At 66.5% G+C, this 451,065-nt stretch carries 421 protein-coding genes, 5 tRNA genes, 1 pseudogene and 1 riboswitch (2 of these 428 cut by a window edge); of the genes and pseudogenes, 214 read left to right on the forward strand and 213 right to left on the reverse strand.

The genetic code is table 11. The features are described 5' to 3' along the window. The 3 genes from ACZYRS_RS04935 to ACZYRS_RS04945 all read right to left on the reverse strand — a co-directional run. Positions 1-996: the 5' portion of an ABC transporter substrate-binding protein gene (locus ACZYRS_RS04935; RefSeq protein ID WP_463418333.1), read on the reverse strand. 120 nt of this gene lie to the left of the window's left edge; the window shows 996 of its 1,116 coding nt (coding positions 1-996); the start codon lies at positions 994-996; the stop codon falls past the left edge of the window. Between the two features lie 177 nt (positions 997-1,173). Beyond that, entirely contained in the window at positions 1,174-2,286 is a 1,113-nt protein-coding gene (locus ACZYRS_RS04940; protein ID WP_463418334.1) for an ABC transporter substrate-binding protein, read from the reverse strand. A gap of 177 nt (positions 2,287-2,463) precedes the next feature. Beyond that, positions 2,464-3,576, reverse strand: a complete 1,113-nt coding sequence (locus tag ACZYRS_RS04945; RefSeq protein ID WP_463418335.1) for an ABC transporter substrate-binding protein — start codon at positions 3,574-3,576, stop codon at positions 2,464-2,466. A 176-nt stretch (positions 3,577-3,752) separates the two neighbouring features. On the opposite strand from ACZYRS_RS04945, the gene uvrA reads away from it, so the two are divergent. The 5 genes from uvrA (at position 3,753) to ACZYRS_RS04970 (ending at position 14,012) form a co-directional block, all read left to right on the forward strand. Next, positions 3,753-9,503, forward strand: a complete 5,751-nt coding sequence (uvrA, locus tag ACZYRS_RS04950) for an excinuclease ABC subunit UvrA (protein ID WP_463418336.1) — start codon at positions 3,753-3,755, stop codon at positions 9,501-9,503. 117 nt (positions 9,504-9,620) lie between these two features. Then, complete coding sequence (locus ACZYRS_RS04955; protein ID WP_198786667.1) at positions 9,621-10,670, forward strand: ornithine cyclodeaminase; 1,050 nt, start codon at positions 9,621-9,623, stop codon at positions 10,668-10,670. A 42-nt stretch (positions 10,671-10,712) separates the two neighbouring features. Next, positions 10,713-11,759, forward strand: a complete 1,047-nt coding sequence (locus ACZYRS_RS04960; protein ID WP_463418337.1) for a histone deacetylase family protein — start codon at positions 10,713-10,715, stop codon at positions 11,757-11,759. 95 nt (positions 11,760-11,854) lie between these two features. Next, positions 11,855-12,823: a Bug family tripartite tricarboxylate transporter substrate binding protein gene (locus ACZYRS_RS04965; RefSeq protein ID WP_463418338.1), complete on the forward strand. Its 969-nt coding sequence runs from the start codon at positions 11,855-11,857 to the stop codon at positions 12,821-12,823. A 112-nt stretch (positions 12,824-12,935) separates the two neighbouring features. Then, on the forward strand, positions 12,936-14,012 hold the full coding sequence (locus tag ACZYRS_RS04970) for a Fic family protein (RefSeq protein WP_463418339.1): 1,077 nt from the start codon (positions 12,936-12,938) through the stop codon (positions 14,010-14,012). Between the two features lie 113 nt (positions 14,013-14,125). Here the strand turns inward: ACZYRS_RS04970 and ACZYRS_RS04975 are convergent, their stop codons facing one another. Beyond that, on the reverse strand, positions 14,126-14,701 hold the full coding sequence (locus ACZYRS_RS04975) for a TetR/AcrR family transcriptional regulator (protein WP_463418340.1): 576 nt from the start codon (positions 14,699-14,701) through the stop codon (positions 14,126-14,128). Positions 14,702-14,789: 88 nt separating this feature from the next. Between ACZYRS_RS04975 and ACZYRS_RS04980 the strand changes: the two genes are divergently transcribed. Further along, complete coding sequence (locus tag ACZYRS_RS04980; RefSeq protein WP_463418341.1) at positions 14,790-16,046, forward strand: MFS transporter; 1,257 nt, start codon at positions 14,790-14,792, stop codon at positions 16,044-16,046. On the opposite strand, the gene ACZYRS_RS04985 is transcribed toward ACZYRS_RS04980, so the two are convergent. Continuing rightward, a complete protein-coding gene (locus ACZYRS_RS04985) occupies positions 16,036-16,881 on the reverse strand; it encodes an HAD-IIB family hydrolase (protein ID WP_463418342.1) in 846 nt (281 codons plus the stop codon). The genes ACZYRS_RS04980 and ACZYRS_RS04985 overlap by 11 nt on opposite strands. A gap of 93 nt (positions 16,882-16,974) precedes the next feature. On the opposite strand from ACZYRS_RS04985, the gene ACZYRS_RS04990 reads away from it, so the two are divergent. The 3 genes from ACZYRS_RS04990 to ACZYRS_RS05000 are packed head-to-tail and all read left to right on the forward strand — an operon-like array spanning position 16,975 to position 19,620. Then, positions 16,975-17,970: an ABC transporter ATP-binding protein gene (locus ACZYRS_RS04990; protein ID WP_463418343.1), complete on the forward strand. Its 996-nt coding sequence runs from the start codon at positions 16,975-16,977 to the stop codon at positions 17,968-17,970. After that, the gene (locus ACZYRS_RS04995; protein WP_463418344.1) at positions 17,970-18,812 is read left to right on the forward strand and encodes an ABC transporter permease; all 843 of its coding nucleotides are present in this window, start codon (positions 17,970-17,972) and stop codon (positions 18,810-18,812) included. Before ACZYRS_RS04990 ends, ACZYRS_RS04995 begins: the two co-directional genes overlap by 1 nt. Before the next feature lie 4 nt (positions 18,813-18,816). Next, positions 18,817-19,620 (forward strand): ABC transporter permease, encoded by an 804-nt coding sequence (locus tag ACZYRS_RS05000; RefSeq protein WP_463418345.1) that lies wholly within the window; start codon positions 18,817-18,819, stop codon positions 19,618-19,620. Between the two features lie 19 nt (positions 19,621-19,639). On the opposite strand, the gene ACZYRS_RS05005 is transcribed toward ACZYRS_RS05000, so the two are convergent. The 10 genes from ACZYRS_RS05005 to ACZYRS_RS05050 all read right to left on the reverse strand — a co-directional run bounded on the left by ACZYRS_RS05005 (position 19,640) and on the right by ACZYRS_RS05050 (position 32,690). Next, a complete protein-coding gene (locus ACZYRS_RS05005) occupies positions 19,640-21,697 on the reverse strand; it encodes a hypothetical protein (RefSeq protein WP_463418346.1) in 2,058 nt (685 codons plus the stop codon). Between the two features lie 264 nt (positions 21,698-21,961). Further along, positions 21,962-23,596: a peptide chain release factor 3 gene (locus ACZYRS_RS05010; RefSeq protein ID WP_463418347.1), complete on the reverse strand. Its 1,635-nt coding sequence runs from the start codon at positions 23,594-23,596 to the stop codon at positions 21,962-21,964. 96 nt (positions 23,597-23,692) lie between these two features. Then, entirely contained in the window at positions 23,693-25,921 is a 2,229-nt protein-coding gene (locus tag ACZYRS_RS05015; RefSeq protein ID WP_463418348.1) for a hypothetical protein, read from the reverse strand. Between the two features lie 36 nt (positions 25,922-25,957). Then, a complete protein-coding gene (locus tag ACZYRS_RS05020; RefSeq protein ID WP_463418349.1) occupies positions 25,958-28,147 on the reverse strand; it encodes a hypothetical protein in 2,190 nt (729 codons plus the stop codon). Between the two features lie 139 nt (positions 28,148-28,286). Further along, a complete protein-coding gene (locus tag ACZYRS_RS05025; protein WP_198786657.1) occupies positions 28,287-28,889 on the reverse strand; it encodes a GNAT family N-acetyltransferase in 603 nt (200 codons plus the stop codon). Next, complete coding sequence (locus ACZYRS_RS05030; protein ID WP_463418350.1) at positions 28,886-29,959, reverse strand: alpha/beta fold hydrolase; 1,074 nt, start codon at positions 29,957-29,959, stop codon at positions 28,886-28,888. Before ACZYRS_RS05030 ends, ACZYRS_RS05025 begins: the two co-directional genes overlap by 4 nt. Continuing rightward, positions 29,956-30,393: a hypothetical protein gene (locus ACZYRS_RS05035; RefSeq protein ID WP_463418351.1), complete on the reverse strand. Its 438-nt coding sequence runs from the start codon at positions 30,391-30,393 to the stop codon at positions 29,956-29,958. Before ACZYRS_RS05035 ends, ACZYRS_RS05030 begins: the two co-directional genes overlap by 4 nt. Positions 30,394-30,422: 29 nt before the next feature. After that, positions 30,423-31,340 (reverse strand): alpha/beta fold hydrolase, encoded by a 918-nt coding sequence (locus ACZYRS_RS05040; RefSeq protein ID WP_463418352.1) that lies wholly within the window; start codon positions 31,338-31,340, stop codon positions 30,423-30,425. Positions 31,341-31,358: 18 nt separating this feature from the next. Next, positions 31,359-31,862, reverse strand: a complete 504-nt coding sequence (gene phaP / locus ACZYRS_RS05045; protein WP_463418353.1) for a TIGR01841 family phasin — start codon at positions 31,860-31,862, stop codon at positions 31,359-31,361. A gap of 192 nt (positions 31,863-32,054) precedes the next feature. Beyond that, entirely contained in the window at positions 32,055-32,690 is a 636-nt protein-coding gene (locus ACZYRS_RS05050) for a hypothetical protein (protein WP_463418354.1), read from the reverse strand. Positions 32,691-32,819: 129 nt separating this feature from the next. After that, positions 32,820-32,889, forward strand: a riboswitch (S-adenosyl-L-homocysteine riboswitch). Between the two features lie 73 nt (positions 32,890-32,962). Between ACZYRS_RS05050 and ahcY the strand changes: the two genes are divergently transcribed. The 4 genes from ahcY (at position 32,963) to ACZYRS_RS05070 (ending at position 36,736) form a co-directional block, all read left to right on the forward strand. Next, complete coding sequence (ahcY, locus tag ACZYRS_RS05055; RefSeq protein WP_198786651.1) at positions 32,963-34,402, forward strand: adenosylhomocysteinase; 1,440 nt, start codon at positions 32,963-32,965, stop codon at positions 34,400-34,402. Between the two features lie 6 nt (positions 34,403-34,408). Then, entirely contained in the window at positions 34,409-35,200 is a 792-nt protein-coding gene (locus tag ACZYRS_RS05060; protein WP_463418355.1) for a TlyA family RNA methyltransferase, read from the forward strand. Positions 35,201-35,210: 10 nt separating this feature from the next. Next, entirely contained in the window at positions 35,211-36,035 is an 825-nt protein-coding gene (gene metF / locus ACZYRS_RS05065) for a methylenetetrahydrofolate reductase [NAD(P)H] (RefSeq protein ID WP_463418356.1), read from the forward strand. Between the two features lie 83 nt (positions 36,036-36,118). Further along, a complete protein-coding gene (locus ACZYRS_RS05070) occupies positions 36,119-36,736 on the forward strand; it encodes a septal ring lytic transglycosylase RlpA family protein (RefSeq protein ID WP_463422452.1) in 618 nt (205 codons plus the stop codon). Positions 36,737-36,753: 17 nt separating this feature from the next. Here ACZYRS_RS05070 and ACZYRS_RS05075 read toward each other — a convergent pair whose 3' ends face one another. Continuing rightward, positions 36,754-37,704, reverse strand: coding sequence for a 23S rRNA (adenine(2030)-N(6))-methyltransferase RlmJ (locus tag ACZYRS_RS05075; protein WP_463418357.1), 951 nt, complete (start codon positions 37,702-37,704; stop codon positions 36,754-36,756). 190 nt (positions 37,705-37,894) lie between these two features. Here ACZYRS_RS05075 and ACZYRS_RS05080 point away from each other — a divergent pair, with 190 nt between their 5' ends. The 5 genes from ACZYRS_RS05080 (at position 37,895) to mdtD (ending at position 41,442) form a co-directional block, all read left to right on the forward strand. Continuing rightward, positions 37,895-38,320, forward strand: a complete 426-nt coding sequence (locus tag ACZYRS_RS05080; protein ID WP_463418358.1) for a hypothetical protein — start codon at positions 37,895-37,897, stop codon at positions 38,318-38,320. 216 nt (positions 38,321-38,536) lie between these two features. Next, entirely contained in the window at positions 38,537-38,968 is a 432-nt protein-coding gene (gene rplM / locus ACZYRS_RS05085; RefSeq protein WP_013543664.1) for a 50S ribosomal protein L13, read from the forward strand. 12 nt (positions 38,969-38,980) lie between these two features. Next, positions 38,981-39,373 (forward strand): 30S ribosomal protein S9, encoded by a 393-nt coding sequence (gene rpsI, locus ACZYRS_RS05090; protein WP_007827948.1) that lies wholly within the window; start codon positions 38,981-38,983, stop codon positions 39,371-39,373. A gap of 182 nt (positions 39,374-39,555) precedes the next feature. Then, positions 39,556-39,921, forward strand: a complete 366-nt coding sequence (gene erpA / locus ACZYRS_RS05095) for an iron-sulfur cluster insertion protein ErpA (protein WP_013543663.1) — start codon at positions 39,556-39,558, stop codon at positions 39,919-39,921. Positions 39,922-40,008: 87 nt separating this feature from the next. Then, positions 40,009-41,442 carry a multidrug transporter subunit MdtD gene (gene mdtD / locus ACZYRS_RS05100; protein ID WP_463418359.1) on the forward strand — a complete coding sequence of 478 codons (1,434 nt, stop codon included), beginning with the start codon at positions 40,009-40,011 and terminating at the stop codon, positions 41,440-41,442. 3 nt (positions 41,443-41,445) lie between these two features. On the opposite strand, the gene ACZYRS_RS05105 is transcribed toward mdtD, so the two are convergent. Together ACZYRS_RS05105 and ACZYRS_RS05110 are read right to left on the reverse strand one after the other, a co-directional pair. Beyond that, a complete protein-coding gene (locus ACZYRS_RS05105; RefSeq protein WP_463418360.1) occupies positions 41,446-42,570 on the reverse strand; it encodes an anhydro-N-acetylmuramic acid kinase in 1,125 nt (374 codons plus the stop codon). A gap of 39 nt (positions 42,571-42,609) precedes the next feature. Continuing rightward, positions 42,610-43,956 (reverse strand): M23 family metallopeptidase, encoded by a 1,347-nt coding sequence (locus tag ACZYRS_RS05110; protein WP_198786644.1) that lies wholly within the window; start codon positions 43,954-43,956, stop codon positions 42,610-42,612. 183 nt (positions 43,957-44,139) lie between these two features. Between ACZYRS_RS05110 and tyrS the strand changes: the two genes are divergently transcribed. Next, positions 44,140-45,348 (forward strand): tyrosine--tRNA ligase, encoded by a 1,209-nt coding sequence (tyrS, locus tag ACZYRS_RS05115; RefSeq protein ID WP_463418361.1) that lies wholly within the window; start codon positions 44,140-44,142, stop codon positions 45,346-45,348. 10 nt (positions 45,349-45,358) lie between these two features. Here the strand turns inward: tyrS and ACZYRS_RS05120 are convergent, their stop codons facing one another. After that, complete coding sequence (locus ACZYRS_RS05120) at positions 45,359-45,976, reverse strand: OmpA family protein (protein WP_463422453.1); 618 nt, start codon at positions 45,974-45,976, stop codon at positions 45,359-45,361. Between the two features lie 5 nt (positions 45,977-45,981). Then, a complete protein-coding gene (locus ACZYRS_RS05125; RefSeq protein ID WP_463418362.1) occupies positions 45,982-46,440 on the reverse strand; it encodes a FecR family protein in 459 nt (152 codons plus the stop codon). A 192-nt stretch (positions 46,441-46,632) separates the two neighbouring features. On the opposite strand from ACZYRS_RS05125, the gene ACZYRS_RS05130 reads away from it, so the two are divergent. Both ACZYRS_RS05130 and dtd read left to right on the forward strand, forming a co-directional pair. Further along, a complete protein-coding gene (locus ACZYRS_RS05130) occupies positions 46,633-47,553 on the forward strand; it encodes a cation diffusion facilitator family transporter (RefSeq protein WP_463418363.1) in 921 nt (306 codons plus the stop codon). Continuing rightward, positions 47,550-47,993, forward strand: a complete 444-nt coding sequence (dtd, locus tag ACZYRS_RS05135; RefSeq protein WP_463418364.1) for a D-aminoacyl-tRNA deacylase — start codon at positions 47,550-47,552, stop codon at positions 47,991-47,993. The genes ACZYRS_RS05130 and dtd overlap by 4 nt, the downstream gene beginning before the upstream one ends. A 7-nt stretch (positions 47,994-48,000) precedes the next feature. On the opposite strand, the gene ybeY is transcribed toward dtd, so the two are convergent. Together ybeY and ACZYRS_RS05145 are read right to left on the reverse strand one after the other, a co-directional pair. Next, positions 48,001-48,459: an rRNA maturation RNase YbeY gene (gene ybeY / locus ACZYRS_RS05140; RefSeq protein WP_463418365.1), complete on the reverse strand. Its 459-nt coding sequence runs from the start codon at positions 48,457-48,459 to the stop codon at positions 48,001-48,003. Between the two features lies 1 nt (position 48,460). Further along, a complete protein-coding gene (locus ACZYRS_RS05145; protein ID WP_463418366.1) occupies positions 48,461-49,402 on the reverse strand; it encodes a PhoH family protein in 942 nt (313 codons plus the stop codon). 169 nt (positions 49,403-49,571) lie between these two features. Here ACZYRS_RS05145 and ruvA point away from each other — a divergent pair, with 169 nt between their 5' ends. Then, positions 49,572-50,144, forward strand: coding sequence for a Holliday junction branch migration protein RuvA (ruvA, locus tag ACZYRS_RS05150; protein WP_198786636.1), 573 nt, complete (start codon positions 49,572-49,574; stop codon positions 50,142-50,144). Beyond that, on the forward strand, positions 50,141-51,028 hold the full coding sequence (locus ACZYRS_RS05155; RefSeq protein WP_463418367.1) for a hypothetical protein: 888 nt from the start codon (positions 50,141-50,143) through the stop codon (positions 51,026-51,028). Before ruvA ends, ACZYRS_RS05155 begins: the two co-directional genes overlap by 4 nt. Before the next feature lie 6 nt (positions 51,029-51,034). Here the strand turns inward: ACZYRS_RS05155 and ACZYRS_RS05160 are convergent, their stop codons facing one another. The 7 genes from ACZYRS_RS05160 to ACZYRS_RS05190 form a co-directional block, all read right to left on the reverse strand. Next, positions 51,035-51,670 (reverse strand): YdeI/OmpD-associated family protein, encoded by a 636-nt coding sequence (locus tag ACZYRS_RS05160; protein WP_463418368.1) that lies wholly within the window; start codon positions 51,668-51,670, stop codon positions 51,035-51,037. Then, complete coding sequence (locus ACZYRS_RS05165) at positions 51,667-52,623, reverse strand: phosphatidate cytidylyltransferase (protein WP_093442378.1); 957 nt, start codon at positions 52,621-52,623, stop codon at positions 51,667-51,669. Before ACZYRS_RS05165 ends, ACZYRS_RS05160 begins: the two co-directional genes overlap by 4 nt. After that, entirely contained in the window at positions 52,620-53,285 is a 666-nt protein-coding gene (locus ACZYRS_RS05170; RefSeq protein WP_463422454.1) for a lysophospholipid acyltransferase family protein, read from the reverse strand. Before ACZYRS_RS05170 ends, ACZYRS_RS05165 begins: the two co-directional genes overlap by 4 nt. Positions 53,286-53,341: 56 nt before the next feature. Further along, the gene (locus ACZYRS_RS05175) at positions 53,342-53,782 is read right to left on the reverse strand and encodes a hypothetical protein (protein ID WP_198786633.1); all 441 of its coding nucleotides are present in this window, start codon (positions 53,780-53,782) and stop codon (positions 53,342-53,344) included. After that, positions 53,775-55,121, reverse strand: a complete 1,347-nt coding sequence (locus ACZYRS_RS05180) for a phosphatase PAP2/dual specificity phosphatase family protein (protein WP_463418369.1) — start codon at positions 55,119-55,121, stop codon at positions 53,775-53,777. Before ACZYRS_RS05180 ends, ACZYRS_RS05175 begins: the two co-directional genes overlap by 8 nt. 61 nt (positions 55,122-55,182) lie before the next feature. Further along, complete coding sequence (locus tag ACZYRS_RS05185; RefSeq protein ID WP_463418370.1) at positions 55,183-56,949, reverse strand: bifunctional alpha/beta hydrolase/class I SAM-dependent methyltransferase; 1,767 nt, start codon at positions 56,947-56,949, stop codon at positions 55,183-55,185. Positions 56,950-56,984: 35 nt separating this feature from the next. Beyond that, positions 56,985-57,611 carry a CDP-alcohol phosphatidyltransferase family protein gene (locus ACZYRS_RS05190; protein WP_463418371.1) on the reverse strand — a complete coding sequence of 209 codons (627 nt, stop codon included), beginning with the start codon at positions 57,609-57,611 and terminating at the stop codon, positions 56,985-56,987. 82 nt (positions 57,612-57,693) lie between these two features. Here ACZYRS_RS05190 and ruvB point away from each other — a divergent pair, with 82 nt between their 5' ends. Beyond that, positions 57,694-58,758: a Holliday junction branch migration DNA helicase RuvB gene (gene ruvB, locus ACZYRS_RS05195; protein ID WP_198786629.1), complete on the forward strand. Its 1,065-nt coding sequence runs from the start codon at positions 57,694-57,696 to the stop codon at positions 58,756-58,758. Between the two features lie 6 nt (positions 58,759-58,764). Continuing rightward, positions 58,765-59,751 carry a CDF family Co(II)/Ni(II) efflux transporter DmeF gene (gene dmeF, locus ACZYRS_RS05200; protein WP_463418372.1) on the forward strand — a complete coding sequence of 329 codons (987 nt, stop codon included), beginning with the start codon at positions 58,765-58,767 and terminating at the stop codon, positions 59,749-59,751. 122 nt (positions 59,752-59,873) lie between these two features. On the opposite strand, the gene ACZYRS_RS05205 is transcribed toward dmeF, so the two are convergent. Continuing rightward, a complete protein-coding gene (locus tag ACZYRS_RS05205) occupies positions 59,874-61,619 on the reverse strand; it encodes a lysoplasmalogenase family protein (RefSeq protein WP_463418373.1) in 1,746 nt (581 codons plus the stop codon). A gap of 271 nt (positions 61,620-61,890) precedes the next feature. Between ACZYRS_RS05205 and ACZYRS_RS05210 the strand changes: the two genes are divergently transcribed. Continuing rightward, positions 61,891-62,760, forward strand: a complete 870-nt coding sequence (locus tag ACZYRS_RS05210; RefSeq protein WP_463418374.1) for a UDP-2,3-diacylglucosamine diphosphatase — start codon at positions 61,891-61,893, stop codon at positions 62,758-62,760. Positions 62,761-62,779: 19 nt separating this feature from the next. On the opposite strand, the gene ACZYRS_RS05215 is transcribed toward ACZYRS_RS05210, so the two are convergent. Further along, a complete protein-coding gene (locus ACZYRS_RS05215; protein WP_198786625.1) occupies positions 62,780-63,031 on the reverse strand; it encodes a hypothetical protein in 252 nt (83 codons plus the stop codon). Between the two features lie 208 nt (positions 63,032-63,239). Here ACZYRS_RS05215 and ACZYRS_RS05220 point away from each other — a divergent pair, with 208 nt between their 5' ends. From ACZYRS_RS05220 to ACZYRS_RS05235, 4 genes are all read left to right on the forward strand, one after another. Further along, a complete protein-coding gene (locus tag ACZYRS_RS05220; RefSeq protein ID WP_463418375.1) occupies positions 63,240-64,430 on the forward strand; it encodes an acyl-CoA dehydrogenase family protein in 1,191 nt (396 codons plus the stop codon). A 10-nt stretch (positions 64,431-64,440) separates the two neighbouring features. After that, positions 64,441-65,580 carry an acyl-CoA dehydrogenase family protein gene (locus tag ACZYRS_RS05225; RefSeq protein WP_463418376.1) on the forward strand — a complete coding sequence of 380 codons (1,140 nt, stop codon included), beginning with the start codon at positions 64,441-64,443 and terminating at the stop codon, positions 65,578-65,580. A 100-nt stretch (positions 65,581-65,680) separates the two neighbouring features. Next, positions 65,681-66,793 (forward strand): CaiB/BaiF CoA transferase family protein, encoded by a 1,113-nt coding sequence (locus ACZYRS_RS05230; RefSeq protein ID WP_463418377.1) that lies wholly within the window; start codon positions 65,681-65,683, stop codon positions 66,791-66,793. 164 nt (positions 66,794-66,957) lie between these two features. After that, positions 66,958-68,106 carry an acyl-CoA dehydrogenase family protein gene (locus tag ACZYRS_RS05235; RefSeq protein WP_463418378.1) on the forward strand — a complete coding sequence of 383 codons (1,149 nt, stop codon included), beginning with the start codon at positions 66,958-66,960 and terminating at the stop codon, positions 68,104-68,106. A 24-nt stretch (positions 68,107-68,130) separates the two neighbouring features. Here ACZYRS_RS05235 and ACZYRS_RS05240 read toward each other — a convergent pair whose 3' ends face one another. Together ACZYRS_RS05240 and ACZYRS_RS05245 are read right to left on the reverse strand one after the other, a co-directional pair. Next, positions 68,131-68,511 (reverse strand): hypothetical protein, encoded by a 381-nt coding sequence (locus ACZYRS_RS05240; protein WP_198786620.1) that lies wholly within the window; start codon positions 68,509-68,511, stop codon positions 68,131-68,133. Beyond that, entirely contained in the window at positions 68,508-69,323 is an 816-nt protein-coding gene (locus ACZYRS_RS05245; RefSeq protein ID WP_463418379.1) for an AP2 domain-containing protein, read from the reverse strand. The genes ACZYRS_RS05240 and ACZYRS_RS05245 overlap by 4 nt, the downstream gene beginning before the upstream one ends. Before the next feature lie 255 nt (positions 69,324-69,578). Between ACZYRS_RS05245 and ACZYRS_RS05250 the strand changes: the two genes are divergently transcribed. The 5 genes from ACZYRS_RS05250 (at position 69,579) to ACZYRS_RS05270 (ending at position 76,199) form a co-directional block, all read left to right on the forward strand. Next, positions 69,579-70,541, forward strand: a complete 963-nt coding sequence (locus ACZYRS_RS05250) for an alpha/beta fold hydrolase (RefSeq protein WP_463418380.1) — start codon at positions 69,579-69,581, stop codon at positions 70,539-70,541. Between the two features lie 463 nt (positions 70,542-71,004). After that, positions 71,005-72,375, forward strand: a complete 1,371-nt coding sequence (locus ACZYRS_RS05255) for an N-6 DNA methylase (RefSeq protein WP_463418381.1) — start codon at positions 71,005-71,007, stop codon at positions 72,373-72,375. Between the two features lie 8 nt (positions 72,376-72,383). Then, positions 72,384-74,456: a sensor histidine kinase gene (locus tag ACZYRS_RS05260; RefSeq protein WP_463418382.1), complete on the forward strand. Its 2,073-nt coding sequence runs from the start codon at positions 72,384-72,386 to the stop codon at positions 74,454-74,456. 1 nt (position 74,457) lies between these two features. Beyond that, positions 74,458-75,159 (forward strand): hypothetical protein, encoded by a 702-nt coding sequence (locus ACZYRS_RS05265; RefSeq protein WP_463418383.1) that lies wholly within the window; start codon positions 74,458-74,460, stop codon positions 75,157-75,159. After that, positions 75,156-76,199, forward strand: a complete 1,044-nt coding sequence (locus ACZYRS_RS05270; protein WP_463418384.1) for a ComEC/Rec2 family competence protein — start codon at positions 75,156-75,158, stop codon at positions 76,197-76,199. The genes ACZYRS_RS05265 and ACZYRS_RS05270 overlap by 4 nt, the downstream gene beginning before the upstream one ends. A 43-nt stretch (positions 76,200-76,242) precedes the next feature. On the opposite strand, the gene ACZYRS_RS05275 is transcribed toward ACZYRS_RS05270, so the two are convergent. Beyond that, positions 76,243-79,002 carry a LuxR C-terminal-related transcriptional regulator gene (locus tag ACZYRS_RS05275; protein WP_463418385.1) on the reverse strand — a complete coding sequence of 920 codons (2,760 nt, stop codon included), beginning with the start codon at positions 79,000-79,002 and terminating at the stop codon, positions 76,243-76,245. Positions 79,003-79,110: 108 nt separating this feature from the next. Here ACZYRS_RS05275 and ACZYRS_RS05280 point away from each other — a divergent pair, with 108 nt between their 5' ends. Continuing rightward, a complete protein-coding gene (locus ACZYRS_RS05280; protein ID WP_463418386.1) occupies positions 79,111-79,893 on the forward strand; it encodes an SDR family NAD(P)-dependent oxidoreductase in 783 nt (260 codons plus the stop codon). A gap of 32 nt (positions 79,894-79,925) precedes the next feature. After that, complete coding sequence (locus tag ACZYRS_RS05285; protein WP_463418387.1) at positions 79,926-81,104, forward strand: acetyl-CoA C-acetyltransferase; 1,179 nt, start codon at positions 79,926-79,928, stop codon at positions 81,102-81,104. 22 nt (positions 81,105-81,126) lie between these two features. Here ACZYRS_RS05285 and ACZYRS_RS05290 read toward each other — a convergent pair whose 3' ends face one another. Next, positions 81,127-81,504, reverse strand: coding sequence for a hypothetical protein (locus ACZYRS_RS05290; RefSeq protein ID WP_463418388.1), 378 nt, complete (start codon positions 81,502-81,504; stop codon positions 81,127-81,129). Between the two features lie 17 nt (positions 81,505-81,521). Further along, positions 81,522-82,427, reverse strand: coding sequence for an AraC family transcriptional regulator (locus tag ACZYRS_RS05295; protein ID WP_198786612.1), 906 nt, complete (start codon positions 82,425-82,427; stop codon positions 81,522-81,524). Between the two features lie 150 nt (positions 82,428-82,577). Between ACZYRS_RS05295 and ACZYRS_RS05300 the strand changes: the two genes are divergently transcribed. Both ACZYRS_RS05300 and ACZYRS_RS05305 read left to right on the forward strand, forming a co-directional pair. Next, positions 82,578-83,321, forward strand: a complete 744-nt coding sequence (locus tag ACZYRS_RS05300; protein WP_463418389.1) for an SDR family NAD(P)-dependent oxidoreductase — start codon at positions 82,578-82,580, stop codon at positions 83,319-83,321. Positions 83,322-83,339: 18 nt separating this feature from the next. Continuing rightward, positions 83,340-83,741, forward strand: a complete 402-nt coding sequence (locus tag ACZYRS_RS05305) for a VOC family protein (protein ID WP_198786610.1) — start codon at positions 83,340-83,342, stop codon at positions 83,739-83,741. Between the two features lie 31 nt (positions 83,742-83,772). On the opposite strand, the gene ACZYRS_RS05310 is transcribed toward ACZYRS_RS05305, so the two are convergent. The 8 genes from ACZYRS_RS05310 to ACZYRS_RS05345 all read right to left on the reverse strand — a co-directional run bounded on the left by ACZYRS_RS05310 (position 83,773) and on the right by ACZYRS_RS05345 (position 90,655). Then, complete coding sequence (locus tag ACZYRS_RS05310) at positions 83,773-84,042, reverse strand: hypothetical protein (protein WP_463418390.1); 270 nt, start codon at positions 84,040-84,042, stop codon at positions 83,773-83,775. Between the two features lie 120 nt (positions 84,043-84,162). Continuing rightward, positions 84,163-84,645 (reverse strand): hypothetical protein, encoded by a 483-nt coding sequence (locus tag ACZYRS_RS05315; protein ID WP_463418391.1) that lies wholly within the window; start codon positions 84,643-84,645, stop codon positions 84,163-84,165. Positions 84,646-84,842: 197 nt separating this feature from the next. Then, positions 84,843-85,574: a ubiquinone/menaquinone biosynthesis methyltransferase gene (locus ACZYRS_RS05320; protein WP_463418392.1), complete on the reverse strand. Its 732-nt coding sequence runs from the start codon at positions 85,572-85,574 to the stop codon at positions 84,843-84,845. 84 nt (positions 85,575-85,658) lie between these two features. Beyond that, complete coding sequence (locus ACZYRS_RS05325; protein ID WP_463418393.1) at positions 85,659-86,534, reverse strand: DMT family transporter; 876 nt, start codon at positions 86,532-86,534, stop codon at positions 85,659-85,661. A 35-nt stretch (positions 86,535-86,569) separates the two neighbouring features. Next, positions 86,570-87,346 (reverse strand): helix-turn-helix domain-containing protein, encoded by a 777-nt coding sequence (locus ACZYRS_RS05330; RefSeq protein WP_463418394.1) that lies wholly within the window; start codon positions 87,344-87,346, stop codon positions 86,570-86,572. Between the two features lie 30 nt (positions 87,347-87,376). Beyond that, entirely contained in the window at positions 87,377-88,171 is a 795-nt protein-coding gene (locus tag ACZYRS_RS05335; RefSeq protein WP_463418395.1) for a phosphodiesterase, read from the reverse strand. A gap of 72 nt (positions 88,172-88,243) precedes the next feature. Continuing rightward, a complete protein-coding gene (locus tag ACZYRS_RS05340) occupies positions 88,244-89,890 on the reverse strand; it encodes a lactonase family protein (protein WP_463418396.1) in 1,647 nt (548 codons plus the stop codon). A 93-nt stretch (positions 89,891-89,983) separates the two neighbouring features. Beyond that, the gene (locus tag ACZYRS_RS05345; protein WP_463418397.1) at positions 89,984-90,655 is read right to left on the reverse strand and encodes a nitroreductase; all 672 of its coding nucleotides are present in this window, start codon (positions 90,653-90,655) and stop codon (positions 89,984-89,986) included. A gap of 176 nt (positions 90,656-90,831) precedes the next feature. On the opposite strand from ACZYRS_RS05345, the gene ACZYRS_RS05350 reads away from it, so the two are divergent. Further along, positions 90,832-92,472: a long-chain-fatty-acid--CoA ligase gene (locus ACZYRS_RS05350; protein ID WP_463418398.1), complete on the forward strand. Its 1,641-nt coding sequence runs from the start codon at positions 90,832-90,834 to the stop codon at positions 92,470-92,472. 269 nt (positions 92,473-92,741) lie between these two features. On the opposite strand, the gene ACZYRS_RS05355 is transcribed toward ACZYRS_RS05350, so the two are convergent. The 3 genes from ACZYRS_RS05355 to ACZYRS_RS05365 form a co-directional block, all read right to left on the reverse strand. Continuing rightward, a complete protein-coding gene (locus tag ACZYRS_RS05355; RefSeq protein ID WP_463418399.1) occupies positions 92,742-93,224 on the reverse strand; it encodes a copper chaperone PCu(A)C in 483 nt (160 codons plus the stop codon). 43 nt (positions 93,225-93,267) lie between these two features. Next, the gene (locus tag ACZYRS_RS05360; RefSeq protein WP_463418400.1) at positions 93,268-93,885 is read right to left on the reverse strand and encodes an SCO family protein; all 618 of its coding nucleotides are present in this window, start codon (positions 93,883-93,885) and stop codon (positions 93,268-93,270) included. 105 nt (positions 93,886-93,990) lie between these two features. Continuing rightward, positions 93,991-94,392, reverse strand: a complete 402-nt coding sequence (locus ACZYRS_RS05365; protein ID WP_463418401.1) for a DUF2946 family protein — start codon at positions 94,390-94,392, stop codon at positions 93,991-93,993. Between the two features lie 82 nt (positions 94,393-94,474). On the opposite strand from ACZYRS_RS05365, the gene ACZYRS_RS05370 reads away from it, so the two are divergent. The 9 genes and pseudogenes from ACZYRS_RS05370 to ACZYRS_RS05410 all read left to right on the forward strand — a co-directional run bounded on the left by ACZYRS_RS05370 (position 94,475) and on the right by ACZYRS_RS05410 (position 112,700). Then, positions 94,475-94,906, forward strand: a complete 432-nt coding sequence (locus ACZYRS_RS05370) for a GNAT family N-acetyltransferase (protein WP_463418402.1) — start codon at positions 94,475-94,477, stop codon at positions 94,904-94,906. A gap of 130 nt (positions 94,907-95,036) precedes the next feature. Then, positions 95,037-95,486, forward strand: coding sequence for a helix-turn-helix domain-containing protein (locus ACZYRS_RS05375; protein WP_463418403.1), 450 nt, complete (start codon positions 95,037-95,039; stop codon positions 95,484-95,486). Positions 95,487-95,925: 439 nt separating this feature from the next. Next, positions 95,926-96,372, forward strand: a complete 447-nt coding sequence (locus ACZYRS_RS05380) for an SRPBCC family protein (protein WP_198786596.1) — start codon at positions 95,926-95,928, stop codon at positions 96,370-96,372. Positions 96,373-96,536: 164 nt separating this feature from the next. Next, positions 96,537-96,797, forward strand: a pseudogene (locus tag ACZYRS_RS05385) (Arm DNA-binding domain-containing protein); the annotation flags it as partial. Between the two features lie 119 nt (positions 96,798-96,916). Continuing rightward, a complete protein-coding gene (locus ACZYRS_RS05390) occupies positions 96,917-97,231 on the forward strand; it encodes a phage integrase central domain-containing protein (RefSeq protein WP_463418404.1) in 315 nt (104 codons plus the stop codon). Between the two features lie 806 nt (positions 97,232-98,037). After that, positions 98,038-106,446, forward strand: coding sequence for a beta strand repeat-containing protein (locus ACZYRS_RS05395; RefSeq protein ID WP_463418405.1), 8,409 nt, complete (start codon positions 98,038-98,040; stop codon positions 106,444-106,446). A gap of 9 nt (positions 106,447-106,455) precedes the next feature. Further along, a complete protein-coding gene (locus ACZYRS_RS05400; protein ID WP_463418406.1) occupies positions 106,456-110,607 on the forward strand; it encodes a tRNA wybutosine-synthesizing protein 4 beta-propeller domain-containing protein in 4,152 nt (1,383 codons plus the stop codon). Beyond that, on the forward strand, positions 110,502-112,388 hold the full coding sequence (locus ACZYRS_RS05405) for an RHS repeat-associated core domain-containing protein (protein ID WP_463418407.1): 1,887 nt from the start codon (positions 110,502-110,504) through the stop codon (positions 112,386-112,388). The genes ACZYRS_RS05400 and ACZYRS_RS05405 overlap by 106 nt, the downstream gene beginning before the upstream one ends. Before the next feature lie 57 nt (positions 112,389-112,445). Further along, the gene (locus ACZYRS_RS05410; RefSeq protein ID WP_463418408.1) at positions 112,446-112,700 is read left to right on the forward strand and encodes a hypothetical protein; all 255 of its coding nucleotides are present in this window, start codon (positions 112,446-112,448) and stop codon (positions 112,698-112,700) included. 99 nt (positions 112,701-112,799) lie between these two features. Here the strand turns inward: ACZYRS_RS05410 and ACZYRS_RS05415 are convergent, their stop codons facing one another. The 15 genes from ACZYRS_RS05415 to ACZYRS_RS05485 all read right to left on the reverse strand — a co-directional run bounded on the left by ACZYRS_RS05415 (position 112,800) and on the right by ACZYRS_RS05485 (position 126,643). Further along, a complete protein-coding gene (locus tag ACZYRS_RS05415) occupies positions 112,800-113,303 on the reverse strand; it encodes a type II secretion system protein (RefSeq protein ID WP_463418409.1) in 504 nt (167 codons plus the stop codon). After that, positions 113,300-113,716: a type II secretion system protein gene (locus ACZYRS_RS05420; RefSeq protein WP_463418410.1), complete on the reverse strand. Its 417-nt coding sequence runs from the start codon at positions 113,714-113,716 to the stop codon at positions 113,300-113,302. Before ACZYRS_RS05420 ends, ACZYRS_RS05415 begins: the two co-directional genes overlap by 4 nt. 5 nt (positions 113,717-113,721) lie before the next feature. Beyond that, on the reverse strand, positions 113,722-114,249 hold the full coding sequence (locus ACZYRS_RS05425) for a type II secretion system protein (protein ID WP_463418411.1): 528 nt from the start codon (positions 114,247-114,249) through the stop codon (positions 113,722-113,724). 2 nt (positions 114,250-114,251) lie between these two features. Next, positions 114,252-116,654, reverse strand: a complete 2,403-nt coding sequence (locus ACZYRS_RS05430; RefSeq protein WP_463418412.1) for a secretin N-terminal domain-containing protein — start codon at positions 116,652-116,654, stop codon at positions 114,252-114,254. Positions 116,655-116,821: 167 nt separating this feature from the next. After that, positions 116,822-117,157, reverse strand: coding sequence for a hypothetical protein (locus ACZYRS_RS05435; RefSeq protein WP_463418413.1), 336 nt, complete (start codon positions 117,155-117,157; stop codon positions 116,822-116,824). A gap of 200 nt (positions 117,158-117,357) precedes the next feature. Beyond that, a complete protein-coding gene (locus ACZYRS_RS05440; RefSeq protein WP_463418414.1) occupies positions 117,358-118,038 on the reverse strand; it encodes a hypothetical protein in 681 nt (226 codons plus the stop codon). Continuing rightward, positions 118,035-118,619: a PilN domain-containing protein gene (locus ACZYRS_RS05445; RefSeq protein ID WP_463418415.1), complete on the reverse strand. Its 585-nt coding sequence runs from the start codon at positions 118,617-118,619 to the stop codon at positions 118,035-118,037. The genes ACZYRS_RS05440 and ACZYRS_RS05445 overlap by 4 nt, the downstream gene beginning before the upstream one ends. Beyond that, on the reverse strand, positions 118,616-119,452 hold the full coding sequence (locus tag ACZYRS_RS05450) for a hypothetical protein (protein ID WP_463418416.1): 837 nt from the start codon (positions 119,450-119,452) through the stop codon (positions 118,616-118,618). The genes ACZYRS_RS05445 and ACZYRS_RS05450 overlap by 4 nt, the downstream gene beginning before the upstream one ends. Next, the gene (locus tag ACZYRS_RS05455; protein ID WP_463422455.1) at positions 119,433-121,127 is read right to left on the reverse strand and encodes a GspE/PulE family protein; all 1,695 of its coding nucleotides are present in this window, start codon (positions 121,125-121,127) and stop codon (positions 119,433-119,435) included. Before ACZYRS_RS05455 ends, ACZYRS_RS05450 begins: the two co-directional genes overlap by 20 nt. A gap of 44 nt (positions 121,128-121,171) precedes the next feature. Next, on the reverse strand, positions 121,172-122,365 hold the full coding sequence (locus tag ACZYRS_RS05460) for a type II secretion system F family protein (protein WP_463418417.1): 1,194 nt from the start codon (positions 122,363-122,365) through the stop codon (positions 121,172-121,174). Between the two features lie 33 nt (positions 122,366-122,398). Then, complete coding sequence (gene gspG, locus ACZYRS_RS05465) at positions 122,399-122,869, reverse strand: type II secretion system major pseudopilin GspG (protein WP_463422456.1); 471 nt, start codon at positions 122,867-122,869, stop codon at positions 122,399-122,401. Between the two features lie 54 nt (positions 122,870-122,923). Continuing rightward, positions 122,924-123,970 carry a cytochrome-c peroxidase gene (locus tag ACZYRS_RS05470; protein WP_463418418.1) on the reverse strand — a complete coding sequence of 349 codons (1,047 nt, stop codon included), beginning with the start codon at positions 123,968-123,970 and terminating at the stop codon, positions 122,924-122,926. A 475-nt stretch (positions 123,971-124,445) separates the two neighbouring features. After that, the gene (locus ACZYRS_RS05475) at positions 124,446-124,757 is read right to left on the reverse strand and encodes an HAD domain-containing protein (RefSeq protein WP_463418419.1); all 312 of its coding nucleotides are present in this window, start codon (positions 124,755-124,757) and stop codon (positions 124,446-124,448) included. A gap of 232 nt (positions 124,758-124,989) precedes the next feature. Continuing rightward, positions 124,990-125,066 (reverse strand) — tRNA-Met (locus ACZYRS_RS05480). 53 nt (positions 125,067-125,119) lie between these two features. Then, complete coding sequence (locus ACZYRS_RS05485) at positions 125,120-126,643, reverse strand: vWA domain-containing protein (RefSeq protein ID WP_463418420.1); 1,524 nt, start codon at positions 126,641-126,643, stop codon at positions 125,120-125,122. A gap of 135 nt (positions 126,644-126,778) precedes the next feature. Between ACZYRS_RS05485 and ACZYRS_RS05490 the strand changes: the two genes are divergently transcribed. Further along, on the forward strand, positions 126,779-127,444 hold the full coding sequence (locus tag ACZYRS_RS05490) for a sigma-70 family RNA polymerase sigma factor (protein WP_198786594.1): 666 nt from the start codon (positions 126,779-126,781) through the stop codon (positions 127,442-127,444). Next, positions 127,441-128,820 carry a hypothetical protein gene (locus ACZYRS_RS05495; RefSeq protein ID WP_463418421.1) on the forward strand — a complete coding sequence of 460 codons (1,380 nt, stop codon included), beginning with the start codon at positions 127,441-127,443 and terminating at the stop codon, positions 128,818-128,820. Before ACZYRS_RS05490 ends, ACZYRS_RS05495 begins: the two co-directional genes overlap by 4 nt. Before the next feature lie 21 nt (positions 128,821-128,841). Here ACZYRS_RS05495 and ACZYRS_RS05500 read toward each other — a convergent pair whose 3' ends face one another. Then, the gene (locus ACZYRS_RS05500; protein ID WP_463418422.1) at positions 128,842-129,621 is read right to left on the reverse strand and encodes an enoyl-CoA hydratase; all 780 of its coding nucleotides are present in this window, start codon (positions 129,619-129,621) and stop codon (positions 128,842-128,844) included. Positions 129,622-129,759: 138 nt separating this feature from the next. Here ACZYRS_RS05500 and ACZYRS_RS05505 point away from each other — a divergent pair, with 138 nt between their 5' ends. Next, positions 129,760-130,350, forward strand: a complete 591-nt coding sequence (locus tag ACZYRS_RS05505) for a DUF2325 domain-containing protein (protein ID WP_463418423.1) — start codon at positions 129,760-129,762, stop codon at positions 130,348-130,350. Here ACZYRS_RS05505 and ACZYRS_RS05510 read toward each other — a convergent pair. From ACZYRS_RS05510 to ACZYRS_RS05530, 5 genes are all read right to left on the reverse strand, one after another. Then, the gene (locus ACZYRS_RS05510) at positions 130,347-132,179 is read right to left on the reverse strand and encodes a M61 family metallopeptidase (RefSeq protein WP_463418424.1); all 1,833 of its coding nucleotides are present in this window, start codon (positions 132,177-132,179) and stop codon (positions 130,347-130,349) included. The two genes, ACZYRS_RS05505 and ACZYRS_RS05510, sit on opposite strands and share 4 nt — an antisense overlap. Next, complete coding sequence (locus tag ACZYRS_RS05515) at positions 132,179-132,901, reverse strand: DsbC family protein (RefSeq protein ID WP_198786590.1); 723 nt, start codon at positions 132,899-132,901, stop codon at positions 132,179-132,181. Before ACZYRS_RS05515 ends, ACZYRS_RS05510 begins: the two co-directional genes overlap by 1 nt. 40 nt (positions 132,902-132,941) lie before the next feature. Continuing rightward, positions 132,942-134,069 carry an FAD-dependent monooxygenase gene (locus ACZYRS_RS05520; protein WP_463418425.1) on the reverse strand — a complete coding sequence of 376 codons (1,128 nt, stop codon included), beginning with the start codon at positions 134,067-134,069 and terminating at the stop codon, positions 132,942-132,944. Between the two features lie 66 nt (positions 134,070-134,135). Beyond that, complete coding sequence (locus tag ACZYRS_RS05525) at positions 134,136-134,873, reverse strand: hypothetical protein (protein ID WP_463418426.1); 738 nt, start codon at positions 134,871-134,873, stop codon at positions 134,136-134,138. Continuing rightward, positions 134,867-135,577: a hypothetical protein gene (locus tag ACZYRS_RS05530; RefSeq protein ID WP_463418427.1), complete on the reverse strand. Its 711-nt coding sequence runs from the start codon at positions 135,575-135,577 to the stop codon at positions 134,867-134,869. Before ACZYRS_RS05530 ends, ACZYRS_RS05525 begins: the two co-directional genes overlap by 7 nt. 142 nt (positions 135,578-135,719) lie before the next feature. Between ACZYRS_RS05530 and ACZYRS_RS05535 the strand changes: the two genes are divergently transcribed. Beyond that, positions 135,720-136,601 (forward strand): MOSC domain-containing protein, encoded by an 882-nt coding sequence (locus ACZYRS_RS05535; protein ID WP_463418428.1) that lies wholly within the window; start codon positions 135,720-135,722, stop codon positions 136,599-136,601. Position 136,602: 1 nt separating this feature from the next. Here ACZYRS_RS05535 and rbsD read toward each other — a convergent pair whose 3' ends face one another. The 6 genes from rbsD to ACZYRS_RS05565 form a co-directional block, all read right to left on the reverse strand. Then, positions 136,603-137,001 carry a D-ribose pyranase gene (gene rbsD / locus ACZYRS_RS05540; protein WP_463418429.1) on the reverse strand — a complete coding sequence of 133 codons (399 nt, stop codon included), beginning with the start codon at positions 136,999-137,001 and terminating at the stop codon, positions 136,603-136,605. Next, positions 136,998-137,981, reverse strand: a complete 984-nt coding sequence (gene rbsK / locus ACZYRS_RS05545) for a ribokinase (RefSeq protein ID WP_463418430.1) — start codon at positions 137,979-137,981, stop codon at positions 136,998-137,000. Before rbsK ends, rbsD begins: the two co-directional genes overlap by 4 nt. Continuing rightward, positions 137,978-139,075, reverse strand: a complete 1,098-nt coding sequence (locus ACZYRS_RS05550; protein ID WP_198786583.1) for a LacI family DNA-binding transcriptional regulator — start codon at positions 139,073-139,075, stop codon at positions 137,978-137,980. The genes rbsK and ACZYRS_RS05550 overlap by 4 nt, the downstream gene beginning before the upstream one ends. A gap of 48 nt (positions 139,076-139,123) precedes the next feature. Next, positions 139,124-140,110: an ABC transporter permease gene (locus tag ACZYRS_RS05555; RefSeq protein ID WP_198786582.1), complete on the reverse strand. Its 987-nt coding sequence runs from the start codon at positions 140,108-140,110 to the stop codon at positions 139,124-139,126. Next, a complete protein-coding gene (locus ACZYRS_RS05560; RefSeq protein ID WP_463418431.1) occupies positions 140,107-141,720 on the reverse strand; it encodes a sugar ABC transporter ATP-binding protein in 1,614 nt (537 codons plus the stop codon). The genes ACZYRS_RS05555 and ACZYRS_RS05560 overlap by 4 nt, the downstream gene beginning before the upstream one ends. A gap of 124 nt (positions 141,721-141,844) precedes the next feature. Then, on the reverse strand, positions 141,845-142,798 hold the full coding sequence (locus ACZYRS_RS05565) for a substrate-binding domain-containing protein (RefSeq protein WP_463418432.1): 954 nt from the start codon (positions 142,796-142,798) through the stop codon (positions 141,845-141,847). A 201-nt stretch (positions 142,799-142,999) separates the two neighbouring features. On the opposite strand from ACZYRS_RS05565, the gene ychF reads away from it, so the two are divergent. Continuing rightward, positions 143,000-144,091 (forward strand): redox-regulated ATPase YchF, encoded by a 1,092-nt coding sequence (gene ychF, locus ACZYRS_RS05570; protein WP_463418433.1) that lies wholly within the window; start codon positions 143,000-143,002, stop codon positions 144,089-144,091. Here ychF and ACZYRS_RS05575 read toward each other — a convergent pair. Next, the gene (locus ACZYRS_RS05575; protein ID WP_463418434.1) at positions 144,081-145,076 is read right to left on the reverse strand and encodes a trypsin-like peptidase domain-containing protein; all 996 of its coding nucleotides are present in this window, start codon (positions 145,074-145,076) and stop codon (positions 144,081-144,083) included. The two genes, ychF and ACZYRS_RS05575, sit on opposite strands and share 11 nt — an antisense overlap. 119 nt (positions 145,077-145,195) lie before the next feature. On the opposite strand from ACZYRS_RS05575, the gene ACZYRS_RS05580 reads away from it, so the two are divergent. Continuing rightward, entirely contained in the window at positions 145,196-145,870 is a 675-nt protein-coding gene (locus ACZYRS_RS05580) for a glutathione S-transferase (RefSeq protein WP_463418435.1), read from the forward strand. Between the two features lie 7 nt (positions 145,871-145,877). On the opposite strand, the gene ACZYRS_RS05585 is transcribed toward ACZYRS_RS05580, so the two are convergent. Continuing rightward, the gene (locus ACZYRS_RS05585; RefSeq protein WP_198786576.1) at positions 145,878-146,348 is read right to left on the reverse strand and encodes a YqaA family protein; all 471 of its coding nucleotides are present in this window, start codon (positions 146,346-146,348) and stop codon (positions 145,878-145,880) included. A gap of 174 nt (positions 146,349-146,522) precedes the next feature. Here ACZYRS_RS05585 and dusB point away from each other — a divergent pair, with 174 nt between their 5' ends. The 3 genes from dusB to purH are packed head-to-tail and all read left to right on the forward strand — an operon-like array spanning position 146,523 to position 149,463. Continuing rightward, complete coding sequence (gene dusB / locus ACZYRS_RS05590; protein WP_463418436.1) at positions 146,523-147,584, forward strand: tRNA dihydrouridine synthase DusB; 1,062 nt, start codon at positions 146,523-146,525, stop codon at positions 147,582-147,584. Between the two features lie 19 nt (positions 147,585-147,603). Then, a complete protein-coding gene (locus ACZYRS_RS05595) occupies positions 147,604-147,840 on the forward strand; it encodes a Fis family transcriptional regulator (protein WP_007838304.1) in 237 nt (78 codons plus the stop codon). Between the two features lie 15 nt (positions 147,841-147,855). Then, the gene (purH, locus tag ACZYRS_RS05600) at positions 147,856-149,463 is read left to right on the forward strand and encodes a bifunctional phosphoribosylaminoimidazolecarboxamide formyltransferase/IMP cyclohydrolase (protein WP_463418437.1); all 1,608 of its coding nucleotides are present in this window, start codon (positions 147,856-147,858) and stop codon (positions 149,461-149,463) included. A gap of 115 nt (positions 149,464-149,578) precedes the next feature. On the opposite strand, the gene ACZYRS_RS05605 is transcribed toward purH, so the two are convergent. The 3 genes from ACZYRS_RS05605 to thiD all read right to left on the reverse strand — a co-directional run bounded on the left by ACZYRS_RS05605 (position 149,579) and on the right by thiD (position 152,447). Then, a complete protein-coding gene (locus ACZYRS_RS05605) occupies positions 149,579-150,067 on the reverse strand; it encodes a hypothetical protein (protein ID WP_198786573.1) in 489 nt (162 codons plus the stop codon). A 3-nt stretch (positions 150,068-150,070) separates the two neighbouring features. After that, positions 150,071-151,357: a glutamate-1-semialdehyde 2,1-aminomutase gene (hemL, locus tag ACZYRS_RS05610; RefSeq protein WP_463418438.1), complete on the reverse strand. Its 1,287-nt coding sequence runs from the start codon at positions 151,355-151,357 to the stop codon at positions 150,071-150,073. 127 nt (positions 151,358-151,484) lie between these two features. Continuing rightward, positions 151,485-152,447: a bifunctional hydroxymethylpyrimidine kinase/phosphomethylpyrimidine kinase gene (gene thiD, locus ACZYRS_RS05615; RefSeq protein ID WP_198786571.1), complete on the reverse strand. Its 963-nt coding sequence runs from the start codon at positions 152,445-152,447 to the stop codon at positions 151,485-151,487. Between the two features lie 111 nt (positions 152,448-152,558). On the opposite strand from thiD, the gene ACZYRS_RS05620 reads away from it, so the two are divergent. The 6 genes from ACZYRS_RS05620 to ACZYRS_RS05645 all read left to right on the forward strand — a co-directional run bounded on the left by ACZYRS_RS05620 (position 152,559) and on the right by ACZYRS_RS05645 (position 162,725). Then, a complete protein-coding gene (locus ACZYRS_RS05620; protein ID WP_007838397.1) occupies positions 152,559-152,729 on the forward strand; it encodes a rubredoxin in 171 nt (56 codons plus the stop codon). Between the two features lie 80 nt (positions 152,730-152,809). Further along, positions 152,810-153,208 (forward strand): response regulator, encoded by a 399-nt coding sequence (locus tag ACZYRS_RS05625; protein ID WP_093442538.1) that lies wholly within the window; start codon positions 152,810-152,812, stop codon positions 153,206-153,208. Beyond that, positions 153,208-153,573 carry a response regulator gene (locus ACZYRS_RS05630; RefSeq protein ID WP_042581921.1) on the forward strand — a complete coding sequence of 122 codons (366 nt, stop codon included), beginning with the start codon at positions 153,208-153,210 and terminating at the stop codon, positions 153,571-153,573. Before ACZYRS_RS05625 ends, ACZYRS_RS05630 begins: the two co-directional genes overlap by 1 nt. 19 nt (positions 153,574-153,592) lie before the next feature. Further along, a complete protein-coding gene (locus tag ACZYRS_RS05635; RefSeq protein ID WP_198786570.1) occupies positions 153,593-154,126 on the forward strand; it encodes a chemotaxis protein CheW in 534 nt (177 codons plus the stop codon). A 42-nt stretch (positions 154,127-154,168) separates the two neighbouring features. Next, the gene (locus ACZYRS_RS05640; RefSeq protein ID WP_463418439.1) at positions 154,169-156,481 is read left to right on the forward strand and encodes a methyl-accepting chemotaxis protein; all 2,313 of its coding nucleotides are present in this window, start codon (positions 154,169-154,171) and stop codon (positions 156,479-156,481) included. Positions 156,482-156,665: 184 nt separating this feature from the next. Further along, positions 156,666-162,725, forward strand: coding sequence for a hybrid sensor histidine kinase/response regulator (locus ACZYRS_RS05645; protein ID WP_463418440.1), 6,060 nt, complete (start codon positions 156,666-156,668; stop codon positions 162,723-162,725). A 60-nt stretch (positions 162,726-162,785) separates the two neighbouring features. On the opposite strand, the gene ACZYRS_RS05650 is transcribed toward ACZYRS_RS05645, so the two are convergent. After that, positions 162,786-164,285, reverse strand: a complete 1,500-nt coding sequence (locus ACZYRS_RS05650) for a cryptochrome/photolyase family protein (protein ID WP_463418441.1) — start codon at positions 164,283-164,285, stop codon at positions 162,786-162,788. Between ACZYRS_RS05650 and ACZYRS_RS05655 the strand changes: the two genes are divergently transcribed. The 6 genes from ACZYRS_RS05655 (at position 164,286) to ACZYRS_RS05680 (ending at position 168,980) form a co-directional block, all read left to right on the forward strand. After that, entirely contained in the window at positions 164,286-164,885 is a 600-nt protein-coding gene (locus ACZYRS_RS05655; protein ID WP_198786566.1) for a YqgE/AlgH family protein, read from the forward strand. A gap of 118 nt (positions 164,886-165,003) precedes the next feature. Next, a complete protein-coding gene (gene ruvX, locus ACZYRS_RS05660) occupies positions 165,004-165,468 on the forward strand; it encodes a Holliday junction resolvase RuvX (RefSeq protein WP_463418442.1) in 465 nt (154 codons plus the stop codon). Further along, positions 165,465-165,962 carry a bifunctional pyr operon transcriptional regulator/uracil phosphoribosyltransferase PyrR gene (gene pyrR, locus ACZYRS_RS05665; RefSeq protein WP_463418443.1) on the forward strand — a complete coding sequence of 166 codons (498 nt, stop codon included), beginning with the start codon at positions 165,465-165,467 and terminating at the stop codon, positions 165,960-165,962. Before ruvX ends, pyrR begins: the two co-directional genes overlap by 4 nt. Beyond that, positions 165,962-166,924, forward strand: a complete 963-nt coding sequence (locus tag ACZYRS_RS05670; protein WP_176659080.1) for an aspartate carbamoyltransferase catalytic subunit — start codon at positions 165,962-165,964, stop codon at positions 166,922-166,924. Before pyrR ends, ACZYRS_RS05670 begins: the two co-directional genes overlap by 1 nt. Further along, a complete protein-coding gene (locus ACZYRS_RS05675) occupies positions 166,921-168,207 on the forward strand; it encodes a dihydroorotase (protein ID WP_463418444.1) in 1,287 nt (428 codons plus the stop codon). The genes ACZYRS_RS05670 and ACZYRS_RS05675 overlap by 4 nt, the downstream gene beginning before the upstream one ends. A 26-nt stretch (positions 168,208-168,233) precedes the next feature. Next, positions 168,234-168,980, forward strand: a complete 747-nt coding sequence (locus tag ACZYRS_RS05680; protein WP_463418445.1) for a lysophospholipid acyltransferase family protein — start codon at positions 168,234-168,236, stop codon at positions 168,978-168,980. Positions 168,981-169,568: 588 nt separating this feature from the next. Here ACZYRS_RS05680 and ACZYRS_RS05685 read toward each other — a convergent pair. The 4 genes from ACZYRS_RS05685 to ACZYRS_RS05700 all read right to left on the reverse strand — a co-directional run bounded on the left by ACZYRS_RS05685 (position 169,569) and on the right by ACZYRS_RS05700 (position 171,689). Further along, complete coding sequence (locus ACZYRS_RS05685) at positions 169,569-169,691, reverse strand: hypothetical protein (RefSeq protein WP_463418446.1); 123 nt, start codon at positions 169,689-169,691, stop codon at positions 169,569-169,571. 97 nt (positions 169,692-169,788) lie between these two features. Then, the gene (locus ACZYRS_RS05690) at positions 169,789-170,160 is read right to left on the reverse strand and encodes a hypothetical protein (protein ID WP_463418447.1); all 372 of its coding nucleotides are present in this window, start codon (positions 170,158-170,160) and stop codon (positions 169,789-169,791) included. A gap of 231 nt (positions 170,161-170,391) precedes the next feature. Next, positions 170,392-171,168, reverse strand: coding sequence for a hypothetical protein (locus ACZYRS_RS05695; RefSeq protein ID WP_463418448.1), 777 nt, complete (start codon positions 171,166-171,168; stop codon positions 170,392-170,394). 110 nt (positions 171,169-171,278) lie between these two features. After that, the gene (locus ACZYRS_RS05700) at positions 171,279-171,689 is read right to left on the reverse strand and encodes a nuclear transport factor 2 family protein (RefSeq protein ID WP_463418449.1); all 411 of its coding nucleotides are present in this window, start codon (positions 171,687-171,689) and stop codon (positions 171,279-171,281) included. A gap of 75 nt (positions 171,690-171,764) precedes the next feature. On the opposite strand from ACZYRS_RS05700, the gene ACZYRS_RS05705 reads away from it, so the two are divergent. After that, positions 171,765-171,911, forward strand: coding sequence for a hypothetical protein (locus tag ACZYRS_RS05705; protein WP_463418450.1), 147 nt, complete (start codon positions 171,765-171,767; stop codon positions 171,909-171,911). A 137-nt stretch (positions 171,912-172,048) separates the two neighbouring features. Here ACZYRS_RS05705 and ACZYRS_RS05710 read toward each other — a convergent pair whose 3' ends face one another. Together ACZYRS_RS05710 and ACZYRS_RS05715 are read right to left on the reverse strand one after the other, a co-directional pair. After that, positions 172,049-172,384: a hypothetical protein gene (locus ACZYRS_RS05710; RefSeq protein ID WP_463418451.1), complete on the reverse strand. Its 336-nt coding sequence runs from the start codon at positions 172,382-172,384 to the stop codon at positions 172,049-172,051. Between the two features lie 136 nt (positions 172,385-172,520). Continuing rightward, positions 172,521-172,709 carry a hypothetical protein gene (locus tag ACZYRS_RS05715; protein ID WP_463418452.1) on the reverse strand — a complete coding sequence of 63 codons (189 nt, stop codon included), beginning with the start codon at positions 172,707-172,709 and terminating at the stop codon, positions 172,521-172,523. 62 nt (positions 172,710-172,771) lie between these two features. Between ACZYRS_RS05715 and ACZYRS_RS05720 the strand changes: the two genes are divergently transcribed. The 11 genes from ACZYRS_RS05720 (at position 172,772) to ACZYRS_RS05770 (ending at position 182,816) form a co-directional block, all read left to right on the forward strand. Further along, positions 172,772-173,038, forward strand: a complete 267-nt coding sequence (locus tag ACZYRS_RS05720) for a hypothetical protein (RefSeq protein WP_463418453.1) — start codon at positions 172,772-172,774, stop codon at positions 173,036-173,038. Between the two features lie 76 nt (positions 173,039-173,114). Further along, on the forward strand, positions 173,115-173,306 hold the full coding sequence (locus ACZYRS_RS05725; RefSeq protein ID WP_198786556.1) for a hypothetical protein: 192 nt from the start codon (positions 173,115-173,117) through the stop codon (positions 173,304-173,306). Positions 173,307-173,447: 141 nt separating this feature from the next. After that, positions 173,448-174,191: a nitroreductase gene (locus ACZYRS_RS05730; protein ID WP_463418454.1), complete on the forward strand. Its 744-nt coding sequence runs from the start codon at positions 173,448-173,450 to the stop codon at positions 174,189-174,191. 77 nt (positions 174,192-174,268) lie between these two features. After that, positions 174,269-174,694, forward strand: a complete 426-nt coding sequence (locus ACZYRS_RS05735; protein ID WP_463418455.1) for a cupin domain-containing protein — start codon at positions 174,269-174,271, stop codon at positions 174,692-174,694. A 28-nt stretch (positions 174,695-174,722) separates the two neighbouring features. Further along, positions 174,723-175,178: a carboxymuconolactone decarboxylase family protein gene (locus tag ACZYRS_RS05740; protein ID WP_463418456.1), complete on the forward strand. Its 456-nt coding sequence runs from the start codon at positions 174,723-174,725 to the stop codon at positions 175,176-175,178. Positions 175,179-175,323: 145 nt separating this feature from the next. Continuing rightward, a complete protein-coding gene (locus ACZYRS_RS05745) occupies positions 175,324-175,719 on the forward strand; it encodes an acyl-CoA thioesterase (RefSeq protein WP_463418457.1) in 396 nt (131 codons plus the stop codon). Beyond that, positions 175,716-176,885: a bifunctional 2-methylcitrate synthase/citrate synthase gene (gene prpC, locus ACZYRS_RS05750; protein ID WP_463418458.1), complete on the forward strand. Its 1,170-nt coding sequence runs from the start codon at positions 175,716-175,718 to the stop codon at positions 176,883-176,885. Before ACZYRS_RS05745 ends, prpC begins: the two co-directional genes overlap by 4 nt. Before the next feature lie 160 nt (positions 176,886-177,045). Further along, positions 177,046-178,029: a tripartite tricarboxylate transporter substrate binding protein gene (locus ACZYRS_RS05755; protein ID WP_463418459.1), complete on the forward strand. Its 984-nt coding sequence runs from the start codon at positions 177,046-177,048 to the stop codon at positions 178,027-178,029. Positions 178,030-178,073: 44 nt separating this feature from the next. Continuing rightward, entirely contained in the window at positions 178,074-180,698 is a 2,625-nt protein-coding gene (acnD, locus tag ACZYRS_RS05760) for a Fe/S-dependent 2-methylisocitrate dehydratase AcnD (protein ID WP_463418460.1), read from the forward strand. 28 nt (positions 180,699-180,726) lie between these two features. Continuing rightward, a complete protein-coding gene (prpF, locus tag ACZYRS_RS05765) occupies positions 180,727-181,929 on the forward strand; it encodes a 2-methylaconitate cis-trans isomerase PrpF (RefSeq protein WP_463418461.1) in 1,203 nt (400 codons plus the stop codon). 26 nt (positions 181,930-181,955) lie between these two features. After that, positions 181,956-182,816: an isocitrate lyase/PEP mutase family protein gene (locus tag ACZYRS_RS05770; RefSeq protein WP_463418462.1), complete on the forward strand. Its 861-nt coding sequence runs from the start codon at positions 181,956-181,958 to the stop codon at positions 182,814-182,816. Positions 182,817-182,844: 28 nt separating this feature from the next. Here the strand turns inward: ACZYRS_RS05770 and ACZYRS_RS05775 are convergent, their stop codons facing one another. Beyond that, positions 182,845-183,780 (reverse strand): LysR family transcriptional regulator, encoded by a 936-nt coding sequence (locus ACZYRS_RS05775; RefSeq protein WP_463418463.1) that lies wholly within the window; start codon positions 183,778-183,780, stop codon positions 182,845-182,847. A gap of 108 nt (positions 183,781-183,888) precedes the next feature. Between ACZYRS_RS05775 and metE the strand changes: the two genes are divergently transcribed. Continuing rightward, a complete protein-coding gene (gene metE / locus ACZYRS_RS05780; protein ID WP_463418464.1) occupies positions 183,889-186,180 on the forward strand; it encodes a 5-methyltetrahydropteroyltriglutamate--homocysteine S-methyltransferase in 2,292 nt (763 codons plus the stop codon). Between the two features lie 728 nt (positions 186,181-186,908). Here the strand turns inward: metE and ACZYRS_RS05785 are convergent. Together ACZYRS_RS05785 and ACZYRS_RS05790 are read right to left on the reverse strand one after the other, a co-directional pair. After that, complete coding sequence (locus ACZYRS_RS05785; RefSeq protein ID WP_463418465.1) at positions 186,909-187,544, reverse strand: isochorismatase family protein; 636 nt, start codon at positions 187,542-187,544, stop codon at positions 186,909-186,911. Positions 187,545-187,747: 203 nt separating this feature from the next. Further along, entirely contained in the window at positions 187,748-188,623 is an 876-nt protein-coding gene (locus ACZYRS_RS05790; RefSeq protein WP_463418466.1) for a pirin family protein, read from the reverse strand. Positions 188,624-188,777: 154 nt separating this feature from the next. Between ACZYRS_RS05790 and ACZYRS_RS05795 the strand changes: the two genes are divergently transcribed. Beyond that, positions 188,778-189,701, forward strand: a complete 924-nt coding sequence (locus ACZYRS_RS05795) for a LysR family transcriptional regulator (protein WP_463418467.1) — start codon at positions 188,778-188,780, stop codon at positions 189,699-189,701. Positions 189,702-189,908: 207 nt separating this feature from the next. Here the strand turns inward: ACZYRS_RS05795 and ACZYRS_RS05800 are convergent, their stop codons facing one another. After that, positions 189,909-190,838, reverse strand: a complete 930-nt coding sequence (locus tag ACZYRS_RS05800) for a LysR family transcriptional regulator (protein ID WP_463418468.1) — start codon at positions 190,836-190,838, stop codon at positions 189,909-189,911. 195 nt (positions 190,839-191,033) lie between these two features. On the opposite strand from ACZYRS_RS05800, the gene ACZYRS_RS05805 reads away from it, so the two are divergent. From ACZYRS_RS05805 to ACZYRS_RS05835, 7 genes are read left to right on the forward strand one after another with little or no spacing between them, the layout of a single operon-like run. Further along, positions 191,034-191,849, forward strand: a complete 816-nt coding sequence (locus ACZYRS_RS05805; RefSeq protein WP_463418469.1) for an ABC transporter substrate-binding protein — start codon at positions 191,034-191,036, stop codon at positions 191,847-191,849. A gap of 40 nt (positions 191,850-191,889) precedes the next feature. Next, entirely contained in the window at positions 191,890-192,591 is a 702-nt protein-coding gene (locus tag ACZYRS_RS05810) for an amino acid ABC transporter permease (RefSeq protein WP_463418470.1), read from the forward strand. After that, complete coding sequence (locus tag ACZYRS_RS05815) at positions 192,588-193,298, forward strand: amino acid ABC transporter permease (protein WP_463418471.1); 711 nt, start codon at positions 192,588-192,590, stop codon at positions 193,296-193,298. The genes ACZYRS_RS05810 and ACZYRS_RS05815 overlap by 4 nt, the downstream gene beginning before the upstream one ends. Then, the gene (locus ACZYRS_RS05820) at positions 193,295-194,023 is read left to right on the forward strand and encodes an amino acid ABC transporter ATP-binding protein (protein WP_463418472.1); all 729 of its coding nucleotides are present in this window, start codon (positions 193,295-193,297) and stop codon (positions 194,021-194,023) included. Before ACZYRS_RS05815 ends, ACZYRS_RS05820 begins: the two co-directional genes overlap by 4 nt. 51 nt (positions 194,024-194,074) lie before the next feature. Then, positions 194,075-195,292: a pyridoxal phosphate-dependent aminotransferase gene (locus ACZYRS_RS05825; RefSeq protein WP_463418473.1), complete on the forward strand. Its 1,218-nt coding sequence runs from the start codon at positions 194,075-194,077 to the stop codon at positions 195,290-195,292. Beyond that, the gene (locus tag ACZYRS_RS05830) at positions 195,289-196,356 is read left to right on the forward strand and encodes a cyclase family protein (protein WP_463418474.1); all 1,068 of its coding nucleotides are present in this window, start codon (positions 195,289-195,291) and stop codon (positions 196,354-196,356) included. The genes ACZYRS_RS05825 and ACZYRS_RS05830 overlap by 4 nt, the downstream gene beginning before the upstream one ends. 55 nt (positions 196,357-196,411) lie before the next feature. After that, complete coding sequence (locus ACZYRS_RS05835) at positions 196,412-197,092, forward strand: RraA family protein (protein WP_463418475.1); 681 nt, start codon at positions 196,412-196,414, stop codon at positions 197,090-197,092. 301 nt (positions 197,093-197,393) lie between these two features. Here the strand turns inward: ACZYRS_RS05835 and ACZYRS_RS05840 are convergent, their stop codons facing one another. The 11 genes from ACZYRS_RS05840 to ACZYRS_RS05890 form a co-directional block, all read right to left on the reverse strand. Continuing rightward, entirely contained in the window at positions 197,394-198,413 is a 1,020-nt protein-coding gene (locus ACZYRS_RS05840; RefSeq protein WP_463418476.1) for an amidohydrolase family protein, read from the reverse strand. A 19-nt stretch (positions 198,414-198,432) separates the two neighbouring features. Next, positions 198,433-198,705: a hypothetical protein gene (locus ACZYRS_RS05845; RefSeq protein WP_463418477.1), complete on the reverse strand. Its 273-nt coding sequence runs from the start codon at positions 198,703-198,705 to the stop codon at positions 198,433-198,435. Between the two features lie 26 nt (positions 198,706-198,731). Further along, positions 198,732-199,688, reverse strand: coding sequence for a Bug family tripartite tricarboxylate transporter substrate binding protein (locus tag ACZYRS_RS05850; protein WP_463418478.1), 957 nt, complete (start codon positions 199,686-199,688; stop codon positions 198,732-198,734). A 59-nt stretch (positions 199,689-199,747) separates the two neighbouring features. Continuing rightward, positions 199,748-199,888 carry a hypothetical protein gene (locus ACZYRS_RS05855; protein WP_463418479.1) on the reverse strand — a complete coding sequence of 47 codons (141 nt, stop codon included), beginning with the start codon at positions 199,886-199,888 and terminating at the stop codon, positions 199,748-199,750. 28 nt (positions 199,889-199,916) lie between these two features. Further along, complete coding sequence (locus tag ACZYRS_RS05860) at positions 199,917-200,849, reverse strand: SMP-30/gluconolactonase/LRE family protein (protein WP_463418480.1); 933 nt, start codon at positions 200,847-200,849, stop codon at positions 199,917-199,919. A 30-nt stretch (positions 200,850-200,879) separates the two neighbouring features. Next, positions 200,880-201,767: an amidohydrolase family protein gene (locus tag ACZYRS_RS05865; protein WP_463418481.1), complete on the reverse strand. Its 888-nt coding sequence runs from the start codon at positions 201,765-201,767 to the stop codon at positions 200,880-200,882. A gap of 8 nt (positions 201,768-201,775) precedes the next feature. Then, on the reverse strand, positions 201,776-202,732 hold the full coding sequence (locus ACZYRS_RS05870) for a tripartite tricarboxylate transporter substrate binding protein (protein ID WP_463418482.1): 957 nt from the start codon (positions 202,730-202,732) through the stop codon (positions 201,776-201,778). Between the two features lie 46 nt (positions 202,733-202,778). Next, positions 202,779-203,759, reverse strand: a complete 981-nt coding sequence (locus ACZYRS_RS05875) for a Bug family tripartite tricarboxylate transporter substrate binding protein (RefSeq protein ID WP_463418483.1) — start codon at positions 203,757-203,759, stop codon at positions 202,779-202,781. A 35-nt stretch (positions 203,760-203,794) separates the two neighbouring features. Further along, positions 203,795-204,736 (reverse strand): NAD(P)-dependent oxidoreductase, encoded by a 942-nt coding sequence (locus tag ACZYRS_RS05880; protein ID WP_463418484.1) that lies wholly within the window; start codon positions 204,734-204,736, stop codon positions 203,795-203,797. Then, positions 204,733-205,422 (reverse strand): RraA family protein, encoded by a 690-nt coding sequence (locus ACZYRS_RS05885; RefSeq protein ID WP_463418485.1) that lies wholly within the window; start codon positions 205,420-205,422, stop codon positions 204,733-204,735. The genes ACZYRS_RS05880 and ACZYRS_RS05885 overlap by 4 nt, the downstream gene beginning before the upstream one ends. 206 nt (positions 205,423-205,628) lie before the next feature. Further along, positions 205,629-206,615 (reverse strand): Bug family tripartite tricarboxylate transporter substrate binding protein, encoded by a 987-nt coding sequence (locus ACZYRS_RS05890; RefSeq protein WP_463418486.1) that lies wholly within the window; start codon positions 206,613-206,615, stop codon positions 205,629-205,631. A 185-nt stretch (positions 206,616-206,800) separates the two neighbouring features. Here ACZYRS_RS05890 and ACZYRS_RS05895 point away from each other — a divergent pair, with 185 nt between their 5' ends. After that, positions 206,801-207,553, forward strand: coding sequence for an IclR family transcriptional regulator (locus ACZYRS_RS05895; protein ID WP_463422457.1), 753 nt, complete (start codon positions 206,801-206,803; stop codon positions 207,551-207,553). A gap of 683 nt (positions 207,554-208,236) precedes the next feature. On the opposite strand, the gene ACZYRS_RS05900 is transcribed toward ACZYRS_RS05895, so the two are convergent. The 3 genes from ACZYRS_RS05900 to ACZYRS_RS05910 form a co-directional block, all read right to left on the reverse strand. Next, a complete protein-coding gene (locus ACZYRS_RS05900) occupies positions 208,237-209,577 on the reverse strand; it encodes a metal-dependent hydrolase family protein (RefSeq protein WP_463418487.1) in 1,341 nt (446 codons plus the stop codon). Between the two features lie 61 nt (positions 209,578-209,638). Then, complete coding sequence (locus tag ACZYRS_RS05905) at positions 209,639-210,427, reverse strand: alpha/beta fold hydrolase (protein ID WP_463418488.1); 789 nt, start codon at positions 210,425-210,427, stop codon at positions 209,639-209,641. A 10-nt stretch (positions 210,428-210,437) separates the two neighbouring features. Continuing rightward, entirely contained in the window at positions 210,438-211,307 is an 870-nt protein-coding gene (locus ACZYRS_RS05910; protein WP_463418489.1) for a fumarylacetoacetate hydrolase family protein, read from the reverse strand. Between ACZYRS_RS05910 and ACZYRS_RS05915 the strand changes: the two genes are divergently transcribed. Next, positions 211,275-212,369, forward strand: a complete 1,095-nt coding sequence (locus tag ACZYRS_RS05915; RefSeq protein ID WP_463418490.1) for a helix-turn-helix domain-containing protein — start codon at positions 211,275-211,277, stop codon at positions 212,367-212,369. The two genes, ACZYRS_RS05910 and ACZYRS_RS05915, sit on opposite strands and share 33 nt — an antisense overlap. 285 nt (positions 212,370-212,654) lie before the next feature. On the opposite strand, the gene ACZYRS_RS05920 is transcribed toward ACZYRS_RS05915, so the two are convergent. After that, positions 212,655-213,470: a DNA-binding transcriptional regulator gene (locus tag ACZYRS_RS05920; RefSeq protein WP_463418491.1), complete on the reverse strand. Its 816-nt coding sequence runs from the start codon at positions 213,468-213,470 to the stop codon at positions 212,655-212,657. Between the two features lie 121 nt (positions 213,471-213,591). On the opposite strand from ACZYRS_RS05920, the gene ACZYRS_RS05925 reads away from it, so the two are divergent. From ACZYRS_RS05925 to ACZYRS_RS05965, 9 genes are all read left to right on the forward strand, one after another. Then, positions 213,592-214,581, forward strand: coding sequence for a Bug family tripartite tricarboxylate transporter substrate binding protein (locus ACZYRS_RS05925; RefSeq protein WP_463418492.1), 990 nt, complete (start codon positions 213,592-213,594; stop codon positions 214,579-214,581). Between the two features lie 18 nt (positions 214,582-214,599). Further along, positions 214,600-216,372 carry an FAD-dependent monooxygenase gene (locus ACZYRS_RS05930; RefSeq protein WP_463418493.1) on the forward strand — a complete coding sequence of 591 codons (1,773 nt, stop codon included), beginning with the start codon at positions 214,600-214,602 and terminating at the stop codon, positions 216,370-216,372. Continuing rightward, entirely contained in the window at positions 216,369-217,328 is a 960-nt protein-coding gene (locus ACZYRS_RS05935) for a 3-carboxyethylcatechol 2,3-dioxygenase (protein WP_463418494.1), read from the forward strand. The genes ACZYRS_RS05930 and ACZYRS_RS05935 overlap by 4 nt, the downstream gene beginning before the upstream one ends. Before the next feature lie 11 nt (positions 217,329-217,339). Further along, complete coding sequence (gene mhpD / locus ACZYRS_RS05940) at positions 217,340-218,128, forward strand: 2-keto-4-pentenoate hydratase (protein WP_463418495.1); 789 nt, start codon at positions 217,340-217,342, stop codon at positions 218,126-218,128. 58 nt (positions 218,129-218,186) lie between these two features. After that, the gene (locus tag ACZYRS_RS05945; RefSeq protein ID WP_463418496.1) at positions 218,187-219,137 is read left to right on the forward strand and encodes an acetaldehyde dehydrogenase (acetylating); all 951 of its coding nucleotides are present in this window, start codon (positions 218,187-218,189) and stop codon (positions 219,135-219,137) included. Between the two features lie 10 nt (positions 219,138-219,147). Then, positions 219,148-220,218 (forward strand): 4-hydroxy-2-oxovalerate aldolase, encoded by a 1,071-nt coding sequence (dmpG, locus tag ACZYRS_RS05950; RefSeq protein WP_463418497.1) that lies wholly within the window; start codon positions 219,148-219,150, stop codon positions 220,216-220,218. Between the two features lie 24 nt (positions 220,219-220,242). Then, entirely contained in the window at positions 220,243-221,112 is an 870-nt protein-coding gene (locus ACZYRS_RS05955) for an alpha/beta fold hydrolase (protein WP_463418498.1), read from the forward strand. Between the two features lie 110 nt (positions 221,113-221,222). Continuing rightward, the gene (locus tag ACZYRS_RS05960; RefSeq protein ID WP_463418499.1) at positions 221,223-222,329 is read left to right on the forward strand and encodes an alcohol dehydrogenase catalytic domain-containing protein; all 1,107 of its coding nucleotides are present in this window, start codon (positions 221,223-221,225) and stop codon (positions 222,327-222,329) included. A 23-nt stretch (positions 222,330-222,352) separates the two neighbouring features. Continuing rightward, entirely contained in the window at positions 222,353-222,895 is a 543-nt protein-coding gene (locus tag ACZYRS_RS05965) for a cupin domain-containing protein (protein WP_463418500.1), read from the forward strand. A 252-nt stretch (positions 222,896-223,147) separates the two neighbouring features. Here the strand turns inward: ACZYRS_RS05965 and ACZYRS_RS05970 are convergent. Continuing rightward, a tRNA-Arg gene (locus ACZYRS_RS05970) sits at positions 223,148-223,222 on the reverse strand. Positions 223,223-223,482: 260 nt separating this feature from the next. Here ACZYRS_RS05970 and ACZYRS_RS05975 point away from each other — a divergent pair. The 4 genes from ACZYRS_RS05975 (at position 223,483) to ACZYRS_RS05990 (ending at position 227,632) form a co-directional block, all read left to right on the forward strand. After that, a complete protein-coding gene (locus ACZYRS_RS05975) occupies positions 223,483-224,514 on the forward strand; it encodes a Bug family tripartite tricarboxylate transporter substrate binding protein (protein WP_463422458.1) in 1,032 nt (343 codons plus the stop codon). Positions 224,515-224,704: 190 nt separating this feature from the next. After that, positions 224,705-225,226 (forward strand): tripartite tricarboxylate transporter TctB family protein, encoded by a 522-nt coding sequence (locus ACZYRS_RS05980; protein ID WP_463418501.1) that lies wholly within the window; start codon positions 224,705-224,707, stop codon positions 225,224-225,226. Positions 225,227-225,246: 20 nt separating this feature from the next. Continuing rightward, on the forward strand, positions 225,247-226,779 hold the full coding sequence (locus tag ACZYRS_RS05985) for a tripartite tricarboxylate transporter permease (protein WP_198786544.1): 1,533 nt from the start codon (positions 225,247-225,249) through the stop codon (positions 226,777-226,779). A 16-nt stretch (positions 226,780-226,795) separates the two neighbouring features. Further along, positions 226,796-227,632, forward strand: a complete 837-nt coding sequence (locus tag ACZYRS_RS05990; protein ID WP_463418502.1) for a cytidylate kinase family protein — start codon at positions 226,796-226,798, stop codon at positions 227,630-227,632. A 159-nt stretch (positions 227,633-227,791) separates the two neighbouring features. On the opposite strand, the gene ACZYRS_RS05995 is transcribed toward ACZYRS_RS05990, so the two are convergent. After that, positions 227,792-228,400 carry a Crp/Fnr family transcriptional regulator gene (locus tag ACZYRS_RS05995; RefSeq protein WP_463418503.1) on the reverse strand — a complete coding sequence of 203 codons (609 nt, stop codon included), beginning with the start codon at positions 228,398-228,400 and terminating at the stop codon, positions 227,792-227,794. 152 nt (positions 228,401-228,552) lie between these two features. On the opposite strand from ACZYRS_RS05995, the gene oxc reads away from it, so the two are divergent. The 11 genes from oxc to ACZYRS_RS06050 all read left to right on the forward strand — a co-directional run bounded on the left by oxc (position 228,553) and on the right by ACZYRS_RS06050 (position 240,474). Further along, on the forward strand, positions 228,553-230,376 hold the full coding sequence (oxc, locus tag ACZYRS_RS06000) for an oxalyl-CoA decarboxylase (protein ID WP_198786542.1): 1,824 nt from the start codon (positions 228,553-228,555) through the stop codon (positions 230,374-230,376). 31 nt (positions 230,377-230,407) lie between these two features. Continuing rightward, the gene (frc, locus tag ACZYRS_RS06005; RefSeq protein ID WP_463418504.1) at positions 230,408-231,664 is read left to right on the forward strand and encodes a formyl-CoA transferase; all 1,257 of its coding nucleotides are present in this window, start codon (positions 230,408-230,410) and stop codon (positions 231,662-231,664) included. A 46-nt stretch (positions 231,665-231,710) separates the two neighbouring features. Beyond that, a complete protein-coding gene (locus tag ACZYRS_RS06010) occupies positions 231,711-232,145 on the forward strand; it encodes a PAS domain-containing protein (RefSeq protein ID WP_463418505.1) in 435 nt (144 codons plus the stop codon). Between the two features lie 16 nt (positions 232,146-232,161). Further along, positions 232,162-233,409: a formyl-CoA transferase gene (frc, locus tag ACZYRS_RS06015; RefSeq protein WP_198786539.1), complete on the forward strand. Its 1,248-nt coding sequence runs from the start codon at positions 232,162-232,164 to the stop codon at positions 233,407-233,409. A 226-nt stretch (positions 233,410-233,635) separates the two neighbouring features. Then, positions 233,636-233,968, forward strand: coding sequence for an HAD family hydrolase (locus tag ACZYRS_RS06020; protein WP_332875244.1), 333 nt, complete (start codon positions 233,636-233,638; stop codon positions 233,966-233,968). Between the two features lie 5 nt (positions 233,969-233,973). Next, entirely contained in the window at positions 233,974-235,146 is a 1,173-nt protein-coding gene (gene sucC, locus ACZYRS_RS06025; RefSeq protein ID WP_463418506.1) for an ADP-forming succinate--CoA ligase subunit beta, read from the forward strand. A gap of 1 nt (position 235,147) precedes the next feature. Beyond that, positions 235,148-236,047: a succinate--CoA ligase subunit alpha gene (gene sucD / locus ACZYRS_RS06030; RefSeq protein WP_463418507.1), complete on the forward strand. Its 900-nt coding sequence runs from the start codon at positions 235,148-235,150 to the stop codon at positions 236,045-236,047. A 57-nt stretch (positions 236,048-236,104) separates the two neighbouring features. After that, positions 236,105-236,881 (forward strand): fumarylacetoacetate hydrolase family protein, encoded by a 777-nt coding sequence (locus ACZYRS_RS06035; RefSeq protein ID WP_463418508.1) that lies wholly within the window; start codon positions 236,105-236,107, stop codon positions 236,879-236,881. A gap of 61 nt (positions 236,882-236,942) precedes the next feature. Beyond that, a complete protein-coding gene (locus ACZYRS_RS06040; RefSeq protein ID WP_463418509.1) occupies positions 236,943-237,953 on the forward strand; it encodes a 2-dehydropantoate 2-reductase in 1,011 nt (336 codons plus the stop codon). Positions 237,954-237,969: 16 nt separating this feature from the next. Next, positions 237,970-239,391 (forward strand): pyruvate kinase, encoded by a 1,422-nt coding sequence (gene pyk / locus ACZYRS_RS06045; protein WP_463418510.1) that lies wholly within the window; start codon positions 237,970-237,972, stop codon positions 239,389-239,391. A 135-nt stretch (positions 239,392-239,526) separates the two neighbouring features. Further along, on the forward strand, positions 239,527-240,474 hold the full coding sequence (locus ACZYRS_RS06050; protein WP_463418511.1) for a LysR family transcriptional regulator: 948 nt from the start codon (positions 239,527-239,529) through the stop codon (positions 240,472-240,474). Positions 240,475-240,524: 50 nt separating this feature from the next. On the opposite strand, the gene ACZYRS_RS06055 is transcribed toward ACZYRS_RS06050, so the two are convergent. Then, positions 240,525-240,698, reverse strand: a complete 174-nt coding sequence (locus ACZYRS_RS06055; RefSeq protein WP_198786532.1) for a hypothetical protein — start codon at positions 240,696-240,698, stop codon at positions 240,525-240,527. A gap of 692 nt (positions 240,699-241,390) precedes the next feature. On the opposite strand from ACZYRS_RS06055, the gene oxlT reads away from it, so the two are divergent. Continuing rightward, positions 241,391-242,686 carry an oxalate/formate MFS antiporter gene (gene oxlT / locus ACZYRS_RS06060; RefSeq protein WP_443083352.1) on the forward strand — a complete coding sequence of 432 codons (1,296 nt, stop codon included), beginning with the start codon at positions 241,391-241,393 and terminating at the stop codon, positions 242,684-242,686. A 15-nt stretch (positions 242,687-242,701) separates the two neighbouring features. On the opposite strand, the gene ACZYRS_RS06065 is transcribed toward oxlT, so the two are convergent. Continuing rightward, positions 242,702-242,938, reverse strand: a complete 237-nt coding sequence (locus ACZYRS_RS06065; RefSeq protein ID WP_463418512.1) for a hypothetical protein — start codon at positions 242,936-242,938, stop codon at positions 242,702-242,704. Positions 242,939-243,055: 117 nt separating this feature from the next. Between ACZYRS_RS06065 and ACZYRS_RS06070 the strand changes: the two genes are divergently transcribed. The 6 genes from ACZYRS_RS06070 to ACZYRS_RS06095 all read left to right on the forward strand — a co-directional run bounded on the left by ACZYRS_RS06070 (position 243,056) and on the right by ACZYRS_RS06095 (position 250,336). Continuing rightward, positions 243,056-243,931 (forward strand): LysR family transcriptional regulator, encoded by an 876-nt coding sequence (locus ACZYRS_RS06070; protein ID WP_198786529.1) that lies wholly within the window; start codon positions 243,056-243,058, stop codon positions 243,929-243,931. A gap of 166 nt (positions 243,932-244,097) precedes the next feature. Next, a complete protein-coding gene (locus ACZYRS_RS06075) occupies positions 244,098-244,598 on the forward strand; it encodes a formate dehydrogenase subunit gamma (RefSeq protein ID WP_013543546.1) in 501 nt (166 codons plus the stop codon). After that, a complete protein-coding gene (locus ACZYRS_RS06080) occupies positions 244,595-246,154 on the forward strand; it encodes a formate dehydrogenase beta subunit (RefSeq protein ID WP_463418513.1) in 1,560 nt (519 codons plus the stop codon). Before ACZYRS_RS06075 ends, ACZYRS_RS06080 begins: the two co-directional genes overlap by 4 nt. A 51-nt stretch (positions 246,155-246,205) precedes the next feature. After that, the gene (fdhF, locus tag ACZYRS_RS06085) at positions 246,206-249,082 is read left to right on the forward strand and encodes a formate dehydrogenase subunit alpha (protein ID WP_463418514.1); all 2,877 of its coding nucleotides are present in this window, start codon (positions 246,206-246,208) and stop codon (positions 249,080-249,082) included. A gap of 24 nt (positions 249,083-249,106) precedes the next feature. Further along, complete coding sequence (fdhD, locus tag ACZYRS_RS06090) at positions 249,107-249,988, forward strand: formate dehydrogenase accessory sulfurtransferase FdhD (RefSeq protein ID WP_463418515.1); 882 nt, start codon at positions 249,107-249,109, stop codon at positions 249,986-249,988. 39 nt (positions 249,989-250,027) lie between these two features. Then, entirely contained in the window at positions 250,028-250,336 is a 309-nt protein-coding gene (locus tag ACZYRS_RS06095; RefSeq protein ID WP_463418516.1) for a formate dehydrogenase subunit delta, read from the forward strand. Between the two features lie 12 nt (positions 250,337-250,348). Here the strand turns inward: ACZYRS_RS06095 and ACZYRS_RS06100 are convergent, their stop codons facing one another. From ACZYRS_RS06100 to ACZYRS_RS06130, 7 genes are all read right to left on the reverse strand, one after another. Next, positions 250,349-250,669, reverse strand: coding sequence for a hypothetical protein (locus tag ACZYRS_RS06100; RefSeq protein ID WP_463418517.1), 321 nt, complete (start codon positions 250,667-250,669; stop codon positions 250,349-250,351). A gap of 105 nt (positions 250,670-250,774) precedes the next feature. Further along, positions 250,775-254,866, reverse strand: a complete 4,092-nt coding sequence (locus tag ACZYRS_RS06105; RefSeq protein ID WP_463418518.1) for a translocation/assembly module TamB domain-containing protein — start codon at positions 254,864-254,866, stop codon at positions 250,775-250,777. Positions 254,867-254,877: 11 nt separating this feature from the next. Further along, the gene (locus tag ACZYRS_RS06110; protein WP_463418519.1) at positions 254,878-256,809 is read right to left on the reverse strand and encodes an autotransporter assembly complex protein TamA; all 1,932 of its coding nucleotides are present in this window, start codon (positions 256,807-256,809) and stop codon (positions 254,878-254,880) included. 73 nt (positions 256,810-256,882) lie between these two features. Next, the gene (locus tag ACZYRS_RS06115; RefSeq protein WP_198786521.1) at positions 256,883-258,070 is read right to left on the reverse strand and encodes a vWA domain-containing protein; all 1,188 of its coding nucleotides are present in this window, start codon (positions 258,068-258,070) and stop codon (positions 256,883-256,885) included. Between the two features lie 18 nt (positions 258,071-258,088). Next, a complete protein-coding gene (locus ACZYRS_RS06120; protein WP_463418520.1) occupies positions 258,089-258,676 on the reverse strand; it encodes a GNAT family N-acetyltransferase in 588 nt (195 codons plus the stop codon). Between the two features lie 29 nt (positions 258,677-258,705). Then, complete coding sequence (locus tag ACZYRS_RS06125; RefSeq protein ID WP_463418521.1) at positions 258,706-258,966, reverse strand: hypothetical protein; 261 nt, start codon at positions 258,964-258,966, stop codon at positions 258,706-258,708. Then, positions 258,963-259,817 (reverse strand): AAA family ATPase, encoded by an 855-nt coding sequence (locus ACZYRS_RS06130; protein ID WP_463418522.1) that lies wholly within the window; start codon positions 259,815-259,817, stop codon positions 258,963-258,965. Before ACZYRS_RS06130 ends, ACZYRS_RS06125 begins: the two co-directional genes overlap by 4 nt. Positions 259,818-259,979: 162 nt before the next feature. Here ACZYRS_RS06130 and ACZYRS_RS06135 point away from each other — a divergent pair, with 162 nt between their 5' ends. Beyond that, a complete protein-coding gene (locus tag ACZYRS_RS06135) occupies positions 259,980-260,675 on the forward strand; it encodes a c-type cytochrome (RefSeq protein ID WP_198786518.1) in 696 nt (231 codons plus the stop codon). A gap of 67 nt (positions 260,676-260,742) precedes the next feature. Here the strand turns inward: ACZYRS_RS06135 and pcaG are convergent, their stop codons facing one another. Then, a complete protein-coding gene (gene pcaG, locus ACZYRS_RS06140; protein WP_463418523.1) occupies positions 260,743-261,354 on the reverse strand; it encodes a protocatechuate 3,4-dioxygenase subunit alpha in 612 nt (203 codons plus the stop codon). An 11-nt stretch (positions 261,355-261,365) separates the two neighbouring features. Then, positions 261,366-262,091, reverse strand: coding sequence for a protocatechuate 3,4-dioxygenase subunit beta (pcaH, locus tag ACZYRS_RS06145; RefSeq protein ID WP_463418524.1), 726 nt, complete (start codon positions 262,089-262,091; stop codon positions 261,366-261,368). Positions 262,092-262,195: 104 nt separating this feature from the next. Between pcaH and ACZYRS_RS06150 the strand changes: the two genes are divergently transcribed. Beyond that, positions 262,196-263,179, forward strand: a complete 984-nt coding sequence (locus tag ACZYRS_RS06150) for a LysR substrate-binding domain-containing protein (protein ID WP_463418525.1) — start codon at positions 262,196-262,198, stop codon at positions 263,177-263,179. Here ACZYRS_RS06150 and ACZYRS_RS06155 read toward each other — a convergent pair whose 3' ends face one another. Beyond that, positions 263,180-263,614 carry a DUF1841 family protein gene (locus ACZYRS_RS06155; RefSeq protein ID WP_007838777.1) on the reverse strand — a complete coding sequence of 145 codons (435 nt, stop codon included), beginning with the start codon at positions 263,612-263,614 and terminating at the stop codon, positions 263,180-263,182. Positions 263,615-263,800: 186 nt separating this feature from the next. Then, on the reverse strand, positions 263,801-264,061 hold the full coding sequence (locus ACZYRS_RS06160; protein WP_198786514.1) for a hypothetical protein: 261 nt from the start codon (positions 264,059-264,061) through the stop codon (positions 263,801-263,803). Between the two features lie 61 nt (positions 264,062-264,122). Here ACZYRS_RS06160 and ACZYRS_RS06165 point away from each other — a divergent pair, with 61 nt between their 5' ends. From ACZYRS_RS06165 to ACZYRS_RS06195, 7 genes are all read left to right on the forward strand, one after another. Then, entirely contained in the window at positions 264,123-268,745 is a 4,623-nt protein-coding gene (locus tag ACZYRS_RS06165) for a hypothetical protein (protein ID WP_463418526.1), read from the forward strand. Positions 268,746-268,840: 95 nt separating this feature from the next. Then, a complete protein-coding gene (pal, locus tag ACZYRS_RS06170; RefSeq protein WP_198786512.1) occupies positions 268,841-269,344 on the forward strand; it encodes a peptidoglycan-associated lipoprotein Pal in 504 nt (167 codons plus the stop codon). A 110-nt stretch (positions 269,345-269,454) separates the two neighbouring features. Then, positions 269,455-272,538, forward strand: coding sequence for a UDP-N-acetylmuramoyl-tripeptide--D-alanyl-D-alanine ligase (locus ACZYRS_RS06175; protein ID WP_463418527.1), 3,084 nt, complete (start codon positions 269,455-269,457; stop codon positions 272,536-272,538). Positions 272,539-272,558: 20 nt separating this feature from the next. Next, positions 272,559-272,813 carry a hypothetical protein gene (locus tag ACZYRS_RS06180; RefSeq protein ID WP_233101807.1) on the forward strand — a complete coding sequence of 85 codons (255 nt, stop codon included), beginning with the start codon at positions 272,559-272,561 and terminating at the stop codon, positions 272,811-272,813. A 90-nt stretch (positions 272,814-272,903) separates the two neighbouring features. Then, on the forward strand, positions 272,904-274,718 hold the full coding sequence (locus ACZYRS_RS06185) for a peptidase domain-containing ABC transporter (RefSeq protein ID WP_198786509.1): 1,815 nt from the start codon (positions 272,904-272,906) through the stop codon (positions 274,716-274,718). A 156-nt stretch (positions 274,719-274,874) separates the two neighbouring features. Then, complete coding sequence (locus tag ACZYRS_RS06190) at positions 274,875-276,191, forward strand: HlyD family type I secretion periplasmic adaptor subunit (protein WP_198786508.1); 1,317 nt, start codon at positions 274,875-274,877, stop codon at positions 276,189-276,191. Beyond that, positions 276,188-277,771 carry a TolC family protein gene (locus tag ACZYRS_RS06195; protein ID WP_463418528.1) on the forward strand — a complete coding sequence of 528 codons (1,584 nt, stop codon included), beginning with the start codon at positions 276,188-276,190 and terminating at the stop codon, positions 277,769-277,771. Before ACZYRS_RS06190 ends, ACZYRS_RS06195 begins: the two co-directional genes overlap by 4 nt. A gap of 18 nt (positions 277,772-277,789) precedes the next feature. Here the strand turns inward: ACZYRS_RS06195 and ACZYRS_RS06200 are convergent, their stop codons facing one another. From ACZYRS_RS06200 to ACZYRS_RS06275, 16 genes are all read right to left on the reverse strand, one after another. Next, positions 277,790-279,217 (reverse strand): sigma 54-interacting transcriptional regulator, encoded by a 1,428-nt coding sequence (locus tag ACZYRS_RS06200; protein WP_463418529.1) that lies wholly within the window; start codon positions 279,215-279,217, stop codon positions 277,790-277,792. Positions 279,218-279,235: 18 nt separating this feature from the next. After that, a complete protein-coding gene (locus ACZYRS_RS06205) occupies positions 279,236-281,320 on the reverse strand; it encodes a pilus assembly protein TadG-related protein (RefSeq protein WP_463418530.1) in 2,085 nt (694 codons plus the stop codon). Positions 281,321-281,336: 16 nt separating this feature from the next. Then, positions 281,337-281,810: a TadE/TadG family type IV pilus assembly protein gene (locus tag ACZYRS_RS06210; protein ID WP_463418531.1), complete on the reverse strand. Its 474-nt coding sequence runs from the start codon at positions 281,808-281,810 to the stop codon at positions 281,337-281,339. After that, a complete protein-coding gene (locus ACZYRS_RS06215) occupies positions 281,807-282,280 on the reverse strand; it encodes a TadE/TadG family type IV pilus assembly protein (RefSeq protein ID WP_463418532.1) in 474 nt (157 codons plus the stop codon). Before ACZYRS_RS06215 ends, ACZYRS_RS06210 begins: the two co-directional genes overlap by 4 nt. A gap of 36 nt (positions 282,281-282,316) precedes the next feature. Then, a complete protein-coding gene (locus ACZYRS_RS06220) occupies positions 282,317-282,766 on the reverse strand; it encodes a DUF3613 domain-containing protein (RefSeq protein WP_463418533.1) in 450 nt (149 codons plus the stop codon). Continuing rightward, complete coding sequence (locus ACZYRS_RS06225) at positions 282,763-283,752, reverse strand: hypothetical protein (RefSeq protein ID WP_463418534.1); 990 nt, start codon at positions 283,750-283,752, stop codon at positions 282,763-282,765. Before ACZYRS_RS06225 ends, ACZYRS_RS06220 begins: the two co-directional genes overlap by 4 nt. Continuing rightward, positions 283,749-284,732, reverse strand: coding sequence for a type II secretion system F family protein (locus ACZYRS_RS06230; RefSeq protein ID WP_463418535.1), 984 nt, complete (start codon positions 284,730-284,732; stop codon positions 283,749-283,751). The genes ACZYRS_RS06225 and ACZYRS_RS06230 overlap by 4 nt, the downstream gene beginning before the upstream one ends. Beyond that, positions 284,729-285,733: a type II secretion system F family protein gene (locus ACZYRS_RS06235; protein WP_463418536.1), complete on the reverse strand. Its 1,005-nt coding sequence runs from the start codon at positions 285,731-285,733 to the stop codon at positions 284,729-284,731. Before ACZYRS_RS06235 ends, ACZYRS_RS06230 begins: the two co-directional genes overlap by 4 nt. Further along, positions 285,726-287,042, reverse strand: a complete 1,317-nt coding sequence (locus ACZYRS_RS06240; RefSeq protein ID WP_198786499.1) for a CpaF family protein — start codon at positions 287,040-287,042, stop codon at positions 285,726-285,728. Before ACZYRS_RS06240 ends, ACZYRS_RS06235 begins: the two co-directional genes overlap by 8 nt. Before the next feature lie 6 nt (positions 287,043-287,048). After that, positions 287,049-288,338, reverse strand: coding sequence for an AAA family ATPase (locus ACZYRS_RS06245; protein ID WP_463418537.1), 1,290 nt, complete (start codon positions 288,336-288,338; stop codon positions 287,049-287,051). Positions 288,339-288,370: 32 nt separating this feature from the next. Further along, positions 288,371-289,807 (reverse strand): type II and III secretion system protein family protein, encoded by a 1,437-nt coding sequence (locus tag ACZYRS_RS06250; protein WP_463418538.1) that lies wholly within the window; start codon positions 289,805-289,807, stop codon positions 288,371-288,373. A gap of 43 nt (positions 289,808-289,850) precedes the next feature. Then, positions 289,851-290,846: a Flp pilus assembly protein CpaB gene (cpaB, locus tag ACZYRS_RS06255; RefSeq protein WP_463418539.1), complete on the reverse strand. Its 996-nt coding sequence runs from the start codon at positions 290,844-290,846 to the stop codon at positions 289,851-289,853. Positions 290,847-290,927: 81 nt separating this feature from the next. Next, positions 290,928-291,425 carry an A24 family peptidase gene (locus tag ACZYRS_RS06260; RefSeq protein WP_463418540.1) on the reverse strand — a complete coding sequence of 166 codons (498 nt, stop codon included), beginning with the start codon at positions 291,423-291,425 and terminating at the stop codon, positions 290,928-290,930. Between the two features lie 9 nt (positions 291,426-291,434). Next, a complete protein-coding gene (locus tag ACZYRS_RS06265) occupies positions 291,435-291,626 on the reverse strand; it encodes a Flp family type IVb pilin (protein ID WP_463418541.1) in 192 nt (63 codons plus the stop codon). A gap of 424 nt (positions 291,627-292,050) precedes the next feature. After that, positions 292,051-293,562, reverse strand: coding sequence for a L,D-transpeptidase family protein (locus ACZYRS_RS06270; protein WP_463418542.1), 1,512 nt, complete (start codon positions 293,560-293,562; stop codon positions 292,051-292,053). Continuing rightward, a complete protein-coding gene (locus ACZYRS_RS06275) occupies positions 293,529-294,632 on the reverse strand; it encodes a nuclear transport factor 2 family protein (RefSeq protein WP_463418543.1) in 1,104 nt (367 codons plus the stop codon). Before ACZYRS_RS06275 ends, ACZYRS_RS06270 begins: the two co-directional genes overlap by 34 nt. 198 nt (positions 294,633-294,830) lie before the next feature. Between ACZYRS_RS06275 and ACZYRS_RS06280 the strand changes: the two genes are divergently transcribed. The 9 genes from ACZYRS_RS06280 to ACZYRS_RS06320 all read left to right on the forward strand — a co-directional run bounded on the left by ACZYRS_RS06280 (position 294,831) and on the right by ACZYRS_RS06320 (position 303,649). Then, complete coding sequence (locus ACZYRS_RS06280; protein WP_463418544.1) at positions 294,831-295,793, forward strand: LysR family transcriptional regulator; 963 nt, start codon at positions 294,831-294,833, stop codon at positions 295,791-295,793. Positions 295,794-295,911: 118 nt separating this feature from the next. Then, the gene (locus ACZYRS_RS06285; protein WP_463418545.1) at positions 295,912-296,424 is read left to right on the forward strand and encodes a cupin domain-containing protein; all 513 of its coding nucleotides are present in this window, start codon (positions 295,912-295,914) and stop codon (positions 296,422-296,424) included. A 29-nt stretch (positions 296,425-296,453) separates the two neighbouring features. Further along, entirely contained in the window at positions 296,454-297,461 is a 1,008-nt protein-coding gene (locus ACZYRS_RS06290) for a hydroxyquinol 1,2-dioxygenase (RefSeq protein WP_198786489.1), read from the forward strand. A gap of 83 nt (positions 297,462-297,544) precedes the next feature. Then, positions 297,545-299,008: an aldehyde dehydrogenase family protein gene (locus ACZYRS_RS06295; protein WP_463422459.1), complete on the forward strand. Its 1,464-nt coding sequence runs from the start codon at positions 297,545-297,547 to the stop codon at positions 299,006-299,008. A gap of 66 nt (positions 299,009-299,074) precedes the next feature. After that, positions 299,075-300,328, forward strand: coding sequence for an ABC transporter substrate-binding protein (locus ACZYRS_RS06300; RefSeq protein ID WP_463418546.1), 1,254 nt, complete (start codon positions 299,075-299,077; stop codon positions 300,326-300,328). 1 nt (position 300,329) lies between these two features. Further along, complete coding sequence (locus tag ACZYRS_RS06305) at positions 300,330-301,049, forward strand: ABC transporter ATP-binding protein (RefSeq protein WP_463418547.1); 720 nt, start codon at positions 300,330-300,332, stop codon at positions 301,047-301,049. Next, on the forward strand, positions 301,046-301,765 hold the full coding sequence (locus ACZYRS_RS06310; RefSeq protein WP_463418548.1) for an ABC transporter ATP-binding protein: 720 nt from the start codon (positions 301,046-301,048) through the stop codon (positions 301,763-301,765). The genes ACZYRS_RS06305 and ACZYRS_RS06310 overlap by 4 nt, the downstream gene beginning before the upstream one ends. Beyond that, a complete protein-coding gene (locus ACZYRS_RS06315; RefSeq protein ID WP_198786485.1) occupies positions 301,758-302,621 on the forward strand; it encodes a branched-chain amino acid ABC transporter permease in 864 nt (287 codons plus the stop codon). Before ACZYRS_RS06310 ends, ACZYRS_RS06315 begins: the two co-directional genes overlap by 8 nt. 5 nt (positions 302,622-302,626) lie before the next feature. Beyond that, positions 302,627-303,649, forward strand: a complete 1,023-nt coding sequence (locus ACZYRS_RS06320) for a branched-chain amino acid ABC transporter permease (RefSeq protein WP_463418549.1) — start codon at positions 302,627-302,629, stop codon at positions 303,647-303,649. Here ACZYRS_RS06320 and ACZYRS_RS06325 read toward each other — a convergent pair. Further along, positions 303,630-304,130 carry a hypothetical protein gene (locus tag ACZYRS_RS06325; RefSeq protein ID WP_463418550.1) on the reverse strand — a complete coding sequence of 167 codons (501 nt, stop codon included), beginning with the start codon at positions 304,128-304,130 and terminating at the stop codon, positions 303,630-303,632. The genes ACZYRS_RS06320 and ACZYRS_RS06325 overlap by 20 nt on opposite strands. 177 nt (positions 304,131-304,307) lie before the next feature. On the opposite strand from ACZYRS_RS06325, the gene ACZYRS_RS06330 reads away from it, so the two are divergent. Then, positions 304,308-305,315 (forward strand): Bug family tripartite tricarboxylate transporter substrate binding protein, encoded by a 1,008-nt coding sequence (locus tag ACZYRS_RS06330; RefSeq protein ID WP_463418551.1) that lies wholly within the window; start codon positions 304,308-304,310, stop codon positions 305,313-305,315. 124 nt (positions 305,316-305,439) lie between these two features. Here the strand turns inward: ACZYRS_RS06330 and ACZYRS_RS06335 are convergent, their stop codons facing one another. Beyond that, positions 305,440-306,225, reverse strand: a complete 786-nt coding sequence (locus ACZYRS_RS06335; protein WP_463418552.1) for an IclR family transcriptional regulator domain-containing protein — start codon at positions 306,223-306,225, stop codon at positions 305,440-305,442. A 119-nt stretch (positions 306,226-306,344) separates the two neighbouring features. On the opposite strand from ACZYRS_RS06335, the gene ACZYRS_RS06340 reads away from it, so the two are divergent. From ACZYRS_RS06340 to ACZYRS_RS06360, 5 genes are all read left to right on the forward strand, one after another. Beyond that, the gene (locus ACZYRS_RS06340) at positions 306,345-307,046 is read left to right on the forward strand and encodes a 3-oxoacid CoA-transferase subunit A (protein ID WP_463418553.1); all 702 of its coding nucleotides are present in this window, start codon (positions 306,345-306,347) and stop codon (positions 307,044-307,046) included. Beyond that, on the forward strand, positions 307,043-307,705 hold the full coding sequence (locus ACZYRS_RS06345) for a 3-oxoacid CoA-transferase subunit B (protein ID WP_463418554.1): 663 nt from the start codon (positions 307,043-307,045) through the stop codon (positions 307,703-307,705). The genes ACZYRS_RS06340 and ACZYRS_RS06345 overlap by 4 nt, the downstream gene beginning before the upstream one ends. A gap of 29 nt (positions 307,706-307,734) precedes the next feature. After that, positions 307,735-308,940: a 3-oxoadipyl-CoA thiolase gene (gene pcaF / locus ACZYRS_RS06350; protein WP_463418555.1), complete on the forward strand. Its 1,206-nt coding sequence runs from the start codon at positions 307,735-307,737 to the stop codon at positions 308,938-308,940. Further along, positions 308,940-309,932 carry a Bug family tripartite tricarboxylate transporter substrate binding protein gene (locus tag ACZYRS_RS06355; RefSeq protein ID WP_463418556.1) on the forward strand — a complete coding sequence of 331 codons (993 nt, stop codon included), beginning with the start codon at positions 308,940-308,942 and terminating at the stop codon, positions 309,930-309,932. Before pcaF ends, ACZYRS_RS06355 begins: the two co-directional genes overlap by 1 nt. A gap of 80 nt (positions 309,933-310,012) precedes the next feature. Continuing rightward, on the forward strand, positions 310,013-311,023 hold the full coding sequence (locus ACZYRS_RS06360) for a Bug family tripartite tricarboxylate transporter substrate binding protein (RefSeq protein WP_198786478.1): 1,011 nt from the start codon (positions 310,013-310,015) through the stop codon (positions 311,021-311,023). 339 nt (positions 311,024-311,362) lie between these two features. Here ACZYRS_RS06360 and ACZYRS_RS06365 read toward each other — a convergent pair whose 3' ends face one another. Genes ACZYRS_RS06365 through ACZYRS_RS06380 form a run of 4 tightly spaced genes read right to left on the reverse strand, consistent with a single transcriptional unit; the run spans position 311,363 to position 314,290 of the window. Beyond that, on the reverse strand, positions 311,363-312,547 hold the full coding sequence (locus ACZYRS_RS06365) for a TIR domain-containing protein (RefSeq protein ID WP_463418557.1): 1,185 nt from the start codon (positions 312,545-312,547) through the stop codon (positions 311,363-311,365). 57 nt (positions 312,548-312,604) lie between these two features. Then, positions 312,605-313,270, reverse strand: coding sequence for a hypothetical protein (locus tag ACZYRS_RS06370; protein WP_463418558.1), 666 nt, complete (start codon positions 313,268-313,270; stop codon positions 312,605-312,607). Beyond that, positions 313,270-313,851, reverse strand: coding sequence for a TIR domain-containing protein (locus tag ACZYRS_RS06375; protein WP_463418559.1), 582 nt, complete (start codon positions 313,849-313,851; stop codon positions 313,270-313,272). Before ACZYRS_RS06375 ends, ACZYRS_RS06370 begins: the two co-directional genes overlap by 1 nt. Before the next feature lies 1 nt (position 313,852). Continuing rightward, a complete protein-coding gene (locus tag ACZYRS_RS06380) occupies positions 313,853-314,290 on the reverse strand; it encodes a JAB domain-containing protein (RefSeq protein ID WP_463418560.1) in 438 nt (145 codons plus the stop codon). A gap of 398 nt (positions 314,291-314,688) precedes the next feature. Between ACZYRS_RS06380 and ACZYRS_RS06385 the strand changes: the two genes are divergently transcribed. The 4 genes from ACZYRS_RS06385 (at position 314,689) to ACZYRS_RS06400 (ending at position 322,180) form a co-directional block, all read left to right on the forward strand. Continuing rightward, positions 314,689-317,772 carry an autotransporter outer membrane beta-barrel domain-containing protein gene (locus ACZYRS_RS06385; RefSeq protein ID WP_463418561.1) on the forward strand — a complete coding sequence of 1,028 codons (3,084 nt, stop codon included), beginning with the start codon at positions 314,689-314,691 and terminating at the stop codon, positions 317,770-317,772. 131 nt (positions 317,773-317,903) lie between these two features. Further along, positions 317,904-320,657 (forward strand): hypothetical protein, encoded by a 2,754-nt coding sequence (locus tag ACZYRS_RS06390; protein ID WP_463418562.1) that lies wholly within the window; start codon positions 317,904-317,906, stop codon positions 320,655-320,657. Positions 320,658-320,674: 17 nt separating this feature from the next. Further along, entirely contained in the window at positions 320,675-321,022 is a 348-nt protein-coding gene (locus ACZYRS_RS06395) for an immunity protein Imm33 domain-containing protein (protein ID WP_463418563.1), read from the forward strand. An 87-nt stretch (positions 321,023-321,109) separates the two neighbouring features. After that, positions 321,110-322,180 (forward strand): RNA methyltransferase, encoded by a 1,071-nt coding sequence (locus tag ACZYRS_RS06400; protein ID WP_463418564.1) that lies wholly within the window; start codon positions 321,110-321,112, stop codon positions 322,178-322,180. On the opposite strand, the gene ACZYRS_RS06405 is transcribed toward ACZYRS_RS06400, so the two are convergent. Then, positions 322,158-322,571, reverse strand: a complete 414-nt coding sequence (locus tag ACZYRS_RS06405; protein ID WP_233101804.1) for a hypothetical protein — start codon at positions 322,569-322,571, stop codon at positions 322,158-322,160. The two genes, ACZYRS_RS06400 and ACZYRS_RS06405, sit on opposite strands and share 23 nt — an antisense overlap. Positions 322,572-322,779: 208 nt before the next feature. Beyond that, the gene (locus ACZYRS_RS06410; RefSeq protein ID WP_463418565.1) at positions 322,780-325,173 is read right to left on the reverse strand and encodes a DNA polymerase II; all 2,394 of its coding nucleotides are present in this window, start codon (positions 325,171-325,173) and stop codon (positions 322,780-322,782) included. A gap of 240 nt (positions 325,174-325,413) precedes the next feature. Here ACZYRS_RS06410 and ACZYRS_RS06415 point away from each other — a divergent pair, with 240 nt between their 5' ends. Further along, entirely contained in the window at positions 325,414-325,839 is a 426-nt protein-coding gene (locus ACZYRS_RS06415) for a hypothetical protein (RefSeq protein WP_463418566.1), read from the forward strand. A 169-nt stretch (positions 325,840-326,008) separates the two neighbouring features. Here the strand turns inward: ACZYRS_RS06415 and ACZYRS_RS06420 are convergent, their stop codons facing one another. The 6 genes from ACZYRS_RS06420 to rtcR all read right to left on the reverse strand — a co-directional run bounded on the left by ACZYRS_RS06420 (position 326,009) and on the right by rtcR (position 330,885). Then, entirely contained in the window at positions 326,009-326,278 is a 270-nt protein-coding gene (locus ACZYRS_RS06420; protein WP_093438423.1) for a hypothetical protein, read from the reverse strand. Positions 326,279-326,541: 263 nt separating this feature from the next. Next, complete coding sequence (gene lhpI, locus ACZYRS_RS06425) at positions 326,542-327,489, reverse strand: bifunctional Delta(1)-pyrroline-2-carboxylate/Delta(1)-piperideine-2-carboxylate reductase (RefSeq protein ID WP_463418567.1); 948 nt, start codon at positions 327,487-327,489, stop codon at positions 326,542-326,544. Next, positions 327,486-328,349 carry an alpha/beta hydrolase gene (locus ACZYRS_RS06430; RefSeq protein ID WP_463418568.1) on the reverse strand — a complete coding sequence of 288 codons (864 nt, stop codon included), beginning with the start codon at positions 328,347-328,349 and terminating at the stop codon, positions 327,486-327,488. Before ACZYRS_RS06430 ends, lhpI begins: the two co-directional genes overlap by 4 nt. After that, positions 328,346-328,912, reverse strand: coding sequence for a 3'-5' exonuclease family protein (locus tag ACZYRS_RS06435; RefSeq protein WP_463418569.1), 567 nt, complete (start codon positions 328,910-328,912; stop codon positions 328,346-328,348). Before ACZYRS_RS06435 ends, ACZYRS_RS06430 begins: the two co-directional genes overlap by 4 nt. 4 nt (positions 328,913-328,916) lie before the next feature. Beyond that, positions 328,917-329,258 carry a low molecular weight protein tyrosine phosphatase family protein gene (locus ACZYRS_RS06440; RefSeq protein WP_463418570.1) on the reverse strand — a complete coding sequence of 114 codons (342 nt, stop codon included), beginning with the start codon at positions 329,256-329,258 and terminating at the stop codon, positions 328,917-328,919. A gap of 16 nt (positions 329,259-329,274) precedes the next feature. Then, positions 329,275-330,885, reverse strand: coding sequence for an RNA repair transcriptional activator RtcR (rtcR, locus tag ACZYRS_RS06445; protein ID WP_463418571.1), 1,611 nt, complete (start codon positions 330,883-330,885; stop codon positions 329,275-329,277). A gap of 214 nt (positions 330,886-331,099) precedes the next feature. Here rtcR and ACZYRS_RS06450 point away from each other — a divergent pair, with 214 nt between their 5' ends. The 6 genes from ACZYRS_RS06450 (at position 331,100) to rtcA (ending at position 337,985) form a co-directional block, all read left to right on the forward strand. Continuing rightward, positions 331,100-332,653 (forward strand): vWA domain-containing protein, encoded by a 1,554-nt coding sequence (locus ACZYRS_RS06450; protein ID WP_463418572.1) that lies wholly within the window; start codon positions 331,100-331,102, stop codon positions 332,651-332,653. A 566-nt stretch (positions 332,654-333,219) separates the two neighbouring features. Further along, a complete protein-coding gene (locus tag ACZYRS_RS06455; protein WP_463418573.1) occupies positions 333,220-334,443 on the forward strand; it encodes an RtcB family protein in 1,224 nt (407 codons plus the stop codon). Between the two features lie 36 nt (positions 334,444-334,479). Continuing rightward, positions 334,480-335,028 (forward strand): hypothetical protein, encoded by a 549-nt coding sequence (locus tag ACZYRS_RS06460; RefSeq protein ID WP_198786459.1) that lies wholly within the window; start codon positions 334,480-334,482, stop codon positions 335,026-335,028. 51 nt (positions 335,029-335,079) lie between these two features. Beyond that, the gene (locus tag ACZYRS_RS06465; protein WP_463418574.1) at positions 335,080-336,036 is read left to right on the forward strand and encodes a ribonuclease Z; all 957 of its coding nucleotides are present in this window, start codon (positions 335,080-335,082) and stop codon (positions 336,034-336,036) included. A 66-nt stretch (positions 336,037-336,102) separates the two neighbouring features. Then, positions 336,103-336,951 carry a nucleotidyltransferase domain-containing protein gene (locus ACZYRS_RS06470; protein WP_463418575.1) on the forward strand — a complete coding sequence of 283 codons (849 nt, stop codon included), beginning with the start codon at positions 336,103-336,105 and terminating at the stop codon, positions 336,949-336,951. After that, the gene (rtcA, locus tag ACZYRS_RS06475) at positions 336,948-337,985 is read left to right on the forward strand and encodes an RNA 3'-terminal phosphate cyclase (RefSeq protein ID WP_463418576.1); all 1,038 of its coding nucleotides are present in this window, start codon (positions 336,948-336,950) and stop codon (positions 337,983-337,985) included. The genes ACZYRS_RS06470 and rtcA overlap by 4 nt, the downstream gene beginning before the upstream one ends. Positions 337,986-338,020: 35 nt before the next feature. Here the strand turns inward: rtcA and ACZYRS_RS06480 are convergent, their stop codons facing one another. Further along, positions 338,021-338,470, reverse strand: a complete 450-nt coding sequence (locus tag ACZYRS_RS06480) for a MarR family winged helix-turn-helix transcriptional regulator (protein ID WP_198786455.1) — start codon at positions 338,468-338,470, stop codon at positions 338,021-338,023. Positions 338,471-338,545: 75 nt separating this feature from the next. Here ACZYRS_RS06480 and ACZYRS_RS06485 point away from each other — a divergent pair, with 75 nt between their 5' ends. The 6 genes from ACZYRS_RS06485 to ACZYRS_RS06510 all read left to right on the forward strand — a co-directional run bounded on the left by ACZYRS_RS06485 (position 338,546) and on the right by ACZYRS_RS06510 (position 344,693). Further along, entirely contained in the window at positions 338,546-339,535 is a 990-nt protein-coding gene (locus ACZYRS_RS06485; protein WP_463418577.1) for a Bug family tripartite tricarboxylate transporter substrate binding protein, read from the forward strand. A gap of 17 nt (positions 339,536-339,552) precedes the next feature. Further along, positions 339,553-340,524 (forward strand): amidohydrolase family protein, encoded by a 972-nt coding sequence (locus ACZYRS_RS06490; protein WP_463418578.1) that lies wholly within the window; start codon positions 339,553-339,555, stop codon positions 340,522-340,524. A gap of 1 nt (position 340,525) precedes the next feature. Continuing rightward, a complete protein-coding gene (locus ACZYRS_RS06495) occupies positions 340,526-341,737 on the forward strand; it encodes a 3-hydroxybenzoate 6-monooxygenase (protein ID WP_463418579.1) in 1,212 nt (403 codons plus the stop codon). 47 nt (positions 341,738-341,784) lie between these two features. Beyond that, on the forward strand, positions 341,785-343,125 hold the full coding sequence (locus ACZYRS_RS06500) for an MFS transporter (protein ID WP_463422460.1): 1,341 nt from the start codon (positions 341,785-341,787) through the stop codon (positions 343,123-343,125). Beyond that, entirely contained in the window at positions 343,122-343,526 is a 405-nt protein-coding gene (locus ACZYRS_RS06505; protein WP_463418580.1) for a DoxX family protein, read from the forward strand. The genes ACZYRS_RS06500 and ACZYRS_RS06505 overlap by 4 nt, the downstream gene beginning before the upstream one ends. Before the next feature lie 105 nt (positions 343,527-343,631). Continuing rightward, positions 343,632-344,693 carry a maleylacetate reductase gene (locus ACZYRS_RS06510; RefSeq protein ID WP_463418581.1) on the forward strand — a complete coding sequence of 354 codons (1,062 nt, stop codon included), beginning with the start codon at positions 343,632-343,634 and terminating at the stop codon, positions 344,691-344,693. 63 nt (positions 344,694-344,756) lie between these two features. Here ACZYRS_RS06510 and ACZYRS_RS06515 read toward each other — a convergent pair whose 3' ends face one another. Both ACZYRS_RS06515 and ACZYRS_RS06520 read right to left on the reverse strand, forming a co-directional pair. Then, positions 344,757-345,152 (reverse strand): helicase SNF2, encoded by a 396-nt coding sequence (locus ACZYRS_RS06515; protein ID WP_463418582.1) that lies wholly within the window; start codon positions 345,150-345,152, stop codon positions 344,757-344,759. A gap of 114 nt (positions 345,153-345,266) precedes the next feature. Further along, positions 345,267-346,937: an adenylate/guanylate cyclase domain-containing protein gene (locus ACZYRS_RS06520; RefSeq protein WP_198786447.1), complete on the reverse strand. Its 1,671-nt coding sequence runs from the start codon at positions 346,935-346,937 to the stop codon at positions 345,267-345,269. A gap of 62 nt (positions 346,938-346,999) precedes the next feature. Between ACZYRS_RS06520 and ACZYRS_RS06525 the strand changes: the two genes are divergently transcribed. After that, positions 347,000-347,722: a Crp/Fnr family transcriptional regulator gene (locus tag ACZYRS_RS06525; protein WP_463418583.1), complete on the forward strand. Its 723-nt coding sequence runs from the start codon at positions 347,000-347,002 to the stop codon at positions 347,720-347,722. A 9-nt stretch (positions 347,723-347,731) separates the two neighbouring features. Here the strand turns inward: ACZYRS_RS06525 and ACZYRS_RS06530 are convergent, their stop codons facing one another. The 3 genes from ACZYRS_RS06530 to ACZYRS_RS06540 all read right to left on the reverse strand — a co-directional run bounded on the left by ACZYRS_RS06530 (position 347,732) and on the right by ACZYRS_RS06540 (position 352,627). Beyond that, a complete protein-coding gene (locus ACZYRS_RS06530) occupies positions 347,732-348,202 on the reverse strand; it encodes a DoxX family protein (RefSeq protein ID WP_198786445.1) in 471 nt (156 codons plus the stop codon). 235 nt (positions 348,203-348,437) lie between these two features. Beyond that, positions 348,438-349,358, reverse strand: a complete 921-nt coding sequence (locus ACZYRS_RS06535; protein WP_463418584.1) for a LysR family transcriptional regulator — start codon at positions 349,356-349,358, stop codon at positions 348,438-348,440. 179 nt (positions 349,359-349,537) lie between these two features. Then, complete coding sequence (locus tag ACZYRS_RS06540) at positions 349,538-352,627, reverse strand: hypothetical protein (RefSeq protein ID WP_463418585.1); 3,090 nt, start codon at positions 352,625-352,627, stop codon at positions 349,538-349,540. A 376-nt stretch (positions 352,628-353,003) separates the two neighbouring features. Between ACZYRS_RS06540 and ACZYRS_RS06545 the strand changes: the two genes are divergently transcribed. Further along, positions 353,004-353,843, forward strand: a complete 840-nt coding sequence (locus ACZYRS_RS06545; protein ID WP_463418586.1) for an intradiol ring-cleavage dioxygenase — start codon at positions 353,004-353,006, stop codon at positions 353,841-353,843. A gap of 88 nt (positions 353,844-353,931) precedes the next feature. Beyond that, entirely contained in the window at positions 353,932-354,690 is a 759-nt protein-coding gene (locus ACZYRS_RS06550) for a sulfite exporter TauE/SafE family protein (protein WP_463418587.1), read from the forward strand. A gap of 122 nt (positions 354,691-354,812) precedes the next feature. Here ACZYRS_RS06550 and ACZYRS_RS06555 read toward each other — a convergent pair whose 3' ends face one another. The 5 genes from ACZYRS_RS06555 to ACZYRS_RS06575 form a co-directional block, all read right to left on the reverse strand. Continuing rightward, on the reverse strand, positions 354,813-355,172 hold the full coding sequence (locus tag ACZYRS_RS06555) for a DUF1428 domain-containing protein (protein ID WP_198784918.1): 360 nt from the start codon (positions 355,170-355,172) through the stop codon (positions 354,813-354,815). Between the two features lie 70 nt (positions 355,173-355,242). Continuing rightward, positions 355,243-356,712, reverse strand: a complete 1,470-nt coding sequence (locus ACZYRS_RS06560) for a DHA2 family efflux MFS transporter permease subunit (RefSeq protein ID WP_463418588.1) — start codon at positions 356,710-356,712, stop codon at positions 355,243-355,245. A 44-nt stretch (positions 356,713-356,756) separates the two neighbouring features. Continuing rightward, positions 356,757-357,176 (reverse strand): VOC family protein, encoded by a 420-nt coding sequence (locus ACZYRS_RS06565; RefSeq protein WP_463418589.1) that lies wholly within the window; start codon positions 357,174-357,176, stop codon positions 356,757-356,759. 30 nt (positions 357,177-357,206) lie between these two features. Beyond that, positions 357,207-357,734, reverse strand: a complete 528-nt coding sequence (locus ACZYRS_RS06570) for an SRPBCC family protein (RefSeq protein ID WP_463418590.1) — start codon at positions 357,732-357,734, stop codon at positions 357,207-357,209. Positions 357,735-357,775: 41 nt separating this feature from the next. Continuing rightward, positions 357,776-358,210 carry a VOC family protein gene (locus ACZYRS_RS06575; RefSeq protein WP_198784922.1) on the reverse strand — a complete coding sequence of 145 codons (435 nt, stop codon included), beginning with the start codon at positions 358,208-358,210 and terminating at the stop codon, positions 357,776-357,778. 135 nt (positions 358,211-358,345) lie between these two features. Between ACZYRS_RS06575 and ACZYRS_RS06580 the strand changes: the two genes are divergently transcribed. Then, complete coding sequence (locus ACZYRS_RS06580) at positions 358,346-359,011, forward strand: TetR/AcrR family transcriptional regulator (RefSeq protein WP_463418591.1); 666 nt, start codon at positions 358,346-358,348, stop codon at positions 359,009-359,011. Between the two features lie 21 nt (positions 359,012-359,032). On the opposite strand, the gene ACZYRS_RS06585 is transcribed toward ACZYRS_RS06580, so the two are convergent. Genes ACZYRS_RS06585 through ACZYRS_RS06610 form a run of 6 tightly spaced genes read right to left on the reverse strand, consistent with a single transcriptional unit; the run spans position 359,033 to position 365,753 of the window. Further along, positions 359,033-359,524: a MarR family winged helix-turn-helix transcriptional regulator gene (locus ACZYRS_RS06585; RefSeq protein WP_463418592.1), complete on the reverse strand. Its 492-nt coding sequence runs from the start codon at positions 359,522-359,524 to the stop codon at positions 359,033-359,035. Between the two features lie 37 nt (positions 359,525-359,561). Next, complete coding sequence (locus tag ACZYRS_RS06590) at positions 359,562-361,307, reverse strand: acyl-CoA dehydrogenase family protein (RefSeq protein ID WP_463418593.1); 1,746 nt, start codon at positions 361,305-361,307, stop codon at positions 359,562-359,564. A gap of 8 nt (positions 361,308-361,315) precedes the next feature. Next, positions 361,316-362,308: a Bug family tripartite tricarboxylate transporter substrate binding protein gene (locus ACZYRS_RS06595; protein ID WP_463418594.1), complete on the reverse strand. Its 993-nt coding sequence runs from the start codon at positions 362,306-362,308 to the stop codon at positions 361,316-361,318. Between the two features lie 35 nt (positions 362,309-362,343). Next, positions 362,344-363,108 carry an SDR family NAD(P)-dependent oxidoreductase gene (locus tag ACZYRS_RS06600; RefSeq protein WP_463418595.1) on the reverse strand — a complete coding sequence of 255 codons (765 nt, stop codon included), beginning with the start codon at positions 363,106-363,108 and terminating at the stop codon, positions 362,344-362,346. A 21-nt stretch (positions 363,109-363,129) separates the two neighbouring features. Then, positions 363,130-364,983, reverse strand: coding sequence for a feruloyl-CoA synthase (locus tag ACZYRS_RS06605; RefSeq protein ID WP_463418596.1), 1,854 nt, complete (start codon positions 364,981-364,983; stop codon positions 363,130-363,132). Further along, entirely contained in the window at positions 364,980-365,753 is a 774-nt protein-coding gene (locus ACZYRS_RS06610) for a crotonase/enoyl-CoA hydratase family protein (protein ID WP_198784929.1), read from the reverse strand. Before ACZYRS_RS06610 ends, ACZYRS_RS06605 begins: the two co-directional genes overlap by 4 nt. A gap of 103 nt (positions 365,754-365,856) precedes the next feature. Here ACZYRS_RS06610 and ACZYRS_RS06615 point away from each other — a divergent pair, with 103 nt between their 5' ends. Continuing rightward, on the forward strand, positions 365,857-366,723 hold the full coding sequence (locus tag ACZYRS_RS06615; RefSeq protein WP_198784930.1) for an amidohydrolase family protein: 867 nt from the start codon (positions 365,857-365,859) through the stop codon (positions 366,721-366,723). 30 nt (positions 366,724-366,753) lie between these two features. Here the strand turns inward: ACZYRS_RS06615 and kefC are convergent, their stop codons facing one another. Together kefC and kefF are read right to left on the reverse strand one after the other, a co-directional pair. Beyond that, a complete protein-coding gene (kefC, locus tag ACZYRS_RS06620; protein ID WP_463418597.1) occupies positions 366,754-368,604 on the reverse strand; it encodes a glutathione-regulated potassium-efflux system protein KefC in 1,851 nt (616 codons plus the stop codon). A gap of 2 nt (positions 368,605-368,606) precedes the next feature. Then, positions 368,607-369,365 carry a glutathione-regulated potassium-efflux system oxidoreductase KefF gene (kefF, locus tag ACZYRS_RS06625; protein WP_463418598.1) on the reverse strand — a complete coding sequence of 253 codons (759 nt, stop codon included), beginning with the start codon at positions 369,363-369,365 and terminating at the stop codon, positions 368,607-368,609. 93 nt (positions 369,366-369,458) lie between these two features. Here kefF and ACZYRS_RS06630 point away from each other — a divergent pair, with 93 nt between their 5' ends. Then, entirely contained in the window at positions 369,459-370,076 is a 618-nt protein-coding gene (locus tag ACZYRS_RS06630) for a nucleotide-binding protein (RefSeq protein WP_463418599.1), read from the forward strand. Between the two features lie 67 nt (positions 370,077-370,143). Continuing rightward, a complete protein-coding gene (locus tag ACZYRS_RS06635; protein ID WP_198784934.1) occupies positions 370,144-370,614 on the forward strand; it encodes a MaoC family dehydratase in 471 nt (156 codons plus the stop codon). Between the two features lie 23 nt (positions 370,615-370,637). Here the strand turns inward: ACZYRS_RS06635 and ACZYRS_RS06640 are convergent, their stop codons facing one another. The 3 genes from ACZYRS_RS06640 to ACZYRS_RS06650 form a co-directional block, all read right to left on the reverse strand. After that, positions 370,638-370,931, reverse strand: coding sequence for a DUF4148 domain-containing protein (locus ACZYRS_RS06640; RefSeq protein WP_198784935.1), 294 nt, complete (start codon positions 370,929-370,931; stop codon positions 370,638-370,640). A 129-nt stretch (positions 370,932-371,060) separates the two neighbouring features. After that, complete coding sequence (trmL, locus tag ACZYRS_RS06645; RefSeq protein WP_463418600.1) at positions 371,061-371,522, reverse strand: tRNA (uridine(34)/cytosine(34)/5-carboxymethylaminomethyluridine(34)-2'-O)-methyltransferase TrmL; 462 nt, start codon at positions 371,520-371,522, stop codon at positions 371,061-371,063. A gap of 31 nt (positions 371,523-371,553) precedes the next feature. Beyond that, positions 371,554-372,279: a ComF family protein gene (locus tag ACZYRS_RS06650; protein ID WP_463418601.1), complete on the reverse strand. Its 726-nt coding sequence runs from the start codon at positions 372,277-372,279 to the stop codon at positions 371,554-371,556. A gap of 23 nt (positions 372,280-372,302) precedes the next feature. Between ACZYRS_RS06650 and ACZYRS_RS06655 the strand changes: the two genes are divergently transcribed. From ACZYRS_RS06655 to ACZYRS_RS06690, 8 genes are all read left to right on the forward strand, one after another. Beyond that, positions 372,303-373,217 (forward strand): class I SAM-dependent methyltransferase, encoded by a 915-nt coding sequence (locus ACZYRS_RS06655; protein WP_198784938.1) that lies wholly within the window; start codon positions 372,303-372,305, stop codon positions 373,215-373,217. Positions 373,218-373,416: 199 nt separating this feature from the next. Next, positions 373,417-373,893, forward strand: a complete 477-nt coding sequence (locus ACZYRS_RS06660; RefSeq protein ID WP_093439357.1) for a DUF2244 domain-containing protein — start codon at positions 373,417-373,419, stop codon at positions 373,891-373,893. A gap of 61 nt (positions 373,894-373,954) precedes the next feature. After that, positions 373,955-375,133 (forward strand): cytochrome c oxidase subunit II, encoded by a 1,179-nt coding sequence (gene coxB / locus ACZYRS_RS06665; protein ID WP_198784939.1) that lies wholly within the window; start codon positions 373,955-373,957, stop codon positions 375,131-375,133. A 43-nt stretch (positions 375,134-375,176) separates the two neighbouring features. After that, a complete protein-coding gene (gene ctaD / locus ACZYRS_RS06670; RefSeq protein WP_198784940.1) occupies positions 375,177-376,817 on the forward strand; it encodes a cytochrome c oxidase subunit I in 1,641 nt (546 codons plus the stop codon). A gap of 14 nt (positions 376,818-376,831) precedes the next feature. Then, positions 376,832-376,948: a cytochrome oxidase small assembly protein gene (locus tag ACZYRS_RS06675; RefSeq protein ID WP_007836360.1), complete on the forward strand. Its 117-nt coding sequence runs from the start codon at positions 376,832-376,834 to the stop codon at positions 376,946-376,948. Positions 376,949-376,974: 26 nt separating this feature from the next. After that, positions 376,975-377,601: a cytochrome c oxidase assembly protein gene (locus tag ACZYRS_RS06680; protein WP_463418602.1), complete on the forward strand. Its 627-nt coding sequence runs from the start codon at positions 376,975-376,977 to the stop codon at positions 377,599-377,601. Beyond that, positions 377,601-377,816, forward strand: coding sequence for a DUF2970 domain-containing protein (locus tag ACZYRS_RS06685; RefSeq protein ID WP_463418603.1), 216 nt, complete (start codon positions 377,601-377,603; stop codon positions 377,814-377,816). Before ACZYRS_RS06680 ends, ACZYRS_RS06685 begins: the two co-directional genes overlap by 1 nt. Before the next feature lie 60 nt (positions 377,817-377,876). Continuing rightward, complete coding sequence (locus ACZYRS_RS06690) at positions 377,877-378,758, forward strand: cytochrome c oxidase subunit 3 (RefSeq protein ID WP_198784943.1); 882 nt, start codon at positions 377,877-377,879, stop codon at positions 378,756-378,758. A 77-nt stretch (positions 378,759-378,835) separates the two neighbouring features. On the opposite strand, the gene ACZYRS_RS06695 is transcribed toward ACZYRS_RS06690, so the two are convergent. Further along, on the reverse strand, positions 378,836-379,066 hold the full coding sequence (locus tag ACZYRS_RS06695; RefSeq protein ID WP_013543416.1) for a twin transmembrane helix small protein: 231 nt from the start codon (positions 379,064-379,066) through the stop codon (positions 378,836-378,838). A 27-nt stretch (positions 379,067-379,093) separates the two neighbouring features. Between ACZYRS_RS06695 and ACZYRS_RS06700 the strand changes: the two genes are divergently transcribed. The 6 genes from ACZYRS_RS06700 to ACZYRS_RS06725 are packed head-to-tail and all read left to right on the forward strand — an operon-like array spanning position 379,094 to position 384,239. Further along, positions 379,094-379,936, forward strand: a complete 843-nt coding sequence (locus ACZYRS_RS06700; RefSeq protein WP_463418604.1) for an SURF1 family protein — start codon at positions 379,094-379,096, stop codon at positions 379,934-379,936. Continuing rightward, a complete protein-coding gene (locus ACZYRS_RS06705) occupies positions 379,920-380,603 on the forward strand; it encodes a hypothetical protein (RefSeq protein WP_198784945.1) in 684 nt (227 codons plus the stop codon). The genes ACZYRS_RS06700 and ACZYRS_RS06705 overlap by 17 nt, the downstream gene beginning before the upstream one ends. Positions 380,604-380,621: 18 nt before the next feature. Beyond that, positions 380,622-381,848 (forward strand): COX15/CtaA family protein, encoded by a 1,227-nt coding sequence (locus tag ACZYRS_RS06710; RefSeq protein WP_463418605.1) that lies wholly within the window; start codon positions 380,622-380,624, stop codon positions 381,846-381,848. Further along, positions 381,845-382,750 (forward strand): heme o synthase, encoded by a 906-nt coding sequence (cyoE, locus tag ACZYRS_RS06715; RefSeq protein WP_463418606.1) that lies wholly within the window; start codon positions 381,845-381,847, stop codon positions 382,748-382,750. The genes ACZYRS_RS06710 and cyoE overlap by 4 nt, the downstream gene beginning before the upstream one ends. 19 nt (positions 382,751-382,769) lie before the next feature. Continuing rightward, positions 382,770-383,375: an SCO family protein gene (locus ACZYRS_RS06720; RefSeq protein ID WP_463418607.1), complete on the forward strand. Its 606-nt coding sequence runs from the start codon at positions 382,770-382,772 to the stop codon at positions 383,373-383,375. Positions 383,376-383,387: 12 nt separating this feature from the next. Beyond that, positions 383,388-384,239: a DNA alkylation repair protein gene (locus tag ACZYRS_RS06725; RefSeq protein WP_463418608.1), complete on the forward strand. Its 852-nt coding sequence runs from the start codon at positions 383,388-383,390 to the stop codon at positions 384,237-384,239. A gap of 43 nt (positions 384,240-384,282) precedes the next feature. On the opposite strand, the gene rpoH is transcribed toward ACZYRS_RS06725, so the two are convergent. The 6 genes from rpoH to ACZYRS_RS06755 form a co-directional block, all read right to left on the reverse strand. Next, the gene (rpoH, locus tag ACZYRS_RS06730; protein WP_198784950.1) at positions 384,283-385,224 is read right to left on the reverse strand and encodes an RNA polymerase sigma factor RpoH; all 942 of its coding nucleotides are present in this window, start codon (positions 385,222-385,224) and stop codon (positions 384,283-384,285) included. A 106-nt stretch (positions 385,225-385,330) separates the two neighbouring features. Next, the gene (locus tag ACZYRS_RS06735) at positions 385,331-386,251 is read right to left on the reverse strand and encodes a LysR substrate-binding domain-containing protein (RefSeq protein ID WP_463418609.1); all 921 of its coding nucleotides are present in this window, start codon (positions 386,249-386,251) and stop codon (positions 385,331-385,333) included. A 116-nt stretch (positions 386,252-386,367) separates the two neighbouring features. After that, positions 386,368-388,518: a phosphocholine-specific phospholipase C gene (locus ACZYRS_RS06740; protein WP_463418610.1), complete on the reverse strand. Its 2,151-nt coding sequence runs from the start codon at positions 388,516-388,518 to the stop codon at positions 386,368-386,370. 43 nt (positions 388,519-388,561) lie between these two features. Continuing rightward, positions 388,562-388,831: a hypothetical protein gene (locus ACZYRS_RS06745; RefSeq protein ID WP_463418611.1), complete on the reverse strand. Its 270-nt coding sequence runs from the start codon at positions 388,829-388,831 to the stop codon at positions 388,562-388,564. Positions 388,832-388,843: 12 nt separating this feature from the next. Continuing rightward, positions 388,844-391,108 carry an alkaline phosphatase family protein gene (locus tag ACZYRS_RS06750; protein ID WP_463418612.1) on the reverse strand — a complete coding sequence of 755 codons (2,265 nt, stop codon included), beginning with the start codon at positions 391,106-391,108 and terminating at the stop codon, positions 388,844-388,846. A gap of 117 nt (positions 391,109-391,225) precedes the next feature. Further along, entirely contained in the window at positions 391,226-392,113 is an 888-nt protein-coding gene (locus tag ACZYRS_RS06755; protein WP_198784954.1) for a LysR substrate-binding domain-containing protein, read from the reverse strand. Between the two features lie 148 nt (positions 392,114-392,261). Here ACZYRS_RS06755 and phnD point away from each other — a divergent pair, with 148 nt between their 5' ends. From phnD to psrA, 4 genes are all read left to right on the forward strand, one after another. Next, on the forward strand, positions 392,262-393,131 hold the full coding sequence (gene phnD, locus ACZYRS_RS06760; RefSeq protein WP_198784955.1) for a phosphonate ABC transporter substrate-binding protein: 870 nt from the start codon (positions 392,262-392,264) through the stop codon (positions 393,129-393,131). Then, positions 393,128-393,946: a phosphonate ABC transporter ATP-binding protein gene (phnC, locus tag ACZYRS_RS06765; protein WP_198784956.1), complete on the forward strand. Its 819-nt coding sequence runs from the start codon at positions 393,128-393,130 to the stop codon at positions 393,944-393,946. The genes phnD and phnC overlap by 4 nt, the downstream gene beginning before the upstream one ends. Before the next feature lie 2 nt (positions 393,947-393,948). Next, positions 393,949-394,773, forward strand: a complete 825-nt coding sequence (gene phnE / locus ACZYRS_RS06770; protein ID WP_463418613.1) for a phosphonate ABC transporter, permease protein PhnE — start codon at positions 393,949-393,951, stop codon at positions 394,771-394,773. 87 nt (positions 394,774-394,860) lie between these two features. Next, positions 394,861-395,952 carry an iron-containing alcohol dehydrogenase PsrA gene (psrA, locus tag ACZYRS_RS06775; protein ID WP_463418614.1) on the forward strand — a complete coding sequence of 364 codons (1,092 nt, stop codon included), beginning with the start codon at positions 394,861-394,863 and terminating at the stop codon, positions 395,950-395,952. Positions 395,953-395,965: 13 nt separating this feature from the next. Here psrA and ACZYRS_RS06780 read toward each other — a convergent pair whose 3' ends face one another. Further along, a complete protein-coding gene (locus ACZYRS_RS06780; protein ID WP_463418615.1) occupies positions 395,966-396,430 on the reverse strand; it encodes an Mpo1 family 2-hydroxy fatty acid dioxygenase in 465 nt (154 codons plus the stop codon). Positions 396,431-396,604: 174 nt separating this feature from the next. Here ACZYRS_RS06780 and ACZYRS_RS06785 point away from each other — a divergent pair, with 174 nt between their 5' ends. Beyond that, complete coding sequence (locus tag ACZYRS_RS06785) at positions 396,605-397,315, forward strand: response regulator transcription factor (RefSeq protein WP_463418616.1); 711 nt, start codon at positions 396,605-396,607, stop codon at positions 397,313-397,315. Positions 397,316-397,331: 16 nt separating this feature from the next. Next, positions 397,332-399,179 (forward strand): ATP-binding response regulator, encoded by a 1,848-nt coding sequence (locus ACZYRS_RS06790; protein ID WP_463418617.1) that lies wholly within the window; start codon positions 397,332-397,334, stop codon positions 399,177-399,179. A 226-nt stretch (positions 399,180-399,405) separates the two neighbouring features. On the opposite strand, the gene ftsY is transcribed toward ACZYRS_RS06790, so the two are convergent. Beyond that, the gene (gene ftsY / locus ACZYRS_RS06795) at positions 399,406-400,686 is read right to left on the reverse strand and encodes a signal recognition particle-docking protein FtsY (protein ID WP_463418618.1); all 1,281 of its coding nucleotides are present in this window, start codon (positions 400,684-400,686) and stop codon (positions 399,406-399,408) included. 29 nt (positions 400,687-400,715) lie between these two features. Between ftsY and ACZYRS_RS06800 the strand changes: the two genes are divergently transcribed. Both ACZYRS_RS06800 and ACZYRS_RS06805 read left to right on the forward strand, forming a co-directional pair. Beyond that, the gene (locus ACZYRS_RS06800; protein ID WP_198784962.1) at positions 400,716-402,167 is read left to right on the forward strand and encodes a M16 family metallopeptidase; all 1,452 of its coding nucleotides are present in this window, start codon (positions 400,716-400,718) and stop codon (positions 402,165-402,167) included. Positions 402,168-402,181: 14 nt separating this feature from the next. Further along, a complete protein-coding gene (locus ACZYRS_RS06805; protein ID WP_463418619.1) occupies positions 402,182-403,534 on the forward strand; it encodes a M16 family metallopeptidase in 1,353 nt (450 codons plus the stop codon). A 3-nt stretch (positions 403,535-403,537) separates the two neighbouring features. Here the strand turns inward: ACZYRS_RS06805 and ACZYRS_RS06810 are convergent, their stop codons facing one another. The 6 genes from ACZYRS_RS06810 to ACZYRS_RS06835 form a co-directional block, all read right to left on the reverse strand. Then, positions 403,538-405,604, reverse strand: coding sequence for a peptidase domain-containing ABC transporter (locus ACZYRS_RS06810; RefSeq protein ID WP_463418620.1), 2,067 nt, complete (start codon positions 405,602-405,604; stop codon positions 403,538-403,540). A gap of 114 nt (positions 405,605-405,718) precedes the next feature. After that, positions 405,719-405,874, reverse strand: coding sequence for a hypothetical protein (locus tag ACZYRS_RS06815; RefSeq protein WP_463418621.1), 156 nt, complete (start codon positions 405,872-405,874; stop codon positions 405,719-405,721). Positions 405,875-405,895: 21 nt separating this feature from the next. After that, positions 405,896-407,518, reverse strand: a complete 1,623-nt coding sequence (locus ACZYRS_RS06820) for a cupin domain-containing protein (RefSeq protein WP_463418622.1) — start codon at positions 407,516-407,518, stop codon at positions 405,896-405,898. Between the two features lie 31 nt (positions 407,519-407,549). After that, positions 407,550-408,812, reverse strand: coding sequence for an HlyD family secretion protein (locus ACZYRS_RS06825; protein ID WP_463418623.1), 1,263 nt, complete (start codon positions 408,810-408,812; stop codon positions 407,550-407,552). A 142-nt stretch (positions 408,813-408,954) separates the two neighbouring features. Further along, positions 408,955-409,206 carry a hypothetical protein gene (locus tag ACZYRS_RS06830; protein ID WP_463418624.1) on the reverse strand — a complete coding sequence of 84 codons (252 nt, stop codon included), beginning with the start codon at positions 409,204-409,206 and terminating at the stop codon, positions 408,955-408,957. A 2-nt stretch (positions 409,207-409,208) separates the two neighbouring features. Then, complete coding sequence (locus tag ACZYRS_RS06835) at positions 409,209-410,117, reverse strand: LysR family transcriptional regulator ArgP (protein WP_463418625.1); 909 nt, start codon at positions 410,115-410,117, stop codon at positions 409,209-409,211. A gap of 75 nt (positions 410,118-410,192) precedes the next feature. Here ACZYRS_RS06835 and ACZYRS_RS06840 point away from each other — a divergent pair, with 75 nt between their 5' ends. The 7 genes from ACZYRS_RS06840 to pcp all read left to right on the forward strand — a co-directional run bounded on the left by ACZYRS_RS06840 (position 410,193) and on the right by pcp (position 415,605). Further along, the gene (locus tag ACZYRS_RS06840) at positions 410,193-410,828 is read left to right on the forward strand and encodes a LysE/ArgO family amino acid transporter (RefSeq protein WP_198784965.1); all 636 of its coding nucleotides are present in this window, start codon (positions 410,193-410,195) and stop codon (positions 410,826-410,828) included. A 34-nt stretch (positions 410,829-410,862) separates the two neighbouring features. After that, the gene (locus ACZYRS_RS06845; protein ID WP_463418626.1) at positions 410,863-411,510 is read left to right on the forward strand and encodes an RsmD family RNA methyltransferase; all 648 of its coding nucleotides are present in this window, start codon (positions 410,863-410,865) and stop codon (positions 411,508-411,510) included. Between the two features lie 43 nt (positions 411,511-411,553). After that, positions 411,554-412,057: a pantetheine-phosphate adenylyltransferase gene (coaD, locus tag ACZYRS_RS06850; protein ID WP_042582798.1), complete on the forward strand. Its 504-nt coding sequence runs from the start codon at positions 411,554-411,556 to the stop codon at positions 412,055-412,057. A 129-nt stretch (positions 412,058-412,186) separates the two neighbouring features. Next, a complete protein-coding gene (gene pxpB / locus ACZYRS_RS06855) occupies positions 412,187-412,852 on the forward strand; it encodes a 5-oxoprolinase subunit PxpB (protein ID WP_463418627.1) in 666 nt (221 codons plus the stop codon). Beyond that, on the forward strand, positions 412,849-413,847 hold the full coding sequence (locus tag ACZYRS_RS06860; protein WP_463418628.1) for a 5-oxoprolinase subunit C family protein: 999 nt from the start codon (positions 412,849-412,851) through the stop codon (positions 413,845-413,847). Before pxpB ends, ACZYRS_RS06860 begins: the two co-directional genes overlap by 4 nt. A gap of 331 nt (positions 413,848-414,178) precedes the next feature. Then, entirely contained in the window at positions 414,179-414,919 is a 741-nt protein-coding gene (gene pxpA / locus ACZYRS_RS06865) for a 5-oxoprolinase subunit PxpA (RefSeq protein ID WP_042582795.1), read from the forward strand. 5 nt (positions 414,920-414,924) lie between these two features. Beyond that, the gene (gene pcp, locus ACZYRS_RS06870; protein ID WP_463418629.1) at positions 414,925-415,605 is read left to right on the forward strand and encodes a pyroglutamyl-peptidase I; all 681 of its coding nucleotides are present in this window, start codon (positions 414,925-414,927) and stop codon (positions 415,603-415,605) included. 14 nt (positions 415,606-415,619) lie between these two features. Here the strand turns inward: pcp and ACZYRS_RS06875 are convergent, their stop codons facing one another. Continuing rightward, the gene (locus tag ACZYRS_RS06875; RefSeq protein ID WP_463418630.1) at positions 415,620-416,486 is read right to left on the reverse strand and encodes an alpha/beta fold hydrolase; all 867 of its coding nucleotides are present in this window, start codon (positions 416,484-416,486) and stop codon (positions 415,620-415,622) included. Positions 416,487-416,500: 14 nt separating this feature from the next. Here ACZYRS_RS06875 and ACZYRS_RS06880 point away from each other — a divergent pair, with 14 nt between their 5' ends. Beyond that, positions 416,501-417,154, forward strand: a complete 654-nt coding sequence (locus tag ACZYRS_RS06880; protein WP_463418631.1) for a Yip1 family protein — start codon at positions 416,501-416,503, stop codon at positions 417,152-417,154. A 31-nt stretch (positions 417,155-417,185) separates the two neighbouring features. Continuing rightward, complete coding sequence (locus tag ACZYRS_RS06885; RefSeq protein ID WP_463418632.1) at positions 417,186-417,881, forward strand: histidine phosphatase family protein; 696 nt, start codon at positions 417,186-417,188, stop codon at positions 417,879-417,881. Positions 417,882-417,893: 12 nt separating this feature from the next. Here ACZYRS_RS06885 and ACZYRS_RS06890 read toward each other — a convergent pair whose 3' ends face one another. Together ACZYRS_RS06890 and ACZYRS_RS06895 are read right to left on the reverse strand one after the other, a co-directional pair. Then, entirely contained in the window at positions 417,894-419,270 is a 1,377-nt protein-coding gene (locus ACZYRS_RS06890) for a tetratricopeptide repeat protein (RefSeq protein ID WP_463418633.1), read from the reverse strand. A gap of 31 nt (positions 419,271-419,301) precedes the next feature. Continuing rightward, entirely contained in the window at positions 419,302-419,700 is a 399-nt protein-coding gene (locus tag ACZYRS_RS06895) for a tautomerase family protein (protein ID WP_463418634.1), read from the reverse strand. 111 nt (positions 419,701-419,811) lie between these two features. Between ACZYRS_RS06895 and ACZYRS_RS06900 the strand changes: the two genes are divergently transcribed. Both ACZYRS_RS06900 and ACZYRS_RS06905 read left to right on the forward strand, forming a co-directional pair. Next, a complete protein-coding gene (locus ACZYRS_RS06900) occupies positions 419,812-420,684 on the forward strand; it encodes a LysR family transcriptional regulator (protein WP_463418635.1) in 873 nt (290 codons plus the stop codon). A gap of 38 nt (positions 420,685-420,722) precedes the next feature. After that, on the forward strand, positions 420,723-421,349 hold the full coding sequence (locus ACZYRS_RS06905; protein WP_463418636.1) for a YitT family protein: 627 nt from the start codon (positions 420,723-420,725) through the stop codon (positions 421,347-421,349). A 284-nt stretch (positions 421,350-421,633) separates the two neighbouring features. On the opposite strand, the gene ACZYRS_RS06910 is transcribed toward ACZYRS_RS06905, so the two are convergent. The 7 genes from ACZYRS_RS06910 to ACZYRS_RS06940 form a co-directional block, all read right to left on the reverse strand. Next, positions 421,634-423,028 carry an amidase gene (locus ACZYRS_RS06910; protein ID WP_463418637.1) on the reverse strand — a complete coding sequence of 465 codons (1,395 nt, stop codon included), beginning with the start codon at positions 423,026-423,028 and terminating at the stop codon, positions 421,634-421,636. Between the two features lie 23 nt (positions 423,029-423,051). Next, entirely contained in the window at positions 423,052-424,539 is a 1,488-nt protein-coding gene (locus ACZYRS_RS06915) for an ABC transporter substrate-binding protein (protein WP_198784976.1), read from the reverse strand. Between the two features lie 233 nt (positions 424,540-424,772). Then, positions 424,773-426,266, reverse strand: a complete 1,494-nt coding sequence (locus tag ACZYRS_RS06920) for an ABC transporter substrate-binding protein (RefSeq protein ID WP_463418638.1) — start codon at positions 426,264-426,266, stop codon at positions 424,773-424,775. A gap of 121 nt (positions 426,267-426,387) precedes the next feature. Continuing rightward, positions 426,388-427,218 (reverse strand): ATP-binding cassette domain-containing protein, encoded by an 831-nt coding sequence (locus ACZYRS_RS06925; RefSeq protein ID WP_463418639.1) that lies wholly within the window; start codon positions 427,216-427,218, stop codon positions 426,388-426,390. Then, entirely contained in the window at positions 427,215-428,204 is a 990-nt protein-coding gene (locus tag ACZYRS_RS06930) for an ABC transporter ATP-binding protein (RefSeq protein ID WP_463418640.1), read from the reverse strand. The genes ACZYRS_RS06925 and ACZYRS_RS06930 overlap by 4 nt, the downstream gene beginning before the upstream one ends. Before the next feature lie 5 nt (positions 428,205-428,209). Next, the gene (locus tag ACZYRS_RS06935; protein ID WP_463418641.1) at positions 428,210-429,088 is read right to left on the reverse strand and encodes an ABC transporter permease; all 879 of its coding nucleotides are present in this window, start codon (positions 429,086-429,088) and stop codon (positions 428,210-428,212) included. Continuing rightward, positions 429,085-430,035: an ABC transporter permease gene (locus ACZYRS_RS06940; RefSeq protein ID WP_198784981.1), complete on the reverse strand. Its 951-nt coding sequence runs from the start codon at positions 430,033-430,035 to the stop codon at positions 429,085-429,087. The genes ACZYRS_RS06935 and ACZYRS_RS06940 overlap by 4 nt, the downstream gene beginning before the upstream one ends. Before the next feature lie 103 nt (positions 430,036-430,138). Between ACZYRS_RS06940 and ACZYRS_RS06945 the strand changes: the two genes are divergently transcribed. Beyond that, positions 430,139-430,426: a YfhL family 4Fe-4S dicluster ferredoxin gene (locus ACZYRS_RS06945; protein ID WP_093438640.1), complete on the forward strand. Its 288-nt coding sequence runs from the start codon at positions 430,139-430,141 to the stop codon at positions 430,424-430,426. Here the strand turns inward: ACZYRS_RS06945 and ACZYRS_RS06950 are convergent. From ACZYRS_RS06950 to ACZYRS_RS06985, 8 genes are all read right to left on the reverse strand, one after another. Beyond that, entirely contained in the window at positions 430,412-430,903 is a 492-nt protein-coding gene (locus ACZYRS_RS06950; protein ID WP_463418642.1) for a hypothetical protein, read from the reverse strand. The genes ACZYRS_RS06945 and ACZYRS_RS06950 overlap by 15 nt on opposite strands. Before the next feature lie 36 nt (positions 430,904-430,939). Next, entirely contained in the window at positions 430,940-431,572 is a 633-nt protein-coding gene (gene pth / locus ACZYRS_RS06955; RefSeq protein ID WP_198784982.1) for an aminoacyl-tRNA hydrolase, read from the reverse strand. 88 nt (positions 431,573-431,660) lie between these two features. Then, complete coding sequence (locus tag ACZYRS_RS06960) at positions 431,661-432,332, reverse strand: 50S ribosomal protein L25/general stress protein Ctc (RefSeq protein WP_198784983.1); 672 nt, start codon at positions 432,330-432,332, stop codon at positions 431,661-431,663. An 89-nt stretch (positions 432,333-432,421) separates the two neighbouring features. Beyond that, on the reverse strand, positions 432,422-433,396 hold the full coding sequence (locus ACZYRS_RS06965) for a ribose-phosphate pyrophosphokinase (RefSeq protein ID WP_013543366.1): 975 nt from the start codon (positions 433,394-433,396) through the stop codon (positions 432,422-432,424). Between the two features lie 175 nt (positions 433,397-433,571). Beyond that, positions 433,572-433,648, reverse strand: a tRNA-Gln gene (locus ACZYRS_RS06970). Positions 433,649-433,718: 70 nt separating this feature from the next. Further along, positions 433,719-434,600: a 4-(cytidine 5'-diphospho)-2-C-methyl-D-erythritol kinase gene (gene ispE / locus ACZYRS_RS06975; RefSeq protein ID WP_463418643.1), complete on the reverse strand. Its 882-nt coding sequence runs from the start codon at positions 434,598-434,600 to the stop codon at positions 433,719-433,721. Beyond that, positions 434,597-434,974 (reverse strand): lipoprotein insertase outer membrane protein LolB, encoded by a 378-nt coding sequence (locus ACZYRS_RS06980; protein WP_233101634.1) that lies wholly within the window; start codon positions 434,972-434,974, stop codon positions 434,597-434,599. Before ACZYRS_RS06980 ends, ispE begins: the two co-directional genes overlap by 4 nt. 140 nt (positions 434,975-435,114) lie before the next feature. Next, a complete protein-coding gene (locus ACZYRS_RS06985; RefSeq protein WP_463418644.1) occupies positions 435,115-436,962 on the reverse strand; it encodes a tetratricopeptide repeat protein in 1,848 nt (615 codons plus the stop codon). A gap of 70 nt (positions 436,963-437,032) precedes the next feature. Between ACZYRS_RS06985 and mutM the strand changes: the two genes are divergently transcribed. From mutM to mutY, 3 genes are all read left to right on the forward strand, one after another. Beyond that, positions 437,033-437,845, forward strand: a complete 813-nt coding sequence (mutM, locus tag ACZYRS_RS06990) for a bifunctional DNA-formamidopyrimidine glycosylase/DNA-(apurinic or apyrimidinic site) lyase (RefSeq protein ID WP_463418645.1) — start codon at positions 437,033-437,035, stop codon at positions 437,843-437,845. Between the two features lie 88 nt (positions 437,846-437,933). Continuing rightward, the gene (locus tag ACZYRS_RS06995) at positions 437,934-439,901 is read left to right on the forward strand and encodes a dynamin family protein (protein WP_198784988.1); all 1,968 of its coding nucleotides are present in this window, start codon (positions 437,934-437,936) and stop codon (positions 439,899-439,901) included. Positions 439,902-439,935: 34 nt separating this feature from the next. Next, complete coding sequence (gene mutY / locus ACZYRS_RS07000) at positions 439,936-440,973, forward strand: A/G-specific adenine glycosylase (RefSeq protein WP_463418646.1); 1,038 nt, start codon at positions 439,936-439,938, stop codon at positions 440,971-440,973. 17 nt (positions 440,974-440,990) lie between these two features. On the opposite strand, the gene rapZ is transcribed toward mutY, so the two are convergent. Genes rapZ through ACZYRS_RS07015 form a run of 3 tightly spaced genes read right to left on the reverse strand, consistent with a single transcriptional unit; the run spans position 440,991 to position 444,458 of the window. Further along, positions 440,991-441,866 (reverse strand): RNase adapter RapZ, encoded by an 876-nt coding sequence (rapZ, locus tag ACZYRS_RS07005; protein ID WP_198784990.1) that lies wholly within the window; start codon positions 441,864-441,866, stop codon positions 440,991-440,993. After that, a complete protein-coding gene (recN, locus tag ACZYRS_RS07010; RefSeq protein ID WP_463418647.1) occupies positions 441,863-443,545 on the reverse strand; it encodes a DNA repair protein RecN in 1,683 nt (560 codons plus the stop codon). The genes rapZ and recN overlap by 4 nt, the downstream gene beginning before the upstream one ends. Position 443,546: 1 nt before the next feature. Then, complete coding sequence (locus tag ACZYRS_RS07015; RefSeq protein WP_198784992.1) at positions 443,547-444,458, reverse strand: NAD kinase; 912 nt, start codon at positions 444,456-444,458, stop codon at positions 443,547-443,549. A gap of 31 nt (positions 444,459-444,489) precedes the next feature. Here ACZYRS_RS07015 and hrcA point away from each other — a divergent pair, with 31 nt between their 5' ends. From hrcA to ACZYRS_RS07035, 4 genes are all read left to right on the forward strand, one after another. After that, positions 444,490-445,497, forward strand: coding sequence for a heat-inducible transcriptional repressor HrcA (gene hrcA, locus ACZYRS_RS07020; protein ID WP_463418648.1), 1,008 nt, complete (start codon positions 444,490-444,492; stop codon positions 445,495-445,497). Between the two features lie 31 nt (positions 445,498-445,528). After that, positions 445,529-445,605: transfer RNA gene (locus ACZYRS_RS07025), tRNA-Ile, on the forward strand. Between the two features lie 72 nt (positions 445,606-445,677). Then, a tRNA-Arg gene (locus ACZYRS_RS07030) sits at positions 445,678-445,754 on the forward strand. A 132-nt stretch (positions 445,755-445,886) separates the two neighbouring features. After that, positions 445,887-446,330, forward strand: coding sequence for a hypothetical protein (locus ACZYRS_RS07035; RefSeq protein ID WP_463418649.1), 444 nt, complete (start codon positions 445,887-445,889; stop codon positions 446,328-446,330). A 21-nt stretch (positions 446,331-446,351) separates the two neighbouring features. On the opposite strand, the gene ACZYRS_RS07040 is transcribed toward ACZYRS_RS07035, so the two are convergent. After that, on the reverse strand, positions 446,352-446,954 hold the full coding sequence (locus ACZYRS_RS07040; RefSeq protein WP_463418650.1) for a class I SAM-dependent methyltransferase: 603 nt from the start codon (positions 446,952-446,954) through the stop codon (positions 446,352-446,354). Between the two features lie 253 nt (positions 446,955-447,207). On the opposite strand from ACZYRS_RS07040, the gene greB reads away from it, so the two are divergent. Further along, positions 447,208-447,786: a transcription elongation factor GreB gene (greB, locus tag ACZYRS_RS07045; protein ID WP_463418651.1), complete on the forward strand. Its 579-nt coding sequence runs from the start codon at positions 447,208-447,210 to the stop codon at positions 447,784-447,786. Positions 447,787-447,813: 27 nt separating this feature from the next. Here the strand turns inward: greB and ACZYRS_RS07050 are convergent, their stop codons facing one another. From ACZYRS_RS07050 to ACZYRS_RS07065, 4 genes are all read right to left on the reverse strand, one after another. After that, complete coding sequence (locus ACZYRS_RS07050) at positions 447,814-450,069, reverse strand: RelA/SpoT family protein (RefSeq protein WP_198784996.1); 2,256 nt, start codon at positions 450,067-450,069, stop codon at positions 447,814-447,816. Positions 450,070-450,162: 93 nt separating this feature from the next. Next, the gene (gene rpoZ / locus ACZYRS_RS07055; protein ID WP_021009011.1) at positions 450,163-450,366 is read right to left on the reverse strand and encodes a DNA-directed RNA polymerase subunit omega; all 204 of its coding nucleotides are present in this window, start codon (positions 450,364-450,366) and stop codon (positions 450,163-450,165) included. Between the two features lie 31 nt (positions 450,367-450,397). Then, entirely contained in the window at positions 450,398-451,018 is a 621-nt protein-coding gene (gmk, locus tag ACZYRS_RS07060) for a guanylate kinase (protein WP_013543329.1), read from the reverse strand. 20 nt (positions 451,019-451,038) lie between these two features. Next, positions 451,039-451,065, reverse strand: the 3' portion of a protein-coding gene (locus ACZYRS_RS07065) for a YicC/YloC family endoribonuclease (protein ID WP_463418652.1). It continues 897 nt past the right edge of the window; only the last 27 of its 924 coding nucleotides appear in the window; the start codon falls outside the window, past its right edge; its stop codon occupies positions 451,039-451,041.

Here is a 451,065-nt window from a genome sequence, read left to right on the forward strand (position 1 = left end):
CGTGGCGAGCAGCCGCGCGCGCGTGGGCTTGGGGCCCGTGCGGCGCAGCGCCTCCACCAGCACCTTGGTCGCGACGAAGCCCTCGAGCAGCGCGGGCGACAGCTCGTTCTGGCCCTTGGCCTTGGCGAGCGCCATGGCTTCCTTGATCAACGGATGGCCGAACGAGCGCTCATAGGGCAGCACCTGCGTGACGATGACGCCGCCGCTCGAAGTGCCCAGTTCCTTGATGAACCCCGAGGCCGCGTTGTTCGAGAGCGTGATCACCTGCGCGGCGGAGCCGGCTGCGCGCAATGCCTTCACGCCTTCGGTGACGGCCGTGCCTGAAGCGATCCAGAGCACGGCCTGCACGTTCGCCTGCGTCAGGGGCGGCACGATGGTGGCGTAGTCGGGCTTGCGGCGATCGGCCGGCACCACCACCGCGGGCTTGGTCTTCGCGCTCTCGAAGCCCTTGTTCGCGCCCACCATGGCATCGGTGGCGAAGGCCGAATCCTGCTCCTGCACGATGCCGATGCGCTGGATGCCGATGGTGTGCAGGTGCTGTATCGCCTTCTCGGCCTCGCGCTGGTAGGTCGAGCGCACGTTGAAGATGTTCTTGGGCACCGGCTGGTGTAGCGCCATCGCGCCGGTCGAGGGGCCGACCAGCGGCACGCCGTACTTGTCGAGCAAGGGGATGACGGCCAGCGCGTTGGGCGTGCCGCGGTTCAGCAGCAGCGCGACGACCTTCTTGTCCTCGATCAGGATGCGCGTGTTCTCCACCGAGCGCTTGGGGTCGAAGCCGTCGTCCAGCCGGATCACCTCGATCCGCTCGCCGTTGACGCCGCCTTGCGCGTTGACCTGGTCGATGACCAGCTGCGAGCCCAGGATCGCCTCCTTCACGCTGGCCGAGACCAGGCCGGAGAGGTCGGCCGACTGGCCGATCACGATCTGGGCCTGCGCCCCCTGGGAGGCCGCAGCCAGCACGAGCGCGGCGGCGCAGGACTTGAATATCTTCTTCATCGGGCAGAGTCTTTCCACGAACTGTTCGTGATTGTCAAAAGATGTGTAGTTTGTTTCTTTAAGTGACATTTCCCTGCTTGTGGAAACCCTGCGGACCGTTGTTTTCAACGCGCAAACAGAAACGGCCCGCCGGGTGCGCCGGCGGGCCGTGTTTGCGGGGAAAGAAAAAGGGTGCGGTCAGCGCTTGAAGCGGCCTTCGCTCACGATCGACAGGTCGACGTAGTCGATGCCCGAATGGTCCGTCGGCGAGTAGCTCACGTCGACGCCGCCGCCCACGTCGTACTGGAAGCTGTTGAGCGTGGCGATGAGCTTCGCGCGCGTGGGCTTGGGGCCCGTGCGGCGCAGCGCCTCCACCAGCACCTTGGTGGCGACGAAGCCTTCGAGCAGCGCTGGCGACAGGTCGTTCTGGCCCTTGGCCTTGGCGAGCGCCAGCGCCTCCTTGATCAGCGGGTGGCCGAAGGAGCGCTCGTAGGGCAGCACCTGCGTGATGATCACGCCCGCGCTCGCCGAGCCCAGTTCCTTGATGAAGCCGGAGGCCGCGTTGTTCGACAGCGTGATGATCTGCGCCGCAGAGCCCGCCGCGCGCAGCGCCTTCACGCCGTCGGTCACCGAGGTGCCCGAGCCGATCCACAGCACCGCCTGCGCGTTGGCCTTGGTGAGCTGCGGCACGATGCTCGCGAAATCGGGCTTGTTGCGGTCGGCCAGGGCCAGCACCACGGGCTTGAGGCCTGCCTTCTCGAAGCCCTTGTTCGCGCCCTCCATCGCGTCCTTGCCGAAGGAGTCGTCGGCCTGGACCACGGCGATGCGCTGGATGCCGGTGGTCTGCAGGTGCTGCACCGCCTTCTCGGCCTCGCGCTGGTAGGTCGAGCGCACGTTGAAGATGTTCTTCTGCAGCGGCTTGTGCAGCGCCATCGCCCCGGTCGAGGGGCCGACCAGCGCCACGCCGTACTTGTCGAGCAGCGGAATGACGGCCAGCGCGTTGGGCGTGCCGCGGTTCAGCAGCAGCGCGACGACCTTCTTGTCCTCGATGAGGATGCGGGTGTTTTCCAGCGAGCGCTTGGCGTCCAGGCCGTCGTCCAGCCGGATCACCTCGATCTGCTCGCCGTTGATGCCGCCCTGGGCATTGACCTGGTCGATCACCAGCTGCGAGCCCAGGATCGTTTCCTTCACGCTGGCGGCCACCGGGCCCGAAAGATCGGCCGACTGGCCGATCACGATCTGGGCCGACGCGCAGGGTACGACCGCCGCCATGAGGAGCGCAACGGCGCAGGACGCAAACATCGTCTTCATCGAACAAAGCCTTTCCAAGAGGCGAACTTGCCCCTGTCAGAAGATGTGTAATGTGTTGCTGTTGGTGACATTAGTTTGCTCGTGCAAACCCTGTCAAACCATTGTTTGCAGAACGCAAAAAACAACGGCCCGCCGGAGAACCGGCGGGCCGTTGCGGGGGAAAAAAGGGGCGGCGGCTCAGCGCTTGAAGCGCCCGTCGCTGATGATCGCCAGGTCCGCGAAATCGATGCCGCTGTGGTCCTGCGGCGTGTAGCTCACCTCGAGTCCGCCGCCGAGGTCGTAGCTGCGGATGCTTTCCAGCGCCGCCAGCACCTTGGCGCGCGTGGGCCTGGGGCCCGCGCGGCGCAGCGCCTCCACCAGCACCTTCGCCGAAGCGAAGCCTTCGAGCGCGGCGGGCGAGAGCTCCGCCTGTCCCTTGGCCTTGGCGAGCGCGAGCGCCTCCTTGACCATCGGCTGGCCCATCGACCGCTCGCTCGGAAACACCTGCGTCACGATCACGCCGCGGCTCGCATCGCCCAGCTGCTTGATGAAGCCCGACGACGCGTTGTTCGACAACGTGACCACCTGCGCCGCCGAGCCCGAGGCACGCAGCGCCTTGATGCCGTCGACCACCGCGATGCCCGAGCCGATCCACAGCACGGCCTGCGCATTGGCGTCCTTGATGGCCGGCACGATCGCCGTGTAGTCGGGCTTGTCGCGGTCGGCCGGAATGGTCACCGTCGGCGTGGCCTTGCCCTTGGTGAAGCCGGTCATCGCGCCCTCGAGCGCGTCCTTGCCGAACGAGTCGGTCACGTACACCACGGCGATGCGTGAGAGGCCGATGGTCAGGAGGTGCTGCACCGCCTTCTCGGCCTCGCGCTGGTAGGTGGCGCGCACGTTGAACACGTGCTTTTGCAGCGGCTTGTGCAGCACCATGGCGCCGGTGGAAGGGCCGATCAACGCCACCTCGTTCTTGTCGAGCCAGGGAATGATCGCCTGCGAATGCGGCGTGCCGCGGCTCATGAAGAGCGCCACCACCTTCTTGTCCTCGATCAGCGCGCGGGCGTTGTCGCTGGCGCGCTTGACGTCGAAGGCGTCGTCCATGCGGATCACCTCGATCTTCTCGCCGTGGATGCCGCCCTGGGCGTTGGCCGCGTCGATCACCAGCTGCGCGCCGCCGATGGTCTCGTTCACGCTCGCGGCCACCGAGCCGGTCATGCCGGCGGTCTGGCCGATGAGGATCTGGGCGGAGGCGCCCATCGTCGTCAACGCCAGAATGGCGGCGGCGCAAAGCTTTCGCGTCTTCGTCATGGAGGCCTTTCGAGGAATGCTCGGAGAGAAGTTGAAAACAAACGTCGTATTTGTTATCAAAAGTGTCAAAGCCTGAATCCGGACAAACCCCTGCGTAAGCCCGGACCATGTGACGCAGTGCACAGATGCGTCACGGAGCTCTCCCTAGAATGTTTGCCCCACCCCCCAAGGCATTCATGACACAGGGCTCCATCCGGATTCGCGGCGCGCGCCAGCACAACCTCCAAAACCTCGACCTCGACATCCGCACCGGCGAGATGACCGTGGTCACCGGGCCCAGCGGCTCGGGCAAATCGAGCCTCGTGTTCGACACCCTCTATGCAGAGGGCCAGCGGCGCTATGTAGAGACTTTTTCCGCCTATGCGCGCCAGTTCCTGGACCGCATGGACAAGCCGGCCGTCGACAAGGTGGAGGGCGTGCCGCCCGCCATCGCCATCGACCAGACCAACCCGGTGCGCTCCTCGCGCTCCACGGTCGGCACGATGACCGAACTGAACGACCACTTGAAGCTGCTCTACGCCCGCGCGGCGCAGCTCTTCGACCGCGAAACGGCGCTCCCGGTGCGCCACGATTCGCCCGACAGCATCTATGCGCAGATCGCCGCGCGCGCCGCCGCGGCGGGCGACCCGCGGCTGGTCATCACCTTCCCGGTCGAGCTGCCGGCCGGCACGTCGGCCGAAGAAGTGACGCAGTGGCTCTCGGCCAGTGGCTTCACGCGGGTGCAGTCCGAGCGCGAGGTGGCCACGCCCACCGGTCCGCGCAAGGTGCTCGACGTGGTGGCCGACCGCTTCCGCATCTCGGGCGCCGAGCGCTCGCGCGTGGTGGAGGCGATCGAAGTGGCGCTCAAGCGCGGCAGCGGGCGCGTCACCGTGCACGCCACCGGCGCTGAAGAGAACGCCACGACGGATGTGTGGAAGTTCTCCACCGGCCTGCACTGCCCCGAGAGCGACATCCGCTACACCGACCCGATCCCGTCGATGTTCTCGTTCAACTCGGCCGTGGGCGCCTGCGACACCTGCCGCGGCTTCGGCCGCGTCATCGGCGTGGACCTCGGCCTCGTGATCCCGAACGACAAGCTCACGCTGCGCGCGGGGGCCATCAAGACGATCCAGACGCCCGCGTGGAAAGAGGCGCAGGACGACCTCATGCGCCACGCCGAGGCGGCCGGCGTGCCGCGCGACACGCCCTGGAACAAGCTCACCGAGGAGCAGAAGCACTGGGTGATCGAGGGCACGCCCAACTACAAGGAAGGCAACTGGAACAAGCAGTGGTACGGCGTTCGCCGCTTCTTCGCCTACCTGGAGAGCAAGGCCTACAAGATGCACATCCGCGTGCTCTTGTCCAAGTACCGCAGCTACACGCCGTGCCCCGTCTGCAGCGGCGCGCGCCTGAAGCTCGACAGCCTGCTCTGGCGCATCGGCAGCAAGGAAGACGCCGACGCGGTGCTCGAGCCCGCCAAGCGCTTCCTGCCGACCGGCGTGAAGTGGTCGCGCGCGCAGCTCGAGGCGCTGCCGGGCCTGTGCCTGCACGACCTGATGCTCCTGCCCATCGAGCGGCTGCGCAGGTTCTTCGACCGCGTCGAACACCATGGCAACGGCACCCCCGCGAGCGAAGGCGAGGCGCAGCCGCTGAAGCTGCTTTTCGAGGAAATCACCACGCGTCTGCGCTACCTGCACGACGTGGGCATCGGCTACCTCACGCTCGACCGGCAGAGCCGCACGCTCTCGGGCGGCGAAGTGCAGCGCATCAACCTCACGACGGCGCTCGGCACCTCGCTGGTCAACACGCTCTTCGTGCTCGACGAGCCCAGCATCGGCCTGCATCCGCGCGACATGAACCGCATCACCGAGGCCATGCTGCGCCTGCGCGATGCGGGCAACACGCTGGTGGTGGTCGAGCACGACCCGGCCGTCATGCTTGCGGCCGACCGCGTGATCGACATGGGCCCCGGCCCCGGCATCCGCGGCGGGCAGATCGTGTTCGACGGCACCACCGACCAGCTGCGCGACGCCGACACGCTCACCGGCCAGTACCTGGGCGGCCGCAAGAAAATCGGCATGGGCTTCAAGCGGCTGGTGAGCGAAAACACGCACCGGCTCATCCTGGAAGGCGCGCGCGAGCACAACCTGCAGAACGTGACGGTCGAGTTCCCGCTCGCGCGGCTGGTGTGCGTCACCGGCGTGAGCGGCTCGGGCAAGTCGACGCTGATCCAGGACGTGCTGGCGCCCGCGCTCATGCGCCACTTCGGCAAGGCGACCGAAACCCCCGGCGCGCACGACCGCCTGCTGGGCGCCGATCACCTGGGCGACGTGGTCTTCGTCGACCAGTCGCCCATCGGCAAGACCGCGCGCTCCAACCCGGCGAGCTACGTGGGCGCGTGGGACGCGATCCGCGAGATCTTCGCCACCGCGGCGCTCTCGCGCCAGCGCGGCTACACCGCGAGCAAGTTCAGCTTCAACTCCGGCGACGGGCGCTGCCCGACCTGCGGCGGCTCGGGCTTCGAGCACGTCGAGATGCAGTTCCTCTCGGACGTCTACCTGCGCTGCCCCGATTGCGACGGCAAGCGCTACCGCCCCGAGATCCTCGAAGTGAGGATCGAGCGCAAGGGCAAGAACTACAACGTGGCCGACGTGCTCGACCTCACCGTGGCCGAAGCGGCGACGGTGTTCGAGGCCGACCGCGACGTGCTGCGCGTGCTGCAGCCGATCTCCGACGTGGGCCTGGACTACGTCAAGCTCGGCCAGCCGGTGCCCACGCTCTCGGGTGGCGAGGCCCAGCGCCTGAAGCTCGCGGGCTTCCTCGCCGAAGCGGCCAAGAGCGCAACGGCGAGCAAGCAATCGGTCGCGCGCAAGGGCACGCTGTTCCTGTTCGACGAGCCGACCACCGGCCTGCACTTCGACGACATCGCGCGCCTGATGCGCGCGCTGCGCAAGCTCCTGGATGCCGGCCATTCGCTGATCGTCATCGAGCACAACCTGGACGTGATCCGCGCGAGCGACTGGCTCATCGACCTCGGCCCCGAAGGCGGCGAGGGCGGCGGCAAGGTGGTGGCCGAAGGCACGCCCGAGCAGCTGCGCGAGAACCGCGCCTCGCTCACCGGCGCGGCGCTGGCCGACTACGAACTGGCCATCGGCCCCGAGGCCTACAAGGTGGCCGAGCGCGCAGCGCGGCGCTACATCGCCAATGCGAAGACGGCACCCGGCAGCAATGCCATCGAAATCGTCAACGCGCGCGAGCACAACCTGAAGAACCTGAGCGTGAACATTCCGCGCGGCAAGTTCAGCGTGGTGACCGGCGTGAGCGGCTCGGGCAAGTCGACGCTGGCCTTCGACATCCTGTTCAACGAAGGGCAGCGCCGGTACCTCGAATCGCTCAACGCCTATGCGCGCAGCATCGTGCAGCCGGCGGGGCGCCCTGAAGTGGATGCCGTCTACGGCATTCCGCCGACCGTGGCCATCGAGCAGCGCCTGTCGCGCGGCGGCCGCAAGAGCACGGTGGGCACGACCACCGAGGTGTGGCACTTCCTGCGCCTCCTTTATGTGAAGCTGGGCATCCAGCATTGCATCCATGACGGCGCGGCCGTGCAGCCGCAGACGCCCGACAGCATCGCCGCGCAGCTGATGCGCAATTTCAAGGGACAGCACATCGGCCTGCTCGCGCCGCTGGTGAGCAACCGCAAGGGCGTGTACACCGAGCTGGCCGACTGGGCACGGCCGCGCGGCTTCACGCACCTGCGCGTGGATGGCGACTTCCTGCCGACGACGGGTTTCCCGCGCATCGACCGCTTCAAGGAACACAGCATCGAGCTGCCCGTGGCCAGCCTCGACGTGCTGCCCTCGAAGGAAACCGAGCTGCGCGAGGCGCTCACCAAGGCGCTCGAGCACGGCAAGGGCGTGGTGCATGTGCTGAGCCAGCTGGAGGGCCTGAAGGCCGCGATGATGGCCGGCGTTTCGGCCGCCGGCATCGGCCGCGTCAACGTGTTCTCCACGCTGCGCGCCTGCCCGGTCTGCAGCACCAGCTACGCCGAGCTCGATCCGCGCCTGTTCAGCTACAACAGCAAGCACGGCTGGTGTCCCGATTGCGTGGGCACGGGCGTCAAGCTCAGCAAGGACCAGCGCAAGGTCTTCGACGATTCGATCCGCGACGACGACAACAAGGGCCGCGAACAGACCTTCGCCGAGCCCGAGATCGAAGACCTGGCCGACACCGCCTGCCCGACCTGCGAAGGCACGCGCCTGAACGCCACGGCACGCGCCGTGGGCTTCGGCACCGCGGCCGACGGATCGGGCGGCATCGGCATCACCGAGCTCGCGCGCATGAGCGTGACCGAGGTGCGCCAATGGTTCGAAGGGCTGGTGCTCACCGGCCGCGAAGCCGAGATCGCACGCGACCTCGTGCCCGAGATCAAGAGCCGCCTCGAATTCCTCGAGGAAGTGGGGCTGGGGTATCTCACGCTCGACCGCGGCGCGCCCACGCTCTCGGGCGGCGAGGCGCAGCGCATCCGCCTCGCGGCGCAGCTGGGCAGCAACCTGCAGGGCGTGTGCTACGTGCTCGACGAGCCGACCATCGGCCTGCATGCGCGCGACAACCAGATCCTGCTCGATGCGCTGCACAAGCTCGGCGACAAGGGCAACACGCTGGTGGTGGTGGAGCACGACGAAGACACCATCCGCCGCGCCGACCACATCATCGACATCGGCCCGAGCGCCGGCAAGCGCGGCGGGCGCCTCGTGGCCGAAGGCTCGGTGGCCGATATCGAAGCGGCGGGCGATTCGCAGACCGGGCGGTACCTGCGCGATGCCATCAAGCATCCGCTGCAGGCCCGGCGCCTGATCCCCTCGCCGAATCCGAAGGCCGAAGACAGCGGCCAATGGCTCACCGTGCACGGCGCCGACCTGCACAACCTGCAGGACGTGACGGCCACGCTGCCGCTGCACCGCCTCGTGGTGGTCACTGGCGTCAGCGGCTCGGGCAAGTCGACGCTCGCGCGCGACGTGCTGCTGGCCAGCGTGCAGGGCATCGTGATCCAGCGCATGACCAAGGCCGGCCGCGATGCCGATGCCGCGGGCAAGCGCGCGGCCTGGTCCGGCTGCAGCAAGGTCGAGGGCTACGAGACCATCGACCGCGTGCTCGAGGTCGACCAGACCCCCATCGGCAAGACGCCGCGCAGCTGCCCGGCCACCTACATCGGCTTCTGGGACACCATCCGCAAGCTCTTCGCCGACACGCTGGAAGCCAAGGCGCGCGGCTATGGCCCGGCGCGCTTCAGCTTCAACACCGGCGAAGGCCGCTGCCCGGGCTGCGAGGGCGCGGGCGTGCGCACCATCGAGATGAGCTTCCTGCCCGACGTGAAGGTGCCCTGCGAGGTGTGCCACGGCGCGCGCTTCAACCCCGAGACGCTGGCCGTGAGCTGGCGCGGCAAGAGCATCGGCGACGTGCTGAAGATGGAGGTGGACGAGGCGGTCGAGTTCTTCGCGGCCATGCCCAACATCAGCCATCCGCTGCAATTGCTGAAGGATGTGGGGCTGGGTTACCTCACGCTGGGGCAACCCTCGCCCACGCTCTCGGGCGGCGAGGCGCAGCGCATCAAGCTGGTGACCGAGTTGAGCAAGGTGCGCGACGACGTCACCCGCCGCGGCCAGAAGGCGCCGCACACGCTGTACGTGCTCGACGAGCCGACCGTGGGCCTGCACATGGCCGACGTCGAGAAGCTGATCCACGTGCTGCACCGGCTGGTGAACGGCGGCCACAGCGTGGTGGTGATCGAGCACGACCTGGACCTGATCGCCGAAGCGGACTGGATCATTGACCTCGGGCCCGAGGGCGGAAATGCCGGCGGGCGCATCGTTGCCGCGGCGCCACCGGAGGAAGTCGTGCGACTGGCTACCCATACGGGTAATGCCTTGGCCCCAGTGCTGGCGCGTTGATGCAGGCAGGCGCAGAATGGTTCGAACCCTTGGCGCAGGCGCATCCTGAATCAGCCATGGTGGAGTGAACATGTGAGGGGATGAAGCGCCGTGCCGGGCTACGCAAGGAGCCATGTCATGACCCGCTTCATCGATGTTCACAGCCTGGTTCGCCTGGTGGATGAAACCGGCGTTCCGCAATTTCTCCAGGCGCTGGCCGACGCGCTGCGCGACGACTTCATGCGCTGGCGCGAGTTCGACAAGAAGGCGCGCGTCGCGAGCCATTCGCACCTGGGCGTGATCGAGCTGATGCCGGTGGCCGACGACGGCGCCTACGCCTTCAAGTACGTCAACGGGCATCCGCACAACACCCAGGTCGGGCTGCCGACCGTCATGGCCTTCGGCGTGCTGGCGGAGGTCGACACCGGCTATCCGGTGCTGCTGTCCGAACTCACGCTCACCACCGCGCTGCGCACGGCGGCCACTTCGGCGATGGCGGCGCAGGCCCTGGCGCGGCCCGATTCGCGCAGCCTCGCGTTGATCGGCAACGGCTCGCAGAGCGAATTCCAGGCGCTCGCTTTCCATGCGCTGCTGGGCATCGAGGAAGTGCGCGTGTTCGACACCGACCCGCACGCCACCGACAAGCTGGTGCGGCATCTCTCGGCCTGCACGCCGCTGGAGATCGTGCGCGCCCGCTCCGTGGCCGACGCGGTGCGAGGCGCCGACATCGTCACCACCGTCACCGCCTACCAGGGCCGCGCGACCGTGCTCACGGCCGAGATGATCGAGCCGGGCATGCACATCAACGCGGTCGGCGGCGATTCGCCCGGCAAGACCGAGTTGCACCCCGACGTGCTGCGCCGCGCGCGCGTGTTCGTGGAGTACGAGGCGCAGACCCGCGTCGAGGGCGAGATCCAGCAACTGGCCGCCGACTTTCCGGTGCACGAGTTGTGGAAGGTGCTGCTGGGCGAAGTGCCCGGGCGCGAGACCGCCGAGCAGGTCACCGTGTTCGATTCGGTCGGCTTCGCGCTGGAGGACTACACCGCGCTGCGCTACATCCACCAGCTCGCGATCGAGCGCGGCATCGGCCAGAAGATCGCGCTGGTGCCCGAGCTGGACGACCCGAAGGACCTGTTCGGCCTCACCGCGTCCGGCAGGCGCCGGGCGGTGCTGCGGCGTGCGGCATGATCGGCGGCATCCGCAACGCCGACCCTGCTTTTCTTCTTTTTCATGCTCACCATCTACAACGACCAGCACGCACTGCACCAGGGCAAAGTCGAAATGTTTCGTGGCGAGCTGGTGCCTTGTTTCGAGGTGCCGGCCCGCGTCGACCATGTGAAGCATGAGCTGGAGCGCCGAGGCCTCGGGCCGCTGGAGATGCCCGATGCGATCGATGATGCGCTGCTCGCGAAGGTGCATGCGCCGCGCTACCTGGACTTCATCGCGGGTGCGTGGGACGAGTGGGTGGCGCTCGATCCGGCCAATGCATCGCGCGATGCGCTCCCGTCGTACTGGCCCACGCGCGGCATGCGCACCGATGTGTTGCCGCAGAGCTTTCCGGCGCGCCTGGGCCTCTTCTCGTTCGATGCAGGCACGCCGCTCACGGCCGGCAGCTGGGCCGCCGCGCGACAGGGCGCGGCCTGCGCGTGGACCGCGACGCAGCGCGTCCTCGGCGGCCAGCGCGCGGCCTTCGCGCTGACGCGGCCTCCGGGCCATCACGCGGGCGCCGATTTCTTCGGCGGCTACTGCTTCGTCAACAACGCCGCGGTGGCCGCGCAGGCGCTGCGCGATGCGGGCGTCGAGCGCGTCGCGGTGCTCGATGTCGACTACCACCACGGCAACGGCACGCAGGCCATCTTCTACGAGCGCAGCGACGTGCATTTCGCCAGCCTGCACGGCGATCCGTTCACCGACTACCCGTATTACCTCGGCCACGCCGACGAGCGCGGCGCCGGCCAGGGCGAAGGCTTCAACCACAACCTGCCGCTGCCGCGCGGCACCGATTTCGCGGCATGGCGCGCGGCGCTCAAGACCGCGCTCGACGGCATCGCGAAGGTGAAGGCCGGCGCGCTCGTGGTTTCGCTCGGCGTCGACACCTTCGAGGGCGATCCGATCTCCGGCTTCAAGCTGAAAAGCGACGACTACCTGCGCATGGGAGAAGACCTCGCGCGCGTGGGGTTACCGACGGTGTTCGTGTTCGAGGGCGGCTACGCGGTGGCCGAAGTGGGCGTCAACACAGTGAACGTGCTCGAAGGATTCGGCCACGCGGCCGGCTGAGGAACCTCGGCGACAGCAACCGGGTGAGCCCCGATTGCCGCATCGGGCGGGGCAGGGCCCAATCCGCGGTTCTTCAAGTTTCAGGAGCCTTCGCCATGTCCCGCCGTTCCCTTCTCTGCGCCGCCACGCTCGCCGCGTGCGGCCTCGCTTCCCCGCTGGCGGCGCTTGCCCAGGCTTTCCCCGCCAAGCCGATCAAGCTGGTCATCGCGTTCCCCGCGGGCGGCCCGACCGACATCACCATGCGTCAGCTTGCCGACAATGCGAGCAAGATCCTCGGCCAGCCGGTCATCATCGACAACAAGCCCGGCGCCGGCGGCACGCTGCCCGCGCAGGCGCTGCAGACCGCGCAGCCCGACGGCTACACGGTCGCGCAGATTCCGCTGGGCGTGTTTCGCCTGGGCTACACCACCAAGATCAACTGGGACCCGCTCAAGGACATCACCTACGTCCTGAACGTGACCGGCTACGCCTTCGGCATCGTGGTGCCGGCCAACAGCCCGTTCAAGACCTGGGCCGACTTCGTCGCCTACGCCAAGGCCAACCCCGGCAAGCTCACCTACGGCTCCACCGGCACGCTCACCAGCCCGCACCTGACGACCGAGATCGTCGCGCAGAAGGCTGGCATCGAGCTGCAGCACGTGCCCTACAAGGGCAGCGCCGACCTGATGCTCGCGGTGGTCAGCGGCCAGCTCATGGCCGCGGCCGACAGCACCGGCTTCGCGCCGCAGGTGGAGGCCGGCAAGCTGCGCGTGCTGAACACCTGGGGCGACAAGCGCCTGGCCAAGTTCCCCGATGCGCCCACGCTCAAGGAGCTGGGCTACGACGTGGTGCAGAACTCGCCCTTCGGCATCGGCGCGCCCAAGGGCACGTCGCCCGAGGTGGTGAAGAAGCTGCACGACGCGTTCAAGCAGGCGATGGAAGAGCCGAGCTACGTGGCATCGCTCGGGCGCTACGACATGCTGCCGAACTACATGAGCTCGGCCACGTACACCAAGTTCGCGCAGGACACGGTGGTCAAGGAGAAGGTGGTTATCGAGAAGCTGGGGTTGGCGAAGGGCTCCTGATCCGTCGATAACGCACGGTTCATGTTTAGGAGATACGATTTTTTAAACATGTCTACTGAGACATGTATAAAAATCGACCTTTTCTATACATGTCCGCCCTCGGCGGCGCTGAATGAAGTTCGACCGAAACCAGCCGTTCAATGACCTTCCTCTGCTGCCGCCAGCTTTCGAACTCGAGAGCAAGGTGGTGCTCAAGCAGGCGATTGGTGCCAACCGCGTGTTGGCCAATCTGCGGGGGCTGGCAGCACAGATTCCGAACCAGTCGGTGCTGATCAGCAGCGTCGTGCTGCAAGAGGCGCGGCTGTCTTCGGAAATCGAGAACATCGTCACCACCAATGACGAACTCTATCGGGCCGATGCCGATGCCGATGGCAATACCGACGCGCAGACCAAAGAGGTCTTGCGCTACCGCGAGGCGCTTTATCACGGCTTCGATGCGCTGAAGACGCGCCCGCTGGCGACCAATCTGTTCATTGAAATCGCCCAGCGTATCAAGCAGATCGGATTCGATGTGCGTGCCGTTCCCGGCACCGCCTTGAAGAATGGAAGTGGCGAGGTGGTCTATACGCCGCCCGTCGGTGAGGCCGTCATTCGCAACAAGCTGGCGAATCTCGAGAAATTCATTCATGCCGACGACGATCTGGACCCACTGCTGAAGATGGCGGTGATGCACTATCAGTTCGAGGCGATCCATCCTTTTCCTGACGGCAATGGGCGCACTGGCCGCATCCTGAATCTGCTCTTCCTGGTCGACAAGGGGTTGCTGGACATTCCCGTGCTGTTCCTGTCGCGCTACATCATCGCGAACAAGACGGACTACTACGACGGGCTGCGTCGCGTAACGGAATCGCAGGACTGGGAAAATTGGTTGCTGTTCATGTTGCGCGCTGTCGAAAGCACCGCTCAGCAGACCTTCGATCAAGTCAACCGGATCCGCGATCTGATGGAACAGGTCCGCGAACGCGTGCAGCGCGAGGCGCCTGGCGTCTACAGCAAGGACTTGATCGAGGTGATTTTCAGACATCCGTACACCAAGATCCAGTTCTTGGTGGATGCGGGCATTGCCAAGCGGCAAACGGCCTCAGGCTACCTTCAGGCGCTGGCCAAGCTCGGCGTCTTGCGCGAAAGCAAGCGCGGGCGCGAAAAGTACTACATCAATGACGCACTTTTTGCCGAACTGGTGGCGTGACTGAATATGGATGGGATGACTTGTCGATTTAATCGACTTTTTTAAACATTTCCGCGCGATGTGTTGAATGGATCAACATGTTGGACGGGCTCGGGCGGGCGGATTAAAAATTTTCAATTGGCCTTGGCGGTGATCGCGAACAGTTCGCCCACCAGCCGCTCCGCCAGTTCCGGCTTCACCGGTTCCGCCCCGAACACCAACCGGAACACGATCGGCGCAATCAGGTGATCGATCACCTGCTCCGCTTGCGGCGCCGGCTCGCCGCGGGCGTGCGCCTGTTCGACCAGCGTCAGCGCCTCCTTGCGGCGGTTGCGCAGGCAATCGGTGTCCGCATCGCCGGTGGCCAGCGCGGCCGCGGCTTTCAGCAGCGACTTGCTGCAAGGCTGCGCCAGGTGCGTGATGAGTTCCTGCGCCCACGCGGTCAGGTCTTCGCGCAGTGCGCCGGTGTTCGGCAGCGGCCGGTCCGGGTCCAGCCGGCGCGTGGCCGTTTCGGCCAGAAGGCCTGAGAGGTCCCCCCATCGGCGATAGATGCTGGAGGCGCTGACCCCCGCGCGTTCGGCCACGGCCGGCACGGTGACGCGCTCGCTCCCCTGCTCGGCCACCAGTTGTTCGAGGGCGGTGCGCACCAGCGCCTGCACCTGGGCGCTGCGGCCGCCGGGACGCTTGCTGGGAAGGACAACATCGTTCATGTGAGGACTTTAACGCAAAGTTATTTGCTTTAGTGAATCTACAGGTCTAGAATCGCAAAAGCTAAAAAAGTTGCGTTAAGGACCTCCAATGCCTTCCTCCTGCCCCGAACTCGCCGTTGCCACCGCCGACGTCGCTGCCCGTTCCAAGCCCTGGCGTCTGCCGGCGGCGGTCGGTTTTCCGTTGCTGGCCTCGGTGCTGTTCGCCTTTTTCTTCGCGGCCGCCGCGCCCACGCCGCTGTTCGTCGTGTTCCAGCACGCCTGGGGCTTCTCGGCGTCGATGCTCACGGTGGCGTTCGCGATTTACGCGATCGCGTTGCTGATCTCGCTGCTGGTCGCCGGCTCGCTGTCGGACCACATCGGCCGCCGCCCGGTGGTGTTGGCGGCGCTGGTGCTGCAGGCGGTGGCGATGGGGCTTTTCGTGCTGGCAGAGGACATCGCCGGGCTGATCGTCGCGCGCATCGTCCAGGGCGTGGCCACGGGCATCGCGAGCGGTGCGCTGAGCGCGGCGGTGGTCGAGGCGGCGCCGGCGTCGCGCAAGCGCCTGGGCGCGCTGATCACGAGCGTCTCGCCGCTCGCGGGGCTCGCGGTGGGCGCGCTGCTGACCGGCATCGCGGTGAAGTTCACCGACCAGCCGGTGATGCTGGTGTTCGGCGTGCTGGCCGTGGTGTTCGCGGTGGGCGCGGCCGTGGTGCTGTGGATGCCCGAGACCGTCACGCCGCGTGCCGGGGCGCTGGCTTCGCTGGTGCCGCGCGTGTCGATTCCCGTGCGGGCGCGGGCCGACTTCGTGCGGGGTCTCCCGGTGTTCATCGCGGTCTGGGCGCTCGGCGGCCTGTACCTCTCGCTCGCGCCGTCGCTGATGCTGCATGTGTTCCACATCGACAACGGCGTGGTCAACGGCCTCACGGTCGCGGTGCTCTCGGGCTTCGGCGCGCTCGCGCCCACGTTGCTCGGCCGCTTCTCCCCACCGCGGACCGTGGTGTTCGGCGCGGCCAGCATCGCGGTCGGGCTGGTGCTGCTGCTGGCATCGCTGGGGACGAAGTCGCTCGCGCTGTTCTTCGTGGGCACCGCGATCGCGGGCCTGGGCTTCGGCGGCACGTTCTCGGCGCTGGTGCAGACGCTGGCGCCGCTGGCCGATTCGCACGAGCGCGGCGAACTCTTCGCCGCCATCTTCGTGGTCTGCTATCTCGCGTTCAGCCTGCCGGCGATGCTGGCGGGCTTCCTGGTGAAGCCGCTCGGCCTGCTCAACACGGTGGAAGGCTACGCGGCCGTGCTGCTGGTGATCGCGGCCTTCGGCATCTGGCGCCAATGGGCGGCGCTGCGCCGCAGCGTGCCGGTCAGCGGCTAACGCGCGCCGCAAGCATCGCGCGCGCCGCTTCGGCGAAGCCCACGCCGCGCTCGCCCTGTGTGACGTAGCGCGGCAGGTGCTCCAGCTGCGGCACGAAGCGCGCGACGTTCGCCACGCCGATGCTGCCCGCGAAGGTGCGGAACATCAGCTGGTCGTTGGTGGAATCGCCCACGTAGGCCCAGCGGTCGAGCTCGTCGTCGAGCGTGCGGCCCCAGAGTTCGCGCACGATCCAGCGCGCGCCCTCCAGCTTGTCGTTGTCGCCGTACCAGCCGTTGATGTGGATGCTGCTCACCGTGGCGTGCATGCCTTCGCTGCGCATCAGTGCGACGACGTGCGCGATGGTCTCCTCGCCCAGCTGCACGAATTCGCTGTGGTCGATGGCGATGTCCGTCTCGCGGCCCGCCGAATCGGTGGCGCGCTGCGCACCCGGAATCTCGCGCTCGATGCGCGTCAGCACCGCCTGCATGCGCGCGAAGTTGGCGGCGCGCGTGGGCGCATCCTGCTGGTAGCGCTTTTCGATCTGCCCGCCGGGCGCGGGCAGGAGCGCCACCGCGCCGTTCTCCGCCACGATCGCATCGACCGGCCAGGTGTTGACGAAAGGCAGGCTCCAGCCCACCGGCCGACCCGTGATCGCCACGATGGCGAAGCCGGCCGCCTTCAGATCGCCGAGCGCCTGCAGCGCATCGGCGGTGATCGCGCCGTCGGTGGTGAGCGTGTCGTCGATGTCCGTGAACACGCCGATGAGTGCGCTGCGTGCCGCAGTGGCCCAGCGGTCGAGCGGCAGAAGGTGCGTGGGCGAGGCCGGCAGGGGGGATGAAGACGACAAGGACGACATGGCGGTGAATCTCTGGAGAGCCCGAGATCGTACCGGCGCTTTCGTGTAGCATCCCGCCCCCGCCGCGCTTCCCCGCCGGCGCGGCACTTTCCCATGCCCCACATCCTCGTCGACCAACTCCTCAAGACCTACCGGATTTCCGAGCGCGACCCGGGCGTGATGGGCGCGCTGCGCGGCCTGCTGCAGCGCCGGCACCGCACGGTTCAGGCGCTCGCCGGCGTGTCTTTCGAGCTGCCGCGCGGCGAACTGCTCGGCTTCATCGGGCCGAACGGCGCGGGCAAGTCGACCACCATCAAGATCCTCGCGGGCATCCTGCGGCCCGATGGCGGGCGCGTGGAGATCGACGGCCGCGATCCCTTCGCCGACCGCGAGCGCCACGTGGCGCGCATCGGCGTCGTCTTCGGCCAGCGCACGCAGCTGTGGTGGGACCTGCCCGTGGGCGACGGCTTCGACCTCTTGCGCGACATCTACCGCGTCGATCCGCAGCGCTACCGGCGCACGCGCGACGAGCTGGTCGCGCTGCTGCACCTGGAGCGCGTGCTCGACCAGCCGGTGCGCCAGCTCTCGCTGGGCCAGCGCATGCGCGCGGAGATCGCGGCGGCGCTGCTGCACGAGCCCGACATTCTTTTTCTCGACGAGCCCACCATCGGCCTGGATGCGCCGTCCAAGCTCGCGGTGCGCGACTTCGTGCGCCGCGCCAACCGCGAACGCGGCACGACGGTGCTGCTCACCACGCACGACATGCACGACATCGAGGCGCTGGCCCAGCGCGTGATCGTCATCGGCCACGGCCGCGTGCTGGCCGACAGCCCCGTCGAGGCGCTGCGCGCGCAGGTGATGGCCGAGCGCCGGTTGATCGTCGATTTCGCGCAGGACGCCGCGCTGCCCGCAGAGGTGCCCGGCGCCACGGTGCATGCGCGCGACGGCCAGACGCTGGTGCTCGACTTCGATCCTTCGGTGACCACCGCGCCGGCGCTGATCGCGCGCATCGCGGCCGCGCATGCGGTGGAAGACATCCGCCTCGAAGGCATGGCGATCGAGGCGGTGATCGCGCGCTTCTACGCGATGCATGGAGCGGCCGAAGCGTGATGCAGCTGCGAACCCTCGCGCGTCCCTACGTCGCGGCCTTCGCCTCGCGCTTCCTGCAGATGCTGCAGTACCGCACCGCCGCGCTCGCGGGCTTCGCGACGCAGTGCTGGTGGGGCGGCATCAAGGTGATGGTGTTTGCCGCTTTCTACGGCGGCACTGCGATTGCAGGCGCGAGTTCGTCGATGTCGCTCGAACAGGCCATCACCTACACGTGGCTCGCGCAAGGGCTGCTCGTGCTGCTGCCCTGGCTCGGCGATCCCGAAGTGGCGCAGGCCGTGCGCACCGGCGCGGTCGCCTACGACCGGCTGCGTCCGGTGGACGCCTATGCGCTGTGGTTCGCGCGCAGCGCCGGATGGATCGCCGCGCGCGTGCTGCCGCGCGTGGCGCTGATGGCGGCGTTCGCCGCGGTCGCATTGCCATTGGTGGGGCTCGGCGAATGGGCCTGGCAGCTGCCCGCGAGTTGGGCCGCGGGGCTCGCGTTCCTTGTGTCCGCGGTGCTCGCGCTGCTGCTGTCGGCATCGATGGTGATGCTGCTGAACGTGGCTGCGACCGCGGCGCTCAACGAGCGCGGCATCAGCGCGGTGGCGACGCCCGTGGTCATCGTGCTGTCGGGCAACCTGCTGCCGCTCGCGCTGCTGCCGGACGCCTGGCAGACGGTGCTGCTGGTCCAGCCGCTGGCCGGGCTGATGGACATTCCGGCGCGGCTGTACTTCGGGCAACTGGGCGGTTGGCATGCCGTGGCCGCGCTCGCGCTGCAGTGCTTCTGGATCGCCGCGATCGTCGCGGCGGGGCGCTTCGCGATGGACCGCACGATGCGCAGCCTGCAGATCCAGGGTGGCTGACCGAATGGGTTCGCTGCCTCTTTTCTTTCGCCTCGTGCGCGCCTCCATCGGCGGCCAGGCGCGCTATCCCGCCTCGGCGCTGATGCTGACCGTCGGCCAGTTCCTGGGCACCGGCATCGAGGTGATCGTCGTCTGGGCGCTGTTCCACCGCTTCGGCGAGGTGCAGGGCTGGCGCATCGGCGAAGTGGCGCTGTTCTACGGACTGGTCAACTGCATGTTCGCGCTGGCCGATGCGCTGGGCCGCGGCTTCGACGTGCTCGGCACCGAGTTCCTGCGCACCGGCGCGTTCGACCGTTTGCTGCTGCGCCCGCGCCCCCTGGCGCTGCAGCTGATGGGCAACGACTTGCGCATCAGCCGCGCGGGCCGCCTGCTGCAGGGCCTGGCCGTCGTGGCATTCGCCACGCAGCAGGCCGGCATCGAATGGACGGCTGCCACGGCGGCGATCGCGCTGTTCGCGCTGGCCGGCGGCGTCGCGCTGTTCCTGGGCATCCTGGTGCTGCAAGGCACGCTGTCGTTCTGGACCGTCGAGAGCCTGGAGATCGCCAACGTGCTCACCTACGGCGGCGTGCAGGCGGCGCAGTACCCGCTGGCGCTGTATGCACAGTGGTTCCGCCGCGTGCTGACCTTCGTGGTGCCACTGGCCTGCGTGGCCTATTACCCGGCGCTGGCGATTTTGGGAAAGGCCGATCCGCTGGGGGCGCCGGCGTGGGTGGGTGTCGTGTCGCCGGTCACGGGCTTCGTGTTCCTGGCGGCTGCCTTCGGCGTGTGGCGGCTGGGGGTGCGCCGCTACGCGTCGACGGGCAGCTAGGGCTTTCTCTCGGCCGTTTTCAATCCACCAGGTTGAGCTGGATGTAGCCCTGCGTATTGACGTTGGTGCGCGCGCCGATCAGTACGCTGAGGCCAGACGACCGGGCTTCGAAGTACTTGTTGGTTCCGAAGCCGTTCACGCTGCGCAATGCATTCGGGCCGGCGATCAGGCTCACGGGGAAGCTCAGCGTCCCGACGGTGCCGTTCACGCTGGTGCTCGTGCGCTCGTTCAGGCTGGCATTCAGCACCGAGGATCCCCATGCACCGTCGGTGGAATGGCCATGCGCCGTGACCGAAGGCCACGCTGCCGACTCGGGCAGCCCGATGCGGAAGATCGTGCTGGTCTGCGAGGCGCCAAACGCTCCACGCAACTGGACGTTCTGGCCGCCGATGCGGGCCATGTGGAAGATCTGGCCCTGGTTCGGGTCCGGGTTGTCGAGCCGCAGGGCTTGCCAGCGGGCGTTGGCGGCGTCCCAGCCGACCGAGTACCCGATCTGGGACCCGGCCGGGCATGCATCGACAGCGGAGATCACGTTGCTGCTGCACAGGACCATGCCCGTGCCCGCACCCTGGATCTTGAACGTGGTGATGGAGGAGTCCGCGCCGCTGGCACTGCGCGTCACGGCCAGCTGGTTGTAGATGCCGTCCAGGTCCGCGGCGCGGGTCACGAAGGCCCGGGCGGCAATGAACGGCTGCGCCGCGTAGGTGACCGGATTCGAGTACGCCGCTGCGAACGGGAACCCGCCGACGACCGCATCGCCGGAGACCCGGAAGCGCGCCGTGTTGTACGGCGTGGCGGCGACCCGGCCCGTGGCGAAGACATACGTGCCTGCTTCCGCGGCGTCGTCCGCCAGCGCACCGGCCACGGTGGCGCCTGCGTTGTCGGTCATTTCGTAGCGCTTCGTGTCGAGGTTGATCCGCAGCGTCTGCTGCGTGCCGTTGGTGGCGAAGACCTTGTAGCGGCCGTTGCGCGCGTCGCCCGGCGAACCGGTTTCGACAAGACCGACGGCGATGTAGCCCACGGTGCTTTCGATGGCGCGGAAACCGGTCACGATGGCCAGGCCGGCGCCCTGCACGACGTGGTACTTCTCAGTGCCGTCGGTCACCACCCGAACGCCTTCGGGTCCGGATGCCAGCGGGGTGACGGGCACGGTCAGCGTCCTGTAGTTGTCGTCCGCGTACGCGGCGGCGCGCAGGTAGGTCGTGGTGTTCAGGGTCGTTCTTCCCCAGGTGCCCACCGTGGAGCCGCCGCGCGTCGTGACGGACGGCCAGCTGGGCGACTCCGGCACGGCCAGCCGGAAGACCTGCGTGTCGGGATCGGTCGCGCTGGCACCCGCCGAGAGGTAGACGTTCTGGCCGCCGATGCGGGTCACGCGAAAGCCGATCTTGTCGTCGGGGTCGGCGACGTTGGTGCCGGTCCACTTCGAGCTGGCGTCCAGGGTCAGCGAATAGGCGCGCCTCGATTCCCTGGGGCAGGCATCGACCGTATAGATGGTGTTGTCGAAGCACATGTCGAGCAGGGTGCCTCCGCCGGAGATGCGCAGCGGCACGACCTGCGAGTCGACGCTGCCGTTGCGGCTGTGGCTGATGCCCAGGCGGTTGTAGACGCCATCGACCGCCGCGCCGATCGTCACGAAGGCCCGTGCGGCGACGAAGGGCTGCACCGCGTAGGTTGCGGGGTCCGAGTAGGCGTTCGCAAACGGGAACTGGCCGACCACGGCCTCGGCGGTGATGCGGAAGCGCGCCAGGTTCACGATGGCGGGAACGCGCGTCGTGTCGAAGACGTAGGTGCCGGGCTCGGTGAAGTCTTCGGCAAAGGTGCCCGACGCCGCCGCTCCTTCCGGATCGGTCATCGCGTAGGTCTTCGCGTTCATGTCGATCGACAGGGTCAGCTGCGTGCCGTTGGCCGCATAGACCGTGTAGCTGCCGTTGCGTGGGTCTGGCGCATCGAGCCGGCCCTGGACACCCGACAGATCGGGACCGGCGTTGTCGCCGATCTGGGCCACGAAGGAAGGTGCCGGATCGTCGCTGAGCGCCTGGAGCACCGCCGACGAGGACTGCGCATCGGACTCGGCCATCTTGCCGAGCCCTCCGGATGAAATGCCCCCTGAACCGCTTGAACTCCCGCCGCCGCCACCGCAGCCAGACAGAACCAGGCACACCAGCGCTGCACTCGACAGCGACTTCGACCAACTGACAGCGAACATCAGTCTCCTCCCGCGTGTTATCGACGATGGCCACGGCCTCGCAAGGCCGGGGATTTTTTTGTGTCGCCGATCGTAACCGGGATGACCTACTTCCAGTAGGGGCTGTGAGTTCTTACTGTCGAATTCGCTGGTCGCTCAGCCCGCACTCTGCAGCGCCAGCCCCGCATGCTCCCGCAGCGGATGGAAGTGGATCTTCGGAAACCGCTCCTGCGCCAGCCGCACGTCGTAGGGCGAGGTGCAGAGAAAGGCCAGCGTGTCGGCCGCGTCCTTGGCCATGCGCACCGGGTAGGCATTGACGAACTCGCGCAGCTCGGCCGGCGTGTCGGCGGTGATCCAGCGCGCGCCCGTGTACTGGCAGCCTTCGAGCCGCACGTCGGCGTCGTACTCGGCCTTCAGGCGGTGCTGCACGACTTCGAATTGCAGTTGGCCGACCGCGCCCAGCAGCATCGGCCCGCCGACCTCGGGGCGGAACACCTGGATCGCGCCCTCTTCGCCGAGCTGGGCCAAGCCCTGCTGCAGCTGCTTGGTGCGCAGCGGGTTCTTCAGGATCACGGTCATGAAGAGTTCCGGCGCGAAGAAAGGCAGGCCGGTGAACTGCAGGCTCGCGCCGTCGGTGATGGTGTCGCCCAGCTGCACGCCGCCGTGCGTGGTGAAGCCCACGATGTCGCCCGCATAGGCTTCTTCGACCGCCTCGCGGCGCTGGCTCATGAAGGTCACGACGCTGGTGGGGCGCAGCTCCTTGGCGGTGCGCTGCACCTTGAGCTTCATGCCCGGCGTGTACTTGCCCGAGGCCATGCGCACGAAGGCGATGCGGTCGCGGTGGTTGGCGTCCATGTTGGCCTGCACCTTGAAGACCACGCCCGCGAAGTCCTTGTCCTCGGGCTGGATCTCCTTGACCACCGGCTGGCGGTTGACCATCGTGGTGCTGGTGCGCGACTGCGGCGAGGGCGCCAGGTCGACCAGCGCGTCGAGCACTTCCATCACGCCGAAGTTGTTCACGCCCGAGCCGAAGAACACGGGCGTCTGCTTGCCGGCCAGGAACGCCTCGCGGTCCCAGGTGGGCGAGGCGCCGGTGGCCAGCTCCATGCTGTCCATGGCGGAGTCGAAATCGGCGCCGAAGCGCTTGGTGAGCACGTCGCGTTCCGTGAGGGCGATCGTCTCGAAGTCGTGCGGCAGTCGTTCGCTGCCCGACTCGAACACCGTCATCGTCTGCGTGCGCAGGTTCATGATCCCGCGAAAGCTCTTGCCCTGGCCCACGGGCCAGGTCATCGGCACGCAGGGCATGCCGAGCTCGCGCTCCACTTCGTCCAGGATGTCCAATGGCTCGCGCACTTCGCGGTCCATCTTGTTGACGAAGGTGATGATGGGCGTGTCACGCTGGCGGCAGACCTCGATCAGCCGGCGCGTCTGCGCTTCCACGCCGTTGGCCGCGTCGATCACCATCAGCGCCGAATCGACGGCGGTGAGCACGCGGTATGTGTCTTCCGAGAAATCCTTGTGGCCGGGCGTGTCGAGCAGGTTGATCACGTGGTCGCGGTACAGCATCTGCATGACCGAGGAGGCCACCGAGATACCGCGCTGCTTTTCGATTTCCATCCAGTCGGAGGTGGCGTGGCGCGAGGCCTTGCGCGCCTTCACGGAGCCGGCGATCTGGATCGCGCCGGAGAAAAGCAGCAGCTTTTCAGTCAGCGTGGTCTTGCCGGCGTCAGGGTGGGAAATGATCGCGAAGGTGCGGCGGCGGCGGGTTTCGGCAACGAAAGGTGATGACACGGGGGGCTCCAAGAACCCGCGATTTTCGCAGACTGGTCCCGGAGGCCCCGTTGAGGCTCGAATCGTCCTTTGTCAGCCGCCTGGCCCAGGCAATGTTCAATCGGCAAGTCCAATGTGCAGGTAAGGGGTGGCTGGACGCACTGGCGCCATGAACAGGATTGCACCGTTCTGCAGGAGGAAGTACTTGTTGCCGCCGCTGTCGAGCCCCAGCCGCATCTGGGGATTGCCTGAGACGGGTTGAAGGGTCAATGTCAGTTCAGTCGATGTGCCGTCGGGCAGAACATAGCGGGTCGCATAGCTTGTCGCGTCGGTCGCGGCCGTGCCGAAGGACGACATGGTCGAGGCAGTGTGCACTTTCAATGCGGGCCAGTTCGCATCGTTGGATCCAGGTGGCGACTGCGCAAGGCCCGTCAGCAGCATGGAAGCGGTCGCGACGTAAGGTGGCCCGCCAATGGGCACCCCTGTCTCTTTGGACTCCAGCAGAACCCGTCGACTGCCGATCTTGGCGACGCGGACAACGAAGGATGGGTTCTCGTTGCGGCCGAGAAGCCAGATTCCCGGCGAAGCGCCCGGAGATATCGACAAGTCGTAGGAAACGGGCGGTGTGCCGGGCTGCTGGCAGTAGGACGAGGCGCCCGAGCTGCATTGGGTCGCGAGCGTGCCCGACGCGTCGATTTTCAACTGCCAGTCGGCTGCGACCTGCAAAGGGGCCTCGGGCGCAGCCAGCTTGCTGGTCACCAGCACGTCATACAAGCCAGCCAGTTGAGTCCTGTCCGTCACGAAGGAGCGCGCCGCGATGAATGGCTGTACCGCGTGGACAACCGGCTCCGATTTGAAGACGGCGAAGGGGAAGGCGCCGACGATCGCGTCCGTCGTGATCCTGAAGCGCGCCGTGTTCACGACCGCAGCGATGCGTTCGCTCGCGAAGATGTAGGTGCCAGGGTCGTCCGCATCCTCGCTGAAGCTTCCAGTCGCTGTGCCACCGCCGGGCGCGGACATCGAGTAGCGCTGCGTCTCGAAGTCGATGTCCAGCGTCTGCTCCGTGCCGTTGGCGGCGAAGACCGTGTACTGCCCGCTGCGCGCATCCAGCGCGTCCTTGAACAGGTTGATCTGGATATAGCCTTGCGTATCGGGATTGCGCGTGCCGACGATGACGGAAAGCGCGCCGTTCTGCATTGCGTAGTACGTCTTCTGCCCCGTCGCATTCAGGCTCCGGATGCCCTGCGGTCCGCCCATCGGGGCGAAGGGCAGGATGAGGTCGCCGGTGACACCTTCCGGTGTGACCGCGGTGCGCACGGAGTTGATGGCGTCGAAGACGTTGGCGCCCCAACTGCCTTCGGTCGATGCGCCGACGTACCTGATCTTCGGCCAGCTGGCGGAGTCTTTCAGTCCGACCCGGAACACGTGCACGTTGGGTGCCGCGTCGGTGTAGCCGCCCGACAGCCAGACGTTTTGTCCGCCGATACGGGCCATGCGGAACTGCAGGAGATCGCTGGGCGTGGCGACGTTGATGGCGGTCCACACGAAATCAGGTGACGCCGTGATGGCGTAGGTCTGCTTCGAGGCGGCGGGACACAGCTCGATTCTGTAGATCGTGTTGTGAAGGCACATCTCCAGCTTGGTGCCGCCTACCGATATCCGCATCGCAAGCATCTGCGAGTCCGAGGTGCCGTTGCTGTTGCGGCTGACGCCGAAGCGGTTGTAGGTGCCGTCGAGCTGCGCCGCGCCGGTGACGAAGGCGCGCGCCGCAACGAACGGCATCACCTGGTAGCTGACGGGATTCGACCAAGCCTTCTCGAAGGGAAAGGCGCCGACGATGGCGCCGGGCGTGATGCGAAAGCGCGCCGTGTTGACGACGCTCGCGATGCGATCGCTCGCAAAAACGTAGGTGCCGGGCTCCGCCGCATCCTCGCTGAAGGTGCCGGACGTGGCTTGGCCCTGGCTGTCCGTGAGCGTGTAGCTCCGGGTATCGAAATTGAGGTGGAGCTTTTGCCGAGTGCCATTGGTGCCATCGGCGGCATAGACGTAATAGACGCCGTTGTGTGAATCCGCAGCGCTCAGGCGCGCGGCGATGGCTTGCGCATCGAGGTTTGCGCTGCCTGCTTGCTGGGCTGTCACGGAAAACGGCGTCTCGTCGCCTGCCGCTTGCAGACGCACGTCATCGGCGTTTGCCGATGCAGCATCGAGCGCGTCCTTGAGTGCGCCCGATCCCGTCGCGGCTGGAAGGCTGATGCCATCGCTGCCGCCACCTCCGCAGCCCAGGAGGGCCGCGCACGTGAACGCGGCGAAGAGAAGGGCCCGGAAAGTCCCGACTCGTTGTTTCATTGTTTCTTCTCCCCCCGCCACTTGAGCGGCGTGCCGTCAATTCGCCAAGCCGATGTGCAATTGGCTCGCATCGCCGTTCGAAGGCATCGCGAACACGAACCGCCCGTCGTTGATCGCGAGGAACGGCATGCCGCCGGCATCGGTACCGGTCATGACCCGCCCGTTGTTCGTCACGGGTGCGAGCGTCAGCGCGAACGGTGCCGTCGTGCCATCGGCTCGCTGGTAGGAGCCCGCATAGCTCGATGGGCCGACGGCCAGCGCGCCCAGTTCGCCCGCGCTCGAGTAGCTGTGCACGGCGCCGGTGAGCCATGTGGCGGGGTCGGTGGTGGGTTGGCGCGGCCCCAGGAGCAGGTAGGCGCCGAGTTTGTTGTCGCTCCCGTAGAACTGGCGGCCGAATGCCAGCATGATCTTGCGGCTTCCCACATTGGCCACGACGAAGGTGAAGAGCGCCGAGCCGTCTCCCGAGAACAGGTACCACTCGTTCGATATCGTGGACACCACGAAGGCGCCCGGCGACGCTTCATCGGCGCAGGTCGTGACCGGTGTCAGCCTGCAGATCTTCGTCAGCTCGCCGTCGGGACCGATGACCACCCGTGCGATGCTGGACGACAGATAGCGGGGTGCAAGTGCTGCGGGTGTTCCGGCCACGATCAGGTCATAGCTGCCCGGCAGATCGGCCTGGCTCGTGACCAGGTTGCGCACCGCGATGAAGGGCTGGACCTGGTGTTGGGGCGTGGCGAGCGCGTTCACAAAGAACGGGAATGCGCCGACGATCGCGTCGTCAGTCACACGAAACCGCGCCGTGTTCACGATCCCGGCGATGCGCGGGCTGGCAAAGACGTAGCTGCCGGGGTCGGAGGGGTCGGCACTGAACGTGCCGCTGCTGGCCTGCTGAAAGGCTTCGTTCATCTGGTAGGTGCCGGCATCGAAATCGAGCGTCAGCTTCACCGGATCGCGCTGCGCGGAGTAGGTCTGGTAGCTGCCGCTTCGCGGATCGACGCCGCCGTTGTCCTTGAACAGGCCGATCTGGATGTAGCCCTGCGTTCCGGGATTGCGCGCGCCGACGATCACCGCCAGCGTGCCGTTCTGGGTCGCGAAATACCTGTCCACGCCGCTGCCGTTGATCAGGCGGATGCCTTGGGGCATCCGGGGGTCGACGTCGTTCACCGGCAGGGCAAGGGTGGCGGATGTTCCTGTCGCATCGAAGCTGGCGCGCGACGTGCTCGCGGGGCCCAGGAGGTTCGTGCCCCAGCGGCCGTCCGAGGAACTGCCGACGTAGCGTGCCGTGGGCCAGGTGGTCACGTCGCGAAGCGCGATACGAAAAGGCCGCACGTCGGGGGCCGTGGCGCTGCTGCCCCCGAGCAGCGCCACGTTCTGTCCGCCGATGCGTGCCATGCGGAATCCCAGCACGTCGGTGGGCGCATTGACGTTGGTGCCGGTCCAGACGAAATCGGCGCCCGGCGTGATCGTGTAGACACGCCGCGATTCCAGCGGACAAGCTTCCGGCTGGTTGATCGCGTTGTCGAAGCACATCATCAACTTCGTGCCCTTGCCCGAGATGAGCATCGGCACGATCTGCGAATCGGCGCTGCCGTCGCTGTTGAGGCTGATGCCCAAGCGGTTGTATTCGCCGTCGAGTTGCGCGGGTTCGGTGACGAAGGCGCGTGCCGCGATGAAGGCGGTGACTTGATAGCTGACCGGGTTCGACCACGGCTTCTCGAACGGGAACGCGCCGACGATGGCGTCGGCGGTGATGCGAAAACGCGCCGTGTTCACCGCGCCGGTGAGGCGGCTGCTCGCGAAGAGGTACGTGCCCGGCTCGCCCGGGTCTTCGCCGAAGGTGCCGGACGTCGTTTGGCCCAGGTTGTCGGTCAGCGTGTAGCTCTTGGTGTCGAAGTTGACGCGCAACTTTTGCCGCGTGCCATTGGTGCCGTTCGCGGCATAGACGTAGTACACGCCGTTGCGCGCATCCGCGGCGTTCAGGCGCGCCGCGATGGCTTGTGCGTCGAGGGCTGCGCTCGTCGCCGTCTGGGCCGTCAGCGACGGCGCTTCTTCATCGCCCGGCGCCTGGAGCGCCGGCGCACCTGAAAGGGCAGGCCCACCGGCATCGGCCGCCATCGGCGCGGCGATGCCGCTCCCGCTGCCATTTCCTCCGCCCCCGCCACAAGCCGTCAGGCCCACGCACAGAACAACCGCGCTCCACAGCGCAGCGAATGTCGTCTTCATTGTTTTTTCTCCGATCCGCTCACCGGTGCCATGCGCACCGACCTCGCGCCCCCTCCGGGCACCGATGGATCGTAGCTTCAGCCGCTTATTTCTGGATGCTTTTGATTACAAAAACCGCGCAATTGTTATCGCCGAGGCCCTAAAAAGCCTCCGTCACCCCATACGCCCGCATCTGCGCCTCGAACTGCGCCACGTCGTTGCTCAGCACCACCAGGTCATGCGCCTGGCCCTGGCGGTCCTTCACGTGCTTGCTCAGCAACGCCTCGGGCCGGAAGCCCAGCGCCTGGAAGACGGCGATGGCGCCGCGCTGGTCGACTGTCATCTGCGCAACGATCTTTTCCTGCCCGCGCTCGACCGCCAGCGCACAGCCCTCCTGCGCTAGTTGCTGGCCGAGGCCGCTGCCGCGCAGCGCCGGCGCGACCAGCACGCGCAGCTCGGCCACGTGGTCCGACCAGGAATGCGGGTCGCGGATGACGGCCGCGCAGCCGAGCACTGTGCTGCCGCGCACCGCCAGCACGCTGTCGATGTCGCCGCGCTCGATGGCGCGCACCCACGCGCCCATCACCTTGGGCTCGGTGATGTCGCGCGGCAAGAAGAGCAGGTCGTGCGCGGGCAGCGCCTTCGCGAACGCGAGCACGGCGGGGGCGTCGTACGCGGTCATCAGGCGCAGCTCGATGTCGCCGTCGCCGTTCGGCACCATGCGCGGGTAGTTGCGGGAGGAAGAGGCCAAGGTGATGGTCATGTCGATCGCACTCCAAGCCAGTCGTCGAGTTTGGGCCACAGCCGGCGCACCGCGTTGGCGCCCGCGGCCAGGCTGACGTGGCCGCCCTTGAGGACGACCTCTTCCTTGTCGGCCGAGCCGATGTTCGCGATGAGCGGCTGGCCGGCCTCGTAGGGAACGATGTGGTCGTGCTGCGCGAGCGCGTGCAGCACCGGCACCTTGATGTTTTCCAGCAGCACCTTGCGCCCGCCGAGTACCAGCTCGCCCTTGAAGAGCTTGTTGTCCCACATCAGCTCTTTCACCGTCTGGCGGAAGTACTCGCCGGCCAGCGGCAGCATCTCGGCGCCCCAGCGGTCGAACATGCGGTACGACTTCACGAACTCGTCGTTGGCCATGTTGTCCCACAGCTGCACCACGCCGGCGCCGCGGCCCGCGGGACGCAGCATGTCGAAGGAGGCGAACAGCATCTCGGGCGGCACGTTGCCGATGGTGTCGATGAGCCGGTCGACGTCGAAATAGCGCCGGTCCGACCACGCATGGAAGAGCTTCATGCGGCTGAAGTCGATGGGCGTGGTGAAGAGCGCGAGGTTCTTCATCGGTCCGCCCGGGTGCAGCGCCGCGTACAGCGTGGAGAGCACGCCGCCCATGCAATAGCCGGCGATGGTGATGTCTTCCTCGCCCGAATCTTCCTGCACGCGGCGAATGGAATCGGGAATGAAGTCGAGCACGTAGTCCTCGATGCGCAGGCGCTTCTCGTCGGCGCGCGGCGCGTTCCAGTCCATCACGTAGACGTCGTAGCCTTTGAGCAGCAGGTACTCGACCATGCTCTGGCCGGGCGCGAGGTCGAAGATGTACGCGCGGTTCGTGGTGGCCATCACCATCAGCACCGGCACGCGGTAGATCTCGTCGACCAGCGGGCGGTAGTGGTACAGGCTCAGCGTGCCGCGGCGGTGGATCTCGTCCTTGGGCGTCTGGCCGACCGCGGGCGTGGCGGAGGTGAGGAAGTCCAGGCCCTTGATGTTGCGCTGGATCGCGCGCTCGATCTCCGCGCCGATGTCCGGCAGGGCGAGTGCGTCGGCGATGGCGTTCATCGCGCGCTGCGCTTTCTTGCGGGGCGCTTCGGTGCGGGGGGCGGTGCCGGGGCTTTCACGGCGGCGGCAGCTTGCGGCGGCTGTTTGGTGCGGCGCGGCTTGGGTGGCGCGGCCGTGGCCGCGGAGGTTGCAGGACCGCGCCCGCCCTCCATCGCGCGGCTGATGTTCGCCAAGTGATCGTCGATGCGCTGCAACTGTTCGCCCAGCGCCTGGATGTCGGCGCGCGTGGGCAGGTTGAGCATCGTGAGGTAGCGCGCCATCAGCTCGCCCAGCCCTTTCTGCGCGGTGAGCGATGCGTTCATGCCGCCGTGCATGCCCTGGCGAAACGGGTCCGAGGCCATGGTCTCGTTGGCGAATTCGTTGGTGCTTTTTTCCCATTGGGCCGTGAGCTCGCGCCACATGGCCATCGGGTCGAGGGGGGAGAACTTGTTCATGGACAGAGGCCCCGTCGTCTATCGGTCGGTCAATGGTCGCGGCGCTGCCCGGTGTGCGCGGCGATGGCGTCGATGATCTGCGGCCACATCGACACCGGCAGCGCGTGGCCCATGCGCGGAATGCGCAGCAGCTTCGCGCCCGCAATGGCATCGGCCACATCGACGCCGCAGGCCACCGGCACCAGCGGATCGGCGTCGCCGTGGATCACCAGCGTGGGCACCTGCACGTCACGCAGCGCGGGCTTGCGGTTGCCGGACGCGAAGATCGCCGCCAGCTGGCGCGCCACGCCGCCCGGGTTGAGCCCGCGCAGGAAGATGAGCTGCGCGCGCTCGGCGTCGCGCGCCTCGTCGAGCGGAAAGTCGGGGCCGCGCAGCACATGCCAGACCTTCCTGTAGTGCGGCAGGAAGGCATCGAAGGAGAGCGGCGTGGGCGAGAACAGCACCGCCATCGCCTCGGGCGTGGGCGGCGGCAGCGCCGGGTTGCCGGTCGTGGACATGATGCTGGTGAAGGAGCGCATGCGCTCCGGGTGATGGATGGCCAACTCCTGCCCGATGGCGCCGCCCATCGATGCGCCCACGATGTGCGCGCGGTCGATGTCGAGCGCGTCGAGCAGGCCGATGCAATCGGCCGCCATGTCGCGCAGCGTGTAGGGCACCGCGAGCGGCTTGCCCGCCATGGCCTGCAGCATCAGCGCCTGGATGTCGGGAATGCCCAGGTGCGGCAGGTGCGTGGAATGGCCGATGTCGCGGTTGTCGAAACGGATCACGCGGTGCCCGCCGGCTTCGGCCAGGCGCGCGCAGAACGCGTCGTCCCAGGCGACCATCTGGGCGCCGAGGCCCATGATCAGGAGAAGCGGCGGCGCGTCGGGGTCGCCGAAGCTGTCCCACGCGATCTCGATGCCGTTGGCGAGCGTGCGGCGCTCGGTGCGGGGTGGGACGGCGGTCATCGCGCGAGCGCCTTGCGCTTACTTGCGCTGCAGCAGCTTGGTCACTTCGTCCACGTTGGACTGGATGCGCTGACGCACCACGTCGAAGGCATCGGCCTGCGACTTGGCCGCAAGGTTGGCCAGCTCCTTGATGTCGTCGATGGCGCGCTGGAACGATTGGCGGCCGAGTTCGTCGAGCTTGGCGAGGTTGGCCTTGGCGTCCTTGCCCGGCATTTCCTTGGCGGCCGTCTGCCATTCGGTGATGGCGCTCTTGATCATCTCGGTCTGCCGCTGCACCACGGTCTGCAGGCCCTGGTAGGACTTTTCGTTGGCCTGCATCAGCGCCTGCAAATCCTTGCGGCCGTTCTCGAGCAGCTTGCCCGCGCCGCCGGTGAGGTTCAGTTCCTGCAGGCGATCGGTCATGCCCTTCAAGTTCTTCAGCGGGTTGAGCATGTCGGCGGCGCTGGGAGCGGCCGTCTTGGCGCTGCTGCTGCTACTGCTGGCGGTGGTCTTCTTGGCGGCGGCTTTCTTGGCAGTGGCCATGGTGCGGTATCTCCTGTGTCGGGTGAACGGGTGAATGGCAAGGACCGGCCGGACGGCAAAAGTCCCTCGCCACGATACGCCGCACCGGCACGGCCAAGGTCCCCGCGGCAACAAAAATGCCTGCGGGATTTCCCTTGGATATTGAATGCCTGTATCGCGAAGCCCGCGAATGCCCGCGACTGCCGCGAAGGCTTACATCGGCGGCGCGAAGCCGTTGCGTCCGGCCGTCACGCGCAGCGCCGTGGGCGTGCCGTTCTTTTCCTGCGCATTGACCAGCACCTTGGCGCCGGGCACCAGGAGTGCATCGGTGCCGGGGCGGAAGGTCACGACCGGCACGTCGGGCGGCACGATGACTGTCTTCTCGCCGCCCTTGTAGGTCAGGCGCAGCTGCTGTCCGCCCTTCACCGATTTCGGCGCCGCGGCCAGGTCGGCGACGGTGGCGTTGGTCATGGTGCTCTCGGGCAACAGGTCCCACGGGCGATGGCCTTCGCCGGTGCCGCGTGCGGCCTCGGGGAACACCACGACTTCGAGCGCCTTCTGCGAGCCGTCGGCCTGCGGCATGGCGGCGGTGCCGATGAAGCTGCCTTTCTTGATGTCGGCCAGCTTGATTTGGTAGACCTCCGACAGCTGCATGTCGGCCGGTCGCGCGAGGCTGACGACTTCGCCGCCGCGGTCCTGCACGACGAGGGTCTTGGCGTCGACGCGGACGATGGTGCCGCGGATGCGGACTTGTTCGGAGGCCGCTTGCGCGGAGGCGATGACCGGGAGGGCGGCAGCGGCGAGAAGTGCGGCCGAGGCCAGCAGGGTCGAGGGGATTCTGGAGAACATGGGGGGTCTTGCGTCTTGCATCTTGGTGTTGGGGTGCGGATCAATGTACGCCTCGACAACGAAACGCGCTTCCCGTCATGTGGGATACCCCAGCGGTTGGCTCGGCCTGGCACCCCGTCTACAATCCGCCGTTCCGAGGAGCGTTGCAGCGCCATCAAGGCGTGAGGCTCGGACCACATCGCAACCACGCTCACCCGCTGTTCTCGCGGTGAGTCCTTTTCCGTCAGACCCCCGTACGCAGTGGCATCTTTCAAACCAGTTTTGGAGTTCTCATGAGCGCTGTTCTCAAGCCCACCCCCGTTTTGACCGCCGACCAGGCGATTGCCGACCTGTCCCTCGCCGCCTGGGGCCGCAAGGAAATCCGCATTGCGGAAACCGAGATGCCCGGCCTGATGGCCATCCGCGAAGAGTTCTCGAAGGCGCAGCCGCTCAAGGGCGCGCGCATCACGGGCTCGCTGCACATGACCATCCAGACGGCCGTGCTGATCGAGACGCTGCAAGCCCTGGGCGCCACCGTGCGCTGGGCCTCGTGCAACATCTTCTCGACGCAGGACCACGCCGCCGCGGCCATCGCCGCCTCGGGCACGCCGGTGTTCGCGATCAAGGGCGAGTCGCTGGAAGACTACTGGGGCTACACCCACAGCATCTTCGACTTCGGCCCGAAGGACTCCAAGGGCGAAGGCCCCAACATGATCCTGGACGACGGCGGCGACGCCACCCTCCTGATGCACCTGGGCCAACGCGCCGAGAAAGACCTGGGCGTGCTGGCCAACCCGACCAGCGAAGAAGAACGCATCCTGTACGCCGCGATCAAGGCCAAGCTGGCTGTCGATTCGACCTGGTACACCCGCAAGTCCGCCGAGATCATCGGCGTGACCGAAGAGACCACCACCGGCGTGCACCGCCTGAACGAGATGAGCGCCAAGGGCACGCTGCTGTTCCGCGCCATCAACGTGAACGACTCGGTGACCAAGAGCAAGTTCGACAACCTGTACGGCTGCCGCGAATCGCTGGTGGACGGCATCAAGCGCGCGACCGACGTGATGATCGCCGGCAAGGTGGCCTGCGTGGCCGGCTACGGCGACGTGGGCAAGGGCTCGGCCCAGGCCCTGCGCGCCCTGAGCGCCCAGGTGTGGGTCACCGAAATCGACCCGATCAACGCCCTGCAGGCCGCGATGGAAGGCTACAAGGTCGTGACGATGGAATACGCCGCCGACAAGGCCGACATCTTCGTGACGACCACCGGCAACAAGGACGTCATCACGCACGACACGATGGCCAAGATGAAGGACCAGGCCATCGTCTGCAACATCGGCCACTTCGACAACGAGATCGACGTCGCGTCGATCGAGAAGTACGAGTGGGAAGAGATCAAGCCGCAGGTCGACCACATCACCTTCCCGGACGGCAAGAAGATCATCCTGCTGGCCAAGGGCCGCCTGGTGAACCTGGGCTGCGGCACGGGCCACCCGAGCTTCGTGATGTCGTCGTCGTTCGCCAACCAGACCATCGCGCAGATCGAGCTGTTCACCAAGCAGGACGCGTATCAGGCCGGCAAGGTCTACGTGCTGCCCAAGCACCTGGACGAGAAGGTCGCGCGCCTGCACCTGAAGAAGGTCGGCGCCATGCTGACCGAACTGACCGACTCGCAAGCCGCCTACATCGGCGTGAGCAAGAACGGCCCGTACAAGCCGGACACGTACCGCTACTAAGCGTCCATGCGCGCTGATCAATTGCTGGTGGAACGCGGCCTCGCCGCGTCGCGTTCGCAGGCCGTGCGGCTCATTGCCGGCGGCATGCGCTGGCGCGATGCGGGCACGAGCGACGCATGGCGCTCGGTCGTCAAGAACAAGGACGAGGTGCCCGATTCCGCCGAGCTCGAACTGGACGACGCGGCCGAGGCGCGCTACGTCTCGCGCGGCGGACTCAAGCTCGAAGGCGCGCTCACTGTGAGCGGTGTCGATCCCGCCGGCAAGCTGTGCCTCGATGTGGGCCAGTCGACCGGCGGCTTCACCGACTGCCTGCTGCAACGCGGCGCGACGAAGGTCGTGGGTGTCGATGTCGGCCACGGGCAGTTGCATGCGAAGTTGCGCGAGGACGAGCGCGTCGTCGCCATCGAGGGCGTCAATGCGCGGGCCTTGTCACCGGACGATCTGCAGGAGGAAGAAGGCGAAGCGCCGTCCGATTTGCGTTTCGACCTGATCGTGGGCGACCTGTCGTTCATTTCGCTCACGCTGGTGCTGCCGGCAGTCGTCGAATTCCTGGCCGACGACGGCCAGCTCCTGATGCTGGTCAAGCCGCAGTTCGAACTGCAGCCCGGCCAGGTCGGCAAGGGCGGCATCGTGCGCGATGCGGCGATGTACGAGATCGTCGAGAAGCGCCTGCGCGATGCGTGCGCCGCGCTCGAGCTGCGCGTGCTGCAGTGGTTCGACAGCCCGATCGCCGGTGGCGACGGCAACCGCGAGTTTTTCATTCACGCCGTGCGCGCGTCCGGCGCGAACGGCTCCTAAGGAGACGCAGGTGCGCCTTCCGCTGAGTTTCGAATTCTTCCCGACCAAGACGCCCGAAGGCGCGGTCAAGCTGCGCGCCGTGCGCCAGCAGCTGTACGTGCGCAAGCCCCAGTTCTGCTCGGTCACCTACGGTGCCGGCGGCTCCACGCACCAGGGCACCTTCGGTGCGGTGCAGGAGATCCTGGGCGAAGGCGTCGATGCCGCCAGCCATTTCTCTTGCATCGGTGCCACCAAGGCCACGGTGCGGGAGCAACTGGCCGAACTCAAGGCCATGGGCGTCAAGCGCCTCGTGGCGCTGCGCGGCGACCTGCCGAGCGGCTACGGCATCGGCGGGGAATTCCACTACGCGAGCGATCTCGTGGCCTTCATCCGCGAGGAAACGGGCCGCGACTTCCATATCGAGGTGGCCTGCTATCCCGAAGTGCATCCGCAGGCCCGCTCGCCCGAGGCCGACCTGCAGGCCTTCGCCGCGAAGGTGAAGGCGGGTGCCGATTCGGCCATCACCCAGTATTTCTTCAGCCCCGAGGCCTACTTCCGCTTCGTCGACGATGTGCGCAAGCTCGGCATCGACACGCCGATCGTGCCGGGCATCATGCCCATCACGAGTTCGACGCAGCTCATGCGTTTCTCGGACGCCTGCGGTGCCGAAATTCCGCGCTGGATTCGGCTGCGCCTGCAGGGCTTCGGCGACGACACGGCCTCGATCAAGGCCTTCGGCCTGGACGTGGTGACCGACCTCTGCGCGCGCCTGCGTGACGGCGGCGCACCCGCGATCCACTTCTACACGATGAACCAGTCGGCGGCGACGCTGGCTGTGTTGGAGCGTCTCGATTGAGAGGGCGCGCCGCAGGTTCGTCGCTGCGCGCGGGGCTTCGCCTTGCGATCGTCGCTGCCACCTGCGTGCTTGCGGGCTGCGCCATGCCGCCCGCCACCGAGGGCGGCACCGATCCGGGTGCGGCGGCGGGCTCGCGCCTGCGGCCGCTGTCGAAGGGGCTGGCGGTTCCGCCGGGCGCTTCGGCGCGCTCGGATGTGCCGTGGGTGCGCTATGACCTCGCGGTGTCCGGCACCGGCGAGTTGACGCCCGACGACGGCGTGCCCGGCGACGACGGGCCGCGCGATATCTTCGAGCGCGGCGGCGCGTCCTGGTACGGCATCCAGTTTCACCAGCGCAAGACCGCCAGCGGCGAGCGCTTCGACATGACGGCCCTGACGGCCGCCCACAAGACCCTGCCGTTCGGGACGCGCGTCTGCGTGCGCAGCCTGGTCAACGGCAGCGAGGTGCTGGTGCGCATCAACGACCGCGGCCCCTATGCGCAGGGCCGCGTCATCGACCTGAGCCGGGCCGCCGCCGACCGCATCGGGCTGGGCATCAAGCAGGTGGCGCTGTCGGTCGTCGGGCCCGGGGGCATGCGTTGCGGCGGTGTGCAGGCCGAGCCGGGCGAGGCCGCCGCGCCGGTGGCACCGGGCGCCGACCGCGCCAAGGCCGCGGTGCCGGCCCGGCGCAAGGTGATCGTGCCGCCGCGGCGGCGCCGTTGAGGCGCTAAGAGGGCGACTCAGCCGCCGCTGTCGAGCGAGAAGGTCGCGTTGCGGTCCTGCGCCAGCTTCTCCGCCAGCTGCGGCAGCGCCGCCGCGAGCAGGGGCTTGAGCGTGTAGGGCGGGTTGATCAGGAACATGCCGCTGGCCGGGAGACCCGGACGCTTGGTCTCGCCGGTGGGCGTGGCCGTCAGCTTGCTCGACTTGACCGTCAGCGTGGCATGCAGCCATGGCTTGCCGGCCTTGGTCGCCATGGTCTTGAGCCGGCGCGGCAGGTCGTGCGCCTCGGGCCTCGGAATGATCGGATACCAGACGGCATACGTGCCCGTGGCGAAGCGCTTGAGCGCCTCGGCCGCGAAGTCGAGCACGCGGGCGTAGTCGCTCTTGATCTCGTAGCTGGGGTCCATCAGCACCAGCGCGCGGCGCGACGGCGGCGGCAGGAACTTGGTGGCGCTCCCGAAGCCGTCTTCGCGCAGCACGGCGATCTGGCGGCCGGCCTCCAGCTGGGCGATGTTGGCGTCCAGCGTGCGCGCGTCGGTGGGGTGCAGCTCGAACAGCTTGAGCTTGTCGTGGTCGCGCAGCAGGTGCTGCACGATGAACGGCGAGCCGGGGTAGACGCGGGCGCCGCCCTTGGGGTTGAAGTCGTGGATCACGCCGAGGTAGCGCGCGATCGCGTCGGCCAACGGGGCCTCGGCTTCCGGAGCCGCTTTCTTGGCCGCCGATTTCGCGGCGGGCGCGGGTGCGGCGGGCTCTTTGAGAGGGGCCAACAGACGCAGGATGCCGTCTGCCGCTTCGCCGCTGGTGTCGGCGTAGTCGCCATCGAGCCGATAGAGGCCCGCGCCGGCGTGGGTGTCGACGACCGTGAGTGCTGCTTCTTTTTCAAGCAGGTGGTCGAGCGTGGCAATCAGCACCGTGTGCTTGAGCACGTCGGCGTGGTTGCCGGCATGGAAGGCGTGGCGGTAACTGAACATGAGGGGATTCCGGATAGGTGGCAGATGTGCAACAGCCTATCAACAGAGGCTGCGGTAACATCAAATTACAAAACTAGAGGGAAACAGGATGAGTCCGTCGAACTGGAGATTTTGGGGCCTCGCGGCCACGATGGGGATTTTGTCGGTCCTGGGCGGTTGTGCCGCTGTCAGCCAGGGGCTCGATCAGCCGATGCGCGTGGACGTCCTGTCGCAGAAGGGCGAGCTCATTCCCGATGCGCGATGCCGGGCGGTCAACGACAAGGCCAAGGTGAGGATGCGCTCCGGCCGGGTCATCGGCGTGCGCCGCTCGCGGGCCGACCTCGTGATCCAGTGCGCCGTCGACGGGCAGGGCGTGGCCACCGGCCAGGCGATCTCGCGCCCCAACATCGGTTTCCTGGGCAATTTCGCCATTGCAGGCGGCGTGATCGGCGCTGCGGTCGACGACAGCGCCGGCACGGCCTACACGTACCCGACGTGGATCCAGATGGTCATCGGCGAAGAGCGCCTGTACGACCGCAGCGGGCACCGCGACGAAAGCCTGGACACCGGCACCCTGGTTCGCAAGATCGACACCGGCGTTGCCGTGGCCAGCCCGGTGGCCGCGCCGGCCCGCTGAGCTGCAGCGCCCCGCGCGAAGCCCGGCGACGGCGGAAATTGGCCAGATCGGCCGATTCTTCATATAATCGCAGGCTTCGCAGCGTTTTTGTAGCCCCGCGGCGAAGGCATTCAACCCGCTTGCGGGGCGAATGAAAACCCACCTAAGAGATTCCCATCAGAGGAACGCCGACCGTGGAAAAGGGCTCGCCAAACCCTCTTTTCAAGAGAAAAACTCATGACCAAAACGTTCAGCGCCAAGCCCGCTGACGTGACGCACGAGTGGTTTGTGATTGACGCGACCGACAAGGTCCTCGGACGAGTAGCCAGCGAAGTTGCTCTCCGTTTGCGCGGCAAACACAAGGCCATTTACACGCCTCACGTCGATACCGGTGACTTCATCGTCATCATCAACGCAGCACAACTGCGCGTCACCGGCGCCAAGTCGATCGACAAGGTGTACTACCGTCACTCGGGCTACCCGGGCGGCATCAGTGCCACCAACTTCCGCGACATGCAATCCAAGTTCCCGGGCCGTGCCCTGGAAAAGGCCGTCAAGGGCATGCTGCCCAAGGGCCCGCTGGGATACGCGATGATCAAGAAACTCAAGGTCTACGGTGGCGCAGAGCACCCGCATACCGCCCAACAGCCCAAAGTGCTGGAACTGTAAGGAGCCTTGAGAATGATTGGTGAATGGAACAATGGCACCGGCCGTCGCAAATCGAGCGTCGCCCGTGTGTTTCTGAAAAAAGGCACCGGCAAGATCACGGTCAACGGCAAGGACATCCAAGAGTTCTTCGGCCGTGAAACCTCGATCATGATTGCCAAGCAGCCCCTGGCGCTGACCAACAACCTCGAAGCTTTCGACGTGATGGTCAACGTGAACGGTGGCGGCGAATCGGGTCAAGCCGGCGCAACGCGCCACGGCATCACCCGCGCGCTGATCGACTACGACGCGACGCTCAAGCCCGTGCTGAGCCAAGCCGGCTTCGTGACGCGCGATGCGCGTGAAGTCGAACGTAAGAAGGTCGGTCTGCACTCCGCCCGTCGCCGCAAGCAGTTCAGCAAGCGCTGATCCTGTTCGTTGCGAACAAAAGCCGCCTTCGGGCGGCTTTTTCGTTGCCAGTACTTGGCGTGCGGCGCATCCGACCCCACTTGCGTTGGGGTGCACGCCACAGTCAGCCTGCCGGAAATGCGGCATTGCAGTAGCATTCGTTCCATTGGCCGCATGTCCGGCCCCCCAAGGAGTTACCCCCCATGAGCGCCGTAGCCGAAAACATCCAGACCCAGATGCCCGAGCCGATCGTCTTCACCGACAGCGCGGCAGCCAAGGTGGCCGACCTGATCGCCGAAGAAGGCAACCCCGAGCTGAAGCTGCGCGTGTTCGTGCAGGGCGGCGGTTGCTCCGGCTTCCAGTACGGTTTCACCTTCGATGAAATCACCAACGAAGACGACACCACCATGACCAAGAATGGCGTGTCGCTGCTGATCGATGCCATGAGCTACCAGTACCTGGTCGGCGCCGAGATCGACTACAAGGAAGACCTGCAAGGCGCCCAGTTCGTGATCAAGAACCCGAACGCCACCAGCACCTGCGGCTGCGGATCGAGCTTCTCGGCCTGATGCCTGGATGCCGCTCACAAGGCCCCTCCAAGAAAGCCGCCCCCGGGCGGCTTTTTGCTGCCCGTCGTTTTTCGCTTTCCTTCTTCCATGACGTCCGAAGCCGCCACCGCCGTCGATCCCTCCCGCAAGAGCCTCTTGTGGCTCGTGGCCGTCGGCTTCTTCATGCAGACGCTGGACGCCACCATCATCAACACGGCGCTGCCGGCCATGGCCGCGAGCCTGAGCGTGAGCCCGCTGCGGATGCAATCGGTGGTGGTGGCCTATGCGCTCACGATGGCGATGCTGATCCCCGCCTCGGGCTGGATCGCCGACCGATTCGGCACGCGGCGCATCTTCTTCGCGGCCATCGTGCTGTTCGCCGCCGGGTCGGTGCTCTGCGCGCTGTCGCAGGGGTTGGGGCAGCTCGTGGCCGCTCGGGTGGTGCAGGGCCTGGGCGGCGCGTTGCTGCTACCTGTGGGACGCCTGGCGCTGCTGCGCACGGTGCCGCGAGGCGAATTCCTCCAGGCGATGAGTTTCGTCGCGATTCCGGGGCTCATAGGCCCCTTGCTGGGGCCCACGCTGGGCGGCTGGCTGGTGCAGTACGCCTCCTGGCACTGGATCTTCCTGATCAACGTGCCGGTCGGCCTGGCGGGCTGCATCGCCACGCTCAAGTACATGCCGGACCTGCGCGGCGCCATCCAGAAGCGCTTCGACAGTGTGGGCTACGCGATGCTGGCCTTCGGCATGGTGGCGATCTCGCTGGCGCTGGATGGCGTGTCCGAACTCGGCCTGCGCCAGGGCGGCGTGATGGTCGTGCTGATCTTCGGCTTCGCGAGCGTGGTGGCCTACTGGCTGCGTGCCGCGCGCACGCCCGAGCCCCTGTTCGCGCCTTCGCTGTTCAGCGTGCCGACGCTCAGCATCGGGTTGATTGGCAACCTGTTCTCGCGGCTAGGCAGCAGTTGCATGCCCTTTCTCGTGCCGCTGCTGCTGCAGGTGTCGATGGGCTATTCGCCGGTGCGGGCCGGCCTGATGATGCTGCCGATCGCTCTCGCGGGCATGGCCATGAAGCGCTTTGCCACGCCGCTGATCACCCGCCACGGATATCGCAAGGTGCTGGTGGTCAACACGGTGCTGGTGGGCTGCACGATGGCCAGCTTCGGCCTGACGGCACCCGGCCAGCCCATGGTGCTGCACGTGCTGCAATTGCTGGCCTTCGGTGCGGTCAATTCCTTGCAGTTCACAGCGATGAACACGATCACGCTCAAGGACCTGGACGGCAGCATGGCCAGCAGCGGCAACAGCCTGTTGTCGATGGTGCAGATGCTGGCGATGAGCCTGGGCGTGGCCGCCGCCGGTGCGGTGCTGGCGGGCTACAACGGCATCTTCGGCACCGAGACGTCCGCGCACACGCTTGACGCCTTCCAGGCCACTTTTGCGAGCATGGGGCTGATCACGGTGGCATCTGCCTTGATCTTCTGGCATCTGCCCGCAGAAGTGCGCGCAGCGCAGCCTGCGCAACCGGAGGTTTCCGGTCAGGGCTGAGGCTCAGGCCGGGTAGATCGCGCCCAGCACCCGGGCGCCGCGCGCGCCGGTCACGCTGGCCAGGTTGCCCGCCTCGCGCCGGACGGTGCACCGCGCGAGCCAGGCAAACGCCGCGGCCTCGACCTGCTGAGGGGGTAGGCCCTGCTCGGTCGATGCCACCACCTGCACACCGGGAAGCAGCGCGCGCAGGCGTCCAAGGAGATGGTCGTTCAGCGCGCCACCGCCGCAGACGATCAGCAGCTTGCTATCTTTTCCGTAGCTGACGAGATCGGCGGCACAGGTGCTGGCTGTCAACTCCGTCAACGTGGCCTGCACATCGGCAGGCGCCATGGCCGTGGTCCCGAGGTGCGAGGCCAGCCAGGTCGGGTTGAACAGGTCGCGCCCCGTGCTTTTCGGCGGCGCCTTGGCGAAATACGGATCGGCCCGCAGTAGCGCGAGCAGTTGGGGCAGCACCTGCCCGCTGGCCGCCCACTGGCCGCCGCGGTCGAAGGGCTGGCCTTGGTAGGTCTGGCACCAGTGGTCCATCAGCGCGTTGCCGGGGCCGCAGTCGAAGCCCAGCACGATGGCGCCGTCCGGCGCATTGGTGGCCGGGAGCAGGCTCAGGTTCGAAATGCCGCCAATGTTCAGCACCGCGACGGTTTCGTCGGCACGCGCGAACAGGGCGCGGTGAAACGCCGGCACCAGCGGCGCGCCCTGGCCGCCGGCGGCGAGGTCGCGGCTGCGGAAGTCGCCGACCACGTCGATGCCGGTCAGCTCGGCCAGCAGCGAGGGATTGTTGATCTGCAGGGTGTAGCCGATGTCGTCGAATTCGAGCGGCCGGTGGCGCACCGTCTGCCCGTGCGCGCCGATGGCGGTGATCGCTCCTGCGGCGATGCCGCTGTCCGCCAGCAGTTGCTGGACCACGCCGGCATAGGCCCGGGCGAGCCCGTTGCCGGCCAGCGCCGCGCGATGCAGTTCGTTGTCGCCGGGGGTGTTGAGTGCCATGAGCTCCGCGCGCAAGGCCACGGGAAACTCCGCGGTGGCGTAGGCCTTCACCGCGATCCGGCCGTCGGAAAGGTCGGCAAGCACGCCATCGACGCCGTCGAGCGACGTGCCCGACATCAGGCCGATGAAAAGCTCGGCGGCCATCTCAGGATCGGTGTCTGGAGAAGACCGCTGCGAGCGTGCTCAGTCCGCGCTGGCCTGGATGACGGAGAACGCGGCGGCCAGCTCGGTGCGGGCGCCGACTGCGATCCGCTCGAACGCCGGGCGCAGCGCCGCGGTGATCGGGGCGCCGCCTTCTTGCGCGATGGTGGCCGGGTCCTGGTAGACGCCGCCCACGCGGAATTCGAAGTGCAGGTGCGGACCGGTGGCCCAGCCCGTGGAGCCCACGGCGCCGATCGCTTGGCCCTGGCTCACGCTCTGGCCGGCCTTGACGTCGATGCGGCTCAGGTGCGCATACGCCGTCTGCTGGTTGTTGCGGTGCGTGATGATGATGATGTTGCCGTAGCCGCTCTGCGTGCCCGCGAAATCGACCGTGCCGTCCCCGACCGTGCGCACCGAGGTGCCGGTGGGCGCTGCGTAGTCGATGCCGTTGTGCTGGCGCCAGCTGTTCAGGATCGGATGCATGCGCATCGCGAAACCGCTGGAGACGCGCGAGAACTCGACCGGCGTCGCCAGGTAGGCCTTGCGCAGGCTGTCGCCGTTCGGGCGGTAGTAGCTGCCCTTCTGGCCCGCGCCCGGGGGCTGGAACCAGACGGCCTGGTGGATCTTGCCGTTGTTCTCGAACTCGGCCGAGAGCACGCGGCCGCTGCGCAGCGCCTGTCCGTCGGCTTCGAAGGTCTCGTAGACCACGGCGAAGCGGTCGCCCTTGCGGAGAGCCCGCACGTCGACGTCGCCCGCGAAGATGTCGGCCAGCTGGCTCGCCACCGCGTCGGGAATGCGCGAATCGTCGGTGGCGGCGAACAGCGAGGTGCGGATGGTGCCGCTGGCCAGGCGCGTGCCCGGCGTCAGTGTGTCGCGCTCGGTGAGAGCGACGAAGCCGACCGGCGTGCGCTCGATGACGAAGCGCTTGAAGCCGCCGTCGCCGTCGGGAATCCAGCGGGCGCTCAGCTTCTTGAGCTGGTTTTCCTGCGTGGCTTCGGCCGTGATGGTGCGGCCGGCGCGGGCGAACAGCGCATTGCGGGCTTCGCCGCTGCCGCGCACGAACGCGGTGGCTGCGGGGTCGGAAATGCCCAGGCGCCTCAGCAGGGCTTCGGCCGTGTCGCTCGAGCGGGTGATGTCGGTGCGAAACAGCGTGAAGCTGAAGTTCTCGAGAGAAGCCGTCTGGTCTGCGAAAGACTGGGGCGCCGTGGCTTCGAGGATCTGGTGGACCGGAAGGTCGGAAGCGTCAGGACCCAGCGAGGCCACCGCGAGGGTGCCGGCGCTCAGCATGGCCGCGGCGATGAGCGCCGTGATCTGCTTGGGATAGGTACGGAACGTATAGGCCACGCGAGAAGCGAGAAGCTCCTCGGCGGCAAGAATGCCGTTGATCAAACTATGAATTCCAGCTCAGGTTCTGCAAATCCGTGCTGCAAGGCCCAGTGCGTTCAGGGCGGCAGGAGACGGTGCGGAAAAAGCGCCGCTTAGAATTCGGCGCTTGAAAAGTCGGGCTGAGTATAGCTTCGGCATCCCAAAAGTCAGCCAAAAAAGCCCGTAAAGGCCGAATCTGTTACATCCATGACCCTCTCAAATAGTGTAGGACGTGCGCTCGAAATATCCCTCCGTGGGGCTGACGAGTTGCTGCCGCAGGACGAGTGGGTGCGCAAGCTCCAGCGCTCCGAGGCGACCGGAACGCCACTTCGCATCAAGCTCGGGCTCGACCCGACCGCGCCGGACATCCACATCGGCCACACGGTGGTGCTCAACAAGATGCGGCAGCTCCAGGACCTGGGGCACCGGGTGATCTTCCTGATCGGCGACTTCACCAGCACGATCGGCGACCCCTCCGGCCGCAACAACACCCGTCCGCCCCTCACCCGGGAGCAGATCGAGGCCAACGCCCAGACTTACTACAAGCAGGCCAGCCTGGTGCTGGACCCCGAGAAGACCGAGATTCGCTACAACTCCGAGTGGAGCGACCCGCTGGGCGCCCGCGGAATGATCCAGCTGGCCGCCAAGTACACGGTGGCCCGGATGATGGAGCGCGACGACTTCAACAAGCGCTTCAAGGCCGGCCAGTCGATTTCGGTGCACGAATTCCTCTATCCGCTGATGCAGGGCTACGACTCGGTGGCGCTCAAGAGCGACCTCGAGTTGGGTGGCACGGACCAGAAGTTCAACCTGCTCGTGGGCCGCCATCTCCAGCAGGAATACGGCCAGGAACCGCAGTGCATACTCACTATGCCGCTGCTGGAAGGGCTCGATGGCGTCGAGAAGATGTCCAAAAGCAAGAACAACTACATCGGCATCAGCGAAGACGCCAACACCATGTTCGCCAAGGTGCTGTCGATTTCCGACGACCTGATGTGGCGCTGGTACACGCTGCTGAGCTTCCAGTCGCTGGAACAGATCGAGGCGCTGAAGGCCGAAATCGCCGGCGGCCGCAATCCGAAGGATGCGAAGGTCGCGCTGGCCAAGGAGATCACTGCGCGCTTCCACAGCGCGGCGGCGGCCGAGACGGCGGAGCAGGATTTCATCAATCGCAGCAAGGGCGGCGTGCCGGACGAAATTCCGGAGGTGTCGCTCAGTGGCGCGCCGATGGGCATCGGCCAACTGCTCAAGCAGGCCAACCTGGCGTCTTCAGCCGGGGACGGCAACCGCCTGATCGACGGCGGCGGGGTGCGCGTCGACTCGGTCGTGATCAGCGACAAGTCGCTGAAGCTGCCCGCGGGCAGCTACGTGGTGCAGGTCGGCAAGCGCAAATTTGCGCGCGTGACCCTGAGCTGATCGCCCGCGGTCAGCGGACTTCGATGGTGACGCGCCGGTTGCGCGGCTCGTCCACCTCGTCGGCGGTCGGCACGGCCAGGTCGCGCTCGCCGCGGCCCACGGCCTCGACGCGGTTGGCAGGGAACTGCCGCTCGACGAACAACTGAACCACTTCTTGCGCCCGGCGGCGCGACAGCTGGTCGTTCGATTCGCCGGTGCCCTTGGTGTCGGTGTGGCCCGTCACCACGATGTCGCCACCGCTGCGCGCCAGTGCCGCGGCCAGCGCCTCGGTCATGATCTGCTGAGACGCCGGGGTCAGCGTGGTGCCGCCGACCTCGAAGAACACCGTGTAGCGCTGCGGCGGGGGCGGGCGCATGTCGAACAGCGGCTTGTTGTCCGCCTGGACCTTGGCCGAATCGGCCTGGTCGACCACCGGCGCGCCCTTGGCGCCCACCGCGGCCGTGGCGCGCTGGTAGGGCTGGGAGAGGATTTCCTCCCCATCCTTGGCACGTACCACGACGGCGGACGGCTTGCCGTCAGCCTGCGGAAGCAGGACCACCCGCGTGCCCGGCGTCGAGCAGGCGGCAAGCAGGAGGGTGATCAGTGCGGTGGGGAGAAGGAGAAGGCGGTGCGACGGGGTTTTCGTCATCATCATCATGGCTGCCCGTCGGTTTGCACGATGAAGTCGGTGCCGCGGATGCCGATGGTGGCCGTTTGCGTCTCGACCCGCACGGCGTCGGGGTTGGTCTTGCCGATGAGGCCTGTGATCATGCGCATCGAGCCGCGCAGCAGCGAGACCAGGAGGCCGCCGTCGCGCGTGGTGGAGTCGAAGTGGAACTCCTTCAGGTCCATGCGCGAGGAGGGCCCGACCACCAGGGTCGTGTCGTCGCGAAGAACCACGGAGGCCGAAGAATCGGGACCGGTCACGATGCGGTCCACGGACCCCAGTGCATCGCCGGCGGCGGCGGTGCGCGTGGTGCCGGCGGCGCTGAGCAACTGCACGTTGCCACGCACCGATTTCACGAAACCGGCCTGGAGTTCGGCAACGGCGGCAACAGGGGCGGCCGGCGCGGCGGGCGGCGTCTGGGCCTGGGTCATCATGGTGGTGCCCATCAAGGCAAGGCCACCCAAAACGTTCAAAAGGTTTTTCATCATCCGACTCTCTGCGAAGAATGTTTCGCAATTGGTCACAAATATTAGGCCGAAGGCGTTACATGTGGACACTGCGCTGATAATTCAGCGTCATCTTGCGTCCTTTTGCCGCTTTTTGCGTCGTCTTTTGCCGAATCTGCGTTCCGATTGCCCATGACGCTCACTCCCAAAACTCTGCTCCGTGTCTCCGTGGCCGTGGCTCTGGTCACCATCGTGCTCAAGGGGCTGGCGGGCTACATGACCAATTCGATGGGCCTGATCTCCGACGCGATGGAGTCGTTCGTCAATCTTGCCAGCGCCATGTTCGCCTTGGCAATGGTGACGATCGCCGAGCGGCCGGCCGATGACGACCATCCCTACGGCCACCACAAGGCCGAATACTTCTCCTCGGGCTTCGAAGGCATCCTGATCGTCGGCGCCGCGGTGGCGATCCTGTGGGTGTCGGTGCAGCGGCTGCTGTCGCCCCAGCCGCTCGAGCAACTGGGCTGGGGCCTGGCGCTGTCGGTGCTCAGCTCGGGCTTCAATGCGGCGCTGGCGGTGATGCTGTTCCGCGCCGCGCGCACCCACCGTTCCATTGCGCTGGAGGCCGACGGCCGCCACCTGATGACCGACGTCTGGACCTCCGCCGCCGTGGTGATCGGCATCGTCGGCGTGCATTTCAGCGGCTGGCTCTGGCTCGATCCGCTCCTGGCCATCGGCGTGGCGCTCAACATCGTGCGCGAGGGCGTCAAGCTGGTGTGGCGCTCGTCGCAGGGCCTGATGGACGAAGCCCTGGACGCCGAAACCCTGGCCACCGTGCGCGCCACGCTCGACGCCTTCGCGGCACGCCAGCCCGAGGGCAGCCGCCTGCGCTTCGACGACATGGTGACGCGCGGCGCCGGCCAGCGCCGCTTTGCCGACCTGCACATGCACGTGCCCGGCGATTGGACCTTGCAGCACGCCGCCGCCATGCGCGACCAGCTCGAGCAGGCCCTGATGGACGCCGTGCCCGGCCTGCGCGTCACCATCCAGCTGCTGCCGCTCACCATGGAAGCGCGCGCCACCCGGACCGTGGAAGAACCAGCACACCCATGAAAGCCATCCTCCAGCGCGTCGCGAACGCCCGCGTCGACATTGCCGGCCAGACCGTCGGCGCCATCGATGCCGGCCTCCTGATCCTCCTGTGCGCGGAACGCGGCGACGGCGACGCGCTCGCCGACCGCATGCTCGCCAAGATCCTCAAGCTGCGCATCTTCTCGGACGAGGCCGGCAAGATGAACCGCAGCGTGCAGGACATCGGCGGCGGCCTGCTGGTGGTGAGCCAGTTCACGCTGGCAGCCGACGTGAGCGGCGGCAACCGCCCCAGCTTCACGCAGGCCGCGCCGCCCGACGAGGGCCGCCGACTCTACGACTACTTCGTGGCGCAAGCACGCGCCGCGCACCCGGTGGTGGCGACCGGCGAATTCGGCGCCGACATGCAGGTGCACCTCGTCAACGACGGGCCGGTCACCATCCCCCTGCAGATGTCCGCGTAGCTGCTTGCTACTTGCCGTACGGATCGCGGATGCCCAGTTCCGCGAGGATCTGGATCTCGTACGCTTCCATCTCGTCGGCGTCGGCTTCGCTGGTCTCGTGGTCCCAGCCCTGCGCGTGCAGCGTGCCGTGCACCAGCAGGTGCGCGTAGTGCGCGGCCAGCGTCTTCCGCTGCTCCTTCGCCTCTCGCGCGACGACCGGCGCGCACAACACCAGGTCCGCCATCGCAACGGGGCTTTGCGCATAGTCGAAGGTCAGCACGTTGGTCGCGTAGTCCTTGCCGCGGAATTCGCGGTTCAGGCGCTGTCCTTCGTCGGCATCGACGATGCGCACCGTGATCTCGCCGTCGATGTCCAGCGCATGGCGGATGCAGCGCGCGACGCGGTGGCGCGGCAGCGCGGCGCGGTGCCGCTCCACGCCCTTGAAGCGCCCGAACTGCAGCGAAAGAGCAAGTGCCGGCAGCGCCATCTCAATGCGCGCTCGTGCGCTTGCGTTGCCCGTCGTAGGCATCGACGATCTTGGCCACCAGCGGATGCCGCACCACGTCGGCGCTCGTGAAGTGCGTGATCGCGATGCCGCTCACGCGCCGGAGCACGCGCTCGGCGTCGATCAGGCCACTGAGTTGCTGCTTGGGCAGGTCGATCTGGCTCACGTCGCCCGTCACCACCGCCTTCGCGCCGAAGCCGATGCGCGTGAGGAACATCTTCATCTGCTCGACCGACGTGTTCTGCGCCTCGTCCAGGATCACGAACGCGTTGTTCAGCGTGCGCCCGCGCATGAAGGCCAGCGGCGCGATCTCCAGCGCATTGCGCTCGAAGGCCTTCTGCACCTTCTCGTAGCCCATGAGGTCGTAGAGCGCGTCGTACAGCGGCCGCAGGTACGGATCGACCTTCTGCGTCAGGTCGCCCGGCAAGAAGCCGAGCCGCTCGCCCGCTTCCACGGCCGGGCGCGTGAGCACGATGCGCTGCACGGCAGCGCGTTCCAGCGCATCGACCGCGCAGGCCACCGCCAGGTACGTCTTGCCGGTGCCGGCCGGGCCGATGCCGAAGGTGATGTCGTGCTTGGCGATGTTGTCCAGGTACAGCGCCTGCGTCGGCGTGCGCGCGCGCAGGTCGGCGCGGCGGGTGACGAGCATGGCCGCGTCCTCGTCGCTCATCGAGCCGTCGCCGGCCAGCGTGAGCTGCACCACGGCCGGATCGATCGGGCGCTGGGCGATTTCGTACAGCGCCTGCAGCACGTCCATCGCGCGCTGCGCCGAGGCCTTGGGGCCGTCGACCTTGAATTGCTCGTGGCGGTGCGCGATCTTCACGCCCAGGGCTTCCTCGATGCGGCGCAGGTGCGCATCGAGCGGTCCGCACAGGTGTCCGAGGCGCGAGTTGTTCGGTGGGGTAAAGGTGTGTCGCAGAATCACGCGGTATCCATTTCCATCTATTTGGCAGCCCTATGCAAGACCAGCCATGCTCGAAAAAACGCAATCCAAAGCGGGGAACACCGCGGAACCGGCTTTGCCGGGCCGCCGGTGTTGCCCCCTTGAGGGGGGAGGCGGCTACACGAAGTGAGCAAGCAACGGGGGTGGGCCAATGATAGGCAAACTCACCGGCATCCTGGCCGAGCGCAACCCACCGCAGGTGGTGGTGGACTGCAACGGCGTCGGTTACGAGGTCGATGTGCCGATGAGCACGTTCTACAACCTGCCCGGCACCGGAGAGCGCGTTTCGCTGCTCACGCACTTCGTGGTGCGCGAGGACGCGCAGATTCTCTACGGTTTCGGCACCGCCGAGGAGCGTGCGGCTTTCCGCCAGCTCATCAAGATCACCGGCGTGGGCCCGCGCACCGCGCTCGGGCTGCTCTCGGGCATGAGCGTGGGCGAGCTGTCGCAGGCGATCACCACGCAGGAGCTCGGCCGGCTCGTGAAGATCCCGGGCATCGGCAAGAAGACCGCCGAGCGGCTGCTGCTGGAGCTCAAGGGCAAGCTGGGCGCCGACATCGGCCTGCCCGCGCACGCGGCCTCCGATGCGCAGGCCGACATCCTGCAGGCGCTGATCGCGCTCGGCTACAGCGACAAGGAAGCGGCGCTCGCGCTCAAGGCGCTGCCCAAGGATGCGACGGTGAGCGACGGCATCAAGCTGGCGCTGAAGGCCCTGGCCAAGTGAACCTGCGCGGGGCGTGGTCGCGCGTCGAGGCGCTGCGCCACGAATCGGTCCACAGCGACTTGCTGCTCTTGCGCGTAGCCCTGATCGGTTGCGTGCCGATTCTCCTGGCCTACGGATGCGCGGGCATCGTCTACGGCAACCTGCCGATGATGACGCCGGTCGGCTTCATCGACATGCCGGGCGCCTGCGCATGGCTCACCGCCGCGATGGCGTTCGCGCTGGCGATCCTTGCGACCGACTGGGTGGTCCGCGGCGAACTGACGCCGCCGCAGCCGCAGGCCGTCGTGGTGACGAAGCGCTGGAGCCGGGGCAGCTACACGCGGACCGTCATGCCGCCGCATGTCGTCCCCGAGCCTCGTTCGTCTCTGCTGCGCATCGGCTGCCTGGGCGTTGCGGCCGTGGGCTGTGCGTCCGCGCTGGTGGGCCGCGCCACGCTCGCGCTGGGGTGGCAGGCCTTCGCGCGGCCGGGCGGCATCGCGCCGCGGGCGGAGTGGCCGCTCTGTCCATTGCAGTGGGTCTGGCCCTGGCTGCTGCCGCTGGCCCGGCGGCCCGTCGTGCTCGGATTGATCGGGGTGGGCGCCGTGCTGCTGGCAGCCGCCTACTTCATGAACTGGCGCAAGGTGCGCGGTGCGTGGTTCCCGTTCCTGACGGTGCTGCCGATGCTGGTAACGCTCAATTTCCTGGGCGATGCGGGTTTCGATTTCGCCGCCGCACGCGGCCTGGGCGGACTGCTCGAGCCTGAGCTCGTGACCGCGCTGGCGCAGCAGCCGGGCCGCTACAACGTCTTCAATTTCCTGAGCCTCTGGGGCGCCATCGGCTTTGGCACGGTGGGCCTGATCGTGGGTTTCTGGTTCGGTCGCTCACGGGTGATGGACGAAGACTAGTACGCCTCAGGGGTGGATCTTCTCGCCCTTGGCGAGCATCTCCACGAACTTCGCGATGCGCCGGGCCCGCGTCTCGGCCTTCTTCGCCCCCTGCGTGCGAAACAGCACCGCATAGCGGTTACGCGCATCCAGCGTGGCGAAGAACTTCGCGGCCTTCTTGTTCGCATCGAGCGCGGCCTGCAGGTCGGGCGGCACCGTCGCCACGCTCGCGCCGTCGTAGGCCGCATCCCAGCGTCCGTCGGCCTTCGCGCGTTCCACCTCGGCCAGTCCGCCCGGCTGCATGCGTTCTTCGTCGATCAGCTTCAACGCCTTGTCACGGTTGATCTTCGACCAGGTACTGCGCGCGGTGCGCGGCGTGAAGCGCTGCAGGAAATACTGCTCGCCGTCGCTCTGGTCGCTCTTTCGCTGCCCGTCGATCCAGCCGAAGCACAGCGCGATTTCCAATGCCTCGGGGTGGTCGATGGAAGCGATGCCGCTGGCCTTCTTCGCGATGCGCAGCCACACGCCGGCGTGCGTGCCGTGGTGGCGCTTGTACCAGCGCACGAGCGCCGCGGCGTTGGCGAATTCGACGGGTGCGTCGTCGACGATGCGCTCCGCCTTCGCAGCAGTCTTCGGGGTTTTCTTGACTGCTGCGGTGCTCACGGCACCCACCAGTAGCGCAGCGCGTGGAAGTAGATCGGCGCCGCGAAGATCACCGAGTCCAGCCGGTCGAGCATGCCGCCATGGCCTTCGATCATCGAGCCCCAGTCCTTCACGCCGCGGTCGCGCTTGATGGCCGACATCACGAGGCCGCCGAAGAAGCCCATAAAGCAGATCATGAAAGCCATCAGCGCCGCCTGCCACGGATTGAAGGGCGTGGCCCAGTAGAGCGCCGCGCCCAGCGCGGTGGCACTGGCCACGCCGCCGATGAGGCCCTCCCAGGTCTTGGACGGCGAGAGCTCGGGCGCCACCTTGCGTTTGCCGAAGAGCTTGCCCCACACGTACTGCAGCACGTCGCTGCCCTGCACGACGATCACCAGGAACGCGATCAGGAGCAGGTTGCGGCCCTCGAAGCCCGGGATCTGCAGCGTGAGCAGCGCAGGCACATGGCTGATGCAGAACACGCACACCATCAGGCCCCACTGGATCTTGGAGGTGCGCTCCAGGAATCGCTGCGTGTCGCCGCCCACCGCCGCGAGGATCGGCAGGATGAGGAAGGCGTAGACCGGAATGAAGATCGAGTAGAGCCCATACCACTCGATCCAGATCAGGAAGTACTGCCCCGGCAGCGCGATGAAGAACGCGAGCGCGATCGCCGCATGGTCGCCGCGCCGCGTGTACGCGAGGCTGATGAACTCGCGCAGCGCATAGAACGAGATCAGGTAGAACAGCACGATCACGCCGCCCTTGCCGAAGGCGAAGGCCAGGCCGATCACCGCCACCATCACCCACCACGCGTTCACGCGCGAATTGAGGTTGTCGATCACCGAATGCGGCTGGCCGTGCGCCACGCGCCACTTGAGCAGCGCGCCGATGGCCGAAGCCAGCAGCAGCACGCCGAAGACGCCGCCGAAGAGCTTGAACGTGGTCCACGCGAAAGGAGACAGTTCGATCATGATGCGACGCCCTCGGCCTTGTCGTTGCGGTCGTATTCGGGGCGGAGATCCAGCATGGCGGCGCGCGCGCGGGCGATGAATGCGTTTTTGTCCTCGCCTTCGGCCAGCACGATCGGCGTGCCGAAGCGCACCGTGCAGGCCAGCGGAATCGGCACCAGCGTGCCCTTGGGCAGCACGCGCTTCAGGTTCTCGATCCACACCGGCACCAGCCGCACGCTGGGGCAGGCGCGCGCCAGGTGAAAGAGGCCGCTCTTGAGCGGCAGCAGGATCTCGTCGCCGGTGTTGCGCGTGCCTTCGGGAAACATGATGAGCGAGTCGCCGCCTTCCAGCGCCTCCTTCATCTGCTCGACCGGGTTGTCGCCCTGGCCCGAGCCGTCGCGGCGGATCATGAGCGCGTTGAACACGTCGGCGCCGATGAACTGGCGCACCTTCGAGGCCATCCAGTAGTCCTGCCCCGCCACCGGCCGGGTGAGGGCGCGCAGGTCGGGCGGCAGCGTCGCCCACAGCAGCACGAAGTCGCCGTGGCTCGTGTGGTTGGCGAAGTAGAGCGTCTGCTCGGCCTTGGGCGTGGTGCCGCTCCAGATGGCGCGCACGCCAGTCAGGAGCCCCGCCGCGCCGATGATCAGCTTGCCCGCGACGATGGCGAGCCCGCGGCGCAACACCGTGCTTTCCGGCCTGTCGTTGGGCTTGTCGTTCTTGTTGTTCTCGTTTTCGTCGGTCAAGAGAAATCCTGTGTCATCAAGGCAAGAAGGAACATGGCGCTCTGGCAGGCGACCACGATGGCGTGGCGCTGCATGAGCTGGCGGGTGCCCTGCACGCGGTCGTCGAGCGGCCGCGTTGTGGGGGACGACGGCGCGTTGCGAAGGCCCAGCCGCTCGAGCGCGCGGTCGAGCGCGTCCAGCGAGGCGATGGTGCCGCGCGCGAGGTCGCCGAAGAGCGTCTGGTCCAGCCGCAGCCGGAAGGCGAAATAACGTTCGAGCACGCCGAGGATCACGACCGCGCCAAAGCCCATGGTGGGCGTGGTCGGGAGCGAGCGCAGCGTGAGCGCGAGCACCAACGCCGCGATGCACGTCAGCGCAAAGCCCCAGATCGCCAGCACCGTGAAGGCGCGCAGCAGGCCGGCGAGCGCGGCGCAGGTGGCGCGGTCGTTGTCAGTCATGGGGTGGCACCTCTCGTGCGGGATGGAGCGGCGCGAGCGAACTCAGCCACGCGGGGCGCAGCACGATCTGCGGCCGCGCACGGCGCACCGCGTCTTCGGCCTGCGCCATTCCGCCGGCCGAACCGTAGCGGCCCAGCCAGGCGATCACCGCCGCGGCGCTGCGCGAAAAACCGAGCGCGCAGCAGACCCACACCGGCGCGCCTTCCGCGTTGCGGCGCTGGCCTTCGATGACCGCGGCCGCGCGTTGCAGCCGCACCGTCGGCGGCACCGTCAGGTCGAGCAAAGGCACGCAGCGCGCATGCGGCACGCCGGCCGGCATCTGCAGTTCGGCGCACAGGCTCACGAGGCGCGGCTTGCCGGCGGCGAGCCATTCGGCGTGCGTAGGCCGCCGGCCGAGCCGCAAGCCGGGCACCACCTCGACCGAGGCGGGCAGCTTGCGCGTCCAGAGCCAGGCGTTGACCGCGGCGCCCAGACGGTAGGGCGCGAACAGCCAGCGCGCCGCCCAGCCCATGCGCCCGCGTCCGTCCATCTGGAAGCCGCGCGCGCCGAGGCCGATGTAGTTGAGCGCCACGAAGGCGAGCGACCCGGCAGGCCATGCGAGCCACAGCCACACGCCGCCACCGTACAAGGCAACGGCAAGAAACAGCGCCGCACCGACCGTATAGAAGCCCGCGAGCTTCCACCGCTGTGCATCGCGCGTGACCTGCCAGGCGCGCCGCATCGACACCACCCGCTCCAGCGGCCAGAGCCACACGCACACCAGCCCGAGCAGCGCGCCGGTCGGGATGTCGATGAAGTGGTGCTGCCACGTCGTGAGCACCGAGGCGCAGATCGCGAACGCCCACACATGCAGTACCAGCCGCGCCCACAGCGGGCGGATGAACTGCCGGTACCAGTCCCACAGGATCACGGCCAGCGCGATGTGCAGCGAGGGCGCCTGGTTGAACGGCTGATCGAAGCCGCGCAGCGCGTTGAAGAGAAACGCCGGCGCGCCATCGACCGGCGGCTGGCCGAAGCTGAAGTGCAGCGGCCAGAGGATGAAGCAGGTGCAGGCGACGAGCGTCGCGGTGACCAGCCGCAGCGCATGCCGTTCCAGCGTGTGCTTGCTGCGCGCGAGAAAAAGCGACAGCGCGTAGAAGACGTTGATCGTCCAGTACGGAAAGATCGTCCACGGCCAGAACGGGATCTGCCGCTCCCAGTCGAAGGCCATCGACGGCACGTTCGCGCGCGTGGTGGCCCACCAGTTGGCGAAGCCGTAGGTCGCGTAGAACAGCGGCCCGAGAAACACGAGCCATGCGGCGGCGCGCTTCCACGGACGCTGTCCAAGCCAGGCAGTCATCGGAAAGCCTCCGTGCTGCGCACTGCGGCGCGCGCTTGCTTGGGGCGGCCCGGCGCGGCGCTCATCGCCCGGTGCGCACCGCCAGCGACACCGTGAAGATCCCCCACTCGTCGACCCGCTGGTCGATCTTGCGGAAGCCCGCTTCTTCCACCAGCTGGTCCATCTCGACCTGCGTGCGGCGGCGCATGACCCAGGCCTCGCCCTGCCGGTGGCTGGTGAGCGCGCGCGCGATCATCTCCAGCTGCGGATGCCACGGCTGGCCCGTGTAGACGAGGTAGCCGCGGTCCTCCACCGCGTCGCCCACGCCCGCGAGCGAGCGCTGCACCATCTCGTTGTCGGGGAAGAGTTCGTACAGGCCCGACACCACCGCGAGCGTGGGCCGCGGCGTCACGGTCGCCAGGCTGATGCGGTCGAAGGCATCGGCCTGCACGAACTGCGCGGTGTCTTCCAGACCCTTCTCGGCGATGAGCGCGCGGCCGTCGCGCACGTTGATGTCGCTGTAGTCGCGCAGCAGGATCGAGCTGGCCTTCACCGGGCTCGCGAGCACCGCGTCGAGCACGTAGCGGCCGTGGCCGGCGGCGATGTCCATCACCCGCACCTCGCGGTGCATCTCGGCCAGGCGCTCCATCGCGATGCGCAGCAACTCCTCGACGTGGATCTTGCGCTGCCGGATGCCGCGCCAGCCGATCGAGTTGAGGTACGTGTTGTCGATGCTGCGGCCCGGCGGCCCCTTGCCTTCGGGGTGATTGCGGTAGACGTAGTCGAGCGTGCTGCCCGAGTCGAAGCCGGTTTCGTGGCCGAGCGCGATGCCGCTGGAGAGCTTGCCGCCGATGCGCAGTCCCCCGCGCGTCAGGGCCCAGTAGGCGCCGCGCGCCGACAGCGGCGAGAGCGGCTCGGCCAGCGCGCGCGACTCGTCGGCCGTGTCGCCGGCCAGGTGCGCCGCGGTGCGGTCCACCGGCACGGCCGGCGCGTCGAAGCGCTGCAGGATGAATTCGCGGATCTGCGCCACGGCGGGCGCCCGGTCTTTCTCGCCCAGCGTGTCGTGGAAGAAGCCGGGCAGTTCCGTCTTCGTTTTTACGGCGCTGCCCAGCCGCTCGAAGAACTGGTGCTGCGGCTTGTGGTGCACCACCCAGTCGGCGCCGGAGATCAGCAGCTGGACCGGCAGCGTGATCGCATTGGCATCGGCCACCACCCGGTCGGCCGCTTCGTACAGGCCCAGCAGGATGTTGACCGCGATGGGCCGCGAGATCAGCGGATCGCTCTCGTAGCTCGCGATGCGCTCGGGGTCGTGCGTGAGGAACTTCGCCTTCACGTAGCTGTTGACGAAAAACAGGCCCCGCAGCTTGTGCATCAGCCCCAGCCCGGCGCGCGCGAAGGGCACGTAGAGCTTCACCTTGAAGGCGGGCGAGGCCAGCGTGAGGCCGCGCACCTTGGGCGCGTAGTCGTGCGCCCAGGTGGCGATCAGCACCGCGCCCACGCTCTGCGCGACGACGTGGATGTCCTGCTCGGCCACGCCGTGCGCCGTGCCGATGTGGTGCACGAAGGTCTGCACGTCGCGCACCGAGGTGCCGAAGCTCGGGCTGTAGCCGCGCTGGCCCGGCGAGCGGCCGTGGCCGCGCGCATCCCAGGCGAAGAAGTCGAAGTCCGGGAGGTCCAGTTCGTCGACCAGGTGCGCCATGCGCGCGCCGTGCTCGTGGCCGCGGTGGAACAGCACGATGGCGCCGCGGCGCACGGCGCCCGTGGCCGGCCAGTGGCGGTAGAAAAGCGATTCGCCGTCGTGCGTCTGGAAGTGCAGCTCTTGCGCGGTGCGTGGCGTGGTGTCGGTCATTGAATCCCTGTCGATGTTTCTTTGTTTGTCTGTGTTCAGTGGCTGCCGGCGTGGGCCGTCGCATCGGCTTCGGCCAACGCGCGGCGGATGCGGTTGACGATGGTCCAGGCCACCAGCGCCGCCAGCAGCGGCATGAGCCATGCCATCCAGGCCGGCAGGGGCCAGCCCAGCGCCACGTAGAGGCCGAGCGCGCCGAACACGAAGGCCCGGTCGCTCTTGCCGAGCGGCCCGTCGTAGCGGCGCGAGGCGCCCACCGTGGGGCCGAGCGCGCCGGCGAATTCGCTCAGCCCGGCCAGCACGATCACCGTGCCGATCCAGAACGGGCTGAAGGGCGCCACCAGCGCGAAGGGCAGGTAGAGCGCGGCATCGGAGACCACGTCGGTCAGTTCGTTGAGGAAAGCGCCCAGCTTGCTTTGCTGGTTGTGCTCGCGCGCGAGCATGCCGTCGATGGCGTTGAAGGCCATGCGCAGGAACATCCAGGCCGGGATGAGCGCAAAGGCCGCTGCCGAGCGCACGAAGAAGAAAAGCCCGAGCCCGAGCACGACCGAGACGACGCACGCCGCCAGCGTGACCTGGTTGGCCGTGACGCCCATCGCATGCAGGCGGACCACCAGCGGCCGCAGCAGGGCCTGGAAACGCGGCTTCAATTCGTAGATCGACACGTGCTGCCTTCCCTCGTTCGTTATATGGCCGAAGCATTCTGCCAGCGAAGGCAGGCACTAAACTCCCTTCAAAGCCCACCCAATGACGATCCAGACCGACGATTTCGCGCCCGCCCCTCAACGCGTGGTGTCCGCCGCCCCCGCCTCGCCGAATGAGGAGGCGATCGAACGGGCCCTGCGCCCCAAGCTGCTCGATGAATACGTCGGCCAGGCCAAGGTGCGCGAGCAGCTAGAGATCTTCATCGGCGCCGCGCGCAAGCGCAAGGAGGCGCTGGATCACGTGCTGCTGTTCGGCCCGCCGGGCCTGGGCAAGACCACGCTGTCGCACATCATCGCGGCCGAGCTGGGCGTCAACCTGCGCCAGACGTCGGGGCCCGTGCTCGAAAAGCCCAAGGACCTGGCGGCGCTGCTGACCAACCTCGAGCCCAACGACGTGCTCTTCATCGACGAGATCCACCGGCTGAGCCCGGTCGTCGAGGAAATCCTCTACCCCGCGCTGGAGGACTACCAGATCGACATCATGATCGGCGAGGGCCCCGCGGCGCGCAGCATCAAGCTCGACCTGCAGCCCTTCACCCTGGTGGGCGCCACCACCCGCGCCGGCATGCTGACCAACCCGCTGCGCGACCGCTTCGGCATCGTCGCGCGGCTGGAGTTCTACACGCCCGAGGAGCTCGCGCTGATCGTGACCCGCAGCGCCCGCCTGCTCAAGGTGGAAACCGACGCCACCGGCGGCTTCGAGATCGCCCGGCGCTCCCGCGGCACGCCCCGTATCGCCAACCGCCTGCTGCGCCGCGTGCGCGACTACGCCGAGGTCAAGGGCAACGGCCGCATCACCGAGGACATCGCCCACAAGGCGCTCGCCATGCTCGACGTCGATCCGCAGGGCTTCGACCTCATGGACAGGAAGCTGCTCGAAGCCGTGATCCACCGCTTCGACGGCGGCCCGGTGGGCCTGGACAACGTCGCGGCCAGCATCGGGGAGGAGCGCGACACCATCGAGGACGTGATCGAGCCCTACCTCATCCAGCAGGGCTACCTGCAGCGCACGCCGCGCGGGCGCATCGCCACGCTGGCCGCCTACCGCCACCTGGGCGTGACGCCGCCCTCGAGCCGTTCCGACGGACAGGACCTTTTCGGAGCCTGAAGACCCATGCACACCCATGACCTGAGCGCCTGGCAGCACGACCACCAGTTCGGCGCGGGCAACGCGTCCGCCGAGCGCAGCACGCGCCTGGTGATGTGGATCACCGCCGCGATGATGGTGGTGGAGATCGGCGCGGGCTGGTGGTTCAACTCGATGGCGCTGCTGGCCGACGGCTGGCACATGAGCTCGCACGCGCTGGCCATCGGCCTGAGCGCCTTCGCCTATGCGGCCGCGCGCCGCTATGCGCGCGATCCGCGCTTCGCGTTCGGCACCTGGAAGATCGAAGTGCTCGGCGGCTTCGCGAGCGCGCTGCTGCTGCTCGGCGTGGCGGCGCTGATGGTGGTGGGCTCGCTGGAGCGGCTGTGGTCGCCTTCGGCGATCCATTACCCCGAGGCGATTTCGGTGGCGGTGCTGGGGCTCGTGATCAACCTGGTCTGCGCGCGGCTGCTGGGCGGCACGCACCACGGTCACGGGCATGACCATGGGCATCACCACCATGGCCATGCCCAGGGCGATCACCACGACGATCACCGCGACGATCACCACGAACACGGCCACGACCTGAACCTGCGCTCCGCCTACCTGCACGTGGTGGCCGACGCCGCGACTTCGGTGCTCGCCATCGCGGCGCTGCTGGGCGGCTGGTTCTACGGCTGGGCCTGGCTCGACCCGGCCATGGGCATCGTCGGCGCGGTGCTGGTCGCCAGCTGGGCCCGGGGCCTCTTGAAGGAAACCGGCAAGGTGCTGCTCGACCGCGAGATGGACCACCCTGTCACCGAAGAGATCCGCGAAGGCGTCGAGACCACGCTGGCCGATTCGGAAACCCGCGTGGCCGACCTGCATGTCTGGCGCGTCGGCCGCGACGCCTACGCCTGCGCGCTCACGGTCGTGACCCATTCGCCGACGCTCACCGCCGACGAGGTGCGCGCCTGCTTCTCGATGCACGAGGAAATCCGCCACTCGACGGTGGAAATCCAGCGCTGCGCGGATTAGGTTTCAGGCCTTGCTCCTTCCCCCTCTGGGGGAAGGTTGGGATGGGGGCGGGCAGAGCGCCCGATGGGTACGCCGCTTGCCCCCACCCCTGCCCTCCCCCAGCGGGGGAGGGAGAAAGAAATTCAGGCAGCCGGCCGGCGGACGTGCCGCACGATCAACACCTGCGCCGCGTAGTAAGTCGCCAGCACCCACAGCTGCGCCAACGGCAGCGGCGCCACAAAGCGGTTGGTCGCCAGCAGCGCATCGCTCAGCATGAAGAAGCACGCGCCCACCGCCACCCACACCGCTGACGGATCTGCTTCGCGCAGCACCGCCGCACGCCCGATCGCCTGCGCCGCCATGCAGGCGATCACCACCACGTAGACCCCGACCGGAATCCGCAGCGCAGGCGGCAGCCCGCCCTGCCAGAGAAACGCGTACATCCCCGCGCCGACCAGGAGCGTCGCCGCCAGCGCCCCGCGCCGCGGGAACAGGCCCACGCCGATGCCGAAGAGCGCGATGTACGCCAGGTGCGCGAGCAAGAAGCACACGAGCCCCGGCACGAACAGCGTCGCCGGGCCCATCAGCAGCACGTCGCCCGCGAGAGACGCGGCCAGCCCGGCCAGCAGCAGCGCGTCGAAGCGCCCGACGCCGCCCGCGCGCACCGCACGCCGCGCCGCGAAGACGATCGCGATCGACAGCGCGAGCGGCTTGAAGACGTGGTGCAGCCCGTCGATGTGCAGCGCCGCGCTCGCGGTGGCCAGTGCGGCGGCCTCGACCAGCAGCACCTCGGTGACCGACAGCCGCCCCTGCAGCACCGCGCCGATGGCCCACACGCTCGCCGTCAGCGCGGCCAGCCAGACGGCCGCGCGCTGCATCGGCATGTCGTCGGAGAACCAGAGAAACAAGGCCACGCCGCCCAGCATCAAGAGGAACTGCACGCCCGCGAACCACTGCACCCCGCGGCTCACGACAGGTTCGTAGCGCGTGACTTTCGCGATGTCGAAGACCGGCTTCGGAAAGCGCGCCGCCACGTCGGCCGGCCGCCAGCCGGGCGGCTTGAGCCACACGCGCAGCTTGTCGGCCCAGCTGCGCGCATGCCACGAGTCCCTGGCGAGCGCCCAGTACACCTCGGCGTTCGCCCACAACGGGTCCCAGCTTTTCAGTTCGCCGCGCGTGCCGTAGACGCAGCGTTCGTCCTCTTCGCGGAAGGTGCCGAACATGCGGTCCCACACGATGAGGACGCCGCCGTAGTTGCGGTCCAGGTACGTGTCGTTCACCGCGTGGTGCACCCGGTGGTTCGAGGGCGAGCAGAACCAGCGGTCGAACCAGCCGAGCTTGCCCACCTGCTCGGTGTGCACCCAGAACTGGTAGAGCAGGTCGATGAGTGCCACCACCACGAACACCAGCGGCGGCACGCCGGCCACCGCCATCGGCAGATAGAAGATCCACCCGAGCAGCGCGCCGCTCGATGTCTGCCGCAGCGCGGTCGACAGGTTGTAGTGCTGGCTCTGGTGGTGCACCACGTGCGCCGCCCACAGCACCGCCGATTCGTGGCCCATGCGGTGCAGCCAGTAGTAGCAGAAGTCGTAGAACACGAGCGCGAGCAGCCAGCCGTACCAGGTGGTCCAGAAGTCGCTGGCCGCCTCTTTCGGAAAGAGCACCACCGCCGAATACACCGCGGTGTAGATGCCGATGCGCAGGAGCCCCGTGAGCACCGCGCTGATCTGGCTCAGCATTCCGAGGCCGATGCTGTTGACCGCATCGGCCAGCCCGTAGGTGTCGTGCCCCGTGCCGCGGCGCGCCCGCACGCGGCCCACCGCGAACTCGATCGCGATCAGCAGGAGGAACACGGGTGTCGCAAGAACGATGATCTGGCCAGGTCGCATCGCGCGATTGTGGCGTTGCCGGGCCTGTTGATGCTATTTCCGGCGTCGCGTTGGACAGCCAACCCTGCGGGAAGGTATGCCAGGGCAGCCCATTCTGCGTTGCGCTCCTTGCGTGTGCATATGCACACGCGGCGTCGCGCGCCTTGATTGGCCCGCCCTGGCATACCTTCGCGACGCCGGAAATAGCATCAACAGGCCCTGGGCCACGCGTCACCGGGATGTCACGGGTGTGCCATCGCGGCGTCATGCGCGGGTGGGAGCCTACCCGTCCATGCAACGCGACGACGCTTTCCTTCGCGCATGGCGCGACACCGCTGTCCAGGCTCCCGACCTGGAGGACGACGATCGCCAGCGTCCGCCGCTGCAGTTCCGCACGCTCTGGATCTCCGACCTGCACCTGGGCACGCCCGGCTGCCAGGCGCGCGCGCTGCTCGACTTCCTGAAGCACACCGAGTGCGAGACGCTCTTCCTGGTCGGCGACATCATCGATGGCTGGCAGCTCAAGCGCCACTGGTACTGGCCGCAGGCGCACAACGACGTGATCCAGAAGCTCCTGCGCAAGGCGCGCAAGGGCACGCGCGTGATCTTCATTCCGGGCAACCACGACGAGTTCGCCCGCAAGTACCTCAACCACAACTTCGGCGGCATCGACGTGGCCGACGAATGGATCCACGAGACGGCCGACGGCCGCAAGCTCTGGATCATCCACGGCGACCTGTTCGACGGTGTGATCCAGTGCGCCAAGTGGCTCGCCTACGTGGGCGATTCGCTCTACGAATTCACGTTGAAGCTGAACCGCCACCTCAACTCGCTGCGCGCGCGCATGGGGCTGCCGTACTGGTCGCTTTCCAAGTACCTCAAGGGCAAGGTCAAGCGCGCGGTGAGCTACGTGGGCGACTTCGAGAACGCCGTGGCGCGCGAGGCCCGCAAGCGCGGCGCGCAGGGCGTGGTGTGCGGCCACATCCACCATGCCGAGATGCGCGACATCGACGGCATCCTCTACTGCAACGACGGCGACTGGGTGGAGAGCCTCACGGCGCTGGCCGAGCATGCCGACGGCACGCTGGAAATCATCGACTGGGCCGAGCACATGCCGGTGCCGTCGAAGGCGACGCCGGCACGTGAGGCCGTCGAAGCCTGAGCGCGAAACCAGGGGAGGATCAGTCGCGCCGCGCCGGCCCCTTGGCGGTGTGGCTGAGGTAGTGCTCCCGCCAGGCATCGCAGTGGCGCCACATGCTCTTGCCCATTTCGTCCATCCACAGCCACCAGGTCAGCGCGAGCTTCTCGGGGTCGTGAACGTCGGACAGCAGGGGCATCGCCGCGGAGGCGCGGGCCGGCGGATCGGGCAGTTCGTAGTCGCACAGCCGCTCGACGCTGGCGTGCGAGAAACCGGGTGTGGTGGTCGCGTGCATGGTGCTCTCCATTGAGCGCAGCGCATTCTCTGGCGCACAGAACAACTCCCGGACGCCGATTGTGCGCGGCGGCTCCACTGCGTCGCAGAGGACTATCCCGGGTGTGCGCACAAACTACGGAAAGTGGTGAGTCTTCGTCCGATCCGACGATGCCGCCACCCCGCCCCGCGGGTGCACACTCGCCGCTGCATTCCAACGGGACCCCACCATGGCCTGGACACTCAGCGCGGCTGAAACAGTATTCCGGAACGAGGTTCGCGACTTCCTCTCGCGTGAGCTGACGCCCGCGTTGCGCGCCGCCGGCCGGCGCTGCTCGGGCATCTTCAGCGACTACGCCGAAGGCAACGGCTGGCACCGCATCCTGGCGAAACGCGGCTGGAGCGTGCCGCACTGGCCCGTCGAGCACGGCGGCACGGGCTGGACGCCGATGCAGCACTACCTCTTCGCGGCCGAGCTGGCCGCGGCCGATGCGCCGCAGCGCGCGCCCATGGGGCCGGGCATGGTCGCGCCGGTCATCATCGCCTTCGGCACCGAGGCGCAGAAGCGCGCGTGGCTGCCGGGCATCCGGTCGGGCGAGGACTACTGGTGCCAGGGCTACTCCGAGCCGCAGGCGGGCTCGGACCTCGCTTCGCTGCAGTGCAAGGCCGTTCGTGATCACAGCAATGGCGACCACTACGTCATCAACGGCACCAAGATCTGGACCACCCACGCGCAGTACGCCAACCGCATGTTCTGCCTGGTGCGCACCGCCTCGGGCGGCAAGCCGCAGCAGGGCATCAGCTTCCTGTGCTTCGACCTTCCCACGCCGGGCATCACGATCCGGCCGATCATCAGCATCTCGGGCGACCACGAGCTGAACCAGGTGTTCTTCGACGACGTGCGCGTGCCCGCCGAAGGGCTCATCGGCGAGGAGAACCAGGGCTGGACCATCGCCAAGTACCTGCTGCAGCACGAGCGCGGCGGCGCCTGGACGCCGATGCTGCGCGCGCGCCTGCGCCGCTTGTACGTGGCTGCCGACGCGATCGCCGATGCGCAAGAGGCCGACGACATGGCGCTGCGCCTGGCCGACGCCGAGTGCGCCATCGACGCGCTCGAGGCCACCGAGCTGCAATCGCTGCGCGCGCACGCCCGCGGCGAGCCGCCTGGCATCCGCCCCTCGATGGGCAAGGTGCTCGGCTCCGAGCTGCGCCAGCGGCTGACCGAACTGGGCGTCGACATCGCCGGCCCCTACGCTGGCGTCGACCTGCCGCTGGACGACGGGCTGCAGGGCGAACTGCAGATCCCTGAGGAGGCCGTGTTCTCGATGTCGGCCTACCTCAACGACCGCGCCGCGTCGATCTACGCCGGCTCCAACGAGGTGCAGCGCAACATCGTCGCGGCGCACCTGCTGGCCCGCTGAGGTTTCCGTCATGAGCACACGCACCGAACAAGACGACACCCTCGCGATGCTGCGCGACAGCCTCGCGCGCTACTTGGACGACAACCACGGCTTCGCGCAGCGCCTGCATGCGCTCGCGAAAGCCGACAACGCGCCGCCGCCGTTCTGGCAGGGCCTCTCGCGCGAGCTCGACCTGCTGGGCGCGGCACTGCCCGAATCGCAAGGCGGCCTGGGCCTGGGCATGGCCGCGCACCTCGCGCTGACGGAAACGCTGGGCGGCGCGCTCGCGGCCGAGCCCTATCTGTCGACGATGGTGATCGGCGCCGGCCTGCTGCAGCGCCACCCCGGTGCAGAGGCCGATGCGCTGCTCGCGCGCGTCGTCGCGGGGCAGGCCGTGCTGGCCTTTGCGCACGGCGAGCCGCAGGGCCGCCATGCGCGCGACGACGTGCAGGCGCAACTCGTGCGCGAGGGCGACGGCTTCCGGCTCGACGGGCGCAAGGCCGTGGTGCAGGCCGCGCCGTGGGCCAGCCGCTTCATCGTCACGGCGCGCAGCGAGAAAGGCCTGTCGCTGCTTGTGGTGCCCAGAGACACGCCCGGCCTGCGCCTGCGCGCCTACCCGACGCGCGACGGCAGCCGCGCCGCGGACATCGCCTTCGACGACGTGCGCCTGTCCGCCGATGCATTGCTCGGCGCGGAGGGCGGCGCGCTGCCGCAGATCGAACGCGCGCTCGACGAGGCCACGCTCGCCGTCTGCGCCGAATCGGTCGGCGTCATGCGCCGCCTGCTGCGCGACACGCTCGATTACGTGCGCCAGCGCAAGCAATTCGGCGTGCCCATCGCGAGCTTCCAGGTGCTGCAGCACCGCCTGGCCGACATGCACATGGCGCTGGAGCAGGCGGCCGCGCTCACCGCGAGCGTCGGCGAAATCGTCGACAGCGCGAGCGACGACGAGCGCGCCCGCGCGGTCTCGTCCGCCAAGGTCGCCGCGGCCAAGGCGTGCAAGGCCGTGGGGCAGGGCGCGGTGCAACTGCACGGCGGCATGGGCATGACCGAGGAGCTGGCGATCGGCCACTACATGCGCCGCGCCACGTTGATCGAAGGCCAGTTCGGCCCGCCCGCATGGCACTTGCGCCGCGTGGCGAAGCTGCGCGCCGTCGCGCCACAGACGTAGATACAGAGAGAGACGAGAGATAGGGCCGCATTCGTCGCTTTGGACGATGCACCCCCGCCGCCCCCGCGCCAAGATCGCCTCCACACACAGGAGACAGACCATGGCAGGCCCATTGCAGGGACTCAGGGTGATCGAGATGGCGGGCATCGGCCCCGGGCCGTTCTGTGCGATGCTCTTCGCCGACATGGGCGCGGAGGTGGTCCGCATCGAGCGCCCCGGCTCGCGCACCGCACCCCACGACATCCTCGCGCGCGGCCGCAGCACGCTGCAGCTCGACCTGCGCGCGGAAGGCGCCGCGGAGGCCGTGCTCGCGGCCATCGCGAAGGCCGACGTGCTCATCGAGGGCTTTCGCCCCGGCGTGATGGAGCGCCTGGGCCTCGGCCCCGCCGAATGCCACGCGCGCAACCCGCGCCTGGTCTATGGCCGCATGACCGGCTGGGGCCAGCACGGCCCGCTCGCGCATGCGGCCGGCCACGACATCAACTACATCGCCATCAGCGGCGCTCTGCATGCCATCGGCCGCGCGGGCGAGCCGCCGGTGCCGCCGCTCAATTACGTGGGCGACTTCGGCGGCGGCGCGATGCTGCTGGCCTTCGGCATCCTCGCCGCGCTGCACGAGGCCAAGGGCTCGGGCCAGGGGCAGGTGGTCGATGCGGCGATGACCGACGGCGCGGCGCTGCTGTCTTCGATGATGTACGGCTTCAAGTCGGCCGGCATGTGGAGCAACCAGCGCGGCGAGAACATGCTGGACGGCGGCGCGCACTTCTACGACACCTATGCCTGCGCCGACGGCAAGTACGTGGCCGTGGGCGCCATCGAGCCGCAGTTCTACGCACTGCTGCGCGAGCGCTGCGGCATCGCCGACGACACCGCCTTCGACGCGCAGATGGACGCCGACCGATGGCCGCTGCTCAAGCTGCGCATGGCCGACCTGTTCCGCACCCGCACGCGCGACGAATGGTGCGTGCTGCTCGAAGGCAGCGACGCCTGCTTCGCGCCCGTGCTCGACTGGGACGAGGCGCCCGCGCATCCGCACAACGTGGCGCGCGGCACCTTCGCGAACGTCGGCGGCGTGGTGCAGCCTGCGCCCGCGCCGCGCTTCAGCCGCACCGCACCGGTGATGCCGCCCGCCACCGCGCACGACGACGGCGAAGCGATGCTGCGCCGCTGGGGCGCGGCGACCGTGCCCGTCGTTCCCGCCGTGGCCGGCTGAAAAGGAGACGTTCCATGTTCCTCACCCCGCCCCAAGGGCCGCCGCTAGAAGGCCCGCGAAACCGCCGTGGTCTGCGGCAACAAGCGCCTCAGCTTCGGCGAGCTCGCCGACCGCGCCGCGTCTGCTGACCGCCAACATTTTCAAAACTACAAAGGACAACGCCCATGCCCATCGATTTCAGCCGCTCCTGGAGCGACGAAGACCTGGCGCTCTACCGCGACAACGTGGTGCGCTTCGTCGAAACCGAAGTGCTCCCGCACGACGAAGAAGCGCGCAAGCGCGGCCACGTCGGCCACGAGGTCTGGCGCAAGGCCGGCGCGCTCGGCCTCTTGTGCGCCGACATTCCCGACGACTACGGCGGCGCGGGCGGCGACTTCCGCCACGAGGCCGTGGTGTACGAGGAGATGTCGCGCCGCGGGCTCACGGGCATGGCCACCTCGGTGCACGCCATCGTCGCGCACTACATCTTCAACCACGGCACCGAGGAACAGAAGCGCCACTACCTGCCCCTCTTGGCGAGCGGCGAGATGGTCGGCGCCATCGCCATGACCGAGCCCGGCGCGGGCTCCGACCTGCAGGGCGTGCGCACCCGCGCCGAGAAGAAGGACGGCGGCTACCTCATCAACGGCTCCAAGACCTTCATCACCAACGGCTACCTCGCCGGCCTGGTGCTGGTGGTGTGCAAGACCGATCCGGCGCAGGGCGCCAAGGGCACCTCGATCCTCATCGTGGAGACCGCGGGCTGCGAGGGCTTTCGCGTGGGGCGCGTGCTCGACAAGATCGGCATGAAGGCGCAGGACACCTCCGAGCTCTTCTTCGACGACGTGCGCGTGCCCGCCGATGCGCTGCTCGGCGGCCAGGAAGGGCAGGGCTTTTTCCAGTTGATGAGCGACCTGCCGTACGAGCGCACCATCATCGGCGTGACCGCGCTCGCGGCCATGGAAGGCGCCTACCAGGCCACGCTGGACTACGTGCGCGACCGCAAGGCCTTCGGCAAGCCGATCGCCGAGTTCCAGAACACCAAGTTCAAGCTCGCCGAGATCGCCACCCAGATCAAGGTGGGCCGCGCCTTCATCGACCGCTGCGTCGAAGACCTGGTGGCCGGCCGGCTGGACACCGCCACCGCCTCCATGGCCAAGCTCTGGGGCACCGAGGCGCAGGGCCGCGTGATGGACGAGTGCCTGCAGCTGTTCGGCGGCTACGGCTACATGAGCGAATACATGGTCGCGCGCATGTACGCCGATGCGCGGGTGCAGCGCATCTACGGCGGCACCAACGAGATCATGAAAGAGGTGATTTCGCGGGCGCTGTAATGCGCCGCGCCGGCGTCCGCGCGCTCAGGTCAGACGGCGGATTTCCGCCCGCGCGATTTCGCGGTGGTGGTACGAGGGCGAGATGCCGATGAACCGCGTGTAGCGCTCCACGGCGGCCACTGTGTTGCCCGTGTCTTCCAGCTCCAGCGCCTCGAGCATGAACTGGGTGAAGAGCTTGTTGGCGTCGGCCTCGCGGTCGGACGCGGCGAGCGTCTTGGGGCGCAGCTCGGGCCGGATCGCGAAGATCCGGCGCTGCACTTCCATCACCTCGATGAGCGCGCGGCCGATGCGCTCGATGTTCTCGGGGATCGGTTCGAGCTGGGTGTCGCGCACTTCCGTTGCGGCCTGGTCCAGCAGATGAGAAGCCACCCGCAGCAGCTGATGCAGTGGTTTGTGGTTGGTCATGGCCGGGCCGGATGGCCGCTGGCCTTGTACTGGAAGGAGAAATCGGGCGATGCCTGCTTGGGCTGCTGCGGCTGCACTTCCTGCTGCTGCAGCTGCTGGTGTTGATGCTGCTGCTCCGCATCCTTCAGCTTCTGGGCCAGCTGGCGTCCGCGCTCGGCGATCGCCAGGCTCTTGGCCGTGTCGTAGCCGTGCTCCTTCACCGAGAAGGCCTTGCACACGCTGCCCTTGCCCGCGGTGAACGTGGTCGCGAGCCAGTAGCCGGGGTGGCCCGCGTTGGGCATCTTGAACTGCACGCCGCTCACGCCGCTGGAATTGGTGCTGCGGGTGATCTCCGACTTGGAGCGCTTGGACACGCGCGGCCCCGGCGCCTGCACCGTCATGCCCTGGCGGATCGCCTCTTCGGCCGGATGCAGCCGCGCGAGGCCCGACATGCGGGCGAGTTGCTTCTCGCGCTCCTCGATGGCCATCGCCAGCGCCGCGTTGCCGACGCTGTCGACCGGAAAGTCGGTGCGCAGGATCTCGTCCTGCCCGATGTAGGTCTTGGCGACCCACGCCCGCACCCGGCCGCCGGATGCGATCTGGCAGAAGACGCCCGAGACGCCCGTGGTGTTGTTGGCGCGCAGCTTTTCGGCCCGCGCGCGCCGCGCCACCGGCGGCACGCTGCGCACCACGGCGTCGCGCCAGTCCTGCGCCTGGACCAGGGCCTGCTCCAGCCCACCGTAGCTCGCCTTGCCGAACTGCCGGTAATAGCGGGTTCCGTTGCGCACGAGCGAGACTTCGAACCCCCAGGGGCGGGGGGCGATGCCATACATGGCGGCTGGGTTGGGAATACCTCTGGGCATTTGGCGCACTGCTACTTTTTCAGCATTTCTGCTGGGGGCTCCCTGGCGGGTCGGGCTGTTCTGACAGGGATGCTAGGGATTGCGCACGGTGGGCGGTATCACCGATTTCCGTAGTAGTGCGTCACGCGCCGCAATGGGCGCGGCCCGAAGCCTGTCCGGGGCGCGGCGGCGCCCGTGTTGTATTTCTTTTCTATCTATTCGAGGCGCAAAAGACGACTATTGGTAATGATCAAATTCAGACCCCACCTCGCCCTCCTGGCCCTGCTCGCGGCAGGCTTCGTTGCCATGACAGCCCATGCGCAGGGTTCGCCAGCTCCTGCGTCCACGGCGTCCCGGGCATTCCCGGCGTTTCCCGCGGGCTTCAAGACCCAGAACATCACCGTCAACGGCGCGACGCTCCACGTGCGCGTCGGCGGCAAGGGGCCGGCCGTCACGCTGCTGCACGGCTACGGCGAAACGGGCGACATGTGGGCGCCCATGGCCGCCGACCTCGCGCGCGACCACACCGTCGTCGTGCCCGACCTGCGCGGCATGGGCCTGTCGGACCACCCGGCCGGCGGCTACGACAAGAAAACCCAGGGCCAGGACATCGCGCTCCTGCTCGACACCCTGAAGATCGACCGCACCGACCTCGTGACGCACGACATCGGCAACATGGTCGGCTACGCGTTCGCCGCGCAATACCGCGACCGCGTGACCCGCTTCGTGCTCATCGACGCGCCGCTGCCGGGCGTCGGACCGTGGGAAGAGATCCTGAAGACGCCGCTGCTGTGGCACTTCCGCTTCGGCGGTCCGGACATGGAACGGCTGGTGGCCGGCCGTGAGCGCATCTATCTCGATCGCTTCTGGAACGAGTTCTCGGCCACCCCCGCGCGCTTTTCGGAAGGCGCCCGCCGGCACTACGCCAAGCTGTACGCGCGACCCGGCGCGATGCACTCGGGCTTTGCGCAGTTCGCGGCCTTCGACCAGGACGTGATCGACAACAAGGCCTTCATGGCGCAAGGCAAGCTCGCGATGCCGGTGCTGGCCGTGGGAGGGGAGAAATCCTTCGGCCCGATGATGGCGACGGTGATGCGGTTCGCCGCGAGCGATGTGACGGAAGGGTCGATTCCGGATTCGGGGCACTGGATCATGGAGGAGAACCCGGGGGCGACGGTGAAGGCGGTGAGGGGATTTCTAGGTGATTGACCGCAATGCCACCTAACAATGGCTGGGAAGACTGTGAGCTGCTAAGTGTCAGCAGCATTCTTCGTCGCTTTCGGCCCAATTCTTAAGGTGCGATTTTCGAGTGGACACGATTTAGCAAGATTCTGGCGCGTCTGTTGTTTGTTGACTCGGAAGCCCTCGCCGACGGGCGTTCCTCCAACGCTGACCAGCTTCACAATGCGCCTAGCTTTGCACCGCGATAGCGTCGAGTTTCGCTGCCGCGTCAAGATGTTCAGGTGCGCGAATCACGCAGCGGTGATTTCTATGGGTGCCTTCGCGCGAGGAGAGTATTTTCGACGTTATCAGCGGCGTAGAAGCAGATTTTGGTTGCAGAACCCAAGTAGTAGGGATGCGGCGCGTCAAGGTAAACACAGCGCTTTGACCATCATGGGTCGGCAGGTATAGTCATGCGGTTAAACGACTATCGCTTTAAAAAATCTATCCGGTGCAAGCAGTGAATTTCGTTCCTACTAGATCAATTCCAATTTCCGGTGATCTCACTTCAATTTTTTTGAACGGCATCAATTCGTACAACTCATTTGACAATGAGGTCAAGCGCATTTTCACTCAACTCGTGAATGGCAAAAGTGCGGATGAAATCAAAATTGATAGGATGCTGAACGGAGGAGCCTTCGAAGAGTTAAAGGCGGTAGTTAGCCGAACTGATCGTCAACGATTCGGTATCTTTTTTACTGGTCATGAATTGGCCAAATTAGCCGCGTCAAAAGTTAAAAATAAACTAAGCGAAGGCGCGTCATTTGCTGATCCTTCTTGTGGCGCAGGCGATCTGATACTGGCTTGTCTAGCATATACGCCACTAGCAAATACTCTATCTGAAACCCTGGAAAACTGGGGGGAACTAATATCTGGTGTGGAACTGCATCCCGAGTTGGCGAGGGTAGCTCGTCGTCGGATTGCGTTATATGCTGCTTCAAAAATAAAGCCCAAAATAAAAAGCGAGGCAGGAAAAAATCGAGCGCCAAAATACCTCAAAAATATTGTCGCGGGTGATTTTCTGAGTTGCACTTCAGCATTAAAAAATGTTGATTGTGTGGTGATGAATCCTCCGTTTGGGTCAAAAAAATTCGAGAAAAAATATAAATGGGGTAAAGGGCTGCTTCAGCTTGCTGGCGTTTTTGTGTGGGAAGTTTTAGAGGCTGCAAAAGTAGGTCAAGAAATCGTCGCTGTCCTTCCGGATGTTTTACGAAGTGGATCGAGATATATTAAATGGCGCGCACAAGTGGCGGAGTTGGCGGAAGTTATAGAAGTTCAGCCAATAGGGCAATTTGATGAAGATGCAGATGTTGACGTATTTATTCTGCATTTAAAGAAAAAAGAGAAAAAATCTGCTGATCCAAAAATAAATTGGGGGTTTTTTGCGGATTCAAAGAAAATAACTAAAACGGTCGAAGAAGATTTTCGCGTCTCGGTTGGCGCGGTGGTCCCGCACAGGCACAAGGGAAACAAGGGGAGCTGGCATCCATACCTCAATGTAGCGTCTGCACCTTTCGGCCAAGAAATTTCTAGCTTGGAAAATCGCCGTTTCGAAGGAAGTTTGCATCAAGGCCCTTTTTTAGTTTTGCGAAGGACTTCGAGTCCACGCGATAAAAATCGAGTGGTAATGAGCTTTTACCTCGGCAATCAAAAAGTCGCCATCGAGAACCATCTAATAGTCTTTCAGCCACTTGATGGGAAAATTGAGTCATGCAAACAATTGGCTGATATTTTGCGTCGACAGAGCACAAGGGAGTGGCTTGATAACCAAATTAGATGCCGTCATCTTACAACCGGTATTTGTAAGCAAATACCGCAATAAGGAATTAAATGGCGACTAAAGGTGCATTTCGTTTTTCTCCCAAAATATTGGCTAGACTCGGTGAAGAGCTCAATCAAACCGCCGATCAGAGTATCGGGGAATTGGTTAAAAATGCCTATGATGCTGACGCAACGATTTGCCGGATTGAACTGTTAAACATTGCACAGCCGGGCGGTTCAATTATCGTAAGTGACGATGGGGACGGGATGGACGCCGAGGCCATTACGGAAAAATGGCTGGTGCTTGGGCGATCAGAGAAAAATTCCGAAACGCTAACGAGAAAAGGCCGTTATCCGGCAGGCAGTAAAGGACTCGGACGTCTAGCTGCGTTACGGATGGGCGAAAAAGTTCAGCTTGAAACTATACCCCGTAGAAATTCCCGACGGCTGCACGAACTCACTATAACGTGGTCTGATTTCGATCGTGCCAAAGTCGTTGAGCAAGTTGAACTTCCAATTGAAATTAAGAAAAATGCAAAGGGCGGGCACGGCACTCGCACAAAATTAATAGGGCTGCGGGGAAAGATTAATGGAGAGGAGCTCCGCCGATTGGCGCGATCACTTTTATTGCTAACTGATCCGTTCAATGAGAGTCAGCAAGGATTCCGCATAGAGCTGCTGGCTCCTGAATTCAGGGAAATTGAAGCGCTTCTTAAGAAGAAATATTTCGATGATGCCAGCTATCACCTAAAAGCCTTTGTAACAAAGGGCGTGGCTAGCGCATCCATCGTAGATTGGCAGGGGAATGTGCTGGCTTCAGCCGACCATCAAAAAATTAGACGACGTCGAGCTGACGAGCTATACGAATCGCCAGATGTCGTTTTTGATATGTGGGTGTTTTTGCTGGGATCAACAGATGAAATATTCAGTGCCAGAAAAGCTGGCAAAGGTGAAATTCAGAATTGGCTCAAGCAATTCGGGGGGATCCATGTTTATCAGGATGGTATCCGAGTCTCACCATACGGAAACGCTGGAAACGATTGGTTGGAACTAAATTTAGCGCGAGCGAGGAGTCCAGAAGAACGGCCTAGTACCAATACATCAATTGGGCGAGTTCTTGTATCCGGAAGCGGGGAAAATGCGCTTATTCAAAAAACAGATCGATCTGGTTTTATAGAAAATGAGGGCTTCTCCGAGCTCAAGAGTTTTGCAAATGATTGCCTTGCCTGGCTGGCACGATGGCGTCTCGAGCAAGCGGAAAATAGGCGAACGCGAGAGAAAAAAGAAACAACCAGCGCCCTTTCGATCCACCAAGAAAAAATAAAAAGCGTAATTGCAATGCTTGATGAGGGGGCGCAAAAGAAGTTCGAAAATGCTTTTGCTGGATATGAGCGTACCCGCGATAAAGAGACTGATGACTTGCGAAAAGAAGTTCAGCTCTACAGAACTTTAAGCACTGCAGGGATAACCGCGGCGACTTTTGCTCACGAATCCCAAGGCAATTCTCTGAAGAGCATTAATATTAATGTCACTACATTAAGGAGCAGAATTAAGAAGCTAGTTCCTCCTCAAAGTAAAGAGAAATTATCCGAGCCTGTTGAGGCGATTGGAGATGCTGCAAAATCGCTCGCGACATTGGGCGTTGCAACGCTGAGCATCATAAGCAATAACAAACGCCGTGTTGAACGGGTCGAAATTCATGCGGTACTTGATAATCTCCTTAAGTTATTAACGCCTTTTAGTGACGGAAGAACAACGACCGTACTTAGAGAGTATGGACAAGGATCTCCATTTTTAAGAACTTCGGTTGCAGCGCTTGAGTCGGTGTTTGCCAATTTAATAAATAACTCCTTAGCCGCATTCGAAAGAGCCGGAACTGAGGATAGACGGATTAGGATCAAAACAACGGTGCGGGAGACTCAAATTCTGGTCGCTATCGCAGACTCTGGGCCGGGAATCATTGACCTTGGCGTTGATGATATTTGGTTGCCGGGAATTAGTGCTAGCCCAGACGGTACCGGCTTAGGATTGACTATCGTAAAAGATACTTTGCGAGATCTCGGTGGTTCTATTGCAGTTGAGGCGGCAGGCGCTCTCGGCGGGGCAGAGTTTATGGTGGAAATCCCCATATTGGGAGCTTAATATGTCAATTACGCTTTTAAATCGAGTTATAGATACGGTTCGCCTTATAGACGATGAACCAATTGTTCGAACCTCTTACCGCCAGCCGGTTGATGATTTGAACCTGAATGCAATTGAGGTTGTAAATCGCATCGGTAGTTTGGCTGAATTTGAAAAACTCTTCAATTTTGATCGAGATGCGGCCATATGCGATTTCAATTTAAAGAGGCGCTCCTACTCCGCGTTCGATGGCGATGTTCTGGTGTCGCATCTTTATAAGAAAAATGTCCCTGCTGTGCTATGCACTAGATACGCGGATGATTTGCCAGAGGCAATTCGGCATCGGCGAAGACATATTCCAATTGTTATTCCTCCGGAAGAGCTTTCTGAGGAGGCTTTGATTTATGCGTTTAAAACTTGCATAGCGGAATTCGGGAATCAATATTCTAGAGATAGAAAACCGTGGCGGACTTTAATTAGGATTGAGGGGTGTGAGCCTACCGGTGCGGATCAATTGCGCCTTAGCCTATTTATTCCTGGTTGGAATTCTTCCGAAGGTTTGACCTTTACTGTGCCGACTTCACCTGATACCGCTGACCAAAAGGCCATCGAACATATACAAAAGGAACTCCAAAAAGGCGAGGTTGCACGCGTGTATGCCCAAGTGAATTTAGGAGCGGAGCGCAAGCAAGATATTTATATCTATGATTGGGCTGTTAAATGAAAGAGTCCTTTTATCCTGTTTCAAAATTGAGAGAATTCGATGCGCGAGAGTCGATTGATTCAGATTCTGAAATAGTTGTACTTGACGTCGGACATGGAAACGCGGCCGTGGTGCGCGAAGGAAAAAAATGCATAGTAATTGACGCGGCGGGAGGCTCTCATGTGCTGGAGTTTCTTCAGGAAATCGGCATCGAATCCGTGGATCTCATTATTCTTTCGCATTCGGATAAAGATCACATTGACGGCCTTATTGCGTTACTGGGATCAGGACTTGAGATAAAAGAGGTAGCGTTGAATGCCGATGCTGAAAAAGGATCGCAAATTTGGGACGACATCGCAAAATTACTGGAGGATTTTCGTATTGCCGGGCGAACAGTGGCTCGCGTGGGCGTTACCGTAGGTAATTTGAGTTTGCCTGGATTTGAAGATGTCGAGGCGTTGGTATGCGCCCCATCAACCTATCTCGCGATGAAGGGTGCCGGAGGGAAGGATCGGGATGGGCGCGCGATCACAAGTAATTCAATTTCCGTGTGCATCAAGATTTTTTATAAAAAACTACCTGTAATGCTTTTTGCCGGGGATTTGGATGCAGTAGGACTTAAAGAGGCGGTTCGTAGCCAGGTCGATCTGAGTGCACCTATGCTTGTATTTCCCCATCATGGCGGAAGTCCAGGTTCGGGTAGTGAGATAGACTTCACCAATTCTTTATTGAGCGCGGTAAATCCTGGAGTGGTTTTTTTCTCCATCGGACGTCACAAATTGATGAATCCGCGTGTGGATATTGTTGCGACGATAAAAAAGTTCGGAACGACAACTAAGATTGCCTGCACTCAAATATCAAAGCATTGTCACCCTGCTGATCAGGAGCACTTGCTGTTAGCTAAATTCGATAGCGCATATCCCTTTAGAATTTCGAGTTCTTCTTGCGCTGGAAATATTCGAGTGAATTTGCCATACGTTGAGAATTCTGCTGCTCACTTCTCTCTTCACGAAAAATTTGTCTCGACAAATCTTCCGAACGCCATATGTAGGGCTCAGTGAGAGAGAGAGTGGCATTCACCAGAAACTGAATCAATGAATGCGCTTATCGGATCACCCCCACCTTCCTCGCAATCGCCACCGCCTGCGTCCGGCTCTTCGCATCCAGCTTCATGTTGATGTTGCGCAGGTGCGTGCGCACCGTGCTGTCCGACACGAACAATTTCTCCGCCATCGCATTGTTCGAGTACCCCTCGGCCAGCAGCTGCAGCACGCGAATCTCCTTGCGGGTCAGCGGCTCCTTGATCGCGTCGCCGGCCGGCGCCGTCTCCGCATCGATCACCGCCATCGGCCCCATCGCCTGCAGCAGCCGCTGCAGGTAGTCCGCCAGGATCGGATCGCCGCGCGTCGAAGAAGAAGGCGATGCAGCCGCCTCCTGCGCCGCCGCATTCGCATACCGCTGCACCAGCACCCCCACAGCCGGCCCTTCGTCGAGGATCAGCCGCATGAAGCCTTCCTGGCTCGCGGTCTGCAGCACGGCGCCGATCTCGTCGATCGCGGCGGCGAGGTCGCCGGCGCGCTGCAGCGCCATCGCGCGCAGCACGCGCAGCTTGAGCACGCGGCGGTTGCGGTTCGATGCGACGGCTGCGTGCATCTCGGCATCGAGCACCGCGAGCGCCGCGCGCGCATCGCCGAACGCGATGTCCCAGCGCGCCTTCGCGAGCGCCAGGTAGTCCAGGTCGTGCGCGGCCAGCTGCTGGCGCCGCTCGCGTGCCCACAGCTCGGGGTCGTCGGCGCGCAGCAGTTCGTCGCGCGACGCAGGCCCGTTGCCTTGCAGCAGCAGCATGCGCGAGCGCTCCAGCTTCGCGCTCGCCACCACGCGGGGCAGTTGCCGGTGGTGCCCGAGGTATTCGAGCTCGGTCAGCGCCTGGACGGCCGCGTCGATGTCGCCCGCATGGAACGCGATGCGCGAGCGCATCACGTGGCTCAGGATCATGTGGTCCGGCAGGCCCACGTCGCGCGCGAGCGGCAGGTACACGTTCAGCAGGTGATCGGCCTGCGGCAGCTGGTTCGACTCGTACACCACACCCGCGTACAGCACGCCGGCCCAGGCGTTGCCGTGGCTGTGGTTGTAGGACACCGCATGCGTCGTATCGACCGCCATGCGCAGCCGCGCGGTCGCCTGGCGGAGGCGCCCTTCGTGCAGGTCGAACAGGCCCGCCAGCGACTCGGTGTACATGCGGTTGAAGGTGCTGTTGCCTTGTTCCCGCCGCGCGGCGTCCAGGAGGCGCTGCGCCTCGCGCTGGTCGCCGCGCACGGCCAGGATGTTGGCCATGGCGTTGAGCAGCACGCTGTCGGCAAAGGCCAGGCCCGTGGGCATGCGGGCCAGGCTGGCGCGGCCCGCTTCGTAGGCTTCGTCGTGCTTGTCCTGCATGGCCAGCAGCAGCGGCACCAGCGCGTGCGCGCTGGCCCGCACCTCGGGAATGGCGCTGTCGATGCAGCCCGATTGCTCGAGCATCTGCATCGCCTCCCACGGCCCGTGCGTGAAGCAGGTGGCCCACAGCGCGATGGGCTGCAGGAACGGGTGCGCGCGCAGCTGGTGTTCCGGAATCGCCGAGAACCAGCGCGCGAGCATGCGCATGCGGCCCTGCTCGAGGAACTGCCCCGCATAGCTGTCCAGCAGCGTGAGCGCATGCGGATGGTCGCCGCCTTCGATCGCGTGATCGATGGCCGGCACGGGCCGGTCCTGCGATTCGTACCAGCCCGAGGCCGCGAGGTGCAGCCGCTCGATCTCGCCGGGTTGCTCCCGCACCAGCTGCGCGCGCAGGAAGTCGGCGAACAGGCTGTGATAGCGCCACGCGCGGCCGTCGCCGCTCACGGGCGTCAGAAAAAGATTGGCCGCGGCCAGCTGCTCCAGCAGGGCCGCGCAGTCGATGCGCGGGTTGAGCGCCTGGCACACCGAGGCGTCGAGCTGGCGCAGGATGCTGGTGCGCAAGAGGAAGTCGCGAATCTCTTTGGGCTGGTGCGCGAGCACGTCTTCGGCCAGGTATTCGGCCACCGCGCGGTCGGAGCCCGAGAAGCGTTCGACAAATCCCGTCTCGGTGCCGTGCCGCTCCAGCGCCATCGACGCGAGCCAGATGGCGGCCACCCAGCCTTCGGTCTTGCGGTGCAGCTGCGAGAGCAGTTCGGCCGGCAGCGCTTGCGATGCTTGCGATGCCTGAGATGCGTGGGCCTGCCGCAGGCCGAAGAAGGCGCTGGTTTCCTCCAGCGTGAAGCGCAGGCGGTCGGTGTCGATCTCCATCAACTGCCCGCGCGCGCGCAGCCGCCCCAGGCTCAGGTCGGGCAGGCTGCGCGAGCCGATCACGATCTGCCCGCCGCGCGGCAGCTGCTCGATGATCTCGCGCACGAGGCCGAGCACCGCGGGCTCCTGCACCACCTCGAAGTCATCCAGAAAAAGAGTGAAGGGCGCGTCGTGCGCGGCCAGCGCGGCCACGGCGTCGAAGGGGCCGTTGGCGCGGGGCTCTTCCACGCCCAGGCGCTGCGCGGCTTCGGCCAGGCAATTGAGAAAACGCGAGACGTCGTTGTCGGCGCGGTCCAGCGTGATCCACGCGGTGGCGGTGCCCTGCGCCTCCATGCGCTCGCGGATCTGCGCCATGGCGGTGGTCTTGCCGAAGCCGGCCGGCGCGCGCACGAGCACCAGCTTGACGCTGGCCGCGGCGATCTCCTCGCCGATGGTTATGCGCGGCACCTGCGTGGCGACGAAAGCAGGCGGGTTGAGCTTGGTTTCGAGAATCCGGAGAGAGCGCGGTGATGAGCGCGGTGAAGAGGGCGGTGAAAAGGGCGGTGGAGCAGCAGGAGAAGGCATCGCAAACGGGGGAGTGAGCGCCTTGAAATTCCGTCGCTTCCGACGATTCCGGCCGTCGATTCTGCTGCCTAAACTGGTTTTCGGACAACCTTCCGGAGACAACCCAAGATGCAACTCGATGCCAGTATTTCCGCCGTCGTGACCGGCGGCGCCTCGGGCCTGGGCGCCGCCACCGCGCGCCGCCTGGCCAGCCACGGCGTGAAGGTCGCGCTGTTCGACCTCAACGCGCAGCAGGGCGAAGCGCTCGCGAAGGAGCTGGGCGGCGTGTTCTGCAAGGTCGACGTGACCTCCGAGGAGCAGGTCGACGCCGCCTTCGCCAAGGCCCGCGCGGCGCACGGGCAGGAGCGGGTGCTGGTCAACTGCGCGGGCACCGGCAATGCGGTCAAGACCGCGAGCCGCGACAAGGCGACGGGCGAGATCAAGCACTTTCCGCTCGCCAACTTCGACCGCATCATCCAGATCAACCTGGTGGGCACCTTCCGCTGCATCGCCAAGTCGGCGGCCGGCATGCTCACGCTCGATGCGCTGCAGGACGGCGAGCGCGGCGCCATCGTCAACACCGCCTCGGTGGCCGCGCAGGACGGGCAGATGGGGCAGGCCGCCTACACCGCGTCGAAGGCCGGCATCGTCGGCATGACGCTCCCGATCGCGCGCGACCTGATGAGCGAGGGCATCCGCGTGAACACGATCCTGCCGGGCATCTTCGACACGCCGCTCCTGCAGGGCGCGCCGGACAACGTGAAGGCGGCGCTCGCGGCGTCGGTGCCGTTTCCCAAGCGCCTCGGCAACCCCGCGGAGTACGCGACGCTGGCCGAGCTGATGATCACGAACGGCTATTTCAACGGCGAGAGCGTGCGGCTGGACGGCGCCATTCGCATGGCGCCGCGGTAAGACAATTCCCCACCCATCAACAGGAGACTCCCATGCCCGAAGCCTATATCGTCGCCGCCGCCCGCACCGCCGGCGGCCGCCGCAACGGACGCCTGTCCGGCTGGCACCCCGCCGACCTCGCCGCGCAGGTGCTCAACGCGCTGGTCGAGCGCACCGACGTCGATCCGGCGCTGGTGGAAGACGTCATCATGGGCTGCGTCGGCCAGGTCGGCGAGCAGGCCTCGAACATCGCGCGCAACGCGGTGCTGGCTTCGCGCCTGCCCGAGTCGGTGCCGGCCACCTCGGTCGACCGGCAGTGCGGCTCGTCGCAGCAGGCGCTGCACTTCGCGGCGCAGGCCGTGATGTCGGGCAGCATGGACATCGCCATCGCCGCCGGCGTCGAGAGCATGACGCGCGTGCCCATGGGCACGCCGAACATCCTGCCGATGAAGAACGGCCTGGGCTTCTACGTGAGCCCGCTGATGCAGCAGCGCTACCCCGACATCCAGTTCAGCCAGTTCACCGGCGCCGAGATGATCGCCAAGAACTACGGCATCGAGAAATCCGAGCTCGATGCCTACGCGCTGCGCAGCCACCGCAACGCCATCGCGGCCACGAAGGCGGGCCGCTTCGACGCCGAGATCGTGCCCGTGGCCGCGCGCCTGAACGATGGCAGCGAGCCGGGCGACATGCACACCGCCGACGAAGGCATCCGCTACGACGCCACGCTGGAGAGCATCGCGGGCGTGAAGCTCATCGCCGAAGGCGGCCGCTGCACCGCGGCCACCGCCAGCCAGATCTGCGACGGCGCGAGCGGCGTGATGGTGGTGAACGAGCGGGGCTTGAAGACGCTGGGCGTGAAGCCGCTCGCGCGCATCCACCACATGAGCGTGATGGGCCACGACCCGGTGATCATGCTGGAGGCGCCGCTGCCCGCCACGCAGCGCGCGCTCGCCAAGGCCGGCATGAAGATCGAGGACATCGACCTGTACGAAGTCAACGAAGCCTTCGCGCCGGTGCCGCTGGCCTGGCTGCAGGCGCTGGGCGCGGACCCGCAGCGCCTGAACGTCAACGGCGGCGCGATCGCGCTGGGCCATCCGCTGGGCGCCTCGGGCACCAAGCTCATGACCACGCTGGTCCACGCGCTCGCGCAGCGCGGCAAACGCTATGGGCTGCAGACGATGTGCGAAGGCGGCGGCATGGCGAACGTGACGATCATCGAGCGGCTCTGAGGGCGCGCGCGGACCTGCTCGATCAGCCCACGGACCAGTCGCAGCGCAGTTTGTGGCGGGCGCCGCGGTATGTGAGGGCGCCTGCATTTCCGGAGATCCACAGCGTGGCCTTCACTTCCGGCCGCTCCAGGCTCGTGCCGCTCGCGCGCACGAGCTTGCGGCGGTAATCGACGAACCTCTGCTGCAAGGCGAACCGCTCGCCCGCGTGCTGCGAATCGCCGGTGCGCGCGATGACGAGTTCCGTCAATCGGCCCGTCGAAAGGCTGGACTGGATCTCCACCGTGTAGGCCGGGCCTTCGCACAGCATGCTGCCGGTCGCGAAGGCGGGCGAGGCGCACAGCAGCCATGTGCCGGCGGCCAGCAGCATGCGTCGCAGCCTGGGGCGCGTCTTGTTGTTCATGGTCATCTTCTCGTGGTTCATCGCGCGGCCCTCGCGCCGGACGCGCGCGCATTGTCGAGAATCCGCGCCGCGTCCTGCGTCGGCGGCAGGCCGAACGCGCGGGCGTATTCGCGGCTGAACTGCGTCGGGCTCTGGTAGCCCACGTCGAACGCGGCAGCGGTGACGTTCCGGCCGCCCGCGATGAGCAGCATGCGCGCCTGCAGCAGGCGAATGCGCTTCTGGAACTGCAGCGGGCTCAGCGCGGTCACCGTCTTGAAATGGCGGTGGAAGGCGGACGGGCTCATTGCCGCTTTCTCGGCCAGCGTGTCGATGCGCAGCGGCTTGGCGAAGTCGCGCCGTATCCACTGGATGGCCAGGCCGATGCGCGCGAGCGCGGTGTCGGGGTTCGCGATGTCGCGCAGCATCCAGCCGTGCGGGCCCTGCAGCACCCTGTAGAGAATCTCGCGCTCGTAGGCCGGCGCCAGTGCCGGGATGTCGTCCGGCCGCGTCATGAGCCGCAGCATGCGGACCCACGCATCCATCAATTCGTCGGACACGGGCGCCACCGAGAAACCGGCTTGGTGCTCGCCCGCATCGGCAGGTTTGGGCAGGTCGATCAGCAAGGCGGAAACCACGGCGGGATCGAGCGTCAGGCTGACGGCGAGATACGGCTCCCCGGAGGCCGATGGCCGCACCGTGCCCACCGCGGGCAGGTCGATGGACATCACGAAATAGGTCGCGGGGTCGTAGTGCAGCGTGCGGTCTCCCACCGTCATCGACTTGCTGCCTTGCAAGATGAGATTGACCATCGGGTCGTAGACCGCGGCCAGCTGGTGCTCGGGGATCGCGCCTTTGACCATGGCCACGCGCGGGATGCCGGTCTCGGTGCGCCGGTTGGCGGCGTTCGCTGCGAGCGCGCGCAGTTCGTTCAGCGGGTCTGTCATTGCTGTGCATCTAACCGCAGTGCCGTGCATTGCACAAGCCTTCGAGCAGGCCATCGGGCAGGAATAGGCAGGCATGAGGCAAGAACAGGCAGGCCGGAACCGGGGCCGATCGATATCGTCGATGCACACCTTCACACACGAAAGAAAGACATGAGCGTCATCGTCATCACCGGCGGCAGCCGGGGCATCGGAGCCGCCACCGCGGTCGAATGCGCACAGCGCGGGATGAGCGTCATCCTCACGTACAAGAGCAACCCGACGGCCGCCGACGCCGTGGTCCGGCGCATCAAGGCGGCGGGCGGCAAGGCCGTGGCGCTGCCACTCGACGTGGCCGATGCGCAAAGCTTCGGCGCATTTCGAGGCACCGTGCAGCGCACGCTGGAAACGGCATGGGGCGCCACGACGCTGCACGGCCTGGTCAACAACGCGGGCTACGGGCTCTACAACCCCATCGAGACGGTCACGCCCGCGCAGTTCGACGGCCTCATGAACGTCCACCTCAAGGGACCGTTCTTCCTCACGCAGGCGCTGCTGCCGCTGATGGCGCAGGGCGCGAGCATCGTGAACCTCACCAGCGCCACGACGCGCGTGGCCACCGCGGGCGTGGCGCCTTACGCGGCATTCAAGGGCGGGCTCGAAGTGCTGACGCGCTACATGGCCAAGGAGTTCGGCGAACGGCGCATCCGCGCCAATGCCGTGTCCCCCGGCGCGATACGCACCGAACTGGGCGGCGGGTTGACCGGCGAGTTCGAGGCCCTGCTCGCATCGCAGACCGCGCTCGGCCGCGTCGGCGAGCCGGAGGAAGTCGCCCGGGTCATCGCCCACCTGCTGTCCGGCGAGAGCGGCTGGGTCAACGCGCAGTCCATCGAGGTCACGGGCGGCTACGCTGTCTGAACCCAAAGGAGTGCCACGATGCTCGACCATGTCTTCCTGTCGGTGAGCGACCTGCGTCGCTCGATCGATTTTTACACCGCCGCCCTCACGCCGCTGGGCATCACGACCCGGCTCGACTACGACGGCAAGAACGGCCCGCCGGGCCACCCGGACCTCAAGGGCTTCGGTGCGAACGGACGCGTCTTCTTCTGGCTGCGCGAGGGCGTGGTGCAGGGGCGGGCTGTGCACGTCGGTTTCGTGGCATCGCGCACGGCAGAGGTCGATGCCGCCTACGCCGCTGCCATGGCGGCCGGCGCCACGGACAACGGGGCGCCCGGCGCACGGCTGCACTACGACCCGCGTTACTACGCGGCCAACGTGCTGGACCCGGATGGCTACAGCCTGGAGTTCGTCTACAAGAGCTGGCAGCACCCGCAGTGAAGCAAGGCGGGCAGCGCCTCACGTACGCGGCTCAGTCCTCGAACTCGCGCCCCGTGCGCGGCGCATCGGGCGCCTGCTCGTCGAGCGACTGCCGGTAGCGCACGCAGCCTCGCATGAACTGCGGCCAGTCGGGCACGGTGAAACTCGGGTCGCTTTGATCGGGCAGCAGCGCCCAGAGATCGGGGTGGTGCCAGCACAGGTCGTGGCCGCTCGAATCCCTGTGCTGCCGGATGGCGGCGCGGAGCTTGCGGACTTCCGCGACGAGCGCTTCGCGGGGGAGTGCATCGAGGTCTTCATCCATCGCGTGAACCTCCGTGGATGGGTCTGGGTGTGGGGGTGGGTGGGTGTGGATGGGGCAAGCCGCCACTGTTGGCCGAAACCCGGCGCGATGCAAGCGGGCATCGCGGGCCTGCCCGGGCGCTCAAGCCTGCCAGGCTTTCAACGCGGCCCGCAGGCACTCCTCGAAGCCGCGCTCCACGCGCGAGGGATTCACCGACTCGATGCCCAGCGCCTCGTGCGTGACGCCGTGTTCGCCCGAGCGCTGGTCGTAGGACGACACGTGGTGCACCTGCCGCGTCGCTGCGAACGCGCGCAGCGCGAAGACCGATTCGCGCGAAGCCAGCTCCGCCAGCCGCACGCCGGCGACCGGTGAGAACCGCACCGAGATGTAGGGCTTGTAGGGGTTGGCCAGGTCGTCGTCGACGATCGCATCGTGCCGCGAGGCGACGAGGTCCGCGACGAAGCCCTCGAGCAGCGGCCGTGCGTTCGCCTCGACCAGGGCCTTGAACTCCGAGAGAAACGCGTCGCGCGCGACCTGCGTGTTGATGGCGGCGGCCGCCTTGCTGGCCGCGCGCGCGGCGACCTCGGCCTTGTGTTCTTCGATTGCTTTTTGGACCAGCGACATGGAGTGAGAGAGAGGGTGCTTCGGGTGTCTGCGTTCGCGTTCGCCCGAAGTGCCGAGGTGCTCGGCGCAGGATCGGGGGCGTCGGGAGCCCAAGTGATTCCATGCGGAAAAATCGGGCGCGGCGACTGTAACGGCGCGACTTGACTGCCCCCTGCGCAAAGGTCAAAAGTATCGCCCGGCGATACCGAAAGTAGCAGTCAGGGGCGCGGCCCGAGCGGCTTGCGCGCGAGATGGATCGCGACGATCCCGAGCGACAGCCGCTCGAACGAGACGTCCGCGAACCCCATCTCCCGCAGTTCCGCGGCGAGCCCTTCGGCCGTGGGGAAGTCCTGGATGCCCTTGAGCAGGTAGCGGTAGGCCGAGGCATCGCCGCCGGTCGCGGCCCATCCGATGACGGGCATGCACGCGGCCATGTAGCCGAGGTAGGCGCGGTGCAGCCAGCGCACGGAAATGTTGGACGCCTCCAGCGCGATGAAGCGGCCGCCGGGCTTCAGCACGCGGAGCGCTTCGCGCAGCGCCAGCTTGCGCTCGCAGATCTTCAGGCCCAGTGAGATGGAATAGAGATCGACGCTCGCGTCCGCAATCTCCGGCATCGCATGCGCATCGAGCACCCGGAACTCGACCGGCACCTTCAGCTGCGTGGCGCGCCGGCGCGCGATCGCGAGCATCTGCGGGCTGATGTCCGAGGCGACGATCTTCTGGCCGGACTGCAGGCCCTGGCGCCGCGCCACCTTCAGCACGACATCGCCCGTGCCTGCCGCGACGTCGAGCAGATCGGTCCACGGCTCCTGCGTGATCAGCGCCGCGACCCGTCGCTTCCACAGCCGGTGGATGCCAAAGCTGAAGAGGTCCGACAGCAGGTCGTAGCGTCCGGCGATGCGGCCGAACACGTCGTCTTCTTGGGTGTGGAAATCGGCTGCGTTGTTCATGGATGGGGCTGTCGCGCAGGTGCGGGGTGCGCGGATTCTGCCGCAGGGGCATGTCTTGCCCCGGGGGCGATCGGACCGCCGCCCTTACCTGATGCGCACGCCGCTCGCGAGCACGATCCCCGGCACGACCAGCATCAACGCCAGCACCACCGCCGCCGTGATGGGCTCGCCCATGAAAGAGGCCGCGCCGAGCGTGGTGAGCACCGGCACCGCGGCGGCCGACAGCGAGGCGCGCGCCGCGCCCAGGTGCGAGATGGCCACCGCATAGGCCACCAGGCCGAGCACGCCGGCGACCACGCCTTGCCCCACGGCCTGCAGTGCCACGTCGGCCCAAGGCGCGCCGAGCAGCCGCGGCGTGCCCGTGAACCACAGCAGCGGCAGCAGCAACAGCATCGACCACCCGTTGACGAAGGCCGCACCTTGCCATGGTGTCAAGCCGCAATGCCCGAAGGCGAGCGAGTAGACGGCCCAGAGCATCGCGGCCGCGAGAAAGAGCAAATCGCCCTGCCAACTCAGCGAGCCCGGTCGGAAGCTGCCGACCGCGAAGAGCGCCATGCCGAGCGCGATGCAGCACAGGCCGATCAACCGGACGCCCTGCACCTTCTCTCCCTTGTGGATGCGCGCGCCGATGGCCGTGAAGAGCGGCAGGCTGCCGGCCATGAAGAGGCCCATGTGGCTGGCCGGCGCCCACTGCGCGCCGGCGAGCACCAGCAAGCCGAAGGGCAGTCCGCCGCCGATGACCAGCAGCACGAGCGCGATGCGCGGCGCCTTGGCCACGACGCGTCGCTTGCCGAACAGGAAGGGACACAGCAGCAATGCCGGAATGCCGTAGCGCAGCAGCGCGATGTCCAGCGGGCCGAGCGTGGTGGTGACGCCGTGGCGCGAGATGAGCTGCCAGGCGCTGCCCACGAGCGCCGCGGCCAGCGCAGCGAAGAGGCCGACGGAAAAGTTGCGATCCATCGCGCGAGTCTCGCGACGGCCCGGCGCGAAAGCTATCAGATTCGTGCGCCCGGCCCCAGCGTGCGGCGGGCTTCGCCCAGCGTGACGCCGACCGCGTGCCGGAACACGGCGCCCAGGTGGCTCTGGCTGCAGTAGCCGAGATCGTGCGCGATGCCAGGCAGGTCGCGGTCGCCATCGACCAGGCGCTCCATCGCCGTGGCCAGGCGCAGGTGCTGGCGGTACTGGTGCAGGCTGAGGCCGGTTTGCGTCCTGAAGCTGCGCGCCAGGTGGAACGGCGAGCGCGAGACGGCATCGGCGACTTCATGCAGCGACGGGCCCGCATGCCGGTCCGCGGTTTCCGCGAGCAGCCGCCGTGCGCCGGCGACAGGGCCCGTCAGCGGCACCAGCCGGCGCGCGCAACGCAGTTCGTCGACGAGCGAGGCGATCGGCGTCGCATCGCCATCGCCGGATCGAAGCTGCTGCTGCGCGGCGTGGACGCGGTAGAGCGACTTCGGCGAGAGGAAGCAGACAGCCGGCGCTGCATGCGCCGAGATCCGGCGATGCCCGCTGACGACCACGCTGCGCCGCGCGGCCTGCGCACCCGGCCGCAGCTGATAGACCGCTGCGTCGCCGAAGCTGATGGTGGTGAGCCCATCGACCAGCCAGGTGTCGTTGCCGAAACGCAGGTCCAGCATCGCGCGGCTGATCGGAAAGACGATGCGCTGCGACGCCATGACGTAAGGCACACTCCATTCATGGCCATGCGCATGCGAGCGAACGTGCTCCACCTCGAACTCGCGTCCGGCGTAGAGAAGGGTTCGTTCCTGGGGCATGGCGTGGGTGCGAATTCGCGAGCGGCAGTGTCACGCAAACGGGTAGGGCCCGTCCATCTTTCCGATGTGGCTCACGTGGCTCACCATGCCCTCGGCCTCGTTCCACAGGTGCAGCATGCAGCCCGGCCGCCCCGCGTAAGACGCGGGCGCCGCGTCGGGCGCCAGCCGCAGCGCGATCTCGGTCGTGCTGCTCGGGCACGAACAGACGACCGTGCCCGCCCATCGCTTGAGCATCGTGCGGTGCACGTGGCCGCAAAGCACAAGCTCGATGTTGCCGGCGCTTCGCACGATGGCTTCGAGCGGCGCGGCGTCGATGTACCGGTAGCTGTCCATGTACGGAATGCCACTCGCGAACGGCGGGTGATGCAGCATCAGCAGCGTCGGCTTCTGACGGTCGGCATCGAGCGTGCGCTGCAGCCACGCGAGACCCTCGGCATCGGCGTGTCCGTGATGCAGCCCGGGAACGCAAGCGTCGAGCGCGACGATGCGCACAGGGTGCGTGTCGATGCAGTAGTGCAGCGCGCCCGTGGTGGGCAGATAGGCGTGGTCCGCGAAGGCGGCGCGGAAGTTCTCGCGATGGTCGTGGTTGCCGGGGATGACGAGGTACGGCAGCGCGAGTTGCGCGAGCAGGCGGCGCACCTGCGCGTACTCCTCGGGGCGGCCTTCATCGACGAGGTCGCCGGTCAGCAGCACCAGGTCGGGCTGTCGGTCGAGCCCATGCAGGTGGGCGATGGCCGCTTCGAACATCCGGTTCGAATCGACCACGCCCTGGTACAGCTGGCCGGCGGGCCGGACATGGGGGTCGGAGATCTGTGCGATGAGCATGACGGGGGAGGCGCCTGAATGGTTCTCTCCGTCAAGCACGATCCGTTCCCCGTGCCGGTGGCGGGCGCCTTTTTATTTCGTGAGCGCGAGGAATTGCGGCCCGCCGCCCGAGGACACGATGCTCACGCCCGTACCGAGCGCGCCGGTCGCCCTGTCGATCGTGAAGAAGGTGATCGTGTTGTCGGCTTGGTTGGCCGTGTAGGCGAAGCGGCCCGTGCGGTCCACGGTCACGGAGTTGGGCACGTTGCCCGCCGCGAAAGGCTGGCCCGGCACCGGCGTGAGCGCGCCGGTGCGCGGGTCGATGCTGTACGCCGAGACGTTGTTGGAGCTTCTGTTCGCCGCATACAGGAAGCGGCCGCTCGGATCGATGGCCATGCCGAAGGGCGTGTTGCCGGCGGGGACCGAGCCGATCTGGGTCAGCGCGCCAGTGGTCGCGTCGATCGCGTACGCGAGCAGCGTGCCGGGGTTGTTGCCGACGTTGGCATAGGCGAAGCGGCCGGTGGGTTCGACGGCGATGTCGGTGAGTCCGCTGCTGCCGGGCAGCGCGACCGACGCGGGCGGAGAGATCGGCGCGCCTGTGGCCGGGTCCAGGCGGAACGTGGCCAGGGAGTTGCCGTTGACCACCACGAACGCGAAGCGGCCTTGGGGGTCCAGGCCGATCTTGCGGCTGACGCCACCGGCAACGGCCGTGCCGCCGGTGAGTTCGCCTGTGTTGGGATCGACGTCGAGGGTGTGCAGCGACCCGTCCCCGATCACGTAGGCATGCTGGCCGTTGGGCGCGATACCGACGAAGTACGGGTTCGTTCCGACACCTGCGGTGATGGCGCGCTGCTGTGTCAGCGTGCCCGTGGGAACGGTGGTGGTGTCGATGGTGTACTGGATGACGCCCCTGGTGGCGCCTGAGATGTTGCTGGCGTAGATGTACGGCTTCGAAGGGTGCGTGGTCACATGCTGAGGCGTCCCGCCCACGGGGAAGCGGCCGGCATCCGTCAGGCTGCCATCGGAATTGACGATGTACATCGAAACATCGCCCGTGCCCTCGTTGGCGGTGAAGGCAAAGCGATCGGCGCCCGGCGTCGTGCAGGCGATCGTCACCGAGGCGATGGGCGCCGTGGTCACCGTGCCGAACGCCTGCTTCGCGATGCACACCTGCAGCGCGGTGGGCTGCGTCTTCACCGTCACGCCGTAGTCGGCGCCGACTGCCACCTGCGTCGCGAAGCTGAAGGTGCCGTCGGTGCTCACCGCGAGGTCGTCGCCCGCATTGTTCTGCAGCACCAGCCCGCCGGCCGCGTCTAGGCCCGTGACGGCGACGCTCACCTTCTGGCTCGTGGTGGCGCAGACCACCGCCACGTTGGCGACGTCGGCATTCCCGATGGTGCCGGACGCGTTGTTCACGGTGCAGGTCTGCGAGGGCGTCGAGGGCTGCTGCTTGACGCTCACCGCGTAGCTCGCGCCCTTGTCGAGTTTCTCGCTGAAGACGAAGGCGCCGTTGGCCGCCACGGCCACATCGGTGGCACCAGCGAGTTGCAGCACGAGGCCGCTGCCCTGCAGGCCGCTGACGTTGCCGCCCACCGCGTACTTCGCCGCGGTCGACGGTGGCGGAAAGGGAAAGAACGAGAAGCCGCCACCGCCTCCACCGCCGCCGCACGAAGCGAGCGCCAACGGCACCAGGACGAACAGGGCAAGACGAAGACGAGAAACGAGCGGCATCGCGGGCATTTTTTACCTCCTGCAACAAACGGGCGGGAGCGATGTTAGCGGCACATCGTTCCATTTGCACGTCCGCCGATAGGCGTACTTTCCGCGCGCTCGTCAGATACCGATGAACTGCGCCACTTCATCCAAAGGCGCGCGCTCGGTCACCAGCGCATCGATCGGCTTACTGCGGTCCGCGTAGCCGATGGCCATGCCCGTGAACAGCATCCGCTCGGGCGGCAGTTCGATGAAGCGGCCGATGGTCTGCGGGTACATCGCCCAGCATTCCTGCGGGCAGCTGTCCAGGCCCTCGGCGCGCAGCAGCAGCATCACGCTCTGCAGCACCATGCCCAGGTCCGACCACTGCGGCGGACCCATGCGGCGGTCCACCGTGCAGAACAGCGCGAGCGGCGCGCCGAAGAACTGGTAGTTGCGCGCAAACCATGCGCGCCGCGCGGCCTTGTCCTCGCGCGGAATTCCCAGGCGCGCATACATCGCCTCGCCGACCGCGAAGCGGCGGTCGCGATAAGGCGCGACGAGCTCGCGCGGGTAGATGTCGTATTCGGTGCCTTCGCCGGTCGGCGCTTCGTGCACGCGGGTGCGCATGAGCGCCTTGAGTTCATCGAGCCGTTCGCCGCCCACCACGTGCAGGTGCCAGGGCTGCAGGTTGCCGCCCGAGGGCGCGCGCAATGCTTGCTGCAGCACGCGGCGGATGACGTCGGGCGCCACGGGGTCGCTCAAAAATTCGCGCACCGATCGGCGGCTCGCAACGGCTTCGTACACGTTCATGCTTTGGCTTTCACTCGGAAGAAAGGCGGGACGAAATCGTCCTGGATGACACCGATGCTAGGGGCAACCCTCAGGTGCTCAATCGTCCGTTCCGACGATGTGGCGCGCGCGAGGCCCTGCCTACGATGCAGCCGGCCGCTGCATGAGATTCCCGTTGGCGCACAGGAGACAAGAACATGTTCGGATTGATGCAAGACCGCCCGCTGTTGATCTCTTCGCTGATCGACCATGCGGCCACCTTCCACCCGCGTGCCGAGATCGTGGGGCGCTCCGTGGAGGGGCCTGTTCATCGCACCAACTACGGCGAGGTGCAGCGCTGCGCCAAGCAGGTGGCCAATGCGATGAAGGTGCTGGGCGTGGCGCCCGGCGACCGCGTGGGCACGCTCGCATGGAACACGCACCGCCACCTCGCGCTGTACTACGGCGTCTCGGGTTCGGGTGCGGTGCTGCACACGGTGAACCCGCGGCTCTTTCCGGAGCAGATCGACTACATCGTGAACCACGCGGAAGACAAGGTGCTGTTCTTCGACACCACCTTCGCGCCGCTGGTCGAGAAGCTCGCGCCGCAGCTGAAGACCGTGCGCGCCTTCATCGCGATGACCGATCGCGCGCACATGCCCGCCATCGATGTGCCCAACCTGCTGTGCTACGACGAGCTCGTCGGCGCGCAGAGCGAGCACCACACCTGGCCCTCGTTCGACGAGCGCACGGCCTCGTCGCTTTGCTACACCTCGGGCACCACGGGCAACCCCAAGGGCGTCTTGTATTCGCACCGCTCCACCGTGCTGCATTCGCTGATGGAGTGCGCGCCCGACACCTTCGGCGTCAACTCGCAGATGACGCTGCTGCTCGCGGTGCCGATGTTCCACGCCAATGCATGGGGCATGCCGTATGCGGCGGCCATGACCGGCATGAAGCTGGTGATGCCCGGCCCGCACATGGACCCGCAGAGCCTGTACGAGCTGATGCGCGACGAGAAGGTCGGCTTCTCGCAGGCCGTGCCGACCATCTGGCTCATGCTGTTCCAGTATTTCGATGCGCATCCCGAAATCGACACGCACGCCATTGGCTTGAAGCGCATCGGCGTGGGCGGCGCGGCCACGCCGCGCGCCATGATCGAGCGTTTCGAGCGCGACTTCGACGCCGACTTCGTGCAGGGCTGGGGCATGACCGAGACCAGTCCCATCGGCGTGATCGGCAACCTGCTGCCCAAGCATCGCGCGCTGTCCAAGGAGGCGCAGACCACGGTGAAGATGAAGCAGGGCCGGGGCGTCTGGGGCGTCGAGATCAAGATCGCCGGCGAAGACGGCCAGCGCCTCGCGCACGACGGCAAGGCCTTCGGCCACCTGCACGTGCGCGGTCCGTGGATCGCGAGCGGTTACTTCAAGGGCGAGGGCGGCAGCGTGCTCGACGCCGAAGGCTTCTTTCCGACGGGCGACGTCGCCACCATCGACGAAGACGGCTACGTGCAGCTGGTCGACCGCGCGAAGGACGTCATCAAGTCGGGCGGCGAGTGGATCTCGTCCATCGACCTGGAGAACGCCGCGAGCGCGCACCCGGCCGTGGCCGAGGCCGCGGTGATCGGCATCGCGCATCCGAAGTGGCAGGAGCGGCCATTGCTCATCGTGGTCAAGCGCGCGGGCATGGAGGTCACGGGCGAGGAACTGCTCACTTTTCTTTCGACGCGCGTGGTGAAGTGGTGGCTGCCCGACGACGTGGCTTTCGTCGACAGCCTGCCGCATACAGCCACCGGCAAGCTGCTGAAAACCAGGCTGCGGGAAATGTTCAAGGGATATGTCGCGGCGAAGTCAGTTTGATGACTTGTTCGATTTTTCTGTGGACAACTCTGTGGGTTGCCGGAGGAGGGCGGGCTTCAAAGCGAGCAATGGCGGGGCTTCCCACCACGTTGCCTGTTGAATGAGCAGCCCTTCGGCCGGCGGGGAAAACGTGCGACGCAAACTGGTGCGTTCGCAGCCGGCATAAGGGGAAATCCTCAGCAGATTTCATGTGCGATGCGCGGCGGTCTTGCGTAACATCGCCGGCCGCTCGCGCGCAGCGATCGGCGATCGATCTCTTGCGACTTCGCTCAGTGCTTGTGAGCGTCGTGCGCAGCAGGTTTGGCCGCGCTGTTGAGCGCGCGCACCGGCGCCTTCACCTCCAGCGTCTCGCGCTTGCCGTCCTGCCCTTCGAACACCAGCGTGAGCGGCACCGTGTCGCCTTCCTTCACCTGCTGCTTGAGATCGAGCAGCATCACGTGATAGCCGCCGGGCTTGAGCTCGACCGTCTTGCCCGCGGGCAACGCGACCGAGGGCACCTGGCGCATGCGCATCACGCCGTCCTGCATGGCCATCTCGTGGACTTCGACGACCGGCGTGACGGGCGAGCTGGCCGAGATGAGCCGGGTGTCCTTCGCGGCGCTGATCTGCATGAACGCGCCGGTGGCCTGCTGCTGCGGCACGGTGGCGCGCACCCACGCCTCCTTCACGGTGACCTGTGCATGCGCGGTGGCCACGAGGAACGAAGCGGCGGAGAGGGCGAGGATGCGGGCGATGGGGGTCATGTTCGTCATGAGAGAAATCTCCTTGGATGAATGGATCGGATCGAGTCGGTGCTCAGGCGGTCGTCTTGAGAATCGTGCGCAGGTCTTCGGTGCATTCCTGCGCGCTCTGTTCGTGGCGCAGCACCAGCCGCACTTTTCCTTGCGGGTCGTACACGTAGCTGAAGGCCGAATGGTCCATCGTGTACGAAGCGCCGGTGGGCACTTTCTTGTAATAGGCCTTGAAGGCCTTGGCCGTTTCGCTGGTTCGTTGCAGGTCGCCGTAGAGCCCGATGAAGCTCGCATCGAATGCGTTCGTGTAGGCCTTGAGCACGACGGGCGTGTCGCGCTCCGGATCGACGGTGACGAAGATCACCTGCAGCCGCTCGCCCTCGGCGCCGAGCATGTGGCGGATCTCGGCGGCGCGCAGCAGCGCGGTGGGGCAGACGTCGGGGCACTGCGTGAAGCCGAAGAACAGCATCACGGCCTTGCCCCTGAAATCGGCCACGGTGCGCTCGCGGCCGTCGGGGTCGGTGAGACGGAAATCCTGCGCGTAGTTGGCGCCGGTGATGTCGATGCCGTTGAAGCGCGCGGGCAGGACCTTGTCGCAAGCGGCGAGAGACAGCGCGGCGAGGCCGCAGCCGGCGACGAGCAGGTGCCGTCGTGAAAATTCTTTGGGTCGTATCGTGTGCATGAAAGCTCTCTCTGGCGATCGTGATCGTGATCGCATGAATGGCGGGAACGCGCGATGCGGTGCCGTCAACAAGACGGCATCACATGCGCGGAAACCGGAAGCGATTCAGGAGAGCGAGGGAGGCCCGCGCGCCGGGGGCGGTGCCGCGGTGATGGCGGCGATGTGCGCACGCGCGAACGGCGTGGCCGCGTGGACCGCGGGTGCGACCGATGGCAGCGACACGCCCGGCGTTGCGGGCGGTGCGCCGCCGAGCACGCACAGCGGGCAGTCGAGGTGACCGGCGCCCAGTTCGTGCGCGCCATCGTCGGTGTGCACGATGGCCTTGACCGAACCGCTGGCCGAGCAGACCAGCTCCATCGACACCGGATGCACCATCGGCGAGGCGATGGCCGCGCCGAGCGACAGCGCGAACCACAGCAGCGCCCATCGGATCAGCGGCACACCGGGACGCCGCAAGACCGCAGGGGCTGCGTGCCTGTTCTGTGCGGCGTGGAAGGGCGTGGGCATTGGCGCGGATTATCGGTGACACGCATGACGGGGCATGCGCCAGGACTTCTCCAACGAAAGGGCTTTGCTTATGCTCGCCGGCATGCAGCAACTTCGAATCTCCACCGCGATCGAGGACCTGGACGTGCCGCTCATCCATCGCTTCCTGGCGGAAGAGTCGGCGTGGGCGCGGCAGATTCCGATCGAGACCGTGCGCACCTCCATCGACAACTCGCTGAACTTCGGCGGCTTCCTCGGCGATGCGCAGGTGGCGTTCGCGCGGGTCGTCTCCGACTACGCAACGTTCGCCTACCTCGTCGATGTGTTCGTGCTGAAGGCGCATCGCGGCAACGGGTACAGCGCGGCCATGGTCGCCGCGGTCATGGCCCATCCGCAACTGCAGGGGCTGCGGCGCTTCATGCTGGCGACCGGCGATGCGCACGGGCTCTATGCGAAGTTCGGCTTCACGCCGCCGTCGCGGCCGCACACGTTGATGGAGAAGTACGTGCCGGATGCCTACGCGCGCGTGCCCTGAACGTGGCGAAGCCTGAGGCGGGCAAGGCGCTCGCGCGTTCATCGCTGGCCGTGGGCAAGGAGCTCCACGCCCGCGTCTCTGGTCAAGAATCCTGACAGCCGCGGACTCGCTATGTGGTCACAATGCCGGCATGCCCAATATTGCATCCATCCTCAAAGCCGAGATCTCACGCGTTGCCAGGAAAGAAGTTCGCGCGGAGATCGACATCCTCAAGAAGGCCTCCGCCCAACATCGCGCCTCGATCGCCGCATTGCGCCGGCAGGTGAGTGCACTGGAAAAGGAATTGCGACGCGCCGCCAAAGGCACCGCTCGGCGAGCGCCTGCCGACGATGCCGATCAGACGGACGAGTCGGGCGAGGCGGGGCCGAAGCGGCGATTCAGCGCGACGCGGCTGGCCACGCATCGCGGCAAGCTCGGTCTTTCAGCTGCGTCGTACGGGAAGCTCGTTGGCGTGTCGGGCCAGACGATCTATCACTGGGAACAGGGCAAAGCCCGGCCGCGTGCGGCGCAGTTGCAGAGGCTTGCCGCTGCAAGAGAACTGAGCAAGCAGGAAGTGGTCGAGCGGTTGGGCGCCGAATAGACGCATCTGCCTCACCAGCCTTGCCAGGGCTTCCACCAAGGCCGCACGGATGGCCAGTCGGCCAAGGGACGAGTGTCCAGATCGTGGGCCGCGATCGGCGCTCCGCCGCGCAACCGTCGCACTTCCACTTCGAGCGCATGGGCGATGCCCCGCGCATCCCGATCGCCTCGAAGCGCGCGCCGCCGCCACTCTGCCGCCTGGGCTGCCAAGCCGTGTGAGTCGGGGTCTTCCATTTCGAGCATGGGATGGGATTTTTCATTTCCGCGTGCGATTGCCTGTAGGCCAAAGGAGTAAGCGTCTGTACGAAGAGATACAGACGGCTCCGCGCCGGCATCGGACGCGGGTCGAGCGCCGCGCGCGGTTGGCAGGATCTACGGTTTCTCGGTCCTTGTGATGCGCTGCGGATGTTCGTAGGCTCGCGGTTTCGAAAGGAAGAACCATGAGCACCAACACAGTCAGATTGCATCGCGTCCTCGCCGCCAAGCCCGAAAAGGTCTATCGCGCATTTCTCGATGCCGACGCCAAGGCGCGGTGGCTGCCGCCCAATGGCTTCACGGGGAAGGTCCACGAGATGGACGCCAGGGTGGGCGGCAAGTACAAGATGTCGTTCACCAACTTCACCACGGGCAAGAGCCATTCGTTCGGTGGCGAATACGTCGAGCTCGTGCCGAACCAGCTGCTGCGCTACACCGACGTGTTCGACGATCCCAACCTGCCCGGGAAGATCCACGTGACCGTCACGTTGAAAGAGGTGTCGGTCGGCACCGAGCTGAGCATCGTCCAGGAAGGGTTGCCCGAGGTGATTCCGGTGGAGGCCTGTTATCTGGGCTGGCAGGAGTCGCTGCGCAACCTGGCCAGGCTGGTCGAGCCGGAGATCAACGAGTAGCAGTCGCCGCGGGATTGCCTGGCGACAGGACGAAAAAAAGCCCTAAGTAGTTGATCTACCTAGGGCTTTTGGGCTTCAGCGGAGAACCGCTTCGGCAGTGTTGGTGGCTTCACTGGATCGAAAGATCCTTGTAAGCCGCGCCAGACCTAGAATTTGGTCCGGGTGTGAATCTGAGTTCCTGCATCAGTTACTGCACCTGGAAAATCACTACGCCACGCAATCCAATCGGTTCCGACACCTCTCCCCGATCCATCAAACCCGGCGATCCGCGCAGGCGCATTTCCGACGGCGACGGCCTCTACATCCTGCTCTTCGTGAACGGCGGCGCTCATGGATGGCGCTTCGACTACAGCATCGCCGGCAAGCGCAAAACGTTCTCGCTTGGCACCTACCCCACCATCGGCATCGGCCTGACCCGCGAGCGCGCCGAGGACGCGCGCAGGAAGGTGGCCCAAGGCATCGACCCCAGCGAAGCAAGGAAGGCCGTCCGTGCGGCGCATGTCCAAGCCCGTGAAGCGACGGCGCGCCCCGAGCCGGCCTGCCCGTGCTCGACAGCTTCGAGCACGTCGCGCGCGAATGGTGCGAGGTGCGCCGCGCCGACTGGGCCGACAGCTACGGCGTCAAGATCATCGGCCGGCTGGAGAACGACGTATTCCTCTACATCGGCACGCGCCCCATCGCGAAGATTGATCCGCTTGAGATGGGCAAAGAGATCCACTGTTTGCGAGCGCAGCTGTCCGCTAAGCGGTCGACATCGTCGTTCGTTGACAGCAGTACTGCGCCCCGACGAAGTTCGATCGCGCATGACAAATGGCGAACGCGTTGCTGTGCGGCAAGGGAGGATCTACCCTTGGATTGACGCGACCACCCCAAAGTCGACCGACGAGCAACTAATTCGACTTCATCCTGCAGCGCCGAATGCTGGTGAGGTGGCCGGCGGTGGTCGTTAGTCTGGAGCGCTGCAGGCCTTCGGTGGCCGTGCTCGAACTGCTCTTGATGGGCAAGTTTCTGGTCTTCACCAAGGAGGGGGGCGAAGTGGTGCAGGACCGGATTGCGATGCGCCTGCCGGTTCGAGAACGCATTCGACACGCTGCGCAATCGCACCACCTACCTCATGCGTTTCTCCCGTGCACTGCCTGGGCGCATCGTAGGTACTTGAGGCCACGGGTCCTTCCGCAGAGGACCGCATTACGGGTAATTCGAACCGCGCACTCGGACTGTTCACTGATGCTCCTAAGGGGGTTAAGTGAAGGTCGTCAGTTACTGGCAAGTTATCCAAAAAATGAGGATGTCTTCCCCGAAAAGATGACAAGCGCATCACAGAGTTCTTTGCTGCTCCCTCGGCCATCTCGAAGCACTCATTCGTGTAAATCTGTCGAGCCTCATTGGGGCGCTGAAGCGCGTACTTGAAGCCGAGGCTATCGGGTCAATTTTTCGGGGGCAATCAAACACAGCGTCGGCCAATCAACTTGCTGTCGCCGAAAAGCTGTACGCAACCTTTTTTGCACGCTTTTGCTGTACACCGCTACACAGGTTCGTCGCGTAGAACAAGTTATTTATTGTTTTACTTGGCAAAAGTGGTAACAGCACTTTATAGTCCGCGCGGTCTTCCAGACACACATACACCGTATACAAACAAATCGTGGGGAGAAGGCAATGGGAGGGGTGTTTGGCGCCAACATCATGCGCGTCTGCGCGGGTGCAAAAGAGCTGACGATACGGCTGTTTCGCCGTGCGACGTTTCGTGCTGGGTTCCCTGGCTTCACCAAGCGGATTCTGGTTCCGCTGGTTGTAGTCACGTGCGCGTTAAACGTGGGGGGGTGGGCTTGGGCGGCGGACACGCGCTTTGTTTACGACGAACTCGGCCGGCTGATCCAGGTGATCCCCTCTAGCGGATCCACCACGCAGTATGCATACGACGCCGCCGGCAACATCACTGCGGTCAAGGTAGACAGCAGTAGCACTCTCTCCATCAACGATTTCTCGCCCGCCAGTGCGGCACCTGGCGGCAGCGTCACGATCTTCGGCAGCGGCTTCATCTCGCCGGCCACTGCCAATACCGTCAAGTTCAACGGACAGACCGCCACCGTCAGTGCGGCCAACACCAATACGCTGCAAGTAGTGGTGCCAGCGGGCGCCACCTCCGGTCTGCTGAGCGTGAGCAACAGCAATGGCAGCGCTGCCAGTACTACTAACTTCATTGTGGACCCCAATGCCCCTCAGGCCGCTCCGACCCTGACCAGCTTCACGCCCCCTATGGGCCCAGTCGGCACGGTTGTGACGCTGACGGGTTCTGGTTTTCAAGGCACCGCTTCAAGTAACCGGGTGAATTTTGGCGGCGCACAAGGCGCGGTCACCGCAGCCACCTCGGCCACGCAATTGACGGCCAGCGTACCCGAGAACGGCTCGGGCAAGGTTTCTATTACCACCGCCAATGGCACCGCGGTGAGTGGCACGGATTTTTATGTACTGCCATCGGGCACCACCGCTTCGTCGGTGGTGGCTACACAGCGCGTGGTGGTCGATGGCCCGGCTGCAGCTGTCAACATCGGCACGGCGGGTGCCAAGGCGTTGCTCCTCTTCGAAGCAACTGCGGGCCAGCAATTGGGCTTGGGTGTCGCCAGCATGGCTGCCAATCCCACTACCAGCGCCACCTTGACGATCACGGCCTACACGCCGATGGGTAAGGTACTCGGGAGTTGCTCCGTATCGGAGGCTGGCAAATGCAATCTGCCGGCCACACCTCAAACCGGAACGTATCGGTTGCTGCTGGCCATGGACAGCAATCACAGTGCCAATCTTTCACTCCTGTTGTCCGCGTCAACCTCGGGCCAGTTGACATCCGGGGCCTCGCCAACCACTTTTGCCACCGGTCGCGTGGGTCAAACCGCACGCTACACCTTCAGTGCCACGGCCGGTCAGAGCCTTACGTTGAACTGGGGCGGTACGACCTTCGTTGGCAGCTGGAGCTACATCACCGTGTACGCGCCTGATGGCAGCACGTTGACCAATCAAAATTTCAGCAAGGACAGCTCTCCGAGCGGTCGACTTCCACTGAATAATTTGCAGCAGACAGGCACCTATACCGTGTTTGTAGACCCATACCGAGCTAGCACGGGACAGGTGACGTTGCAGCTGCTGGCGCCGGACAGCGGTACTTTGGCGGTGGATGGCAGCTCGCTGGCGATCGACCAGGATGCCGGCCAGAGCGGGCGCTACACCTTCAGCGGTACTGCGGGCCAGCGTCTGGGCTTGGGTCTGAGCGGGCTGGTGCTCGCGCCTGCAGGTGGTTCTGTTTCCGTGACCGTCCTGGCGCCTGATGGCACCACCACATTGGTCAATTGCAACAGCTTCAGCAGTGACGACAGTTGCAACCTGCCGGCGCTGCCTAGCGCGGGTACCTATACCGCAGTGCTCACGCCAAGCAACGCTGCCACGGCCGTCAAGGGCAACCTGACACTGTCCAACGAGCTCACGGGCGCACTGATCGACGGGGCGAATCCCATCACCTTCACCACGGCGCGGATCGGCCAGAACGGGCGCTATACCTTCAATGCGACGGCCGGCCAGAGCCTGAGTTTGAACTGGAGTGGTGCGACCTTCGTTGGTAGCTGGAGCTACATCACCGTGTACGCACCTGATGGCAGCACGCTGATCAGTCAAAACTTCAGCAACGGCAGCTACGCTGGTGGCCAGATTCAGCTGAACAACCTTCAACGGACGGGCACCTACACCGTGTTCGTAGACCCCTACCGAGCCAGCACGGGGCAGGTGGCGTTGCAGCTGCTAGCGCCGGACAGCGGTGCTTTGACCGTGGATGGCAGTTCATTGGCGATCGACCAGGATGCGGGTCAGACGGGCCGCTACACCTTTGCCGGCACGGTAGGTCAACGCTTGGGCCTGGGCGTAAGCGGGCTGATGCTCACGCCTGCTGGTGGCTATGTCTCCGTCGTCGTCATGGCGCCAGGCGGCGTCACTACGTTGGTCAATTGCAGCAACTTGTACAACGATGACAGCTGCAACTTGCCGGCGCTACCCAGCACGGGCGCCTACACGGTGGTGCTCACTCCTGGCAACGCCGCCACGGCCGTCAAGGGCAATTTGACGTTGTCCAGTGATCTCACGGGCACGCTGGTCGCTGGGGCCGATCCCACCGCCTTCACCACGGCGCGGGCCGGTCAGAACGGGCGCTATACCTTCAGTGCTACAGCCGGCCAGAGCTTAAGTTTGAATTGGAGCGGTGCGACCTTCGTTGGCAGCTCTAGCACGATCACCGTGTACGCGCCCGATGGCAGCGCTCTGACCAGCCAGAGTTTCACCAACGGCAGTTCCGCAAGTGGTCAGTTTCAGCTGAACAATCTGCAACGGACGGGCACCTACACTGTGTTTGTGGATCCGTACCGGACCAGCACTGGACAGGTAGCGCTGCAGCTGTTGGCGCCGGCTGGCGGGACGCTGATGGTGGATGGCGACCCGCTGGCGATCAACCAGGGTGCAGGCGCCACGGGCCGATACACTTTTGCCGGCACGGTAGGTCAACGCCTTGGCTTGGGCGTGAGCGGGCTGACGCTCACGCCTGCTGGTGGCTATGTCTCCGTGACCGTCATGGCGCCAGGCGGCGTCACCACGCTGGTCAATTGCAGCAGTTTCAGTAGTAACGGCAATTGCAACCTGCCGGTGCTGCCCAGCGCGGGCATCTACACAGTGGTGGTGACGCCCAGCAACGCCGCCACGGCCGTCAAGGGCAATCTAACGTTGTCCAGCGACCTCACGGGTGCGCTGATCGCCGGCGCCGATCCCACCATCTTCATCACGGCGCGGGCCGGCCAGAACGGGCGCTATACCTTCAGCGCGACGGCCGGCCAGAGCCTCACTTTGGCGTGGGGCGCCGCGACGATCCCGGGAACCTGGAGCTACTTGACCGTCTACGGACCCAACGGCAATACCTTGGCCAGCCCCTATTTCAGCGTTGACAGCGCTAGCGGCCGGAGCCAATTGGACAACCTGCAACAAACCGGAACCTATACGGTGTTCGTGGATCCCTTTCAGGCCAATACGGGCCAGGTGTCTCTGCGGCTGCTGGCGCCGCTTGACAACCAACTGGTAGTCGACGGCAGTCCTTTGGCCATCAGCCAATCCGCGGGCCAAATCGGGCGCTATACCTTCACAGGTACGGCCGGCCAGCGCCTTGGCCTGGGATGGAGCGAACTCGCCATCACCCCCTCGAACGGCACCGCCAGTATCCGCATACTCAATCCCGACAACCTGACGACCCTCATCGACTGCAGCAGTTTCAGTCAGCCTGGCAGCTGCAACTTGCCGAGCCTGCCCAGCACGGGCACATACACCGTGGTGGTCAATCCTTACAGTTCCAGCACCTCCGTGGTCGGGCAGTTGACCCTGTCCCGGGATGCCATCGGCAGCATCGACCTTGGTGCTACCACTACCTTCAGTACCAGCCGGGTCGGCCAGAACGGTCGCTACAGCTTCAATGGCACGGCCGGTCAGACCCTTGCGCTAGCTTGGAGCGGCGCCACTTTCGCGGGCTCAAGCAACCAGATGAGCGTCTACGCGCCCGATGGCGCCATGGTCGCCAGCGGCGCCTTCGGCAGCAGCAACTATCCCGCTGGTCAATTCCAACTCAATAACTTGCCGCAGTCCGGAAGCTATACCGTCGTGATTGATCCGTCCCTGGCCAATACCGGCCAGGTGGCATTGCAACTCGTGGCTGCAGCCACCGGCGTGCTGCTGACCAATGGGCCGCCGCTGCTGGTGGCTCAGTTGCCCGGCTCCATGGGGGTTTACACCTTCTCCGGCAATGCGGGCGAACACCTCGGCCTGGGCATCAGCAATTTCGTTGCCACGCCCTCCGGGGCCACGCAGACCACGGTGGTGTACACCTCCAATTTCACGAGTGGCAGCACCACCACGATCACCCTCATCCCCGGCGTGATCCGTGTCTGGATAACCAATCCTGACAACAGCACGAGGCTGGTGGACTGCGGCACATTCAGTGCCAGCGGCAGTTGCAATCTGCCTACCCTGCCCAGCGACGGCACCTACTCGGTCAGGATCGTCCCTGGCAGCACAACGGCAGCCGCGGCGTCGCTTTGGTTGTCAAACGACTTTCCGAAGAGCATGGCCACGGATGGGTCAACCTTCAAGTTCGTGATGGACCGCCCGGGTCTCAACGGTCGCCTGAGCTTCCCGGCGCTGGCCGGTCAGAACCTGGTTGTCTCTGCCAGCAAGTCCAGCATGCCGGGGCAATTCACAGTCTACGGCCCCAACGGGAGTTCGTTGGGGGCGAAGAGCTTCATCGACACCCAGACCGGCATCCATCCTAATCCGCAGCCGGACATCTTGAATCTGAACAACGTCCAGCAAACGGGCGACTACACCCTTTTCATCGATCCAACAGCCGCCAGCACGGGTGCCGTTGAAGTCTCTGTCACGCTCACAGGAAATTACAACCCCGGGTCCCAAACGGTCAACGGCCTGATCGCCGTGGATGGCGCGCCATTGGCCATCGACCAGACTGCCGGCGCCACGGGGCGCTACACCTTCATCGGCGTAGTTGGACAACGCTTGGGACTGGGTTTCAGCGACGCTTTGGTTGCCGGGGGCGGAGCCAATATCAGCGTCTTGTCACCCGACAATCTCACCACCTTGGTGAGTTGCGGGTCGTACAGCGCGAATAACGGTTGTGTCTTGCCGGCGTTGCCCAGCACGGGTGTCTACACGGTGGTGGTCACGCCGAGCAACGCCGCCACAGCCATCAAGGCCAACCTGACGCTGTCCAGCGACCTCACGGGCACGCTCACGGCCGGCGTGGCGCCCGTTACATTCGCCACCGGTCGCGTGGGCCAGAACGGACGCTACACCTTCGGTGCCACGGTCGGCCAGAGTCTGACGCTGAACTGGAGCGGTGCGACCTTCGTCGGCACATGGAGCTACTTCACGGTGTATGCACCCGATGGCAGCACGCTGAACAGTCAATACTTCAGCAAGGACAACGCTCCCAGTGGACAGCTTCAACTGAACAACCTGCAGCAGACGGGCAACTACACGGTGTTCGTTGATCCGTACCAAGGTGGCACCGGGCAGGTGGCGATGCAGTTACTGGCGCCTGACAGTGGGACGTTGATGGTCGATGGCAGCGCATTGGTGGTCGACCAGGATGCCGGTCAGACAGGGCGCTATACCTTCGCCGGCATGGCCGGCCAATACCTGGGCCTGGGCCTGAGCGGGGTGACGCTCGCGCCTGCGAGTAGCTACGTCACCGTGGTCGTTATGGCGCCGGACGGTGTCACGACACTGGTCAACTGCAGCAGTTTCAGTGGCGACAGCAGCTGCAATTTGCCAGTGCTGCCTAGCACTGGCACCTACACGGTGGTGGTCACGCCCAACAGCTCCGCCACGACCGTCAAGGGCAACCTGGCTCTGTCCAGCGAACTCACTGGCACGCTCACGGCTGGCGCGGTTCCCACCACCTTCACTACCAGCCGTGTGGGGCAAAACGGACGCTACAGCTTCAGCGCCACGGCTGGCCAAAGCCTGAGCCTGCTGTGGAGCGGCGGAACGTTTTCGGGGTCGACCAACTATCTGTGGGTGTACGGCCCTGATGGCACGAACCTGTATTCGTATCCCTACGCCAATGGCAGCAGTCAGATTCAACTCAACAACCTGCAGCAGAGCGGGGTCTACACGGTGATGGTGGATCCGCGTGGCGCGAGCATTGGCCAGGTATCGCTGCAATTGCAGGCACCGGTAGGCGGCACGCTCGCGATCGATGGTTCCGCGTTGCCCATCAGTGTGGTGGCAGGTGGAGCAGGGCGCTACACCTTCACCGGTACGGTGGGACAACGCCTGGGCTTGGGGATGACGGGCTTCAGTTTCGCGCCCAGCGGGGGTTACACCTACGTCAACGTCCTGGCGCCGGACAACGTAACTTCGGTTGTCAATTGCGGCGCCAACTATGCCGAAGCCAGCTGCAATCTCCCTGCTCTGCCCAGCACCGGCACCTACACCCTGGTGGTCACGGCCAACAATCAGGCCACGGCCTTCTCCGGCCAGTTGTTGCTGTCTAGCGAGGTCACTGGCTCTCTGAGCGCCGGTGCACCGGCGCTTAACTTCAGCACGACCCGAGCGGGCCAGAATGCGCGCTATACCTTCAGTGCCAATTCGGGGCAGAACCTCACATTGACATGGAGCCAGTCGACGTTCACGGGCGGCACGCTCCGTGTGTACCAGCCCGATGGCTCCCAGGTCACTTCCTCCGGTTTTGGCAATACCAGCAGCTATGTCGAAGGCAAGTTGGATCTCACGAACCTGCCGCAGAGTGGCACCTACACCGCGTTCGTGGATCCCTCCGCTACCAGCATCGGCCAGATCGCGTTGCAGTTGTTGGCACCCGACAGCGCAGCTTTCGCAGTGGATGGCAATCCCCTGGCGATCAGCCAGGCTGCGGGCCAGACAGGTCGCTATACCTTCTCGGGCGCTGCGGGGCAGAACCTGGGTCTGGGACTTAGCGGGGTGATCATGGCACCCAGCAACGGCAGCGCCTACGTGAGCGTGCTGTCGCCCGATGGCATCACGACATTGGTGGGTTGCAGCTCGGTCAATAGCAGTGGCGTGAGTTGCAACCTGCCAGCGTTGCCAAGCACAGGCACGTACACGGTGGTGATCACGCCTTCCGCATCGAGCACTGCGATCACTGGCAACCTCACACTGTCCAGCGACCTCAAGGGTCCGCTGACACCGGGCGCCAACCCGGTAACTTTCGTCACCGACCGTGCCGGCCAGAATGGGCGCTATACCTTCAATGTCACCGCAGGGCAAAGCCTAACACTGGTGTGGAACGGGGCCACCTTCCCAGCGAGCTTCACCAACTATTTCCAGCTCTATCGAGCGGACGGCAGCAGCTCGAATTCCCAAAGCTTCAGTGTGTCCAATTCAAGTGGCCGGCTTCAGCTGGACAACTTCACACAAACGGGCACTTACACCCTTTTCGTAGACCCCACGGGGCCCAACACTGGACAGGTGGCGTTGCAGTTGCTGGCGCCAGACAGTGGTGAACTTATGGTCGATGGCAACGTGCTGGCGATTGACCAAGATGCTGGCCAAACGGGGCGCTACACCTTCACTGGCGTTGCCGGTCAGCGTTTGGGCCTCGGCGCGAGTGGGTTGGCGTTCACGCCCAGCGGCGGCTATGTGTCCGTGAGTGTTCTGTCGCCGGACGGTATCACCGTGCTGATCAATTGCAGCAGTTTCAGCAGCGAAGGTGGCTGCAACCTGCCCGGCCTGCCCAGCGCAGGCACCTACACGGTGGTAGTCACGCCCAGCAGCGCTGCCACGGCTGTCAAGGGCAACTTGACGCTGTCCAGCGACCTCACGGGCACGCTCACGGCAGGCACGGCCGCCACCACCTTTACCACCAGTCGTGTGGGGCAAAACGGGCGCTACGCGTTCAACGTCACGGCTGGTCAGAGCTTGACGCTGAATTGGAGCGGTGCAACCTTTATTGGCACCTGGAGCTACTTCACCGTGTATGCGCCGGACGGCAGTTTGTTGAGCAATCAGAACTTCGGCAAGGACGCGCCCAGTGGCCAGCTTCAACTGAACAACCTGCAGCAAACGGGCAACTACACCGTGTTCGTCGACCCGTACCAAGGCGGCACCGGGCAGGTGGCGATGCAACTGCTGGCGCCAGCCACGGGCACCCTCGCGACCGATGGGTCTGCTTTGTCCATCGCACAAGTAGCAGGGCAGTCGGGTCGCTATAGCTTCAGCGCAAGCAAGGGGCAGTTCTTCAAGCTTGCGACAAGTGGTCTTGCTGTGAGTCAGGGAGGGACCGTCACCGTATCCATCCTGGCCCCTGATGGTCGAACAACAGTGGTCAATTGCGGCAGCTTCAGCAGCGACATCAGCTGCAACGTGCCTGCCTTGACAAGCAGCGGCTCCAACAATGTGGGCCTGCCTAGCGATGGCACCTATACCGTGCTGATCGTTCCCAACGGCTACGCAACGACTGCTGGCGGATCGCTCAGCCTAACGCCCTTCAGCGTTCGACCCTAGGGCATCGCCATGCGAACGTTGAGCACAGTACAGAACATCGGATTCGAATCGAGGGAGAAAAAGAACATGACGCAAACGAGCACGTCGGCTGCGCGCAGGGTAAGTCGCGCGCCATGGGGTCGGCTCAGTAGATTGGCGCCCGCGCTCGCCGTGGTCTTTGCGTTGTTCCAGACACTGGCCGCGACCGCCCAGTCTGTTGGCACGCCCTCCGGTCGCGAGACGGCCGCCGCGACAGCGTCAACAATGTCGGTGATGCCCGCAGCGACAGATGCAACAGGCGATCTTGGTGGACTCCTTGCATCCCGCCCGGCGATCCTGGCTGGACAAAGCGCCACCCAGCTGGCCGATGGTCGCTGGCTGATTCTGGGTGGCGCCAAGGCCGGCTCGGCTGGCAACCAGGCTTGGTTGATTGATGCCACGGGTAAATCGAGTCTGCTGCCCGCCAGCCTGTCCGGCGCCCGCATGCGCCACAGCGCCAGCGTGTTGCCCGATGGCAGCGTGCTGGTGTTCGGTGGCGTCGATGCCAGGGGCAACACCCTGAGCGACTCCGAAAAATTCGATCCGACTCAAAACACCTTCACTCGTCTGCCCAGTCTGGGACTGATCGCGCGCAGCGACCACACCGCCACCGTGCTCACCGACGGCCGCCTCCTGATCGCGGGAGGTGTGGGTGCCGACGGCAGCGCGTTGCGCACGGTGGAACTGTATGACCCGCAGACAAACCAGATCGAGCGTGTCAACACCGCGCTCGATAGCGCCCGAATGCGCCATGTCGCAGCGCTGCTGCCCAGTGGCAAGGTGTTGCTGTGGGGCGGCATCGATGGGGCAAGCGAGAGGGAGAGCGCGGGAGCAGGTGCGAGGGCAAAGTGGTCCCGGGGGAATGGCAACCTCTACGACCCAGCAACACAGCAATTCAGCCCGCTCGCCATCGAGGGCGCCCAGTCGCTGGTGCAGTCGCTGAATGCCGGCGGCGCCCCCAGCCTCCTGACCAGCACGCCCACCAGCGATGCACGCGATGTCCCGGTCGCGCAGCGTCTGGTTCTGCGGTTTTCGCAGCGCATGGCAGTAGCCAGCCTGAACGGCAGCACCGTCACCTTGCTCGGCCCCAGTGGACCGGTCGCCGTTCAGTCCGTGGCCGTGGAGGGCGGGGTGCTTCTGTTCGTGACCCCGCGCCAAGAATTGCTGCCCGCCACCGCCTACACCTTGTTCGTGCAAGGCGCCACCGACCAGTTCGGCCAGGCGTTGCCGCTGACCGCCATCGGTTTCAGGACCGCGCGTATGGGCGCTCAGGCGGGTGCGGGCAAGCAACCCGTGCGCAGCGTGGCGCAGGCCGTGTTCGCGGCGGCCCCTGCAGTCGCATCCGAGGCGGCAGGCGGCATCGGGGCCGCAACGGCTGGCGCCGTCCAGACCGCCGCGGGCGGTATCGCAACCCCCAAGACCCCGGCAGTGGCCAACGCCGCGCTCGCCGCGACCACCCAGGTGGCGGTCGAGGCCGACGAGGACGATGACGTCTGGGTGCCTGGCGTCAACAGCTTCCGAGGCCAGTTCGGCGGTCAATGGCGACGCGGCAACCGCGAGGTCTCCAAACAGCATCGGCCGAAGAACTCGCGTCTGCGCCGCACGCTGTACGGCTACCCGGAGTTGATGAAGCTCACGCCGGCCGATGTCGCCGAGCGTCGAATCCCGGATGTCACGCCGCCGCCCGATGGCGTGACAGGCGTGGCAGGTCAGGTGTTGCGCCTGAACGGTCGCCCCTTGGAAGGGGCCACCTTGTCCATTGGTGCACAGAAGGTGGTCACTGATGACAACGGCGAATTCCTGCTCGCTGGCGTGCCCAGTGGGCGCCAGGTGCTGGTGATCGATGGCGAGACCGCCGCGCGTGGCAATCGCCACTACGGACGCTATGAGTACGGCGTCAAGGTCGAAGACGGCAAGACCACCATGCTGCCCTTTGTCATCTGGATGTCGCGCCTCAACCCGCGCACGGTGACCATTCCTTCTCCCACCACTGATGATCTGGTGGTGACCAACCCGCAGATTCCAGGCATGGAACTGCGCATTCCGGCCGGCATGGTAATCCGCGATGCCCAAGGCAAGATCGTCACCGAGATCAGCATGACCGCGATACCGGTGAACCAACCGCCGTTTCCGCTGCCTCACATCGAGGTGCCGGTGTACTTCACCATCCAGCCTGGCGGTTCACGCCTCGAAGGCCTGAACGTCAACGCCAAGGGCGCACAGCTGATCTACCCGAACTATCCGAATGCCGCGCCTGGTACGCGCATGACGTTCTGGGACTACGACGCGCTCAACCGCGGCTGGTTCGAGTACGGCCACGGTACGGTCACCGCCGACGGCAAGCAGGTGATGCCCGATGCGGATGTGCGCATCTACGAGTTCAGTGGCGCGATGATCACCACCTTCTCGCCCGAATCACAGGCGCCTCCGGTGGGGCCGCCCCCGAACTGCCAGTGCGACACGAACGCAGGCGATCCGGTGGATACGAGCACGGGCCTCTTTCTCAATAAGGAAACCGATCTGGTAATTCCGGACGTGATGCCCATCAGCATAGGGCGCGCGTACCGCCAGGCCGACGAGACCTCACGCGCTTTCGGTATTGGCACCAGTCTGTCTTACGACATCTTCCTGGTCGGCGGTTACGACACAGCAAGAGATCAGATCAAGCCATACGCTTACCTGATTCTTCCCGACGGCGGGCGAATCTACTTCAAGCGCGTCTCCGGCGGCACCGGTTACACAAGCGCCGTGTTCCAGAGCGTGGCAGCGCCCGGCAGTGCCTACTACGGCGCCATCATCAAGTGGGACAACCAAAGCTATCCGGGCGCCGACTGGAGCCTGCTGCAGAAGAACGGGACCGCTTACTATTTCCCTGGCACGGGCGACGGCGGTGGTTCAGCGCGCTCTTCTGCCTTGGTGGGCATCAAAGACCGGCTGGGCAATACCATGCAGCTCATCCGTAGCAACTATGCCTCCAGCCCAGGCAGCAGCACCCCGCAAAACTTCGGCAATCTGACTCAGATCATTTCGCCCAACGGGCGCAACGTCTACCTGAGTTACGACGCAGCAAATCGGGTCACACAAATCAAGGACGACTTGCAGCGCACCGTCGGCTACACCTACGATGCACAGGGCCGTTTGACCCAGGTCACGGATCCGATGGGCAAGACGATGCAGTACACGTGGGCCAGCCAGACGGTGCCGGCTGCGAACTCCGTTGGCGGCTTGATCAAGAGCACCAACATGCTCACGGTGGTCGACAAGAACGGCAACACCATGGTCACTAACGTCTACGACGCGAATGGCCGGGTGGCAACGCAAACCTATGCAGACGGCAAGACCTACACTTTTGCCTATACGCTTCTATCGGCCAGCCAGAGCATCCCTGCAGGTTCTTTCGACTCGGTCAAGCAAACGGACGCGACCAACGAACGTGGCACTGTCACGCGTTATGTGTTCAACGCCAATCAGGCGCTTATCAGCGTAACCGCCGGCCAGGGAACACCGATCGCCCAGACAACCAGCTACATCTGGAACACGACCACGAACCTGCTGGACAGCGTCACCGATGCCTTGGGTCGCACCACAACCTACCAGTACGACAGCTTGGGCAATGTCACGCAGGCTACGGCAGCCTCCGGCACCAGCAGCGCCATCACCACGAAGGTCGCCTGGGACCGTAACTTCGCCCGCCCCACCGCGATCACGGATGCGAACAACAATAAGACCACTTTCAGTTACGACAACCTGGGCAACCTCACCCAGAGCACAGATGCGCTGAATCACAGCACGATCGTCGCCTACGACAGTCAAGGTCGTCCAACGAGTGTGAAGGATGCGCAGAGCAACACCACAACATTGACCTACAGCGGTGCCGACCTGCAGAGTGTTCGCGATCCGCTGGGAAACACCGTAACTTGGTACGCCGATGCGGGCGGGCGAACCACGAGCGCGACCGATGCTCTGGACAAGCGCAGCTATCAGGTCTATGACGGCTTGAATCGCATGACGAGCTCCACCAACCCCAGGGGGGGGGCGTGCAGGTCACTTACGACGGCAACGGCAACGTGCTCACGCAGGTGGACGAGAAGAACAACACCACCAGCTATGTCTACGATGGGCGCAATCGTCTCACTCAAATGACCGATGCCCTCAATCACACCAACACCATCGCTTACGAGCCTGGTGGGCGCGCGAACAAGGTCGCCGACAACAAGGGACAGATCACCAGCACAAGTTACGACGCGCTCGGTCGTCCGACCCAGGTCAGCTACGGTGCCACCGCTGGCAACAGCACTCCAGTTAGTACCGTTACCTTGACTTGGGACGCAGGCAACCGGCTCACGAAGATCGTGGACTCGATGGGTGGCACCATCACGCGTGAATACGATGCGTTAAATCGCTTGACCAAGGAAACCACACCCCAAGGCGGCATCAACTACACCTACGATGCCGCGGGCCGACGTAAGAGCATGACGGTGGACGGCCAGCCGCAGTTGCGTTACACGTGGGACGCGACCAACCGTCTCACGGAAATTCAGCAGGCCGCAGGAAGCACCAACGGCAATGCGATCCAGACCGTCGGCTTCGGCTACGACAGTGCTGACAGGCGCACCAGCGTCACTTATCCCAACGGGATCGTGGCCAGTTACGACTGGGACAAGGCGAGCCGCCTTACAGGGATTGGCTATAGGAAAGCCGACGGCACCTTGGTTGGCGATCTAATCTATACCTACGACGGCAACAGGCAGCGCACTGGCATGAGCGGAAGCCTGGCCCGCGTCGATGCTGGTACGCCGGTGAGCATCACCCAGTTCAACGCCAACAACCAACTCACTCAATGGGGTAGTCAGACCCTCACTTATGACGCCAACGGGAATTTGACCAGCGACGGTACGAGCACCTATCTCTGGGACGAGCGCAATCAGTTGACGAGCATCAGCGGCGCTGTCACGGCCAGCTTTCAATACGATGCTTTTGGCCGCCGGACGGGCAAGACCGTCGGTACCAACTCCACCGGGTACCTGTATGACCGGGGAAACTTTGTCCAGGAGAAGTCGGGCTATGGTAGCGGCACGAGCGTGACGGCGAACCTCATCAGTGGCCCTAGCTTGGATGAGTTGTACCAGCGACAGACGACCGCGGGCAACCACAGCATGCTCACGGACGCACTGGGTAGCGTGCTAGTGGCCACGGATGCCAGCCAAGCTAACATAGTTAGCTACAGTTATGACGCCTACGGCAAGACCACGCAGACGGGTACCAGCGACAACAGCCAGCAGTACACCGGGCGCGAGAATGACCAAACGGGGTTGTACTACTACCGGGCGAGGTATTACAACCCGGCTTGGGGACGGTTCATCTCCAAGGATCCGATCGGGTGGGACAGTGGGCAGACCAATGGGTTTGCATATGTCGGGGGAAACCCTCTGAACTATAGCGACCCCACGGGTCTGGCGCCTCAATGCAAGTGGGTTGGGTTTGTGCTTGAATGCAGTACAGCGCCACCATTGGTCGGTCCAGACGGGATTCCGGTTAGCCCACCCGGGATTCCGTGGCCAAAGCTTCTGCCTCAGTCTGTTGTCGATGCCTGCATCAAAGCTACAGACTGGCTGAGGGATCGGATGTTCTCAGGCGGCGGCGGGCAGGCAACACCAGCGCCCAAACCCAACGCAAACCCTATCACTGGAGAACCCGGGTGTGAAGCCGAATGCATTAATAGTAAGGGAAATCGTAAACAAACTCGCCGGTACGGGCCCGATGGTTTTCCTGAAACTGACACCGATTGGGATCACAGCCATGATGGTCTTGGCTCGCCTCATTCGCACGACTGGACTCGCCCGGCCGACGGCAGTCGCCCGACCCATCAAGATCGAGGTCCAGGGCGTCAACCAATCCCCGGGGATCCCGGTATCCCTAAATGACCAAGAGGGAGCAGGGTCCGGCTGTTCGATTGTCAAACATGAGCAGAGAGCAACATCATGGTTTTCCTAGCAATATCCATCAATGGTTTGAATGAGGCGCTACGCATAGCAACACCGGCAAGGTTTGCCGTTTGGTGTGGCGCAGATGCGCTTTCGGAAGAAGAATACACAGCCCGTCAGTACCAAAATTTATCTCGTTTTACCTATGAGTTAGGTGACAGGGATGAAGGCGCTTTAGCGGACGCCGCTCAAACGATTCGCGAACACCATCCCGATGAGGTCATCTGGATTGAGGCAGCATCGCTTGAGTAGTTAGGTCACATAGCCTAATTTCCCTGCCTGGCATCGGGGGAAGTAGGCAATGAGGTACGGTGTGTTCGGGAAGACAAACCGAAGTGATTTATTCTCATTTCAAGGTAAAGGCATCCCGATCGCATTGTTTGGGTAGTAATAGAAAACCCAGTCAGAGTATTTTTTCAGCCGATTGAAGTTTTCGAAAGGCGGTATAAAACGCACTTGGCGTACGGGCTCTTTGCCCGAGCGGCTGTGTATTCCCATTACCCCGCCCTCAGGTGACAACAACAATGCCCAGTCTTGACGCCGAGTGACGGGATCCGGATAGAGCTGACGCAGATAGCGTCGTGGCAGCGGATATCGCGGATCGCGCAGCAATGCCTCCAACGTCGGAGGAAACCGCGGCTGGCCTGGCGGGGTGGCCTCTACATACAGTTGCAGCGCACGGCGGTACTGGGCACCCACATAGAGCAGTTGATCTTCGGCTTCACGCCGGTCGGCGAGCGTACCGATCTGCAGCGCCGACACGCTCACTACACCCAGCATCGCGATGAAGATCAACAGGGCCAGCAGCGCGAACCCTCCGATTCTTCTTGAAGGTCGTCGCTTCGCGAGCGTCATAACGAACCGAAGGGTGTACCGTTTCGAGTCGAGCCTGGCGCACCGCTGCGCAGGTCGTACAGCTTGCCGCTGTCGGGGTCCCCTGGCGCCACCAGCACCCAGGTGTCGGTGTTTTCGGTGACGGGGTCGATCGGCAATGCGTGCAGATAGCGCTTGGTCACCAATTCCTGGAGATCTTCCGGATAGCGGCCTGTGTCACGGAAGTATTGATCGATGGTCTTGCGCGTGATGCGCAGGTTCTCCTTGAGGATGGTCTCCTTTGACCCGTCGATGCTGTGGAAGTAGCGCGGCAACGCGAGCGACAGCAAGAGCGCCACGATGCTCAGGACCACCAGCAGCTCGATCAGGGTGAAGCCGCGGGCGAGTTCGCGTCCGCAACGTCGCGATGATGAGGAAGATTGGAACAACGACATTCGGACTACCACCGTTTGTAGGGGATGCCATCGAGACCCGTGGCCTGCGAGCGCGAATACACGTCGAAGATATCGCGCCCCTCGGCGGGCGCATCGGGTTCGCTGTCGTAGCTGCGCTTGCCCCAGGTGTCGGCATCACTCAGGGCCGGATTGCGCACCATCGGGTCCCTGGGAAGGCGGCGCATGAAGTACATCTTCTGTTTTGTTGGGTCGCGCACATCTTCCACCCCCTCGACCAACACCTGCAGCGTGGGCGGGTAGCCACTGTCGCCCACGTGCCGCAGCATGCGCCCCGTGTCATAGGCTTGCTTGTAGGCATCGATCCCGACGCGGATGTCGCGCAGGGCCAGCCGCAGGTCCTTCTCCCGAGCGCGTTGCACCTCCAACTGAGTGACCGGCAGCACCAGTGTGGCGAGTACGGCAAGAATGGCCAGACTCACCAGCAACTCGATCAGCGTGAAGCCGCTCTGCAAGAAGCGAGCGGGCGGAGTCATCTTGATCGCCCCGAGACATGCTGTGCGTGCGTGCGCCATGGCTATTGCTGCGGCGCTCCGGTGATGGTCAGGGTCTGGATGGGTGTGGGCAGCGATACAGCAGCACCGCCGAATCCGGTGGGCGTGATCGACAGCACCCGCAGCTGGGTCGAAGCGGTGGGCTTGAGTGCCATGAGGGTGAGGGTGACCAGCGCGCCTTGACTGCTAGCGCCTTGGGGTGCACCGACGGCCCGCGTGGCGTTGATGAAGATCTGGCCGGTGGAGGCGTCCACGCGTTGCGAGAACGAAGTTTGCACACCATCTGCGTTGAGGGCCGTGCCCTCGGCGACGTTCACCAACTGCAGAGCCGAGGGGTCGTAACCCAATACCAGGGCGGCACCGCTGAGTGGCTGTTGTGCGCTGAGTATCAACTGCTGCTGCACGCTGGTGCCTGCTACGACCTGTGTCGCGCCCGACCACGCCAAGTTGGTTGGGCCTGTCGCACCAGAGCCGACAGCGCCAGCGATCGGGCCCACCGCGCCCACGTTGCCATCGGACCCCGCGACGGCCGGGCTGTCGAGCGGATTGCCATTGATGTCCACGCTGCTCGTGGTTCCGAACGATGAGGATGGACTGCCAGACGAGAGGCCGCTGGTGCGGTTCGATGGCGTGGTCGCTGAACGAGATGACTTACCGGTTTCTGTGCCAGTGCCGGTGCCGGGAATAGGTGCCACCGGTGCCGCAGCGCCACCTAAAGACAGTTCGGACACGCCGCGCAGGTTGGACTCGGTACCTGAGGCGAAATCGATCAATCGCGCCTCCGGTCGCAGTGGATTGCGGATCAGGCGCGGCGTGATCGACAGCACGATCTCGGTGCGCTTCTTGGAGGTCGTGCGATCCGAGAAAAACCGCCCCACATACGGCATGTCTCCCAATCCGGGAATCTTGGTCACGGTGGCGCTGTCCTCGTCGTTGATCAGGCCCGCCAGAATCTGCGTCTCGCCATCCTTCAGGCGCAGCACCGTCGACGCTGATCGCGTTCCGATCTGATAGGCGACCGTGCCCGTGGTGGTGGTGACTTGACTCGCGATGTTGCTGACCTCCAGCGCCACCTTGATCGAGATCTCGTTGTCGATGGTGATCGTGGGCGTCACTTCTACCTTCAAGCCGACATCCAAATACTGGATGCTTTGCGATACGAAGCCGGTGGACGTGGCTGTAGAGGTGATGTTGGGCACCTTCTCGCCGATCAGGATCTTGGCGGCCTCGCGATTCTTGACACGAATTTTCGGATTCGCTAGCAGCTTGACATCGCTGTCCATGCCCATCAGATTGAATGACAGTGGCGAGATGGTCGCACCCAGTGTGGTGCGATTGAGGTGGCGCAGATCAGCGACCGTGAGCGTGCCGCCAGCGGTCGACGGCAGCGGTGTCAGGGTGAGCTTGGACGGATAGGTGATCCCCAATTCGTCGAGCCGGTTCTTGTTGACCTCCAACACCGACACCTCCAGCATGGTTTCGGGGGTAGGCAGATCCTGCAACGCCACGATCTTCTCGGCCATCTCGATCACCTCCGGGGTGTCGCGCATCATGACCATGTTCTGTGCCTTGTCCACGATCAGGTTCTGGATCTTCAGGATACCTTTCAAGGTGGTGGCCATCTGCTCGGCTTCGACGTTGGTGAGATAGAAGGTGTGCACGCTCAACGCTTGGTAGTCTTTCTGCTTGGCCGGCAGATTGGGGTAGACGAGGATGGCGTTGGTGTTGATGACCTTCTGCTCCAACTGATTCGTCATGAGCACCACTTCGATGGCATTCTTGACCGTCACGTCCTTGAGGTAAACAGACGTTTTCTGATCGGCCTTGATGTCTTTGTCCAGCACGAAGTTGATGCCGGAGGTGGCCGAGAGAACGTCGAACACTTGCTTGAGCAACGCGTCCTTGAACTCAATGGATATCTTGCGTTGCAACGCTTCGGGGGGAACCTGTTGCGCGGACGATTTGGGCGACTTGTCCACGATGGACTGCAGCAAAGCACGAGCGGCGCTGTTGTAGGGGTCTTCGGCCAGAATGGCACGCGCCTTGGCCATGGCGGCGGCGTTGTCCTTGGCATCCAGTGCGAATTGCGCATCCAGTTGCATTCTGGCCAGACGCGCCTCACGTTCGAGGCGATCGAGCTCAATGGCGGCGCGCGCATTGTTCGCGTCGATCGCCAGGATGCGACGCAGAAGCTCGGTTCGTTCCCCTGCGCCAGCCGATGCAGGCACTGCTTGTACCCGCGCCATCAAGTCGTTAATCGCACGCTCGCGCAACGCGAGGAACGTGATCTGCAATTCTGGATTGCCGGGGTTCTTGATCAGCGCGGTGCGCAGCTGCGTCAGACTTTCTTCCACCTTGCCTTGCTCGAATGCCCAGCGGGCTTCCTGAATTACTGGCGACTGAGCGCAACCGAGCAGCAGTGCCAAAGCGGCGACGGCGGTCGTGACCGCACGGATTGCGCGGCTATCCAAATGCCGAGGCGAGGATGTGAGGCGGGCGCGCCAACGGTGCATCGTTGTTGCGCAAGATAACTTCCTTGGCGGTTGCTTGGTCGCGCTACCTGGTTTAGCAATGCGGCCTGGAAATGGTGTGTTCATTCAATCTGGAGCGTTTGCTGTTCGTGCAACGGCAGGTATTCGAAGGTCATGGTGGGCGGCGTAATGGCCAGCACTTTGTATTGGGTGTTGACCATGTCGGCGGTGCCTACCACCAGCGTCATGTCGCCATCGGACAGGAAGACACGCCAGGTCTCGCCGGACTGTTCCTTGCCCAGGTAGGTGAAGGGCAGCGATGGCGCGGCGAGCGCTTGCGCCGCTGGCGGCGCGGAGGCGGCTGGCGCCGGCGGCGCCCAACTGCGTGCGGCAAACAGCCCCCGCTTGAAGTCGCGTTCGGAGTGGCCGATCAACCTCTCACGCGGCACCAGAGGCAATACCGTACCTGTCGAAAGCGTTGCTGCATCCGCAGGGGTTCCCAATGGCGCAGATACCGTGATCACAGGTGACGAGTTCGAGCTCTTGGGCGTTGGGCGCGGCGTACTCTCGACCACGACCAAGGACTCCTCGCGAGGCCCCCAAACGGCCAAGTACAACGACACCAGCATGGCGCTTCCCAGCAAGAGATGTCGACGTTTCAATGGCGCCCCTGTGCCATTGAAGCTGTGCGTGCAGGCGCAAAGGCCTCGGATATTTGCTGGGATGGCATCGGCACCGGCTGCAAGGCCGGTGCAGAAGATGCTGGCAGTGCCACATGGCGCAAGTACAACGTCCAATGCAGTCGCGCCTCCAGCGCGTCGGCCTCCACTGATTTGCGCCTGAGCTGGATCGAATCCAATGCGACGAAAGGCATGCGCAGCAGGGTCGTTTCGCAAAAGTCGCGCAGGTCGCCGTAAGCACCACTCAGGGGGATAGAAAGCCCTTGCTGGATGAACTTACCCTTGGCGTCTTCGGCGCGGTCGTAGTCCGCCTCTGCCAGCGTCAGACCGGCGCGCTTGGCGTAGTTCAGAAACGCACCAAGGTGCTCTTCGAAAAGGCGCTCCTCGCCAAGGACCTCGTAGAAAGCCTCGGCATGTGCGGCCGCGGAAGCCGCCACAGGCACAGAACGCTCAGTTGTTTGCAGGGCGCTTTGCTCGGCGATGCCCGCCTGGATCGATAGCTTCAGCTGCTGGTTCTGTGCCTTCAGCCAGGGCTTCACGCCCCATTGCATCGAAGCGGCCGCCACCAGCAGCGCGGCACCGATCCAGATCAGCGCGTTCTGGCGTCCCAGGGTCAAGCGCAATGCCAGAGCAATGCTACGCCAGGGCACCTGTCTCACGGATTCTCCTTGCGAGGGGCGTTTTGCGCGGACGCCGCTCCCGGTGCGGGATATCCCCAGGTCAGCTCCAGTGTGAATTGCACCGGGTGATAAGGGTTCTTGGTATCGACCTGATGTTTCTTCAGCAACGCTGAGCGAATTTCAGGGCGTTGCTTCAGCCGCTGTAAATAGTCAATCATGTCTTCGACCGATGCCGCTTCGGCGGAGAGACTCAAAATGGAGCGATCCGCATCGGGTTGCAGCGTCAACAAGGCCACGCTCTGAGGTGTGGCCTGCTCGAGCGTATCGAACAGATCACGCCAAGGAAGGTTCAGGCGGCGGACGGCACGGTTGATCGCGCTGGTCTGTTCAGGCGTCATCGCAGCCAACGCGCGACGTTGCGCCAGCGTCCGCGTTCGAATGCGTTCTTGGACATCCTCTAGGCGCTCGGTCAGTGCTTGGCGGTCATCCATCAATGGACCTACGTTTTGAGAAGCCAGGCCACAGCTCAGTACGCCGAGTGCGAGGATCAGCAGCGCGATGCGCGTAGGCGCAAAACGCGCCGCTGTTGGATGCGCAAAATCGATGCGAATCGGCTTCATGCCTGCGCCTCTTCGCGCGGGCGCTCTGGTGTTGCACGACCTCCCCGACCTGCCGTCGCATCGTCCGACGCCGATGACAGCTGCAAATGGCGGATACGGCACGCATCGACATTCCACCCATGCCAGCCCGCCGTCAGTTCGCCACTCACGTAGAGGACGGGAGGTAGCGGCAGACCCCATTGCAAGCTAGCGCGCAGCAAGAAGGTACGTAAGGCATCCAAACTCGTGGGTGCTGTCGAACGTAATTGCGAGATGGCCACGAGGCGGCCGCGGTCGGTGGCTGCCAGCACCGTGTGTTGCGCATCGATGCGGGAAAACCAAGCCCGGGGTTCACGCATGAGAGGTGCCGATGCATTCCAGTCATGCACGAATTGCGGCTGTATGCATTCCAATCGCACGCGCTGTTGCTTCGCGGCAATCTGAAAGCCATATAGCAACGCTTTGGGCAGCGCGCAGACCAAGAACGGGCCGCGAGCGCGCCAGTCAGCCAGGCAGATCCAGTCCTCGGGCGTATCGCCAAACAGCGACGCGCTGCGAAGACTGGCGACGCGCTGCAGTTCGCGCGGGCCGTTGACCTGAAGGGGTGCGCTGAGCACGAACAGGCGCGCCAACGTGTCTTCCATCAGTACCGTGCAACGCGCCTCGGGTGGAAGAAGTTGGAGCACCTCCGTCAGCGCTTTGGAAAGGGAGTCTTTTCCCGGCGCGTCTAGGCCGTTCCGTTGAGCAACACGTTGCCAATTGGATGCGTTGGATGAACGCTTCTTGTATCCGTCCAGCACCAGGCCGGACTCGGTCAACGCCAGCCGATAGCGTTCAGGACTGAAGAGTGACACGCTTGACCTCCTCCAGCGTGGTGATGCCATCACGTGCCAGGCGCAATGCCGCATCGCGCAGGCTTCGGGTGCCGTGGCGTGCTGCCGCCTCCTTCAGCTGGCGCACCGGCGCCTTGTTCACGATCAATTCGCGCAGTTCGTCGTTCAACGACAGGATCTCGGCGATGGCCGTGCGCCCTTTGTAGCCCGTGCCACGACAGTCACCGCAGCCGGTGCCGGCACGCAAACGATAGCCAACTACGTCGCTGCCACTCAGGCTCAGTCGGGCCAGCATCGCGGGGTCGGCTTGGACATTGCTGGCACAGTGCGGACAGTTGTTGCGCACCAGTCGCTGCGCCCAGATGCCGTTGAGCGCAGAGACAAAGGCATAAGGGTCGATGCCCATGTGGCTGAAACGCCCAAACACATCGAACACATTGTTGGCGTGCACGGTGGTCAGCACCAGATGGCCTGTCAACGCCGATTGCACGGCGATCTCGGCGGTCTCGCGGTCACGGATTTCGCCCACCATGATCTTGTCGGGGTCGTGCCGCAGGATGGAGCGCAGGCCTCGGGCGAAACTCAGTCCCTTCTTGTCGTTGACCGGGATCTGAAGAATGCCCGGCAACTGATACTCCACCGGATCCTCGATCGTGATGATCTTGTCGCGTCCGTTGTTGACCTCGGTCAGTGCCGCATACAGGGTCGTGGTCTTTCCTGAGCCGGTAGGGCCTGTGACCAGGAGCATGCCGTAGGGCTCGTCGCTCAACCGGCGCAAGGCGATCAATGATTCCTTGTCAAAGCCCAGCGCCTCCAGCGACAGCGCGCCATAGGCCTCGATCATGGCTCGTTTGTCCAGGATGCGGATCACCGCATCTTCGCCATGGATGCTGGGCATGATCGATACCCGTAGATCGATGTCGCGACCACTGGATTCGACCTGGAAGCTACCGTCCTGCGGAATGCGTCGTTCCGAGATGTCCAGTTCGGCCAGCACTTTCAGGCGCGAAATCACCTGCGCGGCAAGTTCGCGACCGGCGATCGAGCGTGCATGGTCCAGCACACCGTCGATGCGGTATTTGATGGTCAGGCCCGCAGCCGTACTCTCCAGGTGCACGTCGGAGGCAGCAGCGCGCAATGCGTCGTAGAGGGTGGAGTTGACCAACTTGACGGCCGGACTGGCCGCCTCGCTCACGGAGGCAAAGGAAAGCACCTCGGCAGTGCGCCCTTTGCGATCGTGTTCATTGGCTTCGGCCACGACGTTGTCGACGGCGCGCACCAACTGTTCCTGCTTGACAAGGTAAGCGTGAATGTCCGTGCGGAGCGCTAGCTTGAAAGTCAGCGGCGTTCCCGCGCGCGCCGTCAGCCACGCTTGCGAATCCTCGTCGAAGGGATCGGCGATGACCCCCAATGCCTCCTCCGAAGTCTGCAGCAGCACGGCCGGGCGACGCATCGCCTCTGCCAGAGGCACCCGGTCGAACCGGGGACGGGCTTGGTCCATCTGCGCCGTCTCGATGACCGGCCATCCGAACACCTGCCCCAGCCAAGCCGTGAGCGAACGCAACTGCCCAGCGTAACGTTCTTCCAATTCGATCATGGGCGACAGTCCCTTGACATTGGCACGTTCGCGCACGGCGCGCAGGAATTCGATGGTAGGCGCCGCCTGCGGCTCTAGGCTACCGGCGCCGGAATCCATCTCCTGTGCACTGGGGTCGATCGGAGCTGCCCAAGTCGTCGTGTTCATTGCAGCGAGGTCGCCAGATCAAAAATAGGCAGATACAGCAACACCACGATACCGCCCACGATGATCCCTATGAGCAGCATCATGATCGGCTCGAAGGCGCGGGTGAAGCGCTCGATGAAGCGTGAGATGTCGTTGTCGTAGAAGTTGGAGGCCTGGATCAACATGTTGCCCAGTTGGCCAGAACGCTCGCCCACGCGCAGCATGCGAAAAGAGATCGAGGTCGTCAGTTCTTGATCGTGAAAGGTTTCAGCAAAAGAGGCGCCCGACTCGATGATGCCGCGCGCGCGTTGCAGTGGTGCCAGCATCCGTTGCGAGACCACGCCCTCGCACATGCGCAGGCCGCTCACCACCGGGATGCCGCTTTCCAGCAACATGCCCAGCGTCAGGTAAAGCCGAGACATCCCGTACAGTCGCACCCGCGTGCCCACGGCTGGCAATCGTGCCACCCAACTAGATAGCGCCCCATTCTTTCGGAGTCGAAGCGCCATGGCGACAAGCGTCGCGAAGACGATGGTAGTCACTGCCGCTGCCACGGCCGTATGTTCGACCAGAAAATTTCCCGAACGCAGCAGCCAGGCCGACATAAGCGGCAACTCGCGACCAGAGTCCTGGTAGATGGAGGCAAAGCGCGGCACGACATATCCCCCCAAAAAAGTCGTTACCAGAGCGCCGACCACCAGCAAGATGGCAGGATAGATGCAGGCGCTGACGATCTTGCTTCGTACCACGTCCACCCGTTGCTGGTACTCCACGTAGCGTGCCAGTGCTGCGGGCAGTGCGCCGGTGGTCTCGGCCGCCTGCATCAATCCGATGTACAGGGGCACAAAGACTTGCGGCATCGCCGTGAGGGCCGCCGAGAAACGCTGGCCTTCTCGAATCAAGGTGATCAGACGTTGCAGGATGGCTCGGGCCTCGGGGGCGGTTTCCTTCTCGCTCAAGCCTTCCAAGGCTTCGATCAATGTCAGACCCGCCGAGAGCAAGGCATGCAACTCTTGACTGAACAGCAGCAACGAAAAGCGCTTGTTGCGCCAACTCAGCGTGCCACGAGTCGCACGCACGCGTCGCAGGCCGAGCACTTGTTGAGGTTGCTGATGCAAAAGGCGCAGCGCATCCGCTTCGTTGAGCGCCTCGATGCTCAACAACTCGATCGCATCCGAGCGAGCTGACAACACGCGCGCCTCAAACTGCACACTCGACTCCCGCAACTGACCGTCGGCTTGTGGTCATGGTCGAACGATATCGGCGTCTACGCCGCTGCCGCCCGGCTGGCCATCTTTGCCGTAGCTGATCACTTCGTACTCGCCGTTGGCGCCTGGCGCGCGATAAACATAGGCGCGTCCCCAAGGGTCCAATGGCGACTCCCGCTTGAGGTAGGGTCCGCTCCATCTGGCTGCGGCGCTGGCTGGCGCCACCATCAGGGCTTGCAGGCCTTCTTCTGTGGTCGGATAGCGACCTACGTCCAGGCGGTAGGTGTCCAGCGCTTTCTCGAGAGCCTGAGCTTGGGCCTTTGCGGTGGTGGCCTCTGATTTGCCGATCTGCGAAAAATACTTGGGACCCACGTAGGAGGCGAGCAAGCCGATGATGACCAGCACCACTAACAGTTCCAACAAGGTGAAGCCTGCCTCCCTCTCACGCGGTTGGGCTCGGATTGAGCATCGGGTGGCGATGCGTGTCTGACGCGCTTCGCACGCCATGGCTTTCATGTTGTCCGAACAATGCACGATATACGGCTCATGGTTGAAGATAGGTCATGGACGTGGTGGCGCGGTGCGAGGATCGAGGCGAGCTAGCGCTCGCGCGCTCGTGGTTAACGCCTCCAGAAACGCGATCAGGTCTTGGCGCTCCATGGGGGTCAGTAGCAGCGTTCGGCCTTGTTCATTGCTGCGGTAGTAGACCTCGTAGTCCACTGCTTGCGACAAGGTGGCAACGCTGCCGTCATGCATGTAGGGGCTGGTGACGGCCACGTTGCGTAGGCTGGGTGTGCGGAAATTGCCGATGTCCTTCGGCTCAAGCGTGACGACAAAACGTCCCAGTTCCGCGAAGTCATCGTCCGACAGAATGACTTGATCTAGTGGCAGGCCCTTGAGTTTCTGGGAGGCCAGTCGAGTAGAGAGTTGGGCAAGGTTCCCGCTGATGCGTTCCAGGCCCACAGACAAGGCGTGGAATTTGTTGTCGGTGAACAGGGCATGGTCACGATCGATGGTGTGGCACGTTGCACAGCGAGCGGTGCCGGTAAACAGTGCCAGGCCGCGCACGGCGCTGGCGCTCATGGCGCTCTTGTTTCCGCCAAAGGCGTAGCGGTCGAAGGGCGAATCGCCGGCGCGCAAAGTGCGTTGGTAGGCGGCAAGCGCACTCGCTACACGCTCAATACGTATGGTCGGCTCCTCGTCTGCGATGAACGCTTGGCGAAAATTTTTGACATACCCTTTGTCTTGTTCGATGACATGCAGTACGGCCGCCTCGTTAGGCATCCCCATCTCGCGTGGATTGGTCAGTGGGCGGGTGGCTTGACTTTCCAGCGTCGGCTCTCGGCCTTCCCAGAACTGGGAGCTGTTGTATGCCACGTTCAGCAGGCTGGGCGCATTACGGGTGCCCAAGCGCTCACCGACCCCTTTGGAGACCCGCAACCCGTCGCTAAAGTATTGTTCGGGCGCGTGACAACTGGCGCAGCTGTGAGCGCCATCGCTGCTCAAGCGCTGATCGAAGAACAGTTTTTTACCCAAATCCACCAGCGCAACACTTGCCGGCGCTTGTTCGAGATAGGGCAGGCCCAGAAGGCCCATATCGTCGGCCACGCCGGCTGCAGGCGTGCTCCTTGGCTGGGCGATCCAAGCCAAGATGACAGCAAAGCCTATGCCCGACAGAAGCGGGGATGCGACGCGCCAAAACAGGCGCCAACGCGCTATGGCGACCGTTTCAATCCGGTCTGAGGACGGTGACGACGAAACGGTACGCCTAAACGGCCATCGTGCCAATGAAACTGCTCCCTGACTTGTTTTATTGAAGTCCAGTCAACTAGCAGAGGGCAATTGCAAGGCCTCTGCGCTAACGGAAACGCTACAACTCTAACATTCTGTCGCACAACTGTCGTCGCCGAAATAGAACGGAGCCATCGCTGGAGTAATGGGATGGACACCTCGTTCGTACAAAGGGGTGTCCATCATCGGGCTCGATGCAGACGTCGTGATGGCCGCAGCGCAGCACTCATGCCGTGGGCGCGGTCCATGGCTAACTGTCTGGTGCCCCCTATCTTGACGGCCTAGACCTCCATCACACCGCCTCGTGGATCGGGAGCCAAGCAAGGATCTCTCCTTCACGCTTCCTGTACGGCGGCGGGAGGCCGAAGCCTGAATGAGTTGTGGCTCCAAGGATGCAGGCTCTGATGTCGCTGGAGAAACGCTGCAGCAAGGTCTTGTAGAGGACCTGCTCGCGCCAGGATGAACTGATCACGATATTCACATGCGGGAACTCGCGCAGCAGAGTCTCGAGCCGTGGCAGGGAGCAGAAATCCGTGCCGCCGTTGAGGATGTGCTCCTCACCTTCTGGGTGGAGCACGGCATCGAAGTCAAGGAACAGGATCACTCCGGACCTTCCAGTCCACTTTCACCAAACGGTTGCGTGGAGATTGGGATTTGGCGCGCTGCAGTAACTCTTACTCGCCTCTTGGTCTGGAGGCGAGGTTACTGAAGCAGTTACTGCACAATGCCTCGGAAGCACCCCGGACCGATGCGGAAGTAAGCGCAATGAAAAAAGCCCTAAGTAGTTGATTTACTTAGGGCTTTTGGACTTAAGCGGACAACCGCAAAAGTAATGTTGGTGGCTCTTCACGGATTCGAACCGCGGACCTGTGGATTATGATTCCATCGCTCTAACCGACTGAGCTAAAGAGCCGTTTCAGCGTTTTGCGCTGAGCCCAAAATTATAGCCCAGTCCGCGGGACTCTTTCAACCACCCGCCGGCAGCTTGCCCAATTCTTCCGTCACCAGCCGCACGATCAGCCGGTCCAGCGTCTGGACCGAGTAGTTCGCCACGTCGTGCCGCGTCTCCGAGCCCGGTCCGCTCGCGGGGTTCGCGCCCTCCTTGTAGGTCAGGAAAACGAAGCGCCCGCCCGTGTACTGGGCGATCTGGCGCTGGATGTATTCGCCCTGCTTGTCCAGGCCCGAGGCGCCGACGCTGAACACCTTGATGCCCTTGCCCAGCGCCGCGACCATGCTGTCGTCGTACTGCGGGCCGCCGTAGTCCAGGTGCGGCGGCGCGTCGGCCAACAGCACGACCAGGCGCGTGGTGCCCGTGCCGCGCCAACTCAGCTGGTGGACGGTTTCGGCCAGCGCCTCGTTCATCGCCTCGGGATAGTCGCCGCCGCCCGCGGCCTGCAGCCCGTTGAGCACGCCCTGGAAGGCGTCCAGGTTGTCGGTGAAATCGTGGCGGCGCACGACGAAGTCGTCGGTGACGTCGCGGTACGCCACCAGCCCGAAGCAGGTGTCGGGGCGGCTCGGCAGCCGCGCCACCTCGTCCGCGATGGTGCGCAGCGTGCCCTTGAGCTTGGCGATCTCGTCGGCCATCGAACCCGTGGCGTCGATCAGGAAGACCAGGTCGAGCTGGGCGCGTGCGGGCGCGGCGCCGGGCTTGTCGATCACCACGTCGACCGCGCTCTTCTGGCCGCGCTGCAGGAAGGCGGTGCCCTGCCGGCCGTTCTTGCGGACCGTGACCTCGTACATCTGGCTGTGCGTGCGGTCGAAGGCGAGCGGATGCAGCCAGGCGCGCCCGCCCGCATCCGTGCGCGCCCACATCGCGGCACCGCTGGGCGCCTGCACGGCCACCTCGGCATCGGGCACCACGGCGCCGCGCGCGTCGCGCACCTGGAGCAGGTAGCGCATGCTGACGTCGCGCTCGCGGTGGGCCACCTGGGTGCGGCGGCGGAAGTTCAGGTATTCGCTGAAGTCGGCGTTGTCGTCGACCATGCCGGCGGTGACGGGCTCGTTGGCCGGGCGTCCGGCCTGCGCGGGCTGGGCGATGCTCGCGCGCGGGGCCGGCGATACGGGTATGGGCGCCACGGCGACCGGTGCGGGCACAGATGCCGCCACAGGCGGCACGGCCGCGCTCAGCTCGCGGGCGCTCGAACCGTAGGCCTTCTTCTCGGCCGCCGCGGCCGGTTCCGCCTTGCGCAGTGCCTCGGGCGGTGCGGCGTCCAGGCGCCCCATCGTCGGCGCGGGGGTGGCCCTGGGTCTTTCGAGCTGCGCGTTCCGCGCGCCCGGGGTCTCGTGGGTCTGCACGGGCCGCGCGCAATGCGTGGCCGAGGGCGCCTGGAAGTTCGGCTCGGTCTGCGAGACCTGCAGGGCCGGTTGGGGCCAGCGCGCGTTGCTGCCGACGGCCGGGATCTCGGTCGCGCCGCTGGCGCTCCACAGGAACTGCGCGCACAGCAGCACGACCAGCGGGCGGCGAAAACGGGGAGCGAAGGGGTGGGCCATGGAAAGACTCCGGGTTGTGGAATGCAGGCTGATACGGCCGGCCCGCGGCCCCGGGGTTAAGCCGTGTGACTTTTTTTGTGGACGCGAACCCCGATGCCCTCCGCCGCCCGTACAAGCTCAGGTGAAAATCCGCCGATGTCTGCGCTCCCACGCGCCCCTTCCGCCAAAGCCGCCACCGAGCGCGACGCCATGCCCGACGATCAGTTGATGCTGGCCTACGCCCACGGTGACGCCGCCGCGTTCGACGTGCTCTACGCGCGCCACGAGGGCGGGCTGTTCCGCTTCGTCAAGCGCCTCCTGGGCGCGCGGCTCGTGGCGCAGGCCGACGAGGTGTTCCAGGACACCTGGGTGCGGATCATCTCGGCGCGCGAGAGCTTCTCGCCGCAGGGCGCCACCTGGCGCACCTGGGCCTTCACGATCGCGCACAACCTGGCGATGGACCGCCTGCGCGTGAGCGGCCGCGAGGTGACGCTCGATGCGCACCCGGACGACGACGGCGATGCCGTGCCCACGCTCGATCGCGGCGTGCGCGGGGCGGTCGATGCCGCCGCCCATCCGTCCGCCGAGGAGCTCGCCTTCTGGCGCGCCGCCGGCCGGCGCCTGCTGGCGTGCCTGGACGAACTGCCGGCCGAGCAGCGCGCCGCATTCCTGCTGCACCACGAAGACGGCCTCACCGTCGAGGCGCTGGCGGCGAGCCTGGAGATCGGTTTCGAGACGGTGCGCAGCCGCCTGCGCTACGGGCTGCAGAAGCTGCGCGGCTGCATGGAACGCTACCTGTCGGTGCTGGAGCAACGCGCATGAGCAATGGCATCGATCTTCCCGACGACGGCGATCTGCGCGATGCGGCACTGCGCCGCGCGCTCGACCATGCGCCCGATCGCGATGCGGCGCCCGATCCGCGCACGCGCGATGCGATCCTGAAGATGGCGCACAACATGGCCGCAGCGCCACCGGCCTCCGCCGCCAACAACGCGAGCGCCGCGCCCTGGTGGCGCCGGCTGTTCGGCGGCGGCGACACGCGCGCGCGCATGCCCTGGAATGCGGCCTTCGCCACCGTGCTCGTGGCCGGCTTCGTGACCGTGCTGTGGCACCGCGAGCCGATACCCGATGCGAGGCTCGATGGCGAGGCTAAGGTCGCGAGCGCGCCGGCGCCGGCACCCACCGCCGCGCCGACGCCACCCGCGGCAGAGTCCGCGCCCAGCCCCGCAATCGCAGCGCCGCAGGCGCCCGCGGCAGAAGCACCCGCAGCGCCCGCGCGCGATGCGGTCAGGGAGGCGCCAAGTCGCGCCACGGCGGATGCTGCCCGCAAGCCTGCGCCGGCGACTGCCCGCAAGCAGGTTGAGGCGTCGCCTGCACAGGAGGCGAAGGCGACGCTTCCCGAGCCAGCCCCGACTGCAGCCCAGGCTGAAGCGCGATCGGCTGTGGTGCCTATCTCTCCGCCGCCTGCCATCGTTGCACCGGCGCCCGCACCTGCACCTGCGGCGGCAGCACCTCCACCGGCACTCGCGGCGCAGGCGCCGGGCGTCGCCGAGTCGTCCGCACGCGCGCGTCAAAAGAGCGAAAGCGCGCAGGACGAAAGAGAGCAGGAGAGGCGTGCTGCCTATGCCGCTCCGCCCGCGCCATCGGTGGCGCCTGCGCCCATCGCCGTGCCCGAAAGGACGCCGCCTGCGGTGGCCTCTGCGCCGGCCGCGCCGCCAGCGCCAGTGGCACCGGCGCCCTCGCAACGGGAACTGTCAGGCAACGTATCCGGCTCCGTTGCACGGGGAGGCAGTCCGAGTGCCGACGTCTCGGGCGCCCTGCGCGATGCGGCCCCGCCACGTGCCGCCGCCGCCAAGGCCGCAAGGTCGCCGGCGGGCGCGTCATCGTTCTCGGCGCTGGACCGCTGGACGTCCTTCGACATCACGCGCGCAGGCGCGGACGTGCGCCACGCACGCGGCGACATCGAAGGGCTGGCGGCATTGGTGAACACGGTGGCCCGCTCGGCCACGACGGCCGATGCGCCACTGGCCGCGCCGGTCGAGGCGCGCCTGTCGCTCTATCAGGGCGGCACGCTCGTCGCCGTGCTCGAGATCGCGGGCGACCAGGTGCGATGGACGCCGCAGCCCGGCGGCGGCGCATCGGTCGGCACGCCGCCGGCGCAGGCGCTCGCAGCGCTGCGGGCGCTGTTGACGCGCTAACCGCGCGCCACGCGATCGCCCTCAGGCGTTCTTGAAATCAGGCGCGCGCTTGTTCAGGAAGGCGTCCATGCCTTCCTTCTGGTCGACCGTGGCGAACAGCGCGTGGAACATCCGGCGCTCGAACATCACGCCGTCGCTCAGGCCGCTCTCGAAGGCGCGGTTGACCGATTCCTTGGCCGCCATCACCGAGATCTGCGAGAAGCCGCAGATGACGAGCGCGGCGCCCAGCGCCTCGTCGGCCAGCTTCTCGTAGGGCACCACGCGGCTCACGAGGCCGGCCCGTTCGGCTTCGGCGGCGTCCATCATGCGGGCGGTGAGCACCATGTCCATCGCCTTGCTCTTGCCCACCGCGCGCGGCAGGCGCTGCGTGCCGCCGGCGCCGGGAATCACGCCGATCTTGATCTCGGGCTGGCCGAACTTGGCGGTGTCGGCCGCGATGATGAAGTCGCACATCATCGCCAGCTCGCAGCCGCCGCCCAGCGCGAAACCGGCGACCGCGCCGATCACCGGCTTGCGGATCGAGCGGATGGTTTCCCAATTGCGGGTGATGTAGTCGCCCTTGTAGGTGTCGATGAAGCTGTACTTGGCCATCGCCGCGATGTCGGCACCGGCCGCGAAGGCGCGCTCGCTGCCCGTCAGGATGATGCAGCCGATGGCCTCGTCGGCATCGAAGGCCTTGAGCGCCTGGCCCAGCTCGGTCATGAGCGCGTCGTTGAGCGCGTTCAGGGCCTTGGGGCGGTTGAGGGTGATGATGCCGACCTTGCCTGCTTCGGTCCGCACTTCGATGTTTTCGTAGCTCATGGTGTCTCCGGGAAAGGTGAGGGAAAAGGGAAAAATCCGCTCGGGCCACTATACCGAGCGAGGCTTCTTGCCTGCTGACGCCCCGCGGCCTTCCAATTGAGAATTGCTCTCATCTAGAATGACCGCATGGAGTTCCCGATGCAAGAACATGCCGTGTTGCTGCGGGCCTATGCCCGGGTGCAGGAGCGCTGCTCGCGCCTGCTGGCCGAGCAGGCCGCACTGGTCGAGCGGCTGGAGGCGCAGGTCGTGCGCCTGCGCGGCGCGCTGGTGGCGCGCGATTCGGCCATCGCGATGGTGCGCGAAGAGCTCGCGGCGCGCGCGGCCGTCGGCGGTGCGCTGCCCAAGCGCCTGCACGCGCTGCTGTCGCCGGCCAGCCGGCGCCACGAGCGGCGGCCCGCCGCCCAAGCCCCGTCCGACCTGCGCGAAAAATCGGTGCTGTGCGTCGGCCGCGAAGAAGAGGCGCCGTCGCTCGCGCGCCAGCTGGTCGAAATCGCCGGTGGGCACTACCTGCACCACGACGGCGGCGACGATGCCGACGACCTCGCGCTCGAAGCGGGCCTGCGCGCCGCCGATCTCGTGATCTGCCAGACGGGCTGCGTGAGCCATGGCGCCTACTGGCGCGTGCAGGACCATTGCCGGCGCACCGGCAAGCCCTGCGTGCTGGTGGGCGAGCCGCAGCCGATGCTGTTCGTGCGGCAGCAGCCCGCGGCGACCGAAAACGCCGGCTAGCCGGCCAGCCAGCCCGTCACTTTGGCGGCGTCGTGCGTGAACAGGCGCCAGGTCGTCACGCCCGTCGGCAGCGTGAGCGGCAGCCGCAACAGCTTGCGATCGCGCGCGACGATGGCTGTGAGCTTCGTCGCGTCGCCCAGGTAGAGCGCCAAGTCATCGAGCTTGGCGATGCGCCAGGCTTGCGCAGACTTCTTCTTGCCGCCGGCGGGCAGCTCGATGCCGATCCACTCGTCGTTCGCGGAGAACCCGGCCTTCTCCGCCGCACCGCCGCGCAGCACCACCTTCACCTGCACGCTGCCGTTGGCTTCGGCCACGCGCAGGCCGAGCACCTGCGCCTGCTGCGACGGGTCTTCGAGCGTCGCCACGCCGTGCGCGCGCAGCAGCTGCGCGAGCGGCAGCTCCTCGGTCGAATGCACCCAGCGCGCGAGCTCCAGCGCATACGAGCGGCCGCTCACCGCTTCGAGCGCGGCCGCGATGTCCGCTTCGCTGATCGGCCCGCCGCTGCTGTGCGTCCACAGGTGGCGCATCACGTCGTCCAGCGAACCCTTGCCTTCGTGGCGCAGCGTGAGGTCGAAGCACAGCGCCACCAGCGCGCCCTTGGTGTAGTAGCTCACCGTGCTGTTGGGCGTCTGCTCGTCCTGGCGGTAGTACTTCACCCAGGCGTCGAAGCTCGCGTCGGCCACTGGCTGCACGAGCCGGCCCGGCGTCTGCTGCACCTGGTTGATGGTCTTGTTGAGCAGCCGCAGGTACGCTGCGTCGTCGATGCGGCCCGCGCGGCGCAGCAGCAGGTCGTCGTAGTAGCTGGTGAAGCCTTCGAAGAACCACAGCAGCTGCGTGTAGTTCTCGCGGCTGTAGTCGTAGCGGGCGAACTCCGCCGGCCGCATGCGCTTGACGTTCCAGGTGTGGAAGTACTCGTGGCTGATGAGCCCCATCAGCGTGGTGTAGCCCTCGGGCTGCTTTTTCTTTTCGCCGCGCTGCGGCAGGTCGCGGCGGTTGCAGATGAGCGCCGTGGAATGGCGGTGCTCCAGCCCGCCGTAGCCGTCGTCCACCGCATTGAGCATGAAGACGTAGCGGTCGATCGGCAGCTTGGGGCCGCCGCGCTTGCCGGCCTTGTCGCCGTGCCAGAAGCGGATCTCGGCTTCGCAGATGGCCTTGGTGTCGGCGATGAGCCTGTCGCCGTCGAACGAGGCCGCGGCGCCCGCGATCACGAAGCGGTGCGGCACGCCGCAGGCGTCGAATTCGGCGCTCCAGAAGGCGCCCATTTCGACGGGGCTGTCGGCCAGTTCGTCGTAGCCGCCGGCCTCGTAGCTGCCGAAGCCCTGCTTGTCGATCTTCGTGGGCACGAGCGCCGTGGCGCACGACCAGGCGGCGCCTTCGGCCATCGACGCGGGGGCCACGATTTCGAGCGCGTGCGGCGCATCGGTCTGCCCCTCGACGCGCAGGCACAGGCTCGTGCCGTTGAAGAAGCCGCGCTCGGCATCCAGCCACGCGGTGCGCACCGAGTTGTCGTACGCGCAGACCTGGTAGTGCAGCACCAGCGGCTGGCCCGGCGCGCAATCGACCAGCCAGCTGCACTTGTCCACCTGCGTGAGCACGGGCTTGCGGCGCCCCTGCACGGCGCGCAGGCCCTGCAGGTTCTTGGCGAATTCGCGCACGAGGTAGCTGCCCGGAATCCATACCGGCAGCGTCACGCGCTGCAGTGCGGCGGGTGCGTCGATGGTCAGCGTGACGGCGAAGAGGTGCGCGTGCAGGTCCGCGCACTCGATGCGGTAGCGCACGCCCGCAGCGGGCGCGCCGGCTGCGCGCCGGGACACGGCTTTCGTCGCCATCAGCTGGCGGAAGCGGCGAGTTGCTTCTCGACCTGCTCTGCGGGAATGGCGCCCGGCGTGCGCGTGCCGTTGCTGAAGATCAGCGTGGGCGTGCCGGTGATGTTGTACTTGCGGCCGAACTCCACGTTGCGCTGCAGCGCGGTCACGTCGCAGCTGCCCGCCGCGGTGGTGGGCTTGGCGCCGGTTTCCATCCAGTCGCCCCAGGCCTTGCCCTTGTCCTTGCTGCACCAGATGTCGCGCGACTTGACGGTCGAATCGGCACCCAGCACCGGGTAGAGGAACAGGTACACGGTGACGTTGTTGACCGTCTTCATGTCCTTCTCGAAGCGCTTGCAGTAGCCGCAGTTCGGGTCTTCGAACACCGCGAGCTTGCGCTTGCCGTTGCCGCGCACGATCTTGATCGAGTCCTGCAGCGGCAGCTTGTCGAAGGCCACTTCGCTCAGCTTCTCGACGCGCTCCTCGGTGAGGTTGCGGCGCGTCTTCGCGTCGATCAGGTTGCCCTGGATCAGGTAGCTGCCCTGCTCGTCGGTGTAGAAGATCTGCGAGCCGTTCACGCGCACTTCGTAGAGGCCGGCGATCGGCGACTTCGTCACTTCGTCGATGGCCGGGAACTGCGGAATGTGCGTGGGCAGGTTCTTGCGGATCTCGGCTTCGCCGGCGGTGGCGGCCATGGCCGCGCCCAGCGTGCAGGCGGCAAGAAGAAGGGTGCGTGCGAGAGTCATCTAGAGATCCGTTCGGTTCGAATGTGGAAGCTGCATGCGTTCAGGCCTTCAGGCCCATGGCTTGCGCGGTGATCCAGTGCTTGACCAGGCGCGTGCGGTCGAAACCGCGCATGCCCCAGTTGCGCAACGCAGGCAATGGACCCAGGTTGTGCGAGAAAAGTTGCTGCAGCCCGTCGGTCGCCAGGCTCATCTGCAGCACGTCGGCGCGGCGGGCGCGCTCGTAGCGGCGCAGGAGGCGCGCATCGCCCACGCTGCGCCAGTAGTCGCGCGTCTTGATCACGTCGGCGAGCGCGGCCGCATCGGCCAGGCCGAGGTTCAGGCCCTGGCCCGCGAGCGGATGCACCGTGTGGGCCGCATCGCCCGCGAGTGCCCATGATTGATTCGCCTGCCCGGGCATCGCGCCGGTCCAGCGGTCGGCGATGGCGCGCGCGAGCGGCCAAGCGGCGCGCTCGCTCGCGAGCCGGAGCGCACCGAGCGCGCCGTGGCTCGCCTCGGTCACCGCGGCGTTGAATTCGTCGTCGCCCTGCGCGAGCAGCGCGGGGGCGCGCAGCTGGTCGACCGACCACACCAGCGCGACCGTCTTGCCGTGCGTGCCGCCCAGCGGCAGCAGCGCGAGCACTTCGCCCTTGTCGTTGAACCACTGGCGCGCGATGCCGTCGTGCGACTGCTCGGCGTCCAGGCGCGCCGCAACCGCGTGCTGCGGATAGCGCGTGACTTCGTAGCTCACGCCCAGCGCCTCGCGCGTGGCACTGGCCTTGCCTTCGCACACCACGGTGAGCGGCGCGGGCACCGGCTCGGCCACGACTTCGATCTGGGGCTGGAAGCGCACCGCATCGGCCAGCTGCTGTTCGAGCGCCGGCACATCGACGATCCACGCGAGCGCATCGACCTTCTGGCGCGCCGCGCTGAACTGCACGCGGCCGCCTTCGTCGCCATGCACCAGCATCTCGCGCACCGGGGTGGCGTGGGCCGCATCGGGCCAGGCGCGCAGCGATTCGAGGAGGGTGCGGGAGGCGGTGTTCAGCGCGTAGGCGCGGATGTCCTGCTTGCCCTGCGTGGCCGGCGGCACCACCAGCGCCACGCGCACGCGTTCGCGTGCGAGCAGCAGGGCCAGCGTGCGGCCGACGATGCCGGCGCCGCGAATGCAAACTTCTGGGGGGAGGGCCATCGGACGATTGTAGGAGTTGCGTTGTGCGCCCGTTCCCGCGCCCCCGCCCGGCGAGGGGGCGATGCGTCAGGCGCCCTGGGCGAGCGCGTGGCCGTAGCGCGACAGGGTTTCGGCCGGCGCATGCACCTGCCAGGGCAGGCCGTACGCGGTGAAGCGTTCGGTGAGCGCGTCGGCGATGGCTTGCGCATCGGTGTCGCCGAGCGCGATGACGCCCATCAGCGCGCCGTCCACGCCGGGAAAGGCTGCGGCCGTCATCTTGTCCTCGGTCGGCAGCGCGTCCAGCACCGACCAGTTCTTCTCCGCCGCCAGCGTGCAGATGAAGCGGTCGTCCACGCCGGGTGCGGCCGCCCTGGACAGCAACACCAACTGCGCGCCTTGGAACCATCCCGAGAATTCGAACAGGCGCGCCGCCACCTCGGGCCTCACGGTCGAAGTCAGCCCCAGCTCCACCGGCGCCGTGCCCACGGCGCCCGCCGCTCCGAACGCGCTGCGCAGCACGATGCGGCGGTGCCGCGTGCCGTCTTCCTCGGGCGTCCATTCGGCGCCGTCGCTGCGATGGTGCCCCGGGCTCCAGAGCTTGCGCCACAGCGTGCCGAGCGTGGGCCGCTCCACGTCTTCCAGGAAGGTGACGCGGCCCAGCGCCACGAAGGCTTCGGCAATCGCCAGGTGCAGCGCGTCGAGCGCCTCGTCGTCCGCATCGTCCATCTGCACCAGCAGCATCGACTGGCCCACGCCCAGCTGCCCGAGCTCCAGCGCGGGCGGCAGGCTGGCGCGCACCGTGTGCAGCCCGATGCGCCCTACCATCGCGGCGTTCCCATCTCGTTCATGAAGGCGTTGACCTCGAACTCGGCCGCGCGCAGCAGCGGCGTGAAGACCGTCTCGTCGGCCCAGTCGTAGACGATGAAGGCCGCCTGCGCCATCTTCTCGCCGGCCCAGTAGCCCGCGATGCCGCCGATCAGGCAGCCGCCGATGCCGCCCGCCGCGATGCCGTAGGGCCCACCCGCCACGCCCGCACCCGCGCCGTATTCACCCACCGCCACGCAGCCCACGCGTGCCAGCGCCCAGGCCGACACCACCTCGGTGGCGCGGCGCATCGGCCGGTCCGACTGCACGACCGAGACCGCGTCCAGCGACATGCCCACGATGCCGATGATGCGTCCGCCCCACTTGAAATACTTGGCCGCCTGGTAGACGTACTTGCCCGCCGTGCCCGCAGGCTGGTGGTCGCCGTAGCCGAAATGCCCGGTGGCATTGTTGGCGTTCCAGTGGTAGTTCACCGAGTTGGTCTTGACGTTGAAGCCGTAGTCCAGCCGCAGGTGCTTCTTGCCCTTGATGTCCTGGAAGAACAGCGTCGAGGTCGAGCCGCCCTTGGGCACCCAGCCGCGCGGGTCCAGCTCGATGCACAGGTTGGTGCCGGGAATCGGAATGCGCACCAGCGCCGCGAGGCCCGTGGGCATCAGGACCTGCCCGGTCATCGGAATCTGCTGTTCGCTCAGGTCTTCTGCCATGCGGATGCTTTCTCCAGGAGATGGATGCAACGGGGACACAAAGGCGCAAGGCGCGGTTTTAACGCCATTCGCGGGGGAACGCCAAGTCCCCGGGCTGTGCCGATGCGGGACAATCGCGGTCGATTTTCAAGAAAGCCCCACCGTGTCGCAGCCCGTTTTCGACCTCGAAGCCACCATCGCGCGCCTGTTCGTCTACCCCGTCAAGTCGTGTGCCGGCGTCGAACTCAATGAAATGCTGCTGACCGAAACCGGCCTCGAATTCGACCGGGCCTGGATGGTGGTCGATGCCAACGGCGAGTTCGTCACCCAGCGCCAGATCCCGCGCATGGCGCTCATCAGGCCGCAGATGAAGCACATGGAAGTGGTGCTGCGCGCCCCCGGCATGCTGGCCCTGCACCTGGCCTTCGACCGCGTCGAGAAACCGGTGCGCGTGCGCGTGTGGAAAGACGAAGTGGCCGCCTACGACATGGGCGACATCGCCGCCCAGTGGTTCAGCGATTTCCTCTCCGAGCCCGGCAAGCCGCAGACCCTGCGGCTGGTGCGCTTCGACCCCGAACACAAGCGGCTGTCGAGCCTGAAGTGGACCGACGGTGTCGAGGCGCTGAACCAGTTTGCCGACGGCTATCCGCTCTTGGTGGCGAGCGAAGGATCGCTCGCCGAACTCAACGAGCGGCTCGCTGCGGCGGGGCACGAGGCGGTCGGCATCGAGCGCTTCCGGCCCAACATCGTGCTGGCCGGCATCGAGTCGCACGACGAAGACCGCGTCGATGCGCTGCACGTCACCACGGCCGAAGGCGAGGCCGAGCTCAAGCCGGTCAAGCCCTGCACGCGCTGCCCGATCCCGGACATCGACCCGGCCACCGCCGTGAGCAGCCCCGAGGTCGGCAACGTGCTGCGCACCTACCGCGCGGATGCGCGCGTCGATGGCGGCATCACCTTCGGCATGAACTGCATCGTGGTGCAGGGCGTCGAATACATGCTCAAGGTCGGGCAGGCGGTGGGGGCGAACTACCGCTTCGAATAGCTCAGAACGTCACGCCCGAGCAGAGGATGATGTTGGCGTAGGGCGTGCATTCGCCGGTGCGGATCACCGCCTTGGCCCGCGCGCTCAGGCGCTTGAGTTCTTCATGCGAGATCGTCTCGGGCACGATGGCCAGTTGGCCCTCGCACCAGGCGGGCAGCGCGCCGGCGGGCAGTTGCTCCACCGCCTCGCGCGCGAGCAGCGCGCGTTCCACCTGCATCTCCGACAGCACCGCCTTGAGCACGTCCGCGACGCGCGGAATGCCGGGCGTGAGCGCCAGGTCGATGCGCTTGGGGCCATCGGGAATCGGCAGGCCGGCATCGCCGATGACCAGCATGTCGCCATGCCCCAGCGCGGCGATCACTTGCGAGAGTTCGGCATGCAGGAGGGGAGAGCGTTTCACAGCGTGATCCAGTCGGGAGGCAGGGGGCTTTGCAGCACGGCGTCGCGCTGCGGAATGGAGGGCTGGGCGCCGGGCTGCTGGATGCACAGCGCCGCGGCGCGGATTCCGAGGCGCACGGCTTCGTCGAACGATTGGCCCTCGCCGAGCGCCACGGCGAGCGCACCGAGAAAGGTGTCGCCGGCGGCGGTGGTGTCCACGGCCTGCACCTTCGGCGCGGGATGGTGGCGCGCACCGTCGGCGTCGATGGCCACCGCGCCGCGCGCGCCCAGCGTGACGACCACGCGCGCGATGCCCTTGGCGCGCAGCGCCCGGCCCGCGAGCGCGGCGTCTTGCGGGCTGTCGGCCGATTGGCCGCATAGCGTCTGGGCCTCGATCTCGTTGACCACCAGCGTGTCGATGCGCGGCCAGAGCGGCTCGGCGATCGCCTGCACCGGCGACGGATTCAGCAGCACCTTGCAGCCTGCCTCGTGCGCCACCGAGATGGCACGTGCGACCTGCTCCATCGGCGTCTCGAACTGCATCACGAGAAAGGCCGCGCCCTGCAACTGCTCGCGCAGCGCGGCCTCGTCGATCTCGACCTTCGCGTTGGCGCCGGGGATCATCACGATGCGGTTCTGGCCGCTGTCTTCCACCAGGATGAGCGCCGTGCCGGTGGGCTCGGCATCGACAGTGCGCAGCGCGGCGGTGTCGATGCCGTCGCGCTCCAGCGATTCGCGCAGCGCACGGCCGTGGGCGTCGTCGCCCACGCAGCCGATCATGCGCACCTGGCCGCCTTCGCGCGCGCAGCTCACGGCCTGGTTGGCGCCTTTGCCGCCGGGGATGTTGGCGATCGAATGGCCGATCAGGGTTTCGCCCGCGGCCGGTGCGTGGGGGACGCGCAGCACCAGGTCCATGTTGAGGCTGCCGAGCACCACGATGCGGGGTGGCACCGGGGGCACCGACGACGGTTCGGGGCTGCGGGAAGAAGGCTTCGGACTCACGGGGTGCGGGACTTTCGGTTTTCCGTTGAAGGCGCCGCGCTCGATGCGGGCGCTGCAGAAGAAGGCGTGGGCGCGGCGGGTTCGCGAAAGCTCGCATGGCGCGCGGTCGAGGCGCGCACGCGCAGCTCGGGCTGCAGCACCACCTTGCGCGCATCGCGCCGCTTGCCGCCCACGCGCTCCAGCAGCATGTCGACCGCCAGCGCGCCGATGCGCTCCTTGGGCTGCGCGACGGTGGTGAGCGGCGGGCTGGTGTAGGCCGAGAGTTCGATGTCGTCGAAGCCGACGATCGAGAGTTCGTCGGGCACGTGCACGCCGCTTTCATGCGCGGCGCGCAGCGCGCCGATGGCCATCAGGTCGTTGCAGACGAACACGGCCGAAGGCGGGTTTTCCGTCCGCAGGATGGCGTGCATCGCCTCGTAGCCGCTCTGGCTGGTGAACGCGCCGCGCCACAGCAGCGCATCGGCGTTCGGCGCCGATCCGGTCTCGGCCAGCGCCATGCGCCAGCCCTCGATGCGCTGTTCGCTGGGCGTGAGGCCCTCGGGCCCGCCGATGCAGGCGATGCGCTTGTGGCCGAGCGACAGGAGGTGCCGCACCGCGAGCAGGCCGCCCTGCATGTGCGCGGTTTCCACCAGGTCGCAGCTCGGGTCGGCGATCTCGCGGTCCACCAGCACCGTGGGAATGCGCAGGCCCTGCAGTTGCGTCACCAGCGAATCGTCGTCGCCCGTGGACACCACGATCAGCCCGTCGATGCGGCGCTCGGCCAGCACCTGCAGGTACACGCTCTGGCGGCGGGGCTCGTCGTCGGTGTTGCACAGCACCAGCGTGTAGCCGGCGCCGAAGCACCGGTCTTCCACGATGCGCACGATCTCGGCGAAGTAGGGGTTGGAGCTGTTCGGAATCAGCATCCCGAGCGTCGAGGTGGTGTTGCTCTTCAAGCTTCGCGCCATCGCGTTGGGCACGTAGCCCAGCTCGCGAATGGCGAGCTCGACGCGCTCGCGGCCCTTGGCGCTCACATGGCGCGTGTCGTTGACCACATGCGAGACGGTGGTGACGGAGACTCCCGCGCGCAGCGCGACGTCCTTGATGGTGGCCATGGGTTGTTGTTCCTCGTTCCGTGGGAAGCGTCAGATCGTCAGGACGCGTCAGGCCAGGCGGCGGTCCGCGCGGCGCTGGCGCAAGGTGTCGATGATCACCGCAACCACGATCACGGCGCCCGTGATGATGCGTTTGCTCGGCTCGCTCGCGCCCACTTGCGCCAGCCCGGCCTCGAGCACCGCGATGATCAGCACGCCGAAGAAAGTGTTGACCACCGAGCCACGCCCGCCCATGAGGCTGGTGCCGCCGATGACCACGGCCGCGATCACCTGCAGTTCGATGCCGACGCCCGCGTTCGGGTCGGCCGCTTCGAGGCGGGCCGACTGCATCAGGCCCGCGAGGCCCGCGAGAAGACCGGTGACCGCGAACACGATGATGCGGATCGGCCGAGGATCGACACCTGCCAGGCGCATCGCCTCTTCGTTCGTGCCGATGCCCACCACATGCCGCCCGAACACCGTGCGCGTGAGCACCATCTGCCCGACGACGACCAGCACCACCGCGAGCACGAAGGCGGCGGAGATGCCGCCGATCCACGGCGCGGCCAGGCCCGAGATCGCATCGCCCACGTACTGCGTGCGCGAGTCGGTGACCAGGTACGCGCCGCCGCGCACCGCTTCGAGCATGCCCAGCGAGACGATGAAGCTCGGCAGCCGCCAGGCGACCGACACCGCACCGGTCACCGTGCCGCAGATGAGGCCGGTGGCCAGGCCGAGCACCGCGGCCAGCGGCACCGAGAGCTTCCATTCGAGGATGGCCGCGGCGGTGACGGCCGCGCTGAGCGCGAGCACCGAGCCGACCGACAGGTCGATGCCCGCGATGATCAGCACGAAGGTCATGCCCACGGCCATCACGGCGAGCGCGGGGATTTCGTTGGCGATCGAGATGAAGGTGTCGCGCGTGAGGAAGTATTCGCTCATCGAGCCGAAGAGCGCGACCATGCCCACCAGCACGATCGTGAGGCCGAGGTAGGTGCCCAGCTGGCCCTTGAGTGCGGAGGTGCGCGGATTGGTTGTCGGGACGGCTGCGTTCATGGTGTCTCGGCAGTGGCCGGTTGGGCCGGGTTCGAATCGGGGACGGGAGTCGTGGATGAGGCGGCCGCGGGGCGTCCGGTCGCGTCGCTGAAGGCGGCGGCGAGCAGCGATTGTTCGCTCCACTCGCCGCGCTCGAACACCGCGACCAGCTTGCCCGCGCTCATCACGCCGATGCGGTCGCACATCGCCATCAGTTCGCGCAGGTCGCTCGAGACCATCAGGAGCGCCTTGCCGGCGTCGGTCATGCGGTCGAGTTCGGCGTAGAGATCGGCGCGCGCACCGACGTCCACGCCGCGCGTGGGTTCGTCCAGCAGCAGCACCTTGCATTCGCGGTGCAGCCAGCGCGCGAAGACCACCTTCTGCTGGTTGCCGCCGCTCAACGTGGCGACGGGTTGTTCGATGCTGCGCGAGCGGATGCGCAAGAGCTCCACCAACTGCCGCGCGATGCTGCGCTCCTTGGCGCGCTGCAGCCAGCCGGCGTGCGAGATCGCGCCCAGGTCGCTGAGCGTCGCGTTGACGCGGATCGATTGCGTGAGCAGCAGCCCCTGCGACTTGCGGTCTTCGGTGACGAGGCCGATGCCGGCGCGAATCGCCTGCATCGGCGAGCGCCAGCCCTTGCGCACGCGCTGTACCGGCTCTGCGCCAGCCTTCGGGTCGTGGAGCGAAATCTCGCCGCGGTCCGCGCGGTCGGCGCCGAACAGGAGGCGCACCAGCTCGGTCCGGCCCGAGCCGACGAGACCCGCGAGGCCCATGATTTCCCCGGCGCGCAGGTCGATGTCGACATCGCGCACCATCTGCGCCCGGCCGAGGCCGCGCGCGCTCAGCAGCACCGGTCCGGCGACGCGGCGGGCGCGCCCTTCGTGCTCGTGCACCGCGCGGCCGACCATGCGCTGCACGAGTTCGGATTCGCGCACACCGGCCATGGCGCGCACGTCCACCAGCTTGCCGTCGCGCAGCACCGCCACGCGGTCGGCGATGCGCTGCAGCTCTTCCAGGCGGTGCGACACGTAGACGATCGCCACGCCGCGCGCCTTCAGCAGCTCGATCTGCTCGAAGAGGTGCGAGGTCTCGCGCGGCGTGAGCATGGCGGTGGGCTCGTCGAGCACCAGCACGCGCGTGTCGTCCTGCAGGTTGCGCGCGATTTCCACCATCTGCTGCTGGCCGATGCCCAACCGCGCGACGGGCGTGGCGGGGTCGATGTTCTCCATGCCGATCTTGGCGAGCTGGCGCGCGGCCAGCTCGTGGAGCTTCGCCTTGCGAATCCAGCCGGTCTTGTTGGGCAGGCGGTCGAGCAGCAGGTTCTCGGCCACCGACAGCGTGGTGACCAGCCCCAGTTCCTGCATCACCATGCGCACGCCCAGGCGCTCGGCATCGCGGCGGGAGCCGGGCTGGAAGGGCTTGCCGTCCAGCAGCATCTGGCCGCGCGTGGGTTGCACCAGGCCGCAGACGATCTTGGAGAGCGTGCTTTTGCCGGCGCCGTTCTCACCCGTGAGGGCGAGCACTTCGCCGGCGTTCAGCACGATCGACACGTCGTCCAGCACCGGCGCCGCGTAGTCCTTGCCGAGCGCGCTCAGCGAGAGCACCGGCGCGCTGCGATCGTTATCAGCCATCGATGGGCAACCTCTTCATTCCAGAAACACCACGGAACCGGCTTTTGCCGGGCCGTTGGTGTTGCCCCCGGTAGGGGATTGGCGAAGCGACACGAAGTGCGCGAAGCCTGGGGGCGAGCAACATTTACTTGGAGGCCTTGGTGACCAGCACCACGTCGGTCTTCACTTCGGCGGGCATCTCCGACTGCTTCTTCTTGTCGGCGATGGCCTTGAGGGCAGTCTCGATGCCGAACACCGCCTGCTTGGCGGCGAACTGGTCGGCGGTGGCGAGCACGCGGCCGTCAGCCAGCATCGGCTTGATCGCGCCGATGTTGTCGTAGCCCACCACCAGCACCTTGCCGGTCTTGCCCGCGGCCTTCACCGCTGCCACCGCGCCCAGCGCCATGCTGTCGTTGCCGGCAAGCAGCGCCTTGAGATCGGGGTGCTCGCGCATCATGCCGGCGGCCACCGTGTTGCCCTTGTCGATTTCCCACTGGCCCGACTGCACGCCCACCACCGTCACGTTGGCGGCCTTCATGGCGTCCTGGTAGCCGAGGGTGCGCTGCTGCGCATTGAAGGTGGTCGAGACGCCTTCGATGATCCCGACCTTGTCGCCCGCCTTCAGCTCCTTGGCCAGCGCATCGCCCACCAGCTTGGCGCCGGCGCGGTTGTCGGGGCCGACGAAGGGCACCTGGATGCCCTTTTCCTTGAGCGCCGCGGCGTCGAGCTGGTTGTCGATGTTGACCACCAGGATGCCCTTGTCGATCGCGGCCTTGATCACCGGCACGAGGGCCTTCGAATCGGCCGGCGCGATGACCAGCGCGTTGATCTTCTGGGCCACCATCTGCTCGACCATCTTGATCTGGGCGGCCGTGTCGGTCTCGTCCTTGATGCCATTGGCCACCAGCGTGTACTTGGCGGCGTTGGCCTTGTTGTGCGCCTTGGCGCCGTCTTCCATGGTGCGGAAGAACTCGTTGGCCAGCGACTTCATGACCAGCGCGACCTTGGGCTTGTCCTGCGCGAAGGCGGGCGTGGCGGCGATGGCGCCCAGCAGCGTGAGCGCGGCGGCGCTTTGCAGGGTGCGGCGGGTGAACTTCATGGTGTGTCTCCTGAGGTGGTTGAGCGGTACGCCGGTCTCTGCCGGGGGCTCCGATATTAACCAACGAAAACGTTTGCGCAAACGTTTGCTAATCGGGTTTAACCCTGAGCTTTCGGGCGATGGCGGAAGTGGCCGAAGACCGGAAGCGCGGGCATGAAACCATGGTCGCCTAAAATCGCGGGTTACCCAAGAGGACCTCCCATGAGTTTGCAATGCGGCATCGTCGGCCTGCCCAACGTCGGTAAATCCACTCTTTTCAATGCGTTGACCAAGGCCGGCATCGCAGCGGAAAACTATCCGTTCTGCACCATCGAGCCCAACGTGGGCGTGGTGGAAGTGCCCGATCCGCGGCTTGCGCAACTGAGCGCGATCGTCAATCCCGAGCGCGTGGTGCCCGCCATCGTCGAGTTCGTCGACATCGCCGGCCTCGTGGCCGGCGCCAGCACCGGCGAAGGCCTGGGCAACAAGTTCCTCGCGCACATCCGCGAGACCGATGCCACCGTGAACGTGGTGCGCTGCTTCGACGACGACAACGTGATCCATGTGGCCGGCAAGGTCGACCCGATTTCCGACATCGAAGTGATCCAGACCGAGCTGTGCCTGGCCGACCTCGCCACGGTCGAGAAGGCGCTGCACCGCCACACCAAGGTGGCGCGCTCGGGCGACAAGGAAGCGCAGAAGCTCGTCGGCCTCCTGGAGCGCTGCCAGGCCGCGTTGAACGAGAACACGCCGGTGCGCGCGCTCGAGTTCACCAAGGAAGAGCAGCCGCTGGTCAAGAGCTTCACGCTCATCACCGCCAAGCCCGCGATGTTCGTGGGCAACGTGGCCGAGGACGGCTTCGAGAACAACCCCTACCTGGACCGCCTGCGCGAATACGCGGCCAAGCAGGGCGCACCCGTGGTCGCCATCTGCGCCAAGATCGAAGCGGATCTCGCCGAGATGGACGACGAGGACAAGAAGATGTTCCTCGCTGAAATCGGCCAGGACGAGCCGGGCCTCAATCGCCTGATCCGCGCGGCCTTCAAGCTGCTCGGCCTGCAGACGTACTTCACCGCCGGCGTGAAGGAAGTGCGCGCCTGGACCATCCACATCGGCGACACCGGCCCGCAAGCGGCCGGCGTGATCCACGGCGATTTCGAGAAGGGCTACATCCGCGCCCAGACCATCGCGTTCGACGACTACATCGCCTTCAAGGGCGAGCAGGGCGCCAAGGACGCGGGGAAGATGCGGTCGGAAGGCAAGGAATACGTCGTGAAGGATGGCGACGTGATGAACTTCCTGTTCAGTTCGTAGCGCTCTTGGCGGGCTGCTGCTTGCCCCACACCACCGTGTTGTCCACCGCATAAGCCGCGCACACCACCTTGCGCTCCGCGCAGCCCTTGAGGTGCTCGGTCAGCGCGGCTGAATTGGTGGCGGTGCCGAACTTGTTGTCGCTCGTGATCAGGAACGCACGCGGCCGCGCCTGCAGCAGAAACTGGCGGTACGCGGCGCGTATCTGCCCGGGGTCGGTGCCGACGACCGGCAGGCCGGCCTCGTCGGCCAGGTCGGCATGGCCCGAGGGCGTGGGCTCGCCGTTGGGGCCGAGCGCCACGCCGACGTTCTTGAGCAGCTCGCGCCACTTCGTCATCTCCGCGATCACGCGCTGCGGCAGCTCCATCACCCATTGCGCCGGATAGGCAAAGCCCAGGTTCGCGCCGCCGGGCGCCACGCTGTCGGTGACGCCGACCAGCCGGCCTTCGTCATCGAAGAGGCCGCCGCCGCTCGAACCCGAGGACACCGGCGCGGAGGTCTGGATGATCGGCAACTGGCCCTGCGCCCTCGGCCTCAGCGCGGAGATCAGTCCTTCGGTCAGGGTGAGTTCGAGGCCGTGCGGACTGCCGATGGCGAACACGCGCTGGCCGACGCGCAGCTGGTCGGCCGGTGCGATCTGCACGGCGGGCAACTGAAGCGGCGTTTCGGTCATCAGCACGCACAGGTCGCGCGACGGATCGGGGTCGCGCAGGATGCTCTTGATCCTGATGGTGGCCTGGCCCTGCGTCACGGTGGCCGACATGGCGCCGTTCACCACATGGCACGCCGTGGCCAGCGCGGCGGGCGTCACGGCGACCGCGCTGCCGACGGATGTCTTGTTGTTGCCCTGGTCGCCCTTGACGGTCCAGACCGCGGGCGATGCCTTGCGAAAAACTTCCTCGGGCTGCAGCGCCCATGCGTGACAGGCCAGCACGCCGAGCCAGAGGCCGGCTGCCAGGGGCTTGCAAGGCCGGATGTATTTCTTCATCGACCCGAGTCTAGGAAGCGCGCGCTTCGGTTGCCGTAGGCGATGGCGCTGAGTCGCCGTTGCCAACGGCCCTGTTGTTAGACTGCGCGCGCCCCGAATTCACCCACAAGGCTCGCCCCATGCTCACCGTCCACCATCTCAACAACTCGCGTTCGCAGCGCGTGCTCTGGCTGCTCGAAGAACTCGAACTGCCGTACGAGATCGTCCACTACCAGCGCGATCCGCAAACCATGTTGGCGCCCGCTTCGCTCAAGGCCATTCACCCGCTTGGCAAGTCGCCGGTGGTGACGACGGACGACGGCCTCACGCTCGCGGAATCGGGCGCGGTGATCGAGACGGTGATCGAGCGCTACGGCCACGGCCGCCTTGCGCCCGCGGCCGGCAAGCCCGAGGCGCTGCGCTATCGCTACTGGCTGCATTTCGCCGAGGGCACGGCGATGTCGCCGCTGTTGCTCAAGCTGGTGTTCGACCGGATCGAGACGAGCAAGATGCCCTTCTTCGCCAAGCCGGTGGCCAAGGCCATCGCAGCGAAGGCGAAGTCGGCGTTCATCAACCCGAACATCGCGAGCCACCTGAACTACATGGAGTCCGAACTGGGCAAGAGCGAGTGGTTCGCCGGCAATGAATTCACGGGCGCCGACATCCAGATGAGCTTCGTGGTCGAGGCCTCGCAGGCGCGCGGCGGGCTCGATGCGAAACGGCCGAAGCTCATGGGGTACCTCGAGCGCATCCATGCGCGACCGGCTTACAAGCGCGCGCTGGAACGCGGCGGTCCCTACGGCCTGTTGAGCTGAGGCTCCGTCAGTTCGGGAAGATGTAGATCAGCGCGACCGTCATGCAGACGTAGCGCAGGAACTTCCCGATGGCCATGTAGCCCAGGCACGGCCAGAACGGCAGCTTGAGCCAGCCCGCGACCGCGCACAGCGGATCGCCCACCAGCGGCAGCCAGCTCAGGAGGCACGCCTTCGGCCCGAGCCGTTCGAGCCAGCCGAGTACGCGCACGTGGTGTTTCGAGTGCGAGTATTTGTCAGCGACCTTGTGCGCGCCGTAGCCCATCCACCAGTCGACCGCGCCGCCCAGCGTGTTGCCCACCGTTGCCACCGCGATGGCGGACCAGAACATGTCGGGGTTGAGCCTGAGCAGGCCGAAGAGGATGGGCTCGGAGCCCACCGGCAGCAGCGTGGCCGAGACGAAAGCGGCGACGAACAGCGTCGAGAGACCGTACTGCGGCAGCGCCAGCAGCGCCATGAGGGAGTCGAGCCAGGCTTGCATAAGGTCGGCGCAGTATAGGCAGCGCCCACATCGCCGCGGCGTCGGAGAAGGCCCCGCGAAACATTGGTGTTTACGCCTGTCCCGCGGGCGCAAATCGTTTCAGTCGCTGAAATCGCAGGTGGCTACAATCGTGCCTCATTTTTCAGCAGCCGAACGCGCACCGCCTCCTTTTCCATGACCTTGCAGATCGGCACCCACACGCTGGAAAACCGCCTGTTCGTCGCGCCCATGGCCGGCGTGACGGATCGGCCCTTCCGCATGCTGTGCCGCGAACTCGGCGCGGGCTATGCGGTCAGCGAGATGGTCACCTCGCGCAAGGAACTCTGGGGCACGCTCAAGACATCGCGCCGCGCCAACCACGACGGCGAGCCGGGCCCCATCGCGGTGCAGATCGCCGGCACCGATGCGGCCATGATGGCCGAGGCCACGGTCTACAACATCGAGCGCGGCGCGCAGATCATCGACATCAACATGGGCTGCCCGGCCAAGAAGGTCTGCAACAAGTGGGCCGGTTCCGCGCTGATGCGCGACGAGCCGCTGGCGCTGGAGATCGTGCAGGCCGTGGTCGATGCGGCACAGCCCTACAACGTGCCGGTCACGCTCAAGATGCGCACCGGCTGGAGCCAGGACAACCGCAACGCGGTGAAGCTCGCGCGCGATTTCGAATCGGCCGGCGTGCAGATGCTCACCGTGCACGGCCGCACGCGCGAACAAGGCTACAAGGGCCACGCCGAGTACGACACCATCGCGGCCGTGAAGGCCGCGGTACGCGTGCCGGTGGTGGCCAACGGCGACATCACCTCGCCCGAGAAGGCGCGCGACGTGCTCGCGGCCACCGGCGCCGATGCGGTGATGATCGGCCGCGCGGCGCAGGGCCGGCCCTGGATCTTTCGCGAGATCGCGCACTTCCTGGACACCGGCACGCACCGCGCGCCGCCGCTGGTCGCCGAGGTGCGCCGCCTGCTGCTGGATCACCTGGTGGAGCACTACGGGCTCTACGGCGATTTCAGCGGCGTGCGCACCGCGCGCAAGCACATCGGCTGGTATGTGCGCACGCTCCCCGACGGCGAAGCGTTTCGCGCCACGATGAACACCATCGAGGACTGCGCCGAACAGCTGCGCGCGGTCGGCGACTATTTCGACGGGCTTGCGGACCGCATGGAACGCATGCCCGAGCACCAGGCGGCCGAAGAGCTGTCCGGTGAAGAAGAGGAGGCGGCCTGCGCCGTCGATTGAGAGAAGAAGAGAAGAAGCAATGAGCAAGAAACACATCGAAGACTGCGTGCGCACCAGTCTGGACAGCTACTTTCGCGATCTGCGCGGCACCGAACCCGACGGCATGTACGAGATGCTCGTGCGCGTGGTCGAGAAGCCTTTGCTCGATGTCGTGATGACGCGCGCGGAAGGCAACCAGTCGAAGGCCGCGCAATGGCTGGGCCTGAATCGCAACACCCTTCGCAAGAAGCTGGTCGAGCACAAACTTTTGAAATAACCACCGGCATATCCAATGGCTCAGACCGCACTCATCTCCGTTTCCGACAAGACCGGCATCCTCGAATTCGCCCAGGCGCTGCATGCGCTGGGCATCAAGCTGCTGTCCACCGGCGGCACCGCCAAGCTCCTGGCCGACGCGGGCCTGCCGGTGACCGAGGTTGCCGACCACACCGGCTTTCCCGAAATGCTCGACGGCCGCGTGAAGACGCTGCACCCCAAGATCCACGGCGGCCTGCTCGCGCGGCGCGATGTGCCCGCGCACGTGGCGGCGATCAAGGAACACGGCATCGACACCATCGACCTCCTGATCGTCAACCTCTACCCGTTCGAATCGACCGTGGCCAAGCCCGGCTGCACGCTGGAAGACGCGATCGAGAACATCGACATCGGCGGCCCGGCCATGGTGCGCAGCGCGGCCAAGAACTGGAAGGACGTGGGCGTGCTCACCGACGCGGCGCAGTACCCCGTGGCGCTCGCCGAATTGAAGGCCGGCGGCAAGCTCAGCGACAAGACCAAGTTCGCGTTCTCGGTGGCCGCGTTCAACCGCATCGCCGACTACGACGGCGCGATCAGCGACTACCTCTCGGCCATCGACTTCGATGCCAGCATCGGCCAGCCCGCGCCGACGCGCTCGCTCTTCCCCGCGCAGAGCAACGGCCGCTTCGTGAAGGTGCAGGACCTGCGCTACGGCGAGAACCCGCACCAGCAGGCCGCGTTCTACCGCGACCTGCATCCGGCGCCCGGCTCGCTCGTGTCGGCTAAACAGCTGCAAGGCAAGGAACTCAGCTACAACAACATCGCCGACGCCGATGCCGCGTGGGAATGCGTCAAGAGCTTCGACGTGCCCGCGTGCGTGATCGTCAAGCACGCCAACCCCTGCGGCGTGGCCGTGGGCAAGGACGCGAACGAGGCCTACGCCAAGGCCTTCAAGACCGATCCGACCTCGGCCTTCGGCGGCATCATCGCCTTCAACCGTCCGGTGGACGGCGAGACGGCGCAGGCGATTGCCAAGCAGTTCGTCGAAGTGCTGATGGCGCCGGGCTACACGCCCGAAGCGCTCGCGGTGTTCCAGGCCACCAAGGTCAAGCTCAACGTGCGCGTGCTCGAGATCGCGCTGCCGCCGGGCGGCAAGACCGATTGGGAAAACGGCCGCAACCTGATGGACGTCAAGCGCGTCGGCTCGGGCCTCCTCATGCAGACCGCCGACAACCACGAGCTCGCGGAGAGCGACCTCAAGGTGGTGAGCAAGAAGCAGCCCACGCCCCAGCAACTGCAGGACCTGCTGTTCGCATGGAAGGTCGCGAAGTTCGTGAAGAGCAACGCGATCGTGTTCTGTGCCGACGGCATGACGATGGGCGTCGGCGCGGGCCAGATGAGCCGCCTCGATTCGGCCCGCATCGCGAGCATCAAGGCCGAGCACGCGGGCCTGTCGCTCAAGGGCACGGCGGTCGCGAGCGATGCCTTCTTCCCGTTCCGCGACGGCCTGGATGTGGTGGTGGATGCGGGTGCGAGCAGCGTGATCCAGCCGGGCGGTTCGATGCGCGACCAGGAAGTGATCGATGCCGCTGACGAGCGCGGCGTGGTGATGGTCCTGTCCGGCGTGCGCCACTTCCGTCACTGACGGCTTTTTCCGCTTTTTCGAGAACACCGCGGAACCGGCTTTGCCGGGCCGCTGGTGTTGCCCCCGGTAGGGGGTTGGCGAAGCGACACGAAGTGCGCGCAGCCTGGGGGCGAGCCTATTCGTGGGTACCGAACCGGTACTTCAGCTGGAAGGTGATCGCGCCGTACAGGCGGTTCTTGACCGTCGGCACGTAGGCGATGTTCAGGCCCCAGTTCTTGCCTTCGATGGCGGCCACCGGCAGGATCGCCGGGAACCAGTTGCCGTTGCGGTAGTTGGGGTAGCCGTCGAAGCCGCCCACCACCGCGCCGAACTTCACGCCGTAGAACTCGAAGGGCAGCACATACAGGCCCAGGTAGTTCGACTGCCTGCGGTCGCTGTTGCGAAAGGTGCCGCCCGTGATGCGGTAGGTGTCGCTCAGCGGGTACTCGAAGCCCAGGCCCTGGTTGACGTTTTCGAGGTGCTTGCCGCCGTCGAAGTGCGCCGAATAGAAGCCCGGGTTGATCCAGATGTTCTTCGGCTCGAAAGAGGACTGCGCAAGCGCCAGGCCGGGTAGAAGAAGAGCAAGGGCAGCACTCGATACCGGCAGCAGGCGCAGGGCGTTCATGGACTAAGGCGTTCTGAAAATCTCTCGTGCCGCTTCTATGGTGGCTGCGATGTCGTCCTCCCCGTGCGCTGCGCTCACGAAGCCTGCTTCGTAGAGCGCCGGGGCAATATACACGCCGCGATCGAGCAAACCGTGAAACAACGCATTGAACTTCGCGTTGTCGGTTGTCATCACGGTGGCATAGTTTTGCGGCAGGTCCTTCATGAGGAAGAAGCCGAACATGCCGCCTTCGCTGTCGGCGTTGAAGGGCTGGCCTTCGGCGGCCGCGGCGGCCTTCAGGCCATCGACCAGCGAGCGCGTCTTCTTGCCGAGCGCTTCGTAGAAGCCGGGCTTGGCGATCTCCTTCAGCGTCGCGAGGCCGCAGGCCGTGGCCACCGGATTGCCCGAGAGCGTGCCGGCCTGGTAGACCGGCCCCTGCGGCGCGAGCTGTTCCATGATGGCGCGCGGACCGCCGAAGGCCGCCAGCGGCATGCCGCCGCCGATGACCTTGCCCAGCACCGTGAGGTCGGGCGTGATGCCCAGCACGCCCTGCGCGCCGTGCAGGCCGACGCGAAAGCCGGTCATCACCTCGTCGAAGATCAGGAGCGCGCCGTGCTTCGTGCAGAGGTCGCGGCAGCGCTGGGCGAACTCGGGCGTGGCGCGCACGAAGTTCATGTTGCCGGCGATGGCCTCGATCATCAGGCAGGCGATGTCGTTGCCATGCAGCGCGAAGGCCTCTTCGAGTTGCTGCAGGTTGTTGTACTCCAGCACGATCGTGTGCTGCACCACCTCGGGCGGCACGCCGGCCGAGGTCGGGTTGCCGAAGGTCGCGAGACCCGAGCCGGCCTTCACGAGCAGCGCGTCGGCGTGGCCGTGGTAGCAGCCCTCGAACTTGATGATGCTCTTGCGGCCGGTGGCGCCGCGCGCCAGGCGCAGCGCGCTCATCGCGGCCTCGGTGCCCGAGCTCACGAGCCGCACCATTTCCATCGAGGGCACGAGCGCGAGGATGGCCTCGGCCAGTTCGATCTCGCGCTCGGTCGGCGCGCCGTACGAGAAGCCTTCGAGCACGGCCTTCTGCACCGCCTCGACCACCGCGGGGTGGCCGTGGCCCAGGATCATCGGGCCCCAGGAACCGATGTAATCGATGTAGCGCTTGCCGTTGGCATCCCAGAAATAGGCGCCTTCGGCGCGCTGGATGAAGCGGGGCGTGCCGCCGACGGCCTTGAAGGCGCGCACGGGCGAGTTCACGCCGCCGGGAATCACGGCGCGGGCGCGCTCGAAGAGGGTGTCGTTCTTGTCAGTGGTAGGCATCGCAGCGAAGGGGTGGGTTTCAGGGGAGGGCCGCCGCGCGCGGCCGCCCGAAGCGGCCGGCCCGCCCCCGGTAGGGGGTTGGCGAACCGACACGAAGTGCGGGCAGCCTAGGGGCGAGCAACATATTTCAGTGGCGGGTGTCGTGGGGGGGCAGGGCGAAATCCTGGGGCGCGTCGGGATCGTCGTCTTCGTCGTCGTCTTCGGGCTCGGCCCAGAACAGGCGGTCGGGCAGCACGTGGCCCATGCCGGGGCGGAAGCCCGCGTCCAGGCACCGGTCCATGTAGGCCAAGGCTTCGCTTGTGGCGGCCACCAGGTCGGTGCCGCTCGCGAGCAGCGCGGCCAGCGCGGCCGAGAGCGTGTCGCCCGCGCCGGCGAAGACCGCCTCGAGCCGCTCGTACTTCTCGTTGGCGAGCACCGACTGCGGCGAGGCCAGCACGTTGTCGATGAACTGGTCGGGCAGCACCATGCCGGTCACGAGCGTGTAGGGCACGCCGAACTCGCCGGCGGCCTTGGCGATGTCGCGCGCGCCGGGCGGACGCTCGCCGCTCCAGTCCGGAAGGAGCCATCGCCACAGCGTACTGTGGTTTCCAACCAACACTGTCGTCTGCGGCAAAACAAGTTCGCGAAACGCGTCCAGATAGGCCTCGATCTGGTTTTCGTCCCACCAGGAAAGGTTGGGCATGTAGGCCACCACGGGCACTTCGGGATAGTCGGAAGCGGTCTCGGCGATGGTGCTCAGGGCGTCGGGCGAGCCGACGAAACCGACCTTGATCAGCTGCACCTCCACGTCCTCCAGGATGGCGCGCGCCTGCTCGGCGATGGCCTCCTCGTCGAACGGGAAATGGTCGAATATCTCGGCCGTGTCCCGGGCGTAGGCGCCCGTCACCACGGGGAGAATGTGTGCGCCCACCGACGCCATGGCCAGGGCGTCGGCGCCCAGGCCTCCGGCACCGCTCGGATCGCTGGCATTGAAGACCAGCACGCAGGGCGGATTCAGGTCGCGTTCGGCGAGCGCTTCGGCGTCCTGCGAGGGGTCGTTAAGATCGCCCGGTTTGCGGGCGTTGTCTGCTGGATGTAAGTAGATGGTCATACGCCGGGCGGAATCTCCTGGATGGTGGCATAGGCGCGACGTTTATAGCTCGCCAGTGAGATACGCATAGATACACTCGTTGCATTTAATGAACAAGGACTTTAAGCTCCGATGAATACGAAAACTTGGATGTGCCTGATTTGTGGGTGGATCTATGACGAAGCGGTGGGTGTTCCGGAAGACGGGATCGCGGCAGGCACGGCCTGGGCCGATGTTCCGATGAACTGGACCTGTCCTGAGTGCGGTGCGCGCAAGGAAGACTTCGAAATGGTTGAAATCTGAAAGATTGGCATAGGGCTACGCGATCTGCGTCGATGTACGGCGCGGCGGGCATCCAAGTCTCATGAGCAGGAGCGTTTGCAATGGGCCCGAATGGATCAGGTTACAAGGTGCTGGTCATCGATGACAGCAACACCATCCGGCGCAGTGCCGAGATTTTTCTGAAGCAGGGTGGGCACGAGGTTCTTCTGGCGGAAGACGGGTTCGATGCGCTCTCCAAGGTTAACGACCACAAGCCCCATCTGATTTTCTGCGACATCCTCATGCCGCGTCTCGACGGTTACCAGACGTGCGCCATCATCAAGCGCAACGCCCATTTCTCCAAGGTTCCGGTCGTCATGCTGTCTTCGAAAGACGGTGTATTCGACAAGGCCCGCGGCCGCATGGTCGGATCGCAAGACTACCTGACCAAGCCTTTCACCAAAGACCAGCTGCTGCAGGCCGTGCAGCAGTTTGGCATCGTTCAACAGGAAGCGCAGTAATGCCTATTCGAAAAATCCTCGTCGTCGACGACTCCAAGACTGAATTGGTGTTCTTGACCGACCTCCTCCAGAAGAACGGCTTTGCCGTGAAGACGGCCGAAAACGCCGACGACGCCATGCGCCGCCTGGAAGAAGAGCAACCCGACCTGATCCTCATGGACGTGGTCATGCCCGGCCAGAACGGCTTCCAGCTCACGCGCGCCATCGCCCGCGACCCGAAGTACGCGGCCATCCCGATCATCCTGTGCACCAGCAAGAACCAGGAAACCGATCGCGTCTGGGGCATGCGCCAGGGCGCACGCGACTACATCGTGAAGCCGGTCAATGCGGCGGATCTGATGTCCAAGATCAGCGCGCTCGCCTGAGCAGGAGTCGGCTGAGTCCATGGCGAATCGCGACGCACTGAGAGCCTTCCAGTCCCGGCTCGCAAGCCGTCTGCAGGCTGCGCGCACGACAGGCGTGGCCGCGACGTGGCTTGCCGTCGAGGCGGGCGAGGGCAAGTACCTCTTCCCGCTGGGACACGCCGGCGAAATCTTTCCCTGGACGCCGCCACAGCCCGTGCCCTACACGGCGCCGTGGTTCCTCGGCGTCGCCAATCTGCGCGGCGGCCTCTACGGCGTGGTCCAGTTGTCGGGCTTCGCCACGGGCGGGCCGGGCACGCAGGCCGCCACCGAGGCGGCGCGCATGCAATCGCGGCTCGTTGCATTCAACGAGCTGCTCGAAGTCAACTGCGCATTGCTGGTCGACCGACTGGCGGGGTTGCGGGGCGCGGAGGCCTTCACGGCCTCCGAACCTCCGGGCGCAGAAGCACCTGCGTGGCATGGGCATCTGTACACCGACGCAGCAGGGGAGCGCTGGCAGGAAGTCAACCTGCAGGCACTCTCGCAGCAACCCCAGTTTTTGAGTATTGGTGCGTAGTGCCTTGGCACGCAGCACTGGCAACCACCTGAAGGACCGACCGTGAGCTCGATCGCCGACAAGTTCAAGAAATTACTGCCCGTGAGCAACGGGAACGACAAGGCCCGCGTCGACGGCTCCGGTTCGATATCGCTCGACGATGTCGATACGGTTCAGGTTCCGGACGAGAAAACCGTGCGCCTGGTGAGAAAGGGCGAAAGCTCCTCTCCCGTGGCGCCCGCGCCCGCCGGCTTCGCCGACGGCCTTGCTGGCGGCGAGACGCCCGACGCGCTCGACGCTGCGGCCCTCGAAGCCGTTCCGCCCGTCGGGCGAACGGGTTCCAACCCCGCGCGGCAACAGCGGATCCTGGCGATCATGCTGGCGGTCGTGGTGTTGCTGCTGCTCCTGGTGGCCGGCTCCGCCATTCTTCGCGCGGAACGCCTCGCCCAGCAGGTGGCGGCCACCGGCCAGTCGCTGATGCAGTCGCAGCGTCTGGCCAAATCGATCTCCCAGGCCCTCGTCGGCAGCGCCTCGGCGTTCGTCGAAGTCAAGGACAGTGCCGACGACCTCTCGCGCCGCGTCTCGGGCCTGACCAACGGCGACGACGCCTTGCGGCTGGAGCGCGTGGGCAACCAGTACGACGAGGAGATGAACAAGATCAATCCCCTCGTTGCACGTGCCGACACCAGCGCCAAGGCCGTGCTGGCCCAGCGCCAGATCCTGACCCAGGTGGGTGCCGCCTTGCGCGACATCAACCAGCAGTCGTCCACGCTGCTCGAAATGACGGAAACCGTCGCGTCGCTGAAGATGCAGCAGAACGCCACGCTGCCCGAAATCTCGGCCGCCGGCCAACTGGTGATGCTGACGCAGCGCATTGGCAAGTCGACCAACGAATTCTTCACGGTCGAGGGCGTGAACCCCGACGCCGTGTTCCTGCTGGGCAAGGACCTGAACACCTTCCAGGAAACCACCCGCGGCCTCCTGGACGGCAATGCGCAACAGCGCTTCCCCGGCTCGAAAGATCCGCAGACGCGCCAGCAGCTCGAAGCCATCTTGAAGACCTACGAGCAGATGCGCACGCAGGCGTCCGCCATTCTGGGCAACCTGCAGGGCCTGGTGGCAGCGCGCGAAGCGCAGGCGTCCATCCTGACCGACAGCGAGCCGCTGCGTAAGTCGCTGGGCGACCTCCAGGACAAGCTCTCCGCCCGCACGGGTCTGGGTGCCGGAACGATCGTGTTGCTGTTCGTGCTGTCGCTGGCCGCCCTGGCGCTGGCCGGCGCCATCGGTTTCGTGCAGGTGCGCGAAGGCCGCGAACGTGCCGCCAACGCCGAACGCGAGCGTCTGGCTGCCGAGCAGACTTCGGAAGAAGCCGGCCGCATCAACAACGCCAACCAGGCCGCCATTCTTCGGCTGATGAACGAACTGCAGACAGTGGCCGAAGGCGACCTGACGCAGGAAGCGACCGTGACCGAGGACATCACCGGCGCCATCGCCGACTCGGTGAACTACACGGTGGAAGAACTGCGTTTGCTGGTGGGCAACGTGCAGAACACGGCAACCCGCGTGGCGCAGACGACGTCGCAGGTGGAAAGCACCTCGACCGAACTGCTGGCCGCCTCGACCGAACAGCTGCGCGAGATTCGCGAAACCGGCCAGTCGGTGCTGACCATGGCCGAGCGAATCAACGGCGTGTCCTCGCAAGCGCAAGAGTCCGCCACGGTGGCGCGCCAGTCGCTGCAAGCCGCATCGTCGGGCCTGCAGGCCGTGCAGAACGCCATCGGCGGTATGAACTCCATCCGCGACCAGATCCAGGAAACCTCCAAGCGGATCAAGCGCCTGGGCGAGTCGTCGCAGGAAATTGGCGAAATCACCGAACTGATCTCGGACATTACCGAACAGACGAACGTGCTGGCGCTGAACGCCGCCATTCAAGCGGCATCGGCCGGTGAAGCCGGCCGCGGCTTCTCGGTGGTGGCGGAAGAAGTTCAGCGACTGGCCGAACGCTCCGCTGACGCCACGCGCCAGATTTCGGCGCTGGTGAAGGCGATTCAGACCGACACCCAGGATGCAGTGGGCGCCATGGAGCGCTCCACGCAGGGTGTGGTCGAAGGGGCCAAGCTGTCCGACAACGCGGGTACCGCGCTGACCGAGATTGACCGCGTGTCCCGCCGCCTGGCCGAGCTGATCGAGCAGATTTCGCAGTCCGCCTCCCGCGAAGCCGATTCGGCCAACGTGGTGGCAGCGAACATCCAGCACATTTTTGCGGTGACCGAGCAGACCGGAGAAGGTACGCGTACCACGGCCCAGCAGGTGCGCGAACTGTCGCAGATGGCGGAAGAACTGCGCCGCTCGGTCGCCCGTTTCAAGATTGCCTGATGAAGCTCTCCCCCAGCCTTCGCGCACTTCGTGTCGCTTCGGCAACCCCCTTGCGGGGGCGACACCAGCGGCCCGGCAAAGCCGGTTCCGCGGTGTCCCTTGAAGTGACCGCGACGGCTGCATGCATTCGGGGCGCGTGGCGCCCATTGAAAAACTGATAGATCAAGAACGGCGAGCAACCAACGTGTCGATTCAAACCCCTGCCACGGCCCCCATCGCCGGCAACCTGCCGGCCACCGAAGACCTCGGGCCGCTGGCCTGGGTGCTGGGAGAAATTCAGAAATCCCTCGATGGTGTGGGCAAGTCGTTGCGGCGCTTCGTGCGCGACGTGGGCGGTGCAACGGAGCCCGAGAGCGGCCCGCTGCAGATGGCCCGCCAGCAACTGCACCAGGCCGTCGGCGCGCTGCAGATGGTGGGGCATTCCTCGCCCGCGCTGGTGCTCGGCGCCATCGAGTTCGCGGTGCAGGGCTTCATTGCCGAACCGCAGCGCTGCACCGAAAGCGCCGTCCTGAAGATCGAGCGTGCCGGCTTCGCCGTCACCGATTTCCTGACCGCGTTGCTGGCCGGCAAGCCTGTGTCGTCGGTCGCGCTCTTCCCCCAATACCGCGACGTGCTGGAACTGGGCGGCAACGAACGCGTCCATCCGGCCGATCTCTGGAGCACCGCCTGGCGCTGGGTCGAGATCAAGCCCGCGCTCACGCAGGCCGCCGTCGCCTATGACCCGTCGGTGCGCTCGCGGCTGGACCGTGAAGTGCTGCAGCTGGTCAAGGCCGGCGACATGCAGGCCGCCAAGCGCCTGCAGGGCCTGTGCCTGGGGCTCGGACGCGGCGCGCTGCTGCCCCGCGTCGCCAGCTTCTGGACCCTGGCCGCGGGCTTCTTCGAAGCGCTGTCGCTGGGCCTCATTCCCGCCGATTCGTATGTGAAGCGCGCCGCCACCCGCGTGCTGCTGCAGTACGCGACGCTCGCGCGCGGCGACAGCCTGGTGTCCGACCGTCTGGGCCAGGACCTCTTGTTCTTCTGCGCGCAGGCCGTGCCCACCGCCCGCGACGAGGCCGCCACGCTGCGCACCGTGCGCAGCGCCTGGGGCGTGGCCCACGAGCAGCACATCGACTACACCGTCGAGCAGTTCGGCCGCTTCGATCCGCTGGTGCTCACGCAGGCCCGCAAGCGCATCGAGACCGCCAAGGAAATGTGGTCGGCGCTCTCGGGCGGCGACATCACCCGCACGCGCCAGGTGGCCGACACCTTCGCGCAGCTGGGCGAATCGCTGCAGAAGCTGCACCCGCCGAGCCTGCCGATGGTCGAGGCGCTGACGCATGCGGTCGACGCCTCCGTCAAGTCGGGCCAGCCGCCCGACACCGAACTGGCGATGGAAGTCGCCACCTCGGTGCTGTACCTGGAAGCCGCGCTCGAAGACCTCGACCCGAGCGACCCGCAACTCACCTCCCGCACCCTGCAGCTGTCGGGCCGCATCGAGCGCGTGCGCGCCGGTGGCCATTCCGAGCCGCTGGAGCCGTGGATGGAAGACCTGTACCGCCGCGTGAGCGACCGCCAGACCATGGGCACCGTGGTCGACGAGCTGCGCAGCCACCTGAGCGAACTGGAGAAGTCGCTCGACCAGTATTTCCGCCGCCCCGCCGAAAAGGGCCTGCTGCGCACCGTGCCGACGCAGCTCATGCAGATGCGCGGCGTGTTCTCGGTGCTCGGCCTGGATCAGGCCGCGCTCACCGTGCAGCGCATGCGCGAAGACGTCGAGGCCATGCTGGTGAGCACCTCGCCCGCCGAGGAGATGGCCGGCTTCGACGCGCTGGGCAACAACCTGGGCGCGCTGGGCTTTCTCATCGACATGCTGGGCTACCAGCCCGCGCTGGCCAAGCGCCTGTTCGTGTTCGACGCCGAGGCCGGCGAACTCAAGCCGCTGATGGGCCGCCAGGCCACCGACAGCACCGAAGGCGAAGCCGCGGCACCCGTTGCCGAGCCCGTGCTCAGCATCGAGGAAGTCGATGCGCAGATCGCCTCCAAGCTCGCCGCGCTCGCCACGCCCGCCCGGAAGACCAAGCCCACGCCGCTGGAGGAATTCAGCCGCAAGGCCGAGAGCTGGACCTCCAAGATCACCGGTCCGGGTGCGCTGCCCGACACCGAGGTCACCGAGCTCGAAGAAGACGACCTGCAGAACATCTTCCTGGACGAAGCGCGCGAGGTGGTGCACAACGGCCTGGCCGCCATCACCGAGCTGGGCAGCCATCCGGACGACACCGAAGAACTCACCATCCTGCGCCGCGCGTTCCACACGCTCAAGGGCAGCTCGCGCATGGTCGGCCTCACCGATTTCGGCGATGCCGCCTGGTCGCTCGAGCAGGTGCTCAACACCTGGCTGGCCGACCAGCGTCCCGCCACGCCGGAGATGCTGTCGGCCACCGAGCGCACGCTGCGCGATTTCGGCCAGTGGGTCGAAGCCATCGCCTCGGGCGAATCCCATTCCTGGCAGGCCGGCCCGTTCAGCCGCGTGGCCGATGCGCTGATGGCCGGCGAGCCCGTGCCGCCGCCGGTGCGCGTGGCCGATGCCGAGCAGCTGGCCGTGGCCGCCCGCCACATCGCCGCCGAACCCGAGCTGCCGCCGCTGCCCGACCTGTCGTTCCTGCCGGACCCGCCGGCGCGCGCAGCGCCCGAGCCGGTCTTCGAACTGCCCGCGCTGGATGCGCTGGACGAGCCGCAAAAGCCCGCAGGCACGGACGCCGACGACGACTTCACGTCCACCGACTTCATCGATTTCGACAAGCAGCCCACGTCGCCTGCGCCGCTCTCACCGCACGCCGCACTGCCCGCGGGCGAGGAGTTCGATTTCCTGGCACCCGCGAAGACCCAGGCGCCCGCAGCCCCCGTTGCCGCGCCCGTCGCTGCGCAACCGGAGCCCGAGGCAGGCATCGAGGCCACCGTGCCGACCGCCACCGCGCTGCCCGATTTCGCCTGGGACCCCGAGCCGCTGCCCGTGCCGGCGAACGAGCCCAAGGCCAACGACATGGCGCTGCCTCCGCTGGAGGCGCTGCCCGAACTGGAACTGACGCCCGAGCCCGAGGCGCAGCCGGCGCCCGAACCCGTGGCTGCGGTCACCGCGCCAGTCGACGTGCCCGCCGAGCCGCCGGCCGTCGTGGCCGAAGAAGAGACGCCGGAGCCCGTCGCCGCGCACGAGACTGTCGAGACGGTGGAAGCCATCGAAGTGACCGAGACCGTGGAAGCGGTGGAAGTCACGGAAGTGGCCGAAGTGGCGGAAGAAGAACTCGCCACCGCCGCCAGCGCCGAAGACCAGGTCAAGGTGATCGGTCCGCTGCGCATCGGCATCGCGCTCTACAACGTCTACCTGAACGAAGCCGACGAATGGTCCAGGCAACTGGCCACCGACGTGGGCGAATGGGCGCTCGAATCGCACGAGCGCCTGCCCGACTCGACCGTTGCGCTCGCGCATTCGCTGGCCGGCAGCTCGGCCACCGTGGGCTTCCACAGCCTCTCGGGCATGGCGCGCCTGCTCGAATCGGCGCTTCAGCACCTGCAGATGCAGGGCAGCGGCACGCGTGAACAGGGCGTGGTGCTGGTGGCCGCGGCCGACGAGTTGCGCCGCCTGCTGCACCAGTTCGCCGTGGGGTTCCTGCGCGATCCGGCCGAAGGCACGCTGCAGGCGCTGCGCGACATCGCGGCATCGCCCATGCCGCTGGAAGCCGCCGTGCGCAGCGAAGTGCGGCCGTTCCAGCAGATCGTGTCCGCAAGCGACGGCATGGCCGACGTGGCGCTGGACGATTCCGAAGACGCCATCGACCTGGCCGACGCGGTCGACGTCGACCTGTTCCCGATCTTCGAGGAAGAGGCCGCCGACCTGCTGCCCCAGCTGGGCGAAGCGCTGCGCCAGTGGTCGCACCACCCCGACGACAGCGCGCCGCGCGCTTCGGTGCTGCGCACGCTGCACACGCTCAAGGGCAGTGCGCGCCTGGCCGGCGCCATGCGCCTGGGCGAACGCGCGCACCGCATGGAGTCCGAGATCGAAGTCCTGGGTTCCCAGGGCGCCGAGCGGGCCGACATCGAAAAACTGCTGGCGCGCCTGGACGCCCTGCAGGCCACCTTCGACGCGCTGCGCGCGGCCGACGACGCCACGCAGGTCGAAATGGCCCAGCTCGTGGCCGCGGCCACCGCGCCATCGCCGGCCATCCAGCTGGTGCAGGTCGCGCCCGAAGCCGGCGTGCCGGCGAACGACGAAGAAGCCGCACCGGTCGCCGATGCAAAGGACGAAGCCGCCAGCCCGGCCGTCACGATGCTGCAGCCGCGTCCGGCGCCCGCATTGCTCGCGCCGCTGCGCGCCGCATCGGGCCAGGCCGTTCGCATCCGCACCCAGCTGCTGGACCGCCTGGTCGCGCAGACCGGCGAGGTCATCATCACGCGTTCGCGCCTGGAGGCCGAGCTCGGCCAGCTGCGCGGCTCGCTCTCCGACCTCACGGGCAACCTGGACCGCCTGCGCCAGCAGCTGCGCGACATCGAGGTGCAGGCCGAAAGCCAGATGCAGTCGCGCCTTGCACAGGCCAAGGACTCGCAGCAGAGCTTCGACCCGCTCGAGTTCGACCGCTTCACCCGCGTGCAGGAACTCACGCGGATGATGGCCGAGTCGGTGAACGACGTGGCCACCGTGCAGCGCACGCTGCAAAAGACGGTGCAGGCGACGGAAGACGATCTGAGCGTGCAGGCACGCCAGACCCGCGAACTGCAGCGCGGGCTTCTGCGCACGCGCATGGTGGAGTTCGAAGGCATCTCCGACCGCCTCTACCGCGTGGTGCGCCAGGCGTCCAAGGACACCGGCAAGCAGGTGCGCCTGGACATCGTCGGCGGCTCCATCGAAATGGACCGCGGCGTGCTGGACCGCATGACGCCCGCCTTCGAGCACTTGCTGCGCAACTGCGTGGCGCACGGCATCGAGGATGCGGCGTCGCGCGAGAAGGCCGGCAAGGACGCCAGCGGCCTGATCGTCATCGACCTGCACCATGAAGGCAACGACGTTTCGGTGAGCTTCCGCGACGACGGCGCCGGTCTCGACCAGAAGCGCATCGCCGAGCGCGCCCGCGCCCTCGGCCTCCTGGCGGGCGACCAGGACCTCACGCCCGAAGAAGCCACCGAGCTGATCTTCAAGCCCGGCTTCTCGACGGCCGGACAGGTCTCCGAACTGGCAGGCCGCGGCATCGGCATGGACGTGGTGCGCGCGCAGATCGCGGCGCTCGGCGGCCGCATCGAAACGCAGAGCACCGCCGGCCAGGGCACCACCTTCAAGCTGGTGCTGCCGCTGACCACCGCCGTGACGCACGTGGTGATGCTGCGTGCCGGAGAGGTGTCGATCGGCGTGCCGTCGAATCTGGTGGAGCTGGTGCAGCGCGTGGGCGGCACCGACCTGGAAGCGGCCTACCTGCACAACAGCCATCCGTTCGGCAGCGAACAGGTGCCGTTCTACTGGGCCGGTGCGCTGCTGCAGGCCTCGACCCGCAGCGACCACGCCGCCTCCAAGAACAACACCCTCGTGATCGTGCGAAGCGCGGCACAGCGCGTCGCGCTGCACGTGGACGAAGTGCTGGGCAACCAGGAAGTCGTGGTGAAGAACCTCGGCCCGCAACTCGCGCGGCTGCCCGGCTTGGCCGGCATCTCGGTGCTGGCTTCGGGCGCGGTGGCGCTGATCTACAACCCGGTGGCGCTGGCGGCGGTGCACGGCGATCAGGCGCGCCTGCGCCAGGCCGCCGCGCTCGTGGTGCCGGCGCACACCGCATCGGCCTCGGCCGACCAGGACGCGCCGCAGGTGCCGATGCCGGTGCTGGCCCCCGTGGCGCCGCAGGTGCCGCTGGTGCTGGTGGTGGACGACTCCATTACCGTGCGCCGCGTCACGCAGCGCCTGCTGCAGCGTGAAGGCTATCGCGTGTCGCTCGCGGCCGACGGCCTGCAGGCGCTCGAACGGCTGCAGCAGGAGCGCCCGTCGGTGGTGCTGTCGGACATCGAGATGCCGCGCATGGACGGCTTCGACCTGGCCCGCAACATCCGCGCCGATGCCGCACTGGCGGAGCTCCCGATCATCATGATCACCTCGCGCATCGCCGAGAAGCACCGCGACTACGCGCGCACGCTGGGCGTGAACCACTACCTGGGCAAGCCCTACTCGGAAGAGGAACTGCTGCGCCTGGTGCGTGCGTACACGACCGAGCCGACGCTCGCGGCTGCGGCCTGAACGCCGCTCGCCTGAAGCGCTCCGGCGCCGATAGAAGAAAAGGCCCCTCGGGGCCTTTTCTTATTTCTGCAGCGCCTTGGCCCGCGCCACGCCGTAGCGCTGCAGCGTCTTCTCGCGCGCCTCGGCATGGTCCACCACGGGCGCGGGATAGGTCTCGCCCAGCTGGATGCCCGCGGCCTCCAGCTCCACCGGCGAGGCCATCCACGGCGCGTGGATCGCCGCGTTCGACAGGCCCGCCAGCTGCGGCAGGTAGCGGCGGATGAACTTGCCCTCGGGATCGAAGCGCTCGCTCTGCGTCACCGGATTGAAGATGCGGAAGTAGGGCTGCGCATCGCAGCCGCTGGAGCTCGCCCACTGCCAGCCGCCGTTGTTGGAAGCCAGCTCGAAGTCGTTCAGGTGCAGCGCGAAGTAGCGCTCGCCGCGGCGCCAGTCCAGCCCCAGGTCCTTGCACAGAAAGCTCGCCACCACCATGCGCAGGCGGTTGTGCATGTAGCCGCTCTGGTTGATCTGCAGCATCGCGGCATCGACCAGCGGATAGCCGGTGCGGCCCTCGCACCAGGCATCGAAGAGCTGGTCGGCGTGCTTGCCGTGGTGCCACTGGATCTTGTCGTACTCGGGGCGAAAGCTCTTCGATTCGCCGTTCTCGTACACATGCGGGAAGTGCGCGAGGATCTGGAAGTAGAAGTCGCGCCAGATCAGCTCGCTCAGCCACGTCGCGGCGCCCGCGTTGCCCTGCAGCGAGAGCTGGTGCGCCACGCTCGCCACCTGCCGGATCGATACCGTGCCGAAGCGCAGGTGCACGCCCATGTAGCTGGGGCCGCGCACGGCGGGGAAATTGCGCGCTTCGTCGTAGCGGTCGATGCGCTCGAAGAAATCCTCGAACAGCACGCCGGCGCCGAGCGAGCCGGTCGGGATCTCCAGCGTCGACAGATTGGTCTTCTCGAAGCCCAGCTCCCCCAGCGACAGCATCGGCTCCCGGTAGGCCTGCGGCGGCGGCACCAGCGCCTCGGCATGGCTGCGCACCGGGTACGACTTCAGGAAGAACGAATCCACCTTCGCGAGCCACGCGCGCTTGTAGGGCGTGAACACCGTGTAGGGCTGGCCGGTCTTGGTCATGACCTCGTCGCGGTCGAAGACGGTCGAGTCCTTGTAGGTGTGGAAGGCGATGCCCGCGTTGGCCAGCGCGCCGAGCACCTTGGCATCGCGCTCCAGCGCATCGGGCTCGTCGTCGCGGTTGGCGAACACGGCCTGCACATCCAGGTCGCTCGCGAGCGCGGGGATTTCCTGCACGGCGGTGGAGTGCCGCACGATCAGCCCGCCGCCCAGGGCGCCCAGCTCGGCCTGCAGTTCCAGCAGCGATTCGCGGATGAATTCGACCCGCCGGTCGGCACTGGGCAGCGCCTCCAGGATCGCCTTGTCGAACACGAAAACGCAGACCACCTGCCGGCAGGCCCGCAGCGCGCGATAGAGCGCCGCGTTGTCGTCCACGCGAAGGTCTCGGCGGAACCACATGAGGCCCTTGGGGTAGGTCTTGTCGACGGCCAGTAAAATGGGTGGCATATGGCTGCCGATTCTGCCCCGATGAACCTCACGCATCACTTTTTGATAGCGATGCCCGGGATGGAAGACAAAACTTTCAACCGCAGCGTCGTGTACCTCTGCGAACACAGCGAGCGCGGCGCGCTCGGCCTGGTGATCAACAAACCCAGCGACATCAACCTGAAGGTGCTGTTCGAGAAGATCGAGCTGCACCTGACCCGCCCCGAGCTGGGCGACGCCCCCGTCTTCCAGGGCGGCCCGGTGCAGACCGAGCGCGGCTTCGTGCTGCACGAGCCGGTCTTCACCCAGGCCGAGAAGCCCGAGGAATCGGTCTACGCCTCGACCATGACCATCCCCGGCGGGCTGGAGATGACCACCTCCAAGGACGTGCTGGAGGCCCTGGCCACCGGCGCGGGGCCCCGCAAGGTGCTGGTCTCGCTGGGCTATTCGGCCTGGGGCGAGGGCCAGCTGGAGTCCGAGCTGGCCGAGAACAGCTGGCTCACCGTGCTGGCCGACCCGGCCGTGATCTTCGATACGCCGATCGAGCAGCGCTACGACAAGGCGCTGATGCTGCTGGGCCTGGAGGCCTGGAAGCTCTCGCCGGACGCCGGACACGCATGATGACCTTGACTCGCCCCCAGGCTGCGTGCACTTCGTGTCACTTCGCCTACCCCCTACCGGGGGCGGCCCGGCCGCTTCGGGCGGCCGTGCGCGGCGGCCCCCTGTGAGTGGACTGGCGATGCCCGACAGCGATCAAGCTCCCGCGTCCGTTCCCGTTCCCGTTCCCGTTCCCGTTCCCGTTCCCGTTCCCGTCCCGTCCCACTTCCAGACCTTCCTGGCCTTCGATTTCGGCCTGAAGCGCACCGGCGTGGCCAGCGGCAACCGTCTGCTCCAGTCGGCCACGCCGCAGGCCACCATCAAGGCCGAGGGCGATGCCCGCTTCGCGCAGGTCGAGGCGCGCATCAAGGAATGGCAGCCCGACGCGCTGGTGATCGGCGTGCCTTATCACCCCGACGGCGCGCCGCACGAGAACACCCGCCGCGCGCAGAAGTTCGCGCGCCAGCTGCGCGGCCGTTTCAACTTGCAGGTGTTCGAGGTGGACGAGCGCTACAGCACCACCGAGGCGCTGTCTTCCGGCGCGCGCGATGCCGATGCCGCCTCGGCCTGCATCATCCTGGAGCAATTTTTGAGGAGTCTCCCGTGAGTTCAATACCCGATGCCGAAGGGCTCTACACAGGCCTCCTGGCCGGCGTGAAGGCGCTGCTGCGCCCCGAAACCAAGCTGGTCGGCATCACCTCCGGTGGCGCCTGGCTGGTCGAGCGGCTGCAGAAGGACCTGGGCCTGCCCGGCGCACCCGGCGTCATCTCCTCGGCCATGCACCGCGACGACTTCGCGCGCCGCGGCCTCTCGGCCAGCGCGCAGACGTCGCTGCCCTTCGACGTGAACGGCACCGACGTGCTGCTGCTGGACGACGTGCTCTACACCGGCCGCACCATCCGCGCGGTGCTCAACGAGCTGTTCGACTTCGGCCGCCCCGCCTGCGTGCGGCTCGCGGTGCTGGTCGATCGCGGTGGCCGCGAACTGCCGATGGCCGCCGATTTCGCCGCCGCCAAGCTCACGCTCCCCGACACGCAACTCCTCGCGCTCGCCCGCGCCGACGACGGCGCCTTCAGCCTCAAGGTGGAGGAGAACAAGTAATGCTCTACAAGCGAAACCCGCAGCTCAACAAGAACGGCGAGCTCATCCACCTGCTGTCGATCGAGGGGCTGCCCAAGGACATCGTCACGCACATCCTGGACACCGCCGCCAACTTCACGAGCGTGAGCGACCGCGAGGTGAAGAAGGTGCCGCTCCTGCGCGGCAAGAGCGTGTTCAACCTGTTCTTCGAGAACTCGACGCGCACCCGCACCACCTTCGAGATCGCGGCCAAGCGCCTGTCGGCCGACGTCATCAACCTGGACATCGCGCGCTCCTCGGCCACCAAGGGCGAGTCGTTGCTGGACACGATTGCCAACCTGAGCGCCATGGCCGCCGACCTCTTCGTCGTGCGCCACAGCGAATCGGGCGCGCCATACCTGATCGCGCAGCACGTGGCACCGCACGTGCACGTGGTGAATGCCGGCGACGGGCGCCACGCGCACCCCACGCAGGGGCTGCTCGACATGTACACGATCCGCCACTACAAGAAAGACTTCTCGAACCTCACGGTCGCGATCGTCGGCGACGTGCTGCACTCGCGCGTGGCGCGCTCGGACATCCACGCGCTCACCACGCTCGGCTGCGCCGAAGTGCGCGTGGTCGGCCCCAAGACGCTGGTGCCCGGCGACATGGCCGGCATGGGCGTGCGCGTGTGCCACACGCTCGAAGAAGGCATCAAGGACTGCGACGTGATCATCATGCTGCGCCTGCAGAACGAGCGCATGAGCGGCGCGCTGCTCCCCTCGTCGCAGGAGTTCTTCAAGACCTACGGCCTCACGCCCGAGAAGCTGCAGCTCGCCAAATCGGATGCGATCGTGATGCACCCGGGGCCTATCAACCGCGGCGTGGAGATCGACTCGGCCGTGGTCGATGGCAAGCAGAGCGTGATCCTTCCGCAGGTCACCTTCGGCATCGCCGTGCGCATGGCGGTAATGAGCATCGTGGCAGGGAACGAAGCATGAGCAGAACACTGATCACCAACGGCCGCGTCATCGACCCCGCCTCGGGCACCGACAAGAAGACCGACATCGCCATCGCCGACGGCAAGATCGCCGGCATCGGCAACCTGCCGGCCGGCTTCAAGGCCGACCGCACCATCGACGCCGCGGGCTGCGTCGTCGCACCAGGCCTCGTGGACCTCGCCGCGCGCCTGCGCGAGCCCGGCTACGAGCACGAAGGCATGCTGGAGAGCGAAATGGCCGCGGCCATCGCGGGCGGCGTGACCAGCCTCGTGTGCCCGCCCGACACCGACCCCGTGCTCGACGAGCCGGGCCTGGTCGAAATGCTCAAGTTCCGCGCCGAGAAGCTGCAGTGCGCGCGCCTCTTTCCGCTGGGCGCGCTCACGCGCAGCCTGGCCGGCGGCGTGCTCACCGAAATGGCCGAACTCACCGAGGCCGGCTGCATCGGCTTCAGCCAGGCCGACGTGCCGCTGGCCGACACCCAGGTGCTGCAGCGCGCGCTGCTCTACGCAAGCACCTTCGGCTACACCGTGTGGCTGCGCCCGCAGGACCGCGACCTCGGCAAGGGCGTGGCCGCCAGCGGCCCGCTCGCCACGCGGCTGGGCCTCTCGGGCGTGCCGGTGTCGGCCGAGACCATCGCCATCTTCACCATCGTGGAGCTCATGAAGAGCACCGGCGCGCGCGTGCACCTGTGCCGCATTTCCAGTGCCGCGGGCGTGGCGCTGGTGCGCGCGGCCAAGGCGCAAGGGCTGCCGCTGACCTGCGACGTGAGCATCAACTCGCTGCATCTGGCGGACACCGACATCGGCTACTTCGACAGCCGCGCGCGCCTGAACCCGCCGCTGCGCCAGCAGGGCGACCGCGACGCGCTCTCGGCGGGCCTGGCCGACGGCACCATCGACGCGCTGGTGTCCGACCACACGCCCGTCGAGGCCGATGCCAAGACGCTGCCCTTCGCCGAAGCCGAGCCCGGCGCCACCGGCCTCGAACTGCTGCTGCCGCTCGCGCTGCAGTGGGGCGAGCGCAGCGGCGCGGGCATCGCGCGGGCGATCGAGGTCATCACCTCCGCGCCGGCGCGTCTGCTGGCCACGGTGGATGCGGGCACCGGCATCGGCCGCCTGGTCGAAGGCGGCGTGGCCGACCTCTGCATCTTCGATCCGGCGCTCGAATGGCAGGTCGAGCCCGATGCGCTCAAGAGCCAGGGCAAGCACACGCCGTTCGCCGGCTACCCGGTGCAGGGCCGCGCGCGGCACACGCTGGTCGCTGGCCGCGTCGTCCACGGTTGAATTAAAAGAAAGAGAACCCGCGCGCCATGGTTCATTCGCTGAAGGCCTGCTGGCGCCTGCTGCACGCGGTGGGGCATGCGCTGGCCGGGTGGTGGACGATCCGCTTCGCCTTTCCCGGCCTCACGCAGGCCGACCGCAATGCGCGCGTGCAGGAATGGTCGCGCCGCATGCTCGAGATCATGGGCATCACGCTCAAGGTGCAGGGCACGCCGCCCGCTGCGGGGCCGGTGCTGATCATCAGCAACCACCTCTCGTGGCTGGACATCACCGCCATCCATGCGGCGCGCCATGTGCGCTTCGTGTCGAAGTCCGGCGTCAAGCACTGGCCGCTGATCGGCACGCTCTCCACCGGCGCGGGCTCGCTCTACATCGAGCGCGAACGCCGCCGCGACGCGCTGCGCGTGGTGCACCACATGACCGAGGCGCTGCGCGAGGGCGACATGATCGGTGTGTTCCCCGAAGGCACCACCAGCGACGGCCGCGGCCTCTTGCCCTTCCACGCCAACCTGCTGCAGGCGGCGATTTCTTCAGGCGCGCCGGTGCTGCCCGCCGCGCTGCGCTTTGCCGATGCCGCCACCGGCGAGACCAGCCAGGCCCCGCGCTACATCGACGACGACAACCTGCTCACGTCGCTGTGGAACACGCTGCGCGCGCCCCCCCTGCTGGCCATCGTGCGCTTCGGCGAGCCGCAGGATTCGCACGGCCGAGAGCGCCGCGGCTGGGCGCAGTCGCTGCATGAAGACGTGCAGCAGCTGCGCCGCGAGACCCAGTGAGGCGCTGAGCCGCCTCCCCAAAAAAAAGCGCCCCCGAAAGGGCGCTTGAACGGCGCACGGATGCGCCGTGAGGAGGAAGCGGTACGCCCTGGTGGTCAGAGAATGCCGAAGACCTTCAGTCCGATGATCACGATGATCGGCACACCGCAGAGCCAAAGGATGATGCTTTTCATGATCGAGGTCTCCGTGAGGTAAGTAGGCCTCTACATTGGCCGCGCATTCGGCCGGCGCTTGCGGGAGAAGGCAATCCGTGCGCGTGGGTGTGTGCCTACAAGGCCGCTCAGCCGCGGCTCTGCACGAGGAAGAATCCGAGCGCGACGACGAAACGTCATCGGACACGTCATCGGGCAGGTCCTCGGTCCGCGTGTCCTTGAACGTGACCGAGCCGGCGATGGGCAGCAGGCGCAGCTGAAAGATGCCCAGTGAAAACAGCGGCGGCCCGAAGCCCAGCGAAATCCGCCGGACCTTGATGCCGAGCCCAAGGCCCAGCGCAGCCATCGTGCCGATGTGGATGCAGGCGAGCAGCGCAATGGCCGCGATGAACTTCAAGAGGACGAGCAAGAGACTCCGCGCAGCGCTACCAGGGGCTCACTCTCCAAACCAGAAGACGAGCCACGAACCGAGTGAAGCCAGCACGGCCAGCAACGCAACGGCGTTGCGTTGGCTGAAGAAGAAGGCGCGGGTGCTCCGAAGGGCGGGACTGATCGACATTTCGAGCTCCTCTTTCCGCGGATGCGAGTGCCGCGGAGAGTGCCCGGTCGATCGACCCTCGTCAATCCGAAGATAGTTCTCCCGGTGCCTTTAAGTATCAATCGCGGTCTTCGTAATAGCGGCGATGCTGCTCGCGCTCCCATTGCCGGCGACGCCATTCCTGGCGCTCGGCACGGCGTTCTTCCCAACGCTGCGCGCGGCGCTCTTCCCAACGCGAGCCCGGCTCGTAGTACACGGGCGCGGGCGTGGAATACACAGGTGCCGGAGGCTGGTAGTACGTCGGCGCCGGCCGCGAATAAACGGGCGCGGGCTCGTAATAGACCGGTGCCGGCTGGCCGATGACCACGCCCGGCAGGTTGACGCCAACGGACCAGTGGGTCTCCGCATTGGCCGATGCGCCGGCGAACAAGGCACCTGCGGCGACGAGGCCTGCGGCGGCCAGCTTGAGAACGATTCGGGGATTCAACATTTCATCTCCTGAAGCGGGCCGGAAACAGCCCTGATGCACCGTTCAACGCCCCGCTGCACGCGCTCGCTCACATCGCGAAGGTGAAGTACCGTTCCCAAATGTGACGCGGCGCGGCGGGTGAATGAAATCTTCCATCCCCGAAACGCGTCTTCGGCCGCCTGGTCTTCCGCGAACAGCCACATCTCGCAGATGTGCCCCGCCAGTTCGAGCCTTCGGCTGGCTATCTTTGGCTTACCGTGCCACAAGCGCAGCGGGCTTGCGTGCGGCGGCAGCCTTGGGAGTCGTAGCAGTCGCATCGGCGGGCTTCACCGTGGACGCAGTGGGGAGGTCCACGCTCGCCCCCGTCGCCGCCGCGGCCGTTTCCAGTCCTGAAACGATGTTGCACGCCGCGTGATAGTTCAGAGCATCGGCCACGGCCCGGTTGACGGGATAGGCGGACATCGATTCCGCTCTTGAAACATGGATCTGTCTCAAGATGCCGTCCCGCTGTCGTGAAATCCCTGAAGACACGACGTTCAGTGCGAGGTTGTTGAAATACGCCTGGTCGTAGCGGGCGAGGATGCCGCTCGACAGCGTGCTGCCCGCGGAAAGAACTCTTGCCGCTGAGCCAGGTGTCGTCACCGAGGCGGCGCCGGAAAGCAATGTGGCGAGGTTGCCCCATGCCATGTTGGTCTGTGCTTTCGACGACACCAGCATTCGAATGAATGCCGCGCATTTCTGGTTCGAAGCGGCAATGATTCGATCCTGAAGGTCATTTCGCAAATACTCGAATTTCGCCTTGTCTCCAGGTGCGGCGTTCGCCACCACTTTCACATCGTTGAGGCCATAGGTATCGAGCAACTGGTCGAGATTGATCTGCTCGAAGCCTTCGGCCTTCTTCCCGTCGCCGCCAATGAGCAGCGAGCCAGCACCGCTCAGGAGATTCTCCTCGTCCGGCATGGTGATCGAGCGAAGACTGGAGCAGCCGGCGAAGAGCATGGAGGCCACCAACAAGGCGAGCAGTTTCATTTTGGACATGGGGCTGATGCCCGGCTACTGTGGGATGCGCGCAGCCTAACCAGCACCGTGCCTACTGCCATCCCATATTTCCGTGACAGCGGGCGATCCGCACTCAGCTTCTATCCCCAGAACGCATCCTCAGCCGCCTGGTCTTCGGAGAACAGCCACACCTCGCAGATGCGCCCCGCGCCATCGATGCGCAACACGTCCACCCCCGACATCGCCATCGACGCGCCCGGCTTCTCCGCGCGAAAGTGCAGCGGGGTTGCGACCTTGTCGCCCTGCGCCATCAGCGGCCCGACGCTGTCGATGCGAAAGCTCCCGCCGCTGCGGTCCATGAAGCGGCCCAGCGGGCCGAAGACGGCCGCCTTGCCGCGGTGCGTGCCCGAGAGGCTGCCGTTGCCCGGCTGGTGCCAGGCGATGTCGTCCGCGGAGAGATTGCCGGCCGTTTCGAGATCGCCTTTTGCGACGGCGTCGAAGTAGCCGCGGACAAGTTCGATGTTCTTCTGTGGGGTGGTGTTCGTGTGCATGGCGCGGACAATAGCCATCCGCACCCCCTCCCGCAAGAACGCACCCCAACGTGCCCAAGGCACCTCCAAGTGACCATGGAAGAACAAGACCTGCAACGACCCAAGGCACCCGCGTGGAATCCGTACCTGGCCACCTGCCCGACGCGGCAGGTGCTCGACTGCATCGCCGACAAATGGGCGGTGCTGGTCGCTGGGCGAATCGCTCGCGACCACGCTCGATGAACTGCGCATCTGGGCGGAGCGCAACATCGAAGACGTGCTGCGGCATCGGGAGACTTTCGATGCGGCAGGCGCGCCCCCGAAGTCAGTAAAAAGCCGCTGACTGGCAGCGGCTTCGTTCATTCATCCGTCGATTCTTTTCACGTCGCGCCGCCTTGGCCGAGGCGCCGGCGCAGCGATGCGGTTTCATCGCTCGGGTCATCGATGGCCGAGAGCACGATGCCGTTCAATTCCTCCAGCCACTTGAGGATGCCGGGGAGCCGGCGGGTCAGCGTCGGCGGATCGAAGGTGTCGGACTCGGAGAGCGACTGGAGGATGGTGAGCCAGTCGAGCGCTTCGCACGAGGCGATGCGGATCACGTCGCGCCGCTCGGCGTCGAGGAAGTCCTTTTCTGCTGGGGGCTGCGGTGTCGTGTGGACCGATTCGGCAGCGTTGGGGGTCTTGGAGGGGGTCTTGCTAGACTTCTTGGTAGCCATGATGTGTATTGCTTTCAACTTGGTTGCACGTTGTGGTCAGGCTGGTTCGATGTTTTCTCCATCGTTCCAGCCGCCTGAATTGCCTCAGAAGATCGCGGTCTTGATATCGACCACGACACGCCCTGAGACGCGGCGTTCATTTCCTTGGCGCCGGCTCCTTCGCCCGATCGACCACCTTGCCGAGCCACGCCGCGCCGAGGCGCCTCAGCTTGGCCCAACGGTCGCGTGTCAGGCGGATCGAACCGTGCATCGCGCGCTTGTCGTCCGGCAGCGTCGGCCGGCCCCTTCGCCGGCGCTCTTCAGTTTCTTTTTTCTTCTTCGTCATTCGTGGTGGTCCTCCCGTCTTTCCTAGCCTAGGCGAGGCGGTGAGGGGCAGGGGAATTTGAAGTGAGACGTTTTGCCGCAAAGGGCTGTCTCAATTGCAAGAACATATTTAGTTGCGTAAACACCGCCGTTCGGCGCAACCCGCAGGACTACCTGGCCAAGGCCTCGCCGCTCAAGCGCGCGCTGATGAAGGCCAACGCGTCGCTGGTGGGTTTCGTCATCAACATTCCGCAGATCTCGCTGCCGGTGACGCTCGAGGAATTGCTCGGTCACATCGAGCGCTTCAGGCAGGCCCATGTGGAAACGACGCATGCCGACGCAAGCAGGTAAACCTTAGTTTGGGTATCCCTCGCAGGGACATGTCCCGCATTTGCCCTGCGGCGCGCGTTGCTCAATGATGGCTGCCATGAAAGAGATCCGCCTGGGCTGGTCGCTCGACGTCAGCCATCTCAAGCACCAGATTCAAGCGGCCGCGAGTTGGAGGCCCGAGACCGCTTTGCTGCGCCGCGACCTGGAGATCATGGTTCAGGTGGGCAACGAGGTGTTCGGCGAAGGCACGCACTGGATCGAAGAGCGGACGTTGCCCGAGCCTCGATGAATGAACGGCGCTGCAAGCGCCCAGGCTGAGGCAGTTGGCACTTGAACGGCGTGCAATATGGAACTGCAAAACCATCAGTTCCATTCATCGCACGCCTGGCCGATCATCGCCCCCTGTCATTCAGCAGCAGGAGACGAAACCATGGCGGCCGATGCCCTCATCGAAGAACCGGAAGTGGTCCAGCCCACCGCCGAACGGCCTCGGGAGGCGATCGCGCAATGCGTGGCCACCGTCGTGCGCTCGCGCCGCGCAACGCGTGCCTTCAAGGCACAGCCGCTGGGCCGCGACATCGTGGAAGAAATCCTGGCCGATGCGTCGTGCGCGCCGAGCGGCGCCAACATCCAGCCCTGGCGCGTGTACGTGGTCAGCGGCGCGGTCAAGAGCGAATTGACCAACGTGCTGGTCGCCGCGTCGCGCGCCGGCACCGCGCCGGCGCCCGAGCATTTCCCAGAACCGCTGCCCGACACGTACCGCGCAAGGCTCATGGACTTCGGCGCGCGCTACTACGCATCGCTCGGCATCGCGCGCGATGACACGCACGGGCGCACGCGCCAGACCGAGCGCAACTACGCCTTCTTCGGCGCGCCGGTGGGCCTCATCTTCAGCATCGACCGCCGGTTGAAGGCGCACAGCTGGATCGACCTGGGCCTGTTCGCGCAGAGCGTGATGATCGCCGCGAAGGCACGCGGCATCGACACCTGCCCGCAGGTCGCGTTCGCGCAGTTCCATGCGCCGATCGCATCGCACCTGCACATGTCGCCCAACGAGGTGACGGCCTTCGGCATGTCGATGGGATACGGCGACCCGGAGGCCGAGGTCAACCAGACAAGGATGCCGCGCGAGCCCGTGCAGGACTTCGCGCGGCTCCTCGGATTTCCGGGCTGACCTTCGCGCCGATTTTTCCTTTCAGCGACGCATTCGCTCGCTGATTCACCGTCATTTCTTTTTCAAGGAGAACGCCCATGAACACGTCATGGCTCGTTGCCACTGCAGTTGTCGCGGCCAGCACCCTCGGCGCATTCGCGCCCGTTCCTGCCGCCGCGCACACGTCCTCGGAAAGCGTCACACCGGCACTGCGGCAGGCGATCCCCAACATCCCCGGCAAGTCGCTGGTGGCCGTGGTGGTCGACTATCCGCCGGGCGGCGCTTCGCCGGCGCATGTGCATGCGAAGTCGGCGTTCATCTATGGCTACGTGGTTTCGGGCGCCATCGAATCGCAGGTGAACGATGGCCCGCGGCAAGTGCTTCGCGCAGGGGAGAGCTTCTACGAGCCGCCGGGCGCAAAGCATTCCGTCAGCCGCAACGCGAGCAAGACCCGGCCCGCGAAGCTGCTCGCCGTGTTCGTGGTGGACACCGACGACACCGCGCTCACGACGCCAACGCAGTGACCCATCCCCCATCTTCAGGAGCACGACCATGAGCCAGCGCCTCGACTACAACCAGATCGCCGCGGCCGGCGTCAAGGCCATCGGCACCGTGTACGGCTATGTCACGCAGAGCGGCCTCTCGCCCGTGCTGGTGGACCTGGTGTATTTGCGTGTCTCGCAAATCAACAACTGCGCGTACTGCCTGGACATGCATACGCGCGACCTGTTGAAGAAGGGGCAGGCCGTTGAAAAGCTCGCGCTGCTGCAAGCGTGGAGAGAGGCCGGCGCGCTCTTCGATGCGCGGGAGCGTGCCGCGCTGGCGTGGGCGGAATCGGTGACGCGTGTGGCCGAGACGGGCGTGCCCGACAGCGACTACGAGGCGGCGCGTGCCGTCTTCGACGAGCGTGAACTGGTGGACCTCACCATCGCGATCGGGTTGATGAACGTCTACAACCGGATGGCGATCAGCTTCCGCAATACGCCCGGGGCACTCGCGGCCAGGTAGCGCGCCGCGTCGTCCGGTCCGCTCCAGAGCCGCCTGCCGCGGGCGGCATTCATTCGCAACGTTCGCAGATTCGCAATTCCTCCTTCGCAGAAATACGCCCTTTCAGCCCTTACGCGCCGGGCTCGTCTTGCGTAGATTGCGAAGCATGACGACTCCCGTTGGAACCACCGAGATCCGCGAACTGGTGCTGCCGGTGCATGCGAACCACCGCGGCACGCTGTTCGCAGGGCAAGGCCTGCAGCTGATGACCAAGGCCGCCTTCCTGGCCGCGCGCGGCCTGGCGCAGCGCGAGGTGGTGATGGCCGGCGTGACCAGCGTGTCTTTTCTCTCCCCGGTGCCGGTGGGCTACCAGCTCGTGCTGCGCGGATGGGCGAGCCGCATCGGCCGCTGTTCGATGACCGTGTGCGTGACCGGCATCGCCGACATGCCCGGCGTTCCCGCGGAAGAAGTCCTCAAGGGTGTGTTCGAGATGGTGGCGGTCAATGCCGCCGGCCAGCCGACGGGCATCGATCGCTCTTATCTGAACAAGGAAACCGCATGACCACCACCACGACCGAAACCATTGCTCCCGCAGGTTTCAAGCCCAAGAAATCCGTCGCGCTCTCGGGCGTGACCGCGGGCAACACGGCGCTGTGCACCGTGGGCCGCACGGGCAACGACCTGCACTACCGCGGCTACGACATCCTGGACATCGCCGAGGTCTGCGAGTTCGAGGAAATCGCCCACCTGCTGGTGCACGGCAAGCTGCCCACGCGCGCCGAGCTCAAGGCCTACAAGGCGCGGCTGAAGGCGATGCGGGGCCTGCCGGCCAACGTGAAGGCCGCGCTGGAGAGCCTGCCCGCGGGCGCGCATCCGATGGACGTGATGCGCACCGGCGTCTCGGCGCTGGGCTGCGTGCTGCCCGAGAAGGACGACCACAACCTGCCCGGCGCGCGCGACATCGCCGACCGCCTGATGGCCTCGCTCGGCTCGATGCTGCTGTACTGGTACCACTGGTCCACGCAGGGCAAGCGCATCGACGTGGAGACAGACGACGATTCGATCGGCGGCCACTTCCTGCACCTGCTGCATGGCGAGAAGCCCAGCGAGGCCTGGGTGCGCGCGATGCACACGTCGCTCAACCTCTACGCCGAGCATGAGTTCAACGCCTCCACCTTCACCGCGCGCGTGATCGCCGGCACCGGCAGCGACATGCACTCGGCCATCGCCGGCGCCATCGGCGCGCTGCGCGGCCCCAAACACGGCGGCGCGAACGAGGTGGCCTTCGAGATCCAGAAGCGCTACGACTCGCCCCATGAAGCCGAGGCCGACATCCGCCGCCGCGTGGAGGCCAAAGAGGTGGTCATCGGCTTCGGCCACCCGGTGTACACGGTGAGCGATCCGCGCAACGTGGTGATCAAGGGCGTGGCGAAATCGCTGTCCGAGGAGGCCGGCTCCACCAGGATGTTCGACATCGCCGAGCGCCTGGAAGCCGTGATGTGGGAGGTCAAGAAGATGTTCCCCAACCTGGACTGGTTCAGCGCGGTGAGCTACCACATGATGGGCGTGCCCACGGCGATGTTCACGCCGCTCTTCGTGATCGCGCGCACCAGCGGCTGGGCCGCGCACGTGATCGAGCAGCGCGTGGACAACAAGATCATCCGGCCGAGCGCGAACTACACCGGTCCGGAAGACCTGGCGTTCGTGCCGATCGCGGCGCGCGTCTGACGTCTGACAGAAGCAGAGAGGCGCACGGCGCTCCAGTGTTTCGACCGTCTCGAGTCTCCGAGCGTTTTCGCGGGTCGGGCCTGCAGGCGCAAACTGGCGTCCGCTACCGCGATGGCACGCCGTCGCGGGGCGCATGCACAACAACACTGGAGACAACCGCATGACTTTGAACCGCCGCACCTTTTCCTCGGCCGCCCTGGCCGGGCTCGCGCTCCCCGTCGTTCGCCCGGGCTGGGCCCAGGAGGCCTTTCCTAGCAAGCCGCTCAAGATCGTCTGTCCCTTCGCGCCGGGCGGCGGCTCCGACTTCATCGCGCGCGTCGCCTCCAACGTGCTCGGCCAGCGGCTGGGCCAGCCGGTGGTAGTGGACAACCGACCGGGCGCCGGCGGCACGCTGGGCACCGAGTACGCGCTGCACACGGCCGGCGACGGCTACACGCTGCTGCTGGTGGCGGGGAGCTACACCGTCAACCCCTCGCTCTACAAGCTGCGCTTCGACCCCATCGCCGACATGACGCCGGTGATCCAGCTGTCCAAGGGCGCCTACGTGCTGTGCGTCAATCCGGCCAAGGTGCAGGCGAAGAACCTGCGCGAGCTGCTGGCCTTCGCGCGCCAGAACCCAGGCAAGCTGACCTTCGCCTCGGCGGGCAACGGCAGCCACCTGCACATCACGAGCGAGTACCTGTTCGGCATGGCCAAGGTCAAGGCGACGCACGTGCCGTACCGCGGCACGGGCCCGGCGGTCACCGACCTGGTGGCCGGCAACGTGGACATGCTGATCGCGGGCACCGAGGCGCTGATGCCGCACGTGCAGTCGGGGCGGCTGCGCGCGTTCGCGGTCACCACGGCGCAGCGCCTGCAGGCCTACCCCGACATTCCATCGATCGCCGAGGCCGGCGGGCTGCCCGACTACGACGTGGTCGCATGGCACGGGCTGATCGCGCCCAAGGGCGTGCCGCCCGCCGTGCTCGCCAAGTTGAATGGCGCGCTCGACGCCGGCCTGAAGGCCCCTGAATTGAACGCCAAGCTGGAGCCCACGGGCGTGTCCGCGGCCGGTGGCACACCCGAGCAGTTCGGCGCGCTGATCCGCGCCGAGATTCCCCGCTACGCGAAGGTCGTGAAAGACAACGACGTGCGCTCCGAGTAAACATCCTTTCGATTCGCTCCCCTGATTCGCCACGACTCGCCCCGATGAACCCACGACACAGAAAACCACTCCCCGGCACCGCGCTGGACTACATCGACGCGCGCGCCGCGGTCGATGCGCTGCGCCCGGGCGCCTGGCGCGCGCTGCCCTACACCGCGCGCGTGCACGCCGAGAACCTGGTGCGGCGCTGCGACCTGGCGATCCTCGACGAGTGCCTGCTGCAGCTCATCGAGCGGCGGCGCGATCGCGACTTTCCGTGGTTTCCCGTGCGCGTGGTCTGCCACGACATCCTGGGCCAGACCGCGCTGGTGGACCTGGCGGGTCTGCGCGATGCCATCGCGGCCGAGGGCGGCGATCCGTCGCAGGTGAACCCGGTGGTGCCGGTGCAGCTGATCGTGGACCACTCGCTGGCGGTGGAGTGCGGCGGGTTCGACCCGAATGCGTTCGAGAAGAACCGCCGGATCGAGGACCGCCGCAACGAAGACCGCTTCCATTTCATCGACTGGACCAAGCGCGCCTTCGCCAACATGGAGGTGATCCCGGCGGGGAACGGGATCATGCATCAGATCAACCTGGAGAAGATGTCGCCGGTGGTCTACGTGCAGGACGGCCTGGCCTTTCCCGACACCTGCGTGGGCACCGACAGCCACACGCCGCACGTCGATGCGCTGGGCGTGATCGCCGTGGGCGTGGGTGGGCTGGAAGCCGAGAACGTGATGCTGGGCCGCGCCTCGTGGATGCGCCTGCCCGACATCGTGGGCGTCGAGCTGACCGGCCGGCGCCCGCCGGGCATCACCGCCACCGACATCGTGCTGGCGCTCACCGAGTTCCTTCGCAAGGAAAAAGTGGTGGGCGCGTACCTGGAGTTCTTCGGCGAGGGCACGCGCGGCCTCACGATCGGCGACCGCGCCACCATCTCGAACATGTGCCCCGAGTACGGCGCCACCGCCGCGCTCTTCTACATCGACGAGCAGACGCTCACGTACCTGCGGCTCACCGGCCGCGAGGACGCGCAGATCGCGCTGGTCGAGACCTATGCGAAGACCGCCGGCTTCTGGGGCGATGCGCTCGCCACCGCGAGCTACGAGCGCGTGCTGACGTTCGACCTGTCGAGTGTGGTGCGCAACATGGCGGGCCCGTCCAACCCGCACCGGCGCCTGCCGACCTCGCAGCTGGCCGAGCGCGACATCGCCGTCGGCCTTGCCGAAGCGCGGCTGCAGGAGGCGGCGGGCCTCATGCCCGATGGCGCCGTGATCATCGCGGCCATCACCTCGTGCACCAACACCTCGAACCCGCGCAACGTGATTGCCGCCGGCCTGGTCGCGCGCAACGCCAACCGGCTGGGTCTGAAGCGCAAGCCGTGGGTGAAGTCGTCGCTCGCGCCGGGCTCGAAAACGGTGGAGCTGTACCTGCGCGATGCCGGCCTGCTGCACGATCTGGAGCAGCTGGGCTTCGGCATCGTCGCCTTCGCCTGCACCACCTGCAACGGCATGTCGGGCGCGCTGGACCCTGCGATCCAGCAGGAGATCATCGCGCGCGACCTGTACGCGACCGTGGTGCTCTCGGGCAACCGCAATTTCGACGGGCGCATCCACCCGTATGCCAAGCAGGCCTTCCTGGCTTCGCCGCCGCTGGTGGTGGCCTACGCGATCGCGGGCACGATGCGCTTCGACATCGAGCGCGACGTGCTCGGCGTGGTCGATGGCAAGGAAATCCGCCTGGCCGACCTGTGGCCGAGCGACGAGGAGATCGACGCGATCGTCGCGGCCTCGGTGCGGCCCGAGATGTTCCGCAAGGTCTACGAGCCGATGTTCGCGATCCAGGCGGACAGCGGCGAGAAGGTGAGCCCGCAGTACGACTGGCGGCCGCAGTCCACCTACATCCGCCGCCCGCCCTACTGGGACAGCGAGGGCGTGGGCGCGCTCGCGGCCGTGCCGCGCACGCTGCGCGGCATGCGGCCGCTCGCGCTCTTGCCGGACAACATCACGACCGATCACCTCTCGCCCTCGAACGCGATCCTGCGGGACAGCGCCGCGGGCGAATACCTCGCGAAGATGGGCCTGCCGGAAGAAGACTTCAACTCGTACGCCACGCACCGCGGCGACCACCTGACGGCCATGCGCGCCACCTTCGCGAACCCGCAACTCATCAACGAAATGGCGGTGGTGGGCGGCGTGCAGAAGAAGGGATCGCTCGCGCGCATCGAGCCCGAGGGCACGGTCGTGCGCATGTGGGAGGCCATCGAGACCTATCTGAACCGAAGGCAACCGCTGATCATCGTGGCCGGCGCCGACTACGGCCAGGGGTCGTCGCGCGACTGGGCCGCCAAGGGCGTGCGGCTCGCGGGCGTGGAGGCCGTCGTGGCCGAGGGCTTCGAGCGCATCCACCGCACCAACCTGCTGGGCATGGGCGTGATGCCGCTGGAGTTCAAGCCCGGCACCACGCGGCGCACGCTGGGCCTGGACGGCACCGAGACCTTCGACGTGATCGGCGCGCCCCGGCCGCGCGCGGACCTCATGCTGGTCGTGCACCGCAAGGACGGCGACGTGCTGCAGGCGCCGGTGACCTGCCGGCTCGACACCGCCGAGGAAGTGTCCATCTACGAAGCGGGCGGCGTGCTGCAGCGTTTTGCGCAAGACTTCCTGGCCGAGACCAAGCGTTCCGCCTGAGACCCTCACCCTCACTTTCACTATCGCCATGGCATCCGTTCCCCAGATCAAGATTCCCGCCGTCTACATGCGCGGCGGCACCAGCAAGGGCGTGTTCTTTCGCCTGCAGGATTTGCCCAAGGAGGCGCAGCAGCCGGGCGCGGCGCGCGATGCGCTCCTCTTGCGCGTGATCGGCAGCCCCGACCCCTACGCCAAGCAGATCGACGGCATGGGCGCGGCCACCTCGTCCACCTCCAAGGCCGTGATCCTGTCGCGCTCCTCGCGGCCGGACCACGACGTGGACTACCTCTTCGGCCAGGTCGCCATCGACAGCGCCTTCGTCGACTGGTCGGGCAACTGCGGCAACCTGTCGGCGGCGGTCGGGCCGTTCGCCATTGCGCAGGGCCTGATCGACCGCGCCCGTGTGCCACGGAACGGCGCGTGCACCGTGCGCATCTGGCAGGCCAACATCGGCAAGACCATCGTGGCCCACGTGCCGATCGTCGAAGGCGAGGTGCAGGAGACGGGCGACTTCGAGCTCGACGGCGTGACCTTTCCCGCGGCCGAGGTGCCGCTCGAATTCATCGACCCGGCCGATGAGGGCAATGGCAATGGCGGCGAAGGCGGCGGCGCGATGTTCCCCACCGGCAAGGTCGCCGAAGACCTCGAGGTGCCCGGTGTGGGCACCTTGCGCGCCACGCTGATCAACGCGGGCATTCCCACCATCTTCGTCAACGCGGCCGATATCGGCTACACGGGCACCGAGCTGCAGGATGCGATCAACGGCGACGCGAAGGCGCTGGCCATGTTCGAGACGATCCGCGCGCACGGCGCCGTGAAGATGAGCCTCATCAAGCACATCGATGAAGCGGCCAGGCGCCAGCACACGCCCAAGGTGGCCTTCGTCGCGCCGCCGAAGGACTACACGGCCTCCAGCGGCAAGGCCGTGAAGGCGGCGGATATCGACCTGCTCGTGCGCGCGCTCTCGATGGGCAAGCTGCACCACGCGATGATGGGCACGGCCGCCGTGGCCATCGGCACGGCCGCGGCGATTCCCGGCACGCTGGTGAACCTCGCGGCCGGCGGCGGCGAGCGCGAGGCGGTGCGCTTCGGCCATCCTTCGGGCACGCTGCGCGTCGGCGCGGAAGCCCGCAAGGCCGATGGCGAATGGGTGGTGACCAAGGCCCTGATGAGCCGCAGCGCCCGCGTGCTGATGGAAGGCTGGGTGCGCGTGCCCGGCGACAGTTTCTGATGGATTGATTGATTGGAGTTTTTCGAATGTCCACCCGCAAGCAACTCAAGTCCCTCGCCGAGGCCCGCCGCGGCCTGCTCGTTCCGGGCGCCTTCAATGCGCTGTCGGCCAAGGTGGTCGAAGACCTGGGCTTCGAGGCGATCTACATCACCGGCGCCGGCGTCACCAACATGTGGTTCGGCATGCCCGACCAGGGCTTCATGGGCCTGGCGGAAATCGCCGACCACACGGCGCGCATCCGCGACGCGGTGTCGGTGCCGCTGATCGTGGATGCCGACACGGGCTTCGGCAACGCATTGAACGTGCGCCACACGGTGCGCACGCTGGAGCGCGCCGGCGCCGACTGCATCCAGTTCGAAGACCAGGTGGCGCCCAAGCGCTGCGGCCATTTCTCGGGCAAGGAGGTGATCTCCACCGAAGAGGCGGTGAGCAAGATCAAGGCGGCCGTCGATGCGCGCCAGGACCCCGACCTCATGATCATGGCCCGCACCGACGCGGCGGCCGTGCACGGCTTCGAGGCCGCGGTCGAGCGCGCGCAGAAATTCGCCGAGGCCGGCGCCGACATCCTCTTCGTGGAGGCCGTCACCACCGCCGATGAAATCCGCGCGCTGCCGCAGCGCCTGGCCAAGCCGCAGCTCATGAACATGGTGATCGGCGGCAAGACGCCGATCTTCAACGCGACCGATCTGGGCGCGCTGGGCTACGGCATCGTGCTGTACGCCAACGCCGCGCTGCAGGGCGCCGTGGCCGGCATGCAGAAGGCGCTCACGGTGCTGCGCGACGAAAAGCAGGTGCTGGAGGCGAGCGGCCTGGTCGCCACCTTCGCCGAGCGCCAGCGACTGGTGGGCAAGCCCGAGTGGGACGCGCTGGAGAAGCGCTACACCTGAGTCAGTGCGTGCGCGGGCGCAGCCTGCGTCACGCGGCCGAACGACGGGCGCGCCGACCGGGCTTCTTCTTGTCGGCCAGCTCGCCCGATTGCCGCGCCAGGTCGACGAAGGCGTTCAGGTAATCCACATCGGTGTCCGCTTCGCGCGCCCCGAGAAAGATCTGCTTGGCGATGCCGCGCGCGCCCAGCCGCACCGGCACGATGTCCATCTTGTCCGCGTATTCCTCCACCAGCCAGCGCGGCAGCGCCGCCACGCCGCGGCCGCTCGCGACCATCTGCAACATGATGTCGGTCGTCTCGATCGCCTTGTGGCGCCGGGGCGTCACGCCCGCAGGCATGAGGAACATGTTGTAGATGTCCAGCCGGTCCGTCGCCACCGGGTAGGTGACCAGGACTTCGTCGGTCAGCTGCGCGGGCTTCACGTAGGGCACGTTCGCCAGCCGGTGGCCGCGCGCGACCGCGAGCACCTGCTCGTAGTCGAACACGGGCTCGTAGTGCAGGCCGGGCTTGTAGAGCGGATCGGGCGTGACCAGCAGGTCGATCTCGTAGCCGAAGAGCGCGCCGATGCCGCCGAACTGGAATTTCTGCTTCACGTCCACGTCCACGTCGGGCCATGACGCCAGGTACGGCGACACCACCTTCAGCAGCCATTGGTAGCAGGGGTGGCATTCCATGCCGATGCGCAGCGACCCGCGCTCGCCCTCTGCGAACTGGCGCAGGCGCTCCTCGGCCAGCGAGAGCTGCGGCAGCACGCGGTTGGCCACCGCCAGGAGGTACTGGCCGGCCTGGGTGAGCCGGAGGCTGCGGCCTTCGCGCTGCCAGACCTCCGTGCCCAGCTGGCCCTCGAGCTTGCGGATCGAATGGCTCAGGGCCGATTGCGTCAGGTGCAGCACCTCGGCGGCGGCCGTGAGCGAGCCCTGCTTGTCCACTTCCTGGACGATGGAAAGGTGCATGCGTTCCAACATGGTCAATGAGCCGATTTCATGGATACGTGAAATAAGACCATTTTACTTCACGGGTCCGCAAACCTACGATTCCTCCTTTCCCTGACTGCCGGACGCTCCACTACCCCCATGACCACTACCCACAACCTCGGCTTTCCCCGCATCGGCGCCAAGCGTGAACTGAAGTTCGCGCTTGAGTCGTACTGGAAGGGCGAGTCCTCGCGCGACGCGCTCAAGGCCCTGGGCGCGCAGCTGCGCCAGCGCCACTGGAACGACCAAGCCGGCCTCGACCTCGTCCCCGTGGGCGACTTCGCGTTCTACGACCAGGTGCTGGACATGAGCTTCACGCTCGGCAACCTGCCCGAGCGCGTGCAGGGCTTTCACGGCGATGCGCTGGACAACTACTTTCGCGTGGCGCGCGGCCGCTCGGCCCAGGGCGCGGAAGACCACGCCGGTTGCTGCGGCGGCGTGGCGGCCGGCGAGATGACCAAGTGGTTCGACACCAACTACCACTACATCGTCCCCGAGTTCACCGCGGACACAGAGTTCAAGCTCGACGCCTCGCGCCTCCTGGAGCAGCTGGCCGAAGCCAGGGCCCAGGGCGTGAAGGCCAAGCCGGTGCTCGTGGGCCCGGTGACGTACCTGTCCATCGGCAAGGCCAAGGACGATTCCGACAAGCTCGCGCTGTTGCCGCGCCTGCTGCCGGTGTATGCGGAACTGCTGGAGACGTTGGCCGCGCAAGGCGTGGAATGGGTGCAGCTCGACGAGCCCGTGCTGGTCACCGAGCTGGATGCCGACTGGCAGCACGCGTTCAATGCGGCCTATCACCAGCTCAAGGCGGCGCGCGTCAAGATCCTGGTGGCCACCTACTTCGGCCAGCTGCAGGAGAACAAGTACCTCGCCGCCAACCTGCCGGTGGCGGGCCTGCATGTGGACGCCATCAACGGCCGCGACGACGTGGTGCCGCTGCTGAGCATGCTGCCCGCGCACAAGGTGCTGTCGCTGGGCGTGGTCAACGGGCGCAACATCTGGAAGAGCGATCTGGCCGCAACGCTCGACTGGCTCGAGCCGCTGGCCGAGCGCCTGGGCGAGCGCCTGTGGATCGCGCCGTCGTGCTCGCTGCTGCATGTGCCGGTGGACCTGGCCAGCGAGCAGAAGCTCGATGCGGAGGTCAAGTCGTGGCTGGCCTATGCGCTCCAGAAGCTCGACGAACTGCGGGTGCTGGCCGCTGCCCTGCGCCATGGCCGCGATGCCGTGAAGGACCAGCTGGCAGCCAACCGTGCGGCCCTTGCCGCGCGCCGCGCGTCGCCGCGCGTGAAGAACCCCGCGGTGCAGGCCGCGGTGGCCAGGCTCGACAGCCAGCTGGGCCGGCGCGAGAGCATCTACGCCCAGCGCGCGCCCAAGCAGGCCGCGCTGCTGAAGCTGCCGCCGTTCCCCACCACCACCATCGGCTCGTTCCCGCAGACCGCGCAGATCCGCCATGCGCGCAGCGAATACAAGGCCGGGCGCCTCGACGCGGTGGGCTACAAGGCGGCGATGCAGGCGGAGATCCAGCGCAGCGTGCGCGAGCAGGAGGCGCTCGATCTGGACGTGCTGGTGCACGGCGAGGCCGAGCGCAACGACATGGTCGAGTACTTCGGCGAGCAGCTCGAGGGCTATGCCTTCAGCCAGTTCGGCTGGGTGCAGTCCTACGGTTCGCGCTGCGTGAAGCCGCCGATTCTCTTTGGCGACATCAGCCGCCCGAAGGCGATGACCGTGGAGTGGACCCAGTACGCGCAGTCGCTCACGCGGCGGCCGATGAAAGGCATGCTGACCGGCCCGGTCACGATCCTGAACTGGTCCTTCGCGCGCGACGACCAGCCGCGCTCGGCATCCTGCAAGCAGCTCGCGCTGGCCATCCGCGAAGAAGTGCTGGACCTGGAAAAGGCCGGCGTGCGCGTGATCCAGATCGACGAGGCCGCGCTGCGCGAAGGCCTGCCGCTTCGCAAGGCGCAGTGGCAGGACTACCTGGACTGGGCGGTCGAATCGTTCCGCATCACGGCCAACGGCGTGCGCGACGAGACGCAGATCCACACCCACATGTGCTATTCGGAGTTCAACGACATCATCGCGTCGATCGCCGAGATGGACGCCGACGTCATCACCATCGAGACCTCGCGCTCGGACATGGAACTGCTCGACGCGTTCGACAACTTCAGGTACCCCAACGAGATCGGCCCGGGCGTGTACGACATCCACTCGCCCAACATCCCGAGCCAGGAACACATGGTGCAGCTGATGAGGAAGGCGGCGGAGCGCGTGCCCGCCGAGCGCCTGTGGGTCAACCCCGACTGCGGCCTGAAGACGCGCCAGTGGGCCGAAGTGCTGCCCGCGCTGACCAACATGGTGGCGGCCGCCAAGACGCTGCGCGCTGCGGCCTGAGCCTTTCTACGCCATGGCCGCGCGCCGCTCTGGTGGCGCGGCGTTCTCTTCCTTCGACATCCCGGGTTCGTCCCGGGATTTTTTCTGGGTGCTTCGGCATGGCATGCATCAACGCAGGCGCGCGGCAACTGCGCGGCTGAAGCCGTGGAGGGTATCGGCGGGATGGTGCTTCGACAGGAACGAAAAGTCATGACAGAAGCCGCATGGATACTGGGTTTCTGGATTTCTCCTTCTTCAAGTACCGACAAAAATACCGACAAAATTCAATCCGTCGTGGCTTGTCGTGTTTTAGGGACACGAGTGTCACTCGGCGGTCCTGTAGCCAGGGCGGGACGATGCATTCAACGGGCAGGACGCGCATGCGCCGTCGATCAACGTCAACATGTTCCGAAGCTAGGTTGGTTTCGTGTTCCGGAGCTTCAACCTGCTTCCGCATCTATCGGTCGTGCAGAACATCATGTTGTGCCAACCCAATATCTGTCTCCTCTGTGAATTCTGAACAGATGCGGATTGCAGGACCAAGTCTGTTGGACAGCTGAGCGTTACACCAGATAGCGGTGTCGTCCTCGCGATTCCCGGGGGTTCCGCCGATGAGGTCGCGGAACGCGATGCGTGGGCCTGTTTGCGCCGACGGGAACTCCGCGCGGCGGACCCGTGATCCGCCCTATGTACACCGAGGTCGAAGGCCGCCTGCACCAGGTGGCCCGCGTCCGAATAGCGGCCTGGACCTATTTCACGCTTTTTTGTGCCGTGTCATAGCTCTCCATCAACGCTCCATAGGCGGGAACGACGTGATCAACCATGACCTTCGCGAAATCCATTGCCTCCGGGCGATCCCAAGTGTTCATCAACTCAGACATGACCGCGAACGTGTCGATCGGCATTGCTCCTGCCTGCGTGACTCGGGCAACGGTGATGTCGGTTGCCATCTTCGACCAATTGCCTGACGCATCCACAATGCAGAACACTTTGTACCCTGCGGCAAGGGCGCTGAGTGCGGGGAAAGCCATGCAAATGCTCGTGAGCGTGCCTGCGATGAGCAGTGTCTTCCGCTTGGTTTTCTCGATGGCCTCGACAAAGGGGCGGTGATCCCATGCGTTGATCGGCCCCACGCGCGGAACGTGCACCGCATCGGGGTTGCTCTGATGGATCTCCGGAATGATCGGACCATTCGGACCGTCGGGAACAGATGCCGTCGTAATGGTCGGAACCTTTGCGATGTGTGCCACCTTCGCAAGTGTGGTTACGTTGTTGCGGAGGGTCGAATACTCCATATCGCGAACCAGTTGAAACAGGCCGCTCTGATGATCTATCAGTAGCAATACCGAATCGTTTGCGTCAATCATCCACTTGTTTGATGTCATGTCATTTCCTTTGGGTTGGGGAACTGGATAAGCTGCCCTTGGCAGCGGGGATCGTGCTATCCCAGCACACGAAGATGTCCTCGGCGGTCAGTACATGGGTCATGAAGAGACGCCGGCGGGCAAAGAGGCTGTCGATCGGTGGTTGCGACTGAGTTTGCGGATAACTCGGTGGGAACCGACCGGTCGACGCCGATGACGGCGCCTTAGCCGATCAGCTTGTCACGTCGCAGCTCGGCGCCAATGCGCTGAATTTCGGCCTCCCCCTTTGCGAGGGCGGCCTTGCTGGTGTGCACCGAGTAGTAGCCCATCACCAGGTCGTGTGGATGCTTCACCGCCGAGCCGATGACGAAGGACGTGTCGCCGTGGGCCACCGAGTCGATGACCTGTTCCGATTCCTCGAACACAGCGAGCTCACCGGTGCCGACCATCCCACTCACATCGAGTCGTCCCGCGCTGACCGCCAACCACGCCACGGTGTGGCCGGCGGGAGGCGTGTATCGCCAGCGCTCGCCGTCCTTCAAATTCACGGCAAGGTAGTTCATGCCCGAAGGTGCTGGAATCGGGCTCCGGGCCTTGCCATGGCTTCCGAGCAGCACACGGACCGGGCCTTCTTGCGGAACATCTGTGGGTGCCAGGTAAAGGCTTTCCGCGTGTGCGTTCTCGTCCGAGGCAGGCAGGGCCACCCAGAGCTGGAAGCCCTTCATCTGCAAGTCGCCGACGGGTGCGCCGATGTGCCACACGCCGTTTCCAGCGCGCATCCACTCCACGCCGCCAGCGAGCAACACGCCCTTCTTGCCGGTCGTGTCTTCGTAGCGAAGGTTGCCTGCCATCACGAAGGTCAGCGTAGCGATGCCCGAATGCGGATGCATCGCGAAGCCCTGGCTGCCAAGCCCGGGACTGAAACTGTTGAGGTCGAGAAAGATGAACGGCTTCAAGAACTCGCCGAGCTCGCTCGGGCTCACGAGTCGCGTGATCGGTCCATGGGTGCTGCCATGCGTGCGGTGGACGATCGCTCGCGCGCCCGCACTCGATGCTTGATCAAGGTTCGGATTGTCAGTAGTGCCTTGTGATGCGGTCATCAGTCGTTCTTGGAGATGAAGTGAAGTGGGCTCGCCGAAGACATGACGTCTGGGCTGCTGCAGTCGATGTATGAACGATAGGGGCGGTAGGATCGACTTACTAGCCCGTGCAATCGGAGCACAGCCGTCCAAATTTCAAATCAATAGGCTTTTCATGCTCGATCTGAACGACATCGCCTTGTTCGTGCACGTCGTGCGCAGCGGCAGCTTTGCGGGCGCGGCGCGGCGCCTCGGTGTGCCAGCGAACACCGTCAGCAGACGCGTTCAGGAGCTTGAGAAAAATCTCGGCACGCGACTGCTGCAACGCTCGACCCGCAGTCTCACCCTCACCAGCGCAGGCGAGGAGTTCAACTCACGTTGCGCTGGCGCGGTCGCCGGACTTATCGAAGCCGGCCAAGATCTGAGCTCGGAGAGCCAGGAGCCGAGTGGGCTTGTTCGCGTTGCCGCACCGGCTGACTTCCTCGACTTGTTCGTGATGGAGTGGATCGCCGAGTTCCTGGCAACCCATCCCAAGGTTCGACTTGCCCTGGTGCTCAGTGATTCGAAGGCAGACCTGATCGAGGATCGCATCGACGTAGCGTTTCGTGGTGGCCTCCTCGAGGACTCGGAATACATCGGGCGGCAGGTTCTGTCCGCGGGCAACGACGGGCTGGTGGCCAGCCCCGGCTACCTTGCAGCGAGAGGCGCGCCCAGCACGCTGCAGGACCTGCAGGAGCACGATTGCGTGACCTTTGTGCAGTCCGGCATCGGTCATGTGACCTGGCGGATGGCCGGACCTGACGGCATCGAGGAGGCTGTGCAGGTTGCCCCTCGCTTCGCCGGCAACACGGCGCAGGCCCTTCGCAAGGCCACGCTGGCTGGGTTGGGGGTCACACTGCTTCCGAGGGCCATCCTCATGAAGGACCTGCAGGCCGGACGCCTCGTTCCCGTGATGCCCGAATACCAGCGTCCCGGCCATGGCCTCAATGTCCTGTATCCCAGTCGACGGCATCTGGCGCCGGCTGTGTCGGCGTTCATCGATCTCGTCGTCGCGAAAGTCGGCGAACTGGATGCGACATTGACACCGCTGCGCCCATAGGTAACCGGCCATTGAGAGTCAACTGAACAGCATCGTTTAGCCACCGGCACTACTCAAGGTGGCACGGCCGGCCGCTTGCGTTCTAGGAACTCGGCGTCATCCTCGAGGCCGTCGGCGTCGACCGAGTGCATTTCGGCGGTGCCTGCCGTTCGATGGCGCTAATCGAAGGGGTACTGCTGGCAGGATCAAACCTCCGCGCATATACGCTCACACGCTCTTTGCCGTCCCTTGGTCATTCCCGATCTGAAAAGCGCGGCTGAAGTCGCAGCATTCCTGCGCGAGCATGATGACTGACGCGATCAGGCTGCTGCGTTGTTCGGTCTTGTACATCGCGACGTAAGTGACCTCAGGAAGGGCCGGACTCACCTTGACGATCTGCAGCAGCCCGGCATCCACGAGCGGCATCATGCACTCTCTTGGGAGATGACTGAGCCCGATGCCGGAGATGGTCATCCCGATGATGGCAATCAGGTTATTGCTTGCAAGGGTGTTTGTTGGAGTCAGTCCAAACGAGCGGAACCAGCGGTCGTACGCCAAACCCGTTGCGGATCGATCTCCCTGCGACAGCAGGCGTTGGGAGGCAACCTCATGGATTCGAAACGTCTTGTCCTTTGGAAGTGCGCCGGGCTTGCACATCCAGGCATTGCGAATCGTGCCAAGCGCTTTCTGCGACAGTCGACCGTCTTCCGTCATCTCTGGAACGATGGCGACGTCGAGTTCGTCGGCCAGAATCTTTTCTCTCAGGTCGACACTTGCGTCCACTTCCGGCTCTATCACGACCCTTGGGTAGTACGCCTGCACCAGGCTGACCAGCCGAGGGAACCACGTCATCGCCGTGAGCTCTGTCAGCCCGATTCGTAGCCGTCTCTCCACTACCTCTGGTCGCGCGAACTGCTCCATGGCCTCATCTCTTTGAGCAAGCAGGCGTTGGGCGACGGAGAACATCTCATCGCCTTTCTCTGTAAGCCTGGCCGTGCGAAGCGTGCGGTCGAACAACTGCGTATCGACAACGCTTTCGAGTTCTTGAACCCGCCTGGATACCGCCGATTGCGTTGTGTGGAGGTGCTCGGCCGCTTGCGAAAAGCCGCCCAGCTTCGCGACCCAGTACACGGCCTCAAGCTGCTTGAAAGTGACCATCTGACCTCCTCGTGAGCAGCGCGTCGCTGAGCACAACCAAGGTGCATATCGCGACGAACCGCCGGGTTTGCCCTTAGTCTATGCATAAAAAGCATTCAAATCTATCGAAAAAAAGCGCTTTTTTTAATATGTCACGGTCTCCAGAATTCATGCCATCGACAACAAACCGCCGCGGAAGCGGCATCGGAGACCCTCATGAACCGATTCACTTTCGCTCGCATGTTGCCCTTGGCTCTCTGCCTGATCGCAACGATGGCACACGCCAACCGCCTCGATGAAATCAAAGCCCGCGGCAAGCTCGTCTGCGCCACGCTTTCGGGCTCCGAGCCGTTGGCCTATCAAGACCCGGCCTCGCGGCAGTACATCGGCTTCGATGTGGATACGTGCAGCGCGCTCGCAAAGCGGCTCGGCGTCCAGCTGGAGCATCGCCCCATCTCCGTCGAAGCGCGCATTCCCGAACTGTCCCTGGGCCGTGTGGATGTCGTTGCCGCAGCGATGGGATACACGAAGGAGCGCGCGGAGCAGATTGCCTTCTCGGACATTCATTACCAGATCCCGCTGAAGGTCATGGTCTCCAGCAAGTCCGGCATCAAGAACTTCGCCGAGCTTTCCGGCAAGAAGGTCAGTGCGAACAAGGGATCCACCCCGGAGCTCTACACGCGCAGCAAGATCCCGGCAGCGGAGGTCGTGACCTACCAGGACAGCCCGACGGCATTTCTGGCACTTCAACAAGGCAAGGTCCAGGGCTTCGCCGTCGCTCAGGCAGCCGGCGCGCGCTTCGTGGAAGGCAGCGACGGCAAGTTCGTGTTCCTCGATGAGTCACTGGCCTACGAGCCGACTGGCCTCGGCGTGAAAAAGGGCGAGCCTGAACTTCTTGCGGCGGTCAACAACGCCCTGAAGGATATGGAGTCCTCTGGCGAGCTCGAGGCGATGTGGAACAAGTGGTTCGGTCCCTCGACGAAGTTCAAGATCGTCCGGGAGAAGAAGCTGACGCCGCTCAGTGCGTTCTGATCCAGGCTCTGTTCAGCCACTCCATACCTGAGCGTCGGCCATGCCTGACTTCAACTTTGGTGCCGTGCTGCAGGGCCGCTATCTGGACTGGCTGATTGCCGGCGCCTGCAAAACCCTGCTGCTCTTTTTCGCAGCCTGGATCTCCGGCTTCCTGATCGGACTTCTCGTGGTTTCCCTCAGGGAGTCTCGCGCCCGGCCGCTCGAGCTTCTCGCCAAGGCCTTTGTGGGCTACCACCGCAATGTGCCAGGCCTCGTGCAAGTCTTCATCTGGTATTTCGGCGTCCCCCAGATCCTTCCGGAAGCGTGGCAGGCCTGGATCAACGACCACGGCAGCGAGTTCTTCCTCGTCTGGATAGCGCTGTCGCTGAACGCCGGCGCCTACATGTCCGAGGACCTGCGCAGCGGCGTCCGTTCGTTGCCTCCCACGCAACTGGAGGCAGCCAGAGCGCTCGGCATGACGTTCGTGCAAGCCATGCGAGTGGTCATTCTTCCCCAGGCCCTGCGGGTTGCGTTGCCGCCGCTGACAAACCAATCCTTGAGCTTGTTCAAGTCGACGAGCCTGGCGATGGCCATCGGATTCGCCGAGATGACTTATGCGGCGCATCAAGTGGAGAACGAAAGCTTCCGAACGTTTGAAACCTTCGCGATTGCATCCGTCTTCTACTGGGCAGGCTCCTTCCTGCTGATGTGGCTCGGCCATGCGTGCAGCGTGAAACTGAAAGTCGGGAGGGCGGCGCGATGATCGAAATCCTTCGCGACTATGGCGTCTTGCTCCTGGTCGGACAGTTTCCGAACGGTCCGCTGGGAGGCCTTGCCCTGACCCTTTGCCTGGCAATCACCGGCCTCATCGCCTCCTTTCCGCTTGCAGTGCTGATGGGCATCGCGCGGACCTCGCCGATCACGGCGATCCGTGCACCCGCAACGGCCATCGTGTATGTCGTGCGCGGCCTGCCGGTGCTGATGCTGATCTTCTGGGCCTACTTCATCGTGCCCATCCTGGTCGGCCACAGCGTATCCGGTACTACCACGCTCATCTGCGCCCTGGTCATCTACGAACTCGCGTTCATGGGCGAGGTCGTACGCGCAGGCATCGAGGCCATACCGGCTGGCCAGGTCGAGGCCGCGAGGTCGCTTGGACTGACCTACGGACAAGCGATGCGCAAGGTCGTTCTGCCGCAGGCACTCGTTCACATGACGCCGAGCATCCTGAGCCAGCTCATCAATCTCATCAAGAACACCTCGCTGGGCTACATCATCAGCGTCAATGAATTGACGTATGCGGCCTACCAGGTCAACGCGCAGTTGCTGACCAAGCCGTTCGAGGTCTATCTGATCCTCGCCGTCACCTACTTCGTCATTTGCTGGCTGCTCAGTCTCTGTGTGAACCGGCTCGAGAAGAAGCTCAATCGCAGCTCCACCCGTACCCCCACCAAAGAGGCCACCGCATGATTTCTTTTGAAGGCGTGGACAAGTTCTACGGCGAATACCAAGCGTTGAACAACATCGACGAGACGGTCGCGAAGGGAGAGGTCGTGGTGGTCTGTGGCCCGTCCGGGTCCGGAAAATCCACACTCATCCGGACCATCAATCGGCTCGAGCCCATCTCCAAGGGCAAGATCATCGTCAATGGGCAAGATGTCCACGGGGCCAACGTCGACGTGAACAAGTTGCGCAGCAATATAGGCTTCGTCTTCCAGAGCTTCAATCTCTTTCCGCATCTGAGCGTGCTGCGGAACGTGATCCTTGCCCCGATGATGGTGCTGGGCCTGGCCGAGCGCGATGCGAAAGAGCGCGCGATGAAACTGCTCGCCAAGGTAGGCATGCAGCACAAGGCAGACGCTTATCCATCCCAGCTGTCCGGCGGCCAGCAACAACGCATAGCCATCGCTCGAGCCCTGGCGATGGAGCCGCCGGTCATGCTGTTCGATGAACCCACGAGCGCGCTGGACCCCGAGATGGTCGGTGAGGTTCTGAACGTGATGAAGCAACTCGCGGCCGAAGGCATGACCATGGTCTGCGTCACGCACGAGATGGGTTTTGCGCGCGAGGTGGCAAACCGCATCGTCTTCATGGATGCCGGAACCATTCTCGAACGAGCGACCCCCCAGCAGTTCTTCACCAGCCCGCAGCACCCTCGCGCTCAAAAGTTCATCTCGGACATCCGCCACACCTGAACACTGCCGGCGCTTGTACGGCGCTGGCGCTGCATACCAACGAGACCGCATATGACATTCCTTGCCGATTCCATTTCACGTATCAAGCCGTCCAGCACCATCGCGGCAAGCCAGCGAGCGCGCGACCTCGCCGCTCAAGGGCGCGATGTCATCGCCCTGAGCACCGGCGAGCCGGACTTCGACACCCCCGAGAACATCCAGCTTGCCGCCATCCGGGCGTTGACAACGGGCAAGACCCGCTACACACCGACCAACGGCATTCCCGAACTTCGGGAGGCGATCGTCCAAAAGTTTCGGCGTGAAAACTCGCTGGAGTTCACGCCGCAGCAGGTCATCGTCAGCAATGGCGGCAAGCACGTCATCGCCAATGCATTTCTTGCGACCCTGAACCCCGGGGACGAAGTGCTCATTCCGGCGCCGTACTGGGTCTCCTATCCCGAACTGGTGGCTCTGTGCGGTGCGACGCCCATCGTCATCGAGACGTCTGCGAAGCACGGGCTGAAGCTCACGCCCGAGGCGCTCGAGCGCCACATCACTGCCCGAACGAAATGGGTTGTCCTGAATTCACCGTCGAATCCATCGGGGGCCGCCTACACCCATGGAGAACTCAGCGCCCTGGCTGAAGTGCTCGTCAAGCACGAGCACGTCTGGATTCTCACGGACGACATCTATGAGCATCTCGTGTACGACGACTTCGTCTTCGCGACCATCGGTCAGGTCGAGCCGCGATTGCTCCCAAGAACACTCACCATGAACGGCGTCTCGAAGGCATACGCCATGACCGGATGGCGTGTGGGCTACGGCGCCGGGCCGACGCAGTTGGTCAAGGCGATGGACGTTATCCAGGGCCAGGTGACCTCCGGCATCAACTCGGTGGCGCAATGGGCCGCGGTTGAAGCCTTGACGGGGCCGCAAGACTTTCTGGTCACCCGCCGACAGGCGTTCCAGGAGCGCAGGGATGCCGTTGTTGGGCTGCTCAATTCGTGCGAGGGAATCCGGTGTGCGACGCCGGAGGGCGCCTTCTACGTTTTTCCTTCTTGCGAAGGTACGTATGGGAAGGTCAGCAGAAGCGGCAAGCGCATCGAGGATGACGAGTCCTTCGCACTCGAACTGCTGTCGGAGGAGGGTGTGGCGGTTGTTCATGGCAGCGCGTTCGGCACACCGGGGCACTTTCGAATCTCCTACGCCGCCAGCATGACGAGCCTCGTGGGCGCATGCGAGCGAATCCGCAGGTTCTGCGCGAACCTGGAGAAGGGAAACGCGAAATGACCGATGCTCGATGGAAGGTCGCGCCCCCGGGAAGCAACTGGGGCGAGTTCGGGCCCGACGACCAGCTTGGCCGCATGAACCTGGTGGATCGCGGCAAGCTGCTGCAAGGCATCGCCGAGGTCAAGGAAGGGTTGAATTTTTGCCTGTCATTGCCGCTCGACTATCCAGGCGGGCAGGCACTCAATCCGAGGCGCCTCGCGCCCCAGCGCTTTGCGACCTTGCGCGATGGCAAGAGCGCCGGCGTGCAGGGATTCTGCTGGTCGTACGAGACCGAGGAATCGAATCTCACCGACGTCGTGTGCGATGACGTGCTGCTGATGAACACGCAGTATTCGACGCAGTGGGACAGCCTGGCGCACATGGGCAGCCGGTTCGATGCCGACGACGACGGGCAGGCCGAGGCTGTTTTCTACAACGGCTTTCGCGCAGGCCGCGACATCAAGGGCGCCGTCGAAGACCCCGATGCAGTGGCGCCATGGGCACGCTTTCCGGGGCCCAACGCAGAACGACTCGGCATCGAACATCTGGCGGAACATGGCGCCCAAGGCCGGGGCGTCATGGTCGACCTCGAGCACCATATCGGCCGAAAGAAAATCGCGGTCGGCTACGACCAACTCATGCGTATCCTCGAAGCGGACGGTGTCACCATCGAAGCGGGGGACATGGTGTGCATCCACACCGGGTTCGCCGACACGCTGATGGCGATGAACCGCAACCCGGATGTGAAGCACTTGCACGAAACAGGCAGCGGTCTGGACGGACGCGATGCGAAGCTTCTGAACTGGATTGTCGACGTGAAGCTGGCCTGCCTCATCGCGGACAACCCGGCGGTCGAACTGATTTCGCCGACGCTGGCTGCATCAAATCCGATTCGAGGTCCGAAGCTGCCTCTGCATGCGCATTGCCTCTTCAAGAACGGCATCCATCTCGGTGAACTCTGGTTGTTGACGCCGCTTGCGCGATGGCTCAGAGAGCAAGGCCGCCACCGATTCCTGCTCACAGCGCCGCCTCTTCGCCTGCCCGGCGCAGTCGGCTCGCCTGCAACCCCTATCGCCACGGTTTAGACGTGCAGGGAAGCCAACGCCTCCAACCCGATTCACTCTCTCTCGAGAATTGACCATGAACCAAGACGTCGTTCGCGATTTTCCTCGTACCCCTGCAGAAATAGTCCGGCAGGCCGCCGAGATTCAACCTGCCATCTTCGCTGACGTTGCCGGTCGCAGGGGCGCACTTCACGGCCGTATCCAGGCACTGCGGCCAACGATGAAGTTCGCAGGCCCTGCCTTCACGGTCGAGGTTCGCCCTGGCGACAACCTCATGATTCACGTCGCGCTCATGCTCGCCAAGCCCGGCGACGTCATCGTGGTCGATGGAAAGGGCGATCTGTCTGCGGCGTTGATGGGGGCCATCATGATCAACGTCTGTCGCGAAAGGGGTTTCGCGGGCGTTGTTCTGGATGGCGCAGCCCGCGACACGCTCGAAATTGCGGAAATGGAGTTTCCGGTTTTTGCCGCAGGCTCCAATCCCAATGGTCCGACGAAGAACGTTCCTGGCCGCGTTGGGCATCCGGTTTCGGTTGGAGGTGTGACGGTGCGTCCGGGCGACTTCATTTGCGGTGACGCTGACGGGGTTGTCGCAATTGCGCGAGAGGAGATGGAGACGCTCCTGCCCGCAGCGCGCAAGAAGGAGACGGACGAGGCCGCGCGAATCGCCGCCATCCGAAACGGCGACACCACTGCGAAGTGGCTGGACCGTGCGTTGAGGACCGCAGGCATCCTGGCTGAGGGGGAGATGCTCTAGGTTAGGCCGAGTTGCCCAATTCCGAACCGGAAGGTCGGAGTCGGATGATTGCTACCAATGGGTGGCTTTGTCCGGAGATACAAATCGAATTGTGAGTACTGTTTGCCGAGAGCAATTCCGGGCTTTGAGACCGTTGAAAAAGCGCACGGAAGTGCCCGGTCAGTTGGCCAACTGTGTCCGTGCCGAAGCAGAGCTGAGCCACCGCGCCGCTTGAATCGCGCGCCAGCGGTGGAGCCGACGCAGCAATGGTCGACTGTGCCTTGCCTTGTTCTGTGACCCCCTTTCGCTTTGGCGGCGATTCTCATGATGCACGGGCCTCCAGGCGGCGGGCCAGACGCGGGTAGACGCGCAGTGCGTTGTCGCCCAGCACCTTGGCACGGTGCTCCGGCGTGAGCCAGTCGACGGCGTCGATGTAGCGCTTGGTGTCGTCGTAGTGGTGTCCGGTCTGCGGATCGATGCCCTTCACCGCGCCAACGATCTCGGAGGCGAACAGCACGTTGTCCGGCGGCACGACCTCCAGCAGCAACTCGATGCCGGGGCGGTGATAGACGCAGGTGTCGAAGAACACGTTGCGCATCATCTCCTCCAGCGGTGGCCGCTTCAGTTGCTGCGCCAGACCGCGGTAGCGGCCCCAGTGGTAGGGCACGGCGCCACCGCCGTGCGGAATCACGAAGCGCAGCGTCGGAAAGTCCCGGAAGATGTCCGACAGCAGAAACTGCATGAACGCCGTGGTATCGCCATTCAGGTAGTGGGCGCCGGTATGGTGGAAGTTGGGGTTGCACGAACAGCTCACGTGCACCATGGCCGGCACGTCGAGCTCGACCATTTTCTCGAACAGCGGATACCAGTGGCGCTGCGTCATGGGCGGGTCGGTCCAGAAGCCGTCGGTGGGGTCGGGGTTCACGTTGCAGCCGACGAAGCCCAGCTCCTCGACGCAGCGCGTGAGTTCCTCGACACAGTTGGCAGGGCTCACGCCCGGAGACTGAGGCAGTTGGCAGACACCGACGAGTTCGTCGGGAAACATCTCGACGGCGCGGTGCACGAGGTCATTGCAGGCCCGTGTCCAGTCGCGGCTGGTGACGGCATCGCCCACGTGATGCGCCATGGCGCCGGCGATGGGCGAGAACAGCGTGAGGTCCACGCCGCGTTCGCGCTGGATGCGCAGCTGGTTCTGTTCGAGCGACTCGCGGATTTCTTCGTCGGAGATGGTGAAATCGGGCGCGAGCGCACGACCGGCTTCGAACGCGGTTGTCTGTCGCGCGCGGTAGTCCTTCAGCGCAGCGGGCGCGGTGGTGTAGTGGCCGTGGCAGTCGATGATCATTGTTGGTGCCTTGTGTCGTTCATTCTTCGAAGTAGCAGCCGAGCTGGGTGAGCCGTGCGCGATAGCCCGCTGCGTCGTTGTCCCTTCGGCCGATGGCTGCAAAGGTCTCGCTCTCGTGTCTGAACCTCGCGGCGGCCTTGTCGTAGATGGCCTGCACATCGCCTTGCGGCACGCACACGATGAGCCGCGACATCGAGTCGCTGATGTTGGCTGCGGGAAGGGCGGCGAACTTGCCGACCCACGATCTGTCGACCGCACTGCGGCGCTTGAGAACCTGAAAGCCTGCTTGCATGAAAATTCCTCGCTGGGGGTGAAGGCTCACTCGGTGCTCAGGTTGAACTGGCGCGCGACGTCGGCGTAGCTCTTGAGTTCATCGGTGAAAAAGGGTTGGAACTGCGCGGCCGGCATGGGGGCGGATTCGATGCCCATGCGGTCGAGCGCGGCAACGACGTCCGGCTGCTTCATGACGGCCTGGATCTCGTCGGACAGCCGAGCCACGACGCTGGCCGGTGTGCGCGCCGGCAAGAACAGCCCCCACCAACCGGTGCCCTCGAGGTCGGAGACCCCGGCCTCTTTCATGGTGGGGACGTCGGGCAGGTGTTTGAAGCGCGTCGTGCCCGTCACGGCCAGTGCGCGCAGCTTGCCGCTCGCGATATGCGGCAGCACTTCGCTCGTGGTCTGGATCATGTAGGTCAGGCGTCCGGCGATCAGGTCGGGCATGGCCGCGGCGCCGCCTTTGTAGAGGATCTGCACGGGGCTCGTGCCGGTGTTCTTCGGAAAGATCAGGTTGGTCGGCGAGCCCGCACCGACAGCGCCGTAGGAGGCCTTGTCCGGGTGGGCCTTCATGGAGGCGACGAGTTCCGCCACGCTCTTCAGCGGCGACGTCGCCGGCACCACCAGCACGAACGGCGCCTTGCCTGTGCGTGCGACGGGAATCAGATCCTTGGCCGCGTCGTACGGAATCTGTTTCATCGTCGCGCGGTTGAACGACAGGAACGTTGCACCCATCAGCAGCGTGTAGCCGTCGGGCTGCGCCTTGGCCACCGCATCGGCTCCGATGTTGGCGTTGGCGCCGGGCCGGTTGTCGATGATCACGGGCTGCTTGAGCCGCGCGCCGAGCGCGGTCGCCACCACGCGTGAGATGTTGTCGACGCCGCCACCTGCAGCGAACGGAACGATCATGCGCACGGGCTTGTCAGGATAGTCCGCGGCACCTGCCTGTACGCAAGCCAGGCTCAGCGCGGCGAGAGTCAATGTCGCGAGGCGACGGTTCATGGTGTGTCTCCTTGTCGTTGTCTGTCGATCGGGATTGATCGGGGGAACAGGGTGATAGCTCACGACGACGCCTTGATACGCGTGGCGCTCGGCATCGGCCATGTCGATGGGCAGCGCAGTGCCGCACGCTTTTGCGGTTCGAACGCCATCAGCGCGTTCATGTCCTCGGTGTCGTGGGTTTCGTTCAGTTCAGTGGTCATGGCGTGCCTGTTGGTTGTCGGCGATTCGCTATTGGCTGTCGTCGGGGAGCGCGCGGTGCAGCACGACGCCTGGGGCGTCAAGGGCGTGCATCAGGACGCTCCCATGTGTGGAATCGGTGACGAACAGCGTTGACCGGTTCGGCCCGCCGAAGGCGATGTTCGTGGTCGAGGCACCGGCGGGGCCGCGCAGCACCATGACAGGCTCCGCGCGGGTGTTGAGCACCCAGACGTAGCCCAGGCCCGGATTGGCCACCAGCAGCCGCCCCTGCGTGTCGACAGCCAGCCCGTCGGGGCCGCTGGGTCCGTAGGACGTGAAGAACTGGCTCACCTTCGCGACGCTCCCGTCGGCCAAGAGCGGCACGCGCCACACGCAGTTGCCCCGCGTCACCGCCAGGTACAGGACCTTGCCGTCGGGCGACAGGGCCACGCCGTTCGGGCTGGGCACGTTCGACAGCAGCAGGTCGAGCTGGCCGCCCGGGCGCAGGCGATAAAGGCGCCCCGATGGGTCGTGAAGCCCGCTCTGCCCCTGGTCCGTGAAGTAGATGTTGCCTTGCGCGTCGAGCACGAGGTCGTTCATGCCCTTGAAGCTCTCGGTATTGCGCCGTTGCAGGTGCGGCGTGACCTGCCCGGTCTGCACGTCCACCCGCATCAGGCCGTTCTTGTAGTCGGCGACGAGCAGGGTGCGAGCGTCGAGGAACTTCATGCCGTTGGGTTCGCCGTCGTACTCGGCCACCTGCGTCCATGCGCCTGCCGGATCGATTCGGAAGATGCGGCCGAAGGGAATGTCGCAGACGTAGAGATTGCCCGCGTCATCGAACACAGGCCCTTCCAGGAACGAGTCGGTCGGCGCGCTCCCGCGGTTGGCATCGGCCCAGACGCTGCGCTGCGGTCGCCGGAAGGCCGCGGGCATGGTCGTGAAGGTCTGCAGTTCGAGCACCTGAGGCGTTTGCAGAAGGTACATGTCGATCTCCTTGAAGGATGGTGCTGCGCCTCAGCCGGCCGCGAACCCGTAGAGCTTCGCCGGGTTGTCCACCAGGATGCGGTCGCGCACCGCGGTGCTGTCGCACCAGGCCGCGAGAACGTCGGCCAGGTCGGCATCGTTGACGGTGTCCGGCGCCTCGGTGGTGTGGGGCCAGTCGCTGCCCCACACCAGGCGCTCCGGCGCGGCGGCGACCAGTGCGCGGCCGAGGCCGGAGGCATCGGCGTAGGCAGGCGCTCCGTCGCGCGATCGCATGTACACGCCCGACAGCTTCATCCATGTGTTGCCGCCGTCCAGCAAGCGACGCGCGACCGCGTAGGCTTCGCCCTTGATGCCTTCGGCCGGATCGATGCGGGCCATGTGGTCGATGACCAGCGGCACCGGGAGCCTGGCGAGCACGGGTGCAAGCGCCACCAGCTGCTCCGGCTGCACGAAGACCTGGATGTGCCAGCCCAGGCGGGCCACCTTGTGCGCCAGCATGGTCAGCATCTCCGGCGTGGTGACGCCCCAGGACTGCGGCGTGACGAAGTTCACGCGCAGACCGCACACGCGCTGCGCCGCGAGCGCGTCGAGCTCGGTGTCGGCCACCTGATGGCCGACGACGGCCACGCCTCGCGCCTGCTCGCCCAGCTGCGCGAGTGCATCAAGCGTGCAGGCGTTGTCCGTGCCGTAGGTCGAGGGATTGACCACGACCGTGCGCGAGGTGCCCAGCCGCTGCTGCAACCGGCGATAGGCCGTCACATCGGCGTGCGGCGGCTGGCGCTTCCAGTGCGGCGACGGCGCGAACCGCGAATCGAAGATGTGCATGTGGCTGTCGCAGGCATCCTGGGGAAGTGCATGCGCGGGCCGGTTGACGCCGACGGAATGGGGAACCGGTCGAGAGTCCGGCATGTCGTTCATGGCGCTCTTCAATCGAGCTTGATGTTGCCTTTGCGGATCACGTCCGCCCACTTCGCGTCTTCCTTCTTCAGGAAGTCGGCGAACTCGGCCGGCGTCGAGCCCACCGGCTGCACACCGACATCCACGAAGCGGCGCTTCACTTCGTCTTCCTTCAGCACATCGATGACCGCCTTGTGGAGCTTGTCGGCAATGGGTGCGGGCGTGCCGGCGGGTATCAGCAGGCCGTTCCATTCGTAGGCCTCGTAGCCGGGGGCCACCGTCTCGCCCAGGGTCGGCACCTCCGGCAGTCGCGCCGAGCGCTGCGGCGACGACACCGCCAGCGCACGCAGCTTGCCGGACGACACCAGCGGATACGAGCCGGCGATCGTGCTGAACATGAAGTCGACCTGGCCGCCCATGACATCGACGATGGCGGGGCCGCCGCTTTTGTAGCCGACGTGGACCATGTCCAGGCCGAGCCGCTGGCGCAGGAGCTCCGCTGCAAGCCGTTGCACGGTGCCGCTGCCACCGGAGGCGTAGTTCATCTTGCCCGGCTCGGCCTTGGCCTTGTCCACCAGATCCTTGATGGTCTTGAGCGGCGAGTCCGCGCGCACGATCACGATGTTCGGCGCCAGTGAGACGAGCGCCAGGGGCTGCAGCGCATTGCTGGCGTACGGCATGCGAGGGAACAGGTGCGGGTTGATCGAGTACGGCGTGGCGTCGTACAGCACCGTGTAGCCGTCGGGCGCGGCCTTGGCGGCAAAGGCCGCGCCGATGGTGCCGCTGGCGCCGGGCCGGTTGTCGACGATCACGCTGGTGCCCAGCTTCTGGCCGACACGAACCGCGAGCACGCGGGCCAGGGCATCGGCCGAACCACCCGGCGCGTAAGGCACGACGAGGGTGATGGGGCGCTCGGGATAGGCGGCGTGGGCGAGCGCGGCGGCGCACAGGCACACGGCGAGAAGGCCGCGGAAGAAAATTTTCATGATGTCTCCAATGTGTTGTGATGGCTGCGGGCAAGGCGCAGCGCGTTCATTCGGTCTTGAGGTCGAGCGAGCGGGCCAGCTCGCCGTACAGCTTGACCTCGCGCGTCAATTGCGCGCCGAAGGCATCGCCGCAAGTGTTCTGCGCCTCCATGCCGAGCGAGCGCAATTTCTCCCGTGTGGCAGGTGACTGTGCGAACTCGGTGGCGACACGGCGCAAGACGGCCACCACTTCCGGCGGCGTCTTCGCGGGCGCCAGCAGGCCGTACCACGCGTCGGCCGTATAGCCCTTGACGCCCACTTCCTCGAAGGTCGGCACGTTCGGCAGCAGAGCGGAGCGCTTGGGCGATGCCACCGCCAGGGCCGTCAGCTTGCCGGACTGCACCTGCGTGAGCACCGAGCCCAGGGTGGCGAAGGAACTGTCGACCTGGCCGCCCATGAGATCGGTCGTCGCCTGCGCCGCACCCTTGTACGGGATGTGGTTCATCGACGTGCCCGTCAGTTGCGTGAAGTGCGCGCTCGCGAAATGCCCGGAGCTGCCGGAGCCCGGCGTCGCATAGTTGCGTTTGCCGGGCTCGGCCTTCACCGCCTGCAGGAACGCCCCGAAGGAGGTGACCGGCATCGCGGGGCCGACCACCAGCACCGTGGGACTCACGGCAAGCGAACACACCGGCGCGAACGAGCGCACGGCATCGAACTTGACCCGCTGGCTGTAGAGCGCGGGAATCATGGCGTGGTTGGTCGCGCCCAGCAGCAGCGTGTAGCCGTCCGCCGGTGCTGCCGCGACGGCCTCGGCCGCCAGGATCGTGTTCGCGCCGGGCTTGTTGTCCACGATGAACGGCTGGCCCAGCGCGCGCGATGCGTGGTCGGCGAAGGCGCGTGCCACCACGTCGGTGGGGCCGCCCGCGGAAAAGCCCACGAGCACGCGCACCGGCTTGGCGGGCCATGCCTGTGCGTGTCCCTGTGCAACGAGGACCGTCATGAGTCCGAATGCGGCCGCCACGCCGCGGATGCTTTCACTTCTCTTCATTTCTGTCTCCTTTTATCGAGCGCCGGTTGCATGCCTCAGGTGGTCGCCGCCTGGCGCGAAAGCACCTCCAGAAGATTCCTCGCCGCACTGACGCCCATGTTCTCGTAGGCATCGCTGGTCACGCCGCCGATGTGAGGGCTGAGCACGATGTTCTTTTCGCCCTGGAACGGATGGCCGGGCGTCATCGGCTCGACAGCGAAGCTGTCGAGTCCGGCCATGGCGACCTGGCCCGAATGCACGGCTGCCAGCAGCGCCTCTTCATCGATCAGGCCGCCGCGGGCCGTGTTGACGACGATCACGCCGCGCTTGCATTGCGCCAGGGTGCGGGCGTTGAGCAGCCCGCGGTTGTCGTCGGTCAGCGGGCAGTGCAGCGATACGGCATCGGACTCGGCCCAGAGGGTCGCAAGGTCGGCGGGTTGCACACAGGCCGGCAGGTTCTTCGCGAAAGGATCGTGGCCAAGCACCCGCATGCCCAGCGCGTCGGCCATGCGCGCGAAGCGAAGGCCGATGGCGCCCAGGCCGACAACGCCGATGGTGCGCCCGCCGAGCTCCAGGCTCTTGTGCGTCGCCTTGTCCCAGTGGCCGGCATGCATGCGCGCGTCGAGCGCCACCACCGATTTGGCGCAGGCCAGCAGCAGGGCCAGCGCCTGCTCGGCCACCGCTGCCGCATTGGCGCCCGCGGCCGCCACCACCTCGATGCCGCGCGCCTGCGCGGCGGTCTTGTCGATCGTGTCGGTTCCGCTGCCGTGCTTGGAGATCACCTTCAGCGAAGGTGCCGCGTCCATCACGGCGGCGCCCACCTTGCCGTAGCGCACGATGATGGCCACGGGGTCGTGCGCGCGGCAAAGGGCGACCAGGTCGTCCTCGGTCGGCGTCTTGCCGGCATAGACGATGTCATGGCCTTCGAGCAGGGCGAGTGCCTGTGGCGCGAGGTCGGCGCCGGTCACGAGGATGGAGTTCCGGAGCGTCGCGGTCACAACGTCTCGCCTTCCTTCAGCACCCCGGCCGCGCGCAGCGCCGAGTCCAGCCACTTGGCCGCGGTGTCGCCCTCCTTGATGGCAGCGATGCGCGCGGCCTCATCGCGGACCTTCTTGGCGGCCAGCGGCAGCAGCGATTCGATCTTCTCGCGCTCGACCACGACCACGCCGTCGCCGTCGCCGATCACGAAGTCGCCGGGGTGCACCGTCACGCCGCCGATGGACACGGGGTGTCCGATGCGCCCGCCGATGTTCTTCGTCGGACCGTTCGGATTGGTGCCCACGCTGAAGACGGGGAAGTCCATCTCGTCGATCTCCAGGCTGTCGCGGCAGGCTCCATCCATCACCACGCCGGCGATGCCGAGCTTCTTGCAGGCCGTCATCATGATCGTGCCCATCAGGGCCGAGGTCTGGTCGCCCTTGCCGTCGATCACGAGTACGTCGCCGGGCTTTGCCATGGCGATGGCCGCATGGATCATGAGGTTGTCGCCGGGGCGCACTTCCACCGTGATGGCGGTGCCGGCCAGCTTCATGCGCGGGCGCAGGGCCTTGATGCGCCCGTCCAGCGCGCCGCGGCGGCCCGCCACGTCGGCGAGGATGGCCGGCTGGAACTCGGCGGCCTGCGCCACGATGTTCGCGGGCACGCGCTCGAAGTTGCGAATGATGTCGGGAAGGGTGGAGGACATGGAAGTACTTTCAGGAAAGGAAAGGGAATGGAATGAAGTTCAATCGGGCTTGACTCCGACGTCCTTGATGTCCTTGGCCCACTCGGACAGGTCGGCTTTCTGGGTGGCGGCCATCGCGACGACCTCGGGTTCTTCAGCGGGCGCACGATGTCGTCGTGCAGGCGCTGGATCACCGGCGCAGGCGTGCGAGGCGTGGTCATGCGAGGTCAGTCCATCTTGGCGCCGGACGACTTCACGATCGCGCTCCAGCGCACGCCGTCGGTACGGATCAGCGATGCGAACTTCTCGGGCGTGCCGGTCATCACTTCCGCGCCTTGCGCGGCCAGCTTCTTCTTCACCTCGGCCGTTGCGAGGGCCTTGTTGAAGGCTGCGTTCAGTTTGGCGATGGCGTCCTTCGGCAGGGCGGCGGGACCGGCGATGCCGAACCACGTCACGGCCTCGAAGTCCTTGTAGCCCGACTCGGCCACGGTGGGCACGTCGGGCAGGTCGCTGTTGCGTTGCAGCGAGGTCACCGCCAGCGCGCGCAGCTGGCCGCTCTTGACCTGGGCGATCAGCGTCGGCACCGACGAGATGTACATCTGGATCTGCCCGCCGACGAGGTCCGTGAGGCCCTGCGAGGCGCCCTTGTAAGGAACGTGCGTGAACTGCACGCCGGCGGCCTTCTGGAACTGCTCGGCGGCCAGGTGGGCCACGGTGCCGTTGCCCGAGCTCGCATAGTTGAGCGAAGTCGGCTTGGCCTTGGCGGCGGCGACCACGTCCGAGAGCTTCTTGTAGGGCGATGCGGCGGACACCACCACGACCAGCGGCGCCGACGCGACAAGACCGACCGCCGCCAGGTCCTTCACCGGGTCGTACGGCAGCTTCGCGTACAGCGACGGGTTGATCGCGAGGTTGCTGGTCTGGCCCAGCACCAGCGTGTAGCCGTCGGGGTTGGCCTTGGCGGCGGCATCGACGCCGATGTTGCCGCCGGAGCCCGGCTTGTTGTCGATGACGATGGTCCAGCCTTCCGAGGTCGCCACCTTGTTCGCCACTTCGCGGGCAATGATGTCCGTGCCGCCGCCCGGCGGGAAGGGCACCACGAGGCGGATCGGGCGCGAGGGATAGGCCTGCGCCAGTGCCACGCCGCAAGTGAGCATGAGGACGGCACCGAGGGCTGCACGGCGAGAAATGGAGCTGTTGCTCGAGGTACGCATTGGTTTGTCTCCGACTCGTTCGATGAGTGCCTGGCAGCGGTGCTCCAGGGCATGCGGCGACTTTAGATTTGCGTTCCGCTCCATACAATGGTGGTCCATTGGACGGAACATGGACCACTCAGTGAAACAAAATGCCCACACCAAAAAGCACCAAGACAGTGAAACCAAAGCGGTCGCCTGAAGTCATCGAGGCACCGCGCGAAGCCGACCTCGAGGCGACAGGCGGCGTGACCGCGGTGACCCGCGCCCTGCAGTTGCTCGACACGTTCGGGATGCAGGACGAGCGGCTCTCGCTGGCCGAGCTGACACGGCGCACCGGCATGCACAAGACCACCATCCTCCGGCTGCTTCGCACGCTGGCGCTGGCCGGCTATGTGGTTCAGCGCGACGATGGCGAATGGCGGCTCGGGCCTGCCGCAGGCTGGCTCGGTGCGCGCTACCAGGCCAGCTTCGACGCCAACAACGTGGTGGAGCCGATGCTGCTCGCGCTGTCGCAGGCCACGGGCGAGAGCGCGGCCTTCTATGTGCGCGAAGGCAATTCGCGCACCTGTCTTGCGCGCGTGGAAGGGCCGCAGCCGATTCGCCATCACGCGCGCATGGGCGCGATGCTTCCCTTGGAGCAGGGGTCGCCCGGGCGGGTAATCCTTGCGTTTTCCGGAGAGCCCGGAAAGCTCTATGAAGACATCCGCAAGAAGGGCTATCACTTCTCCATCGGCGAGCGCGAGAAAAACGTGGCGACGGTGTCGGCGCCGGTCTTCGGCTTGCGCTGGGCTTTGCTCGGGTCGGTGTGCATTTCCGGGCCGGCGGATCGCTTGCCCAAAGCCAAGCTCATCGGCCATGCGAAGACGATCATGAAAGCCGCGAATGAGCTTTCTTACGCACTTGCCGGTCGTCCTACGGCGCAGACGCCAGCAGTGGTCTCCACGTGGCATCCGTAGCGGCATCGAATCGGAATATTTGATGCATCGAAAAGCGATGAAAGGGTCGCGGTGCGCGGCCCCGCTAGGCAAGAGCGGTAGAGCTCAATTGTGTTGGCGCCGATGCAATCTTGACCCGCTGGCCACGATTGCACTGGCGCTAACACGCCCAAATGTCCGGCTGCGATGACCGCGCCAGCCGCCGAGCTTGAGATTTCCAGCAGCTTGAGGTCCAGGAAAACAAATCGAGATCGAGCACGAGGATACTTTCTGCTCAATTGCCATGGCAGGAGCCGAGCTTCGAGAGTGACAGGCGATCAGGTCAGCGCCCGGCCGGGATGCTTATACCTGCCGTCCACAAACACCCACTGCCCGGTGGCGTGCGAGGCACGCTTGAAGAGCAGGGACACACGGTGTTGGCAATTTTCTTCGGCGTCGTCGTGCGCAGTCCCAATGGAATCTTGTCGGCGTTGGTTGCCATCAACGTTCTCATTCGCCTATTTAAGCGAGTACGCCTGACCAGCCATCGAGCGATCCCCCTTCGGCTCGATTTGCTAGGTGAACGTCCGCCCATATCGACTGATGAAGGGCTGCTTTTCAACGAAAACGGAAGTCGGCAAAGGGCTCAGTACTGAATTTCGAAGAGAGTCGACTTCAGCCGCTTGCCCGCAGCGAACATCAACGGGCGGACGGAGCCGTCGGAGTCAGTGCATCTCTGCCAGTGCCTCCTTGACGCCTTGTTCCTGCAGCGGCGTGTCCCCACCCTCCAAATGCAGCGCGGCATGCGACGGCACAGGTGTCGCGCAGTCCTTGTGGATCACGCCGTCCTTCATGACCAATTGCACCTTGGCAGGGTCCGTCAGCAGCGACAGGTCCTGCAGCGGGTCGCCATCGACCAGGACGATGTCGGCAAGAAAGCCTGCCTTCAACTGCCCCAGTTCATCGGGCCGCAACATGATCTGTCCGCCCAGGCGTGTCGCCGCCATCAGCGCTTCCTTCGGCGTCATGCCGATGTAGTCGACGAAGTACTGAAGGTCGTTGGCATTGGTGCCGTGCGGCATCCACGCAAAGCCGTAGTCGCCGCCCGGCAGGATGCGGATGCCGCGCTTGTGCATCTCGCGCAGCGAGGCCGACGCGATCTCCAGCTCGCGCTTGTAGCCCATCTGCGTGGCCACGGCCTCCGTGATGCCGTACTCGGCCGCGTTGTAGGTCGTGCGAATCAGCCAGCCGATGCCGGGCGCGACGAAGTGCTTGTCTTTCGCAGCCTCCAGCATGTCGAGTGCCTCGGCATCCGCGAAGCTCGCGTGGTAGACCATCTCGATGCCGTGGCGCACGCACTGCTTGACTGATTCGCTCGAGCGCGCGTGTGCAGCCATGCGCTTGCCGTAGCGCTTGGCCTCCTGGGCGAGCATGGCGACTTCGTCTTCGGCAAAAGGCGACATCTCGGCCGGCAAGCCGGCGATGTACTCGCCCGACAGGTTGATCTTCAGGTGGTCCACCCCGTACTTGATGAAGGTGCGCGCAGACCTGCGGATTTCTTCGGGCCCGCTGCACACGCTGCCGAAGCTCAGCTCCTCGAACTTCATGTGCGGCAGCGTGTTGTCACCCAGGGCGCCGATGGTCGTGATCTCCTGGCTGCCCGCAAGGTAGCGCGGGCCGGGGAACTCGCCCGCATCGATGGCATTGCGCAGCACCACGTCCAGCCGCGGCTTGGCCGCCGCCGCGCCGATGGCGGATGTCCACCCCATGTCGAGGTAGCGCTTGGCCACGCGCACGCACCAGAGCATGTGTTCCTCGGGCGGCATGAACTGGATGGCCGCGAGTGAGGGCTGGTCGTTCCACGAGAAATGCGTGTGGGCCTCGGTCATGCCGGGCATGAGAAAGCGGCCCTTGCCATCGATCACGCGCGCGTCGTCGGTGCTCACGCGCTGGGGAAAGCGCGCCACCTCGACGATGCGTTTTCCCTCGACCAGAAGGTCACCGGCGTAGGGCTCCTCGCCCGAGCCGTCAAAGATGCGGACATTGGTGAATGCAATACGGGTCATCGTTGTCTCCTCCGGCTTGCGGTGCCGGCAATGGGTTATCGAAATCGAATCGGCTGATGTCTCAACGAAGCACCGCGTAGAAGGCTTCGAGCGCCTCCATGCAGCGTTGCGGTTGCTCGAAGGTGGTCCAGTGGCCGCATCCCTCGAGCACGACGAGGCGGCTGCCGGCAATGCGTGCCTGCATCGTCTGGACGTTGGCCACCGGGGCCACGCCGTCCTGGTCGCCGGTGACCAGAAGCGTCGGCACATCGAGGCGTTCGAGCGCGGCCGATTGCGCATCGGCGAGCGCCGCGCAACTTTGCGCATAGCCTTCGGGCGGCTGACGCATCACGCTCTCGCGCACCAGGGCGAGCACCGCCGGCTGCTGTTCCTTCGTCTGCGTGCTCGTCGCGCCCTTCACGATCGCATCGGCGATTTCCTGCATGGCAGCCGCGCCGCCGCGCGCTGCATTTGCACGCGCCGCGATGTTGGGGCGCGCCGCATCCGGTGGCGCCGCCAGCGGGCCGAACAGCGCCAGCGATTTCACGGAGCCGGGGCTCCGCACCGCCAGATGCTGCGCGACGATGGTTCCGAGCGAATGCGCCATCACATGCACCGATGCAATGTCGAGCGCCGAGAGCAGCCGCAGCATGGAATCCACATAGCCATCGATCGACAAGGCCGTGCCGTCCGCCGGCAGCGGTGACCGCGCGCTGCCCGGCAGGTCGGGCCTGATGCGCCGAAAACCGCCGAGCGCCGGCAACACGGGCGTCCAGTTGTTCGACGATCCGCCCAGCCCGTGGATGCACAGCAGCGCTTCGCCCTCGCCATCGACCTCGACAGTCAGGCCGTTCAAAACTTGAGTCGTCATGTGCGACCCCTCAGACGAACTTGTTCTCGATGGCGCCGAGCCGGTCGATCTCGACGCGCACCACATCGCCGGCACGCAGATAGCGCGGCGGGTTCATGCCCATGCCCACGCCGGCCGGCGTGCCGGTGGCGATGACATCGCCGGGGTAGAGCGTTATGCCGCGCGAGATCGTCTCGATGAGCGTGGGAATGTCGAAGATCATGTTCTCGGTCGGCCCGTCCTGGCGCAACTCGCCGTTGACCCAGCAACGCACGCGCGTCCTGGTGCCGTCGAACTCGTCGGCCGTCACGATCCACGGGCCCATCGGGCAGAAGGTGTCGAACGACTTGCCCATGTCCCACTGCCCATGGCGCATCTGCACGTCGCGCGCCGTCACGTCGTTGACGACCGTGTAGCCGAACACATGCGACATCGCCGCATCGCGCGCGATGTTCTTGCCGCCCTTGCCGATGACCACGGCCAGTTCGGCCTCGTAGTCGATCTGCGCCGACACTCCCGCGGGAATCAGCACTTCGTCGTGCGGGCCCACGACGCACTCGGGCACCTTGGTGAACACGATGGGCCATTCGTCGGTCCTGGCGGCGTTGTCCTTGAACACCGAGGCCGATAGCTCCTTGGCATGCGCGTGGTAGTTGCGGCCCACGCACCAGAGGTTGCGCCGCGGCTTGGGCAGCGGTGCATCGAGCACCACTTCGCGCAAGTCGACCGCGGGGCCCGATGCCTCGGGAAGCGATCCGCCCCTGGCGAGAATTTCGATCAGCGTCAGCACGCCGCTGTCTGCCTGCTCCGGCGTGAGCTGCAGGGGTGTGACGGTCTTGCCGTCGGCGGAAACGAGGCCCACCTTACGGTGGCCTTCGCTCGTGAAAGTGGCGATTCGCATGAAGGTTTGCTCCTGTGTTTTAGCGATGCGCCAACTTTAGAAATCGCGGGCCGGCGGCGCTTATCGGCCGATCCGGCGGCGTATCGAATCGTCTGGTGTGCTTCTAAGGACTTACCCGATGCGCTGCCCGAGCCGGCGCCGCGCGGGAGAACAATCGGCCGACCCGAAACCAACCCGATGAAGCGCGCACAGATGCAGGAAGCCTATGCACTCCACGAAGGCGCGTTCGGCACCGCGATCGTCCTGGAGGCGAGCGCCAACCTGGTGGCGCACGCGCACTCCGAAACACAGCTCGCCTTCTGGCTGGGCGGCGCGCGCGCCTGCGCGCACGTCGGCACCGAAGTCGTCGGCTACAGCGAAAGCGTGGCGCTCGGCGTGAACGCGTTCGAGGCGCACGACATGGTTCGCCTGGAAGACAACGGATCGAGCCTGTTCATCGTCTTCATGATCAAGAAGGACTGGCTCGACGAACTCGGTTTGGCAAAGGACCGGAGCTTTCGGTTTCCGTCACCGCGCGTGCCCATCGGCGATGCGCTGCGGCGTTCGTGCTGGCGGGTGCTGGATTTGATGATCTCCACCGGTGCGGCACGCGAGCACATCGACAAGGAAGTCGAGCGGCTGCTCGAAGCGGCCATTGCCGCTTCCGCCACGGGTGGCGACGCGGCGCCGATCGCTGGCGGCATCGGTGTGACGCTCGACCACCGGTTGCGCGCCGCCATCGCGCACATGCGGGCGCATGTTTCCGAAAAGACGACGATCGACGAAATCGCCGCCAAGGTCGGCCTGTCGCGCGCGCATTTCTTCGCGCTGTTCCGCGACCAGTTGCACACGACGCCGCAGGTGTTCTGGAGCGGCGTGAGGGTCGAGGAGGCGATGCGCAGGGTGAGCGATGGCGGCAGGCTGACCGACGTCGCGCTCGACCTCGGGTTCTCGGCCCCGGGGAATTTCTCGCGCTTTTTCAAGGAGCACACGGGGATTTCGCCGTCGATCTTCAAGCGCGCCACACGCGCGCCTTCGCCGGTCACTGTCACTGGAATACCGCGAGAAGGCCAGTCGTCTTAGACGTAATTCTCTTGAGCGTGAAAAACCCGGGCTTCCCATGGCCGTGCATCGCTAAAAGCTAAGCAGCATCGAAATCAAGTCTGGGCTCGGGTAGTGCCTTCAAGTCCGACCGGACGTCGCCCGCTGCACCGCGAGCGCGAGCTTGCCGCCGACTGCAGTCAAAGGGAGGCTGCCTGGACGGGGCCACTGCAGCCAACGGGGCGTTCCCGCGATCTATCGATAGCGATCGAAGCGGCGCGGCCGGTGAGACCGAGGGTTATCCCTTAATCCTCAATGCCGACGTGGTCAGCCCCGCGGCGCGCTACTGGTCGCCTCGGAGATGCCTTCCGCCAATTGACGCAGGAGCGGAACATAGCGTGTCGCGACCTCTCGGTCCGAGACTACGTTGCTTTGCAAAACGAGATTGATCGCGCCGATGGCATGCTCCCCGATCCGGATCGGAAACCCAATCGCAGTGACGCTCGATTCAGAAGCCCATTCGCCCCTGTTCATTGCGTAGCCGCGGCGCCGAGTCTCACGAATGACCCGCTTCACATAGCTGCTGTCGCGTGCCATTTCGCCGATGGCATCCGTGCGCTGCGCCAACAACCCCAGCGTGGCGATGCGTTCTTCATCGGCGCACCAACTCAACCACGCTCGCCCCAATGAGGAGACGAGCATCGGAATGCGAATCCCGATGGTGGCGCGGTGTTGCGAGAGCATGCTGACGCGATGGGTGGACTCCCTCACGATCATGAAGCCGGCATCCGGCGTGGCCAAGTCGCTGGGCCACGAGAGCGCCCGCAAATGTGCACGCATGGCAGGTGCCGCTACGCGGTCGATCCAGTCCGCGCCAACGTAGCCCTCGGAAAGCCGGCGCACCTCGAAGCCCAGCGCGTAGGAAGCGCCATCGTCCTTGTGGTGCACCAGGCCTTCTGACCTCAGCGTCTCCAGCAGCCGCTTGACGGTGGTTCGGTGAATGCCGGTGATGCGGGCGAGCTCGACGACGCCACCGATTCCACCCGGCAGCGCATTCAGCGCCCGCAGTACAGACAGCCCTCGGCTCAGGCCTCTGACTTCCCGATAGAGATGCTCCTGCGGAGCGCGTGCGGAGGTCGCCATTTCGTTGTCGGTTTGGTGCACCAGGTGCACCGACTATACGGCGCGGACTTGCGCTCGGACACTGACCCACGTCAGCAAAGAACCGCATCGGCCCCGAGAGGCCACCACCCGGAGACATGAAATGAGCATCACCCGACGCGCCCTGTGCACTTCGATCGCCCTCGGCCTCACCTTCTCGCCTGCCTTCGCGCAGGAGCCCTCCAAGCAACCCATTCGCGTCATCGTGCCGTACCCAGCGGGTGGCAACGCAGACTCGGCAGCGCGTGCGGTGGCCAACCTGGCCTCCGAAAGCCTGAAGCAGACGATCCTGATCGACAACCGCCCCGGCGCCTCTTCGATCATCGGCACCGAACTCGTCAGCCGCGCGCCGGCGGACGGCCTCACCATCGGTGTCGTCTCGGACTCGCACGCCATCAACCAGGTCATGGCGAAGAACCCCAAGGCCGCGGACATCCTGGGTGGCAAGGTGCCCTACGACGCGGTACGCGACTTCGTGCCGATCTCCGGAATGATCCTGGTGCCGCTGGTGCTGGTCGTGAGCCCGAAGGTTCCGGCGCGCACCGTCAAGGAAGTCGTGCAGCTGTCCAAGGGCGGCGACAAGTCGGGTCTGAACTTCGGCACGATGGGCACCGGCAGCCCGTGGTTCCTGCACATGCACCAGTTGCACGACCTGACGCAAGGCACGTTCGTCGACGTCCCTTACAAGGGCCTGGCGCCCGCGGCGACGGACCTCATCGCGGGCCAGATCGACATCATGGTGATGCCGGTCCACTACGCGCAGCAGTACGTCAAGACCGGCAAGCTGGTCGCGATCGCAACGCTTGGCGAGAAGCGCCACCCGCTCATGCCCGACGTGCCGACGCTCGCCGAGAGCGGCTATCCGGGCCTCGCGATCTCCAACTACCTGTATTTCGTCGCGCCCGCTGCGACGCCCAAGGCCACGGTCGATCGCTTGAGCAAAGCGTTCATCGCAGCACTCAAGGAGCCATCGATGAAGGACAAGTTGTCCGCCTCGGGCGACCCCTATCCGGCAGAGCCGGCCGAGTTGTCCGCGCGCCTGCGCAAGGACATCGACGCCTACGGCACCGTCATCCAAGCCACCCTGAAGTAAGAAAGAAGAGGATCCATCGTGAATCGACCGGAACAGTTCCAGACCGACGTGCTCGTGGTGGGCACGGGGCCCATGGGCGCGACGACCGCGTTGGCGCTGGCCACCTACGGCGTGCGCGTGCACGTGGTGAACCGCTTCAACTGGACAGCGAACACGCCGCGTGCGCACATCACGAATCAGCGCGCCGTCGAGGTGCTTCGGGATCTGGGCGTGGAGAAGGAAGCGCGCCTGGAAGCGACTCCCTGGGAGTGGATGGGGGACACCCTGTTCACCACCAGCCTCGCAGGCCCCGAGATTGCGCGCCTGCGCACCTGGGGCACAGGGGACGATCGCATCAGCGACTACCTGCAGGGCAGCCCCTGCACGATGCTCGACCTGCCGCAGGACAAGATGGAGCCTCTCCTGGTGAAGAATGCGGCCGCCCGTGGCGCCGTCTTCTCGTTCAACACGGAGTACCTGCGCCACGAGCAGGACAGCGAAGGTGTCACCGTCTTCCTGCAGGACAGGGCCACCGGGCGCGAGTACCAGGTCAGGGCACGCTACCTCGTCGGCGCGGACGGGGCGCGCTCGAAGGTGATGGACGACGCAGGCCTGCAGGTCGAAGGGCAGCTTGCACGTGCCGCGACTGCCTACGTTTTCTTCGAGGCGGATCTCTCGCGCTACGTCGCGCACCGGCCCAGCATCCTCTACTGGATCGTCACCTCCAACGCAGCTTTCGGCGAGATCGGGATGGGCCTGTTGCGCGCCATCAACCCGTGGGACGAGTGGATCGCGGGATGGGGTTTCGACATGAGCCAGGGCGAGCCCGATTTCTCCCCCGAAGAAGTCAAGCGCAAGGTGCGGTTGCTGGTGGGCGACCCCGACCTTGAGTTCGAGGTGAAGAGCACCTCGGTCTGGTACGTCAACCAGGCCCACGCGCCGATCTATTCCAAAGGACGTGTGTTCTGCGGCGGCGACGCGGTGCACCGCCACCCGCCGTCGTCAGGCCTTGGCTCCAACACATGCATGCAGGACGCTTTCAACCTGGCCTGGAAGCTCGCCTTCGTGGTCAAGGGCTACGCCGGTGAACGGTTGCTGGACTCGTACACGCTGGAGCGCGCGCCAGTCGGCGCGCAGATCGTCGCGCGTGCCAACCAGTCTCGCGTCGACTATGCACCGTTGAACCGGTGCTTCCGCGATGCCGATGCGGCCGATCCCGTCGAAGCGGGTCTGCAGAAGCTCGCTGACCCCGGCCCCGAGGGCCTTGCACGGCGGGCGGCATTGGCCGGCGCGCTCAAGGTCAAGAACTACGAATTCAATGCCCAGGGCGTCGAGCTCAACCAGCGCTGCGTGTCCGCAGCGGTGATACCGGATGCTGATGCGGCCGAGGAGGCCTGGAGGCGCGATCCGCAACTTCACGTCCAGGCTACTACGCGACCAGGCGCGAAGTTGCCCCACGCCTGGTTGGTTGGCGGCGATGGCCGCCGCGTGTCCACGCTCGACCTGGTCGGCAAAGGATGCTTCACCCTGCTGACGGGGATCGCTGGCAGGGCCTGGGTGGAAGCGGCTGCGACGATGGCCCGCCCGTATCTGCGAACGCTGGTCGTCGGAACTGCGGGCGCCCTGGACTCCTACTGCAGCTGGCAGGAACTGCGCGAAGTGGACGAGGCCGGCGCAATCCTCGTGCGGCCCGATGGCGTCGTGGCTTGGCGTCAACACGCAGCCGCCACTGACGTGGACGCTGCAAAGGTTGCGCTGGAGCGCGCCCTCGCTGCTTTGCTCGACGCAGAACCAGTGGCGGATCGCCCATGACCCGCCGCGCGTTCCTCGGGATGTCCCATTCGCCGTTGATGGGGCTGAACCCGGTTCCTCCTGCGGTCGAGAGCGACTTGAAGGCCGCGATTGCCACGGCGCGCGCGCATGTCCTGAGGTTCAATCCGGAGCTCATCGTGTTGGTGGCGCCAGATCACTACAACGGCTTCTTCAACGAACTCATGCCGCCGTTCTGCCTCGGCACGCAAGCCCGTGCGGTCGGCGACTACCTCTCGCCCGCAGGTGACCTCAACGTCGATGCCTCCATCGCGGAGGCCTTGGCCACGCACCTGATGGAGGAAGACTTCGACATCGCGGTGTCACGGCGCATGGAAGTCGACCATGGGTTCTCCCAGGCACTTCAGTTGCTGTGGGGCGGCCTGGCGACGCCGCCTGTTGTTCCGCTGTTCATGAATGCGGTGGCACAACCCGGGATTCCACGCCTGCGCCGCTGCCGTGCGCTTGGCCAGGCCATCGGCAGGTATCTGGACGGGCGTCCGGAAAGAACCTTGCTCATCGGCTCGGGCGGTCTGTCGCATGAGCCGCCGGTACCGACGTTGACCCACCCCGATCCCGCGGTGCGCGAGCGCATCACCGTCAAGCGCGAGCCCACGCCCGCCGACCGAGAAGCGAAGACGCAGCGCGTCATGGCCGCGGGGCGGGCGCTGGCCGAAGGTTCCAGCGCCATGAAACCCATCAACCCGGCGTGGGACCGCCGCTGGATGGACCTCCTGCCGCAAGGCACCGCGGGCCTGGACGAGCTTTGCGCGTGGACCGAGCAAAGCATCGAGCAAGAGGGCGGCCTGTCCGCTCACGAATCGAAGACTTGGCTGGTCGCTCGCAGCGCGCTGCGCACCGACCAGGCCATTCCCTGCACCTTCCGCCACTACCAGCCCATCCCGGAATACATCGCCGGCTTCGGCCTGATGTTTCTCGAACAGCCATCTCCTCAGTGAAAGCGAACACCATGGACAAACGAATCGAACAATGGGCCGAGCGCCTGCGCCAGGCGGAGCAACAGCGCGAACCGATCCCGCCACTGCGCGAGGAGATCGGCGACGACGCTGGTGGCGAGCTCGCCTACGCCGTTCAGCAGGCCAACGTCGCGCATGCTGTCGCTCACGGGCGCCGCGTTGTCGGGCGAAAGATCGGGCTCACCTCCCTGGCCGTGCAGAAACAACTGGGCGTCGACCAGCCCGACTTCGGTACGCTGTACGCCGACATGCTCTACGGCGACGACGAGATCGTGCCGCTGTCGCGCACGTTGCAACCCAAGGTCGAGGCCGAGGTCGCATTGGTACTCGAACGCGACCTGCCGGCGGCAGACACGACCCTCATCGAGCTGATGAGTGCCGTCGCCTACGTGCTGCCGGCGATCGAGATCGTCGGCAGCCGTATCGCGAACTGGAACATCCGGTTCACCGACACCGTTGCGGACAACGCCTCCAGCGGCCTGGTGGTGCTCGGGGGCGTGCCCACGAAGCTCGACGGCCTGGACCTGAAGTTCTCCAAGATGACCATGCAACGCGGCGAAGAGTCCGTGTCGAGCGGAAGTGGCGAGGCCTGTCTTGGTCATCCCCTCAATGCCGCTGTCTGGCTGGCCCGAAAGCTCGCCGCGCTGGGACAACCGCTGCGTGCTGGAGACCTGGTCCTCACGGGGGCCCTGGGTCCGATGGTGCCTGTCGTCGCAGGCGATCGCTTCGAAGCGCGCATCGAAGGCGTCGGCACCGTCCGCGCGCGTTTCGGCAACGAGTAACAGGCGAAACGCTCCTTCTTCATTCACACCGGCAGCCCGTGGGCTGCGAGAGGTATTCATGACACGAAAACTCAAGGCCGCCATCATCGGCAGCGGCAACATCGGGACGGACCTGATGATCAAGATCCTGCGGCACGGCAGGCACATCGAAATGGGCGCGATGGTGGGCATCGACCCCGCATCCGACGGCCTGGCGCGTGCCACGCGCATGGGCGTGGCCACAACGCACGAAGGCGTGGCTGGCCTGGTGAGGCTGCCGGTGTTCGCGGACATCGACGTGGTGTTCGACGCCACCTCCGCGGGGGCGCATGTCAAGAACGATGCGTTTCTGCGCAAGCACAAGCCAGAGATTCGCCTGATCGACCTGACGCCCGCGGCCATCGGCCCGTACTGCATCCCGGTCGTCAACGGTAGCGCGCACCTCGACGCGCCGAACGTCAACATGGTGACCTGCGGCGGCCAGGCCACCATTCCGATGGTGGCGGCGGTGTCCCGGGTCGCGAAGGTTCACTACGGCGAGATCGTCGCGAGCATCTCGAGCAAGAGCGCCGGGCCGGGCACGCGCGCCAACATCGACGAGTTCACCGAGACCACCTCGAAGGCCATCGAGGTCGTCGGCGGCGCGGCGAAGGGCAAGGCCATCATCGTGCTGAATCCGGCCGAGCCGCCGCTGATGATGCGCGACACCGTCTACACGCTCAGCGAGCTGGCTGACGAGGACGCGATTGCCGACTCCGTCGAGCGCATGGCCAATGACGTGCAGGCCTATGTGCCCGGCTACCGCCTCAAGCAGCGGGTGCAGTTCGACAGGATCGAGCCCGATAGCCCGATCCGCATTCCCGGCGTGGGCGCGCAGCTGCACGGCCTGAAGACCTCGATCTTCCTGGAGGTCGAGGGCGCTGCCCACTACCTCCCGGCCTACGCCGGCAACCTCGACATCATGACCAGCGCCGCGCTGCGCACCGCCGAATCGATGGCAGTGCGGATGCTCGCGCCCGAAAGCGCCTGAAGGAACTACCGTGAGCGACCCAACCAAGAAGATCTACATCTCGGACGTGACCCTGCGCGACGGCAGCCACGCGATCCGCCATCAATACAGCGTTGAACAGGCCAAGCAGATCGCCAAGGCGCTGGACGATGCGAAGGTCGACTCCATCGAAGTCGCACACGGCGATGGCCTGCAAGGCGGCAGCTTCAACTACGGCTTCGGCGCGCACACCGATGTGGAGTGGATCGAGGCTGTGGCCAGCGTCATCCGCCACGCCAGGATCGCGACGCTGCTGCTGCCAGGCATCGGCACCGTGCACGACCTCAAGGCCGCTTACGACGCAGGGGCGCGCATCGTTCGCGTTGCCACCCACTGCACCGAAGCGGACATCTCGCGCCAGCACATCGAATACGCACGCCATCTCGGCATGGAGGCGGTGGGCTTCCTGATGATGAGCCACATGACCACGCCGCAGGCGCTGGCCGAACAAGCCAAGCTCATGGAGAGCTACGGCGCCACCTGCTGCTACGTAGTCGACTCCGGCGGCGCGCTGAGCATGAACGACGTGCGCGACCGGTTCCGTGCGTTCAAGGACACCTTGAAGCCGGAAACGCAGACCGGCATGCACGCTCACCACAACCTCAGCCTGGGCGTGGCCAATTCGATCGTCGCGGTGGAGGAAGGGTGCGATCGCGTCGATGCGAGTCTCGCGGGCATGGGAGCAGGCGCCGGCAATGCACCGCTCGAGGTGTTCATCGCTGCGGCTGCACGGCTTGGCTGGGAACACGGCACTGACCTCTACAAGCTCATGGACGCGGCAGACGACATCGTGCGCCCATTGCAGGACCGCCCCGTACGCGTGGATCGCGAAACGCTTGCCCTCGGATACGCCGGTGTCTATTCCAGCTTCTTGCGGCACTCCGAGGTGGCCGCGAAGAAGTACGGGCTGAAGACCGTCGACATCCTCGTCGAGCTCGGCAAGCGCCGCATGGTCGGCGGTCAGGAAGACATGATCGTCGACGTGGCGCTCGATCTCCTGGCGAACAAGCCTGCTCGATCCGGATCACCCGCGGTGGCCTCTGCAGCCCTCGCCAGTTCCTGAGATCTCCTTGAAAGACAGCACCACATGACCACCGAAACCACGACCATCACCGACGCATCGACCAGCCGCCTCGTACGAATCAAGGAGGGCGATCTCGACCTGCAGCTCCACTACAACGATGCCGGCGAAGGCGAGCAGACCGTCGTCATGCTGCACGGCTCCGGCCCGGGCGCGAGTGGTTGGTCGAACTTCCATCGCAACGTCGAGCCGCTGGTCTCGGCCGGCTACCGGGTCGTCCTCATGGATGCACCTGGCTGGAGCAAGAGCGACCCGATCGTCTCGAAGGGATCGCGCTCCGATCTCAACGCCACGGCCTTGAAAGGCCTGCTCGATGTCCTGAAGATCGACAAGGCCCACCTCATCGGGAACTCGATGGGCGGCCACAGCGCCGTGGCATTCGCTCTTGCGAATCCGTCGCGCGTCGGCAAGCTCGTGCTCATGGGCGGCGGCACCGGCGGCGCCAGCTCCTTCGTTCCCATGCCGACCGAAGGCATCAAGCTGATCGGTGCGCTGTACCGCGATCCCAGCATCGAGAACCTCAAGCGGATGATGAATGTGTTCGTGTACGACACGAGTGCTCTCACCGAGGACCTCTTCCGGCTGCGCCTGGAGAACATGTTGTCGCGCCGCGAACACCTCGAGAACTTCGTCAAGAGCGCCGAAGCCAACCCGAAGCAGTTCCCCGATGTGGGTCATCGGCTGGGCGAAATCTCGGCCGAGACGCTGGTGATCTGGGGTCGTGACGATCGCTTCGTGCCGCTGGACACCGGTCTGCGCCTTGTTGCAGGGCTTCAGAAGGCCGACCTGCACGTGTTCAGCCGTTGCGGCCATTGGGCGCAGTGGGAGCACGCCGAGAAATTCAACCGCATGGTGGTCGAGTTCCTGGGCCGCTGAGCGCCGAAAACGTTCCCTTTGCGGAAGGCCGTCATCGGTCCTTCGCCCCAATCGCGCCTTCCCCCCGGGGCGCGTCAAGTACCGGGCTACTGCGAATCTAGGAGACAAAAATGACGAAGTCGATGCGTGCTGCGCGCCTGCATGTCGAGGGCCAGCCTTTCCAGGTTGATACCGTTCCTGTTCCCGAGGTCAGGCCTACAGACGTGCTGGTCGAAGTGAAAGCTGCCGGCGTGGTGCCGAACCTGCGCAACGTCGTGACCCACTACTCGCAGTGGTTTCCGTTCCTGCCGCTGCCTCGCCTGCCTGCGATCTACGGCCTCGACTCGGCCGGCGTCGTCTCGGCGGTGGGCAGTCAGGTGCGCTCGGTCAAGGTGGGTGATCGTGTTTACGTGAATCCGGGCCTGTCCTGTGGCAACTGCACGGCATGCCGGCGCGGCGAGCACATCAACTGCACGGCCTATACCTTCCAGGGGTACTTTGGCTTCGGTCCCGGCTCGCAGCAGATCTTCGAGGACTACCCCTATGGCGGCTTCGGTCAGTACCTCACGGCCCCGGCTGCGAACCTGGTCAAGCTGCATGACAGCATCACGTTCGAGCAAGGCGCTCGCTTTGGCTATCTCGGCACTTCGTACTCGGCGCTTCGCAAGGCGAATTTCGCGCCTGGGCAAACGCTGCTCGTAGACGGCGGCACCGGCACGCTTGGCTTGGGCGCAGTCATCCTTGCACTTGCGATGGGCGCGTCCAGGATCTTCGCGACGGGTCGCAACACCGGTCTGCTCGAGAAGCTCGGCAGCCTCGATCCACGCATCGTCCCGATCGAGCTCGGCAAGCGGCCGACAGCCGAGATCGTCATGGAAGCAACAGGCGGGTACGGCGTCGATGTGTTGATCGAGGCGCTGGGCCCCAACGCAGCGCCTGCGACGGTCCTCGACTCGTTCAATGCGCTTCGCCGCGGTGGCAAGGCCATCAACATCGGCGGCGTTGCAGAGCCGATCCCGCTCGAGCCTTTCCCGTTGATGTGCCTGCAGAAGTCGTACATCGGCTCGCTGTGGTTCTCGACCGCCGAAGGCCAGGACATGGCCGACATGGCCCATGCGGGCACGTTGGACCTTGGCGTCTTCGAGCACGAGCGCTTCTCGCTCGACCAGGTGAACGAAGCCCTCGAAGCAGTAGACAAGCGCGGTGGTGGCTTCACCAACGTCGTGATCATGCACTGAGCACCAGATCAAGGAGAACGACCATGGATACCAGACGCATAGTCACCGGCCACAGCGCCACGGGAAAGTCAGTCTTCGTATCGGATACGACGGCGCCGAGAAATCACAAGTTCAAACACGTCCCGGGCTTCGAGACCGCGCTCGTGTGGAGCACGGAGCCTGGCGGTGTGGTGCCCGCATCCGATGGGGACCCCGCCGAGCAGGCGACGTCCTGGGTACCGCAAGCGGACGGAACACGGCTCATGGTGGTCACGTTCCCGCCGGACAGCGTGATGGGATCGCCTGACTTCGATCCCGCGGCCGCAGGGGGTGAATACATGCAGGCCATCCCGGGTCTGGCGGAGCGGTTCGAGATGGAAAGCCCGGGCATGCACACGACGGATACCGTGGACTACGCGGTGCTGCTCGATGGCGAGCTTCACCTTGAGCTCGACGATGGTCAAAGCAAGAAGCTCGTGCGCCATGACATCGTCGTGCAGCAAGGTACACGGCACGCGTGGCGCAACCTGAGCACTGCGCCGGCGACGGTTCTCTTCATCTTGGTTGGCGCAGAGAGAAAACGCTAGACCCGACTGTTGGTTCAAGTCATCGGGGCGGCAGACGATCCTTCGATAAGCCGAAAGGACCGACCGCTGTCCTGCAAAGCCGACGTTCAGACTGACCGCCCCCATGCCAGCATCGGGTCCGCTCCAGACATGGCGGTTGGCCGCCGCTTCGGCCTTGGCTGTCTTCTCCTCACGATCAGACAAAGAAAAACCCGCTGCCCCTAGAGAGGCGGCGGGTTCTGGGATGACGCGAGACGACTTGATTTGTTTTCGTGGTGCCTTCGACAGGAATCGAACCTGTATCTGAGTCTTAGGAGGACCCCGTTCTATCCATTGAACTACGAAGACGACTGGCGCGAGGGGCTCGGTGCCCGGCCGGCGAGGGGTTGCCGGTGCGCGCCGCGATTTTATAGGGTTCCCGGCGGCGCTTCGCTGCACCGCAAAAAACCGGCCAGCGCGGGCTAACCCCGATACGAAATCTCCAAGAAGTTGACCTCGGTCAAGTTGGCGCTTCCCGCCTGCGCGCAACATCCGCCCTGTTCGTATCTCCGCTCAGATCCAACAATAACAAAGGGCGCACCCTACACCGACTGGAGACAAACATGACGATGAAGAACATCGCTTCGCACGCCCGCGGCTGGCCTGCGAAAGCCATTGGCGCGGCCGTGCTGGCACTGGGCGCCACCACAGTTGCCACTCCTGCGTTCGCCTGGGAACCCACCAAGCCGGTGGAGTTCGTGATCCCCGCCGGCACCGGCGGCGGCGCCGACCAGATGGGGCGCCTGCTGCAGGGCATCGTCATCAAGTACAAGCTCATGAAAGAGCCGCTCATCGTGGTCAACAAGTCGGGCGGCGCGGGCGCCGAGGGCTTTCTGGCGGTGAAGGAGGCCAAGGGCGATCCGCACAAGATCATCATCTCGCTGTCCAACCTGTTCACCACGCCCATGGCCACCGGCGTGCCCTTCAACTGGAAGGACATGACGCCCGTCGCGATGCTGGCACTGGACCAGTTCGTGCTGTGGACCAACGTCGACGCGCCCTACAAGACCGCCGGCGAATACATCGCGGCCACCAAGGCCGCGGGCCCCAACAAGTTCAAGATGGCCGGCACCGGCTCCAAGCAGGAAGACCAGATCATCACCGTCGCGCTCGAGAAAGCCACGGGCACCAAGTTCATCTACGTGCCCTTCAAGGGCGGCGGCGAAGTGGCGGTGCAGCTGGTGGGCGGCCATGTGCATTCCACGGTCAACAACCCGATCGAGGCGGTGGCGCAATGGCGCGCCGGCAAGCTGCGCGCGCTGTGCGTGTTCGACGACGAGCGCATGCCCTTCAAGGCCAAGGTGACCGACACGCAATCGTGGAACGACGTGCCCACCTGCAAGGAAGCGGGCGTGCCCACCAAGTACACGATGCTGCGCGGCATCTTCATGCCCGCCGGCGTCACGCCCGAGCAGCTGAAGTTCTACACGGACCTCCTGACCAAGGTGGCCGCCACGCCGGAGTGGAAGGAATACATGGAGAAGGGTGCCTTCAACCCGACCTTCATGACCGGCAAGCCCTTCGCCGACTGGCTCACCACGGCCGAGGCGACGCACCGCACGCTGATGTCCGACGCGGGCTTCCTGGCCAGCAACAAGTAGGCCGGATCTGCGGCCGATCGGTTGACGACCGTTCGGGCCGAGCTCGTCGAAGCCTCGCGCGGCGCTTCGACAGGCTCGGCGTGAACGGGTTGGGGACCATCGGCGCAAACGGGCTCTGGTCTGCCAGCGTGCGTCGATCAACGCGCTGTCTGTCCTTCTTTCTCTCACACACACATACGACGGGGGCTCCATGGAGCACGAAGAAATTTCCGATGGGGCGGCGCGTTCGGGCGTCGCCACCTACGTGGTCGAGGCGGTGGTGGCGCTGCTGCTGCTGATCATCGGACTGGTGGTGGTGTTCGAGGCCCGCAAGCTCGGCGCGGGCTGGACGAGCGACGGGCCGGGGTCGGGCTACTTCCCGTTCTTCATCGGCGTGATCATCACGATCTCGGGCGCGGGCATCCTGTACCAGGCACTGCTCGGCAAGAACCGCAACACCGAGGTGTTCGTCGATTCGGTGCAGCTCAAACGCGTGCTCTCGGTGCTGGTGCCGGCCACCGTGTACGTGCTGGCGATCACCTTCGTGGGGCTGTATGTCGCATCGGCGATCTACATCGCGCTTTTCATGATCGTGCTGGGCAAGTACTCGTGGGGCAAGAGCGTGATCGCCGCGCTGGCCGTGAACACGGTCTTCTTCTGCATGTTCGAGGTGTGGTTCAAGGTGCCGCTTTTCAAAGGCGCGCTCGACCCCCTCCGGTTCCTTGGCTACTAGAACTCACGGAGCACAGCGAAATGGACGAAATCAGCGCCCTGATGCAGGGCTTTGCAGTGATCCTGACCCCGATGAACATCGCGTTGATGTTCGTGGGGATCATTCTTGGCGTGCTCATCGGCGTGCTGCCGGGGCTGGGCGGCGCCAACGGGGTGGCGATTTTGCTGCCCCTCACGTTCACGATGTCGCCGACCTCGGCCATCATCATGTTGTCGTGCATCTACTGGGGTGCGTTGTTCGGCGGGGCGATCACCTCGATCCTGTTCAACATTCCCGGCGAACCATGGTCGGTTGCGACAACCTTCGACGGCTACCCGATGGCCCAGCAGGGCAACGCGGGCGCCGCGCTCACCACGGCCTTCACCTCGTCGTTCGTGGGCGCCTTCATCGCGGTGGTGATGATCACCTTCCTCGCGCCGCTGGTGGCCAAGTTCGCGCTCAAGTTCGGCTCGCCCGAATTCTTCGCGGTGTACCTGCTCACCTTCTGCAGCTTCGTGGGCATGGGCAAGGGGTCGCCCTTCAAGATCCTCGCCTCGATGGCACTGGGCTTCGCGCTCGCCTCGGTCGGCATGGACACGGTCACGGGCCAGCTGCGCCTGACTTTCGGCCAGCCCGAGCTGATGCGCGGCTTCGACTTCCTGATCGCGGTGATCGGCCTCTTCGGCATCGGCGAGATCCTGCTGTCGATGGAAGAGGGCCTGAAGTTCTCCGGCAAGAGCGCCAAGATCGATCCGAAGGTGGTGCTGCAAACGTGGAAGCAGCTGCCGCAGTACTGGGTCACGTCGCTGCGCAGCTCGCTCATCGGCATCTGGATGGGCATCACGCCCGGCGGCGCCACGCCGGCTTCGTTCATGGCCTACGGTCTTGCGAAGAAGATGTCCAAGAAGGGCTCCAAGTTCGGCACCGGCCAGATGGAAGGCGTCGTCGCCCCCGAGACCGCGGCGCACGCCGCGGGCACCAGCGCGCTGCTGCCCATGCTGGCACTGGGCATCCCCGGTTCGCCGACCGCCGCGGTGCTGCTGGGCGGCCTCCTGATCTGGGGCCTGCAGCCCGGGCCGCTGCTGTTCACCGAGCAGAAGGACTTCGTCTGGGGCCTCATCGCCAGCATGTACCTGGGCAACATCGTGGGCCTGATCGTGGTGCTAAGCACGGTGCCTCTGTTCGCCTCGATCCTGCGCATTCCGTTCTCGATCATCGCGCCGGTGATCATCGTGATCTGCGCGATCGGTGCCTACACCGTGCACAACGCGATGCTCGACATCTGGTTCATGCTCGGCTTCGGCGTCATCGGCTACCTGTTCAAGAAGCTGGATTTCCCGCTCGCGCCGCTGGTGCTCGCACTGGTGCTCGGGGACAAGGCCGAAGACTCGTTCCGCCAGGCCATGCTGGTCTCGCAAGGCGACGTGATGATCATGTTCTCCAACCCGCTGGTGGGCGGCATCACGACGCTGGCCCTGGTGCTCCTGTTCTGGCCGCTGATCTCCAAGGGCATCGCCCTCATCAAGCCGCCCAAGAAGCCCGACGAGTTTGCGGTCGAGCGGCCCGTGGATTGAGCGAAGGAACACGAACATGCCAGTCATCGCACTGACCCAGGAGATGGGTTCCCTTGCCAAGGACGTGTCGGTCAAGCTCGCCGAAACGCTCTCGCTCGCCGTGATGCGCCACGAGGTCATCGACCACGTGGCCGAGAAGATGCAGGTCTCCAAGAGCCTCATCGGGCGCCTGCGCGGCGGCAAGGCGGGCTTGCTGGAGCGCCTGAAGACCGACCAGCGCAGCGTCGCGCTCTACACCGCCGACGAGCTCTTCGCGCTCGCCGACCGCGGCAACGTGGTGCTGCGCGGATGGGGCGCAACGTGCCTCTTGCGGCCTGTGCCGCACGTGGTGTGCGTGCGCATCACGCGCTCGCTCGACAAGCGCGTCGAGTGGCTCATGGGCGACCTCGAAACCGACGATGCCGCGTTCGCCGAAGCCGAGATCCGCCGCAGCGACCAGGCGCACGCGGCGCGCATGCATGCGCAGTTCGGGGTGACGTGGGGCGACCCGGTGCTCTACGACCTGGTGCTCAACACCGACCGTGTGACCGTCGACAGCTGCGTCGAGCAGATCCGCCAGCTGGTCGCGCGCCCCGAGTTCGCGGAAACGCCCGAATCGCGCACGCTGCTGAAAAACATGGCGCTGCAGGCGCGCGTGAAAGCGGCGTTGAAGGAGCAGGTGGAGACGAGCGACATCCGCGTGACGGTCGATGCGAACCAGGGCGAGGTGATCCTGCGCGGCATCGTCTTGAACTCGGAAGAACGGGCGCAGACCGAAGCGGTGGCGGCCGCTGTGACCGGCGTCACCGGCGTGCACAACCAGTTGCGCCTGATGGCCACTTCGCGGCGCTTCGCATCAGCCAAGCAGACCTGACTTCAGGCAGCCGCAACAAACCAGCGGCGTGCCCGAGTGCGCAGGGCACCGGGTGCTCCCCGCAGCGAAATCAAGGAGGAGGGGCGAAGCCCCGGGGGACATTCGCGGAGGGGAGCACCCGGTGGCCTGTGCACCCGCCCCGAACGACCCCGCAAAAACCTAGATCTTCCCGCGCTTGCGCAGCCGACTAAGGGTTTCTGCGGAGAGGTTCAGATACGAAGCCAGCTCCTTGCTGGGAATCCGGTCTTCCAGCTCCGGGTGCTTGCGCATGAACCGGTGCACCCGCCCCGGCGCATCCAGCAGATGCAGCGTGATCGTGTGCGCCATGATCTCGCTCATCCCCTTCATCACCAGGTACTCGAACAGCTCCTTCGTCTCGGAGTGCCTGTTCAAAAAGGTGATCCATTCCTTCAGCGGCAGGCTCGCCACGCGGGCCTTGGTGACGCACACGATGCCGTAGGGCGTCGGCGTGCCCAGCCGCAGCGCCGCGTAGCTCGTTTCCATGTCGTGCTCGTCGGCGAAGCGAAGGATCATTTCCTTGCCTTCGGGGTTGCTCACGACGCGTTTGAGGATGCCGTCGAGGATGAAGTACTGCTCCATCTCGCGCACCCCCTGGTGCAACAGGAAATCGCCCTTGTTGCCGTCCACGATCACGAGGTGGGCTTCCAGTTCGGCGCGGTCGCTCTCGCTCAGGTCCTTGAGCAGGACGTTCTGCCGGAGCTGCGCGCGAATGATGTTTTTTTCCGGGTGGTTTTCCAACAACGTCATGGGTCCCGTCTTGCTCGAATTCGCAACAACTTCTGGTTCATCTGGCCGGTGCCGTTTTCCGGAAAGTTGACCGAGGTCAACGCCCGAAAGCATGCCCCCGAATCATAGTCCCGGCTCGGGCCTCGGCCATTCACCCAAGCAGAAGGAGAGACATGTCTTCAGTAAGAACGGACAAAGAGGCATCCACGACCCTGGACGACGCCCTCAAGCCCACGAGCCGGGCCGTTGACGGCGATGCGGTCGTGCGAGCCCTCAAACCGGTCACGGACGGCGCACCGGAGGCCGAAACCACCGATGGCTTCCACCTGGTCATCGATGCGCTGAAGCTGAACGACATCGACACGATCTTCGGCCTCCCCGGCATCCCGATCACCGACTTGACGCGCATGGCGCAGGCCGAAGGCATGCGGGTCATCTCGTTCCGCCACGAGCAGCACGCGGGCAATGCCGCCGCGGCCGCGGGCTTCCTCACGCAAAAGCCCGGCATCTGCCTGACGGTGTCGGCCCCCGGCTTCTTGAATGGCCTCACGGCGCTGGCCAACGCGACCACCAACTGCTTCCCGATGATCCTCATCAGCGGATCGAGCGAGCGCGAAATCGTCGACCTGCAGCAGGGCGACTACGAAGAGATGGACCAGCTGGCCATCGCCAAGCCGCTGTGCAAGGCCGCCTTCCGCGTGCTGCACGCCCAGGACATCGGCGTGGGCATCGCCCGTGCCATCCGCTCGGCACTCTCGGGCCGCCCCGGCGGCGTGTACCTGGACCTGCCGGCCAAGCTCTTCGCGCAGACCATGGATGCGGCCAAGGGCAAGGCCTCGCTCATCAAGGTGGTCGATCCGGCACCGCGCCAGATCCCCGCGCCCGATGCGGTCAAGCGCGCGCTCGATTTGCTCAAGGGCGCGAAGAAGCCGCTCATCCTGCTGGGCAAGGGCGCAGCGTACGCACAGGCCGATGCCGACATCCGCGCACTGGTCGAGAAGACGGGTATTCCCTACCTCCCGATGTCGATGGCCAAGGGCCTCCTGCCCGACACGCACGCGCAATCGGCCGCGGCCGCGCGCTCCTACGTGCTGCAGGAGGCCGACGTCGTGCTGCTCATCGGCGCGCGCCTGAACTGGCTGCTCTCGCACGGCAAGGGCAAGACCTGGGCCGAGGACAAGGGCGCCAAGCAGTTCATCCAGATCGACATCGCGCCGACCGAGATCGACAGCAACGTGGCCATCGCCGCGCCGGTGATCGGCGACATCGGCTCCTGCGTCGCGGCCCTCCTGGGCGGCATCGATGCCAAGTGGGCCAAGCCGCCCGCCGAATGGACCGGCGCCATCGCCGAGCGCAAGGACAAGAACCTCTCCAAGATGGCCGTGACGCTCGCCGCGCGCCCGTCGCCGATGAACTTCCACAGCGCGCTCAGCGTGATCCGCGACCAGGTGAAGGCACGGCCCGACGCCATCGTGGTGAACGAAGGCGCCAACACGCTGGACTTCGCGCGCAGCATCGTGGACATGTACGAGCCGCGCAAGCGCCTCGATGTGGGCACCTGGGGGATCATGGGCATCGGCATGGGCTTTGCCGTCGCGGCCGCCGTGGTCACCGACAAGCCGGTGATCGCCATCGAGGGCGACAGCGCCTTCGGCTTCAGCGGCATGGAGGTGGAAACCATCTGCCGCTACAACCTGCCGATCTGCATCATCGTCTTCAACAACAACGGCGTGTACCGCGGCACCGACGTGAACGCGAGCGGCACGGCCGACGTGGCGCCCACCGTGTTCGTGAAGAACGCGCGCTACGACAAGCTGATGGAAGCCTTCGGCGGCGTGGGCGTCAACGCCACCACCGCCGACGAGCTGCAGAAGGCCCTCACCGAGGCCGTCGCCTCGCGCCGCCCGACGCTGATCAACGCCGTCATCGACGAGACCGCGGGCACGGAAAGCGGGCGCATCACGAGCCTGAATCCCGCCACGGCGAAGAAGAAGTAATTCCAACTTTCAGCATCCCAGGAGATATCACATGAGCGACAACAAACCCCTCAACGGCATCAAGATCATCGACTTCACCCACGTGCAGGCGGGCCCGGCCTGCACGCAGATGCTGGCCTGGTTCGGCGCCGACGTCATCAAGGTCGAGCGCCCCGGCGCCGGCGACGTCACGCGCTCGCAGCTGCGCGACATTCCCGATGTGGACGCGCTCTACTTCACCATGCTCAACAGCAACAAGCGCTCGCTCACGCTGGACACCAAGCAGCCCGAGGGCAAGCGGGTGCTGGAGAAGCTGATCAAGGAATCGGATGTGCTGGTGGAGAACTTCGGCCCCGGCGCGCTCGACCGCATGGGCTTCACCTGGGAGCGCATCCAGGAACTGAACCCCAAGATGATCGTCGCCTCGGTCAAGGGCTTCAGCGACGGCCACCACTACGAAGACCTGAAGGTGTACGAGAACGTTGCGCAGTGCGCCGGCGGCGCCGCCTCGACCACCGGCTTCTGGGACGGCCCGCCGACCGTGAGCGCCGCGGCCCTGGGCGACAGCAACACCGGCATGCACCTGGCCATCGGGATTCTCACGGCCATCATCGGCCGCGAGCAGACCGGCAAGGGCCAGCGCGTGGCCTGCTCGATGCAGGACGCGGTGCTCAACCTGTGCCGCGTGAAGATGCGCGACCAGCAGCGCCTGGACCGCCTCGGTTACCTGGAGGAATACCCGCAGTACCCGCACGGCACGTTCAGCGACGTGGTGCCGCGCGGCGGCAATGCCGGCGGCGGCGGCCAGCCAGGCTGGGTGCTCAAGTGCAAGGGCTGGGAGACCGACCCGAACGCCTACATCTACTTCACCGTGCAGGGCCACGCCTGGGCGCCGATCTGCGACGCCATCGGCAAGCCGGAGTGGAAGACCGACCCCGACTACATGACCGCCAAGGCGCGCCAGCCGCACATCACCGACATCTTCGCGACCATCGAGGGCTGGCTGGCCGAGAAGACCAAGTTCGAGGCGGTCGACATCCTGCGCAAGTTCGACATTCCGTGCGCGCCGGTGCTGACGATGAAGGAACTCCTGAACGACGAGTCGCTGCGCGCCAGCGGCTCGATCGTGGAAGTGCAGCACAAGGAGCGCGGCAGCTACTTCACCGTGGGCAGCCCGATCAAGTTCTCGGACCTGAAGCCCGAGATCACCGGATCGCCGCTCCTGGGCGAGCACACCGAAGAAGTGCTGGCCGAGCTGGGCTACTCGAAAGAGCAGATCAGCAACCTGCGCGAAGCCAGGGCCGTCTGAGGCCGTCGCGAAAAGACTGACTGAAAGAAAGAAGCGGGAGCACACCTTGTCGTCATCGACCGTCGATCTGAACCAACTCGTTGCCGGTGCCGGCGACGCCATCATGGTCTGCGATGCCAAGGGTGCGATCACGCTGTGGAACAAGGCTGCCGAGCGCATCTTCGGCTTTACCGAAGCCGAAGCGCTCGGGCAGTCGCTGGACATCATCATCCCCATGCGACAACGCCAGCGGCATTGGGATGGCTACAACAAGACGATGGAAACGGCGGTCACCAAATACGGTGCCGACGTGCTGCGCGTGCCCGCTCTGCACAAGGACGGGCATACCCTTTCCATCGCCTTCACGGTCTCCATGCTGTTCGCCCCCGATCAAACGGTTTCGGGCATCGTCGCCATCGTGCGCGACGAAACCGCCCGCTTCGCCGAGGAGCGCAAATTGCGCGCCCGTCTGGTAGAAGTCGAAGCCGCGACGAACAAATAAGACAAGGAGACACACGATGAGCAAGGCACTCGAAGGCGTTCGCATCCTGGACTTCACGCATGTGCAGTCCGGCCCCACCTGCACGCAGCTCCTGGCATGGTTCGGTGCCGACGTGATCAAGGTCGAACGCGCCGGCGAAGGCGACGCGACGCGCGCCCAGCTGCGCGACATTCCCGGTGTGGACAGCCTCTATTTCACGATGCTGAATCACAACAAGCGCTCGATCACGCTGGACACCAAGAACCCCAAGGGCAAGCAGGTTCTCGATACGCTCATCAAGACCTGCGACGTGCTCGTGGAGAACTTCGCGCCCGGCGCGCTGGACCGCATGGGCATCACCTGGGCGCACATCCAGAAGCTCAACCCGCGGATGATCGTCGCCTCGGTCAAGGGCTTCGGCCCCGGCAAGTACGAGCACTGCAAGGTCTACGAGAACGTCGCGCAATGCGCCGGCGGCGCCGCATCGACCACCGGCTTCGAGGACGGCCCACCGGTGGTCACCGGCGCGCAGATCGGCGACAGCGGCACCGGGCTGCACCTGGCGCTGGGCATCGTCGCGGCGCTCTACCAGCGCAACAACACCGGGCGCGGCCAGCAGGTTCTCGCGCCGATGCAGGACGCCGTGCTCAACCTGTGCCGCGTGAAGATGCGCGACCAGCAGCGCCTGGAGCGCACCGGCACCATGCACGAGTACCCGCAGTACCCGGACGGCAAGTTCGGCGACGCGGTGCCGCGCGCGGGCAACGCATCGGGCGGCGGGCAGCCGGGCTCCATCTTGAAGTGCAAGGGCTGGGAGACCGACCCGAACGCCTACATCTACTTCATCACGCAGGGCGCGGTGTGGCCGGCGGTCTGCAAGGTGATCGGCGAGGAGGGCTGGATCACCGACGAGGCCTACGCCACGCCGGCCGCGCGCTTGCTGCACCTCAAACCCATCTTCGCGCGCATCGAGCAATGGACCATGACCAAGACCAAGTTCGAGGCCATGGACATCCTGAACGAGTTCGACATTCCGTGCGGCCCGATTCTCTCGATGAAGGAAATCGCCGCCGACGAATCGCTGCGCGAGACCGGCACCATCGTCGAGGTGGACCACCCGACGCGCGGCAAGTACCTGACCGTGGGCAACCCCATCAAGATGTCCGACAGCCGGACCGAGGTGACACGGGCGCCCTTGCTGGGCGAGCACACCGAAGAAGTGCTCCGGCAATTGGGCTATGGCGTGGACGAAATTGCCATGCTGCGCACCGAGCGCGTGATTTGAATTAACAGCACGCCGGCCGATCGATAAATAAAGCGTTTTCTTTGCAAATGGCGAAAGCCATTTGCAATGGACAGCCGCGCTCTTTTTTGCCAATTAACATATAACGCATGGCAAATGCATTCAATAAAATAGTTTAACTATTATTTATCGATCATCGAATCTACATTTTGATCATGCCGACTCGCCATCCATTTGTCGCCCGGCATCAATTTCCAGGAGAAATTTCATGATGATCGATGATGCGCCCATTCAATACTGGAGCTCCGAGACGGAGCGCAACGCCTACAACGCCGCCTTCCACGAGCTGGGCCTGCGCTGGCACTGGGACCGCGAAACCTATTGCCAATTGCTGCGCCTCACCCAGGACGGCCCGGAACGCGTGTGCCATTACCTGAGCACGCACCAGCCGCATCTATTGCGCGCCTACGACGCCAAGTCGCTGGCCGAGGTGATCGAGCAGAAGAAGGAAATCCACCAGCAGCGCGAATTGAGCGAGGGCCTCGGAAGCCGGCGTTATTTCAATTGGGCCGAAAGCCACGGCGCGGAAATCGGCGCTTAATTGCCATGAATATCCACGAATACCAGGGCAAGGACGTATTGCGCAAATACGGCGTCACCACGCCCCGTGGATTCGCCTGCGCTTCGGCCGACGAAGCCGCCGACGCCGCCACCCGCCTGGGCGGCCGCGCCTGGGTGGTGAAGGCGCAGATCCACGCCGGCGGCCGCGGCAAGGGCGGCGGCGTGAAGCTCGCGTGGTCGGTGGACGAAGTGCGCCGGCACGCGAGCCAGATGCTCGGCATGACCCTCACGACCCACCAGACCGGCCCCGAAGGCCGGGTGGTCAAGCGCCTCCTGGTGGAAGAGGGCATCGAGGTCGACAAGGAGCTGTATCTGGCCATGGTGGTCGACCGCGAATCGGGCCGCGTGGCGCTGATGGCGTCGAGCGAAGGCGGCATGGACATCGAGGAGGTGGCCGCGCGCACGCCCGGCAAGATCCACAAGGTGCTCATCGATCCGGCCACGGGCCTGAAGGGCAGCGAGGCGGATATCGTGGCGCGCAGCATCGGCCTCTCGGGCAAGTCGGTGATGCAGGCGCGCACGCTGATGCAGAACCTCTACCAGGCGTTCGACGCGAGCGATGCGTCGCTCGCCGAAATCAACCCGCTGGTGGTGACGCGCGACGGCCGCGTGATCGCGCTCGATGCCAAGTTCAACTTCGATGCGAACGCGCTCTTTCGCCAGCCCGAGATCGTGGCGATGCGCGACTTCGACGAGGAAGACCCGGCCGAGCTCGAGGCCTCGCGTTTCGATCTCTCGTACATCGCGCTGGATGGCGACATCGGGTGCCTCGTGAACGGCGCGGGCCTCGCGATGGCGACGATGGATGTCATCAAGCTCTACGGCGGCTCGCCCGCGAACTTCCTCGATGTGGGCGGCGGCGCGACGGCCGAGAAGGTGACGCAGGCCTTCAAGCTGATGCTGCGCAACCCGAACCTGCGCGCGATCCTGGTCAACATCTTCGGCGGGATCATGAAGTGCGACGTGATCGCGCGCGGCGTGATCGCGGCGGCGCGCGAGGTCGAGCTCTCGGTGCCGCTGGTGGTGCGCATGAAGGGCACGAACGAGAGCCTGGGCCGCACGATCCTGGCGCAGTCGGGCCTGCCGATCATCGCGGCCGACGACATGGCGGATGCCGCCCAACAAGCCGTGGCTGCGGCGCGCCGGAGGAACCACTGAGATGTCGATCCTCATCAACAAGCACACCCGCGTCATCACGCAGGGCATCACCGGCAAGACCGGCCAGTTCCACACCGCGATGTGCCGCGACTACGGCAACGGCCAGAAGTGCTTCGTCGCGGGCGTGAACCCGAACAAGGCGGGCAAGTCGTTCGACGGCATTCCGATCTTCGGCACGGTGAAGGACGCGAAGGCCGAGACCGGCGCGACCGTCTCGGTGATCTACGTGCCGCCGCCGTTCGCCGCTGCCGCGATCGACGAGGCGGTCGATGCCGGGCTCGACCTGGTCATCTGCATCACCGAAGGCATTCCGGTGCGCGACATGATCCGCACGCGCCACCGCATGGAGGGCAGCAAGACGCTCCTGCTCGGGCCGAACTGCCCGGGGCTCATCACGCCCGACGAAATCAAGATCGGGATCATGCCGGGGCACATCCACCAGCGCGGGCGCATCGGCGTGGTGTCGCGCTCGGGCACGCTGACCTACGAGGCGGCGAGCCAGCTCGCGCGCTTCGGCATCGGGCAGTCGACGGTGGTGGGCATCGGCGGCGATCCGGTCGGCGGGCTCAAGCACATCGACGTGCTCAAGATGTTCAACGACGACCCGCGCACCGACGCCGTGATCATGGTCGGCGAGATCGGCGGCAACGAAGAAGAGATCTGCGCGCGCTGGATCAAGGACCACATGCGCAAGCCCGTGGTCGGCTTCATCGCCGGCGCCACCGCGCCGCCCGGCAAGCGCATGGGCCATGCGGGCGCCATCGTCTCGGGCGGGCGCGGCACCGCGCAGGAAAAGCTCGCGGTGATGAAGGAATGCGGCATCCACGTGACCAGCAATCCGGCGGAGATGGGGAAGCTGCTCGCCTCGCTCGTCATTCCCGACTACCTCCCGTTCGACTGACCGATCCATCGATCGCTGGTTGAACGGCCTCGCAGATTTCAAGAAAGCACACAACAAATGAAACAGCAGACGCAGCAGTGGGTACGTTTTGAAGACGCCGGCAAGGCCGCCTTCGGCACCGTCGTTGGCGATGCGGTGCACGAGCACCAGGGCGACATGTACGGAAGCTGCGAGCCCACGGGCCGCGTGTTCGTGCTCGCGGGCCTGAAGCTGCTCACGCCCAGCGAGCCCACGAAGGTCATCGCGCTGTGGAACAACTTCCACGCGCTCGGCGCCAAGCTGAGCCTGCCGGTCCCCGCGGAGCCGCTCTATTTGCTGAAGGCGCCCAACTCCTTCGCGGCGCACGGCGATGCGATCCGAAAGCCGCTGTGCGAGGGCAAGGTGGTGTTCGAGGGCGAGCTGGGCATCGTCATCGGCAAGACCGCCACCGCCGTGGCCGAGGCCGATGCGCTCGATCACGTGTTCGGCTACACCTGCGCCAACGACGTGACCGTGGCCGACATCCTGAACCGCGACGCGTCGTTCGCCCAGTGGGTGCGCGCCAAGGGCTTCGACACCTTCTGCCCGATGGGCCCCGTGGTGGCCACGGGCCTCGATCCCTCAACGCTCGTCGTGACCACCGTGCTCAACGGCGAGGAGCGCCAAAAATATCCGATCAGCGACATGCGCTTTTCGGTGCAGCAACTGGTCAGCCTGATCTCGCAGGACATGACGCTCAACCCGGGCGACGTGATCCTGTGCGGCACCTCGGTGGGCGTCGGCTCGATGAAGCCGGGCAGCCAGGTGGAGATCGGCATCGAAGGCATCGGCAAGCTCTCCAACCGCTTCGGTTGAGACGACGAACAAGCAGCCTTGCCGGCCTCGCACAACGCATTCAAAACTACTGGGGATCGACATGAAGATTGCAGTCATCGGCGCAGGCGCCATCGGCGGCCTGGTCGGCGCGAAACTCGCGCTGGCCGGGGAGGACGTCACGTTCATCGTGCGCGGCGCGAACCTCTCGGCCATCAAGGCCAACGGCTTCAAGCTGGTCTCGGCCGAGGGCGAGGAGCAGGTCGCGCGCAACGTGAAGGCCACCGACAGCTACGACGAAGCCGGCCCGCAGGACATCGTCATCCTCGCGATGAAGGCGCACCAGGTCGAGGCCGTGGCCGACGACGTGCCCAAGCTCTTCGGCCCCGAGACCATGGTCGTGACGATGCAGAACGGCATTCCGTACTGGTACTTCTACAACCACGGCGGCGCGCTCGCGGGCACGCCGGTGCGCAGCGTCGACCCCACAGGGCTGGTGAGCGCGAAGGTGCCGGCCGAGCGGGTGATCGGGTGCGTGGTGTACCCCGCGTCCGAGCTCATCGCGCCGGGCGTGGTGAAGCACATCGAAGGCGATCGCTTTCCGGTCGGCGAGCTCGATGGCTCATCGAGCGAGCGCGTGAACCGCGCCTCGGCGTGCTTCACCGGCGCGGGCTTCAAGGCGCCGGTTCTCGACAACATCCGCGCGGAGATCTGGCTCAAGCTCTGGGGCAACCTCACCTTCAATCCGATCAGCAGCCTCTCGCATTCGACGCTGGTCGACATCTGCCAGTACCCGCCCTCGCGCGACCTCGCCGCCGCGATGATGCGCGAGGCCCAGGCCGTCGCGCACAAGCTGGGCATCGAATTCCGCGTGACGCTCGAGAAGCGCATCGCCGGCGCCGAGAAAGTCGGCAAGCACAAGACCTCGATGCTGCAGGACGTCGAAGCCGGCCGCGCGCCGGAGATCGATGCGCTGGTGGGCGCCGTGGTCGAGCTCGCGCGCCTGACCGACACCTCGACGCCGCACATCGACACCGTCTACACGCTGGTGAAATTGCTGGCGCGCACGATGGAAGACCAACGGGGCCAAGTCCGGCTTCGCGAAATGGCATGAGAAAGAACAACACACCATGAGACGCACACGCAGCGCAAAGATCGTCGCCACGCTCGGCCCGGCCACCCCCGACGAGCAAGCCATTCGCGCGCTGTTCGAGCGTGGCGTGGATGTGTTCCGGCTGAACTTCAGCCACGGCTCGCAGCACGACCATGCGCGCCGGCTGGAAGCCATCCGCCGGCTCGAAAAAGAATTTGGCCGGCCCATCGGCGTGCTGCTCGACCTGCAAGGGCCCAAGCTGCGGCTGGGCACCTTCGAGGGCGGGCGCGCGCAACTCGAAGCAGGCCGGCGTTTTCGCCTCGACATGGACACGAAGACGAGCGGCGACTTCCGCCGCGCGCCGTTGCCGCACCCCGAGATCTTCGCGGCGCTGCAGGCCGGCACGGATTTGCTGCTGGACGACGGCAAGCTGCGCCTGCGCGTGGAGAGCCACGGCGCCGATTTCGCGGAGACCACCGTCATCGTCGGCGGGCCGATCTCCGACCGCAAGGGCGTGAACGTGCCGAGCGTGCTGCTGCCGATTTCGCCGCTCACGCCGAAGGACCGCGACGACCTGGACTTCGGGCTCTCGATGGGCGTGGACTGGGTGGCGCTCTCGTTCGTGCAGCGGCCCGAGGACATCACCGAGGCGCGCGAGATCATCGGCAAGCGCGCATGGATCATGGCCAAGCTGGAGAAGCCCGCGGCCATCGAGCACCTGGACGCCATCGTCGCGCTGGCCGACGGCGTCATGGTCGCGCGCGGCGACCTCGGCGTGGAGCTGCCGCCCGAGCAGGTTCCCGAATTGCAGCGCCGCATCGTGCGCGCCTGCCGCCAGCACGGCAAGCCCGTGGTGGTGGCCACGCAGATGCTCGAATCGATGATCGCGGCGCCCGTGCCCACGCGCGCCGAAGTGTCCGATGTGGCCACGGCCATCTACGACGGCGTCGATGCAGTGATGCTCTCGGCCGAATCGGCCTCGGGCAAGTACCCGCTCGAAGCGGTCGGCATGATGGACCGCATCGTCGCGCGCGTGGAGGCCGATCCGTCGTACCGCACGGGTATCGATGCGACGCACGATGCGGCGCTCTCGACCACGGCCGATGCGGTGTGCGCCTCGATGCGCCAGGTGGCCGCGCTGCTCGCGCCGGCCGCCACCGTCACCTACACCTCCTCTGGCTTCACGAGCCTGCGCGCCGCGCGCGAGCGGCCCGCGGTGCCGATCCTGAGCCTCACGCCCGACGTGGCCGCCGCGCGTCGCATGGCGATGGTCTGGGGCGTGCATGCGGCGCTCGTGGACGACGTGCACGACGTGGCCGAGATGATCGACTGCGCCTGCCGCACCGCGCGCGCCGAAGGCTTCGCGAAGGCGGGCGACGACGTGGTGGTGGTGGCGGGGCTGCCCTTCGGTTTGTCGGGCACGACGAACCTGTTGCACGTCGCGCGAATTCCGAACTGATGTCGATCGCCTGGGAGGAATGTTGCCCCACCCACCGTTCACGCTGAGCCTGTCGAAGCGCCGCGCGAGGTTTCGACAAGCTCCACCCGAACGGTTGGGGGTTCTCAACCTCACCGGATTTTTCGGCCCTGCCCGATGAAGCACGCGACCCTGCGCCAGTTGAAGGTCTTCGAGGCCGTCGCGCGGCTCTTGAGTTTTTCGCGCGCGGCGGAAGAGCTTCACCTCACGCAGCCGGCCGTTTCCACGCAAGTTTCCAAACTCGAGGAGCATGCCGGCAACGTGCTGTTCGAGCAGTTCGGCAAGAAGATTTTCTTGACCCCCGCAGGCGCCGAGCTGCTGCAGATCAGCCGCGCGATCATCCAGCAGTTCGAGGCGGCCGAGAACGCGATGATGCAGTTCAAGGGCGTCTCGGGCGGCAAGCTCAACGTGGGGGTCATCAGCGCGGGCGACTACTTCTTTCCGCGCCTCCTGGTGGAGTTCGCGAGCCGCCATCGCGGCGTGACGCTGAACTTCACCGTGCACAACCGCGAGGGCCTCCTGACCCACATCGCGGAGAACCTTACCGACCTCGCGATCATGGTGCGGCCGCCCACCGACCTGGACACATCGAACCAGGCCTTTGCACCGCACCCTTACGTGATCGTCGCGCCGCCGACGCATCCGCTGGTGGGCGTGCCGGGCGTTCCATTGAAGCGCTTGATGCGCGAGCCGTTCGTGGTGCGGGAAAAAGCCTCGGACACCTGGCACTCGATGGAAGACGGCTTCGGGCGCGAGCTGGAGCACATCAACATCGCGATGGAAATCCGCAGCACCGAGACCATCAAGCAGGCGGTGATCGCGGGCATGGGCGTGAGCTTCGTCTCGGCGCACACCATCAGCCAGGAGCTGAAGGCCGGCAGCCTCTGCGTGCTCGATGTGGAAAATTTTCCACTGATGCTCAACTGGTACGTGGTGCATCGCCGCACCAAGCGCCTGCCGCCGGTGGCGCAGGCCTTCAAGGACTTTCTGCTGAGCGATGGCGCATCGCTGATCTCGCAGATCGTGCCGTTCAAACCTCTCCAGCCACTCGAATCAGAGGCCTGAAAAAACAAAAGAGCGCATGAAGCGCTCTTTGTCTTTGGGGCGGTGCACGATCAGTTGGTCAGTGCGCTGCGGATGCTCTTGCGGTGTTGCACGAGTGCGGCGCGGGCGGCCTTGTACATGATCACGATGGGCATCGCGGCGACCAGATCGCGCAGCGCTTCGTCGTTGGCGGTGGACTGCGGGGCGGTGCGGATCGCGCGGGAATCGAGGGTGGTGTTGCTCATGGAAATGCTCCTGAAAAGTTGAATCAAAAAGACTGAAGGGATTACCCGCAATTTTAGGGTTTACCCTAGACGGACGCAAACATTGATTTCGCGTTTCTTGACCTAGGTCAATTTTTCTCCTTGCAAATGGGCGTGCGAGTAGAGGTCAAGTGCAGGTCTGTGGCTTGTGCACAGGCCACCGGGTACTTCCCTCCGCGAATGTCCCCCGGGGCTTCGCCCCTCCTCCTTGATTTCGCTGCGGGAAGCACCCGATGCCCTGCGCACGTGGGCACGCTCTGCATGAACCGCGAACAAGGACTGCTGTGAAGCGCTCGCGCTGACGGTGGGCTCTGTTTCGCGAAATAAAGGAGGAGGGCGAAGCCCGGGGGACATTCGCGAAACAGAGCCCACCGTCGGCGTGAGTGCAGCCCCGAACACCCGCGCAAACATCCCAAAAAAATACAACGCAACACGCGTCCCGCATAGGGATATCACGGGGGTCTCAACACAGCGCGATTCGTGTGAACTTGACTGCGGTCAAGAGTTTTTGAGTCGTGCAGTCCGACAGTCATCCACGCGCAAAAACAAGTGATTCATTTCTCTTTTTTTCACTCTGATTGCGTCGTCTTTCCCGAGACCGTCGGACTCATCAAAACATTAAGGACAACTCCATGACTCGGCCAACCACCACGATTGCGGGTTCCAACCCCGCGATGTATCCACCTTCGGATTCCACCTACGGTGTCACCGCCAAACGCTCCGAGGCGTACCGATGGGGACAGTTGCTGATCGGCATCGTCTGCATGGCGATGATCGCGAACCTGCAGTACGGCTGGACCCTCTTCGTCAACCCCATCGCTGAAAAGCACGGCTGGAGCCGCGCCGCCATCCAGGTGGCCTTCACCATCTTCGTGCTCACCGAAACCTGGCTCGTGCCCATCGAGGGTTATCTGGTCGACCGCTTCGGCCCGCGCCCCGTGGTGCTCGTGGGCGGCGTGCTCTGCGGCCTGGGCTGGGTGCTGAATTCGTTCGCTGCCTCGCTCCCGATGCTCTACATCGCGGCGGCCGTCGGCGGCATCGGCGCAGGCGCTGTGTACGGCACCTGCGTCGGCAATGCGCTCAAGTGGTTCCCCGACCGCCGCGGCCTCGCAGCGGGCATGACCGCCGCGGGCTTCGGTGCCGGCTCGGCGCTCACGATCATTCCCATCTCCGTGATGATCAAGACCAGCGGCTACGAGTCTGCGTTTCTGTATTTTGGGATCGGTCAGGGCGTGATCGTCTTCGCCCTGGCCTGGTTGCTCACCCGCGCACCCGATCACGTGAAGGCGGCCTCGAGCAGCCGCAACGTTCAGCAATCGCAGCGCGACTACTCGCCCTCTGAAGTGCTGCGCTCGCCCATCTTCTGGGTGATGTACGCGATGTTCGTGATGGTGGCGGCCGGCGGCCTGATGGCCACCGCGCAGCTCGGACCGATTGCGCAAGATTTCAAGATCATGGATGTACCGGTCAACATCATGGGACTGGTATTGCCTGCGCTGACGTTCGCCCTGGCGATCGACCGCGTGCTCAACGGCCTCACGCGACCCTTCTTCGGCTGGGTCTCCGACAAGATCGGACGTGAGCAGACGATGTTCATCGCCTTCGCGCTCGAATCGGTTGGCATCCTGGCGCTGTACTACTACGGCCAGAACCCGATCCTCTTCGTGCTGCTGACCGGCATGGTGTTCTTCGCCTGGGGCGAGATCTACAGCCTGTTCCCCTCGACCTGCGCCGACACCTTCGGCTCCAAGTTCGCCGCATCCAACGCCGGCATGCTCTACACCGCCAAGGGCACGGCCTCGCTGCTGGTGCCGCTGTCCAGCGTGCTGGCCGCATCCACCGGCAGCTGGCATGCGGTGTTCATCGTCGCGAGCGCGGTCAATGCCGCGGCCGCGCTGATGGCCTGGTTCGTGTTGCGCCCGATGCGCCGCAAGCACATCGAGGCCAGCCGCCAAGCGTCGGCGTCCTGAGTCCATTGTTTTCGGTCAGCGAAGGCCGATGCGCGAGGCGCGCGAGCGCAGCACATCGGCCCGCCACGGGTCGGTGGCTTCGAGGGTGTCCGCCGCGACCTGCAAGGCGCGCATCTGCTCCACGTCCTCGATGAGCTTGCGGGGGCTGAGCAAGGCCTCCGCGAGCATGAAGGCCTCGTCGGCGAGGCCCCTGAGCGCATCGGCGAGGCGCTCGGCGCCCTTCGCTTGCATGGAGTGACCAAGGATCGGCATGAGGGGCTCCCGGGTTGTGTTGAAGTGGTCTTCATCTTCTGTCCGGCCACTGCATAAGTAAAACGAGATTAATTGCCGGTTGAATGCAAAAATAATGCATTCAAAGAGGGCGCCTCGATGGACATCAACCTGGCCCGGACCTTTCTCGCGATCGTCGAGACGCGCAGCTTCCAGCGCGCCGCCGAACGCCTGCATGTGACGCAGACCTCGGTGAGCGCACGCGTGCGAACGCTCGAAGAACTGCTGCGCCGCAAGCTCTTCGTGCGCAACAAGTCGGGTGCGGCCCTCACGCGCGCAGGTGAGCAATTCCTGCCGCATGCGACCACGCTGGTGCAGGTGTGGGAGCGGGCGCGCCACCAGGTGGCGGTGCCCGACGGCAGCCAGGCGGTGCTCGCGGCTGGTTGCGAGATCAGCCTGTGGGACCCGCTGCTGTTGCGCTGGCTGCTGTGGCTGCGGCAGACCGCGCCGCAGCTGGCCATCCGCACGGAGGTCGGCTTTCCGCACGACCTGCTCGACAAGGTGGCGGGCGGCGTGCTCGATGTCGCGATCGTCTATGCGCCGCAGCAGCGGCCGGGGCTGCGCGTGGAATTGCTCATCGAGGAAAAGCTCGTGATGGTCACCACCGCCAAGCGCCCGCGCGTGCCGCGGCCGGCGGACTATGTGTATGTCGACTGGGGTCCGGAGTTCGCGGCGCAGCACGGCCTCGCGTTTCCCGAGCTCTCCAACGCGGCGGTGAAGGCCGGCCTCGGGCCGTTGGGCCGCGAGTACCTGCTGGCCGCGGGCGGCACGGGCTACTTCCGGCTCGACGTGGTGCGCGCGCACCTCGAATCGGGGCACCTGCGGCGCGTGCCCAACACGCCGGAGTTTCTCTATCCCGCCTATGCCGTCTACGCGGTGGGCGCAGACCCGGCCATCGTCGAGCCGGCGCTCGCGGGGCTGCGCGAGGTCTCGGCCGGCGGCGCCCGCCCCCTTGTTTCCGGGAAATTGACCTGAGTCAAGGTCTTTGCCTTCGTATTCGCTGACAGTGCCTCCAGAGCGGGAAACCGCAATTTTTCCTAGGGCAATCGGCAGTGTCTGCGAGCGTATTTCGGTCGTAGGATGAAAAAGCCGGGACAGCAAAAAAACCCACGATGAACGACAACCCGGTAAGGAGCGCCGCATGAACGAAGTGGGCCGACACGCCACGATGAGCGAATCCGATGAACTGGCCGCGGTGCGCCAGGTGCTGCAGGAGCGCGCCGAAGAACCGGGGGCGCTGCTCCCGATCCTTCACGACGTGCAGGACGCGCTGGGCTACATCCCGCCGCACACCGTGACCACGATCGCAGAGGGCGTGAACCTCTCGCGCGCCGAAGTGCATGGCGTCATCACCTATTACCACCACTTTCGCTCCGCGCCCGCGGCACGCCACGTGATCCAGATCTGCCGGGCCGAGGCCTGCCAGTCGATGGGCGCCGATGCGCTGCTGGCCCACGCGGAGCTGCGCCTGGGGTGCAGCGCGCATGGCCATTCGAAGGACGGCAACTTCACGCTGGAGCCGGCCTTCTGCCTGGGCCTGTGCGCCTCGTCGCCCGCGATGACGATCAACGAAGAACCGCACGCGCGCATGACGACGCGTTCGTTCGATGCGCTGGTGGCGCAATACGGAAGCTGCGCATGAGCCTCACCATTTATGTCCCGCGCGATTCGGCTGCACTGGCGGTCGGTGCCGAGCGCGTGGCCGAGCGCATCGCGCAGGAAGCGGCGATTCGCGGCATCTCGTTCGGCATGGTGCGCAACGGTTCGCGCGGCCTCTTCTGGCTGGAGCCGATGGTCGAGGTGACCACGCCCGCCGGCCGCGTGGCCTACGGGCCCGTGACCATCGACGACGTGGCCGACCTGTTCGATGCGGGCTTTGCCGAAGGCGCGCAGACGCACCCGCTCTCGCTTGGCCTGACCGACGAGATCCCGTACCTGAAGAAGCAGGAGCGCCTGACCTTCGCGCGCATGGGCATCACCGATCCGGTGTCGGTCGCCGACTACGAAGCGCACGAAGGCTATGCGGGCCTGCGCCGCGCGCTGGGCTTGACGCCCGAAGAGGTGGTGCAGCAGGTGCTCGATTCGGGCCTGCGCGGCCGCGGCGGCGCGGCGTTCCCGGCGGGCATCAAGTGGAAGACCGTGATGGCCACGCCGGCCGCGCAGAAGTACATCGTCTGCAACGCCGACGAAGGCGACTCGGGCACCTTCTCCGACCGCATGACGATGGAGGGCGATCCGCTCATGCTGATCGAAGGCATGACCATCGCGGGCATCGCCACCGGCGCGACCAAGGGCTACGTCTACATCCGCTCGGAATACCCGCACGCCATCGCGACGATGAACGAGGCGATCCGCGCGGCGGAAGCCGCCGGGTTCCTGGGCGAGAACATCCTCGGCTCGGGCCAGACCTTCTGGCTCGAAGTGCGCAAGGGCGCGGGCTCGTATGTGTGCGGCGAAGAGACCGCGCTGCTCGAAAGCCTGGAGGGCAAGCGCGGCATCGTGCGCGCCAAGCCGCCGCTGCCGGCCATCACCGGCCTCTTCGGGCAGCCCACGCTCATCAACAACGTGATCACGCTCGCGAGCGTGCCGCTCATCCTGGCGCGCGGCGCCGAGTACTACCGCGACTTCGGCGTGGGCCGCTCGCGCGGCACGCTGCCGATGCAGCTGGCCGGCAACATCAAGCACGGCGGGCTGGTGGAGAAGGCCTTCGGCGTCACGCTGCGCGAACTGCTGTACGACTATGGCGGCGGCTCTGCCTCCGGCCGGCCGATCAAGGCGGTGCAGGTGGGTGGACCGCTGGGTGCGTACCTGCCCGAATCGCAATGGGACCTGCCGCTGGACTACGAGGCCTATGCGGCCGTGGGCGGCACGGTGGGCCACGGCGGCATCGTGGTGCACGACGACACGGCCGACCTCTCCAAGCTCGCGCGCTATGCGATGGAGTTCTGCGCCATCGAGTCGTGCGGCAAGTGCACGCCGTGCCGCATCGGCTCCACGCGCGGCGTGGAGGTGATCGACAAGATCCGCGCGGACAACAAGCGCGTGGAGCACGTCATCTTGCTGCGCGACCTGTGCAACACCATGGTCCACGGCTCGCTGTGCGCCATGGGCGGCATGACGCCCTTCCCGGTGCTGTCCGCACTCGACCATTTCCCACAGGACTTCGGTCTCGTGGTCCCCGATCGCAAGGCTGCTTGAAAGCAACGCATCGCGCGTCGCACAGCACACAGCAGCAGGAGACAAGAACACATGCTCGACCATCTGAAAGAAATCGACTACGGCACCCCCAAGCGCGAATCGACGCGCGAAGTGACGCTGGAGATCGACGGCAACGAAGTCACCGTGCCCGCGGGCACCTCGCTCATGCGCGCGGCCGTGGATGCCGGCATCAACGTGCCCAAGCTGTGCGCCACCGACAGCCTGGAGCCCTTCGGCTCGTGTCGCCTGTGCCTGGTCGAGATCGAGGGCCGCCGGGGCTTTCCGGCCTCGTGCACCACGCCGGCCGAAGCCGGCATGAAGGTGCGCACGCAGACGCCCAAGCTGCAGGACCTGCGCAAGGGCGTGATGGAGCTGTACATCTCCGACCATCCGCTGAACTGCCTCACCTGCTCGGCCAACGGCAACTGCGAACTGCAGGACATGGCGGGCGTCACGGGCCTTCGCAACGTGCGCTACGGCTTCGACGGCGCGAACCACCTGAAGGACCAGAAGGACGAGTCGAACCCGTACTTCACCTACGACCCCTCCAAGTGCATCGTGTGCAACCGGTGCGTGCGCGCCTGCGAGGAAACGCAGGGCACCTTCGCGCTGACCATCAGCGGCCGTGGCTTCGAGTCGCGCGTGTCGCCGGGGCAGGACGAGGCCTTCATGGAATCGGAATGCGTGAGCTGCGGCGCCTGCGTCGATGCGTGCCCCACGGCCACGCTGCAGGAGAAGTCGGTGATCTGGCTCGGCCAGCCCGAGCACAGCATCATCACCACCTGCGCCTACTGCGGCGTGGGCTGCGCCTTCAAGGCCGAGATGAAGGGCAACGAGGTCGTGCGCATGACGCCGTGGAAAGACGGCAAGGCCAACGAAGGCCACTCGTGCGTGAAGGGCCGCTTCGCCTGGGGCTACGCCACCCACCAGGACCGCATGCTCAAGCCGATGATCCGCAAGAACATCAGCGACCCGTGGCAAGAGGTGAGCTGGGACACAGCGCTCAACTACGCGGCCGGCGAATTCAAGCGCCTGCAGGCCAAGTACGGCAAGGACTCGATCGGCGGCATCACCTCCTCGCGCTGCACGAACGAAGAAACCTACCTTGTGCAGAAGCTCGTGCGCGCGGCCTTCGGCAACAACAACGTGGACACCTGCGCCCGCGTGTGCCACTCGCCCACGGGCTACGGCCTGAAGCAGACGCTGGGCGAATCGGCCGGCACGCAGACCTTCAAGTCGGTGGAGAAGGCCGACGTGATCATGGTGATCGGCGCCAACCCGACCGACGGTCACCCGGTGTTCGCCTCGCGCATGAAGAAGCGCCTGCGCGAAGGGGCCAAGCTGATCGTGGTCGATCCGCGCCGCATCGACATCGTGAAGTCGCCGCACGTGAAGGCCTCGCACCACCTGCAGCTCAAGCCCGGCACCAACGTGGCCGTGGTCACCGCGCTCGCGCACGTGATCGTGACCGAAGGGCTCACGGCCGATGCCTTCATCGCCGAGCGCTGCGACACCGCCTCGTTCGCCGCCTGGAAAGACTTCGTCGCGCAGCCCGAGCAATCGCCCGAAGCCACCGAACAGGCCACCGGCGTTCCGGCCGCGGAGATGCGCGCCGCCGCGCGCCTGTTCGCGAGCGCCGCCAACGGCGCGATCTTCTACGGCCTGGGCGTGACCGAGCACAGCCAGGGCTCCACCACCGTGATGGGCATCGCCAACCTCGCGATGGCCACCGGCAACGTCGGCCGCGAAGGCGTGGGCGTGAATCCGCTGCGCGGCCAGAACAACGTGCAGGGCGCGTGCGACATGGGCTCGTTCCCGCACGAGCTGCCTGGCTACCGCCACGTGTCGGACAGCACCACGCGCGCCTCGTTCGAGGCGGCCTGGGGCGTGACCATCGACCCGGAACCGGGCCTGCGCATTCCCAACATGTTCGAGTCCGCCATTGGCGGCGCCTTCAAGGGCCTGTATTGCGAGGGCGAGGACATCGTGCAGTCGGACCCCAACACGCAGCATGTGGCCGCGGCCATGATGGCGATGGAGTGCGTGGTGGTGCAGGACATGTTCCTCAATGAAACCGCCAAGTACGCCCACGTGTTCCTGCCGGGCTCGTCGTTCCTGGAGAAGGACGGCACCTTCACCAATGCCGAGCGCCGCATCTCGCGCGTTCGCAAGGTGATGCCGCCCAAGGCGGGTCTGGCGGACTGGGAGATCACCGTGAAGCTCGCGCAGGCGCTGGGCTACCCGATGGACTACAAGAGCCCCGAGGACATCATGGCCGAGATCGCCGCGCTCACGCCGACCTTCCACGGCGTGAGCTACAAGCGCCTGGACGAACTGGGCAGCATCCAGTGGCCCTGCAACGACGACGCGCCCGACGGCACGCCCACGATGCACATCGACACCTTCGTGCGCGGCAAGGGCCGCTTCATCGTCACGCAGTACGTGGCCACCGACGAGAAGGTCACGCGCAAGTTCCCGCTGCTGCTGACCACCGGGCGCATCCTCTCGCAGTACAACGTGGGCGCGCAGACGCGCCGCACCGACAACAACCAGTGGCACGGCGAGGACCGGCTGGAGATCCACCCGCACGATGCGGAGGAGCGCGGCGTGAAGGACGACGACTGGGTCGGCATCCAGAGCCGCGCGGGCGAGACGGTGCTGCGCGCGACGGTGTCCGAGCGCATGCAGCCGGGCGTGGTCTACACCACCTTCCACTTCCCCGAGTCGGGCGCCAACGTGATCACCACCGACAACTCCGACTGGGCCACCAACTGCCCCGAGTACAAGGTGACGGCGGTGCAGGTGATGCCGGTGATGCAGCCCTCGACCTGGCAGCAGGAGTACAGCCGCTTCAACAAGACGCAGATCGACCTGGCGACCGCCGGTGCGTTGCCGGAAAAGCGCAACGAGACGATCTCCGCGAAGTAAGCAGGCCAGCAAGAAGCCTCACTCATGGACATCGCCACCCTGCCGGCCGCCGAAGGCGCCGACACCTTCTGCGAAGGCGCGCTGCTCTTGCCCGTGCACGGCGTGCGCGGCGGCGAAGCCTACGCGGTGCAGGACTGGGTGGCCGAGGAAGTGCCCGTGGCGCTGGAGTTCAACGGCATCTCGCACGCGGTGATGCTCGCGACGCCGCTGGACCTGGAGGACTTCGCGCTCGGCTTCTCGCTGAGTGAAGGCATCCTCGATGCGGCGCACGAACTCTATTCGGTGGACATTGCGCCGTCGGACCTCGGCATCACGGTGCGCTTGCAGGTATCGAGCGCCGCGTTCACGCGCCTGAAGCAGCGGCGCCGCACGATCGCGGGCCGCACCGGCTGCGGCCTGTGCGGCACCGAGAGCCTGGCGCACGTGTCGCGCGAACTGCCGGTGCTCGGCGATGCCGCCGTGGCGCTGGACCGGCAGGCCATCGCGCGCGCGATGTCGCAGTTCCAGTCGCTGCAGACCTTGCAGCAGGCCACCGGCGCGGTGCATGCCGCGGCATGGTGCTCGGCCGAAGGCGAAGTGATGTGGCTGCGCGAAGACGTGGGCCGCCACAACGCGCTGGACAAGCTCATCGGCGCGCTCGCGAGCAACGACGTCGATGCATCGACCGGCTTCATCGCCGTCACCAGCCGCGCGAGTTTCGAGATGGTGCAGAAGACCGCGATGGCGGGCGTGCCGCTGCTGGCGGCCGTGTCCGCGCCCACCTCGTTCGCGGTCGCCACGGCCGAACGCGCGCGGCTCACGCTGGTCGGCTTCGCGCGCCAGGACGACCTGGCCGTCTATAGCCACCCGGAGCGCGTGACGACGGCCGGGCTTGAATCTTCATCGACCGGACGCCGCGCGCACTGAAGCGAGCGATCGGCAGTTTCATTTTTTAAAAGGCAGTGCATGCACGACCACGATCCGACGGCGCAACTGGTCAAGATGGCCAACCAGATCGGCAGCTTCTTCCAGGCCCAGTCGCCCGACAACGCGACGATGGCCACGGACGCGATCGCGGCGCACCTGAAATCGTTCTGGGCACCGAGCATGCGCCTGCAGCTGATCCGCGCTCTCGAGGCGGGCGGCGCGACGCACCTGATGCCGATCGTGGCGTCGGCGGTGCGCAGCCACCGCGCGAACCTGATGCCGGGCGGGGCGCCCGATGCGGCCGACAAGAGGGAGCAGTTTCCGCAGGGCGGGGGTGACGCGGGCTAATGGCCCGGCAGATTAAGTCGGGCTCGTGTGCCGCGTCTGCTGCTGCTCGGCATACGACTTGAGCAGCGCCTCGTAGCAAAGGCACAGCGGCATGGCGATGAACACCATGCCCGCGACGTAGATCACCAGGCTCATCACGGGAAATTCCTCGCCGCCCCAATGCGGGATCGAGGTGCCGATCGCAAGAAGCGCGATGGCCGCGATCACCGCGTGCAGCACGCTGCGCACGCGCGTGATCCGTTGCGATGCCGGCGGGTCGTACGTCTGACGGTCCGATGCCAATGCCGAAACCGGAACCTGGCTGTGGCCGCCCTTGTCTCCATCATTTTTCATCGTCGCTCCTCGGTGAAGGCGTCGATGAATTGTTAACTCCGTATTTGGCCGGGTCAAGATCGAAGTCCCTTGCTTTTGGAACTGCGTTCTGGCCCGGGGCAGGCCTTAGTCGTACTTCAACGTGTAGATCAAATCGACCCCGCTGGTCTGGCCCGCCTGTCCGCGCAGCGTGAGGCGCTGCGTGAGGTCGTAGAAGATGAAGAGCGTGCCGAAGGTGCCGCCGATGCTGCGTTCGTAGGTCACGTAGAAATCCTTGGACAGCCGCTTGCCCAGCGTGACCGCCGACTCGCGCAGGTCGCCGCCGGTGCCGGGGCCCTTGAAGCCGAGTTCGTCCAGGCCGAAGCGGCTCGCCAGGCTGCCGCCGCTGCCGCCCTTGCCGATCTTGCCCAGCACCGCGAGCGCGGCCTGCTGCAAGAGCGCCGACTCGCCGCCGCTGGTGGCCGATGCGCGCCCGAGGATCACCCACGAGAGCGTTTCCGCATCGGAGAGCGCGGGCTCCGAATAGAGCTTCACGCGCGGCGACTGCGCGCTGCCCGAGATCTGCACGCCCGCGCGCTGCGAGATGTTCGGGCGGATCGCCAGGATGTCCAGCTGCGGGTTGTCGAACGGACCGTTGAAGCGCGCCAGGCCGGTTTCCACATCGAGCTGCTGGCCGTAGGCGCGGTACTGGCCCTTGACGGTCTTGACTTCGCCGGTGATGCGCGGCGGCGCATTGAGCTTGGTGCTGCGGATTTCCAGGTCGCCTTCCAGGCGCGTGGTGATGCCGCGGCCCTGCACCGCGAAGTCGTCGCCCAGGTCGAAGTTCACGACGATGTCCGGCGGCTTGGCGGTCTGCGGCTTGGCGGCCTGCGCATCGGCGCGGGCCGATTCGCGCTGCGCCGTCTCGGCCGTTTCGCGGTCCTTGGCGGCCGAGCGCACGACCACGTCGCTGCCCAGGCTGGGCGCGGTTTCATCGGGCAGGATGATGACGGCGCGGTCGGTCTTGAGCTTGCCGCGCACGGTGAACTGGCCGGCATCGAGCCGCGCCTGCAGGTCGCCCGAGAGCGTGACCTGGCGGTCGGTGCGCACCAGCACGCGCAGCGCGCGCAGATCGCCCTGCAGGGCCATGCGGATGCTCGGCGTGGCGGTGCCCGGTGCGGCGCCCCAGCTCATGTCGCCGCGCGCCGAGAGCGAGCCGCCGTCGGTGTTCGCCTCGCTCGCCGCGGTGCTGCGGTTGCCGCTCTGGCCGCCGATGCGCGCCGAGCTGCCCGCGCCGCCCTTGAGGGTGAACTCGGTGATCTCGATGCGGTCGCCGCCCAGCGTCGCGCGCAGGCGCCCGTCGCGCAGGTCCAGCCCTTCCACCGGTGCGCGCAGCGCGAGCTTGTCGGCGCCGAGCGTGCCGTTCCAGCGCGGCGCGGCGCGGTTGCCCGAGAGCGCGGCGTTGGCGTCCAGCGTGCCGGCGATGCGCCAGCCCGGCGGCGCGAGCATCGACCACACGCCCAGGTTCGGCAGCGTGGCCTTGATGCTGCCGCCCAGCGGCGCATCGGGCGCCCACTGCCAGCCGCCCGCGCGTTGCGTGACGCGTGTGTTCATGGCGGCGTCGATCTTGCCGGCGCGTTCGCTGTCCCACGCGAGCGTGGCGCGCACCGCATCGCCTTCGGCATCCAGGCGCAACTCGGCCTGGCGCAGGCCCGCCGGCGTGCTGGGCGCTTCCGCGCCGCCCGCCGAGGCGGAGTTCATCGTGCGCTCGCTCGCAGTGCCGGTCCCGGTGCTCGTGATGCGGGTGACCAGCGCGGCCTCGCCGGCCAGCACGCGGATGTCGCCGCTCTGGCGTGCGATGCGGGCCTTGGCGCGCAGGGTGTCGCCGGCGTCGATGTCCCAGTCGCCGTCGAACATCAGGTCGCCGCTGATGCCTAGGTCGCTGAGCGTGGAGCTCGCGCCGAACGCGCCGGCCCAGGCCATCGGCAGGCCCTGCATCTGGCCTTTCGATTGAACGCGGAACACCTTGTTCGGCGCCGCGCCGCTCTGGCTGAAGCGCAGCGGCTGCCAGTCGATGCGCACGGTGCCGGGCACGGGGCCGCGCAGCGTGGCCGAGGCGGCCGAGGCTTCGATGTCCAGGCGCGCAGGGCTGCCACCGGCGCGGATGGTGGCGGTGACTTCGCGGCTCAGCTCCACGGTCCACGGGTTGCCGGGGCGGGTGCTGTCCTGCGCCTGCAGGCGCAGGCTGGCGAGCGCTGCGCGCCACTGGTTGGCGCCGGCGATGCCACCGCTCGCGCGGGTGTCGAGCGTGATCTTCTGGGTGCCGGTGGTGGCCTCGCCTTTCAGCGTGAGCGCGGCCTGCGCGAGGCTGCCGGCGAGGTCGGCCTGCAGTTCGCGCAACTGCACGGCGGTGGCAGCGGCGCCGGCTTGCGCGGCGGGCAGCGTGAGGTCCAGGCGCGGCACGGCGAGCGCGGCCTTGAGCGTGGGCTCCGCGATGCCGCGCTGCGCGGGGGCATTCGCGTTCTCGATGCGGCGCTGGATGGTCCGCCAGCCGCCTTGCCAGCTCGCATCGAGCTGCGCCGAGCCCTTGGCCGTCGCGCCCGCGAAGATGCCCGAGAGGCCGGGGAGGCCCTCGACCCAGCGCTGCAGGGTGTCGGCATCGTCGATGCGCGCCTTGATGTCGCCCGCGCCCGCGTCCGGCGCGATGCGGCCTTCGAGCTGCGCGCCGCCACCGGGCAGCACGAGGTTCAGCTTGCCGCTCGCGGCCTCGTCGGCCACGCGCACCTGCAGCTTGCCGTCGACGCTCGCGCGCTGGGCTTCGATGCGCAGCGTGCGCAGGTCGAGCACCTGGTCTTTCCACTGGCCCTGCGCGAGCGCGCGGTCGAGCGCGAAGCCCGGCAGCGACTTGCTGCCCGCGCCGCCTTCGGCCTTGAGCGATGCATCGAAGGTGATGGTGTCTTCGCGCTGCTGCGCGGTGACCTGGCCGCTGACGGGTGCGCCCGCGAGTTCGCTGTGCAGCGCACCGGGGCGCACGCTGCGCACGGTCGCGCGGATCTGCCACGGCGCGGGCGCGGGGCTCCAGCGGCCTTCGGCGTCGATGCGGCCGCCGCCGGCGCGCACGGTGGCTTCGGGGATCGTCCAGTTCGTTCCGTCGAAGCCGACGCGGCCCCGCACCTGTTCGACCGGCAGCTTGGATTGGTCCCACGGGCCGGGCAGGGCGTTGCGGATGTCGGCCGAGGCCTTCCACGCGGAGGCGCCCGCGTCCGCATCGGGCTCGACGGAGACGGTGCCGGTGAGCTGTGTTTCGGGCGCGCCGGGCCAGAGGCTCGATGCATCGACGTTGCTCAGATCGGCCTTGGCATCGATCACCGGTTGCGGCAGCCACGGCGCGATCTGCGCCTGCAGCCTGGCTTCCATCGGCGCATCGGCGTTCTCTTCGGCGGGCTTGAGTTCGGCGGCGACCTGCAGGCGCGCCGCGGTGCCGGCGAGCGTGCCCTTGATGGTGGCCTGCGCGATCACGTCGATGTTGTGGTCTTCGGCCAGCGGCGCCTTCACGCGGCCGTCGAGCGCCGCATCGATCGCCATCGGCGCGGGGCCCTGCAGCTTGACGCGCGCGCTGTAGTGGCCGTCGGCGATGTCCACGCCCTTCACCTCGAGCGCGTGCTCGGCGTTCTTGTAGGCGTAGCTGCCGGTGAGGTTCGTCGCCTGCAGCACCGGCGGGCCGGCCCAGCGCACCTCGTCGATGCGGAAGGGCACGTCCACATCGACGGGCAGCACGAGCTGCTCCAGCGGCTTGGTGGGCTCTTCGCTCGGCGGGCCGCGCTTCTCGATCAGCACCTGCTTCGCATGCACTTCGCCCAGCTGCACCTTGCGTTGGAAGAGGGGCGCGAGCTGCCAGCCGATGGTGGCGTCGTTCACTTCGACGGCGATGCTTTCGCTCTGGTACTTGAGCCAGCCGATGTGGCCTCCGGTGCGCAGCGACCCGGTCACGTCGCGGCTTTCGAGCGTCTGGCCCGCGGGCAGGCGCTGCGCGGCCTGCGCGAGCGCGAAGGCGAGCGAGGTGTTCGAGCCCAGCCACCACCACGCACCCGCGCCGAGCAGCAGCACGGCGAGGACGAGGCCGGCGAACGTCCATGCGAGCGCACGCATCGCACGGCGCGCGCGCGAGCGCCTGGCCTTGACCGCGGGTGGCGTGGGCGCGGGCGTGGGCGTGGTGGTGATGGCTTCTTCGTTCGGCATCGGGCTGCGGGTCAGAAGGTGAAGCCGAGGCGAAAGTGCAGGCGGAATTTCTTCGTGTCCACGCCGTAGGCGAGGTCGGCCTGCACCGGCCCGACCGGGCTGCGCCAGCGCGCGCCCACGCCCACGCCCACCTTGGGCTTGAGCTCGCCGGGCTTGTCGGCCACGGCGCCGGCATCGGCGAACACCACGCTCTCCCATTCGGTGAGCTTGTTGTTGTAGACGAAGGGGCGCTGCCACTCGACGCTGGCCACGCCGAGGTAGCGGCCCGCCACCGTCTGGCCGTCGGCGCGCACGGTGCCGATCTGCTTGTAGCTGTAGCCGCGCACGGTGGTGTCGCCGCCGGTGAGGAACATCAGCGTGGAGGGGATCTGCGCCGAGTCCTTGGCCGACACCGCGCCGGCCTCCACGCGCAGCTGCAGGCGGCTGCGGCGGGCGCGCGCCTCGGTGTCCTCGGCCGAGCCGAGCGGCAGGATCCCCAGCCCGCGCACGTAGGTGCGGGTGAAGGGCGTCCGCTCTCCCGTGAGGGTGTAGCCGGCCGCCAGTTCGAGCGCCAGCGCGTAGCCGCGCGAGGGGGCCGAGTTGTTGTCGAAGTAGCGGCCGGTCCAGCCCCAGTTGGCGGTGACCGCCGAGGCCGAGGGCGGCGCGTTGATGCCGCGGTTCTGCGCGTAGTCGTACTGCAGGAAGTAGCTGCGGTCGATGTGGTCGCTCGATTTGTTGCGGCCGCCCCGCAGCCGGCCGCTGTCCACGATGTAGCTGCCCGATTCCTCGCGCTTGAGCTCGGCGCCGGAGAACCAGCGCCAGCCCTTGTCGTCGGGGATCGCGTTCCACTCGGTGCCCAGCGACTTGATGTCGTTGTCCACCGAGAGCCGCGAGACCGCGCGCCAGCCCAGCAGCGGGATCTGGTTGTGGATGTGGTCGATCGACAGGCGCGGGCCGTTGTCGGTGGTGAATCCTGCCCCCAGCACCACCTTCTGCAGCGGCGCCTCGCGCAGCTGCGCGATGACGGGCGCGGCCAGCGGGTTGCCGCTCTCGGTATCGAGCGTGAGGAACACCGAGTCGTAGTAGCCGCTGCTGGCCAGGCGCTGCTGCGCATCGAGCAGCTTCTGCTGGTCGTAGTCGGTGCCGGAGGGCAGGCGCGCGATGCGGCGCGCGCCGTCGGGGTCGTAGCGCGAAAGGCCCCGCAGCATGAGCGGGCCGAATTTGTACGCGGGCCCCGACTGGTAGGTGACGCTCAGGCGCGCCTCGCTGCGGTCGGCATCGACCTCGGCGCGGCTCACCTCGATGTTGCCGGTGGGGAAGCGCTTGGCCGTGAGGCTGCGCAGCGCGGTGGTCTTGGCGTCGTCCCAGGCCTGCTGGGTGAAGGGCAGGCCCGCGCGCAGGGCCCAGCCGGTGCGGATCGAATCACGCTGCGCCTCGGCCGTGGCGTCGTCGGCAATCGCGCCCGCATAGCTGATCTGCACGTTGCTCACCTTGGTGGGCTCGCCGGGCGCGACGGTGATGACGATCTCGCGCGGGGCCTTGGTGCTCTGGGGCGTCTCGTTGAGTTCGAGCGTCAGCGTGGGGGTGAAGTAGCCCAGGGTGCCGAGCAACTCGCGCGCGTTGCTCTCGGCGGCGACCATGAGGCGGGAGATTTCCGTCGCACCGAGGTCGTCGAGCTCGCGGTAGCGCTGGATTTCGAGGTGGAGCGCGAGGTAGTCGCGCACCGCCTCAGGCCCACGCACATCGACGGTGAAGGCATCGCGCTTGTCGGCTCTTTTCTCGTCCTTGCCATCCTTGCCGGCGGGCGTGCTGTCGGCATCGCCGCTGCGCACGAGGCCCGCGACGGGCTTGCCTTCGGTGCTTTCTTTTTTCGGCAGCAAGCTGCAGCCTTGCAAAAGAAGGACGCCACAAAAAAGCAAAGCCGGCCACCACGCCGGCGAAGAAACGGAAACCACCCTGACCATGGGCGGATTCTGACAGCAAGAATTGCCGGTTCCTGAAGCTTCCGGATACAGGTCGTTCAGTCCTGCTTGCGCATTACTTGGAGAGCATGCGCATCGCGTCTTCCAGCCCGCGCAGCGTGAGCGGGTACATGCGGTTGGACATCAGCTGCTGCATCACCGCGATGCTCTGGCGGTATTGCCACACGCCCTGGGGCTCGGGGTTGATCCACGCGAACTTCGGAAAAGTGTGCGTCAGGCGCTGGATCCACTCGGCGCCGGCCTCTTCGTTGTTGTATTCGACGCTGCCGCCGGGCTGCAGGATCTCGTAGGGGCTCATGGTCGCGTCGCCGACGAAGATGAGCTTGTAGTCCTTGTTGTACTTGCGCAGGATGTCCCAGGTCGCGAACTTCTCGGAGAAGCGGCGCTTGTTGTTCTTCCACATGAAGTCGTAGACGCAGTTGTGGAAGTAATAGAACTCCAGGTGCTTGAACTCGGTCTTCACGGCCGAGAACAATTCCTCCACGCGCTGGATGTGCTCGTCCATCGTGCCGCCCACGTCCATGAGGAGCAGCACCTTGACGTTGTTGTGGCGCTCGGGCCGCATCTTGATGTCGAGGTAGCCCGCGTTGGCCGCGGTCGAGTGGATGGTGTTGTCCAGGTCCAGCTCTTCCTCGTGGCCTTCGCGCGCGAACTTGCGCAGGCGCCGCAGCGCCACCTTGATGTTGCGCGTGCCCAGCTCCTGGCTGTCGTCGTAGTCCTTGTAGGCACGCTGGTCCCACACCTTCACCGCGCTCTTGTTCTTGCCGGCGCCGCCGATGCGCACGCCCTGCGGGTTGTAGCCGCCGTTGCCGAAGGGCGAGGTGCCGCCGGTGCCGATCCACTTGCTGCCGCCCTCGTGCCGCTCCTTCTGCTCCTCGAAGCGCTTCTTGAGCGTGTCCATGAGCTCGTCCCAGCCCATCTTCTCGATCTTGGCTTTTTCCTCGGCGGTGAATTCGCGCTCCAGCGTCTTCTTGAGCCAGTCGAGCGGCACTTCCTTGGTGAAGTCGGTGAGCATCTCCACGCCCTTGAAGTAGGCGGCGAAGGCGCGGTCGAACTTGTCGTAGTGCTTCTCGTCCTTCACGAGCGCGGTGCGCGAGAGGTAGTAGAAGTCGTCCAAGCCGTAGGCGCCGTCGGAGTTGGGGCCCACCACGTCGGCCTGCAGTGCCTCCAGCAGCGTGAGGTATTCCTTGACGGACACCGGCAGCTTGGCCGAGCGCAGGGTGTAGAAGAAATCGATGAGCATGGGTCGCTCCTTGTGTGTTCAGTCGCGCGGCTTGTCGAGCAGGTACAGCAGCTGCGCCTTCACCTCGGGCCACTCGCCCGCGCGCAGGCTGTACATGACGGTGTCGCGGATGGTGCCGTCGCGGCGCATCACGTTGCCGCGGACCACGCCGTCCTTCTTCGCGCCCAGCCGCTCGATGGCGCGCTGCGAGGCGAAGTTGAAGTTGTCGGTGCGCCAGCCCACCACGTTGCAGCCGAGCGCCTCGAACGCATGCGTGAGCATCAGCAGCTTGCAGGTGGTGTTGACGTGCGTGCGCTGGCAGCGCGCGGCGTACCAGGTGTAGCCGATTTCGACGCGCTTCACGCCCGGCAGGATGTCGTGGTAGCTCGTGCTGCCGAGCACCGTGCCGGTGGCCGCTTCGGTCACCGCGAAGGCGAAGCGATCGGCGGTCTTCAGCGCGGTCTCGATGTAGGCGCGGGTGTTCTCGGGTTCGGGCACGGAGGTGACGCGCAGTTTCCAGAGTTCGCCATCGGCGGCCGCGGCGCGCAGGCCCTCTTCATGGTCCAGCGTGAGCGGCACCAGCGCGATGTCGCGGGCCTTCAGCGTGACAGGTTCGACGAACGCCATCTTTCAAACACCCCTCGGGTTCAGTTGCTTCAGCTTCTCGGATTGCCGTACTTGCGCACGTACCAGGCGCGCGCGATCTGCACACCGCCGCCGCCACCGAGGCCGATCAGAAGGATGCCGAAGATCTCCTTGTTGCCGTAGCCACCGGCGCCGAAGGCATCCAGGCCCAGCAGCAGCCCGACCCAGCGGCCGAGCAGCGCGCCCGCGACGAACAGCACCGCCTGGGCCACGCCCAGCTTGAGCAGCTGGCCCGTGGGGTGCGGCCCCGGTAGCTGGGGTGGTTGGCTCATCGGTTGTTGCGCTGCATGAAGACCAGCTTCTCGAAGAGCGTCACGTCCTGCTCGTTCTTGAGCAGCGCGCCCACCAGCGGCGGCACGGCGACCTTGTCGTCCTTGCTTTGCAGGGCTTCGAGCGGAATGTCTTCGGCCACCAGGAGCTTGAGCCAGTCGAGCAGCTCGGAGGTCGAGGGCTTCTTCTTCAGGCCCGGCAGGTTGCGCACGTCGTAGAAGGTCTTCATCGCGGCCGTGAGCAGCTCTTGCTTCAGGCCCGGGAAGTGCACGGCGACGATGTGCTTCATCGTCTCTGCATCGGGGAACTTGATGTAGTGGAAGAAGCAGCGGCGAAGGAACGCATCGGGCAGCTCCTTCTCGTTGTTGGAGGTGATGAACACCACCGGCCGGTGCTTGGCGCGGATGAGCTCGCGCGTCTCGTAGCAGTAGAACTCCATGCGGTCGATTTCGCGCAGCAGGTCGTTCGGGAATTCGATGTCGGCCTTGTCGATCTCGTCGATGAGAAGCGCCACCGGCTCGTCGGCCGTGAAGGCCTGCCAGAGCACGCCCTTGACGATGTAGTTCTGGATGTCCTTCACGCGCTCGCCGCCATCGACGTCCGAGAGCTGCGAATCGCGCAGGCGGCTCACCGCGTCGTATTCATAGAGGCCCTGCTGCGCCTTGGTGGTCGACTTGATGTGCCACTGCAGGAGCGGCAGCCCCAGCGCCTCGGCCACTTCCTCGGCCAGCATGGTCTTGCCCGTGCCGGGCTCGCCCTTGACCAGCAGCGGGCGCTTGAGCGTGATGGCGGCGTTGACCGCCAGCATCAGGTCCTGAGTGGCGACGTAGTTGTCTGAGCCCTTGAATTTCATGAGTGAACGAGAAGCGAGGTGGAAAGGCGGGGTGGAGAAAAGAACACACTCGATTCGCATCGCACAGCCTCTTGGGCGGCCTCTGCGGGTTCCCGTGGGACCCTTGCATATAATCGAATGTTGATTCGAAAAACTGTATCTCCACGAGATTGTGCGCGCAAAATGAACAAGCTGTTGACCACGATGTTTGCCCTTGCTGTCGCTTGCGTGACGCTCTCGGCACAAGCCCAACAAGTCACGGGCAACGCCCAGAACGGGTCCAAGAAGGTTCAGATGTGCGTGGGCTGCCACGGCATCATCGGCTACCAGGCCAGCTTCCCCGAGATCCACAAGGTGCCGATGATCGCTGGCCAGAGCGCCACCTACATCGTCTCGGCGCTCACCCAGTACAAGGCCGGCGACCGCAAGCACCCCACCATGCGCGCCATTGCCGATTCGCTCACCGAGCAGGACATCGCCGATGTGGCCGCCTACTACAGCCACCTGGGCGTGAAGGAAGGCGATGCGCCGCCGGCAGCCCTCGCCAAGGCCATGCCCGAGAACATCACCGCGCTGGTCGGCCGCAACGGCCCCGACAACAGCTGCACCAAGTGCCACGGCGCCAACTTCAACACCCCGAACGACGGCACCGTGCCCAAGCTGGCCGGCCAGCACGCCGACTACCTCTTCGTGGCGCTCAAGTCGTACCGCGTCAAGAACAACGCGCACCTGGGCCGCTCGAACGCGGTGATGGCCGGCCAGGTCGAACCCAAGAAGTTCACCAACGCCGAACTCAAGACGCTGGCCAGCTACATCAGCTCGGTGCCCGGCGAGCTGAAGACGGTGCCCGAGTCGCGCATCCACCACGGCGAGCAGTAAGCGCTTCGCTTCCCCCAACAAAAAAGCCCGCGCGATGCGGGCTTTTTTGTTGGGGATTTCCCTGAGATCAGACGTCGAAGAACGCCGTCTCGTCCGCGCCCTGCATGCGGATGTCGATGCGGTAGCTCACCGCGCCGCCTTGCTCCACACGCTCGGCAATCAGCGTGTGACGGCGCTCGGCCGGCACGCTCTGCAGCACCGCGTCCTTGGCGTTGGCCTCGGCCTCGTCGCTGAAATACACGCGCGTGAACGCATGCAGCAGCATGCCGCGCATCAGGACGATCACGTTGATGTGCGGCGCTTCGCCGGGCGCCTCTGCGCCGGGCTTGACGGTGTGGAACACGAAGCGATTCTCCGCATCGGTGCCGGTGCCCACGCGGCCGAAGGCGCGAAAGCCCAGCGCGCGCGCTTCTTCGGGCGTCTGCGGGTAGCGGCCTTCGCCGTCGGGCTGGCTGATCTCGACCAGCGCGTCGCCGATCGCATTGCCGTCGCCGTCGATCACCCGGCCTTCCAGGCGGATGCGCTGGCCGGTGGCACCGTCGAGCGCCACGACGGCGTCGAAGGGCTGGTCGAAGTCATAGCCGTACTGCGTGGCGGTGAGGCCGTAGGCGAAGTAGGGGCCCACGGTCTGGGAGGGGGTCTGGCCGAAGTCGGCTTCCTGGGCGGTCATCAATGGCATGGGAATTCCTTTCAGCGGTTCTCGAACGGCGTCTCGTCCGCGCCGCGCAGCACGATGTCGAACTGGTAGCCCAGCGCGTAGCCCTCTTCGGTGATGTCCAGGCTGAAGTCGGCGATCAGCCGGTTGCGGTAGCGCTCGGGCGTGCCGGTGATCATCGGGTCGTACTGCATCAGCGGGTCGCCGGGGAAGTACATCTGCGTGACCAGGCGGCTCGCAAAGCTCTGGCCGAACAGCGACAGGTGGATGTGCTGCGGGCGCCAGGCGTTCGGATGGTTCCCCCACGGATACGCGCCGGGCTTGATGGTGAGAAAGCGGTAGCGGCCTTCGCTGTCGGTGAGGCACCGGCCCGCGCCGAGGAAGTTCGGGTCCAGCGGCGCATCGTGCTGGTCGACCTTGTGCACGTAGCGGCCGGACGCGTTGGCCTGCCAGAGCTCCACCAGCGTGTTGGCGACCGGGCGGCGGCGCTCGTCGAGCACCTGGCCGGTGAGGATCATGCGTTCGCCCAGCGGCTCGCCGTTCTTGCGCGCGTTGCGCGTCAAGTCATGGTCGAACTCGCCGATGCTGTCGTGGCCGTACACGGGCTGCTGCAGCTCGCCGAGCGACGCCTTCAGCGGAATCAGCGGCTTCTGCGGGCCGCGCTTCACCGTCGACTTGTAGCCGGGGTAGACGTAGGCGGGGTGGGCGTCCCAGTCGCGCGGCGTGAGCGTGGGAAGGATGCCCTTGGTGGGGGTCGTCATGTGCATTGTCTCCTGTCGTGGGACGAATTCTCGAGCCGCCACTTTAGAAGCGCCGTTCGATGATGTAAATTGAAGATTGCGCCAGTTTTCATAACCAGCAGTCATTGAACAAGCCCGCCGACCTTCGCCAGGATTTCATCCGCAACGTGCAGTTGCGGCATCTGCGCGCCTTCGTCGCCGTGGCACAGGAGCGCCACTTGGCGCGCGCGGCGTCGCGGCTCTCGCTGAGCCAGCCGGCGGTGTCCAAGACGCTCTCGGAACTCGAAGCCATCGTCGGCACGCGCCTGGTCGACCGCAGCCAGGCCGGCCGCCGCGGCGTGCAGGGGCTCACGCCGGCCGGCGAGCAACTGCTGGCGCATGCGCTGCGCGTGCTCGAGGCGCTCGATGCCAGCGCCGAGGCGGTGGCGCCGACGGCGGGCGGGCGCATCGAGCGCCTGCGCATCGGCGCGCTGCCGAGCGTGGCGCCCGCGCTGCTGCCGTCGGCGCTCGCGCGGCTCAGGGCGCACTGGCCCGCCGCGCAGATCGCCGTGAAGAGCGCCGCCAACGCAGTGCTGCTCGACGAACTGCGCGTCGGCGAGCTCGACCTGGTGGTGGGCCGCATGAGCGATCCGCGATTGATGGGCGGCCTCAGCTTCGAGCTGCTCTACACCGAGCCGCTGGTGTTCGCGGTGCGCGCCGGGCATCCGCTCGCGCTCAAGCCGGCGCCCGTGCAGGCGGTGCTCGACTATCCGCTGGTGGTCTACGGCGAGGGCACGATCCCGCGCCACAACACCGAGAGCTTCCTGTCGGCGCGCGGCCTCGTGCTGCCGACCCATGCGCTGCAGACGCTCGACGTGGCGGTGGCGCGCGCGTTGGTGGCGGTGTCCGATGCGGTCTGGATCACGCCGCTCGGCGCCGCGCGCGATGCGTTGGCGGAAGGCCGGCTCGTGCGCCTGCGCATCGACACGGCGGGCACGGAAGAGCCGGTCGGCCTGCTGCTGCGAAGCGATGCCGAGGCCTCGTCGCTGCGCGTTGCGATGGCCGCGTTGCTGCGCGAAGGGGCCAAACAGCAGGGCGCTTTGCCATCGCGAGGTAGGCAGAAACCCTGATCAATCTTTCGTCGCGCGGCGCTGCACGCAAGCGACGTAGCCCTCGCCATCGGGCGGGCGCCCGGCGCGCTGGCTCTCCCACATCATCTGCCCGAGGCAATCCATCGCCTCGTGATGCGCGTGCAGCAGCGAGCCGCGGCGCGCGGCCAGCAGCTCGACCGCCTGGCGAATGCCGCGCGGCTGGTCGATGGAGCACTGCTCGCTGATCGACAGATGCATCGACAGGTGAAGGAACGGGTTCTCGCGGCCGTTCGATCCGTCGTACACGCGCGCCACCGCGGCGTCGGCATCGGCCAGGTCCTCGTGGTACTCGGGGTGCTCGTCGATCCAGCCGGCGGCGATGGTCTCGAGCGCTTCCATCGGAAGGCCCTGCCGGTGCTTGGCGTACACGTCGCAGAAAAAGCGGCGCACGTCTTCCTGGGAGGGGTTGAACATATATAGATAGAGGAAGGAGAAAAAGCGGAGAGAGAAAGACGGAGAAGAGACGCAGTGCAGGAGCCATCGCGATCGGCCTCTGCGGCGACCCGGAACACGCGCGGCGTTCCGGGTACAGGGCGTTACATCGTTACGTAACGAATCGCGAAATGACCTCCTTACGCGATGTTTCGATGTGCCGCCGCATCAGCGGTTTTCAGAAAAATTTTCATACAAATCAACGACTTGAATCGATGGCGGCGCCTCGTTGGCAAGGCTTGCAAAAAGCGGCACGCAAGTTGCCCCTGTACATGCATCTTTTGTCACAGAGGCTGCCATGAACGCTCCACAAGCATCGACCGATTCGACCGAAGGACTTGCCGCATCCAGCGCAGCTCCTGTGGTTCTCGCCCAAGCCACCGTCACTCCGCTGGGCAGCCCTGCCATGGCGAGTTCGGCGGGCTCCATCGCCCCTTCCGGGCCTGCCAGCATCGGCACATTGTCCAATGCTACGCCCGGCACTGCCGTGATGCGCGACGGTGTCCGCATTCCGGTGGATGGCAACCAGACCCTGATCGCCGGTGACCGCGTGATCGTTCCTCAGGACGGGCATGCCAACGTCATGTTCCCCGGCTCGGCGTCCAACAAGGCGCCGCTGGCCGGCGTCTTCACCGGCGGCACCGATGCGACCATCGGCTCGACCAAGCTGCCCGGCGGCCTCGAACAAGTGAATGTGGATGTGGCCTCGGGCGACCTGCAGGTCACCCCGCCCGACAGCGATGCAGACGCAGCCGCCCTGGCCGTGACCAAGAAGCTCGCGGCCGGCAGCGGCATCGGCCTTGGCGAATTCGCGCTGGGCGCCCTGGGTGCCGCGGCACTGGGCGCCGCGCTGAGCGGTGGTGGCGACGGCGGCAGCAGCGGCGTGCCGTTCCTGGTTCCTGGCCTGGGCGATGGCGGCGATGCAGATGCCGACGCGGATGCGGACGCCGATGCGGATGCAGACGGTGATGCCGATGCGGACGCTGATGCCGATGCCGACGCGGATGCCGATGCCGATGCCGATGCTGATGCTGATGCTGATGCTGATGCTGATGCTGATGCCGATGCCGATGCAGACGCTGATGCCGATGCCGATGCCGATGCAGACGCTGATGCCGACGCTGATGCCGACGCAGACGCAGACGCCGATGCCGATGCCGACGCAGACGCAGACGCAGACGCAGACGCCGATGCAGACGCTGATGCCGACGCAGACGCAGACGCAGACGCCGACGCAGACGCCGATGCAGATGCAGACGCCGATGCAGATGCAGATGCAGATGCCGATGCCGATGCCGATGCAGACGCTGATGCCGACGCTGACGCGGATGCCGATGCCGATGCCGATGCGGATGCGGATGCGGATGCGGATGCTGACGCCGACGCGGATGCCGATGCAGACGCAGACGCAGACGCAGACCACCTGCTCGATCCGAGCGACGGCCTCGTCCACGGTGTGGTCGACGCGATCGATGACACCCTCGGCCTGGGCGGCGCCCTGGCTCCCGTGTCCCCGCTGGTCGACGGTGTGACCGATGTGGTCGACAGCGTGCTGGCTCCGCTACTCGGTTCGGAATTCACCCCGAACGACCCCAACGAGTTCGACCCGGTCGACAACCTCGTGGGCAACGTCCTCGACCCGCTGGGCAACACGCTCAGCCCCGTGGTGGACGGCCTGCTCGGCGCCGGCGTGACCGATGCGCTGCTCGGCTCGCTGCTGGGCCAGGTCGACTATGTGACCGACGGCCTGCACAACCTGCTCGCCGGTGACGGCCCGCTCGGCGGCCTGACCGCAGGCCTCGGCCTGGACGGCCTCCTGGGCGAAGACGGCATCGTCGGCGGCCTGCTGGACGGCGTGCTGGGCGACAACGGCCTGATCGGCGGCCTGCTCGGCGAAGACGGCCTGGTCGGCGGCCTCCTGGGCGAAGACGGCATCGTCGGCGGCCTGATCGGCGACGGCAGCGCCCTGGGCGGCCTGCTGGGCAACGTGCTCGGCGACGACGGTGTCCTGGGCGGCCTGCTCGGTGAAGACGGCGCGCTCGGCGGCGTCCTGGGCGGTGTGCTCGGTGCGGACGGCCTCCTGGGCAGCCTGACCGGCGACGGCAGCGCCCTGGGCGGCCTGCTCGGCGACGACGGCCTGGTCGGCGGTCTGCTCGGCGAAGACGGCGTGCTCGGCAACCTGCTGGGCGAAGGCGGTCTGGCCGGCGGCCTGCTGGGCGAAGACGGCCTCCTGGGCGGTCTCCTCGGTGAAGACGGCATCGTCGGCGGCCTGCTGGGCGAAGGCGGCCCGCTGGGCGGCGTGCTCGGCGGCGACGGCCTGCTGGGCGGTCTGCTCGGCGCGGACGGTCTCCTGGGCGGCCTGCTCGGCGACGACGGATTGGTGGGTGGCCTGCTGGGTGAAGACGGTCTCCTCGGCAGCGACGGCCTCGTGGGCGGCCTCCTGGGCAACGACGGCCTGGTCGGCGGTCTCCTGGGCGACGACGGCCTCCTGGGCGGTCTGCTGGGCGACGACGGCATCGTCGGCGGCCTGCTGGGCGAAGACGGCCTCCTGGGCGGTGTGCTCGGTGACGACGGCATCGTCGGCGGCCTCCTGGGCAACGACGGTCTCGTGGGCGGCCTGCTCGGCGACGACGGCCTGGTCGGTGGCCTCCTGGGCGACGACGGTCTGGTCGGCGGCCTGCTGGGCAGCGACGGCATCGTCGGCGGCCTGCTCGGACCGGACGGCCTGGCTGGCGGCCTGCTCGGCGAAGACGGCATCGTGGGCGGCCTCATCGGCGAAGACGGCCTCCTGGGCGGTCTGCTCGGCGGCCTCCTGGACGGCATCGGCGGCGGCAACCCCGGCACCCCCGGCGGTCCGGCGCTGCTCGATCCGGTCGACAGCATCGTGGGCGGTATCGCCACCGGTCTGAACAACGGCCTGCTCGGCGACCTGGGCCTGGGCGACCTGCTGACCCCGGTGGCCGGCATCACCGATTCGGTGACGGACGTGGTCGACGGCCTGCTGGCCCCGATCCTGGGCGACGTGTTCACCCCGAACAACCCCAACATCCTCGACCCGGTCGACGGTGTGGTGGACCAGGTGACGGACGGCGTGAGCGGCCTCGTGAGCCCGCTGACCGACCAGCTGCTGGGCGCGGGAACGACGGCGGCGCTGCTGAACGCGGTGGACACGCAAGTGGACTTCCTTACCGACGGCGTGGCGAACCTGCTGAACGGCGACCTGCTGGGCGGCGTGCTGGGTGACGACGGTCTGCTGGGTGGTCTGCTCGGCGGTGACGGCGGCCTCCTGGGTGGTGTCCTCGGCGGCGACGGTGGACTCCTCGGCGGCGTGCTGGGTGACGACGGCCTGCTGGGTGGTCTGCTCGGCGGTGACGGCGGCCTCCTCGGCGGCGTGCTGGGTGACGACGGCCTGCTGGGCGGTCTGCTCGGCGGCGACGGTGGTCTCCTCGGCGGCGTGCTGGGTGACGAAGGCCTGCTGGGCGGTCTGCTCGGCGACGACGGCGGCCTCCTCGGCGGTGTCCTGGGTGACGACGGTCTGCTGGGCGGCTTGCTCGGCGGCGACGGTGGCCTCCTCGGCGGCGTGCTGGGTGACGACGGCCTGCTGGGCGGTCTGCTCGGCGGCGACGGCGGCCTCCTCGGCGGCGTGCTGGGTGACGACGGCCTGCTGGGCGGCTTGCTCGGCGGCGACGGCGGCCTCCTCGGTGGCGTGCTGGGTGACGACGGCCTGCTGGGCGGCTTGCTCGGCGGCGACGGTGGCCTCCTCGGCGGCGTGCTGGGTGACGACGGCCTGCTGGGCGGTCTGCTCGGCGGTGACGGCGGCCTCCTCGGCGGCGTGCTGGGTGACGACGGCCTGCTGGGCGGTCTGCTCGGCGGCGACGGCGGCCTCCTCGGCGGTGTCCTGGGTGACGACGGTCTGCTGGGCGGCTTGCTCGGCGGCGACGGCGGCCTCCTCGGCGGTGTTCTGGGTGACGACGGCCTCCTGGGCGGCGTCCTCGGCGGTGACGGCGGCCTGCTCGGCGGCGTGCTGGGTGACGACGGCCTCCTGGGCGGCGTCCTTGGCGGCGACGGTGGTCTCCTCGGCGGCATCCTGGGCGACGACGGCCTCGTAGGCGGTCTGCTCGGCGGTGACGGCGGCCTGCTCGGCGGCGTGCTGGGTGACGACGGCCTGCTGGGCGGCGTGCTCGGCGGCGACGGCGGCCTGCTCGGCGGCATCCTGGGCGACGACGGCCTCGTAGGCGGTCTGCTCGGCGGTGACGGCGGTTTGCTCGGCGGCGTGCTGGGTGACGACGGCCTCCTGGGCGGCGTCCTCGGCGGCGACGGTGGTCTCGGCGGCTTGCTCTTTGGGAACGGTGGCCTGCTCGGCGGCGTCCTCGGCGACGGCGGCCTGGTTGGCGGCATCCTGGGTGACGACGGCCTCCTGGGCGGCGTCCTCGGCGGTGACGGTGGCCTGCTCGGCGGCGTCCTCGGCGACGGCGGCCTGGTCGGCGGCATCCTGGGTGACGACGGCCTCCTGGGCGGTGTCCTCGGCGGTGACGGCGGCCTGCTCGGCGGCGTCCTCGGCGACGGCGGCCTGGTCGGCGGCATCCTGGGTGACGACGGCCTCCTGGGCGGCGTCCTCGGCGGTGACGGTGGCCTGCTCGGCGGCGTCCTCGGCAACGACGGCATCGTCGGCGGTCTGCTCGGCAACGACGGTCTGGTCGGTGGCCTTCTGGGCGACGACGGCCTCGTGGGCAACCTGCTGGGCAATGACGGCCTGGTCGGCAGCCTGCTGGGCCAGGATGGGCTGGTGGGTGGATTGCTCGGCGGCGTCCTGGGCGGCGACGGTCCGGTCGCCAACATCCTGGAGCCGATCTCCGGCGTGGCAGGCGGCCTGACGGACACCGTCGCGCCGATCGTCGCCACCGTGACGGGTGCCGCTTCCGGCGCACTGGCACCGGTGACCGACATCCTGGCCGGCGCAACGGGCACGGTGGCTCCGGTGGTCGACACGGTGGTGAACACCGTCGATCACGCGGTCACCCCGCTGGTGACCGAGGTCGTGACCCCGATCACCAGCCTGGTCGAGCACGCGGCATCTCCGGTGACCAACATCCTGCACGGCCTGCTGGGCTAAGGGTCAAGAAGCCAAGAAGAGCGAAGGAGAGAGGGAAGAGGGAAACCGCAGACAGGGACAGGCCGGCCACCGGCCTGTCCCGCGAAAGGATTGATATGAAAAAGAATTTCCGGATACTGGCCATCGTTGCACTCGGGGCCAGCCTCGTGGCCTGCAGCACGCCCAAGAGCGGCCGCGACGATGCGACCTACTACTACTCGAACAAGGGCGCGGCCGCGGTGGCCAAGGTGGAACCGCCGCCGCCCGCGCCGTTGCAGAACGGACCGGCCGGCGTGCCGAAGATCGTGTATTTCGACTTCGACAAATACAACATCCGCACGCAGGACCAGCGCATCGTGGAAGCGCACGCGAGCTTCCTGAAGAACCGCCCGTCGAGCCGCGTGGTCATCGAAGGCCACACCGACTCGCGCGGCGGCCGCGAATACAACCTCGCGCTGGGCCAGCGCCGCTCGGAGTCGGTGCAACGGGCGCTCACGCAGATGGGCGTGCCGGCCGAGCGCGTGGAGGCCATCAGCTGGGGCATCGAGAAGCCCGCGTCCCTGGAAACCACCGAGGAGGGCTACCAGCTCAATCGCCGCGCCGAATTCAGCTACCGCTGAATCGAAAGGCCAAGCGATGACGTCGAAGGCAACAGTCTCCGGTCAGCGATTCCGTCGAAGCGAGAGCAGATGACGGACGCGACCGGTCTCCCGCACTCGATCGGGGCCGAATGATGTCCTTTTCAGACCAGCTCCACGCCTGCCACGAACGCCTTGCGTCGGTGTGCGCGGCGCTGCCTGCCCCTTACCCCGCGTTCACGCTGTTCTTCTCGGTGAGCGACGGTTCGCAGCGCGCGCACGTCGTGCACGCGCGGGCCGCCGAGTTCGAGACCGCATGGCGCGAAGGCGCCGACATCGTGGAGCGCTGGGTGCGCGACCACGGCGTGGTCTCGCCCTGGCTTCGCATCGACTGGGTCGAGGGCGCGAGCCCGATGGACTGGGCGCAGTTCAAGACGCAGCTCACGGCCGTCAAGCGCAACTACTTTCGCCTCGGCCTGGCCTTCGACAAGGACTTCGAGATCGCCTTCACCGAGCAGGAGCTCAACGCCAACGCGATGCTGGCGGGCGACTCGACCATCGCGCATGCGGTGATGAACCCGCGCAACTTCGAGGCCTACGGCCAGGCGCGTTTCCAGCGCTCGCTCGCGCTGGAGATGCCGACGGACCAGCCGGTCTACCTGCTGGCGACCGTGGGCGTGTTCTGCCAGCCCGACGGCGTGGTGCACAAGCTCATCGGCACGGGGCTCGATGCGGGCCGGCGCCAGCTGCCGGCGCTCAACCCGCAGTCGGCGATGGACCTCGTGCGCAGCGGCTCCGCGTACCTGGCGCGCCAGGTGCAGAGCGACGGCCTCTTCGTGTACGGCTACTTCCCGTGCTTCGACCGCCGCATCCCGACCTACGACGCGATGCGCCATGCGAGCGCGATCCACGCCATGCTCGAGGCGTGGGAGGTCACGCGCGACGAAACGCTGCGCTCGGCCATCGACCGTGCGCTCGATCACCTGACCAACTGGCTCATCCGCGACTACCAGCTGGCCGACGGCCGCGAGGTGGCGTTCCTGGTGGACACGGGCGGCGAGATCAAGCTGGGCGGCAACGCGGCCTGCGTGCTCGCGCTGGTGAAGTACTGCGAGCTCATGGACACGCGGCGCTGGCTGCCGCTGCTCGAAAAGCTGGCGCTGGGCATCGTGTCGCTGCAGGATGCGGCCACCGGGCGCTTCAACCATGTGCTGCACGCCACCGACCTGGCGGTGAAGCAAGCCTCGCGCGTCATCTACTACGACGGCGAAGCGGCCTACGGCCTCATGCGCCTCTATGGCCTCACGCGCGATGCGCGCTGGCTGGCGGCGGTGGAGAAGGCGTTCGATCATTTCATCGCGAGCCAGCACTGGCAGGCGCACGACCACTGGTTGAGCTGCTGCGTCAACGAGCTCACGCACTGGAGCCCGCAGGAGAAGTACTTCCGCTTCGGGCTTCAGAACGTCGCGGGGTATCTCGACTTCGTGCTCGACCGCAAGACCACCTTCCCGACGCTGCTCGGGCTCATGCTCGCCGCGCAGCAGATGCTCCAGCGCCTGGAAGGCATGCCCGCGATGCGGCACCTGCTGGACGAGCTGGACACCGAGAAGTTCTACCGCGCGCTCGACTACCGCGCGCACTATCTCCTGAATGGCTTCTTCTGGCCGGAGGTGGCGATGTACTTCCGGCGGCCGTCCACGGTCGTCGGCTCCTTCTTCATTCGCCACCATGCGTTCCGCGTGCGCATCGACGATGTCGAGCAGTACGTCTCGGGCTTCGCGTCGTACCACCGCTACCTGCTGGAGCGCCGCGTGCCGCTGGGCGCGAGCAGCGCGGCCAGCAGCCCGCGGGACGACGGCGCCGCCTGGACCGCCAGCGAAATGGCCCGCGTGACCAGCGGCGAATGGGTGGTGCGCCCCGAAGACGGATGGCGCGCGAGCGGCGTGACGCAGCGCTCCTTCATGCGCAAGGGCCGCGTGGTGTTCGAGAACCAGACGCGCCCCTCGAAGACGCCGCTCGCGGCGGTCACGCTCAAGGGCGTGCTGCAGCCGGCCGCGGCGGTGCTGTGCACCGACCCCAAGCCGCACCTGGACAAGCGCGTGCCGGTGCTCAAGGTGCCGAATGTGCTGCAAGCCGTGCTGCAACTCGGGGAACATGCGCGCACCGAATTCACCGGCCGCGTGTGCGGCGTGCTGGGCCACGGCACCGGCAGCAGCACGGTGGCCGCGATGATGGCCGGCGCGCTCACCGTGTGGGGCGAGGTCGGCCAGCCCGAAGGCAACATCAGCCTGCCCTCGGGCATCGCGTGGAACCTCACCTGCATGCCGCGGCATGCGGCCTACTGGGTGCTGGAGATGGGCACCTCGCACATGCCCGCATCGTCGCAACTGGTGCGGCCTTCGCTGGTGGTGGTGACGGGCCTGTCGGCCGCATCGCAGAAGCACCGCGGCCCTTCGGAAGCGGCCGCGCGCATGGACAGCCGGATCTTCCAGGGCATGGCCGCCGGCGACAACGTGGTGCTCAACCGCGACATGCCCGAGTTCGCGACCTTCGCCGAAGCCGCGATGGCGCACCAGCTGCAGATCGTGACCTACGGCGAGCACAAGGAGGCCGACGTGCGCCTGCTCGCCTTCGATCACGGCGAAGTGCAGGCGCAGGTGGCCGGCGAGCCCTTCCAGCTGCGGCTCAACGCGCCCGGGCGCCACATGGGCGCGAGCGCCGTCGCCGCGCTCGGCGCGCTGCAGGCGCTGCGCCTGCCGCTGGCCGCGGCCGTGGAGCCCTTCGCGCACTTCGAGCCGCCGGGCGGACGCGGTGCGCTGCACACCATTCACATCGGCGGCGGAAGCTTCAAGCTGATCGATGAAACCTATGACGCCAACCCCAGCTCGATGCGGGCGGCGCTCGAATTGCTGTCACAAGCCCCCTGCGAACCTGCGCGACGTGTCGCCATCCTCGGCGACATGCAGGAGCTGGGTCCCGCGGCGCAACGCCATCACCTCGACCTGGAGGAAGAGTTGCTGGCGTCGCAGCCCGACCGGGTGCTGCTGTGCGGTCCGCTCATGCGGGCGCTGCACGCGCGCATCCGTACCAAGGTCCGTTCACATTGGTTCGTGGACGTGTCGGACCTGTCGACCGCATTGGGCGGTCTGCTGCAACCGGGCGACTGGGTGCTGGCCAAGAGTTCCGCGGGCGTCGGCCTGTCCCGGCTTGCCCGGGTTTTGAAAGCACTGCCATGAGATGGAACGCATTGATCCACATGCCCTACGAACGCGACGTGGAGGCGCCGCGACGCTGGTGGCTGGGATGGCTGCAGCTGCTGTTCGCCTGGGTGCTGTGCATGCTGTTGTGCGCCAACATCGCCTTGGTGCTGGCAGAGGGTTTGCCCGCAGTGCGGGGGGAGGCGACGGTGGACCGGCAGGCGGGCTGCACGACCGCGCAAACGACGTTTCAACGCGACATGGGAACCGAGCGACAGGTCGAAGCTGCAAAGGCGCGCGCACCCCGATGCTGAGGTGCACAGCACGCGAATTTTTGCTTTGTAATGTTGCGTAACAGTCGATAATGATTCGAGCGTCAATGCTCGACGGATCGGCCTTTTCTCATGATCAAGTTTCTCTTGCCCAGCCAGCTGGTTGCCGAAACGCCGGACGAGCCGGGTGCCAGTCCTTATGCCAATGCACTGAACACCGCGTTCCGTTCGGCTTACCCGCTCGTGAAGAGCGCGGCATGGCGCTCGCTCCCCATCAGCCTGTTCGGGCTGCTGCCCTCCATTTTTCTGCTGCAGGTGTATGACCGCGTGCTCTCGCGCAGCGGCACCTCCACGCTCGCGGCGCTGGTCAGCGGCATCTTCTTTTTCCTGTGCATCGAGTTCTGGCTGCGCACGCGCCGCTCGCGCATGCTGCGCAACGCGGGCGCGATCATCGACCACGGCGTCTCGGGCGCGCTGCTGCAGTCGATGCTGGCGCGTCCGCTGCGCGCGCTCGAAGCGCGCCCGGCCTCGGTGTGGCAGCAGTACTTTCGCGACGTGGGCTCGGTGCGCGGCACCGTCACGGGCGGTCTCGCGCAATCGATCTTCGACCTGCCGATGGCGGTCTTCGCGCTCGTGGTGATCGGCATCGTCGCCTTGCCGGTGCTGCCGGTGGTGGCCGCGTTCCTGGCGATCATGTCGTTCCTGGCATGGTGGTGGGCCGACGAAGTGCGCGCCGGGCGTGTCGAGGAAGTGCAGCGCGGCCGCGGCCTGGACCGCATGACCTCGGAGATCTGCAACGCGCGCGAAACGCTCAAGACGCAGGCCAACGACGGCCCCATCAGCGACATGTGGCGCCAGACCTACAACGCCTGGCTCTCCGAGAGCTTCAGCAAGAACGGCCAGATCGAAACCGCGCGCGACGGCACCACGGTGCTGCTGACGGTCTTCTCGGTCGTCGTGGTGACGGTGGGCGCCATCTCGGTGATGGAGCAGTGGATGACGGTGGGCGGCCTGGTCGCCTCCAACATGCTGGCGCTCAAGGCGCTGCAGCCGGTGGCCGGGCTGGTGTCGAACTGGCGCTCGCTGGCCACCGCGAAGGAAGCCGCCAAGCGCCTGGAAACCGTGCTGGGCGAGCAGGTCGAGAAGCCCCCCACGGGCATGACGCTGCCGCAGCCGCTGGGCCGCATCACCCTGAAAGACGTGAGCTTCAGCTTCACCGAGACCGCGCAGCAGCCGGTGCTCGAGAGCGTCGACCTGGACATCGGCCCGGGCGGGCTGCACGTGATCGTCGGGCGCAACGGCGCGGGCAAGTCGACGCTGGTCAAGCTCCTGTCGGGCCTCTATGCGCCCACGCGCGGCATCATCAGCATCGGTGAATACGACCTGTCGCAGTTCGGCCGCGAAGAGCTCTCGCGCTGGATCAGCTACCTCTCGCAGGAGGTCTACTGGTTCGGCGGCTCGCTGATCGACACCATGCGCCGCGCGGCCCCGGGCCAGAGCGACGAGCAGATCGTCTCGGCCTGCAAGCTCTCGGGCGCGCACGACTTCATCTCGCGGCTGCCCGACGGCTACCGCACCATGGTCGGCGAGGGCGGCACCGGTGTCTCGGTGGGCGAACGCCGCAAGCTCGCGCTGGCCATGAGCTTCCTTCGCAAGCCCTCGGTGCTGGTGCTCGACGAGCCCAGCAACGACCTGGATTTTCAAAGCGAGCGCAACCTCCTGGCCACGCTGCTGGCGGTGGCCAAGGTGCGCACCGTGGTGGTGGTCACGCACTCGCTGCGCATCGTCTCGGCGGCCACGGCGGTCTACCACGTGACCGGCCAGGGCGACGTCGAGGTGGGCACCGCCGCGGTGATGGTGCCCAAGCTCTTCGGCGTGAAGAAGCCGCTGGTTGCAGTGGGCGATGAAGACAACGCGGGGGCCGCGGCCTCCCGCTCCATGGCGTAAGAACACGAATCCGATGAGCTATTCACGATGCATGAGATGGACGCAGCCCCGTCATGGAATGCCGCGGAACCGGCTTTGCCGGGCCGCTGGCATTGCCCCCGGTGAGGGGGTAGGAGCAGCGACACGAAGTGCGCGAAGCCTGGGGGAGAGCTCATTGTGAAATCAGATCTGCCGCAGATTCTTCAGGATGAAGACCAGAAGCGCGCGGCGCGGACCTCGCCGCAAGGGCGGCGGCGCCAGTGGATCATCGGCGGCGCCATCGGCGTGCTGGCCCTGATCGGCCTGGGCTTTCCGATGGAAACCGTGGTCGTCGCGCCGGGCCGCGTGATCCCCTCGGACCGCGTCAAATCCATCCAGCATCTGGAAGGCGGCATCGTCAGCGCCGTGCTGGTGAAGGAAGGCGAGACGGTCAAGCAGGGCCAGTCGCTGGTCGAGATCGACCTGGGCGGCAGCGGCCTGAACCTGGAAGAACTCAGCGCCCGCTACGCGGCCACGCAGGCCACGCGCGTGCGCCTGATCGCCGAGAGCCGCGGCCAGCCGCTCAACCGCCAGTCCTTCGCCACCGACCTGGACGAAGACGTGTTCGAAGGCGAGCTGGGCGCCTACCAGGCGCGCGCGCTCGAACAGCGCGGCGTCATGGCCGGCGCGGTGTCGGGCCTGGAGCAGGCGCGCAGCAAGCAGCTGGAGCAACAGGCCAAGGTCAAGGGCCTGGACGATCGCCTGGTGCTGATGCAAAAGGAACTCGAGATCTCCGAGCAACTGCTCAGCGAAAAACTGGTCGGGCAGGTCGAGGTGCTCGAGAAGCGCCGGCAGGCCGAGGGCGTGCGCAGCGAGCTCGCCGTCGCGCGCCAGGGCGTGATTTCCGCCAACGCCGCCATCACCGAATCGCAGGCCAAGATGGCCGAGGCCGAAGGCCGCTACCGCCGCCGCGCGTCGGACGAACTGGCCACGGTCGAGCGCCAGTTCGCCAGCCTGAGCGAAGACCTGGCGCGCGCGCGCACGCAGCGCTCGCGCACCGTGGTGAAGGCGCCCTCGGACGGCATCGTCAAGGGCCTGCGCAACTCCAGCCCGGGCTGGGTGGTCAAGCCCGGCGAAGCCATCCTGGAAGTGGTGCCCGACAAGGACGAGATCATGGTGGAGGCGCGCCTCAATCCCAACGACCGCGGCTTCGTGGAGATCGGCCAGTCGGCGCGCGTGAAGATCACCGCCTACGACTACCTGCGCTACGGCGCCGTCGAGGGCAAGGTGATGCTGGTGGCGGCCGACGCCGACCGCGACGCGGCCATCGCGCAGGGCGCGCCTTACTACCGGCTGCTGATCAGCATGTCGCAGTCGCACGTGGGCCGCGAAGAGAACCGCATCACCGCCGGCATGGAGTCCGAGGTCGACCTGCGCGTGGGCACCGACCCGTTCATCTGGTACATCCTGCGGCCAGTGCTCAAGTTGCGGCGCGAAGCCTTCCGCGAGCCATGAAGGACCGCACCGCCACCAGCCGGCGCCGCAGCACGGGCACCGGGGTGCTGTGCGCAGCACTGTGCGCGAGCTTCGCGCTCCCGCCGGCCGCCCTTGCGCAGGAGCCGGAAGCGTCGGAGGTGTCGCAAGGGCCGCTGCCTTCGCTCTCGCTCGCACGGCGCCTGTCCACGCCGTCCATCGGCGCCGCGAGCTACGCCCAGCGCGTGAAGCAGGCGCTGATCGCGCTCTCGCAGGAATACCCCGAGGTGCAGACGGCGCAGGCGGCCGCCACCACCAGCAGCTACGGCGTCGATGCCGCCAAGCAGGCGCGCTACCCGCGCTTCAAGATCGGCACTTCGTCCGGCAACTACAACAGCGGCGCGGACAACGCCAAGACCCAGAGCTACACCGTGCTCACCGCCGAAGCGCGCGTGAGCCTCATCGACGGCGGCGCCATGAGCGCGGCGCAGCGCGCGGCCGAGGCCGGCAACAAGGCCGACGACGAGGCCGTCATCACCACCTCGCAGAAGGTGGTGCTGGACGCGCTCACCGCCTACCTGCAGGTGCAGCGCTTCGACCTCAAGAAACAGATCGCGCACAAGGCCACCGAGGTGGTGGCCGAGCTCTCGAAGGCCGAGGCCCGCCGCGTCGCGCTCGGCGTGTCGGGCGACAACGACCTGAACATGGCCGCCTCGCGGCGCGCCTTGGTGGCCGCACGCGAATCCGACTTCGAGGCCCAGCGCGACGAGGCGCTCGCCAAGTTCCGCAACTACTTCAAGTTCTCGCCCAACACCGAGTCGCTGCCCGTGCTCGCGGCGCCCACGCAGTGGCGCATCGCGTCGCAGGAAGAGGCGCTGCGCCGTGCGGAGAGCCGCAGCACCGAGATCGCCGAGGCACAGGGCCGCATCGACCGCGCGAGAGCCCTGGTCGACCAGCAGGAATCGAGCCTCTACCCGACGCTGGACGCCGTGGTCGTGAAGAGCAAGGACCCGCGCGGCGTGTCGCCGCAGGACCCGACGCGCGCGGCCTTCGAGCTCAACTGGAACTTCGGCAACGGCTTCGACCGGCAGCTGCGCTTGAGGAGCGCGCTCGCCGAAGTCGCCAATCAGGAGGCCAAGCTCGAGGGCGTGAAGAACAACCTGTTCGAACTCACCTCCGCGTCATGGGCCCGCACCGTGTCGGGACGCGAGCGCGAGAAGCAGCTCATGGAAGCCGTCAGCACTTCGGGCCAGGCCTTTCGCGGCCGCCGCCGCCTGATGGAATTCGGCCGCGAGACGCTGCCCAAGGTGCTCGATGCGCAGCTGGACTACTACACGCTGCTGTTCGACTACGTCGACGGCGTCTTCGACCTGCGCATCTCCGAGCTGCGCCTGGCGCGCACCACCGGCGAGCTGCGCATCGAGCCCGATGTCATGAACAGCTGGATCGACCGCATGTTCGGCCCGCCCAACCGTTCCATGCTCACCGAAGACGGACTGCTCTCGGCGCTGTGCATCTCGAGCAACGCGGCCTGCCCGAACGAGCCGGTCGTCGAGCGCTCGGCGAGCGCGGCGACCAACAACCCGCCGCTGCGCCGCACACCGCGCCTGATGCCCCGCTGAGGCCTGAGCGCGGCGCTGTCAGGCGTCCTCTGGGATACCGGGTTCTCCGTCCAGGATCTGGTACTTGCGCATCTTTTCCCACAGCACCTTGCGGCTGATGCCCAGGTGCTGCGCGGTGTCCTGGCGTTTCCAGTCGTTGATCTCCAGCGCCGCGATGATGCGGTTGCGCTCGCTGCTGTTCCAGCCCTTGCGATCGCCGTTGCTGTCGAGCGCGACGCCGCCGCCGTTGCCGCCGCCGCCGTTTCTCTCGGCCGTCATCGCCGGCGTCGGCGTGCCGCGCGTGAGCGCGATGGCGCGCTGGATCAGGTTCTGGTCCCAGCCATGCAGTTGCCGCGCGATCACGCCCACGCGCTCCGCGAGGTTGCGCAGCTGGCGCACATTGCCGGGGAAATAGGTTTCGGCCACCGCATCGCTGAGCCAGTGCGGCGTTTCGCCCAGCGTCTCGAGCTCGTCGCCGAGCACGTTGCTCAAGAGCGCCTTGAAGATCGCGATCTTGTCGACCTCGCCGCGCTCTTCGAGGCTGGGCACATGCAGCTCGATCACCGCGAGCCGGTAGAACAGGTCGGCGCGGAACTCGCCGCTTGCCACCATCTCGCGCAGGTTGCGGTTGGTCGCTGCCACGAGCCGGAAGTCGACCCGGATCGGCGACGTCGCACCGAGCCGCGTGACCGCGTTGTCTTCCAGCACGCGCAGCAGCTTGACCTGCTGGTAACGCGGCAGGTCGCCGATTTCATCGAGAAACAGCGTGCCCCCGGTGGCCTGCTCGAAGTAGCCGCGGTGCGCATGCACGGCGCCCGTGAACGAGCCCTTGGTGTGGCCGAAGAACAGCGACTCGAAGAGCCCATCGGGAATCGCACCGCAGTTCACCGCCACGAAGGCGCCCTTGCTGTACGACTGGTGCCCCAGGTGCAGTTGCTGCGCGATGCGCTCCTTGCCCACGCCCGTTTCGCCGCGCACCAGCACCGGGTGGTTGCAGTCGGCGAAGGCGCCCACTTCGGCGAGCAGCGCCTGCATGGCTTCGGAATGCGCCACCAGCACATCGGGTGCCTGCGGCGCGACATCGCGCGCGCGCAGTTGGCGCACGAGCTTGGCGACCATCGTGCGCAGTTCGGCGCAGGTGAAGTCGTAGGGCAGCACGTGCAGGTACTCGGGCGGGTAGGTGCGCGAATCGCGCTCGCGCGAACCCGCGGCGACCCAGATCACCGGCATGCCCTGCAGGAACTCGGTGGCATGCGCGAGCCCGCCGCTGTCGATGACAGTGACGCTGATGATCGCAACGGAGGGACGCAATGCGGCGCCGCGCTCCTGCTGCGGCGGCGGCAACCCGTCGGCCCGGGTGACTTCCACGTCGAAGCTCGCCATGCACCGCGCGATGCGGTCGAGGATGTCGGCTTTGCCTTCCCAGACAAAGAGGTCGAGTTCGTCGAAGTTGGAGGGGGAACTCATGGGTAAGGAATGCGCATATCAATAAACCAGCTCGGCGCCTCGATGGCAGGACAGGCGCGCGCCGACCTCTGCTTGCGCGAGATCGATGCCTAACAGATCGAGCAAGGCGTTGACGGTGGGATCTAGCAGAGGCCCCAGCGCGTTCTTGATCACCGTCTGGAGTGTGTTTAGGAGGTTGCTGATCAGGTTCAGGGCGCCGTTGAGCACACCGCCAAGGAGGCCGCTGGCATCGCTCGAATACGGCTGGAGCTGGATGCCGCCCAAGGTGCCTCCAAGGCTCTGGACGAGGGACGTTGCGCTGATCTTCTTGAATGAGGGGTCCGCTCCTGCGCCATCGTAGGGTGCCGCATCGATTTCCGGCAGGTTCGCCGGAACTGGGGCGACATACGTCAGCGCCGTGCCACTTGCGCTACCGCCGACATCTGAATTGATGACAAGGCCCAACCCGGAGATGACCGTCTTCTTTGCGGCTGCCATATCAGCTACATACGTATTGCTGGCAGTTCTCCATTTCTTCGGACTGCAAATCAGCGACAGAAGGCAAAAGTCAAACTTGGCCTCGCGATAACCCACTTCAATGATGCCGACCGGCTCGGCTGTCGCCGGTTGCGAAGACGAGAAGATGTTTGATACCTTGCCGACATTCAATCGCGCAATACTGGTGTTGGCCTGGACGCTCAGCGACTTGCTATCGGCAGCGCCGCATGTATGGCCCGTCACGAGCGCGGCACCGTTGCCCGAACTGATCCCGATGTCGATGGCTGCGGGAAGTACATCCGTATAGATGACCTTCGTTACTGGACAACCGGAACCGGAACAGACGATGGTTGCAATCAGGTCGGGCACGAGGGTGCCGAGGTTCAGACTGAGCACGCTATTGAGAAAGCCGATGAGAGGCGAGAGCGCTCCCGTGACTGCGGAGAGCAGATTCGACACAGCGCTCGTGATGCCGGTGAGATCCACTGACAGCAGCATTCGGACCTGCGCTGTCCGCACGTAGATCTTGTTGGGATCGTTGACGCCGAGGCTGGGATTGATCAGCGAAGGGTTGCCCACCGCGGAGATCTGCGGCGCCTCGACCACGCGGATCTTCGTGGTAACACTGGCGATGCCTGGAACGGTAATTGGCACATCGGCTGCGAGCCCATTTTTTCCGTTCGCGACCTGAACCATTCCCTGCACGATCTGGAAGAGTTGAAGTTCTGTGCTCAGCCCCGCTGCATCCGTGCCGGAAGCGATGCCCAAGAGGTCGCTGAGCTTGAGCGTGAACGGCGAGGCCTGGACGCTCACCAGCAAATCGCGCAAAGCCTGCACCGTGACCGCGGCAGTGTTTCCACCGCGTTCCATGACCGTGATCATGCTCTGCAGCAGGACGCCCGCGTTCACACTCGTGTTGAGGACTTGGTCGTAGTTGGCCGCGCTGATGTTCAGGTCGAGCTTGAGCTGGTCAAGGAAGCTGAGCAACTGGATGTTGGTGTTGAGCAGGCCTTGCCACCCCGCGGCCTGCAGACTCAGGGAGCCGCCCAGCAGACCTCCGAAGACGGCATTCAGCAGTGCCGACTGCTTGGTGTCGACCGACAACAACGTGCTGCGAATATTGAGCGAAGCGAGCGGCTGGCGCTGCGCCGCCAGCGCCTGCACCGTGATCGTGTAAGGCTGGCCGCCCGAAAGGTTCGGCAGCAGCAACGCAGGCGTTCTGGAAAGCCTCACGCGCACCGCGTTGAAGAACTGGCCCGCGTCGGGCGCGCCGAAATATTGGGGCGCCGCCCGGGTCTGTGGGTCCCAGTTCCCGCATTCGACATCCGCTGCCGCCAGCGGCGGCAACATCGGCGGCATGTTCTGCGCGGCATTCGCAACCGCGGCGGTCCTGGCGTCGACGCAGCTGAGCGGCAGCAAGGACTGCGCGCCGGAAAGCGCCGCCAGGTCGGCGGTCTTCTGGAGCTCCCGCTTCATGAGCATCAGGTAGCCGATCTGGGTTCCGAGCAGCGTAATGACGACCAGGCTCAGCGCAATGGCCGTGTTGATGATGATGGAGCCGCGTGCGCGCCTGCCACGCGGCCCAGGCCTCTGTGGGCGAAGAGAGTTTCGGGGTGCCGTGTCCATGATGGTGAACTCTCCTTCAGGACCGAAGCGCGATGGTCGATCGGCTTCGCAGTTGATCGGGCACCCAGGTGCTGAGGTCCAGCAGCGGCATCGTCGGCAGCAGGCGGTTTTCGCTGTACGGATAGCTCACGGTCACCACATAGGCGGCCGATGCGCCGGTGCCGCTCGGCAGCGCTGTCACCGTCACCCTGGCGGAGACCCAGGCGCGTCGCGTCGCCACGCTGGCATTGGAAGAAGCAGGAACGACGAGCGAGTTGGCCAAGGCGCCGTAGACGGCATCCGTCACGCGCGCGTCGTTGCCGACCGGCGCGGTCACCATGCTCGCGACCCGCGCGCCTTCTTCCGCGGCGCGGGTGACCGCCTGCTGCGTGTAGAAGACGGCGCCGAATGTCGCGACCGCGTACAGAACGCTGAAAAGCACGACGAAGACGAGCGCGAACTCGACCGCGGCCACGCCGCGCTCTTTGCTTTTCGTACGGCCGGCGTTCATGGCGATCTTCCATCCAGGAGCATGCTGGCCTTGCCGATGATGATGTTCGGCATCGCGAAAGCAGGCAGCGGCGGCAGCAGGCCGTTCATGTTCGATGCCGTGACGGTGACCACCATCTGGCAGCGCGCGTTCCAGTCCGGGCCGCAGGCCGGGGTTCCGCAGACGTTGCTCGCGACACCGCAGACGGTGGCTTGCACATTGCGTGTCACCACGGTCGGGAGCCATCCGATGGCCTGTTGCGCGACGGCCTGCGCATGGTCTTGCCGACCCTGCAGCGTGGACTGGTAGCGCAACGCCGCACGCGCGCCGTCTTCCGCCGCGTTCTGCACGCCCAGGCGAAACGCGAACAGCATCCCGTAGCAGATGGCCCCATAGAGCACCGCGAAGAAGATCAGGAACACCATCGCGAACTCGATCGCATACACACCGCGTTGGCGGCGTGCTGCGGGGCGGGTGCCTGGCGCTTTCATGGCGATGTGGCGTTCGTGCCGGCTTCTGTCGCGGGCTTACCTGGGCGCGGCGGCGCCGCTGCCCGAGCTCGACGACGACTTGACCGACGAGCTCATGCGCTCCGGAATCGGAAACTCGAAGCTCTTGAGGTACCGCTCGTAGCTGCGGGTGGCAACGCTTCCCGCGATGGGGCGCGGCGTGGTGGAGGCGATCTCCCCGCTGCGCTGCCAGGCGAGCAGGCCCTGCGTCGCATCGCCGACTTGCAGCGGTTCGTAGACGAAGTCTTCGCCCTCGGCCATTTCTTCCTGGTCCTGCGGCGGCACGGGCGCGGGCACAGGTGCGGACGCCTGCGTGTTCGCAGGCGCTGTCGAAGGCTGGGCCTGCATCGTCGGCGCGGCCGGCCTGGCTTCCTGCGCCAGCACGGCGGGCGCGAAGACCATCAGTGCGACGCTCACGCCGAATGCGGACGAGCGTGCGGCAAGGCGAAAGGCGTGTTCTTTTTTCATGGGGTGGCTCGTGCGGTCGGGTTGGGTGACGCCGCGGAATCCGCGGTGGACGGGTTCAGCTGGCTGGCGGTGCGCACGCCGCCCATGCCGGCCCAGCGCGATGCCTTGAGTGCCAGGGGCGGGGCCGCCGCGTCGTCTCGCGCCAGCGTCGTGCCGCTCGGCAGCGGGCGAACGGCCAAGGGAGCGGCCGAAGAAGCTGCCGAAGGAGCGACCAGCGGCGCCGCGCCGGTTGCCGCGAGCGGCGCGCCGGTGCGCAGTTGCTGCGCGGCCTCCCGAACGGCGGCGCGGCTGGCTGCGGGCATGCGGTTGGCTTCCATCAGCCGGTTCGCCTGCTCGCTCTGATCGGTCGATTCGAGGTAGAGCGCGAGGTTGGCCTGGGCCTGGGTGTTGTTCGGGCTCAGTTGCAGCGCCTGCATCAGCGGCAGCCGGGCATCGGCGATCTGTCCCGCGCGCAGGTTCGCATAGCCCAGGTCGCTGAGCAGCAGGGCATCGGTCGGGGTCTGGCGCTGGGCCTGCTTGAAGAGTTGCACGGCCTCGGCGTAACTGCCGCGCGCGCCCGCCAGGAGGCCCAGGCCCCGGTAGCCGGCGCTCTCCAGCGGCGTGCCCATGAGGCGCTTGTAGGCGGCTTCGCTCGGGGCGGCCTGGCCGGTCTGGCGCAGCGCGTCGGCGCGCGCGCGCGTGGATTCGGGCGACACGCCCCAGCGCTGCTCCAGCGCATCGATGTGGGCCAGCGAAGCGAACCACAGGCCTTCGTTCTGCATCTGCTCGACCAGCCGCAGGTACGTGGCCTTGGTGTCGATGGCGGCACCGGCTTTCGTGTCGACGGCCGCCTCGGCCGCCGCGCGTTGCTGCGCGTCGTTGCTGGCCGCGTACTGGTCCTTGAGGGTGCCGCAGCCGGCCATCGCCAGCGCAGCGAGCGTCGCGGCCGCGCAGGCCAGCATGCGACCGGCGCGGCGCGACCGAATGGGAGTGGCAAGGGTTTTCATTTGGTGACGGCTCCCAGTGAACGGAATATCGCGATGAAACCCGGCCCCGCGGTCACGATGACCAGTGCCGGCAGCAGCGTGGTCACCATGACGCCGGTCATCTTCACGGTGATCTTTCCGATGCGCTCCTTCATCTCCGAGCGCCGGTGCTCGCGCAACCGGTCGCTGAAGATGCGCAGCGGCTCCTGCACCGCGCCGCCGTGCCGGTCGACCTGCACCAGCAGCGAGACGAGGCCGCGCAGGTTCTCGTTCTTGTGCAGCGTGGCCAGGCGTTGCAGCGAGTGCTCGCGCGTGCGGCCGCGGCTGTACTGGTTGTTGGCCAGCGTCAGTTCGTGGCCGAGCACCTTCAGCACATGCAGGAAGTCGGTGGCCATGATCTGCAGGCTCTGGTCCAGGCTCAGGCCCACGCCCTGCAGCAGCCGCAGCAGGTCGATGAAAAGCGGCAGCTCCTGCGCCGCGCGTTCGCGGCGTCCGGCGGCGATGCGGCCCAGCACCCACTTGGGCGCCATGAAGCCGATCACGAAGGAGGCCGCCAGCACGAGGATCACCGTGCGCTGCTGCGCATGGTTTTCGCCCCAGACCACATAGACCAGGAACGGCAGCACCAGCGCGAGCAGGATGCGCGTGACCAGGAAGACCAGCTGCGTGCGCTTGGAGGGCAGGCCGCACTGGTCGATGAGGTTCCTGTCTTCGTCCGCCACCAGCGCCCGGCCCAGCCGCGAATCGAGCCAGTGGAAGGGCAGTTCGAGGTCGGCGTGCGCCGGCGTTTCGGCATCGGGCACGGTCTCGGGGCCGGCCCTGTCGTCTGCCTTGGCCTTGGCCTCGGCCGGCGTGCCGGCCTGGCGGATGGCACGGCCGATGACCTGTCCGCTGCGCGTGCGCCGCAGTTCGGCCGCGATCAGCGCGCCGGCGCCGACCATCAGGCCCATGGCCAGCAGCACCAGGGCGAAGATGGCCAGCTGATTGGGCGTGAACGTCATGCCAGCCTCGCCAGGCGGTAGAGAAGCGCGGCACCCGCCAACTGCAGGCCCAGCGCGGAAAAGATGAGGATGCGGCCCGTGCCGTCGTTCCACATGCCAAGGAAATAGCCCGGGTTGCTCATGATGAGGAAGGCCCCGACGCCCACCGGCAAGAGGCCCAGGATCCAGGCCGAGAGCCGCGTCTCCGCGGACATTGCGACGAGCTCGTGCTCCGCCTGTTCGCGGTCGCGCATGAAGTTGGCCACGCGCTCGAGCAGCAGGTCGGCGCGGCCGCCGTAGCGCACGCCCAGGCCCAGGATGGAGGCCAGCAGAAACAGCTCTTCGACGCGCACGTTGGCGGCGGTCTGGTGCAGCGCGCGGTCCAGGTCCACGCCCGCGCGCACCAGCGCGGCCGAGCGTTCCAGGTGCCCGCGCAGCGGCGTCTCGGTGGTGGAAATGGCCAGCTGGAAGGCGGCCTGCGTGGAGTTGCCGATGGTGATCAGCCGGACCATGGCATCGATGTAGGCGGGCAGCTGGCTCACCAGCTTGCGGCGGAATTTCTGCACCTGGAGCCAGAGCACGAAGGTCGCGACCAGCAGCATCAGCAGCAGCACGCCGAAGGCGGCGAGCCAGCCGCCGATGGCGCCGGCCACCACGCATAGCACCACGATGACGGCCAGCCCCAGCACGACGGTGCGCGGCTGGACAACGCCCACGAGCCAGCCGGGCAACACCTTGTCGAGCACCCCGGTGGGGACGGTGGCCTTCGACGTGGCCTCGGTTTCCAGCCAGGGGTCGGTGGTCAGGCCCAGTGGCGGCTCGTTGGCGGCCATGTCCCGCACGGGCATCGGCACTGGCATGGCCGGCGAACTGCTGGCAAGGATCTGCTGGCGCAGGTGCCGCTCCGCGGCCTGCCGCACCTGCCGCTTCTTCGCCCACTGCCACAGCAGCAGCCCCGCGGCGGCGGCAAGCAGCGCGATGACGGCCACCATCACGGCAACGGTGGCCAGGCCTTCACGCACGGCCGTCCCCCTGCGCCGCGCGCGTCATCGATTGGCGAAAGCGCGTGATCTTGGGCGAATGCGGCGCGATGCCCAGCGACACCCAGCGGTCGCGCTCCTCGCCGTCGGGCGAGACCACGGGCTCGTAGCGGTACAGCTCCTGCATCGCGACGATGTTGTCGTTCACGCCGGTGACTTCGCTCAGCGAAATGATGCGCCGCTGCCCGCCCGAGAGCCGGCCGATCTGCACGATGAAATCGATCGCATTGGCGATCTGGCGGCGCAGGCTCACCTCGCTGCCCTGGTAGCCCGCGAAGCCCGCGAGCATTTCGAGCCGGTAGAGGCATTCGCGCGGCGAGCTCGCGTGGATGGTGCCCATCGAGCCTTCGTGGCCGGTGTTCATGGCCTGCATCATCTCGATCACTTCGGCGCCGCGCACTTCGCCCACGATGATCCGGTCGGGCCGCATGCGCAGGCTGTTGCGCAGGAGGTCGCGAATGGAGATGACGCCCGTGCCGTCGAAGCCGCCCGGGCGGCTCTCCAGCCGCACGACGTGGCTGGTGCCCAGCGAGAGCTCGGCGGTGTCCTCGATGGTGATGACGCGCTCGCGCGCCGGAATGTAGCTGGCGAGCGCATTCAGCAGCGAGGTCTTGCCCGAGCTGGTGCCGCCGCTCACGAGGATGTTGCAGCGCGCGCGCACCGCGATCTCCAGCAGCTGCGCCATGCCCGCATCGAAGGTCCCGAGCTTCACAAGGTCGGCCGGCGTGAGAGGCTCTTTCCGGAACTTGCGGATCGAGACCGACAGGCCGTCGATGGCCAGCGGCTCGATGATCACGTTGATGCGGCCGCCGTCCGGCAGGCGCGCATCGACCATCGGGTTGGATTCGTCCAGCCGGCGGCCCAGCGGCGCGAGGATGCGGCGCACGATGCGCATCACATGCTCGGCGTCGGCGAAGCGCACCGTCTCGCGCTCCAGCATGCCATGGCGGGAGACATACACGTTCTGGTAGCCGTTGATCAGGATGTCTTCCACCGCCGGATCGTTGAGCAGGTCTTCCAGCGGACCGAAGCCCGCCAGTTCCTTGGTCAGCGCGTCGGAGATGAGCTGCATCTCGCGGTCGTTGATCGGCACGCGGCGAAGGCGAACGAAGCTGTCCACCTCCAGCTCGACGAACTGCTGGATCGAGGCGCGCGACCACCGGCCGAACTCCGCGCCCAGCTCTTCGATGCGGCTCAACAGGTGATCGTGCGTCCAGCTCTTGATGTCCTGGAACTGCTGCGAATTGATGAACGCCTGGTCGTCGTCGGCAAATTCGATATCGTTGGACATGTGGGCTCAACCTTCACTTGGGCTCTTGCGGAAGCGCGAAATCAGCGCGCTCCAGCGAGGATCTTTGGCCGGCGGTTGGCCTGTTGGAGACATGAATTCCTGCTGCAGGCCTCGGGCCAGTCCCGCGACGGCCTGCGAATAGGGGTCGTTGCGCGCGGTGCGCACCAGCATCTCGCCGCGGCTCGCGGCCGACAGCAACGGTGCGCTGCGCGCGGGAATCACGTGATGCAGCGGCAGCTCCAGGCGCTCTGCGATGTCCTTGGCGGTGAGGTCCACGTGGCTGTCGAACTTGTTCACCACCAGGGAGAGATGCGTCGTGTCGACCTCGCGCGTGCGCAGGTCTTTCAGCAGGTTGGCGGTGGACACGATCGCGCCGATGCTCTGGTCGCAGACCACCCAGGTGCGCTGCGCTTCGCGCACGGTCTGCGCCACGAAGTCGATGGTGGAGAAGCCGCCCAGGTCGGCGATCTGGAAATCGAAGAAATCGGTCAGGCGCTTGATGAGCGCCACCGAGTCGGCATGCGAGATCTCGCGCACCTGCGCCAGGCTCGCGGGCAGCGGCAGCACCGCGACGCCGCTGCTGTGGTGCGCGAGCGCGGTGTGCAGCAGCGTCTGGTCGAGCCGGCGCAGGTTGCGCACGCCATCGACGAAGCTGAAACCGCTTTGCGTATCGAGATAGAGCAGTCCGTCGCGCGCCGGCAGGCCCAGGTCGAGCAGCGCCACGCCGTGGCGCGCGGCGCGGGCCGCGCCACGTGCAGCTTGTGCCTGTGTCTGCGCTTGCGCGAGCACGTCGTTCAGCGTCAGCGCGAGGCTGGTGGCCAGCGTGGTGACGCCCAGGCCCGCGCGTGCGCCGAGCAGCGCCAGGGTGCGCCCGCGCGTGCTCACTTGTTGCGAACTGCGCCGCTCGATCAGCGTTCGCAGCGTGCTCACCGCATCCGTGGGGGCGGCCGACATGTCGACGAAGTCGTCCACGCCCGCGCGCAGCGCGGCGAGCATCGCGGCAGGTTCGGACGAAACGCCGGTGGCGAGCACCGGCAACGCGGGCCAGTCGCGTTTCAGGCGTTGATGCAGCGGGCCGGCGGCCTCGCTCTGGTCGAGCGAAAAATCGATGAACACCGCCACCGGACCGAGCAGCGCGATGCGCTCGTCGATCGACTTGGTGTCCGGCCCGAGCACCACCACCGAGCCCAGGCGCGAGAGCGCATCGGTGAGCCAGGTGATGTGGCTGCCGTTGCCCGATGCGAACAGGTAGGTTTCTGCGCCCACTTCAGGCATGTTGTCGCGTGGAGCGTTCATGGGGTTGCCTGGCGAGGATGGGGCTGTCGCTGTCAACGCGAGAAGCCCGGGACCGCTGTATCGATCGCACCGCCGAGGAAATACGAGCGCCACACGGCACCGTCGCGCTGCTCGGCCGAGCCGGGCAGGTAGGGCGCCAGGTCGGTGCCGCGCGCGATGGGCTTCACGAGGTGCGGCGTGACCATGATCACGAGCTCCTTCTCGTTCATCTGGTACTTGTTCTGCTTGAAGAAGGACCCCAGGATCGGCAGGTCGCCCAGCAGCGGCACCTTGTCCGCATTGGACGTGGTGGTGCGGCTCACGAGGCCGCCGATGATGAAGCTCTCGCCATCGCCCAGCTCCACCGTGGTGTCCGCGCGCCGCGTGGAGATGGCCGGAACCGCCACGCCGTTGATGCTCAGCGAATTCGTGTAGTCCAGGTCGCTGGCTTCGGGCGCCACCTTGAGCACGATGCGTTCGTTCGAGAGCACCGTGGGCGTCAGCGTAAGGCCGATGCCGAAGGGCTTGTATTCGATGCTGGTGGTGCCCAGGCCCTGCGGCACCGGCACCGGCAACTCGCCGCCCGACAGGAAGCTCGCGCTCTGGCCCGACATGGCGACCAGCGTGGGCTCGGCGAGCACGCGCGCCATGCCGTTGCCTTCGAGGAAGCCGACGTTCAGGCCGATGCCGGCCTTGCTGAAATTGAACAGGAGGCTGAAGGCCTGCGCCAGCGGATTGTTCTGCTCGGTGGCGATGCCGCCGTTGGACGCATAGGTGGCCGATTGCAGCGACGAGGGCGAGAACACGCCGAAGCTGAAGCCGTTCGAGTTGGTGCGGGTGCTGAAGATGTTCAGGCCCGCCTGCTTGAGCACGCTGCGGTTGAACTCCACCACTTTCACCTCGACCTGCACGGTGTTGCTTCGCACGTTGACGACCGAGCGGTCGACCAGCTCGGCCTTGTCGGCGGTGCTGGCCAGCACGGTGTCGCGCGCCTGCTGGTGCGCGGGCATGCTGTCCATGGTGCCGGCGAGCGTGGAGGACCGGCGGCGCACTTCGAGCGTGTACGTGGTGGCGGCGCTGTTGCCCTTTTCCCAGACCATGAGCGTGGTGCGCCCTGCGGTCTTGCCGGTCACGATGAGCCGGGCGGCGGGCGAATTGGGCGTCTTGCGCGTGATGGCGACGCCGGCAACGGCTTCATCGCCGATCGCCATGCGGTCGATGCCCTTGTCGATCAGCAGTTCCTGCTGCGTGCCGGCGCCCAGGGTGAGCGTGCGCGGTTGTTGCAGTTGCAGCGGTTGCATCGTCTGCAGCGGCTGCGCTTGCGCTTTCGGCGAGCGCCCCGCCTGCGCGTCGGCGGCGGTGGATGCCAGCGGCCAGACGGCTTGCGCCATCGCGCACAGGGCGATCAGGGACGGCCGCAGCAGCCGCGATGAAACTTCCCCGGGGCTGCGAGTGGCGCTGGTCGTCGGCTCGCTGGGCGTGTGGTGCATTTGGTTTTCCTGGATGACGGGTGTCGTGCTGCGCGATCGGCAATCAGTAGTTCACGGTTTCGCTTTTCTCGCCGCGAATGACCTCGACCTGCAGCCCGGTGCGGGTGGGGCCGGCGGCGCGCGGGGCGCCGCTGGCGACGCGCGCCTGGGCCGCTTGTGGCCGCAGGGCGGGGCCGTTGCCGCCGGTGACAAGATCGGCGGCGGTGAGGCCCGCCTGCGCGCGGTCCAGGCCCTCGAGCGGCGCGCGGCGCGGCTCGCCCGCCTTGGCCAGCACGGGCTGCAGGGCGGTCGGCAGGTCGGCGAAGAGCTTGGGGTCCGGCTCCGACAAGTCGGTCGGGTTGCGCAAGGCCAGCAGCAGCCTGCCGCTGGCGTCGCCGATGGTCAGGCGGTTCACTTCATCGACGGGCACCGCGAGCACCGCGGTGCGGGCCGGTTCGGCGCGCTGCGCCTGCTGCGCGCCGGTCTTGTCGGCCGACTTGGACGGCAACCCGTCGACGGACGCGTTGCCGAATGCGAGCACCCGCTTGCGCGACAACAGCAGGCGCGCCTGGCTGCGGTCCACATCCTTGCCGTCGGACTTGAGCGTGATGAAGACGTCGACGAAATCGCCCGGCTGCAGCTTGTTGCCCACGCCCATGACTTCGTCGGCCTTCACCGCGACGGCGCGCTCGCCTTCGGAGATGCGCAGCGCGAGGCCCGAGACCAGCTGGTTTTCCATCACCGGCGTGCCTTCGGCGAGGTCCAGCACGGGGACGCGGCCGGTGGCGACGGTCAGGTCCTGGAACGCGCCTGCCGGATTGATCGTCAGGCGCTCCACGCGCAAGGCATCGGCGGGAATCGCCTGGCCCGCGGGCAGAGGCTTGGCTGCCACCACGACCGGGTAGACCTGCGCCTGCTGGGTCTTGGTGGAAGCGGTCGAGGGGGCGGTCGTCGCCGCGATCGGCGCGGGCGCCTGCCGGCTCAGCATCCAGGCATAGCCGCCCAGTGCGATGGCCAGGAGCACCAGGATGGCTGCGAGGATTTTGGTGAGATTGATCATGGGCGGCGGGCTGAGGAGTGAGAGCAAGCAATCATGAAAAGTGAGGAATGAATGGCCTGCGGTGACAGAGGCAGGAAGCTGCTAGCTCTGTCGTCCCCAGACCATCCATGCCGCCGTGGCCATTGCCAGATAAGCCGCGTAGGGAATGAAGCGAGCCCGACGGCGCGAGGCGCTGCCGTTGGCTGCGGAAGTCGGGCCCGCAAGAATCAGTGCGAGCCGCGGAGAAAGGGGCCAGCGTTGCAGGGCGAACCACAACGCGCCGTGGACGCCGGCAAGGAGGCTGGCGACGATCCAGATGGGGGCCAGGGCGGTGAGGCCGACCCAAAGTCCGAGAGCGCCTGCGAATTTCACGTCGCCTGCTCCCATGAGACCGAAAGCATAGAAAAGCAGGAGGAAGCCGAAGCCGGCGCTTGCGCCGAGCAGTGCCTGAGTCCAGTCGATTCCGAACGGCTGCATCCCGAGGGCGAGTGCTGCGAGAGCCACAGCGGCTCCGGCGAGCACCAGCCAATTCGGGACGCGGCGCTGTCGGAAGTCATAGACGGTGACGAAAAGAAGCCAGAGCAGGCATCCAAGTGCCATTGCTCGCTCTTAACCGCCGTTTCCGGTACCAGCAGCGGGGGTCAATGCACCGCTGATTTGCGTAAAAATATTCCTGAGTGCGGTGCCCACTCCAGGAAGCACAGTCACGATCGCAATTGAAATGAGCCCCGCAATAATTCCGTATTCAATTGCGGTTGCGCCTTCTTCATCGCGCAGAAAACGAGTAATAGAGCTGAGCATGATTTACCCCTTGAGGAGAGTTGAACAACGACTGACGATGTGGATGTTATACAGCGTAACTCCGTGTATCAACAAGACAAACCCGGGTGGGTGAGGTCCTTCGTGTGATACTGGAGAAGTACGTAGCAGGATGGCGGCCAGCCTCCTGCCACCCAGTCCAGAACGATCCTGGTCAGGTTGGTTAACAATCGAGAGACGTATTTTTCCCTCTGTAAACCGGCCCCGGCCTCCCATGAAGATGGGAGGGGGCGTTACGGGGTCGGGAACGCGCGGAAGGGGGGTGTTACGGGAACAAACGTGTTACGTGTTACGTAGCACGGGGTCCGGAAAGGCGAGTTGTAACACCCAAAATAGGCGCTGCGCATGCGCAAAAAATCACAGATTCGGGGGGTGCCCTCGTCACCGAGAGGGCCTGAACTCAGGTTCAGCCAAGGATTTCTTCGTGGAAGAGCTTCCACTCGGTACCCTGCCGCAGCCAGTACTGGCGCCGGGTGCGTCCGCTCTTCTCGCCTTCGAAAACCTCTCCGAAGGTGGCGACCATGGTGTCGTCGCCGTCGCGCCAGTGCAGGTACGACATGTCCTTGAACTGCACGCGTTTACCTTGTGCATATTCCACTTCGTCGTGGAGCACCGAAATACCTTCGGTCGATTTTTTGCTATTGCGCTGGAAATCCGGCAAATAGAATTTCTTCAATTGCGCTTCATTTCCGCTGGCTCTTGTATCTTTCCAGGCGGTAATTGCGCTGGTAAATGTCTGAGCTTCTTTTTCGGCCTGCGGCGGCGATATCCATTGCAGGCTGCGCGCGGTGACCACCGGCGTGGCGCCGATCTGCACCTTGCGCAGCAGCTGCTTCAGGTCGGGGTTGGCCATGACCACGCAGCCGTCGCTCGCCAGCGGCGCCCGCGCGAACTGCTGGGGCGGCGTGCCGTGCAGCCAGATGCCGCCGCCGGTCTTGCCGCGCCGCACGTCGTACGGGTTCGGGTAGTTGATGGGCAGGGCGCCCGCGCCGTAGAAGTCCTTCAGCGACTTCGGATCGAGGCTGCTGGTGATGTAGTACACGCCCAGCGGCGTGCGCGCATCGCCCTCGGTGACCTTGTCGGTGCCCGACTTGCCCACCGAGATGTAGTAGTCGGCCACCAGCTTCAACCCCTTGTCGGAGTTCTCCAGCAGGTAAAGGCGCGAGCGCGAGGCGTCTACCGCGATGGCGTAGCGGCTGCGCGTGGAGAGCGACAGGAACTGCGAGGGCACGGTGCCCGCGGGCGGGCGCTCGCGCAGGGCCTGCAGGCGGCGGCGCGATTCCTCGTGCAGCTCGGACATGGCCGGGTTGCCGCGCAGGCGCGCGATGCTGGCGTTGTCCGGGAGAGAATTGGTGGGCGGCACCTGTGCCGCGAGCAGGTCGCCGTAGACGAGTTGCGCGAGCTGGAAGTTCGGATAGTCCCGCACCAGGTCGCGCGCCTTGGCCAGCGCGGGGCGGGCCTGGCCGCGGCCGAACATTTCGTAGACGGAAATCAGCCGGGCTTCGGCGCTGCCGGCTTCCTGGATGGAGGCGGCGGGCGCGGACCTGCGGCTGGGTTTGGCGGCGGTTGCGGCGGAAGCGGTCCGCGTCTCCGCCAGCGATGCCTTCTTGCCCTTGGCCTGCACCGACTTACTGCCCCTGGCTTCCTTGGCGGAAGACCGGCTGCCCGCCGCATGCGCAGCGCGGCGATTGCCGGCGGCCTTGTCGGCACTCTTGCTGGCCTTGGTGCTGCTGCTGGTCTTTGCGCTGCCTGGCTTGTTCGATGCGAAGGCAGCGCCGGGCGCCGTCAGCATCAGCGCCGACGCGGTCATCAGCACTGCCAGCAGGTTCCCGCGGCGCGGGAACGGAGGATTCTGAAGCCGGCCGCGCCGGACGATGTCTGTCACTAGCCGCCGACGCTTTCCTTGCGAATGTGCCATTGGTTGCCCGAGCGCTGCAGGTCCAGCGTCTTGCGGCTCGAAATATTGAGGCTGTCCGCGCGATAGATCTGGCGGAACTTGGCCGTGGCGTTCTGGCCGTCGACCTTGATCACGAGGTTCTCGATGTTCACGCTGATGCTGGACTTGCCCACGATGCGCGCGCGCCGGTCTTCTTCCCAGGCCTTGCGGCTCTGGCCGCCGCCGGGGGTGAAGTCGGGGCCGTAGGCGGCCAGGTAGCGATCCATGTCCTGCCCGGCCCAGGCCGAGGCCCAGCCGCGAACGGCGGTTTCGATCTCGGCGGTGGCGGCCGGTGCGGCGGCAGGGGCCGATGCGGGAGCCGGTGTGGCTTCGGGCGCCTTGGCCGGTGCGGCGACAGGTGCGGGCGCGGCGGCCACCTTGGCGGCCGGTGCGGGCGCGGGCGCGGGGGCGGGCGTCGGCGCAGGTGCTGGCGGTGCCTTGGCCGCGGGTGCGGGACGCTCCGGCGCGGCCGCGGCGACCAGCACCGTGGGCTTGGCGCCCGGCGGCGTCGGCGTGAAGAGCGTGCGGATCACGGCCAGCTTGGGCTGCACCGCGGTGTTGTTCTGGTCCAGCTGCAGCGCCTTGCTGTAGGCCTGGCTCGCGAGCCGCGCATACACGTCGCCCAGGTTTTCCTGGGCGGTGGCGTAGCTCGGGTTGGTGCGAATGGCGCTTTCCAGCGCGCCGCGGGCCTTGTCGAACTGGTTCTGGCTCGCGTAGATCACCGCGAGGTTGTTGTACGGCTCGGGCAGTTCGGGCGCGTCCAGCGTGAGCTGGGTGAAGGCGGCGATCGCCTCGGCGCGCTTGCCGGTGTCCAGCTGGATCACGCCCTTCAGGAAGCGCATCTGCGGATCGCGCGGCTTGTCCTTCAGGAATGCGTCGGCCTTCGTCATCGCCTCGTCCAGCTTGCCGGCCTGCATGAGGCGGTCGACGTCCTCATGCTCGACCGCGGCCAGTGCCGGGAGCGCCACGCCGCAGGCGGCGACGGCCAGCAGCAGTGCGCGCACGGTGGGAGAAAAAGGAAAGCGGGCGCGAGGCCGGTGGCTCTTGGGCATTGCGGACAAGACCTCGTAGGGGGTGGATAACGCAGCGGGTTGGCGGCAAGGATTGTAAGTGGGCCAGTTAACCTTCAGACACAGGGATGACGGTCTTTCGTCTTGCCCGCAACGGCCCGGCCCCGGGCTTTCCCCCATGGGGTGCCGGGCGCCCCGCTGCCGGACGCAAAAAGCAGGCCCGCGCAGTACAGTGCCGCCGTGGACCGCCTCCAAAGCATCGAAACCTTCGTTCGCGTCGCGCAGACCCAGAGCTTCGCGGAGGCCGCGCGCCAGCTGCGGGTGGCCAATTCGGTGGTCACCACGCGCGTGAAGCAGCTGGAGGAGTTCCTCGGCGCGCCGCTGTTCCACCGCAGCACGCGGGTGGTCCGACTCAGCGACATGGGCCAGGCGTTCCTGCGCGACTGCACCGAGCTGGTCGGCCGCGCCAACGACATCGTCGACCAGATGCGCGATGCGCGCGGCACGCCCTCGGGCACGCTGCGCGTCCATGCGCTGACCGGCATGGTGCTCGGCCGCTTCGCCTCGCTGCTGCACGAGTTCCACACCACCTACCCCGACATCCACCTGGAGCTGATCGTGAGCGATGCGGTGGTCGATCCGGTCAAGGCCGGCGTCGATTGCGCGTTGCAGATCTTTCCCGCGGCCTCGCAGGAGCTGGTGTCGCGGCCGCTCTTCCCGGTGCGCCGATTGCTCTGCGCCACGCCCGCGTACCTCGAGGCACACGGCACGCCCGCCACGCCGCGCGAGCTGCACCGCCACAAGCTGGGCCTGTACTCCGGTTACCCCACGCGCGACCGCTGGACCTTTCACCACAAGGGCGAGCAGATCACCATCTACCTCGCCGCGGCGCTGCTCACGAACAGCGTTCACCTGCTGCGCGAATACGCGCTGGAGCACGCGGGCATCGTCTGCCTGCCGACGCTGGTGGCGGGCGATGCCATTGCGAGTGGCGAGTTGCGCGTGGTGCTGGCGGAGCACCAGCTCTCGTCGTTCTCGCTGAGCGCGGTGTATGCGGGCACCTCGCGCAATGCGCTGAAGCTGCGGCTTTTCATCGAGCACATCGCCACGCGATTCACGCGCGTGCCGCCTTGGGACGCGCCGCTGATCGAGCGCGGAATGATTCCGGCGGAGCTCATCGAATTCAGCCGATCCAGTGGATAGCGTTCCCGGGTAAACCCGGCCGATTGTTCGGAGACTCCGAATAATCCTCTTCCAAACTGGTCCCTACCGGTGCGGCCGCATGGCTCCTAGAGTTCGTCCACCACAGGAGACGACCGCCATGACAGCCACCACCTACCAGACACGCTTCGGCTCGCTCAAGCATTTCGAGAAGGGCCACGTCGAGCCGATCGACGACGACGTGCGCCACTACGCGTTCTCCAATTGCTTCGAGATCGCCAGCATCAGCCAACCCTACGAGAAGGTCGTCTTCGGCCAGAACCAGATCTACGTGCTCGAGACGCTGCGCGCCGAAGGCACCTCGCCCTGGTTCACCTGCGCGCACGACGAGTTCGCGCTGGTGATGGACGGCCAGGTCGAAGTGCACCTCGTACAGCTCGATGCGAGCCAGGCCGTCGCCGACAAGGAGAAGAACGGCGCCGTGCTCGTGAAGGGCGAACCGCAGGGCAAGAAGATGGGTTGGATGAAGCTCTCGCGCGGCCACCAGGGCCTCTTGCCGAAGAACACCGCCTACCAGTTCCGCACCGCCGGCGAGCCGGGCGTGATCGTCCTGCAGAGTTGCAAGGGCGATCTCTCGGTAGAGAAGTGGGCCGACATCTGCCAATCGCATTGAACGCAGCACGCACCCAGGAGCCACACACCATGAACGCCCCCGCAGAACTCGCCCGCGTGATCGCATCGCAGCCCGACGCCACGCTCGGCTACAAGGACTTTTCGCTCGGCAGCTTCCGCTTTCGCCGCGACGAATATTTCGTGCACATCGGCTGGAAGACCCGCGACGGCCGGCCCATGAGCCACACGCTGGACGCCGGCAACTACCTGCGCGCGCTGATGCGCGACGTGGCCTGGGGCTTCTTCTACGGCTGGGTGAATTTCGACGACGTGTTCGGCACCGTCAACCACTACGACTCGGTCGACCTGTACGCCGGCAGCTTCAACGGCACGATGAAGGACGCGGGCATCGACCTGCTGGAGAACTTTCCGACCGCGCAGATCCGCGCCACCTTCGAAGCGATGCTGGACGACTGGACCAACGAGGCCTTCGACCCCTTCAGCGCGCCGCAGGAAACCGGCTCGCCCTACGGCCGCAAGAGCGGCAACAACACCGCCAAGATCACGAGGGCGCGCGAGCTGGCCAAGCGCTGCGTGGGCCTGAAGGGCGACCTCGACCTGCGCAGCGACGCGCGCGGCGCGCCCATCAACCGCGCCTTCGCCGACGTGCCGCAGGGCGAGCCCGCGCTGCACCCCGAACCCGGCTTCGAGAACGAGGTGCACGCCTTCAACCTCTTCGGCTTTTTGAGCCGTTCGCAGGTCACCTGGAACCCGAGCTTCACCTCGGTGGTCAAGCACAGCTACATGTGCCCGACGACCGAGGAGCACATCCTGCCGATCATCCACGGCAACGACCGCGTCGAGTGGTTCTTCCAGATGACCGACGAGATCCATTGGGACTGCGGCGACAAGAACACCGGCAAGCCCATGGCCCGCGTGATCATGAAGGCCGGCGACATGGCCGCCATGCCCGCCTACTGCCGCCACCAGGGCTTCAGCCCCAAGCGCTCGATGCTGCTCGTGTGGGAGAACGGCTCGCCGAGCCTCGTGTACGAGATCCAGAAGGGCGAGAGCCCGGAGATTCCGGTCCAGTTCTGACCGGCTCCTTTCTTCCTGCCGAACGCCCCCCATCCAACTCTCCCCGCGCGGGGAGGGAGAGGAAACTCATGCCTGCTTCGTCCATCCGCCACCAGCTCTTCATCGACGGCCGCTTCGTCGACGCCGAATCCGGCGAGACCCTCGCCACGCTCAACCCGCACGACAACACGCCCATCGTGAATGTCGCGCTCGCGGGCAAGGCCGACGTCGACAAGGCCGTTGCCGCAGCAAAGCGCGCGTTCCCCAAATGGAGCCGCATGGCCGCCGCCGACCGCGGCCGCATCCTGCTGAAACTCGCCGACCTCATCGAGGCCAACGGCGAAGAGCTCGCGCGCCTCGAATCGCTGGACACCGGCCACCCGATCCGCGATTCGCGCCGTCTCGATGTGCCGCGCACCGCCGCGTGCTTTCGCTACTTCGGCGGCATGGCCGACAAGTTCCAGGGCGAGACCATTCCGGTCGAAGAGGGCTTTCTCAACTACACGCTGCGCGAGCCCGTGGGCATCGTCGGCCAGGTGGTGCCGTGGAACTTCCCGCTGATGTTCACCAGCTGGAAGATGGCGCCCGCGCTCGCGGCCGGCAACTGCATCGTGATGAAGCCGGCCGAGATCACGCCGCTCTCGTCGCTCCGCATCGCCGAGCTGATGGCCGAGGCGGGCCTGCCGCCCGGCGTGGTCAACATGCTGCCGGGCCTGGGGAGCGTCGCGGGCCAGTACATCGCCGAGCACCCGGAAATCGCCAAGATCGCCTTCACCGGCAGCACCGCGACCGGCCGGCGCATCGTGCAGGCCAGCGCGGGCAACCTGAAGAAGGTGCAGCTGGAGCTCGGCGGCAAGGGCCCCAACATCGTGTTCGAAGACGCGAACCTGCAGGCCGCCGTCAACGGCAGCGCGTGGGCCATCTTCCACAACCAGGGGCAGGCCTGCATCGCGGGCTCGCGGCTCATGCTGCACGAGAAGATCGCCGATGCGTTTCTCGAGCAGTTCATTCCGCTCGCGAAATCCATCCGCCTCGGCAACCCGCTCGACGACAACACCGAGATGGGCCCGCTCACCAGCGCGCAGCACCGCGAGCGCGTGTTGAGCTACGTCGAGGTCGCGCAAGGCGAGGGCGGCGAACTGCTCGCGGGCGGCAAGTCGCCCGGCGGCGATCTTGCGAAGGGCTGCTACGTCGAGCCCACCGTGATGCGCGCGAAGTCGTACAAGGACCGCGTCGCGCAGGAAGAAGTCTTCGGCCCCTTCGTCACCGTGCTCACCTTCAGGAACGACGAAGAGGCGATGCAGATCGCCAACGGCACCGACTACGGCCTGGGCAGCGGCCTGTGGACGAACAACCTGCAGCGCGCCCACAAGGTCGCGCGCGACCTGCACGCCGGCATGGTCTGGATCAACAGCTACAAGCGCGTGAACCCCGGCTCGCCCTTCGGCGGCGTCGGCCAGAGCGGCTACGGCCGCGAGATGGGGTTCGATGCGATGCGCGAATACACGCAGGTGAAAAGCGTGTGGGTGAACGTCGACGCGCAGATACCGCCGCACTTCGCGCGCTGACGTCCCTACCCCCCAAACCTCCCGGACCCCGCGGCAACCCCATACATACAAGAGACGGAGACAACCATGACATTCAATCGCAGGCAATTCACGCAGGCCACCGCCGCGCTCGTGGCCTCGGGCGCGGCACCCCTGGTGTTCGCGGCCGACACGCTCAAGATCGGCTACGTCTCGCCGCAGACCGGCCCGCTCGCGCCCTTCGGCGAGGCCGACAAATGGGTCATCGAGCAGATGAAGACCGCGTTCAAGGACGGCATCAGCGTCGGCGGAAAAAAGTACGCGGTGCAGATCGTGCTGAAGGACAGCCAGTCCAACCCCAACCGCGCGGGCGAAGTGGCCAACGACCTGATCCTGAAGGAGAAGGTCGCGCTCGTGCTCACCGCCGGCACGCCCGAAACCGCCAACCCGGTGAGCGATGCCTGCGAGCTCAACGAGGTGCCGTGCATCTCCAGCGTGGTGCCATGGCAACCGTGGTTCTTCGGGCGCAAGGGCGATCCGGCCAAGGGCTTCAACTGGACGTACCACGTGTTCTGGGGGCTCGAAGACGTCATTGCCAACTACACCAACGGCTGGAAGACGCTCGCCACCAACAAGAAGGTCGGCGGCCTGTTTCCGAACGATGGCGACGGCAATGCGTGGGGCGACAAGGAGCTGGGCTTTCCCAAGCCGCTCGCGCAGATGGGCTTCACGCTCACCGACCCCGGCCGCTTCCAGAACGGCACGCAGGACTTCAGCGCGCAGATCGCCGCGTTCAAGAAAGAGGGCGTGGAGATCGTGACGGGTGTCGTGATTCCGCCCGATGCCAAGACCTTCCTCACGCAGGCGCGGCAGCAGGGCTTCAAGCCGAAGGTCATCACGCTGGGCAAGGCGCTCTTGTTCCCCGGCGCGATCGAGGCGCTCGGCGACCTGGGCGATGGCCTCTCGACCGAGGTGTGGTGGAGCCCGTCGCATCCGTTCACATCGAGCCTCACGAAGCAGAGCGCGAAGGCCCTCGCCGAAGCTTATGAAGCCGGTGCGAAGAAGCAGTGGACGCAGCCCATCGGCTTCGCGCATGCGCTCTTCGAGGTGGCGGCCAATGCGCTGTCGCTCGCGAAGTCGCTCAAGGCGGGCGACGTGCGCGATGCCGTCGCATCGACCTCGATCGATTCGGTGGTCGGCCCGGTGAAGTGGGGCGGGCAGGGCCCGTTCAAGAATGTCAGCAAGACGCCGCTCGTGCTCGGCCAGTGGGGCAAGGGCAAGAAGTACAAGGTCGAGCTCACCATCGTGAACAACGAGGCGGCCAAGGGCATTCCGACCGGCGGCACGCTGCGGCTGCTCTGACATGGCGCTGCTGGCACTGCATGCCGTGAGCAAGGCCTATGGCGCGCTCAAGGTCACCGACGACATCTCGCTCGCGGTGACCGAGGGCGAGACGCTGGGCATCCTCGGGCCGAACGGCGCGGGCAAGACCACGCTGTTCAACCTGATCTCGGGCGATGTGCGCGTCGATGCGGGGCGCGTGGAATACGCGGGCCGCGACGTGACGCGGCTCAAGCCCCACCAGCGCTGCCACGCGGGCATCGGCCGCAGCTACCAGGTGCCGCAGCCGTTCGGGAACATGAGCGTGTTCGAGAACCTCGTGACGGCGGCGTGCTTCGGCGGGCAGCAAACGGAGCGCGAGGCATGGCGCACCGCACATGAAGTGCTCGAGCAGACGGGCCTGATGGCGCATGCGAACAAGCCCGCGGGCGGCCTCACGCTGCTGGACCGAAAGCGCCTCGAGCTCGCACGCGCGCTCGCGACGAAGCCGCAACTGCTGCTGCTCGACGAGATCGCGGGCGGCCTCACCGAGCCCGAGGCCGCGGTGCTGGTCGATGAGCTCAAGCGCATCAAGGCGCGCGGCGTGACGATGATCTGGATCGAGCACGTGGTGCATGCGCTGCTGTCGCTCGCGGACCGGCTGTTCGTCATCAACTTCGGGCAGAAGCTGGCCGAGGGCGAGCCGCGCGCGGTGATGAACGATCCGGAAGTGCGGCGGGTGTACATGGGGATGGAAGCATGAGCGCGCCGCTGCTCACGGCGCACGGCCTCAAGGCCTTCTACGGCGACGCACAAGCGCTCTTCGGCATCGACTTCGCGCTCGCCGCCGGCGAACTCGTCGCCATCATCGGCGCCAACGGTGCGGGCAAGTCGACGTTCCTCAAGAGCCTCACGGGCCTCGTTCGCGCGCCTCGCGAAGCGATCCATTTCAAAGGCGAACCCATCGGCGGATTGCCGCCCGGCGAGATCGTCCGCCGCGGCCTCGCGATGGTCCCCGAGGGCCGCCGCCTCTTCCCCAGCCTCAGCGTCGAAGAGAACCTCCTCATGGGCGCCACCGCCAACCGCAAGGGCCCATGGAACCTGCAGCGCCTCTACGCCCTGTTCCCCATCCTCGCCGAGAAGCGCCATCACCCCGGCACCTCGCTCTCGGGCGGCCAGCAGCAGATGGTCGCGCTCGGGCGCGCGCTCATGAGCAACCCCGAAGTGCTGCTGTGCGACGAGCTCTCGCTCGGTCTCGCGCCCATCGTCATCCGCGAGATCTACGCGGCCATGCCGACCATCACGGGCGAGGGCATGACAGTGGTCATCGTCGAGCAGGACGTGACGATGGCGCGCCAGGTGTCGCAGCGCATCTACTGCTTCCAGGAGGGCCGCGTGTCGCTCGAAGGCAGGTCCGCCGACCTCACGCGCGAGCAGATCTCGCAGGCCTACTTCGGCATGGAGGCGGCCCATGCTTGAAACCCTGGTTCAGGGCGTGCTGCTCGGCGGCCTCTACACATTGTTCGCGCTCGGCCAGTCGCTGATGTTCGGCGTCATGCGGCTCACCAACACGGCGCAGGGCGACTTCATCATCCTGGGCGCGTTCGCTGTGATCGCGGGCGTTTCATTGACAGGCGATGCGGTGCCCTGGCTCGTCGCGCTCGCGGTGCTGCCCATCGCCTTCGCATTCGGCTATGCGCTGCAGCGCTACGTGCTCAACGGCACGCTGGGCAAAGACCCGCTGCCTTCGCTGGTCGTCACCTTCGGCCTGTCGATCGTCATCCAGAACCTGCTGCTCGAACTGTTCTCGGCCGACCCGCGCGCCATCGAGACGAACGGGCTCAACACGCAGGGCGTGGCGCTCGGCGATTCGCTCTCGCTGGGCGTGCTGCCGCTGATCGTGCTGGCCATCGCGGTCGTCGCGACCGGCGCGCTGCAATGGCTCTTCGCGCGCACGGCGCTCGGCCGGTCGTTTCGCGCCGTGTCCGACGACCGCGAGATCGCCGAGCTCATGGGGCTCGATGCGAAGAAGGTCTACGCCTTCGCGACCGCCATCGCCTTCGTGCTGATCGCCGTCGCGGGCGCGCTGCAGGGCATGCGCACGACCGTGTCGCCCTCGGACGGCCCGCTGCTGCTGCTCTTCGCCTTCGAGGCCGTGATCATCGGCGGCATGGGCTCGTTCTGGGGCACGCTCGCGGGCGCGATGATCCTCGGCATCACGCAGCAGATCGGCTTCAGGCTCGATCCAGGCTGGGGCATCTGGTTCGGGCACATCGTGTTCCTGGTCGTGCTGGTGCTGCGGCCGCAAGGCCTTTTTCCAAAGACACGTGGATGACCACCATGCCCCCACCCCTCATCGACGTCGAGCGCGCCACCGCCGCGAGCCGCGCCGCGCTCATCGCCGGCATCGCGCTCGTGCTCATCGCCGCGAGCCTGCCGTTCTGGGGCGAGTCGAGCTGGATGCGCGAGTTCGTCGAGATCGCCTGCTACTTCATCTTCGCGATGATGTGGAACCTGCTCGCCGGCTACGGCGGCATGGTGAGCATCGGGCAGCAGGCCTTCTTCGGCTTCGGCGGCTACGTGATGCTGATGCTGGGCAACTTCGCGGGCGTCAATCCGTTCGTCGCGATCCCGTTGGGCGCGCTGGCCGCGGGGCTCATCGCGGTGCCGGTGTCGTTCGTCGCGTTCCGCCTGTCGGGCGGGTACTTCGCGATCGGCACCTGGGTCATCGCCGAAGTGTTCCGCCTGAGCTTCGCCAATGTGTCGGTGGTGGGCGGCGGCTCGGGCACCACGCTCACCGCGCTGCGCGGCATCGAGAAGGCCACGCGCGAGCGCACCACCTACTGGATGGCGCTGGCCTGCGTGGTCGCGGCCATCGCGCTCGTGTACCTGTTCCTGCGCAGCAAGCGCGGGCTCGCGCTGCTGGCGATTCGCGACAACGAAGTGGCGGCCGAGTCGCAGGGCGTTCCGGTCGCACGCATGAAGCTCGCGGTGTACGTGGTCGCGGCCTTCGGCGCGGGCCTGGCGGGCGCGCTCTATTTCGTGGGCAACCTGCGCATCAGCCCCGATGCGGCCTTCAGCGTCAACTGGACGGCCTTCGCCATCTTCATGGTGGTCATCGGCGGCATCGGGCGCATCGAGGGGCCGCTGGTGGGCGCGCTCATCTTCTGGGCGCTCAACAAGTTCCTGAGCGACTACGGCACGTGGTACCTGCTGGGCCTGGGGCTCCTGGCGATCGTCGTCACGCTGTTCTTCAAGCAGGGCCTCTGGGGCTACGCGCAGCAGCGCTGGGGCTGGTCGCTTTTTCCGACGCAGCGCCGGCTGCTGCGCGCGCCGGCCGGGGCTACTTCTTCGCGGGGTTGATCGTGTACTCGATCTTCGTGCGGTCCTTGTACGGATCGTTGTCGAAGTAGTTCTTCTCGTGCGAGATGCGGATCTCGTAGCCGTCGCGCACGCCCTCCAGCGACGCCGAGCTGTCGGTGGTCACCGGCGCGAACGTGGGCTTGTGGAAAGCCGCGACCGCCTTGAAGTCGTCGGTGCTGAAGGCCTTGATCGCCGCGCTCGTCACGCGGCCCGCGCCGTCGGTGTCGACGCTCACGTCGGTCATCGCGGTGTTCGGCGGCACCGCGACCAGCGCCGCCAGCGCGGGCGGCAGTTCGCTCGCGCCGCTTTTTTCCTGGATGCGGTAGTGCAGCCCGCCCTTGTCGTTGGGCTCGCCCTTGGCGGCGGACGACGCCTCCATGCTGCTCACGACCCAGGCCGCGACGAGCAGGATCGGCGCCGCGATGGCGCACACGAACAACAGAAAACGAAGGCGATCCTTGGTGTGAAAAAATTCGATCATCGGTGCTGAAATTCCCTCTGGTGACTGCGCCGCAACGCCACCTGCGGCGCACGATCGCGCGGATGCTAAAGGCCCCGCGTGAACCTCCTTCGGACTTGCGCGGCGCAGCACGATCCTGTAACGTTTGAAACAATGTGGTGACATTTCATCACTTCTTTCATCGCTCTGGAGTCTCCCTTGATGATCACCAAACGCCGCTTGCTCGAAGGTGGCGCCGCGGCCGTTGCCACTTCCCTTTTCGCGCCCAGCGCCTGGTCCCAGCAAAAGCCGGCGGCCGCCGAAGCCGCATGGCCCACCAAGCCCGTGCGCATCCTCGTGGGCTTTCCCGCCGGCGCCTCGCCAGACCTCGCGGCCCGCGCCATCGCCGAGCCGCTTTCGAAGATCCTGCGCCAGCCGGTCACGGTCGAGAACAAGCCCGGCGCGAGCGGCAACCTCGTGGCCGACCAGGTGGCCAAGGCGACCGACGACCACACCATCGGCGCGCTGATCAACGGCAACCTCACCATCGCCAAGCTGCTCAACCCCGCGATCCCGTTCGACCCCGAGAAAGACTTCGCGCCCGTCGGCATGGTCGGCACCGCGCCGCTGGTGCTCGCGGTCTCGGGCAATGCGACCGGCAAGACGCCGGCCGACCTGCTGCTGTGGGCGCGGAACCTCGGCACCGGCGGCAAGTACGGCACGCCGGGCGTGGGCACCGTGGGACACCTGGGCATGGAACTCCTCAAGAGCCGCGCCGCCATCACCGCGCAGCACAAGCCCTACACCGGCAACCCGCAGGTCATCGCCGGCCTGCTCGCCGGCGAGATCCAGCTGGCGCTGCTGCCGCCGGGCCTGGCGCTGCCGCACCTGAAGTCCGGCAAGCTCAAGGCGATCGGCGTCACCTCGCCCGAGCGCAGCCCGCTCGCGGGCGAACTGCCCACCATCCGCGATGCCGACGTGCGCGGCGCTGACCTCGAAATCTGGACCGCATTGGCCGCACCCGCGGGCATGAACAAGAACGCCGTCGCCAAGCTCAGCGCGGCGCTGGCCGAAGTGACCAGCCTGCCCGACGTGGCGCAGGCGCTTTTGAAGACCGGCTGGCAGGCGCAGCCCGGCACGCCCGAGGCGCTGGCCCGCCGCATGCGCGCGGACACGGCGCGCCTGGGCGGCGTGATCATCATGAAGGGCATCCACTCGGAGGCTTGATTCGCCCCCAGGCTGCGCGGCACTTCGTGTCCGCTTCGCCTACCCCCTGCCGGGGGCAAAACCTGAGGCCCGGCGAAGCCGGTTCCTCGGTGTTTCCGGCCTTGGGCCGCTGTGCGCGAGTTGCCTAGAGCAGCCGCGACACCTGCCTGGCCGCATCGATCAGCGCCGGCAGCATCGTCTCCTGCATCACCTTGGCGCTCGTGCGGTTCGCCTGCCCGCTGATGTTGAGCGCGGCCACCATGCGGCCCTGCTTGTTGACGATGGGCGCGGCCACCGAGATGAGGCCCTCTTCGAGCTCCTGGTTCACGAGACACCACTGTTGCCTGCGCGCCTGCGCGACCTTGGCCATGAGCGCGTCGATGTCGGTCACCGTGTGCTTGGTGAGCGCCTCGATGCTCGAGGCTTCGAGCCGCGCGCGCACCTCGTCATCTTCAAGATCGGCCAGGAGCAGCCGGCCTAACGACGTGCAATACGCCGGCAGCCGCGAGCCCACGCCCAGGCTGATGTGCATGATCTTTTTCGTCGGCACGCGCAGCACGTAGACGATGTCCGTCGCATCGAGCACCGCGGCCGAGCACGACTCCTGCACCTCTTGCACCAGCGCCTCCATCACCGGCTCGGCGCGGTTCCAGATCGGCATCGACGAGAGGTACGCGAACCCGAGATCCAGGATGCGCGGCGTGAGCGTGAAGAGCTTGCCGTCGGTCACCACATAGCCCAGCGTCTGCAGCGTGAGCAGGATGCGCCGCGCGCCCGCCCGCGTGAGGCCGCTGCCCGCGGCGACTTCGCTCAGCGTCTGGCGCGGCGCGCTCTCGCTGAACGAGCGGATCACCTGCAGGCCGCGCGCGAACGACTGCACGTAGCTGTCGCCGGGGGCGGGTGTTTCAGGTGGTTTCGTGATGGTTGTCATGGGGGGCGATTCTCTCTAGAATTCATTATACGAACAAATGTTCTGTATGCGAACATTTTGAGTCGACCTCTTTCGATCCCCCTTCCGTTCCTTTTTCGATCCACCCGGAGACAAGCTTCATGATCAACAAGATCGCGCGCTCGGTCGCCGATGCCCTCGCGGGCATCCCCGACGGCGCCACGGTTCTCATCGGCGGTTTCGGCACCGCCGGCATTCCCGGCGAACTCATCGACGGCCTCGTCGAGCAGGGCGCCCGTGACCTCACCGTCGTCAACAACAACGCGGGCAACGGCGAGACCGGTCTCGCGGCGCTGCTCAAGGCCGGGCGTGTGCGCAAGATCATCTGCAGCTTTCCGCGCCAGGCCGACAGCCAGGTGTTCGATGGCCTCTACCGCAGCGGCAAGATCGAGCTCGAACTCGTGCCGCAGGGCAACCTCGCCGAACGCATCCGCGCAGCGGGCGCGGGCATCGGCGCCTTCTTCTGCCCGACCGGCTACGGCACCGAGCTCGCGGGCAACCGCGAAACGCGCGAGATCGACGGCAAGCAGTATGTGCTGGAGTACCCCATCCACGGCGACGTGGCGCTCATCAAGGCCGAGCGCGGCGACCGCTGGGGCAACCTGGTCTATCGCAAGGCCGCGCGCAACTTCGGCCCGGTGATGGCCATGGCCTCGAAGAAAACGGTGGCCACCGTGCACGACATCGCCGAGCTCGGCACCCTGGACCCCGAGACCGTCGTGACCCCGGGCATCTTCGTGCACCAGGTGGTGCGCATCGAACGCGTGGCGACGCAAGCCGGCGGTTTCAAGAAGGCAGCATGAACATGACCACCCCGACCACCACCTACACACGCCGCACCAAGGACCAGCTCGCCGCCCGCGTCGCGCAGGACATCTTCGACGGCGCCGTCGTCAACCTGGGCATCGGCCAGCCCACGCTCGTGGCCAACCACCTGCCTGCGGGCCGCGAGGTCATCCTGCAAAGCGAGAACGGCATCCTCGGCATGGGCCCCGCGCCCGAGGCCGGCGAAGAAGACTACGACCTCATCAACGCCGGCAAGCAGCCCGTCACGCTGCTGCCGGGCGGCTCGTTCTTTCACCACGCCGACAGCTTCGCGATGATGCGCGGCGGCCACCTCGACATCTGCGTGCTCGGCGCGTTCCAGGTCTCGGCCACCGGCGATCTGGCGAACTGGCACACCGGCGAGAAAGACGCCATTCCCGCCGTCGGCGGCGCGATGGACCTGGCCATCGGCGCCAAGCAGACGTGGGTGATGATGGATTTGCTCACCAAGCAGGGCACGAGCAAGCTGGTGCAGGCATGCACCTATCCGCTGACCGGCATCGGGTGCGTCAAGCGCGTGTACTCCGACCTCGCCACGCTCGAATGCACGCCGCAGGGCCTGAAGCTCGTCGACCTCGTCGAAGGCCTCAGCCGCGAAGAACTCGAGAAGCTCGTCGGCTTGCCGATCGCTGCCTGACCCGTTCAACCAATCAAGAGACAGACCACATGACCAACCAAGCCTTCATCTGCGACGCCGTTCGCACCCCCTTCGGCCGCTACGGCGGCTCGCTCAGCAGCGTGCGCACCGACGACCTGGGCGCAGTGCCCCTGCGCGCGCTGATGGAACGCAACAAGAACGTCGACTGGCAGGCCGTGAGCGACGTGCTCTACGGCTGCGCCAACCAGGCCGGCGAAGACAACCGCAACGTCGCGCGCATGTCGGCGCTGCTCGCGGGCCTGCCGCTCGAACTCGGCGGCGCGACCATCAACCGCCTGTGCGGTTCGGGCCTCGATGCGGTCGGCACGGCAGCCCGCGCCATCCGCGCCGGCGAAGCGGGCCTCATGATCGCCGGCGGCGTCGAGAGCATGAGCCGCGCCCCCTTCGTCATGCCCAAGGCGGAGAGCGCCTTCAGCCGCAACAACGCGGTGTACGACACCACCATCGGCTGGCGCTTCGTCAACAAGCTCATGAAGGCGCAGTACGGCGTCGACTCGATGCCCGAGACCGCCGAGAACGTGGCCACCGACTACAAGATCGAGCGCGAGGCGCAAGACCTGATGGCGCTCAACTCGCAGCTGCGCGCCGTGGCCTCGCAGAAGTCCGGCTTCTTCGATGCCGAGATCGTGCCCGTTACCGTGCCCCAGAAAAAGGGCGACGCCCTCATCGTCGACAAGGACGAGCACCCGCGTGACACCACGCTGGAGGCGCTGGCCAAGCTCAAGCCCATCGTGCGCCCCGACGGCACCGTGACCGCGGGCAATGCCAGTGGCGTGAACGACGGCGCCTGCGCGCTGCTGCTGGCCGACGAAGCCAGCGCAGCAAAGCATGGCCTCACGCCCCGCGCCCGCGTGGTCGGCATGGCCACCGCCGGCGTTGCGCCACGCATCATGGGCATCGGCCCGGCGCCCGCCACGCAGAAGGTGCTGGCGCTCACCGGCCTCACCATCGACCAGATCGACGTCATCGAACTGAACGAAGCCTTCGCGGCGCAAGGCCTCGCGGTGCTGCGCCTGCTGGGCCTGAAGGACGACGACGCGCGCGTGAACATCAACGGCGGCGCCATTGCGCTGGGCCACCCGCTCGGCGCGAGTGGCGCGCGCCTGGCCACCACCGCGGTGAACCAGCTGCACAAGGGCGGCGGCCGCTACGCGCTGTGCACGATGTGCATCGGCGTGGGGCAGGGCATTGCCGTGATCCTGGAACGCGTCTGATGGCGAGGGTCGGCCTCGCGCGGCGCGAGCTGCTGCTCGGGCTGGTCGCAGCAGCGGGCTTGCCCGCTTACGCGCAGCAGAGCGATGCCAAGCCGATCCGCATCGTCGTGCCCTTCGCGGCCGGCGGCGGCAACGACGTGTTCGCGCGCCAGATGGCCAAGGGCCTGGGCGAGCTGCGCAAGTCCGGCGTCATCGTCGACAACAAGCCCGGCGCGGGCGGCAACCTCGGCACCGAGCAGGTCGTGCGCAGCGCGCCCGACGGCAGCACGCTGTTGCTGGGCCACACGGGCACCGTGTCGATCAACCCCGCGCTCTACAAGGGCCTGAAGTTCGATGCGCGCAAGGACCTCGTGCCCGTCGCGATGTTCGCGTCATCGGCGCTCGTGCTCGTGGTGCCCGCCGCATCGAAGGTGCGCAGCGTGGCCGACCTCGTGGCCGAGGCGAAGGCGCGGCCCGGCATGCTCGACTACGCATCCAGCGGCAGCGGCACCGGCGGCCACCTGAGTGGCGAGCTCTTCGCGCAACGCACCGGCACCAGGCTCAATCACGTTCCCTACAAGGGCACCAACCCCGCGCTCACCGACTTGGCGGGCGGGCAGGTGCAGATGATGTTCAGCGTCATCCCGCCCGCGCTCGCGCTGGTGAAGGGCGGGCGGCTGCGCGCGATTGCCGTCACTGGCGACAAGCGCCTGCCCACGCTGCCCGACGTGCCCACCGTGGCCGAAGCTGCGGCCAGCCTGCGCGAACTCGCGGGCTTCGAGAGCACGCTCACCTACGGCATCCTCGCGCCGCGCGGCACGCCCGATGCGTTCGTGAAAGAGCTCGCGGCGCAGATGCTGAAGGTGGCGGGAGAAAAGGAATTCCAGTCGCGCCTCGATGTGGAGGGCGCCGTGCCCTTGCTCGGCGGACCCGCCGAGTACGCGGCGCTCATCGCGCGGGAAAGCGCGATGTGGGCGGCGATCGTCAAGAGCTCGGGCGCGGTGGTGGAGTAACCGCAGCCCGAATCGGGCGGGCACAAGAACCGCCTGAGAGAAGTTTCAAACCAAGAGAACCGAAAGAAGAGGATCAGAGGATGAAGAAGTCGAACACAACGCGACGCGCCATTGGCGTGGCCGCCGCACTCGCGCTGGCCACCGCCGCGCTCGCGCCCGTCACCGCATCGGCGCAGGCCGCACAGGCAACATTCCCCACCAAGCCCGTGCGCATCATCACGCCGTTCCCGGTCGGCGGCGGCCCCGACGGCGTTGCGCGCCTGGTGGCCGACAAGCTCTCGCGCGCCTGGGGCCAGCCGGTGGTGGTGGAAAACCGCCCGGGCGGCAACGGCTTCATCGCCATCGACGCCTTCAAGCGCGGCGCCAAGGACGGCCACGACATCATCGTGCTCGACAACGTGCACCTGGCCGCGTACCCCGCGCTCTTCAAGAAGCTGCCCTACGACAGCGCCAAGGACTTCGACACGCTGCTGCCGCTCTTCAAGACCTACTTCTTCTTCACCGTCGCCACCAACAGCAAGTACAAGACCGTGGGCGACCTCATCGCCGACGCCAAGGCCAACCCCGGCAAGCTGGACTACGGCTCGTGGTCCGTCGGCAACCCCGTGCACCTGGGCTCGGAACTCTTCGAGTCGGCCACCGGCACGCAGATGGAACACATCATCTACAAGGAAACCACGCAGCTCTACACGTCCGTCGCGACCGGCGAGCTGGCCTTTGCGCTGGGCAGCAGCGCCACCGCCGGCCCGCTGCAGCGCGCGAACAAGCTGCGCTTTTTGGCCGTGGCCGCGCCCCAGCGCAACGCTGCGTTCCCCGACGTGCCGACCGTCGCCGAATCGGGCGGCCCCAAGGGCTTCGAGGTGATCGGCTGGAACGCCATTGCCGTGCCCAAGGGCCTGCCCGCCTCGGTGACCGAGAAGATCAAGCGCGACATCGAGAAGGGCCTGGCGGAACCGGACGTGCTGGAGAAGTTCAAGAGCTTTGGGTACGAGCCGTTTCCGACGACGCGGCCGCAGTTCGATCAGTTCGTGGCGAGTGAGACGAAGCGGTTTGGGGATGTGATCAAGAAGGCGAATGTTTCGTTGGATTGATTGCTGCCTGAAGCCCGGCTTGCTGCTCCGTACGCCGCGCGGAGTGGCCGCCAAGCCTTCTTGAACACCGCCGAACTGTTCGCGATCGAAGGCTGCTGACCGACGTCAATATCGATCCGCGTCGGCGGCAATATCTTCCAGTCGCCACCGCTCGCTGATGGAGGCGTGCCGGCAATGGCAGTACCAACGAGTTGCGCTTCCACCTCTCAATTTCGACGTGGATGACAAGTGCCTTAAAAACGTGAACGCTTCGCTGAATTAACGAATGGCGTTGGTCCTTCTCTTTTAGTACAGGCTCTTTGCGGGATAAGAGAAGCGTTGCTGCATATCCCAACTCGTTTAGCTCTCGCGTTGACTTTTATATTTTAAATAGTCGATCCCAAGTGCGCTTATAAATTCTGGCCTTATAAGTTTGACAAGTTTCTCATACCTTATCTCTGCAAAATGCGCGCCTTCGGCATAAGACGCCACTTGGTATGGGCGGAACAAAAGGTCTATCTTTTCTTCGCTAAATACAAAGGCGGAAAAATCATCCCATTTTGCAGTTCCTGAATCCACCCAGTCTTTGTCGAAGCCGGCGTGCGATTCTTTAGTTGTCGCATCGGTCATCGCTGCGTAGAGTTGATCTCTTGCTTCGTCTTGAATTACTCGCAGCCCCTCGTCGGCATCCAGAAGGATTTCTTGCAACGATTCTATTTGAATCAAAGGTTCCAGTAAGAAGGAAAACGTCTCGAAATGAAGGTTTGGGTGCGCGGCTCCGGCGCCATACCAATGGACGGCATATTGAACCGTTGCGATTCGACCTTTAATGCTGGGCTCGCCGCAGTGAGCGTCGTATGTATTCGTTCGATGAAATTTGTCCTGCCCATAGTTATATAGAGCTGGCACTTGCGAAAGCTTGTCTGCACGGTGGAGAAATATGCGAGAGAGAAAGCGGCCGCGCAAGTATTCCCCAATTTGCTTAGCATTTGGATATGTTTTTGAGTTAAATGTTAGAAATTGAATTTCTATCTCATATCCCGGCAATCCTTCCCAACTCTCTCGAAATACGCTTGAGTTCCAATACAAATCTTGTTCTTGTTGCTTTTGTTTGACCTCTAGGCCTAGTCGAGTAAGCTGATGAAATAGTGAGTCGAATACCTTTTCTTTGCATTCGCTGTCAGCATGAGAGATGCATTGAATTGACTCGAGTTCAGGAGGGACCTCTATTTCGTCCAAAAGAACGGGCACAATATAAATGTCGTCGATTAGCTTTTCCGACAATTTATCCAGCGCGATTTTTATTTCTCTTTGCACATAGCCTCGGCGGTTATACGAGTTTGTTGAAACAAACAATACGACCAAGGCGGATTTATCTAGTGCTCTTTTGATTTCGAAATCCCAGTTTTGCCCAGGCTTGATAGAGTGACAGTCCATCCACACTTCAAGTCCTTTTAGTTTCAGCCAATCATAGTAAGGCTGAACGCGCTCACGATCAGCGGTGGCATAGCTAATGAAAACCGAATCATTTTTATCGTCGCTCATCTTATTGATTGCTGCTGCAATTTAAGTGCATCAAGTTTGGGAGATGTCAAAGCTTATTCATTTGGAAATGACTAGCTCGTACATGCGCTTCCTATAGGCCATCAGGCGCTGATTCACAGTCAAAAGGTCATGACTGAGTTCATCGTATTTAGGAAATTGCGATTGGATTTCTTGGGGTGACTGCTCACCGAAATCGATGTGAACAGTCTTTTGCTCGTACCACCTTCTGAAACGAGCTTGCCATTTTGTAAGATGTGGTCGAAGCCCGTCATTTAGCACCCCTATTGACATTCCAATGATTTGCTCTGTGCCTTTGCGCCTGAATTTGGCTACCGGAACATCCTTAATCAACTCTCTTGTGACGGTAAAAAATGTGTGCCATGAGTCGTAAATCTCGGAAATCACATCGTGATCTAAGTCAATGGGGAGTCCAATTTTTCTCGTACTCAATTCCACCCATATCTTGTAGGCAATTTGTCGATCAACTTCGTTTAAGGTAAGTTTAAACTTATTAGTGCCAAATCCCACTTCGGCCTGATCAATCTCGAATTTTCTAAAATAAGAGCGATGCCTGAACCACTGCCAGAAAAGTACTGCAAAGACTAAAATAATTATCCCAACCGTGATTGGGGTACTTATTGAGAAGTGAACTTCTAGCGGGGCGACGACAAAAAATTCGATTAGCCGGTTGGGCTCGGGCGCGAGCGCAGCTGATGAGTTCATTATTGCGCTTTATTGTAAATAAATCGAGGTGCGGAATTATTGATCAAGTGGCTTTGATTGTTTCGTCTCCAAGCTGCTTGCTCAATTGCCGTGTGAAGCATTGTTGTGTGACTTGGATAGTCGATCCATCGAGCATAGCAATTGGTTTCCTGCGATCCAAACGGAATTAAATTGTCGTTGAATCTGCTTGGGTAGAGATCGCTCAATGGATTGAAGGACGGCAGCCGGATTCCAAGCAGGCCGTTTGCAGGGCCGTTAAAAGAAGATCGAAGTGACGCGGCTATTTCCCAGTCAACATATCGCCGCCCCCAAGTTTGCCGGCCGAGCATTACTAAGGTTATGGATGTGCCAGCCAAATATTGCTCTCGAATTCGGCGCATGACGTAATCAGTGCTTGTGCTATTGATAATGTCTGGTTCTAGATCGATCCCTAAAGCCCGATGAGTGAAAATATTCGCGTCGTCAGAAAATCTAGCAATGAAACTTCTAACTTCCCATTCATCGGCATGGTGATACGAGATAAAACACCTTCGCTTTGGCGGAGGCAAAAGGGATGCGAGTAAATTTTTTGGGTAACTCATTTTAAAACCGGCCCTCGGCTCTAAAGCTGGAATATTCACCTTCTCCGATAATGATGAAGTCCTGCAAAGGCATGCCCAGCAGTTTCCCGACCTCTACCAAGCGCTCCGCAATTTCAATATCCGCCTGAGAAGCCTTGCAAGTCCCCGAAGGATGGTTGTGCACCACGATCAATGAGTGCGCCCGCGCAAGCATCGCGTTGCGATACAACTCCACCGGGTCCATTAACGTCTGCGTCCCCGTCCCGATCGCAGCGAGTTCATAAGAAAGAATCTCCAACTGCGGATTCAAATGCAGCACGACGACCTTCTCCTTGGTCTCGTCCTGCATGTCCTTGAACAGCGCGAACACCTGTCCGGGGCTCTCGACGGGTTTGTTCAGCAGGTCGTCGTCCACGCGCTTCCTCGTGAACGTGACCTTGAGTTCTTTCAGATAAGCCATCTTCCGTTCCTCCGTCGAGCGGTGCCCGCGCATTTGATAGTGCGCAGGATTGTGATGCACGCACCCCGCCGCACCCAGCCGCGACCCGTTCGCCGCAGGGCGCCGTCCGCTTCTTTCACACGTGTGTGACTGCAAGCCCGCAGAAGCACTTGTTACTTCCTGACGCCGGTGATAGGTACCCCGACTCAAACCCTCCCGCCCGAGAGGCAAAGCGGTACCACGCCACAAAAATCCGGCGCATTTGGGGTACTCCCGCCCGGGTATATGCGTAACCGGTACGCGTACTTACATTTTTCACTTGCAAGCGAGAAATCAACGGCGCGCGGAGGGAGGAGCAAGCAATTGCTGCTGCATTCGGGCGCCTGGCCCGATCAATGACCGCAAAACACGTTGAAGCCATGAACAAAATCTTCCGGACCCTTTGGAATCCCGCGCTGGCCACCTGGGTGGCCGCGCCGGAAATCTCGCGCGGCCCTTCGCGCTCGTCCAGCACGGGCGGCGTGCGCGCCGTGGCAGCGGCGGCGGCGCTGCTGGTGTGCGTCGTGCCGGTGCTCGCCGCCGGCGGCGCGGGCGGCGTGCCGGTCGGCGAAACGACGCTGAACGGCGGCGCGGGCGGCAGCGATGGCGCCGGGGGCAGCGGCGGGCTCAACGACAGCACGATCGGCGCGTTCGGCGGCGCGGGCGGGGCGTCGACGCCGGGCGGCGTCACGGCCGGGGCCAACGCCACCACCGGCGGCTTCGGCGGCGCCACGCCGGGCAATGGCGGCGCGGCCGGCGCGGCGAGCACGCCGGCCGGGCCGGGCGCGTTCCAGGGCGACGCGGGCGGCGCGGGCCAGGCGCAGACCGGCGGGCCGGGCCTGGGCGACGGCTACGGCGGCGGCGGGGGCGGGGGCTTCCAGGGCGCGTCGATTGGCAACAACATTTCCAACTCGGCCGACAGCTACACCGGTGGCGCCGGTGGCGCGGGCGGCGACGGCTACTGGGCGGCCGGCGGCGGCGGCGCGGGCGGGTACGGCTCGATCCTCAACGGCCCGCTCGGCAACTACACGGCCACGGGTTCTTCCACAGGCGGCGCGGGCGGGCAGGGCGGCAACGCGTTCTCGCAGGGCGGCGGGGGCGGCAGCGGGGGCGGCGGGTTCTATCTGAACTCGACCAACCCCGGGCTCACCGTGAACAGCACCGGTCCCATCGCGGGCGGTGCGGGCGGCGCGGGCGGGGCCGAACTGCCGGGGGCGCGTGCCAATGCCTCGGGCGGTGGCGGCGGCGCGGGCGGCATCGGCGCGACGCTCGCGGGCGTGGCGGTCACCTTCGGCAACAGCAGCGCGATCACGGGCGGCGCCGGGGGCGCGGGCGGTGCGGCGGGCGGCGGCGCAGGCGGCACCGGTTCGCCGGGCGCTGGCGGCGATGGCGGCGCGGGCCTCGCATCGACCGGCGCGGGCGCGAGCATCAACAACACCGGTTCGATCACCGGCGGCGCGGGTGGCGCAGGCGGCGCCAACAGCAGCGGCGGACCGGCCGGCGCCAACGGCGTGGGCGGCGCGGGCGTGACGGGGGCGAACCTGGCCATCGTCAACGGCGGCGCCATCTCGGGCGGCCTCGGCGGCGATGGCGCAACGCGCGCCGCGGCGGTCGCGTTCACGGGCGGTGCGAACAGCCTCACGCTGAATACAGGCTCGTCGATGACGGGCGCGATTTCGATCGGCGCGGGTGCGACCGCGAGCGTCATCGCGGGCGCCGCTGGCCTCACCGTCAACAACGCGCTGCTGCTGGGCGGCACGGGCACCATCGACACCAACGGGAACGACCTCGCGTGGACCGGCGCGATCTCCGGCGCCAGCGATCTCGTGAAGGCCGGCGCGGGCGTGCTCGCGCTCGGCGGTGCCGACACGCACACAGGCGGTACCAATGTCGCAGTGGGTACCCTGCGCGCCGGCGCGGCCAACGTCCTCAGCGCCGCGAGCGCCTTCACCGTGGCCTCGGGCGCGACGCTGGACATGGCCGGCAACAGCCAGACCATCGCGTCGATGGCCAACAGCGGCACGGTGTCGCTGGTGGGCACGGTGCCCGGCACCACGCTCACCGTGAACGGCCCGTGGGTGGGCAACGGCGGCACGCTGCGGCTGGGCACCGCGCTGGGCGGCAGCGCGAGCGCGAGCGACCGGCTCATCCTGAGCGGCCCCACCGCCGTCGCGAGCGGCACGACGAATGTGCAGATCACCAATCTGGGCGGCCTGGGCGCACTCACCACCGGCAACGGCATCGAGGTGATCAGCGCCATCAACGGCGCGACCACCACCGCGCAGACCACCAAGAGCGCGTTCGCGCTGGCCGGCGCGCATGTCGATGCGGGCGCCTACGAGTACCGGCTGTACGCGGCCGACGCCACCGGCGCGGGCGAGAACTGGTACCTGCGCTCGACCGCCGCGCCCGTCACGCCACCTGGTGGCGGTGGGGGCACGGGAACGGGCACCGGCACCGGAACAGGTACCGGCGTGGGCGGTGTGCCCGTGCCCACCTACCGCGCCGAAGTGCCGCTCTACGCCGCGCTGCCCGAGCAGCTGCGCCAGGCCAGCCTCGCGATGCTGGGCAACATGCACCAGCGCACGGGCGACGACCTGGTCGCCGGCCCCAACACGGCATCACCCACGCAGGGCTATCGCCAGGCCTGGGGCCGCATCATCAGCACCGACCGCACCATCTCGCAGGGCGGCACGGTGAGCCCCACAAGCAAGGGCCGCTTGACGGGCTTCCAGGCCGGCACCGACGTGTGGGCCGACCCGAACTGGCGCGTGGGCGTGTACGTCGGCCAGCTCGACGGCGACATGCGCGTGAACGGCTTCGCCAGCGGCCTGGCGAACCTCTCGGTCGGCAAGACCGACCAGAAGAGCGAATACGTCGGCGGCTACGCCACCTGGAAGAACAACAGCGGCCTGTACGTCGACGGCGTGCTGCAGGCGGGGCGCCATCGCTACACCGCATCGCCCACGTTGGGCATTTCCAGCGGCGGCAAGGGCAACAGCACGCTGGCGTCGATCGAGGTGGGGCAGTCGTTCGCCATCGCGCAGAACTGGACCATCGAGCCGCAGCTGCAGCTGGTGCACCAGCGCGTGCGGCTGGGCGACGTGGGCATCCCCGGCGCGATCGTGCAGCAGGACAGCCAGAACGGCACGCTGGTGCGCGCCGGCGTGCGCGTGAAGGGCCAGATCGCCACCGGCGCCGGCGTGCTGCAGCCCTATGTGCGCGCCAACGTGTACCGCGGCAACCGCGGCACCGACGTCGCGCGCTTCATCGGCCCGGCAGGCTTTGCGGACATCTCCACGCGCACCGGCGGCACCAGCACCGAACTCGCGGTGGGCGGCACGCTGCAGGTGAGCGAGAACGTGGGCGTGTATGCGGAGCTGGGCAAGCTGTGGAGCTCGAGCGGCGATTCGCGCGTGAAGAGCGGGGTGAATGCGAGCGTGGGGTTCAAGGTGCGGTGGTGATGGCCTTGACTGCGTGATCGCATGATCGCGTGATCGCGTGAAGCGCCGGCCCCGCACCGGCTTCGACTTCGCCTTCCTTTAAAGTGCGCCTGCCTGCAACGGGCAGGCGGCACGCAAGGGAAGGACCCCGATTGAGCACGACGAACGCAGTCGAAGCCGCGGCACTGGCCAGCATCGCCGAGGCCGAGCAGGTCATCGACCGCCTGCACGCCGCCAACGACCCCCTGCTCGAAGAGCACCTGTACGAAGCGTGGCTGCGCAAGGGCGAGGCGCTCGCCCAGCTCGGCCGGCACGGCGAGCGCGCCGAACTCTGCGATGCATTGATCGCGCATGCCGACGCCGCACCGGCCGGCCGCGCGCTCTGGATCGCGCAGGCCCTCAACGCCAAGGGCAGCGCATGGCGCGCGATGGGCGAGGCCCGGCGCGAGGTGCAGGCGTATGAAGAAGTCGAGCGCCGCTTCGGCGATGCGACCACGCCCGAGGTGCGCACCTGGGTGGCCCACGCCGCCTTCCAGCGCGCCGTGGTGGCCGGCTCCCTCGGCGGCGCGTTCGCCAAGGTGGACATGGTGCGCAGCTGCGAAGACATCGTGCGCCGCTACGCGGGCGATGCGCCCGAGGCCACGCGCGAGACCGTCGCGCGCGCCCGCATCTGGCGCGGCGAGCTGCTTGCCGACCTGGAGTACCCCGCCGAATCGCGCGAGGCTTTCGATGCCGCGTGGCGCGACCTGGCCCACGCGCCCGAGCCCTCCGTGGCCGGCTGGGTCGGCCACTCGCGCATCACCCAGGCCATGCGCCTGGCCGACGCGGGCCGGCGCGTCGAAGAGGCCATTCCCATGCTCGACGAAGTGCTCGCCGCCTACAGGGGAGACCCGCGCGAGGCGCTGCGCGAAGTGCATGCGCGCGCCGGGTTCCTGCGCGCCGACATGCTCGACGACGCCGGCGAAACCGAGCGCGCGCTGGCCGCCTGCGAAGACGTGCTGGCCGCGCATCTTGCCGACGAGCTGCCCGGCGTCGCGCTGCGCGCCTGCCGCGCGATGGCGTTGAAGACGCATGTGCTGTACCGCCTTGGCCGCGACGACGAAGTGCCTGCGGTGCGCGCCGCGCTCATCGCGCGCTTCGGCCATCACACCGGCGACGACATCGAGGAGCTGATGGCCGAGGTGATGTGCCGCACCGCCTACGACGCCGAAGCGCCCGAAGACGTGCTGCCCGCTTGCGACGCGCTGGACGCGCGCTTCGGCGATTCGACGCTCGTGCCGGTGCGGCGCTGGGTGGCGCGCGCCGGCGTGGCGCGCGGCCAGGCGCTGCGCGACATCGACCGTTCGGAAGACGCCGCCGCCCAGTTCGCAGCGGTGCACGCGCGCTTCGGCAAGCACACCGGCGAGACCGACGCAGCGCTCGTCCTCACCGCGACGCGCGCCGCCATGGCCGGCGCGAGCGTGCTGCGCGGCGCCGGCCGCAACGGCGAGGCGATCGCGCTGTACGAGGCGGCCGCATCGGGCGTCGATGCGAGCGCGAGCCAGGCGCTGCGCGAAGAGGCCCTGCACGCGCGCCTGCAGATGCTGGCCTTGCGCGATCAACCGCTCGACGCGCAGGCGCCGATGCTCGACGCGCTGGCCGCGGATTTCGGGCGCGACCCGGTCGCGGATCTGCGCAGGCAAGTGATCGATGTGCTGTATTCCCACGCCCACGAACTGCGCGAGGCCGAGGCCTTCGATGCGTCGCTCGCGGCCTACAACCGGCTGCTCGCGCTCACGGCCGAAGAGGCCGACGAGCAGGTGCTGCAGATCGTGGCAAGCGCGCTGCTCAACAAAGGTTACCTGTTGCTCAAGCTCGTGGACCGCCCGGAGGAGGCGCTCGCGGTGTACGACGAAATCGTCGCGCGCTTTCGCAACATCACCTCGGAGGCCATGCGCGACACCTTGTCCAAGGCGGCCGCGAGCCGCCAGACCTGCCTCGTCACGCTCGACAGGCTCTCGGGCGCGGATTTCGGCGGCGACTTTCCGGACCTGCCCGTCGAGAAGCTCGACGAGATACGCGCCACCATCACGCGCGGCTACGAGCTGGGCGAAGCCGGCAAGCAGCGCGAGGGCATCGCGCTGACCGACCAGGTGCTGGCCGAGCACATCGAAGCGAGCCACCCCGAGCTGCGCAACCAGTGCTCGCGCGCGCTCGTCAACAAGACCTACATGCTGCAGCAGCTGGGCCAGCTCGAACGCGTTGTCGCGTGCGCGGACGAGATGGACGCGCGCTATAGCCAGGAGCTGTCGATGTCGATCCAGGAGCGCGTGGCGCTGTGCCTGGGCTACAAGAGCGCGGCGCTCGACAAGCTCGGGCGGCATGACCAGGAGCAGGCGGTGTACAGCGACATCATCGCGCGCTGGAGCGACTCCAACGTGATCGATCTCCGCCGCCGCGTGGCGCGTGCGTTCTATTGCCAGGGCCTGACCTACAAGCAGGCCGGCGACACCGAGGCCGCGCTGGAAAGCTACGCGCGGCTCCTCGGGCGCGACGGCCACGCGAAGGACGCGACGCTGCAACTGTGGGTGGCCAAGGCGATGATCGACCAGGCCAGCGTGCTCGGCCAGCAAGGCGACCAGGCGGGGCGCGCCGAGGTCTACAGGACGCTCATCGGCCGCTTCGGCGAAAGCACCGACGCGCCGATGCGCGAGCGCGTCTTCAACGCGAGCGAATGGCTCGCCGAGGCGTATGGCCTGATGGGCCGGCACGAGCAGCAGTACATGACGATCCGCGACACGCTGCGGCGCTTCGGCGCGCAGATGCCCGAAGCGCAGCGCGCGCGGCTCAACCACCGGCTGGGGCCAATGACGCTCGGGCGGTTCGCGCGCAAGCTGATCGATCGCGTCAAGGGCACCAGACACTGAACGGAAGGAGCATCGACATGTGGCCATTCAAGAAGAAGAAAGAGCCGTGGGAAGACAAGTTCGCCGCCCTCGCGCCGCTGGTGCTGGCCTCGGACCAGGTGATGGGACCGAACCGGCTGCCCGTGTGCTTCGCCTACCGGGTGAAGCCGAACAACCCGTACGACTCGGGCTGGATTTTTCAGAGCGGAAGGGAGAGCCAGAAAGTGCTCGATGACAACCCGCCGAAAATCTGCCCGCTGAATTCCTTTCTCAAGATGGACCCGTCGCTGAGCGCGGTCACCGACAAGCCCGTTGGGTCGGCGTGGGAACGCGACAGCGCGGATGCGGCCTGGAAAGAGGTGTTCGGTTTCAAGCCGGGCGGCTGAGCCGCCGGCTCGAAGGGGTTGATGGGAAAATCGGGCGACGGATCGCTGACGCCGCCAGCACGCCACCCCCCCATCCCCACGCATCGCATGCGAATCCACGAGCTGAAACAAAAACTGCGCGAAGCCGGCGCGGGCCCGAGCCACGAGCAGCGCATCCTGCGGCTGTGGTCGCACGCGCTGCCGCGCGACAGCGGCCGGCGACTGCCGCACAGCTTCTTTCCGTCGTCGCTGATGGAGGCGCTGCCGGCCATCGAGGCCGAGCTCGCGGGGCTCGCGCGCATTCACACCGTTCACCCCGGCGCCGATGGCTCCGAGCGGCTGCTGGTCACGCTTGCGGACGGCCAGACCGTGGAGAGCGTGCTGCTGCCGCGCGATGGTTTGTGCGTGTCGTCGCAGGTCGGGTGCGCCGTGGGGTGCCAGTTCTGCATGACGGGCCAGGGCGGCTTGCTGCGCCAGGTGGGCAGCGCCGAGATCGTTGCGCAGGTCGCGCTCGCGCGCACGCGCCGCAAGGTGCGCAAGGTCGTTTTCATGGGCATGGGCGAGCCGGCGCACAACCTGGACAACGTGATGGAGGCGATCGAGCTGCTCGGCACCGTGGGCAACATCGGCCACAAGAACCTGGTGTTCTCCACCGTGGGCGATCCGCGTGCGTTCGAGCGGCTGCACCAGGAGCGCGTGAAGCCGGCGCTCGCGCTGTCGCTGCACACGACCAAGGCCGGGCTGCGCCGGACGCTCCTGCCGCGTGCGCCGAACATGACGCCCGAGGAACTGGTCGATGCCGGCGAGCGCTATGCGCGGGCGACCGGCTATCCGATCCAGTACCAGTGGGCGCTGCTCGAAGGCGTGAACGACGGCGAGGACGAGATCGAAGGCATCGTCAAACTGCTCTCGGGCAAGTACGGCGTGCTGAACATGATTCCGTTCAACGCGGTGGACGGCGTGGCGTTCAGCCGGCCGTCGTGGGCGCGCTGCGAGCAGGTCGCGCGCACGCTGCACGAGCGCGGCATCCTGACGAAGCTGCGCGATTCGGCGGGGCAGGATGTTGATGGCGGATGCGGCCAGCTGCGGGCGCGTGCGGCCGGTGGCGCGCCGGTGGTGCTTCGGCGGGGCGCTGCTGCTACTGCTGTTGCGATTGCTACTGCCGGCTCACCGCAATGAGCGTCCACACGATCACCACCAGCTGCGCGAGGTTGATCAGGATGGCGGTGATGTGCGTCTTGCGGAACCCCGGAATCGCGTCCATGTAGTTGGACTTGATCTGTTCCCCGAGTGCGTCCATCTTGGGGATGACTTTCTTGCGGAGCACGATGGCCATCGCCGCCAGCGCCGCCGCACCCGCGGCGATGCCGAAGCGCCCCGCGAGCGCGAAGCTGATCGCCGTCGCGCTGGCCGTGATGAACGCGCCCACGTAGTAGAGGTTGAAGAAGCCGCGCACGAAGCGCGCATCGAGCGGCGTGTCGTGCTTGAGCACCAGCAGCGGGATGGAGCCCATGATGAAGTAGGCCGTGGTGACGAGGAGGGCCACCGTGAAGAAGAGGGCGGCGAACATGGCTGCGGGCATCCTGGTTTTCTCCATGCTTTGCGATGGGGCGTTCGGCGCGAAAGCGGCCAGCGTGGGGCCTTCGAGGCGGCCATGCCGGTTGGAAAATATCCGGTGACGCGCCCGATACGGATTGGGCGTCGATCTGCCGGGACAAGGCAAGGGGGCTTCTATTTAGACGCCGGTGGCACGAAGACTTCGCGCCACCCGCAACGCCCTAGAACAGACCTTGCTGCGCCGTGGTCAGCGCCATGAAGCTCTCACCCATCGGCTGCAGGAGCGCGTCGGCAATCGGCTGGAGCTGCTTGCCCAGGTAGTGCTCGTAGTCGATGCGCGACTGGCGGTTCTCCATGGGCTCGGGCCCGCTCTGCGTCATGACGTACCGGATCCAGCCGCCGTTCTGGTACTGCCTGGGACGCCCGAGCTGGGCGTTGTAGTCGTCGGCAACCCGTGCCGCGCGCACCTGCGGCGGCACGTTGACCTGGTAGGCATCCAGGCGATGGCGCAGGCGCTTGCGGTAGACGAGCAGGTCGTCCATCTCGCCTGCGAGCAGCGCCTCTGCATAGTCCGCGACGAACGCCTTGTAGGGCTCGCCGTGGAAGATGCGCGAGAGCAGCCCCTCCTGGAACTGGCGCGCCAGCGGGGTCCAGTCGCTGCGGGCCATCTCCAGGCCTCGGTAGACCATCTCCTCCTTGCCCTTGGCGTCGACGCTCAGGCCCGCATACCGCTTCTTGCTGCCCACCTCCGAGCCGCGGATGGTCGGCATGAAGAACTTCTTGTAGTGGGTGTCGAACTCGATCTCCAGGAAGTTCGCGAGGCCGTGCTGCTCGCGAAGGGATTGCGTCCACCAGGCATTGAGGTCTCGCGCCAGCGTCGCCGCGATGGCGTGCGCCTCTTCGTTGGTGTGGGTGCGCCTGAGCCAGATGAAGATGGAGTCGGTGTCGCCGTAGATCGCGGCGTAGCCTCGTTTTTCCACGAACTCGCGTGTGAGCTTCATCATCTCGTGGCCGCGAAGGGTGATGGCGGAGACGAGCTTGGGGTTGAAGAAGCGGCAGTCGGCCGCGCCCAGCACGCCGGCAAAGGAGTTCATGAGGAGCTTCAGCGCTTGCGACAGCGGCTCGTTCTTTTCCCGCTTGGCTTCGTCCCGCGCGCGCCAGAGCGTGGTCACGATTTCCGGGAGGCAGTGCTTTTCGCGCGAGAAGACGGTGCCTTGCGGACCCTTGACGGTCATCGCCGGGTCGGCGGCGTGCGTGCCTTCTACGAGGCCCACCGGGTCGACCAGGAAGGTGCGGATGATCGACGGGTAGAGGCTCTTGTAGTCCAGCACCACGACGGAGTCGTAGAACCCGGGCTTCGAATCCATCACGTAGCCGCCGGGGTAGGCCTTGCTCGGGATCTCGCCCACGTTCGGCGCCACGTAGCCCAGGCGATGCATGCGCGGCAGGTAGTGGTGGCTGAACGCGGCGATGGAGCCGCCGAAGTGGTCGGCCTGCAGGCCCGTGGTCTGGGCGCGCTCCATCACGAACTGCAGCAGCTTGGCCTTCTCGAAGATGCGCAGGACCAGCTCGCAGTCGCGGATGTTGTAGTGCGCGAGCGCGGGCTTGTCTTGCTGGTAGCGCCGCTCGATCTCGGCCATCTTGTCGTAGTCGTCGCCGATGGCCTTGCCCTCGCCCAGCAGCGCTTGCGAGACGGTCTCCAGGCTGAAGGAGGGGAAGCTCCATACGGCAGCCTTCAGGGCGTCGATGCCGTCGATGATCACGCGGCCCGGCGTGGGCGCGAACAGGTAGCCCTGCTTGCCCGGGTGCGTGCGCCATTCGATGGGCCGGCGCTCTCGCCCGAGAAGAAGCGGCGCCCCGCAGTCGTTGGCCGTCTTCTGGAGCACCCGCAGGTCGAACTGGATGACGTTCCAGCCGATGAGGACGTCCGGGTCGTTCCGCTCGAACCAGTCGTTGAGCTTCTCGATCATGGCCTTGCGGGTCGGGCAGTAGACGAGAGAGAAGTCCACGGGCTCGCCTGGCTCGGCTGGCTCACCGGGTTGTTCGTGCGGCGGCTCGCCCAGCATGAAGACGACACGGTCGGGCATGCCGTCCAGCGCGATGGAATAGAGCGCCTCGTGCTGGCTCGTCTCGATGTCCAGCGACACCACCTTCAGCACCGGCCGGTACTCGGGCGCGGGCTTGAGCCTGCAGTCGACGAGGGTGGCGCGGTCTGCCTGCCCTCCTTCCACCAGCACGCCGGCGGTGATGAAGCGCTCCATCAGGTAGCGGTCGTGCGGGCGCACGTCGGCTTCGAGGAGGGGAATGCGCTGCGCCTGAAGGGTGCGCGCCAAGCGGCCGAGTTGGCGAAAGTGCTTCGCGTAGACGCCGACGACGGGCTCCTGCTGGAAGGTCTTCAGCTCGAGCTCACGGACCTCCATGCCCGGCATGGCCGCGAGGTGCGCCTCCACCTCTGCCCTGTGCCGGGTTGCGACGAATGCGACCGAGGTCTGCGCGGGCAGGACGACCTTGACCGGTCCGCCATCCGTTGCGAGCCAGTATTCGATCTCCGTGCCGGCCGGCGCGTCCCGCCAGTGGCGGGTGAGGATGAAGCCCTTGAGTTCGGTGGATATCACGGGCGCGTGGGACTTGGGAGGAATCGGGTGCGGCAGGAGAGAGGGACTTGGGCGCGGCCGATTTTCGCCCGTTGCGAAGTCTGCCGTACCAGAAGCGCGCGCAACGCGTCGGCACTCGGCTCGGCAACCCACCGCGGCCTGGGGCCGTCACGGATCTGCCTTTTGGCCCCGCGAGACTTGGTCAGGGTTTTCCCGCATCCACGGGACAGCCCCCTCCAAACAACTCGCAAAGAACCAATCATGAAGACCTCGCAACTCGCCCTCGCCGCCGCACTCGCGGTGCTCGCCGTCACCACCGCCCAGGCCCAGCAATCGTCTGGCCGCAGCCGCGCGGAAGTCGAAGCCGAAGCCGTCGCCGCCGCCCATGCACCGAACCAGAACGTGACCCGCGGCTCGCGCGGTGCGGACCCGTTTGTTTCGTCGGCCGACTCCGAAGCCATGTACAAGCAGGCCGTGGACACCGCCCACGCACCGGACCAGAACGTGACCCGCGGCTCGCGCGGTCCGGACCCGTTCACCGCGCAGCGCGACCCGGCCCAGGTCTACCAGGAAGCCATGGCCACCGCCGCCGCACCCGATCAGAACGTGACCAGCGGCTCGCGCGTGAACAGCAAGGTCGTCTCGACCATGCAGAACCCGGTGCTGCAATCGGCGCAAGGCAAGTAAGTTCGGTATTGCAGGCGGCGCTGCGTGCGCCCGCGCGGGCGCGATGATGGGAGTCGCAATATGAGAGGACTCCCGCAAAAGAGCGAGAGCGGACGCGGCCGATGATGCCGCTGCGCTCTTGCCTTGCATCGCTCGCGCAGCGATGCGAAGCGCCCAAGGCTTCAGCCGCTCAGGCGTAAGCCTTCGAAGACAGCTTCTGCAGCATCGCGGTCTGCCGCACTTCCTCGGAATCGCGCAGGCTCTTGGCGGCGCGGGCGGCCACATAGGCCACGTACAGGGTCTCGATGGCCTTGGCCCAGTCGTGCGCCTTCTGGGAAATGCCTTCGGGTTTGACGGCCGCTCCGGTCACGGCGTTGGTCGAGAGATCGTCGTCCGGTCGCGCCGGCACGTCGAACCCCACCTTGCTGAGGATGTTGGCTTTCTGAAGGATGGTGAGCATTCGGTTGCCTCTCTGATTTCTCTCTCTGATCGCTTTGCATTAGCAGATTAGTGCTACTCGGTGCGGGGCGCTATCAGCCGAATGACGTATGCGCCTGTCGTCCAACACCGGGTTCCCTTTGGCTGCTTTCAAGTTTCGTGCCATGAACAAACGGGCCGGCCTCCCGGCGGCGCGCGTTCGTTGCATGGAGTGTCTCTTGCGCATGACCCCTAGTTGGGTCGCAGGCCCCGCCGAACGATCAGGACTTACCCTGAATGACAGGTTCAGGCGGCCGTGTGCTGCCACACGAGCGTGGCGGCGGTCAGGTCTTCGAGCGCGCTGCCGACGGCCTTGAACACGGTGCGTTCCGCATCACCGTGGCGGCCCGCGCGTTCGCCGCGGCAGAGGTCGGCGAGCGTGCCCTGCACCTCCGGCGCGCGCAGGGTGCCGGCCGCGATCGCATCGAGCAGGTCGCCCGATTTCTGCAGGGCCTCGTTCGTGTCGATGAAGGTGCGCGCGCCCGCGAAGCACTGCACGTCGGCCTCGCGCATCGCGGGGGTGAAGCTGCCGATGAGGTCGAGGTGCGAGCCCGGCGCGAGCCATTCGCCGCGCACCAGCGGGGAAGTGGCCAGCGTGGCGCAGCTGACGATGTCGGCATCACGCACGGCCGCTTCGAGATCGACCGCCGCCTGCGCATTCCAGCCCTCGGCACGCAGCTGCGCGGCCAGCGCCTCGGCGCCTTCGGGGCGGTGGTTCCACACCGTCACTTCATCGATGGGCCGCACGCTCGCATGCGCGGCCGGCAGCATGCGCGCGATGCGGCCGGTGCCCAGCACCAGCAGGCGGCGCGCATCGCTTCGCGCGAGGAACGAGGCACCGAGCGCCGACGCCGCGGCGGTGCGGCGCGCGGTGATCTCGTTGCCGTCCATCATCGCCAGCGGTACGCCGGTGCGCGCGTCGTACAGCACGTAGGTCGCATGCAGGCCCGGCAGGCCGCGCGCGCTGTTGCCGGGAAAGATGTTGATGGTCTTGATGCCGAGAAAGCCCGCATCGCTCCACGCCGGCATGATGAGCACGGTGCCCTTGCTGCCGCCTTCCGCATTCGCGGTCTCGATGCCGTGCACATGGCGCGGCGGCACCTGCGCCTCGGCCGCGAAAGCCGCGCGCAACGCGGGCACGAGTTTCTCGAAACCCAGGGGCGCGCGGGTGGCGGCTTCGTCGAAGTGCTTCATGGTGTCGGCGAACGCATCGCGGCGTCGAAGAAGTCTGTCAGCGCCTGCTGGTAGGTGGTGCCGAACCGCGATGCGGACATCGGCTCGAGGTGGCCGGCGCCCGGCACTTCGATCAGCCGCTTGGGCTCGCGCGCATCGGCGAAGAGGCGCTGCGAATGCGCATGCGGAATCACGCCATCGGCCGTGCCGTGGATCAGCAGCAGCGGAATCGGCGAGATGGCGGCCACGTATTTCGACGCTGCATAGTCGTCGTTCACCAGGAGGCCCGCACCCGAGAGCTTGTCGTTCGCGATCGAGGAATACGAGTAGAAAGTCGACTCGATCGCCGCCGCCTTCACGCCGGCCCGGTTGCCCGAGCCGACCACCGCGATCGCGTTGGTCCCGCCCAGGCTTTGCCCGAAGACGAAGAGGCGCCCGGCATCGACATCGGCGCGCGAGCGCACGTAATTCAGCGCGGCGCTGGAATCCTCGAACACGCCCTTGGGCTCGGGCACGCCTTCGGATTCGCCGTAGCCGCGGTAGTCGAACACGAACACGTTGTAGTCCTGCCTGGGCAGCCACGCCACGAAGCGCCAGTGCGCCGACATGTTCTGCGCATTGCCGTGGAAATGCACCACCGTGCCCTTGGCTTCCTTCGCCTCCTTCGGGCCCTGCCGGCCCACGGCGGGAATGAACCAGCCGGTAAGGCGCGTGCCATCGGCGCTCTGGAACTGCACGCTTTCGTAGCGCAGGCTGAGCGCGTCAGGCGTCTCGTAGCGCACGTGGTCGGGGTAATAGAACATCGACTGCACGCAGCCGCCGAGGAACAGCGGCACGGCGCACAGCGCGAGCTGCCACCAGCGGCGCTTCGGTGCCGTCATGGCTCGCCCGCGGACCGGCGGTTTTCCGCCAGCATGTTGCAGAAGAGCGCGCCTTGCTCGATGGCATCGTCCAGCGCGATGTGCGTGTGCGGCAGCTTGTCGAACCATCGTCTGGGCATCGCGCGCTTGGTGCTGTCGCGGTAGTCGAGCCTGAGCATCGCCATCGCGAACGACTTGACATCGAGCGCCGAGTGGCTGAACGGGCTCTCGCCCGCGAAGCGCATGAGGTACCAGTAGACGAACAGGAAGTCGAAGCCTGCCGGGTACGCCACGAACACCGGCCGCGCGGGCAGACCCTTGAGCCAGGTCACGTAGTTCTGCATGGCGTGCGCCGGGTCCTGCAGGTCGGTGCGGCACGCGGCCCAGGCCTCGGGCTGGGTTTGCCACCACGCGGCGGTCTTGGGGTCGGCTTCGGCGCCCGGTAGGGTGTGCAGGTTGGCGCTGAAGGTGGAGACGAGTTGCTTGTCGGCCGTATACGCGGCCGAGCCGAAGCTGAGCATCGAGTTCGGGCCGGGGATGGGGCCGTCGGATTCGACGTCGGTGCTGATGTAGATCTCGGTCATGAGGTCAATCGATGTCGAGGATGGACCCGACCGAGCGCTGGAGTTCTTCGATGAGCTCGGGGTCCATGTATTTGTATTCGTCGGGAATGTCGAGCACGTGGACCGGCTTGCCTTCCAGCATCCGCGTGAACTCGGCCACGAGCCGCGACTTGTGTTTTTCTTCCATCACGAGGATGACGTCGGCCCACTCGATGTCGTCGATGGAAACGCGGTGCCGCGCATTCGGACTCGTGCCCGCGGAGCGCGCCGAGACCGATGGATGCCGGCGCCAGAGCTGCTCGGCGGTGGGGCTGCGCCATTGGTTGCGGCTGCAGATGAAGAGGACGTTGCGCGCAGGGGTGGTCATCGGCGCGGAGGATAGCTCAGGCCTGCGCGATGCGGCTCCATTCGATGCCGTGCTTCGCCAGGTACTTGCGGAGGCGATCCGCATCATTCACCACACTGCGCTGTTCGCGCGAGGCCTGGAAGAGCTGGCGCCCTGCATCGGAGAGGCTGCGCGCTTGCCGGCACACGCGCACCACCGCTTCGAGCTGCAGCCGGTCGAACAGGTCGAGCGCTGCTGCACGTTCTTCGCCCAGCAGTGCTTCCAGATCCACATCGACACCGACTGCCACTGCCGCCGGCCCTCCGTGTTTCCACAACCACCGCAACCGCGCGATCTCGGCCTCGACCAGTGCGACAGGAATGCGGCCGCCATCCGCCAGCGTGGCCAGCCGCGTCACGCTCGCCGAGAGATCGCGAAAGTTGCCGCTCCAGATCGCCTCGCCGCTCTGCGCAAACCGCAGGTAGGCCGCGCGCGCCTCGGCGTTGAAGCGCACCACGCGATGGTTCTCTGCAGCGTGAATGGCCAGCAGGTGATCGACGTTCGGCTCGATGTCTTCGGGCCGCTGCGCGAGGCCCGGCAGGTCATACGTCCAGAGGTTGATCCGCGCGAACAGGTCTTCGCGAAACCGGCCCTCTGCCACATCGCTGCGCAGATCACGGTTGGTGCCTGCGATCAGCTGGAAATCGCTCTCCACTTCCTTGTCCGCGCCGACGGGGAAGAAGCGCTTCTCCTCGATGGCCTTGAGCAGCATCGCCTGCTCGTCGGGCCCGAGCTCGCCGATCTCGTCCAGGAACAGCGCGCCCTGGTTCGCGGTGCGCAGCAGGCCGGGCCGATCGCTCGCGGCCCCGGTGAAGGAGCCCTTCTTGTGCCCGAACAAGGTGGACGCCGCACCGTCGCCGCGCAGCGTGGCGCAGTTCACCTCGACGAAGGGGCCGCTCATCTGGTGCCGCGCCTGCTTCAACTCGAACATGCGCCGCGCGAGGAACGACTTGCCCGCGCCCGTCGGCCCGACGAGCAATATCGGCGCGCGCGAGCGCACGGCCACGCGCTCGATCTCGTCGATCAGCGCGTTGAAGCGCGCGTTGCGCGTGGCGATGCCGCTCTTGAGGAACGCGACCGCATCGCGCTGCTCCGCGTCGAAGCGCCGCGCGATCACGTCGTAGCGCGAGAGGTCCAGGTCGATCAGCGTGTACTTGCCGGCCTCGCCCTCGCGCTGCTTCTTCGGCGGCGACGTTTGCGCGAGCACGCCCGGCACCACGCGCGATTCCGACAGCAGGAACATGCAGATCTGCGCGACGTGCGTGCCGGTGGTGATGTGCGTCCAGTACTGCTCCCGCTCGGTATCGAAGGTGTAGGCGCGCGCCCAGTCGTACAGGCGGCTGTAGACCTCGCCGAAGTCCCAGGGGTCTTCGAGGTCGAGCGGGACGAGGTTGACGGTGGTTTCAGGCGACACGGTGGCGATGTCGGCCTTCACTACCTCGGCCAGCGCCTTGTGGCGCAGCGTGTAGAGCAGCTCCATGCGCGAGACGACCATGTCCTCGTGCTGCGCGAGCGAGACGGTGGGGCGCCACTTGTTCCAGCGGCCTGCGCCCTGGCCGGCGTCGAGCTGGGTGCCGAGGAAGCCGATGACGACGATGGGTTTCTTCATTATTTGGATAAAAGACTATCCAAAATTATAAGAAGTGCCTATTCGAATCGGCGGAATTTTCTGATCCAGTTACGAGAAGGTAGAAAAAACCTAATCAAATCAATGGTTTGGGAATTTATCTATCCGACTCGCCCGAGTTGGCACACCCGTTGCAATAAGGATCACACATTCAAGAAATCGAACGAACAAAAAGAATCCCTCAAGGAGAAGTCATATGGCGAACCTTCAACTCTTCCAGACCCTGCGCGGCGCCCTGCTGCCTTCGGCCAACACGCTCAACGAAGCGGGCGCCGTGGCTTACGCGCTGTCGCCCAAGCACCAGCTGGCGCAACTCGCCGCAACCGGTTGCCTGAACAGCACCTTCTACGCACAGGCGCAGGACCAACTCGATACCGTGCTGGCCCTGGCCCGCGAAGTCGATCCGGTGTTCGTTGCCAAGACGGCCGTGTACGCACGCCGCGCCGGCCACATGAAGGACATGCCCGCGCTGCTGGCCGCAACGCTGGCGGTGCGCGACGTGTCGCTGCTCGCCAAGGTGTTCCCCCGCGTGGTGGACAACGGCAAGATGCTGCGCAACTTCGTGCAGATGCTGCGTTCGGGTGCCGTGGGCCGCAAGTCGCTCGGTACGCGTCCGAAGAAGCTCGTGCAGCAATGGCTGCTTCAAGCGTCCGAGGCGCAACTGCTGAACGCCGCGGTGGGCAACACGCCGTCGCTGGCCGACGTGGTGAAGATGGTTCACCCCAAGCCCGCCGAAGCATGGCGCGCCGCGTGGTTCGCATGGCTGATCGATCGTCCGTATGCGCTGGAGGCGCTGCCTCCGGTGACCCAGGCTTTCGAGCGATTCAAGCGCGACTGCTCGCTCGAGCTGCCCGACGTGCCGTTCCAGATGCTGACCGCGCTGGCGCTGGACGCGAAGGGCTGGGCGCAGATCGCGCAGCGTGGATCGTGGCAGATGGTGCGTCAGAACCTGAACACCTTTGCGCGCCACGGCGTGTTCGAACTGCCCGGCCTTGCCGAAGCGGTGGCCGCCAAGCTGCGCGACCCTGAGGCCGTGGCCAAGGCGCGTGTGCTGCCGTACCAGCTGATGGCGGCCTTCACCGCAGCCGGCGCCGAGGTGCCGCACGCAGTGAAGGAAGCGCTGCAGGACGCGATGGAACTCGCGCTGGCCAACGTGCCGGTGTTCGAGGGCCGCGTGGTGGTGTGCCCCGACGTGTCGGGCTCGATGAGCTCGCCGGTGACGGGCCACCGCGGTTCCGCGACTTCCGCGGTGCGCTGCATCGACGTGGCCGCGCTGGTGGCCGCTGCCGTGCTGCGCCGCAACGCGGATGCGCGGGTGCTGCCCTTCGAGACGAAGGTGGTGCCGCTCGCGTTGAATCCGCGCGATTCGGTGATGACCAATGCGGCCAAGTTGGCGGCGGTGGGTGGTGGCGGTACCGCGTGCAGCGCGCCGCTGGCGCTGCTGAACAAGGAGAAGGCGCAGGCCGATCTGGTGGTGCTGGTGTCGGACAACGAATCGTGGGCCGACCGTGCCCGCGGCCGCGGTACCGCGACCATGCAGGAATGGGCGGCGTTCAAGGCGCGCAACCCGAAGGCGCGGCTGGCGTGCATCGACATCCAGCCCTATGCGACCACCCAGGCGCAGGAGCGTGACGATGTGCTGAACATCGGCGGCTTCAGCGACGAAGTGTTCAAGCTGCTGGCGGTGTATGCCGCGGGTGGCCTGGGCGCCGATCACTGGGTGGGTGTGATCGAAGAGACTTCGATCTGAGTGGAAAGAGAGAGGGTGCCGCGGGCCTTGGCCCGCGGTGCCCGATCCGAAGAAATTGAACGTCGTCGTTCGGCGAATGCAGATGCGAGTACATCCAACCATGTTCTTCCTCGCATCGATCGTTGGTCGCCGAACGGGGATGAAGGTTGTTGTGCGAATGCAGGCAGGACTACATCTGGACGCCCGGGGGTCGAACCCCAACACCGGTTCGCCGGTGGGCATGTCTTGCCATCCTCGTCGCACTGTTTTTTGCAGCGAATGCTGACGGAACTACAGACTATTAATCTCGTGGTCGCGGGTTCGAATCCCGCCGGTCGAAAGACCGTAGCTCAGTGGTAGAGCACGAACGTTTCGTCGATTCTTGTCGCTGCTTTTTTTGTTTTGAGGTGAATGCAGGCGGGTTTACAGGTAAGAGCGTCATGGTCTTGGCCATGAAGGTCCCGGGTCCGAATCCCGGTCTGTTTCGGCAGGTAGCTCAGTGCATGACCCGTCGCTCCTCGTCACCTCTTTTTGTTTTGGGCCACCGGGTCCGCCAGTCAGTCAGATAAAGAATAGAGAGAAAAAAAATGGAACAGAGCTACAAACTGCATGAAGTAGCCAACGGCGTCCCCGTGAAGATGTGGACCAACGGCGTGCCCGTGGAAGACGAAGCGCAAAAGCAGCTCGAGAACGCCGCGCGCCTGCCCATCGTGTTCAAGCACATCGCGGCCATGCCCGACGTGCACTACGGCATCGGCGCGACCGTGGGCTCGGTGATCCCGACCTTCAAGGCGATCATCCCCGCCGCCGTCGGCGTGGACATCGGCTGCGGAATGATGGCCTGCAAGACCACGCTCAACGCGCGCGACCTGCCCGACAACCTGGGCCCGTTGCGCTCGGCGATCGAGCGTGCCGTGCCGCACGGCTCGAACCCCAAGCGCATGGGCCGCGACAAGGGCTCGTGGGAAACGCCGCCCGATGAAACCGATGCCGCCTGGGCCCAGCTGGTGGAAGAGTTCGACCTGATCTGCGAGGACTACCCGCGCATCAAGAACACGAACAACCACAAGCACCTCGGAACGCTCGGAACCGGCAACCATTTCATCGAGGTGTGCCTCGACGAAGCCGGCGCCGTGTGGTTCATGCTGCACTCGGGTTCGCGCGGCGTGGGCAACGCCATCGGCACGCACTTCATCGAACTCGCGAAGAAGGACGCCCAGCTGCACCAGCGCAACCTGCCCGACCAGGACCTGGCGTACTTCGAGGAAGGCGCCCAGTACTTCGGCGACTACGTGCGCGCGGTGGGCTGGGCCCAGAAGTTCGCGCGTGCGAACCGCGAAGTGATGATGCAGCGCGTGGTCGCGGCCGCGCGCAAGGTCATCGCGAAGCCTTTCGAGGCCCACGTGGAAGCGGTGAACTGCCACCACAACTACGTGAGCCGCGAGACGCACTTCGGGCAAGACGTGCTCGTGACCCGCAAGGGCGCGGTGAGCGCGAAGGCCGGCGAACTCGGGATCATCCCCGGCAGCATGGGTGCCAAGAGCTACATCGTGCGCGGCAAGGGCAACCCCGAGAGCTTCATGAGCTGCAGCCACGGCGCAGGCCGAACGATGAGCCGCACCAAGGCCAGGAAGCTCTTCACCGTCGCCGACCAGATCGCCGCGACCGAGGGCGTGGAATGCCGCAAGGACGCCGACGTGATCGACGAGATCCCGATGGCCTACAAGGACATCGACGCGGTGATGGAGGCGCAGAAGGACCTGGTGGAGGTGGTCTACACGCTCAAGCAGGTGGTTTGTGTGAAGGGTTGAGAAGCCGCCCATCGAGGCCGGCATGAGAGGGCCAAGATGAGGATCGACGAAAGGTGCATACGGCAAACCGAAGCGGAGATGGCGCGCCTGAAGCAAACCTTGAGCGAGGCTTTCGGAAAGCGCGGTGGTTCTCCCGCAGGACGGGCCGCCTGGAAAGCAGCGGCGGAAGACTTTCGTCGCTACGAGAGTCCCGTATTCGCGTTGTGGAGCGACGAGGCGCGCGACGGGATTCTGCAAGGCGAGGGCGCATGGCGTGAAGGTGCGATGCGCTATCTCGCGCTGAGTCCGCGGTTTCACCGGTCCGGCTATTTGCGCGATCGCTTGTGCCATCTGCTCAAGCGATGCGAGTTGTCCGAGAAAGAGCGCGCCGCGCTGCGCTGTGTCTTGCTCGAGACCTTGGTCCGCCGGCCTTCGACGGGCCGATTCCGCCATGATTGCCAGCTTGCGGCACGGTGGGCGGACGACAAGTTCACGGCACGCATTTGCGAACTCTCGATGCGCAAGGATGGATGGACGCGCGGACGCGCACGGCGAATGCTGGACGTGATCGAACAGAACAAGGGGCTGTGGCGCCCGGCCGACTGAGCTGAAAGAAAACGAACCTGTGCCTCAGCGCCGGGAGGAAGGAAAAAAATGATGTTGAAACTCACATTCCTGGGCACGTCCTCGGGCACCCCGACGCGCCAGCGCAATGTCTCCGGGCTGGCCGTGCAGACCGTGCTTGGTTCCGACTGGTTCCTGGTCGATTGCGGTGAGGGCACGCAGCACCGTGTGCAGCAGACGCCGCTGTCCTTGAACGACTTGGCCACCGTCTGCATCACGCATGTGCACGGCGACCATTGCTATGGCCTGCCGGGCCTGCTCGCGAGCGCTGGGATGGGCAAGCGGACGAAGCCGCTGAAGCTGGTCGCGCCGCAGCCGGTGTGGGAGTGGTTCGAGGCCACGCGCCGATTGACCGACCTGCACCTGCCCTACGATATCGAGCATGTGGACCCGGAGGCAGGGCCGCTCGTGCACGAGGCGCCCGGGCTGCGCATCGAACGCCACGTACTGCGCCACCGCGTGCCCAGTCACGCCTACCGCATGCAGGTCCAGAGCCGGCGCGTGCGCCTGAAGACCGAGGCCCTGCGCGCGACCGGCCTGCCGCCGGGGCCCGCTTGGCGTGCGCTGCAGAACGGCGACGACGTGCCTTTCAATGGCGCGGTGCTGCGCAGTGCCGACTTTGCCGAGACGCATGTCGACACCGCCAGCGCCGTGCTCGGCGGCGACAACGCTGAACCCGCTTTACTGCGCGAGGCTTGCGAAGGCGCGCAGTTGCTGGTGCACGAGGCCACGTACACGCAGGAGGTGCTCGACAAGGTCGGGCCTGGCCCGATGCACAGCTCCGCGCGCCTGCTGGCCGAGTTCGCGGCGTCTGCCGGCGTGCCCAATCTGGTTCTCACGCATTTCAGTGCGCGGCACCAGAACCCCGAAGGCATGGCCGCGCTGATGGCTGAAACCGAGGCCTGCTACCGCGGCCAGGCTTTTCTGGCCAATGACCTCGACGTGTTCGAGCTCGACAGCCAAGGCAAGGTGACCGTTGTCCGCGCCTGAAGACAATCAGGCGGGGCAAGAAGAAACAAACAGCTAGACAGACAGCAAGAGAAAAACCGGTATTTCATGAACACCGAAAAAGAATTCCTCCGCTCCGCCCACTCCATCGATCCCGCCATGCGCGCGGAGATCATGGCCAACCTGCGCGCCATCGAAGCGAGCCACGACGTCACCGTGCTCTTCGCCTGCGAATCGGGCAGCCGCGGCTGGGGCTTCGCGTCGCCCGACAGCGACTACGACGTGCGCTTCATCTATGTGAACCGCCTGCCTTGGTACCTCACGGTGACGCCCCGGCGCGACGTGATCGAGGTGCCGATCAGCGGCGACCTGGACATCAACGGCTGGGACCTGCGCAAGGCGCTGGGCCTCATGCGCGAGTCGAACCCGACGCTGCTCGAGTGGCTGCGCTCGCCCATCGTGTACCGCGACGACGCGGTGGCGATGCCGCGTTTTCGCGCGCTCTCGGAGGCGGTGTTTTCCAACGCGCGTGCCTGGCACCACTACAGCTCGATGGCCAGGAAGAACTTCCGCGAGCACCTGCAGGCCGACGAGGTGCGCTACAAGAAGTACCTCTACGTGCTGCGCCCGCTGCTGGCCGCGCGCTGGATCCGCACGCAGCCCGGCGTGCCGCCGATGCGCTTCGCGGATCTCGCGCAGCACACGCTCGATGCGGTGCGCGACGCCGGGCTCATCGACGAGATCAACGCGCTGCTCGAAGTGAAGATGCGCGCGGGCGAAGCCGCGACCAGCCCGCGCTGGCTTGGCATTCACGCGTTCATCGAAAGCGAGCTCGCGGTCAATGCCGCGGAGCCGATCACGCCGCTGCCGCCATCGGAAGAGGCGGGGCTCGATGCGTTTCTTTGCGAGACGGTGCAGCGCTTCGATGCGGCCGCGCACGAAGGAGGCCGCGCATGATCGAACTCGACGGCTCCCAAGGCGAGGGCGGCGGCCAGATCCTGCGCACCAGCCTCGCGCTGTCGGTGGTGACGGGCCAGCCCCTGGCCATCGAGAAGATCCGCGCGGGCCGCGCCAAGCCCGGCCTGATGCGCCAGCACCTCGCGTGCGTGAAGGCCGCGGCCGAGATCAGCGGCGCGCAGGTCGATGGCGCCGAGCTCGGATCGCAGTCGCTGCGCTTCGTGCCCGGCCCGGTGCGTGCGGGCGATTACCGCTTCGCGATCGCCAGCGCGGGCAGCTGCATGCTGGTGCTGCAGACCGTGCTGCCGCCGCTGCTGCTGGCCGGTGCGCCCAGCCGGCTGCACCTGAGTGGCGGCACGCACAACCCGATGGCGCCGCCGTTCCACTTCCTGGAGCGCGCTTTCGCGCCGCTGGTGCGCCGCCTCGGCGCCGATCTGCAGCTCACGCTGCGCCGTTGCGGCTTCTATCCCGCGGGCGGCGGCGAGGTGGAGGCGACCATCGTGCCCGCTGTGGGCGCGCTGCAGCCCTTCGACCTGATGGCGCGCGGTGCGCAGCAGTCGGGCCATGCGGAGTGCCTGGCCCCTGGCCTGCCGCGCCATGTCTCCACGCGCGAGCTCGAGACGCTGGGCGCGGCGATGGGCTGGTCGGACGAGCAACTGCGCTTCGGTTCTGCGCGTCAGAACGAAGGCCCCGGCAATGCGCTGCTCGCCACGCTGGCCTATGAACACGTCACCGAGGTGTTCACCGCGTTCGGCGAAAAGACACTGAGCGCCGAGCAGGTGGCGCATGGTCTCGTGAAGGAATTGCGCGCGTTCCAGAAGAGCGAGGCGGCGGTCGGCCCGCACCTGGCCGACCAGCTCGCGCTGTTGCTGGCGCTCGCTGCATGGCAGAGCCGCAGGCCTGCCGCGTTCACCTGCAGCGAAGTGACGGCGCACACGCGCACCAACTGCGCGGTGATCGAGCGCTTCCTGCCGGTGCGCTTCGCGATCGCCGAGAGCCGCGCGGCCTCGACGGTGCAGGTCTCGCCGGCGTGATCTCGCCGGCCTGATGGCAAGAAGACGCTGCTCGCTCAGGCGAGCGGCGTCGCGTTGGCGTACAGGCGCAGCAGCATCGCGCGCAGCGTCTTCACCTCGGCCGCGCTGAAGTCCGAGGTGGCCACCGCTTCGTAGTGTTGCGCGAGCGGAATCAGCTCGCAGGTCAGCGCCAGGCCGCGTTCGGTCAGCGCGATGCGCACCGCGCGCTTGTCGGTGTCGCACTTCTCGCGCGCCACCAGTTCATGGGCCACCAGACGGTCGACGATGCGCGAGAGCGCCGACAGGTCGGTGGAGGCGTGCGTCGCCAGCTCCGACAAGGTTTGCCGCGGCGTGTGCTGCAGCGACGCGCACACGCGCCATTCGCTCAGGCTGAGCCCATAGGGTTTCAGCGCCTTCGCGAACGCATTGCCCATGCGGGCACCGGCGCGCGCCAGCAGGAACGGAATGGCCTTCTCGAGGTCGTGATCGGGGGATAGGGTTTTCATCTAGACGTGCTTGATTATTCAAGTATATAGTCCGCCGCAATTACTTGAATAATCAAGCAAAAAACGGAGACGATCATGAACCTGAGCCCCACGCGCCGAGGCGCCATCGCGGTGATGCTTTCCCTTCTGTCGGCGGTGCCGCTGGCGCATGCGCAAAGCGCTGCCGCCAAGTGGCCGGCGCAGGCGGTGCGCTTCGTGGTGCCGTTCCCCGCGGGCTCGGCGCCCGACGTGCTGATCCGCCACGTGGGCGCCAAGCTCGGCGAGAAGTGGGGCCAGGGCGTGATCGTGGACAACAAGCCCGGCGGCAGCGGCGTGATCGGCATGAACGCGATCCTGGCGGCGCAAAGCGACGGCTACACCTTCGGCTTCGTGCAGGGCTCGGCCATTTCCGTCGCACCGAGCACGATCAAGGGCGTGACCTACGACTTCAACCGCGATTTCGTGCCGGTCACGCTCGCGGCCGTGGCGCCCTTCATGCTGGCGGTGCCGGCGAACTCTCCCTACAAGACGCTGGCCGATTTCATCGCCGCCGCGCGCGCCAAGCCGCAGGGCATCGAGGTGGCCGACAACGGTCGCGGCACCGCGCCGCACCTGGCTTCGGCATTGCTCGGCCTGCAGTCGGGCGCGCAGTTCCTCGAAGTGCACTACCCCGGCGGCGCGCAGGCCATGCAGGCCACGCTCGGCGGCCAGACGCAGATGATGGTCGAGACCTACAACGTGGTCGCGGGCAACGTGCAGGGCGGGCGCATGCGCGTGCTGGCGAGCATGGGCGACCGCGTGGAGGCGGGCCTCGAATCGTTCCCGCTCGCGAGCAAGACAGTGCCCGGCGCGGTGGCGCACGGCTGGTTCGCGGTGATCGCGAAGAAGGGCGTCGATCCGCTCGTGCTCGCCAGGCTCAACAAGGACATGAAGGAGGCGCTGCTGCTGCCCGACGTGGTCGCCAAGTCGCGCGAGCTCGGTACCTACCCACGCCCCGGCACTCCCGAACAACTGGCGCGCTACATCGCCGACGACCGCAAGACCTGGCAGGACGTGCTGGACAAGCTCAACATCAAACCGGAGTGACCCATCCAATGACCCCCATGAAGAACAAGATCGCGCTCGAAGAGCACTTCGCGATCGACCTCACGATCGCCGACTCGCAGGTCTACGCCCGCCCCGAGGTGTGGCAGGGCCTGAAGAGCAACCTGCTGGACTTCGAGCAACAACGCCTGGAGAAGATGGACGAGTGGGGCACGGAGCTGTCGATCCTCTCGCTCAATTCGCCCGCGGTGCAGGGCATTCCCGATGCGAAGCGCGCCATCGAAGTGGCGCAGCGCGCCAACGACGTGCTGGCCGAGCAGGTCAGGCGCCATCCCACGCGTTTCGGCGGATTCGCGGCGCTCCCGATGCAGGACCCCGAAGCCGCAGCGCGCGAACTGGCGCGCTGCGTGAACGAGCTGGGCTTTCACGGCTTTCTGGTCAATGGCTTCTCGCAGGTCGGCGACGAGAACACGGTCGTCTACTACGACGATGCGCGCTTCAACGATTTCTGGACCGCTGCCGCCGCGTTGAAGAAACCGTTCTACATGCACCCGCGCGATCCGCTGCTGTCGCGCGAACCGATCTACGACGGCGCGCACTGGCTCACCGGCCCGACGTGGGCCTTCGCGATGGAGACGGCGATCCACGCGCTGCGCCTCATGTCCAGCGGCATGTTCGACCGCCACCCGGCGCTGCAGATGATCCTCGGCCATTTCGGCGAGGGCATTCCGTTCAACATCTGGCGCGTCGACCACATCCTGCGCAAGGGCCGCCGCGGCATGCCCTGCGACAAGGAGATCGGCGAGTATCTGCGCAGCAACGTGCACATCACCACCAGCGGCAACTTCCGCACGCCCACGCTGCTCTCGACGATGCTCGAGGTGGGCTCGGACCGCATCATGTATTCGGTCGACTATCCGTTCGAGAAGCACGAGGACGCGGCCCGCTGGTTCGACACCTGCGAGATCAGCGAGAACGACCGGCAAAAGATCGGCCGCGACAACGCCCGCAAGCTCTTCGGCTTGAAGTGACATGAGCGCAGTGAAAGACACCCGCCCCGTGCTCGTGGCCGGCGGCGGCATCGGGGGCCTTGCCGCCGCGCTCGCCCTGGTGCGCGAGGGCTATCGCGTGAAGGTGATCGAGCAGGCGAGCCAGATCGGCGAAATCGGCGCGGGCATCCAGCTGAGCCCCAACGCGTTCGCGGCCTGCGATGCGCTGGGCGTGGGCGAGCACCTGCGCGCCAAGGCGGTCTACACCGAAGAGATGGTGATGTTCGATGCCATCGATGCGAAGCGCGTGGCGAGCATCTCTCTGTCGGAGCAATTCCGCGCGCGCTTCGGCAACCCCTATGCGGTGATCCACCGCGCCGACATCCACGGCGCGCTGCTCGAAGGCGTGAAGGCGACCACCGACGGCATCGAGTTCCTCACCTCGACCAAGGTCGTGCACATCGAGCAGGACGAGCGCGGCGTGACGCTCATCGATGCGCAGGGCGGCCGCCACGAAGGCCAGGCCGTGATCGGCTGCGACGGCGTGCGCTCGGCGGTGCGCCAGCAGTACGTGGGCGACGGCATCCGCGTGTCGGGCCACGTCGTGTTCCGCGCGGTGGTCGACACGGCCGAATTCCCCGAGGCGCTGCGCTTCACCGCGCCGTGCATCTGGGTCGGCCCCAACTGCCACCTGGTGCACTACCCGCTCAAGGGCGGCGACAAGTTCAACATCGCCGTCACCTTCCACAGCGACCAGCCCGAGGAGTGGGGCTCGATGGACGGCGACCCGGCCGAGGTGCAGCGCTACTTCCGCCCGACCTGCGAACAGGTGCAGCAGCTGCTGCGCATCCCGAAGGCGTGGAAGCGCTATTCGACGGCCGACCGCAACCCCATCGAGCAATGGACCTTCGGCCGCGCGACGCTCTTGGGCGATGCCGCGCACCCGATGGTGCAGTACCTCGCGCAGGGCGCCTGCACGGCCTGCGAGGACGCGGTGACGCTGGGCCTCGCGCTGCGCCGCGAAGGCGGCGACTGGCCCCGCGCGCTCGCGTTGTACGAGCGCTCGCGCGTCGCACGCACCGCGCGCGTGGTGCTGTCGGCGCGCGAGATGGGCCGCATTTACCACGCCAAGGGCGTCGAGCGCCTGGTGCGCAACAGCATGTGGAAGGGCCGGCCGCAGGAGCGCTTCTACGACGCGCTCGAATGGCTCTATGGCTGGACGGCCGCCACCTGCCTCGACGAGGCGACGGCGTGAAGGCATTCCCCGATTCGCTCGAAGCGAGCGCGGGCGGCGGCAGCACGATGGCCGCCATCGACATCCCCGCGCTGATCGACAGCCACCCCGTCAGCAGCTTCCAGAAATGGATCCTGCTGCTGGTCGGCTGCGCGGTGGTGATGGACGGCTTCGACGTGCAGGCCATGGGCTTCGTCGCGCCGGCCATCGTGCATGCGTGGGGCATCGACAAGGCCGCGCTCGGCCCGGTGTTCGGCGCGGGGCTCTTCGGCATGCTGGTCGGCTCACTGGTGCTGAGCATCTGCGCCGACCGCATCGGACGGCGCCCCGTGCTGCTGGGCGCCACCGTGTTCTTCGCGCTGTGCATGCTCGCCACAGCCTTCACGCACACGCTGAACCAGCTGCTCGCGATGCGCTTCATCACCGGCATAGGCCTGGGCGGCATCATGGCCAATGCGAGCGCGCTCGCGAGCGAATACAGCCCGCACCGGCGCCGCGTCACGCTGATGATGTGGGTGTCGTGCGGCTTCACGGGCGGCGCGGTGCTGGGCGGGCTGATTTCGGCGGTGCTCATTCCGCTCGGCGGCTGGCAGGCGGTGTTCGTCTTCGGCGGCGTGGTGCCGCTGTTCATCGCCGCGCTGATGTGGCGCTACATGCCCGAGTCGATGCAGTTCCTGGTACTGCGCGGGCGCAAGCTCGACCGCGTGCACGGCTGGCTGCAGCGCATCGCGCCCGAAGTGCGCATCGGCCCCGGCACGCGCTACGTGGTGCATGAGGCGAAGCAGGACGGCGCCCCGGTCGCCGAGCTGTTCCGCGCGGGGCGCGGCCCGGCCACGCTGCTCCTGTGGGGCATCAACTTCATGAACCTGCTGAACCTGTTCTTCCTCGCGAACTGGCTGCCCACCATCGCGACCGAGGCGGGCTACAGCGGTGGCACCGCGGTGCTGGTCGGCACGCTGCTGCAGGTGGGCGGCGTGGTCGGCACCGTGGCGATGGGGCCGCTGATCGACCGCATCGGCTTCTACCGCGTGCTGGTGCCTGTCTTCGCGATCGCGGTGTTGACCATCGGCGTGATCGGGCAGCCGGCGCTGCCGCTCGCACTGCTGCTCGCGGTGGTGACGGTCAGCGGCTTCTGCGTGGTGGGCGCGCAGCCCGCGCTCATCGCGCTGGCTTCGAGCGTGTATCCGACGACCGTGCGCGCCACCGGCATGGGCTGGAGCCTGGGCATCGGCCGCGCGGGCTCCATCGTGGGGCCGGTGCTGGCGGGCTGGCTCATCGGGCTGCACTGGACGAACAGCGCGCTCTTCATCGCGGCGGCCGTGCCGGCGCTGCTGTCCTGCGCGATGGTGCTCTGCATGGGGCGATTGACATTCACGGGCGCCACCGCGCGCCCAGGAGAAACGACATGACAACGAAAAACTCTTCCGGCTGGACCCTGGCCGCCCGCGTGCTGATGGCCGCGATCTTCCTGGTCGCGGGCGTGCGCAAGCTCATGACCTACGGCGCGACGCTCGGCTACTTCGCCAAGCTGGGCATCCCGCTCGGCGACGTGGTGCTGCCGTTGACCATCGCACTGGAGATCGGCGGCGGCCTGCTGCTGATCGCCGGCTGGCGCCTGCAGTGGGTGGCGAGCGCGCTGGCGCTGTTCACGCTGGCCACGGCCGTCACGGCGCACGCGTTCTGGTCCGCCGATGCGGCGCAGTTCGCGGGGCAGCTGAACAACTTCCTCAAGAACGTGGCGATGGCGGGCGGCTTCCTGCTGCTGATCGTGAATGCCACCGGCGGCGAACGGAAGCGCGCGGCCACCTGAGCGTGACCGCGCGGCCCGGGTGGAAAACTCCTTTCCGCCCGCATGGTTGAACCGCCCGCGAGGCGGGTGGACACTCGCCCGCACCTTTTCAGGAAAGATCGAGCGATGCCTGTCCAATCCTTCGTCTACAACAGCGCGCCCCAGCGGGTGGTCTTCGGTGCGGGCTCGCTGCAGCACCTGGCGCGCGAGATCGATGCGCTCGGCGCGCGCCGCGCGCTGGTGCTCTGCACGCCCGAGCAGCGCGCGCAGGCCGAGCGCGTGGCCGAAATGCTCGGCGCGCACGCGGCCGGCGTGTTCGACCGGGCCGTGATGCACGTGCCCATCGAGACCGCGCGTGAAGCGAGAGACGTGGCGCAGCGCCTGGGCGCGGACTGCGCGGTGGCCATCGGCGGCGGCTCGACCACGGGTCTGGGCAAAGCCATTGCGCTCGACTCGGGTCTGCCGATCCTCGCGATTCCGACCACCTACGCGGGCTCCGAGATGACGCCGATCTACGGCATCACCGAGGCCGGCATGAAGAAGACCGGCAAGGACTTCAAGGTGCTGCCGCGCACCGTGATCTACGACCCCGAGCTGTCGATGAGCCTGCCCGTGGGCATGAGCGTGACGAGCGGCATCAACGCCATCGCGCATGCGGCCGAAGGCCTCTACGCGACCGACGCGAATCCGATCATGGACCTGATGGCGCAGGAGGGCATCGCCGCGCTGGGCCGCGCGCTGCCCGCGATCCGCGCATCGGCAGAGGATGCGGCCGCGCGCAGCGATGCGCTCTACGGCGCGTGGCTCTGCGGCACCGTGCTGGGCAACGTCGGCATGGCGCTGCACCACAAGCTGTGCCACACGCTGGGCGGCAGCTTCAACCTGCCGCATGCGGAGACGCACACCATCGTGCTGCCGCACGCGCTCGCCTACAACGCCGCGGCCGCGCCTGAAGCGATGGCGCGCATCGCGAAGGCGCTTGGCGCAAGCAACGCGGCGCAAGCGGTGTTCGACCTCGCGCGAGACAACGGCGCGCCGGTCGCGCTGCGCGACATCGGCATGAAGGAATCGGACCTCGACGTGGCCTGCGCGCATGCGCTGCAGAACCAGTACCCCAACCCGCGCCCGCTGGAGCGCGATGCGATTCGTGCCCTGCTGCAGAACGCCTGGGAAGGCGTGCGGCCCTGAACTGCCGCGGCCCGTAGCCGGTCTGCAGGCGCCCGCCGAAGCGTGACGGGCGCCGCGAACCGCTTACAGCGGCAGTGCGTCGCCGCGAGCGGCCGCGCGGGCTGCGGCGCGCACAGTGGCACGGTCGACCGTGCCGGCCGTTGCCGACACCACGCGCGACGAGGCGCCTTCGGCGTACGGGTTGTCGCTGTGCGCGGCGGCAACGGCTTCGGCGCGGACCGCGGCGCGGCTGGCCGACGAGGCGATCACCGGGGCCGGACCGGCATTGGCGCCGTCGGCATACGGGTTGGCGTTGCGCGCGGCCGCCACGGCTTCGGTGCGCACGTCGGCGCGGCTGGCCTGCGAGGCGATCGATTGCACGCCTTCGTAGGTCTCGGCGTGCGCGGCGCCTGCTGCGCCCAGCAGGGCGAATGCGGCAAATGCGGCGGATGAGAGGGCGAGGCGTTGCTTGGTGTTCATGATGAAAGTCCCTTCGGATGTCGGTGTGGTCGGCGGACATTCGTCGTTGCCACGGGATGCAGTGTGAAACCGCATCGTGGTTCGCGCTGTGCGTTTGCGCACCGCTTTCGTCAACTACGTGGGACGGATTTCAGGCTGCGGATACAGCACTTCGAGCGGCTCGGAGCGGCCGCGCACGGCGAGCGCCTCAGGCGCGCCCATCGCCTCCGCAACACCGGCCTGTTGTGCCGCGAACAGCGAGACGACGAGGCGCGACGCAGCCGTCTTCGAATGGTCCTGCAAACGGCTCGCGGTATTCACCACTTCGCCGATGGCGGTGAAGGTGGTGGTCTCCAGATAGCCCACTTCGCCGACCGCCGCGCGCCCCGCATGCAGGCCCATGCCGAACGCCAGGCGCTGCCCGAACTGCGCCTCGAAGCCTTCGCTCCATGCGTCCATGCGCTGGGCGATGAGCGTGGTCGCATGCAGTGCCTGACGGCATGCGGTGGGCAGGTCGCACTCGAGCCCGAAGATCGCCATCACGCTGTCGCCGATGAACTGGTTGGGCACGCCGCCGCTCTCGCGCACGGCCGCGCCGACGGTGGCGAAGTAGCGGTCGAGCACATAGGCCAGATCGAAGGGCCACTGCCGCTCCGAGAGGCCCGACCAGCGCCTGAGGTCGACGAACAAAATCGCCACGTCGCGCTCGCGCCCGAAGCTGCCGACCGGCGCGGGCCGGCCTTCGTTGGGCAGCGGCGCGAAGAGCGGCGTGACCTCGATGTCGCCGCGCGGGCGCAGCTGGCAGGCCAGGCGCACGTCGGCCGGCGCGCGCACGCGCTCGAGCGTGCGCTGCTCGTCGCGGCCCGGCTCGCCGATGTGTTCGGGCGCGCCGGCCACGCGCACGCGGCAGGTCGAGCAGCGCGCGCGGCCGCCGCAGATCGACACATGCGCGATGCCATGCGAGCGGCTCGCCTCCAGCACGCTCCAGCCGCGCGGCACCTGCACCGTGCGGTCGGGGTAGCGCAGCGCGATGGACGGCTCGCGCGAAAGGCGCGCAAACCAGTTGCGCCCCCAGCGCGCAGAAAGCAGCGCGAGCAGCGCCAGCACGTAGAGCCACTTGAGGCTCTGCTCGGCCTCGTTCAGCGCCTGCCCTTGCGCGGGCGTCGGCACCGGCACGGTCGGAACGCCAGTCCACTGGAACTCGCGCCCGATGGAGATGAAACCCATCGCCGCCGTGAGCGGCAGCACCACCGCGATGGCCAGCAACAGGTAAGAGAAACGCCGGTACAGCGGCTGCGCCCGCAGCGCGAAGTGCAGGCCGAGGCAGCCGTGGCTCCAGGCCGCGAGCATCAGGCCGAACTGCGCGGCCGCGCCCTGCCAGCTCCACAGCCCCCACACCACGCGCACGTAGGAACCGTCGATGCCGTAGGCCTCGTAGGCGCCGCGTATGGCCGTCAGGTGGGTCGCGATGAGCAGCGGCAGCGCAAAGCCCAGCAGCACGCGCAGGGCCTCCAGTGGCGGCATGCGCAGGGTGCGCCGCTCCCACAGCGCGATGACGGCGAGCGCCAGGTGCGTGAGGGCTGCGCCGTACAGCAGCACCGTGCCCGGCAGGCTGTGCCAGAACTTCTGCGCCACGCGCAGCACGCTCTCGGCGAGGGTGAAGGAATAGATGCCCAGCGAATGGTTCAGCAGATGCACCGTCACGTAGCCCATCAGCACCAGCCCGCTCGCCCAGCGGAGATTGCGCCGGGTCGGCGGTCTCAGCGAAAAATGGGATGGAGGGGGTGGCGGGGAACGTCTGTCCATGAACGGGTTCGAAGCGGCACCCGAGCATAATGCGCGCGCCTCATACGCCTCGATCGACCGGCATGGCCACACCCGAACCACCCACCCCCCGCTCCAGCCTCGCGCTGCGCCAGATCGTGCTGCTCGAAGGCCTCTCCGACCAGCGCTTCGACGAGCTCGCGCGGCAGTGCCTGTGGCACAGCGTGGAGGCCGGCAAGCCGCTCCTCTTGCGCGCCGAGCAGCAGGGCGAGGTGTTCCTGCTGGTCTCGGGCCGGGTGCGGGTGACGACCTATTCGGCCAACGGCCGGCAGGTCACCTTCCGCGATGCCGAAGCCGGCCAGTACTTCGGCGACATCGCCGCCATCGACGGCGGCCCGCGCTCCGCCGACGTGGTGACGCTGGAGCCCAGCGTGGTCGCGAGCCTCGATCGATCCGCCTTCATGGCCTTGCTGCGCGACGAGCCCTTGGTGGCCGAGCGCGTCATGCAGCGGCTGGCCTCGCTGGTGCGCCAGCTCTCCGAACGCGTGATCGACCTGAGCACCCTGGGCGTGCAGAACCGGCTGCATGCCGAGCTGCTGCGCCTGGCGCGCGCCGCGGGCGTCGAGGGCAACGAGGCGCGGCTGGAGCCGGCCCCCAAGCACGCGGCGCTGGCCAGCCAGATCAGCACGAACCGCGAGCAGGTCACGCGCGAGCTCAACGTGCTGGTGCGCAGCGGGGTGCTGCGCAAGGATGGCAAGGCGCTGCTGGTGGCCGACGCCGCCCGGCTGGAAACGATGGTTTCGCAGGTTCGCGGCGACGCCAGTTGAACCGGCAGGTCAGTTCCAGCGGCCGTTCGTGCCGCCAACGCTCAGGCGCCCCGCGCCCAGCAGCACCACGGTCAGCGCGCCGAACAGGTACAGGCCCTGCAGTTCCAGCGCCCAGCCGCCCTGCTTGGTCAGCGCGAACAGGTCGGCCATGTGCACGAGGCCCAGGGCCACGATCATGTTGATGACGATCACGCCGGCGGCGGCGCGGGTCCAGAAGCCGGCGATCAGGAGCAGCGGCGCCACGATCTCGCCGACGTACACGAGGTAGGCGAGCCCGCCCGGCAGGCCCGCCTTGGCCAGCATGCCGCCGATGAAGCCCACGCCGGCCGAGAGCTTGAAGATGCCGTGCAGCAGCACGAGCACGCCGATCGTCACGCGCAGCAGCAGCTTGCCGGCATCGTCCAGCGCGGCGGGGGAGGGGGAGGCAAGCGACGACGAGGCGATCGGCGCACGCGAGGTGTTGGCGGCTACGGTGTTCATGGCAGATCCTTGGAACTTGAAAAAGGAAGGGTCCGCCACGGAGTGCGGCGGTTGCGGTTCCAGTGTGCGGATCTGCCGGAAAGCGGGATGTGCGTTTACGCACATCTTTCAGGCATTGGCCGGCGTGGTCCTTTTCTCGTGAAACACCGCGGAACCGGCTTCGCCGGGCCGCAGGTGTTGCCCCCGGTAGGGGGTTGGCGAAGCGACACGAAGTGCGCGAAGCCTGGGGGCGAGCCTAGAACCTGCTGGTCCACTTTCTTTCGTAGTCCATCCTGGCGAAATGCGCCGCCATGAAATCGATGAAGCTGCGCACCTTCGCCGACAGGTGCTTGCGGCTCGGGTAGGCCAGGTTGATCGCCAGGTGCGGCAGGTCCCAGTCGTCCAGCGTGGGCACGAGGCGGCCGGCCACGATGTCGTCGTAGACGATGTAGGTCGGCTGCACCAGGATGCCCATGCCGTCGAGCGCCGCGGCGCGCAGCACCTGGCCGTCGTTCGATTCGAGCAGGCCGGTGACCGACACCGCGTGCGTCTCGCCCTTGCGCGTGAAGCGCAGCTCGTTGGGGTTGTTGGCGTGGGTGTAGATCAGCAGCTTGTGGTGCTTCAGGTCGTCCAGCGTCTTCGGAAAGCCGTGCTGCGCGAAGTAGCGCGGCGACGCCGCGAGGACGCGCCGCGTCTCGCCCAGCCGGCGGATCGTGACGTTCGAATCGGGCTCGTACTCGCGCGTGCGGATCGCCACGTCGATGTTGTTGTCGATCAGGTCGAAGTAGCGGTTGGCCGCCTCCACATGCACCGTCACGCCCGGGTAGCGCTGCGTGTATTCGCGCAGGAGCGGCGCGATGTGGTGGATCGAGAACGAGAGCGAGGCCGTGATGCGCAGCACGCCGGTCGGGTTCAGCGCCGTGGCGTTCACCGTCGATTCGGCATCGGCCAGGTCGGCCAGGATGGTCTTGGCGCGCGCGCAGAACTCGCGGCCGGTGTCGGTGAGGTACAGGCGCCGCGTGTTGCGCTCCACCAGCCGCGCGCCGAGCCGGGCTTCGAGCCCGCTCAGGTGGCGGCTCGCGGCGGCGTTCGACAGGCCCAGCGCCTCGGCCGCGCGGCTCAGGCTGCCGGCATCGGCGATCTGCACGAGCAGGGCGATTTCGGTCCAGCGGTCCATGGCGGGGATGTCTCCGGGGCTTGTCTTGTGGCGGCCGATTCCGGGGGATCGCGCATGGCCCCCCGCTTCATCGAGCGGGTGATTCTAGGAGCCGGTCCGATGCGCCGCGATGGCCAAGCGCGCGCAAAAAGAGGGACCGTTGCCGGTCCCTCTTCGTTTCGCGCCGTTCTGCGGCCGGATCAGCCCAGCAGGCCGTGCAGGATGTTCGTCACCGGAGACACAGCGCCGCCGGTGCCGTGATCGAGCAGGCTGGTGATCGGCGTCACGACGTCGGTCACCAGCGGGGCGACCACATGTCCGAGGCCCACCACCACGTCGGGCACGGCAGCGAGCGGCGAGCCCGAGCCCGCGCCCGAACCCGCGCCCGCGCCCGCGCCGGCCAGGATGTCGGTCACGGGCGCCGTGATGTCGGACACCGCGTGCACCACGCTGGCCGCGATTGGCCCGATCGCATCGGTGACCGACGAGACCGGCTCCAGGATGTTCGCGGCCGGGCCGCTGCCGCCCAGCACGCCGCCCAGCAGGTTGCCGACGAGGCCGTCCTGGCCGAGCACGCTGCCCAGCAGGCCACCGTCGCCGCCGAGCAAGCCGCCGACGATGCCGTTCTCACCCAGCACGCCGCCGAGCAAACCACCGTCGCCGCCGAGCAGGCCGCCGACGATGCCGTCTTCGCCGAGCACGCCGCCGAGGAGACCGCCGTCGCCGCCGAGCAGGCCGCCGACGATGCCGTTCTCGCCGAGCAGGCCGCCGAGGAGACCGCCGTCGCCGCCGAGCAGGCCGCCGACGATGCCGTTCTCGCCGAGCACACCGCCGAGGAGACCGCCGTCGCCGCCGAGCAGGCCGCCGACGATGCCGTTCTCGCCGAGCACACCGCCGAGGAGACCACCGTCACCACCGAGCAGGCCGCCGACGATGCCGTTCTCACCGAGCACACCGCCGAGGAGACCGCCGTCGCCGCCGAGCAGGCCACCGACGATGCCGTTCTCGCCTAGCACGCCGCCGAGGAGACCGCCGTCGCCGCCGAGCAAGCCGCCGACGATGCCGTCTTCGCCGAGCACACCGCCGAGAAGACCACCGTCGCCGCCAAGTACGCCGCCCAACAGGCCGTCGTCACCGAGCACGCCACCGAGGAGACCACCGTCACCGCCCAGCAAGCCGCCAAGAAGGCCACCATCGCCGCCGAGGACGCCGCCCAGGAGTCCGTCATCACCCAACAGGCCTCCGAGCAGGCCGCCTTCGCCGCCCAGCAGGCCGGCCAGCGGCCCGTCGCTCAGCAGGTTGCCCACCACGCCGTCGGGTCCGAGCAGGCCGTCCACGAGGCCGCCTTCGCCCAGGAGTCCGCCGGAGAGGCCTTCGCTGCCGAGCAGGCCGGCGAGTGCGCCGTCGCCGCCGAGCAATCCGCCGACGAGCCCTTCTTCGCCGAGCAGGCCACCGACCAGGCCGTCATCGCCGAGCACGCCGCCGAGGAGGCCACCGTCGCCGCCGAGCAAGCCGCCCAGCAGGCCGTCATCGCCGAGCACGCCGCCGAGGAGACCGCCTTCGCCGCCGAGCAAGCCGCCCAGCAGGCCTTCGTCGCCGAGCACGCCGCCGAGGAGGCCACCGTCGCCGCCGAGCAAGCCACCCAGCAGGCCTTCGTCGCCGAGCACGCCGCCGAGGAGGCCACCGTCGCCGCCGAGCAAGCCACCCAGCAGGCCTTCGTCGCCGAGCACGCCGCCGAGGAGGCCACCGTCGCCGCCGAGCAAGCCGCCCAGCAGGCCGTCATCGCCGAGCACGCCGCCGAGGAGACCACCTTCGCCTCCGAGCAAACCGCCCAGCAGGCCGTCGTCGCCGAGCACGCCGCCGAGCAGACCGCCTTCGCCGCCGCCGAGCAGTCCGCCCAGCAAACCGTCGTCACCCAGCAACTGCCCGACCAGGCCGTCTTCGCCGAGCAGGCCACCCAACAATCCGTTGTCGCCCAGCAGGCCCTCGAGCACCTGGCCGACCACGCCGTCGTCGCCGATCAGTCCGTCCACCAGGCCGTCGATGCCCAGGCCCGTGGTCACGCCGCCGAGCAGGCCGTCGCTGCCGAGCACGTTGTCCAGGATGTTGCCGAGCGCGTCGGTCAGGTAGTCGACCTGGCCGATCAGCGAGCCGACCAGCGCGTCGGTCAGGCCGTTGCCCAACAGGCCGTCGACCACGGGGGTCAGGACGCCGCCGAGGTCGACCACCAGGTTCTCGACGGCGTCGTCCACCGGATCGAATTCGTTCGGGTCGTTGGCCGTGAAGTCGTTGCCCGCGATGGGCGAGAGCACGTTGTCCACCAGGTCTGTCAGGCCATCGACCGTGGGCATCAACGATCCCAGCGTGCCGGAGGAGCTGGCGGCCGCACGGGCGGCCGCGCCGCTCGCGCCACCCAGGCCGAGGAGGTCGTCCAGCGCGCCGACCAGATGGCCGACGGCGCCGTCGCCTGGATCGAGCAGGTGGTCTGCATCGGCGTCGGCGTCTGCGTCCGCATCTGCATCAGCGTCCGCGTCGGCGTCGGCGTCTGCGTCGGCATCTGCATCCGCGTCCGCATCTGCGTCCGCGTCGGCATCAGCATCAGCATCCGCGTCGGCATCAGCATCCGCATCCGCATCTCCGTCCGCATCCGCGTCGGCATCGGCATCCGCATCGGCGTCCGCGTCGCTGTCGCCGAGGCCCGGCGCGAGGAAGGAAACACCGCCGCCGCCGTCGCCGCCACCGCTCAGCGCGGCGCCGAGCGCAACGGCGCCCAGCGCGCCGAGGGCGAATTCGCCCAGGCCGATGCCGCTGCCGCCCGCGGCCTTCTTGGTCACGGCCACGGCGGCTGCGTCGGCATCGCTGTCGGCCGGCGTGACTTCCAGGTTGCCGGCGGCCACATCGACATTCACTTGTTCCAGGCCGCCGGGCAGCTTGGTCGAGCCGATGGTGGCGTCGGTGCCGCCCTCGAAGACGCCCGCGAGCGGCGCCTTGTTGGCCGTCGAGCCGGGGAAGAGCACGTTGGCGTGGCCGCCGTCGGGAACGATCACGCGGTCGCCCGCCATCAGGGTCTGGGTGCCGTCCACCGGAATGCGCACGCCGTCGCGCACGACGACCGTGCCGGGCGTGGCGTTGGACAGCGAGCCCAGGCCCGCGGGCATCGAGGGCGAGGCCATCGCGCTCGAGCCCATGGGGGCGATCGGCGTGGTGCTGGCTTGCGCCAGGACCACGGGGGCGGCACCGTTCTCGGCCATGCCTGGGGTCGAAAGGATGGGTGCTTGGGGGGTGATCATGGGCGGCCTCCTCGAGGGAATAAGTGACTACGAAGCGCAACATGCGTGCCGCCTCCGCGCCTGCGCCTCGCCGCGCCACCGCCCGCGATCTATGTTGTTGATTTGAAAAGGTTTTTTCGCGCGGGGAGGGGCAAACCCGGGAAGGCGAAACAGGCTGCTTTCGCGATTCGTTACGTAACGCCGCGCGCTTTTCGCCCGGAACGCCGGCCGCGTTCATGGGCGATGAAACACACCCGAAGCCCCGACCGTTCCGCTGGGCGGAAAAATCATTTGCGCCGCGGCGCTTCCGGGCGCGCGGTGCGCGGCCTACAGTCCCCAGCACCCCCGAGACGGACAGTCACACAGACAGCGACGGCAGCACAAGGAGACAGCCACGATGCGCAACCTCAACCAGGACAACATCACCCAGGCCGTGCTCGCGCGCCTGGCCGACACGCCCGACCCCAGGCTGCACGAGATCCTCACCAGCCTCGTGCAGCACCTGCATGCCTTCGCGCGCGAGGTGAAGCTCACCGAGGCCGAGTGGCTCCAGGGCATCCAGTACCTCACGGCCACCGGCCAGATGTGCGACGACAAGCGCCAGGAGTTCATCCTGCTGTCGGACGTGCTGGGCCTGTCGATGCTCACCATCGCGATGAACAACGGCAAGCCGGACGGCTGCACCGAGGCCACGGTGTTCGGGCCCTTCTACGTCGAAGGCGCGCCCGAGTACGCGCACGGCGACGACGTGGCCAACGGTGCCGCGGGCGAACCGTGCGACGTGTACGCCACCGTCCGCGGCCTCGATGGCGAGCCGGTGCCCAACGCGGTCGTCGATGTGTGGCAGGCCGACGAAGGCGGCCACTACGACGTGCAGCACGCGGGGCTCGACCACGCCGAGAACCGCGGGCGCCTGCGCACCGGGCCCGACGGCGCGCTGCATTTCAGGAGCGTGCTGGCCCAGGCCTATCCGATTCCGGTCGATGGCCCCGTGGGCGATTTGCTGCGCGCGACCAAGCGCCATCCGTGGCGGCCCGCGCACCTGCATTTCAAGATCGAGGCGCCGGGCTACGAAAACCTCATCACCCACGTGTTCCGCGAGGGCGACGAGTGGCTGGATTCCGACGCGGTGTTTGCGGTGCGCCAGTCGCTGGTCGCGCCGTGGAAGAAGCAGGCCGACGGCCGCTGGCGGCTCGATTTCGACTTCGTGCTCAATCCGCTGAAGCAGCCCGCCTGAAGCCCCAGCTTGGCCCGCGCCCCCGGCCTGCTACGCTCGCCAAGCCTGCCCCTGACGGCAGGCTTTTTTCTGCGCCCCGTCACACCCCATGGCCTTTCCTCTCATCACCGACCCGCATTTCTATGCGGTCGCCGTCCCCGCCGTGCTGCTGCTGGGCATCAGCAAGAGCGGCTTCGGCGCCGGCTTCGGTTCGCTCGCGGTGCCCTTGATGGCGCTCGCGGTCACCGTGCCGCAGGCCGCGGCGATCCTCATGCCGCTGTTGCTGCTGATGGACGTGCTCGGGCTCGCCGCGTTCCGGCGCGACTTCGACCGGTCGCTGCTCAAGTTTTTGATTCCGTTCGGCCTCATCGGCACGGTGGTCGGCACGCTGCTGTTTCGCGTGCTGTCGGCGCACACGGTGGCGGGCATCGTCGGGGTGTTCACGCTGCTGTTCCTCGCGCAGCGCCTGGTGTTTCCGCCCAAGCCCGACGATCCGCTGCCCTCGCGCGGCGTGGGCGCGGCGCTCACGGTGGTCTCGGGCTTCACGAGCTTCATCGCCCACGCGGGCGGGCCGCCGATCAATGCCTACGTGATACCGCTCAGGCTCAAGCCGGTGGTGTTCACAGCCACGATGGCGTACTTCTTCTTCGTGGTGAACCTGAGCAAGTGGATTCCCTACGCGTGGCTCGGCCTCATCGACTTCACCACGCTGGCCACCTCGGTGGCGCTGATGCCGCTTGCGCCACTGGGCGTATGGGTGGGCATCCGCATCGCCAGGCGCATCGATGCGACGTGGTTCTATCGGTTCGTGTACCTGGGCATGCTGCTCACAGGCCTCAAGCTCGTCTACGACGGGTTCATCGGCTGAGGCCGGCCGCAGGCCAGGCCCCTTCGTGAAACACCGAGGAACCGGCTTCGCCGGGCCTCAGGTGTTGCCCCCGGTAGGGGGTTGGCGAAGCGACACGAAGTGCGCGTAGCCTGGGGGCGAGCTCAGAGCTCGACGATCGACTTGAAGCCGCCGAAGATCATCCGCTTGCCGTCGAACGGCATCGTCTTCGGGTCCATCGACGCGATGCGCGGATCGGCCATCACCTTCTTGTTCACCGTGTCGCGGTGCTTGCGCGACTTGTAGACGATCCACGAAAAGGCCACGGTCTCGTCGGCCTTGAGCTTCACGCTCTGCGGGAACGAGGTGAGCTTGCCGGGCTTCACGTCGTCGGCGATGCACTCCACGTATTCGAGCGCGCCGTACTCCATCCAGACCTTGCCGGCCTTGCGCGCGAGCTTGCGGTAGGCCTCGACGTTCTTGGTGGGAATGGCAACGATGAAACCGTCTACATAGCGAGCCATGGGAGATCTCCTGAAAGAAAGATAAAAACGCTGGAGGAAAAACAGCGGCGGCTGCATGGCGTCGTGCACATCACGACGCCGATTCGCTCGCCGCCCCGCGGGGTGCCGCTTCTTCGTTGTTCTGCATCTGCGCCGACGGTGCGGTGCGAAGCAGCAAGGCCCCGATCAAACCCGCCAGTGCCGCGAACACGGCGCCGACGAGAAATGCAAGGTTGTAGCCACCGGTGAGCGCAAGCGGCATCTGCGCGCCGGCCGCTTCCATCGAACCGGTGCGCGCCGCGGCGGCGCTGGCCAGCACCGCCAGGCCCAGCGCACCGCCCATCATGAAGGCGGTGTTGACCACACCCGAGGCGAGGCCCGAATCGGCCGGATCGACCTCGCTCATCGCCGCGAGCAGCACCGGGTTGAACGCCATGCCGGCACCCAGGCCCAGCAGCATCATCCCGGGCAGCACGTCGACGACGTAGCTGCCGTTGACCGGCGCCCGCGCGAAGAGCGCGAGGCCGATGGCCGCGAGCCACAACCCCACCGCGAGCGGCTTGCGGATGCCAAAGCGCATCACCAGCTTGGCCGAGAGGCCGAGCGAGAACACCGCCATGATGATGTTGGCCGGCAGGAACGCCAGGCCGATCTGCATCGGCGTGTAGTTCAGCACCAGCTGCATGTAGAGCGCCGAGATGAAGAACCACGCGAACATCGCCGCCGCCCACAGCACGCCGACCACGTTGGCCACCGACACGCTGCGAAGGCGAAAGAGGCCCAGCGGCATCAGCGGATGCTCGACGCGCGCCTCGATGGCGATGAAGATGGCCAGCAGCACCACCGCCGCGCCGAGCAGGCCCAGCGTCTGCGTGGAGCCCCAGCCGGCCTCGTTGCCGTTGACCACGCCGTACACCGCGAGCATGAGCGACAGCGTGACGGTGACCGCGCCGGCCACGTCGAGCTTTTCGCCATGCGCCTGGCCGCGCGCGTTGGGCAGCAGCGCCACGCACAGCGCATACACCGCCACGCCGATCGGCAGGTTCACCAGGAAGATCCAGTGCCAGCTCAGCGAACTCGTGAGCAGGCCGCCCAGCAGCACGCCGATGCTGCCGCCGCCCGCGCAGACGAAGCCGTAGACGCCCATCGCCTTCGCGCGGTCGGCCGGTTCGGTGAACAGATTCATGATCAGCGAGAGCGAGACGGCCGAGACCACCGCGCCGCCCAGCCCCTGCACCGCGCGCGCGGCGACCAGCAACACCTGCGAATTCGCCAGGCCGCAGGCGAGAGACGCGACGGTGAAGAGCACGAGGCCGATGAGAAAAAGCTTGCGGTGGCCGTACAGGTCGCCCAGCCGGCCCCCGAGCAGCAGGAAGCCGCCGAAGGTCAGCATGTAGGCATTCACCACCCACACGAGCGAGGTCTCGGTGAAGCCGAGGTCGGTGCGGATCGAGGGCAATGCCACGTTCACGATCGTGGTGTCGAGCACGATCATCAGGACGCCGAGGCAGAGCACCATCAATGCGAGCCAGCGCTTCCGGTTGTCGAGGGTTTCGGTCATGGAGTGATTTCCTGAAAAGGCCGCCGATGCGGCGTTCTGTTTTTTTAGACCAGCGGCTTGCCGCCGTTGATGAGCCAGGGGGTGCCGAAGCGGTCGGTCACCATGCCGAAGGCTTCGACCCAGAAGGTCTTCTCGAAAGGCATGGAGACGGTGCCGCCCTCGGCGAAGGCATCGAACACGCGGCGCGCCTCGGCGACCGTCTCCAGCGTGAGCGCGACGCCGAAGCCCTTCATGCCCTCATAGGGCTGGCCGGGCATGGTGTCGGAGGCCATGAGCATCCCGTCGCCGTAGGCGAGCGAGGCATGCATGATCCGCTTCTTGACGTCGGCCGGCATCTCTTCGGTGTCGGGCGCTTCGCCGATGGTCATCATCATCTGCATGGTGCCGCGAAGCGTCTTTTCGTAGAAGCGCATGGCTTCCTGCGCGTTGCCGTCGAAGGTGAGGTAGGCGTGGATGGGGGACATGATGGTTTCCTTTGGGATGCGTTGAGGTGATTACTTTTCGGTGGCTGTCTTGAGGTTGGCAAGGCCCGTTTCGAAGTCCTTGCCGATCATCTGGTCCATGTCGAAGAAGATGCCCATGAGCTTGGCGATGTAGGGGCTCGGGCCGTGCATGGCCCAGGTGACCTCGGTGGCGTCGCCCTGCGGCGCGAGCGTGAACTCGGCGATGTTGTGGCCTTCGAAGGGCTTGATGAAATCCAGCTTGATCGCGACCTTCGAGGAAGGTGACGCCTCGGCGATTTCCATCTTGCCCGCGCCCGCCTTGTCGTTGCCTTCCCAGGCGTAGGTGGCGCCCTGTCCGGCCGCAGCGCCGCCGAAGCTGCGCTTCATGGCCGGGTCCAGCTTCTCGTAGGGCGACCACTCGCCCCAGCGGTGGAAGTCGTTGATCAGCGGAAAGATCTTCTCGGCCGGCGCGGCGATGCGCGCCGTGCGCTCCACGCGGAAGGTGTCGGGCCGGGTGGCCGCGTAGATGAGCACGATCGCGATCAGCGCGAGGATGACGAGGGCGATTTTCTTGAACATGAAGTGACTCCTGGGGCAGGGCGGGCGGATGGCTGTAGGGGTTACTTCGCGGCGTCCACCACCATCAGCCAGGCCACGCCGAAGCGGTCGGCCAGCATGCCGAAGCTGCTGGTGAAGAAGGTCGGCATGAGCGGCTGCATGACCATGCCGCCATCGGCCAGCGCATCGAACCACTTGCGGGCGTCGGCATCGGTGGCCGCGGTGATCGACAGCATGATCCCCTTGAACTCCGGCTGGCCCGAGCACCGGCCGTCGGAGAACATCAGCTCGGTTTCGCCGACGCGGATCACCGAATGCATCACCTTCTGCGGGTCGGGCATGGCGCCGGCGCAGCCATCGCCTTTTTCCATGCCGGCATCCGCGGGCGCCTCGCTGAAGCGCATGAGCTGCACGACTTCGGCACCGATCGCTTTCTTGTAGAAGGCGATCGCTTCGTCGCAACGGCCTTCGAAGGACAGGTAAGACTGGACTTTCATGGCAATTCCTTTTCGCGGATGAGGTTTTGGGGCTTCGAGGTTTCGAGGATGCGCAGCGGCTTCTGCGCGAATACGATGGAACTACTTTGTGTACACCGTCCACAAAGAATAGCAGCGATAATGGACACTGTCCACATGAAATTGAAAATGAAGCTGAACAACGTCCCCGAAAGCCTGCCGCCCGCCCGCAGCACCTACCGCCACGGCGACCTGCGCCGCGCGTTGCTGGAAGCGGGCGTCGAGCTGGCGCGCGACGGCGGGCCGGATGCGGTGGTGCTGCGCGAGGCCACCCGGCGCGCGGGCGTGGTGCCCAACGCGGCCTACCGGCACTTCGGCAGCCGGCAGGAGCTGCTCCTGGCGGTGCGCGCCGAGGCGCTCTCAGCCGCGGCCAAGGCGATGGAAAGCGAACTGGCCGTGCTGCATTTCGACCAGCCGCCCGCCGAATTCGCCCGCGCGCAGGTGCGCGCCATCGGCACGGCCTACCTGCGGTTCGCGCAGGCCGAGCCGGGGCTGTTCCGCACGGCGTTCGTGGTGACCGAAGAGGGCGAAGGTGAAGTGGGCCCGACGGCGGCAGGCGCGAGCGGCATGGGCCCGTTCCAGTTGCTCGGCGCGGCGATCGACCGCCTCGTGGACGCCGGCGTGCTCGATCCGGCGCGGCGCCCGAATGCCGAATTCCTCGCGTGGTCGGCGGTGCACGGGCTCGCGCTGCTCATCATCCACGGGCCTCTGCGCACGCTCGATGCGCAGACCACGCATGCGCTGGGGCAGCGGCTCATCGACATGGTGGAGCGGGGCCTCTAGCGCTCCCCGCGATCTCGGAGATCAGAGATAGATCTTCTGCAGCAGCTTGATCAGCGTCTCGCGCTCGCGTGCGGTGAGCTGGGCGCTCGCATCGGCTTCGAGCTGCACCACGGCCTGTTCGGCTTCGCGCACCAGCGCTTCGCCGGCGGCGGTGAGATGCAGCCCCACCGCGCGGCCGTCGTGCGGATGCGGGCGGCGTTCGATCAGACCCCGGCTGTCCAGCGTGGCCACCAGGCTCACGAGGTTGGGCGGCAGGATGTCGAGCGTGGTGCACAGCTGCCGCGAGGTGGCGCCCGGGTTGTGCGCCAGCAGCGAGAGCACCGAGAAATCGATCTGCTTGAGCCCGTAGGGCGCCATGCGCTCCGAGAAGACGCCGCTGATGACCAGCCAGGCGCGGCGGGCGTTGTAGCCGACCAGGGTTTCGAGCACGCGGGCATCGAGCCGGTCCGAACGGCCCGATGCGGCGGCAACGGGCTCGTTCTTCATGGAGGTTTTCTTGGCGGGAGCAGGCATGGCCCCGAGCGTAACCGGCCGTGGCGGCGCGGGGAATCTACCGCGCGACACCTTCGGCCGCGGCGTGCGGCAGGGCGATGCCCTCGCAGGCGCGCTTGACGATGCCCAGGCGCATCTCGAACTCGGGCAGCACCCAGCGGCGGAACGCGGCCGCCGCACGCACGCGTTCGGCCGAGGCGCCGCCCTCGGTCGCCTCGATGCGCGCCCAGGCCCACGCCATCATCGTGAGCATCACCACGCGCAGGTAGTCGTCGGCCACTTCGTACGGCAGCACGGGGTTGGCGTGCGCGGACATGGCGATGGTCGTGCCGAGGTAGCGCAGCTGCGCGAGCCGGCGCTGCACGTCGGCATCGGCCTCGCGTGACGCGTCGAGCGTGTCGCGCAGATCGAGCAGCACGGCCGACATGGCCGCGCCGCCATCGGGCAGCACCTTGCGCACCAGGAGGTCGATGGCCTGGATCTCGTTGGTGCCCTCGTAGATCATCGTCACGCGCGCGTCGCGCACCACCTGCTCGATGCCCCACTCGCGCACGTAGCCGTGCCCGCCGAACACCTGCAGGCATTCGCTCGCGCCGTGGAAGGCCTGCTGCGTACAGGCCGCCTTGAGCACCGGCGTGACCAGCGAGCACCAACGCTGCGCGCGCTCGCGGGCCTTGGGGTTTGCGTCGTGCGCGGCGACGTCGAGCATCAGCGCGCTGCGGTAGGCGAGCGTGCGCGCGCCGTCGATCCACGCGCGCTGCGTGTCGAGAATGCGGCGGATGGCGGGGTGCTCGGCGATCAGGTCGGCCGGCTCGGCGCCGCGGCTCGCGGGCACGGCGCCGGGGGCGCGCATCTGGCGGCGCTCTGCGGCATAGGCGTCGGCCTTCTGCCAGGCGGCGTCGAGCAGGCCGATGCCCTGCAACGCTACATGCAGGCGCGCCGAATTCATCATCACGAACATCGCCGCGAGACCGCGGCCGGCCTCGCCGACCAGCCAGCCGGTGGCGTCGTCGAAACGCATCGCGCAGGTCGGGCTGCCGTGCAGGCCCATCTTTTCCTCGATGCGTTCGCAGTGCACCGCATTGCGTGCGCCGTCGGGCAGCAGCTTGGGCACGAGCGCGAGCGACAGGCCCTTCGGTCCCGCGGGCGCATCGGGCAGCCGGCACAAGACGAGATGCACGATGTTCGGCGTCAGGTCGTGCTCGCCGCCCGAGATGAAGATCTTGCCGCCGCTCACGCGCAAGCTCCCGTCGGCCTGCGGCACGGCGCGGGTGCGCACCTGGCCGAGATCGCTGCCCGCGTGCGCTTCGGTCAGGCACATGGTGGCGAGCCATTCGCCGGTCGCGATCTTCTGCAGATAGCGGGCCTTCAGTTCGTCGCTGCCGTGGTGCTTGAGGCAGGCGTACGCGCCGTGCAGCAAGCCGGGCGCCATCGTGAGCCCGTGGTTCGCGGCGCTGAGCCATTCGTAGAGCACGGCCTCGAGCACCGAGGGCAGGCCCTGGCCGCCGTCTTCGGTCGCGGCGGAAAGCGCGGGCCAGCCACCATCGACGAAGGCCTGGTACGCCTCGCGAAATCCCGGTGGCGAAATGACTCGGCCCTTGTCGAAGCGGCAGCCGACTTCATCGCCCTCGCGATTGATGGGCGCCACCACCTCGCCGACGAAGCGCGCGGCCTCCTCGAGCACCTGCGATTGCAGCGCTTCGTCGACCTCCGCGAAAGGCGCGAGCGATTGCAGGCGCGCGGGCGCGTCGAGCACCGCGTTCAAGAGAAAGCGGACGTCGTCGGGACGGGGGCAGTAATCCATCGGCTGCTTCAGGACTCGGCGGTGAAGCCGATCTTCTTGACCAGCGGACCCCAGCGTTCGTATTCCGATTGCAGCGACTTCTTCATCTCCTCGGGCGAGGAGCCATGCGCGATCAGCCCGACCGACAGCAGGCCGTCGGCCACGGCCTTGTCCTTGAGCGCGGCCTGGATCGCGGTGCTCGCGGCATTGACGACGGGCGCGGGCGTCTTGGCCGGCGCGAAGAAGCCGAACCATTCGTCGGCCACGATTTCCGGAAAGCCCTGTTCGGTGAAAGTCGGCACATCTGGCAGGTAGGCCGGACGCTGCGCGCCCGAGGTGGCGAGCACGCGCAGCTTGCCGGCCTTGGCGAACGGCAGGCAATCGCCCGCGGGCGTCAGGCACGAGGCGATCTGGCCGCCCACCACGTCGTTGATGCCGGGCAGCGAACCGCGGTAGGGCACGTGGCGCAGGTCCGCGCCGGTGCTCAGGCCCAGCAGCGCGCCCAGGAAGTGCGGCGTGGAGCCCGCGCCCGGCGAGCCGTAGCTCGCCTGCCCGGGGTTGGCCTTGGCCCAGGCGATGTAGTCCTTCAGCGTCTTCACGCTGGCCGGCACCATCGGGCCGACGGCCAGTCCGTGCGTCATCACGGCGCCGATGGAGATCGGCGCGAAGTCCGGAATGGCATAGGCCAGCTTGGTGTAGATGTGCGGATAGATCGACAGCGCCGAAGCCTGCGCGAGACACAGCACCGAGCCGTCGGCCGGCGAGGTCTTGAGCGTGTCCAGGGCGATGCGCCCGCCCGCGCCGGGCTTGTTCTCGACCACCGGGTTCGTCGCGGTGAAGGGCGTGTTGCCCACCTTGTCGGCGACGCGGCGCGCCACGCTGTCGCCGGCGCTGCCGGCCGGGAAGCCGTAGTAGATCTTCACCTGCTGCTGCACCAGCTGGGCGAGCGCGGCGAGAGGGTGCAGGGCACCGATGGCGGCGGTGCCGCCGAGCAGGTTCACGAACTGGCGTCGGGTGGTCATGGTCTTGTCTCCTGGTTTTGCTGCTGGGGCTGGAATCAGCGAGGCGCCATGCGCAGGGCGCCGTCTAGGCGAATGACTTCGCCGTTGAGGTGTCCGTTCGTCACGATGTGGCAGGCCAGCTCGGCGAATTCCGAGGGCTGGCCCAGGCGCGGCGGGAACGGGATCGACGCGGCCAGCGATTGCTGCACGGCCTCGGGCAGTTCGAGCAGCAGCGGCGTGGCGAAGAGGCCGGGTGCCACGGTGCACACGCGGATGGCGTGCTGCGCGAGGTCGCGCGCCATCGGCAGCGTCATGCCGACGAGGCCGCCCTTCGAGGCGCTGTAGGCCTGCTGCCCCACCTGGCCGTCGAAGGCCGCGACCGACGCGGTGAAGAGCATCACGCCCTTCTCGCCGTTGGGCAGCGCGTCGAGCTTGGCGCAGCGCGCCGCGAACAGGCGCGCCATGTTGTAGCCGCCGATGAGGTTGATGTTGACCACGCGCACGAAGTCTTCGAGCGGCGCCGGGTTGCCGTCCTTGCCGACGATGCGCTTGGCGCTGCCGATGCCGGCCACGTTCATCAGAATGCGCGCGGGGCCGTGGGCGGCCGCGGCCTTGTCGAGCGCGGCGGTGACGCTCTCGGTGTCGGTGATGTCGCAGGCGCATGCGACGCCGCCGATTTCCGCGGCCACCTTCTCGGCGAGCGCGGCGTTGCGGTCGAGCACCGCGACCTTCGCGCCCAGGCGGGCGAGCTCGCGCGCGGTGGCTTCGCCCAGGCCCGATGCGCCGCCGGTGACGAGGGCGGCTTGTCCTTCGATCTTCATGTGTGTGTCTCCTGGAGAAAGTTAGCGGGGCGTCAGCGTGAAGGGCAGCGTGCCGGCGTGCATCGCCTCGGCGAGCGCGGCGCGGTGCTTGAGCACGGCGCGTTGGTTGATCGAGCCCTTGTCGGTCACTTCGCCCTTGTCGATGGAGGGCGGCTCGGCCATCAAATGGAGGCGCGCGATGCGGTTCGCGCTGCCGGTGCCCATGGCGGCCAGGTCGTTGGCCACCTGCTGGAAGTGCGCCTGCATTGGCGCGCTTTCGAGCACCTGCTGCATCGTTGCGTCGGCAGCCAGGCCCGCGAGCTGCCGCACCTTCTGCGTCGGGAAGATCAGCGCGCCGACTTCCTTCAGGTTGATGCCGGTGAGCACCGCGTCCTGCACGTAAGGCGCGCCGGCCGCGATGATCTTCGCGCGCAGCGGCCCCACGCTCACGAAGGTGCCGGTGGCGAGCTTGAAGTCTTCGGCAATGCGGCCGTCGAAGCGCAGGCCCCGGTGGATGTTCGCATCGTCGATCCACTGCACCGCGTCGCCGGTCGAGAAGAAGCCTTCTTCGTCGAAGGCCTCGGCCGTGGCGTCCGGTGCGCGCCAGTAGCCGGGCGTGATGTTGGGGCCGCGGTAGCGCACCTCGGTCTTGCCGTCGACCTCGATCAGCTTGAGCTCGATGCCGGCCGCGGGCAGGCCGATGTCGCCCGACTTCACTTCGGGGCCGGTCACGTAGAGCGCGAACGGGCCCGACTCGGTCATGCCCAGGCCCGTGCCCATCACGATGCGCTCGCCGACTTCGGCCTCCTGCGTCTTGTGCAGGCTGTCCCAGATCGGCTGCGAGAGCGCCGCGCCCGAGTAGAAGAACATCTTCACGCGCGAGAGCAGATTGCGGCGCAGCACCGCATCGCTTTCCATCGCGTTGGCGATCGCCTCGAAGCCGGTGGGCACATTGAAGTAGATGGTGGGCGCGACTTCGCGGAGGTTGCGCAGCGTCTCGGCCATGCCCGCAGGGGTGGGCTTGCCGTCGTCGATGTAGAGCGTGCCGCCGTTGTCCAGCACGATGCCCACGTTGTGGTTGCCGCCGAAGGTGTGGTTCCACGGCAGCCAGTCGACCAGCACCGGCGGCTCGTCGCCCAGCGCGGGAATCGACTGGCGCAGCTGCTGCTGGTTGGCGCACCACATGCGATGCGTGTTGATCACCGCCTTGGGCATCTTGGTGGAGCCCGAGGTGAAGAGGAACTTGGTGATGGTGTCGGGGCCGGTCGCGCGCATCGCGGCGTCGATGGCGGGCGTCGCGGGCGTGGCGGCGAGCGTGCTGAAGGGCGTGGTGGCGCGGCCTTCGATGGCGCCCTCGGCGAGCACGACCTCGGTGGCGGCGGGCACGGCCGCTTCGATGGCACGGCCGTAGCGCGCGGCATCGGCGGCGAACACGAGGCCCGGCGTGAGCGTGTCCAGCACGTGGCGCAGCTTCTCGAAGTCCTGGCTCACCAGCGAGTAGGGCGGCGACACGGGGCAGTAGGGCACGCCGGCGTAGAGGCAGCCGAGCGCGAGCAGCGCGTGCTCGATGCCGTTCTCGCTGAGGATCGCGACGGGACGCTCCGCGTTCAGGCCGCGATCGAGCAGCGCCTGCCCGATACCGCGCGCTTCCTTCAGCGCCTGCGCGTACGACACGCGCAGCCACTCGCCGGTGCTGCCGTCGGCCAGCCGTTCACGGCGGGCGATGAAGGTGCGGTCGGGCGCGTGTTCGGCCCAGTGCGCGAGGCGATCGGTCATGCGCTCGCGGTAGGCGTCCAGCTGCGTCTCGGCCTGCAGATACTGCGTGCCCGGCGCGCCGGCGCGCAGCACCGCGCGGGTCACGCCGAAGGCGAGCGGGCGGTAGCGGATGGCGGTCATCCCTTGCTCACCTTCGCGCCGCGGCCTTCGAGGAAATCGCGCACGCGCGCCTTCGCCTCGGGCGCGGCCTGCACGATGCCGGACATCAGCGCCTCGGTGAAGAAGCCGTGGTCGGCCGACTGCTCGGCGATGCGCGGCAGCGCGTGCATCAGCGCGTAGTTGGTCAGCGGCGCGTTGGTGGCGATGCGCTTGGCGAGCTCGAAGGCCTTGTCGAAGGCCGCGCCCTCGTCGACCAGGTACTGCGCGAAGTTGGCACGCTCGCCGTCTTCGGCGTTGTAGACGCGGCCGGTCATCATCATGTCGGTCATGCGGGCCACGCCGATGAGCTTGGGAATGCGCACCGAGCCGCCGCCGCCCACGAAGATGCCGCGCGAGCCTTCGGGCAATGCATAGAAGGTGGAGCGATCGGCCACGCGGATGTGGCAGGCGCTCGCCAGTTCGAGCCCGCCGCCGACCACCGCGCCGTGCAGCGCCGCGACCACCGGCACCGGGCCGTGCTGGACCACGTCGAGTGCCGCGTGCCACAGGCGCGAGTGCTGCATGCCCTGGCCGGCGTCGCGCTCCTTGAGCTCGCTCAGATCGAGGCCGGCGCAGAAGTGCGGGCCTTCGCCGTCGAGCACCGCGGCGCGCACGGTGGAGGGCAACTGCTCGAAGGTGTCGCGCAACGCGAGGATCAGGCCGTCCGACAGCGCATTGCGCTTGGCGCCGCGCGCGAGGCGAACGATGGCGACGTCGTCGCGAATGTCGAGTTGGAGGTCTGGAGTGGTCATGATGTGTTGGGGGTTGCGTTCGATTATGGTTATGAGAAATAATCAATTCAAGGCATTTGAGCCCGCCGAATACTAGGGACTTACCCGTACTGGAGACAAAGAGATGGACCACCGGAACCTGATCGCCATCGACATCCACACCCACGCCGAAGTGAGTTGCTGGAACCCGTTCGACAACTATGGCGAGGAGTACGACCGCGCCGCCGACAAGTACTTCGGCTCGAGCGGCCGCCCCACCATCGCCGAGAGCGTGGCGTACTACCGCGAGAGAAAGATCGGGCTGGTGATGTTCATGGTCGATGCCGAGTCGAACATGGGCCGCCGCCGCATCCCGAACGAGGAGATCGCGGAGCACGCGAAGAACAACAGCGACATGATGATTGCCTTCGCCAGCATCGATCCGCACAAGGGAAAGATGGGCGCGCGCGAGGCGCGCAGGCTCATCGAGGAATACGGCGTGAAGGGCTTCAAGTTCCACCCGACGGTGCAGGCCTTCCACCCCTACGACAAGATGGCCTGGCCGATCTACGAAGTGATCGCCGAATACGGCTTGCCGGCGATCTTCCACACCGGCCACAGCGGCATCGGCTCGGGCATGCGCTGCGGCGGGGGCCTGCGCCTGGAGTACAGCAACCCGATGCACCTGGACGACGTGGCTATCGACTTCCCCGACATGCAGATCGTCATGGCCCACCCCAGCTTCCCCTGGCAGGACGAGGCGCTGAGCGTGGCCACGCACAAGCCCAACGTGTGGATCGACCTTTCGGGCTGGAGCCCGAAGTACTTTCCCAAGCAACTGGTGCAGTACGCCAACACGCTGCTGAAGGACCGCATCCTCTTCGGCAGCGACTACCCGCTGATCACGCCCGACCGGTGGATGAAGGACTTCGAAGTGGCGGGGTTCAAGCCGGAGGTGATGCCGGGAATCCTGAAGGGCAATGCGGTCCGGCTGCTGAAACTGGAAGGCTGACGAAGAGAAGGTCGATACCGAGAAGGCGGCCTACGAATCCGCCTCTTCCTTCTCGTCGATCCGGTCCCAATCGCGCCCCGAGCGCCGCTGCCGTTCCTCGCGCTCGCGCGCCATCTGCTCCTCGAACTGCTGGCGGCCTTCCTTGTTGGCCGCGATCAGCTTGGCGCGGTCCTTGTAGTGCGGGTAGATCTCGTCGCTCAGCTTGATGTTCCGCGTGCGGAACCGCATCGTCGATTCGCGCGCTTCGTGCGCGGGCCAGCCCAGCGCCTCGAGCGTGGCGCGGGCGCTGCGCAGCGACGACTCGAACACCTCGCGCTCGATGTCCTTCACGCCGCGGTCGCGCAGCTGGAAGAGGTGGGTCACGTTGCGGGCCCGCGCGATGATGCGGGCCTGCGGGAAGTTCTCGCGCACCAGGTCGACGATGTCGAGCGACTGCTCGATGTCGTCCACCGCCACCACGATGGCCTTGGCCGAGCCGGCACCCGCGGTGCGCAGCAGATCGAGCCGCGTCGCATCGCCGTAGAACACGCGAAAGCCGAACTGGCGCAGGCCCTCGACGGTGTCGGCGTCGTGGTCGAGCACCGTCACGCGCAGGCCCTGCGACATCAGCATGCGACCGACGATCTGGCCGTAGCGGCCGAAGCCGCAGATGAGCACCTTGGCGTCCTGCTGCTCGGAAATTTCTTCCATCTGCGGGCCGTTGTTGCGGCTGTAGCGCGGCAGCACGAACTTGTCGAGCAGCACCAGGAGGAGCGGCGACAAGAGCATCGACAGCGCCACCGCGCCGATCAGGAGCGACGTGATCTCGGGCGGCAGCACATCGGGGCCCGCGGCCTGGAACACCACGAACGCGAATTCGCCGCCCTGCGCGAGCAGCAGGGTGAACACCGGCCGCTCCTGGTAGGCCAGGCCCATCGCCTTGGCGAGCGCGTAGATCACGACCAGCTTGATGACCATGAAGCCGATCACCAGCGCGGCCATCACCCAGGGGCTCGCGATGAGCACGCCGAAGTTGATCGACATGCCCACCGCGATGAAGAAGAGGCCGAGCAGCAGGCCCTTGAAGGGCTCGATGTCGGTCTCCAGCTCGCGCCGGTATTCGCTTTCCGCGAGCAGCACGCCGGCAAGGAAGGCGCCCAGCGCCATCGACAGGCCCACCAGCTGCATCAGCGCCGCGATGGCCACCACCAAGAGCAGCGCCGCGGCGGTGAAGATCTCGGGCGTGTCGCTGCGGGCGATCCAGCGCAGGATGGGGCGCAGCAGCAAGCGGCCGCCCAGGATGATGCCGGCGATCACACCGACGATCTTGAGCGCCTCCAGCGCGCGGTCCAGGCCGCTGAGCGATTGCTCGGCGGCGGTGGCGCCCGCGAGCAGCGGCAGCAGCGCGAGGATCGGGATGGCCGCCACGTCCTGGAACAGCAGGATCGAGAAGCCGGCCTGGCCGCTGGGCGTCTTGAGCAGGTTGCGCTCGCCGAACACCTGCAGCGCGATGGCTGTGGACGAGAGCGCAAGGCCCAGCGACGCCACCAGCGCCACGCGCCAGTCGGCACCGATGGCCCAGCCCGCGGCGAACAGCACCGCCGCGCAACTGAGCACCTGCGCGGCGCCCCAGCCGAAGATGGGCCGGCGCAGGTTCCACAGCCGCTTGGGTTCGAGTTCCAGGCCGACGAGAAACAGCATCAGCACCACGCCGAATTCGGCGAAATGCAGCACGTCCTCCACGCTGGACACGAGGCCCAGCCCCCAGGGGCCGATCGCGATGCCGGCCACGAGGTAGCCGATGATCGAGCCGAGCCCGAGGAACTTCGACAGCGGCACCACCAGCACGGCGGCGCCCAAGTAGATCAGGCTGCTGGTCAGCCAGGCGGGCGCGTGTTCCATGCTCAGGCCGTGCCTTCCCGGTGGTTGTCGTCGTTCTTGGCTTCGTTGGCGGCGGACATGGCGGCGATGCCCCGGCTCATCGCGGAATGGAAGGTGCTGGCCACCACCTTGCCCATGTCGTCGGACTCGGCGGGGCGGTCGGCCTCGGGGACGGGACAGGCGATGCAGGCGTCGATCTCCTCGATCTCGGGCCAGTCGGGGTAGCTGCCCAGGCGCTGGGCGTAGGTGTCGACATGCGCCGTCACTTCGGCCTCGTCGGCGCTGCGCGCGCCGTAGAAGACGAGCGGCGGCAGAAAGCGCATGCCGCAGAGCGCGGCGGTCTGCTCGTAGGGCGGCAGGAAGGCGTCGAAGAAATAGCGGTGGTAGCTTTGCGGGTGGTAGCTCGGCTCGGGGCTGCCGGTGGTGGCGACCAGCCAGAAGTCCTTGCCCTGCAGGGCGGTGCCGCCGGGGCCGTAGGCCCAGCCGTAGGTGAGCACGTCGTCGACCCAGAGCTTCTGCAGCGCCGGCATCGAATACCACTGGATCGGATGCACCAGCACGACCAGGCGCGCCTTGGCGAGCCGGGCCTGCTCGGCCTCCACGTCGATGGCGAAGTCGGGGTAGCTGCCGTAGAGGTCGTTGACCTCCACGCCCGGCACCGCGCGCGCGGCGGCCAGCATGCGGCGGTTGACGCGCGAGTCGCGCCAGTGCGGATGGGCCGCGATCACGTAGATGCCGCCGCTGTCGGCGGCAGGGTTTCCCGGAAGTGTTGTTGTCGTCATGCCGCGAACATAGCGCAACCGGCGGCGATTTACCGGCCCCAAAAGGGCGAGGCACTACGATGCTGCCCTGATCCAGCTCTGGAGGAGATTCCCATGCCGGTGGTTCTGGTCGCCAACCCCAAGGGTGGCGTTGGCAAGTCGACGATCGCGACGAACATCGCGGGCTACTTTGCGAGCCGCGGCCATGCCGTGATGCTGGGCGACGTGGATCGCCAGCAGTCCTCGCGGCTCTGGCTGAATTTGCGCCCGCCGATGGCCCGGCCCATCTCCACCTGGGAAGCCTCGGGCGACAGCAGTGTGGTGCGGCCCCCGCGCGGCACCACGCACGCGGTGCTCGACACGCCCGCGGGCCTGCACGGCTGGCGCTTCAAGGAGGTGCTGGCGCTGGCCGACCGGGTGATCGTGCCGCTGCAGCCGAGCATCTTCGACATCTACGCGACGCGCGATTTCCTGGACCGGCTGCTGGAACAGCGCAAGGCCGACAAGACCAAGATCGGCCTGGTGGGCATGCGCGTGAATGCGCGCACGCTGGCGGCCGACCGGCTGAACGAATTCATCGCCGGCCTGGGCGTGCCCGTGCTGGGCGAGCTGCGCGACACACAGAACTACGTGCAACTCGCGGCGCGCGGGCTCACGCTGTTCGACATCGCGCCGGGCCGCGTGCAGCGCGATCTCGAGCAGTGGCAGCCGATCTGCCAGTGGCTGGACTGAACCCGCGGTTTTCCCTAGCCCGGGTTGTCGCAAGCCCGACAGCCGCGCCCGCATCCTCGGCACCAGAATGCCCCGCATGACCAAAAAGACATTCCAGACCCTTCAGGATCTCGCCGCCTGCGTCGGCCAGGAAGTCGCCGTGAGCGACTGGATCACCATTACGCAAGAGCAGGTCAACCAGTTCGCCGAGGCGACGGGCGACCACCAGTGGATTCATGTCGATATCGAGCGGGCCAAGGCCGGGCCTTTCGGCGGGCCGATTGCCCACGGCTTCCTGACACTCTCGCTGCTGCCGAAATTCTTCGAGGTGGCGATCGACGTGGTCGAGTCGCGCATGGGCGTGAACTACGGGCTGAACCGGGTGCGCTTCATGTCGCCGGTGCCGGTGGGCAAGCGCCTGCGGGCGCGCATGAAGCTGCTGACCGCGGAGGCGATTCCCGACGACGGCCTCCAGATGACCTGGGAAACCGCCATCGAGCTCGAAGGCGCGGCCAAGCCGGCCTGCGTCGCCGAGTCGGTGGTGCGCCGCTACCGCTGAGCGCGCGGCTTTCTTCTTCTTTCTTACATCCGGCGGTCGGTCACTTCGCCATAGGTGGCGGCGCCTTGGCGCGTGATGCCCAGGGCGCTGGCGCGGACCGCGGCGCGGTCGGTGCTGCCGTTGGTCTGCTGGGCGACGCCGGTGCCGCCGTTGCCGATCTTCAAGGGCTGGCGGGCCTGGGCCTGCACATCGGCGCGCGAGAGCGTCGACTGGAAGGGCGCGGGCGGCAGCGGGTTCTGTTCACCCTGGAAGGCCTGGGCACCGGTGCTGAGGGCGAGCGTGGCGAAGGTCGCGAGGGCAATCGACTTGGCATTCATGACGAAACTCCTTGGGGCAAAGCGTTGAAGGACTCGATGCCGGAGCGGGTGCAGTAGCTGCTTTTCGCGCCGGCATGTCATCCATACGCCGCACCGCGCCGACCGGATGTGCCCTTGCCGCCCGAAGGGTCAGCTGAATCCGTTTTGCCGCCAGGCTTCGAACACCGTCACCGCCACCGCGTTCGAGAGGTTCAGGCTGCGCTGACCTTCCCGCATCGGCAGCCGCAGGCGCTGGGGCTCGGCGAAGCCCTCGCGCACCGCGGGCGGCAGGCCGCTGGTCTCGGAGCCGAACACCAGCCAGTCGCCCGGCTGGAAGCGCACGTCGTGCACGGCGCGCGTGCCGCGGGTGGTCAGGGCGAACATGCGGTCGGCGGCGGGGCTTTCCGCGTCGATCAGCGCCTGCCAGTCGGCGTGGCGCTTCACCTCGGCGTACTCGTGGTAGTCGAGCCCGGCGCGGCGCAGGAGGCGGTCGTCCATCGAGAAACCGAGCGGCTCGACCAGGTGCAGCGTGCAGCCGGTGTTGGCCGCGAGCCGGATCACGTTGCCGGTGTTCGGCGGAATTTCGGGGTGGACCAGGACAATATGGAACATGCGCCGATTGTCGGCGGCGCGCGTGGGGCGGTCAGCGCGGCGGGTCGGTGCGGGCCAGCACCACCGCGGTGATGTGCGCGGCGCCGGCCAGCCGGAGCGTTTCGGCCGCGGCGAACAGCGAGGCGCCGCTGGTCATCACATCGTCGACCAGCACGACGCGCTTTGTGCGCACCTTGTCCGCGCGCAATGGCTCCACGGCGAAGGCGCCGCGCAGGTTGCGCAGGCGCTCGGCGCGCGCCAGGCCGCTCTGCGCCGGAGTTTCGCGGGTGCGCAGCAGCAGCGTCGCGTCGGTCTTGGCCGGTGCCATGCGGCGCGCGAGCTCGAGCGATTGGTTGAAGCCGCGCTCGCGCAGCCGGCCGGGCGCGAGCGGCATCGGCAGCACGATGTCGCACCGCTCCAGCGCCGGCTCCACCCAGGGCGCGCTGCGCAGCAGGGTTGCGAACGGGCCGGCCCAGCCGGCATCGCCGCGGAACTTGAAACGTGCGATGGCGCCGGGCCAGGGCCATGCATAAGTGCAGGCCGCAAGGCAGGCGTCCAGCGGCGGCGGGTGCAGCACGCAGTCACCGCAGCGGGCAACGCCTTCGGGCACCGGCAGGGCGCAGCCGCCGCAACGCGCGGCCGGCGGCGCGAAGCGCGCGACGCAGGCATCGCACACCCGTTGCGAAGGCCAGGCGCGGCAGACCTCGCACTGGCTGGGCAGCCGCGCGAGTCCCGCAAAAAGTGAGGTGAAAGGCCTCAGGGCCCGGTGGCTGAACATGGTCTCAATATACTCACGGCCCCATGGCCACCGACCCCGCAAGAAGACCGCCGACCATCGATCCCACGGCGGCCGCACGCTGGCGCCGGCTGGCGCCCGCCGAGGGCTCGCCGTGGCTGCACGAAGAAATCGGCCGGCGCATGGAAGACCGGCTGCAATGGATCAAGGCGCAGCCCCGCACCTGGGCCGATTGGGCGCCCTTGCGCGGCGGCCTCGAGGCGCACGAACTGGTGGCGCGCCGCTACCGCGATGCGGCTTCCTATGTGATCGAACCCGAACCGTCGCTGGCCGGCAAGACCGGCGAGGCGCTCGCCGCACCCTGGTGGAGCGCGCGCCGCTGGCAGGGCGGCAAGGCCCGGTTCGATGCGCCGCCCGAGGACGGCGTCGACCTGCTCTGGGCGAACATGTCGCTGCACATGGCGGCCGACCCCGAGGCGCTGATCTCGCAGTGGCACCGGCTGGTCGCAACCGACGGCTTCCTGATGTTCTCGTGCCTGGGCCCCGACACCGTGCGCGAACTGCGCGCGCTGCATGCACGCCTAGGCTGGCCCGCGGCCGGCCATGAATACACCGACATGCACGACTGGGGCGACATGCTGGTGCACGCCGGCTTCGCGGAGCCCGTGATGGACATGGAGCGCATCGTGCTCACCTGGGCCACGCCCGAGGCGGCGCTGGCCGAGTTGCGCACGCTCGGGCGCAACCTGCACCCGGCGCGCTTTGCGGCGCTGCGCGGCAAGACCTGGCACAAGGCGCTGAAGGGCGCGCTGCCCGAACTGGCGCCGGCCGAGGGTGGCAACGGCCACATCGCGCTGACCTTCGAGGTCATCTACGGCCATGCCTTCAAGCCGGCGCCGCGCGTGTCGCTCGCGGCCGAAAGCGCGGTGTCGCTGCGTGAGATGCGCTCGATGCTGCAACGAGGTCGGCCAGGCGCCTGATTGCCTAGTAGTAGTGACCCGTAGGCGTCCCGGGCGCCCCACGAGGGCCTCGCGAGCGCCGGTATCTACCCGCTACAATCCGCCGTTGCGTGAAACTCGCGGGTATTGTCCCGCGATCGAGGGCCTGTCGGATCCCATTTGTACGAGGGTGTACGAGGGAGTTGGCGACCATCGACGCACCGATTTGCTGAACTCGCCCGTGTCGAATTCCGTGTTTCGTTTTGCCACCGTTTCAGGCCAGAGCATTCACTGGTTCCTGAAGCGGAACTGCTCGGTGACCCCGAGCCAGCTGGGCTGGCTCTACGCGTCGCTGTGCGTGGTATCGCTCGGTATCGGGACGGTGTTCTGGCTGCACGGTGCGCCGCTGGTGCTGCCATTCGCCTGGCTCGAACTGGCCGCGGTGGGTTTCGCATTCATGCTGTACGCACGGCATGCGACCGATGGAGAACGGATCGCATTGCAGGGTGGACGGCTGGTCGTGGAGCTCGAGGACGGTGGGCGCTACGAACGCACGGAATTTCTTCCGCACCAGGTGCGGATCGAACCGCAGACCAGCGATCGCTCGCTGATCGAGGTCTCGGGGCAGGGTCGATCAGTCAGGGTGGGGCGCTATGTACGCCCGGAGTTGCGTGCGGCACTGGCGCGCGAGATTCGCATGGCGTTGCGTGGCGCTTGAAGCGGCTTGCGCAGCGTTGCACGGTTGGGTTTGTCGAAAAAATTGAAGAAACGTGAACACGATGAAGAGCATTTGGCGCAACAAGTACAGGCCGGCGAATCTGTTGCTGGCGGCCGGCGCGGCTTTCAGCAGCGCGGCGCACGCAGTCAACGATCTGCCCGGCGGCCCTTCGGTTCGCCAGTTGAATCTTCCGGTCGGTGTGACCAAGATCGCGCAGGAGCAGCATCTGCTCCACACGATCATGATGATCCTGTGCACGGTCATCTTCGTCGCCGTGTTCGCGGTCATGTTCTATTCGATCTGGAAGCACCGCAAGTCGGTGGGCCACAAGGCCGCGAACTTCCATGAATCGGTGGTGGTCGAGGTCATCTGGACCATCGTTCCCTTCCTCATCGTGATCGTGATGGCGCTGCCCGCCACCAAGGTGCTGGTGGCCCAGAAGGACACCACCAACGCCGACCTCACGATCAAGACCACGGGCTACCAGTGGAAGTGGGGCTACGACTACCTGAACGGCGAAGGCGAGGGCCTGGCCTTCATCTCCACGCTGGACAGCTCGCAGCGCGCGATGTCCGATGCCGGCGCCAAGGGCGTGATGCCCGACGACTACCTGCTCAAGGTCGACAACCCGCTGGTGGTGCCGGTCAACAAGAAGGTGCGCATCATCACCACCGCCAACGACGTGATCCACGCGTTCGCCGTGCCGCAGCTGGGCTTGAAGCAGGACGCGATTCCCGGCTTCGTGCGCGACACCTGGTTCCGCGCCGAGAAGGTGGGCGACTACTACGGCCAGTGCCAGGAACTGTGCGGCAAGGAACACGCCTACATGCCGATCCACGTGAAGGTGGTCTCGGCAGGCGACTACACGACGTGGGTTGCCGCCAAGCGCAAGGAAGCCGCGGCCAAGCTGGACGACCCGACCAAGGTCTGGGCGCTGCCCGAGATGCTGGTGCGCGGCGAGAAGGTCTACGCCGCCAACTGCGCCGCCTGCCACCAGGCCAACGGCAAGGGCGCGGGCCCGATCAAGCCGCTGGACGGCTCGCCCAAGGTGACCGACGCCGACCACAAGGTGCAGCTGACGGTGCTGCTCAACGGCCAGAACAACGGCGCGATGCCCTCCTGGAAACAGCTGAGCGACACCGACCTCGCGGCAGTGGCCACGTACACCAAGAACAGCTGGTCGAACAAGACGGGCCAGCTGGTGCAGCCGGCCGAAGTGCTGGCCCTGCGCGGCAAGTGATACGGCAGCGCCCCGCGAAGAAGAAATTGCAAGGAACAACGAAATGAGTGCAGTCCTCGACCCCCACGGTCACGCCCACGGCGACCACGCACACGACGGCCACGACGAGCATCACGCAGCGCCCACCGGCTGGCGCCGCTGGGTCTTCGCGACCAACCACAAGGACATCGGCACGCTCTACCTGCTGTTCAGCTTCACGATGCTGATGGTGGGCGGCATCCTGGCCCTCCTGATCCGCGCCGAGCTGTTCCAGCCCGGCCTGCAGCTGGTGAACCCCGAGCTCTTCAACCAGTTCACCACCATGCACGGCCTGATCATGGTGTTCGGCGCCATCATGCCGGCCTTCGTGGGTTTTGCGAACTGGATGATCCCGCTGCAGGTGGGCGCCTCCGACATGGCGTTCGCGCGCATGAACAACTTCAGCTTCTGGCTGCTGATTCCCGCAGCGCTGATGCTGGTGGGTTCGTTCTTCATGCCCGGCGGCGCACCGGCCGCGGGCTGGACGCTCTACGCGCCCCTCACGCTGCAGATGGGCCCCTCGATGGACGCCGGCATCTTCGCGATGCACATCATGGGCGCCTCCTCGATCATGGGCTCGATCAACATCATCGTGACCATCCTGAACATGCGCGCGCCCGGCATGACGCTGATGAAGATGCCGATGTTCTGCTGGACCTGGCTCATCACCGCCTACCTGCTGATCGCCGTGATGCCCGTGCTCGCAGGCGCCATCACGATGACGCTGACCGACCGCCACTTCGGCACCAGCTTCTTCAACCCCGCCGGCGGTGGCGACCCGGTGATGTACCAGCACATCTTCTGGTTCTTCGGCCACCCCGAGGTCTACATCATGATCTTGCCGGCCTTCGGCATCATCAGCCAGGTGGTGCCGGCCTTCGCCCGCAAGAAGCTCTTCGGCTACGCCTCGATGGTGTACGCCACCTCGTCGATCGCCATCCTGTCGTTCATCGTGTGGGCGCACCACATGTTCACGACCGGCATGCCGCTGACCGGCCAGCTGTTCTTCATGTACGCGACGATGCTGATCGCGGTGCCCACGGCCGTGAAGATCTTCAACTGGATCGCCACGATGTGGCAGGGCTCGATGACCTTCGAGACGCCCATGCTGTTCGCGGTCGGCTTCATCTTCGTGTTCACGATGGGCGGCTTCACCGGCCTCATCCTGGCGGTCGCGCCGATCGACACGCAGCTGCAGGACACGTATTACGTGGTGGCCCACTTCCACTACGTGCTGGTGGCCGGCTCGCTGTTCGCCATGTTCTCGGGCTTCTACTACTGGGTGCCCAAGTGGACCGGCGTGATGTACAACGAAACGCGCGGCAAGGTGCACTTCTGGTGGTCGCTGATCTCGTTCAACGTGACCTTCTTCCCGATGCACTTCCTGGGCCTGGCCGGCATGCCGCGGCGCTACGCCGACTACCCGATGCAGTTCGCCGACTTCAACGCGCTCGCGTCGGTCGGTGCCTTCTTCTTCGGTTTCGCGCAGGTGTACTTCTTCCTCTTCATCGTGCTGCCGACCATGCGCGGCAAGGGCGAGAAGGCTTCGCAGAAGCCGTGGGAAGCAGCGGAAGGCCTGGAGTGGGAAGTGCCCTCGCCGGCGCCGTTCCACACCTTCGAGACCCCGCCCAAGCTCGATCCGACCGCCACCAAGGTGATCGGTTGATCGACCGCACGACGATGACCACACCCGAACAAAGAAAGAACAACCGTCGCATGGGGCTCACGCTGGCCTCCATCGCGGTGATCTTCTTCATCGGCTTCATCGTGCGCATGGTCTTCTTCAGCGGTCGCTGACCGCCCACCGAACGGGAGCAGCATCCATGAGTCTCGGCCAACGCATCCGCCGCGCCAATGTGCGCATGGTCGGCAAGCTCGCCGTCGTGACCTGCGGCATGTTCGCCTTCGGCTACGCGCTGGTGCCGATGTACCGCGCGATCTGCGAGATGACCGGCATCAACATCCTTGCGCTCTCCGAGCTCGAGGTGCCGGGCGGCGCCAGTGGCGGCAAGAACGTGCGCGTGCCCGACAACACGCAGGTCGACATGACCCGCACGATCAAGGTCGAGTTCGACTCCAACGTGCGCGGCGGCCTCTGGGACTTCAAGCCCGCGGAGCGGACCATCGAGGTGCATCCGGGCCAGCTCAACACGGTGATGTACGAGTTCCAGAACGTGCAGAACCGCCGCATGGCCGCGCAGGCCATTCCGAGCTACGCGCCGCAGCAGGCCGCGCCTTATTTCAACAAGCTCGAGTGCTTCTGCTTCAACCAGTACACGCTCGATCCGGGCGAGAAGAAGCAGTGGCCGGTCGCGTTCGTGATCGACCCGAAGATCTCCAAGGACGTGAAGACCATCACGCTGTCGTACACCTTCTTCGAGGTGGGCGGCAAGACGCCGGCGGCGCCGGTGGCCGCAGTCACGACCACCGCCAATGAGCCGCGCTCGTGATGACCGCTGCGCCATCGAACAAGCCGAAGGCCACGCTGTGGGACACGGTGAAGGCGGTGGGCTGGTCGTTCTTCGGCGTTCGCAAGAACAGCGCCTACCAGGAAGACCTGGGCAAGCTGAATCCGTTGCACATCATCGCGGTGGCATTCGCCCTGGTGATCGTCTTCGTCGTCGGGCTGGTGCTGCTGGTGCGGCATGTGGCTGGCATGGCCTGACGAAACCCGCGACACACAGAATCCATTGAATCGAGAGAAGAAAGAAAGCCAGGAGCTGATATGAGTTCAACCACCCACGGCACCACGCCCTACTACTTCGTGCCCGGACCATCGGCCTACCCGGTCATGGCGGCGACCGGCCTGTTCTTCGTGATCCTCGGTGCGGCGCAATGGATCAACGGCCACGAATGGGGCGCCTGGTCGCTCGCGGCCGGCATGCTCGGCTGGCTCGGCACGCTCTTCGTGTGGTTCCGCGCGGCCATCGGCGAGAGCGAAGGCGGCCAGTACGGCCACAAGGTCGACCTCTCGTTCCGCTGGAGCATGAGCTGGTTCATCTTCTCCGAGGTGATGTTCTTCGGCGCCTTCTTCACTGCGCTCTGGTGGGCCCGCACCCACTCGCTGCCCGCGCTCGGGAGCCTGGACAACGCGATCCTCTGGCCCGACTTCAAGGCCGTGTGGCCGAGCGTGGCCGCCGGTGCGACTGCATCGCCGGCCGACATCGTCGAGCCGTTCCAGACCGTGGGTCCGTTCTGGCTGCCCACCATCAACACGGCGCTCCTGCTGAGCTCGGGCGTGACGCTCACCATCGCCCACCACGCGCTGCGTGCCGGCCATCGTGCGCAGACCATCCGCTTCATGTGGCTCACCGTGCTCCTGGGCGTGATCTTCCTGGGCGTGCAGGGTTACGAGTACCACCACCTGTACACCGAACTGAACCTGAAGCTCAGCTCGGGCACCTACGGCTCGACCTTCTTCATGCTCACCGGCTTCCACGGCCTGCATGTGTTCATCGGCATGCTGATGCTGCTGTTCATCACGCTGCGCTTGCAGAAGGGTCACTTCACGCCCGAGCGCCACTTCGGCTTCGAGGGCGCGGCCTGGTACTGGCACTTCGTGGACGTGGTGTGGCTGGGTCTCTACATGCTGGTCTATTGGCTTTGAGCGAAGAACCTCGCGGCATTCCAGAAAAAAGGCGCCGTAAGGCGCCTTTTTCATGGTTCTCGTGGAACGAGCACCATCTACTTGCCGAGCGGGAGCCCGGTGGGCTGGATGTAGCCGAGTTTCCAGGCGAGCAGCATGCAGAGGAACAAAAACACCGACAGGCCGATCCGAAAGGTGAGCGCGCGCGCCATGCCGCCGCTCTTGGCGCGCCCATTGCGCCCGTCCTTCAGCATGAAGTACAGCGCAAATCCGAGGCTCGCGAAGATGCCCAGGAACACCAGGGCGACGAAATATTTCATGACCCGCATTATCGGCCGCACGCCCCGTCCTCTCCAGTGATCCCTGAACCCCTGAACAGCGAAGCGCCGCGCCACCGTGGCCGCTTCTGGCTCGTCACCATCGCGGCCGTCCTGACGGTGGCCGCCACCGTCTCGCTGGGCCGCTGGCAGCTCTCGCGCGCCGCGCAGAAAGAAGCACTGCAGGCCAGCATCGACGCCGAAAAGCAGAAGCCCGCGCTCGACCAGGCCGAGTTCCTGGCACTGCCGCAGGCCAGCGATTCGCTGCACCGGCCGGTGCGCCTGCGCGGCCTCTGGCTCACGCCGCAGACGGTGTACCTGGACAACCGCCAGATGCACGGCGTGCCCGGCTTCTACGTGCTCACGCCCTTCGCCCTCGAAGGCACCGAGCAGACGGTGATGATCCAGCGCGGCTGGGTGCAGCGCAATTTCGTCGACCGCACGAAGCTCGGAGCGGTCGAAACGCCGGCCGGTATCGTCGAGGTCACGGGCCTGATCGAGCCGCCGCCGAGCCACCTGCTCGAGCTGGGCACATCGTCGGGCGCCGCCGCTTCGGCGCCCGCTCCGACGGCATCTGCTGCCGCGCCAGCACCGGCCGCCGAGGGGTCTTCGTCCATCCGGCAAAATCTCGACCTGGAGGCGTTCCGTGCCGAGACCAAGCTGCCGCTGCGAACCGATGTGTCGCTGCAGCAGACCGGGCCGGCCTCCGAGGGCCTGCAGCGCGACTGGCCGGCCCCGGCGCTGGGCTTGGAGAGGCACTACGGTTACGCATTCCAGTGGTTCGGCCTCTCGGCCCTCGTCGTCATCCTCTATGTCTGGTTCCAATTCATCACCCCCTTCCGCCGCTCGCGGCGCCGTGCACGCGATGAACGCCGCCTCTGACGAACCGCTGGGCCTGACGGTGCATTCGATGCCGTCGCCGAATCAGGCGCTCGACGGCGCCGAGGGCCGGCGCACGGTCGTCGGGCGCTGGAAGATGATCGCGGTGCTGCTGATGTGCGCGGCGCCCGTCATCGCGTCGTACTTCACCTACTACGTGATCCGCCCCGAGGGCCGCAGCGTCTACGGCGAGCTGATCAACCCGCAGCGCGAACTGCCCCGGCTGACCGCCACCGACCGCAACGGCGCGCCGGTCGACGTCGCCACGCTCAAGGGCCAGTGGCTCCTGGTCGCGGTGGCCGATGCCGCCTGCGACGCGCTGTGCGAGCAGCAGCTGTACCTGCAGCGGCAACTGCGCGAGAGCCTGGGCCGCGAGAAGGACCGCATGGACCGCGTCTGGCTCGTGAGCGACGCCGCCCCGATCCCCGAGCGACTGAACAACGGCCTGCATGGCGCGACGGTGCTGCGCGTGCCGGCCGACCAGTTGGCCAAGTGGCTCGCCCCCGTTTCCGGTCACGCCCTCACCGAGCACCTTTATGTGGTCGACCCGATGGGCAACTGGATGATGCGTTTCCCCGCGCGCATGGACGCCGCCGGCGCGAGCCGCGCCAAGCGCGACATCGATCGCCTGCTGCGCGCATCCTCGTCGTGGGACGAACCCGGCCGTTGACCTGCCGATGACCTGCCCATGACGGACACGAGTTCCCTGTACGACCTCGCACCGATCGCCTGGCTGATGGCGGCCGGCGTGCTGATCGCGCTCGGGCCGCTCATCTGGGTGTGGCGCCGCAACGCGGGGCACGGTCCGGCGCGGCGGCTGCATGCGCTGACGGTGCTCACGCTGTTCCTCACCTTCGACCTCACGCTGTTCGGCGCCTTCACGCGCCTGACCGATTCGGGCCTGGGCTGCCCCGACTGGCCCGGCTGCTACGGCAACGCCAGTCCGGTCGGCGCGCGGCACGAGATCGCGATGGCGCAGTCGGCCCAGCCGAGCGGGCCGGTGACGCACAGCAAGGCGTGGGTGGAGATGGTCCATCGCTATCTGGCGACGGGCGTGGGCGTGCTGATCCTGACGCTGGCCGCTGCGACCTGGATCGTGCGGCGGCGTCAGTCGCGCCAGCCCGCGGCGCCGGCGGATGGCGACCATGCCACGCTCAGCGCATGGTGGCCGGCGGCGACGTTGGTCTGGGTGTGCCTGCAGGGCGCTTTCGGCGCGATGACCGTCACCTGGAAGCTCTTCCCCGCGATCGTCACGTTGCACCTGCTCGGCGCCGTCGTGCTGCTCGCGTTGTTATGCATTCAGGCGGTTCGCTATCGACAGGTTGCCGCAGACCGTTTGCCGACCCCGGTGTCGCCGATGCTGCGCAACGGCCTGATCGCGACCACCGTCTTGCTCGTGCTGCAGATCGCGCTCGGCGGCTGGGTCAGCACCAACTACGCGGTGCTCGCCTGCACCCAGTTCCCGACCTGCCAGGGCAGCTGGTGGCCGCCGATGAATTTCGCGCAGGGCTTCGAGATCTGGCGCCACCTGGGCGTGACCGGCGACGGCCAGTCGCTCGATTTCTCGGCGCTCACGGCGATCCACTATGCGCACCGGTTGATGGCCTATGCGGTCTTCGTCGCGCTCGGCCTGCTTGCCTGGCGCCTGCGCCGCATCGACGCGCTGCGCCCGCAGGCCCATTGGCTGGCCGGCCTGGCGCTGCTCCAGCTCGCCACGGGCCTGGGCAACGTGCTGCTCGGCTGGCCGCTGGCCGCAGCGGTGCTTCACACCGGCGGTGCCGCGGCGCTGGCCGTGGTGCTGACCTGGGCGCTGTGCGAGAGCCGCCGCGAGGCCGCCGCAACGGCCACGGCGCGTGCCGACGACAATGCACGCGGTACCTCCACGACCCCCACCTCGAAGAAAGCCCCTGCGTGAGCACCCCGATTCCCGTTCAGCACACCAGCACCGCGAACGTGCTGCGCCAGTTCTACGCGCTGACCAAGCCGCGCGTGGTGCAGCTGATCGTGTTCTGCGCGCTGATCGGCATGGTGCTGGCCGTGCCCGGACTGCCCTCGTGGTTCGACCTGCAGCGCGCCGTGCTCGCGTGCATCGGCATCTGGCTGGTGGCCGGCGCGGCGGCGGCGTTCAACTGCCTGGTCGAGAAGGGCATCGATGCCAAGATGAAGCGCACCGCCTGGCGGCCCACCGCGCGCGGGCAGCTGAGCGACATGCAGGCGCTGGTGTTCTCGGCCCTGTTGTGCGCGGCCGGGTCGGCGCTGCTGTGGTTCACGGTCAACCCGCTCACGATGTGGCTGACCTTCGCCACCTTCGTCGGCTATGCGGTGATCTACACGGTGATCCTGAAGCCGCTGACGCCGCAGAACATCGTGATCGGCGGCGCCTCGGGCGCGATGCCGCCGGTGCTGGGCTGGGCCGCGATGACGGGCGACGTGGGCCCCGAGGCGCTGATCCTCTTTCTCATCATCTTCCTGTGGACGCCGCCGCACTTCTGGGCGCTCGCGCTCTACCGCGTCGAGGACTACCGCAAGGCGGGCCTGCCGATGCTGCCGGTCACGCACGGCAACGAGTTCACGCGGCTGCAGGTGCTGCTCTACACCTTCATTCTTTTCGCGGCGTGCCTCATGCCCTTCATCTACGGCATGAGCGGCTGGCTGTACCTGGCGGTCGCAGTGGCCGTGAGCATCGGTTTCACGGGCTATGCGTTCGCGCTCTGGCGCAACTACTCCGACACGCTCGCGCGCAAGACCTTCCGGTTTTCGCTGATCCACCTGAGCGTGCTGTTCCTGGCGCTGCTCGTGGATCACTACCTCCATTGAATTGAACACTCCTCGTCCCATGAACAAGCGCAACGCTCTGAAACTGATCGCCGGCGGCCTGGCCGTGGCAGCGCTGGGCGTGGGGCTCGCGGCCTGCAGCGAGACCAAGCAGAGCTTCAATGCGGTCGACATCACCGGCGCCGACTACGCCAGGGACTTCTCGCTGAAGGACGCCGACGGCAAGGTCCGCACCATGGCCGACTTCAAGGGCAAGGCGGTGGTGCTGTTCTTCGGCTACGCGCAATGCCCCGACGTCTGCCCGACCACCATGACCGAGATGGCGCAGGTCAAGCAGCAACTGGGCAAGGACGGCGACAAGCTGCAGGTGCTGTTCGTCACCGTCGATCCGGCGCGCGACACCCCCGAGGTGATGAAGGCCTACATGGGCGCGTTCGACCCGAACTTCGTCGCGCTGATCCCGACGGCCGACGAGCTCGTCGCGACCGCCAAGGACTTCAAGGTCTACTACAAGAAGGTGGACGGCAAGACGCCCACCAGCTACTCGATGGACCACTCGGCCGCCAGCTTCATCTACGACCCGCAGGGCCGGCTGCGGCTCTACGCGCGCTATGGCGCGGGCGTGCCGGCGATGGTGTCGGACCTGAAGACGCTGATCGGCTCCTGAGGAGGCCGGTCCGTGGACGCTGCTGCTGCCGCTGGCGTGGTCGTCGCATCGGTCGATCACCTGAAGGCGCGCAAGGGCGCCTTCCGCATCGCGCTCATTCCGCCCGAAGTGCTGCGCGCCCTCAACGACGGGCTGCTCGAAACGGTCAATCTCAACGAATTCATGGCGCTCGAGCTGCCGCAACTGGCGCGCAGCGTGGCGGGCCATCTCGGGCTCGATGCGGCAAGCGAACGGTTGGCCGACACCATCGTCATGCTCGGCGCCTTCAAGCCGATGCAGCGGCACACGCACATCGCCCGCGCGCTCTACGACCTGACGTCGCTGCACGCCGAGCGCGATGCCGTCGCGCACCGGCTGGCCACGCACGCGAGCGACGTGGCGCGCTGCTGGGCGGCGCAATGGGTCACGCTCTCCGGGCTGCCTTTGCCGGCGCAGCTCGAAGCCGTGCGCCGCTTCGCCGCCGATCCGCATTTCGGCGTGCGCGAGATCGCCTGGATGGCGGTGCGCGACGCGGTCATCGCCTCGCTCGACGAAGCGCTCGCGCTGCTGCAGCCGTGGGTGCTCGATGCCGATCCGAACATCCGCCGCTTCGCCAGCGAACTCACGCGGCCGCGCGGCGTGTGGTGTGCGCAGATCGAGGCGCTCAAAGCCGAGCCTTGGCGTGCCTTGCCGCTGATCGAACCGCTGCGGGCGGACGGCAGCCGTTATGTGCAGAACTCGGTGGCGAACTGGCTCAACGACGCGAGCAAGACGCAAGGAGAGTGGGTCGACAAGCTCTGCAAGCGCTGGGTCGCGGAATCGGACACCGATGCGACGCGGTACATCGCGAAGCGGGCGTTGCGGACGCTTTCCAAAGGTCCATGAAAAAAGCCCGGCGGTGCCGGGCTTTTTGCTGGAAGAGGGTGGCTTACGCGTAGTCCGCCAGCGCCTTCTTCATCTTCTTCATCGCGGCGACTTCGATCTGGCGGATGCGCTCGGCGCTCACGCCGTACACCGCGGCCAGGTCGTGCAGCGTCATGCCGCCCGAGCCGTCGTCGTTCACCTTGAGCCAGCGCTCTTCGACGATGCGGCGGCTGCGGTCGTCCAGCGCTTCGAGCGCGGTGGCGATGCCGTCGCTCGACAGGCGGTCGCGCTGCTGCGATTCGAGCAGGGCGGTCGGCTCCTGCGTGGCGTCGGCCAGGTAGGCGATCGGGCCGAAGGCTTCGTCGCCGTCATCGGACGGACCCGGATCGAGCAGCACGTCGCCGCCCGACAGGCGGGTTTCCATCTCGAGCACTTCCTCGGGCTTGACGTTCAGCCGGGTCGCCATCTGCGACACCTCGTCGGGGCTGAGCGTTTCGCGGTGCGTGCCGTTGTCGGACGCAGCCGAGTCGGCCTTGAAGCCCTGCTTCATCGAGCGCAGGTTGAAGAACAGCTTGCGCTGGGCCTTGGTCGTCGCGACCTTGACCATGCGCCAGTTCTTCAGGATGTACTCGTGAATCTCGGCCTTGATCCAGTGCATGGCGTAGCTCACCAGCCGCACGCCCTGGTCGGGGTCGAAGCGCTTCACGGCCTTCATGAGGCCCACGTTGCCTTCCTGGATCAGGTCGCCGTGCGGCAGCCCGTAGCCCAGGTATTGGCGGGAGATGGAAACCACCAGGCGCAGGTGCGAGAGGATCAGCGCACCGGCGGATTCGAGGTCGTTCTGGTCGCGCAGCTTGCGAGCGAAGCCCTGCTCTTCTTCGAGCGTGAGCAGCGGCAGGCGGTTGGCGGCCGAAATGTAAGCATCCAGGTTGCCCAGCGGGGGGACCATCGACCATGGATTGGCGACGGCCAGCTGGTTGGCAGAGACTCCAGACAGCGTTGTCATCAGGGGAAACTCCTTTGTGTTGGCCATATTAGCACTCGGTTAGAGGGAGTGCTAAACCAAGGGTTCCCCTGGGTTTGTATCGGCTTGATAGTCAGAAACTACTACTTCAGTCGCCTGCCAGCCTCTTCGGAGGCTGCCGGACGCCCCGAAGTTCCGCCCGCTGGGCGGGCGAAGCCTCGATGGCCTCGAAGAAAGACGAGATCAGCCGGCTCTCGCGCCGCTCCCGCAGGCAGCACACGTGGATGTGGGTGGAGACGACATCGCCCCCGATGGGCACGGGCCTCAGCCGCGGATCGGGCACATATTCCGACTGCGAGACCGTGCCGATGCCCAGCCCGCGCGCAACGGCCTCCCGCAGCGCCTCGCGGCTTCCGATTTCCATGGCGACCTGGACCGTCACGCCCTCTTTGAGCAATGCGTCCTCGAGCGCCTTGCGGGTGGTCGAGCCGGGTTCGCGCATCAGCAGCGGCTGCCCGGCCAGCTCCTTGAGCGCGATGGACTCGCGCTTGGCGAACGGATGCCCGACGTGCACGAACGCGATCACCGGATAGCGCGCATAGAGCTGCATGTGATAGCGCTCGTCGGGGAAACGGCTGGCCACCACGCCCACGTCGCTCACGTATTTGTCGAGCGCGTCCAGCACGACTTCGGAGTTGCCGAGGGTGACCGAGATCTTGATGCGCGGGTGCACCGCGTGGTACGCCTCGATCATCTCCGTGACATGAAAGGGGCCGACCGCGCCCACTTTGAGCGAGCCCCGGCGCAGCTTGCCGCTGTCGTCCAGCAGCGAGCTCATGTCGCCTTCGAGCGCGATCATCCGCCGCGCCAGCGGCAGCATCTCTAGGCCCAGCGCGGACAGTTCCACGCGCCGGCCCCGGCGGTGGAACAGCTCGGCGCCATACGCCCGCTCCATCATCTGGATCTGCGAATTCAGCGTGCTGTGGCTCATGCCCAGCGTGCGCGCGGCAGCGGTGAAGCCGCCGTCGTGGGCGACCGCGATGAATGCGCGAATCTGGTTGAGCGTCACTGGGAGGGGCCTTCCGGGTCGGCGGGTCGTGTGGAAGCGCGCCATGATGCCGGCCGATCGTGATGCCCGTGTGTAGGTCCGCATCCGTCGCGGCCGGCCCACGGCCGATCCATGGCCTATGCGGCCGCCACGCCCATGGCCGGATCGCTCACGCCGTCCTTGCCCGTCTCCAGCCTTCCTGCGAAGCGCCGCTCGAAGCCGGTACCCATCTCCAGCGTGAAGTCATACCAGCTGTGGGTGTCCGCCAGGCTCCACGAGGGCTCCACCTGCATGCCGGGCGAGACGGTGTAGGTCCAGGGGCCGTCGCCGCGGTACGCGTTGGCTCGCACTGTCACGGTCGCCGGGGCATCGCCCATGTTCATCACCGTGAGGTAGACCGAATTGCGCTCGGGGTCGTAGCACACGCGCACCTCGGGGTTCGGCCCGCTCGCGAGCGCCGTGAGGTCGCCCTTGAAGTGCCGGTGGTAACCGTTCGGACCGAGCACCCAGAGGCTGTACTTGCCCGCGTTGTCCGCCATCGCCTTCCACGCGTCGGAGATCATCTTGCCGCCCTCCACGGTGTAGCGCTTCGGGTAGCGCGTGAGGTTCAGCTCGTCGTACACGTGGAACACGGCGCCCTGCGCGCCGGTGTTGCTGAAGGTGAGCCACACCTGACCGCCCACGAGGTCGACGTTGGCGCTGGTGTGCAGGCGGTAGGGGAGCGCCCGCGAAGGCCGCAGTGCGAGCGGCTGCGACGGCAGCGGCACCGAGCCCGCCGCGGGCACCGGCACGCCGGGCGAGGCCACCTGCTGCGTATAGGTGGCGTCGGCCTGCGCCCGGGTGGGCGCGGGCACCAGCGCGGGCCGCGCGCCATTCGGGTTGCGGAAGTCGAAGCACGACATCAGGTCGCCGAACGCCGCGCGGCGCCACGGGCTGATGTTGGTCTCGCGCACGCCGAAGCGCTGCTCCAGGAAGCGCAGCGTCGAGGTGTGGTCGAAGGCCTGGGAGTTGACCCAGCCCCCCACGCTCCACGGCGAGATCACCAGCATCGGCAGGCGCGAGCTCGCGCCGAAGGGCCGGCCGTCGGGCGTGCGCTGGCTCGAGTCGCCGGCCGGCGCGGGCATCGTGTAGTACTCGTTCGCGACGTCCACCGTCGACTTGCCCTCCAGGCTGCCGTCGGGGTTGCGCCACGGCGGCGCGGGCGGCGGCACGTGGTCGAAGAAGCAGTCGTTCTCGTCGAAGTTGATGATCAGCACCGTCTTGCTCCAGACCTCCGGGTTGGCCGTGAGCATGTCCAGCAGCGTCTGGATGTACCAGGCGCCCTGCTGCGGCACCGACATGCTCGGGTGCTCGCTGTAGGCGCCGGGCGCGACGATCCAGCTGACCTGCGGCAGCGTGCCCGCGGCGATGTCGTCGGCCACGGCCTGCAGGAAGCCGCCGTCGGGCATGGTGTTGCCAAAGCCCTTGTACAGCGGCGACTGCGCCTCCATCGCCGGCGTGTACGTCGCGTTCGGCGAGCCTTGCGCGCGCAGCTGCTCGTCGACGGCGCGGTACGACGCGAATGCGACGAGCTGGTTGTTGTTGCTGTTGTTGCCCGGGCGGTTGTAGACCTTCCAGCGCACGCCGGCCGCCTGCAGGCGCTCGGGGTAGGTGCTCCAGTTCAGGCCGTCGCCCGAGGGGCCCAGGCCCCCCCAGTTGGCGTTGGTCACGCAGGCGCGGCCGACCACGTTGGCGCCGTTCGTGCCGCTCCACAGGAACATGCGGTTGGTGAAGGTGCCGGTATGGATCGACGTGTGGTACGCGTCGCAGACCGTGAAGGCATCGGCCAGCGCGAAGTGAAAGGGCAGGTCCGACTGGCGCAGGTGGCCCATCGAGATCTTGGTGTTCTTGGCCTTGGGCCACGCGGCCATGCGCCCGCCGTCCCAGGCGGCCTGCTGGTCGCCCCAGTCGTGCGCGCCGCCCACGCGCAGCGCGTTGCCCTTGGTGGCGTCCAGGTAGAAGGGCTGCACCGTGTCGGCCGTGCCCTGCTGCAGCCACACCGGCTTGCCCGAGGCCATGGGGATGGTGAAGCGGTCGCTGAAGCCGCGCACGCCGGGCATGGTGCCGAAGTAGTGGTCGAAGGAGCGGTTCTCCTGCATCAGGATGATGACGTGCTCCACGTCGTTGATGGTGCCCGTCGCGTTGTTGGCCGGGATGGCCAGCGCGCGCTGGATGGCGGGCGGAAAGGGCCCGAGCGCGGCGGCGGCCGCGGCGGCGCGCAGGAGCGCGCGGCGATTCAATGAGGTCATGATGGCTGTGGTCTGCGTTGGGGTGGGGGCTTCGCCGGCGCCGTCACGGCGCGCAGTCGAGCCGCGAATTGGGAACGGGCGCATCGGCGCCGGCTTGGGCGCCGTTGCCGGGCGCGGGCGCCGCGACGATCGGGACCTGCGGCCCCGCGGTGCCGTCGCCCGTGGCGGCGGATGTGGCAGGAGGTACCGCCGGCCACGACGGGCCCGCGCTGCCGCCACCGCCGCCGCAACCGGCGGCGAGCGCGCACGCGATGCAGGCTGCCAGCACCGCTTTCGCGGCACCGCCGAATCCGGAAGGGAAATTCGTTGTCATCGTGCGTCCCTCTCAGTTGGCCGGCAGCGTCGACAGCGGCTGGTTCGACAGGAAGATCGACTGCAGCTCCGCGTCGGTCAGCACGCGGTTCCACATCGCCAGGTCGCCCAAGTGGTGCTGGTAAGTCGGCGCGGTCGCGCACTTGCCCGCGAAGTACGGCGGCGTCACCGTGCCGTTGCACTTGTTCATGAGGAAGGTGCCCGTGCCGTCGTCGCCGATGCCCCACTGTGGGAAGGGCGAGAGCTTCGTGAGGTCCACCGAGCCGGTCGACTTGCCCGTCGCCACGCGGTTGGTCGTGCCCGTGACCGGGTCGAACACGTACATGTTCATCGTCTTGGCCACGCCGTCGACCGAGAAGGCGATGTACACCCAGCGGTTGACGGTGATCTGCGTGTAGGGGCCGGTCGGTCCGTCCGCCCGCACGCCGCCGCCCGAGCCGATGTTGAACGCCACGCCGCACTGGTTGCCCGAACTGGCGAAGAGCCCGATCGCCACGCCTGCATTGCCGCCGCTCACGTAGCTCTTGTTGGAGACGATCGTCACGTTGTTGGTCGCCACGCACGACGGTGTCTTGAACCAGAGGCCGATGGTGAATTGCGGCGCGGTGCCCTTGGAAATGTCGAAGCCGTCGGCCGGAACGAGCCGGTAGCCCTCGATGCCCGCGGTGGTGACGAAGTTGGTGTCGACCAGGAGGCCGTTCGTGCCCGGGAACGGACCTGGCACGACCAGGCCGGCGGCCGCGGGCAGGTCGCTCGCGGCCGGGCCCATCGTGCTGTGGCCCATGGCATCGACCGGCGGCAGCGTGGCGCTGAACGGGTAGTAGGAAACCAGGCCGTTGCGCAGCGTCGGCGCCAGCGGCACCGGCGGCACGTACGAGAGCCGCGGCGACAGGATGGACCGGGATGCCGCCGCGGCGCCGTCACCGGCCTGCACCGTGTAGTCGAACTGGAAGGTCCCCTTGGCCGCGAGCACCTGCGCGAGCTGGCTGTCGGCGTACGAGGCGGTGCCGGCCGGCAGGTTCGCGGCGATGACCTGGCCGTCGCGAAGGACGGTGATCGCGCCCGCCGAGGGCGCCACCCAGCTCAGCGCGACGGCCACGGTGGCGGAGTTGTCGTCGATGACCGAGGCCGCGAGCCGCGAGACGGGCTGCGCGCCGGTCAGCCGGCCGCCGTCCATGGGGCGGGCCTTGGCATCCGGCAGTGCGTCCAGGTGGCCGAGCAGCGTCGGCGCCAAGTCGGCGATGCTGGGGAACGCGTAGAGCTCGGCCAGTTGCTGCGGCACTTCGGCGCCGACGCCCATCGCCGCAATGTTCGCGGGCTGGTTCAGGCCGATGAAGGTGCTCGATTCGGGCACGAGCGGCAGGCCGTCGTCCTGGCTGTTCGCGCTCAGGCCGTGGTTGCCGGTCACCACGATGAGCCAGCGGTCGTTCGGATGCTTTGCGGCGGCGGTGGCGACGAGGGTGCCGACCGCCTTGTCCAGCGTGGCGAGCGTGCCCGCGTACTGGGGCGAGCCGATGCCGAAGTCCAGCGCCGCGTCCTTGGTCGCGCGGTACTGCGCCAGCACCATGGCGTAGTCGCCGCCGATGAGTCCGGCCGCCTGCGTGGTCACGCAGTCGGTGGCGGCCGCGTCCCTGGAGCAATCGGCCAGCGTGTCGAGGTAGCCGCTGTCGTGGTCGGAGGACAGCAACTGCGCCAGCCCGGCCGAAGCCACGGCGGCGCCGTTCGCCGCGGCGTGCTTCGCCTTGGCCATCTGGAACACGGTGGCGCCGCGGATCGCCTGCTTGGGCGCCTCCGACATCACCTGGTGGCGCGCGCCCCAGGTGCCGGTCAGCAGCGTCGCCCAGCCGGGCATGTCCAGCGTGGGCTGCTGGCTCGGCGTGCCGGCCATGCCGCCGCTGTAGGCCAGGCGCGGCGTGAGCTTCGCGAGGTTCGGCAGCGTGCCCGCGGCGATGCCGCTGCGCACGGCGGCGTAGGTTGCGCCGTCCAGGTCGATGACCAGCGTGCGGTTCGCGGCGGGCGGTGTGCCGCCTGGGGGCACATCGGTCGGGGCGTCAGGCGCCGCGCCCGCGGGCGGCACGATCGGCGGGAGCGAAAAGCCGGCGCCGCCGCCGCTGCCGCCACCGCAGCCGGCGAGGACCGCGGCCAGGGTCACGGCAAGCGCGAAGGCGCGCGTGGATGTGGTGATGCGCCGGCGCGGGCCGCGCGCAGTTTCATGGGCCCGAGGCGCCTGCATGGCGGCGCCCGGAACGGGGTAGGGTGAACGTTGCTCGACAGACATTTTCGGCGGCCTCTGGTGATGGGGTGGCCGAATTACAGAAGAGCGGGGTGACGTGCCAGAGACGAAAGCCCACGGGTTTTTCGAGGGTCCTGTCGGTTTTTTCGTCAGGTCGGGCCGTCAGGGCGCGGCGTCGAAGACGCCTTTGCGCAGCGTCAGCGCCAGGTCGAAGAAGGAGGCCAGCACGCGGCTTTCGCGCCGAACCTGGAGGCAGTAAAGATAGGTCTGCGTGACCGCGGGATCGCCCTCGATGCGCACGGTGCGCAGCCGCGTGTCGGGAATGAATTCGGCCTCGGACACCGCGCCGATGCCGATGCCGCGCGCGGCCGCTTCGCGGATCGCCTCGCGGCTGCCGATTTCCATTGCGAGCCGGGGCCGCACGCCCGCGCGCTCGAACGCCTCGTCGAGCGCGCGCCGCGTGCTGGAGCCGCTTTCGCGTTGCAGCATCGGCTGCCCGTGCAGCTCCTCCAGCCGGATCTGCCCGCGCCCGGCAAACGGATGATCGCGGTGCACGAAGAGGATCAGCGCATGCCGCGCATACGGCGTGGCGCTGAACCCGGGCGCCTCGTGGAAACGGGCCAGCACGCCGATGTCCACGGCGTATTCCTCCAGGTCCTTGAACACCGAGGACGAGTTGCCCATGCGGATCGACACATCCAGGCGCGGGTAGCGCTTGCGGTAGGCATCGACCATCTCGATCACGTGAAAGGGCCCGACCGCGCCCAGCTTGAGCTCGCCCGACTGCAGGTTGCCGCTGTCGTGCAGGAGGTTGTAGGCGTCCACCTCGAGCGCCGCCAGCTGCCGCGCGACCGGCAGCAGGCGCTCGCCGACGCTGGTGAGCTCGATGCGGTGGCCCTGGCGATGGAACAGCACCACGTCGTGCTGGCGCTCCAGGGCCTGGACCTGGGTGGTCAGCGTCGGCTGGCTCAGGCCCACGGCCCGCGCCGCCGCGCTGAAGCTGCCGTGCTGGGCCACGGCAAGGAAGGCGCGAAGTTTGGTGGCTGACATCCATAGATTATTTGAATGGACATGTGACAAATCCGTGATCGATTTGATATGCCGGTGTCACATGGCGTTCTTAGCCTTGGGGTAGCCGCCAGCCCGGTTCCTTCCATCCCACCCCCTCCGCAACCCTCCCACCTTCCCGAGCTCCACCATGAACACCCTCTCTCGCCTGCGCAGAAGCCTGATCGCCCTGACCCTTTCCGCCGTGGCCACGCTCCCGGCCCTGGCGGCACAGCCCCTGACCATCGGCCTCATCCCGGCCGAGGACTCGCAGGCCATGATCGAGAGCAGCCGCCAGGTGCTCGACAGCCTGCAGCAGCAACTGGGCATGCAGGTCAAGCCGTTCGTGGCGACCGACTACAACGGCGTGATCGAGGCGCTGCGCTCCAAGAAGCTGGACGTGGCCTACCTCGGCCCGTTCTCGTACGTCCTGGCGCACGACGTCGCGAACGTGGAAGCCTTTGCGGTCGCGGTCACCAAGAAGACCGGCCAGAGCTCCTACAAGAGCGTGATCATTGCGCGCAAGGACAGCGGCATCGCCAAGCCCGCAGACCTGAAGGGCCGCACCTTCGCCTTCGTCGACCCGACCTCCACGTCCGGCCACCTGTTCCCCAAGTCGGGGCTGCTGCAGGCCGGCTACGACCCGGAGAGCTTCTTCGGCCGCGTCATCTTCTCCGGCTCGCACGACGCCAGCATCCTGGCCGTGGCCAACAAGAAGGTCGATGCCGCCGCGGTGGCCGACCGCATCCTGGCGAGCGCCATCGCCAAGGGCCAGGTCAAGCAGGACGAGCTGGAGATCGTCTGGTCGTCCAACCCGATCCCCGAGTCGCCGATGGTCTGGCGCAAGGACCTCGATCCGGCGCTCAAGGCGAAGATCGCGAAGGCGCTGGCCAACGTCAAGGACCTGCCCTGGGGCGACCAGGGCGTGCTCAACGGCTTCCAGCCCACCGACGACGCCGCCTACAACGTGATCCGCGACACCGCCAAGGTGCTCAAGCTGGATCTGCGGAGCATGAAGTGATCCGCATCCGGCAACTCACCAAGCGGTACGGCGACAACGCCGTGCTGCGCGGCGTGGACCTGGAGGCGGCCGCGGGCGAGTTCGTCGTGGTGCTGGGCGAGTCGGGCGCCGGCAAGTCGACCCTCTTGCGCTGCGTGAACCGCCTGGCCGTGGCCGACGGCGGCGAGTTGAACGTCGACGGCATGGACGCCGTGCAGTGCGCGGACACCCGCGCGCTGCGCCAGCGCGTGGCGATGATCTTCCAGCACCACAACGTGGTGCCCCGGCTGAGCGCGCTGAAGAACGTGCTGACGGGCCGCCTGGGCGCCGTGTCGACCCTGGCCTCGGTGCTGCACTTCTTCAGCCGCGCCGACATCGCGCTCGCGCACGAGTGCCTCGCCCGCGTGGGCCTGGCGCACAAGGCGCATGCGCGCACCGATTCGCTCTCGGGCGGGCAGATGCAGCGCGTGGGCATCGCGCGCGCGCTCGCGCAGCAGCCGCGGGTCATCCTGGCGGACGAGCCGGTGGCCAGCCTCGATCCGCAGACTTCCCGCAAGGTTCTGCAGTACCTGCGCGATGCGTCGCGCGACCTGGGCATCACCGTGCTGTGCAACCTGCACCAGGTGGACTACGCGCGCGAATTCGCCGACCGCATCGTCGGCCTCGCGCAGGGCCGCGTCGTGTTCGACGGCGCGCCCGAGGCCATGGGGCAGGGCGACATCGATCGCATCTACATGCCGCCACCCGCCAACGACGCCAGTGACATCGGCGATACCAGGGATGCGGCCAGCCCGGTTGCCCGGCCCCTGCAGCTGATGGCCCGCACGGAAGGATGACCATGAAGAATCCATCGACCTCCTACGCCTGGACCGGCCCGGTCCCCGAAGGCCGCCGCAGCTGGTTCAACCTGATCGTGGGCGTGGCCATCGTGGGCTGGGCGCTGCTATGGAGCGCGAGCGGCGCCCAGCTCAGCTGGTCGGAACTCGCCGCGGGCTTGCCGCAGATCCTCGATTTTCTCGGCCGCACGCTGCCGCCGGACCTGAACATCCTGAGCCGCCTGGTCGCCCCCGCGCTCGAGACGGTGCAGATCGCCGTCTGGGGCACGCTGCTGGCGGTGCTGCCGGCGATTCCGCTGTCGTTCCTGGCCGCCCGCAACCTGCAGAGCAACCGCTGGGTGTACCAGAGCACCCGGCAGGTGCTGAACGTGGTGCGCAGCATCAACGAGCTGATCCTCGCGCTGGTGTTCGTCTCGGCGGTGGGCCTGGGGCCATTTCCCGGCGTGCTCGCGCTGGCGCTGCATGGCGCGGGCATGCTGGGCAAGTTCTTCGCCGATGCCATCGAGGAGATCGACCAGGGGCCGCTCGAGGCGCTGCGTGCGACGGGCGCGCGTCCGCTGCAGGTCATCGTCTACGGCGTGATCCCGCAGGTCGTCACGGCCTGGATCGCGGTGGTGCTGTATCGCTTCGAGGTGAATCTGCGCTCGGCCACGGTACTGGGCATGGTGGGTGCGGGCGGCCTCGGGTTCGAGCTGGTGAGCAGCCTGAAGCTCTTTCGCTACCCCGAGACGGCCACCTGCATCATCGTGATCACGGTGATGGTGGTGGTGGCCGACACGCTGTCGAGCCAGCTGCGCCATCGCATCCAGCGCAGCGGGCGGCACTGATTGCCCGGCGCTCGCGCGCATTTTTCTTTTTTCTCTTTACAGCTCGCGGCCGCGCCCGGCCGCGGTGCGAGCTTTTCCCAACGAAACATGTGGACCTACTACAACCCCGTCAACATGACCGCCGGCTGCGGCTCGCTGAAGGAACTGCCCGTGCGCCTCGGCCAACGCCGCGCCATCCTGATCGCGTTTCCCGAGGCGCCCGGGCTCGGGCTCGTCGATCGCATCCGTGAGCTGCTGGGCGACCGGCTCGTGGCCGTCGAGACCGACGTGCGCCCCAATCCGGACGTCGAATGGCTCGCGCCCATGTACGAGCGGCTGTGGCGCGATCATGCGGACGTCGACTGCGTCATCGCGCTCGGCGGCGGCAGCGTCATCGACTGCGCGAAGGTCATGCTGACGCGTCCGGCCGGCGGCGGGTTCGGCGAACTGCTGGCGATGATCGAAGGCGCGCCTGCGCAGCCGGCGTCGCGCGGACAGCACCGCCAGCTCCTGGCCATTCCGACCACCGCCGGCACCGGCAGCGAGGTGACGCCATGGGCCACCGTGTGGGACCAGGCGCGCGGCCGCAAGCTCTCGCTCCAGCTGCCGTGGACCTGGCCCGAGGCGGCCATCGTCGATGCCGACTTGATGCTGAGCCTGCCGCACGCAGCCACGCTGGCCAGCGGGCTCGATGCGCTCTCCCATGCGCTCGAATCGCTGTGGAACGTGCACCGCAATCCGGTGTCCGCGAGCCTGGCCGTGAGCGCCGCGCGCAGCATCATCGCGACGCTGCCGCAGCTGCTTGAACAGCCGCACCGGCCCGACCTGCGCGAGCGCCTCGCAACGGCCGCGCTGCAGGCGGGCCTGGCGTTCTCCAACACGCGCACCGCGCTGGCGCATTCGCTGTCGTACGACATCACGCTCAAGCACGGAACGCCGCACGGCATCGCGTGTTCGTTCAGCCTTCCGCGGATCATGGAACTGGCGGCCGGGCGCGATCCGGCGCTCGACGGGCTGCTTCTCTCGGTCTTCGAGGTCGCGCGGATCGACGACGCGGTCGCGTCGCTGTCCGCATTCCTGCAAGACCTGGGCGTCAGCGTGGACCCCTTGGCCTACGGCATCCCCGAGGCGGACTGGAACGATCGCATCGCAGCGGCGCTGGCGGGCGCGCGGGGCCGCAACTTCATCGCCGTCGCCTGAAGCCGGCCGGCAGCTACCAGCGGATGCCCATTTTCAGGAACAGCTTCGACAGCACGAACAGCGGCCCGACCCACAGGTACTGGAGGTCTTCGAAGAACGACGGCTTCTTGCCTTCGATCTTGTGCCCCACGAACTGGAAGATCCAGGCCACCACGAAGATCGCGGCCGAGACCGGCAGCACGAGGCTGCCCATCGCATGCACCAGCGCCAGGGCCAGCGCGGTGAGCACCAGCATGGTCACGAGGAAAGCCGGCGCGCGCAGCAGCGCGTAATAGACAAGGCTCGCGGCCACGAAAACGTAGGCCACCCACGGATGAATCGCAAAAAGCAGCCCGACGATGCTCAGCATGATCGCGGGGATGGCGATGTAGTGGATCAGCTCGTTGGTCGGGTTGCGATGGCTTTCCTCGTAGTGCGCGAGCAGCCGGTCGACCTTGCGGTCGCTCGTGGCCAGCGGGGCGGCGGCGGTGTGCATCATGGTGAGTCTCCTGGGCGCCGTTCGATGCGGCGAGACTTCGATGGTGCCCACGGCGCCCGTGGATGGCAAGTGCGCCAAGCGCTACTGAAAAAGTAGCAATTCCGCTCCGCTGGGCGCGCCTTGTCATGACTTAGGGCACTGTCGCCCACGGATTGCGCAGCTAAGATCAAACGCGTGGCTCCCTTCGATTCTTCTTCCACGCCGCCGCCCGAGACTGCGGGGGCGGGCCTGCCGGTTCGCGCGCCGACCGCGATGCTGGTCGTGGACGACCACGACCTGCTCCGCCTGGGGGTCTGCGCGCTGGTGCAGGCGCAGGCCAGTTCGTCCGGCGCGCACATCGAGGTCTTCGAGGCGGGCAACGTGGCCGACGCGCTCGCGCTGTACGAAACCCACCAGGCGGCGATCGGCCTCGTGCTGCTCGACCTGGCGCTGCCCGACACCCATGGCCTGAGCGGACTGGCCGAATTCCGGCGGCGTTTTCCGGCAGCGCGCATCGTGGTGCTCTCGGGCACCGGCAACAGCACGCTGGCGCAGGGCGTGCTCGCCCTGGGGGCCAGCGCCTTCCTGCCCAAGTCGGCCGACCTCAAGGAGGTGGTGAGCTTCATCCGCGCCTGCGGCCTGCTCGACCCCGAAGCCGCCGACACCCCGCCGCCCGCCGTGCCCAAGGCGCTCACCGGCTATGCCGAATTCGCCCATGCCAGCGCCTGGCAGGAGCTCACGCCGCGCCAGATGCAGGTGCTGCAGTGGGTGCTCGAAGGCAAGGCCAACAAGGAAATCGCGCAGCTCGCCAACCTGAGCGAGGGCACGGTGAAGAACCACGTCTCCACCATCCTGCTGCTGTTCGGCATGCGCTCGCGCGCCCAGTTGATCAGCACGCTGCACTAAAGAAGCCGTGCCGACCGTGGCATCCAGCGGCCCATCGGCTGACCACACCCTCGGCCAGCGGGTCCTGCGCGAACACGTCGCCTCGGTCTACGACACCTACCGCATCTCCACGCTGACCCACATGGCCTTCGTGGTCGTGTTCGGCAGCATCATCTATTCGCAGCTGAAGAACCCGAGCCTCCTGTTCTGGCTGGCGGGCCTGCTGGGCGCCGACATCTACGTCTTCTTCACGCCGCGCTGGACGCCCCTTCGGCCCGCGCGGGAAAGCGCGTACTGGGCGCGCAAGATTTCGCGCATGGTCACGCTGGTCAGCATGATCACGGCGGTGGTGCCCTGGCTGGTGGTGCCGTACAACAACCTGCCGATGACCTCGCTGCTGATGGCGGTGATCGTGGGCAGTTGCTCGCGGGCGGCGCAGTCGCTCTGGCCGCTGAAGTCGGCGCTCTTCGGCTACACGCTGCCGATGTCGCTGGGGCTCATCACCGCGCTGGCCTGGCAGGGCGACGGCCTCCACCTTTTCCTCGCGGCGGCCGGCGCGGCCTACCTGCTGCTGACGCTGCGCGCAGGCATCGGGCAGCACAAGCTCTTGACCGAATCGCTCATGCTGCGCTTCGAGAACGAGGCGCTGGCCGCGCGCCTGGGCGAGCAGATCGCCGCCACCGAGCGCGCCAGCGAAGAGAAAACCCGCTTCCTCGGCACCGCCAGCCACGACCTGCGCCAGCCGCTGCACGCCATCGCGCTCTTCGGCGCGGCGCTGGAGAACGAGCTGCGCGACCGCCCCGAAGGCCGCAACGCCGAGCGCCTGATGCGCGCGGTGAATGCGCTGGGCGCGTCGCTGGACACCATGCTGGACGTCTCGCGGCTCGATGCCGGCGTGATCATCGCGGTGCCGCAGCCGGTGCAGCTGGACGCGCTGTTCCTGCCGCTCAACCACACCTTCTCGGCCCGCGCCGAGCACAAGCAGCTGCAGCTGCGCGTGCGCGCGAGCGGCCTGTGGGTGCACAGCGATCCGCAGCTGCTGCACCGCATGCTCTCCAACCTGATCGACAACGCGCTCAAGTACACCGCGCATGGCGGCGTGACGGTGATGGCGCGCGAGCGCGGCGATTCGGTGTGGGTCGAGGTGCGCGACTCCGGCATCGGCATCGCCCCCGAGCAGTCGGGCCGCATCTTCGAGGAGTTCTACCAGATCGACAATCCGGGCCGCGACCGCTCGCGGGGGCTGGGCATTGGCCTGTCGATCGTGCAGCGGCTGTCGCGGCTGCTCGGGCATCCGGTGCAGATGCATTCGCGCCCGGGCCGGGGCACCCACTTTCGCGTCGTGCTGCCGGCCGCGCATGCACTGGCCAGCGTGCTGGTGCCGGCTTTTCCGTCCGACGCCGGCGAAGCGCAGGCAGCGTTGCGCAAGCCCGCGCCGGCGCTGCCGGGCCGCGTGCTGCTGCTGGACGACGAACTGGAAATCCGCGAGGCCATGACCGGCCTGCTGCGCTCCCATTCAATCGATGCGCACGCCGTGGCCGACGAGGCCGGCGCCGCCGCGGCCCTGCAATGGGCCCGCCGCGAGGGGCGGCCCTTCGACCTGCTGCTGTGCGACTACCGGCTGGCCGATGGTGCCGACGGCCTGGACGCCGGCCTGCGCCTGAGCCAGGGGCCGGGCGGCGAGGGCGCTGTCGAAACCCCGCTGCTGCTGATCACCGGCGAGACCTCGCCCGCGCGCCTGCAGCGCGTGCGCGAATCGCAGGTGCCGGTGCTGTTCAAGCCGGTCGTCGCGGCCGCGCTGTTCCAGGCGATGGCCGAACTGGGGGCGCCGAAGCCGGCTTCTCCGCACCAGCCATCAATGCTTGAAAACATTGGTAGTCATTGAGTCCCCCTCGCCTGATCGATCGCCGGATCGATCGGCCCACGACATGACTTTCGGCACTGGTGAGCGTCCGCTGCGCCGAATATCTTCACTGCATTCCGCGCGACGCCTTCGGTAGCGTGCGGAGCAAGAACAAGGGGGAAGGGAGAGAAGAAGAAAGTGAGAAGCGGCCCCGGCGCAAGCGGGGGCCGCTTTTTTTTCGACTGAAATTAGCCGAGATCAGCCGACGTCAGCCCAGGAGCGCCTGCGCGAATTCGCGCGCGTTGAAGGTCTCCAGGTCTTCGAGCTTTTCTCCCACGCCGATGAAATAGACCGGAATCGGCCGCTCGCGCGCGATAGCGCACAGCACGCCGCCCTTGGCCGTGCCATCCAGCTTGGTCACGATCAGGCCGGTGAGGCCCAGCGTCTCGTCGAAGGCTTTCACCTGCGCGAGCGCGTTCTGCCCGGTGTTGCCGTCGATCACCAGCAGCACCTCGTGCGGCGCGGTGGCGTCGGCCTTGGTGACCACGCGCTTGATCTTCTTGAGCTCGTCCATCAGGTGCAGCTGCGTCGGCAGGCGGCCGGCGGTGTCGACCAGCACCACGTCCTTGCCGCGCGCCTTGCCGGCGTTCACCGCGTCGAAGCTCACGGCCGACGGGTCACCGCCCTCGTTGCTCACGATTTCCACCGTGTTGCGGTCGGCCCAGACCAGCAGTTGCTCGCGCGCTGCGGCGCGGAAGGTGTCGGCGGCCGCCAGCAGCACCGAGGCGCCTTCGGTGGCCAGGTGTTTGGTGAGCTTGCCGATGGAGGTGGTCTTGCCCGCGCCGTTGACGCCGGCCACCATGATCACGGTGGGCGTGAACTGGCCGATGACCAGCGGTTTCTCGAGCGGGCGCAGCAGATCGGCAATCGCCTCGGCCAGCAGCACCTTGACCTGCGCCGCATCGGTGGCCATCTGGCGCTTGACGCGGACCTTCAGGTCGTCCAGCAGGTATTCGGTGGCCTTGACGCCGGTGTCGGCCATCAGCAGGGCGGATTCGAGCTCTTCATAGAGCGCATCGTCGATCTGCGCATTGACGAACACGGCCTGGATGCCGGTGCCGGTCTTGCGCAGGCCCGTCTTGAGCTTGTCGAACCAGCCTTTGCGCTCGGGGAGCGCCGCCGCTTCGACGACGGCGGGTGTCGGGGCAGGGACGGGCGCAGGGGGCGGAACCGGAGCCGGGGCAGGCGCTGCAACCGGCGTTGGCGCGGGCGCTGGAATCGACGTGGGGGTTGGGATTGGAGCCGGGACGGGCGCCGGCGATGCCACCGGGGCCGGGGCGGGGACCACCACCGCAGGCACTTCGACCGGTGCAGGCACGGGCGCTTCGGCTGGGGGCTTCCCGCCAAACCAGCTCGAAGGCGAGAACACCGAGCGAGCGGGGGCGGCCTCGGCAACGGGTGCAGGGGCGGCGGGCGGAGCGACGGGTGGGGTCGGCGCCGGCGCGACCGGGGTTTCGGCAGGCGGTTTTTTCTTGAAGAAACTGAACATCAGGAGCTTTTTACAATCCGACCCATTCTATGAAACACCTCTCGCCACGCAGTGCTGCGTCTGGTGCGGTGCTGGCGGTGGCGCTGATGGCGTCCGGGGCCATGCCTGCGCAGGCCCAGTCCACACCGGCCCCCGCCGCATCTCCAGCCGCCACCGCGGCCGCGCCGGGCCCCCAGCAATTCACCCTCGCGAACGGCATGACGCTGATCGTGCAGCCCGACCGGCGCGCGCCGACCGCGGTGCAGATGGTCTGGGTGCGCGTCGGCTCCATGGACGAGGTCGACGGCACCTCCGGGGTCGCACATGCGCTCGAACACATGATGTTCAAGGGCACCAAGGACATCAAGCCCGGCGAGTTCTCGCGCCGCGTGGCGCAGCTGGGCGGGCAGGAAAACGCCTTCACAACCCGCGACTACACCGGTTATTACCAGCAGATTCCCGTCGGCAGCCTCGAGCAGATCATGAAGCTCGAATCCGACCGCTTCGCCGGCAACCAGTGGCCCGACGACGAGTTCAAGCGCGAGATCGAGGTCGTCAAGGAAGAGCGGCGCCTGCGCACTGAAGACCAGCCCCGGGCGCTGCTCGGCGAGCAGCAGAACGCCGCCGTCTTCACCGCCTCGCCCTACCACCGCCCGGTGGTCGGCTGGATGAGCGACCTGGACGCGATGACGCCCGCCGACGTGCGCGACTTCCACAAGCGCTGGTACGTGCCCGCCAACGCGGTGCTCGTGGTGGCCGGCGACGTCGATGTGGCCAAGGTGCGCGCGCTCGCCGAGAAGTACTACGGCCGCATCCCCTCCGGCGCGGTGCCCGCGCGCAAGCCGCGCGTCGAGCCGGCGCAGCGCGGCATCCGCCGCCTCGAATTCAAGGCGCCCGCCGAGCAGGCCTACGTGTCGCTCGCCTACCGCGTGCCGCAGCTGGCGAACATCGACGACACGAACAGCGATTCGTGGGCGCTGGTGGTGCTCTCGGCCGTGCTCGACGGCTACGCCGGCGCGCGCCTGGACCGCGCGCTCACGCAAGGCCCCGATCGGGTGGCCGATTCCGCCGGCGCCTATTCGGGCTTCATCGGCCGCGGCCCGCAGCTCTTCGTGCTCGACGGCGTGCCTGCCGCCGGCAAGAGCGCCGAAGTGGTCGAAGCCGCGCTGCGCGCCCAGGTGGCCCGCATCGCGAAGGACGGCGTCGGCGAGGCCGAACTGGCCCGCGTCAAGACCCAGTGGGTGGCCAGCGAAACCTACAAGCGCGACTCGGTGATGGCGCAGGCGCGCGAACTGGGCAGCAACTGGGTGCAGGGCCTGCCGCTGGACGCGAGCGAGCGCATCGTCGCCCGGCTGCAGGCCGTCACCGCCGCGCAGGTGCAGGCCGTGGCCGCCAAGTACTTCGGCGACGACCAGCTCACGGTGGCCACGCTGCGTCCCTTGCCGCTCGAAGCCAAGCCCCGCGGCCGCGGTTTCGCGGCACCCGCAGGCGAGCTGCGCTGAAAGATCCGGAACACATGATGACTCTCAAGAAACTGGCCAAACTGGCGCGTGGCGCCGTGTTTGCAGGTACCGCCGTCCTCGGCCTCGGTAGCGCACAGGCTGCACTCCCCATCCAGCACTGGACGCTCGCCAACGGCGCCAAGATCTACCTGGTCGCGACCAACGCGCTGCCGATCGTCGACGTGCAGGTCGACTTCGACGCCGGCAGCCGCCGCGACCCGGCGCCGCAGGCAGGCCTGGCCAGCGTGACTTCGGCGATGGTCGAGAAGGGCGTGCGCGCCGGCAAGAACGGCGAGCCCGCGCTCGACCAGAATGCCCTGGGCGAAGCCTGGGCCGACCTGGGCGCGAGCTTCGACGTGAGCGCGGGCACCGACCGCATGAGCTATTCGCTGCGCACGCTCTCCGACCCGGCGCTGCTCGGCAAGGCCGTGGCGCTCGCCTCGCGCGAGATCGGCGAGCCCTCGTTCCCCGACGACGTGTGGCTGCGCGAGCGCGAACGCATCAACGCCGCCATCAAGGAGGCCAACACCAAGCCCGCGACCATCGCCGGCCGCGCCTTCGCCCAGGACGTCTACGGCGCGCATCCCTACGGCCAGGAAATCACCGAGGAAACGCTCGCCCGCATCGACACCGCCACCATGCGCCAGCGCTACCAGGCGCTCATCGTGCCGTGCCGTGCCAAGCTCAGCATCGTGGGCGCGGTCACGCGCGCCGAGGCCGAGTCGGTGGCGACCACGCTGCTGTCGCGCCTGCCCGCGGCCGACAGCTGCGCGCCGCTGCCCGCCATCGCGCCGGTGGCCGCACTCGCCGCGCCCAGGGACGAGCGCATTCCGTTCGACTCCGCCCAGGCCCATGTCTTCATCGGCCAGCCCGGCTACCCGCGCAAGGACCCCGACCACTTCGCGCTCAACCTGGGCAACTACGTGCTGGGCGGCGGCGGCTTCGTCTCGCGCCTGACCAACGAGGTGCGCGAGAAGCGGGGCCTGACCTACAGCATCTACAGCGGCTTCGCGCCGGGGCTCGATGCGGGCGCGTTCCGCATCGGCTTCCAGACCCGGCCCGACCAGGCCGAAGAGGCGGTGAAGATGTCGCGCGAGGTGCTCGCCAAGTTCGTGGCCGAAGGCCCGACCGAGAGCGAACTGAAGGCCGCCAAGGACAACCTGATCGGCGGCTTTCCGCTGCTGCTGGACAGCAACCGCAAGCTGATCGGCAACGTCGCGAACATCGCCTGGCACGACCTGCCGCTGGACTACCTGGACACCTGGACCACGCGCATGAACGCGGTCACGGCAGCCGAAGTGAAGGCGGCGTTTGCGCGCAAGCTGCAGCCGGAGCGGATGGTGACGGTGGTGGTGGGCGGGAAGTAACCATCAGGCCGTCGATGGTGCGCTCGCGGTGAGCTCGATCACTCGATCGGCCATTGCGATCGTCTCCGGCCTGTGCGCAATAGCAAGGCGGGTCATTGGAAGCGTGCGGATGGCCTCGCTCACCTGCCTTTCTTTGCTCACGTCGAGATGACTGGTCGCCTCGTCCAATACCAGGACGCTGGGTGCTCGATACAGCGCGCGGGCCAGCAAGATGCGCTGTTTCTGCCCGCCCGAAAGACTGCTGCCCATTTCGCCATTGAGCGTGAAATATCCCATTGGCATGGCAAGCACTTCCCCATGAATGGCCGCAAGGCTGGCAGCGGCTTGTACCCGCTCCTGGTCGATCGTCTCGTCGAATCCCGCAATGTTCTCTTGCAAGCTGGCAGAGAACAGTTGGTCATCCTGCATCACGGCCGCGACCTGCCGTCGCCAGTTGCCGAGCCCGAGTTGATGAAGCGGCACCCCGTCAATTCGCACAGTGCCTTCGGTCGGCTCCAATAGGCCGAGCACGATCTTGGCGAGAGTGGTCTTGCCGCAGCCGGTAGCGCCGACGATCGCGACATGCTCGCCAGCTCCGATCTCGAGGCTGACATGACGCAGTACCCATGACGAGCCGCTCCCATACCGGAAGCTGATGTTCTCGAGCGCAATGGTGGGTGGCTTGCGTTCGCTGGTCGTCCGCGCAGGCGCGCGACTTCCCAACTCTTCCGGCTCAGCCAGCACGATGTCGGACAGGCGTTCCGCGTGCAACCGCAACATTCGCACCGCCATCAGGTTGTCGATGAAGCGCTGCATGCGCGAGGAGAACTCGTCCTTGTAGGAAACGAACGCCATCAGCATACCCACCGTGAGCGTGCCGCTGATCGCCATGGCCGCGCCCAGACCGAGCACCGCGATGCTCTCGACACCGAATACCAGGCTGTAGCCCGCGCCGAAAGCCAACGTCATTTTCTGCGTGCTCGTACGTCGATTGGTCGCTTGCACAAGCATGTTCAGCCAACGCGCGGCACGCTGGTCTTGCAGGCCCGCAAGCTTGATCGCCTGGATGGCGCGAAGACTCTCGAGAAAATGGGACTGCGCCCTGGCGTCGTGCGTCAGAGCCTCAGCGCTCGCGCGATGGAACGCGGCGTGAGGCAGCACGCGGATGGCAGCATAGACAAGAACCCCGGTTACCGCGATCGCGGCGAGCTTGATGCTGTAGAGCAGCATCACAACCAGTATCACGATCGCGAACAGCCCATCCAGCAAGATTTCCACCAGTCGACCGGTTACCGTTTGCTGAATGCTTTGCATCGACTGGAACCGCGACACGACGTCACCTGTGTGCCGAAGTTCGAACCACTGAGCCGGCAGGTGCAGCAAATGCCCCATGATTCGGGCCGCCCATTGCACGCTGAACTGCACTGAAGCCACTATGCCCAGCCACCCGCGGGCGGCCTCGAGCGCGACCTTGATCAACGTGGTGAGCCCCAGCCCGATGATCAGCAGCCATAACAGTTCGACGTCGCCCGAGACGATTGCGCCGTCGACGATCCATTGCGTGAAAAGCGGCGCGACCAACAGCACCACTTGCAAGACGGCGGCGATGATGAAGAGTTGTCCAATGCTCCGCTTGAGGCCGGAGAGCTTGCCAATCAGTTGGCGCCATCCGATCGTCCGTAGGGGCGCGACGCGCTCGAATTGGGGTGCAGGCGTGAGTTCGAGCGCGACGCCTGTGAAATGGGCGCTCGCCTCTTCGATCGCCATGTGGCGCTCGCCGCTTGCCGGATCATGAAGTACGAGCCTGCCGCGCATGCAATGGGTCAGCACCACGAAATGACCCATGTCCCAATGGAGGATGCAAGGGAGCGTGAGTCGAGGCAGCTCGTCGAGCTCCAACCGCAAGGCGCGTGCGCGCAATCCAAGTGAACCCGCAAGCTGCGTGAGATCGCCGAGGCTGATGCCGCGCATAGAGATAGCGAATTTGGCACGTAATTCGTTCATCTCGTAGTGGCTTCCATGGTGTGCCGCGACATAACCGAGACACGCGACGCCGCATTCCGCACTGGTGGACTGAAGATAGGAGGGCATGTGGGAGGCGCGGCGTCTTGTCGTAAGGATGGATTGACGGCGGCAGTCAGCTTCTGCCCGCCAAAAAAAGTGACTCGACTTTCATCGAGTCACTGATCGAGGCTCTAAGCGTATTTATTCTTCGTCGCCGTCCCGGCCGACAGGGACCGGTGGGTAGTAGGGCACGCACGTGCCGCTTCGGCAATCGATCACATTGTCTGAAACGGGCTGGCCGGGCCACTGAATTCCACCGCTGACAATTTCCAACTCTTCGATTTCCAGGGTTCTCATTTAAAGCTCCATTCTTTTAAGTCAACATCCGTAGGTGTAGATCGATGATACTAATTGCGATAGCACCTCCTTTTTCATGACATCTCCGTTCATCACAGAAACTTCGGATTTGTTGGACGACAAAAAAACTTTGATTTCGGAAAGTTTTTTGCTGTTGAGCTTTTTCAGCCCGCAGAAAGAATAGGTGATAGAAGCGGGCGTGGAGCTTGGTGATCGTATTGTTTCCAAGAAAACGCTTTCCGCTTTTTCATTGACAAGAATATCTTCGAAAATAATGTCTGCTTTAAATTGATGCCCGGCAAAGCCCGCCAGACCGCGAGTGTAGTGAGTGGCACTTTTAAAATCTTTCAGGTTTTCCGACGATTGGGCTATTGCAGCAGTTGTATGTGCAACAAATGAAAGTACGACCGCCACAATCAGAATTGCCTTCAGTTGAAGTGCTGACATAAAAATATTCCTTGTCGATGAAATGCTCTGCACAGGCGCGGACAATGAGGCATCCGGAACCGGTGAAATGACATCTCGTGCCGTCAAGTGTTGCAAGAGCGAATTGATCTTGTCTTGCTGCGTCGGCGATTTCGAAATTAACGCTCCCGCGGCTCGGGTCTGTGAAAACAGCGCGCTAATGTGTGCTTCGCTCGCCTTATCTACAGAAATGGCTTGCCCGTTGACATGCACCTTGGTTGAGGAAAGCGCGGCGGTTCGATACACGGAGTTCAGTCTGAATTGGCCCGTGGTCGCGACGGCGCCGCCGGGGCGCCCCAGCGTTTCCAGCGAAAAACGCGAAATCACGCGTTCGTTGGAAAAAATTTCGCGTTTGTAGTCGGCGACGTTTGCCTCGTCGAGCATCAGCGCTCTCGCGGCGTTTGCTGCATCCGGGAGGCCGGCCAGATCGTTGTGTTCCGCTTTGATCGACTGACGAAGTGCGATGTTCGACGGGAATGTTTTGAAGCACGACCAAACGATGTAGTCCCTGACAAGCATGGGATGTATACCGACAGCGATGTGAAGGGTCTCCTCGCCCGGCAACGGAATTGCTTCATGCCACCAGCCGCGTGGGATGTAGAGCACGTCGCCCGCCTCCAGGATGGCGTCGAATATCGGTTCGGCCGGACACTCCTGCTTGTGCTCCTTGCTTCCCTGCCGGGGCAGCGGAAGTGCGAACGTGGGCGCGAAGATGCGCCAGCGTTTGCGGCCGATCAGTTGGACTGCAAAGACATCGTGCGTATCCCAGTGCTTGGCAAAAGTCCCCTCGCCGCCGAATGCCGCATATCCATTGGCAACAGCCTTCTCACCGACGAATCGTGCAACCTCCATCACGAGGTCGTGTACGGGTTCCGACTTCGTCTCCAACCGATTCAATACAAGCGTGGCGCCTTCACGCAGAAATTTGTAGAAAACGTCCTTCACGATCCTTGTCCGCTGCATTGCGAGATCGCTGAAGTTCTCCGTGTATTGCCCGGAAGGAATCGGGCCGTCTTTGAAAAGCTGCAACAGGCCATCGCTCGGGTTCCACGCAAAGAGTGCCGAATCGATGTCGCTCCAACTGACCGGTGGGCAAGCGAGCGCGTCCTTGCGGAACCAAGGCTGTTGCTCGTAGTACTCGGCGACAAACTCTTCTGTAGTGATTCCAAAATCGACCATGGCAAAGGCTTCCTCGTGACGTGGGGCATTGTTAAAACAGGTACTTCCGCAATCCGATCAGAGGCTCAAGCACCCATTCGATCAATTGCCTGCGCTCCTGCGCGATGTCCGCTTCAAGCGCCATTCCCGGCATCAGGGGCAGCGATTTGCCGTAGGCAACGACGTTTTGCGAATCGAGCTTTACGGTCACTCGGTAAACGCCTTCCTGGCTGACAAGGGCGAGGGGCGATGCAGTGTTCAGTTCACCGGGCTGCAGCGGGCTGCGCGATACCTCGGTTACGACGCCCGCGTACTGGCCGAACTTTTGATAAGGAAAGGCTTGATAGCGGATCCGCGCAATCTGGTGGGTTTGCAAGAAACCGATGGCTCGTGATGGCGCGAAGAGATGCGCCGCGAGTTCCGCTCCTTCCGGGAGAAGTGTCGCGAGCGCCTGCGTGCCGGACGGCTGTCCGACTTGCGCAGTGATTGCGGTAATGAGGCCATCGACAGGGGCGAGTACGGCGAGGCGGTCGCGGGCATGTGCTTCGGCCGCCTCCTGATCCAGCGCGCCCAATTCGCGCTCGAGTTCGGCGATTTGTGTTTCCGTGCGTGTGCCGGATTGATCCAATTCGCTCTGAACCGAGGCTGCCGTGCTCGCAAGCTCTGCTCTCTGGCGCTCTGCGGAGATCAACTGCACGCGCAGTGTCTCGATCTGGTCTTCTTTGTCCTGAAGGGCCACCTCGGAGATGAAGCGCTCCCGCGCGAGGGTTCGCTGGCGTTCCATCATGCGCGCGGCTGTCGCAATGCGACGACCGTGCAGTTCTATTTCCTGCTGAACGCTCCGTTTCTGATCCTGCAATGTCTGCAGGCGCATGCGCAAACCTTCCTGGGTTTGACCTCGCAGGAAGCGCAGCGTGTCGATGGTTCGCGCAATGCTTTTTCGGCGCTGAGCCAATGCGAGAACCTGTGTATCTGCCAGCCGTGCATTTCCCGGCGCATCCGCAGCGCGTCGATCGTCGGAGAGCACGAAAAGCAGATCTCCGCGGCGTACGCGCTGACCTTCTTGAACATGCCTTTCCGTGACAACACCGGGCGTTGCGGGGAAGATGCGAATGGTGCCTTGCGCTGGTACCAGCAAGCCAATCACGGTAGCTCGCTTGGTATAGCTGCCAAGAACCAAATAGCTACAGGCTGACAACCCAATTGCCGCCGCCGCGAGCACGAAAACCCAGCTTGGCCATGACCGTGCCATGACGATCCGGCCGTAGGCCGCGTCCTGATCTTTTCTTTGTGCCTCGACGCGAAAGAAGCTCATGAAAGCAGCCCGTAGACGGATTCCGCTTGAGCGCACGGAAATTGCGTGCGTGCATCCTTTCCAGCGTAGTTCCCCGTATTCATGCATTTTCCCGGTAGTCAATGGCAATGCTCAAAGCAATCTAACAGGCGAGACCGTTAAATCAAATCGAGTGACCGGGATGTTTTATTTTTTGCCTTCTCCTGTCAATAAGAAATTGAATTTGTTGTAAGTGACCATTGTTAAATGGGGAAGCGAAATACGGCAAATTAATATTACTAACTAGGTAAATATATATGGCCAATTTATTTAAATTCATGGCAATGCCGCAGTGAATGCGGCTGCGAACATCGCCAACCTGAGGTGAATAAGAGGCTGCATCGGTGTCGAAAATGGCGTTGCCACGAGCAGCCACGATTAATCCAAGGCGTGTGAACCGCTTCGCGCCGCCGCTTGCACTGCTGCCTTGAGTTTTTGAAGCAACTGCGGCGCCGCGCGCGCCTGCTGCCAGTAGAGCGGCACAGGCAGCGTCGACCCCGGCACCAGTTCCACCAACGCCCCTTCGCGGATCGCATCGGCCACCATGCTGGCCGGATGCATGCCCCAGCCCATGCCCGCGCACGCCGCCTCGACGAACGCGTTCGGCGATGGAATCCAGTGCCGCGGCGTCTCGACGTTGCGGTGGCAGATGCGGCGCACCCAGCGCGCCTGCAGGCGGTCCTTGCGGTCGAACACCAGGCTCGGCGCGCTCGCCAGCGTCCGCGCGCCGACACCCTTGGCGAAGTGCCGCTTGACGAATTCGGGGCTCGCGGCCGCCACGTAATGCATCGTGCCGAGCGCCTCGCTGTTGCAGCCCGCGACCGGCTGCGCCAGCGCGGTCACGGCCGCGAGCACCGCGCCGCTGCGCAGGCGCTCGGCCGTGTGGTCCTGGTCGTCGACCGTGAGGTCAAGCAGCGTGGCTTCTTCCTGCACGGCGAAGGCGGCCGCCGCGGCCATGAACCAGGTCGCGAGGCTGTCGGCGTTGACGGCCACGCGCACCGTGACGCGCTCGTCCGCCTCGCCGCCCATGCCGAGGGCGGGGAGGGCATCGCGCAGCTCGTGCTCCAGCATGCCCACGCGCTCCACATGCCGGCACAGCTGAAGGCCGGCCTCCGTGGCGACGCACGGCTGGCCGCGCACCAGCAGCGCGCCGCCCGTGCGCTCTTCGAGCAGCTTCACGCGCTGCGAGACGGCCGAAGGGGTGACGTTCAGCGCGCGCGCGGCGCGTTCGAAGCTGCCTTCGCGCACGACGGCGGCCAGGGCGTTGAGGGCGGCGTAGTCGAGCATCGTGATTTAGCCAAACTGAATGGAAGTTAGGAGGTTTAGTTTGAGTTAATCCGCGCCGAGCGGCAAGCTCGCACCATGTCTGCCGAATTCGCCACCACCGCCTTCCTCAACGGGCTCTTCATGAGCCTGGTGCTCATCGTCGCCATCGGCGCCCAGAACGCCTATGTGCTGCGCCAGGGATTGCGGCGGGAGCATGTCGCTGCCGTCGTGCTGTTCTGCGCGGCCAGCGACGCGGTGCTGATCGGCGCCGGCGTGGCCGGCATGGCAGAGGCGCTGAAGGGGCGGCCGATGCTGGCGACGGTGCTCGCGGGGCTCGGCGCGGCGTTCCTGTGCGCCTACGGCCTGCGCGCGCTGTGGCGTTCGCGCCAGCCGGGCGCGCTGCAGGCGACGGCGCAGGGCGTCTCGCTCTCGCGCGCGGCCGTGGTGGCGCAGGCGGCGGGCTTCACGCTGCTGAACCCGCATGTCTACCTGGACACGGTGCTGCTGGTGGGCAGCGCGGGCGCGCAGTACGCGGGCTCGCTCAAGGTCTGGTTCGTCGCGGGCGCCTCGGTGGCGAGCGTGCTGTGGTTCACCGCGCTGGGCTTCGGCGCGCGGCTGCTGGCGCCGGTGTTCGCGCGTCCGCGGGCCTGGCAGATGCTCGATGCGCTGATCGGCGGCACCATGCTCGTGCTGGCCGCGATGCTGGCGCGGCGTGCCTTGACCGGGGCCTGATCGGCCGCCGGTGCGGCGGCGTTAAGCTCGCCGCATGCCCCAGAAAAAAGCCACCGCAGCCCCCCGTCCGCCCGCAGCCAAGCGCCCTGCGCGGCCCAGCGAGGTCCGCATCATCGGCGGCCAATGGAAACGCACCCGCCTCGCGGTGGCCGACAAGCCCGGCCTTCGCCCCACGCCCGACCGCGTGCGCGAGACGCTCTTCAACTGGCTCGCGAGCCTGGCCGGCGCGGGCGGCGGCGAGCTGCCGGGCTGGCATTGCCTGGACGCGTTCGCGGGCACTGGTGCGCTGGGCCTGGAAGCCGCCTCGCGCGGCGCGGCCAACGTGCTGCTGTGCGAGCAGGACGCTGCGCTGGTCGCGCAGCTGCAGGCCACCAAGACCAAGCTGTCGGCCGAGGCCGTGCGCATCGAGCGCGGCAACGGCGTCACGGCGCTGGAGCGCACGACGGCCGCGAGCCTGCACGCCGTCTTCCTCGACCCGCCCTTCGAGAGCGCGGCGCTCTACGAGCCGGCCCTGCGCGCCGCGGCGCGTGCCCTGCGCCCCGGCGGCGTCGCGTACCTGGAAGCGCCCCGCCAGTGGAACGACGAGGAACTGGCCGCTTTCGGCCTCGCAAGCTTTCGTTACCTGAAGGCCGGCGCGGTGCATGCCCACCTGTTGCGGCTGGCCTCGGAGGGGACTGCATAATCCGCCGAACAAGCCGCACCGGCTGCATGAGGAAGAAGCAACCATGGCCAGCAACGTCATCGCGGTTTATCCGGGCACATTCGATCCCATCACCCTCGGTCACGAGGACGTGGTGCGCCGTGCAACCCAACTCTTCTCCAAGGTGATCGTCGCCGTCGCGGCGGGCCACCACAAGAAAGCGCTGTTCACCCTGCAGGAACGCATGGACATGGCGCGCGAAGCCGTCAAGCCCTACAGCGACCAGGTCACGGTCGAGAGCTTCTCGGGCCTCTTGCGCGACTTCGTGGTGGCGCGCGGCGGCAAGGCCATGGTGCGCGGCCTGCGCGCCGTGACCGACTTCGACTACGAGTTCCAGCTCGCCGGCATGAACCGCTCGCTGATGCCCGATGTCGAGACCGTGTTCCTCACCCCCAGCGACAAGTACCAGTTCATCTCCAGCACCTTCGTGCGCGAGATCGCCATGCTCGGCGGCGAGGTCAACAAGTTCGTCTCGCCCAACGTCGAGCACATGCTGGCCGCAAAGGTCCGCAGCCTCGGCCGTGAATAGGCACTCCCCCAGGCTTCGCGCACTTCGTGTCGCTTCTCCTTCCCCCTCGCCGGGGGCAACACCTGCGGCCCGGCAAAGCCGGTTCCGCGGTGTTCCACGAATGGCGCCCGCCGCGCCCGTCTCACCCAGATGACCGATAAATCTCCGCCACCCCGCCTGCATCTGCTCGGCGATGCAGCGCTCCTGTGCGAGTTGCCGGCACCGGCCACGCTGGTGCAGCAGCAGCGCATCTGGGCACTGGCCGCGCAGGCCCGCGAATGGCCCGGCGTCGGCGAGGTGCTGCCGGGCATGAACAACCTCACGCTCACCTTCGACCCCACGGCGATCGAGCTCGATGCACTCATGGCGCAGGTGCTCGCCGCGTGGCCGAAGCTCTCGGCCAAGGCCGTCGAAGGCCGGCTGCTCGAGATTCCGGTCGCCTATGGCGGCGAGCACGGCCCTGACCTGGGCGACGTCGCGGCCCACACCGGCCTCACGCCCGCCGAGGTGGTGCGGCGCCACAGCGCGGGCGAGTACGTGGTCTACCTGCTCGGATTTCTCCCGGGCTTCGCCTTCATGGGCGGCCTCCCGCCAGAGCTCGCCACGCCGCGTCGCGCGGAGCCGCGCACCGCGGTGCCCGCGCGCTCGGTCGGCATCGGCGGCGAGCAGACCGGCATCTACCCGCTGGTGTCGCCGGGCGGCTGGCAACTGATCGGCCGCACCTCGCTCGAGATGTTCGATCCGGCGGCCGAATCGCCCACCCTGCTGCGCCCGGGCGACCGCGTGCGCTTCGTCGTCGAGAGCGTAGAGACATGATCGTCGTCCAGAAGCCCGGCCTGCTGGCCTCGGTGCAAGACCTGGGGCGGCACGGCCATCGCCAGCTGGGCATCTGTCCGGGCGGCGCGCTCGACGTGCTGGCGCTCACGCTCGCGAACCGGCTGGTCGGCAATGCCGACGGCGCCGCGGGCCTCGAACTCACGATGGGCGGCTGCGAGCTGCGCTTCGAGACCGACACGCGCATCGCGCTCGCCGGCGACGACTTCGGCGCGCAACTCGACGGCGTGCCGCTCTGGCCCTGCTGGAGCGTGCCGGTGGCCGCGGGGCAGGTGCTCAAACTGCAAGGCGCGAACGCGTCTGGCGCGAAGAAGGCGGGCCTGCGCAGCTGGCTCGCCATTGCGGGCGGCATCGACGTGACGCCTGTGCTGGGCTCGCGCAGCACCGATCTCAAGGCCGGCTTCGGCGGTCACGAGGGCCGCGCGCTGCGCAAGGGCGACAAGCTGCCGCTGGGCGCATCGCGGCTCGATGCCGCGCAGCGCACCCGCAAGCCCTTCGGCCTGCGCGGCCCCGACTGGGGCCCGGACGAAGCCGATGCGGCCATCGCCCTGCGCGTGCTGCCCGGCCCCGAGTTCGAACAGTTCACGCTCGCCGCGCGCGAGGTGCTCTGGGGCGAGCGCTGGCGCATCACTTCGCAGAGCAACCGCATGGGCAGCCGGCTCGCGGGCACCGAGCTCAAGCGCAAGCGCGCGGGCGACATGCTCTCCTCAGGCGTGATCCCCGGCACGATCCAGGTGCCGCCCTCGGGCCAGCCGATCATCCTGATGGGCGATGCGCAGACCACGGGCGGCTACCCGCGCATCGGCGTGGTGATCCGCGCCGACCTGTGGAAGCTCGCGCAGGCGCCGCTCAACGGCAAGCTGCGCCTCGTGCAGGTCGACATGGCAGGGTCGCTCGCCGCGTGGGCCGAGCAGCAGCGCTACCTCGCGCAAGTGGCACAAGGCCTCGCCGTGGCAGGCTGGCCGGGCGCGGCCTAGGGCCTGTTCACCCTACGCAAGGGGTCGCGAAGCTCGCCACAGCCCGTCCATCAAGGCGCGTGACGCCGTGCGTGCGTCCGCACGCACAAGGAACGCAACGCCGAGGGGCGGGCTGTGGCGAGCTTCCCTCCGGGTTGCTTCGCAAAGGGGCTGTCTGCGGCGTTGCCCGCGCTTGCAAGGCGCAAGCCTTGCTGCGCACGGGCGCCTTGCACACAGCCCCTTTGCGAAGCAACGCGACCCCTTGCGTAGGGTGAACAGGCCCTAGACTGTGCAAGCGCACCGCCAGCGGGCCGCGCCGGTGCAGTCCCGCTGAAGAAAAAGGAACCTCCCCATGCACATCGACCTCAATGCCGACCTCGGCGAAGGCGCGGGCAGCGACGAAGCGCTGCTGGGCCTCGTGAGCTCCGCCAACATCGCCTGCGGCTGGCACGCGGGCGACGCCAAGACCATGCGCCAGTGCGTGCGCTGGGCCATCGAACACGGCGTGGCCATCGGCGCGCACCCCAGCTTTCCCGACCGCGAGAATTTCGGCCGCAGCACCATGCACCTGCCGCCCGACGAGATCGTCTCCAACGTGCTCTACCAGGTCGGCGCGCTCGCCGCGATCGTCAAGGCCGAGGGCGGCCAGCTCGCGCACGTGAAGGCGCACGGCCAGCTCTACAACCAGGCGGTCAAGGAGCCCGAGCTCGCCGATGCGCTGTGCGAGGCGGTGCGCCGCTTCGACCCCTCGCTCAAGTTCTTCGGGCTCGCCGGCAGCAACATGATCGATGCCGCGCGTCGCGCCGGTCTCACGCCCGTGGAAGAAGTGTTCGCCGACCGCGGCTACATGCCCGACGGCAGCCTCGTGCCGCGCAGCCAGCCCGGCGCGCTGATCGAGAGCGAGGAGCAATCGATCGCGCAGACCCTCGCGTTCGTGCGCGACCACCAGGTGACGGCCATCGATGGCAGCACCGTGGCGGTCAATGCGCAGACCGTGTGCCTGCACGGCGACGGCGCGCATGCGCTGGCCTTCGCGCGGCGCATCCGGGAGCGCCTGCAGGCCGAGGGCATCGCCGTGCGCGCGATGGCGTGAGCCGAATGAGCAAGACCGAAGCGAAACGCACGAACGTGCTGCTGACCGGCTTCGATCCGTTCGACCGCGAAGCCATCAACCCGTCGTGGGAAGCCGTGCGCGCCCTGGACGGCTGGAAGACCGGCGGTGCGACGGTGCATGCGCGCCAGATACCGTGCGTGTTCGGCGACGCCATCGAAGCGCTCGCCATTGCCATGGACGAACTGAAGCCGCAACTGGTGCTCTGCATCGGCCAGGCCGGCGGACGCTCGGAGATCACGCCCGAGCGCATCGCGATCAACATCGACGACGGGCGCATCGCCGACAACGCGGGTCACCAACCGATCGACCTGCCGGTGGTGCCCGGCGCGCCGGCCGCGTATTTCTCGACGCTGCCGATCAAGGCCATCGTGCGCGACCTGCGCGCGGCCGGCATTCCATCGTCGGTGTCGAACAGCGCGGGCACGTTCGTGTGCAACCACATCTTCTACGGGCTGATGCACCGCATCGCGACGCATCCGGTGGCCGGCCTGCCAGGTTTGCGCGGTGGCTTCATCCACATTCCGTACCTGCCCGAGCAGGCCGCGCGCTTTCCGGGCGCGCCGAGCATGTCATTGGCCACGATGACCGAGGCGCTGCGCATCGCGGTCGCGACCGCGCTCGCGGTGAAGCAGGACGTGGCCGAGACCGGCGGCCAACTGCATTGATGCGCTGAGCCTTTTCAGGCCGACGCGAAGATCTTCGCGAGCCAGGCGTTCAGCGCCGCGTTGACGAAGTCGGGCTTCTCCATCGTCAGCATGTGGCCGCATTGCGGCACCCACACCACCTCAGCCTCCGGCAGCAGCGCTGCCATCTCGCGCGTGTGCTCGGGCGGCGCGAGCTTGTCGTCGTCGCCGCACATCAGCAGCACCGGCGCGCGCAACGCGGCCAGGTGCGTGCGCGCATCGGGACGGCGCATCACCGCGCGGTTCTGGGCGATGAGCTGCGCCGTGCCGGCATCCAGCACGATGTCGAGATAACGCTGCACCAGCGCCGCGTCGCCGGCCTGCGTGGGATGAAAGGCGAAATAGACATTCGCCTCGATCACGTCGCGCGCCTCGCCGCGCTCGAAGAGTTCGATGGCGCCCTCGCGCAGCGTGAACATGTCGGGCGTCTCGGGCCGCGCGCTGGTGCCCAGCAGGGCGAGCCCGGCGATGCGTTCGGGCGCCTGGCGGGCCGCTTCCATCGCGACCATGCCGCCCATGGACGCGCCGCAGAGCACCAGCGGCCCCGCGTGCTCGCGCAACACGGCCGCGGCCATGGCCTCGATGGAATCGTTGCGCGTCTGGACGTCGCTCACGCGGGCGTCGAAGGCGGGGGGAAGGGCAGGCCGCTGGGCCTCCCAGAGGCGCTCGTCGCAGGCGAGGCCGGGCAGCAGGACAAGGTGGGGCATGAGGCGATTTTGCGCGATCGCGGCAAGCCCGCGAACGGCATAGGCTTGATGGCCGGCACCCGCGCCGGGCGCGCCCCGGCATACTCGCGGCCACTGCGAGTGCATGGTGCGAGTGCATGGCGTGTGTGCATGGTGCGCGCGCGTTTCTGCGCTCATGTCGAGGACAAGAAATGAACCTGGTTCAACGCGTGCAGGACATCCTGCTCAAGCCCAAGGCCACCTGGCCCGTGATCGACGCGGAGCCGGCCGATGCCGCCTCGCTCTACAAGAACTACGTGATGATCCTGGCGCTCATCCCGGCGGTGGCGAGCTTCATCGGCCTGTCGGTGGTCGGCCTCGGCGTCTTCGGCGTCAACTTCCGCGTGCCGATCGTCGCGGGGCTGGCCAACATGGTCGTGGGCTATGTGCTGTCGCTGGTGATGGTGTTCGTGCTCGCTCTCATCATCGATGCGATGGCGCCGACCTTCGAGGGCACCAAGAGCCAGGTCAGCGCGCTCAAGCTCTCGGCCTATTCGAGCACCGCGGCCTTCGTCGGCGGCATCTTCAGCCTGCTGCCTTCGCTGTCGGTGCTGGGCGCGGTGGCCGCGCTCTACGGCATCTACCTGCTCTACCTGGGCCTGCCGGTGCTGATGAAGTGTCCGGTCGACAAGGCCATCGCGTACACCGCGGTGGTGGTGGTCTGCGCCATCGTCGGCGGCTTCGTGATCGCCTGGGTGCTGGCGCTGCTCACGCCGTCGCCCGCACGCGTCGGCATGGGCACCGGCCTGGGCCTTGCAAGCCAGGCGGTGGCAGTTGTGCAACAGCTGGCCGCCGCAAAAGCCTGAGCGTCACGCGCACGGTGGAAAATGGGCGGCAATGCCAACGCCCAAACCCGACACCACCACCGACATCATCCTGATCCGTCACGGCGAAACCGCCTGGAACCGCGAGCTGCGATTCCAGGGGCATGCGGATGTGCCGCTCAACGACATCGGCCATGAACAGGCGCGCCGCATCGGCCTGCGCCTGGCGGGCGAAACGGCACAGCACCTGATCAGCAGCGACCTCATGCGCGCGCAGCAGACGGCCGCGCCGGCGGCGCTGCAGCTGTCGCTGCCGGTGGTCACCTCGGCGGCGTTGCGGGAGCAGTACTTCGGCATCGTCGAGGGCATGCGCTCCGACGAGATCCAGAGCCTGCACCCGCGCGCGTGGGAAGAGTGGCTGGAGTTCCGCGAAGACCACGCCATGCCCGAAGGCGAGACGGCACGCGAATTCCATGCGCGCATCGTCGCGGCGCTCGGCACCATCGCCATCGCCCACAAGGGCCAGCACCTGATCGTCGTCACCCATGGCGGCGTGCTCGACATGGTGTGGCGCACCGCCAAGGGCCTGAGCCTGAGCGGCCCGCGCCAGAGCGACATTCCGAACGCGGGCTTCAACCGCATCCGCATCGCCGACCCGGCGGCGCCCGATGCGATCGAGATCGTCGAGTGGGCCGACACGCGCCACATGGCCGACCTGCCGCCGCAGCCGACCTACGACCAGACGCGGCACCTCAAGAGCAAGGGCTGAGGCCCCGCGCGCTCAGGCCCTTGCCGGAATGACGCCGCCGGCGAGCTGCCCCAGGCCAAGGCGCGCGTAGACGGCCCCCGCCTGCCGCCTCAACCGCAGCGACTCGGGCTGCCCATTGAGCTGCTGCTGCAGGATGCCCTGCGCCGCGGCGAGTGACGATTCATTGCCAGCGCGTACCAACGCATCGAGGTACACCTGCTCGAAAAGATCGCGCTGCGCGTGGCTGCCGCCGATCTCGATCATGCGCGGCAGCGCGACGCCGAGCCCTTCGATGGCACCCGCGAAATCGCCGCGCGCATGGGCCACGAGCCCGTGCGCGGCCGGCACGCAGACGCGCTGCCACGCGGCGCGCGTCGAGCGCGGTGCATCGGGCGCGAAGGCCTCGATGTTGCGCAGCAGCCCATCGGCCTCGGGCCGTCCGGCACGCGCGAGGCCGTAGAGGTATTGCAGGTCGAGAAAGGGCAGCACATGGTCCGCCTGCCGCTGCAGCAGATACCCCGCCACGTCGTTCCAGCGCGCACCCACGTCGATGCCCGCGAGCTCCAGCCGCGCGAGCAGCGACACCGCGCCGATCTGGTCCTGCGAGTAGTCCTTGACCACGCCCCACGCATGCTCGTCGTACACCGCGAGCGCCTCGGCATCGCGGCCCAGGTCGATGAGGAACAGCGCCACGTGCCACCAGTTGTGCGTGACCATGAAGGAGTTCAGGCCGATCCACGTGTCGCTCACGCTCTCCATGAACGCCAGCCCCTCGGCGAGCCGGCCCTCGGTGAGCATCACGTGCGCGAGCGCGTGGTGCGCCCACGGCTCCTTGCGACACATGGCGATGGCCAGGCGCGCGCTCGCCTCGGCCTCGCGCATCAGGTGGCACTGCTCGTAGCCGAAGGCGGCCATGCCGTGCACGTAGGGCACGTCGGCCGCCGAAGGCAGCACCGCGAGCGCGAGCCGCAGCATGCCGGGGCAGTCGCCGGTGTTGAAGCAGTGGTACTGGCCGAGCTTGACCGAGACGAGATCGCGCGGATGTTCGCGCGCCTGCTCAGCGTGCAGCGCGATGGCGCGGGCGATGTCGCCATCGGCCCATGCCCCGATGGCCGCGATGTAGCGCTGCTCGCGCGGCGTGGCGCGTGCGGCGCCGGCACGGGCCTTCGCGAGAAACGGCCGCGCATTCGCCACGGCGTCGCGCGATTCGGCGAACAGGTGCAGCGTCGCGCAGTACGCCTGCACGATGGGGCTCTGGTCGGTGTCGGCCAGTGCGATGAGGTTCACGGCGCGCGACTCGGTCGAGACGAAGCCCATGACGAAGTCGTCGACCAGCGCGAGGCTGGCAGGGTTGTCCAGGGTGAGCGGATTGCCGAGGCTGTCGGCGGCGTGCGGGGTGGCGGAGGGCATGGCGGCATGGTGCCATGCCCCCGCGAAGGGTTCAAACCCCGGCTTGCTGGTGGCGGTACTCCTGGGTCTTTCCGCCGTAGCCGTAGGCCGCGCCGCGCGCGTCGATCACGTGGATGTACGACACCTCGTGCAGGTCCGGCCGGATCTTCGCCATGGCCGCGTGCACCTCGCGCAGGTAGCGCGCCTTCTCGGCCTTGGTGTTGGTCTCGTCGGTGATGCTGATGTCCAGGTGAAAGGCCGACCTGCCCAGCGACGCCAGCGTCTGGCCGCCGATGAACCAGGCATCGGCGGCGATGTACTGCACCGTGATGGCGATCACCGGCAACTGCTTGCCGAGCACGCTCTGCGTGAGTTCGGCGACCGCGTCGACGGTCTTGCGGGTGAGGGACGCGTCGGCTTCGCCGGAGAGGTGGACAACGATGTGGGGCATGGTGGACTCCTGTGGAATGAATGAGCGATGGGGTGATTGTGGGATTGCGATGGTCATCGGAAAAGCGGGAAGATATGATGGCATCCATCGGTTCAACGGATGGATAGCGCCATGCAGACCTTCGACCTCGAACAACTCCGCACCCTGGCCGCGGTGATCGACGCGGGCAGCCTCACGGCCGCCGCGCCGCGCGTGTTCCTCTCGCAGTCGTCCGTCAGCGAGCAGATGCGCAAGCTTGAGGAGCGCGCGGGCCAGTCGCTGCTCACGCGCAGCAAGGCCGGCGTCGCGCCCACCGAGGCGGGCACGCGGCTGCTGGCGTATGCGCGGCGCATCCTCGCGCTCAGCGACGAGGCGTTTCGCGACCTGCACGGCGAAACGCTGCAGGGCGAACTGCGGCTGGCCGTGACCGACTACTTCCGCCCCGGCGATCTCACGCAACTGCTCGGGCGCTTGGGCGAGAGCTATCCGCAGGTGCGGCTGAACGTGAGCATCCTGAAGAGCGACGCGCTGCGGGCCGCGTATGCGCATGGCGACTTCGACGTGGGCCTGGCGATGGACATCGCGGGTGCGTCGTCGTCGTCCTCGGCGCAGGGTGCCAAGGCCTCGCTGATCCGGCGCGAATCGCTCGCGTGGCTGGGCGCCACCGGCCTGCGGGTGGCGCGGGGCGAACCGGTGCGGCTGCTGGCGCTGCCGGACACCTGCTCGCTGCACCAGTTCACCGTGGCGCTCTTGCGGCGGCGGCGCGTGCCGTATGTGCTCGCGCATGTGGCCTCGGGCGTGGCGGGGTTGCAGTCGGCGCTGGCCGCGGGGCTGGGCGTCGCGTGCCTGAACGAATCGGCGGTGTGCGAGGGCGTCGCCCGGCTGGCGGCGCCGCACGGCTTGCCGGCCTTGCCGAAGGTCGCGTTCCAGTTCCTGCCCGGGCGCCGGGGCGAGACGGCGTTCGTGACCCGCGCCCGCGAGATGCTGGCCACCCATCTGGTGTGAGGCCGCCGGGGTGGCGCGGGATTTGCGTCACCCCCGCCATGGACGCGCCACCACCCACCCACCTGCCGGATCTGCTGCGCCATTCCCGTTTCGATGACGCGCAGGCCATCTTTTCGGGCACCTTGTTCGTCGCCATCGCGATGATGCTGTTCGGCCAGGCGGGCCTGCTCACGGGCGGCACGGCGGGCGTCGCGTTCATCCTGCACTACGCGACCGGCGTGAGTTTCGGCAAGCTGTTCTTCCTGGTGAACCTGCCGTTCTACTGGTTCGCCTGGCGCCACATGGGCCGGGCCTTCACGCTCAAGACCTTCTTCGCGATCGCGCTGCTTTCGGTGATGACCGACTGGGCGCCGCGCTACCTGTCGATCGATTCACTCCATCCGGCGTTTGCGGCGGTGCTCGGCGGCTTGTTGCTGGGCACGGGTTGCCTCTTCCTCGCCCGCCATCGCGCGAGCCTCGGCGGCGCGACGGTGCTGACGCTGTACCTGCAGGAAAAGCGCGGCTGGCCCGCCGGCAAGGTGCAGATCGGCATCGACTGCACGGTGGTGCTGCTCGCGCTGTTCGTGATTCCGCCGGAGCGCGTGGGGTGGTCGGTGCTGGCTGCGGTGGTGATGGGGCTCTTCTTGTGGATCAACCACAAGCCGGGGCGCTACGCAGCGACCTGAATTCGGGGGCTCTTGTTCGGGGCGTGTGCACAGGGCACCGGGTGCTCCCCTCCGCGAATGTCCCCCGGGGCTTCGCCCCTCCTCCTTGATTTCGCTGCGGGGAGCACCCGGTGCCCTGCGCACTGGGGCACGCTGTGGGTGATCGGCGATCAACGACCGCGCTGAAAGCGCTCACGCTGATGGTGGGCCCTGTTTCGCGAAATCAAGGAGGAGGCGAAGCCGGGGGACATTCGCGAAACAGGGCCCACCGTCGGCGTGAGTGCCGCCCTGAACAACGCGATGTTCTATGCCCCAGGCACCACAGGCCAAGGCCGCTGCGCTTCGCGAATCTGCTCGAACGCACGCGACACGCGCAGCACGCCAAGATCGTCGAACCGGTGCCCCGCGATCTGCAGCCCGATCGGCAACCCGCTCGCCGCATACCCGCAGTTCACCGACGACGCCGGCTGCTCCGACATGTTGAACGGCACCGTGAAGCCGATGTGTTCCAGCGGCCGCAGCGGATCGTTGGTCGGCGAGGGCGCCTCGGCCGCTGCTGGCATGTTCGGCGACACCGGCGAGATCACGTAGTCGAAGCGCGCGCACGCCTGCACCGCCGCCACGCGCGTCGCATGGAACTGGCTGAAGCTGCGAAACACATGCTCGCCGCTGAATTCGGCCGCGCTCTCTGCCCATTCGCGGATGTAGGGCAGCACCTTGGCGCGCTGGTCGGCGCGCAGGGCTTTCATGTCCACGAGCGAGCGCATGCGCCACAGGTGGTCCATGCCGTCGAGCATGGCCTGCGACATGAAGGGCTGCATGGTCTCGACGACCGCGCCGGCTTTCTCGAAGAGGCGCGCGGCGTGTTCGACCGCCGTCTGGATCTCCGGCTCGACCGCCAGGCCGCAGCCCGCGTCGAGCAGCAGCCCGATGCGCAGGCCCCGCAGGTGGTCGGGCGATACGTCGAAGGCCGCCCAGTCGATGTCCTGCGCCGGCAGGCTCATGCTGTCGCGTGCATCGGGTTTCGAGAGCGCCTGCATCATCAGCGCGGCATCGCCGACGGTGCGGGTCATCGGCCCGGCGGCGCGGCCCATGTAGGGCGGATCGATCGGGATGCGGCCCAGGCTCGGCTTGAGCGTGAAGATGCCGCACCAGCTCGCGGGCAGGCGCAGCGATCCGCCGATGTCGGTGCCCAGGTGCAGCGGGCCGTAGCCTGCCGCGGTCGCGGCGCCCGCGCCGGCGCTGGAGCCGCCCGGCGTCTTGCCCAGGTCCCAGGGGTTGCGCGCCAGCTTGTGGAAGCTCGAGAGGCCCGAGGACAACATGCCGTAGTCCGGCATGGTGGTCTTGCTCACGATCACCGCGCCGGCTTCCTTCAGGCGCGCGGCCGGTGGTGCGTCGGCGGTGGCGGGCTTCAGGTCGATGGCGGCAGTGCCCGCGGGCATCGGGTCGCCGCGCGTGGCGATGTTTTCCTTGATGGTGGCCGGCACGCCATCGAGCGGGCCGAGCGCATCGCCGCGCTGCCAGCGGGCCTCCGACGCGCGCGCCTGATCAAGCGCGGCCTCGGGGCGAAAGAGCCAGGTGGCCTGCAGGTGCGGCTCCCAGCGCTCGATGTGCGCGATCACAGCTTGCGTGACCTCGACCGGCGAGAGGCGCTTGTCGCGGTAGGCGGCCGAGAGCTCTTGCGCGGAGAGTTCGTTCAACGGTGAGGAGGACACGTCGATCCCTAGCCCCAGGACAGGGCAGAGAGGTCGTTCACGAAGATCGGGTTCTCCTTCCAGAGGCCCTTGACGTTCTTCTTGGCGATCGTCGGGAACTGCGGCTGGTAGAGGAAGCCGTTGGCCGCGTCGGTGGCCAGCATCTTCTGCGCGTCGCCCAGGAGCTTGTTGCGCTCGGTGGCGTTGGCCGTGGTCTTGATCTTGTCGAACAGCGTGTTGAAGGCCTTCGACTGGTAGCCCCAGTAGTAGTCCGACTTGGCGTAGTTGCCCAGGTCGAAGGGCTCGACGTGCGAAATGATCGACAGGTCGTAGTCCTTGTTGCCGTAGGTGCCGCTCAGCCACTGCGCCCACTCGACGTTCTGCACCTTCACCACGATGCCGATCTTGGCGAGCTGGGCCACGATCACCTCGCCGCCCTGGCGCGCGTAGGGCGGCGGGGGCAGCGTCATCTTGAGTTCGAGCGGCGTCTTCACGCCGGCTTCGGCGAGCAGCTTCTTGGCCTTCTCGATGTCGAAGGGGTTGACGCCCGTGGTGTCCACGAAGCCCGCCGCGCCCGGCACGTAGTGGCTGCCGATGGCCACGCCCAGGCCGTCGGCGGCGCCCTCGATCACGGCCTTGCGGTCGATGGCCGCGAGGATGGCGCGGCGCACGCGCACGTCGTCCAGGGGCTTCTTCTGGTTGTTGATCGACAGGATGGTCTTGGCGCGCGAGCCCGCCAGGATCACCTGGAACTGCGGGTTGGCCTTGAACTGCGGCACCACGCGCGTGCCGATGCGGGTGAACACATCGACGTCGCCTGCCATCAGCGCGGCGGCCTGCGCGGCGGTGTCGGCGATGAAGCGGAAGGTCACCTTGTTGATCTTGGCGGTGGCGGGGCTGCGAAAGCCCTCCCACTTGCTCAGCGTGAGCGAGGAGCCCTTGGCCCAGCTGTCCAGCTTGTAGGGGCCGGTGCCGACGGGCTTGGTGGCGTTGGCGTCGGCGCTCTTGGGCTCGACGATCACGGCCGTGGCCTGACCCAGCACGAAGGGCAGGTCGGGGTCGATTTCCTTGTTGATGACCACCACCGTGTAGTCGTCCACCGCCTGCGTGGCGAGGTTGGCGAAGGTGCGCTTGTCCTTGTTGGTGCTCTTCTCGCCGCCGGCGCGGTCGAACGAGAACTTGACGGTGGCCGCGTTGAAGGGCTCGCCGTTCTGGAACTTCACGCCGCGCCGGAGCTTGAAGGTGTAGGTCTTCAGGTCGGGCGAGACTTCCCAGCTCTCGGCCAGGAGCGGCGTGACGCTGCCGTCGGCGTTGATCTTGGTGAGCGTCTCCAGGATGTTGTACTGCACGATCTCCGCGATGGCGGCGGCCGCGCCGGCTGTCGGGTCCAGGCCCGGCGGCTCGAGCGCCATGCCGATCACGATGGCGTCCTTCCGCCCTTGGGCCATGCCGGCCAGCGGGGTGGCCAGCGCGACGGTGGCGCCGGCGGTGGTGAGGAGGGTGCGACGGTTCAACATACTTGGGTATCTCCGGAAAACGGCCAGGGTCGAATGACTGGTTCGGCGCCCACCGTGCCCCGAAGGGAGGCGCGGCGCCACGAAAGACAAGGCACGCAGCACGAAAGATGCCACGTGCGCAGCGGATCATTCTCTCGCAGCGGGTGGCCCGGCGAATGGCTCCGGGAGCGGTTTTTCCTCGGGACGTACCCGGATGCCGGGGCCTGGCGCGGGCGCTTTGCCGGGCCGTTTCATCAGGCCCAGTACAGGGCGGCGATGTCGTTCGCGAAGATCGGCGAGTCCTTCCAGAGGCCACGCAGGTTGCGCCCCGCCACCGTGATGAACTGCGGCTGGAACAGGAACACGTTGGCCGCGTCCTCGGCCAGGAGGCGCTGCGCATCGCCGAGGTAGCGCAGGCGCTCGGCCGCGCGGGGCGCATTGCGCGCCTTGTCGAAGGCCTCGTTGAACTTCGCCGACTGGTAGCCCCAGTAGTACTCGGGCTTGGTGTAGTTCACCAGGTCGAAGGGCTCCACGTGCAGGATCAGCGAGAGGTCGTAATTCTTGTTGCCGTAGGTGCCGCTCATCCACTGCGCCCACTCGACGTTCTGGATCTTCGCGACGATGCCCACCTTGGCCAGCTGCGCGGCGATGAGCTCGCCGCCCTGCCGCGCATAGGGCGGGGGCGGGAGCACCAGCTCCAGTTCGAGCGGCGTCTTCACGCCGGCCTCGGCCAGGAGCCTCTTGGCCTTCTCCACGTCGTAGGCGTTGATGCCCGTGGTGTCGATGTAGCCCGGCGCGCCCGGCACGTAATGGCTGCCGATCGGAATGCCGCGCCCGTCCGCTGCCGCCTCGATGACGGCCTTGCGGTCGATGGCCGCGGAGATGGCGCGGCGCACGCGCACGTCGTCCAGGGGCTTGCGCTTGTTGTTGATGGCCAGGATGGTCTTGCCGCGCGAGGCGTTGAAGACGACCTGGAAGCGCTTGTCGTTCTGGAACTGCGGAAGGCTCCGCGACACCGAGGCATGCGGGAACAGGTCCACATCGCCCGCGAGCAGCGCGGTGGTCTGCGCGGCCGGCTCGGAGATGAAGCGGAAGCTCACCTTGCGGATCTGCGCGGCCTCGGCGTGGCGATAACCGTCCCACCTGGCGAGCACGATGGTCGAGCCCTTGGCCCAGTTGTCCAGGCGGTAGGGGCCGGTGCCGACGGGCTTGGTGGCGTTGGTCTCCACCGTCCTGGGCTCCACGAGGATGGCCGACGCCTGGCCGAGCAGGAACAAGAGGTCGGGCTCGATCTCCTTGTTGATCAGCACCACGGTGTGCTCGTCGAGCACCTGCGTCGCGATGTTGGCGAAGGTGCGCTTGTCCTTGTTGGTGCTGTTGGCCGCGGCCGCGCGGTCGAACGAGAACTTCACGCTCTGCGCGTTGAAGGCCTCGCCGTTCTGGAACTTCACGCCGCGCCTGAGTTTGAAGGTGTAGGTCTTCAGGTCGGGCGAAACCTCCCAGCTCTCGGCGAGCAGCGGCGTCACGCTGCCGTCGGAGTTGATCTTGGTGAGCGTCTCGAAGACGTTGTAGAGCACCACCTCGGAGATTTCGGCGCCGGCCTTGGCAGTCGGGTCCAGGCCCGTGGGTTCGAGCGTGAGGCCGATGACCAGCGAATCTTTTTTCTTTTGCGCGAAGGCGTCGAGCGGCAATGCGAGCGGGGCCAGGGCGGCGGCGCCGGTGGCGAGCAGGGTGCGTCGTTGGAGCATGAAGCGGAGTCCTCTGTGTCCTCGGGAAGAGGGGGCAAGCATCATCCGCGAGACGGGTGCCATCGCGCAACCAGATGCTTATGACCCACTCATCCTACGAAGAGAGCGCGGCGCTTCGGTGTCAGGCCGCGAGCAGCGTGCCGCCGGTGGGCGTGCGCGGTACCGCATCGAGCAGCGTGCGCGTGTACGGGTGCTGCGCGTTGCGGAACAGCTCGCCCGGCGGGCCCTGTTCGACGATGAGGCCCTTCCACACCACGCACACCTCGTCGCACAGGTGGTTGACCACCGCGAGGTCGTGGCTGATGAGCAGGTAGCTCACGCCGAACTGCTGCTGCAGGTCTTGCATGAGGTTGAGCACCTGCGCCTGCACCGAGACGTCGAGCGCGCTCACGGGCTCGTCGGCGACGATGAGCTTGGGGCGCGTGATGAGCGCGCGTGCGATCGCGATGCGTTGTCTTTGCCCGCCCGAGAACTCGTGCGGGTACTTGTCCATGTCGGTGGTGCGCAGGCCGACGGCTGCGAGCGATTCGGCGGCGCGTTCGCGCTGTTCCTTGCGCGACGCTTCTGCCAATGCTTCGAGCGGTTCGGCGACGATGCGTGCGACGGTCTGGCGTGGGTCGAGCGAACCGTACGGGTCTTGAAAGACCATCTGGAAATCGCGACGTGCGGTGCGCAGTTCGCTCTTGGGCAATGTATGCAGATCACGCCCGAGCAGCTTCACGCTGCCCGAGGTCGGCGTGTCGAGCGCCATCACCAGGCGCGCGATGGTCGACTTGCCCGAGCCCGATTCGCCGACGATGCCGACGCTGCGGCCGGCTTCGACCTTGAAGCTCACGCCGTTGAGCGCCTTGACGGTGGGCGGCGGGCCGAAGAGTTTTTCGCGCGGCAGGTCGTAGTGACGCACGAGGTCGGTCACCTCCAGCAACGGCGAGGCGAGGGTGGATTCACTCATGGGGCAACGGCGGCTTCCACCGCGATGTCGTCCAGCCGGATGCAGCGCACCGCATGGTCGTGCGGCAGCATCGCGGGCGCCGGCCGCGTGATGTGGCACGCGTCGATCGTGTAGCCGCAGCGGCCCGCGAACGGGCAGCCCTTGGGCAGATCGACCAGTTCGGGCACGCTGCCGCGAATGGTGGCCAGGCGCACGCCGCGCGGCGCGCCGAGCGCCGGCCGTGCGGCGAAGAGGCCTTGCGTGTAAGGGTGAGCGCGGCGGGCGAACACGGCCTCGGTTGGCCCGCTCTCGACCACGCTGCCGCCGTACATCACGAGCATCTTGGAGACGGTCTGCGCGATCACGCCCAGGTCGTGCGAGATCAGGATCAGCGCCATGCCGCGCTCTTGCACCAGGCTCTGGATGAGCTCGAGGATCTGCTTCTGGATGGTCACGTCGAGCGCGGTGGTGGGCTCGTCGGCGATCAGCAGGTCGGGCCCGCAGGCCAGTGCCATCGCAATGCCGATGCGCTGGCGTTGGCCGCCCGAGAACTGGTGCGGATATGCATCGAGCCGCGAGGCCGCATCGGGAATGCCCACGCGCTCCAGCAGCGCGAGCACTTCCTTGCGCGCCTGGGCCTTCGAGAGACCGCGGTGCAGCCTGAGCGGCTCGCCGACCTGGCGCACGATGGTGTGCACCGGGTTGAGCGCCGTCATCGGCTCCTGGAAGATCATGCCGATGCGGTTGCCGCGGATCTGGCACATGTCCTTTTCGTCGCGGCCGACGAGCTCGGTGTCGTCGAAGCGGATGCTGCCGGTGGCCTTGGCGTTCGAGGGCAAAAGGCCCATGAGCGACATCACGGTGATCGACTTGCCGCAGCCCGATTCGCCCACGATGCCGAGCGTTTCGCCGCGCTCCAGCGTGAAGTCGATGCCGCGCACGGCCTCGGCCGGACCGCGCTGCGTTTGCAGTTCGATGTGCAGGTCCTTGACTTGGAGGAGAGGCATGTCGCTCACCTTGCGCGCGCAAGGCGCGGGTCGAGCAGATCGCGCAGGCCGTCGCCCAGCATGTTCAGGCCCAGCACCGCCATCGCGATGGCCATGCCGGGGAACACGGCCAGGAGCGGCGACTGGAACATCATCGTCTGCGCTTCGCTGAGCATGCGGCCCCATGAAGGTTGCGGCGGCTGCGTACCCAGGCCGAGGTAGGAGAGGGCGGCTTCGGCCAGGATCGCGATGGCGAAGCGGATCGTGATCTGCACGATCAGCACCGCGGAGATGTTCGGCAGCACGTGCTGCATCGTGATCGAGAACGCGCCCTTGCCGCAGGCGCGCGCGGCAGCGATGTACTCGCGCGACCAGATCGCGTTGGCCGAGGCGCGCGTGATGCGCGCGAAGGTGGGAATGTTGTAGATGCCGATCGCCACGATGGCATTGACGATGCCCGCGCCGAACACGGCCGTCATCATGATCGCCGAGAGGATCGCGGGGAACGCGAGCGAAAAGTCGGTCAGCCGCATGATGGCTTCCTCGACCCAGCCGCGCTTCGCGGCGGCGAGCAGACCGAGCGCGGTGCCGACCACGAGGCCGATGCCCACCGCGATCACGCCCACGAGGATGGACGCGCGCGCGCCCACCAGCAGCAGCGAGGCGACGTCGCGGCCGTAGGTGTCGGTGCCCAGCCAGTGCGCGCCGGTCGGCGGCTTGAGCTTGTTGGCCATGTCCATCTCGTAGGGCGACCAGGGCGTCCAGACGAGCGAGAGGGCGGCGGCCAGCAGGAGCAGCAGCGTGAGCACGCCGCCAATGACGAAGCTGCGGTGGTGCAGCGCGCGGCGCCAGAAGCCCGGAACCTTGAGTGCGGCGGCGCTCGGGACGGCGACGGTGCTGCTCATATGTCGCTCGCCTTGATGCGCGGATCGATCACGGCATAGAGCACGTCGACCACGAAGTTAACGATGACCACGAGCGCTGCGAGCAGCATCACGCAGTTGCGCACCACGATCAGGTCGCGGTTGCTGATGGCCTGGAAGATGAGGCGACCGAGGCCCGGGAGGTAGAACACGTTCTCCACCACGATCGTGCCGGCGAGCAGTTCGGAGAACTGCATGCCCATCACGGTGATGACCGGGATCATCGCGTTGCGCAGCACATGGGTCCACAGCACCATGCGCTGAGATACGCCCTTGGCGCGCGCGGTGCGAACGAAGTCTTCGCGCATCACCTCGAGCACGGCCGAGCGCGTGATGCGCGCGAGGATCGCCGCCTGCACCACCGCGAGCGACAGCGCCGGCAGCAGCAGCGACTTGAGGCCCGCGAAGATGCCTTCGCCCCAGCCCTCGAAGCCGCCGGCCGAGAACCACTGCAGCTGCACCGAGAACACCAGGATCAGCATGATCGCGAACCAGAAATTCGGAATCGCGATGCCGACCTGCGCCATGCCCATGAGGCCCACGTCGCCCAGCTTGTTGTGGCGCGCGGCGGCAGTCACGCCCACCAGCAGCGCGATCACCACCGTGAGGGCCATCGCCATCATGGCGAGCGGCACGGTGAGCGCGAGGCGCTCGAGGATGAGGTCGAGCACGGGCGAGCTGTAGGCGTAGCTGTCGCCCAGGTTGCCGGTGAGCAGGCCCCCGATCCAGTGCCAGTAGCGCGTCCACGCGGGTTGGTCCAGGCCCAGCTTGGTGGCCAGCGCCGCGACGGCATCGGGCGAGGCGTCGGGACCCATGAGCATCTGCGCGGCGTTGCCGGGCAGGATCTCCAGAACGAGGAAGACGATGACCGAAGCGCCGATCAAGGTGCCGATCAGCGTGGCGAGGCGCTTGAATAGAAACAGACTCATGGGGCGGGGCGCAGCATAACTGACTACTGCAACAAATGTGCCTTGAATGTGGCCTTTGTCATTCGCGGACCGCCCGCCGCACCGGTCCGCCGATAATCGGGGGATGGCCCTCATGATCACCGACGAATGCATCAACTGCGATGTCTGCGAGCCCGAGTGCCCCAACGATGCGATCTACATGGGCGCGGAGTACTACGAGATCGATCCGCACAAGTGCACCGAATGCGTCGGCCACTTCGATGAGCCCCAGTGCGTGCAGATCTGCCCGGTCGCGTGCATTCCCCTGAACCCCGAGCACGTGGAAAGCCGCGAGACGCTGATGCAGAAGTACCAGCGCCTCACGGCGATCAAGGTGACGGCGGTTTCGCCTTCTTCGTCAGCCGGCGTCTGAGTCGCGGGACTTCCGCTTCTTTTTCTTCGCCGGGGCGTCGCCGGCCGACTTGCTGCTCGACCCACCGCTGTTGAAGCTCATGGTGGATTTGCGCGGATCGCCGGCCGCCTTGGTGGCGCGTTCTCTCGCTTGCTGCTCGGACAGGGCCATGCGCCGTTCGGCCAGCGCGGCGCTCCTGGCTTCCCTCGCCGACTGGCGATCGCGGTCATAGGCCGCTTTCTCCAGCGACAGCCGGGAGTGCTCCAGCTTGTCGGCCTGCGCGCTGTTGCGCTTCGCGCCGGCTTCGGCAGCGCGCCGGTCTTCATTGCTGCGCGGATCGTCGACCTTTACCGCCTTGCCGCCTTCGCAGGGGCGGTCCGAGTAGGTGCTGCCGCATCGCCAGGTGTTTGCGCTGGCGGAACAGGCACAGAACGCTATCAAAAGCAGAGCGATCCCGAAATTCCCCGCCCTCGTTTCTCTTTTTCTTCTCGTCTTCATTTTTTATTTCTCTCCCTCCTGCGCTCCGGTTGCCGGCTAGGTGGCGGCAGGCGTGCCCCCGTCGCCGGGCTCCCGCCGCGGCGGTTTGGGCCGGGGCGGTTTGCTCGTGTGGATGACCATGGTCGCTTTCTCCATCTCGCCGGCCACGAGCGCGGGCGCGGCATGCAGCGTGCGGACGATGGCGTCCTCGATCAGCTCACGTTGTTCTTTCAGCGGTTTCTTGAGCACCCAGTTGACGACCTCCGACTTCACGCCGGGATGCCCGATGCCCAGGCGCAGCCGCCAGTAATCGCCGGTGCCCAGTTGCGCGTGGATGTCGCGCAGGCCGTTGTGGCCGGCGTGGCTGCCGCCGAACTTGAGCTTGGCCTGGCCGGGCACCACGTCGAGCTCGTCGTGCACGACAAGGATTTCCTCGGGCGCGATCTTGAAGAATCGCGCGAGCGAAGCCACCGACTTGCCCGAGAGGTTCATGAAGGTCTGCGGCTCCAGCAGCCAGACGCTCTGGCCGCCGATGCTCGCGCGTGCCGCGAGGCCGTGGTAGCCGCGCTCGGGCACGAGGTTGAGTTTCCAGTCGCGCGCGAGGGCGTCGATCCACCAGAAGCCCGCGTTGTGGCGCGTGGCTTCGTACTCAGGGCCCGGGTTTCCGAGGCCGACGAACAGCTTGATCATGGCGGGAATTATGTCGCCGCCCCCAAAGCAAAAGGCCCGCACGAGGCGGGCCTTTTTGCAGGGGACGGGAAGAATTACTTCTTCAGAATCACTTCTTGGCGGCGGGCTTGGCCGTCTTGGCGGCAGGCTTGCCACCGGCAGCCGGTGCGGCGCCTTCGGCAGCAGCTGCGCCTTCGGCGGCGGGTGCTGCTTCTTCGGCGACCAGCGGCGGCACGGCCGACACGATGACGGGGTTCGTCTTGCCGTGGCTCACGAACTTCACGCCCTTGGGCAGCTTGATGTCGTTGACGTGCAGCGTGGCGTTCTTCGTGAGACCGGAGAGGTCCACTTCGATGAACTCGGGCAGGTCGGACGGCAGGCAGCTGATTTCCAGCTCGGTGATCACGTGGTTCACCAGGTTGTGCGCGGTCTTGACGGCTTCGGACTCTTCTTCACCCTTGAAGTGCAGCGGCACCTTCATGTGCAGGCGGGTCTTGGCGTCCACGCGCTGGAAGTCGATGTGTTGCACCAGCTGGCGGAAGGGGTGGTACTGCACGTCGCGCAGCAGCACTTTGCTGGTGGCGCCGCCGAGTTCCATTTCCAGGATCGACGAGTGGAAGGCTTCCTTCTTGAGGGCGTGCCACAGCGCGTTGTGATCGATCTCGATCAGCTGGGGCTGGCCTTCACCACCGTAGACGATGCCGGGCGTCTTGCCCGAGATGCGGAGACGGCGGCTCGCACCCGTGCCCTGCTTGGCGCGCTCAAAAGCGACGAATTTCATAACTAGCTCCTGTGAGAGTCCACCGCGACCAGTGCGACTCCGGTTCAAAAAGGCTTCTTCGAAAAGAAGCCCGCTCTTTGGCTCTCAGGTCAGAACAGGTTGTCCTGGTCCGAGAACAAACTCATCACCGACTCGCCCTTGGCAATGCGCTGGATCGTCTCGGCGATCAGCGGTGCCACGGAGAGCTGGCGGATCTTTCCGCATGCGAGGGCCGCATCGGAAAGGGGGATGGTGTTGGTCACGACCACTTCGTCCAGGGCCGTGCCCTTGGTGATGCGCTCGATGGCCGGGCCCGAAAAGATCGGGTGCGTGCAGTAGGCGTAGACGCTCTTGGCGCCGCGCTCCTTGAGCACTTCGGCCGCTTTGACCAGCGTGCCGGCCGTGTCGATCATGTCGTCCATGATCACGCAGTTGCGGCCGTCGATTTCGCCGATCACATTCATGACCTCGCTGACGTTGGCCTTCGGGCGGCGCTTGTCGATGATGGCGAGGTCGCAGTTCAGCTGCTTGGCCAGCGCACGGGCGCGAACCACGCCGCCTACGTCGGGCGAGACCACGATCAGGTCTTCGTAGTTCTTGGCGCGCAGGTCACCGAGGAGCACTGGCGAGGCGTAGATGTTGTCGACCGGAATGTCGAAGAAGCCCTGGATCTGGTCGGCGTGAAGGTCCATCGTGAGCACACGCTCGACGCCGACGGTTTCCAGCAGGTTGGCCACCACCTTGGCCGAGATCGGCACGCGGCTCGAGCGCGGGCGGCGGTCCTGGCGGGCGTAGCCGAAGTAGGGAATCACGGCGCTGATCCGCTCGGCCGATGCGCGCTTGAGCGCGTCGACCATGATCAGCAGTTCCATCAGGTTTTCGTTGGTCGGAGCGCAGGTGGACTGCACCACGAACACGTCGCGTGCGCGAACGTTCTGGTTGATCTCGACAGTGACTTCTCCATCGGAGAAGCGACCGACGCGTGCGGCGCCCAGCGAGGTGCCGAGGTTGTGCGCGATTTCCGCGGCGAGGCCAGGATTGGCATTGCCGGTGAAAACCATGAAATCAGGGTGATTAGCCTGCATGAGCGCGTCCCGGCAGTGCGAAATTGGCTTCGAGGAAGCCGCCAAAAGGTTTTGAGTCGTGGCGGCCCGTGGGCTGCCGATTATTGCAGCGGGTGTGCTGCAGAAGAAACACTGCGGCCATCAGGCCGCAGTTTTTAAAAGAACTGCGGGGGTTAGACCGCAGTTTCAATAGATTTGGCAGGGGAGAAAGGATTCGAACCTTTGCATGCTGGAATCAAAATCCAGTGCCTTAACCAGCTTGGCGACTCCCCTACACGGGTCGACGGTTTGCACCATCAACCGATATATGTCGCGTCGGACCGAACAAACGATCCGACCATTTTCAGGCTGCCCAACCTACCAGAGGATGAACAGCCAGGTTGCTGCATTGACGAACCTGCCAGCCCGCGGGGGCTTCGACCAGTTCCGCTTCATGCGGCCCTTGCGGCAATTTTGCGAACACCGAACTTCCGGAGCCGGTCATCCGGGCCTTCAATCCTTGGGCACCGAGCCATTCGATGGCATCGGTGACCGCGGGGCAAAGTCGCTGGGCAACCGGCTGCAGGTCGTTGTGGCCGAAGTCGAAAACCTTGTTATCCAGGTTTGGGGCTTCAAGCTGTTCGCTATCTGCAGCAAAGCCCGAGATTATAGCAACAGGAGTTGAGCGTTCAAGATCATCCGCTGAAAAAATTAAGCGGGTATCCAATCCTTCGGTCGGCTTGACCACGGCGAAGCGCGCCGGCGGCAACGTGACAGGCCTGATTTCCTCGCCGATGCCTTCGACCCACGCATGGTGTCCGCCGAGGAAGAAGGGCACGTCGGCGCCCAGCTTCAGCCCGATCTGCGCGAGCCGCGACAGGGGCAGGTTCAGGTTCCACAGGCGGTTGAGCGCCAGCAGGCACGTGGCGGCATCGGACGATCCGCCGCCCATTCCCGCCTGGGCCGGTACATGTTTGGCAACGCCGATGTGAGCGCCCTGTCCGGGCGCGGCGTGCGCCTGCAGCGCGCGCGCGGCGCGCAGGACGAGATCGTCGGCGGGCAGTTCGGTCGTGAGGTCTTCGCGGGTCAGCTGGCCGTCGCGCCGCAGCTCGACGTGCAGCGTGTCGCACCAGTCGATCAGCATGAAGACCGACTGCAGCAGGTGGTAGCCGTCGTCGCGCCGGCCGGTGATGTGCAGGAACAGGTTGAGCTTGGCCGGTGCGGGAAGGTCGTAGAGGGCCTTCATGACCGCTCGAACACGATGCGCAGGTCCGCCCGGGGGCTCGGCGACTCGCGCGTGGCCTGCAGGCGCCCGTTCGCGAGCTGGCCCAGGTCGGGGCGCCAGCCGGGCACGCTGTCGTTGCGCCCGGCGAGCCAGCCGAACAGCGCGCCGACCGGGATCGCCGCGCCGGTGGCGGCTTCGATCAACGCGTCCAGGGAATCGAAGTGGCGCGTGTCGCTGCCGTTCTTCAGCAAGGCTTCGCCCGGGGCCCAGTGCAGCTGGGCCAGGGTGCTGCCGATCGGCGTCGTCAGTGTGAGGTCGCCGGCTTCGGGCGAGCCGCGCAATTCGAACAACGCGGAAAAGGTCTGCACCGGTTCGCTGTCGATGCGCAGCGACATGCGGCCGCTCCAGCTGTCCGAGCCTCGCGGCGCCGAGGAGCCGCCCGTCAACTGGGTGCAGCCTGCTATCAAAAGAAGAGCCGCTCCGCCCACCGCCAGAAAAGCGCGGCGACCGGGGGACTGCCCGCAGGCGGTTACCGTCACGGTTTGACGCGCAGGCGCTTGAGCGTTTCCTGCAGGGTTTCGTTCTCGGCGTCGCTCAAGAGCGCTTCCTTCCAGATCGTCACCGCGCGGTCCTTCTGGCCGATGCTCCACAGCACTTCGCCGAAGTGCGCGCCGATCTCGGGATCGGGCCGCGTCTTGTAGGCCGCCTCGAGGATGCGGATGGCCTCGGCCGTGTTGCCCATCCGGAACTCGACCCAGCCCAGGCTGTCGGCGATGAACGGGTCTTCCGGTGCCAGCTGCACCGCCTTCTGGATCAGCGTGCGCGCTTCGTCCAGCCGGATCTTGCGATCGGCGAACGAGTAGCCCAGGGCGTTGTAGGCGTTCTGGCTCTCGGGCTTGAGCTGGATCAGCCGGCGCAGCAGCCGCTCCATGTCGTCCAGGCGGTTGAGCTTCTCGGCCACCATCGCCTGGTCGTAGACCAGGTCGCTGTCGTCGGGCGCGGCCGTGGAAGCCTGCGCCAGCATGTCGTAGGCGGCCTGGTATTGCTTGGCGTCGCGCAGCAGCTGCACTTCGGCGAGGAATTTCTGCTTCTTGTCCTCGGGCGTGCGCTCGGGCAGGGCGCGGATGACTTCCCGCGCCTGCGGTAGCTTGCCCTGGCGCGCCAGCAGGCCCGCGCGGCGGGTCTGGGCGACGGTGAGATCCTCGGTGCTGTCGATGCGCGCAAGCCACCGCTCGGCGCCCGCGAGGTCCTTGCGCCGTTCCGCCAGTTGCGAGAGTGCGAGGTATGCCTGCGTCACGCCGCGCTGGCGGTCGGAGGCGTCATCGGCGTCCTTGCCTTGGTTAGCGGAGAGTTCGATGTATCGCTTGAAGGAGGTTTCCGCCGCGCCGTCCTGTTTGGCCTGCATCTGCAGGCTGCCCAGCAGCAGCCAGGGCTCGGGCAGTTCGGGCCGCGCCGCGGTGAGTGCCTGCAACTGGGTCTGGGCGTCGCCGTAGCGCCGGTTCTCGACCAGCACGCGCGCATAGGCGACGCGCAGTTCGGGCGTGGCCTTGGTGTTGCTGGCGAGGTAGCGCGTGACGATCGGCTCGGCCAGCGGCTGGCCGGGATCGACCATCTCGAGCGCCAGCGCGGGCGGCGCGTCGGAGGCCGGATCGATTTCCTGCCCCTTGCGCGCGGCCTCCAGGGCGCCGGACGCGTCCCCGGCATTGAGGCGCAGCCGGCCCACGGTGGCCCAGGCCAGGCCGCCGGTCGTCGGGCTCTTGAGTTCGTCGACCAGCGCCCGCTCGACCACCGAGGCCGCCAGCTTCTTGTCGGAAGCGCGCGAGTAATTGCGTGCAATCACCGCCATCAGGAGCGGACGCTCGATCTGCGAAGTGGCAGCCACCTCGGCGCGCAGCGGCTCGACCGTTTCGCCGATGCGGTTCAGCGCGATCAGGATCTGCAGTTCGATGCGCCGTGCATCGCGCGACGTGGGCAGCGTCTCCTGCCAGGCACGTGCGGCGGCCAGGGCGGCATCGCCGGAACGCGATTGCAGCGCGATCTCGACGGCCCGCTGGAACAGCTTGCCGTCGCGCAGCCGCCGTGCCGAGTTGAGCACCAGCGCATAGCCGGAGCCGGGATCGCCGGAGCGGGCGGTCAGCTCGCCCATCAGGATTTCGTAGAACAGGTCGGCGGTCAGCGCCGACGGTTGCGCAGCGGGTTCGCTGGCGGGCTTCGGCGGCGTGACCCGCGGCCGGACCGCGGGCCTGGGGGGCGCGTTGCGCTCGATGATGGGCGCCGGGCTGTTGGGGGCGGCGGGATCGGAGGTTTGCGCGTGCACCGCGCAAGCCAGCAGCACGAGAGATGCGGCCGCCGCAAGGCGGTGTCGGCGGGGCGATGGAATCATCGAATCATGATAATCGAGGCTTTTGAACGAGCGTCGCGTGGGGCTACGTCTTCGCCGGAGTTTTACTTTCATGCCTGAGTTACCCGAAGTCGAAGTCACCCGCCGCGGTTTTGCCGACCGAATCGCCGGCGCGCGCATCGACGCCGTGCGCATCGGAAAACCGTTGCGCTGGGCCCTGATGGTGGTGCCCGAGGCACTGGTCGGGCGGCATGTGCGCGAGGTGCGGCGGCGCGGTAAATATTTGTTGATCGACCTGGACCGGGGCTTGCTGCTGCTGCACCTGGGCATGTCGGGCAGCCTGCGCTTCGACGCGGCGTTGCCGCCGCCCGGCACGCACGATCACTTCGACCTCGTCACCGACCGCGGCACCCTGCGGCTGAACGACCCGCGCCGCTTCGGCGCCGTGGTCTACGTGGACGACGAGGCCGCGCCCTGGGCCATCAAGCTGCTCGGCGGCCTGGGCATGGAGCCGCTGGGCGACGCCTTCGACCTCGACGCCTTCCACGCGGGCCTGCGCAAGCGCAGGACCGCCGTCAAGCAGGTGCTGCTGGCGGGCGACGTGGTGGTGGGGGTGGGCAACATCTATGCATCGGAGGCGCTGTTCCAGGCCGGCATCCGTCCGACCCTGTCGGCCGCGCGCATCAGCCGGCCGCGGGCCGCCAAGCTCCATGCGGCGGTGCGCGAAATCCTGGCCAGGGCGGTCGAGAAGGGCGGCAGCACGCTGCGTGACTTCTCCAACGTGGACGGCCAGAACGGCTATTTCCAGCTCGAAGCCACCGTTTACGGGCGGGCCGGCGAGCCGTGTCGGGTCTGCGCAACGCCGATCCGGCTGCTGCGCCAAGGGCAGCGCTCCACTTATTTTTGTCCCAATTGTCAAAAGTAGAGGGTTCCGCCTGCGATTGAATGTCCCGGAAACAGGCGCTACGCAGTTTGCGATGCTATATTTGTAAGTTCTTTCTTACATATTTCCCTTGAGCCGCTCTTTCAACCAACAACTCGATCAGCACGGTGCGTGGCGGAGCAACTTCGCCCATCGGCTGCAGTGGCTGTCCCGCTGGCTGACCGAGAACGAGCTGCTCGACCAGGCCGTGGCCGAGCGCCTGCGGGGGCTAGAACTGCAGATCCGCACCAGCAAGGTGATGGTCGCGTTCGTGGCCGAGTTCTCACGCGGCAAGTCGGAGCTGATCAATGCGATCTTCTTTGCCGACTACGGGCGCCGCATCATGCCCGCGAGCGCGGGGCGCACCACGATGTGCCCGACCGAGCTGGGCTACGACCCGGCGATCGCGCCCAAGCTGCGGCTGTTGCCGATCGAAACCCGCCTGGAGCCGCATTCGCTGACGCACTGGCGCGAAAAGTCGACCCGCTGGACCGAGATCCCGATCGAGGTCGGCAACGCCGAGCAACTGGCGCAGGCCATGGGCAAGGTGGCCGAAGTGCGCTGGGTGAGCAAGGACGAGGCCCGCGCGCTCGGCTTCTGGAACCCCGAGACGCCCGACGACAACCCGGTGCAGGACGCCGAAGGCCGCGTCGAAATTCCGCGCTGGCGCCATGCCGTGCTCAACATGCCGCACCCCTTGCTGGAGCAGGGGCTGGTCATTCTGGACACCCCTGGCCTGAACGCGATCGGCGCCGAGCCCGAACTCACGGTGAGCCTGATTCCGCAGGCGCACGCCGTGGTCTTCATCCTGGGCGCCGAGACCGGCGTGACGCGTTCCGACCTGTCGATCTGGCGCGAACACCTCATCACCGAGGACGAAGGCGGCGACACGCGCTTCGTGGTGCTCAACAAGATCGACACGATGTGGGACTCGCTGAGCACCCACGCGCAGATCGAACTGCAGATCGAGCGCCAGCGCGACAGCGCGGCCCGGCTGCTCGACGTGCCGCTCGCGCAGGTGTTGCCGGTGTCCGCGCAGAAGGGCCTGCAGGCCAAGATCCAGCACGATGCGCGCCTGCTTGAAGCCAGCCGCCTGCCGGCGCTCGAAGCGCTGCTGGGCGAAGGCGTGCTCGGCAAGCGCGAGACCATGCTGCGCCTGGCCGTCGATGCCGGCATGACCGCGCTGCGCACCGAGGCCGAGCGCATCCTGAAGGTGCGCCAGCGCGACCTGTCGGAGCAGGCGCTCGAGCTGCAGGGCCTCCGCGGCAAGAACGTCTCGGTGATCCGCCACATGCGCTCGCGCATCGACCAGGAACACGCCGAATTCGAGGGCAGCAACACCCGCATCCTGGCGTTGCGCTCGGTGCAGGGCAAGCTGCTGCGCGAGGTGTATGCCGTGCTGGGCCGCACCGCGCTCAAGGCCGACATGGTGCGGCTGTCGGCCGCGCTCAAGCGCCCCGGCATCAAGCTCAATGTGCGCAAGGTGTACGGCGAGACCTTCGATTCGCTGCGCAACAACCTGCGCGAAGTGCAGGCGACGACGGCAGAGATCCAGTCGATGCTGCACGCCACCTTCCGCCAGCTCAACGCCGAGCAGGGCTTCACCCTGCAGGCGCCGGCCGAGCCCGATCTCACGGGCTTCGAGCAGGAGTTGAGCCAGATCGAGCGCAGCCACATCCATTACCTGGGCGTGGGCAATTTGCTCAAGCTCGCGCAGGCCGATTTCTGCGACAAGCTGGTTCGCGCGCTGGCCAGCCGGCTGCGACTGGTCAACGAGGCCGCGATGACCGAGGTCGAGCGCTGGAGCAAGGGCGCGAGCGCGCAAATCGATGCGCAGCTCAAGGAGCGCCGCCGCAACTTCAGCAAGCGCATCGAGGCGATCGAGCGCATCCAGAATGCGGCCGGCAATCTCGACGAGCGGCTGCTCGAGTTGGCGGCGCAGGAAACCAACCTGGCCGAGCTGCATGCCCGCCTGCGTGAATTCACCTCGCTGATCACGCAGCAAGGCAAGCCGCAGGCTGTTGCTGCAACCCCCTTCAGCGAGTTGCGTGCGGCCTGAGCGTTCCGCTTCCACGGCGGCAGCCGCTTTGCAGATGCCGCCCGATTTCGCCGCGCAGATCGTCAGCTGGCAGCGCAGCCACGGGCGCAGCGAGCTGCCGTGGCAGAACACGCGCGATCCGTACCGCGTCTGGCTGTCGGAGGTGATGCTCCAGCAGACGCAGGTCACGACGGTGCTGGGCTACTTCGCGCGCTTTCTCGAACGCTTTCCCGATGTGAAGGCGCTGGCTGCGGGCACCGAAGACGAGGTGTTCGGACTGTGGAGCGGTCTCGGTTACTACAGCCGCGCGCGCAACATGCACCGCTGCGCGCAGGAAGTCGTCGAGCGATTCGGCGGCGAATTTCCGCACACCGCGGCGGAGCTGGTGACCTTGCCCGGCATCGGCCGCTCCACCGCGGCCGCGATCGCGGCGTTCTGCTTCGGCGAGCGTGTGGCGATCCTCGACGGCAATGTGAAGCGCGTGCTGACGCGCGTGCTCGGCTTCGGCGGCGACCTGTCTTCTTCCAAGCAGGAGCGCGCGCTGTGGGACCAGGCGACGCACCTGTTGCCGCCCGCCGAAGAGCGCGAAGCGATCGCGAGCTACACGCAGGGGCTCATGGACCTGGGCGCCACCGTCTGCCTGCCGCGCAAGCCCAGCTGCATGATCTGCCCGGTCAACAAGACCTGCGTGGGCCTGCGCGAAGGATCGCCGGAGCGCTATCCCGTCAAGACCCGCAAGCTCAAGCGCAGCGCGCAGTCGCTCTGGGTGCTGCTGGCGCGCGATGCGCAAGGCCGGGTCTGGCTCGAGAAGCGGCCGGCGAAGGGCATCTGGGCCGGGCTGCATTGCCTGCCGGTGTTCGACAGCCGAGACGAGCTGCTCGCTGCGCTGCCATCCGCTGCGCAGCATGGCGCGCAAGACCTTGCGCCCTTCGTGCATGTGCTGACCCACAAGGACCTGCACCTGCATCCGGTGCTGCTGCAAGGCGTGCAACCGCAGGGCGACGTTGCGCGCTGGGTCGAAGCAGAGGAGTGGGGCCGGCTCGGCCTGCCCGCGCCCGTGCGCAAGCTGCTGGAGAACAGCGGCGCGGCCTAGCGCCGAGGGCCTAGGGCCTAGTTCGCGTCGAGCTCGCGGTGCCGCTTGAGCGAACCCCAGCGGGCGCCGAAGGTGTGCGCCAGTTGCTCGACAAGAAACACCGAGCGATGCTGCCCACCGGTGCAGCCGATGGCCACCGTGACGTAACTGCGATGGTCGCGCGCCAATGCGTCGAGCCAGTGCGATAGGAACTGCTCGATGTCGTCGTACATGCGCGCCACGTCTTCGTGCTCCCGCAGCCATTCGATCACCGGCGCGTCGCGGCCCGTGAGCGGGCGCAGCGCGGGCACGTAGTGGGGGTTGGGCAGCATGCGCACGTCGAACACGTAGTCCGCATCGAGCGGCACGCCGCGCTTGAAGGCGAACGACTCGAACACCAGCGTGAGCGCGCTCTGCGGCGCGGAAATCAGCGCCTTGATGTAGCTCTGCAGCTGCGCGGGGCGGATGAGGCTGGTGTCGATCACGTCGGCGCCGTCGCGCAGGTCGGCCAGCAGCTCGCGCTCCAGTTCGATGGCCTGCACCAGCACGCGGTGCTGCTCGGGGACGTCGGTGCGGCCTTCCTGGCGCGACAGCGGATGGCGGCGGCGGGTTTCCGAATAGCGGCGCAGCAGCGCGTCGGTGGTCGCATCGAGGAACAGCGAGCGCAGCGAGACGCCATCGCGGCGCAGGGCCTCGAGCTGCTGCGGAACGATCGGCAGCGACACGCCGCTGCGCACGTCCATCGCAATGGCCACGCGCGTGGCCTGCTGCTCGTGCTGCAGCGCGATGAACGAGGTCAGCAGTTCGGGCGGCAGGTTGTCGACGCAGTAGTAGCCGGCGTCTTCCAGCGCATGCAGCGCCACGGACTTGCCCGACCCCGACATGCCGGTGATGAGCACCAGGTCGAGGTTCATGGCGTGGTCGCCGAGGTCTTGTGGCCAAGCATCTCGCGGGCGTGCGCCAGCGAGGTCTGCGAAACCTTCTCGCCGCCCAGCATGCGGGCGATTTCGTTGGCGCGGGTGTCGTCGTCGAGGCGCGACACGCCGCTCTCGGTGCGCGGGCCGTCCTTGCCGGCACCGGCCGTCTGGCGCTTGGCCACGACGAGGTGATGGTCGGCGCAGGCGGCCACCTGCGGCAGGTGGGTCACGGCCAGCACCTGGCGGTCGCGACCGAGCTGCTTCATGAGGCGGCCGACGGTTTCGGCGACCGCGCCACCGACGCCGGCATCGACCTCGTCGAAGATCAGCGTCTGCGCGGCGCCGAGCTGGCTGGTCGTCACGGCAATCGCCAGCGCGATGCGGGAGAGCTCGCCGCCCGAGGCCACCTTGCCGATGGCGCGCGGCGTGCTGCCGGTGTGGCCGGCCACGAGGAAGGCGATGTCTTCCAGGCCCGCGCGGCCGGGCTGCGCCAGCGGCTGCAGCTCGACCTCGAAGCGCCCGCCCTGCATGCCGAGGCCCTGCATGGCTTGCGTGACGGCCTGGGCCAGACGCGGCGCGGCCTGCTTGCGGGCCTTGCCGAGCGCCTTGGCTTCTTTGAGGTAAGCCTGCTGCGCGTTCTGCTCGGCGCGCTCGAGGCCATCGAGATCGCTCTGCGCATCGAGCGCCTGCAGCTCGGCCTGCCAGCCGGCCAGCAGCGCGGGCAGCTCGCCCGGCGTGCGCTTGTAGCGGCGCGCGAGCGACATCCACAGGCCCATGCGCTCGTCCAGCTCGGCCAGGCGCTGCGGATCGGCCTCGGCGTCGCGCAGGTACCCGTGCAGCGTGTGGGCGGCGTCCGAGGCCTGTGCCACACAGGAGGCGAGCACTTCGCCCAGCGAGCGGAATTCGGGTTCGATGTGCTCGCAGTTCTGCAGCAGCGTCGCCGCGCGCGAGAGCGCGGAGAGGGCGCCGTTGTCGTCGTCTTCCAGCGCCTGGCTCGCGCCCTGCGCCGCGTCGATCAGCGCCTGGGCGTTGGAGATGCGCGAATGGTTGGTCGAAAGCTCTTCCCACTCGTCGGCGCCGGGCGCGAGCTTGGCGACCTCGGAGATCTGCCACTGCAGTCGCTCGCGTTCGCGCTGCAGCGAGTCTTGCGCCGAGCGCGCGTGTTCGAGCGCGGAGAGGGCCTGGCGCCAGCCTTGCCAGGCGGCGTCGAGCGCGTCGGTGCGCACGCCCGCGTAGGCATCGAGCAGGCCGCGCACGGCCTCGGGGCGCGTCAAGCTCTGCCAGGCGTGCTGGCCGTGGATGTCGAGCAGCCGGTCGCCCAGTTCGCGCAGCTGCGTGGCGGGGGCCGGGCTGCCGTTGATCCATCCGCGGCTGCGGCCCTGCAGGTCGACGGTGCGGCGCAGCAGCAGTGCGTCGCCGGCTTCGAAGCCGCCTTCGTCGAGCCAGCTGTCCAGGGCCGGGTCGGCGTCGAATTCGGCGCTCACGTCCAGGCGCTCGGCGCCTTCGCGCACGGCGCCTGCGTCGGCCCGGTTGCCCAGCGCCAGTTGCAGCGCGTCGATCAAGATGGACTTGCCCGCGCCGGTTTCACCGGTCAACACCGTGAAGCCGCCGGACAGGTCCAGTTCGAGTGATCGCACGATCACGAAGTCGCGCAGTGCGATGCGTCGCAGCGCCATGTCAGGAGCCCCCTTCGTTCCAATGAAGTTTCTTGCGCAGCGTGTCGAAATAGCTCCAGCCCCTCGGGTGCAGGAAGCGCACGCGGAAGTCGGAGCGGCGCACCACCACGCGATCGCCGATCGCGAGCGAGGCCAGTGACTGCATGTCGAAATTGGCGCTGGCGTCGCGCCCGCCGACCAGCTCGATCACGATCTCGTCGGCATCGGGCAGCAGCACCGGTCGGTTCGAGAGCGTGTGCGGCGCGATCGGCACCAGCACCCATCCGGGCACGGCCGGATGAAGCAAGGGCCCGCCGGCCGAGAGCGCATAGGCGGTCGATCCGGTGGGCGTGGCGATGATCAGGCCGTCGGCGCGCTGGTTGGCCACGAAATGGCGGCCGACCGACACGCGCAGTTCGACCATGCCGGAGGTGGCGCCGCGGTTGACCACCACGTCGTTCATGGCGAGCGCATCGAACACCGAGACGCCGTCGCGCATGACCTGCGCGTGCATCAGGCTGCGATGGTCTTCTTCGTATTCGCCGGCCAGCATCGGGATCAGCGTGGCCTGGTAGTTGTCCAGCGGGATGTCGGTGATGAAGCCGAGCCGGCCGCGGTTGATGCCGATCAGCGGGATGCCGTAGCTGGCGAGCTGGCGGCCGATGCCCAGCATGGTGCCGTCGCCGCCCACCACCAGGCCGAGGTCGCAGCGCTGGCCGATTTCCTCGACCGAGAGGGCTTCGTAGCGCGCATGGGCGGGGGCGCCGGCGTCTTCTTCCTCGCAGGTGGAGCGCTCGACGAAGACCTTGCAGCCCTGCGATTCCAGGAAGGTGCCGATGGTCTCCATGACGCCGTCGCGCGCATCGGCCTGCGCTCTGGCGCCGGAAGCCTGGTATTTGCCGATCAGGGCGACGTGACGGAAGCGGGAGGTCATATCTCACAAATTACAACACTAAAATCTTTCAATGCTGGACGACCGTGCCAAGTTGCTGCTCAAGACGCTCGTCGAGCGCTACATCGCCGACGGGCAACCCGTCGGGTCACGCACGCTGTCGCGTTCCGCGGGGCTGGACTTGTCGCCCGCGACCATCCGCAACGTCATGTCGGACCTGGAGGCGCTGGGGCTGATCGCCAGCCCGCACACCTCGGCCGGCCGCATCCCTACCCATCGCGGTTACCGCCTGTTCGTGGACACCATGCTCACCGCGCAGCGCGAGCAGATGAGCACGCCGAGCCTCGCGCCCGACCAGCCGCAGAAGGTGATCGCCAACGCGGCGAACATCCTGTCGAACCTGTCGCAGTTCGTCGGCGTGGTGATGGCGCCGCGCCGCGCCTCGGTGTTCAAGCAGATCGAGTTCCTGCGCCTGTCTGAAAACCGGCTGCTGGTGATCATCGTCTCGCCCGACGGCGACGTGCAGAACCGGGTGATCTTTCCGGAGGCCGACTATTCGCAGTCGCAGTTGGTCGAGGCGTCCAACTACATCAACGCGCACTACGCGGGCCTCACGATCGAGCAGGTGCGCGATCGTCTGCAGTCCGAGGTCGAGAAACTGCGCGGGGAAATTGCCGCCCTCATGCAGGCAGCGGTCCAGGTGAGCTCCGAAGTGCTGACCGAGGCACAGGAAGACGATGTCGTGATTTCCGGCGAGCGCAACCTGCTCGCGGTGACGGACTTCTCCAGCGACATGGGCCAACTGCGCCGCGCCTTCGAGCTCTTCGAGCAGAAGGCGCAGCTGATGCGATTGCTCGACGTGTCGAGCAAGGCCGAGGGCGTGCGCATTTTCATCGGCGGCGAAAGTCAGGTGGTGCCGTTCGAGGAGCTCTCCATCGTCAGCGCCAACTATGAGGTCGACGGGCAGGTGGTGGGCACGCTGGGCGTGATCGGGCCGACGCGCATGCCGTACGAGCGCATGATCCAGATCGTGGACATCACGTCGCGGCTGGTGAGCAATGCGCTGAGCCACCGCAAGTAGGCTGCCGCGGCGAATAGAATCGTGGCCCAGTGGGCCGTTAGCTCAGTTGGTTAGAGCAGCGGACTCATAATCCGTTGGTCGATGGTTCAAGCCCATCACGGCCTACCAACACTGCATTTTCAACTTTCGATCATGCAGGCCCAGAAGGCGTGAAAAACGCATGCTATAATTGCAAGCTGTGCGGCTGTAGCTCAGTTGGATAGAGTACTTGGCTACGAACCAAGGGGTCGTGGGTTCAATTCCTGCCAGCCGCACCACTCTCTTGATGGCCTAGAAGGTTTACCTTCTAGGCCATTTTCTTTTGGGGCGCCGCCCGCCTGGGTTGAGGTCAAGAGTCGATGCGCGATCGGCTGCTGGTGCCCCGACGTCGGGGCGCTAAAGTCCCGGTCATGAACACTCGAATCACGCGGCTCGCATGCCAACTGCTCCTGCTGCTTTCGGCAGCGGGCTCGGCGTCTGCGGGGACCATTGCATGTGTGCCGAGCCCGGGCGGCTCGGCCGGCTCTTTCCATTGGATTCGCCGCATCGCCATCGACGAGCATTCGCGAACCGTCAACATGGACGTCGTGCGCTCCAGGACGAAAGACACCGAGACCATGGGCAAGATGCGCGCCGAGCTGGTGAACATGGAAGGGACTTCCTCCGGCGAGCCCGTCTATCTCTTCAACTCCATTCCCGCGGCCGGAGATGAGGTCACGAGCCTCTTCAAGCTGTTCAAGGCCGGCGAGTGGCAACTGGCCAGGGTGGGGGTTGTCTTTGTCAACAAGGTGCCTGCCTTGCGAAATGTCGAGCCGACCCTGTCGTTCGACTGCAAGCGCTCGGACCTGGGTTGATTCAACCGCGCGAAGCGCGCCTTACAGAGGCTTTCTCATGACGAACACCTCGAGGAATTCTCCATCGATGCCGAGCGATCGATCGCGCGTGATGTAGGTCGCCAGCGGATAGCCGCACCAGGTGTTGAGCAAGAATTCGAAATCGTCTCCGTAATCCCATGTCACGAGCGCCTTGCCGTCGCCGACAGGATTGCCGTGATAGGACTCTTCCGCGAAATGAACGATCTGCGAGCCCTCGAACGCCGCGCGCTGAAAGCTCTTCCTCATTCCCTTGTGCTTCGGCGCGGTGAAGACGTGCGCGCCTCCAGGCTTGAGCACCCGCATGATTTCCTTGGCCGCTTTCGCCGGATCGAAGACGTGTTCGAACACGTCCTGTGTCAGGAACAGATCGAATGACCCGTCAGCAAAAGTCAGATGCTCCAGGTTCTCGCAGCGCCTGCCGTTAACGTCCTGTCCGATGTGTTCTTCGTCAAAATAGAACGAGTAGGAGTAGCCAGGGCAAAGCTGGCCTATCAATCCGTTCGAAGGCGAGGACTCATGGATCTGCTGGCTTTCCCAGCCAGGGAAATAGGTGTCCAGGATGAGTTGAAGATGCCGCTGCCGAGGAATCGAGCGGCAGGACATGCAGAGGTACTCGTCTCGCAGCCAGGGGCCCGTTATTTCGAACACTGCCTTCGATCTGCAGCAGTGGCAGTACCCTTCGTTCCTGGCTCCGATCATGTGGTTCCTCGCAGTTGTTGTAGCGCTGGAGTGTACATAGCGGTCTCGCTGGACGGCTCTGTTGTAGGTCGTTCGAATGCGCGTTCGACTTGCACTGAGGGCAGATGCTCTGAACTGCAATCGGTCCACCTGTTTTTCATATTCAAAGGGCTCTTCGTTGAACAAGGCATTCACCAAGGAAACCGACAACGACGCGGATGACGACGGTGCCGATGGCGCGGCGCCTCCGTTGCCAGCCGGCAGCAAGAACTACATCACGCCGTCCGGCTACGCACGGCTGCGCGACGAGTTGCTCCAGTTGATGGACGAGGAGCGCCCGAAGGTCGTCGAGGCCGTGCACTGGGCCGCCAAGAACGGCGATCGCTCGGAGAACGGCGACTATCTCTACGGCAAGAAACGCCTGCGCGAGATCGACCGACGCATCCGCTTTCTCACCAAGCGCCTCGAAATCGCCGAGGTCACCGACCCATCGGTGCACCATGGCAGCGACCAGATCTTCTTCGGCGCCACGGTGCGCTATGTCGATGAGACGGGCGACGACGAGCGCACCATCACGATCCTGGGCATCGACGAAGCGGACAGCGCCCAGTCGCAGGTCAGCTGGATCTCTCCGATCGCGCGCGCCTTGCTCAAGTCACGCGAAGGCGACGTGGTGAAGCTCGTGACGCCGGGCGGAGCGCACGAGGTGGAAATACTGTCGGTGAGTTATCCGGCGCCGCGTCCGGCCGCGGACTGATCGACGCGAGGCGCAGCCCGTTTTTCTTCAGGGCGCTGGAACGGTCCGTGCCGCGGTCAGCACCGACGCGGTCCGCCGCGCGGCGCGCAGCACGGCGTCGAGGTGCGTGCGATCGCGCACGGCGATCACGAAGCGAAGGTCCGTCGAGTCCTGCGGGGTCTCGTCGGCCATTTCCACGTGCGTGATGTCGGCTTCCGCATCTGCCAGCGTGGCGGCCACGCGCGCCAGCACGCCCTTGTCGTTGCGCACGGTGATCACGACGCCGGTCTCGAAGGCGCGTGTGGGCTCGTCCGCCCATTCGACCGCGAAGAACCGTTCGCTGTCCTTGTGGCGCAACCGTTGGCCGACGCCGCAATCCTCGGTGTGCACCACCAGGCCCTCGCCATGCCCGAGATACCCGACGATCTGATCGCCGGGAATGGGGCGGCAGCACAGCGCAAAACGCACCGAGGAGTTCTCGCTGCCATCGAGCGTGACCGCGCCCTGCGACACGGTCTCGTGCGAGATGAAGCGTTCACGGCTCAGCAGCAGGGCGTCGGGCCGTTCGCCCAGTTCGGCGAGAAGTGCCATGAGCCGCTTGGCGACGATGCTCGCGATCCGCTTGCCCAGGCCGATGTCGGTCAGCAATTCCGCGCGATTGCGGTTGCCGGTGAAGCGCAGCAGCTTTTCCCACAGCGCCTGGTGCTCCTCGTCGTCGTCGGGCAGCTTGCCGAGGCCTTCGGCACGCAGCGCTTGCGCGAGCAGCTTTTCGCCGAGGCCTTCGGACTCGGCATGCGCCAGCGTCTTGAGGTAATGACGAATCTTCGAGCGCGCCCGGCCCGTTCGGACGAAGCCGAGCCAGGCGGGGTTGGGGGTCGACACCGGTGCGGTGATCACCTCGACCACATCGCCGTTCTTGAGTTCGGTGCGCAGCGGCACCTGGTCGCCGTTGATGCGCGCGGCCGAGGTGTGGTCGCCGATGTTGCTGTGGATGGCGTAGGCGAAGTCGACCACCGTCGCGCCGCGCGGCAGCGCCATGATCTGGCTCTTGGGCGTGAAGACGTAGACGGCATCGGGGAACAGGTCGACCTTGACGTGGTCCCAGAACTCCGCGGCGTCGCGCGTCTCGTCCTGGATGTCGAGCAGGGACTGCAGCCACTTGGTGCCCAGCCGGTCGTTGCTCGCGCCGTTCGGCTCGGCGGCCTTGTAGAGCCAGTGCGCCGCCACGCCGGATTCGGCCACGACGTGCATCGCCTCGGTACGCAGCTGGAACTCGACGCTCACGCCGGCCGGACCCACCAGCGTCGTGTGCAGCGACTGGTAGCCGTTGAGCTTGGCGATCGCGATGTGGTCCTTGAACTTGCCGGGCAGCGGCTTGTACATCTGGTGCAGGATGCCCAGGCCCGTGTAGCAGGCGATCACGTTCGGCACGATCAGGCGAAAGCCGTAGATGTCGGTCACCTGGGCGAAGCTCAAGTGCTTTTCTTCCATCTTGCGGTAGATGGAATAGAGCGTCTTCTCGCGCCCCGCGATTCGCAGCGTCATGCCGGCAGAGGAGAAGGCGCCTTCGACTTCTTTCTGCACTTTCTGGATCAAGTCTCGTCGTCGCCCGCGTGCCTTCGCCACCGCTTTCGATAGCGTCGCGTAGCGCCACGGCTTGAGGTGCCGGAACGACAGTTCCTGCAGCTCGCGGTAGGTCTGGTTCAGGCCGAGGCGGTGTGCGATGGGCGCGTAGATCTCGAGCGTTTCGCGCGAGATGCGCGCCCACTTTTCACGCGGCGCGTCGGCCAGCGTGCGCATGTTGTGCGTGCGGTCGGCCAGCTTCACGAGGATGACGCGCACATCGCGCGCCATGGCCAGGAGCATCTTGCGGAATGACTCGGCCTGGTTTTCTTCGCGCGTGTTGAACTGCAGCTTGTCGAGCTTGGTGAGCCCGTCGACCAGCTCGGCCACCGGAGCGCCGAAGCGCTCGATCAGCTCGGGCTTGGTCACGCCGCAGTCTTCGATGGCGTCGTGCAGCAGCGCGGCCATCAGCGCCTGGGCATCGAGCTTCCACTCGGCGCATTGCGCCGCCACGGCGATGGGATGGGTGATGTACGGCTCGCCGCTGTTGCGCAACTGGCCCAGGTGGGCCTCGTCGGCGAAGCGGTAGGCACGGCGTACGAGTTCGGTGTCTTCGGCGCCCAGGTAGTCCAGGCGCGCGGTCAATGCAGCGAAGCTTGCGGCAGCCGCATTCAGTGCCGCCGGGCTCGGCTTGGGCACGCCCGTGGGGGCTTGGGACTGATGTTTGGCAACCGCGCTCATGGCTACCACTTTAGCGTGACCGCTCTGTAGACGCGTCCAGGCATAAAAAAAGCACCGCTTTGCGGTGCCTTTTCGTTGCAGGGCTGCGTCAGATTAGCCCGGCACCTTCTTGAGCATTTCGATGCCGATCTTGCCTTCCGCGATTTCGCGCAGGGCCGTGACGGCGGGCTTGTTCTTGCTCTCGATCTTGGGCGCGTGGCCCTGGCTCAGCATGCGCGCACGGTACGTGGCAGCCAGCACGAGCTGGAAGCGGTTCGGAATCTGAAGCAGACAGTCTTCGACGGTGATGCGGGCCATGATGAGTATCTTTCGGTCGGTGAGCAGGAGATCAGGGGATGTTCAGTGCGGCAAAGGTGTCGGCACGTGCACGGCGCTGTGCGGAATACCGAAGCCGCTGAGCGTGGACAATCGCCTTGAGATCAAAAAGCGCCCGCTCGAATAACTCGTTGATTATAACGAAGTCGAATTCCCCGGCCCGGGCCATCTCTTCGGCGGCGTTTTTCAGCCGCAATTCGATGACCGAGGCGCTGTCCTCGCCGCGCCGCTCGAGCCGGGAGCGCAATTCTTCCCAACTGGGCGGCAGGATGAAGATCATCACCGCGTTGGCAAAGGTCTTTCGGATCTGCAGCGCGCCCTGGAAGTCGATCTCGAGAATCACGTCCGCCCCCTGGGCGATCCGCTCCTCGATGGCCTTCTTGGAGGTGCCGTACCGGTGGCCGTGCACATGGGCCCATTCCACGAAGCCGTCGGCCGCGATCAGCGCGTCGAATTCGGGGGGCGAGGCAAAAAAGTACTCGCGCCCGTGCTTTTCCTGCCCGCGCGGCGGCCGCGTGGTGTGCGACACCGACGGCTGAACCGCCGAGTCGAGCTCCATGAGCGCCTTGACCAAGCTCGATTTGCCGGCCCCGCTGGGCGCGGCGACCACGAAGATGTTGCCGGGGTAATCCATTCTTTCGCTTGTCTTCTTCGTCATTCGATGTTCTGGACCTGTTCGCG

This window comes from Variovorax sp. AC194, from assembly GCF_979257995.1.

Coding starts and splice junctions, on each gene's coding strand:
- ACZYRS_RS04940 (WP_463418334.1), bottom strand. CDS start 2,286: ATGAAGACGATGTTTGCGTCCTGCGCCGTTGCGCTCCTCATGGCGGCG.
- ACZYRS_RS04945 (WP_463418335.1), bottom strand. CDS start 3,576: ATGACGAAGACGCGAAAGCTTTGCGCCGCCGCCATTCTGGCGTTGACG.
- uvrA (WP_463418336.1), top strand. CDS start 3,753: ATGACACAGGGCTCCATCCGGATTCGCGGCGCGCGCCAGCACAACCTC.
- ACZYRS_RS04955 (WP_198786667.1), top strand. CDS start 9,621: ATGACCCGCTTCATCGATGTTCACAGCCTGGTTCGCCTGGTGGATGAA.
- ACZYRS_RS04960 (WP_463418337.1), top strand. CDS start 10,713: ATGCTCACCATCTACAACGACCAGCACGCACTGCACCAGGGCAAAGTC.
- ACZYRS_RS04965 (WP_463418338.1), top strand. CDS start 11,855: ATGTCCCGCCGTTCCCTTCTCTGCGCCGCCACGCTCGCCGCGTGCGGC.
- ACZYRS_RS04970 (WP_463418339.1), top strand. CDS start 12,936: ATGAAGTTCGACCGAAACCAGCCGTTCAATGACCTTCCTCTGCTGCCG.
- ACZYRS_RS04975 (WP_463418340.1), bottom strand. CDS start 14,701: ATGAACGATGTTGTCCTTCCCAGCAAGCGTCCCGGCGGCCGCAGCGCC.
- ACZYRS_RS04980 (WP_463418341.1), top strand. CDS start 14,790: ATGCCTTCCTCCTGCCCCGAACTCGCCGTTGCCACCGCCGACGTCGCT.
- ACZYRS_RS04985 (WP_463418342.1), bottom strand. CDS start 16,881: ATGTCGTCCTTGTCGTCTTCATCCCCCCTGCCGGCCTCGCCCACGCAC.
- ACZYRS_RS04990 (WP_463418343.1), top strand. CDS start 16,975: ATGCCCCACATCCTCGTCGACCAACTCCTCAAGACCTACCGGATTTCC.
- ACZYRS_RS04995 (WP_463418344.1), top strand. CDS start 17,970: ATGCAGCTGCGAACCCTCGCGCGTCCCTACGTCGCGGCCTTCGCCTCG.
- ACZYRS_RS05000 (WP_463418345.1), top strand. CDS start 18,817: ATGGGTTCGCTGCCTCTTTTCTTTCGCCTCGTGCGCGCCTCCATCGGC.
- ACZYRS_RS05005 (WP_463418346.1), bottom strand. CDS start 21,697: ATGGCCGAGTCCGATGCGCAGTCCTCGTCGGCGGTGCTCCAGGCGCTC.
- ACZYRS_RS05015 (WP_463418348.1), bottom strand. CDS start 25,921: ATGAAACAACGAGTCGGGACTTTCCGGGCCCTTCTCTTCGCCGCGTTC.
- ACZYRS_RS05020 (WP_463418349.1), bottom strand. CDS start 28,147: ATGAAGACGACATTCGCTGCGCTGTGGAGCGCGGTTGTTCTGTGCGTG.
- ACZYRS_RS05025 (WP_198786657.1), bottom strand. CDS start 28,889: ATGACCATCACCTTGGCCTCTTCCTCCCGCAACTACCCGCGCATGGTG.
- ACZYRS_RS05030 (WP_463418350.1), bottom strand. CDS start 29,959: ATGAACGCCATCGCCGACGCACTCGCCCTGCCGGACATCGGCGCGGAG.
- ACZYRS_RS05035 (WP_463418351.1), bottom strand. CDS start 30,393: ATGAACAAGTTCTCCCCCCTCGACCCGATGGCCATGTGGCGCGAGCTC.
- ACZYRS_RS05040 (WP_463418352.1), bottom strand. CDS start 31,340: ATGACCGCCGTCCCACCCCGCACCGAGCGCCGCACGCTCGCCAACGGC.
- phaP (WP_463418353.1), bottom strand. CDS start 31,862: ATGGCCACTGCCAAGAAAGCCGCCGCCAAGAAGACCACCGCCAGCAGT.
- ACZYRS_RS05050 (WP_463418354.1), bottom strand. CDS start 32,690: ATGTTCTCCAGAATCCCCTCGACCCTGCTGGCCTCGGCCGCACTTCTC.
- ahcY (WP_198786651.1), top strand. CDS start 32,963: ATGAGCGCTGTTCTCAAGCCCACCCCCGTTTTGACCGCCGACCAGGCG.
- ACZYRS_RS05060 (WP_463418355.1), top strand. CDS start 34,409: ATGCGCGCTGATCAATTGCTGGTGGAACGCGGCCTCGCCGCGTCGCGT.
- ACZYRS_RS05070 (WP_463422452.1), top strand. CDS start 36,119: ATGCCGCCCGCCACCGAGGGCGGCACCGATCCGGGTGCGGCGGCGGGC.
- ACZYRS_RS05075 (WP_463418357.1), bottom strand. CDS start 37,704: ATGTTCAGTTACCGCCACGCCTTCCATGCCGGCAACCACGCCGACGTG.
- ACZYRS_RS05080 (WP_463418358.1), top strand. CDS start 37,895: ATGCGCGTGGACGTCCTGTCGCAGAAGGGCGAGCTCATTCCCGATGCG.
- rplM (WP_013543664.1), top strand. CDS start 38,537: ATGACCAAAACGTTCAGCGCCAAGCCCGCTGACGTGACGCACGAGTGG.
- rpsI (WP_007827948.1), top strand. CDS start 38,981: ATGATTGGTGAATGGAACAATGGCACCGGCCGTCGCAAATCGAGCGTC.
- erpA (WP_013543663.1), top strand. CDS start 39,556: ATGAGCGCCGTAGCCGAAAACATCCAGACCCAGATGCCCGAGCCGATC.
- mdtD (WP_463418359.1), top strand. CDS start 40,009: ATGACGTCCGAAGCCGCCACCGCCGTCGATCCCTCCCGCAAGAGCCTC.
- ACZYRS_RS05105 (WP_463418360.1), bottom strand. CDS start 42,570: ATGGCCGCCGAGCTTTTCATCGGCCTGATGTCGGGCACGTCGCTCGAC.
- tyrS (WP_463418361.1), top strand. CDS start 44,140: ATGACCCTCTCAAATAGTGTAGGACGTGCGCTCGAAATATCCCTCCGT.
- ACZYRS_RS05120 (WP_463422453.1), bottom strand. CDS start 45,976: ATGACGAAAACCCCGTCGCACCGCCTTCTCCTTCTCCCCACCGCACTG.
- ACZYRS_RS05125 (WP_463418362.1), bottom strand. CDS start 46,440: ATGGGCACCACCATGATGACCCAGGCCCAGACGCCGCCCGCCGCGCCG.
- ACZYRS_RS05130 (WP_463418363.1), top strand. CDS start 46,633: ATGACGCTCACTCCCAAAACTCTGCTCCGTGTCTCCGTGGCCGTGGCT.
- dtd (WP_463418364.1), top strand. CDS start 47,550: ATGAAAGCCATCCTCCAGCGCGTCGCGAACGCCCGCGTCGACATTGCC.
- ybeY (WP_463418365.1), bottom strand. CDS start 48,459: ATGGCGCTGCCGGCACTTGCTCTTTCGCTGCAGTTCGGGCGCTTCAAG.
- ruvA (WP_198786636.1), top strand. CDS start 49,572: ATGATAGGCAAACTCACCGGCATCCTGGCCGAGCGCAACCCACCGCAG.
- ACZYRS_RS05165 (WP_093442378.1), bottom strand. CDS start 52,623: ATGATCGAACTGTCTCCTTTCGCGTGGACCACGTTCAAGCTCTTCGGC.
- ACZYRS_RS05175 (WP_198786633.1), bottom strand. CDS start 53,782: ATGACTGACAACGACCGCGCCACCTGCGCCGCGCTCGCCGGCCTGCTG.
- ACZYRS_RS05180 (WP_463418369.1), bottom strand. CDS start 55,121: ATGACTGCCTGGCTTGGACAGCGTCCGTGGAAGCGCGCCGCCGCATGG.
- ACZYRS_RS05185 (WP_463418370.1), bottom strand. CDS start 56,949: ATGACCGACACCACGCCACGCACCGCGCAAGAGCTGCACTTCCAGACG.
- ruvB (WP_198786629.1), top strand. CDS start 57,694: ATGACGATCCAGACCGACGATTTCGCGCCCGCCCCTCAACGCGTGGTG.
- dmeF (WP_463418372.1), top strand. CDS start 58,765: ATGCACACCCATGACCTGAGCGCCTGGCAGCACGACCACCAGTTCGGC.
- ACZYRS_RS05205 (WP_463418373.1), bottom strand. CDS start 61,619: ATGCGACCTGGCCAGATCATCGTTCTTGCGACACCCGTGTTCCTCCTG.
- ACZYRS_RS05210 (WP_463418374.1), top strand. CDS start 61,891: ATGCAACGCGACGACGCTTTCCTTCGCGCATGGCGCGACACCGCTGTC.
- ACZYRS_RS05215 (WP_198786625.1), bottom strand. CDS start 63,031: ATGCACGCGACCACCACACCCGGTTTCTCGCACGCCAGCGTCGAGCGG.
- ACZYRS_RS05220 (WP_463418375.1), top strand. CDS start 63,240: ATGGCCTGGACACTCAGCGCGGCTGAAACAGTATTCCGGAACGAGGTT.
- ACZYRS_RS05225 (WP_463418376.1), top strand. CDS start 64,441: ATGAGCACACGCACCGAACAAGACGACACCCTCGCGATGCTGCGCGAC.
- ACZYRS_RS05230 (WP_463418377.1), top strand. CDS start 65,681: ATGGCAGGCCCATTGCAGGGACTCAGGGTGATCGAGATGGCGGGCATC.
- ACZYRS_RS05235 (WP_463418378.1), top strand. CDS start 66,958: ATGCCCATCGATTTCAGCCGCTCCTGGAGCGACGAAGACCTGGCGCTC.
- ACZYRS_RS05240 (WP_198786620.1), bottom strand. CDS start 68,511: ATGACCAACCACAAACCACTGCATCAGCTGCTGCGGGTGGCTTCTCAT.
- ACZYRS_RS05245 (WP_463418379.1), bottom strand. CDS start 69,323: ATGTATGGCATCGCCCCCCGCCCCTGGGGGTTCGAAGTCTCGCTCGTG.
- ACZYRS_RS05250 (WP_463418380.1), top strand. CDS start 69,579: ATGATCAAATTCAGACCCCACCTCGCCCTCCTGGCCCTGCTCGCGGCA.
- ACZYRS_RS05260 (WP_463418382.1), top strand. CDS start 72,384: ATGGCGACTAAAGGTGCATTTCGTTTTTCTCCCAAAATATTGGCTAGA.
- ACZYRS_RS05265 (WP_463418383.1), top strand. CDS start 74,458: ATGTCAATTACGCTTTTAAATCGAGTTATAGATACGGTTCGCCTTATA.
- ACZYRS_RS05270 (WP_463418384.1), top strand. CDS start 75,156: ATGAAAGAGTCCTTTTATCCTGTTTCAAAATTGAGAGAATTCGATGCG.
- ACZYRS_RS05275 (WP_463418385.1), bottom strand. CDS start 79,002: ATGCCTTCTCCTGCTGCTCCACCGCCCTTTTCACCGCCCTCTTCACCG.
- ACZYRS_RS05280 (WP_463418386.1), top strand. CDS start 79,111: ATGCAACTCGATGCCAGTATTTCCGCCGTCGTGACCGGCGGCGCCTCG.
- ACZYRS_RS05285 (WP_463418387.1), top strand. CDS start 79,926: ATGCCCGAAGCCTATATCGTCGCCGCCGCCCGCACCGCCGGCGGCCGC.
- ACZYRS_RS05290 (WP_463418388.1), bottom strand. CDS start 81,504: ATGAACAACAAGACGCGCCCCAGGCTGCGACGCATGCTGCTGGCCGCC.
- ACZYRS_RS05295 (WP_198786612.1), bottom strand. CDS start 82,427: ATGACAGACCCGCTGAACGAACTGCGCGCGCTCGCAGCGAACGCCGCC.
- ACZYRS_RS05300 (WP_463418389.1), top strand. CDS start 82,578: ATGAGCGTCATCGTCATCACCGGCGGCAGCCGGGGCATCGGAGCCGCC.
- ACZYRS_RS05305 (WP_198786610.1), top strand. CDS start 83,340: ATGCTCGACCATGTCTTCCTGTCGGTGAGCGACCTGCGTCGCTCGATC.
- ACZYRS_RS05310 (WP_463418390.1), bottom strand. CDS start 84,042: ATGGATGAAGACCTCGATGCACTCCCCCGCGAAGCGCTCGTCGCGGAA.
- ACZYRS_RS05315 (WP_463418391.1), bottom strand. CDS start 84,645: ATGTCGCTGGTCCAAAAAGCAATCGAAGAACACAAGGCCGAGGTCGCC.
- ACZYRS_RS05320 (WP_463418392.1), bottom strand. CDS start 85,574: ATGAACAACGCAGCCGATTTCCACACCCAAGAAGACGACGTGTTCGGC.
- ACZYRS_RS05325 (WP_463418393.1), bottom strand. CDS start 86,534: ATGGATCGCAACTTTTCCGTCGGCCTCTTCGCTGCGCTGGCCGCGGCG.
- ACZYRS_RS05330 (WP_463418394.1), bottom strand. CDS start 87,346: ATGCCCCAGGAACGAACCCTTCTCTACGCCGGACGCGAGTTCGAGGTG.
- ACZYRS_RS05335 (WP_463418395.1), bottom strand. CDS start 88,171: ATGCTCATCGCACAGATCTCCGACCCCCATGTCCGGCCCGCCGGCCAG.
- ACZYRS_RS05340 (WP_463418396.1), bottom strand. CDS start 89,890: ATGCCCGCGATGCCGCTCGTTTCTCGTCTTCGTCTTGCCCTGTTCGTC.
- ACZYRS_RS05345 (WP_463418397.1), bottom strand. CDS start 90,655: ATGAACGTGTACGAAGCCGTTGCGAGCCGCCGATCGGTGCGCGAATTT.
- ACZYRS_RS05350 (WP_463418398.1), top strand. CDS start 90,832: ATGTTCGGATTGATGCAAGACCGCCCGCTGTTGATCTCTTCGCTGATC.
- ACZYRS_RS05355 (WP_463418399.1), bottom strand. CDS start 93,224: ATGACGAACATGACCCCCATCGCCCGCATCCTCGCCCTCTCCGCCGCT.
- ACZYRS_RS05360 (WP_463418400.1), bottom strand. CDS start 93,885: ATGCACACGATACGACCCAAAGAATTTTCACGACGGCACCTGCTCGTC.
- ACZYRS_RS05365 (WP_463418401.1), bottom strand. CDS start 94,392: ATGCCCACGCCCTTCCACGCCGCACAGAACAGGCACGCAGCCCCTGCG.
- ACZYRS_RS05370 (WP_463418402.1), top strand. CDS start 94,475: ATGCAGCAACTTCGAATCTCCACCGCGATCGAGGACCTGGACGTGCCG.
- ACZYRS_RS05375 (WP_463418403.1), top strand. CDS start 95,037: ATGCCCAATATTGCATCCATCCTCAAAGCCGAGATCTCACGCGTTGCC.
- ACZYRS_RS05380 (WP_198786596.1), top strand. CDS start 95,926: ATGAGCACCAACACAGTCAGATTGCATCGCGTCCTCGCCGCCAAGCCC.
- ACZYRS_RS05400 (WP_463418406.1), top strand. CDS start 106,456: ATGCGAACGTTGAGCACAGTACAGAACATCGGATTCGAATCGAGGGAG.
- ACZYRS_RS05410 (WP_463418408.1), top strand. CDS start 112,446: ATGGTTTTCCTAGCAATATCCATCAATGGTTTGAATGAGGCGCTACGC.
- ACZYRS_RS05415 (WP_463418409.1), bottom strand. CDS start 113,303: ATGACGCTCGCGAAGCGACGACCTTCAAGAAGAATCGGAGGGTTCGCG.
- ACZYRS_RS05420 (WP_463418410.1), bottom strand. CDS start 113,716: ATGTCGTTGTTCCAATCTTCCTCATCATCGCGACGTTGCGGACGCGAA.
- ACZYRS_RS05425 (WP_463418411.1), bottom strand. CDS start 114,249: ATGGCGCACGCACGCACAGCATGTCTCGGGGCGATCAAGATGACTCCG.
- ACZYRS_RS05445 (WP_463418415.1), bottom strand. CDS start 118,619: ATGAAGCCGATTCGCATCGATTTTGCGCATCCAACAGCGGCGCGTTTT.
- ACZYRS_RS05455 (WP_463422455.1), bottom strand. CDS start 121,127: ATGGATTCCGGCGCCGGTAGCCTAGAGCCGCAGGCGGCGCCTACCATC.
- gspG (WP_463422456.1), bottom strand. CDS start 122,869: ATGGCGTGCGAAGCGCGTCAGACACGCATCGCCACCCGATGCTCAATC.
- ACZYRS_RS05485 (WP_463418420.1), bottom strand. CDS start 126,643: ATGGCCCACCCCTTCGCTCCCCGTTTTCGCCGCCCGCTGGTCGTGCTG.
- ACZYRS_RS05490 (WP_198786594.1), top strand. CDS start 126,779: ATGTCTGCGCTCCCACGCGCCCCTTCCGCCAAAGCCGCCACCGAGCGC.
- ACZYRS_RS05495 (WP_463418421.1), top strand. CDS start 127,441: ATGAGCAATGGCATCGATCTTCCCGACGACGGCGATCTGCGCGATGCG.
- ACZYRS_RS05500 (WP_463418422.1), bottom strand. CDS start 129,621: ATGAGCTACGAAAACATCGAAGTGCGGACCGAAGCAGGCAAGGTCGGC.
- ACZYRS_RS05505 (WP_463418423.1), top strand. CDS start 129,760: ATGCAAGAACATGCCGTGTTGCTGCGGGCCTATGCCCGGGTGCAGGAG.
- ACZYRS_RS05510 (WP_463418424.1), bottom strand. CDS start 132,179: ATGGCGACGAAAGCCGTGTCCCGGCGCGCAGCCGGCGCGCCCGCTGCG.
- ACZYRS_RS05515 (WP_198786590.1), bottom strand. CDS start 132,901: ATGACTCTCGCACGCACCCTTCTTCTTGCCGCCTGCACGCTGGGCGCG.
- ACZYRS_RS05520 (WP_463418425.1), bottom strand. CDS start 134,069: ATGGCCCTCCCCCCAGAAGTTTGCATTCGCGGCGCCGGCATCGTCGGC.
- ACZYRS_RS05525 (WP_463418426.1), bottom strand. CDS start 134,873: ATGGTAGGGCGCATCGGGCTGCACACGGTGCGCGCCAGCCTGCCGCCC.
- ACZYRS_RS05530 (WP_463418427.1), bottom strand. CDS start 135,577: ATGGCAGAAGACCTGAGCGAACAGCAGATTCCGATGACCGGGCAGGTC.
- ACZYRS_RS05550 (WP_198786583.1), bottom strand. CDS start 139,075: ATGGCCACCATCAAGGACGTCGCGCTGCGCGCGGGAGTCTCCGTCACC.
- ACZYRS_RS05555 (WP_198786582.1), bottom strand. CDS start 140,110: ATGAACGCAGCCGTCCCGACAACCAATCCGCGCACCTCCGCACTCAAG.
- ACZYRS_RS05560 (WP_463418431.1), bottom strand. CDS start 141,720: ATGGCTGATAACGATCGCAGCGCGCCGGTGCTCTCGCTGAGCGCGCTC.
- ACZYRS_RS05565 (WP_463418432.1), bottom strand. CDS start 142,798: ATGAAGTTCACCCGCCGCACCCTGCAAAGCGCCGCCGCGCTCACGCTG.
- ychF (WP_463418433.1), top strand. CDS start 143,000: ATGAGTTTGCAATGCGGCATCGTCGGCCTGCCCAACGTCGGTAAATCC.
- ACZYRS_RS05575 (WP_463418434.1), bottom strand. CDS start 145,076: ATGAAGAAATACATCCGGCCTTGCAAGCCCCTGGCAGCCGGCCTCTGG.
- ACZYRS_RS05580 (WP_463418435.1), top strand. CDS start 145,196: ATGCTCACCGTCCACCATCTCAACAACTCGCGTTCGCAGCGCGTGCTC.
- ACZYRS_RS05585 (WP_198786576.1), bottom strand. CDS start 146,348: ATGCAAGCCTGGCTCGACTCCCTCATGGCGCTGCTGGCGCTGCCGCAG.
- dusB (WP_463418436.1), top strand. CDS start 146,523: ATGACCTTGCAGATCGGCACCCACACGCTGGAAAACCGCCTGTTCGTC.
- ACZYRS_RS05595 (WP_007838304.1), top strand. CDS start 147,604: ATGAGCAAGAAACACATCGAAGACTGCGTGCGCACCAGTCTGGACAGC.
- purH (WP_463418437.1), top strand. CDS start 147,856: ATGGCTCAGACCGCACTCATCTCCGTTTCCGACAAGACCGGCATCCTC.
- ACZYRS_RS05605 (WP_198786573.1), bottom strand. CDS start 150,067: ATGAACGCCCTGCGCCTGCTGCCGGTATCGAGTGCTGCCCTTGCTCTT.
- hemL (WP_463418438.1), bottom strand. CDS start 151,357: ATGCCTACCACTGACAAGAACGACACCCTCTTCGAGCGCGCCCGCGCC.
- thiD (WP_198786571.1), bottom strand. CDS start 152,447: ATGACCATCTACTTACATCCAGCAGACAACGCCCGCAAACCGGGCGAT.
- ACZYRS_RS05620 (WP_007838397.1), top strand. CDS start 152,559: ATGAATACGAAAACTTGGATGTGCCTGATTTGTGGGTGGATCTATGAC.
- ACZYRS_RS05625 (WP_093442538.1), top strand. CDS start 152,810: ATGGGCCCGAATGGATCAGGTTACAAGGTGCTGGTCATCGATGACAGC.
- ACZYRS_RS05630 (WP_042581921.1), top strand. CDS start 153,208: ATGCCTATTCGAAAAATCCTCGTCGTCGACGACTCCAAGACTGAATTG.
- ACZYRS_RS05635 (WP_198786570.1), top strand. CDS start 153,593: ATGGCGAATCGCGACGCACTGAGAGCCTTCCAGTCCCGGCTCGCAAGC.
- ACZYRS_RS05650 (WP_463418441.1), bottom strand. CDS start 164,285: ATGCCACCCATTTTACTGGCCGTCGACAAGACCTACCCCAAGGGCCTC.
- ACZYRS_RS05655 (WP_198786566.1), top strand. CDS start 164,286: ATGGCTGCCGATTCTGCCCCGATGAACCTCACGCATCACTTTTTGATA.
- ruvX (WP_463418442.1), top strand. CDS start 165,004: ATGCCCGACAGCGATCAAGCTCCCGCGTCCGTTCCCGTTCCCGTTCCC.
- ACZYRS_RS05670 (WP_176659080.1), top strand. CDS start 165,962: ATGCTCTACAAGCGAAACCCGCAGCTCAACAAGAACGGCGAGCTCATC.
- ACZYRS_RS05675 (WP_463418444.1), top strand. CDS start 166,921: ATGAGCAGAACACTGATCACCAACGGCCGCGTCATCGACCCCGCCTCG.
- ACZYRS_RS05680 (WP_463418445.1), top strand. CDS start 168,234: ATGGTTCATTCGCTGAAGGCCTGCTGGCGCCTGCTGCACGCGGTGGGG.
- ACZYRS_RS05685 (WP_463418446.1), bottom strand. CDS start 169,691: ATGTCGATCAGTCCCGCCCTTCGGAGCACCCGCGCCTTCTTCTTCAGC.
- ACZYRS_RS05690 (WP_463418447.1), bottom strand. CDS start 170,160: ATGTTGAATCCCCGAATCGTTCTCAAGCTGGCCGCCGCAGGCCTCGTC.
- ACZYRS_RS05695 (WP_463418448.1), bottom strand. CDS start 171,168: ATGAAACTGCTCGCCTTGTTGGTGGCCTCCATGCTCTTCGCCGGCTGC.
- ACZYRS_RS05700 (WP_463418449.1), bottom strand. CDS start 171,689: ATGCACACGAACACCACCCCACAGAAGAACATCGAACTTGTCCGCGGC.
- ACZYRS_RS05705 (WP_463418450.1), top strand. CDS start 171,765: ATGGAAGAACAAGACCTGCAACGACCCAAGGCACCCGCGTGGAATCCG.
- ACZYRS_RS05710 (WP_463418451.1), bottom strand. CDS start 172,384: ATGGCTACCAAGAAGTCTAGCAAGACCCCCTCCAAGACCCCCAACGCT.
- ACZYRS_RS05715 (WP_463418452.1), bottom strand. CDS start 172,709: ATGACGAAGAAGAAAAAAGAAACTGAAGAGCGCCGGCGAAGGGGCCGG.
- ACZYRS_RS05725 (WP_198786556.1), top strand. CDS start 173,115: ATGAAAGAGATCCGCCTGGGCTGGTCGCTCGACGTCAGCCATCTCAAG.
- ACZYRS_RS05730 (WP_463418454.1), top strand. CDS start 173,448: ATGGCGGCCGATGCCCTCATCGAAGAACCGGAAGTGGTCCAGCCCACC.
- ACZYRS_RS05735 (WP_463418455.1), top strand. CDS start 174,269: ATGAACACGTCATGGCTCGTTGCCACTGCAGTTGTCGCGGCCAGCACC.
- ACZYRS_RS05740 (WP_463418456.1), top strand. CDS start 174,723: ATGAGCCAGCGCCTCGACTACAACCAGATCGCCGCGGCCGGCGTCAAG.
- ACZYRS_RS05745 (WP_463418457.1), top strand. CDS start 175,324: ATGACGACTCCCGTTGGAACCACCGAGATCCGCGAACTGGTGCTGCCG.
- prpC (WP_463418458.1), top strand. CDS start 175,716: ATGACCACCACCACGACCGAAACCATTGCTCCCGCAGGTTTCAAGCCC.
- ACZYRS_RS05755 (WP_463418459.1), top strand. CDS start 177,046: ATGACTTTGAACCGCCGCACCTTTTCCTCGGCCGCCCTGGCCGGGCTC.
- acnD (WP_463418460.1), top strand. CDS start 178,074: ATGAACCCACGACACAGAAAACCACTCCCCGGCACCGCGCTGGACTAC.
- prpF (WP_463418461.1), top strand. CDS start 180,727: ATGGCATCCGTTCCCCAGATCAAGATTCCCGCCGTCTACATGCGCGGC.
- ACZYRS_RS05770 (WP_463418462.1), top strand. CDS start 181,956: ATGTCCACCCGCAAGCAACTCAAGTCCCTCGCCGAGGCCCGCCGCGGC.
- ACZYRS_RS05775 (WP_463418463.1), bottom strand. CDS start 183,780: ATGTTGGAACGCATGCACCTTTCCATCGTCCAGGAAGTGGACAAGCAG.
- metE (WP_463418464.1), top strand. CDS start 183,889: ATGACCACTACCCACAACCTCGGCTTTCCCCGCATCGGCGCCAAGCGT.
- ACZYRS_RS05785 (WP_463418465.1), bottom strand. CDS start 187,544: ATGACATCAAACAAGTGGATGATTGACGCAAACGATTCGGTATTGCTA.
- ACZYRS_RS05790 (WP_463418466.1), bottom strand. CDS start 188,623: ATGACCGCATCACAAGGCACTACTGACAATCCGAACCTTGATCAAGCA.
- ACZYRS_RS05795 (WP_463418467.1), top strand. CDS start 188,778: ATGCTCGATCTGAACGACATCGCCTTGTTCGTGCACGTCGTGCGCAGC.
- ACZYRS_RS05800 (WP_463418468.1), bottom strand. CDS start 190,838: ATGGTCACTTTCAAGCAGCTTGAGGCCGTGTACTGGGTCGCGAAGCTG.
- ACZYRS_RS05805 (WP_463418469.1), top strand. CDS start 191,034: ATGAACCGATTCACTTTCGCTCGCATGTTGCCCTTGGCTCTCTGCCTG.
- ACZYRS_RS05810 (WP_463418470.1), top strand. CDS start 191,890: ATGCCTGACTTCAACTTTGGTGCCGTGCTGCAGGGCCGCTATCTGGAC.
- ACZYRS_RS05815 (WP_463418471.1), top strand. CDS start 192,588: ATGATCGAAATCCTTCGCGACTATGGCGTCTTGCTCCTGGTCGGACAG.
- ACZYRS_RS05820 (WP_463418472.1), top strand. CDS start 193,295: ATGATTTCTTTTGAAGGCGTGGACAAGTTCTACGGCGAATACCAAGCG.
- ACZYRS_RS05825 (WP_463418473.1), top strand. CDS start 194,075: ATGACATTCCTTGCCGATTCCATTTCACGTATCAAGCCGTCCAGCACC.
- ACZYRS_RS05830 (WP_463418474.1), top strand. CDS start 195,289: ATGACCGATGCTCGATGGAAGGTCGCGCCCCCGGGAAGCAACTGGGGC.
- ACZYRS_RS05835 (WP_463418475.1), top strand. CDS start 196,412: ATGAACCAAGACGTCGTTCGCGATTTTCCTCGTACCCCTGCAGAAATA.
- ACZYRS_RS05840 (WP_463418476.1), bottom strand. CDS start 198,413: ATGATCATCGACTGCCACGGCCACTACACCACCGCGCCCGCTGCGCTG.
- ACZYRS_RS05845 (WP_463418477.1), bottom strand. CDS start 198,705: ATGCAAGCAGGCTTTCAGGTTCTCAAGCGCCGCAGTGCGGTCGACAGA.
- ACZYRS_RS05850 (WP_463418478.1), bottom strand. CDS start 199,688: ATGAACCGTCGCCTCGCGACATTGACTCTCGCCGCGCTGAGCCTGGCT.
- ACZYRS_RS05855 (WP_463418479.1), bottom strand. CDS start 199,888: ATGACCACTGAACTGAACGAAACCCACGACACCGAGGACATGAACGCG.
- ACZYRS_RS05860 (WP_463418480.1), bottom strand. CDS start 200,849: ATGTACCTTCTGCAAACGCCTCAGGTGCTCGAACTGCAGACCTTCACG.
- ACZYRS_RS05865 (WP_463418481.1), bottom strand. CDS start 201,767: ATGAACGACATGCCGGACTCTCGACCGGTTCCCCATTCCGTCGGCGTC.
- ACZYRS_RS05870 (WP_463418482.1), bottom strand. CDS start 202,732: ATGAAAATTTTCTTCCGCGGCCTTCTCGCCGTGTGCCTGTGCGCCGCC.
- ACZYRS_RS05875 (WP_463418483.1), bottom strand. CDS start 203,759: ATGAAGAGAAGTGAAAGCATCCGCGGCGTGGCGGCCGCATTCGGACTC.
- ACZYRS_RS05885 (WP_463418485.1), bottom strand. CDS start 205,422: ATGTCCTCCACCCTTCCCGACATCATTCGCAACTTCGAGCGCGTGCCC.
- ACZYRS_RS05890 (WP_463418486.1), bottom strand. CDS start 206,615: ATGCGTACCTCGAGCAACAGCTCCATTTCTCGCCGTGCAGCCCTCGGT.
- ACZYRS_RS05900 (WP_463418487.1), bottom strand. CDS start 209,577: ATGACCCGTATTGCATTCACCAATGTCCGCATCTTTGACGGCTCGGGC.
- ACZYRS_RS05905 (WP_463418488.1), bottom strand. CDS start 210,427: ATGACGACTCAAGTTTTGAACGGCCTGACTGTCGAGGTCGATGGCGAG.
- ACZYRS_RS05910 (WP_463418489.1), bottom strand. CDS start 211,307: ATGCGAATCGCCACTTTCACGAGCGAAGGCCACCGTAAGGTGGGCCTC.
- ACZYRS_RS05920 (WP_463418491.1), bottom strand. CDS start 213,470: ATGGCGACCTCCGCACGCGCTCCGCAGGAGCATCTCTATCGGGAAGTC.
- ACZYRS_RS05925 (WP_463418492.1), top strand. CDS start 213,592: ATGAGCATCACCCGACGCGCCCTGTGCACTTCGATCGCCCTCGGCCTC.
- ACZYRS_RS05935 (WP_463418494.1), top strand. CDS start 216,369: ATGACCCGCCGCGCGTTCCTCGGGATGTCCCATTCGCCGTTGATGGGG.
- mhpD (WP_463418495.1), top strand. CDS start 217,340: ATGGACAAACGAATCGAACAATGGGCCGAGCGCCTGCGCCAGGCGGAG.
- ACZYRS_RS05945 (WP_463418496.1), top strand. CDS start 218,187: ATGACACGAAAACTCAAGGCCGCCATCATCGGCAGCGGCAACATCGGG.
- ACZYRS_RS05955 (WP_463418498.1), top strand. CDS start 220,243: ATGACCACCGAAACCACGACCATCACCGACGCATCGACCAGCCGCCTC.
- ACZYRS_RS05960 (WP_463418499.1), top strand. CDS start 221,223: ATGACGAAGTCGATGCGTGCTGCGCGCCTGCATGTCGAGGGCCAGCCT.
- ACZYRS_RS05965 (WP_463418500.1), top strand. CDS start 222,353: ATGGATACCAGACGCATAGTCACCGGCCACAGCGCCACGGGAAAGTCA.
- ACZYRS_RS05975 (WP_463422458.1), top strand. CDS start 223,483: ATGAAGAACATCGCTTCGCACGCCCGCGGCTGGCCTGCGAAAGCCATT.
- ACZYRS_RS05980 (WP_463418501.1), top strand. CDS start 224,705: ATGGAGCACGAAGAAATTTCCGATGGGGCGGCGCGTTCGGGCGTCGCC.
- ACZYRS_RS05985 (WP_198786544.1), top strand. CDS start 225,247: ATGGACGAAATCAGCGCCCTGATGCAGGGCTTTGCAGTGATCCTGACC.
- ACZYRS_RS05990 (WP_463418502.1), top strand. CDS start 226,796: ATGCCAGTCATCGCACTGACCCAGGAGATGGGTTCCCTTGCCAAGGAC.
- ACZYRS_RS05995 (WP_463418503.1), bottom strand. CDS start 228,400: ATGACGTTGTTGGAAAACCACCCGGAAAAAAACATCATTCGCGCGCAG.
- oxc (WP_198786542.1), top strand. CDS start 228,553: ATGTCTTCAGTAAGAACGGACAAAGAGGCATCCACGACCCTGGACGAC.
- frc (WP_463418504.1), top strand. CDS start 230,408: ATGAGCGACAACAAACCCCTCAACGGCATCAAGATCATCGACTTCACC.
- frc (WP_198786539.1), top strand. CDS start 232,162: ATGAGCAAGGCACTCGAAGGCGTTCGCATCCTGGACTTCACGCATGTG.
- ACZYRS_RS06020 (WP_332875244.1), top strand. CDS start 233,636: ATGATGATCGATGATGCGCCCATTCAATACTGGAGCTCCGAGACGGAG.
- sucC (WP_463418506.1), top strand. CDS start 233,974: ATGAATATCCACGAATACCAGGGCAAGGACGTATTGCGCAAATACGGC.
- sucD (WP_463418507.1), top strand. CDS start 235,148: ATGTCGATCCTCATCAACAAGCACACCCGCGTCATCACGCAGGGCATC.
- ACZYRS_RS06035 (WP_463418508.1), top strand. CDS start 236,105: ATGAAACAGCAGACGCAGCAGTGGGTACGTTTTGAAGACGCCGGCAAG.
- ACZYRS_RS06040 (WP_463418509.1), top strand. CDS start 236,943: ATGAAGATTGCAGTCATCGGCGCAGGCGCCATCGGCGGCCTGGTCGGC.
- pyk (WP_463418510.1), top strand. CDS start 237,970: ATGAGACGCACACGCAGCGCAAAGATCGTCGCCACGCTCGGCCCGGCC.
- ACZYRS_RS06050 (WP_463418511.1), top strand. CDS start 239,527: ATGAAGCACGCGACCCTGCGCCAGTTGAAGGTCTTCGAGGCCGTCGCG.
- ACZYRS_RS06055 (WP_198786532.1), bottom strand. CDS start 240,698: ATGAGCAACACCACCCTCGATTCCCGCGCGATCCGCACCGCCCCGCAG.
- oxlT (WP_443083352.1), top strand. CDS start 241,391: ATGTATCCACCTTCGGATTCCACCTACGGTGTCACCGCCAAACGCTCC.
- ACZYRS_RS06065 (WP_463418512.1), bottom strand. CDS start 242,938: ATGCCGATCCTTGGTCACTCCATGCAAGCGAAGGGCGCCGAGCGCCTC.
- ACZYRS_RS06070 (WP_198786529.1), top strand. CDS start 243,056: ATGGACATCAACCTGGCCCGGACCTTTCTCGCGATCGTCGAGACGCGC.
- ACZYRS_RS06075 (WP_013543546.1), top strand. CDS start 244,098: ATGAACGAAGTGGGCCGACACGCCACGATGAGCGAATCCGATGAACTG.
- ACZYRS_RS06080 (WP_463418513.1), top strand. CDS start 244,595: ATGAGCCTCACCATTTATGTCCCGCGCGATTCGGCTGCACTGGCGGTC.
- fdhF (WP_463418514.1), top strand. CDS start 246,206: ATGCTCGACCATCTGAAAGAAATCGACTACGGCACCCCCAAGCGCGAA.
- fdhD (WP_463418515.1), top strand. CDS start 249,107: ATGGACATCGCCACCCTGCCGGCCGCCGAAGGCGCCGACACCTTCTGC.
- ACZYRS_RS06095 (WP_463418516.1), top strand. CDS start 250,028: ATGCACGACCACGATCCGACGGCGCAACTGGTCAAGATGGCCAACCAG.
- ACZYRS_RS06100 (WP_463418517.1), bottom strand. CDS start 250,669: ATGAAAAATGATGGAGACAAGGGCGGCCACAGCCAGGTTCCGGTTTCG.
- ACZYRS_RS06105 (WP_463418518.1), bottom strand. CDS start 254,866: ATGCCGAACGAAGAAGCCATCACCACCACGCCCACGCCCGCGCCCACG.
- ACZYRS_RS06110 (WP_463418519.1), bottom strand. CDS start 256,809: ATGGTCAGGGTGGTTTCCGTTTCTTCGCCGGCGTGGTGGCCGGCTTTG.
- ACZYRS_RS06115 (WP_198786521.1), bottom strand. CDS start 258,070: ATGCTCATCGATTTCTTCTACACCCTGCGCTCGGCCAAGCTGCCGGTG.
- ACZYRS_RS06120 (WP_463418520.1), bottom strand. CDS start 258,676: ATGGCGTTCGTCGAACCTGTCACGCTGAAGGCCCGCGACATCGCGCTG.
- ACZYRS_RS06125 (WP_463418521.1), bottom strand. CDS start 258,966: ATGAGCCAACCACCCCAGCTACCGGGGCCGCACCCCACGGGCCAGCTG.
- ACZYRS_RS06130 (WP_463418522.1), bottom strand. CDS start 259,817: ATGAAATTCAAGGGCTCAGACAACTACGTCGCCACTCAGGACCTGATG.
- ACZYRS_RS06135 (WP_198786518.1), top strand. CDS start 259,980: ATGAACAAGCTGTTGACCACGATGTTTGCCCTTGCTGTCGCTTGCGTG.
- pcaG (WP_463418523.1), bottom strand. CDS start 261,354: ATGCCATTGATGACCGCCCAGGAAGCCGACTTCGGCCAGACCCCCTCC.
- pcaH (WP_463418524.1), bottom strand. CDS start 262,091: ATGACGACCCCCACCAAGGGCATCCTTCCCACGCTCACGCCGCGCGAC.
- ACZYRS_RS06155 (WP_007838777.1), bottom strand. CDS start 263,614: ATGTTCAACCCCTCCCAGGAAGACGTGCGCCGCTTTTTCTGCGACGTG.
- ACZYRS_RS06160 (WP_198786514.1), bottom strand. CDS start 264,061: ATGGAGCCCGCCGAACTCGCCATGGCAGGGCTGCCCAGCGGAGTGACG.
- ACZYRS_RS06165 (WP_463418526.1), top strand. CDS start 264,123: ATGCGCGACGGTGTCCGCATTCCGGTGGATGGCAACCAGACCCTGATC.
- pal (WP_198786512.1), top strand. CDS start 268,841: ATGAAAAAGAATTTCCGGATACTGGCCATCGTTGCACTCGGGGCCAGC.
- ACZYRS_RS06175 (WP_463418527.1), top strand. CDS start 269,455: ATGATGTCCTTTTCAGACCAGCTCCACGCCTGCCACGAACGCCTTGCG.
- ACZYRS_RS06180 (WP_233101807.1), top strand. CDS start 272,559: ATGCCCTACGAACGCGACGTGGAGGCGCCGCGACGCTGGTGGCTGGGA.
- ACZYRS_RS06185 (WP_198786509.1), top strand. CDS start 272,904: ATGATCAAGTTTCTCTTGCCCAGCCAGCTGGTTGCCGAAACGCCGGAC.
- ACZYRS_RS06195 (WP_463418528.1), top strand. CDS start 276,188: ATGAAGGACCGCACCGCCACCAGCCGGCGCCGCAGCACGGGCACCGGG.
- ACZYRS_RS06200 (WP_463418529.1), bottom strand. CDS start 279,217: ATGAGTTCCCCCTCCAACTTCGACGAACTCGACCTCTTTGTCTGGGAA.
- ACZYRS_RS06205 (WP_463418530.1), bottom strand. CDS start 281,320: ATGGACACGGCACCCCGAAACTCTCTTCGCCCACAGAGGCCTGGGCCG.
- ACZYRS_RS06210 (WP_463418531.1), bottom strand. CDS start 281,810: ATGAACGCCGGCCGTACGAAAAGCAAAGAGCGCGGCGTGGCCGCGGTC.
- ACZYRS_RS06215 (WP_463418532.1), bottom strand. CDS start 282,280: ATGAAAGCGCCAGGCACCCGCCCCGCAGCACGCCGCCAACGCGGTGTG.
- ACZYRS_RS06220 (WP_463418533.1), bottom strand. CDS start 282,766: ATGAAAAAAGAACACGCCTTTCGCCTTGCCGCACGCTCGTCCGCATTC.
- ACZYRS_RS06225 (WP_463418534.1), bottom strand. CDS start 283,752: ATGAAAACCCTTGCCACTCCCATTCGGTCGCGCCGCGCCGGTCGCATG.
- ACZYRS_RS06230 (WP_463418535.1), bottom strand. CDS start 284,732: ATGACGTTCACGCCCAATCAGCTGGCCATCTTCGCCCTGGTGCTGCTG.
- ACZYRS_RS06240 (WP_198786499.1), bottom strand. CDS start 287,042: ATGTCCAACGATATCGAATTTGCCGACGACGACCAGGCGTTCATCAAT.
- ACZYRS_RS06245 (WP_463418537.1), bottom strand. CDS start 288,338: ATGAACGCTCCACGCGACAACATGCCTGAAGTGGGCGCAGAAACCTAC.
- ACZYRS_RS06250 (WP_463418538.1), bottom strand. CDS start 289,807: ATGCACCACACGCCCAGCGAGCCGACGACCAGCGCCACTCGCAGCCCC.
- cpaB (WP_463418539.1), bottom strand. CDS start 290,846: ATGATCAATCTCACCAAAATCCTCGCAGCCATCCTGGTGCTCCTGGCC.
- ACZYRS_RS06260 (WP_463418540.1), bottom strand. CDS start 291,425: ATGGCACTTGGATGCCTGCTCTGGCTTCTTTTCGTCACCGTCTATGAC.
- ACZYRS_RS06265 (WP_463418541.1), bottom strand. CDS start 291,626: ATGCTCAGCTCTATTACTCGTTTTCTGCGCGATGAAGAAGGCGCAACC.
- ACZYRS_RS06270 (WP_463418542.1), bottom strand. CDS start 293,562: ATGGCACATTCGCAAGGAAAGCGTCGGCGGCTAGTGACAGACATCGTC.
- ACZYRS_RS06275 (WP_463418543.1), bottom strand. CDS start 294,632: ATGCCCAAGAGCCACCGGCCTCGCGCCCGCTTTCCTTTTTCTCCCACC.
- ACZYRS_RS06285 (WP_463418545.1), top strand. CDS start 295,912: ATGACAGCCACCACCTACCAGACACGCTTCGGCTCGCTCAAGCATTTC.
- ACZYRS_RS06290 (WP_198786489.1), top strand. CDS start 296,454: ATGAACGCCCCCGCAGAACTCGCCCGCGTGATCGCATCGCAGCCCGAC.
- ACZYRS_RS06300 (WP_463418546.1), top strand. CDS start 299,075: ATGACATTCAATCGCAGGCAATTCACGCAGGCCACCGCCGCGCTCGTG.
- ACZYRS_RS06305 (WP_463418547.1), top strand. CDS start 300,330: ATGGCGCTGCTGGCACTGCATGCCGTGAGCAAGGCCTATGGCGCGCTC.
- ACZYRS_RS06310 (WP_463418548.1), top strand. CDS start 301,046: ATGAGCGCGCCGCTGCTCACGGCGCACGGCCTCAAGGCCTTCTACGGC.
- ACZYRS_RS06315 (WP_198786485.1), top strand. CDS start 301,758: ATGCTTGAAACCCTGGTTCAGGGCGTGCTGCTCGGCGGCCTCTACACA.
- ACZYRS_RS06320 (WP_463418549.1), top strand. CDS start 302,627: ATGCCCCCACCCCTCATCGACGTCGAGCGCGCCACCGCCGCGAGCCGC.
- ACZYRS_RS06325 (WP_463418550.1), bottom strand. CDS start 304,130: ATGATCGAATTTTTTCACACCAAGGATCGCCTTCGTTTTCTGTTGTTC.
- ACZYRS_RS06335 (WP_463418552.1), bottom strand. CDS start 306,225: ATGACAACCATCACGAAACCACCTGAAACACCCGCCCCCGGCGACAGC.
- ACZYRS_RS06340 (WP_463418553.1), top strand. CDS start 306,345: ATGATCAACAAGATCGCGCGCTCGGTCGCCGATGCCCTCGCGGGCATC.
- ACZYRS_RS06345 (WP_463418554.1), top strand. CDS start 307,043: ATGAACATGACCACCCCGACCACCACCTACACACGCCGCACCAAGGAC.
- pcaF (WP_463418555.1), top strand. CDS start 307,735: ATGACCAACCAAGCCTTCATCTGCGACGCCGTTCGCACCCCCTTCGGC.
- ACZYRS_RS06355 (WP_463418556.1), top strand. CDS start 308,940: ATGGCGAGGGTCGGCCTCGCGCGGCGCGAGCTGCTGCTCGGGCTGGTC.
- ACZYRS_RS06360 (WP_198786478.1), top strand. CDS start 310,013: ATGAAGAAGTCGAACACAACGCGACGCGCCATTGGCGTGGCCGCCGCA.
- ACZYRS_RS06365 (WP_463418557.1), bottom strand. CDS start 312,547: ATGAGCGACGATAAAAATGATTCGGTTTTCATTAGCTATGCCACCGCT.
- ACZYRS_RS06370 (WP_463418558.1), bottom strand. CDS start 313,270: ATGAACTCATCAGCTGCGCTCGCGCCCGAGCCCAACCGGCTAATCGAA.
- ACZYRS_RS06375 (WP_463418559.1), bottom strand. CDS start 313,851: ATGAGTTACCCAAAAAATTTACTCGCATCCCTTTTGCCTCCGCCAAAG.
- ACZYRS_RS06380 (WP_463418560.1), bottom strand. CDS start 314,290: ATGGCTTATCTGAAAGAACTCAAGGTCACGTTCACGAGGAAGCGCGTG.
- ACZYRS_RS06385 (WP_463418561.1), top strand. CDS start 314,689: ATGAACAAAATCTTCCGGACCCTTTGGAATCCCGCGCTGGCCACCTGG.
- ACZYRS_RS06395 (WP_463418563.1), top strand. CDS start 320,675: ATGTGGCCATTCAAGAAGAAGAAAGAGCCGTGGGAAGACAAGTTCGCC.
- ACZYRS_RS06400 (WP_463418564.1), top strand. CDS start 321,110: ATGCGAATCCACGAGCTGAAACAAAAACTGCGCGAAGCCGGCGCGGGC.
- ACZYRS_RS06405 (WP_233101804.1), bottom strand. CDS start 322,571: ATGTTCGCCGCCCTCTTCTTCACGGTGGCCCTCCTCGTCACCACGGCC.
- ACZYRS_RS06415 (WP_463418566.1), top strand. CDS start 325,414: ATGAAGACCTCGCAACTCGCCCTCGCCGCCGCACTCGCGGTGCTCGCC.
- ACZYRS_RS06420 (WP_093438423.1), bottom strand. CDS start 326,278: ATGCTCACCATCCTTCAGAAAGCCAACATCCTCAGCAAGGTGGGGTTC.
- lhpI (WP_463418567.1), bottom strand. CDS start 327,489: ATGAAGCACTTCGACGAAGCCGCCACCCGCGCGCCCCTGGGTTTCGAG.
- ACZYRS_RS06430 (WP_463418568.1), bottom strand. CDS start 328,349: ATGACGGCACCGAAGCGCCGCTGGTGGCAGCTCGCGCTGTGCGCCGTG.
- ACZYRS_RS06435 (WP_463418569.1), bottom strand. CDS start 328,912: ATGACCGAGATCTACATCAGCACCGACGTCGAATCCGACGGCCCCATC.
- ACZYRS_RS06440 (WP_463418570.1), bottom strand. CDS start 329,258: ATGACCACCCCTGCGCGCAACGTCCTCTTCATCTGCAGCCGCAACCAA.
- rtcR (WP_463418571.1), bottom strand. CDS start 330,885: ATGAAGAAACCCATCGTCGTCATCGGCTTCCTCGGCACCCAGCTCGAC.
- ACZYRS_RS06450 (WP_463418572.1), top strand. CDS start 331,100: ATGGCGAACCTTCAACTCTTCCAGACCCTGCGCGGCGCCCTGCTGCCT.
- ACZYRS_RS06455 (WP_463418573.1), top strand. CDS start 333,220: ATGGAACAGAGCTACAAACTGCATGAAGTAGCCAACGGCGTCCCCGTG.
- ACZYRS_RS06460 (WP_198786459.1), top strand. CDS start 334,480: ATGAGGATCGACGAAAGGTGCATACGGCAAACCGAAGCGGAGATGGCG.
- ACZYRS_RS06465 (WP_463418574.1), top strand. CDS start 335,080: ATGTTGAAACTCACATTCCTGGGCACGTCCTCGGGCACCCCGACGCGC.
- ACZYRS_RS06470 (WP_463418575.1), top strand. CDS start 336,103: ATGAACACCGAAAAAGAATTCCTCCGCTCCGCCCACTCCATCGATCCC.
- rtcA (WP_463418576.1), top strand. CDS start 336,948: ATGATCGAACTCGACGGCTCCCAAGGCGAGGGCGGCGGCCAGATCCTG.
- ACZYRS_RS06480 (WP_198786455.1), bottom strand. CDS start 338,470: ATGAAAACCCTATCCCCCGATCACGACCTCGAGAAGGCCATTCCGTTC.
- ACZYRS_RS06485 (WP_463418577.1), top strand. CDS start 338,546: ATGAACCTGAGCCCCACGCGCCGAGGCGCCATCGCGGTGATGCTTTCC.
- ACZYRS_RS06490 (WP_463418578.1), top strand. CDS start 339,553: ATGAAGAACAAGATCGCGCTCGAAGAGCACTTCGCGATCGACCTCACG.
- ACZYRS_RS06495 (WP_463418579.1), top strand. CDS start 340,526: ATGAGCGCAGTGAAAGACACCCGCCCCGTGCTCGTGGCCGGCGGCGGC.
- ACZYRS_RS06500 (WP_463422460.1), top strand. CDS start 341,785: ATGGCCGCCATCGACATCCCCGCGCTGATCGACAGCCACCCCGTCAGC.
- ACZYRS_RS06505 (WP_463418580.1), top strand. CDS start 343,122: ATGACAACGAAAAACTCTTCCGGCTGGACCCTGGCCGCCCGCGTGCTG.
- ACZYRS_RS06510 (WP_463418581.1), top strand. CDS start 343,632: ATGCCTGTCCAATCCTTCGTCTACAACAGCGCGCCCCAGCGGGTGGTC.
- ACZYRS_RS06515 (WP_463418582.1), bottom strand. CDS start 345,152: ATGAACACCAAGCAACGCCTCGCCCTCTCATCCGCCGCATTTGCCGCA.
- ACZYRS_RS06520 (WP_198786447.1), bottom strand. CDS start 346,937: ATGGACAGACGTTCCCCGCCACCCCCTCCATCCCATTTTTCGCTGAGA.
- ACZYRS_RS06525 (WP_463418583.1), top strand. CDS start 347,000: ATGGCCACACCCGAACCACCCACCCCCCGCTCCAGCCTCGCGCTGCGC.
- ACZYRS_RS06530 (WP_198786445.1), bottom strand. CDS start 348,202: ATGAACACCGTAGCCGCCAACACCTCGCGTGCGCCGATCGCCTCGTCG.
- ACZYRS_RS06535 (WP_463418584.1), bottom strand. CDS start 349,358: ATGGACCGCTGGACCGAAATCGCCCTGCTCGTGCAGATCGCCGATGCC.
- ACZYRS_RS06540 (WP_463418585.1), bottom strand. CDS start 352,627: ATGATCACCCCCCAAGCACCCATCCTTTCGACCCCAGGCATGGCCGAG.
- ACZYRS_RS06545 (WP_463418586.1), top strand. CDS start 353,004: ATGCGCAACCTCAACCAGGACAACATCACCCAGGCCGTGCTCGCGCGC.
- ACZYRS_RS06550 (WP_463418587.1), top strand. CDS start 353,932: ATGGCCTTTCCTCTCATCACCGACCCGCATTTCTATGCGGTCGCCGTC.
- ACZYRS_RS06555 (WP_198784918.1), bottom strand. CDS start 355,172: ATGGCTCGCTATGTAGACGGTTTCATCGTTGCCATTCCCACCAAGAAC.
- ACZYRS_RS06560 (WP_463418588.1), bottom strand. CDS start 356,712: ATGACCGAAACCCTCGACAACCGGAAGCGCTGGCTCGCATTGATGGTG.
- ACZYRS_RS06565 (WP_463418589.1), bottom strand. CDS start 357,176: ATGTCCCCCATCCACGCCTACCTCACCTTCGACGGCAACGCGCAGGAA.
- ACZYRS_RS06570 (WP_463418590.1), bottom strand. CDS start 357,734: ATGTTCAAGAAAATCGCCCTCGTCATCCTCGCGCTGATCGCGATCGTG.
- ACZYRS_RS06575 (WP_198784922.1), bottom strand. CDS start 358,210: ATGAAAGTCCAGTCTTACCTGTCCTTCGAAGGCCGTTGCGACGAAGCG.
- ACZYRS_RS06580 (WP_463418591.1), top strand. CDS start 358,346: ATGAAATTGAAAATGAAGCTGAACAACGTCCCCGAAAGCCTGCCGCCC.
- ACZYRS_RS06585 (WP_463418592.1), bottom strand. CDS start 359,524: ATGCCTGCTCCCGCCAAGAAAACCTCCATGAAGAACGAGCCCGTTGCC.
- ACZYRS_RS06590 (WP_463418593.1), bottom strand. CDS start 361,307: ATGGATTACTGCCCCCGTCCCGACGACGTCCGCTTTCTCTTGAACGCG.
- ACZYRS_RS06595 (WP_463418594.1), bottom strand. CDS start 362,308: ATGACCACCCGACGCCAGTTCGTGAACCTGCTCGGCGGCACCGCCGCC.
- ACZYRS_RS06600 (WP_463418595.1), bottom strand. CDS start 363,108: ATGAAGATCGAAGGACAAGCCGCCCTCGTCACCGGCGGCGCATCGGGC.
- ACZYRS_RS06605 (WP_463418596.1), bottom strand. CDS start 364,983: ATGACCGCCATCCGCTACCGCCCGCTCGCCTTCGGCGTGACCCGCGCG.
- ACZYRS_RS06610 (WP_198784929.1), bottom strand. CDS start 365,753: ATGACCACTCCAGACCTCCAACTCGACATTCGCGACGACGTCGCCATC.
- ACZYRS_RS06615 (WP_198784930.1), top strand. CDS start 365,857: ATGGACCACCGGAACCTGATCGCCATCGACATCCACACCCACGCCGAA.
- kefC (WP_463418597.1), bottom strand. CDS start 368,604: ATGGAACACGCGCCCGCCTGGCTGACCAGCAGCCTGATCTACTTGGGC.
- kefF (WP_463418598.1), bottom strand. CDS start 369,365: ATGACGACAACAACACTTCCGGGAAACCCTGCCGCCGACAGCGGCGGC.
- ACZYRS_RS06630 (WP_463418599.1), top strand. CDS start 369,459: ATGCCGGTGGTTCTGGTCGCCAACCCCAAGGGTGGCGTTGGCAAGTCG.
- ACZYRS_RS06635 (WP_198784934.1), top strand. CDS start 370,144: ATGCCCCGCATGACCAAAAAGACATTCCAGACCCTTCAGGATCTCGCC.
- ACZYRS_RS06640 (WP_198784935.1), bottom strand. CDS start 370,931: ATGAATGCCAAGTCGATTGCCCTCGCGACCTTCGCCACGCTCGCCCTC.
- trmL (WP_463418600.1), bottom strand. CDS start 371,522: ATGTTCCATATTGTCCTGGTCCACCCCGAAATTCCGCCGAACACCGGC.
- ACZYRS_RS06650 (WP_463418601.1), bottom strand. CDS start 372,279: ATGTTCAGCCACCGGGCCCTGAGGCCTTTCACCTCACTTTTTGCGGGA.
- ACZYRS_RS06655 (WP_198784938.1), top strand. CDS start 372,303: ATGGCCACCGACCCCGCAAGAAGACCGCCGACCATCGATCCCACGGCG.
- coxB (WP_198784939.1), top strand. CDS start 373,955: ATGAAGAGCATTTGGCGCAACAAGTACAGGCCGGCGAATCTGTTGCTG.
- ctaD (WP_198784940.1), top strand. CDS start 375,177: ATGAGTGCAGTCCTCGACCCCCACGGTCACGCCCACGGCGACCACGCA.
- ACZYRS_RS06675 (WP_007836360.1), top strand. CDS start 376,832: ATGACCACACCCGAACAAAGAAAGAACAACCGTCGCATGGGGCTCACG.
- ACZYRS_RS06680 (WP_463418602.1), top strand. CDS start 376,975: ATGAGTCTCGGCCAACGCATCCGCCGCGCCAATGTGCGCATGGTCGGC.
- ACZYRS_RS06685 (WP_463418603.1), top strand. CDS start 377,601: ATGACCGCTGCGCCATCGAACAAGCCGAAGGCCACGCTGTGGGACACG.
- ACZYRS_RS06690 (WP_198784943.1), top strand. CDS start 377,877: ATGAGTTCAACCACCCACGGCACCACGCCCTACTACTTCGTGCCCGGA.
- ACZYRS_RS06695 (WP_013543416.1), bottom strand. CDS start 379,066: ATGCGGGTCATGAAATATTTCGTCGCCCTGGTGTTCCTGGGCATCTTC.
- ACZYRS_RS06705 (WP_198784945.1), top strand. CDS start 379,920: ATGAACGCCGCCTCTGACGAACCGCTGGGCCTGACGGTGCATTCGATG.
- ACZYRS_RS06710 (WP_463418605.1), top strand. CDS start 380,622: ATGACGGACACGAGTTCCCTGTACGACCTCGCACCGATCGCCTGGCTG.
- ACZYRS_RS06720 (WP_463418607.1), top strand. CDS start 382,770: ATGAACAAGCGCAACGCTCTGAAACTGATCGCCGGCGGCCTGGCCGTG.
- rpoH (WP_198784950.1), bottom strand. CDS start 385,224: ATGACAACGCTGTCTGGAGTCTCTGCCAACCAGCTGGCCGTCGCCAAT.
- ACZYRS_RS06740 (WP_463418610.1), bottom strand. CDS start 388,518: ATGACCTCATTGAATCGCCGCGCGCTCCTGCGCGCCGCCGCGGCCGCC.
- ACZYRS_RS06745 (WP_463418611.1), bottom strand. CDS start 388,831: ATGACAACGAATTTCCCTTCCGGATTCGGCGGTGCCGCGAAAGCGGTG.
- ACZYRS_RS06750 (WP_463418612.1), bottom strand. CDS start 391,108: ATGTCTGTCGAGCAACGTTCACCCTACCCCGTTCCGGGCGCCGCCATG.
- ACZYRS_RS06755 (WP_198784954.1), bottom strand. CDS start 392,113: ATGTCAGCCACCAAACTTCGCGCCTTCCTTGCCGTGGCCCAGCACGGC.
- phnD (WP_198784955.1), top strand. CDS start 392,262: ATGAACACCCTCTCTCGCCTGCGCAGAAGCCTGATCGCCCTGACCCTT.
- phnE (WP_463418613.1), top strand. CDS start 393,949: ATGAAGAATCCATCGACCTCCTACGCCTGGACCGGCCCGGTCCCCGAA.
- psrA (WP_463418614.1), top strand. CDS start 394,861: ATGTGGACCTACTACAACCCCGTCAACATGACCGCCGGCTGCGGCTCG.
- ACZYRS_RS06780 (WP_463418615.1), bottom strand. CDS start 396,430: ATGATGCACACCGCCGCCGCCCCGCTGGCCACGAGCGACCGCAAGGTC.
- ftsY (WP_463418618.1), bottom strand. CDS start 400,686: ATGTTCAGTTTCTTCAAGAAAAAACCGCCTGCCGAAACCCCGGTCGCG.
- ACZYRS_RS06800 (WP_198784962.1), top strand. CDS start 400,716: ATGAAACACCTCTCGCCACGCAGTGCTGCGTCTGGTGCGGTGCTGGCG.
- ACZYRS_RS06805 (WP_463418619.1), top strand. CDS start 402,182: ATGATGACTCTCAAGAAACTGGCCAAACTGGCGCGTGGCGCCGTGTTT.
- ACZYRS_RS06810 (WP_463418620.1), bottom strand. CDS start 405,604: ATGCCCTCCTATCTTCAGTCCACCAGTGCGGAATGCGGCGTCGCGTGT.
- ACZYRS_RS06815 (WP_463418621.1), bottom strand. CDS start 405,874: ATGAGAACCCTGGAAATCGAAGAGTTGGAAATTGTCAGCGGTGGAATT.
- ACZYRS_RS06820 (WP_463418622.1), bottom strand. CDS start 407,518: ATGGTCGATTTTGGAATCACTACAGAAGAGTTTGTCGCCGAGTACTAC.
- ACZYRS_RS06825 (WP_463418623.1), bottom strand. CDS start 408,812: ATGAGCTTCTTTCGCGTCGAGGCACAAAGAAAAGATCAGGACGCGGCC.
- ACZYRS_RS06835 (WP_463418625.1), bottom strand. CDS start 410,117: ATGCTCGACTACGCCGCCCTCAACGCCCTGGCCGCCGTCGTGCGCGAA.
- ACZYRS_RS06840 (WP_198784965.1), top strand. CDS start 410,193: ATGTCTGCCGAATTCGCCACCACCGCCTTCCTCAACGGGCTCTTCATG.
- ACZYRS_RS06845 (WP_463418626.1), top strand. CDS start 410,863: ATGCCCCAGAAAAAAGCCACCGCAGCCCCCCGTCCGCCCGCAGCCAAG.
- coaD (WP_042582798.1), top strand. CDS start 411,554: ATGGCCAGCAACGTCATCGCGGTTTATCCGGGCACATTCGATCCCATC.
- pxpB (WP_463418627.1), top strand. CDS start 412,187: ATGACCGATAAATCTCCGCCACCCCGCCTGCATCTGCTCGGCGATGCA.
- ACZYRS_RS06860 (WP_463418628.1), top strand. CDS start 412,849: ATGATCGTCGTCCAGAAGCCCGGCCTGCTGGCCTCGGTGCAAGACCTG.
- pxpA (WP_042582795.1), top strand. CDS start 414,179: ATGCACATCGACCTCAATGCCGACCTCGGCGAAGGCGCGGGCAGCGAC.
- pcp (WP_463418629.1), top strand. CDS start 414,925: ATGAGCAAGACCGAAGCGAAACGCACGAACGTGCTGCTGACCGGCTTC.
- ACZYRS_RS06875 (WP_463418630.1), bottom strand. CDS start 416,486: ATGAGCGCAGAAACGCGCGCGCACCATGCACACACGCCATGCACTCGC.
- ACZYRS_RS06880 (WP_463418631.1), top strand. CDS start 416,501: ATGAACCTGGTTCAACGCGTGCAGGACATCCTGCTCAAGCCCAAGGCC.
- ACZYRS_RS06885 (WP_463418632.1), top strand. CDS start 417,186: ATGCCAACGCCCAAACCCGACACCACCACCGACATCATCCTGATCCGT.
- ACZYRS_RS06890 (WP_463418633.1), bottom strand. CDS start 419,270: ATGCCCTCCGCCACCCCGCACGCCGCCGACAGCCTCGGCAATCCGCTC.
- ACZYRS_RS06895 (WP_463418634.1), bottom strand. CDS start 419,700: ATGCCCCACATCGTTGTCCACCTCTCCGGCGAAGCCGACGCGTCCCTC.
- ACZYRS_RS06900 (WP_463418635.1), top strand. CDS start 419,812: ATGCAGACCTTCGACCTCGAACAACTCCGCACCCTGGCCGCGGTGATC.
- ACZYRS_RS06905 (WP_463418636.1), top strand. CDS start 420,723: ATGGACGCGCCACCACCCACCCACCTGCCGGATCTGCTGCGCCATTCC.
- ACZYRS_RS06915 (WP_198784976.1), bottom strand. CDS start 424,539: ATGTTGAACCGTCGCACCCTCCTCACCACCGCCGGCGCCACCGTCGCG.
- ACZYRS_RS06920 (WP_463418638.1), bottom strand. CDS start 426,266: ATGCTCCAACGACGCACCCTGCTCGCCACCGGCGCCGCCGCCCTGGCC.
- ACZYRS_RS06925 (WP_463418639.1), bottom strand. CDS start 427,218: ATGAGTGAATCCACCCTCGCCTCGCCGTTGCTGGAGGTGACCGACCTC.
- ACZYRS_RS06930 (WP_463418640.1), bottom strand. CDS start 428,204: ATGCCTCTCCTCCAAGTCAAGGACCTGCACATCGAACTGCAAACGCAG.
- ACZYRS_RS06935 (WP_463418641.1), bottom strand. CDS start 429,088: ATGAGCAGCACCGTCGCCGTCCCGAGCGCCGCCGCACTCAAGGTTCCG.
- ACZYRS_RS06940 (WP_198784981.1), bottom strand. CDS start 430,035: ATGAGTCTGTTTCTATTCAAGCGCCTCGCCACGCTGATCGGCACCTTG.
- ACZYRS_RS06945 (WP_093438640.1), top strand. CDS start 430,139: ATGGCCCTCATGATCACCGACGAATGCATCAACTGCGATGTCTGCGAG.
- ACZYRS_RS06950 (WP_463418642.1), bottom strand. CDS start 430,903: ATGAAGACGAGAAGAAAAAGAGAAACGAGGGCGGGGAATTTCGGGATC.
- pth (WP_198784982.1), bottom strand. CDS start 431,572: ATGATCAAGCTGTTCGTCGGCCTCGGAAACCCGGGCCCTGAGTACGAA.
- ACZYRS_RS06960 (WP_198784983.1), bottom strand. CDS start 432,332: ATGAAATTCGTCGCTTTTGAGCGCGCCAAGCAGGGCACGGGTGCGAGC.
- ACZYRS_RS06965 (WP_013543366.1), bottom strand. CDS start 433,396: ATGCAGGCTAATCACCCTGATTTCATGGTTTTCACCGGCAATGCCAAT.
- ispE (WP_463418643.1), bottom strand. CDS start 434,600: ATGAAGGCCCTCTACGACCTTCCCGCACCGGCCAAGCTCAACCTGTTC.
- ACZYRS_RS06980 (WP_233101634.1), bottom strand. CDS start 434,974: ATGTCGCTGCGCATCGACAGCGAACCGGTGCAGACCTTTTCCGCGTTG.
- ACZYRS_RS06985 (WP_463418644.1), bottom strand. CDS start 436,962: ATGATTCCATCGCCCCGCCGACACCGCCTTGCGGCGGCCGCATCTCTC.
- mutM (WP_463418645.1), top strand. CDS start 437,033: ATGCCTGAGTTACCCGAAGTCGAAGTCACCCGCCGCGGTTTTGCCGAC.
- mutY (WP_463418646.1), top strand. CDS start 439,936: ATGCCGCCCGATTTCGCCGCGCAGATCGTCAGCTGGCAGCGCAGCCAC.
- rapZ (WP_198784990.1), bottom strand. CDS start 441,866: ATGAACCTCGACCTGGTGCTCATCACCGGCATGTCGGGGTCGGGCAAG.
- recN (WP_463418647.1), bottom strand. CDS start 443,545: ATGGCGCTGCGACGCATCGCACTGCGCGACTTCGTGATCGTGCGATCA.
- ACZYRS_RS07015 (WP_198784992.1), bottom strand. CDS start 444,458: ATGACCTCCCGCTTCCGTCACGTCGCCCTGATCGGCAAATACCAGGCT.
- hrcA (WP_463418648.1), top strand. CDS start 444,490: ATGCTGGACGACCGTGCCAAGTTGCTGCTCAAGACGCTCGTCGAGCGC.
- ACZYRS_RS07035 (WP_463418649.1), top strand. CDS start 445,887: ATGAACACTCGAATCACGCGGCTCGCATGCCAACTGCTCCTGCTGCTT.
- ACZYRS_RS07040 (WP_463418650.1), bottom strand. CDS start 446,954: ATGTCCTGCCGCTCGATTCCTCGGCAGCGGCATCTTCAACTCATCCTG.
- ACZYRS_RS07050 (WP_198784996.1), bottom strand. CDS start 450,069: ATGAGCGCGGTTGCCAAACATCAGTCCCAAGCCCCCACGGGCGTGCCC.
- rpoZ (WP_021009011.1), bottom strand. CDS start 450,366: ATGGCCCGCATCACCGTCGAAGACTGTCTGCTTCAGATTCCGAACCGC.
- gmk (WP_013543329.1), bottom strand. CDS start 451,018: ATGGATTACCCCGGCAACATCTTCGTGGTCGCCGCGCCCAGCGGGGCC.